General features: G+C 55.9%; 452 protein-coding genes, 6 tRNA genes, 3 other RNA genes, 5 pseudogenes, 1 riboswitch and 1 other annotated feature (1 of these 468 only partly in view). Of the genes and pseudogenes, 247 read left to right on the top strand and 219 right to left on the bottom strand.

The window, feature by feature from the left end:
* The 9 genes from rpsA to D5066_RS02590 all read left to right on the top strand — a co-directional run.
* Positions 1-957, top strand: partial view of a 30S ribosomal protein S1 gene (gene rpsA / locus D5066_RS02630; protein WP_008499966.1) — the 3' portion only. 717 nt of this gene lie to the left of the window's left edge; only the last 957 of its 1,674 coding nucleotides appear in the window; the start codon falls outside the window, past its left edge; its stop codon occupies positions 955-957.
* Positions 958-1,127: 170 nt separating this feature from the next.
* The gene (ihfB, locus tag D5066_RS02625; RefSeq protein ID WP_008499965.1) at positions 1,128-1,415 is read left to right on the top strand and encodes an integration host factor subunit beta; all 288 of its coding nucleotides are present in this window, start codon (positions 1,128-1,130) and stop codon (positions 1,413-1,415) included.
* A 214-nt stretch (positions 1,416-1,629) separates the two neighbouring features.
* A complete protein-coding gene (locus D5066_RS02620; protein ID WP_119914963.1) occupies positions 1,630-3,894 on the top strand; it encodes a ComEC family protein in 2,265 nt (754 codons plus the stop codon).
* 36 nt (positions 3,895-3,930) lie between these two features.
* The gene (msbA, locus tag D5066_RS02615) at positions 3,931-5,679 is read left to right on the top strand and encodes a lipid A ABC transporter ATP-binding protein/permease MsbA (RefSeq protein ID WP_080327695.1); all 1,749 of its coding nucleotides are present in this window, start codon (positions 3,931-3,933) and stop codon (positions 5,677-5,679) included.
* Entirely contained in the window at positions 5,676-6,653 is a 978-nt protein-coding gene (gene lpxK / locus D5066_RS02610) for a tetraacyldisaccharide 4'-kinase (RefSeq protein ID WP_119914962.1), read from the top strand. Before msbA ends, lpxK begins: the two co-directional genes overlap by 4 nt.
* Positions 6,654-6,697: 44 nt before the next feature.
* Positions 6,698-7,927 carry a winged helix-turn-helix domain-containing protein gene (locus D5066_RS02605; RefSeq protein WP_119914961.1) on the top strand — a complete coding sequence of 410 codons (1,230 nt, stop codon included), beginning with the start codon at positions 6,698-6,700 and terminating at the stop codon, positions 7,925-7,927.
* Positions 7,928-7,972: 45 nt separating this feature from the next.
* On the top strand, positions 7,973-8,155 hold the full coding sequence (gene ycaR, locus D5066_RS02600) for a protein YcaR (RefSeq protein WP_006174474.1): 183 nt from the start codon (positions 7,973-7,975) through the stop codon (positions 8,153-8,155).
* On the top strand, positions 8,152-8,898 hold the full coding sequence (gene kdsB / locus D5066_RS02595; protein WP_119914960.1) for a 3-deoxy-manno-octulosonate cytidylyltransferase: 747 nt from the start codon (positions 8,152-8,154) through the stop codon (positions 8,896-8,898). The genes ycaR and kdsB overlap by 4 nt, the downstream gene beginning before the upstream one ends.
* Positions 8,899-9,039: 141 nt before the next feature.
* Positions 9,040-9,933: a YcbJ family phosphotransferase gene (locus tag D5066_RS02590; RefSeq protein ID WP_119914959.1), complete on the top strand. Its 894-nt coding sequence runs from the start codon at positions 9,040-9,042 to the stop codon at positions 9,931-9,933.
* On the opposite strand, the gene elyC is transcribed toward D5066_RS02590, so the two are convergent.
* Entirely contained in the window at positions 9,910-10,689 is a 780-nt protein-coding gene (elyC, locus tag D5066_RS02585; protein ID WP_119914958.1) for an envelope biogenesis factor ElyC, read from the bottom strand. The genes D5066_RS02590 and elyC overlap by 24 nt on opposite strands.
* Before the next feature lie 124 nt (positions 10,690-10,813).
* Between elyC and cmoM the strand changes: the two genes are divergently transcribed.
* The 7 genes from cmoM (at position 10,814) to D5066_RS02545 (ending at position 21,450) form a co-directional block, all read left to right on the top strand.
* Positions 10,814-11,593 (top strand): tRNA uridine 5-oxyacetic acid(34) methyltransferase CmoM, encoded by a 780-nt coding sequence (cmoM, locus tag D5066_RS02580; RefSeq protein WP_080327690.1) that lies wholly within the window; start codon positions 10,814-10,816, stop codon positions 11,591-11,593.
* A gap of 3 nt (positions 11,594-11,596) precedes the next feature.
* A complete protein-coding gene (mukF, locus tag D5066_RS02575; RefSeq protein WP_119914957.1) occupies positions 11,597-12,919 on the top strand; it encodes a chromosome partition protein MukF in 1,323 nt (440 codons plus the stop codon).
* Positions 12,900-13,604 carry a chromosome partition protein MukE gene (gene mukE / locus D5066_RS02570; RefSeq protein ID WP_008499954.1) on the top strand — a complete coding sequence of 235 codons (705 nt, stop codon included), beginning with the start codon at positions 12,900-12,902 and terminating at the stop codon, positions 13,602-13,604. Before mukF ends, mukE begins: the two co-directional genes overlap by 20 nt.
* Positions 13,604-18,055 carry a chromosome partition protein MukB gene (mukB, locus tag D5066_RS02565; protein ID WP_119914956.1) on the top strand — a complete coding sequence of 1,484 codons (4,452 nt, stop codon included), beginning with the start codon at positions 13,604-13,606 and terminating at the stop codon, positions 18,053-18,055. The genes mukE and mukB overlap by 1 nt, the downstream gene beginning before the upstream one ends.
* A gap of 176 nt (positions 18,056-18,231) precedes the next feature.
* Positions 18,232-20,055 (top strand): L,D-transpeptidase, encoded by a 1,824-nt coding sequence (gene ldtD, locus D5066_RS02560; protein WP_119914955.1) that lies wholly within the window; start codon positions 18,232-18,234, stop codon positions 20,053-20,055.
* A 175-nt stretch (positions 20,056-20,230) separates the two neighbouring features.
* Positions 20,231-20,782: a peptidoglycan L,D-endopeptidase MepK gene (mepK, locus tag D5066_RS02550; RefSeq protein WP_080327687.1), complete on the top strand. Its 552-nt coding sequence runs from the start codon at positions 20,231-20,233 to the stop codon at positions 20,780-20,782.
* 20 nt (positions 20,783-20,802) lie between these two features.
* Positions 20,803-21,450: an MBL fold metallo-hydrolase gene (locus tag D5066_RS02545; protein ID WP_028012581.1), complete on the top strand. Its 648-nt coding sequence runs from the start codon at positions 20,803-20,805 to the stop codon at positions 21,448-21,450.
* 48 nt (positions 21,451-21,498) lie between these two features.
* Here D5066_RS02545 and D5066_RS02540 read toward each other — a convergent pair whose 3' ends face one another.
* From D5066_RS02540 to pncB, 4 genes are all read right to left on the bottom strand, one after another.
* A complete protein-coding gene (locus tag D5066_RS02540; protein WP_119914954.1) occupies positions 21,499-22,689 on the bottom strand; it encodes an amino acid aminotransferase in 1,191 nt (396 codons plus the stop codon).
* A 184-nt stretch (positions 22,690-22,873) separates the two neighbouring features.
* On the bottom strand, positions 22,874-24,007 hold the full coding sequence (locus D5066_RS02535) for a porin (protein WP_119914953.1): 1,134 nt from the start codon (positions 24,005-24,007) through the stop codon (positions 22,874-22,876).
* Positions 24,008-24,612: 605 nt separating this feature from the next.
* Positions 24,613-26,013, bottom strand: a complete 1,401-nt coding sequence (asnS, locus tag D5066_RS02525) for an asparagine--tRNA ligase (protein WP_048960458.1) — start codon at positions 26,011-26,013, stop codon at positions 24,613-24,615.
* Between the two features lie 165 nt (positions 26,014-26,178).
* Positions 26,179-27,381 (bottom strand): nicotinate phosphoribosyltransferase, encoded by a 1,203-nt coding sequence (gene pncB / locus D5066_RS02520; protein ID WP_080327685.1) that lies wholly within the window; start codon positions 27,379-27,381, stop codon positions 26,179-26,181.
* A gap of 254 nt (positions 27,382-27,635) precedes the next feature.
* On the opposite strand from pncB, the gene pepN reads away from it, so the two are divergent.
* Positions 27,636-30,248 carry an aminopeptidase N gene (pepN, locus tag D5066_RS02515; RefSeq protein ID WP_119914952.1) on the top strand — a complete coding sequence of 871 codons (2,613 nt, stop codon included), beginning with the start codon at positions 27,636-27,638 and terminating at the stop codon, positions 30,246-30,248.
* A gap of 51 nt (positions 30,249-30,299) precedes the next feature.
* Here the strand turns inward: pepN and ssuB are convergent, their stop codons facing one another.
* The 5 genes from ssuB to ssuE are packed head-to-tail and all read right to left on the bottom strand — an operon-like array spanning position 30,300 to position 34,540.
* On the bottom strand, positions 30,300-31,070 hold the full coding sequence (ssuB, locus tag D5066_RS02510) for an aliphatic sulfonates ABC transporter ATP-binding protein (protein ID WP_119914951.1): 771 nt from the start codon (positions 31,068-31,070) through the stop codon (positions 30,300-30,302).
* A complete protein-coding gene (ssuC, locus tag D5066_RS02505) occupies positions 31,067-31,858 on the bottom strand; it encodes an aliphatic sulfonate ABC transporter permease SsuC (RefSeq protein ID WP_080327682.1) in 792 nt (263 codons plus the stop codon). The genes ssuB and ssuC overlap by 4 nt, the downstream gene beginning before the upstream one ends.
* A 9-nt stretch (positions 31,859-31,867) precedes the next feature.
* Positions 31,868-33,013: an FMNH2-dependent alkanesulfonate monooxygenase gene (ssuD, locus tag D5066_RS02500; protein ID WP_080327681.1), complete on the bottom strand. Its 1,146-nt coding sequence runs from the start codon at positions 33,011-33,013 to the stop codon at positions 31,868-31,870.
* Positions 33,010-33,972: a sulfonate ABC transporter substrate-binding protein gene (locus D5066_RS02495; protein ID WP_119914950.1), complete on the bottom strand. Its 963-nt coding sequence runs from the start codon at positions 33,970-33,972 to the stop codon at positions 33,010-33,012. The genes ssuD and D5066_RS02495 overlap by 4 nt, the downstream gene beginning before the upstream one ends.
* Positions 33,965-34,540, bottom strand: coding sequence for an NADPH-dependent FMN reductase (ssuE, locus tag D5066_RS02490; RefSeq protein ID WP_080327679.1), 576 nt, complete (start codon positions 34,538-34,540; stop codon positions 33,965-33,967). The genes D5066_RS02495 and ssuE overlap by 8 nt, the downstream gene beginning before the upstream one ends.
* A 248-nt stretch (positions 34,541-34,788) precedes the next feature.
* On the opposite strand from ssuE, the gene pyrD reads away from it, so the two are divergent.
* Positions 34,789-35,799 (top strand): quinone-dependent dihydroorotate dehydrogenase, encoded by a 1,011-nt coding sequence (gene pyrD / locus D5066_RS02480; RefSeq protein WP_119914949.1) that lies wholly within the window; start codon positions 34,789-34,791, stop codon positions 35,797-35,799.
* A 165-nt stretch (positions 35,800-35,964) separates the two neighbouring features.
* A complete protein-coding gene (gene zapC, locus D5066_RS02475) occupies positions 35,965-36,507 on the top strand; it encodes a cell division protein ZapC (protein WP_080327677.1) in 543 nt (180 codons plus the stop codon).
* On the opposite strand, the gene D5066_RS02470 is transcribed toward zapC, so the two are convergent.
* A complete protein-coding gene (locus D5066_RS02470) occupies positions 36,504-37,613 on the bottom strand; it encodes a YcbX family protein (protein WP_119914948.1) in 1,110 nt (369 codons plus the stop codon). The two genes, zapC and D5066_RS02470, sit on opposite strands and share 4 nt — an antisense overlap.
* A 98-nt stretch (positions 37,614-37,711) precedes the next feature.
* On the opposite strand from D5066_RS02470, the gene rlmKL reads away from it, so the two are divergent.
* The 6 genes from rlmKL to rmf all read left to right on the top strand — a co-directional run bounded on the left by rlmKL (position 37,712) and on the right by rmf (position 45,639).
* The gene (gene rlmKL / locus D5066_RS02465) at positions 37,712-39,820 is read left to right on the top strand and encodes a bifunctional 23S rRNA (guanine(2069)-N(7))-methyltransferase RlmK/23S rRNA (guanine(2445)-N(2))-methyltransferase RlmL (protein ID WP_008499936.1); all 2,109 of its coding nucleotides are present in this window, start codon (positions 37,712-37,714) and stop codon (positions 39,818-39,820) included.
* Positions 39,821-39,832: 12 nt separating this feature from the next.
* Entirely contained in the window at positions 39,833-41,740 is a 1,908-nt protein-coding gene (locus D5066_RS02460; RefSeq protein ID WP_119914947.1) for an ABC transporter ATP-binding protein, read from the top strand.
* Positions 41,741-41,753: 13 nt separating this feature from the next.
* On the top strand, positions 41,754-43,007 hold the full coding sequence (gene pqiA / locus D5066_RS02455) for a membrane integrity-associated transporter subunit PqiA (protein WP_119914946.1): 1,254 nt from the start codon (positions 41,754-41,756) through the stop codon (positions 43,005-43,007).
* Positions 43,008-43,011: 4 nt separating this feature from the next.
* Complete coding sequence (pqiB, locus tag D5066_RS02450) at positions 43,012-44,652, top strand: intermembrane transport protein PqiB (protein WP_119914945.1); 1,641 nt, start codon at positions 43,012-43,014, stop codon at positions 44,650-44,652.
* A complete protein-coding gene (gene pqiC, locus D5066_RS02445; RefSeq protein WP_119914944.1) occupies positions 44,649-45,215 on the top strand; it encodes a membrane integrity-associated transporter subunit PqiC in 567 nt (188 codons plus the stop codon). Before pqiB ends, pqiC begins: the two co-directional genes overlap by 4 nt.
* Before the next feature lie 256 nt (positions 45,216-45,471).
* Entirely contained in the window at positions 45,472-45,639 is a 168-nt protein-coding gene (gene rmf / locus D5066_RS02440) for a ribosome modulation factor (protein ID WP_013097261.1), read from the top strand.
* 71 nt (positions 45,640-45,710) lie between these two features.
* Here rmf and fabA read toward each other — a convergent pair whose 3' ends face one another.
* Complete coding sequence (gene fabA / locus D5066_RS02435; RefSeq protein ID WP_119914943.1) at positions 45,711-46,229, bottom strand: bifunctional 3-hydroxydecanoyl-ACP dehydratase/trans-2-decenoyl-ACP isomerase; 519 nt, start codon at positions 46,227-46,229, stop codon at positions 45,711-45,713.
* 68 nt (positions 46,230-46,297) lie between these two features.
* Entirely contained in the window at positions 46,298-48,058 is a 1,761-nt protein-coding gene (locus D5066_RS02430) for an AAA family ATPase (protein ID WP_119914942.1), read from the bottom strand.
* 186 nt (positions 48,059-48,244) lie between these two features.
* Between D5066_RS02430 and matP the strand changes: the two genes are divergently transcribed.
* Positions 48,245-48,697: a macrodomain Ter protein MatP gene (gene matP, locus D5066_RS02425; RefSeq protein WP_023332611.1), complete on the top strand. Its 453-nt coding sequence runs from the start codon at positions 48,245-48,247 to the stop codon at positions 48,695-48,697.
* 63 nt (positions 48,698-48,760) lie between these two features.
* On the opposite strand, the gene ompA is transcribed toward matP, so the two are convergent.
* Both ompA and sulA read right to left on the bottom strand, forming a co-directional pair.
* Positions 48,761-49,816 (bottom strand): porin OmpA, encoded by a 1,056-nt coding sequence (ompA, locus tag D5066_RS02420; RefSeq protein ID WP_119914941.1) that lies wholly within the window; start codon positions 49,814-49,816, stop codon positions 48,761-48,763.
* A gap of 354 nt (positions 49,817-50,170) precedes the next feature.
* Positions 50,171-50,680: an SOS-induced cell division inhibitor SulA gene (gene sulA, locus D5066_RS02415; protein ID WP_080327670.1), complete on the bottom strand. Its 510-nt coding sequence runs from the start codon at positions 50,678-50,680 to the stop codon at positions 50,171-50,173.
* Positions 50,681-50,897: 217 nt separating this feature from the next.
* Between sulA and D5066_RS02410 the strand changes: the two genes are divergently transcribed.
* Entirely contained in the window at positions 50,898-51,524 is a 627-nt protein-coding gene (locus D5066_RS02410; protein ID WP_119914940.1) for a TfoX/Sxy family DNA transformation protein, read from the top strand.
* On the opposite strand, the gene yccS is transcribed toward D5066_RS02410, so the two are convergent.
* Positions 51,481-53,643, bottom strand: coding sequence for a YccS family putative transporter (gene yccS / locus D5066_RS02405; RefSeq protein ID WP_119914939.1), 2,163 nt, complete (start codon positions 53,641-53,643; stop codon positions 51,481-51,483). The two genes, D5066_RS02410 and yccS, sit on opposite strands and share 44 nt — an antisense overlap.
* A gap of 19 nt (positions 53,644-53,662) precedes the next feature.
* On the bottom strand, positions 53,663-54,109 hold the full coding sequence (locus D5066_RS02400) for a YccF domain-containing protein (protein WP_023335159.1): 447 nt from the start codon (positions 54,107-54,109) through the stop codon (positions 53,663-53,665).
* A 123-nt stretch (positions 54,110-54,232) separates the two neighbouring features.
* Here D5066_RS02400 and helD point away from each other — a divergent pair, with 123 nt between their 5' ends.
* A complete protein-coding gene (helD, locus tag D5066_RS02395; RefSeq protein WP_119914938.1) occupies positions 54,233-56,287 on the top strand; it encodes a DNA helicase IV in 2,055 nt (684 codons plus the stop codon).
* A 58-nt stretch (positions 56,288-56,345) separates the two neighbouring features.
* On the opposite strand, the gene mgsA is transcribed toward helD, so the two are convergent.
* Together mgsA and csgI are read right to left on the bottom strand one after the other, a co-directional pair.
* The gene (gene mgsA / locus D5066_RS02390; RefSeq protein ID WP_025755971.1) at positions 56,346-56,804 is read right to left on the bottom strand and encodes a methylglyoxal synthase; all 459 of its coding nucleotides are present in this window, start codon (positions 56,802-56,804) and stop codon (positions 56,346-56,348) included.
* Between the two features lie 80 nt (positions 56,805-56,884).
* Complete coding sequence (gene csgI, locus D5066_RS02385; RefSeq protein ID WP_119914937.1) at positions 56,885-57,547, bottom strand: curli synthesis inhibitor; 663 nt, start codon at positions 57,545-57,547, stop codon at positions 56,885-56,887.
* A gap of 173 nt (positions 57,548-57,720) precedes the next feature.
* On the opposite strand from csgI, the gene D5066_RS02380 reads away from it, so the two are divergent.
* Entirely contained in the window at positions 57,721-58,134 is a 414-nt protein-coding gene (locus D5066_RS02380; protein ID WP_028012609.1) for a CoA-binding protein, read from the top strand.
* 36 nt (positions 58,135-58,170) lie between these two features.
* Here D5066_RS02380 and hspQ read toward each other — a convergent pair whose 3' ends face one another.
* Together hspQ and rlmI are read right to left on the bottom strand one after the other, a co-directional pair.
* A complete protein-coding gene (gene hspQ / locus D5066_RS02375) occupies positions 58,171-58,488 on the bottom strand; it encodes a heat shock protein HspQ (protein ID WP_008499919.1) in 318 nt (105 codons plus the stop codon).
* A gap of 60 nt (positions 58,489-58,548) precedes the next feature.
* Positions 58,549-59,739, bottom strand: a complete 1,191-nt coding sequence (rlmI, locus tag D5066_RS02370; RefSeq protein WP_119914936.1) for a 23S rRNA (cytosine(1962)-C(5))-methyltransferase RlmI — start codon at positions 59,737-59,739, stop codon at positions 58,549-58,551.
* 174 nt (positions 59,740-59,913) lie between these two features.
* Between rlmI and D5066_RS02365 the strand changes: the two genes are divergently transcribed.
* From D5066_RS02365 to yccX, 3 genes are read left to right on the top strand one after another with little or no spacing between them, the layout of a single operon-like run.
* Positions 59,914-60,471, top strand: a complete 558-nt coding sequence (locus D5066_RS02365; protein ID WP_119914935.1) for a kinase inhibitor — start codon at positions 59,914-59,916, stop codon at positions 60,469-60,471.
* A 10-nt stretch (positions 60,472-60,481) separates the two neighbouring features.
* Positions 60,482-61,270 (top strand): helix-turn-helix transcriptional regulator, encoded by a 789-nt coding sequence (locus D5066_RS02360; protein WP_119914934.1) that lies wholly within the window; start codon positions 60,482-60,484, stop codon positions 61,268-61,270.
* Positions 61,271-61,281: 11 nt separating this feature from the next.
* Positions 61,282-61,563, top strand: a complete 282-nt coding sequence (gene yccX, locus D5066_RS02355; protein ID WP_119914933.1) for an acylphosphatase — start codon at positions 61,282-61,284, stop codon at positions 61,561-61,563.
* Here yccX and tusE read toward each other — a convergent pair.
* The 6 genes from tusE to D5066_RS02325 form a co-directional block, all read right to left on the bottom strand.
* Positions 61,560-61,889, bottom strand: a complete 330-nt coding sequence (gene tusE / locus D5066_RS02350) for a sulfurtransferase TusE (RefSeq protein WP_028012611.1) — start codon at positions 61,887-61,889, stop codon at positions 61,560-61,562. The two genes, yccX and tusE, sit on opposite strands and share 4 nt — an antisense overlap.
* A gap of 69 nt (positions 61,890-61,958) precedes the next feature.
* A complete protein-coding gene (locus D5066_RS02345) occupies positions 61,959-62,510 on the bottom strand; it encodes a LuxR C-terminal-related transcriptional regulator (protein ID WP_119914932.1) in 552 nt (183 codons plus the stop codon).
* A gap of 10 nt (positions 62,511-62,520) precedes the next feature.
* Positions 62,521-63,678: a CblD like pilus biogenesis initiator family protein gene (locus D5066_RS02340; RefSeq protein WP_165853318.1), complete on the bottom strand. Its 1,158-nt coding sequence runs from the start codon at positions 63,676-63,678 to the stop codon at positions 62,521-62,523.
* Position 63,679: 1 nt separating this feature from the next.
* Complete coding sequence (locus D5066_RS02335; RefSeq protein WP_119914930.1) at positions 63,680-66,397, bottom strand: TcfC E-set like domain-containing protein; 2,718 nt, start codon at positions 66,395-66,397, stop codon at positions 63,680-63,682.
* A gap of 72 nt (positions 66,398-66,469) precedes the next feature.
* Positions 66,470-66,976, bottom strand: a complete 507-nt coding sequence (locus tag D5066_RS02330; RefSeq protein ID WP_119914929.1) for a CS1 type fimbrial major subunit — start codon at positions 66,974-66,976, stop codon at positions 66,470-66,472.
* A 75-nt stretch (positions 66,977-67,051) separates the two neighbouring features.
* Positions 67,052-67,795: a fimbrial protein gene (locus D5066_RS02325; RefSeq protein ID WP_165853317.1), complete on the bottom strand. Its 744-nt coding sequence runs from the start codon at positions 67,793-67,795 to the stop codon at positions 67,052-67,054.
* A gap of 307 nt (positions 67,796-68,102) precedes the next feature.
* Between D5066_RS02325 and D5066_RS23290 the strand changes: the two are divergent.
* From D5066_RS23290 to D5066_RS02315, 3 genes and pseudogenes are all read left to right on the top strand, one after another.
* A pseudogene (locus tag D5066_RS23290) lies at positions 68,103-68,348 on the top strand (winged helix-turn-helix domain-containing protein); the annotation flags it as partial.
* A 30-nt stretch (positions 68,349-68,378) separates the two neighbouring features.
* Positions 68,379-68,864 carry a hypothetical protein gene (locus D5066_RS23285; RefSeq protein WP_244288123.1) on the top strand — a complete coding sequence of 162 codons (486 nt, stop codon included), beginning with the start codon at positions 68,379-68,381 and terminating at the stop codon, positions 68,862-68,864.
* Positions 68,861-69,337, top strand: coding sequence for a hypothetical protein (locus D5066_RS02315; protein WP_119914927.1), 477 nt, complete (start codon positions 68,861-68,863; stop codon positions 69,335-69,337). Before D5066_RS23285 ends, D5066_RS02315 begins: the two co-directional genes overlap by 4 nt.
* 55 nt (positions 69,338-69,392) lie before the next feature.
* On the opposite strand, the gene yccA is transcribed toward D5066_RS02315, so the two are convergent.
* Positions 69,393-70,052, bottom strand: coding sequence for an FtsH protease modulator YccA (gene yccA / locus D5066_RS02310; protein WP_013097244.1), 660 nt, complete (start codon positions 70,050-70,052; stop codon positions 69,393-69,395).
* 269 nt (positions 70,053-70,321) lie between these two features.
* Between yccA and D5066_RS02300 the strand changes: the two genes are divergently transcribed.
* Positions 70,322-71,950 carry an ABC transporter substrate-binding protein gene (locus D5066_RS02300; protein ID WP_119914926.1) on the top strand — a complete coding sequence of 543 codons (1,629 nt, stop codon included), beginning with the start codon at positions 70,322-70,324 and terminating at the stop codon, positions 71,948-71,950.
* Between the two features lie 130 nt (positions 71,951-72,080).
* A tRNA-Ser gene (locus D5066_RS02295) sits at positions 72,081-72,168 on the top strand.
* A gap of 47 nt (positions 72,169-72,215) precedes the next feature.
* Here the strand turns inward: D5066_RS02295 and D5066_RS02290 are convergent.
* Entirely contained in the window at positions 72,216-72,620 is a 405-nt protein-coding gene (locus D5066_RS02290; protein WP_080327649.1) for a GNAT family N-acetyltransferase, read from the bottom strand.
* A 313-nt stretch (positions 72,621-72,933) separates the two neighbouring features.
* Here D5066_RS02290 and D5066_RS02285 point away from each other — a divergent pair, with 313 nt between their 5' ends.
* Positions 72,934-73,191 (top strand): YjhX family toxin, encoded by a 258-nt coding sequence (locus tag D5066_RS02285; RefSeq protein ID WP_032674491.1) that lies wholly within the window; start codon positions 72,934-72,936, stop codon positions 73,189-73,191.
* 44 nt (positions 73,192-73,235) lie between these two features.
* Here D5066_RS02285 and D5066_RS02280 read toward each other — a convergent pair whose 3' ends face one another.
* From D5066_RS02280 to D5066_RS02260, 5 genes are all read right to left on the bottom strand, one after another.
* On the bottom strand, positions 73,236-74,072 hold the full coding sequence (locus D5066_RS02280; RefSeq protein WP_119914925.1) for an alpha/beta fold hydrolase: 837 nt from the start codon (positions 74,070-74,072) through the stop codon (positions 73,236-73,238).
* 213 nt (positions 74,073-74,285) lie between these two features.
* Positions 74,286-74,504: an acyl carrier protein gene (locus D5066_RS02275; protein WP_008499867.1), complete on the bottom strand. Its 219-nt coding sequence runs from the start codon at positions 74,502-74,504 to the stop codon at positions 74,286-74,288.
* Between the two features lie 17 nt (positions 74,505-74,521).
* The gene (locus tag D5066_RS02270) at positions 74,522-75,955 is read right to left on the bottom strand and encodes an AMP-binding protein (RefSeq protein ID WP_119914924.1); all 1,434 of its coding nucleotides are present in this window, start codon (positions 75,953-75,955) and stop codon (positions 74,522-74,524) included.
* Positions 75,952-77,070 carry an MBOAT family O-acyltransferase gene (locus D5066_RS02265; protein ID WP_119914923.1) on the bottom strand — a complete coding sequence of 373 codons (1,119 nt, stop codon included), beginning with the start codon at positions 77,068-77,070 and terminating at the stop codon, positions 75,952-75,954. The genes D5066_RS02270 and D5066_RS02265 overlap by 4 nt, the downstream gene beginning before the upstream one ends.
* A 128-nt stretch (positions 77,071-77,198) precedes the next feature.
* Positions 77,199-78,335, bottom strand: coding sequence for a D-alanyl-lipoteichoic acid biosynthesis protein DltD (locus D5066_RS02260; RefSeq protein WP_119914922.1), 1,137 nt, complete (start codon positions 78,333-78,335; stop codon positions 77,199-77,201).
* A 278-nt stretch (positions 78,336-78,613) separates the two neighbouring features.
* Between D5066_RS02260 and D5066_RS02255 the strand changes: the two genes are divergently transcribed.
* Positions 78,614-78,701, top strand: a tRNA-Ser gene (locus tag D5066_RS02255).
* 75 nt (positions 78,702-78,776) lie between these two features.
* On the opposite strand, the gene D5066_RS02250 is transcribed toward D5066_RS02255, so the two are convergent.
* Positions 78,777-79,643 (bottom strand): AraC family transcriptional regulator, encoded by an 867-nt coding sequence (locus D5066_RS02250; RefSeq protein ID WP_119914921.1) that lies wholly within the window; start codon positions 79,641-79,643, stop codon positions 78,777-78,779.
* A gap of 229 nt (positions 79,644-79,872) precedes the next feature.
* On the opposite strand from D5066_RS02250, the gene D5066_RS02245 reads away from it, so the two are divergent.
* The 4 genes from D5066_RS02245 to D5066_RS02230 are packed head-to-tail and all read left to right on the top strand — an operon-like array spanning position 79,873 to position 84,814.
* Positions 79,873-81,711: a DUF2264 domain-containing protein gene (locus tag D5066_RS02245; protein ID WP_119914920.1), complete on the top strand. Its 1,839-nt coding sequence runs from the start codon at positions 79,873-79,875 to the stop codon at positions 81,709-81,711.
* Entirely contained in the window at positions 81,708-82,988 is a 1,281-nt protein-coding gene (locus D5066_RS02240; protein WP_119914919.1) for an oligosaccharide MFS transporter, read from the top strand. Before D5066_RS02245 ends, D5066_RS02240 begins: the two co-directional genes overlap by 4 nt.
* A gap of 13 nt (positions 82,989-83,001) precedes the next feature.
* Complete coding sequence (locus D5066_RS02235) at positions 83,002-84,192, top strand: glycoside hydrolase family 88 protein (RefSeq protein WP_119914918.1); 1,191 nt, start codon at positions 83,002-83,004, stop codon at positions 84,190-84,192.
* Positions 84,193-84,214: 22 nt separating this feature from the next.
* Positions 84,215-84,814: a DJ-1/PfpI family protein gene (locus D5066_RS02230; protein ID WP_119914917.1), complete on the top strand. Its 600-nt coding sequence runs from the start codon at positions 84,215-84,217 to the stop codon at positions 84,812-84,814.
* A gap of 132 nt (positions 84,815-84,946) precedes the next feature.
* On the opposite strand, the gene D5066_RS02225 is transcribed toward D5066_RS02230, so the two are convergent.
* The 3 genes from D5066_RS02225 to hpxO are packed head-to-tail and all read right to left on the bottom strand — an operon-like array spanning position 84,947 to position 88,098.
* Positions 84,947-85,882, bottom strand: coding sequence for a PDR/VanB family oxidoreductase (locus D5066_RS02225; protein WP_119915031.1), 936 nt, complete (start codon positions 85,880-85,882; stop codon positions 84,947-84,949).
* An 11-nt stretch (positions 85,883-85,893) separates the two neighbouring features.
* On the bottom strand, positions 85,894-86,928 hold the full coding sequence (hpxD, locus tag D5066_RS02220; protein ID WP_119914916.1) for a molybdenum cofactor-independent xanthine hydroxylase subunit HpxD: 1,035 nt from the start codon (positions 86,926-86,928) through the stop codon (positions 85,894-85,896).
* Positions 86,929-86,943: 15 nt separating this feature from the next.
* Positions 86,944-88,098 carry an FAD-dependent urate hydroxylase HpxO gene (gene hpxO / locus D5066_RS02215; RefSeq protein ID WP_119914915.1) on the bottom strand — a complete coding sequence of 385 codons (1,155 nt, stop codon included), beginning with the start codon at positions 88,096-88,098 and terminating at the stop codon, positions 86,944-86,946.
* A 239-nt stretch (positions 88,099-88,337) separates the two neighbouring features.
* Between hpxO and uraD the strand changes: the two genes are divergently transcribed.
* Positions 88,338-88,838: a 2-oxo-4-hydroxy-4-carboxy-5-ureidoimidazoline decarboxylase gene (uraD, locus tag D5066_RS02210; RefSeq protein WP_119914914.1), complete on the top strand. Its 501-nt coding sequence runs from the start codon at positions 88,338-88,340 to the stop codon at positions 88,836-88,838.
* Entirely contained in the window at positions 88,835-89,158 is a 324-nt protein-coding gene (gene uraH, locus D5066_RS02205; RefSeq protein ID WP_119914913.1) for a hydroxyisourate hydrolase, read from the top strand. The genes uraD and uraH overlap by 4 nt, the downstream gene beginning before the upstream one ends.
* Here the strand turns inward: uraH and guaD are convergent.
* Complete coding sequence (gene guaD, locus D5066_RS02200) at positions 89,138-90,454, bottom strand: guanine deaminase (protein ID WP_119914912.1); 1,317 nt, start codon at positions 90,452-90,454, stop codon at positions 89,138-89,140. The two genes, uraH and guaD, sit on opposite strands and share 21 nt — an antisense overlap.
* On the bottom strand, positions 90,454-91,962 hold the full coding sequence (locus tag D5066_RS02195; protein WP_119914911.1) for an NCS1 family nucleobase:cation symporter-1: 1,509 nt from the start codon (positions 91,960-91,962) through the stop codon (positions 90,454-90,456). Before D5066_RS02195 ends, guaD begins: the two co-directional genes overlap by 1 nt.
* 144 nt (positions 91,963-92,106) lie before the next feature.
* On the opposite strand from D5066_RS02195, the gene D5066_RS02190 reads away from it, so the two are divergent.
* From D5066_RS02190 to puuE, 3 genes are read left to right on the top strand one after another with little or no spacing between them, the layout of a single operon-like run.
* Positions 92,107-92,823, top strand: coding sequence for a GntR family transcriptional regulator (locus D5066_RS02190; RefSeq protein WP_119914910.1), 717 nt, complete (start codon positions 92,107-92,109; stop codon positions 92,821-92,823).
* A complete protein-coding gene (gene hpxA, locus D5066_RS02185; RefSeq protein WP_119914909.1) occupies positions 92,823-93,566 on the top strand; it encodes an allantoin racemase in 744 nt (247 codons plus the stop codon). Before D5066_RS02190 ends, hpxA begins: the two co-directional genes overlap by 1 nt.
* Positions 93,567-93,581: 15 nt before the next feature.
* Positions 93,582-94,514: an allantoinase PuuE gene (gene puuE, locus D5066_RS02180; protein WP_119914908.1), complete on the top strand. Its 933-nt coding sequence runs from the start codon at positions 93,582-93,584 to the stop codon at positions 94,512-94,514.
* Between the two features lie 48 nt (positions 94,515-94,562).
* On the opposite strand, the gene hpxZ is transcribed toward puuE, so the two are convergent.
* Genes hpxZ through hpxW form a run of 4 tightly spaced genes read right to left on the bottom strand, consistent with a single transcriptional unit; the run spans position 94,563 to position 98,122 of the window.
* Complete coding sequence (gene hpxZ / locus D5066_RS02175) at positions 94,563-94,949, bottom strand: oxalurate catabolism protein HpxZ (RefSeq protein ID WP_119914907.1); 387 nt, start codon at positions 94,947-94,949, stop codon at positions 94,563-94,565.
* Positions 94,946-96,343 (bottom strand): AtzE family amidohydrolase, encoded by a 1,398-nt coding sequence (locus tag D5066_RS02170; RefSeq protein WP_119914906.1) that lies wholly within the window; start codon positions 96,341-96,343, stop codon positions 94,946-94,948. The genes hpxZ and D5066_RS02170 overlap by 4 nt, the downstream gene beginning before the upstream one ends.
* Positions 96,340-96,528: an oxalurate catabolism protein HpxX gene (gene hpxX, locus D5066_RS02165; protein ID WP_080327617.1), complete on the bottom strand. Its 189-nt coding sequence runs from the start codon at positions 96,526-96,528 to the stop codon at positions 96,340-96,342. Before hpxX ends, D5066_RS02170 begins: the two co-directional genes overlap by 4 nt.
* A gap of 10 nt (positions 96,529-96,538) precedes the next feature.
* Positions 96,539-98,122 (bottom strand): oxamate amidohydrolase, encoded by a 1,584-nt coding sequence (gene hpxW, locus D5066_RS02160; RefSeq protein ID WP_119914905.1) that lies wholly within the window; start codon positions 98,120-98,122, stop codon positions 96,539-96,541.
* Positions 98,123-98,265: 143 nt separating this feature from the next.
* On the opposite strand from hpxW, the gene hpxU reads away from it, so the two are divergent.
* The 7 genes from hpxU (at position 98,266) to hpxK (ending at position 104,613) form a co-directional block, all read left to right on the top strand.
* Positions 98,266-99,105, top strand: coding sequence for a MurR/RpiR family transcriptional regulator HpxU (gene hpxU, locus D5066_RS02155; RefSeq protein WP_010429427.1), 840 nt, complete (start codon positions 98,266-98,268; stop codon positions 99,103-99,105).
* Between the two features lie 191 nt (positions 99,106-99,296).
* Entirely contained in the window at positions 99,297-100,079 is a 783-nt protein-coding gene (locus D5066_RS02150; RefSeq protein WP_119914904.1) for a transporter substrate-binding domain-containing protein, read from the top strand.
* A gap of 4 nt (positions 100,080-100,083) precedes the next feature.
* Positions 100,084-100,749, top strand: a complete 666-nt coding sequence (locus D5066_RS02145; protein WP_119914903.1) for an amino acid ABC transporter permease — start codon at positions 100,084-100,086, stop codon at positions 100,747-100,749.
* The gene (locus D5066_RS02140; protein ID WP_165853322.1) at positions 100,749-101,405 is read left to right on the top strand and encodes an amino acid ABC transporter permease; all 657 of its coding nucleotides are present in this window, start codon (positions 100,749-100,751) and stop codon (positions 101,403-101,405) included. Before D5066_RS02145 ends, D5066_RS02140 begins: the two co-directional genes overlap by 1 nt.
* The gene (locus D5066_RS02135; protein ID WP_119914901.1) at positions 101,386-102,123 is read left to right on the top strand and encodes an amino acid ABC transporter ATP-binding protein; all 738 of its coding nucleotides are present in this window, start codon (positions 101,386-101,388) and stop codon (positions 102,121-102,123) included. The genes D5066_RS02140 and D5066_RS02135 overlap by 20 nt, the downstream gene beginning before the upstream one ends.
* A gap of 13 nt (positions 102,124-102,136) precedes the next feature.
* Positions 102,137-103,378, top strand: coding sequence for a pyridoxal-phosphate-dependent aminotransferase family protein (locus D5066_RS02130; RefSeq protein WP_119914900.1), 1,242 nt, complete (start codon positions 102,137-102,139; stop codon positions 103,376-103,378).
* Positions 103,375-104,613 carry an allantoate amidohydrolase gene (hpxK, locus tag D5066_RS02125; protein ID WP_119914899.1) on the top strand — a complete coding sequence of 413 codons (1,239 nt, stop codon included), beginning with the start codon at positions 103,375-103,377 and terminating at the stop codon, positions 104,611-104,613. Before D5066_RS02130 ends, hpxK begins: the two co-directional genes overlap by 4 nt.
* On the opposite strand, the gene D5066_RS02120 is transcribed toward hpxK, so the two are convergent.
* Complete coding sequence (locus D5066_RS02120; RefSeq protein WP_119914898.1) at positions 104,610-105,725, bottom strand: ABC transporter ATP-binding protein; 1,116 nt, start codon at positions 105,723-105,725, stop codon at positions 104,610-104,612. The genes hpxK and D5066_RS02120 overlap by 4 nt on opposite strands.
* A gap of 321 nt (positions 105,726-106,046) precedes the next feature.
* On the opposite strand from D5066_RS02120, the gene D5066_RS02115 reads away from it, so the two are divergent.
* From D5066_RS02115 to D5066_RS02090, 6 genes are all read left to right on the top strand, one after another.
* Positions 106,047-107,261, top strand: coding sequence for an extracellular solute-binding protein (locus D5066_RS02115; protein WP_119914897.1), 1,215 nt, complete (start codon positions 106,047-106,049; stop codon positions 107,259-107,261).
* Between the two features lie 57 nt (positions 107,262-107,318).
* Positions 107,319-108,623 carry a carbohydrate ABC transporter permease gene (locus tag D5066_RS02110; RefSeq protein ID WP_119914896.1) on the top strand — a complete coding sequence of 435 codons (1,305 nt, stop codon included), beginning with the start codon at positions 107,319-107,321 and terminating at the stop codon, positions 108,621-108,623.
* A gap of 11 nt (positions 108,624-108,634) precedes the next feature.
* Positions 108,635-109,486 (top strand): sugar ABC transporter permease, encoded by an 852-nt coding sequence (locus tag D5066_RS02105; protein WP_042715482.1) that lies wholly within the window; start codon positions 108,635-108,637, stop codon positions 109,484-109,486.
* Between the two features lie 2 nt (positions 109,487-109,488).
* Positions 109,489-110,691: a glycoside hydrolase family 53 protein gene (locus D5066_RS02100; RefSeq protein WP_119914895.1), complete on the top strand. Its 1,203-nt coding sequence runs from the start codon at positions 109,489-109,491 to the stop codon at positions 110,689-110,691.
* Between the two features lie 29 nt (positions 110,692-110,720).
* On the top strand, positions 110,721-112,778 hold the full coding sequence (locus tag D5066_RS02095; RefSeq protein ID WP_119914894.1) for a beta-galactosidase: 2,058 nt from the start codon (positions 110,721-110,723) through the stop codon (positions 112,776-112,778).
* A gap of 148 nt (positions 112,779-112,926) precedes the next feature.
* A complete protein-coding gene (locus tag D5066_RS02090) occupies positions 112,927-113,169 on the top strand; it encodes a PTS sugar transporter subunit IIB (protein WP_119914893.1) in 243 nt (80 codons plus the stop codon).
* Between the two features lie 104 nt (positions 113,170-113,273).
* Here the strand turns inward: D5066_RS02090 and D5066_RS02085 are convergent, their stop codons facing one another.
* On the bottom strand, positions 113,274-114,539 hold the full coding sequence (locus D5066_RS02085; protein ID WP_119914892.1) for a maltoporin: 1,266 nt from the start codon (positions 114,537-114,539) through the stop codon (positions 113,274-113,276).
* A 269-nt stretch (positions 114,540-114,808) separates the two neighbouring features.
* Between D5066_RS02085 and D5066_RS02080 the strand changes: the two genes are divergently transcribed.
* A complete protein-coding gene (locus tag D5066_RS02080) occupies positions 114,809-115,885 on the top strand; it encodes a LacI family DNA-binding transcriptional regulator (RefSeq protein ID WP_119914891.1) in 1,077 nt (358 codons plus the stop codon).
* Positions 115,886-115,927: 42 nt separating this feature from the next.
* On the opposite strand, the gene D5066_RS02075 is transcribed toward D5066_RS02080, so the two are convergent.
* Complete coding sequence (locus D5066_RS02075; RefSeq protein WP_080327604.1) at positions 115,928-116,929, bottom strand: magnesium transporter; 1,002 nt, start codon at positions 116,927-116,929, stop codon at positions 115,928-115,930.
* 60 nt (positions 116,930-116,989) lie between these two features.
* Positions 116,990-117,159: riboswitch (M-box (ykoK) riboswitch) on the bottom strand.
* Positions 117,160-117,313: 154 nt separating this feature from the next.
* On the opposite strand from D5066_RS02075, the gene D5066_RS02070 reads away from it, so the two are divergent.
* Positions 117,314-117,817: a DedA family protein gene (locus D5066_RS02070; protein WP_119914890.1), complete on the top strand. Its 504-nt coding sequence runs from the start codon at positions 117,314-117,316 to the stop codon at positions 117,815-117,817.
* Between the two features lie 74 nt (positions 117,818-117,891).
* Here the strand turns inward: D5066_RS02070 and D5066_RS02065 are convergent, their stop codons facing one another.
* Positions 117,892-118,686 carry an SDR family NAD(P)-dependent oxidoreductase gene (locus tag D5066_RS02065; protein WP_119914889.1) on the bottom strand — a complete coding sequence of 265 codons (795 nt, stop codon included), beginning with the start codon at positions 118,684-118,686 and terminating at the stop codon, positions 117,892-117,894.
* A gap of 125 nt (positions 118,687-118,811) precedes the next feature.
* Entirely contained in the window at positions 118,812-119,255 is a 444-nt protein-coding gene (locus D5066_RS02060) for a winged helix-turn-helix transcriptional regulator (RefSeq protein ID WP_119914888.1), read from the bottom strand.
* Positions 119,256-119,407: 152 nt separating this feature from the next.
* Between D5066_RS02060 and agp the strand changes: the two genes are divergently transcribed.
* Positions 119,408-120,649: a bifunctional glucose-1-phosphatase/inositol phosphatase gene (gene agp / locus D5066_RS02055; RefSeq protein WP_119914887.1), complete on the top strand. Its 1,242-nt coding sequence runs from the start codon at positions 119,408-119,410 to the stop codon at positions 120,647-120,649.
* Between the two features lie 36 nt (positions 120,650-120,685).
* Here agp and D5066_RS02050 read toward each other — a convergent pair whose 3' ends face one another.
* A complete protein-coding gene (locus D5066_RS02050) occupies positions 120,686-120,913 on the bottom strand; it encodes a YccJ family protein (protein WP_014883300.1) in 228 nt (75 codons plus the stop codon).
* 20 nt (positions 120,914-120,933) lie between these two features.
* Positions 120,934-121,530, bottom strand: coding sequence for an NAD(P)H:quinone oxidoreductase (wrbA, locus tag D5066_RS02045; RefSeq protein ID WP_006809323.1), 597 nt, complete (start codon positions 121,528-121,530; stop codon positions 120,934-120,936).
* A gap of 390 nt (positions 121,531-121,920) precedes the next feature.
* On the opposite strand from wrbA, the gene D5066_RS02040 reads away from it, so the two are divergent.
* Together D5066_RS02040 and D5066_RS02035 are read left to right on the top strand one after the other, a co-directional pair.
* On the top strand, positions 121,921-122,091 hold the full coding sequence (locus D5066_RS02040; protein WP_001273664.1) for a con-10 family general stress protein: 171 nt from the start codon (positions 121,921-121,923) through the stop codon (positions 122,089-122,091).
* 116 nt (positions 122,092-122,207) lie between these two features.
* On the top strand, positions 122,208-123,131 hold the full coding sequence (locus D5066_RS02035) for a DMT family transporter (RefSeq protein ID WP_119914886.1): 924 nt from the start codon (positions 122,208-122,210) through the stop codon (positions 123,129-123,131).
* On the opposite strand, the gene rutG is transcribed toward D5066_RS02035, so the two are convergent.
* From rutG to rutA, 7 genes are read right to left on the bottom strand one after another with little or no spacing between them, the layout of a single operon-like run.
* Entirely contained in the window at positions 123,119-124,441 is a 1,323-nt protein-coding gene (gene rutG / locus D5066_RS02030; RefSeq protein WP_119914885.1) for a pyrimidine utilization transport protein G, read from the bottom strand. The genes D5066_RS02035 and rutG overlap by 13 nt on opposite strands.
* A 21-nt stretch (positions 124,442-124,462) precedes the next feature.
* Complete coding sequence (rutF, locus tag D5066_RS02025) at positions 124,463-124,957, bottom strand: NADH-dependent FMN reductase RutF (RefSeq protein WP_119914884.1); 495 nt, start codon at positions 124,955-124,957, stop codon at positions 124,463-124,465.
* Positions 124,958-124,966: 9 nt separating this feature from the next.
* Complete coding sequence (locus tag D5066_RS02020; protein WP_119914883.1) at positions 124,967-125,557, bottom strand: malonic semialdehyde reductase; 591 nt, start codon at positions 125,555-125,557, stop codon at positions 124,967-124,969.
* Between the two features lie 9 nt (positions 125,558-125,566).
* Positions 125,567-126,367: a pyrimidine utilization protein D gene (rutD, locus tag D5066_RS02015; protein ID WP_119914882.1), complete on the bottom strand. Its 801-nt coding sequence runs from the start codon at positions 126,365-126,367 to the stop codon at positions 125,567-125,569.
* A 7-nt stretch (positions 126,368-126,374) separates the two neighbouring features.
* A complete protein-coding gene (rutC, locus tag D5066_RS02010; protein WP_008499822.1) occupies positions 126,375-126,761 on the bottom strand; it encodes a pyrimidine utilization protein C in 387 nt (128 codons plus the stop codon).
* Positions 126,762-126,772: 11 nt separating this feature from the next.
* The gene (gene rutB / locus D5066_RS02005; RefSeq protein WP_119914881.1) at positions 126,773-127,462 is read right to left on the bottom strand and encodes a pyrimidine utilization protein B; all 690 of its coding nucleotides are present in this window, start codon (positions 127,460-127,462) and stop codon (positions 126,773-126,775) included.
* Positions 127,462-128,553 carry a pyrimidine utilization protein A gene (gene rutA / locus D5066_RS02000; protein WP_119914880.1) on the bottom strand — a complete coding sequence of 364 codons (1,092 nt, stop codon included), beginning with the start codon at positions 128,551-128,553 and terminating at the stop codon, positions 127,462-127,464. The genes rutB and rutA overlap by 1 nt, the downstream gene beginning before the upstream one ends.
* A 245-nt stretch (positions 128,554-128,798) precedes the next feature.
* Here rutA and rutR point away from each other — a divergent pair, with 245 nt between their 5' ends.
* A complete protein-coding gene (gene rutR / locus D5066_RS01995) occupies positions 128,799-129,437 on the top strand; it encodes an HTH-type transcriptional regulator RutR (RefSeq protein ID WP_015570865.1) in 639 nt (212 codons plus the stop codon).
* On the opposite strand, the gene D5066_RS01990 is transcribed toward rutR, so the two are convergent.
* Together D5066_RS01990 and putA are read right to left on the bottom strand one after the other, a co-directional pair.
* Positions 129,434-129,829 (bottom strand): lysozyme inhibitor LprI family protein, encoded by a 396-nt coding sequence (locus D5066_RS01990; RefSeq protein WP_015570864.1) that lies wholly within the window; start codon positions 129,827-129,829, stop codon positions 129,434-129,436. The two genes, rutR and D5066_RS01990, sit on opposite strands and share 4 nt — an antisense overlap.
* A 51-nt stretch (positions 129,830-129,880) precedes the next feature.
* Entirely contained in the window at positions 129,881-133,843 is a 3,963-nt protein-coding gene (gene putA, locus D5066_RS01985) for a trifunctional transcriptional regulator/proline dehydrogenase/L-glutamate gamma-semialdehyde dehydrogenase (RefSeq protein ID WP_119914879.1), read from the bottom strand.
* A 422-nt stretch (positions 133,844-134,265) separates the two neighbouring features.
* Between putA and putP the strand changes: the two genes are divergently transcribed.
* Both putP and D5066_RS01975 read left to right on the top strand, forming a co-directional pair.
* Positions 134,266-135,774, top strand: a complete 1,509-nt coding sequence (gene putP / locus D5066_RS01980; protein ID WP_119914878.1) for a sodium/proline symporter PutP — start codon at positions 134,266-134,268, stop codon at positions 135,772-135,774.
* Between the two features lie 75 nt (positions 135,775-135,849).
* Entirely contained in the window at positions 135,850-136,269 is a 420-nt protein-coding gene (locus D5066_RS01975) for a DUF3574 domain-containing protein (protein WP_119914877.1), read from the top strand.
* A 47-nt stretch (positions 136,270-136,316) separates the two neighbouring features.
* On the opposite strand, the gene D5066_RS01970 is transcribed toward D5066_RS01975, so the two are convergent.
* Positions 136,317-137,501 carry a NupC/NupG family nucleoside CNT transporter gene (locus tag D5066_RS01970; RefSeq protein WP_119914876.1) on the bottom strand — a complete coding sequence of 395 codons (1,185 nt, stop codon included), beginning with the start codon at positions 137,499-137,501 and terminating at the stop codon, positions 136,317-136,319.
* Positions 137,502-137,752: 251 nt separating this feature from the next.
* Here D5066_RS01970 and efeU point away from each other — a divergent pair, with 251 nt between their 5' ends.
* The 5 genes from efeU (at position 137,753) to D5066_RS01940 (ending at position 144,207) form a co-directional block, all read left to right on the top strand.
* The gene (efeU, locus tag D5066_RS01960) at positions 137,753-138,586 is read left to right on the top strand and encodes an iron uptake transporter permease EfeU (RefSeq protein ID WP_119914874.1); all 834 of its coding nucleotides are present in this window, start codon (positions 137,753-137,755) and stop codon (positions 138,584-138,586) included.
* A gap of 40 nt (positions 138,587-138,626) precedes the next feature.
* The gene (gene efeO, locus D5066_RS01955; protein WP_080327584.1) at positions 138,627-139,754 is read left to right on the top strand and encodes an iron uptake system protein EfeO; all 1,128 of its coding nucleotides are present in this window, start codon (positions 138,627-138,629) and stop codon (positions 139,752-139,754) included.
* Positions 139,755-139,759: 5 nt separating this feature from the next.
* The gene (gene efeB, locus D5066_RS01950; protein WP_119914873.1) at positions 139,760-141,043 is read left to right on the top strand and encodes an iron uptake transporter deferrochelatase/peroxidase subunit; all 1,284 of its coding nucleotides are present in this window, start codon (positions 139,760-139,762) and stop codon (positions 141,041-141,043) included.
* Positions 141,044-141,542: 499 nt separating this feature from the next.
* Positions 141,543-142,334 (top strand): phosphate starvation-inducible protein PhoH, encoded by a 792-nt coding sequence (gene phoH / locus D5066_RS01945; protein WP_173647354.1) that lies wholly within the window; start codon positions 141,543-141,545, stop codon positions 142,332-142,334.
* Positions 142,335-142,701: 367 nt separating this feature from the next.
* Complete coding sequence (locus D5066_RS01940; RefSeq protein WP_119914872.1) at positions 142,702-144,207, top strand: alanine/glycine:cation symporter family protein; 1,506 nt, start codon at positions 142,702-142,704, stop codon at positions 144,205-144,207.
* 64 nt (positions 144,208-144,271) lie between these two features.
* On the opposite strand, the gene D5066_RS01935 is transcribed toward D5066_RS01940, so the two are convergent.
* The 5 genes from D5066_RS01935 to D5066_RS01915 form a co-directional block, all read right to left on the bottom strand.
* Positions 144,272-144,408, bottom strand: a non-coding RNA gene (locus D5066_RS01935) — RtT sRNA.
* Positions 144,409-144,453: 45 nt separating this feature from the next.
* A non-coding RNA gene (locus D5066_RS01930) (RtT sRNA) lies at positions 144,454-144,590 on the bottom strand.
* 44 nt (positions 144,591-144,634) lie between these two features.
* A tRNA-Ser gene (locus D5066_RS01925) sits at positions 144,635-144,722 on the bottom strand.
* Between the two features lie 137 nt (positions 144,723-144,859).
* The gene (locus D5066_RS01920; RefSeq protein WP_080327580.1) at positions 144,860-145,537 is read right to left on the bottom strand and encodes an isochorismatase family protein; all 678 of its coding nucleotides are present in this window, start codon (positions 145,535-145,537) and stop codon (positions 144,860-144,862) included.
* Between the two features lie 20 nt (positions 145,538-145,557).
* Positions 145,558-146,418: a pirin family protein gene (locus D5066_RS01915; protein WP_119914871.1), complete on the bottom strand. Its 861-nt coding sequence runs from the start codon at positions 146,416-146,418 to the stop codon at positions 145,558-145,560.
* Positions 146,419-146,527: 109 nt separating this feature from the next.
* Here D5066_RS01915 and D5066_RS01910 point away from each other — a divergent pair, with 109 nt between their 5' ends.
* A complete protein-coding gene (locus D5066_RS01910; RefSeq protein WP_119914870.1) occupies positions 146,528-147,433 on the top strand; it encodes a LysR family transcriptional regulator in 906 nt (301 codons plus the stop codon).
* A gap of 132 nt (positions 147,434-147,565) precedes the next feature.
* Here the strand turns inward: D5066_RS01910 and D5066_RS01905 are convergent.
* A tRNA-Ser gene (locus tag D5066_RS01905) sits at positions 147,566-147,653 on the bottom strand.
* A gap of 232 nt (positions 147,654-147,885) precedes the next feature.
* On the opposite strand from D5066_RS01905, the gene ghrA reads away from it, so the two are divergent.
* From ghrA to D5066_RS01885, 4 genes are all read left to right on the top strand, one after another.
* Positions 147,886-148,824 (top strand): glyoxylate/hydroxypyruvate reductase GhrA, encoded by a 939-nt coding sequence (ghrA, locus tag D5066_RS01900; RefSeq protein WP_119914869.1) that lies wholly within the window; start codon positions 147,886-147,888, stop codon positions 148,822-148,824.
* 84 nt (positions 148,825-148,908) lie between these two features.
* Positions 148,909-149,646, top strand: a complete 738-nt coding sequence (locus D5066_RS01895; protein WP_119914868.1) for a phosphatase — start codon at positions 148,909-148,911, stop codon at positions 149,644-149,646.
* Between the two features lie 20 nt (positions 149,647-149,666).
* The gene (locus tag D5066_RS01890; protein ID WP_080327575.1) at positions 149,667-150,221 is read left to right on the top strand and encodes a TorD/DmsD family molecular chaperone; all 555 of its coding nucleotides are present in this window, start codon (positions 149,667-149,669) and stop codon (positions 150,219-150,221) included.
* 96 nt (positions 150,222-150,317) lie between these two features.
* Positions 150,318-150,800 carry a DUF1097 domain-containing protein gene (locus tag D5066_RS01885; protein WP_133300898.1) on the top strand — a complete coding sequence of 161 codons (483 nt, stop codon included), beginning with the start codon at positions 150,318-150,320 and terminating at the stop codon, positions 150,798-150,800.
* Positions 150,801-150,843: 43 nt separating this feature from the next.
* On the opposite strand, the gene csgG is transcribed toward D5066_RS01885, so the two are convergent.
* From csgG to csgD, 4 genes are read right to left on the bottom strand one after another with little or no spacing between them, the layout of a single operon-like run.
* The gene (gene csgG / locus D5066_RS01880; RefSeq protein ID WP_119914866.1) at positions 150,844-151,677 is read right to left on the bottom strand and encodes a curli production assembly/transport protein CsgG; all 834 of its coding nucleotides are present in this window, start codon (positions 151,675-151,677) and stop codon (positions 150,844-150,846) included.
* Positions 151,678-151,703: 26 nt separating this feature from the next.
* The gene (gene csgF / locus D5066_RS01875; RefSeq protein WP_080327573.1) at positions 151,704-152,117 is read right to left on the bottom strand and encodes a curli production assembly/transport protein CsgF; all 414 of its coding nucleotides are present in this window, start codon (positions 152,115-152,117) and stop codon (positions 151,704-151,706) included.
* A gap of 23 nt (positions 152,118-152,140) precedes the next feature.
* Entirely contained in the window at positions 152,141-152,530 is a 390-nt protein-coding gene (gene csgE / locus D5066_RS01870; RefSeq protein WP_080327572.1) for a curli production assembly/transport protein CsgE, read from the bottom strand.
* 4 nt (positions 152,531-152,534) lie between these two features.
* Positions 152,535-153,185, bottom strand: coding sequence for a biofilm master transcriptional regulator CsgD (csgD, locus tag D5066_RS01865; RefSeq protein ID WP_028012677.1), 651 nt, complete (start codon positions 153,183-153,185; stop codon positions 152,535-152,537).
* A 754-nt stretch (positions 153,186-153,939) separates the two neighbouring features.
* Between csgD and csgB the strand changes: the two genes are divergently transcribed.
* From csgB to ymdB, 5 genes and pseudogenes are all read left to right on the top strand, one after another.
* Positions 153,940-154,395 carry a curli minor subunit CsgB gene (gene csgB / locus D5066_RS01860; protein WP_119914865.1) on the top strand — a complete coding sequence of 152 codons (456 nt, stop codon included), beginning with the start codon at positions 153,940-153,942 and terminating at the stop codon, positions 154,393-154,395.
* 41 nt (positions 154,396-154,436) lie between these two features.
* Positions 154,437-154,688 (top strand): annotated as a pseudogene (locus D5066_RS01855) (curli major subunit CsgA); the annotation flags it as partial.
* Positions 154,689-154,756: 68 nt separating this feature from the next.
* Complete coding sequence (gene csgC / locus D5066_RS01850; RefSeq protein WP_119915030.1) at positions 154,757-155,089, top strand: curli assembly chaperone CsgC; 333 nt, start codon at positions 154,757-154,759, stop codon at positions 155,087-155,089.
* A 219-nt stretch (positions 155,090-155,308) separates the two neighbouring features.
* Positions 155,309-155,569, top strand: a complete 261-nt coding sequence (locus D5066_RS01845) for a YmdA family protein (RefSeq protein ID WP_254629696.1) — start codon at positions 155,309-155,311, stop codon at positions 155,567-155,569.
* 106 nt (positions 155,570-155,675) lie between these two features.
* Positions 155,676-156,218: an O-acetyl-ADP-ribose deacetylase gene (gene ymdB, locus D5066_RS01840; RefSeq protein ID WP_119914863.1), complete on the top strand. Its 543-nt coding sequence runs from the start codon at positions 155,676-155,678 to the stop codon at positions 156,216-156,218.
* 35 nt (positions 156,219-156,253) lie between these two features.
* On the opposite strand, the gene mdoC is transcribed toward ymdB, so the two are convergent.
* A complete protein-coding gene (gene mdoC, locus D5066_RS01835) occupies positions 156,254-157,393 on the bottom strand; it encodes a glucans biosynthesis protein MdoC (protein WP_119914862.1) in 1,140 nt (379 codons plus the stop codon).
* 254 nt (positions 157,394-157,647) lie between these two features.
* Here mdoC and mdoG point away from each other — a divergent pair, with 254 nt between their 5' ends.
* From mdoG to D5066_RS01815, 3 genes are all read left to right on the top strand, one after another.
* The gene (gene mdoG / locus D5066_RS01825; protein WP_080327565.1) at positions 157,648-159,201 is read left to right on the top strand and encodes a glucans biosynthesis protein MdoG; all 1,554 of its coding nucleotides are present in this window, start codon (positions 157,648-157,650) and stop codon (positions 159,199-159,201) included.
* Positions 159,194-161,722: a glucans biosynthesis glucosyltransferase MdoH gene (gene mdoH / locus D5066_RS01820; RefSeq protein ID WP_080327564.1), complete on the top strand. Its 2,529-nt coding sequence runs from the start codon at positions 159,194-159,196 to the stop codon at positions 161,720-161,722. The genes mdoG and mdoH overlap by 8 nt, the downstream gene beginning before the upstream one ends.
* Positions 161,723-161,806: 84 nt before the next feature.
* Positions 161,807-162,034, top strand: coding sequence for a YceK/YidQ family lipoprotein (locus D5066_RS01815; RefSeq protein WP_013097162.1), 228 nt, complete (start codon positions 161,807-161,809; stop codon positions 162,032-162,034).
* A 6-nt stretch (positions 162,035-162,040) separates the two neighbouring features.
* On the opposite strand, the gene D5066_RS01810 is transcribed toward D5066_RS01815, so the two are convergent.
* From D5066_RS01810 to D5066_RS01800, 3 genes are all read right to left on the bottom strand, one after another.
* Positions 162,041-162,415 (bottom strand): MysB family protein, encoded by a 375-nt coding sequence (locus tag D5066_RS01810; protein ID WP_023311118.1) that lies wholly within the window; start codon positions 162,413-162,415, stop codon positions 162,041-162,043.
* A gap of 97 nt (positions 162,416-162,512) precedes the next feature.
* Positions 162,513-163,730: a multidrug efflux MFS transporter MdtG gene (mdtG, locus tag D5066_RS01805; protein WP_119914861.1), complete on the bottom strand. Its 1,218-nt coding sequence runs from the start codon at positions 163,728-163,730 to the stop codon at positions 162,513-162,515.
* A 140-nt stretch (positions 163,731-163,870) separates the two neighbouring features.
* Positions 163,871-164,797 carry a Kdo(2)-lipid IV(A) acyltransferase gene (locus D5066_RS01800; RefSeq protein WP_119914860.1) on the bottom strand — a complete coding sequence of 309 codons (927 nt, stop codon included), beginning with the start codon at positions 164,795-164,797 and terminating at the stop codon, positions 163,871-163,873.
* 222 nt (positions 164,798-165,019) lie between these two features.
* Here D5066_RS01800 and trhO point away from each other — a divergent pair, with 222 nt between their 5' ends.
* Positions 165,020-166,069 carry an oxygen-dependent tRNA uridine(34) hydroxylase TrhO gene (gene trhO, locus D5066_RS01795; protein ID WP_119914859.1) on the top strand — a complete coding sequence of 350 codons (1,050 nt, stop codon included), beginning with the start codon at positions 165,020-165,022 and terminating at the stop codon, positions 166,067-166,069.
* A gap of 41 nt (positions 166,070-166,110) precedes the next feature.
* Here the strand turns inward: trhO and D5066_RS01790 are convergent, their stop codons facing one another.
* The 9 genes from D5066_RS01790 to mdtH form a co-directional block, all read right to left on the bottom strand.
* Positions 166,111-166,689, bottom strand: a complete 579-nt coding sequence (locus D5066_RS01790; protein ID WP_080327543.1) for a YceI family protein — start codon at positions 166,687-166,689, stop codon at positions 166,111-166,113.
* A 1-nt stretch (position 166,690) separates the two neighbouring features.
* The gene (locus D5066_RS01785; RefSeq protein ID WP_080327542.1) at positions 166,691-167,257 is read right to left on the bottom strand and encodes a cytochrome b; all 567 of its coding nucleotides are present in this window, start codon (positions 167,255-167,257) and stop codon (positions 166,691-166,693) included.
* Between the two features lie 218 nt (positions 167,258-167,475).
* On the bottom strand, positions 167,476-167,589 hold the full coding sequence (locus tag D5066_RS01780; RefSeq protein WP_080328158.1) for a YceO family protein: 114 nt from the start codon (positions 167,587-167,589) through the stop codon (positions 167,476-167,478).
* Between the two features lie 60 nt (positions 167,590-167,649).
* Entirely contained in the window at positions 167,650-168,768 is a 1,119-nt protein-coding gene (gene solA, locus D5066_RS01775) for an N-methyl-L-tryptophan oxidase (protein ID WP_119914858.1), read from the bottom strand.
* Between the two features lie 116 nt (positions 168,769-168,884).
* Complete coding sequence (gene bssS / locus D5066_RS01770; protein WP_003858012.1) at positions 168,885-169,139, bottom strand: biofilm formation regulator BssS; 255 nt, start codon at positions 169,137-169,139, stop codon at positions 168,885-168,887.
* Between the two features lie 273 nt (positions 169,140-169,412).
* Positions 169,413-169,658 (bottom strand): DNA damage-inducible protein I, encoded by a 246-nt coding sequence (gene dinI, locus D5066_RS01765; protein ID WP_080327540.1) that lies wholly within the window; start codon positions 169,656-169,658, stop codon positions 169,413-169,415.
* A gap of 74 nt (positions 169,659-169,732) precedes the next feature.
* The gene (gene pyrC / locus D5066_RS01760; RefSeq protein ID WP_119914857.1) at positions 169,733-170,779 is read right to left on the bottom strand and encodes a dihydroorotase; all 1,047 of its coding nucleotides are present in this window, start codon (positions 170,777-170,779) and stop codon (positions 169,733-169,735) included.
* 126 nt (positions 170,780-170,905) lie between these two features.
* A complete protein-coding gene (locus D5066_RS01750) occupies positions 170,906-171,466 on the bottom strand; it encodes a lipoprotein (RefSeq protein WP_080327537.1) in 561 nt (186 codons plus the stop codon).
* 124 nt (positions 171,467-171,590) lie between these two features.
* Positions 171,591-172,799 (bottom strand): multidrug efflux MFS transporter MdtH, encoded by a 1,209-nt coding sequence (gene mdtH / locus D5066_RS01745; RefSeq protein WP_080327536.1) that lies wholly within the window; start codon positions 172,797-172,799, stop codon positions 171,591-171,593.
* Between the two features lie 236 nt (positions 172,800-173,035).
* Here mdtH and rimJ point away from each other — a divergent pair, with 236 nt between their 5' ends.
* From rimJ to murJ, 4 genes are all read left to right on the top strand, one after another.
* On the top strand, positions 173,036-173,620 hold the full coding sequence (rimJ, locus tag D5066_RS01740) for a ribosomal protein S5-alanine N-acetyltransferase (RefSeq protein ID WP_080327535.1): 585 nt from the start codon (positions 173,036-173,038) through the stop codon (positions 173,618-173,620).
* A 9-nt stretch (positions 173,621-173,629) separates the two neighbouring features.
* Positions 173,630-174,280: a YceH family protein gene (locus tag D5066_RS01735; RefSeq protein ID WP_119914855.1), complete on the top strand. Its 651-nt coding sequence runs from the start codon at positions 173,630-173,632 to the stop codon at positions 174,278-174,280.
* 2 nt (positions 174,281-174,282) lie between these two features.
* Entirely contained in the window at positions 174,283-175,206 is a 924-nt protein-coding gene (locus D5066_RS01730) for a Gfo/Idh/MocA family protein (protein WP_119914854.1), read from the top strand.
* Positions 175,207-175,335: 129 nt separating this feature from the next.
* Positions 175,336-176,871 carry a murein biosynthesis integral membrane protein MurJ gene (murJ, locus tag D5066_RS01725; protein ID WP_080327532.1) on the top strand — a complete coding sequence of 512 codons (1,536 nt, stop codon included), beginning with the start codon at positions 175,336-175,338 and terminating at the stop codon, positions 176,869-176,871.
* A 59-nt stretch (positions 176,872-176,930) separates the two neighbouring features.
* Here murJ and flgN read toward each other — a convergent pair whose 3' ends face one another.
* The 3 genes from flgN to flgA form a co-directional block, all read right to left on the bottom strand.
* Positions 176,931-177,356: a flagella biosynthesis chaperone FlgN gene (gene flgN, locus D5066_RS01720; protein WP_008500818.1), complete on the bottom strand. Its 426-nt coding sequence runs from the start codon at positions 177,354-177,356 to the stop codon at positions 176,931-176,933.
* 4 nt (positions 177,357-177,360) lie between these two features.
* The gene (flgM, locus tag D5066_RS01715) at positions 177,361-177,654 is read right to left on the bottom strand and encodes a flagellar biosynthesis anti-sigma factor FlgM (RefSeq protein ID WP_014883360.1); all 294 of its coding nucleotides are present in this window, start codon (positions 177,652-177,654) and stop codon (positions 177,361-177,363) included.
* A gap of 93 nt (positions 177,655-177,747) precedes the next feature.
* Positions 177,748-178,407, bottom strand: a complete 660-nt coding sequence (gene flgA, locus D5066_RS01710) for a flagellar basal body P-ring formation chaperone FlgA (RefSeq protein WP_119914853.1) — start codon at positions 178,405-178,407, stop codon at positions 177,748-177,750.
* A 157-nt stretch (positions 178,408-178,564) separates the two neighbouring features.
* Between flgA and flgB the strand changes: the two genes are divergently transcribed.
* The 11 genes from flgB to flgL all read left to right on the top strand — a co-directional run bounded on the left by flgB (position 178,565) and on the right by flgL (position 188,419).
* Positions 178,565-178,981, top strand: a complete 417-nt coding sequence (gene flgB, locus D5066_RS01705; protein WP_014883362.1) for a flagellar basal body rod protein FlgB — start codon at positions 178,565-178,567, stop codon at positions 178,979-178,981.
* 3 nt (positions 178,982-178,984) lie between these two features.
* Complete coding sequence (gene flgC / locus D5066_RS01700; protein ID WP_013097138.1) at positions 178,985-179,389, top strand: flagellar basal body rod protein FlgC; 405 nt, start codon at positions 178,985-178,987, stop codon at positions 179,387-179,389.
* 11 nt (positions 179,390-179,400) lie between these two features.
* Positions 179,401-180,111, top strand: a complete 711-nt coding sequence (gene flgD, locus D5066_RS01695) for a flagellar hook assembly protein FlgD (RefSeq protein WP_080327530.1) — start codon at positions 179,401-179,403, stop codon at positions 180,109-180,111.
* A 26-nt stretch (positions 180,112-180,137) separates the two neighbouring features.
* Entirely contained in the window at positions 180,138-181,346 is a 1,209-nt protein-coding gene (flgE, locus tag D5066_RS01690) for a flagellar hook protein FlgE (protein ID WP_119914852.1), read from the top strand.
* Positions 181,347-181,366: 20 nt separating this feature from the next.
* On the top strand, positions 181,367-182,122 hold the full coding sequence (locus tag D5066_RS01685) for a flagellar basal body rod protein FlgF (protein ID WP_045281249.1): 756 nt from the start codon (positions 181,367-181,369) through the stop codon (positions 182,120-182,122).
* Positions 182,123-182,133: 11 nt separating this feature from the next.
* Positions 182,134-182,916 (top strand): flagellar basal-body rod protein FlgG, encoded by a 783-nt coding sequence (gene flgG, locus D5066_RS01680; RefSeq protein ID WP_000625853.1) that lies wholly within the window; start codon positions 182,134-182,136, stop codon positions 182,914-182,916.
* A 57-nt stretch (positions 182,917-182,973) separates the two neighbouring features.
* Positions 182,974-183,672 carry a flagellar basal body L-ring protein FlgH gene (gene flgH / locus D5066_RS01675; RefSeq protein ID WP_023311139.1) on the top strand — a complete coding sequence of 233 codons (699 nt, stop codon included), beginning with the start codon at positions 182,974-182,976 and terminating at the stop codon, positions 183,670-183,672.
* Between the two features lie 12 nt (positions 183,673-183,684).
* The gene (locus tag D5066_RS01670) at positions 183,685-184,782 is read left to right on the top strand and encodes a flagellar basal body P-ring protein FlgI (RefSeq protein ID WP_080327528.1); all 1,098 of its coding nucleotides are present in this window, start codon (positions 183,685-183,687) and stop codon (positions 184,780-184,782) included.
* On the top strand, positions 184,782-185,735 hold the full coding sequence (gene flgJ, locus D5066_RS01665; protein WP_119914851.1) for a flagellar assembly peptidoglycan hydrolase FlgJ: 954 nt from the start codon (positions 184,782-184,784) through the stop codon (positions 185,733-185,735). The genes D5066_RS01670 and flgJ overlap by 1 nt, the downstream gene beginning before the upstream one ends.
* 75 nt (positions 185,736-185,810) lie before the next feature.
* Complete coding sequence (gene flgK / locus D5066_RS01660; protein WP_080327526.1) at positions 185,811-187,451, top strand: flagellar hook-associated protein FlgK; 1,641 nt, start codon at positions 185,811-185,813, stop codon at positions 187,449-187,451.
* A gap of 14 nt (positions 187,452-187,465) precedes the next feature.
* Complete coding sequence (flgL, locus tag D5066_RS01655) at positions 187,466-188,419, top strand: flagellar hook-associated protein FlgL (protein ID WP_080327525.1); 954 nt, start codon at positions 187,466-187,468, stop codon at positions 188,417-188,419.
* A 74-nt stretch (positions 188,420-188,493) separates the two neighbouring features.
* On the opposite strand, the gene D5066_RS01650 is transcribed toward flgL, so the two are convergent.
* Positions 188,494-189,708, bottom strand: a complete 1,215-nt coding sequence (locus D5066_RS01650) for an MFS transporter (RefSeq protein ID WP_119914850.1) — start codon at positions 189,706-189,708, stop codon at positions 188,494-188,496.
* 145 nt (positions 189,709-189,853) lie between these two features.
* On the opposite strand from D5066_RS01650, the gene D5066_RS01645 reads away from it, so the two are divergent.
* Complete coding sequence (locus D5066_RS01645) at positions 189,854-190,756, top strand: LysR family transcriptional regulator (protein WP_419179103.1); 903 nt, start codon at positions 189,854-189,856, stop codon at positions 190,754-190,756.
* Positions 190,757-190,797: 41 nt separating this feature from the next.
* On the opposite strand, the gene rne is transcribed toward D5066_RS01645, so the two are convergent.
* Complete coding sequence (gene rne, locus D5066_RS01640; RefSeq protein ID WP_119914848.1) at positions 190,798-193,908, bottom strand: ribonuclease E; 3,111 nt, start codon at positions 193,906-193,908, stop codon at positions 190,798-190,800.
* Between the two features lie 572 nt (positions 193,909-194,480).
* On the opposite strand from rne, the gene rluC reads away from it, so the two are divergent.
* The gene (rluC, locus tag D5066_RS01630) at positions 194,481-195,428 is read left to right on the top strand and encodes a 23S rRNA pseudouridine(955/2504/2580) synthase RluC (protein ID WP_080327521.1); all 948 of its coding nucleotides are present in this window, start codon (positions 194,481-194,483) and stop codon (positions 195,426-195,428) included.
* A 78-nt stretch (positions 195,429-195,506) separates the two neighbouring features.
* On the opposite strand, the gene D5066_RS01625 is transcribed toward rluC, so the two are convergent.
* Positions 195,507-196,091, bottom strand: a complete 585-nt coding sequence (locus tag D5066_RS01625; RefSeq protein WP_119914847.1) for a Maf family protein — start codon at positions 196,089-196,091, stop codon at positions 195,507-195,509.
* Between the two features lie 140 nt (positions 196,092-196,231).
* Here D5066_RS01625 and yceD point away from each other — a divergent pair, with 140 nt between their 5' ends.
* The 14 genes from yceD to ptsG all read left to right on the top strand — a co-directional run bounded on the left by yceD (position 196,232) and on the right by ptsG (position 208,558).
* Complete coding sequence (yceD, locus tag D5066_RS01620; protein ID WP_021240759.1) at positions 196,232-196,753, top strand: 23S rRNA accumulation protein YceD; 522 nt, start codon at positions 196,232-196,234, stop codon at positions 196,751-196,753.
* Positions 196,754-196,769: 16 nt separating this feature from the next.
* Complete coding sequence (rpmF, locus tag D5066_RS01615) at positions 196,770-196,943, top strand: 50S ribosomal protein L32 (RefSeq protein ID WP_003857964.1); 174 nt, start codon at positions 196,770-196,772, stop codon at positions 196,941-196,943.
* 80 nt (positions 196,944-197,023) lie between these two features.
* Positions 197,024-198,058, top strand: a complete 1,035-nt coding sequence (gene plsX / locus D5066_RS01610; protein ID WP_080327519.1) for a phosphate acyltransferase PlsX — start codon at positions 197,024-197,026, stop codon at positions 198,056-198,058.
* A 6-nt stretch (positions 198,059-198,064) separates the two neighbouring features.
* The gene (locus tag D5066_RS01605; protein WP_041910515.1) at positions 198,065-199,018 is read left to right on the top strand and encodes a beta-ketoacyl-ACP synthase III; all 954 of its coding nucleotides are present in this window, start codon (positions 198,065-198,067) and stop codon (positions 199,016-199,018) included.
* A 15-nt stretch (positions 199,019-199,033) separates the two neighbouring features.
* Complete coding sequence (gene fabD, locus D5066_RS01600; RefSeq protein ID WP_119914846.1) at positions 199,034-199,963, top strand: ACP S-malonyltransferase; 930 nt, start codon at positions 199,034-199,036, stop codon at positions 199,961-199,963.
* 12 nt (positions 199,964-199,975) lie between these two features.
* Complete coding sequence (fabG, locus tag D5066_RS01595; protein WP_080327518.1) at positions 199,976-200,710, top strand: 3-oxoacyl-ACP reductase FabG; 735 nt, start codon at positions 199,976-199,978, stop codon at positions 200,708-200,710.
* Positions 200,711-200,864: 154 nt separating this feature from the next.
* The gene (acpP, locus tag D5066_RS01590; RefSeq protein WP_003857954.1) at positions 200,865-201,101 is read left to right on the top strand and encodes an acyl carrier protein; all 237 of its coding nucleotides are present in this window, start codon (positions 200,865-200,867) and stop codon (positions 201,099-201,101) included.
* A gap of 91 nt (positions 201,102-201,192) precedes the next feature.
* Positions 201,193-202,434: a beta-ketoacyl-ACP synthase II gene (fabF, locus tag D5066_RS01585; RefSeq protein ID WP_032653212.1), complete on the top strand. Its 1,242-nt coding sequence runs from the start codon at positions 201,193-201,195 to the stop codon at positions 202,432-202,434.
* Between the two features lie 121 nt (positions 202,435-202,555).
* Complete coding sequence (gene pabC / locus D5066_RS01580) at positions 202,556-203,365, top strand: aminodeoxychorismate lyase (protein WP_119914845.1); 810 nt, start codon at positions 202,556-202,558, stop codon at positions 203,363-203,365.
* Between the two features lie 2 nt (positions 203,366-203,367).
* The gene (gene yceG / locus D5066_RS01575) at positions 203,368-204,390 is read left to right on the top strand and encodes a cell division protein YceG (RefSeq protein ID WP_119914844.1); all 1,023 of its coding nucleotides are present in this window, start codon (positions 203,368-203,370) and stop codon (positions 204,388-204,390) included.
* Positions 204,380-205,021: a dTMP kinase gene (gene tmk, locus D5066_RS01570; RefSeq protein WP_080327515.1), complete on the top strand. Its 642-nt coding sequence runs from the start codon at positions 204,380-204,382 to the stop codon at positions 205,019-205,021. The genes yceG and tmk overlap by 11 nt, the downstream gene beginning before the upstream one ends.
* Positions 205,018-206,022, top strand: coding sequence for a DNA polymerase III subunit delta' (gene holB / locus D5066_RS01565; protein ID WP_119914843.1), 1,005 nt, complete (start codon positions 205,018-205,020; stop codon positions 206,020-206,022). The genes tmk and holB overlap by 4 nt, the downstream gene beginning before the upstream one ends.
* 10 nt (positions 206,023-206,032) lie before the next feature.
* Positions 206,033-206,827, top strand: coding sequence for a metal-dependent hydrolase (locus tag D5066_RS01560; RefSeq protein ID WP_080327513.1), 795 nt, complete (start codon positions 206,033-206,035; stop codon positions 206,825-206,827).
* A 297-nt stretch (positions 206,828-207,124) separates the two neighbouring features.
* Positions 207,125-208,558, top strand: a complete 1,434-nt coding sequence (gene ptsG / locus D5066_RS01555; protein ID WP_028012724.1) for a PTS glucose transporter subunit IIBC — start codon at positions 207,125-207,127, stop codon at positions 208,556-208,558.
* 70 nt (positions 208,559-208,628) lie between these two features.
* Here the strand turns inward: ptsG and fhuE are convergent, their stop codons facing one another.
* Positions 208,629-210,818 carry a ferric-rhodotorulic acid/ferric-coprogen receptor FhuE gene (gene fhuE / locus D5066_RS01550; protein WP_119914842.1) on the bottom strand — a complete coding sequence of 730 codons (2,190 nt, stop codon included), beginning with the start codon at positions 210,816-210,818 and terminating at the stop codon, positions 208,629-208,631.
* A 350-nt stretch (positions 210,819-211,168) separates the two neighbouring features.
* Between fhuE and hinT the strand changes: the two genes are divergently transcribed.
* From hinT to D5066_RS01510, 8 genes are all read left to right on the top strand, one after another.
* A complete protein-coding gene (hinT, locus tag D5066_RS01545) occupies positions 211,169-211,528 on the top strand; it encodes a purine nucleoside phosphoramidase (protein ID WP_006809243.1) in 360 nt (119 codons plus the stop codon).
* Position 211,529: 1 nt separating this feature from the next.
* On the top strand, positions 211,530-211,904 hold the full coding sequence (locus D5066_RS01540; protein WP_080327511.1) for a YcfL family putative periplasmic lipoprotein: 375 nt from the start codon (positions 211,530-211,532) through the stop codon (positions 211,902-211,904).
* A 13-nt stretch (positions 211,905-211,917) separates the two neighbouring features.
* Positions 211,918-212,562 carry a penicillin-binding protein activator LpoB gene (gene lpoB / locus D5066_RS01535; RefSeq protein ID WP_119915029.1) on the top strand — a complete coding sequence of 215 codons (645 nt, stop codon included), beginning with the start codon at positions 211,918-211,920 and terminating at the stop codon, positions 212,560-212,562.
* On the top strand, positions 212,543-213,367 hold the full coding sequence (gene thiK, locus D5066_RS01530; protein ID WP_119914841.1) for a thiamine kinase: 825 nt from the start codon (positions 212,543-212,545) through the stop codon (positions 213,365-213,367). Before lpoB ends, thiK begins: the two co-directional genes overlap by 20 nt.
* A gap of 11 nt (positions 213,368-213,378) precedes the next feature.
* A complete protein-coding gene (nagZ, locus tag D5066_RS01525; protein WP_041912030.1) occupies positions 213,379-214,404 on the top strand; it encodes a beta-N-acetylhexosaminidase in 1,026 nt (341 codons plus the stop codon).
* Between the two features lie 34 nt (positions 214,405-214,438).
* Positions 214,439-214,981, top strand: coding sequence for an alpha/beta hydrolase YcfP (gene ycfP, locus D5066_RS01520; RefSeq protein ID WP_080327509.1), 543 nt, complete (start codon positions 214,439-214,441; stop codon positions 214,979-214,981).
* Positions 214,982-215,218: 237 nt separating this feature from the next.
* Positions 215,219-216,523, top strand: coding sequence for an NAD(P)/FAD-dependent oxidoreductase (locus D5066_RS01515; RefSeq protein WP_080327508.1), 1,305 nt, complete (start codon positions 215,219-215,221; stop codon positions 216,521-216,523).
* A gap of 193 nt (positions 216,524-216,716) precedes the next feature.
* A complete protein-coding gene (locus tag D5066_RS01510; protein WP_028012731.1) occupies positions 216,717-217,256 on the top strand; it encodes a glycine zipper 2TM domain-containing protein in 540 nt (179 codons plus the stop codon).
* 60 nt (positions 217,257-217,316) lie between these two features.
* Here D5066_RS01510 and D5066_RS01505 read toward each other — a convergent pair whose 3' ends face one another.
* A complete protein-coding gene (locus D5066_RS01505) occupies positions 217,317-217,952 on the bottom strand; it encodes a TetR/AcrR family transcriptional regulator (protein ID WP_080327507.1) in 636 nt (211 codons plus the stop codon).
* 244 nt (positions 217,953-218,196) lie between these two features.
* Here D5066_RS01505 and bhsA point away from each other — a divergent pair, with 244 nt between their 5' ends.
* A complete protein-coding gene (gene bhsA, locus D5066_RS01500; RefSeq protein ID WP_023332711.1) occupies positions 218,197-218,454 on the top strand; it encodes a multiple stress resistance protein BhsA in 258 nt (85 codons plus the stop codon).
* Between the two features lie 73 nt (positions 218,455-218,527).
* Here the strand turns inward: bhsA and ldtC are convergent, their stop codons facing one another.
* From ldtC to D5066_RS01485, 3 genes are all read right to left on the bottom strand, one after another.
* Positions 218,528-219,493: a L,D-transpeptidase LdtC gene (gene ldtC, locus D5066_RS01495; RefSeq protein WP_080327506.1), complete on the bottom strand. Its 966-nt coding sequence runs from the start codon at positions 219,491-219,493 to the stop codon at positions 218,528-218,530.
* A 151-nt stretch (positions 219,494-219,644) separates the two neighbouring features.
* Positions 219,645-223,091, bottom strand: a complete 3,447-nt coding sequence (gene mfd, locus D5066_RS01490; protein ID WP_119914840.1) for a transcription-repair coupling factor — start codon at positions 223,089-223,091, stop codon at positions 219,645-219,647.
* Positions 223,092-223,240: 149 nt separating this feature from the next.
* Positions 223,241-224,314, bottom strand: a complete 1,074-nt coding sequence (locus tag D5066_RS01485) for an acyltransferase family protein (RefSeq protein WP_080327504.1) — start codon at positions 224,312-224,314, stop codon at positions 223,241-223,243.
* Positions 224,315-224,570: 256 nt separating this feature from the next.
* On the opposite strand from D5066_RS01485, the gene lolC reads away from it, so the two are divergent.
* The 6 genes from lolC to D5066_RS01455 all read left to right on the top strand — a co-directional run bounded on the left by lolC (position 224,571) and on the right by D5066_RS01455 (position 230,963).
* A complete protein-coding gene (lolC, locus tag D5066_RS01480; RefSeq protein WP_119914839.1) occupies positions 224,571-225,770 on the top strand; it encodes a lipoprotein-releasing ABC transporter permease subunit LolC in 1,200 nt (399 codons plus the stop codon).
* Positions 225,763-226,464, top strand: a complete 702-nt coding sequence (gene lolD / locus D5066_RS01475; protein WP_010429765.1) for a lipoprotein-releasing ABC transporter ATP-binding protein LolD — start codon at positions 225,763-225,765, stop codon at positions 226,462-226,464. Before lolC ends, lolD begins: the two co-directional genes overlap by 8 nt.
* A complete protein-coding gene (lolE, locus tag D5066_RS01470) occupies positions 226,464-227,708 on the top strand; it encodes a lipoprotein-releasing ABC transporter permease subunit LolE (protein ID WP_119914838.1) in 1,245 nt (414 codons plus the stop codon). Before lolD ends, lolE begins: the two co-directional genes overlap by 1 nt.
* Positions 227,709-227,762: 54 nt before the next feature.
* The gene (nagK, locus tag D5066_RS01465) at positions 227,763-228,674 is read left to right on the top strand and encodes an N-acetylglucosamine kinase (protein ID WP_080327501.1); all 912 of its coding nucleotides are present in this window, start codon (positions 227,763-227,765) and stop codon (positions 228,672-228,674) included.
* A gap of 14 nt (positions 228,675-228,688) precedes the next feature.
* Positions 228,689-229,510, top strand: a complete 822-nt coding sequence (cobB, locus tag D5066_RS01460) for a Sir2 family NAD+-dependent deacetylase (protein WP_080327500.1) — start codon at positions 228,689-228,691, stop codon at positions 229,508-229,510.
* Positions 229,511-229,733: 223 nt separating this feature from the next.
* Entirely contained in the window at positions 229,734-230,963 is a 1,230-nt protein-coding gene (locus D5066_RS01455; protein WP_119914837.1) for an EAL and HDOD domain-containing protein, read from the top strand.
* A 44-nt stretch (positions 230,964-231,007) separates the two neighbouring features.
* Here D5066_RS01455 and potD read toward each other — a convergent pair whose 3' ends face one another.
* Genes potD through potA form a run of 4 tightly spaced genes read right to left on the bottom strand, consistent with a single transcriptional unit; the run spans position 231,008 to position 234,816 of the window.
* Positions 231,008-232,042 carry a spermidine/putrescine ABC transporter substrate-binding protein PotD gene (gene potD / locus D5066_RS01450; protein WP_119914836.1) on the bottom strand — a complete coding sequence of 345 codons (1,035 nt, stop codon included), beginning with the start codon at positions 232,040-232,042 and terminating at the stop codon, positions 231,008-231,010.
* Positions 232,039-232,830 (bottom strand): spermidine/putrescine ABC transporter permease PotC, encoded by a 792-nt coding sequence (potC, locus tag D5066_RS01445; protein ID WP_080327497.1) that lies wholly within the window; start codon positions 232,828-232,830, stop codon positions 232,039-232,041. The genes potD and potC overlap by 4 nt, the downstream gene beginning before the upstream one ends.
* Positions 232,827-233,684, bottom strand: coding sequence for a spermidine/putrescine ABC transporter permease PotB (potB, locus tag D5066_RS01440; RefSeq protein ID WP_080327496.1), 858 nt, complete (start codon positions 233,682-233,684; stop codon positions 232,827-232,829). The genes potC and potB overlap by 4 nt, the downstream gene beginning before the upstream one ends.
* The gene (potA, locus tag D5066_RS01435; protein WP_167553793.1) at positions 233,668-234,816 is read right to left on the bottom strand and encodes a spermidine/putrescine ABC transporter ATP-binding protein PotA; all 1,149 of its coding nucleotides are present in this window, start codon (positions 234,814-234,816) and stop codon (positions 233,668-233,670) included. Before potA ends, potB begins: the two co-directional genes overlap by 17 nt.
* 237 nt (positions 234,817-235,053) lie before the next feature.
* On the opposite strand from potA, the gene pepT reads away from it, so the two are divergent.
* Positions 235,054-236,277: a peptidase T gene (pepT, locus tag D5066_RS01430; protein ID WP_080327494.1), complete on the top strand. Its 1,224-nt coding sequence runs from the start codon at positions 235,054-235,056 to the stop codon at positions 236,275-236,277.
* Positions 236,278-236,318: 41 nt separating this feature from the next.
* Here the strand turns inward: pepT and D5066_RS01425 are convergent, their stop codons facing one another.
* The 8 genes from D5066_RS01425 to rluE all read right to left on the bottom strand — a co-directional run bounded on the left by D5066_RS01425 (position 236,319) and on the right by rluE (position 244,127).
* Positions 236,319-237,440, bottom strand: a complete 1,122-nt coding sequence (locus D5066_RS01425) for a ribosomal protein uL16 3-hydroxylase (RefSeq protein WP_119914834.1) — start codon at positions 237,438-237,440, stop codon at positions 236,319-236,321.
* Positions 237,441-237,531: 91 nt separating this feature from the next.
* Entirely contained in the window at positions 237,532-238,995 is a 1,464-nt protein-coding gene (gene phoQ / locus D5066_RS01420) for a two-component system sensor histidine kinase PhoQ (RefSeq protein WP_080327492.1), read from the bottom strand.
* Positions 238,996-239,667 (bottom strand): two-component system response regulator PhoP, encoded by a 672-nt coding sequence (gene phoP, locus D5066_RS01415; RefSeq protein WP_080328155.1) that lies wholly within the window; start codon positions 239,665-239,667, stop codon positions 238,996-238,998.
* A 124-nt stretch (positions 239,668-239,791) separates the two neighbouring features.
* The gene (gene purB, locus D5066_RS01410; protein WP_080327491.1) at positions 239,792-241,162 is read right to left on the bottom strand and encodes an adenylosuccinate lyase; all 1,371 of its coding nucleotides are present in this window, start codon (positions 241,160-241,162) and stop codon (positions 239,792-239,794) included.
* A 19-nt stretch (positions 241,163-241,181) separates the two neighbouring features.
* Positions 241,182-241,811 (bottom strand): high frequency lysogenization protein HflD, encoded by a 630-nt coding sequence (hflD, locus tag D5066_RS01405; protein WP_013097081.1) that lies wholly within the window; start codon positions 241,809-241,811, stop codon positions 241,182-241,184.
* A 26-nt stretch (positions 241,812-241,837) separates the two neighbouring features.
* On the bottom strand, positions 241,838-242,950 hold the full coding sequence (gene mnmA / locus D5066_RS01400) for a tRNA 2-thiouridine(34) synthase MnmA (protein ID WP_080327490.1): 1,113 nt from the start codon (positions 242,948-242,950) through the stop codon (positions 241,838-241,840).
* A gap of 40 nt (positions 242,951-242,990) precedes the next feature.
* Complete coding sequence (locus D5066_RS01395) at positions 242,991-243,464, bottom strand: NUDIX hydrolase (RefSeq protein WP_080327489.1); 474 nt, start codon at positions 243,462-243,464, stop codon at positions 242,991-242,993.
* A gap of 9 nt (positions 243,465-243,473) precedes the next feature.
* Positions 243,474-244,127, bottom strand: coding sequence for a 23S rRNA pseudouridine(2457) synthase RluE (gene rluE / locus D5066_RS01390; protein WP_119914833.1), 654 nt, complete (start codon positions 244,125-244,127; stop codon positions 243,474-243,476).
* A gap of 117 nt (positions 244,128-244,244) precedes the next feature.
* On the opposite strand from rluE, the gene icd reads away from it, so the two are divergent.
* The 3 genes from icd to D5066_RS01375 all read left to right on the top strand — a co-directional run bounded on the left by icd (position 244,245) and on the right by D5066_RS01375 (position 246,240).
* Positions 244,245-245,495 carry an NADP-dependent isocitrate dehydrogenase gene (gene icd, locus D5066_RS01385; RefSeq protein ID WP_003857898.1) on the top strand — a complete coding sequence of 417 codons (1,251 nt, stop codon included), beginning with the start codon at positions 244,245-244,247 and terminating at the stop codon, positions 245,493-245,495.
* A 77-nt stretch (positions 245,496-245,572) separates the two neighbouring features.
* A complete protein-coding gene (locus tag D5066_RS01380; protein WP_119914832.1) occupies positions 245,573-245,920 on the top strand; it encodes a DUF1304 domain-containing protein in 348 nt (115 codons plus the stop codon).
* 74 nt (positions 245,921-245,994) lie between these two features.
* Positions 245,995-246,240, top strand: a complete 246-nt coding sequence (locus D5066_RS01375; RefSeq protein ID WP_080327486.1) for a DUF2543 family protein — start codon at positions 245,995-245,997, stop codon at positions 246,238-246,240.
* Between the two features lie 62 nt (positions 246,241-246,302).
* Here D5066_RS01375 and D5066_RS01370 read toward each other — a convergent pair whose 3' ends face one another.
* Positions 246,303-247,802 carry an EAL domain-containing protein gene (locus D5066_RS01370; protein WP_119914831.1) on the bottom strand — a complete coding sequence of 500 codons (1,500 nt, stop codon included), beginning with the start codon at positions 247,800-247,802 and terminating at the stop codon, positions 246,303-246,305.
* Positions 247,803-247,974: 172 nt separating this feature from the next.
* On the opposite strand from D5066_RS01370, the gene D5066_RS01365 reads away from it, so the two are divergent.
* Positions 247,975-249,459, top strand: coding sequence for a sensor domain-containing diguanylate cyclase (locus D5066_RS01365; protein ID WP_375148691.1), 1,485 nt, complete (start codon positions 247,975-247,977; stop codon positions 249,457-249,459).
* Between the two features lie 278 nt (positions 249,460-249,737).
* Positions 249,738-249,986 (top strand): GlsB/YeaQ/YmgE family stress response membrane protein, encoded by a 249-nt coding sequence (locus tag D5066_RS01360; RefSeq protein ID WP_028012758.1) that lies wholly within the window; start codon positions 249,738-249,740, stop codon positions 249,984-249,986.
* Positions 249,987-250,115: 129 nt separating this feature from the next.
* Here D5066_RS01360 and D5066_RS01355 read toward each other — a convergent pair whose 3' ends face one another.
* Positions 250,116-250,214: a YoaK family small membrane protein gene (locus tag D5066_RS01355; RefSeq protein WP_014883431.1), complete on the bottom strand. Its 99-nt coding sequence runs from the start codon at positions 250,212-250,214 to the stop codon at positions 250,116-250,118.
* A gap of 45 nt (positions 250,215-250,259) precedes the next feature.
* A complete protein-coding gene (locus D5066_RS01350) occupies positions 250,260-251,279 on the bottom strand; it encodes a sensor domain-containing diguanylate cyclase (protein WP_080328153.1) in 1,020 nt (339 codons plus the stop codon).
* 310 nt (positions 251,280-251,589) lie between these two features.
* Between D5066_RS01350 and D5066_RS01345 the strand changes: the two genes are divergently transcribed.
* On the top strand, positions 251,590-251,844 hold the full coding sequence (locus D5066_RS01345) for a putative hemolysin (RefSeq protein ID WP_119914830.1): 255 nt from the start codon (positions 251,590-251,592) through the stop codon (positions 251,842-251,844).
* A 79-nt stretch (positions 251,845-251,923) separates the two neighbouring features.
* Complete coding sequence (locus D5066_RS01340; protein ID WP_080327483.1) at positions 251,924-252,229, top strand: nuclear transport factor 2 family protein; 306 nt, start codon at positions 251,924-251,926, stop codon at positions 252,227-252,229.
* Here D5066_RS01340 and D5066_RS01335 read toward each other — a convergent pair whose 3' ends face one another.
* A complete protein-coding gene (locus tag D5066_RS01335) occupies positions 252,230-252,574 on the bottom strand; it encodes a DUF488 domain-containing protein (RefSeq protein WP_119914829.1) in 345 nt (114 codons plus the stop codon).
* Positions 252,575-252,675: 101 nt separating this feature from the next.
* Between D5066_RS01335 and D5066_RS01330 the strand changes: the two genes are divergently transcribed.
* Positions 252,676-253,383: a CTP synthase C-terminal region-related (seleno)protein gene (locus tag D5066_RS01330; protein ID WP_119914828.1), complete on the top strand. Its 708-nt coding sequence runs from the start codon at positions 252,676-252,678 to the stop codon at positions 253,381-253,383.
* Positions 253,384-253,413: 30 nt separating this feature from the next.
* Here D5066_RS01330 and D5066_RS01325 read toward each other — a convergent pair whose 3' ends face one another.
* Entirely contained in the window at positions 253,414-254,601 is a 1,188-nt protein-coding gene (locus D5066_RS01325) for a CynX/NimT family MFS transporter (protein ID WP_080327480.1), read from the bottom strand.
* A 99-nt stretch (positions 254,602-254,700) separates the two neighbouring features.
* Here D5066_RS01325 and D5066_RS01320 point away from each other — a divergent pair, with 99 nt between their 5' ends.
* Entirely contained in the window at positions 254,701-255,492 is a 792-nt protein-coding gene (locus D5066_RS01320; RefSeq protein WP_119914827.1) for an AraC family transcriptional regulator, read from the top strand.
* Here the strand turns inward: D5066_RS01320 and D5066_RS01315 are convergent.
* On the bottom strand, positions 255,476-255,922 hold the full coding sequence (locus tag D5066_RS01315; RefSeq protein ID WP_008500737.1) for a DUF441 domain-containing protein: 447 nt from the start codon (positions 255,920-255,922) through the stop codon (positions 255,476-255,478). The two genes, D5066_RS01320 and D5066_RS01315, sit on opposite strands and share 17 nt — an antisense overlap.
* A 145-nt stretch (positions 255,923-256,067) precedes the next feature.
* Here D5066_RS01315 and yoaI point away from each other — a divergent pair, with 145 nt between their 5' ends.
* Complete coding sequence (yoaI, locus tag D5066_RS01310) at positions 256,068-256,172, top strand: small membrane protein YoaI (RefSeq protein WP_119914826.1); 105 nt, start codon at positions 256,068-256,070, stop codon at positions 256,170-256,172.
* Positions 256,173-256,177: 5 nt separating this feature from the next.
* On the opposite strand, the gene D5066_RS01305 is transcribed toward yoaI, so the two are convergent.
* The 5 genes and pseudogenes from D5066_RS01305 to D5066_RS01285 form a co-directional block, all read right to left on the bottom strand.
* The gene (locus D5066_RS01305) at positions 256,178-256,684 is read right to left on the bottom strand and encodes a YbaK/prolyl-tRNA synthetase associated domain-containing protein (protein WP_119914825.1); all 507 of its coding nucleotides are present in this window, start codon (positions 256,682-256,684) and stop codon (positions 256,178-256,180) included.
* Positions 256,685-256,947: 263 nt separating this feature from the next.
* Positions 256,948-258,090, bottom strand: coding sequence for a phage integrase Arm DNA-binding domain-containing protein (locus D5066_RS01300; protein WP_119914824.1), 1,143 nt, complete (start codon positions 258,088-258,090; stop codon positions 256,948-256,950).
* Positions 258,065-258,328 (bottom strand): excisionase, encoded by a 264-nt coding sequence (locus D5066_RS01295; protein WP_062676769.1) that lies wholly within the window; start codon positions 258,326-258,328, stop codon positions 258,065-258,067. Before D5066_RS01295 ends, D5066_RS01300 begins: the two co-directional genes overlap by 26 nt.
* 32 nt (positions 258,329-258,360) lie before the next feature.
* Positions 258,361-258,630, bottom strand: coding sequence for a hypothetical protein (locus tag D5066_RS01290; protein WP_119914823.1), 270 nt, complete (start codon positions 258,628-258,630; stop codon positions 258,361-258,363).
* A gap of 2 nt (positions 258,631-258,632) precedes the next feature.
* Positions 258,633-258,845, bottom strand: a pseudogene (locus D5066_RS01285) (chromosome partitioning protein ParB); the annotation flags it as partial.
* Here D5066_RS01285 and D5066_RS01280 point away from each other — a divergent pair.
* From D5066_RS01280 to D5066_RS01260, 5 genes and pseudogenes are all read left to right on the top strand, one after another.
* Positions 258,839-259,051, top strand: a pseudogene (locus D5066_RS01280) (baseplate J/gp47 family protein); the annotation flags it as partial. The pseudogenes D5066_RS01285 and D5066_RS01280 sit on opposite strands and share 7 nt — an antisense overlap.
* Entirely contained in the window at positions 259,051-259,638 is a 588-nt protein-coding gene (locus D5066_RS01275; protein WP_119914821.1) for a YmfQ family protein, read from the top strand. The pseudogene D5066_RS01280 and the gene D5066_RS01275, both read left to right, overlap by 1 nt.
* Entirely contained in the window at positions 259,625-261,004 is a 1,380-nt protein-coding gene (locus tag D5066_RS22890; protein ID WP_165853316.1) for a gp53-like domain-containing protein, read from the top strand. The genes D5066_RS01275 and D5066_RS22890 overlap by 14 nt, the downstream gene beginning before the upstream one ends.
* Positions 261,005-261,006: 2 nt before the next feature.
* Complete coding sequence (locus D5066_RS01265; protein ID WP_119914820.1) at positions 261,007-261,273, top strand: tail fiber assembly protein; 267 nt, start codon at positions 261,007-261,009, stop codon at positions 261,271-261,273.
* Positions 261,233-261,430: pseudogene (locus D5066_RS01260) on the top strand (tail fiber assembly protein); the annotation flags it as partial. The gene D5066_RS01265 and the pseudogene D5066_RS01260, both read left to right, overlap by 41 nt.
* On the opposite strand, the gene D5066_RS01255 reads toward D5066_RS01260, so the two are convergent.
* Together D5066_RS01255 and D5066_RS01245 are read right to left on the bottom strand one after the other, a co-directional pair.
* Positions 261,425-262,537, bottom strand: a complete 1,113-nt coding sequence (locus tag D5066_RS01255; RefSeq protein ID WP_119914818.1) for an acyltransferase family protein — start codon at positions 262,535-262,537, stop codon at positions 261,425-261,427. The pseudogene D5066_RS01260 and the gene D5066_RS01255 overlap by 6 nt on opposite strands.
* 331 nt (positions 262,538-262,868) lie before the next feature.
* Complete coding sequence (locus tag D5066_RS01245) at positions 262,869-263,135, bottom strand: DinI family protein (RefSeq protein ID WP_119914817.1); 267 nt, start codon at positions 263,133-263,135, stop codon at positions 262,869-262,871.
* 86 nt (positions 263,136-263,221) lie between these two features.
* Here D5066_RS01245 and D5066_RS22990 point away from each other — a divergent pair, with 86 nt between their 5' ends.
* On the top strand, positions 263,222-263,461 hold the full coding sequence (locus D5066_RS22990) for a hypothetical protein (RefSeq protein ID WP_080327433.1): 240 nt from the start codon (positions 263,222-263,224) through the stop codon (positions 263,459-263,461).
* Positions 263,461-263,781, top strand: coding sequence for a hypothetical protein (locus tag D5066_RS01235; protein WP_119914816.1), 321 nt, complete (start codon positions 263,461-263,463; stop codon positions 263,779-263,781). Before D5066_RS22990 ends, D5066_RS01235 begins: the two co-directional genes overlap by 1 nt.
* Before the next feature lie 127 nt (positions 263,782-263,908).
* On the opposite strand, the gene D5066_RS01230 is transcribed toward D5066_RS01235, so the two are convergent.
* Together D5066_RS01230 and yeaG are read right to left on the bottom strand one after the other, a co-directional pair.
* Positions 263,909-265,192: a YeaH/YhbH family protein gene (locus D5066_RS01230; RefSeq protein WP_080327431.1), complete on the bottom strand. Its 1,284-nt coding sequence runs from the start codon at positions 265,190-265,192 to the stop codon at positions 263,909-263,911.
* Positions 265,193-265,266: 74 nt separating this feature from the next.
* Positions 265,267-267,201, bottom strand: a complete 1,935-nt coding sequence (yeaG, locus tag D5066_RS01225; RefSeq protein WP_119914815.1) for a protein kinase YeaG — start codon at positions 267,199-267,201, stop codon at positions 265,267-265,269.
* A 430-nt stretch (positions 267,202-267,631) separates the two neighbouring features.
* On the opposite strand from yeaG, the gene D5066_RS01220 reads away from it, so the two are divergent.
* On the top strand, positions 267,632-268,378 hold the full coding sequence (locus D5066_RS01220; protein WP_080327430.1) for a MipA/OmpV family protein: 747 nt from the start codon (positions 267,632-267,634) through the stop codon (positions 268,376-268,378).
* An 82-nt stretch (positions 268,379-268,460) separates the two neighbouring features.
* Here D5066_RS01220 and D5066_RS01215 read toward each other — a convergent pair whose 3' ends face one another.
* The gene (locus D5066_RS01215; RefSeq protein ID WP_119914814.1) at positions 268,461-269,342 is read right to left on the bottom strand and encodes a D-hexose-6-phosphate mutarotase; all 882 of its coding nucleotides are present in this window, start codon (positions 269,340-269,342) and stop codon (positions 268,461-268,463) included.
* A 75-nt stretch (positions 269,343-269,417) separates the two neighbouring features.
* Positions 269,418-270,413, bottom strand: a complete 996-nt coding sequence (gapA, locus tag D5066_RS01210) for a glyceraldehyde-3-phosphate dehydrogenase (protein WP_014831506.1) — start codon at positions 270,411-270,413, stop codon at positions 269,418-269,420.
* 341 nt (positions 270,414-270,754) lie between these two features.
* Here gapA and msrB point away from each other — a divergent pair, with 341 nt between their 5' ends.
* Both msrB and D5066_RS01200 read left to right on the top strand, forming a co-directional pair.
* The gene (msrB, locus tag D5066_RS01205; RefSeq protein ID WP_119914813.1) at positions 270,755-271,168 is read left to right on the top strand and encodes a peptide-methionine (R)-S-oxide reductase MsrB; all 414 of its coding nucleotides are present in this window, start codon (positions 270,755-270,757) and stop codon (positions 271,166-271,168) included.
* Positions 271,169-271,209: 41 nt separating this feature from the next.
* Complete coding sequence (locus D5066_RS01200) at positions 271,210-271,482, top strand: YeaC family protein (RefSeq protein WP_119914812.1); 273 nt, start codon at positions 271,210-271,212, stop codon at positions 271,480-271,482.
* Positions 271,483-271,532: 50 nt separating this feature from the next.
* On the opposite strand, the gene chiD is transcribed toward D5066_RS01200, so the two are convergent.
* From chiD to sppA, 4 genes are all read right to left on the bottom strand, one after another.
* Complete coding sequence (gene chiD, locus D5066_RS01195) at positions 271,533-272,786, bottom strand: chitinase ChiD (protein WP_119914811.1); 1,254 nt, start codon at positions 272,784-272,786, stop codon at positions 271,533-271,535.
* Between the two features lie 175 nt (positions 272,787-272,961).
* Entirely contained in the window at positions 272,962-273,603 is a 642-nt protein-coding gene (pncA, locus tag D5066_RS01190; RefSeq protein WP_080327425.1) for a bifunctional nicotinamidase/pyrazinamidase, read from the bottom strand.
* A 9-nt stretch (positions 273,604-273,612) separates the two neighbouring features.
* Positions 273,613-274,629, bottom strand: coding sequence for an asparaginase (gene ansA / locus D5066_RS01185; RefSeq protein WP_008500705.1), 1,017 nt, complete (start codon positions 274,627-274,629; stop codon positions 273,613-273,615).
* Positions 274,630-274,692: 63 nt separating this feature from the next.
* Positions 274,693-276,549 carry a signal peptide peptidase SppA gene (gene sppA / locus D5066_RS01180; RefSeq protein WP_119914810.1) on the bottom strand — a complete coding sequence of 619 codons (1,857 nt, stop codon included), beginning with the start codon at positions 276,547-276,549 and terminating at the stop codon, positions 274,693-274,695.
* A gap of 167 nt (positions 276,550-276,716) precedes the next feature.
* Here sppA and D5066_RS01170 point away from each other — a divergent pair, with 167 nt between their 5' ends.
* From D5066_RS01170 to D5066_RS01160, 3 genes are all read left to right on the top strand, one after another.
* Positions 276,717-277,268, top strand: a complete 552-nt coding sequence (locus D5066_RS01170; protein WP_119914809.1) for an NAD(P)H nitroreductase — start codon at positions 276,717-276,719, stop codon at positions 277,266-277,268.
* A gap of 116 nt (positions 277,269-277,384) precedes the next feature.
* Positions 277,385-278,428 (top strand): selenide, water dikinase SelD, encoded by a 1,044-nt coding sequence (gene selD / locus D5066_RS01165; protein WP_119914808.1) that lies wholly within the window; start codon positions 277,385-277,387, stop codon positions 278,426-278,428.
* A 4-nt stretch (positions 278,429-278,432) separates the two neighbouring features.
* A complete protein-coding gene (locus D5066_RS01160; protein ID WP_119914807.1) occupies positions 278,433-280,340 on the top strand; it encodes a DNA topoisomerase III in 1,908 nt (635 codons plus the stop codon).
* Between the two features lie 67 nt (positions 280,341-280,407).
* Here the strand turns inward: D5066_RS01160 and gdhA are convergent, their stop codons facing one another.
* Positions 280,408-281,751, bottom strand: a complete 1,344-nt coding sequence (gene gdhA, locus D5066_RS01155; RefSeq protein ID WP_080327420.1) for an NADP-specific glutamate dehydrogenase — start codon at positions 281,749-281,751, stop codon at positions 280,408-280,410.
* A gap of 227 nt (positions 281,752-281,978) precedes the next feature.
* On the opposite strand from gdhA, the gene D5066_RS01150 reads away from it, so the two are divergent.
* Positions 281,979-282,251 (top strand): YnjH family protein, encoded by a 273-nt coding sequence (locus D5066_RS01150; RefSeq protein ID WP_080327419.1) that lies wholly within the window; start codon positions 281,979-281,981, stop codon positions 282,249-282,251.
* Here the strand turns inward: D5066_RS01150 and D5066_RS01145 are convergent.
* A complete protein-coding gene (locus tag D5066_RS01145) occupies positions 282,211-282,627 on the bottom strand; it encodes a pyrimidine (deoxy)nucleoside triphosphate diphosphatase (protein ID WP_119914806.1) in 417 nt (138 codons plus the stop codon). The genes D5066_RS01150 and D5066_RS01145 overlap by 41 nt on opposite strands.
* 75 nt (positions 282,628-282,702) lie before the next feature.
* On the opposite strand from D5066_RS01145, the gene D5066_RS01140 reads away from it, so the two are divergent.
* Both D5066_RS01140 and D5066_RS01135 read left to right on the top strand, forming a co-directional pair.
* Positions 282,703-283,272, top strand: a complete 570-nt coding sequence (locus tag D5066_RS01140; RefSeq protein WP_080327417.1) for a carboxymuconolactone decarboxylase family protein — start codon at positions 282,703-282,705, stop codon at positions 283,270-283,272.
* Positions 283,265-283,882 carry a CDP-alcohol phosphatidyltransferase family protein gene (locus D5066_RS01135; RefSeq protein ID WP_119914805.1) on the top strand — a complete coding sequence of 206 codons (618 nt, stop codon included), beginning with the start codon at positions 283,265-283,267 and terminating at the stop codon, positions 283,880-283,882. The genes D5066_RS01140 and D5066_RS01135 overlap by 8 nt, the downstream gene beginning before the upstream one ends.
* Here the strand turns inward: D5066_RS01135 and D5066_RS01130 are convergent.
* From D5066_RS01130 to xthA, 6 genes are all read right to left on the bottom strand, one after another.
* A complete protein-coding gene (locus D5066_RS01130; protein WP_119914804.1) occupies positions 283,879-285,186 on the bottom strand; it encodes a rhodanese-like domain-containing protein in 1,308 nt (435 codons plus the stop codon). The two genes, D5066_RS01135 and D5066_RS01130, sit on opposite strands and share 4 nt — an antisense overlap.
* Positions 285,187-285,259: 73 nt before the next feature.
* Complete coding sequence (locus D5066_RS01125; RefSeq protein ID WP_119914803.1) at positions 285,260-285,880, bottom strand: ATP-binding cassette domain-containing protein; 621 nt, start codon at positions 285,878-285,880, stop codon at positions 285,260-285,262.
* Positions 285,880-287,409, bottom strand: a complete 1,530-nt coding sequence (locus D5066_RS01120) for an ABC transporter permease family protein (RefSeq protein WP_119914802.1) — start codon at positions 287,407-287,409, stop codon at positions 285,880-285,882. The genes D5066_RS01125 and D5066_RS01120 overlap by 1 nt, the downstream gene beginning before the upstream one ends.
* A complete protein-coding gene (locus D5066_RS01115) occupies positions 287,382-288,542 on the bottom strand; it encodes an ABC transporter substrate-binding protein (protein ID WP_370689481.1) in 1,161 nt (386 codons plus the stop codon). Before D5066_RS01115 ends, D5066_RS01120 begins: the two co-directional genes overlap by 28 nt.
* A gap of 18 nt (positions 288,543-288,560) precedes the next feature.
* Positions 288,561-289,241 carry a TVP38/TMEM64 family protein gene (locus tag D5066_RS01110; protein ID WP_119914800.1) on the bottom strand — a complete coding sequence of 227 codons (681 nt, stop codon included), beginning with the start codon at positions 289,239-289,241 and terminating at the stop codon, positions 288,561-288,563.
* 6 nt (positions 289,242-289,247) lie between these two features.
* Positions 289,248-290,054: an exodeoxyribonuclease III gene (xthA, locus tag D5066_RS01105; RefSeq protein WP_119914799.1), complete on the bottom strand. Its 807-nt coding sequence runs from the start codon at positions 290,052-290,054 to the stop codon at positions 289,248-289,250.
* A 433-nt stretch (positions 290,055-290,487) separates the two neighbouring features.
* On the opposite strand from xthA, the gene astC reads away from it, so the two are divergent.
* The 7 genes from astC (at position 290,488) to ves (ending at position 298,198) form a co-directional block, all read left to right on the top strand.
* Positions 290,488-291,708 carry a succinylornithine/acetylornithine transaminase gene (astC, locus tag D5066_RS01100; RefSeq protein WP_119914798.1) on the top strand — a complete coding sequence of 407 codons (1,221 nt, stop codon included), beginning with the start codon at positions 290,488-290,490 and terminating at the stop codon, positions 291,706-291,708.
* Positions 291,705-292,739, top strand: coding sequence for an arginine N-succinyltransferase (astA, locus tag D5066_RS01095; protein ID WP_119914797.1), 1,035 nt, complete (start codon positions 291,705-291,707; stop codon positions 292,737-292,739). Before astC ends, astA begins: the two co-directional genes overlap by 4 nt.
* A complete protein-coding gene (gene astD, locus D5066_RS01090; protein ID WP_119914796.1) occupies positions 292,736-294,223 on the top strand; it encodes a succinylglutamate-semialdehyde dehydrogenase in 1,488 nt (495 codons plus the stop codon). Before astA ends, astD begins: the two co-directional genes overlap by 4 nt.
* Positions 294,210-295,535 carry an N-succinylarginine dihydrolase gene (gene astB / locus D5066_RS01085; RefSeq protein ID WP_119914795.1) on the top strand — a complete coding sequence of 442 codons (1,326 nt, stop codon included), beginning with the start codon at positions 294,210-294,212 and terminating at the stop codon, positions 295,533-295,535. Before astD ends, astB begins: the two co-directional genes overlap by 14 nt.
* Before the next feature lie 10 nt (positions 295,536-295,545).
* Positions 295,546-296,511, top strand: coding sequence for a succinylglutamate desuccinylase (gene astE, locus D5066_RS01080; RefSeq protein ID WP_119914794.1), 966 nt, complete (start codon positions 295,546-295,548; stop codon positions 296,509-296,511).
* Positions 296,512-296,848: 337 nt separating this feature from the next.
* A complete protein-coding gene (gene spy, locus D5066_RS01075; protein ID WP_028012795.1) occupies positions 296,849-297,343 on the top strand; it encodes an ATP-independent periplasmic protein-refolding chaperone Spy in 495 nt (164 codons plus the stop codon).
* A 297-nt stretch (positions 297,344-297,640) separates the two neighbouring features.
* Positions 297,641-298,198, top strand: coding sequence for an environmental stress-induced protein Ves (ves, locus tag D5066_RS01070; protein ID WP_119914793.1), 558 nt, complete (start codon positions 297,641-297,643; stop codon positions 298,196-298,198).
* Here ves and cho read toward each other — a convergent pair.
* Positions 298,176-299,066 carry an excinuclease Cho gene (gene cho / locus D5066_RS01065; protein WP_419179102.1) on the bottom strand — a complete coding sequence of 297 codons (891 nt, stop codon included), beginning with the start codon at positions 299,064-299,066 and terminating at the stop codon, positions 298,176-298,178. The genes ves and cho overlap by 23 nt on opposite strands.
* Positions 299,067-299,202: 136 nt before the next feature.
* The gene (nadE, locus tag D5066_RS01060; protein WP_080327404.1) at positions 299,203-300,027 is read right to left on the bottom strand and encodes an NAD(+) synthase; all 825 of its coding nucleotides are present in this window, start codon (positions 300,025-300,027) and stop codon (positions 299,203-299,205) included.
* A 221-nt stretch (positions 300,028-300,248) separates the two neighbouring features.
* On the opposite strand from nadE, the gene osmE reads away from it, so the two are divergent.
* The 7 genes from osmE to chbG all read left to right on the top strand — a co-directional run bounded on the left by osmE (position 300,249) and on the right by chbG (position 306,101).
* Positions 300,249-300,593 carry an osmotically-inducible lipoprotein OsmE gene (gene osmE / locus D5066_RS01055; protein WP_010430142.1) on the top strand — a complete coding sequence of 115 codons (345 nt, stop codon included), beginning with the start codon at positions 300,249-300,251 and terminating at the stop codon, positions 300,591-300,593.
* A gap of 281 nt (positions 300,594-300,874) precedes the next feature.
* Complete coding sequence (gene chbB / locus D5066_RS01050) at positions 300,875-301,192, top strand: PTS N,N'-diacetylchitobiose transporter subunit IIB (protein ID WP_014883474.1); 318 nt, start codon at positions 300,875-300,877, stop codon at positions 301,190-301,192.
* An 80-nt stretch (positions 301,193-301,272) separates the two neighbouring features.
* Positions 301,273-302,631 (top strand): PTS N,N'-diacetylchitobiose transporter subunit IIC, encoded by a 1,359-nt coding sequence (chbC, locus tag D5066_RS01045; protein WP_119914792.1) that lies wholly within the window; start codon positions 301,273-301,275, stop codon positions 302,629-302,631.
* 47 nt (positions 302,632-302,678) lie between these two features.
* Entirely contained in the window at positions 302,679-303,026 is a 348-nt protein-coding gene (gene chbA, locus D5066_RS01040) for a PTS N,N'-diacetylchitobiose transporter subunit IIA (protein WP_119914791.1), read from the top strand.
* Between the two features lie 5 nt (positions 303,027-303,031).
* On the top strand, positions 303,032-303,874 hold the full coding sequence (gene chbR / locus D5066_RS01035) for a transcriptional regulator ChbR (protein ID WP_119914790.1): 843 nt from the start codon (positions 303,032-303,034) through the stop codon (positions 303,872-303,874).
* A 110-nt stretch (positions 303,875-303,984) separates the two neighbouring features.
* Positions 303,985-305,340: a 6-phospho-beta-glucosidase gene (locus tag D5066_RS01030; RefSeq protein WP_080327402.1), complete on the top strand. Its 1,356-nt coding sequence runs from the start codon at positions 303,985-303,987 to the stop codon at positions 305,338-305,340.
* An 11-nt stretch (positions 305,341-305,351) separates the two neighbouring features.
* The gene (gene chbG / locus D5066_RS01025; protein ID WP_119914789.1) at positions 305,352-306,101 is read left to right on the top strand and encodes a chitin disaccharide deacetylase; all 750 of its coding nucleotides are present in this window, start codon (positions 305,352-305,354) and stop codon (positions 306,099-306,101) included.
* Positions 306,102-306,190: 89 nt separating this feature from the next.
* Here chbG and katE read toward each other — a convergent pair whose 3' ends face one another.
* Positions 306,191-308,440 (bottom strand): catalase HPII, encoded by a 2,250-nt coding sequence (gene katE / locus D5066_RS01020; RefSeq protein ID WP_119914788.1) that lies wholly within the window; start codon positions 308,438-308,440, stop codon positions 306,191-306,193.
* An 86-nt stretch (positions 308,441-308,526) separates the two neighbouring features.
* On the opposite strand from katE, the gene cedA reads away from it, so the two are divergent.
* On the top strand, positions 308,527-308,883 hold the full coding sequence (cedA, locus tag D5066_RS01015) for a cell division activator CedA (protein WP_080327399.1): 357 nt from the start codon (positions 308,527-308,529) through the stop codon (positions 308,881-308,883).
* A 49-nt stretch (positions 308,884-308,932) separates the two neighbouring features.
* Here cedA and tcyP read toward each other — a convergent pair whose 3' ends face one another.
* The 4 genes from tcyP to hxpB form a co-directional block, all read right to left on the bottom strand.
* Positions 308,933-310,324, bottom strand: a complete 1,392-nt coding sequence (gene tcyP / locus D5066_RS01010; protein WP_080327398.1) for a cystine/sulfocysteine:cation symporter — start codon at positions 310,322-310,324, stop codon at positions 308,933-308,935.
* 127 nt (positions 310,325-310,451) lie between these two features.
* On the bottom strand, positions 310,452-311,042 hold the full coding sequence (locus D5066_RS01005; protein WP_080327397.1) for a metal-dependent hydrolase: 591 nt from the start codon (positions 311,040-311,042) through the stop codon (positions 310,452-310,454).
* 94 nt (positions 311,043-311,136) lie between these two features.
* Positions 311,137-311,898, bottom strand: a complete 762-nt coding sequence (gene kduD, locus D5066_RS01000) for a 2-dehydro-3-deoxy-D-gluconate 5-dehydrogenase KduD (protein ID WP_080327396.1) — start codon at positions 311,896-311,898, stop codon at positions 311,137-311,139.
* 128 nt (positions 311,899-312,026) lie between these two features.
* Entirely contained in the window at positions 312,027-312,698 is a 672-nt protein-coding gene (gene hxpB / locus D5066_RS00995; protein ID WP_080327395.1) for a hexitol phosphatase HxpB, read from the bottom strand.
* 148 nt (positions 312,699-312,846) lie between these two features.
* Between hxpB and D5066_RS00990 the strand changes: the two genes are divergently transcribed.
* Positions 312,847-313,383, top strand: a complete 537-nt coding sequence (locus D5066_RS00990) for a YniB family protein (RefSeq protein WP_119914787.1) — start codon at positions 312,847-312,849, stop codon at positions 313,381-313,383.
* A 36-nt stretch (positions 313,384-313,419) separates the two neighbouring features.
* Here D5066_RS00990 and D5066_RS00985 read toward each other — a convergent pair whose 3' ends face one another.
* The 3 genes from D5066_RS00985 to pfkB all read right to left on the bottom strand — a co-directional run bounded on the left by D5066_RS00985 (position 313,420) and on the right by pfkB (position 315,713).
* The gene (locus D5066_RS00985; protein ID WP_080327393.1) at positions 313,420-314,280 is read right to left on the bottom strand and encodes a fructosamine kinase family protein; all 861 of its coding nucleotides are present in this window, start codon (positions 314,278-314,280) and stop codon (positions 313,420-313,422) included.
* A 105-nt stretch (positions 314,281-314,385) separates the two neighbouring features.
* Positions 314,386-314,676 (bottom strand): type V toxin-antitoxin system endoribonuclease antitoxin GhoS, encoded by a 291-nt coding sequence (gene ghoS, locus D5066_RS00980; RefSeq protein ID WP_119914786.1) that lies wholly within the window; start codon positions 314,674-314,676, stop codon positions 314,386-314,388.
* Between the two features lie 104 nt (positions 314,677-314,780).
* Positions 314,781-315,713: a 6-phosphofructokinase II gene (gene pfkB / locus D5066_RS00975; RefSeq protein ID WP_119914785.1), complete on the bottom strand. Its 933-nt coding sequence runs from the start codon at positions 315,711-315,713 to the stop codon at positions 314,781-314,783.
* 297 nt (positions 315,714-316,010) lie between these two features.
* Here pfkB and D5066_RS00970 point away from each other — a divergent pair, with 297 nt between their 5' ends.
* Positions 316,011-316,769 (top strand): DUF481 domain-containing protein, encoded by a 759-nt coding sequence (locus D5066_RS00970; protein ID WP_080327390.1) that lies wholly within the window; start codon positions 316,011-316,013, stop codon positions 316,767-316,769.
* 152 nt (positions 316,770-316,921) lie between these two features.
* Here the strand turns inward: D5066_RS00970 and yniD are convergent, their stop codons facing one another.
* Entirely contained in the window at positions 316,922-317,029 is a 108-nt protein-coding gene (yniD, locus tag D5066_RS00965; RefSeq protein WP_003857815.1) for a small membrane protein YniD, read from the bottom strand.
* Positions 317,030-317,129: 100 nt separating this feature from the next.
* A complete protein-coding gene (gene yncL / locus D5066_RS23280) occupies positions 317,130-317,222 on the bottom strand; it encodes a stress response membrane protein YncL (protein ID WP_080327389.1) in 93 nt (30 codons plus the stop codon).
* 323 nt (positions 317,223-317,545) lie between these two features.
* Between yncL and thrS the strand changes: the two genes are divergently transcribed.
* From thrS to selO, 14 genes are all read left to right on the top strand, one after another.
* Positions 317,546-319,474: a threonine--tRNA ligase gene (gene thrS / locus D5066_RS00955; RefSeq protein WP_119914784.1), complete on the top strand. Its 1,929-nt coding sequence runs from the start codon at positions 317,546-317,548 to the stop codon at positions 319,472-319,474.
* A gap of 3 nt (positions 319,475-319,477) precedes the next feature.
* On the top strand, positions 319,478-320,020 hold the full coding sequence (infC, locus tag D5066_RS00950) for a translation initiation factor IF-3 (protein WP_023616141.1): 543 nt from the start codon (positions 319,478-319,480) through the stop codon (positions 320,018-320,020).
* A 97-nt stretch (positions 320,021-320,117) separates the two neighbouring features.
* Positions 320,118-320,315: a 50S ribosomal protein L35 gene (gene rpmI / locus D5066_RS00945; protein WP_001124225.1), complete on the top strand. Its 198-nt coding sequence runs from the start codon at positions 320,118-320,120 to the stop codon at positions 320,313-320,315.
* Between the two features lie 50 nt (positions 320,316-320,365).
* Positions 320,366-320,722 carry a 50S ribosomal protein L20 gene (gene rplT / locus D5066_RS00940; RefSeq protein ID WP_000124850.1) on the top strand — a complete coding sequence of 119 codons (357 nt, stop codon included), beginning with the start codon at positions 320,366-320,368 and terminating at the stop codon, positions 320,720-320,722.
* A 117-nt stretch (positions 320,723-320,839) separates the two neighbouring features.
* Positions 320,840-320,964, top strand: a sequence feature (Phe leader region).
* Positions 320,845-320,889: a pheST operon leader peptide PheM gene (gene pheM, locus D5066_RS22885; protein WP_123912837.1), complete on the top strand. Its 45-nt coding sequence runs from the start codon at positions 320,845-320,847 to the stop codon at positions 320,887-320,889. (Overlaps the previous feature by 45 nt.)
* 62 nt (positions 320,965-321,026) lie before the next feature.
* Positions 321,027-322,010, top strand: coding sequence for a phenylalanine--tRNA ligase subunit alpha (pheS, locus tag D5066_RS00930; RefSeq protein WP_020884406.1), 984 nt, complete (start codon positions 321,027-321,029; stop codon positions 322,008-322,010).
* Between the two features lie 15 nt (positions 322,011-322,025).
* Positions 322,026-324,413, top strand: a complete 2,388-nt coding sequence (gene pheT / locus D5066_RS00925) for a phenylalanine--tRNA ligase subunit beta (RefSeq protein ID WP_119914783.1) — start codon at positions 322,026-322,028, stop codon at positions 324,411-324,413.
* Between the two features lie 4 nt (positions 324,414-324,417).
* The gene (gene ihfA / locus D5066_RS00920) at positions 324,418-324,717 is read left to right on the top strand and encodes an integration host factor subunit alpha (RefSeq protein ID WP_003857805.1); all 300 of its coding nucleotides are present in this window, start codon (positions 324,418-324,420) and stop codon (positions 324,715-324,717) included.
* 102 nt (positions 324,718-324,819) lie between these two features.
* Entirely contained in the window at positions 324,820-325,800 is a 981-nt protein-coding gene (gene btuC, locus D5066_RS00915) for a vitamin B12 ABC transporter permease BtuC (protein ID WP_119914782.1), read from the top strand.
* A gap of 34 nt (positions 325,801-325,834) precedes the next feature.
* Positions 325,835-326,386, top strand: a complete 552-nt coding sequence (locus D5066_RS00910) for a glutathione peroxidase (RefSeq protein ID WP_023311298.1) — start codon at positions 325,835-325,837, stop codon at positions 326,384-326,386.
* Positions 326,386-327,141 carry a vitamin B12 ABC transporter ATP-binding protein BtuD gene (gene btuD / locus D5066_RS00905; RefSeq protein ID WP_119914781.1) on the top strand — a complete coding sequence of 252 codons (756 nt, stop codon included), beginning with the start codon at positions 326,386-326,388 and terminating at the stop codon, positions 327,139-327,141. The genes D5066_RS00910 and btuD overlap by 1 nt, the downstream gene beginning before the upstream one ends.
* 74 nt (positions 327,142-327,215) lie before the next feature.
* Complete coding sequence (locus D5066_RS00900; protein ID WP_119914780.1) at positions 327,216-327,680, top strand: C40 family peptidase; 465 nt, start codon at positions 327,216-327,218, stop codon at positions 327,678-327,680.
* 293 nt (positions 327,681-327,973) lie between these two features.
* The gene (locus D5066_RS00895; protein ID WP_119914779.1) at positions 327,974-328,690 is read left to right on the top strand and encodes an EAL domain-containing protein; all 717 of its coding nucleotides are present in this window, start codon (positions 327,974-327,976) and stop codon (positions 328,688-328,690) included.
* 61 nt (positions 328,691-328,751) lie between these two features.
* The gene (gene selO / locus D5066_RS00890; protein ID WP_119914778.1) at positions 328,752-330,194 is read left to right on the top strand and encodes a protein adenylyltransferase SelO; all 1,443 of its coding nucleotides are present in this window, start codon (positions 328,752-328,754) and stop codon (positions 330,192-330,194) included.
* On the opposite strand, the gene D5066_RS00885 is transcribed toward selO, so the two are convergent.
* From D5066_RS00885 to ppsR, 8 genes are all read right to left on the bottom strand, one after another.
* Positions 330,191-330,970: a heme ABC transporter ATP-binding protein gene (locus D5066_RS00885; RefSeq protein WP_119914777.1), complete on the bottom strand. Its 780-nt coding sequence runs from the start codon at positions 330,968-330,970 to the stop codon at positions 330,191-330,193. The genes selO and D5066_RS00885 overlap by 4 nt on opposite strands.
* On the bottom strand, positions 330,963-331,955 hold the full coding sequence (locus D5066_RS00880; RefSeq protein ID WP_119914776.1) for a FecCD family ABC transporter permease: 993 nt from the start codon (positions 331,953-331,955) through the stop codon (positions 330,963-330,965). Before D5066_RS00880 ends, D5066_RS00885 begins: the two co-directional genes overlap by 8 nt.
* Positions 331,955-332,776, bottom strand: coding sequence for a heme/hemin ABC transporter substrate-binding protein (locus D5066_RS00875; RefSeq protein WP_119914775.1), 822 nt, complete (start codon positions 332,774-332,776; stop codon positions 331,955-331,957). Before D5066_RS00875 ends, D5066_RS00880 begins: the two co-directional genes overlap by 1 nt.
* Positions 332,773-333,801, bottom strand: a complete 1,029-nt coding sequence (chuS, locus tag D5066_RS00870; protein WP_119914774.1) for a hematinate-forming heme oxygenase ChuS — start codon at positions 333,799-333,801, stop codon at positions 332,773-332,775. Before chuS ends, D5066_RS00875 begins: the two co-directional genes overlap by 4 nt.
* Positions 333,802-333,824: 23 nt before the next feature.
* A complete protein-coding gene (locus D5066_RS00865; protein WP_119914773.1) occupies positions 333,825-335,807 on the bottom strand; it encodes a TonB-dependent hemoglobin/transferrin/lactoferrin family receptor in 1,983 nt (660 codons plus the stop codon).
* 72 nt (positions 335,808-335,879) lie between these two features.
* Complete coding sequence (hemP, locus tag D5066_RS00860; protein WP_080327376.1) at positions 335,880-336,068, bottom strand: hemin uptake protein HemP; 189 nt, start codon at positions 336,066-336,068, stop codon at positions 335,880-335,882.
* Between the two features lie 182 nt (positions 336,069-336,250).
* The gene (aroH, locus tag D5066_RS00855; RefSeq protein ID WP_119914772.1) at positions 336,251-337,297 is read right to left on the bottom strand and encodes a 3-deoxy-7-phosphoheptulonate synthase AroH; all 1,047 of its coding nucleotides are present in this window, start codon (positions 337,295-337,297) and stop codon (positions 336,251-336,253) included.
* A gap of 152 nt (positions 337,298-337,449) precedes the next feature.
* The gene (gene ppsR / locus D5066_RS00850; protein WP_028012835.1) at positions 337,450-338,283 is read right to left on the bottom strand and encodes a posphoenolpyruvate synthetase regulatory kinase/phosphorylase PpsR; all 834 of its coding nucleotides are present in this window, start codon (positions 338,281-338,283) and stop codon (positions 337,450-337,452) included.
* A gap of 335 nt (positions 338,284-338,618) precedes the next feature.
* Between ppsR and ppsA the strand changes: the two genes are divergently transcribed.
* The 3 genes from ppsA (at position 338,619) to D5066_RS00835 (ending at position 345,011) form a co-directional block, all read left to right on the top strand.
* Positions 338,619-340,997, top strand: coding sequence for a phosphoenolpyruvate synthase (ppsA, locus tag D5066_RS00845; protein ID WP_028012836.1), 2,379 nt, complete (start codon positions 338,619-338,621; stop codon positions 340,995-340,997).
* 234 nt (positions 340,998-341,231) lie between these two features.
* Positions 341,232-342,632: an MFS transporter gene (locus D5066_RS00840; protein ID WP_119914771.1), complete on the top strand. Its 1,401-nt coding sequence runs from the start codon at positions 341,232-341,234 to the stop codon at positions 342,630-342,632.
* A gap of 3 nt (positions 342,633-342,635) precedes the next feature.
* Positions 342,636-345,011, top strand: coding sequence for a glycoside hydrolase family 3 N-terminal domain-containing protein (locus D5066_RS00835; RefSeq protein ID WP_119914770.1), 2,376 nt, complete (start codon positions 342,636-342,638; stop codon positions 345,009-345,011).
* 5 nt (positions 345,012-345,016) lie between these two features.
* Here D5066_RS00835 and rprA read toward each other — a convergent pair.
* Positions 345,017-345,124, bottom strand: an RNA gene (gene rprA, locus D5066_RS00830) — antisense sRNA RprA.
* A gap of 210 nt (positions 345,125-345,334) precedes the next feature.
* Positions 345,335-346,450 carry an AI-2E family transporter YdiK gene (gene ydiK / locus D5066_RS00825; RefSeq protein WP_119914769.1) on the bottom strand — a complete coding sequence of 372 codons (1,116 nt, stop codon included), beginning with the start codon at positions 346,448-346,450 and terminating at the stop codon, positions 345,335-345,337.
* A 199-nt stretch (positions 346,451-346,649) separates the two neighbouring features.
* On the opposite strand from ydiK, the gene ydiJ reads away from it, so the two are divergent.
* The 3 genes from ydiJ to D5066_RS00810 all read left to right on the top strand — a co-directional run bounded on the left by ydiJ (position 346,650) and on the right by D5066_RS00810 (position 350,393).
* Complete coding sequence (ydiJ, locus tag D5066_RS00820; protein WP_119914768.1) at positions 346,650-349,706, top strand: D-2-hydroxyglutarate dehydrogenase YdiJ; 3,057 nt, start codon at positions 346,650-346,652, stop codon at positions 349,704-349,706.
* Positions 349,703-350,113 carry a 1,4-dihydroxy-2-naphthoyl-CoA hydrolase gene (gene menI / locus D5066_RS00815; protein ID WP_119914767.1) on the top strand — a complete coding sequence of 137 codons (411 nt, stop codon included), beginning with the start codon at positions 349,703-349,705 and terminating at the stop codon, positions 350,111-350,113. Before ydiJ ends, menI begins: the two co-directional genes overlap by 4 nt.
* Positions 350,114-350,198: 85 nt before the next feature.
* Positions 350,199-350,393 carry a YdiH family protein gene (locus tag D5066_RS00810; RefSeq protein ID WP_080327369.1) on the top strand — a complete coding sequence of 65 codons (195 nt, stop codon included), beginning with the start codon at positions 350,199-350,201 and terminating at the stop codon, positions 350,391-350,393.
* A 50-nt stretch (positions 350,394-350,443) separates the two neighbouring features.
* Here D5066_RS00810 and D5066_RS00805 read toward each other — a convergent pair whose 3' ends face one another.
* Together D5066_RS00805 and D5066_RS00800 are read right to left on the bottom strand one after the other, a co-directional pair.
* The gene (locus D5066_RS00805; protein WP_119914766.1) at positions 350,444-351,073 is read right to left on the bottom strand and encodes a helix-turn-helix domain-containing protein; all 630 of its coding nucleotides are present in this window, start codon (positions 351,071-351,073) and stop codon (positions 350,444-350,446) included.
* Positions 351,074-351,142: 69 nt separating this feature from the next.
* Entirely contained in the window at positions 351,143-351,802 is a 660-nt protein-coding gene (locus D5066_RS00800) for a helix-turn-helix domain-containing protein (RefSeq protein ID WP_119914765.1), read from the bottom strand.
* Between the two features lie 418 nt (positions 351,803-352,220).
* Here D5066_RS00800 and D5066_RS00795 point away from each other — a divergent pair, with 418 nt between their 5' ends.
* The 7 genes from D5066_RS00795 to D5066_RS00765 all read left to right on the top strand — a co-directional run bounded on the left by D5066_RS00795 (position 352,221) and on the right by D5066_RS00765 (position 358,528).
* Positions 352,221-352,751, top strand: coding sequence for a fimbrial protein (locus D5066_RS00795; protein WP_045630225.1), 531 nt, complete (start codon positions 352,221-352,223; stop codon positions 352,749-352,751).
* Between the two features lie 79 nt (positions 352,752-352,830).
* Positions 352,831-353,508 (top strand): fimbrial biogenesis chaperone, encoded by a 678-nt coding sequence (locus D5066_RS00790; RefSeq protein ID WP_080327366.1) that lies wholly within the window; start codon positions 352,831-352,833, stop codon positions 353,506-353,508.
* A gap of 46 nt (positions 353,509-353,554) precedes the next feature.
* A complete protein-coding gene (locus tag D5066_RS00785; protein WP_119914764.1) occupies positions 353,555-356,083 on the top strand; it encodes a fimbria/pilus outer membrane usher protein in 2,529 nt (842 codons plus the stop codon).
* 11 nt (positions 356,084-356,094) lie between these two features.
* Positions 356,095-357,042 (top strand): fimbrial protein, encoded by a 948-nt coding sequence (locus D5066_RS00780; protein ID WP_119914763.1) that lies wholly within the window; start codon positions 356,095-356,097, stop codon positions 357,040-357,042.
* 11 nt (positions 357,043-357,053) lie between these two features.
* Complete coding sequence (locus D5066_RS00775) at positions 357,054-357,566, top strand: fimbrial protein (RefSeq protein ID WP_119915026.1); 513 nt, start codon at positions 357,054-357,056, stop codon at positions 357,564-357,566.
* A gap of 51 nt (positions 357,567-357,617) precedes the next feature.
* Positions 357,618-358,259 carry a LuxR C-terminal-related transcriptional regulator gene (locus D5066_RS00770; protein WP_119915025.1) on the top strand — a complete coding sequence of 214 codons (642 nt, stop codon included), beginning with the start codon at positions 357,618-357,620 and terminating at the stop codon, positions 358,257-358,259.
* A 35-nt stretch (positions 358,260-358,294) separates the two neighbouring features.
* Complete coding sequence (locus D5066_RS00765; RefSeq protein WP_208861673.1) at positions 358,295-358,528, top strand: hypothetical protein; 234 nt, start codon at positions 358,295-358,297, stop codon at positions 358,526-358,528.
* Between the two features lie 41 nt (positions 358,529-358,569).
* Here D5066_RS00765 and fdhF read toward each other — a convergent pair whose 3' ends face one another.
* From fdhF to ycgZ, 4 genes are all read right to left on the bottom strand, one after another.
* Positions 358,570-360,720 (bottom strand): formate dehydrogenase subunit alpha, encoded by a 2,151-nt coding sequence (fdhF, locus tag D5066_RS00760; RefSeq protein ID WP_119914762.1) that lies wholly within the window; start codon positions 360,718-360,720, stop codon positions 358,570-358,572.
* A gap of 190 nt (positions 360,721-360,910) precedes the next feature.
* The gene (locus tag D5066_RS00755) at positions 360,911-361,189 is read right to left on the bottom strand and encodes a biofilm development regulator YmgB/AriR family protein (RefSeq protein ID WP_119914761.1); all 279 of its coding nucleotides are present in this window, start codon (positions 361,187-361,189) and stop codon (positions 360,911-360,913) included.
* Positions 361,190-361,218: 29 nt separating this feature from the next.
* Positions 361,219-361,539 (bottom strand): hypothetical protein, encoded by a 321-nt coding sequence (locus tag D5066_RS00750; protein WP_119914760.1) that lies wholly within the window; start codon positions 361,537-361,539, stop codon positions 361,219-361,221.
* Between the two features lie 4 nt (positions 361,540-361,543).
* Positions 361,544-361,783, bottom strand: coding sequence for a regulatory protein YcgZ (gene ycgZ / locus D5066_RS00745; protein ID WP_119914759.1), 240 nt, complete (start codon positions 361,781-361,783; stop codon positions 361,544-361,546).
* Positions 361,784-362,120: 337 nt separating this feature from the next.
* Here ycgZ and D5066_RS00740 point away from each other — a divergent pair, with 337 nt between their 5' ends.
* The 9 genes from D5066_RS00740 to ldtE all read left to right on the top strand — a co-directional run bounded on the left by D5066_RS00740 (position 362,121) and on the right by ldtE (position 371,200).
* On the top strand, positions 362,121-363,338 hold the full coding sequence (locus tag D5066_RS00740; RefSeq protein WP_119914758.1) for a diguanylate phosphodiesterase: 1,218 nt from the start codon (positions 362,121-362,123) through the stop codon (positions 363,336-363,338).
* A gap of 191 nt (positions 363,339-363,529) precedes the next feature.
* Complete coding sequence (locus D5066_RS00735; RefSeq protein WP_080327357.1) at positions 363,530-364,258, top strand: MerR family transcriptional regulator; 729 nt, start codon at positions 363,530-363,532, stop codon at positions 364,256-364,258.
* Between the two features lie 312 nt (positions 364,259-364,570).
* The gene (gene sufA, locus D5066_RS00730) at positions 364,571-364,939 is read left to right on the top strand and encodes a Fe-S cluster assembly scaffold SufA (protein WP_041910386.1); all 369 of its coding nucleotides are present in this window, start codon (positions 364,571-364,573) and stop codon (positions 364,937-364,939) included.
* An 8-nt stretch (positions 364,940-364,947) separates the two neighbouring features.
* The gene (sufB, locus tag D5066_RS00725) at positions 364,948-366,438 is read left to right on the top strand and encodes a Fe-S cluster assembly protein SufB (protein ID WP_119914757.1); all 1,491 of its coding nucleotides are present in this window, start codon (positions 364,948-364,950) and stop codon (positions 366,436-366,438) included.
* A gap of 9 nt (positions 366,439-366,447) precedes the next feature.
* A complete protein-coding gene (gene sufC, locus D5066_RS00720; RefSeq protein WP_080327355.1) occupies positions 366,448-367,194 on the top strand; it encodes a Fe-S cluster assembly ATPase SufC in 747 nt (248 codons plus the stop codon).
* Complete coding sequence (gene sufD, locus D5066_RS00715; RefSeq protein WP_119914756.1) at positions 367,169-368,440, top strand: Fe-S cluster assembly protein SufD; 1,272 nt, start codon at positions 367,169-367,171, stop codon at positions 368,438-368,440. Before sufC ends, sufD begins: the two co-directional genes overlap by 26 nt.
* A complete protein-coding gene (gene sufS, locus D5066_RS00710) occupies positions 368,437-369,657 on the top strand; it encodes a cysteine desulfurase SufS (RefSeq protein ID WP_119914755.1) in 1,221 nt (406 codons plus the stop codon). Before sufD ends, sufS begins: the two co-directional genes overlap by 4 nt.
* A 15-nt stretch (positions 369,658-369,672) precedes the next feature.
* Positions 369,673-370,089, top strand: coding sequence for a cysteine desulfuration protein SufE (gene sufE / locus D5066_RS00705; protein ID WP_080327352.1), 417 nt, complete (start codon positions 369,673-369,675; stop codon positions 370,087-370,089).
* Between the two features lie 97 nt (positions 370,090-370,186).
* Positions 370,187-371,200 carry a L,D-transpeptidase LdtE gene (ldtE, locus tag D5066_RS00700; protein WP_119914754.1) on the top strand — a complete coding sequence of 338 codons (1,014 nt, stop codon included), beginning with the start codon at positions 370,187-370,189 and terminating at the stop codon, positions 371,198-371,200.
* A 60-nt stretch (positions 371,201-371,260) separates the two neighbouring features.
* Here the strand turns inward: ldtE and lpp are convergent, their stop codons facing one another.
* The 5 genes from lpp to D5066_RS00680 form a co-directional block, all read right to left on the bottom strand.
* On the bottom strand, positions 371,261-371,497 hold the full coding sequence (gene lpp, locus D5066_RS00695) for a murein lipoprotein Lpp (protein ID WP_001082307.1): 237 nt from the start codon (positions 371,495-371,497) through the stop codon (positions 371,261-371,263).
* A 309-nt stretch (positions 371,498-371,806) separates the two neighbouring features.
* Positions 371,807-373,228, bottom strand: coding sequence for a pyruvate kinase PykF (gene pykF, locus D5066_RS00690; RefSeq protein WP_080327350.1), 1,422 nt, complete (start codon positions 373,226-373,228; stop codon positions 371,807-371,809).
* Positions 373,229-373,235: 7 nt separating this feature from the next.
* A complete protein-coding gene (gene ynhH / locus D5066_RS23275) occupies positions 373,236-373,430 on the bottom strand; it encodes a protein YnhH (protein WP_418721936.1) in 195 nt (64 codons plus the stop codon).
* 175 nt (positions 373,431-373,605) lie between these two features.
* Entirely contained in the window at positions 373,606-374,751 is a 1,146-nt protein-coding gene (locus D5066_RS00685; protein WP_119914753.1) for a trans-sulfuration enzyme family protein, read from the bottom strand.
* A gap of 11 nt (positions 374,752-374,762) precedes the next feature.
* Positions 374,763-376,133: a pyridoxal-phosphate dependent enzyme gene (locus tag D5066_RS00680; protein ID WP_119914752.1), complete on the bottom strand. Its 1,371-nt coding sequence runs from the start codon at positions 376,131-376,133 to the stop codon at positions 374,763-374,765.
* A 400-nt stretch (positions 376,134-376,533) separates the two neighbouring features.
* Between D5066_RS00680 and D5066_RS00675 the strand changes: the two genes are divergently transcribed.
* The 4 genes from D5066_RS00675 (at position 376,534) to fumD (ending at position 379,373) form a co-directional block, all read left to right on the top strand.
* Positions 376,534-377,556: a methionine ABC transporter ATP-binding protein gene (locus D5066_RS00675; RefSeq protein WP_119914751.1), complete on the top strand. Its 1,023-nt coding sequence runs from the start codon at positions 376,534-376,536 to the stop codon at positions 377,554-377,556.
* Complete coding sequence (locus tag D5066_RS00670; protein WP_008500617.1) at positions 377,549-378,217, top strand: methionine ABC transporter permease; 669 nt, start codon at positions 377,549-377,551, stop codon at positions 378,215-378,217. Before D5066_RS00675 ends, D5066_RS00670 begins: the two co-directional genes overlap by 8 nt.
* 23 nt (positions 378,218-378,240) lie before the next feature.
* Positions 378,241-379,053, top strand: coding sequence for a MetQ/NlpA family ABC transporter substrate-binding protein (locus tag D5066_RS00665; RefSeq protein WP_119914750.1), 813 nt, complete (start codon positions 378,241-378,243; stop codon positions 379,051-379,053).
* Between the two features lie 110 nt (positions 379,054-379,163).
* Complete coding sequence (fumD, locus tag D5066_RS00660; protein ID WP_028012876.1) at positions 379,164-379,373, top strand: fumarate hydratase FumD; 210 nt, start codon at positions 379,164-379,166, stop codon at positions 379,371-379,373.
* Here the strand turns inward: fumD and D5066_RS00655 are convergent.
* Genes D5066_RS00655 through D5066_RS00640 form a run of 4 tightly spaced genes read right to left on the bottom strand, consistent with a single transcriptional unit; the run spans position 379,354 to position 382,417 of the window.
* A complete protein-coding gene (locus D5066_RS00655) occupies positions 379,354-380,040 on the bottom strand; it encodes an amino acid ABC transporter permease (RefSeq protein ID WP_119914749.1) in 687 nt (228 codons plus the stop codon). The two genes, fumD and D5066_RS00655, sit on opposite strands and share 20 nt — an antisense overlap.
* Positions 380,024-380,770, bottom strand: coding sequence for an amino acid ABC transporter permease (locus tag D5066_RS00650; RefSeq protein WP_119914748.1), 747 nt, complete (start codon positions 380,768-380,770; stop codon positions 380,024-380,026). Before D5066_RS00650 ends, D5066_RS00655 begins: the two co-directional genes overlap by 17 nt.
* Entirely contained in the window at positions 380,770-381,585 is an 816-nt protein-coding gene (locus D5066_RS00645; RefSeq protein WP_119914747.1) for an amino acid ABC transporter ATP-binding protein, read from the bottom strand. The genes D5066_RS00650 and D5066_RS00645 overlap by 1 nt, the downstream gene beginning before the upstream one ends.
* Position 381,586: 1 nt before the next feature.
* Positions 381,587-382,417 (bottom strand): ABC transporter substrate-binding protein, encoded by an 831-nt coding sequence (locus D5066_RS00640; RefSeq protein WP_119914746.1) that lies wholly within the window; start codon positions 382,415-382,417, stop codon positions 381,587-381,589.
* Positions 382,418-382,658: 241 nt separating this feature from the next.
* Between D5066_RS00640 and D5066_RS22880 the strand changes: the two genes are divergently transcribed.
* From D5066_RS22880 to D5066_RS00620, 5 genes are all read left to right on the top strand, one after another.
* Positions 382,659-382,826, top strand: coding sequence for a hypothetical protein (locus tag D5066_RS22880; RefSeq protein WP_013096943.1), 168 nt, complete (start codon positions 382,659-382,661; stop codon positions 382,824-382,826).
* A gap of 144 nt (positions 382,827-382,970) precedes the next feature.
* On the top strand, positions 382,971-384,377 hold the full coding sequence (locus D5066_RS00635; RefSeq protein ID WP_119914745.1) for a DUF1996 domain-containing protein: 1,407 nt from the start codon (positions 382,971-382,973) through the stop codon (positions 384,375-384,377).
* A 91-nt stretch (positions 384,378-384,468) separates the two neighbouring features.
* On the top strand, positions 384,469-385,782 hold the full coding sequence (locus tag D5066_RS00630; protein ID WP_244288115.1) for a sensor histidine kinase: 1,314 nt from the start codon (positions 384,469-384,471) through the stop codon (positions 385,780-385,782).
* On the top strand, positions 385,775-386,386 hold the full coding sequence (locus D5066_RS00625; RefSeq protein WP_119914743.1) for a response regulator transcription factor: 612 nt from the start codon (positions 385,775-385,777) through the stop codon (positions 386,384-386,386). Before D5066_RS00630 ends, D5066_RS00625 begins: the two co-directional genes overlap by 8 nt.
* Before the next feature lie 90 nt (positions 386,387-386,476).
* Positions 386,477-386,956 (top strand): GlcG/HbpS family heme-binding protein, encoded by a 480-nt coding sequence (locus D5066_RS00620; RefSeq protein WP_061098446.1) that lies wholly within the window; start codon positions 386,477-386,479, stop codon positions 386,954-386,956.
* Positions 386,957-386,992: 36 nt separating this feature from the next.
* Here the strand turns inward: D5066_RS00620 and D5066_RS00615 are convergent, their stop codons facing one another.
* On the bottom strand, positions 386,993-387,133 hold the full coding sequence (locus D5066_RS00615; protein ID WP_003857665.1) for a hypothetical protein: 141 nt from the start codon (positions 387,131-387,133) through the stop codon (positions 386,993-386,995).
* 125 nt (positions 387,134-387,258) lie between these two features.
* Here D5066_RS00615 and D5066_RS00610 point away from each other — a divergent pair, with 125 nt between their 5' ends.
* Together D5066_RS00610 and D5066_RS00605 are read left to right on the top strand one after the other, a co-directional pair.
* Positions 387,259-388,041 carry an MBL fold metallo-hydrolase gene (locus tag D5066_RS00610; RefSeq protein ID WP_119914742.1) on the top strand — a complete coding sequence of 261 codons (783 nt, stop codon included), beginning with the start codon at positions 387,259-387,261 and terminating at the stop codon, positions 388,039-388,041.
* 72 nt (positions 388,042-388,113) lie between these two features.
* Positions 388,114-388,749: a carbonic anhydrase gene (locus tag D5066_RS00605; protein ID WP_080327337.1), complete on the top strand. Its 636-nt coding sequence runs from the start codon at positions 388,114-388,116 to the stop codon at positions 388,747-388,749.
* Positions 388,750-388,777: 28 nt separating this feature from the next.
* Here the strand turns inward: D5066_RS00605 and D5066_RS00600 are convergent, their stop codons facing one another.
* From D5066_RS00600 to mdtK, 4 genes are all read right to left on the bottom strand, one after another.
* On the bottom strand, positions 388,778-390,373 hold the full coding sequence (locus tag D5066_RS00600) for an FAD-NAD(P)-binding protein (RefSeq protein ID WP_119914741.1): 1,596 nt from the start codon (positions 390,371-390,373) through the stop codon (positions 388,778-388,780).
* Between the two features lie 118 nt (positions 390,374-390,491).
* Positions 390,492-390,568, bottom strand: a tRNA-Val gene (locus tag D5066_RS00595).
* Positions 390,569-390,572: 4 nt separating this feature from the next.
* Positions 390,573-390,649 (bottom strand) — tRNA-Val (locus tag D5066_RS00590).
* A 153-nt stretch (positions 390,650-390,802) separates the two neighbouring features.
* Complete coding sequence (gene mdtK, locus D5066_RS00585) at positions 390,803-392,176, bottom strand: MdtK family multidrug efflux MATE transporter (RefSeq protein WP_080327335.1); 1,374 nt, start codon at positions 392,174-392,176, stop codon at positions 390,803-390,805.
* Between the two features lie 225 nt (positions 392,177-392,401).
* On the opposite strand from mdtK, the gene D5066_RS00580 reads away from it, so the two are divergent.
* Positions 392,402-393,043 (top strand): riboflavin synthase subunit alpha, encoded by a 642-nt coding sequence (locus tag D5066_RS00580; RefSeq protein WP_080327334.1) that lies wholly within the window; start codon positions 392,402-392,404, stop codon positions 393,041-393,043.
* A 32-nt stretch (positions 393,044-393,075) separates the two neighbouring features.
* Here the strand turns inward: D5066_RS00580 and cfa are convergent, their stop codons facing one another.
* Both cfa and punC read right to left on the bottom strand, forming a co-directional pair.
* The gene (gene cfa, locus D5066_RS00575; RefSeq protein ID WP_119914740.1) at positions 393,076-394,224 is read right to left on the bottom strand and encodes a cyclopropane fatty acyl phospholipid synthase; all 1,149 of its coding nucleotides are present in this window, start codon (positions 394,222-394,224) and stop codon (positions 393,076-393,078) included.
* A gap of 298 nt (positions 394,225-394,522) precedes the next feature.
* On the bottom strand, positions 394,523-395,722 hold the full coding sequence (punC, locus tag D5066_RS00570) for a purine nucleoside transporter PunC (RefSeq protein ID WP_119914739.1): 1,200 nt from the start codon (positions 395,720-395,722) through the stop codon (positions 394,523-394,525).
* A gap of 114 nt (positions 395,723-395,836) precedes the next feature.
* Between punC and punR the strand changes: the two genes are divergently transcribed.
* On the top strand, positions 395,837-396,748 hold the full coding sequence (gene punR, locus D5066_RS00565) for a DNA-binding transcriptional activator PunR (protein WP_119914738.1): 912 nt from the start codon (positions 395,837-395,839) through the stop codon (positions 396,746-396,748).
* A 17-nt stretch (positions 396,749-396,765) separates the two neighbouring features.
* Here the strand turns inward: punR and purR are convergent, their stop codons facing one another.
* Positions 396,766-397,791 (bottom strand): HTH-type transcriptional repressor PurR, encoded by a 1,026-nt coding sequence (gene purR / locus D5066_RS00560; protein ID WP_014883552.1) that lies wholly within the window; start codon positions 397,789-397,791, stop codon positions 396,766-396,768.
* Between the two features lie 297 nt (positions 397,792-398,088).
* Between purR and cydH the strand changes: the two genes are divergently transcribed.
* Complete coding sequence (gene cydH, locus D5066_RS00555; RefSeq protein ID WP_020688313.1) at positions 398,089-398,178, top strand: cytochrome bd-I oxidase subunit CydH; 90 nt, start codon at positions 398,089-398,091, stop codon at positions 398,176-398,178.
* A 162-nt stretch (positions 398,179-398,340) separates the two neighbouring features.
* Complete coding sequence (locus D5066_RS00550) at positions 398,341-399,507, top strand: MFS transporter (protein WP_119914737.1); 1,167 nt, start codon at positions 398,341-398,343, stop codon at positions 399,505-399,507.
* 37 nt (positions 399,508-399,544) lie between these two features.
* On the opposite strand, the gene sodB is transcribed toward D5066_RS00550, so the two are convergent.
* Together sodB and D5066_RS00540 are read right to left on the bottom strand one after the other, a co-directional pair.
* The gene (gene sodB, locus D5066_RS00545) at positions 399,545-400,126 is read right to left on the bottom strand and encodes a superoxide dismutase [Fe] (RefSeq protein WP_080327329.1); all 582 of its coding nucleotides are present in this window, start codon (positions 400,124-400,126) and stop codon (positions 399,545-399,547) included.
* A gap of 122 nt (positions 400,127-400,248) precedes the next feature.
* Complete coding sequence (locus D5066_RS00540) at positions 400,249-401,022, bottom strand: C40 family peptidase (protein WP_080327328.1); 774 nt, start codon at positions 401,020-401,022, stop codon at positions 400,249-400,251.
* 338 nt (positions 401,023-401,360) lie between these two features.
* On the opposite strand from D5066_RS00540, the gene grxD reads away from it, so the two are divergent.
* Positions 401,361-401,708, top strand: coding sequence for a monothiol glutaredoxin 4 (grxD, locus tag D5066_RS00535; protein ID WP_003832760.1), 348 nt, complete (start codon positions 401,361-401,363; stop codon positions 401,706-401,708).
* Positions 401,709-401,751: 43 nt separating this feature from the next.
* On the opposite strand, the gene rnt is transcribed toward grxD, so the two are convergent.
* The 5 genes from rnt to eptA form a co-directional block, all read right to left on the bottom strand.
* Positions 401,752-402,402 (bottom strand): ribonuclease T, encoded by a 651-nt coding sequence (rnt, locus tag D5066_RS00530; protein WP_080327327.1) that lies wholly within the window; start codon positions 402,400-402,402, stop codon positions 401,752-401,754.
* 95 nt (positions 402,403-402,497) lie between these two features.
* Positions 402,498-402,905, bottom strand: coding sequence for a lactoylglutathione lyase (gene gloA / locus D5066_RS00525; protein WP_119914736.1), 408 nt, complete (start codon positions 402,903-402,905; stop codon positions 402,498-402,500).
* A gap of 100 nt (positions 402,906-403,005) precedes the next feature.
* Entirely contained in the window at positions 403,006-404,103 is a 1,098-nt protein-coding gene (locus D5066_RS00520; RefSeq protein WP_119914735.1) for an alkene reductase, read from the bottom strand.
* 53 nt (positions 404,104-404,156) lie between these two features.
* Positions 404,157-404,756: a TetR/AcrR family transcriptional regulator gene (locus tag D5066_RS00515; RefSeq protein WP_119914734.1), complete on the bottom strand. Its 600-nt coding sequence runs from the start codon at positions 404,754-404,756 to the stop codon at positions 404,157-404,159.
* A gap of 41 nt (positions 404,757-404,797) precedes the next feature.
* Positions 404,798-406,423 carry a phosphoethanolamine transferase EptA gene (gene eptA / locus D5066_RS00510; protein WP_119914733.1) on the bottom strand — a complete coding sequence of 542 codons (1,626 nt, stop codon included), beginning with the start codon at positions 406,421-406,423 and terminating at the stop codon, positions 404,798-404,800.
* Between the two features lie 148 nt (positions 406,424-406,571).
* On the opposite strand from eptA, the gene D5066_RS00505 reads away from it, so the two are divergent.
* The 3 genes from D5066_RS00505 to sodC all read left to right on the top strand — a co-directional run bounded on the left by D5066_RS00505 (position 406,572) and on the right by sodC (position 408,355).
* Entirely contained in the window at positions 406,572-406,811 is a 240-nt protein-coding gene (locus tag D5066_RS00505; RefSeq protein WP_048222771.1) for a DUF1289 domain-containing protein, read from the top strand.
* A 48-nt stretch (positions 406,812-406,859) separates the two neighbouring features.
* Positions 406,860-407,756: an aldo/keto reductase gene (locus D5066_RS00500; protein WP_080327322.1), complete on the top strand. Its 897-nt coding sequence runs from the start codon at positions 406,860-406,862 to the stop codon at positions 407,754-407,756.
* A gap of 80 nt (positions 407,757-407,836) precedes the next feature.
* Positions 407,837-408,355, top strand: coding sequence for a superoxide dismutase [Cu-Zn] SodC (gene sodC, locus D5066_RS00495; protein WP_119914732.1), 519 nt, complete (start codon positions 407,837-407,839; stop codon positions 408,353-408,355).
* Here sodC and D5066_RS00490 read toward each other — a convergent pair.
* Genes D5066_RS00490 through D5066_RS00480 form a run of 3 tightly spaced genes read right to left on the bottom strand, consistent with a single transcriptional unit; the run spans position 408,334 to position 411,466 of the window.
* Positions 408,334-410,367, bottom strand: a complete 2,034-nt coding sequence (locus D5066_RS00490; RefSeq protein ID WP_119914731.1) for an FUSC family protein — start codon at positions 410,365-410,367, stop codon at positions 408,334-408,336. The genes sodC and D5066_RS00490 overlap by 22 nt on opposite strands.
* Positions 410,367-411,227, bottom strand: coding sequence for an efflux RND transporter periplasmic adaptor subunit (locus D5066_RS00485; protein ID WP_119914730.1), 861 nt, complete (start codon positions 411,225-411,227; stop codon positions 410,367-410,369). Before D5066_RS00485 ends, D5066_RS00490 begins: the two co-directional genes overlap by 1 nt.
* Before the next feature lie 2 nt (positions 411,228-411,229).
* On the bottom strand, positions 411,230-411,466 hold the full coding sequence (locus D5066_RS00480) for a DUF1656 domain-containing protein (RefSeq protein ID WP_080327317.1): 237 nt from the start codon (positions 411,464-411,466) through the stop codon (positions 411,230-411,232).
* A gap of 186 nt (positions 411,467-411,652) precedes the next feature.
* On the opposite strand from D5066_RS00480, the gene slyA reads away from it, so the two are divergent.
* Complete coding sequence (slyA, locus tag D5066_RS00475) at positions 411,653-412,093, top strand: transcriptional regulator SlyA (RefSeq protein WP_021241135.1); 441 nt, start codon at positions 411,653-411,655, stop codon at positions 412,091-412,093.
* Between the two features lie 37 nt (positions 412,094-412,130).
* On the opposite strand, the gene D5066_RS00470 is transcribed toward slyA, so the two are convergent.
* Both D5066_RS00470 and slyB read right to left on the bottom strand, forming a co-directional pair.
* Positions 412,131-413,492, bottom strand: a complete 1,362-nt coding sequence (locus D5066_RS00470) for a sensor domain-containing diguanylate cyclase (protein ID WP_119914729.1) — start codon at positions 413,490-413,492, stop codon at positions 412,131-412,133.
* 198 nt (positions 413,493-413,690) lie between these two features.
* Positions 413,691-414,158: an outer membrane lipoprotein SlyB gene (gene slyB / locus D5066_RS00465; protein WP_080327315.1), complete on the bottom strand. Its 468-nt coding sequence runs from the start codon at positions 414,156-414,158 to the stop codon at positions 413,691-413,693.
* A 255-nt stretch (positions 414,159-414,413) separates the two neighbouring features.
* Between slyB and anmK the strand changes: the two genes are divergently transcribed.
* The 5 genes from anmK to pdxY all read left to right on the top strand — a co-directional run bounded on the left by anmK (position 414,414) and on the right by pdxY (position 418,996).
* On the top strand, positions 414,414-415,538 hold the full coding sequence (anmK, locus tag D5066_RS00460) for an anhydro-N-acetylmuramic acid kinase (protein WP_119914728.1): 1,125 nt from the start codon (positions 414,414-414,416) through the stop codon (positions 415,536-415,538).
* A gap of 93 nt (positions 415,539-415,631) precedes the next feature.
* Positions 415,632-415,955, top strand: a complete 324-nt coding sequence (mliC, locus tag D5066_RS00455; protein ID WP_119914727.1) for a C-type lysozyme inhibitor — start codon at positions 415,632-415,634, stop codon at positions 415,953-415,955.
* A gap of 57 nt (positions 415,956-416,012) precedes the next feature.
* Positions 416,013-416,669 carry a pyridoxamine 5'-phosphate oxidase gene (pdxH, locus tag D5066_RS00450; RefSeq protein ID WP_119914726.1) on the top strand — a complete coding sequence of 219 codons (657 nt, stop codon included), beginning with the start codon at positions 416,013-416,015 and terminating at the stop codon, positions 416,667-416,669.
* Between the two features lie 125 nt (positions 416,670-416,794).
* Positions 416,795-418,069, top strand: coding sequence for a tyrosine--tRNA ligase (tyrS, locus tag D5066_RS00445; RefSeq protein ID WP_119914725.1), 1,275 nt, complete (start codon positions 416,795-416,797; stop codon positions 418,067-418,069).
* Positions 418,070-418,135: 66 nt separating this feature from the next.
* Positions 418,136-418,996, top strand: a complete 861-nt coding sequence (pdxY, locus tag D5066_RS00440) for a pyridoxal kinase PdxY (protein WP_119914724.1) — start codon at positions 418,136-418,138, stop codon at positions 418,994-418,996.
* 60 nt (positions 418,997-419,056) lie between these two features.
* Here the strand turns inward: pdxY and gstA are convergent, their stop codons facing one another.
* The 12 genes from gstA to blr form a co-directional block, all read right to left on the bottom strand.
* On the bottom strand, positions 419,057-419,662 hold the full coding sequence (gstA, locus tag D5066_RS00435) for a glutathione transferase GstA (RefSeq protein ID WP_119914723.1): 606 nt from the start codon (positions 419,660-419,662) through the stop codon (positions 419,057-419,059).
* A gap of 105 nt (positions 419,663-419,767) precedes the next feature.
* A complete protein-coding gene (gene dtpA, locus D5066_RS00430) occupies positions 419,768-421,276 on the bottom strand; it encodes a dipeptide/tripeptide permease DtpA (RefSeq protein ID WP_061098417.1) in 1,509 nt (502 codons plus the stop codon).
* Positions 421,277-421,867: 591 nt separating this feature from the next.
* Positions 421,868-422,503 (bottom strand): endonuclease III, encoded by a 636-nt coding sequence (nth, locus tag D5066_RS00425; protein ID WP_008500570.1) that lies wholly within the window; start codon positions 422,501-422,503, stop codon positions 421,868-421,870.
* Positions 422,500-423,186, bottom strand: coding sequence for an electron transport complex subunit E (locus tag D5066_RS00420; RefSeq protein ID WP_080327309.1), 687 nt, complete (start codon positions 423,184-423,186; stop codon positions 422,500-422,502). The genes nth and D5066_RS00420 overlap by 4 nt, the downstream gene beginning before the upstream one ends.
* Before the next feature lie 2 nt (positions 423,187-423,188).
* Entirely contained in the window at positions 423,189-423,809 is a 621-nt protein-coding gene (gene rsxG / locus D5066_RS00415; RefSeq protein ID WP_119914722.1) for an electron transport complex subunit RsxG, read from the bottom strand.
* A gap of 10 nt (positions 423,810-423,819) precedes the next feature.
* Positions 423,820-424,872, bottom strand: a complete 1,053-nt coding sequence (gene rsxD, locus D5066_RS00410; protein ID WP_119914721.1) for an electron transport complex subunit RsxD — start codon at positions 424,870-424,872, stop codon at positions 423,820-423,822.
* Positions 424,873-426,894 carry an electron transport complex subunit RsxC gene (rsxC, locus tag D5066_RS00405; protein ID WP_119914720.1) on the bottom strand — a complete coding sequence of 674 codons (2,022 nt, stop codon included), beginning with the start codon at positions 426,892-426,894 and terminating at the stop codon, positions 424,873-424,875.
* Positions 426,887-427,465, bottom strand: a complete 579-nt coding sequence (gene rsxB, locus D5066_RS00400) for an electron transport complex subunit RsxB (RefSeq protein ID WP_080327305.1) — start codon at positions 427,463-427,465, stop codon at positions 426,887-426,889. Before rsxB ends, rsxC begins: the two co-directional genes overlap by 8 nt.
* On the bottom strand, positions 427,465-428,046 hold the full coding sequence (rsxA, locus tag D5066_RS00395; protein ID WP_014883581.1) for an electron transport complex subunit RsxA: 582 nt from the start codon (positions 428,044-428,046) through the stop codon (positions 427,465-427,467). The genes rsxB and rsxA overlap by 1 nt, the downstream gene beginning before the upstream one ends.
* A 76-nt stretch (positions 428,047-428,122) precedes the next feature.
* On the bottom strand, positions 428,123-428,563 hold the full coding sequence (locus D5066_RS00390; RefSeq protein ID WP_080327304.1) for a DUF2569 domain-containing protein: 441 nt from the start codon (positions 428,561-428,563) through the stop codon (positions 428,123-428,125).
* 86 nt (positions 428,564-428,649) lie between these two features.
* Positions 428,650-428,865 (bottom strand): transcription modulator YdgT, encoded by a 216-nt coding sequence (gene ydgT, locus D5066_RS00385; RefSeq protein WP_013096896.1) that lies wholly within the window; start codon positions 428,863-428,865, stop codon positions 428,650-428,652.
* Positions 428,866-429,101: 236 nt separating this feature from the next.
* The gene (blr, locus tag D5066_RS00380; protein WP_170289847.1) at positions 429,102-429,227 is read right to left on the bottom strand and encodes a division septum protein Blr; all 126 of its coding nucleotides are present in this window, start codon (positions 429,225-429,227) and stop codon (positions 429,102-429,104) included.
* Between the two features lie 242 nt (positions 429,228-429,469).
* On the opposite strand from blr, the gene D5066_RS00375 reads away from it, so the two are divergent.
* On the top strand, positions 429,470-430,510 hold the full coding sequence (locus D5066_RS00375) for an oxidoreductase (RefSeq protein WP_119914719.1): 1,041 nt from the start codon (positions 429,470-429,472) through the stop codon (positions 430,508-430,510).
* Between the two features lie 44 nt (positions 430,511-430,554).
* On the opposite strand, the gene add is transcribed toward D5066_RS00375, so the two are convergent.
* The 3 genes from add to malX form a co-directional block, all read right to left on the bottom strand.
* Complete coding sequence (gene add, locus D5066_RS00370; RefSeq protein ID WP_119914718.1) at positions 430,555-431,556, bottom strand: adenosine deaminase; 1,002 nt, start codon at positions 431,554-431,556, stop codon at positions 430,555-430,557.
* Positions 431,557-431,652: 96 nt separating this feature from the next.
* On the bottom strand, positions 431,653-432,825 hold the full coding sequence (locus D5066_RS00365; RefSeq protein WP_119914717.1) for a MalY/PatB family protein: 1,173 nt from the start codon (positions 432,823-432,825) through the stop codon (positions 431,653-431,655).
* Positions 432,826-432,873: 48 nt separating this feature from the next.
* Positions 432,874-434,466 carry a maltose/glucose-specific PTS transporter subunit IIBC gene (malX, locus tag D5066_RS00360; RefSeq protein ID WP_119914716.1) on the bottom strand — a complete coding sequence of 531 codons (1,593 nt, stop codon included), beginning with the start codon at positions 434,464-434,466 and terminating at the stop codon, positions 432,874-432,876.
* A gap of 177 nt (positions 434,467-434,643) precedes the next feature.
* Between malX and D5066_RS00355 the strand changes: the two genes are divergently transcribed.
* Entirely contained in the window at positions 434,644-435,672 is a 1,029-nt protein-coding gene (locus tag D5066_RS00355; protein WP_119914715.1) for a Mal regulon transcriptional regulator MalI, read from the top strand.
* 125 nt (positions 435,673-435,797) lie between these two features.
* Here the strand turns inward: D5066_RS00355 and D5066_RS00350 are convergent, their stop codons facing one another.
* Both D5066_RS00350 and manA read right to left on the bottom strand, forming a co-directional pair.
* The gene (locus D5066_RS00350; RefSeq protein ID WP_119914714.1) at positions 435,798-437,330 is read right to left on the bottom strand and encodes a YdgA family protein; all 1,533 of its coding nucleotides are present in this window, start codon (positions 437,328-437,330) and stop codon (positions 435,798-435,800) included.
* Between the two features lie 99 nt (positions 437,331-437,429).
* Positions 437,430-438,605, bottom strand: coding sequence for a mannose-6-phosphate isomerase (gene manA, locus D5066_RS00345; protein WP_119914713.1), 1,176 nt, complete (start codon positions 438,603-438,605; stop codon positions 437,430-437,432).
* Between the two features lie 199 nt (positions 438,606-438,804).
* Between manA and fumA the strand changes: the two genes are divergently transcribed.
* A complete protein-coding gene (gene fumA, locus D5066_RS00340; RefSeq protein ID WP_119914712.1) occupies positions 438,805-440,451 on the top strand; it encodes a class I fumarate hydratase FumA in 1,647 nt (548 codons plus the stop codon).
* Between the two features lie 137 nt (positions 440,452-440,588).
* Positions 440,589-441,983 carry a class II fumarate hydratase gene (gene fumC, locus D5066_RS00335; protein ID WP_119914711.1) on the top strand — a complete coding sequence of 465 codons (1,395 nt, stop codon included), beginning with the start codon at positions 440,589-440,591 and terminating at the stop codon, positions 441,981-441,983.
* Here fumC and tus read toward each other — a convergent pair whose 3' ends face one another.
* From tus to rstA, 4 genes are all read right to left on the bottom strand, one after another.
* On the bottom strand, positions 441,984-442,913 hold the full coding sequence (tus, locus tag D5066_RS00330) for a DNA replication terminus site-binding protein (protein WP_119914710.1): 930 nt from the start codon (positions 442,911-442,913) through the stop codon (positions 441,984-441,986).
* A 73-nt stretch (positions 442,914-442,986) separates the two neighbouring features.
* Positions 442,987-444,285, bottom strand: a complete 1,299-nt coding sequence (gene rstB, locus D5066_RS00325) for a two-component system sensor histidine kinase RstB (RefSeq protein ID WP_119914709.1) — start codon at positions 444,283-444,285, stop codon at positions 442,987-442,989.
* A 75-nt stretch (positions 444,286-444,360) separates the two neighbouring features.
* On the bottom strand, positions 444,361-444,621 hold the full coding sequence (locus D5066_RS00320) for a hypothetical protein (protein ID WP_119914708.1): 261 nt from the start codon (positions 444,619-444,621) through the stop codon (positions 444,361-444,363).
* A 227-nt stretch (positions 444,622-444,848) separates the two neighbouring features.
* The gene (gene rstA, locus D5066_RS00315; RefSeq protein WP_061099676.1) at positions 444,849-445,565 is read right to left on the bottom strand and encodes a two-component system response regulator RstA; all 717 of its coding nucleotides are present in this window, start codon (positions 445,563-445,565) and stop codon (positions 444,849-444,851) included.
* Between the two features lie 128 nt (positions 445,566-445,693).
* Here rstA and D5066_RS00310 point away from each other — a divergent pair, with 128 nt between their 5' ends.
* Positions 445,694-446,029 carry a GlpM family protein gene (locus D5066_RS00310; RefSeq protein ID WP_014883596.1) on the top strand — a complete coding sequence of 112 codons (336 nt, stop codon included), beginning with the start codon at positions 445,694-445,696 and terminating at the stop codon, positions 446,027-446,029.
* Here the strand turns inward: D5066_RS00310 and folM are convergent.
* The 3 genes from folM to ydgH all read right to left on the bottom strand — a co-directional run bounded on the left by folM (position 446,026) and on the right by ydgH (position 449,299).
* Positions 446,026-446,748: a dihydromonapterin reductase gene (gene folM / locus D5066_RS00305; RefSeq protein WP_080327290.1), complete on the bottom strand. Its 723-nt coding sequence runs from the start codon at positions 446,746-446,748 to the stop codon at positions 446,026-446,028. The genes D5066_RS00310 and folM overlap by 4 nt on opposite strands.
* A 39-nt stretch (positions 446,749-446,787) precedes the next feature.
* Positions 446,788-448,170 carry an amino acid permease gene (locus D5066_RS00300; protein ID WP_119914707.1) on the bottom strand — a complete coding sequence of 461 codons (1,383 nt, stop codon included), beginning with the start codon at positions 448,168-448,170 and terminating at the stop codon, positions 446,788-446,790.
* 184 nt (positions 448,171-448,354) lie between these two features.
* Positions 448,355-449,299 carry a DUF1471 family protein YdgH gene (gene ydgH, locus D5066_RS00295; RefSeq protein WP_028012941.1) on the bottom strand — a complete coding sequence of 315 codons (945 nt, stop codon included), beginning with the start codon at positions 449,297-449,299 and terminating at the stop codon, positions 448,355-448,357.
* Between the two features lie 535 nt (positions 449,300-449,834).
* Here ydgH and pntA point away from each other — a divergent pair.
* The 3 genes from pntA (at position 449,835) to D5066_RS00275 (ending at position 453,979) form a co-directional block, all read left to right on the top strand.
* Positions 449,835-451,364, top strand: coding sequence for a Re/Si-specific NAD(P)(+) transhydrogenase subunit alpha (gene pntA, locus D5066_RS00285; RefSeq protein ID WP_061098391.1), 1,530 nt, complete (start codon positions 449,835-449,837; stop codon positions 451,362-451,364).
* A gap of 10 nt (positions 451,365-451,374) precedes the next feature.
* The gene (pntB, locus tag D5066_RS00280) at positions 451,375-452,763 is read left to right on the top strand and encodes a Re/Si-specific NAD(P)(+) transhydrogenase subunit beta (protein ID WP_119914706.1); all 1,389 of its coding nucleotides are present in this window, start codon (positions 451,375-451,377) and stop codon (positions 452,761-452,763) included.
* A 106-nt stretch (positions 452,764-452,869) separates the two neighbouring features.
* Positions 452,870-453,979 carry a mechanosensitive ion channel family protein gene (locus D5066_RS00275; protein WP_119914705.1) on the top strand — a complete coding sequence of 370 codons (1,110 nt, stop codon included), beginning with the start codon at positions 452,870-452,872 and terminating at the stop codon, positions 453,977-453,979.
* A gap of 39 nt (positions 453,980-454,018) precedes the next feature.
* On the opposite strand, the gene uspE is transcribed toward D5066_RS00275, so the two are convergent.
* Together uspE and D5066_RS00265 are read right to left on the bottom strand one after the other, a co-directional pair.
* Entirely contained in the window at positions 454,019-454,969 is a 951-nt protein-coding gene (gene uspE, locus D5066_RS00270; protein ID WP_028012944.1) for a universal stress protein UspE, read from the bottom strand.
* 109 nt (positions 454,970-455,078) lie between these two features.
* Positions 455,079-455,261: a hypothetical protein gene (locus D5066_RS00265; protein WP_014883604.1), complete on the bottom strand. Its 183-nt coding sequence runs from the start codon at positions 455,259-455,261 to the stop codon at positions 455,079-455,081.
* Positions 455,262-455,267: the final 6 nt, after the last annotated feature.

Genomic DNA, 455,267 nt, shown 5'->3' with positions numbered 1-455,267 from the left:
GAAATCACTGTTAAAGTGCTGAAGTTCGACCGCGAGCGTACTCGTGTATCCCTCGGCCTGAAACAGCTGGGCGAAGATCCATGGGTAGCTATCGCTAAGCGTTACCCAGAAGGTACTAAACTGACTGGTCGCGTAACCAACCTGACCGACTACGGCTGCTTCGTTGAAATCGAAGAAGGCGTTGAAGGCCTGGTGCACGTTTCCGAAATGGACTGGACCAACAAAAACATCCACCCATCCAAAGTTGTTAACGTTGGTGATGTAGTGGAAGTGATGGTTCTGGATATCGACGAAGAACGTCGTCGTATCTCCCTGGGCCTGAAGCAGTGCAAAAACAACCCATGGCAGCAGTTCGCGGAAACCCACAACAAGGGCGACCGTGTTGAAGGTAAAATCAAGTCTATCACTGACTTCGGTATCTTCATCGGCCTGGACGGCGGCATCGATGGCCTGGTTCACCTGTCTGACATCTCCTGGAACGTTGCAGGCGAAGAAGCAGTTCGTGAATACAAAAAAGGCGACGAAATCGCTGCAGTTGTTCTGCAGGTTGACGCAGAGCGTGAGCGTATCTCCCTGGGCGTTAAACAGCTCGCAGAAGATCCGTTCAACAACTGGGTTGCTCTGAACAAGAAAGGCGCAATCGTAAACGGTAAAGTGACTGCAGTTGACGCTAAAGGCGCAACCGTAGAACTGGCTGACGGCGTTGAAGGTTACCTGCGCGCTTCTGAAGCTTCCCGTGACCGCGTTGAAGATGCCACTCTGGTTCTGAACGTAGGCGATGACGTTGAAGCTAAGTTCACCGGTGTTGACCGTAAGAACCGTGCAATCAGCCTGTCTGTTCGTGCTAAAGACGAAGCTGATGAGAAAGATGCAATCGCAACTGTTAACAAACAGGAAGATGCAAACTTCTCTAACAACGCAATGGCTGAAGCTTTCAAAGCAGCTAAAGGCGAGTAATATCAGGTTCTCAGCATCATTTGAGCTGTAACGCATTTACAGCGCGAAGGATGAGGAGCAAACTTGACAGATTGCAGGATTCGTCCTGTAATCAATAACAAAGGGCGGCTACGGCCGCCCTTGTTTAATGAGCTGTTAAGCTAATTGGTTTGAAAGGAACCGGAGGAATCATGACCAAGTCAGAGTTGATTGAAAGACTTGCCAGTCAGCAACCGCATATCCCTGCCAAGGCAGTGGAAGATGCCGTAAAAGAGATGCTGGAGCATATGGCCTCCACTCTTGCCCAGGGCGAGCGCATTGAAATCCGCGGTTTCGGTAGTTTTTCTCTGCACTATCGTGCTCCACGTACCGGGCGTAACCCGAAAACTGGCGATAAAGTCGAGCTGGAAGGTAAGTACGTTCCACACTTTAAGCCGGGTAAAGAACTGCGCGATCGCGCCAATATTTACGGCAACTGAGTTTAGCCAGCGGGTTAAACTGGGTTCGAAAGAAAGCACCTGCGGGTGCTTTTTTTGTCTCCGTCGCTACCATTCTGAAGGTGTCTCGCAATTTCAGTTGTGTTTGCTGCAACGCGCTAAAAACCCTGCAGCGCTTGCTGTAGATTGCATTTTTCATACCTGACACTCCGCTCGACCTGCCCGCATACTGCCACCCTGAAACAGGGAGGTAGCAATGGGAATTCCCGCTTTAGGTATATGCGCCATTCTGGCAATAGCCCCATTACTTTGGTTACCTGAACTGCCATCGCGTTATACCGTGTGGATAATGATGGCTGGTGGGGTTGCACTGGCCGCATGCCAAAACGTACGGCTGAAGTATGTGGGGATGACGCTGTTATTTTGTGTGTGGGGTATTCTGGCCGCGAAGGAGAGCGTCTGGCCGATGCAGCATTTAACCACCGGTGCTGTGCAGGCTGAGGTAGAGATCACCGCCACCGATGGCGCAACTCAGCATCAGGGAAACATTCTCCGCGTCGACGGTCAACGCTGGTGGGGCTCTACTGGCGTTACGCTGTATGGCAATTATCTGCCGCAGGAAGCGTGTCCCGGTCAGCGCTGGGCGATGACGCTCAGGCTCAGGCCTGCACACGGTGAACTGAATGACGGAGGGTATGATCCCCAGCGCAGCGCGATTGCTCGCCATCAGACGCTAAGCGGACGCTTCACCCATGCCGAACTCGTCGACGGGCGCTGCAGCCTGCGCGCGCAATATCTGACGTCGCTGCAAAACCGACTTTCATCTTATCGCTGGAGCGAGGTTATTCTCGGGCTGGGGATGGGGGAGCGTCTGGATGTATCCCGGGAAATAAAAGACCTGATGCGTGAAACCGGCACGCTGCATTTGATGGCGATTTCGGGGCTGCATATCGCGCTGGCGGCCTCCATCGTCTGGTTACTTGCCCGTGGGATCCAGTTTTTATTACCCTGCCACCGGGTTAACTGGCGCATGCCTCTGCTGGCCGGGGTGTTCTTTGCCGCTTTCTACGCCTGGCTGACCGGATTGCAACCTCCCGCGCTCCGAACGGTGATTGCCCTCGCTGTGCTGGCGGCGCTGCGGATCGGTGCCAGGCAATGGTCTCCCTGGCAGGTGTGGATCTGCTGTGTCGCGGCGATCCTGGTGAGCGATCCCTTAGCCATACTTTCGCAGAGTCTGCTTCTGTCTGCATTTGCCGTCGCCGCGCTGATTTTCTGGTTTCAGTGGTTGCCTCTTCCCCACCGGCAGTGGGCTCGCCGGATACGTCCGCTGCTGAACCTGATCTCTCTGCAGGCTGGCATGTTGCTACTTCTCATGCCGCTACAGGTTCTGATTTTCCATGGCTTCAGTATTTCCTCTCTGGTTGCAAACCTCTTTGCCGTTCCGCTGGTAACGTTTGTCTGCGTACCGCTGATTTTGCTCGGCATGCTGCTTCATCTGCTGCCGCTGGCGGGGCTGGAAAGCACCATCTGGTATGCAACAGATACGTCACTTTCGGGGCTATTCTGGCTGCTGATGCGCCTGCCTGACGGCTGGCAGAGTGTTGATCAACGCTGGCAGTACATGACGTTACTGCCCTGGCTTATCCTCATCGGCTGGCGTTTCCGCGCCTGGAAAACCGTCCCTGCCGTTTGTCTGGCTGGAAGTGTCTTACTGACATTCCCACTCTGGCGCACGGTGAAAAGCGACGCCTGGACGCTCCATATGCTGGACGTGGGGCAGGGGCTGGCAATGGTCATTGAACGGCAGGGAAAAGCCATTCTTTACGATACCGGACTTGCCTGGCCGGGCGGGGATAGCGCACAGCGGTTAATTATTCCATGGCTGCGCTGGCATCATCTGCAACCAGAAGGCGTTATTCTCAGCCATGAGCATCTCGATCACGCGGGAGGCCTCGCATCGCTGCAAAAAACGTGGCCTGAGATGTGGGTGAGAAGTACATTGCGCCTGGCGGAACATCGCCCCTGTTTTCGCGGGCAGAAATGGCGCTGGCAGGGGTTAACCTTCACCGTTCACTGGCCCCCTGAAAATTATCCGGCTCAGGGTAACAATCACTCCTGCGTAGTAAAAATTGACGACGGTGGGCAGAGCGTTCTGCTGACGGGAGACATTGAAGCGCAAGCAGAACAGGCTATGCTTAGCCATTACTGGCAGCATCTGAGGTCCACCCTCATACAGGTACCTCACCATGGCAGCAATACCTCTTCGTCATTGCCGCTGGTGCAGCGGGTGGAGGGAGAGATTGCTCTGGATTCTGCGGCTCGCTATAACGCATGGCGATTTCCGTCGGCTAAAGTGGTCCGGCGCTATCGAAAAGAGGGGTATATCTGGCACGATACCCCCCATGCCGGACAAATATCAGTGACATTCTCGCAACATCGCTGGCAAATCCGGCGCGTGCGGGAGCAATTTTTACCGCCCTGGTATCATCAGTGGTTTGGCGCGCCCGTAGATAACGGGTAGAATATGCGGCTATTTCAACAAATGCTGGTTTTTTGAATGCATAACGACAAAGATCTCTCCACGTGGCAAACCTTCCGCCGACTCTGGCCGATGATTGCACCCTTTAAAGCAGGCTTGATCGTGGCGGGTGTAGCGTTAATCCTCAACGCAGCCAGCGATACTTTTATGTTATCGCTCCTCAAACCGTTACTGGACGACGGTTTTGGTAAAACGGATCGCTCAGTGTTGCTATGGATGCCTCTGGTGGTTATCGGACTGATGATCTTACGCGGTATCACCAGCTATATCTCCAGCTACTGCATCTCCTGGGTTTCCGGAAAAGTGGTTATGACCATGCGCCGTCGTCTGTTCAGCCACATGATGGGTATGCCGGTCTCGTTCTTTGACAAGCAGTCTACCGGGACGTTGCTGTCTCGTATTACCTACGACTCAGAGCAGGTAGCCTCCTCGTCCTCAAGCGCACTGATTACCGTTGTGCGTGAGGGCGCGTCGATCATCGGTCTGTTCGCGATGATGTTCTACTACAGCTGGCAGCTGTCGATCATCCTTATCGTTCTGGCACCGATAGTTTCTATTGCTATCCGCGTCGTCTCAAAGCGCTTCCGCAATATCAGTAAGAATATGCAGAACACCATGGGGCAGGTAACGACCAGCGCAGAACAGATGCTGAAAGGGCATAAAGAAGTGCTGATCTTCGGTGGTCAGGAAGTTGAAACCAAACGCTTTGATAAAGTCAGCAATAAAATGCGTCTGCAGGGGATGAAAATGGTCTCGGCCTCTTCCATCTCTGACCCGATCATTCAGCTGATTGCGTCCCTGGCGCTGGCGTTCGTTCTCTATGCGGCAAGCTTCCCGAGCGTAATGGAGACGCTGACGGCGGGTACCATCACCGTGGTCTTCTCTTCAATGATTGCCCTGATGCGCCCGCTGAAATCACTGACAAACGTGAACGCCCAGTTCCAGCGCGGGATGGCAGCCTGTCAGACGCTGTTCAGCATTCTGGATTCCGAACAGGAAAAAGACGAAGGTACACGCGAGATTGAGCGCGCCCGGGGCGACGTTGAGTTCCGCAATGTGACCTTCACCTATCCTGGCCGTGAAATCCCCGCGCTGCGTAATATCAACCTGTCTATTCCGGCGGGTAAAACCGTTGCGCTGGTGGGCCGTTCCGGCTCCGGTAAGTCGACCATTGCCAGCCTGATCACCCGTTTCTACGATATTAACGAAGGTGAGATCCTGTTGGACGGTCACGACCTGCGGGAGTACACCCTGCAGTCGCTGCGTAACCAGGTTGCACTGGTTTCTCAGAATGTGCATCTGTTCAACGATACGGTCGCCAACAATATTGCTTATGCGCGCACTGACGAGTACAGCCGCGAGCAGATTGAGAACGCCGCGCGTATGGCGTATGCAATGGACTTTATCAACAAGATGGATAACGGTCTGGATACGATCATCGGTGAAAACGGGGTACTGCTCTCCGGCGGTCAACGCCAGCGTATCGCCATTGCGCGCGCGCTGCTGCGCGATAGCCCGATTCTGATCCTGGACGAAGCAACCTCAGCGCTGGATACGGAATCTGAACGCGCCATTCAGTCAGCGCTGGATGAACTGCAAAAGAACCGTACTTCGCTGGTGATTGCACACCGTCTCTCTACTATCGAGCAGGCAGATGAGATCGTTGTGGTTGAGGACGGCATCATTGTTGAACGCGGAAGCCATGCCGATCTGCTGGAACACCGTGGCGTTTATGCCCAGCTTCATAAGATGCAGTTCGGCGAATGATTGCACGCATCTGGTCCGGTGAATCCCCGCTGTGGCTGCTGCTTTTGCCGCTCTCCTGGTTGTACGGCCTGGTGAGCGGCTCCATTCGTTTGCTATACCGTCTGGGAATCAAGCGTGCCTGGCGCGCGCCGGTTCCTGTAGTCGTGGTGGGTAACCTCACTGCGGGTGGCAATGGCAAAACACCGGTGGTGATCTGGCTGGTGGAGCAGCTGCAAAAACGCGGTATCCGCCCCGGCGTGGTGTCGCGTGGGTACGGTGGTAAAGCGGCGCATTATCCATTGTTGCTCACGGCGGAAACCACGACCGCCGAAGCCGGTGATGAACCGGTATTGATTTTCCAGCGTACCGGCGTGCCGGTTGCGGTCTCCCCGGTGCGCAGCGATGCCGTTCAGGCACTGCTTGCCGAACACGCGGTGCAAATCATTATCACTGATGATGGCCTGCAGCATTACGCCCTGGCGCGTGATAAAGAGATTGTGGTTATCGACGGCGTTCGCCGTTTCGGGAACGGCTGGTGGTTGCCCGCCGGACCTATGCGCGAACGCGCTTCGCGTCTGAAATCTGTTGATGCGGTGATTGTGAACGGCGGTGAAGCAAAAGCGGGTGAAATCCCGATGCACCTGCAGCCGGGTCTGGCGATCAACCTGGCGACGGGGGAACGCCGGCCGGTTGCTGAGCTGCCTTCACTTGTAGCGATGGCGGGGATTGGTCATCCGCCACGCTTCTTCGCGACGCTTGAACAGTGTGGAGCCCGGCTGGAAAAACGCGTTCCGCTGGCCGACCACCAGGCGCTGGTGGAAGGGCAGGTTGACGCCCTGACCGTACCCGGACAGTCGCTGATCATGACCGAAAAAGATGCGGTGAAATGCCGTGCCTTTGCGAAAGATAACTGGTGGTATCTGCCGGTTGACGCTGAACTCAGCGGCGAACAGCCGGAACACTTGCTCCAGGATCTGATTGCGTTGGTGCTGTAGAGGCTTACGCGGTTCTGGTGGCGCTTTGACTGACAGGAAAACGCATGTCTTTACCGCAACTCTCGCTTTCAGCCGCACGTCATTTGCACCTTGCCGCGCAGGGGCTGCTCAAAAAGCCCCGCCGCCGCGCGCAGCCTGCCGATATCCTCTCTACCGTCCAGCGCATGTCGCTGCTTCAAATCGACACCATTAACATTGTGGCCCGTAGCCCTTACCTGGTGCTGTTTAGCCGTCTGGGAAGTTATCCCTCGCAGTGGCTGGATGAGGCGCTCTGCAAAGGGGAGCTGATGGAGTACTGGGCGCACGAAGCCTGCTTCCTGCCCCGCAGCGATTTCGCCCTGGTTCGCCACCGCATGCTTGCTCCGGAAAAGATGGGCTGGAAATACCGACAGGCGTGGATGCTGGAACATGCCGCTGAAATTGAGCAGCTTATCGCGCATATTCAGGAAAACGGCCCCGTACGCTCCGCCGATTTTGAACATCCGCGCAAAGGCACAAGCGGCTGGTGGGAATGGAAGCCGCACAAGCGTCATCTTGAAGGGTTATTCACGTCAGGCAAAGTCATGGTGATTGAGCGGCGTAATTTTCAGCGGGTCTACGACCTGACGCATCGCGTGATGCCGCACTGGGACGACGAGCGTGACCTGCTTACCCAGGAGGCGGCCGAGGCCATCATGCTGGAGAACAGCGCCCGCAGCCTGGGCATTTTCCGTCCGCAATGGCTGGCAGACTATTACCGCCTCCGTCAGCCTGCGCTGAAGCCTCTGCTGGAGATATGGCAGCGCGAACAGCGAGTTATTCCCGTTATGGTGGAAACGTTGGGTGAAATGTGGCTGCATGCGGATCTTCTCCCTCTGCTGCCTGAGGCCCTGGAGGGGAAACTCCGGGCGACCCACAGCGCGGTGTTGTCACCTTTCGATCCGGTGGTCTGGGACAGAAAGCGCGCCGAGCAGCTGTTTGACTTCAGCTACCGGCTGGAATGCTATACCCCGGCGCCAAAGCGGCAATACGGCTACTTTGTTTTACCGCTGCTGCACAAGGGAAAACTGGTCGGACGCATGGATGCCAAAATGCACCGCAAGACCGGCACGCTTGAAGTCATTGCCCTTTATCTGCAAGAGGGCATCAGGGTCACGGCGAGCCTGGAAAAAGGGTTAACGTCCGCCATTAGCGAATTCGCGCGCTGGCAGGACGCTCATACGGTGACGCTGGGCCGGGTGCCTGACAGACTGTTTACAACCTGTCGAAGTGGCTGGGAAACAGGCACGCCCTGAAAAGGGAATGTGTTAAGCTTTAGCGATTACCCATACGGAGGAACTATGGATCACCGTTTACTTGAAATTATTGCCTGCCCGGTATGCAACGGCAAACTCTACTATAGCCAGGACAAACAGGAGCTGATCTGCAAGCTCGACAGCCTGGCCTTCCCGCTGCGCGACGGCATTCCGGTACTGCTGGAAAACGAAGCTCGTTCCCTGGTGGCAGAAGAGAGCAAACCATGAGTTTTGTTGTCATTATTCCTGCGCGTTATGCCTCAACGCGTCTGCCGGGTAAACCGCTGGTGGATATCAACGGCAAGCCGATGATTGTGCATGTTCTTGAGCGTGCGCGTGAATCTGGTGCCGATCGCGTGATTGTTGCTACCGATCATCCTGACGTCGCTCGTGCGGTTGAAGCCGCAGGTGGTGAAGTGTGCATGACCCGCGCCGATCACCAGTCCGGCACCGAGCGTCTGGCGGAAGTGGTTGAGAAATGTGGTTTCAGTGACGATACGGTCATCGTAAACGTGCAGGGTGACGAGCCGATGATCCCGGCCGTTATTATCCGTCAGGTGGCAGAAAACCTGGCGCAGCGTCAGGTCGGTATGGCGACGCTCGCGGTGCCCATTCACCACGCGGAAGAGGCATTCAATCCGAATGCGGTGAAGGTAGTGATGGATGCCGAAGGCTATGCGCTCTATTTCTCCCGCGCGACGATTCCCTGGGATCGTGATCGCTTTGCGCTCTCTAAAGAGACCATCGGTGATACCTTCCTGCGTCATATTGGGATCTACGGCTATCGCGCCGGCTTTATTCGTCGCTATGTTGCCTGGGCGCCGAGCCCGCTGGAGCATATCGAAATGCTGGAGCAGCTGCGCGTGCTCTGGTATGGCGAAAAAATCCACGTTGCCGTTGCCCGCGAAGTACCGGGAACGGGCGTTGATACGCCGGAAGATCTTGAGCGCGTCCGCGCCGAGTTGCGCTAATCCCGCCTGCATCCCTCCTTTCGGGGGGATGTCCTCTCCGCGCAAATTCCCCTTTCTTTACCCTAATTGATCTCTTCCGGGTGACATCTTCACGCTGTGCGCTCATTATAAAAGCAGTAGTCTTAATGGGGGTAATCTCATATGGAACAGCTGCGTGCCGAACTTAGCCATCTGCTGGGTGAGAAGTTAAGCCGGGTCGAGTGCGTGAGTGAAAAGATCGATACCGCGCTCTGGTCGTTGTATGACAGCCAGGGCAACCCGATGCCGCTGATGGCACGAAGTTTCTCGTCGCCGGGCGTGGCCAGGCAGCTTGCCTGGAAAATGTCGATGCTGGCACGGGAGGGAACCGTCCGTATGCCGACCGTGTACGGCGTGATGACCCACGAGGAACACCCCGGCCCGGACGTACTGCTGATTGAGCGTTTACGCGGCGTGCCCGTTGAAGCGCCCGCGCGCACGCCGGAGCGCTGGGAACAGCTCAAGGACCAGATTGTCGAGGCGCTGCTGGCCTGGCATCGTCAGGATAGCCGCGGGCTTGTTGGTCCGGTCGACAGCACCCAGGAAAACCTGTGGCCGCTGTGGTATCGCCAGCGGGTGGAAGTGCTGTGGGGGACGCTTAACCAGTTCAACAATACCGGTTTGACCATGCAGGATAAACGTATTCTGTTTCGCACCCGCGAGTGCTTGCCGGCGCTGTTCGATGGCTTTAACGACAACTGCGTGCTGATCCACGGCAATTTTACCCTGCGCAGCATGCTGAAAGACTCCCGCAGCGATCAGCTTCTGGCGATGCTAGGGCCGGGAATCATGCTCTGGGCTCCGCGGGAATATGAGCTGTTCAGGCTCAGCGACAGCGGGGCGGGGGAAGGTTTACTGTGGCACTATCTTCAGCGCGCGCCCGTTGCAGAGGCGTTTCTCTGGCGGCGCTGGCTTTATCTGCTCTGGGACGAAGTGGCGCAACTGGTCAACACCGGACGTTTCAATCGCGCTAACTTCGATCTGGCGGCTAAATCACTCTTGCCCTGGCTCGCCTGACGATCCTTTCAACCACTGCCAGAGGCGTCCGAGCGTTTCGTAGCCGACGCGGTCGCTGTGCATCAACCACATCGGGGAGGGGATCACCCGTTCCCAGGGGTTGAGCGGCGCGCTGATGGCCATCTGGTTTGCCGGTGCGGGAAGCGGGTGCAGGCCTTGCTTCTCGAAGAAAATTATCGCGCGTGGCAGGTGCGAGGCGGAGGTCACCAGTAAGAACGGGACATCGCCAATCGCCTGCTTCACCGCCGTGGCCTCCTCTTCGGTATCCTTTGGGCTGTCCAGCGTGATGATAGAAGAACGCGGTACGCCGAGCGATTCCGCGACTCTGGCCCCCGCTTCAGCCGTGCTTACCGGGTTGGTTTTAGCCGCCGCGCCGGTGAAGATCATTTTTGATCCCGGGTTCGCCAGCCACAGGCGAATGCCCTCGTTTAGCCGCGGCAGGCTGTTGTTGATCAGGTTCGAGCTGGGAGCCCAGTCAGGGTCCCAGGTATACCCGCCGCCCAGCACCACGATGTACTCAACTTTCTTGTTTCCCTGCCACGTCGGGTATCTGTTTTCGATGGGGCGTAACAGACCATCCGCGACCGGCTGCAGGCTCAGCAGCAGCAGGACCAGCCAGCCGAACGTAATAAGCGTTTTGCCACTCTTCTGGAAGCGACTAAACCATACCAGCGCCAGCCCCAGCCCGATGATGATAAGCAGCAGCGGAAGGGGAAGCATCATCCCTCCAACGTATTTCTTAAGGGTAAAAAGCATCCTTTTTGGTTCCTTTTTTGACCATACAGCAGGTGATTACCGGTGATATTACACCAGAGAGGTTCATTCTCCGCGCGGGTGTGACAAAATAGCGGTTTTGCAGTTAGCGAGTGGAACTCTCCCAATGCGGGATCGCAATTTTGATGACATCGCGGAAAAGTTTTCGCGCAACATTTATGGCACCACGAAAGGGCAGCTCCGTCAGACGATCCTCTGGCAGGATCTGGACACCATTCTGGCGACCTTTGGCGGCCAAACGTTGCGCGTGCTGGACGCCGGTGGCGGTGAAGGGCAGACGGCGATAAAAATGGCCGGGCTCGGTCATCACGTCACGCTTTGCGATCTTTCTGCTGAAATGGTCGCCCGCGCGACGCGTGCTGCAGAAGAGAAAGGTGTGAGCGACAACATGCATTTTATACAATGCGCCGCTCAGGACATCGCGCAGCATTTGGAAACCCAGGTTGATCTGATATTGTTTCATGCGGTGCTGGAGTGGGTTGCCGATCCGCAAAGCGTGTTACAAACCCTGTGGTCGATGTTGCGCCCGGGCGGTACGCTGTCGCTGATGTTCTACAATGCTAACGGCTTCCTGATGCACAACATGGTGGCAGGTAACTTCGACTATGTTCAGGTCGGGATGCCTAAAAAGAAAAAACGCACGCTTTCCCCGGACTATCCGCGCGACCCGCAGCAGGTTTACGGCTGGCTGGAAGAGATTGGCTGGCAGATCGTCGGGAAAACGGGCGTCAGGGTGTTTCATGATTATCTGCGTGAAAAACACAAACAGCGCGACTGTTTTGACACCCTAACAGAATTAGAAACGCGGTATTGCCGTCAGGAGCCTTTTATTAGCCTTGGCCGCTATATTCACGTCACCGCGCACAAGCCGCAGATGCAAGGATAACCTATGAGTGAATTTTCCCAGACAGTCCCCGAACTGGTTGCCTGGGCCAGGAAAAACGATTTCTCCATCTCGCTGCCGGTAGACAGACTCTCTTTCCTGCTGGCAGTTGCCACGCTGAACGGCGAACGGCTGGACGGTGAAATGAGCGAGGGTGAACTGGTGGATGCGTTCCGCCACGTCAGTGATGCGTTTGAGCAAACCAGCGAAACCATTAGCGTGCGTGCCAATAACGCAATCAACGATATGGTGCGTCAACGTCTGCTGAACCGCTTTACCAGCGAGCAGGCGGAAGGAAAAGCCATCTATCGCCTGACCCCGCTGGGTATCGGCATCACCGACTACTACATTCGCCAGCGCGAATTCTCCACGCTGCGTCTCTCCATGCAGCTCTCGATCGTGGCGGGTGAGCTTAAGCGTGCCGCCGACGCGGCCGATGAAAACGGTGACGAATTCCACTGGCACCGCAACGTTTACGCGCCGCTGAAATACTCGGTGGCCGAGATTTTCGACAGTATCGATCTCACCCAGCGCCTGATGGACGAGCAGCAGCAGCAGGTGAAAGACGATATCGCGCAGCTGCTGAATAAAGACTGGCGAGCGGCCATTTCCAGCTGCGAACTTTTATTGTCAGAAACGTCCGGTACGCTGCGTGAACTGCAGGATACGCTGGAGGCCGCAGGGGATAAACTGCAGGCCAACCTGCTGCGCATTCAGGATGCGACCCTGGCGCATGACGATCTGCATTTTATCGACCGTCTGGTGTTCGATCTGCAGAGCAAACTCGACCGTATTATCAGCTGGGGCCAGCAGTCGATCGACCTGTGGATCGGCTACGACCGCCACGTGCATAAATTTATCCGTACCGCGATTGATATGGATAAAAACCGCGTCTTTGCCCAGCGTCTGCGTCAGTCGGTACAGACCTACTTCGATGCGCCGTGGGCGCTGACCTACGCCAATGCCGATCGTCTGCTGGATATGCGCGACGAAGAGATGGCGTTGCGCGACGAAGAGGTGACCGGTGAACTGCCGCCGGATCTGGAGTATGAAGAGTTCAACGAAATTCGTGAGCAACTTGCGGCGATGATCGAAGAACAGCTCGCGGTCTACAAAACCAGACAAGCGCCGCTGGATCTTGGGCTCGTGGTGCGCGACTATCTGGCGCAATATCCGCGCGCGCGCCACTTCGACGTAGCCCGCATTGTGGTAGACCAGGCGGTGCGCCTGGGTATCGCGCAAGCAGACTTCACCGGACTGCCGCCGAAGTGGCAGCCAATTAACGATTACGGAGCCAAGGTACAGGCGCATGTCATTGACAAATATTGAACAAGTGATGCCAGTTAAGCTGGCACAGGCGCTGGCGAATCCGTTATTTCCGGCGCTGGACAGCCAGCTGCGTGCCGGTCGTCACATTGGCCTGGACGAGCTGGATAATCACGCCTTTTTGATGGACTTCCAGGAGTATCTGGAAGAGTTTTACGCCCGTTATAACGTGGAGCTTATCCGCGCGCCGGAAGGCTTTTTCTATCTGCGCCCGCGCTCCACGACCCTGATCCCGCGCTCCGTGCTCTCCGAGCTGGACATGATGGTCGGCAAAATTCTTTGCTATCTCTATCTCAGCCCGGAACGTCTGGCGAATGAAGGCATCTTCACCCAGCAGGAGCTGTACGATGAACTGCTAACGCTGGCCGATGAGAGCAAGCTGCTCAAGCTGGTGAACAACCGTTCGACGGGGTCGGATCTTGACCGTCAGAAATTACAGGAAAAGGTTCGCTCTTCCCTGAACCGTCTGCGCCGTCTGGGGATGGTCTGGTTTATGGGCCACGACAGCAGCAAATTCCGCATTACGGAATCTGTCTTCCGCTTCGGCGCTGACGTGCGTGCGGGCGATGACGCGCGTGAAGCGCAGCTTCGCATGATCCGCGATGGTGAAGCGATGCCGGTGGAAAACCATTTGCAGCTCAATGACGAGCATGAAGAAAATCTGCCGGATAGCGGGGAGGAAGAGTAATGATTGAACGCGGTAAATTTCGCTCACTGACGCTGATTAACTGGAACGGCTTCTTTGCCCGTACTTTCGATCTGGATGAGCTGGTCACGACGCTCTCCGGCGGTAACGGGGCAGGTAAATCCACCACCATGGCGGCGTTTGTTACGGCGCTGATCCCCGATCTGACGCTGCTGCACTTCCGTAACACCACCGAAGCGGGTGCCACCAGCGGCTCTCGCGACAAAGGTTTGCACGGTAAGCTGAAAGCGGGCGTCTGTTATTCCGTGCTGGACGTCATCAACTCCCGTCACCAGCGCGTGGTGGTGGGGGTGCGCCTGCAGCAGGTCGCCGGCCGCGACCGTAAAGTGGATATCAAACCGTTTGCGATCCAGGGGCTGCCAACCTCCGTGCAGCCGACCGCGCTGCTGACGGAAACGCTGAACGAACGCCAGGCGCGCGTGTTGACGCTGCAGGAGCTGAAAGACAAGCTCGAAGCCATTGAAGGCGTCCAGTTCAAGCAGTTCAATTCGATTACCGACTATCACTCCCTGATGTTCGATCTGGGCGTGGTGGCGCGTCGTCTGCGCACGGCATCAGACCGTAGTAAATACTACCGACTGATCGAAGCGTCCCTGTACGGCGGTATCTCCAGCGCCATTACCCGTTCCCTGCGCGACTACCTGCTGCCGGAAAACAGCGGCGTGCGTAAGGCCTTCCAGGACATGGAAGCGGCGCTGCGTGAAAACCGCATGACGCTGGAAGCGATTCGCGTTACCCAGTCTGACCGCGACCTGTTTAAACACCTGATCAGCGAAGCCACCAACTACGTGGCGGCGGACTACATGCGTCACGCCAACGAGCGCCGCGTTCATCTCGATCAGGCATTAGAATACCGCCGCGAGCTGTTTACCTCCCGTAAACAGCTGGTGGCCGAGCAGTATAAGCACGTCGAGATGGCGCGCGAGCTGGGCGAACACAACGGTGCCGAAGGCGATCTGGAAGCCGATTACCAGGCTGCCAGCGATCACCTGAACCTGGTGCAGACCGCGCTACGCCAGCAGGAAAAGATCGAACGCTACGAAGCGGATCTCGATGAGCTGCAGATTCGTCTCGAAGAGCAAAATGAAGTGGTGGCCGAAGCCGCCGAGATGCAGGAAGAGAACGAAGCCCGCGCCGAAGCCGCCGAGCTGGAAGTGGACGAGCTGAAAAGCCAGCTTGCCGATTACCAGCAGGCGCTGGACGTGCAGCAGACGCGTGCGATCCAGTACAACCAGGCGCTGCAGGCGCTACAGCGTGCAAAAGAGCTGTGCCATCTGCCAGACCTGACGCCGGACAGCGCCGACGAATGGCTGGATACCTTCCAGGCCAAAGAGCAGGAAGCTACCGAGAAACTGCTCTCGCTTGAACAGAAAATGAGCGTCGCGCAAACGGCGCACAGCCAGTTTGAGCAGGCTTATCAACTGGTGGTTGCCATTAATGGCCCGCTGGCGCGTAACGAAGCCTGGGATGTTGCCCGTGAACTGCTGCGCGACGGCGTCAACCAGCGCCATCTGGCCGAGCAGGTGCAGCCGCTGCGTATGCGTCTGAACGAGCTGGAACAGCGTCTGCGCGAGCAGCAGGAAGCCGAGCGTCTGCTGGCCGAGTTCTGCAAGCGTCAGGGTAAAAATTACGATTTCGACGAACTTGAGGCGCTGCATCAGGAGCTGGAAGCGCGTATTGCGGCCCTTTCCGATACCGTATCAAACGCCAGCGAGCAGCGTATGACGCTGCGTCAGGAGCTGGAGCAGCTTCAGTCCCGTTCGAAGGCACTCCTGCAGCGTGCGCCGGTCTGGCTGGCAGCGCAAAGCAGCCTGAACCAGCTCAGCGAACAGTGCGGCGAGCAGTTCGAGTCCAGCCAGGAAGTGACCGAATACCTGCAGCAGCTGCTGGAGCGCGAACGCGAAGCGATTGTTGAGCGTGATGAAGTGGGCGCCCGCAAGCGCGACGTCGATGAAGAAATCGAGCGCTTAAGCCAGCCGGGCGGGTCAGAAGATCCGCGTCTGAATGCCTTAGCCGAGCGTTTTGGCGGCGTGCTGCTGTCAGAGATTTACGACGACGTCGGCCTTGATGATGCACCATACTTCTCCGCGCTGTATGGTCCATCCCGCAACGCAATTGTGGTGCCGGATCTGTCGCTGATTTCTGAGCAGCTCGCAGGACTGGAAGATTGTCCGGAAGATCTCTATCTGATCGAAGGGGATCCGCACTCGTTCGATGACAGCGTCTTCAGCGTTGACGAGCTGGAAAAAGCGGTGGTGGTGAAAATCGCCGATCGCCAGTGGCGTTACTCCCGCTTCCCGGAGCTGCCGCTGTTTGGCCGCGCCGCGCGCGAAAGCCGCATCGAAAGCCTGCACGCCGAGCGTGAAACGCTGTCTGAACGTTTTGCCACCCTTTCGTTTGACGTACAGAAAACCCAGCGTCTGCACCAGGCGTTCAGCCGCTTTATCGGCAGCCATCTGGGCGTGGCGTTTGAAGCCGACCCGGAAGCGGAAATCCGCAAGCTCAATACCCGCCGTGGCGAGCTGGAACGTGCCATTGCAAGCCATGAAAGTGACAACCAGCAGAGCCGCGTCCAGTTTGAACAGGCGAAAGAGGGCGTCGCTGCCCTTAACCGCATCCTGCCGCGCCTGAACCTGCTGGCGGATGACACGCTGGCCGACCGCGTGGATGAGATTCAGGAACGTCTGGATGAAGCCCAGGAAGCCGCGCGTTTCGTGCAGCAGCACGGCAACCAGCTGGCGAAGCTGGAGCCCGTCGTGTCTGTACTGCAGAGCGACCCGGAACAGTTCGAGCAGTTAAAAGAAGATTATGCCTGGTCACAGCAGGTGCAGCGCGAAGCGCGTCAGCAGGCGTTTGCCCTGACGGAAGTAGTGCAGCGTCGTGCGCACTTCGGCTACTCCGATTCGGCTGAAATGCTGAGCGGTAACAGCGACCTGAATGAAAAATTGCGTCAGCGCCTTGAGCAGGCGGAAACGGAACGTACCCGCGCCCGCGAAGCAATGCGCAGCCACTCGGCTCAGCTGAACCAGTACAATCAGGTGCTGGCCTCGCTGAAAAGCTCCTTCGACACCAAGAAAGAGCTCTTAAACGACCTGCAGAAAGAGCTACAGGACATTGGCGTCCGTGCCGACAGCGGGGCGGAAGAGCGCGCGCGCATTCGTCGTGATGAGCTGCATAGCCAGCTCAGCAATAACCGTGCGCGTCGTAATCAGCTGGAAAAAGCGCTCACCTTCTGCGAAGCGGAAATGGATAACCTGACCCGTCGCCTGCGCAAGCTGGAACGCGACTATCATGAAATGCGCGAGCAGGTCGTGACGGCGAAAGCGGGCTGGTGCGCCGTAATGCGCATGGTGAAAGACAACAACGTTGAGCGTCGCCTGCACCGCCGCGAGCTGGCGTACCTCTCTGCCGATGAGCTGCGTTCCATGTCGGATAAGGCGCTGGGTGCGCTACGTCTGGCGGTGGCGGATAACGAACACCTGCGCGATGTATTGCGCATGTCAGAGGATCCGAAGCGTCCTGAACGTAAAATTCAGTTCTTCGTGGCCGTTTACCAGCACCTGCGCGAGCGTATCCGTCAGGACATCATTCGTACCGACGATCCGGTTGAAGCCATCGAACAGATGGAAATCGAGCTGGGCCGCCTGACGGAAGAGCTGACCTCCCGCGAGCAGAAGCTGGCTATCAGCTCCCGCAGTGTGGCGAACATCATTCGCAAAACCATTCAGCGCGAGCAGAACCGTATCCGCCAGCTGAACCAGGGGCTGCAGAGCGTGTCGTTTGGCCAGGTGAACAGCGTGCGTCTTAACGTCAACGTGCGTGAGGCCCATGCTACGCTGCTGGACGTATTGTCTGAGCAGCACGAACAGCACCAGGATCTGTTCAACAGCAACCGTCTGACCTTCTCCGAAGCGCTGGCGAAGCTGTATCAGCGCCTGAACCCGCAGATTGATATGGGCCAGCGTACGCCGCAAACCATCGGTGAAGAGCTTCTGGACTACCGTAACTACCTGGAAATGGAAGTTGAGGTTAACCGTGGTTCTGACGGCTGGCTGCGTGCGGAATCCGGGGCGCTCTCGACCGGTGAAGCGATTGGTACCGGGATGTCGATTCTGGTGATGGTGGTCCAGAGCTGGGAAGATGAAGCGCGTCGTCTGCGCGGCAAAGACATCTCCCCATGTCGACTGCTGTTCCTCGATGAAGCAGCGCGTCTTGATGCCCGCTCGATTGCCACGCTGTTCGAGCTTTGCGATCGTCTCGATATGCAGCTCATCATCGCGGCGCCGGAAAACATCAGCCCTGAAAAAGGGACCACCTATAAGCTGGTGCGTAAAGTCTTCCAGAACAGCGAGCACGTTCATGTTGTAGGTCTGCGTGGTTTCGCGCCGCAGCCGCCGGAGTCATTGCCGGAAACCACAGCAGACGCTTCCTGAAGCGTCTGCTGACCCGAAGCGGCGCACTGGCGCCGCTTTTTTTAAACTTAACTTGTGCTTAGGGCTGCGTTATCTTTAAACTTCTTTACATAAGGTAAGGCAACAGAGTAGCCGTCTACCTATAATGAAAGAAAGCCCCAACGTGATGGGCATGTCGTGAAAACAGGGGGCAAGGGATGTTGCTTAAGAAAAAATGTGGTCGTCAGCTGTCCGCGCTAAGTTTATGCCTGACAGTAATGTTTGCTCCACTGTTAACCGCCCAGGCCGACGAGCCTGAAATTGTGCCGACTGACAGCTCTGCAACGACAGGCGCGCAGCCAACGTCGCTGTCCCAGCCGCTGGAGCAATCTCCGGCGACGGCCATCATGGCCGGGATTAAGCCGCTGCCGGAAGGCATCGATGCGGAATCGATCGCTCAACAGCTGCAGTCAGGGCTGCCATCAGGCTACACGCCTGCCTATATCAATCAGCTCACGCTGCTCTATGCTGCCCGTGATATGAAACCCATGTGGGAAAACCGCGATGCCGTACGCGCCTTCCAGCAACAGCTGGCGGAAGTGGCGATTGCGGGATTTCAGCCGCAGTTTACAAAGTGGGTTGAGCTGTTAACCGATCCTGCCGTCACTGGCCAGGCGCGGGACGTGGTCCTTTCCGATGCCATGATGGGTTACCTGCAGTTTGTGGCGGGTATTCCGGTCAATGGCAACCGCTGGCTGTACAGCGATAAGCCGTATAAGCTGGCGACGCCAGCCCTGTCGGTGATTAACCAGTGGCAATTAGCCCTGGATAACGGCGACCTGCCGCGCTTCATTGCCAGCCTCGCGCCGGCGCATCCACAGTATGCCACCATGCACCAGTCGCTCCTCGCGCTGGTGGGGGACTCGCGTCCATGGCCGCAAATGCGGGGGACCGTGACGCTGCGTCCTGGACAGTGGAGCAGCGATGTGCCTGCCCTGCGCGAGATCCTGAAACGCTCCGGTATTCTGGATGGCGGGCCGAAGATTGCTCTGCCTGGCGACGATCCGCAAAGCGTGGTGGTCAGCCCGTCAGCGCCCGTGAAAGAGAACAAGGCCACTACCCTGAGTAATAAACCCGAGGCTTACGATCGCGAGCTGGTCGCCGCGGTTAAGCAGTTCCAGGCCGCTCAGGGGCTGGGAGCCGATGGCGTTATTGGACCGTCAACGCGTGACTGGCTTAATGTATCGCCTGCGCAGCGGGCAGGGGTGCTGGCGCTTAATATTCAGCGTTTGCGTTTGCTGCCGGGCACGCTGTCCACCGGCATAATGGTTAATATCCCGGCCTATTCTCTGGTTTATTATCAGGACGGCAGTGAAAAACTGGCCTCGCGCGTGATTGTCGGGCGTCCGGATCGTAAAACGCCGATGATGAGCAGCGCGTTAAATAACGTGGTGGTTAACCCGCCGTGGAACGTGCCGCCGACGCTGGCGCGGAAGGACATTTTGCCTAAGGTCTGGAACGATCCGGGTTATCTGGAACGTCATGGCTATACGGTGATGCGCGGCTGGAACAGTAAAGAGGCGATCGATCCGTATATGGTCGACTGGTCGACGATCACGGCTTCCAATCTTCCGTTCCGCTTCCAGCAGGCTCCCGGAGCGCACAACTCGCTGGGGCGTTACAAATTCAACATGCCAAGTTCAGATGCGATTTATCTGCACGATACGCCGAACCACAATCTGTTCCAGAAGGATACCCGGGCACTGAGTTCTGGCTGCGTGCGCGTGAATAAAGCCTCGGAGCTGGCCAACATGCTGCTGCAGGATGCGGGCTGGAACGATACGCGTATTTCTGACGCCCTGAAGCAGGGGGATACGCGCTACGTCAATATCCGACACAATATTCCGGTCAATCTTTATTATCTGACGGCGTTTGTGGGGGAAGACGGGCGGACTCAGTATCGTACAGATATTTACAATTATGATCTCACCGCGCGATCCGGCGCACAAATTTTGCCAAAAGCGGAACAATTAATCAGGTAAATGAAGCAGTTCGGGAAAAATGGTTGTCGTAAGTTAGGGTGAATCTGGGGCAATATCGCTGTAAGCCGCGTATTCACTGGGGTTGGGCGCCTTGACGTACCCTGTTTTGCCAGTTAAGGTGCCCTTCGTGCGCTAAGCATATTTACGATTTCATTGACCTGTAGACCTGATTATCATGGACAAATTTGACGCTAATCGCCGCAAACTGCTGGCGTTAGGTGGTGTTGCGCTCGGCGCAGCGGCCATCCTGCCGACGCCAGCATTTGCCACCCTCTCGACACCTCGTCCGCGCGTTTTAACGCTCAGCAATCTTCACACTGGTGAGTCGCTAAAAGCGGAGTTTTTCGATGGCAGAGGCTATATTCAGGATGAATTAGCAAGACTCAACCATTTTTTCCGTGATTTCCGCGCGAATAAAGTAAAAGCCATCGACCCAGGACTGTTTGATCAGCTTTTCCGCCTTCAGGGCCTGCTGGGCACCAGCAGGCCGGTGCAGCTTATTTCTGGTTATCGCTCAATTGATACCAATAATGAACTGCGCGCCCATAGCCGTGGTGTAGCGAAAAAAAGCTACCACACGAAGGGACAGGCAATGGATTTCCATATTGAAGGCGTTTCGTTAGCCAATATTCGCAAAGCCGCGTTATCTATGCGCGCAGGTGGTGTAGGATACTACCCCAGCAGCAACTTTGTGCATATTGATACCGGGCCGGTTCGGCACTGGTAATAACGAAACACAGGAGCAGTATGAACTATCGTATTATTCCGGTTACCGCGTTCTCCCAGAACTGTTCATTAATCTGGTGCGAGCAAACCAAACTGGCCGCGCTTGTCGATCCCGGCGGTGACGCTGAGAAAATCAAGCAGGACGTTGCCGACAGCGGCGTGACGCTGATGCAGATTTTACTGACGCATGGTCACCTCGACCATGTAGGCGCAGCGGCTGAACTGGCTAAACACTACGGTGTGCCGATTATCGGCCCGGAAAAAGAAGATGAGTTCTGGCTGCAGGGGTTACCCGCCCAAAGCCGCATGTTTGGCCTTGATGAGTGTCTGCCTTTGACGCCCGATCGCTGGTTGAACGAAGGAGAGCGCGTTAACGTAGGGAATGTGACTTTACAGGTGTTGCATTGTCCTGGGCATACGCCAGGCCATATCGTCTTCTTTGATGACCAGTCCCGTCTGCTGATTTCCGGCGATGTGATTTTCAAAGGTGGCGTGGGACGCAGCGATTTTCCACGCGGCGATCACGGGCAGCTGATTCAGTCGATCAAACAGAAGTTATTGCCGCTGGGTGATGACGTGACGTTTATCCCTGGACACGGTCCAATGTCGACGCTGGGCTATGAACGGCTCCATAACCCGTTCCTTCAGGATGAGATGCCTGTCTGGTAACCAGCATAAAAAAAGCCTGCTTAACGCAGGCTTTTTTGTGGGCGCAAATTACAGGACGGCGACAATCGCTTCGCACAGTTGCGCCATGTTGTCAGGCGTCATGCCTGCAACGTTTACGCGACCAGAGGCTACGGCGTATACGCCAAACTCTTCACGCAGACGCAGAACCTGCTCTTTGGTCAGGCCGCTGAATGAGAACATGCCGTTCTGTTTGATGATGAAGCTGAAGTCGCGGTCAGCGCCTTTCTCAGCCAGGGTGTTCACAAACAGCAGGCGCATGCGCTGAATACGCTGACGCATATCGTTCAGCTCTTGTTCCCAGATAGCACGCAGCGCATCGTTGCTCAGAATGGTTGCAACAACAGACGCACCGTGTGCCGGTGGGTTAGAGTAGTTAGCGCGGATAACGGACTTCATCTGGCTGAAGGCACGATCAACAGTTTCATCGTTAGCCGCAACCAGCGTACAGGCACCTACGCGCTCATTGTACAGGCCAAAGTTCTTGGAGTAGGAGCTAGCGACGATCAGTTCCTGATGTACGGCTGCGAACGCGCGCAGGCCTTCGGAATCTTCTTCCAGACCACGGGCGAAGCCCTGGTAAGCAAAGTCAAACAGCGGCAGCCAGCCTTTTTCTACGGAGAGCTTCGCCAGCTGTTCCCACTGCTCAAGCGTTGGATCGATACCTGTCGGGTTGTGGCAGCAGCCGTGGAACAGCACCACGTCACCCGCCTGCGCTTCGTTCAGGCTTGCCAGCAGGCCGTCAAAGTCCAGAGCGTGGTTTGCAGCATCGTAGTAAGCATATTCGCGTACTTCCAGACCCGCAGAGTTAAAGACGCTCTTGTGGTTCGGCCAGCTTGGGTTGCTCACCCATACGCGCTTAACAGAGGTGTTTTTCGCAAGGAAATCCGCCGCCACGCGCAGCGCACCGGTACCGCCAGGGGTCTGCGCCGTGCGCGCACGTTTGTCACTCACAATTGCGCTGCCTTTACCGAACAGCAGCTCCTGGGTGCAGCGACCAAATTCAGGGATACCATCAATACCGAGGTAGTTTTTGGTGGTTTCATTTTCCAGCAGATACTGCTCAGCTTTCTTAACGCTGGTCAGTACCGGAGTTTTGCCGGTTTCATCTTTATATACACCAATACCCAGGTTGATTTTGCCAGGGCGGTCGTCGGCACGAAACAGATCGGCCAGGCCCAGAATAGGGTCGGCAGGAGCGGCGGTAATGTTCTCAAACATGACGAAGTTCCATTGTGATTACAGAAGTGAAATCCGCTATCAGGTTAACGGTAGATTTACAAAATGCCAACCGTTTGCGACGAAAAGCGTGCGGCTTTTCAAAAGTCGCCATTATTTTCTGTCAGGCATAAAAAAACAGGGCCGAAGCCCTGTTCATTATGCATATAACAACGTGGTGTACGGATTAGAACTGGTAAACTGCAGCCAGGCCAACCTGATCGTCGGTACCAACCCAGCCGCCGCCAGTACGCTTGGCCTGATCTTCGTCGATCAGGTTGATACGGTAGTCAGCAGACACGTTGAAGTTTTTGTTGAAGTAGTAAGTTGCACCAACTTCGACGTATTTAGCCAGGTCTGCATCGCCGCCAGCTACGGTGTTCAGGTTTTTACCTTTACTCTGCACGTAGGACAGGGATGGACGCAGGCCGAAATCGAACTGGTACTGAGCGATAACTTCGAAGTTCTGGGTTTTGTTCGCTACGTTGAACACGTCACCTGCTTCATCCGGAGTATTGGAACCGGTGCTGTTACCCAGGATGCTCATGTTGCGGGTTTCTGCGTACACAGCTGCCAGATACAGGCTATTAGCATCGTATTTACCACCAATTGCCCATGCTTCAGCTTTGTCGCCTTTGCCATCAGCTTTCTGTTTAAGAGTACGGTTAGCATTGCTGTATGCGCCGGTCAGACCAAAGCCACCGCCGAAGTCGTAGCCCACAGAGTAACCAACACCGTCGCCGTTGGCACGACGCAGGTCAGCACGCTCGTTTTTAGCCTGGTACTGAATACCGAAGCTCAGACCATCAACGAGGCCGAAGAAATCGCTGTTACGGTAGGTCAGCAGGCCAGTAGAACGGCTGGTCATGTAGTTATCAACATAACCGCCACCCCAGGTTTCGCCGGACCAGGTTGGCGCCATGTCGGTGTAGGACTCTACATCGTATACGATACCGTAGTTACGGCCATAGTCGATGCTGCCAGCGTCAGCCATTTTCAGGCCAGCAAAAGCCAGACGAGTACGGGTAGAGTTGTTTGCAGACTGCTCACCTTCAGCAGAGCTGGCCAGTGCACGGTATTCCCACTGACCATAACCGGTCAGTTGGTCGTTGATCTGAGTTTCACCTTTGAAACCGATCTGCGCGTAAGTTGCGTCTGAGTTGTTGGTGTTATCGCCATTGGTAACGAAATCACGCTCAGCGTTAATTTTCCCGTACAGATCCAGTTTGTTGCCGTTCTTGTTATAGATTTCTGCAGCGTTAGCTGCACCGGCTACCAGCAGGGCAGGGATTACCACTGCCAGAATATTGCGCTTCATCATTATTTATTACCCTCATTGGTTTTTTTATGACACTCGCCACTGCCGCCAATAAATTCTGTCAATAAATATTTCCGGAACTATTGATGAGAGTTTGGTGTCTTTATGTATCTGACAGGCATCTTTCCATTCACCGAAGCGTTTCGCTAGCCTGAAAGTGCTACAATTCTCAAGATTGAGTTACAAGAAGAAAATATGTGTAACTAAATGTGTATTTTTTGGAACTTTGTGAACCATCTCAAATTTCAGAGTGTCCTGATGAATTAATCAGCGAATTGTTTCCTATATATATGAATTCCTTATGATTAATTTGAATAAAGGCAATTCCTATAAACGGATGTTAAACGACTCGTTTTTTCTTATGACCGTAAAAAGACTTCTGGATGGCTAAAAAAGTGGTTGAAATTTGTGCTATTGCTTGAGGTTGTAATAATCGCAATAAGACTGTGGTTTATTTTTTGTCGCTGGATATTTTGCGGAAACAAAACGTAACAGGTAGTGGTTGTGACAGGGTGATGGTTTAAAAACGCTGACTTTACGCTGACAAAAACTGACAGGACAGAATAAAATAATGGCCAGCAAATGCTGGCCATTATCTGTTGTGTTACTTAGAAGCTGGCGTTACGTGGAGTACGTGGGAACGGGATCACGTCACGTACGTTCTGAACACCGGTAACGTAGGCGATCAAACGCTCGAAGCCCAGACCGAACCCAGCGTGCGGAACGGTGCCGTAACGGCGCAGATCGCGATACCAGCTGTAGTCCGCAGGGTTGAGACCCATCTCTTCCATGCGCGCGTCCAGCACGTCCAGACGTTCTTCACGCTGAGAACCACCGATGATTTCACCGATGCCCGGTGCCAGTACGTCCATTGCTGCCACGGTTTTCCCGTCTTCGTTAAGGCGCATATAGAAGGCCTTAATGTCTTTCGGGTAGTTTTTAACAACAACCGGCGCTTTGAAATGTTTCTCGGCCAGATAGCGTTCGTGCTCAGACGCCAGATCGACGCCCCAGTAAACCGGGTTCTCGAACTTCTCACCGCATTTCTCGAGGATCGCTACCGCGTCGGTATAGTCCACCTGCGCAAAGTCGGCAGAGACGAAACGCTCCAGACGCGCCACAGCATCGCTGTCTACGCGCTCTGCGAAGAACTTCATGTCGTCAGGACGCTCTTCCAGCACCGCTTTGAAGACGTACTTCAGCATCGCTTCCGCCAGACCGGCAACGTCGTTGAGGTCAGCAAACGCCACTTCCGGCTCTAGCATCCAGAATTCCGCCAGGTGGCGGCTGGTGTTAGAGTTTTCGGCGCGGAAGGTTGGGCCGAAGGTATAGATTTTAGACAGCGCACAGGCGTAGGTTTCGCCGTTGAGCTGACCGGACACCGTCAGGAAGGCTTCTTTACCAAAGAAGTCTTTGTCATAGTCCACTTTACCTTCCGGCGTGCGCGGCAGGTTTTCCATGTCCAGCGTCGAGACGCGGAACATCTCACCCGCGCCTTCCGTATCGGAGGCGGTGATCAGCGGGGTAGACACCCAGAAATAACCCTGCTCATCGAAGAAGCGATGCAGCGCCTGAGCCAGCGTATGACGCACGCGGGCCACCGCACCAATCAGGTTGGTACGCGGACGCAGGTGTGCGACTTCACGCAGGTATTCGATGCTGTGACGTTTTGCCGCCATCGGGTAGGTGTCCGGATCTTCAACCCAGCCGGTGACTTCAATGGCAGAGGCCTGAATTTCGAAACTCTGACCCTGGCCCGGTGATGCGACAACCACCCCGGTAACGATAACGGAACAACCCGTCGTCAGGCGCAGAACGTCATCATTGTAATTGGGCAGAGAATTATTAATGACGGCCTGTACAGGATCAAAGCAGGAACCGTCATAGACGGCAAGGAAGGAGATGCCAGCTTTAGAATCTCGGCGAGTACGCACCCATCCGCGCACGGTGACCTCCTGGTCAACGGCGACACGGCCCTGGAGTACGTCGGCTACAGGCACAACGCTCATAATATTCTCTCTGTTAATAGTCGGAAAAAATAAACACTTGTCCACCCTTATGGGGGGATATCTATGTTACCTGCCATCCGCTATCAGACAAGTAAATTTCGCAGTCAAAAGAGAAGAATTGAGAAATAAATAAGGGAAGGGAGCCCTGAAGGCTCCCGTCAGCGCTTAACTGGCTTTTTTGATCTGGGGGAGATCGAACGCTTTGCGCAATGCGCGGACAAACGCTTTGTCATGGCAGATGGTTTTACCCGGGCTATCGGAGAGTTTCGCCACCGGCTTGCCGTTACATTCCACCAGTTTTATCACAATGTTCAGTGGTTTTACCTGAGGGATATCGCAGGTCAACCGGGTACCGATCCCGAAGCCCAGATTAATTCTGGTACTGAAATGACGATACAGTTCGACGGCTTTCGCCAGGTCGAGATTATCGGAGAAGACCAGCACCTTGCTCATCGGGTCAATGCCAAGTTTTTGGTAATGGGCAATCGCCTTTTCGCCCCATTCAACCGGATCCCCGGAATCGTGGCGTAACCCCTGGTAACGCTCAGCAAACTCGGGGCCAAAATCGCGCAGGAAGGCATCCATCGTAATACAGTCGGTCAGGGCGATCCCGAGTTGATTTGGATACTCTTCAAGCCACGCAGCCAGTGCCGCACGTTGGCTGTTAGCCAGGTCAGGGCTAATTTGCTGATGCGCCTGGAACCATTCGTGCGCCTGGGTGCCCATTGGTGTCAGGCTAAGGCGACGCGCCAGATCGTAGTTACTGGTGCCCACGAACCACGGCTCAAGTTGCAGACGTTTTACAATGGCCTCCTGAACGTCGCGAGAGAAGCGGCGACGGGTGCCGAAATCCATCAGGCGGAAGCGGGACATATCCAGCCCTTCGGTCAGCGTAGAGAAGGCTGCAAGTTTGTTTTCCAGCGAGGCAACTGCCTGCTCGACGCCCGTTTCCGGCGAACGGTAGCGGTGAGCCAGCTCGCTAATCACTGCCAGAAGCGGCACTTCCCACATGATCACTTCCCGCCACGGACCTTCAAGACGAATATCCAGCTTGCCGTTCTCGTTGGTTACGGTGACCTGTTCTGGCTTATAGCGGAAGTCGCGCAGCCAGTTCAGATAATCCGCTTTGAAGAAAGGCAGGCCTGAAAGCCACTGATATTCGTCGTCCTGCAGCGTCAGATGCTGCATCGCATCGACCTGTTCACGAATGGAGTCTGCGTAAATACCGAGCAAGTCGTCACCACGGCAGCGGAATTCCGCCGCGACGTGAACGTCATAGTAATGGTGGAAAACGGCTTGCTGCATATGCAGTTTATACGCGTCGGTATCCAGCAACGTATGCAGAACCGGAGAAGCGAATTGAGTCATAGGTGCGCTGTAGCATCCTCTCACGGGAGCGTTTAGTACAATAAACAACTCCGGAGTATACCTTGTTTAGTGATTTATTGAACCCCGATCACAACATAAGCACACTTTATGGTCGAGAGCATTTCGTGCCCCGTGTTATACAAATGTAGCAAAAAAGGAGTTTCTGCCTGAAAAGATGAACATTCTGCATAGCGCGTTTTACACAACAGGAATATATTGAAACGTTACTCGACAAACGATGCATAAGGTTTTCTATGACACAACAGCCACAAGCCAAATACCGCCACGACTACCGTGCGCCGGAATACCTGATTAGCGATATCGATCTGACTTTTGACCTGGATGCCACAAAAACCGTTGTGACGGCGGTAAGCCAGGTGACGCGCCACAGCGCGACTGCCGTACCGCTGCGTCTGGATGGCGAAGACCTGACGCTGGTCTCCCTGCACATTAACGATGAACCCTGGTCAGACTATAAAGAAGAAGGCAACCAGCTGGTCATCGACAACCTGCCGGAACGCTTTACGCTGCGCATCGTCAATGAGATCAGCCCTGCGGCCAATACGGCGCTGGAAGGGCTCTACCAGTCTGGCGTGGCGCTGTGCACGCAGTGTGAAGCCGAAGGCTTCCGCCACATTACCTGGTACCTGGACCGCCCGGACGTGCTGGCGCGCTTTACCACCAAAATCATTGCCGATAAAACGCTCTATCCGTTCCTGCTCTCCAACGGTAACCGCGTCGGTGAGGGCGAGCTGGAAAATGGCCGTCACTGGGTGCAGTGGCAGGATCCGTTCCCGAAACCGTGCTATCTGTTTGCGCTGGTGGCGGGTGATTTCGACGTGCTGCGCGACACCTTCAAAACCCGCTCTGGCCGTGAAGTGGCGCTGGAGTTGTTCGTTGACCGCGGCAACCTCGACCGCGCGCCGTGGGCGATGACCTCACTCATTAACTCCATGAAGTGGGACGAAGAGCGCTTCGGCCTCGAATACGATCTCGACATCTATATGATCGTCGCCGTCGACTTCTTCAATATGGGCGCGATGGAGAATAAAGGCCTTAACATCTTTAACTCCAAGTATGTGCTGGCGCGTACCGATACCGCCACCGATAAAGACTACCTCGATATCGAACGCGTCATCGGCCACGAGTATTTCCATAACTGGACCGGTAACCGCGTCACCTGCCGCGACTGGTTCCAGCTGAGCCTGAAAGAGGGCCTGACCGTTTTCCGCGATCAGGAGTTCAGCTCCGATTTGGGTTCACGCGCGGTGAACCGCATCAACAACGTGCGCACCATGCGCGGTCTGCAATTTGCGGAAGATGCCAGCCCTATGGCGCACCCGATCCGTCCGGACAAAGTCATTGAGATGAACAACTTCTACACCCTGACGGTGTACGAGAAGGGCGCTGAAATTATTCGTATGATCCACACCCTGCTGGGCGAGGAAAACTTCCAGAAAGGGATGCAGCTTTACTTCGAACGTCACGACGGCAGCGCGGCCACCTGCGATGACTTCGTGCAGGCGATGGAAGACGCGTCTAACGTTGACCTTTCTCATTTCCGCCGCTGGTACAGCCAGGCCGGGACCCCGATTGTCACCGTTAAGGACGACTACAACCCGGAAACCGAGCAGTACACCCTGACCATCAGCCAGCGCACGCCGCCAACCGCCGAGCAGGAAGAGAAATATCCGCTGCACATTCCGTTCAGCATTGAGCTGTACGACAACGAAGGCAAAGTCATCCCATTACAGAAGGGCGGCCATCCGGTTCACCACGTTCTGAACGTGACCCAGGCAGAGCAGACCTTTATCTTCGATAATGTTTACTTCCAGCCGGTGTCTGCGCTGCTGTGCGAATTCTCCGCGCCGGTGAAGCTGGAGTACAAATGGAGCGACCAGCAACTGACGTTCCTGATGCGCCATGCGCGCAACGATTTCTCTCGTTGGGATGCGGCGCAGAGCCTGCTGGCAACCTACATCAAGCTGAACGTGAACCGTTACCAGCAGGGCCAGCCGTTGACGCTGCCGGTGCATGTGGCAGACGCGTTCCGCGCCATCCTGCTGGACGAGAAGATTGACCCGGCGCTGGCGGCTGAAATTCTGACGCTGCCGTCCGCGACTGAAATTGCGGAGCTGTTCGACATCATCGACCCAATTGCCATCGTGGCGGTGCGCGAAGCGCTGACCCGCACGCTGGCGACCGAACTGGCGGACGAGTTCCTGGCGCTCTACAACGCCAACAAGCTTGATGCCTATCGCGTGGAGCATGCGGATATCGGCAAGCGTACCCTGCGCAATACCTGCCTGCGCTACCTTGCGTTTGGTGAGGCCGGGCTGGCGAACACGCTGGTGAGCAAACAGTATCACGAAGCGGATAACATGACCGATGCGCTCGCGGCCCTGGCGGCAAGCGTTGCCGCTGAACTGCCGTGCCGCGATGCGTTGATGCAGGAATACGATGACAAATGGCACCAGGATGGTCTGGTGATGGACAAGTGGTTTATTCTGCAGGCGACCAGCCCGGCGGCCGATGCGCTCAGCAAGGTTCGCAGCCTGCTGAAGCACCGTTCGTTCACGATGAGCAACCCGAACCGCGTCCGCTCGCTGATTGGTGCGTTTGCCAGCAGCAACCCGGCGGCGTTCCACGCCGAAGACGGCAGCGGATACCAGTTTATGGTGGAAATGCTGACCGAACTCAACAGCCGTAACCCGCAGGTGGCGTCACGTCTGATTGAGCCGCTGATCCGTCTGAAACGCTACGATGCACAGCGCCAGGCGAAGATGCGCGCCGCGCTTGAGCAGCTGCAAGGGCTGGAAAACCTGTCTGGCGATCTGTACGAGAAGATTGCTAAAGCACTGGCTTGATAGAAAGCTTAACCCTCCCTCTCCCTGTGGGAGAGGGCCGGGGGGAGGGCATCAGGCATTCGCCTTAATACGCTGTAACTCCGTTTCCCCACGCTTCATCACCTGATCCAACACTTCCGCCTCCAGCTCCGCCAGTCTCGCCGAGCCCACGCGACGAGGACGCGGGATATCCACCGTCAGATCCAGACCGATTTTCCCGTCTTCTATAAGCAGCACCCGATCCGCCATCGCCACGGCTTCGCTGACGTCATGCGTCACCAGCAGTACCGTAAAGCCGTGCGCCTGCCAGAGGGTTTCAATCAGATCCTGCATCTCAATCCGCGTCAGGGCGTCGAGCGCGCCGAGCGGTTCATCAAGCAGCAGCAGGCCAGGCCGGTGAATCAACGCTCGCGCCAGCGCCACGCGTTGTTTCTGTCCGCCAGACAGCGATGCAGGCCATTCACCGGCACGGTGTTCCAGCCCGACGGCGGCCAGCGCTCGACGGGCTTCATCCCGCCAGCTGCCTTTGAGCCCCAGCCCGACGTTATCAATCACCGTTTTCCACGGCAGCAGCCGCGCGTCCTGAAACATCATGCGCGTATCGTCCTGAATATTGGCCAGCGGCGTGGTTCCTGCCAGAATCTCTCCACCGTTGGGGGCTTCCAGCCCGGCTAATAGACGCAGCAGGGTGCTCTTGCCGCCGCCGCTGCGCCCGACTACGGCCACAAACTGGCCGGCGGGAATATGCAGATCCAGCCCGTTAAGAATGGTGTTTTCGCCGTAGCGTTTAGTTACGCCGTTCAGCAGCAGCGGCGTACCCTGGTTCAGACGTGCTGTATTCATGCTTTTGCCTCCTGAAGGGTGTAGGCCGGGTTCCAGCGCAGCCAGCTGCGCTCCAGCCACTGGGCGCTAACGTCGGCGAGTTTGCCGAGCAGGGCATAGAGGATGATGGCAACCACCACCACGTCCGTTTGCAGAAATTCACGGGCGTTCATCGCCAGGTAGCCGATACCGGAGTTGGCCGAGATGGTTTCCGCGACGATCAGCGTCAGCCACATCAGGCCGAGCGCAAAGCGCACCCCGACCATAATGGAGGGCAGGGCGCCCGGCAGAATCACGTGTGTGAAGAGAGAAAAGCCGGACAAGCCGTAGCTCCGCGCCATCTCCACCAGACCGCGATCGATATTGCGGATGCCGTGCCAGGTATTGATGTAGATCGGGAACAGCGTGCCCAGCGCCACGAGAAAGATCTTGGCGCTCTCGTCAATCCCAAACCAGAGGATAACCAGCGGGATCAGCGCCAGATGCGGCACGTTGCGCAACATCTGAATGGAGGTATCCAGCAGCCGCTCGCCCCAGCGGGAAAGGCCGCTGATCAGACCCAGCACCAGACCGATGCTGCCGCCGATGGAAAACCCAATCACGGCGCGCCAGGAGCTGATCGCCAGATGCTGCCACAGCTCTCCGCTCACGCTCAGCGACCAGAACGCTTCAACGACGCCCTCCGGAGAGGGCAGAATGCGGCTCGACAGCCAGCCGGTGGACGACGCGAGCTGCCAGAGCGCCACAATGCCGACGGGCAAAAACCACGGAGCGGCGCGCAGCAGCCATTTTTGTGAGGTGGCAGACATGGTCACTCCTTAGCTCTGCGCGGCTTTGCGTGGAATAAACTCGTTCGCCACGGCTTCGCCCTGAAGCTGGAGCCGCTGCGGCTGCGGAATTTCCGGGATGGCAACATCCAGATGCGGGAACAGCAGTTCACCCACCTTGTAGGCCTCTTCCAGATGCGGATAGCCGGAAAGAATAAAGCTGTCGATGCCCAGGTCAGCATATTCATTGATACGCGCTGCTACGGTTGGACCGTCGCCGACCAGCGCTGTGCCCGCGCCGCCGCGCACCAGGCCGACCCCCGCCCAGAGGTTAGGGCTGATTTCAAGATTCTCGCGCTTGCCGTTGTGCAGAGAGGCCATCCGGTGCTGCCCGACAGAGTCGGTTTTGGCAAACGCCGCCTGGGCTTTTGCAATCGTCTCATCGTCCAGGTGGGATATCAGACGGTCTGCCGCCTGCCAGGCTTCCTCATTGGTTTCGCGCACAATCACGTGCAGGCGAATGCCGAAGCGCACCCTGCGGCCATGGGCGGCGGCTTTGGCGCGAACCTGAGCAATTTTCTCTTTCACCAGCTCGGGCGGCTCGCCCCAGGTCAGATAGAGATCGACCTGCTCAGCGGCCAGATCCTGAGCCACATCCGACGATCCGCCAAAATAGAGCGGAGGACGTGGCTGCTGCACCGGCGGGAAGTAGAGCTTCGCGTCGCGAACGTGAATATGTTTGCCTTCAAAGGTGACGGTTTCACCTTCCAGCAGGCGTCGCCAGACGCGGGTAAACTCGGCGGAGGCTTCATAGCGCTCGGTATGGTCGAGGAAAACGCCGTCGCCCGCCAGCTCCTGCGGATCGCTGCCCGTCACCAGGTTAAACAGGGCGCGACCGTTGGACAGTCTGTCCAGCGTAGCCGCCTGGCGCGCCGCCACGGTGGGGGAAACCACGCTTGGGCGTAACGCAACCAGGAACTTGAGGCGCTGGGTCACCGGGATCATCGACGCGGCCACCAGCCAGGCATCCTCGCACGAACGTCCGGTTGGGATCAGTACGCCGGTGAAACCGATTCGGTCCGCCGCCTGCGCAATCTGCTGAAGATAGCCGTGGTCAACCGGGCGCGAGCCCTCTTCTGTACCAAGATAGTGTCCATCACCGTGGGTGGGTAAAAACCAGAAAAGATTCAGACTCATGATTTAGCTCCTTCTTTGCCTGCGGGCTGCCAGATGCGTTCGCGAATATTGACCTGTTTTGGTACCAGGTGGTTTTGATAGAAAAGGTCCGCGGTTTGTTGCTGAAGCGCGGCGACGTGCGCATCGACAGGCGCAATGGTGGTGGGCGGACGATGACTGAGGTAGCTCGCGATCACCGGTTCAGGTAAGCCCATGGTTTTTGCCAGCAGGGCAATGCTCGCCTGACGCTGGCTCTGTGTCAGGGCATCAGCCTGCGTAAAGGTATCCAGTACGCCCTGAATAAACGCGCCGTTCTTTTCTGCGTAAGGGCGTGAGGCGAGATAGAACGAACCGGTTTGCTTCAGCGTGGTTCCGTCTTTCAGCACCCGTACGCCACCCTGCAGTAATGCGGCTGAGTAGTACGGATCCCAGATGGCCCAGGCATCAACGTTCTTCTGCTGGAACGCAGCGCGTGCGTCGGCAGGCGTCAGGTAAACGGGCTGAATGTCGGTGAACTTGAGCCCGGCTTCCTGTAAGGCGCGCAGCAGCAGGTTGTGCGAGCTGGAGCCTTTCTGGAAAGCAACTTTACGGCCTTTAAGATCGGCAACGCTTTTGATGTCGCTGTTTTCAGGTACCAGAATTACCTCGGCTTTCGGTTTCGCGGGTTCTACGCCCACATAAACCAGGTCCGCTCCGGCAGCCTGAGCAAAGATAGGCGGAATGTCGCCCGTGCTGCCCAGATCGATACTGCCAACGTTCAGTGCTTCAAGCATCTGTGGCCCGGCGGGGAACTCCACCCAGGAGAATTTGGTGTCCGGGAAGCGTTTTTCCAGAAGCTGGTGGCTTTTTGCCAGCACCATACTGACGCTGCCTTTCTGATAGCCAATGCGTAAGCTGTCCGGTGCGGCTTCTGCAGCCTGTGCCAGCGCGGTAAACGCCATCAGGCCAGCCAGTCCGAGACGGGTTAAGGTTTTAAGCATGTGCGACTCCCTGCGGCGGATTAAAAGAAGGGACCTGGATATCCCGGCGATGCAGCGCATGCCAGAAGGTTTCCAGCGCGGCATCAAGGCGGGTTTGCAGATTCGGCGTGAAGTGCGGCTTATGCTGGTAGTCAATGATCTGTGAATCATCTGCAAAAACGCCGTGAAGGATCTCCTGTGCCTTCAGCGCGTTGAGTACCGGTTTCAGGGCATAATCCACGGCCAGTAAATGGGCCACCGTGCCGCCCGTGGCCAGCGGCAGGACCACTTTGCCGTCCAGGGCGCGCTCGGGAAGCAGATCGAGCAGCGTTTTCAGTGCACCCGAAAAAGAGGCTTTATAAACAGGTGTCGCCACGATTAAGCCGTCAGCACCTTTAAGCTGTTCCGTCAGGGTTTTGAGCGCGGGGCTGTCAAAACGGGCGTAGAGCAAATCTTCAGGTTCGAAGTTATGCAGATTCCAGTGGCACACTTCCACATCCAGAGCGTTGAGCTTGTCGCGGGCATATTCCAGCAGGGCGCTGGAACGCGAGGGGAATCGTGGACTACCGGCCAGGGTGATGACGCGCATGTTTGCTCCTTATAACCAATTGTTTGCTTTTATCTAACATTCATAACAATTTTCAGGAGTGTGACACTGCGCGGTTATTCCACTAAATGATTTATCCGCAATTAAAATGCGAAAAAGCGCATAAGAAATAGACAGGGAGGTAAACGATTGCGTTTTACGCCGATTTTTTGCCGCAGGTCAATTCCCTTTCGGAACGGGATCGCCCATAATCCCCTCCCGGTTTGCACACCGGGAATCCAGGAGAGTTCATGTACTACCCCTTCGTTCGTAAAGCCCTTTTCCAGCTCGACCCCGAGCGCGCTCATGAATTTACATTCCAGCAATTACGTCGTATTACAGGCACGCCTCTGGCCGCTCTGGTGCGTCAGAATGTGCCGGAAAAGCCTGTGCAGTGCATGGGTCTGACCTTTAAAAATCCGCTGGGTCTGGCGGCTGGCCTGGATAAGAACGGCGAATGTATTGACGCTCTGGGCGCGATGGGCTTTGGCTCCATCGAAATCGGTACCGTCACGCCGCGCCCGCAGCCGGGAAATGACAAGCCGCGCCTGTTCCGCCTGGTCGAAGCCGAAGGGCTGATCAACCGCATGGGCTTTAATAACCTCGGCGTTGATCACCTGGTGGAGAACGTGAAGAAAGCCCATTTTGATGGGGTGTTAGGCATCAATATCGGTAAAAATAAAGATACGCCGGTTGAGCAGGGTAAAGATGACTATCTGATTTGTATGGAAAAAGTCTACGCCTATGCCGGTTATATCGCGGTGAATATTTCCTCACCCAATACCCCGGGCCTGCGTTCCTTACAATATGGCGAAGCGCTGGACGATCTTCTGAGTGCCATTAAAAATAAACAAAATGAGCTGCAGTCGATCCACCATAAATATGTTCCGGTCGCGGTTAAGATCGCGCCGGATCTTTCTGCCGAAGAATTGATCCAGGTTGCCGATAGTTTAGTTCGCCATAATATTGACGGTGTGATTGCGACGAATACCACGCTCGATCGTTCGCTCGTCCAGGGAATGAAAAACTGTGACGAAGCGGGTGGGTTAAGTGGGCGTCCGGTACAATTAAAAAGCACCGAAATTATTCGCGCACTGTCTGCGGAATTAAATGGCCGTTTACCGATTATTGGCGTCGGCGGCATCGACTCGGTGATTGCTGCTCGCGAGAAGATGGCGGCGGGTGCATCACTGGTGCAAATCTATTCCAGCTTTATTTTTAAAGGCCCGCCTTTGATTAAAGAAATCGTTACTCATATCTAATCTTTTCTCTTAATCAGACAACCAGGGCTTTATTTCCAGCCCTGGTTGTTTTATATTCCGTCACTGTTGCTTATTTAGACATTATAGTCTTTTATTACTAGTGTTATAAACGAAGCGGCGAACAGGACATTTTTAGTACAGGACGTTTGGGGACGGGAGAGACACATGCGAATTAAACCTGACGATAACTGGCGCTGGTATTTTTGCGACGAGCACGATCGTATGATGCTCGATTTAGCCAATGGCATGTTGTTTCGTTCTCGTTTTGCCCGCCGAATGTTAACCCCGGACGCATTTGCCCCGTCGGGCTTTTGCGTTGACGATGCGGCGCTCTATTTTTCCTTTGAAGAAAAATGCCGTGACCTTGCGCTTTCTAAAGAACAGCGCGCTGAGCTGGTCCTGAATGCGCTGGTGGCGATTCGTTTCCTGAAGCCGCAAATGCCAAAAAGCTGGCATTTCCTGGCGCACGGTATGAGCTGGTCTCCGGCCACGGGCGACGCGGCCAGCGTCAATCTGAGCGATACTGCCGAAGAGGTGAGCCTGTTAGTGGTTGAGCCGGGCGAAAATGCTGCACTCTGCCTGCTGGCGCAACCCGGCGTGACGATTGCCGGGCGAGTCATGCAGCTAGGTGATGCGATCAAAGTGATGAACGACAGGCTGAAGCCACAGCTGCGCGTAGATGCCTTCAGCCTCGAACAGGCGGTTTAAGCTTCCAGCTGTACGGACGTTTTCGGTACGCAGCTACAGCACAGAATTGTCCCGTCATTGCCAATTGCAGACTTCTTCAGCGCACTCACTTCACCTTCCAGCAGCTTGATGCGGCAGCATCCGCAAATGCCCGCGCGGCAGGAATACGGTACGCGAATACCGGCTTGTTCCAGTTGCTCCAGTAAAACCTGCTGATTGTTGCCACGAATCACCTTGCCCTGCCAGTGAATATCCACCGCAGAGGCGACGTTTGTCTCAACGTCGACCATTTCTTCTTCCTGCCCTGAGCCGTACACTCTCGCCGGCCCGCGGGCGAGAATTTCAACCTCATCGCCTACGCGGATCGCGCCGCTGGAGCGCGGGATCAGGTTCTGACCGAAATCGACATCGCCGTTGTCCTGCGCGGTACGAAATGATTGCAGCGTTTTCAGCGGTTCGCCGGAAGGGTGTTTCTGACCTTTCTCAGGGCTTACCGTGGTGAAAATGCAGCGACTGCAGGGTTTGACGACATCGAAGATGACGCTGCCGATGCGGATGACTTTCCAGGTGTCTTCATCCCAGGCGTCGGCACCCGTGACGACGAGGTTTGGACGGAACTGTTCCATCTGTACGCTTGCTTTACAGCGATTCTGTAAATCACGCAGTGACGCTTCGTTGGTGAGCAGGAACGGGAAGCCATCGGCGAAGGAGAGAGGAACGGCGTCGTGGCGCTTCACGCGACGCGTCAGTTCAGGCCCAACCCAGCGCAGCTGCACGTCGCGGGAGAAGAAGCCGCTCAGCCAGCGGTTAATTTCATCCGGTGCGATGCGCGCGGTAAAATGATTGCCCCACACTTCCGTTGGCGCATCCACAGGCGCAAAATCAACAAAGCGAATCACCGCGCTGGAACCGTCCGGCGCGGTCAGATGCAAACCGTCATGAAGCGGGGAAGGGGTAAAGCGAACCATCTGCGGGAACTGGCGTGCGGTAATGAATGTGCCGTCTGGCTCGGTGACCATAAAAATACGATCGAAGGCGAATCCGCTCATGTCGGCCAGTGCGTGTGAGACGCCGATGCCGCGCATGGATTTCACCGGATGAATAAAAAGCCTGGATAACGTCGCCACTGCACACTCCCGCAAATGAAAATAAGCCTTCAACTTTATGACATACACGCCATATTAGCTATAATGCGCGACAATTTTCTAAGAGTAAAAGTGACGATATGAATTCTCTGTTTGCCAGTACGGCCCGTGGGCTGGAAGAGCTGTTAAAAACTGAACTGGAAAGCCTGGGCGCGCAAGAGTGCCAGGTGGTTCAGGGTGGTGTCCATTTTGAGGGCGACACGCGGCTTATTTACCAGAGCCTGATGTGGAGCCGTCTGGCGTCGCGCATCATGCTGCCGATGAAGGAGTGCAAGGTCTATAGCGATCTTGATCTCTATACCGGCGTACAGATGATCGACTGGACAGAGATCTTCACGCCAAATGCCACCTTCGCGGTACATTTCAACGGCGTGAACGACGAGATCCGCAACAGCCAGTACGGCGCCCTGCGCGTAAAAGACGCCATTGTGGACTGCTTCACGCGTAAAAATAAGGAACGTCCGAACGTCGATCGCGAAAACCCGGACCTGCGCATCAACGTCTGGCTTAACGGCGACACGGCGAGTATCTCTCTCGATCTGAGCGGTGCGGGCCTGCATCTGCGCGGCTACCGCGATCGCACCGGTATGGCGCCGATCAAAGAAACCCTGGCCGCCGCCATCGTGATGCGCTCTGGCTGGCAGCCGGGCACGCCGCTGCTCGATCCAATGTGTGGTTCCGGTACGCTGCTGATTGAGGCCGCAATGCTGGCCACCGACCGTGCGCCGGGGCTGCACCGCGGCCACTGGGGCTTCAAGGGCTGGGCGCAGCATGATGAAGCGCTCTGGAAAGAGGTTAAAGACGACGCGCAGACCCGTGCGCGTAAAGGCCTGGCGGAGTACACCTCGCACTTCTACGGCTCGGACAGCGACCCGCGCGTGATTGAACGCGCGCGCAGCAACGCCCGTCGCGCCGGTATCGGTGAGCTGGTCACCTTCGAGGTAAAAGACGTGGCGAACCTGACCAACCCATTGCCGAAAGGCCCGTACGGGACCGTGATCAGCAACCCGCCATATGGCGAGCGTCTGGATAGCGAGCCTGCGCTGATTGCCCTGCACAGCCTGCTGGGCCGCAATATGAAAGACCACTTCGGCGGCTGGAACCTGTCTCTGTTTAGCGCTTCGCCGGAGTTGCTGAGCTGCCTGCAGCTGCGTGCCGATCGCCAGTTTAAGGCGAAAAACGGCCCGCTGGACTGCGTGCAGAAAAACTACCATCTGGCAGAGAAAGCGGCGGACAGCAAGCCGTCCGGCGTGGCGGAAGATTACGCCAACCGCCTGCGCAAAAACCTGAAGAAATTTGAGAAGTGGGCGAAGCAGGAAGGGATCGAATGCTACCGCCTGTACGATGCCGACCTGCCGGAGTACAACGTGGCGGTTGACCGCTACGCGGACTGGGTAGTGATTCAGGAATATGCTCCGCCGAAAACCATTGATGCGCAAAAAGCGCGTCAGCGTATGCTGGACGTCATTGCGGCCACCATTGCCGTGCTGGGGATTGCGCCGAACAAGCTGGTGCTGAAAACCCGCGAGCGTCAGAAGGGTAAAAACCAGTACCAGAAGATGGGTGAGAAGGGCGATTTTATCGAAGTGGGCGAATATAACGCCCGCCTGTGGGTGAACCTGACAGACTATCTTGATACCGGCCTGTTCCTTGACCACCGCATCGCCCGCCGTATGCTGGGGCAGATGAGCAAGGGCAAAGACTTCCTCAACCTGTTCTCCTACACCGGCAGCGCCAGCGTGCATGCCGGTCTCGGCGGCGCGCGCAGCACCACCACGGTGGATATGTCCCGCACCTATCTGGAGTGGGCCGAGCGTAACCTGCGCCTGAACGGTTTAACAGGACGTCAGCATCGCCTGATGCAGGCCGACGTGCTGGGCTGGCTGCGCGATACCGACGAGCAGTTCGACCTGATCTTTATCGATCCGCCGACCTTCTCTAACTCCAAGCGTATGGAAGATAGCTTTGACGTTCAACGCGATCACCTGCGCCTGATGACCGACCTGAAGCGCCTGCTGCGCAAAGGCGGCACCATTATGTTCTCGAACAACAAACGCGGCTTCCGTATGGATCACGACGGTCTGGCAGCCCTGGGACTGAAAGCACAAGAAATCAGTCAAAAAACGCTGTCTCAGGACTTCGCCCGTAACCGTCAAATTCATAACTGCTGGTTGATTACCGCGGTCTGAAAGGAAAAATAAATGTCTTTAATTAGTATGCACGGCGCGTGGCTCTCTTTCAGCGACTCACCGCTTCTCGATAATGCAGAGCTGCACATCGAAGATAACGAGCGCGTCTGTCTGGTGGGCCGTAACGGCGCGGGTAAATCCACGCTGATGAAAATCCTCAACCGCGAGCAGGGGCTGGATGACGGCCGCATTGTGTACGAGCAGGATCTGATCGTCTCCCGCCTCCAGCAGGATCCGCCGCGTCATGTGACCGGCAGCGTGTACGATTTCGTGGCGGAAGGCATCTCCGAGCAGGCGGAGTACCTGAAGCGCTATCACGAGATTTCACATCTGGTGATGACTGACCCGAGCGACAAGAATCTCAACGAGCTGGCGAAAGTGCAGGAGATGCTCGATCACCATGGTCTGTGGCAGCTGGAAAACCGCATTAACGAGGTGCTGGCCCAGCTGGGTCTCGAAGCGGATATGGAACTGTCCGCGCTCTCCGGCGGATGGCTGCGTAAAGCGGCGCTCGGGCGCGCGCTGGTCAGCGGCCCTAAAGTACTGCTGCTGGACGAACCAACCAACCACCTTGATATCGAAGCGATTGACTGGCTGGAAGGGTTCCTGAAAACCTTCAGCGGCACCATCATCTTCATCTCGCACGACCGTTCGTTTATACACAATATGGCGACGCGCATTGTTGACCTCGACCGCGGCAAGCTGGTCACCTATCCTGGCGATTACGATACCTATCTGCTGGAGAAAGAAGAAAACCTGCGCGTGGAAGAGTTGCAGAACGCCGAGTTCGACCGCAAGCTGGCGCAGGAAGAGGTGTGGATCCGTCAGGGCATCAAGGCGCGCCGTACCCGTAACGAAGGCCGCGTTCGCGCCCTGAAGGCGATGCGTCGTGAGCGCAGCGAGCGCCGCGAAGTGATGGGTAGCGCCAAAATGCAGGTGGAAGAAGCGTCCCGCTCCGGCAAGATTGTCTTCGAAATGGAAAAAGTTAACTACCAGGTTGACGGCAAAGTGCTGGTGAAAGATTTCTCTGCGCAGGTTCAGCGCGGCGATAAAATTGCGCTGATTGGCCCGAACGGCTGCGGCAAAACTACGTTGCTGAAGCTGATGCTGGGCCAGCTGCAGGCTGACAGCGGCCGCATTCACTGTGGGACTAAGCTGGAAGTGGCGTACTTCGACCAGCACCGCGCGGAGCTGGATCCGGATCGTACCGTGATGGATAACCTCGCAGAAGGTAAGCAGGAAGTGATGGTGAACGGCAAGCCGCGTCACGTTCTGGGCTATCTGCAGGACTTCCTGTTCCATCCGAAACGTGCGATGACGCCGGTGCGCGCGCTCTCCGGTGGGGAGCGTAACCGTCTTCTGCTGGCCCGTCTGTTCCTGAAACCAAGTAACCTTTTGATTCTCGATGAACCAACAAACGACCTGGATGTCGAAACGCTGGAATTACTTGAAGAGCTGATCGATGGTTATCAGGGGACCGTGATGCTGGTTAGCCACGATCGTCAGTTCGTGGATAACACCGTGACCGAGTGCTGGATCTTCGAAGGTGAAGGGCGAATTGGTCAGTACGTGGGGGGCTATCACGACGCAAAAGGGCAGCAGTCGCAGTCTCTGGCGCAGAAACAGTCAAAGTCCAGAACAAGTTCTGAACCTGCTGTAACGAAAGCAGAAACTGTCAAGAAAACCTCGGCTAAACTAAGCTATAACCTGCAGCGCGAGCTGGAGGGGCTACCTCAGCGTCTTGAAGAGCTGGAGGCCGCGCTTGAGAGTCTGCAAGCGCAGGTTGCTGATGCGTCATTCTTCACCCAATCGCATGACTATACTCAGAAAGTACTGGCTGAAATGTCCGCGGCTGAAAAAGCCCTGGAAGAAGCATTTGAGCGCTGGGAGTACCTTGAGTCTCTGAAAAACGGCGCATAAACAGGGATTAAATATGTGTGACCAGCACCATGCCGACAGGCATATATTATGCTCGCAATGCGATATGCTCGTGGCGTTGCCAGAGCTTGGTCACGGACATAAAGCCCTGTGTCCACGTTGCGGCGCGACGTTGACAACCGAGTGGGACGCGCCGCGGCAGCGTCCCACCGCTTACGCACTGGCAGCACTGTTCATGCTGCTGCTCTCCAATCTCTTCCCCTTCATCTATATGAAGGTGGGCGGGATGACAAGCCAGGTGGATCTGCTCGAAATCCCGGGCGTGATGTTCTCGGAAGATTACGCCAGCCTCGGCACCTTTTTTCTGCTGTTCGTCCAGATAGTCCCGGCGTTTTGCCTGGTGGTCATCCTGTTGCTGGTCAACCGCGTCAGGATGCCCGCATCCCTTAAAATCAGGCTCGCGCGTATCCTTTTTCAGCTCAAAAGCTGGGGGATGGCCGAGATCTTTCTGGCGGGGATTCTGGTCAGTTTCGTGAAGCTGATGGCGTACGGCGACGTGGGGATTGGCAGCAGCTTTATTCCCTGGTGTCTGTACTGTGTCCTGCAGCTGCGCGCCTTCCAGTGCGTGGACAGGCGCTGGGCGTGGGACGATATCGCCCCGGCCCCGACGCTTGCGCAGACGGTGAAGGTCGGCGTGCCGGGTATCCGCCAGGGGCTGCGCTCCTGCCCGTGCTGTACCGCCGTGCTGCCCGCCGATCTCGACGTTTGCCCGCGCTGCGAAACGAAAGGTCACGTACGTCGCAAAAATAGCCTGCAGTGGACGATGGCGCTGCTGGTCACGTCCGTCATGCTGTATCTGCCGGCCAATATTCTGCCGATTATGATCACTGATTTACTTGGTGACAAAATGCCCTCGACGATCCTCGCCGGGGTCATTTTGCTGTGGGGGGAGGGGTCGTATCCGGTTGCTGGCGTAATCTTTATCGCCAGTATTATGGTGCCAACCTTAAAAATGATCGCCATTGCCTGGCTCTGCTGGGATGCAAAAGGCCACGGAAAGCGCGACAGCGAACGCATGCACCTGATTTACGAAGTGGTCGAATTTGTCGGTCGTTGGTCAATGATCGACGTGTTTGTGATTGCCGTTCTCTCTGCGCTGGTGCGGATGGGCGGTTTGATGAGTATTTATCCCGCGATGGGGGCTTTAATGTTTGCACTGGTCGTAATTATGACCATGTTTGCGGCCATGACCTTCGACCCTCGTTTATCGTGGGATCGTGAGCCTGAATCAAGCCATGAGGAAGAGTAAGAGCATGGAAAATAAGAGTGGAGAGGCGAAAGTGCAGAAGGTCAAAAACTGGTCACCGGTGTGGATTTTCCCCATCGTGACCGCACTGATCGGTGCATGGATCCTGTTTTATCACTACAGCCATCAGGGACCGGAAGTGACGCTGATCACCACCAACGCTGAGGGGATTGAAGGCGGTAAAACGACCATTAAAAGTCGTAGCGTGGACGTGGGCGTAGTGGAAAGCGCTACCTTAACCGACGATTTAACCCATGTGGAGATTAAGGCGCGCCTTAATGCCGGCATGGAAAAACTGCTGCATGGCGATTCTGTTTTCTGGGTGGTCAAGCCGCAGGTGGGCCGTGAAGGGATCAGCGGATTAGGAACGCTGCTCTCGGGTGCCTACATTGAACTGCAGCCGGGTGCGAAAGGGAACCAGCCGGGACAATATCAGCTTCTGGATTCACCGCCGCTGGCACCGCCTGATGCAAAAGGTATCCGCGTGATCCTCGACAGCAAAAAAGCGGGTCAGCTCACGGCGGGCGATCCGGTGCTGTTCCGCGGCTATCGCGTGGGCTCGGTTGAGAAAAGCACGTTTGATCCGCAGAAAAGAGCGATGAGCTATCAGCTGTTTATTAACGCGCCTAACGATCGTCTGGTCACCAGCAATGTCCGTTTCTGGAAAGACAGCGGTATCGCGGTGGATCTGACCTCGGCAGGCATGCGTGTTGAAATGGGCTCGCTGACGACGCTGTTTGGCGGTGGCGTAAGTTTTGACGTGCCGGAAGGTCTGGAGCTGGGGCAGCCGGTGGCCGAGAAAACCGCCTTCAGGCTGTTTGACGATCAAAAAAGCATTCAGGATGCGCTCTACACCGATCACATCGACTACCTGATGTTCTTTAAGGATTCTGTTCGCGGCCTGCAGCCTGGCGCGCCGGTTGAGTTCCGCGGTATTCGTCTGGGAACGGTGGGACAAGTGCCTTACTTTGTCCCTGGCCTTAAGCAGATGCTTGATGATGATTACCGTATTCCGGTGCTGATCCGCATTGAGCCTGAGCGCTTGATCAACCAGATTGGTGAGAATCAGGATATCGGCGAGCATATCACCGACCTGATGAATCGCGGTCTGCGCGGCTCGCTGAAAACGGGTAACCTGGTGACCGGCGCACTGTATGTCGATATGGACTTCTATCCAAAGGCACCGCCCATTACCGGTATGCGTGAATTTGGTGGCTATAAGATCATCCCAACGGTGAGCAGCGGTCTGGCCCAGATCCAGCAGCGTCTCATGGAAACGCTGGATAAGATTAACAATCTGCCATTGAACCCAATGATTGAAGCCGCGACAGGTTCGCTACACCAAAGTCAGGCGACAATGCAGCGTCTGCAGACCACGCTGGACAACATCAACAAGATCACAGCCAACCAGAGCATGCAGCAGCTGCCGCAGGATATGCAGAAAACGCTGCGCGAACTGAACCGCAGTATGCAGGGCTTCCAGCCAGGCTCGGCGGCGTACAATAAGATGGTGGCAGATATGCAGCGTCTTGATCAGGTCTTGCGCGAACTGCAGCCGGTTCTGAAAACACTCAACGAGAAGAGCAACGCGCTGGTGTTCGAAGCGAAAGATAAAAAGGATCCTGAGCCGAAGAGGGCGAAACAATGAAAAAATGGCTAGCGATTGCAGGAGCGATGGTACTCACGGCCTGTAGCTCCGGGAGCGATACGAAAAGCTACTACCAGCTACCGCTGGTGACGCAGGCGGTTACGCAAACCAGCGCCTCGCAGGGCAACCGTCTGCTGTGGGTTGAGCAGGTCGCCGTACCAGATTACCTGGCAGGCAATGGGGTGGTCTATCAGACCAGCGATGTCCAGTACGTTATCGCCAACAATAACCTGTGGGCCAGCCCGCTGGATCAGCAGTTACGCAATACGCTGGTGGCGAATCTCAGCAGCCAGCTTCCGGGCTGGGTTGTCGCCTCCCAGCCTCTGGGAAGCGATCAGGACACGCTGAACGTCACGGTGACGGGCTTCCACGGTCGTTATGACGGTGCCGTTGTCATCAGCGGAGAGTGGCTGTTGAATCATCAGGGGCAGCTGATTAAGCGTCCTTTCCATCTGGAGCTGAAGCAGCAGAAAGATGGCTATGATGACATGGTGAAAGTGCTTGCCCAAGGTTGGGCGCAGGAGTCAGCCAGCATCGCCAGGGAAATTTCCCGGCTGCCATAAGTAAAATTCATCGTCAAAAACCGCAATCGGCCCGTTGCTGATTGCGGTTTTTTTTTCGTTTTGGCGTCAGGTTGTTACTTGTGCCGCATCACAATTTTTGTACAAATGATCTTCCAGCTAGCTCACAAATATGACATCCGTATGAATTTTGAACGTTGACGCTGGGGCTAATTCGGGGTATTCGTTATCTGTGCCTGCGCATCTGGTGCAGACACTGTTTTCTTTCCACCAGACAAAAGAATGAGGGAAACGAGGCATGAAGAGACAGAAACGAGATCGCCTGGAACGGGCTCATCAACGTGGTTATCAGGCCGGCATCGCTGGACGTTCTAAAGAAATGTGTCCTTATCAGACGATAAATCAAAGGTCACAATGGCTTGGAGGCTGGCGAGAAGCCATCGGCGACAGGGCACTCATAGCCTGATAACGTCTCTTTAAAAAAAGAAACCTCCGCACTGCGGAGGTTTCGCCTTTCCGGGGTCGCTTAAAGCGATATCAGAACGCGGAAGTGTCCTGGAACAGACCCACTTTCAGGTCGTTAGCGGTATAGATCAGACGACCATCTACCAGCACTTCACCATCCGCCAGGCCCATAATCAGACGGCGGTTAACAATGCGCTTGAAGTGAATACGGTAAGTCACTTTCTGCGCGGTAGGCAGAACCTGACCGGTGAATTTCACTTCGCCGACGCCCAGCGCACGGCCTTTACCTTCACCGCCCAGCCAGCCGAGGTAGAAGCCAACCAGCTGCCACATCGCATCCAGGCCCAGGCAGCCAGGCATTACCGGATCGCCAATAAAGTGGCAACCGAAGAACCACAGGTCCGGGTTGATATCGAGTTCTGCTTCTACGTAACCCTTATCAAAGTTGCCGCCGGTTTCGGTCATTTTCACGACACGGTCCATCATCAGCATATTGGGGGCCGGTAACTGCGGGCCTTTCGCGCCAAACAGTTCTCCGCGACCAGAGGCAAGAAGATCTTCTTTTGTATAGGATTCGCGTTTATCTACCATGTTCTCAGTAAGCCTTATTTTAGTGAAGGACGCAGGATAGCTAACACGTGTACGCTGAACAAGTCCGATCAGTTCGAACTGAACCAACCCAGCCAGCGTAACGGCCATGGATAACGATGGCGAGCATCCTGCTGTGTCGCCTGGGCAATACGCTCCTGAATAGTCTGCATCAGGGTTGTCTGACCTTCGCCGTCCCAGACCAGGTTTGTCAGTAAGGGTAGCGCATCCTCGATCCCTTCGATGGCCCAGATGGTGAATTGTTCCTGTTCAACTGCATCCAGAATATCCTGGCTCAGGCTTAAATGGCGTACGTTGGGAGCCGGAATGATCACACCCTGTTTGCCGTTTAAACCGCGCTGCTGACAGATAGAGAAGAAACCTTCAATTTTCTCGTTGATACCGCCAACGGGCTGAGCGCGACCAAATTGATCGACTGAGCCGGTAATGGCGATGTTCTGGTTGATTGGCACGTCCGCCAGGGCGCTGATTAAGGCGCACAGCTCAGCCATAGAGGCGCTATCACCATCGACTTCGCTGTAGGACTGCTCAAACGTCAGCGAGGCGGAGAAGGGGATTTGCTGCTCAAGCTGCAGCTCGGACATCAAAAACGCCTGCATGATCATCATGCCTTTGGCGTGAATGTTGCCCCCCAGCTCGGCTTTGCGTTCAATATCGGTAAATTCGCCATCGCCAACATGCACAACGCAGCTGATACGGGACGGTTCACCGAACGCGCGCGGATGGCCTGGAAACTCGATCACCGAGAGGGCGTTAATCTGCCCGATGCGTTCGCCTTCGGTCTCGACCAGAATTTGTTCCAGCAGAATTTCATCCTGCATGCGGTCAGCAAGATAGCCTTCGCGCCACTCTCGCTGCGCCAGCATCTGCGTAAGCTGTTCACCAGAGAACGTGCCGTGGCCGCTGATAACGCCCACCTCACGCAGCTGCTTGCCAATCCAGAGCGGGCAGAGCGGCAAGGTTTCCTGGTCACCGGTGTAGCGAACCGCTTCACGAAGTAAACCCGGCCACGCGTCGGCGGCTGGCACAGGCAAGGCAAAACGCTCAGCGACGGTCATCACCCACTGGCACCACTGCGCCATGTCGTCCGCATCGGCAATCTGGATGTTGTCTTCGTATTCGCTGTAGACCGCCTGCTCAGCCAGTTCCGGCTCCATTTCCTGGAAGTCCGCCAGCGATTCGCGGTCACCTGTCAGAACGACAGTTAGCGACATCGGCATTGACGGAACGGAGACAGGGAGAGGACGAGACTCATCGTAACCGACCCAGTCAAAGCGCTGCTGGTTCACGATCGTTTTCAGGCGCATCCACAACAGCGGCTGCGCGAGCAGAGTACGCAGAGAGATGATAAGTACGCCGCCATTTGCGCGATGTACCAGACCCGGTTGTAGGGTAAGTTCACCGTTAAACTGGCGCAGACAGCCAAAGAGTTGTTCAGCCTCGACCCAGTTAGCGGTAATCACCTCACCTGTGGCAGCAAAACGACCGTCGGCCTGTTCCGCTGGTTCAAAGGTGACATTATGTCCCGCGATACGATACTGGCCGCCAAAGACCGCGTTCGCCTCCGGCCGCAGCTGGCGCATGGCATCCCCGAACAGCGACAGGTATTCCGCTTCTTCCGGGGCTTTCAGCAGCATGAAAGGCGAGGTCGCCCATGGGCTTAACGTCTGCTCCAGCGCATAATGCAAACGTGGTTGCGTATCGCTAAGGATGAATTCGTGTTCTTTTGCGAGATCTGGCTGTGCAAACAGTTCCTGATAGCTCTCGGCATCCGGAACAAGGTCACGCCATGCTAGTTTCGTAATCGTCAAAGTTGATGTTTTTTAGTCAGATGTAAAAGCGTGGAGTATACCGTAAGCGGGGGGCTCTACCCAAGCAGGATTGGGAATTTCAACAGGCCGACAGGCGGTATTCGCTCACAGGATATGATTTCTTTTCAGCAGATTGCTAAAAAACTGATATTCTGAACAGAGTTACGTGGTAACACTGAGATCGCAATGAAATATCAACAACTGGAAAATCTCGAAAGCGGCTGGAAATGGAAGTACCTGGTCAAAAAGCACCGTGAAGGGGAGCTGATCACCTGCTATATCGAAGCCAGCGCTGCGCAAGAAGCCGTGGATATTTTGCTGACCCTCGAAAATGAACCGGTACAGGTAAACGGCTGGATTGAGAAACACATTAATCCTGCGTTGCTAAATCGGATGAAGCAAACTATCCGCGCGCGACGTAAGCGGCATTTCAATGCTGAGCATCAGCATACCCGGAAAAAGTCCATCGACCTGGAGTTCGTGGTCTGGCAGCGTCTGGCCGGGCTGGCGCAACGGCGCGGCAAAACCCTGTCGGAAACCATCGTGCAGCTGATTGAGGATGCTGAGCATAAAGAGAAGTATGCTAATCAGATGTCGTCGCTGAAAAACGACCTTCAGGCGTTGCTGGGCAAAAAGTAAATTTTAGTTTTCTTCAGACAATAAAAAACCCCGCATGGCGGGGTTTTTTTATAAGACGATAACTTATGCCGCTGGCTGAGTTACAACGTCTTTAACGCCTTTAACTTCGATCTCTACGCGACGATCTGGAGCCAGGCAGTCGATCAGTGCAGCGCGAGCTTTCACGTTGTCACAGGTGTTGCCAGTAACTGGGTTAGATTCGCCCATACCACGTGGGGAGATCTTGTTAGCTGGGATACCTTTAGAGATCAGGTAATCAACAACAGACTGAGCACGTTTCTCAGACAGTTTCTGGTTGTAAGCGTCAGAACCGATACGGTCGGTGAAGCCCAGAACCACTACAGAACCGTCTTTAGGATCCAGGTTGCTCAGCTGGGTGTACAGCTGATCCAGTGCCTGCTGACCTTCTGGTTTCAGGGTCGCTTTGTTGAAGTTGAACAGAACGTCAGACTTCAGAGTGAAGTGCTTGGTCTGTACTTCTGGAGCTGGAGCCGGCGCTGGAGCAACAACTGGTGCTGCATCTTCCTGCTGGCCGAAACGGTAGGAAACACCTACGCTCAGCATGCCGTTGTCTGGACGAACGCCAACGGTAGCACCGTCACCGATGTTGTTAACCCACTGGTATTCCAGACGGGTAGCGATGTCACGGGTCATAGCCCACTCAACGCCACCAGCGAATACTGGGGAAACGCCAGTGTCATGGTCGTCGCCAGCGATGCTGTTGCTGGAGTCTGCACGCCATACCATGCCGCCCAGACGGGTGTACACGTCCAGATCGTCAGTTACTGGGTAACCCAGTTTAGCGGTCAGCTGAACGCCCTGAGCTTTGAAAGCGCCATTGATGGTGTCGCCTTTGTATGGCATACGACCTAACCAGTCGTAACCCATTTCAAAGCCAACATACGGGTTAACCTGATAGCCACCGAACGCACCTGCACCAAGCTGGCTCTCGTGAGTAGGGCCATCGTTGTTCAGGCTGCTGTTGTACCAGCCAGTGTCGTGGAACTGAGACCAGCCCAGTTTACCACCTGCATACCAGGTATTATCTTTCGGAGCGGCCTGCGCTACGGTAGCGAAGCCAGCCAGTGCCACTGCAATCGCGATAGCTGTCTTTTTCATTTTTTGCGCCTCGTTATCATCCAAAATTCGCCATGAAAGTCTCAAGAGAGAATCACGGTTAAATCCTTCACCGGGGGGCGTGGTCAAATATAAATCTACCGATATCTTCGGCTTAGGCCGAGCACCCCTGGCGATGTAAAGTCTACAACGTAGCTGAAAACTTACAAGTGTGAAGTCTGTCAGGCATATGAAAAAAAAAGTTCCGTATACCTATTATTTAACATTTTTAGAACGAATTTTGTGCAATAAAATTAAGGAGAACCGCACCAGACAAGCCTTGCCGCAATTTTGAGGCCGGGAACTAAAACCGCATCTTGCGGTCAAAAAAAATTCTAGGAAAAATCTTAATTTTACTCAGTGATACAAATTTGAGTGAATTTTTAGCCCAGAAAGTTGTCCTCTGCGATAAGAATCTGGACGAACCGGGCGCATGATAAACCCGATCGCATTCCCTTCTTCAGCCGCTTCGGTCAGACGAAAATGTTCCTCTTCCGTCAATTCTTCCGGTAACCACCCGATCACCACGCTGTAATTTCCGGTACGTAACGCCCGGACCATCGACTCAACGGTGTCACAGGGGGAGAGTTGGTTGATCTGCATAACCTTTGCCAGCGGCAGGCCCGCAGACTGAACCCATTGACGGCTCAGTTTCTGCTGTGGCGTCAGCCAGAGCTGCCAGCGCGATTGCTGGCCAAGCTGCTGTAACAACGGCAGCAGAAGGAGTTGGGTCAACAGGGGCTGGTCTTCACGATAAACCACTTCACTAATAAGCCCCGTCGAAACACCCCCAACGGCGTTTTGCGCGACATTGCCCGCGGTTGAGGTGAGAGAAGTTGAGCGATTTGCATAGCCTGAAGTGTACATATTCATTCCAGCCCTGTAGTTACTGTATGGATATACAGTAACCCCTGTATGCATAAAGATCAACCTCATTTTCGGAAAGCGACTCGCAAAATTCATTCAATGTTGATGCCCCGCGAAAAATCATCTTGCTCAACGGCGCTAAGTTGCCTATTTTCCTGCTAACGGATCCGCTAGTAAGAAATTTCGTTGTTACTTTATGATTTTGAAGGGAAATATCATGAAAAAGATATCTTATGAACGGATTTATAAATCCCAGGAATACCTCTCGCCGTTGGGTGAAATTCACCATCGCGCGCTGTTCGGCGGCTATACCCTGGCAGTGGATGATGCGGTTTTTGCCATGGTGTCAGACGGTGAGCTCTACCTTCGCGCCTGTGAAGAAAGCGCGAAATACTGTGTCAAAAATGCTGCCTCTTTTTTGACGCTAATGAAGCGGGGCCGTCCGGTGCTTCTCAACTACTATCGCGTGGATGATGGGCTGTGGCAGGACAGGGAGCGTCTGCTTAAGCTCTCCTCATTTGCGCTCAATGCGGCAAGGAAAGAGCGTTATCAGCGGCATCAGCGAAACCGCCTTAAAGATCTGCCAAACCTGACTTTTCAGCTGGAAGTGTTGCTCTTCGAAGCAGGTATTACTAATGAAGAGACGCTGCGGGCGCTAGGGGCCAGGGAGAGCTGGCTGAAGATGCGGGCAAAAAATAATGCGCTCAGTATTAAAGTGCTCTTCGCGCTGGAAGGGGCCATTGAGGGGCTGCATGAGGCGGCACTCCCGGCAGGTATTCGCCGGGAGTTGACGGAGTGGTTTAATGCGCTGCCTGAGCCCCAGGAGAATCACTCCTCCAGGTAGCGATTTGCTGCTGCAGTCGGCAAATTTCTGGCAGCAGAGCGATAAGCAGGCCAATCTGCTGTAGAACCAGCGGCGCTTTGCTGTCGTTTCCGGGCTCAAGATGCGCAATACGTTGAGTCAGCTCATCCAGTGACTGTCTAACGCGAGGCTCATCGGCGGGCCGGTGATGCAGTGCATCATCGACATAACAGACCGCGTCATCCAGCAGGTTGAGGATGCCCGGGTTGGTCAATTTCTCACGGTGGGCACCCAGCGTGGAAATATAGCTGGTGAAGGTATGGTTCAGGCAGAGTAGTCGGAAAGCCGTCTCACGAATCTCTGCCGTGGCGCGAGGCTCCGTTGACATGTTAGAGACCACCGAAGCCAGTTCCGCATCGCTGTTGTGCGCATCGCGGCGCGCTATCCGATAAGCCAGACGGTTATCGCGGCCCTGATGATACTGCTCAAGGATGGCATCCAGATATCGGCAGTTGGCGTTCATGGCCCTGTCTAATACCCGCGGCAGGTTACGGAAACGCCAGTCCGGCCAGATAAAGCTGACCGCAGCCCAGGCGATAGCACAGCCTATCAGCGTATCAAGCACGCGAGGCAGGGCGACTTCAAACCCTTCACCCAGCAGGTTAAAGCAGAGCAGAACCAGCAGCGTGATGAACATCGTGGCATGGGCGTACTGCACGTTGCGAAACGCGAAGAACAACACGCCGGTGATCACGATCAGGATCAGCTGACCCTCAACGGAGAGCACGAAATAGAGCACCGGCAGGCCGATCGCGACGCCAACCAGCGTACCGATAATACGCAGCGCAAGGCGGTGTCGGGTGGCGTTGTAGTTCGGCTGACAGACAAACAGGCTGGTCAGCAGGATCCAGTAGCCATGATGCAAACCGGTTATCTGGATAAAAGCATACCCCACGCATAACACCAGGGACATGCGCACCGCATGGCGAAACAGCGCCGACTCCGGCGTGAAGTTGCGGCTCAGCCGGAGCCACATATCGCTCATGCTGTGCACGCTGTCGTCTGCAAGCTGGTTATCCACCTCGCTGCCCGGCAGCGCCATTGCCTGCTCGGATTCAATCGTCGCCAGCTGAGCGTCTATCGCCCGCAGGTTATTGAGCAGAAAACCCAGCGCCTTAATGTGTTCCGGCGACGTTCCGCTGGCCTGAACGCGGTCAAGCGCTGCATCAAGATGGCTGAATACGCGTTCAAAGCGCGGATCGTGCTGATAGGGCGTGCGCAGCAGAATGGATCGCGCCAGCTGCTGGCACGCCTGGGACTGCATGGACAGCAGGCGCTGGAAGCGGAACATCACGTCGCTGTAGCGAAACTTCTCGCGTAGGGCGGTGTACTGAACGTGCGAGGAGCTAGCGCGCTCATGAATGTCCTGTGCGGCAAAGTAGTAGTGTAAGGTTCTTCGCGTGCCGCGCTGGCCGCGATCGCCGCGCAGACGGGTAAGCAGCGAGGCTTTCGTCTGGTTAAGGGTCGCGACAAGCTGGCCGTTTGCCAGCGCCAGATCGTAAAGCGGCGCCTGGCTTTCTTCCTCGATATCCGGGTCGAACAGCCGGGACTTCAGTTCCAGATAATGGGCTAACTGCTCATAGCTGCGGGCAAGGTTATCCTGCAGAGGACGAACCGGGAAGATCAGATGCCCGGTTAACGTCAGCAGGTTATACCAGATGGCGCCCATCAGCAGCAGCACAGGCTGCTGGTACCACTGGTCGTACAGGGAAACGCCCAGCATGGTGTAGATGGCGATCAGCAGGGCCCCAAAGGCGATAGTGGCATAGCGCTGTCCCAGGCCTCCCAGCAAAATAAACCCGCTGGTGGAGAGCGTCAGGCCCAGTGCAAACAGCCAGGGCCAGGGGAAGAGCAGCTCAACGGACGCGGAAGCGATAAAAAAACAGACCAGCGTAATGACCAGATTACGTAAACGTCCGGCCAGGCGATCGTCCAGATCCGCAAGGGCACCGGCAACCACTCCCAGCGTGAGCGGAATGGTCAGCTTGACATCATTCAGCCACCACGGCAGGGCAACCGTGCCGCAAAGCGCGATAAAAATCCTGACGTTGTAGAGCCAGGTGCTGTTCCAGGTATAACGGCGAAGCAGTGGGCTTAGCATAAACGCGGCCAGTCCTTATTTACTGAAAACGACGACGCGCATTCGCTTCACGCGCCGCCTGGGCCACTTCGACCGGAACAACCCTGCGCCCGACGGGCCAGAGGGCAATAGCGGCGATCTTAAAGTTCGCGATCCCCACCGGAATACCAATAATCGTGATGCACTGCGCAATACCGGCAAAAATATGCATGATGCACAGCCACCAGCCGAAGAAAATCAGCCACAGAATGTTCAGCAGGGTTCCACCCGTGTTCATCAGGGCATTCTTACTCTCCGGGTTCAGCTCATCAACGTGGATAGCTTCGTTACCGTAAGGGATGAACGAGAGTTTCGTGATCTCCCAGCAGGAGCGGGTCAGGGGGAGTGTGAAAATCAGGACGATGCTCACCAGCGTGGCAAAAAGCCAGGAGAGGGTGGTGGCAAAACCGCCCAACACAAAATTCAACACATTCAGAACGGTACGCATAAACCCTCACTTCCTTTCGATAAAATTAACGCCCAATGATTGTAACGTTTTTTTAGGCTGGAGCACCTTAAAACTGGCAGTTAAACTGTCAGGTAAATTATCTCTTCGTGGATTTGGCGGGACATGGAACTGAAAGCAACTTCTTTAGGCAAACGCCTGGCGCAACACCCCTATGACAGAGTTGTTCTGCTCAATGCCGGGGTGAAAGTCTCCGGAGAACGCCACGAATACCTTATTCCGTTTAATCAGCTTCTGGCTATTCACTGCAAGCGCGGGCTGGTGTGGGGCGAGCTGGAGTTCGTTCTGCCTGACGACAAAGTCGTGCGCCTTCACGGCACCGAATGGGCGGAAACCCAGCGTTTTCATCACCACCTGAACGCGCTCTGGCAGCAGTGGAGCCATGACATGAGCGTGATTGCCGCTCAGGTACTGCAGCAGGTGCTGGACGATATCGCGCAAAGCAACGCACAGCAGACGTGGCTGACGCGCCAGCAGACCGCCGGGTTGCAGCAAAAGATCAGGCAGGCGCTTTCGGCGCTGCCGCTATCCGTTACGCGCCTCGATGAGTTCGACAATTGTCGCGATGCCTGGCGTCAGTGCCAGGCCTGGCTGAACGATATGGATAAAAGCCGCCTTGCCCATAATCAGGCCTGGACGGACGCCATGCTCACCCAATACGCCGACTTTTTCAGTACCGTGGAATCTTCACCGCTTAACCCTGCTCAGGCGCGCGCGGTGGTTAACGGCGAGCAGTCGCTGCTGGTGCTTGCCGGGGCCGGGAGCGGTAAAACGTCGGTGCTGGTGGCGCGCGCGGGCTGGCTGCTGACGACCGGTGAGGCGGTTGCCGATCAAATTCTGCTTCTGGCTTTTGGCCGTAAGGCTGCCCAGGAGATGGATGAACGCATCCAGGAACGCCTGCATACCCGGGACATTACCGCCAGAACCTTCCATGCTCTTGCGCTGCATATTATTCAGCAGGGCAGTAAAAAAGTGCCTGCCATCAGTAAACTGGAAAACGATGCGCAGGCGCGTCAGGCGCTGTTTATCAAGACGTGGCGCCAGCAATGCAGTGAGAAAAAAGCGCAGGCGAAAGGGTGGCGTCAGTGGCTGGAGGAAGAGCTCAACTGGGACGTGCCGGAGGGCAGCTTCTGGCAGGATGACAAACTGGCGCGTCGGCTGGGCTCGCGCCTTGACCGCTGGGTCAGCCTGATGCGAATGCACGGTGGCTCACAGGCAGAGATGATTGAAAGCGCGCCGGAGGACGTCCGCGATCTGTTTTCGAAACGGGTCAAGCTGATGGCTCCGCTGCTGAAAGCCTGGAAAACCACGCTGAAAGAGGAAAATGCCGTTGATTTCTCAGGCCTTATTCATCAGGCCATCATTATTCTTGAGAAAGGGCGTTTTGTCAGCCCGTGGAAGCATATTCTGGTGGATGAGTTTCAGGATATCTCACCCCAGCGGGCGGCACTGCTCTCGGCGCTGCGGGCGCAGAACAAACATACCTCGCTGTTTGCCGTCGGGGACGACTGGCAGGCTATCTACCGCTTCAGCGGCGCTCAGCTCTCCCTGACCACCGCCTTCCACCACTATTTTGGCGAAGGCGATCGCAGCGATCTGGACACCACCTACCGCTTCAATTCACGTATTGGTGAAATCGCCAACCGTTTTATCCAGCAGAACCCGCATCAACTGGCCAAGCCGCTCAATAGCCTGCGCGCAGGAGATAAAAAAGCCGTCACCCTGCTGGCGGATGACCAGCTGGAACCGTTGCTGGACAAGCTCAGCGGCTATGCAAAGCCCGATGAACGTATTCTGGTGCTGGCGCGCTACCATCACCTTAAACCCGCGGCGCTGGAAAAAGCCGCCACCCGCTGGCCGAAACTGCAGCTTGAATTTATGACCATTCACGCCAGCAAAGGGCAGCAGGCCGATTATGTGATTGTGGTGGGGCTGAAAGAGGGCAGCGACGGTTTCCCGGCTCCGGCCCGAGAGTCGGTGATGGAGCAGGCTCTGTTGCCGGTGCCGGAAGACTTCCCGGATGCCGAAGAGCGCCGTTTGCTGTACGTGGCCATCACCCGCGCGCGGCATCGCGTGTGGCTGCTGTTCAATAAAGAGGAGCCATCCGTGTTTGTCGATATTCTGAAGAGTATTGATGTGCCGGTGGCGCGTAAGCCATAACGATGTCAGGCAAGATTTTGCAGGCCGGGTAAGGCGTAGCCGCCACCCGGCAAAAAAGTTACTTCAATCTTTCGGAAAGATAGCGCTGATAGTCCGGAATAAGGATCTCAACCGGCGAGTTAAACTGCGGTGATTCAATGATGAAATCCGCCGTCGACAGGTTCGTCGCCACCGGAATATTCCACACTGTCGCCAGACGCAGCAGCGCTTTGACATCCGGGTCATGCGGAACCGCGTTCAGCGGATCCCAGAAGAAGATCAGCACATCAATCTTTCCTTCGGAAATCTGCGCGCCGACCTGCTGATCGCCGCCCATTGGGCCGCTCAGCATCGCATTCACCTCCAGACCCGTTTCGCGCTGGATCAGGTTGCCGGTGGTGCCGGTCGCCGACAGGGCGTGCTTTTCCAGCAACGACTGATGGCGGCGAACCCAGTTAAGCAGCATTTGTTTACAGTGATCGTGCGCCACCAGCGCAATGTGTTTACGTTCAGGCAGCGTGCGTGTTGTCAGTTCCATAATCATATCCATCAGGTTAACTGACTACACGATGACGGGAACCGCCAGACGCTGCAAGAGTAAGGCGTAAAAAATGTGGCTTATGATGAAGGTTGTTGTTTTGCCCATTGTAAAAACCGGGCCCGGGTGTCGGGATCGGCCTGCTGGAACCAGAATTTAAGGCGCTGTTCCGTCAGGCTCTGGGACTGAGGAGGAATAACGTCCAGTTCCGAGACGCCAGATAACAGCGTACTGTCGTCCGCCATCCTGGTAGCAAACTGCGGCAGGGAAGCGCGTTTACCCGCTTTGTTGTAGGTCTGGGCCAAAGCCTCGTAGTCCGGGCTTTTCGGGGAGGTGGTTAAGGCCAGAATATCCAGCTTGACCGGAATCGGCATTGCGTCCCCGTCCAGGAGCTCAATGCGCGGCGATGCGTCAAAGGCCGCAGCTTCTTTCTCTGTTTCAAGACGAGGCAGGGTAATGTTCACCTGGCTGACTTGCCGGGTATTAAAGCTGACAATCAGCGGCGGGGAGATGTACATCCGTTGCTCATGGTTCGCCATCCCGACCGATTTTTCTACCCGAAACACCAGCTGATGCGGTCCGTTATCCAGTTCGATGCTGTCTGCCCCGCGCAATAATGAGCTGGAGACCTTTTTTCCGTCCAGTACCAGAAGATCAATGTCGCCAGAGAGCCGAAGCGTGGTGGCAAAGACGCAAACCGGCATCACTAACGCAATCACAGCAGTGGCAATACCGGTTTTCATAGAAGGCTCCCGTCAGAAATACTGTCGCCGCATTAATGTATCTAAATTTTTCGGTAATCACGTTTACTAACATATAGACATATTTTGCCGTTTTGCCCTCATACATCTGTATGGGATGGATGGTTGAGATGTGCGCTTTGGCGTACACTTTTAAAAAAGCCAGGAGAAAAACCATGAAAGAGAACGATATTGCTGAGATTCTGACATCCACGCGTACCATTGCGCTGGTGGGCGCGAGCGATAAACCCGACCGTCCAAGCTATCGGGTGATGAAATACCTTCTCGATCAGGGCTATCACGTTATCCCGGTGTCGCCAAAAGTGGCAGGGAAAACGCTGCTGGGTCAGCAGGGTTATGCCACGCTCGCTGATGTGCCGGAAAAAATTGATATGGTTGATGTCTTCCGTAATTCCGAGGCGGCATGGGAAGTGGCGCAGGACGCTATCGCCGTAGGGGCAAAAACGCTGTGGATGCAGTTAGGTGTGATTAACGAGCAGGCCGCCGTGCTGGCGCGGGATGCGGGATTGAAGGTTGTCATGGATCGCTGTCCGGCGATCGATATTCCCCGTCTGGGGCTGGCGAAGTAATAAAAAAAAGCCCGTCATCGGGCTTTTTTTACACGCTTAGTTCCGCAGGCGCGGAGCCTGTAACTGTTTGCGGATAGTCTGAGCAAGTTCATCCATCGTGGGTTGTTCCGGATGCTCTTCCTGCAGCTCGCTACTCAGCTGCGCTTCGGCAAGGTAGGTATGAACGGGTTGTCCGTCGTCACCTTCCATTACCACATGGTACCAGGGCGCAGCGCGAAGCTCTGCGTTGACCGCCAACTCGTCCGCTGACGGTTCATCAAGGGAATACTCCGGGTCGATATCCACGACCACACCCAAATACCCAAGCAAAGTGTGGCGGACCTGCTGGCCGATACCGAATTTGCTGGCAATCATAGTCACCTCCCGGGAAACACTACTTACACATTAAGTGTGGGCAATATTTCTCTTTTCAAGTTACATGACGCGACAGGCAAACCCTTTCAGATACAGTCCTTCCGGGTAGGTAGCAATCACGGGGTGATCGGCTGCCTGACGGAACTGCTCTATAAATTGTACATCACGACCAGCATCTATTGCGGCATCGGCGATGATTTTTTGGAATAAATCGGTAGTCATCAGCCCGGAGCAGGAGAAGGTGAGCAACACCCCGCCCGGGTTCAGCAGCTGGATGGCCAGCATGTTGATATCCTTATAGCCGCGGCAGGCGCCCATTAGCTGGCTTTTGTTCTCCACAAATTTTGGCGGATCCATGACGATGACGTCGAACTTCTCGCCCTGGTCGCGATATTTACGCAGTAGCTTGAAGACGTCATCGCGTACAAACTCCGCTTTGCTCAAATCCAGCTTGTTTAGCTCGACGTTCTGTTTTGCCACGTCCAGTGCTTCCTGTGAGGTATCCACGCTCACCACCTGAGCACAGCCGCCCATCAGTGCCGAAACGGCGAAGCCACCGGTATAGGAGAAACAGTTCAGGACGCGTTTGTCGGCAACGTACTGGCGGGTCGCCAGACGGCTGTCGCGCTGGTCAAGGTAATAACCCGTTTTATGGCCGCTCTGAATATCCACCAGCAGTTTCATGCCGTGCTCTTCAATCGGCAGAAGGGCAGGCGGCAGCTCGCCGGTAACCGGACCCTGGGTCAGCTCCATGCCCTCTTTTTTGCGCACCGCCACATCGCTGCGATCGTAAATAGCGCATTCCGGGAACAGGGTTTGCAGCGCGCTAATCAGCGCGGCACGCTGATACTCCGCACCAGCGCTCAGAAGTTGCAGCACCAGGAAGTTACCGAAGCGGTCAATGGTGACGCCCGGCAGACCGTCGGATTCACCGGCAATCAAACGGTAGCTGTCCAGCCCGTCGCGTTTTGCCAGCCAGTCGCGCCACTGCTGCGCCTGCTGCAGGCGGCGGACGAAGAAGTCGATGTCGATGGTTTCATCTTTATCGAAGGTCCAGACGCGCGCGCGGATCTGGGACGCTGGCGAGTAGGCGCCTCGCGCTAACCATTTCCCCTGATGGTCAACAATATCAATGGTTTCACCGAGGCTGGCTTTGCCTTCCATACGGGCTACCGCGCCGGAAAAGACCCAGGGATGACGGCGCAGTAATGATTTCTCGCGCCCTTTGGCTAACACTAAACGTACACTCATAATTTGCTGTTCTGTCGATTTCAGGGAAATGGCGCGTAGGGTAGCACATTCAGCCAGGCGCAATCATCTGCGGATGTTGTTGAGCGTTTCGGCACAAAATCAAATCGCTTAGGCACATTACGGCATCGCAGCAGGCTTTACAGTGGGGCTTCCGGTACAGCAAAGGGAGCACCCATGAAAAAGCGTAGTGTGATAGCAATAGCCGCTCTGGCGGCAATCAGTTTTCAGGTTTCAGCGGCAACGCCTTTCAGCATCACCAGTAAGGATATTTCCGGCGAGCGCCATTTAGCGCAGCCGCAGATATTCGAGGGATTCGGCTGCCACGGCGGTAATCAGTCTCCGCAGTTGGTGTGGAAAAACCCACCCGCTGGTACGAAAAGTTTTGCCGTCACGGTATATGACCCCGATGCGCCCACCGGCAGCGGCTGGTGGCACTGGACCGTAGCCAATATTCCCGCGAACACAACGACGTTGCCCGCTGATGCCGGTAACCCAAATGGCGAGAAATTACCTGCCGGTGCAGTGCAGGGGCGTAATGATTTCGGTTATTCTGGATTCGGCGGCGCATGTCCACCTGCGGGAGACAAACCCCACCGCTATCAGATGACCGTCTGGGCGCTGGATGTGGATAAACTGCCTCTCGACAAAAATGCCAGCGGTGCACTGGTCGGTTTTATGATCAACAGCCACGTTCTGGAAAAAGCCCAGTTAACCGCAACCTACAGCAGATAAGGATGAACCGGTGCAGGAGTTCCATTTTCGAAATAAACACCTCACGGCGGGTGAAGTGAACGCCAGCAAAATGCATCGCCTGCATCAGGTTAAACTCTTTTTTCCGGCCATTTGCCATATCACCCATGGCAGTAAGGTGATTGTTCAGGATGACAACCGTCTGGTGGCGACCCGGGATGAGCTCATCATTATCCCGGCCAATACCACGATGGAGATTATCAATCAGCCCGCGAACGGTATATTTCATTCTGATTTACTGATGTTGTCTCCGGAAATCGTCGCAGAGTTCAAAGCGCATTACCTGAAATCCTGGCCACGAACGACATTACATTCACTTTGCGCCCCGCTGAGCGAGGGGCTGGCGTTTATGTGGGATAACCTGCTGCACGCCGTGCGCCAGGATTTACCCGAGGCGTTACAAAAGCATCAGGCCTTCGGTCTTCTGCTGGCCTTGCTGCATGACGGTTTGGCAGGTCCGCTGCTTATTGAGCGAAACAGTAACCTGACCGAGCAGGTGCGGCAGTTCATTATGTTATCGCCCGCCAGAGCCTGGACCGCGCAGGACGTCGCCAGCCGTCTGGCCTTAAGCGTACCGACGCTGCGCAGACGGTTACGTGAAGAGTCGCAGAGTTTTCGCCAGATCGTGGAAGAGGTGAGGATGGCCGTGGCGCTGTCACAACTTCAGTCGACCCGGCTACCGATCGGTGAAATCGCGTTACAATGTGGATATCTTTCCAGCTCTCGTTTCACCGCCCGTTTCCGGCAACACTACGGTTGTTTGCCGAAAACGCTACGTTAAGGAGAAGAAAAATGTCACATGTCTGCACCATTGCCTGGGTCCACGGCGTTGTTCAGGGCGTCGGGTTCCGCTACAGCACCCAGCGCGAAGCGATTGAGCTTGGGCTAACGGGATACGCGCGAAATATGGACGACGGCAGCGTTGAGGTGGTCGCCTGCGGCGACGCGGAGCAGGTTGAAAAACTAATGGCGTGGCTGAAAGCAGGTGGGCCGCGCAGCGCCCGGGTTGATAAGGTCTTAACGGAACCGCATCAACCCGGCCGGGAATATGTGAACTTCGGTATTCGGTATTAAATACACTTCACCGGTTTAGGCAGGCCGGCAATTTTGGTGGCCTGTTTTGCCGGGCCTTTAGGGAACAGACGATACAGATAGCGGCTGTTGCCTTTCTCTTCGCCGAATTTGTTGGCCATCGCTTTCACCAGCATGCGGATCGCCGGAGAGGTGTTGAATTCAAGATAAAACTCGCGCACAAAACGGACCACCTCCCAGTGTTCGGGGGAGAGGGCGATGCCTTCGTTTTCGGCGATTTTCTCCGCCAGCGGCTCGCTCCATAGCGTCGTATCTTTCAGATAGCCTTCGCTATCGGTTTCAATTTCCTGGCCTGCAAAAATGAACATAGTGCTCTGTCGATAAAGTAAAAATCGCCCCTAGTCTAGCAAATAAGGGGCGGCGTGAGAATCATTGACCTACAGAAGAAGCTGGAGCAGATTGTTGGCATTAAGCTTTTTCAGCGCGTTGCATTTATACGTCGATACCTGTTTTTCACTCATCTGCGTCATATGCGCCACGTGCCGTACCGATTGTCCGTTCACCAGCCTGTCAAGGACGTTGAACTCCATGCCCGTCAGGCAACAATTCAGGGTGCGCACACGACGGGGCTCTCTGGCAAGCAGGTACGCCGCATCCGCCACGGCAATCCGGTCATCAATGATATATAAGGTCAGCGTGGCAAACCGCTTTCGCAGATGGGTAGCCAGCGCCCAGCCTTTTTCATTGCACACCAGGTAAAGCGTTCCCTCCCAGCGCCTGGCTTCCAGCTCCAGCAGAATGTCGACCAGCGCCAGATGCGTCCCCGCGACGGAAAAGCGGCAGCGAACAACGAGGGTATTGCAGGCCAGCAGTGAACGTCGCCACTTTACCGCGCCGCTCTCAACCTGCGTCTGAGCGTTACGGCGCAGAAGGGCGTAGCGCAACCCTTCGGCATAAAAGCGATTATTGTCGAGAATGGCGTAACTCACGATAGCCTCTTTATAACGTGCTGGGCGTGTAGATCACGCGCAGCGTGCCGGTGTAATCCCCGGCATTTTTACTGCTGGCAGCAAACGCGGGCGTTTTCAGAATGATGGGGGCGGGGACACAAAGTACGCTCTCCCGTCCACCCGGCAGCACAACCTGACGCAGATATTGCGGGTCATTAGTGCCCTGCCAGACCAGCGTTTTGCCATTCGCCACGGTTTCGGTTGCACCCGTCACCGGGTTGGTCACCGTAACCTGATAATCGAGGCGATCCCGCGGTTCGGTCTGGCTTCCTCCGCGCCGTCTGACGGAAAACGCCCCTTCGGCACGGTCTGTTGCCGCCAAACCATCATCCTCAAAGCGCAGATAGACGCGCGTGCTGGCGCTGTTATTGCCGTCATAGAGGCACATATCCAGCGCACTCTCGCCCTGGATCTCGCTGCCGCCGGGCCGCCCGGGGAAGTTGGTCAGGTTAAGGTTCACGATTGGCGTTGAGTGGGGAAACGCTGGCAGATAAATCTGCTGGTTACCCGGATCGACCACCTCAATACGTATCGTCGCCTGCCAGCGGGCAATGGTGAGGTAGCCGGGACATCCGACGTTGACATCGTTAAAGTTGCCCCCGCAGTCGGCGCTTCCCCATTCGCGCAGGTTCTGCTTCAGCGTTGCGGTCCAGATGCCCGGCTGGGCGAGCTTATCCAGTTCGCCTTTAACGATATAAAAATCAAAATAGGGTTCCCGGTTCCATAACGCGATCTCGCCGGAACCGCCGGTCACAAAGCTGGCGAACGTGAAGACTTTGTTATTGATAAACATATGTTTTTCCCCATATACCTTGAGGTCTGCCGTTTTTTTAGTCGACGAGTGGGTAAAACGCAGCGTAATGGAAGAGGAGCTTGCCGCGGTAGCGGTAAACCAGACCGGTGCTGTCATACATGCCCCGTACGTCGGATCGGTGCGGGACTGGCAGGTCAGGGTGTTGCGTCCCCACTTTTGCGGGTCGACAGTGTCGTAACCGCTCGGCTCATGGACCCAGATATCAAAACGCGCAGGCGGCACCGCGCGATCGTAGCTAATCCCTACGCTGGAGTTTCTTCCGGCAGGGACGCCCGCCAGCGTCTGACAGCTCCACAAGGTCAAAAAAAGCAAAATAAAGAGGTAGTTGTTCACGTCATTTCCCTTTGGTGAGGTGTTCTGCATTCATGGCCGTTGGCCCCGTCGGCACGTTCCGCCCGGCGAGCATCAGTTGTGCCTGGTGCTGAACCGAATCCGGCAGGGCGGAGAAGGTGAGTTCCCGACACGGGATCGACCCGACGTAACGCACCACGTCGCGCATGCTTTTCACGCTCAGTTCACACTGATAAAACTGCTGCTGACGCACCAGATAAAGGTTGCGCAGCAGGGCGTCGCTCTGGGCGCTGAAACCGCCATTGCCGAGATCGTTCCAGCCGTTCACGTTCAGCGGCACACCGCCCACGAACGGCGAGTGATGTTCGTCAGTGAGCTGGCCGAGCCAGGTGTAGCGGGTGGTGGTCTGTACGTCCCGGCGGAGCATTTTGCCCGGCACCATAAAGAGCGTCCGGCTGCCGGAACCCTGCGTGATTTCACTGCTGATACCGGATGAGACGTTCAGCGACTCATTAACCGTCAGCGTGGTTTGCTGATAACCCGGCACCGCAAAAAGGGCACGGCTGTTAGCCGGGATATCCGCGCTGCCGCCGTTATCCAGCGAGACGGAGACGCGTGAATCACGGGAATCCTCAGGCGTAGCCACGTTCACCGCAATGGCAGAAGCGGGACGGCCGTCTCCCCAGCGGCCAAGCCACAGCCCGGAGCGCGACAGGGCCAGGGTAGAGCTGTAATTGCCGCTGCTGCTTAACGTATGGCGCCGATCCTGACGATCCCACGCGTCGCTCACCGTCAGGCTGGCATTACCAAAACGTCCGCCCTGACGCGTATACGCCGAGGCGTTGAGCGAATCGCTGTTGATCCCCGACGCGCTCAGGCCGTATTCATTCTCGCCGCGCGCGTCGGCATACCAGTTATGCGCCACGTTGTAGCTCAGCTGGTTTTTCTGATGCTGCTGGTGCTGCCAGGTTGCCCCAAGCGAGGTATAGCCTGACGCATCGCCCTGGCGGTTATGCGCCATTGAGAGGCTAATGCTCAGATAGCCGCCTTTGTCTTTACCGTCGCGATAGTGGTCGTTGCGCATAAACAGGTTAATGCTGCTGTTGATGTTCAGACCGCGCGCGCTAAAGGAATTACTCAGCCCTCCCTGCCAGGCCTGTGTGCGGGAGCGGGTCACATACACTGGTTCCCACGGCAGGCCCGCGTCGTGACGATCGTCATGGTCCGGCAGTTCCCGGCGCGTAACGTAGCGCCCTTCGTTGCGGTTATCCGAGTACCCAAGGTTTGCGTACCACGAACCGACAGGCACGGAGAACATGACCGAGAGGCTACGATAACAGCCGTTGACGGCGTCAAAACCTGCGCTACGGGTATCACAATTTTCTGCGGATAACGCGTTGCGATAGAAGCTCAGCGAAAAGCCGTCGTTATAGCTGATTTGCTGAATATTGCCGCGTTGGCCCTTGCTGCCGTAGAGGTAGCTAAAGCGTGTGCTTAATACCCCGTCGATCGGACCCGCGTTAAATCCGCGGCTCCAGTCGAGGGCATTTTCCAGAAAATGCTGCCTTTTCATGACGGTTGCGCCGCTGGTCAGGGCCAGCGGCGGGGTAACGGGCAGGCGTATACCCGCCTGCGCGACCGGGCTGCGTTCGTCACTCGAATCGTTATTGGCCGTTTCCCCTGCCTGCAAAAACCACTCGACGCGGTCGAATGGCGTGATGCCCGTACGGGTAAACGGAACCTGCTCGGTGCGCGTCAGTCGGTTATTTTCATAAACAGACAGCGTCACGGTATAGCTTCCATCCGGGAACGCGCGGGTATCCAGGGTTTGTGCCCCGGCATTGAGGTAAAAGCTGGCCAGCAGTTCCTTGCCGCGGCGCGCGTCGATACGCGCATCGTGCGAAAGCAGCACCGTAATGGGCGTGCCCTTCGATTGCTGAACCGGGTTGATCCAGGCCCGGGTCGAACCCGTGCGCAGGCCACGAATTTTGCCCAGCGGCAGCTGACTGAGGTTAATATTCCCTCCGGCATTGCTGAACAGGTCGCGGGTATCCATCTCGCCCATCTGTAGATAATATTCACGCCATAAATCCTGGCGGAACCAGGCATTGTTGACGGTCATTTCCTGCTGCTGCTGGTGACGCGAGCGTTGTCCAAGCCAGGTCCAGTCAAGGTTAAGATAACCGTCCTGAGTCAGCGCCAGCGCCCCGTTGCCCTGAACGGTGGCGGACTGATAATCCCTGTCGGCAACAAAATTGATATTTTGCTGATGAATTAACGCATTTTCGCTGTCCTGCGTGGGCTGATACCACTGGCTTTCCACCGTGGGTTTTGGCAAAAAGCGTTTATCAAAAAACAGGTTTATGCGGGCATTGTTTTCGTCATAAATGATGGCCGCACGGCGGGTTTCAAGGTAGTCACACCCCGTTGCCGAGCCGTTGCTGCTGCAGGCCAGGTTGCCGTTTCGGGCTAGCGGAACGGCCAGCGCCGCGGAAACGGAACCGATAAGAGCAGGATCGTCGTTAAACTGACGTTTGATGGCCGCGACCAAGGTATCAGGCGCGACAAAACTGACCGTTTCAAGATTGATATCGGTTTCAAAAAGGCCAAGCGACTCGCCGTATAAGCTCACTTCTGTCCACATGCGCTGCGTTTGCGCCAGGTCCTCGAAACCGGCCGGGACGGCCATTTCAGCGCAGGCGATGTGAACAGATGCGGGTAATAAAGCAACAAAAAGGAGAGTATTTCTGTGAAACGCCATGAACGAGCCTCGACATCATCCTGACGTCAGAGGGCGGGCGCCCTCTGACGTTATTCCTTAGGTGCTGTGGTGTTACGCACCGCCTTCCGTGGTGGTTGCCTGAGTCAGCATCAGGCTTACAACGCCGCTGTACTGGCCGGTTTTCAGAATGCCTTTGGTGGTCTGGGAAATGGTCAGAGGCAGAACCGCAGAACCGTTTTCAATGCTGCCCGGGAACAGTTCGGTTCCGGTAAACTCAGCATCGGCCGTGGTCAGGGTTTTGTCGCCCAGCTTCACCGTCATCGGTACGGCCTGATCGCCATCGGTGTTGGTCAGCTGCGCGGCGCTTACCAGACGCACTTTGACGTTGCTGGTGGCTGAGTTTGACCATACTTTGGTATTCAGGCGGTAGCTTTCCAGCCCGCGGCCCGGCAGATACTGCATATCAATACTGGCTGGCAGCGGCGTATTATCGGCCTGCGTCAGGTCAAGCTGTGAATCGACGCTGGCGTTGACGGTAATATCTTTCTGAATTGCCAGAGCGCTGGCAGAAGTGGCCATCGCGGTAACGATCATCAGAGGTTTAATAAATTTACGCATTGATATCTCCATATTTTACAAATGAGCACCCTGGCTCTTTAAACAAACCACAAGGGTTTTTACAGTGACGTCGTGTTATTGCACGACGGGTAAGTCAGCTTCCTCAGCGGTTTTTTTCACCCAGTTGAAGTAGCGGAATTTGTATTTCTTGCCGTTTACCTGATTAAGCGTTTTTAATTTCCGCTCGGTATCCGGGTAAATCGTGGCGTCTTCTTTAATCCATTTACAGACGTCGTCTGACTGGCAAATACCAATCTCCCTGAGCGGCACGCGCAGTGTGCCAGCGTTGGTGACGGTCCCCCGTGCAGGATCGATATGCAGCGAAACGCGCTCCTTTGCGGGGGCAAGATGGACCAGTGCCCCCCAGATCACATTGACGCCTAATTTTGCCGTCGCTGCCGTGTTTTCGGGCTGGCCGGGAATAATGCTGTCCGGCTGTTTCACCCCTTCAAAATAGACTCGCCAGGTGGTCTCTTTTTCCGGCGGCGTCAGTGAAACAAGGCGCACCACGCGCATTGCGCCTGCCGCCAGGGCAAATTTATCGGGCGTCACCACCACGCCGCCTTCTTTCCACGATGCAACGTCAATCTCTTTTTCCTGGGCCGTTCCGGGGTTAAGAATTTTCTTTTGCCTCACCCGGATGAACTGAATATCATCCGTTTTCGATGCCACTTTTATTTGCGCTGCGCCGGAACTATCCACGTTAAGTTCCATTGGATAAACGCTCATATTGGCCATTGTCATTCCTGAGAAAAATGACAGTGACAGCGCGGCGACATAAAACGCGGTTGTCATATTCACTTTTTGTTTCTGTTTCACATTCAGCCTGCCTGCTCTGAGTTCATGTACGGTTTTTAACACCAGGACACCGTCTGCTTTCGTATCGCTTCAGGGCAGGGAAACTTTAACCAGAACAGAAGGTTGTGAGAATTTGTATTAGCTAACTGGCAAAATACAGTGATTTGTTCTGCCTTTCTGGATTTAAAGATGTATAGTTAAAAGAAAATACCGCAACCCAGGATGGGGAGAAAATTCCTGTTGATGAAAAATTAACCTGTTCAGGAGGCGATTTTCTTGCCGATGTCACAGGGATAAAAAAGCATGCGGTAACAGCTGAGAGTGAAATATGTTTTTTATATGCAATAATTCGTTGTTATTTGATCCTGAAGCACATGCGATTAGTCTTGTCGGTCAACCGGAGACGGTATTAACGCTTTCGGCGCCCGCCGTTCGTCTTTTGCAGGAATTTATTCGTCATAAAGGACACGATCTGAGTCGGGAGGAATTGATTACGCGCGTCTGGGAGGAATACGGCTTTACGCCCTCAGGAAATAATCTCAACAAAGCGGTCAGCGAATTACGGAAAAGTTTCCAGCTACTGGGTGAGCAACACGATTATATTGTGACTATACCCCGGCATGGGTTCCGTTTTGTTGCCGACGTTGTTTTTCAGCCTGCGCAAGCCGTTCAACCCGCTGAACCGCAGTCGCTCTCTGTTGTGGCGCAGCCAGAGGCAAAACGCCAGCGTTTTTCCCTAAAATGGGGCGTCGCGGCGGCGGTGCTTTTAGCATCAGCATTGGGGCTAGGGCTGCTGTTTAACCAGCAGCAGAAAATCGTTATACCGATGAAACCAACACCCGTCGCGCATAAAATAGCGGGCTGCAGCATCTGGCTTATTAACGATCATGGCCGACCGCTGGTGCTGTCGAAACTGGCGGCGTTACTGGAGGAAAATAACGTGGCGTGCGAGCGGGAAGCGTACAATATTTACTATTTCAGCGCCCGTTTTAACCTTGCCGCTGCCGATGAAGTGTTTATTGGCGCATGCCCGGTCAGTACAACCAGCCTGTGCAAAACCATTCGCTATAAAAGCGGGGCAGAAAAATGAAAATGAGGCTTCTCTTTGCTGCGGGTGGTGCGCTTGCCGGCGGCGCGCTGGCGCTCTTTATTTATTCCGGCGGCATATATAAACGTGATGCGCTGGTTTGCAGTACGGAATTTAACTTTACGCGCAATGAGGGAAAAGCAAGTGAAGTGAAGGTTAATGCCGTTGCCCATTTCTATTTTCATCGGGATGGCACTGGGTTGACCACATATAAAGGGGCAGCGAGCGCGGGCGGGCAATGTCTGATTGTTGACAGAGATGTGGACTTTACCTGGAAACAGCGGGACGATGATAACGTCATTGTGTTGAGCTATACCAAAACCTGGCGTCGGCACAATGACAATACGCCGGATGCCCAGTGGGGTAGCTATGCTAATCCGACCGCACGCTACTATCTGACGATCTCTGAACTCTCACCTTCCGTGTGGCTGATTCAGGACCGTCATTATCCCACCTATATTTGCCGCAAGGAATAAAGCATAAAAAAGGAGAATGCCTCAGGCATTCTCCTTTTTATTTCAGCAGGTCTGCTTAATCGCGGCTGGCGAAGCCCAGGATGCTCAGCAGGCTGACGAAGATGTTGTACAGCGACACATACAGGCTCACGGTCGCGCGGATGTAGTTCGTCTCACCGCCGTGAATGATGTTGCTGGTTTCATACAGGATCGCGCCAGATGACAGCAGGATAAACACCGCACTGATGGCCAGGTGCAGGGCAGGCAACTGCAGGAAGATGTTCGCCACCATACCAATCAGCACCACCACGATACCCGCCATCAGCATACCGCCGAGGAAGGACATGTCCTTACGCGTGGTCAGCACGTAGGCCGAGCAGCAGAAGAACACCAGCGCGGTACCGCCCAGCGCCATGCCAATCACGTCACCCATACCGGCAGACAGATACGCGTTCAGGATCGGCCCCAGGATGTAACCCAGGAAGCCGGTAAAGGCGAACGCGGACAGGATGCCGACCGGTTTGTCAGCGGTTTTGTAGGTCAGGAACATCAGACCATACATTCCGACCAGCGTCAGGATCAGGCCCGGAGACGGCAGCATCAGCACGGTGCTGGCGGTGGCGGTGATCGCCGAAAACGCCAGCGTCAGGCTGAGCATGAAATAGGTATTGCGCAGCACCTTGTGGGTACTGAGTAGCGATGTGCGGTCGCGTGAGGAAGTAATTATACGATCCATGAGTCACTCTCTTATGACAGATGTAATTAACGGAAAGAATAGGAAACGGCACGCCAGTCTCAAAGTGGTTTTACCCATCTTTACTCAGCACGTTAGCGCTGAAGGTGGTTGTTTATTCTGTAAAAGCATGTGTAACCAGTATGAACAGCGGTTTGCAAGCATTTACCAGATCAACCTCTTATAGGTTACTGAAAAATATTGCGTTATTCCCGTGCGGGCGCTAAGAGTTATCTCCGGATCGTCATAAAACAGACAATAAGGCGAAGGAAATGAAACCACAAACACGCACGCGCTTTACGCTCTCTTTACTTACTGCCGGGATCCTGTGCGCCAGCACGGCAACCTGGGCGGCTAACGTGCCAGCAGGAACAGCGCTGGCCGAAAAACAGGAACTGGTCAGAAATAATGGCAGTGAACCGGCCTCGCTCGACCCGCATAAAGTCGAAAGCGATGTCGAATTCAATATTATCAGTGATTTATTCGAAGGACTGGTGAGCGTCTCCCCATCAGGGGAAATCCAGCCCCGGCTGGCGGAAAAATGGGAGAACAAGGACAACACCGTCTGGACGTTCCATTTGCGTCCGGGCATCACCTGGAGCGACGGGACGGCCATAACCGCAGAGGATGTCGTCTGGAGCTGGCAGCGCCTGGTTGATCCGAAAACCGTTTCACCGTACGCCAGCTATCCCGGCAACATGCATATCGTCAACGCGGCCGATATCGCTCACGGGAAAAAATCCCCCGACACGCTGGGCGTAAAAGCAATTAACGATACCACGCTGGAAGTGACGCTCACCCAACCCAACGCGGCGTTCCTGGCGATGCTGGCGCACCCTTCGCTGGTACCGGTGGATAAAGTGCTGATTGGCCGTTTCGGCGAAAAGTGGACCAAACCGGAGCATTTCGTCAGCAGCGGGGCGTATAAGCTGTCCCAGTGGGTGGTCAACGAACGCATTGTGGCGGAGCGTAACCCGCGCTACTGGGATAACGCGCATACCGTGATTAACAAGGTCACTTATCTGCCCATCACGTCCGAGGCCTCTGACGTAAACCGCTTTAAAGCGGGCGAAATTGATATTGTCTATACGGTGCCGATCAACCAGTTTGCCCAGCTCAGGAAAACACTCGGCAGCCAGCTGGACGTTTCACCTCAGCTTGCGACCTATTACTACGAATTCAACACCACCCGACCGCCGTTTAACGATGCCCGCGTGCGTAAGGCACTGAACATGGCGCTGGATAAAGACATCATCGCAGAGAAGGTGATGGGGCAGGGGCAGCGCCCGGCGTGGCTGATTAGCCAGCCGGATATCGGCGGAGTCAAGCTGCAGAACCCGGATTACGCCAGCTGGCCGCTGGACAAGCGCATCGCTGAGGCGAAAAAGCTACTCAACGAGGCTGGGTATAACGAAAGCCATCCGCTGAGCTTCAATCTTCTCTATAACACCTCTGAGTCACACCAGCGCATCGCGATTGCCGCCAGCTCCATGTGGAAGAAAAACCTCGGTGTAGACGCGAAGCTGCAAAATCAGGAGTGGAAAACCATGCTGGATACTATGCACACTCACAACTTTGACGCAGTGCGCTACGCCTGGATTGCCGATTACGACGACGCGGCGACCTTCCTGAACAACTTCCGCACCGGCGACAGTGAAAACACCAGCCAGTACAGCAACCCGGACTACGACCAGGCCTTGATCAACGCCGCAAAAGCCAAAACGCCGGCAGAGCGGGGTAAGTTCTACCAGCAGGCGGAAGACCTGTTGGGCCGTGATGTGCCGGCCATTCCGGTTTATCACTACGTGCGTACGCACCTGGTGAAACCGTGGGTGGGCGGATTTACGCCGGATAAGCTGGGGTACTATTACACGAAGGACATGTACATTAAAAAGCACTAAGCCGGTGCTGATAAAATCGTCGATGTGTCGTCAGTTCAACCGATTAAACACGTTTTGACTATTTTTACAGCGAACGAATGGCGCGACTCTTTACAGCGCGCGGTGAGGTGTTTATAGTTCGCCTCACTCAGGAAGTGTGGCCGAGCGGTTGAAGGCACCGGTCTTGAAAACCGGCGACCCGAAAGGGTTCCAGAGTTCGAATCTCTGCGCTTCCGCCAGATATAAACCCCAGGTTACTCGTGAACCTGGGGTTTTTCTTTTTGTCTTACCGCCAGACTCTGGCCATTCCCTCGCTTGCCGGGCGAACGAGCGTAAAACCAAATTTTGCATAAAGCTCAGGCACATCAGCCATTAAACAAACGTACGCCCCTTTACAGGCATGGTTATCCAGCCAGGCAACCAGCGTTTCCATAATGACTCTGCCGAGCCCTTTCCCCTGATGAAGGGGATCGACGGCGACGTCGACAATATCGAAATTCAACGCACCGTCCCCCACGATTCGCCCCATACCCACCGGTTTACCCTCATAGAGAATATGCATGCCATAACAGCTGCCGGGCAGCGCTTTTCGGGCCGCCTCCAGCGGGCGAGGGCTAAGACCCGAGATTTCGCGCAGGCGGCAAAAGTCCTCCGCTGTGGGGACGGTTTCAATCACGGTATAGTCAGGCATTAAAAAGCTCCAGTCAGCGTTCAGTCAGATGCCCCAGTCTGGCAGTAAAAGGGACTAAAGACGATTTCACGGACCGATCCAGATCACACTTTTAACCTGCCGCTATTCCCCTGTAAAAACCCGGCGTTATCATTCACCCCGTAAATATCTATTCATCTCTTACCGAGGCTTTGATGCTGGAGAATGTTTTCATCAGATAATCAGCTTCCCGCCCTTCTCAGGACGGACTGGTTATCGCTGCGCTTAAACCTTACGCACGCACCTTTGGGTGTGGGCTCGTTTTTACGCATGATGATTACACAGGTTTTCCAGTATGAATTTATCCCGTCAGGAACAACGTACCTTACACGTTCTCGCCAAAGGTGGACGTATTGTGCACGTCCGCGACAGTTCAGGCCGCGTCACGTCCGTTGAGTGCTATACCCGAGAAGGGCTGGTGCTGAGCGACTGCACGCTTAACGTCTTCAAAAAACTCCGTACCAAAAAGCTGATCCGTTCCGTGAACGGGCAGCCTTATCGCATCAACACCACCGGGCTGAACAACGTTCGCGCCCAGCTTGATAATCGTTAAGCGGAATAAACAACGCCACCCGCGGGTGGCGTTGAACGCGACGTTTATGAGCGGATAAAGGCCAGAATGTCGCCGTTGATGGTATCCGCATGGGTGGTATGCATCCCGTGCGGGAAGCCCGGATAAATTTTCAGTACGCTGTTCGCCAGCAGCTTGTCCTGCAGAAGGGCGGCGTTCTTATACGGCACGACCTGATCGTCGTCGCCCTGCATCACCAGAACGGGAACCGTGATGGTTTTCAAATCTTCCGTCTGGTCGGTTTCTGAAAACGCCTTGATCCCCTCATAGTGGGCTTTGGCGCTGCCGATCATGCCCTGACGCCACCAGTTCTGGATCGTACCCTGCGAAACGTCTGCCCCATCCCGATTAAACCCGTAGAAAGGACCGCTGGCGACGTCGAGGTAAAACTGGGCGCGGTTAGCCGCCAGCGCTTTACGGAAGCCGTCGAAAACCTCAATCGGTGTGCCGCCGGGGTTATTATCCGTTTTGACCATCAAAGGCGGGACGGCGCTGACGAGCACCGCTTTAGCGACGCGCCCCTGCGGCTGGCCGTACTTCGCCACGTAGCGGGCGACCTGGCCGCCGCCGGTGGAGTGGCCCACGTGCACGGCATTGCGCAGGTCCAGGCTTTCAACAACGGCCGACGCATCGGAAGCATAATGATCCATATCATGCCCTTCGCTCACCTGATCCGAACGTCCATGACCGCGGCGATCGATAGCGATAACGCGATAGCCTTCCGCAAGGAAAAAGAGCATCTGGTTATCCCAGTCGTCTGCACTTAACGGCCAGCCGTGATGGAAGACAATGGGCTGAGCCTCTTTTGGGCCCCAGTCTTTGTAGTAAATGTTGACGCCGTCTTTCGTTGTTACGAATGCCATACCGCAGACTCCTCTTTTTAAAGACACAACGATCGCTGGCTGAGCGCAGAGCGAACCATTATTGTCTTCATGATGTTGGCTTGTTTTGTTTCCCGTAACGACAGTACCCCTAAAGTGTAGGAGAAATAGTCAACGCGGTGGGTTTCATTCCTGTGAAGGGGAGAGCGAATGATGGCTCTGGAGAGATCCCCGGAGCCATCAGAAAAGCGGACTTTAACGGTTCTCTTCAATATAGCGGGCCAGATCGGCCGGGGTTTTCAGCACCGTCGCGACGTCTGTCGGCGGGATCATACAGCCGTAAACGTCCTGAACTTCGAGCACCATGTCGACAGCCAGAATGGAGTCGAGAATATCCGATTCAATCAGCTCATCGTGAAAGCCCACCTTACGGGATAACACTTTTTCGAACAGGGCGAGAATTTCTTGTTCCATCATTTTTCCTGGGATAATTAATGTGTGCGGGCGTAAGCGTCCAGCAGCTTGCGGTCAATTTTGCCGTTAGGATTCAGCGGCAAAGCGTCTTTTACGATAATTTGTGAAGGCACCATGTAGTGGGGCACCACTTTTGCCAGCGAGGTTTTGATCGCATCCGGTTCCAACGCCGTTACGCAGAACGCGGCGATGCGCAGCACGCTGCCGCAGGGTTTCATCAGCGGCATCACCACCGCTTCGTTGATGCCGGATATGGCCAGCAGGCGGTTTTCAATCTCGTTGATCTCAATGCGGTAGCCATTCAGCTTGACCTGGCTGTCGTTGCGGCCCTGGCAGTAGATGAGCCCGTCTTCATAGCCCAGATCGCCGGTCCGGTAGCCGCGAAACGCGTCATGTTCCCGACACAGCAGTTTTGCCGCGTTCTCCTGCGGCAGGCCGAGGTATCCGCGCATGACGTTTTTACCCCAGATAATCAGCTCGCCCTCGGCGGAAATTTCCATTCGGCTGTCCGGCATCATCACGCCCACAGGCAGCACCGCGCTGTCGCTGTTAAGGATCTCATCCGTGATCTCAACCACGGTTGTCGCGATGGTCGCTTCCGTTGGGCCATAGGAGTTGATGATTTTGGCCTGCGGGAAACGGCGGCGCAGCTGTTTCACCAGCGCTTTATTGAGCACTTCGCCAATGAAGATAAAGACGTTGAGTGCAGGCAAATACTCGCTGTTAAACTGCGGGGAAAGCAGCTGCTGGTAGGCAAAAGAGGGAGTGGAAACCCAGGCGGAGACCGCGTTGCTTTGCAGTCGCTCGAGCCAGTTCACTTTCTGAATATCCTCTTTAGCGTTCAGCACGATGTGGCCTCCCATCGCCAGGTTTGCCAGCAGCGGGATCAGGGAGAGGTCAAAGCTGAACACCGCGTGGTTCATCAGCACCGGTTTTTCCGGCAGCGAAAAGTCCTGGCTGACCCACTTCATGAAGTGCCACACGCTTTCACGCCCAATCTGCACGCCTTTCGGTTTGCCGGTGCTGCCTGAGGTGAACATGATATAGGCCAGATCCTGCTCCTCCAGCACCTTACCCGCCTCGCCGGTAGCGATGAACTGCCGCGTCGCGACGTCGTAATAGTAAGGGGCACTGGCCAGGTGGCAGATCTCGCGAAGCCGCTCCTGCGGGTAGATGCAGTCCACCGGGATGTACGGAATGTTGTGCAGCAGGCAGCTATAGATCGCCACGGCGAATTCGGCCTGCTGATGGCCGTACAGCACGATCGGCGTACCGTCAGCGGGCTGGCAGCGTCGATAACGCTCTGCCCAGTCCGTCACGGCAGCGGAAAGCTGGTGCCAGCTCAAAGTTTCGTCGCTGCCGCTGATGGCCCGCTGCTGCGGGGAGGCGGGATCGCGCAGTGCCGCCCGTAAGAAATCCTGCAGTTCCTGAAGATCGGAGTGATTTTTCATAGAGGTGACATTCCACTAAAGATGTAAAGGGATCCTGCGGCGCTTGCCAGCGTCAGAATTCGTCCCAAAAACGCAACGGCGGGATACTGCAAACCGCGGTGTAACGCCGGGCTGCGTTTGGCTGACCACAGGAGCATGTTGTGCGCAACGGAAATCGCGCCAAACAGCGCGCCGCTGATAACGTAATGGCGTTCCAGGCCATTCCACGCCCCCATGCAGAACAGGGTGCAAAAAATACCGATATTTTGCGCCAGCGTTTTGTTCTGGCGGAAAAAGTTGAACTTCATCAGGTTCATATAGACGGGCATGAAGACCACGTCGCGCAGCCATTCGGATAGGCTGATGTGGAAGCGGCGCCAGAAATCCTGCGGGTTCTTCGCAAGAAGCGGCATGTTGAAGTTTGCCGGAATGTTCAGCCCAAACAGGCGGCCAGCACCGATGGCCATATTGCTGTAACCCGCAAAATCAAAGTACAGGTAGGCGCTGTAGGCAATCGACATCACCACGCCCACGGTCAGGGTAAACGGCTTATGGCTCCAGGGCTGCACGACGAGCGAATCGATCAGCATGGCAAACAGGAACTTCTGGATAATGCCGGTAATAATTTGCTCCAGCGCCGTTAAAAACTGTTCACGGTTAAGGACAAATACCGGCTTATTCACATCGCTCATCCATGTCCGCCAGCGATACATCGGGCCGGCCAGAATAATAAAGGGCATAAAGAGATAGCAGAAATAGTGCAGGAAATTCTGGCCCTCTTTTTTACTGCGATAGAGCAGCACATCCACAGCGCGGAACGTCATAAAAGAGAGACCGATCATGCCAAAATGATGATTAAGGTGTAATTTCATCAAAAACAGGGGCAGCAGCGTTAAAACGATCGCCTGCCAGGTTTTTAACCATCCCTTTTCTTTTAGCGTAGCGAAGAGATAAAAACAGCAAAAGACGGCCAGAGGGACAATGTAATCACCCTGAAAAATATACCCCCAGCCTAATGCTGTCACCACGGATAAAGAAGTAAGCCAGGTCAGGCGATGGCGTAAAACACGATTAACCAGCGCAAACGCCAGCGCGGATGAAAATAAACAGACAAAAAACATTCCTGAGCTGTACATCATTCGGCCTCAGAATTTTTGATATTCAAAATGCAGCTGCATACTCATGCTGTCATCGACGGCAATCCATGCAACGACGGTAATTGCCAGCAGGAGATAAAGGAAAAAAAGACGGATCGCGATTTTCATTATTTAAAACTCTGTGCAATAAAGCGAAGCATTGGCACCCAGGCCAGTTCGGTAGGGTGCAGACGATCCCAGTTCCAGCCGTTCTGATACGGCATGGCGTACATATCTAAATACGGGATCTGGTTCTCCTGCAGAATGGTTTGAATTTGCTTATCAAACGGGCGGAAGGTGTCAGTATTGTAAAGCGCCCAGGGGTTAACCGGGTCGACGATAGCAATTACCTGTACGTGATGTGCTTTCAAAAGCTGGACGGTTTTCCTGAGCGCAGCGAACTGCCCTGGCACTACCGGCGTATCATCCCACTGCTGCGGCTTACCGTCCTCGTCGTAAATCGTTTTGTCCATCCACAACGTGGCCGCGCTCTGCTGGCGTTTTTTATTTAACTCGCGGGCATTCGCCAGCGCTTTATCCCAGTCAGGGGAAAGACGGGCGGTTGGCTGTTGAGGCCAGGGCTGCGCCGTCTGTGGCGTAATGTTGAGCAGCGACAGCCAGTCGTTTTTGATCAGGGTACAGAAGTTTGCAAACTGAAAACTTAGCTCGTCCCACATCAGCGCCGGATGCCAGCCATACACGCGCATTTGCCCGAAGGTTAAATGGCTTATCTCTTTCGCATCAATATGCTTCAGGTAATTAACCAGTAACGGGCGCGCCTGCGGATCTTTCATCAGTGGATTAAAAATGGAACCCGGAAAATTGTCCGCATAGATAGCGGGCGGCAGACCTTTTGAATAAAATCCGTCAGGTGCCAGAAGCAGCACCACTTTACTGTTTGCGTTAAGGCTTTTTTTAAAACGCGAGAGGAGTAGAAATTGCGTTTCGTCATCGACAAACGCATCGCCGTATGCCACGACGGGCTGGTGCAATTGCTTATTAAAATAATTATAGACCGCGTAATGTTCATCTTCGGACGTGGCGACCTCAGACGCGCCAAGGAAGAAAATAGCATTCCCTTCTAAGGCATGGGAAATAGTGGCTATTTTTTCCGCCTGTTCTTTTGTCGTCCCTGACATAGATTTGATCAGCGGCTGAAATTTAAGCGGCGGATCAAAGCTTGTCACCAGCGGGTGAAAACTCAGGGCTAAAATGGCCAAAACGGCCATCAGGATATGTAAGCAAAACGTATTTTTGATTTTCATCATCAACCAGTAAGGCGCTATGACAGTAATGCGTAAAACCCGTGTTATCCGGATTTATTACCATTACAAAACACATGGCCGTCTATTTTTTTGGGCATTCTATACCACAGTGATTTAAAAGGATGAGCGTTGCTGTGTAACGGTATGTACAAGGGGGGAAGGAGGGAGGGCAGGTAAGCGTCCGGGTGACTTTTTGCGCAGTCAAACGCCTGCAGGCAAAAATCGAAAAATTCCTGCTTTACAAGGCGCTAATAGATGTTTATAGTGCGCCTCACTTTGGAAGCGTGGCCGAGCGGTTGAAGGCACCGGTCTTGAAAACCGGCGACCCGAAAGGGTTCTAGAGTTCGAATCTCTACGCTTCCGCCAAATTTGAAACCCAGGTCGTTATGCGACCTGGGTTTTTTTATGCGCAGAAAACCCCTTTCGATCTGTTAATGACGTTCAAATACGCGAACAGGACGTTCTGGCGCTGAGGTGACTTCGTCGATACTGCAGTGGCGTCTGACGCATCATCTTTTTAAAGCAGGTAATGAAATAGGTTACCTCACTAAACCCGACGGCCAGGGCGATGGCGTCAATAGGCTCATCGCTGTACCGTAACAGCTCGCAGCTGCTTTTTATTCGCCGGGTCAGCAAATATTCGTGGATGGTACCGCCGGTCTGCTGGCGGAAAATGCGTGAGGTATAGCTGCGCGAAAGCCCCAGGTTGTGGGCCAGCTGGTCGAGCGAAAACTTGCGGGCATAGTGGGCTTCGACCCAGCTCATAATCCGCGAGGCGACGGTCTGCTGGCGCGGCGGGTAGGGCTGCGGCTGTTCGGGCAGAAACGTCATGAGCTGCATCACCAGAAATGCCACTTCACAGGCCTCGGTCTGTTCGTAGCCCTCCAGGCGCTGAAACTGTTCAAGGATCCTCTCGATAAACGCCGCATGTTCGCTGAGATCGTAAATCTGTGCTGGCGGATTGCTGGCGGCCAGCGCGGCGAACCGGGCCTGATGGCGAGGGAAGGCGCCGAGGGCACTTTCGACGACCGATTGCTCAATGTGCATGGTAGTGCGGTGGTAGGGGTTCTTATCGCTATGATCGACCTGCACTTTGTGCAAACGGAAGGGAGGGAAGATAAATAATCGCCCCGGACGGGCGGTGTAGTGCTGGTTATCCACCACCACGATGCCGTAGCCGCTGGAAATATAGAGCAATTCAACGCATTGATGCCAGTGGTAGTAAATCGCGCTGGTAGTGTACATGCGGTTAAAAGAAATGGCCTGCCGATCGAGCGTTATGCGTTCCAGCAGCTGCGTTTCACCCATTTTACCTCCAGAACAACAGATTTAAATTTTTAGGCCATCATTTGTAATTTATCCCCCTCCCGATCGACAAAATCCAGCAAAAATGAAATGGCGGTTTAATTTTGTGAGTCTGCTCACTCAGCGCCGGGAATAAAAGCAGTTACTCTTCATTCAGACGTCGCACGTGTGGCTTTAAAAAAGCCTAATAACAATAACTTATCTCTACCCTCGTGTAATGCGGGAGGACCCTGTGCAACCTGAAAACATTCATCTGGATAATCCACTGACAAGCCGGGAAGAGGTGCTACGGCTGGTCAACGACATGCTGAACGCGGTGGCGCCCTTTTTTAAAAAAGACGCCAGCCGCATTGATTTAGCGAACTTTACCGCTCACTACGGCCAGCAGGTCGCGAGCATGGAAACGTTTTCCCGCCTGCTGTGGGGGGTAACGCCGCTGTTGGCTGGCGGCAGCGAGCCGCAGCACTTCTCTTTCTATATACAGGCGATAAAAAACGGCACCAATCCGCAGCATGCCGATTACTGGGGCGACGTGGCGCCTTACGATCAGCGAATCGTCGAGATGGCGGCCTACGGGCTGCTGCTGGCGCTGGCGGGCGATACCGTACTGGCGCACTTCACCGAGACGGAGAAAGAGAATTTATGGCGCTGGCTAAAGCAGTGCGAGACCCAGGAAATCCCCGATAACAACTGGCACTTCTTTCCGATTCTGGTGCAGGTTGGCTTCCATTATTGCGGCATGCCCACCAACCCGCAGGTGCTGGAAAATCATTTTGCTGCCATCGAGCACTACTATCTCGGCGATGGCTGGTACTCCGATGGTCCGGGGCGGCCGCGTGACTATTACATCTCGATGGGCTTTCATTTCTATGGCCTGATTTACTCGAAGCTCATGGCCGGGGTCGATCCAAAGCGTTGTGCAACGCTGTGTGACCGGGCCGCGCGTTTCTCCTCTGACTTCATCCATTTCTTTGCCGAAGATGGCGCGGCGATCCCGTTTGGCCGTAGCCTGACCTACCGCTTTGCCGAGGTGGCGTTCTGGAGTGCGGCGGCCTTCGCCGGGCTGGAGGTCTTTTCGCCCGGCGTGATGAAGGGCATCGTCTTGCGCCATCTGCGCTGGTGGCTGAAGCAGCCGATATTCGACCGCGACGGCGTACTGAGCGTCGGTTACAGCTATCCGAACCTGGCGATGGCGGAAGACTACAACGCGCCGGGTTCGCCATACTGGGGCCTGAAGACCCTGCTGGTGCTGGCATTAGATGAGGGCAATGCCTTCTGGCAGGCGGCTGAGCTGCCGCTGCCGCCGTTGCCCGCGCAGCACACGATAGCCCACGCGGATCAGGTGGTGGTGCATCAGGCCGACCACCTGTGGATGCTGACGTCCGGTCAGCTGGAGCTGAACAACTTCGTCAATACCGAAGCGAAATACTGCAAATTTGCCTATTCCACCCGCTTTGGCTTCACCATCGAACGCGGGCGCTACGGCCTGAACCATGCCGCGCCCGATTCGATGCTGCTGCTGGCCGAAAAGGATAACTACTGGCGTGGGCGCCGTGAATGCCAGCACGTGGTCACCGCTGACGGCACCATTTACAGCCGCTGGCTGCCGTGGCGCGATGTAGTCATTGAGAGCTGGCTGCTGGCGCTGGGCGACTGGCAGCTGCGCGTCCATCGTATCAATACCCGGCGCGCGCTGGACTGCGCGGAGGGAGGCTTTAGCCTGGCGAACCGCCCGCAGCCGCAGGTCCACGAAAGTGACAGCGCCTGCTGGTTACGCAATGCCCGGGATGTCTCAGCCATTTTCTGTTTACACCCGCACGCCCGTCGCGGCGAGACGGTGTTGACGCCGCCAAACAGTAATCTGCTGTTCGCCGAGCGCGCGGCGGTGCCGCTGCTGCGCGGTGAACTTGACCCCGGCAAGCATGTGTTAATCAGCGCGGTGTGGGCGGGAAATGCCGCCGACTTCGACCCGCAACGCTGCCCACAGGCCATCATTAGCGATGACGCGGTACGCTTCGTGACGGCACGACAAGAAACGACGCTCGTTCTGGCCCCGGAGGCATCGCTATGAGCACATCATCGTCCGTCCGCGCCGCACAGTACAAAATGAGTACCTTTATTTTTCTTTACTTCTTCACCTGGTCATCCAGCTTTGGCCTGTACGCCTTATGGCTGAGCCAGAAAGTGGGACTCGATAGCGTCACCATCGGCAGCGTGTTCGCCATCAACGGCGTCTTCGCGGTGGTCCTGAAGCCGGTGTACGGCTACATCATGGACAAAATCGGCATGAGCAAGTGGCTGCTCTATTTTGTCTGCGCCATTTCTGCGCTGATGGCGCCGTTCTTCGCGCTGGTGTACCAGCCGCTGCTGCAAAGCCATGCAATGGTGGGGATTATCATTGGCGCGCTGTATCTGAGCCTGGGCTGGTACGCCGGCGTGGCGGCGTCTGAATCTTACGCCGACCGCTTTAGCCGCCTGTACGGGCTGGAGTTTGGCCGCATCAGAATGTGGGGTTCACTGGGCTGGGCGATGGCGGCTTCGGTCTCCGGGCTGTTGTTTAATTTCACGCCGCTGGCCAACTTTCTGCTCAGCAGCGGTACCTCGGTACTGATGCTGCTGGTGCTGATGAGCCTCAAAATCGGCGACGAGCAGCTGTGCAACAACAGCGTCATCTCCGCCAATAAGATCGTTTTTGCCGACGTGCTGATGCTGCTGAAAAACCGCAAATTCTGGATGTTCAGCCTCTACGTTGCCGGGGTGGCGTGGATGATGTTTATCGCCGAGCAGCAGTTCCCGCGCTACTTTGTGTCGTTCTTCGCCACCAAAGAGCAGGGTAATGCCTGGTACGGCTACCTGAGCACCGTCCAGTCGGGGATGGAGTTCGTGATGATGATGTTTATCCCGTGGCTGGTGAACCACTACGGCGCGAAGCGCGGCCTGCTGTTCTGCGGCTGCGTGGTAGGAGCACGGCTGATCGCATCCGGGCTGACCAGCGACCCGATTGTTATCTCCATCATCAAACCGTTTTATGGCGTCGAGATCGCGCTGCTGCTGATTTCGGTCTTCAAATACATCGCCGAACATTTCCATCGTCGGGTTAACGCCACGATGTATCTGCTGGGCTACCAGGCGATGATTTATGTGGGCTCGATTGTGGTCGCTCCGCCTGCCGGCTACCTGTACGACAGGATAGGCTTTGAGCATACCTATCTGCTGATGGGCTGCTGCGCCCTGATGTTTACGCTGATTTCCGCCTTTACGCTGTCGCGCTGCCAGTCGACGCGCGATGTCTCACGACCCTTTGCTCCGGCTTTAGATACCGCCCCGGTTGAACCGGCCAAACATTAATTCAGGAGTTGTTATGACCAAATCTGTTATCACCGAAGCGCTGCGGCCGATCGAACTGCATCAGGTCGATCGCCTGGCGCTGAGCCAGAAGCTGGAAGCGGCCTTAACCCGCGTCACGCGCAAGCTCGACAAGAATATTGTCGCCTTCGGCGATAAGTTCCCCGGTGAAGCCTGTGAGAAGGGTGTCTGGCCGCGCACCGATAACGTGGAATGGACCACCAGCTTTTGGCCAGGCCAGCTGTGGCTGGCGTGGGAGATGACCGGCAAAGCGCATTATCGCGAAGCCGCCGAGCGCTATTTACCGTCGTTCGCCCGGCGTATTGAGCAGCGTATCGACACCGCCACGCACGATCTCGGGTTCCTCTATTCGCTCTCCTGCACCAGCGCCTGGCGGCTCACCGGCAACGAAGCCGCTCGCCAGTCGGCGCTGCTGGCTGCCGAGCGCCTGATGGAGCGCTTTAACCCGACGGCCAGCATTATTCAGGCGTGGGGTGATTTAAACGACCCGGAGCAGCAGGGGCGAATGATCATCGACTGCAATATGAACCTGCCGCTGCTGTACTGGGCCAGCGAACAGACCGGGGATCCGCGCTATGCGCAGGCGGCGACGGCTCACGCCGGACAGGCAGCGAACTATATCGTGCGTGAAGATGCCTCGACGTATCACACTTACTATATGGATGTGCAGACGGGTGAGCCGCGCTTTGGCAACACCCATCAGGGCTACAGCGATACCTCGTGCTGGTCGCTCGGCCAGGCGTGGGGCATTTACGGCTTTCTGCTCAGCTATCAGCACACCGGCGATAAACAGATGGTTGAGCTGTCACGCAGCCTGGCGCATTACTTCCTCAACCGTCTGCCGGAAGATGATGTGTGCCACTGGGATCTGGCCCTGCTCGGTACCGACGCCGTGCGCGACAGTTCAGCGGCGGCGATTGCCGCCTGTGGCCTGCTGGAGCTGGTCAAGGCGCTGCCGACGCTCGACGCACACCGCGCGTATTATGAAGAGATGGCGCTGCGTATTGCGCAGTCGCTGACCGATAACTACCTTGCTCATGACGACGATCCGACCGAAGGGCTGCTGCAGCACTCGGTTTATCATATGGGCAGCGGTAAGGGTGTCGATCAGTGCTGTAGCTGGGGTGACTATTTCTATCTTGAGCTGCTGGCGCGGCTGCGACAGATTTGGCATCCGTACTGGTAACCCTTAAGCAATGGAGAGCAAGATGAAAAGCGTAGCCGTGCTATTAGCCCCCGGTTTTGAAGAGGGGGAAGCGATTGTCACTATCGATATCCTGCGCCGCCTGAATATTACGGTGCAGACGATTGCCTGCGGCGAGAGTCGCGAAGTGGTGAGCTATCACGCCATCCCAATGGTGGCGGATAGCACCCTCAAGGCCAGCCTTGATCGGACCTTTGACGCCGTGGTGTTACCGGGCGGCCCGGAAGGCAGCGTCAACCTGGCGAAAAGCGCGGAGGTGATTGCCTTCGTTCGCCGCCATGATGAAGCGGGCAAATATATCTGCCCGATCTGCTCCGCCGCCGCCCGCGTGCTGGGCGGCAACGGACTGCTCAAAGGGCGCCGCTATGTCTGCTCCGGCGAGTTGTGGAAAACGGTCAGCGACGGCATTTACGTCGATACCGACGTGGTGGAAGACGGCAATCTGCTGAGCGGCCGCGGGCTGGGCAACGTGTTTGATTTCGCCTTTACCCTGGCTGCGCGATTGCAGGGCGATGGGGCACTGGCGCGCGAGCAAGCTAGCCATATTGAGTACGCGTGGCAGGATAGCGAGCCCGTTTACGGGCTGGCAAAGTGCGATTTGTGAGTTTCGCCCGGCGGCGCTACGCTTGCACGGGCCTACAATGAATAGTGCAATATATTGATATTATTACGGATTGTAGGCCGGGTAAGCGCAGCGCCACCCGGCAAGAAGGGCCGCTAGAATGTTGATGTCGTTTTACAGCCCGATCACCAGCTCCCCGGAATGGCTCCGCGAACAGCACAGCGCCACCTGCTGGTCCGGCGCGCCTTTTTCCGCCTCCGACTGCACGCTATCCCGGTGATCCACCACGCCGTCAATCACCGGCGTCAGGCAGGCCCCGCAGATCCCCATCTCGCAGGACAGCGGCACGTCCACGCCGTTTGCCTGTAACACCTGGGCGATGGTTTTGTCCGCAGGCACCGGCCAGCGCTCACCGGTGGAGGCAAGCTTGACCGTAAAGATCTCGCCGGATTCACCGCCTGCGGCAGGGGCTGCGGGCTGAAACGCCTCGCTGTGAAGATGGCCGTCCTCCCAGCCCTTCGCCGTGGCGACCTCACGCACTTTTTCCATAAACCCCGCCGGTCCGCACACCCACGCGTGAAGTCCCTCCTCAGCCGCCGGGAGATGCTCTGCCAGCGTGGATCGCGGGCTGGTGGTATGAATAATGCAATCACCGCACTGCGAGAGTTCGCGCGCAAACGCAGCGCTTTCGCGATTCCTGACGTAATAGTGCAGCGTAAACGGCGTCCCGATAGCTTTCAGATGCAGAGCCATCGCATACAGCGGCGTAATGCCAATCCCTGCCGCCAGCAGCAATACCTGCTCTGACTGATGCAGCGGAAACAGATTGCGCGGGGCCGAAATCGAAAGCCTCTGGCCCGGACGCAGCGTTTCATGAACGTAGCGCGACCCGCCGCGCGAGGCGGTTTCCCGCCCCACGCAGATAAGATAGCTCTCCTTCCCACAATCCCCGGTCAGGGAGTACTGGCGCACCACGCCGCACGGCAGATGCACATCAATGTGCGCGCCAGGCTGCCACGCCGGTAGCGCGTCGCCGTTTTCGGCCACCAGCCTGACGGCGAGGCTTTTATCCCCCTCGCGCCACAGCCCGTCAACAATTACGCTCAGCATATCGGCCTCCGTCATACCAGGAAAAATTCGCCAAAGCCCATCCTTTTTAGTCCCCGACGGTAGGCAATCGAGCTTTTATCTGCCGGAATATGTGCTTCCAGAGTGAGGTCCAGCGGCAGACTTTCCGGGCGCTGGGTTTCGACCATCAGGCGATCCTCTTCGAAGATGCGCAGGTTAAAGGCATGCACGTCCTCCACCGGAATATGCAGATCAACGTTGCGCGCGATGGGCGCGAACATGCGGGTCACCCGTGACGAAACGGGCGAGGCGGCGTTCATAATCACCAGCCGCGATTCACCCGGAAAATGAATCGTCAGGGTGGCGGTAAACGGCAGATGCATTTCAAAATGGCGCAGCCACTGGAACCCTTCTGGTGCCTGCACGGGGGAGCCGGCGGGATAGTTGCTCACGGAGCTCCAGTAATCGGCCACGAAACCGAAGGGCGTCTCCTGCGGCTGATAGGTGGGCACAAGCTGATTATTGGGATCGGCAAAGGTATCGGTGTGGATCCACGCAAAGTGCGCCACGTCCAGAAACCCCTCTACCTGTCGTCCGGCGAAGCCGTTCACCTCAAAGGCCGGACAGTTGATCTGCTGAAATCCGTCGTCGTCCCAGTGCGGCATGGTGGGCAGCGGCGCAGGATTGTCCGGGTCAAACGCCAGGCAGGTCCAGATCAGGCCGAAGCGCTCTTCCACCGCGTAGTTAATCAGGTTCAGCTTCGCCGGAACGGGCTGGTCGGGGCTGGACGGAATACGGTTGCAGCGCCCGTCTTCACCAAAGCGGAGGCCGTGGTAGGGGCAGATAATCCCGTGCTCATCGTGAAAGCCCAGCGTCAGCGGCACGCCGCGGTGCGGACACACGTCCTTTGCGACCACAATCTGGTCGTTAATCCGGTAAATCACCAGCTGTTCATCCAGCAGGGTCGCTTTGATCGGGGCCGGGCCGACGTCGCAGGCGCGCGCAACCGGATGCCAGCATTTCGCCAGGCGCAGCCAGTCCTCTGGCTCAAACGTGCAGTGGGCGGGTGGAGTCGGTTCTCTTTTCATCGTTGTCCCTCTTGTTCAGCCTAACGGGCCGCCCTGAATGGTCTCGCACAGACCGTTGATAATGCGCTCTCCGGTCTCCTCTTTGAGCTCCTGATACCAGGCCTGCGTCACCGCCATGTCTTTACCGTGGGTGACGTCGCAGCGTTTACGCGCCTTAAGCACCAGGTCGCGCACCCGGTCGCAGCGCAGGGCTTCGTACTGCCGCAGCGCCAGCGTAATGCTGTGGTTTTCACGCAGGCACTCCCCCAGCACCACGGCGTCTTCCATCGCCGCACAGCCGCCCTGGCCGATGTCCGGCGTGGTGCTGTGCGCGGCATCACCGAGCAGCGCGACGTTGCCGCGCACCAGGCTGTCGAACGGCTCGATGTCATGGATTTCAATGCGGTTGGTGGTTTCGGGGTCGAGGGCGGCGATAAGCTTCTGCACCGGCGGCGCCCAGCCGCGGAAGTAGCCCGTGAGATCGGCGCGCAGGGTGGTGCGATCCTCCGCCAGACCCGCGGGCAGCGGCACGTCAAAAAAGAAGTAGAAGCGTCCGCCGGAGACGGGCATCAGCGACACGCGTTTGCCCTCGCCAACGAAGGTGGTCCACTGGTGCGCCGGGGCAATCTCTTCGTCAATCTTCACCAGCCCGTTCCAGTTCACGTACCCGGCGTAGCGGCGCTCCGGCGTATAGCCCAGCACATACGGGCGAACCGCAGAGTGGCTGCCGTCGGCGGCAATCAGGAAATCCCCGGCTGCCGTGGTGCCGTCGGTAAAGGTCACGGTGACACCCGCGTTATCTTCACTTACGCGTTCGACGCGCTTGCCAAACTGCACGTTATCACGCCCCCAGAAGCCCAGCATTTCGCGCTGGAGCTCGGTCCGCGAGACGGGGCAGGGGCGGCCTCCGGTACGCTCAACCAGCGGGGCAAGGCTAAAGCGGGTCAGGGTCTCACCGCGCCGGTAATCTTTGTAGGCCATAAAACGCATCGGCCCGCCCCAGGTCTCGATAATGTCGCCCATGCCAAGATGCTGCATACATTTCACGCCGTTTGGCCAGATGGAGATTGCCGCCCCGACGGGCCGGATCTCTTTTACGGCTTCGAACACGGTACAGTCGATGCCCGCTTTCTTTAGCGCGACGGCGGCGCTCAGGCCGCCAATGCCCGCGCCAATGACGATTGCTCTCATGCTTCTCTCCTTTTGCAGGGTGTAAAAACATTCAGCAATTTGCGTACCAGGCTGCAGAGTGGTGAAAACGGCGTTGTGAGAGGTGAGTGTGCACTGCTAAGGTGCGCAAACGCGGTGAACATGCCTTTTTTTGAATCAATAATTTCCTGTTCAGCCATACAGAATCGACCGTTTCACACTGCCCACAAGAGTGGCGTGGTTTGTGCAACAGCCCGGAGGATGACAATAAAGGAGACACCATGATCGCACTGCACGACTTCAATCATCTTCCTGAGAAAGAGGCTCTCGCGCTGCTCCATCCCTGCGTGGCGCTCCCCGACTGGGCTAAGGCGCTGGCTCACGGGCGGCCTTACGCCAGCCGGGACGAATTGTTCAGCACGGCAAACGCGCTGACGCAAAATTGGGACGAAGCGGCATTAACGCAAGCATTGAGCGCGCACCCGCGCATCGGGGAAAAGCCTGCGGGTTCAGGGACGGAGGCGGCGCTGTCGCGTCAGGAACAGGGCGCGGTGAATGAAAGCGATGCGGCGCTTGCCCAGGCGCTGCGCGAGGGCAACGCCCGCTACGAGGCCCGCTTCGGACGCGTCTTTCTTATCCGCGCGAAGGGCCGTAGCGGCGAGGACATTTTACAGATACTGAACGCGCGGCTGGCGAACAGCGACGCGCAGGAAATCCGTGCCGCGCTGGAACAGTTGCGGGAAATTACGTTACTACGGCTGGAAGGAGTCATTAGCGAATGAGCACACTCAGCACCCATATTCTCGATATCTCGACGGGTAAACCCGCAGAGGGCGTGACGGTTCATCTCGAACGGGAGGGCGAAATCGTGGCGACGGGTGTGACCAACGCGCAGGGCCGCATCGCCGCATTCGTTCCCTCTCTGTCCGCTGGCCGTTACCGGCTGGTAGCGGAGATCGGCGCGTGGTTTCGCGACACCGGCCGGGAGACGATCTACCCCTGCGCGCAAATTGATTTTGTGACGGGAGAAGCGGCAGACGAGCATTTCCATCTGCCGTTTGTGATTGCGCCCGGCGGGTGGTCAACCTACCGGGGCAGTTGACCACACCCGCTCGCCGTTGACCCAGGTCTCGCTGATGTTGCGCTCGTCGCCCAAAGTCATCAGCACAAAAAGCTGCTCATAGATATCCTGACAGCGGCGATTGCGCAGGCGCTGCAGCGGCGTTACGTCAGGGTCGATAACCACGAAATCCGCCTCTTTGCCGGGCGCGAAGTTGCCAATCTTATCGTCCAGCCGGAGCGCGTGCGCGCCGCCCAGCGTGGCGTGATAAAACGCTTCGCAGGCGCGCAGGCGGTAGCTCTGAAGCTGGCCGACCTTGTAGGCCTCACCCAGGGTGCGCAGCATGCTGAAGGTGGTGCCCGCACCGACGTCGGTGCCGATGCCCATCCGCACCTTGTGCTGCCAGCAGGCGGGCAGGCGAAACAGCCCGCTGCCGAGAAACAGGTTCGAGGTGGGGCAAAACGCCACCGCCGAACCGGTGTCATGCAGGCACTGCCACTCGCTGTGGTGAAGATGAATCGCGTGGGCAAACACGCTGCGCTCGCCGGTCAGGCCGTAGTGGTGATAGACGTCCAGATAGCGCTCGTGCTCCGGCCAGAGGTCGCTCACCCAGGCCACTTCGTTGGGGTTTTCGCTCAGGTGGGTCTGCATCCAGGTATCCGGGAACTCCTCTCTGAGCAGGCTGACCGCGGCAAGCAGTTCCGGTGATGAGGTCGGGGCAAAGCGCGGCGTAATGGCGTAGCCCAGGCGTCCACGGTGATGCCAGCGCTGGATCAGCGCCCGCGTCTGCCGGTAGCTCTGTTTTGCGTCTTCGGTCAGATAGTCCGGCGCGTGCCGGTCCATCATTACCTTTCCGGCGATAAGGCGCATGTTGAGGCGCAGAGCTTCGGTAAACAGCGCCTCGACCGATTCCGGATGCAGTGTGCAAAACACCAGCGCGGTGGTGGTGCCGTTGCTCACCAGCTGCTGAATGAAAAATTCGGCGATCTCTTTCGCGTAGGCTTCATCGGCAAACTGGCTCTCCACCGGGAAGGTGTAGGTGGTCAGCCACTCCAGCAACTGTTCGCCAAAAGCGCCGATCATCTCCGTTTGCGGGTAATGAACGTGGGTGTCGACAAAACCGGGCAGCAGCAGCCTGCCGCGCAGGTCCGTGTAGCCTTTGTGGGGGTCGAGATACTGCTCGCCCTCCTGCCACGCCGTGTGCGCCAGAATTTTTCCGTTCTGGATAAACAGCAGTCCGTCCTCAAGGTAGCGCGCGTGGTCGGCAATCAGGTCTGCGCTGTCGCAGACCTGGGTAATATCGAAAAATGCACCACGAAGTGCCGTCTGATACTCCATTACGGCTCCTGCCTGATGGCTTGTGTGGTCTCGCGTGAGCCGAACTGAACGCTGGTCGACAGGTCGCGCTCATCCCGCGCCAGCCAGCGGTAGGTCACGCCGCCGAGGAAGACGCCGATAAACCAGCTGAAGTTCGCTACCTCATGCAGGGCCGGGATAAAGCCAATCACCAGCCCCACGGCAACGGACGGGATCAGCGCGCCAATGGCCTTTGGGTTAAAGCCGTTGCGGTACCAGTATTTGCCCTTTGGCGTGTCGTCGAACAGATCGTCTACCGACACCTTGCCGCGCTTAATCAGGTAGAAATCGGCAATCAGAATGCCGAACAGCGGGCCGATAAACGCCCCGAGCACGTCGAGGGTGTAGTGGATAAGCTCCGGCGAGTTGAACAGGTTCCACGGGGTGAGCAGGATCGAGCCGACGGCGGCAATCATGCCCCCGGTGCGGAAGCTGATCTTCTGCGGCGAGCAGTTAGAGAAATCAAACGCCGGTGAGACGAAGTTCGCGACGATGTTGATCCCGATGGTGGCGGTGATCATCGTCAGCAGGCCAATCGCCACGGCCAGATCGTTACCCACGCGGCTGACGGTCTCGATCGGGTCGGTGATCATGCGGCCAAACAGCGACTGGGTGCCGGAGACAATCACCACGGTGACGATGGAGAACAGCAGGAAGTTAAACGGCAGCCCCCAGCGGTTACCGCGGCGGATCTCGCCCATGCTTTTGCCGTAGCGGGAGAAGTCACCAAAGTTGAGCAGCGGGCCGGAGAAGTACGAAACCACCAGCGCGGTCGCGGTGATCATCTGCCAGGTCTGCTCGCCCGCGCTCAGGGATTTGCTGGCGAGGGTGAAGGAGATCCCGTCAAGACCGGTCTTGTATACAATCCAGCCTGCGAGGGCCAGCATCACCACATAGACCGCCGGGCCGGCGATATCAATAAAGCGCTTAATGGCGCTCATACCGTGCCAGAAGACCATCGCCTGGAGAACCCACATGATGGCAAAGCAGATCCAGCCCAGCGGCGACAGACCCAGGAAGGCACCGGTGGTAAGGCTCGCCAGAGAAGGCCAGAACTTCAGCACCACCAGCATCAGCGCGTTGGCGGCAAGCCAGGTCTGAATGCCGTACCACGCAAAGGCGATAAGCCCCCGGATCACCGCCGGAATATTGGCCCCGAAAACGCCAAACGCCTGACGGCTGATCACCGCGTAGGGCACGCCCGCCATCTGGCTCGGTTTGGCCACCAGGTTGGCGCAAAGCTGCACAATGCAGATCCCCACCAGCAGGCAGAGCAGCACCTGCCAGCTTGCCAGTCCGAGCGTAAAGAAGCTCGCGGCAACAACATAACCCCCCATGCTGTGAACGTCCGACATCCAGAAAGAAAAAATGTTGTACCAGCTCCAGTTCTGGTCACGCGTGGGTGCCAGATCCTCATTGCAAAGACGTGGGCTGTAAACCGCACCGGAATCAGCGGCCGTACCTTGCTGCGCGTTTTGACTGTTTGGCATGAATCCTGCTCCTGTGTATGAAAACCCGTTGAGTGGGAATACAAACGGTGTTGCAGGATTCAGGCCAAAATAATAAATCTTGTATGCAATATTTTATTTTTATGTATACGATTCGATAACGAAAGGTAAAAGATGGAGTGGTAAATGAACATCGTAAACGCCCTGCAGACCGCGCCAGATCTGCATGACAAAGACGAATCGATCTTTCAGGCGCTGATGACCGCGATTGTCGAACATCAGCTGCTGCCGGGGAGCAAATTGCCGGAAGAGGCGCTGGCCGAGGTCTTTGGCGTGAGCCGCACGGGCATCCGTAAGGTGCTGCAGCGACTCGCCGCTGTGCAAATGGTCACCCTGACGCCCAAACGTGGTGCACACGTTGCCAGCCCGACGGTGGAAGAGGCGCAGCACATCTTCCGCACCCGCGCCCTGCTGGAGGTCGCTAACCTGCCGGATGTGCTGGCGCACTGCCAGCCGCCGCACCTTGCCGCGCTGGAGGCCATTATTCGCCAGGAGCAGCAGGCGCACGAGGCGTACGACGGCCCGGCGGCGATTCGCCACTCCGCCAATTTCCACATTCAGCTGCAGGCCATCTCCGGCAACCAGGTGCTGACGGAGATGGTGACCGGCCTGAGCCAGCGCTCGTCGCTGGTGATTGCCACCTGGGGTGCGCCGTGGCGTCAGGGCTGCCGCTGCAACGATCACGAACAGCTTGTGGATCTGCTGCGCCAGAAGGCGCTCCAGCCGCTCAGCGATGCCTTAATGCACCATTTTGAACATATCGTCGCCAGCCTCTGCTTCGAGCGGGCGGGCGAGTGCCTGCCTGATTTTGCCCGGCTGTTTGCCGGCCACAAGGAGTCGTAATGTCCTCTGTCTGTATACAAGTGATCAATCCCAATACCAGCCTCGCGATGACGGAAACCATCGGCGCGGCGGCCCGCGCGGTGGCGGCACCGGGCACGGAGATCCTCGCGGTCTGCCCGGGCGCGGGCGTGCCGTCTATCGAGGGCCACTTTGATGAAGCCATCGCCGCCGTGGGGGTTCTCGAACAGGTCAGGCTCGGCAGAGAGCAGGGCGTGCACGGTCACGTTATCGCCTGCTTTGGCGATCCGGGCCTGCTGGCGGCGCGCGAGCTGGCGCAGGGGCCGGTAGTCGGCATTGCGGAAGCCGCCATGCATATGGCGACGCTGGTGGCGACGCGCTTTTCGGTGGTCACCACGCTGCCGCGCACGCTGATTATTGCCCGCCATCTGCTGCACCAGTATGGCTTTCAGGACAAGTGCGCGGCGCTGCACGCTATCGATCTCCCGGTGCTGGCGCTGGAAGACGGCAGCGGTCTGGCGCAGGAAAAATTGCGCGCGGGCTGTATACAGGCGCTAAAAGAGGACGGCTGCGGCGCTATCGTGCTCGGCTGCGGCGGCATGGCGACCCTGGCCCAGGAGCTGACCCGCGAGCTGCGCGTGCCGGTCATTGACGGCGTCAGCGCGGCGGTGAAGATGGTGGAATCGCTGGTGGCGCTGGGGCTCTCGACCAGCAAGCACGGGGATCTGGCCTTCCCGGAGAAAAAAGCGTTAAGCGGACATTTTCAGGCACTGAATTCATTTTAATTTTGGGGGGTGGCAATGGGGCTTTTTGAACAGGATTACCCGCGGGATCTGCGCGGCTACGCGGGCAACCCGCCGCACGCGCGGTGGCCGAATCAGGCGCGCATCGCCGTGCAGTTTGTGCTCAATTATGAGGAAGGGGCGGAAAACCACGTTCTGCACGGCGATGCCGGATCCGAGCAGTTCCTGTCGGACATCATCGGCGCGGCCAGCTACCCGGATAAACACATGTCGATGGACTCCCTCTACGAATACGGCAGCCGCGCCGGGTTCTGGCGGATCCACGGTGAATTTCAAAAGCGCGGCCTGCCGCTGACGGTCTTTGGCGTGGCGATGGCGCTGGCGCGTCATCCGGAGATCGTTGAGGCGATTAAGGCGGCGGATTACGACGTGGTCAGCCACGGCTGGCGCTGGATCCACTATCAGCACATGGACATCAGCCAGGAGCGCGACCACCTGCATAAGGCGGTGCACGCGCTGACCGATCTGTTCGGCAAGCCGCCGACGGGCTGGTACACCGGGCGCGACAGCCCCAATACCCGCCAGCTGGTGGTGGAGCACGGCGGCTTTGACTACGACAGCGACTACTACGGCGACGATCTGCCCTTCTGGACGGAAGTGGCCTGCGGCGACGGCACCCGCAAACCGCACCTGATTGTGCCCTACACGCTGGATGCGAACGACATGCGCTTCGCGACCGCGCAGGGGTTTAACACCGCCGAGCAGTTTTATACGTACCTGAAGGACAGCTTTGACGTGCTGTACGAAGAGGGGGAAAGCGCGCCGAAAATGATGTCCATCGGCATGCACTGCCGCCTGCTGGGTCGGCCGGGGCGTTTCCGCGCGCTGCAGCGGTTCCTGGATTACGTGCAGCAGCATGAGCGGGTGTGGGTCTGTACCCGCCAGCAGATTGCTGACCACTGGCGGGAGGTGCATCCGTTTCAGAAATAAGCGTCCCGTGTTTAGCCGGGTGGCGGCTGCGCCTTACCCGGCCTACGACTACGACATCAAACTCACCTGCGCCGCCACGATACGCCACCCGTACGCAAACCGCACCCACGTCTGCTGCTGGCGGCCAATGCGTTCTGTGCTCTCCCGGGTAAACTCGGTGCTGCACACGGCATAATCCTCCCCGAAGGTGGTGATGACGGTGTGGCGCAACGTCCGATGTAACCCGGCGGACGGGCGCGCCGCGCGAAAGGCGCGGATTTCATCGATCCCGTACAGGTTTTCACCCGCCCCCAGACGCACCGTGTTTTTGTCGTGCCAGAACAGCTCGTCCAGGACGGCAACGTTGTTGCTCACCAGCGCGTCTTCATAGCGGTAAAACGCGGCGGTCACCCCGGCAACCACCCACGGCAGGTTAATGTCATCATGATTTATCATGCTGCAACCTCCGCCGGACGGGCATCGGTGATGCCGCTCTCTTCCAGCACGCGCGCGACGCGCAGGCAGGCCTGCTCGTTAAACGGCGCGGCAATCAGCTGCAGGCCAATCGGCGCACCCTGGGCGGTACGCAGCGGAACGGTGGTCACAGGCAGGCCTAAAAATGAAATCGGCTGGGTCAGCATTCCCATGCTGGCGCGGATGGGGAGCGGCTGACCGTTAATCTCCATGGTTTGCTCGCCGATCCGCGTGGCGCTGCGCGGCGTCGCGGGGGCGATCAGCACGTCGGCCTGGGCAAACAGCGCCTGAAACCCCTGCCGCGCCTGCGCGCGGAACCGCTGGGCCTGAATATACCAGGCGGAGGGGATCATCGCCCCGGCCAGCAGGCGCTCGCGAGAGTGCGGCTCAAAACGCTCAGGCTCGCGGCGAAGCGCGGGCAGATACTGATTTCCCCCTTCGGAGGCGCTGATGATGAAAGCCGCCGAGCGCGCCAGCTCGGCATCCGGGAACTGCAGCTCATCATGCACGTCGAGCGCCTTCGCCACCCGCGCCACGGCGTCTCTGGCCTGTGCGTCGCACCAGGTGGTGAAGTAGCCGCCAAGCACCGCGCAGCGCAGGCCGTCAAGGCCGCGATCGAGCAGGGGGCGTGTCTGCTCGCGCGAGCTCTCGGCCTGAAAACCGTCGCTGCTGTCCCGGCCCTGCAGCGCGTCGTATACGGACGCCAGGTCGCACACCCTGCGGGCAAAGGGGCCGATATGATCCAGGCTCGCGACAAACGGATGGCTGCCGGATCGCGACAGGCGGCCAAAGGTGGGCTTCAGGCCATAGATGCCGCACAGGGAGGCCGGAACGCGAACCGACCCGTTGGTGTCGGTGCCAAGCGAAAAGTGCACCAGCCCGGCGGCCACGGCGGCGGCTGAACCGCCGGAGGAGCCGCCCGCAATGCGCGTCAGGTCGTGCGGGTTACGCGTCGCGCCGTAGTGGCTGTTCTCGGTGGTAAAGCCGTAGGCGTAGGCGTCCATATTCACCATGCCTGACAGCAGCCCGCCCGCGCTGCGCAGCTGGCGTACCGCGAAGCTGTCAGCAGCCGCGGCGGGGCGCTGGCTGAACAGCTCTGCGCCCGCAAGGGTGGTATGTCCGGCAACGTCGAACAGGTTTTTCACCGCGTAGGGCACGCCCGCCAGCGGTGGCAGGGGGCGCTTTTCGCGGCGCAGGGTGTCGATGTTCTCGGCCTCGGCGAGCATGCGTGCTTCCGTCACGGTGGTCCAGGCGTTGATCTGCGGATTAACGCGTCCAATCGCCTCCAGCGTCTGGCGGGCAATCTCATGGGCGCTCAGCTCGCCCGCGCTCAGCGCCTGTTGAATGTCGCTGATACTCATCTCGTGTAGCGTCATGCTTTATACACTCCTGCGATCTCCAGACGGTCGTCGAGCGGCAGCGCCATCAGTGGGGCGGCCAGGGTAGCAATGCGGCTGAACTGTAACTGCAGCTCGGCGCGACGGTCATCGTCCAGCTCTACGCCGAGCACTGACTCCATTTGCGCCAGGTATGCTGGCCAGTCGGGTTGTACGTTGTTCATTATTCTCTCCTCAGAATCCGGCGGCCGCGCCGTTGCTACGCGGGTCAAACGCCCCTTCAAACAGCCCGTTGGGATGGCGAACGATCGCCCCCGCGTGGCCCATCGCTTCGCTAAAGTCCGGGAAGCATTCGACCTCATGCCCCCTCGCCCGCAGTTCAGCGACCGTCTCAGCGCTAAAGCGTCCTTCCAGTTTTAAGGTGTCCGAGGTTTGTCCCCAGGTGCGCCCCAGCAGCCAGCGCGGGCGGGAAATGCTTTCCTGCAACGGCACGCCCTGAACCACGTAGCGGGTAAAGAGCGCGGCCTGAGTTTGCGGCTGTCCGTCACCGCCCATCGATCCGTAGACCATCACTCGCCCGTCCTTAAGACGCGCCGCCGCCGGGTTAAGGGTATGGAAAGGCTGTTTGCCCGGCGCGAGGGCCAGAAGATGAGCGGGGTCGAGGCTGAATGATGCGCCCCGGTTCTGCCAGACGATGCCGGTGTCGGGCAGCACCACGCCGCTGCCGAACTCGTGATAAATACTCTGGATAAACGACACGGCGAGTCCGCTGTTATCCATTACCCCCATCCACACCGTATCGCCGGGGCCTTTTCCGGTGCCCCACGGTGCGGCGCGGCCGTCGTCAACCCTGTCGGCAAGCGCCTGCAGGGCGGTGGGATCCAGCAGACCCTGAATATCGGTTTTCAGCTCGCGCGGGTCGGTGATGTGGGCATCGCGCAGGCTAAAGGCCAGCTTGGTGGCTTCAACGATGCGGTGAATGGTGTCCGCGTCGTCGGCCTCCGCCATATTCAGGCGGTCGGTGATGCCGAGTATCGCCAGCGAGACCAGCCCCTGCGTCGGCGGGGCGTGGTTAAAAATCTCCCCCTGCTGATGCTGCAGCTTCAGCGGCACGGTGCGCCGGGCAGCGTGTGCGTGTAAGTCAGCCAGCGTCACGGGCAGGCCCAGCGTTTCCATGCCGTGCGCCAGCACGTCCGCCAGCGGGCCGCGATAAAAGCTGTCCAGACCGTCCTCTGCCAGGCGCGTCAGGGTTGAGGCCATGGCGGGCTGGTAAAAAAGGCTGCCTACCTGCGGCGGCTTACCGTCCACCAGCCAGGTTTCCGCGAAGCCTGGCACGTCCTTCAGTTCGTCGAATTTGCTGGCCGTGGCATGGGCCTGTGAGGCCGTGACCGGCGTGCCGTTCTGCGCATAGTCGATTGCGTCAGCCAGCAGGCGGGCCAGCGGCAGCGACTTGCCGCTCATCTCGCGGGAGACCTTCAGCGCCTCGTCCCAGCCGCTCACCGTGCCGGCGACGGTCAGCGCCGCCTGCGGTCCGCGATGGGGGATATGCGCCAGCCCGTCGTAGGCGGCAAGCGTTGCGCGCGAGCCCGCTGCGCCGCTGGCGTCAATGGCGATGGGGTCGCCTTCCGGCGGCACGATAAGCCAGAAACCATCGCCGCCCAGCCCGTTCATGTGCGGGTAAACCACTGCGACGGTGGCCGCCGCCGCGACCATCGCTTCTATCGCGGTGCCGCCTTCGCGCAGCACTGCCAGCGCGCTCTGGCTGGCAAGATGGTGGGGCGCAACGGCCATGCCGTGCGTGGAGACATTGCTTTGCATGAGAAGTCCTCGTAACTTTGAAAGTCACAAGGTGCTGCAAAAGCTGTTCCAGTTCTGAAAGAAAAGTTTCAGTAAACTGGCACGTATAATGAATAGCTGTAATAAAAGGTAGAATGTGATGAAACAAAAGTTACAGAGGCGCTATGGAACAACTGGATGAACGTCTGAAAGCACAGTACCCGTCGCTGTCGCCACAGGAGCAGCGGGTGGCGGATTTTATTTTCGATCATTTTGACGATCTTATCAGCTACAACAGCGCCGAGCTGGCGCAGCTGAGCGGGGTGTCGAAAGCCACGGTCAGCCGTCTGTTTAAGCGTCTGGGCTATGAGAAATATAAGGACATGCGCGACGAGCTGCGCACCCTGCGCCAGAGCGGGATGCCGCTCACCGATAATCGCGACGCGGTGCAGGGCAATACGCTGCTGGCGCGCCACTACAAGCAGGAGATGGCGAACCTGACCCAGTGGGTCAATGCCCTCGACGCGCAGCAGTTTGCCGACGCCATGGCCTGCATGGTCAAGGCGCGGCGCATCGTCATTATCGGCATGCGTAACGCCTATCCGGCGGCGCTGCACCTGCGCCAGCAGCTGCTGCAGGCGCGCGGTCAGGTGCTGGTCCTGCCGCAGCCGGGGCAGAGCCTGAGCGAGGAGCTGGTGGATTTAACGCCGGAGGATCTGGTGGTGATGATGGCCTTTCGCCGCCGCCCGCGCATCATCCGCCCGCTGATGCAGCAGCTTCAGAGCAGCGGTATTCCGGTGCTGCTGATGTGCGAGCCGCAGGCGCACAGCCTGTTTCCGCTGGCGAGCTGGCAGCTCTGCGCCCCGCTGGACAGCGTCTCCGCCTACGACAGCTATTCCTCGGTCAACAGCCTGATCAACCTGCTGGCAAACGCCTTCCTGCATGAAATTCTTGATAAAGGCCGTCCGCGCATTCACGACATTGCCTCCCTCTACCAGCAGCTGGACGAACTCGAACAGCGATAATGGGGCATCAGGCTGGTGCTTTGCATTGAAATGGTGCAGTTGACGGGGCGGAGAAACGCACGTTTTTTCGACCCGCCCGCGTTTTATCAGGCTTCACAACAATATTTCCCGCTTCGCCTTATCTGGCACATTAGTTGCAAAATCACATTCAAAGAATCTTTTGTTTCATGTTAACGTTACGGGGAAGCACCATGAAAAAATTGTTGATTGCACTGGCCGGGGCCGCCTGCCTCTTCACACATCTGCCGGCAAAGGCTGACCAGCTCCAGGATATCGAGAAGCGCGGCACTATCCGCATTGCCGTGCCGCAGGACTTCCCGCCGTTTGGCTCGGTGGGGACCGATCTGCAGCCGCAGGGCTACGACATCGATATGGCGCGCTATCTGGCCAAACAGATGAAGCTCAAGCTTCAGCTGGTGCCGGTGACCAGCGCCAACCGCGTGCCGTACCTGCAAACCGATAAGGTGGATCTGGTCATTTCAAGCCTCGGTAAAAACCCGGAGCGCGAGAAGGTGATCGACTTCAGCCGCGCCTACGCGCCGTTCTTCCTCGGCGTGTTTGGTCCGAAAGGCGCCGAGCTGAAAGACGCCGCCGCGCTGAGCGGAAAAACCATCGGCGTGACGCGCGGGGCGGTGGAGGACATGGTGCTGACCGGCCTGGCGCCGAAAGACGCCAACGTGAAGCGCTACGAAGATAACAACACCACGCTCTCCGCCTACCTGTCGGGACAGGTGCAGTACGTGGCAACCGGCAACCTCGTGGTGGCGGCCATTTCGCGGCAGAACGCGGCTAAAGCCCCGGTGCCGAGCTTTATGCTGAAAGACTCGCCGTGCTTTATTGGTCTGAAGAAAAACGAACCGGCCCTGAAGGCAAAAGTGGACGCGCTGATTGAGCAGGGCATTAAGGACGGCACGCTGAACGGCCTGTCCGAGCAGTGGCTGAAGGCTCCGCTGCCGGCCAACCTTGGCGCCTGAGCCGATGACGGAGCAACTTGATTTTTCCGCGCTCTGGCCGCACTGGCCGGAGCTGCTGGCGGGGCTGTGGGTCACTATTCAGCTGACGGTGATGGCGACCGTGGGCGGCCTGGCGACAGGCATTTTCGGGGCGGCGATCCGCAGCGCGCGCCCAACGTGGTACAGCCGGATCTGGGGCGCGTACGTGGAGATCATCCGCAACACGCCGTTTGTGGTGCAGCTGTTTTTCATCGTCTTCGGCCTGCCGAACCTGGGGCTGAAGATGACGGCGGGGGAAGCGGCGCTGCTGGCCATGGTGGTGAACCTCGGCGCGTACAGCACCGAGATTATCCGCGCGGGCATTCAGGTCACGCCGAAAGGGCAGTGGGAAGCCGGACGCGTGCTGGGCCTGACCCGCCTGCAGACCTTTATTCGCGTGGTGCTGCCGCCCGCGCTGCAGCGCATTTACCCGGCGCTGGTGAGCCAGTGCATCATCGTGATGCTCGGCTCGTCGGTGGTGTCGCAGGTCTCGTATGAAGAGCTGACCTTCGCCGCCAACCTGATCCAGTCCAGAACGTTTCTGAGCTTTGAGGTTTATCTGGTGACAACCGGCATTTACTTAGCGCTGTCGATTACTCTGCGCCAGCTGATGATGGCGGCAGGACGCAAATGGCTGGGGGGGCAGGCATGATGACCACCTTTACCGACTGGGACATTATTCGCAACCTGCTGCTGGCCGGGCGCTGGACGGTGCTGTTGGCGCTGGTGGCGTTCGTCGGCGGCGCGGCGGTGACGCTGCCGCTCCTGCTGCTGCGCCTGACGGGCGGGCGCGCGGTGAGGCGCATTATCCGCGGCTATATCGAGCTGTTTCAGGGCACGCCGCTGCTGATGCAGCTGTTCCTGGCCTTCTTTGGCGTGGCGCTGTTCGGCATCGACGTTTCGCCGTGGACCGCCGCCTCGCTGGCGTTAACCTTCTACACCAGCGCGTTTCTGCTCGACATCTGGTTTGGCAGTATTCGCGCCTTGCCAAAAGGGCAGTGGGAAGCGTCGCGCTGTCTGGGGCTGACCTTTGGCCAGACCCTGTTTCGCGTGGTCGCCCCGCAGGCGCTGCGCATCGGCATCGCCCCGACGGTCGGTTTTGCCGTGCAGGTGATCAAAGGCACTGCGCTGGCGTCGATCATCGGCTTTATCGAGCTGACCAAGGCCGGGACGATGCTGACCAACGTGACGTATCAGCCGTTTAAGGTCTTTGCGCTGGTGGCGCTCGGCTACTTTATTCTGTGTTATCCGCTGTCGCGCTACAGCCGCTATCTGGAGACGAAATTCAATGCCTCTCATCACCATTAATCAGGTGCAGAAGTACTACGGCGAAAACCACGTGCTCAAGGGCGTCGATCTGGATATCGACATGGGCCAGGTGATCTCGATTATCGGGCGCAGCGGGTCGGGCAAAAGCACGCTGCTGCGCTGCATCAACGGGCTGGAAGGGTATCAGGACGGCAGCATCAAGCTGGGCGGCATGACCATTACCGACCGGGATTCTCAGGCGCGTGAAATCAGCCGCTCGGTCGGGATGGTGTTCCAGAGCTTCAACCTGTTCCCGCACATGACGGCGCTGGAAAACGTGATGCTCGCCCCGCGTCGGGTGCTGAAGAAAAGCGCCGCCGAATGCCGGGCGCTGGCGCAGCAGATGCTGGAGAAGGTTGGTCTCGGTGACCGTCTGGATTACTACCCGTCGAGCCTCTCCGGCGGCCAGCAGCAGCGCGTGGCGATTGCCCGCGCGCTGGCGATGTCGCCTAAAGTATTACTGTGTGACGAGATCACCTCCGCGCTCGACCCGGAGCTGGTGGGCGAAGTGCTCAGGGTGCTGGAGCAGCTGGCGGCCGAAGGGATGACGCTGATACTTGTTACCCATGAAATGAATTTCGCCCGCGAAGTGGGCGACCGCGTGGTGTTTATGCACCAGGGGAAAGTCTGGGAGCAGGGCGACAGCAAAACGCTGTTCGCCAACCCGCAGACCACCGAACTGAAGCAGTTCATCTCCTCCGTGCGCGGCCTCAACTGATAAGGACTTAACAATGGATATCGCACATTTTCCGCAAATCAACCCGCCCCAGCGCCTGCTGATGGGGCCGGGCCCGATCAACGCCGACCCGCGCGTGCTGCGCGCCATGTCGAGCCAGCTGATCGGCCAGTACGATCCGGCCATGACCCACTACATGAACGAGGTGATGGCGCTCTACCGCGGGGTGTTTCGCACCGAAAACCGCTGGACGATGCTGGTGGACGGCACCTCCCGCGCGGGGATTGAAGCGATTCTGGTCTCCGCCATTCGCCCGGGAGATAAGGTGCTGGTGCCGGTCTTTGGCCGCTTTGGTCATCTGCTGTGCGAAATAGCCCGCCGCTGCCGCGCGGAGGTGCATACCATCGAGGTGCCGTGGGGCGAGGTGTTTACCCCGGACCAGGTGGAGGAGGCCATCAAGCGTATTCGTCCGCGCCTGCTGCTGACCGTGCAGGGGGACACCTCCACCACCATGCTGCAGCCGCTGGCGGAGCTTGGTGACATCTGCCGCCGCTACGACGTGCTGTTTTATACCGATGCCACGGCCTCGCTCGGCGGTAACGCGCTGGAGACCGACGCCTGGGGGCTGGATGCGGTGTCGGCCGGGATGCAGAAGTGCCTCGGCGGCCCGTCGGGCACGTCGCCGATCACTCTGAGCGCGCGAATGGAGGAAGCGATCCGCCGCCGCAAATGCGTTGAGGAGGGCATTCGCACCGACGCCCACCGCGACGGCGACGAGGAGATGATCTACTCCAACTACTTCGATCTCGGCATGGTGATGGATTACTGGGGGCCGGAGCGGCTGAACCACCACACCGAAGCCACGACCGCGCTGTTTGGCGCCCGGGAATGCGCGCGGCTGATCCTGCAGGAAGGGCTGGACAACGGCATCGCCCGGCACAAGCTGCACGGCGATGCGCTGCTGAAGGGCATTCAGGCGATGGGGCTGGAGACCTTTGGCGATCTGAAGCACAAGATGAACAACGTGCTGGGGGTGGTGATCCCGCAGGGCGTTAACGGCGATCAGGTGCGCAAGCTGATGCTGGAGGATTTCGGGATTGAAATCGGCACCTCGTTTGGCCCGCTGCACGGCAAGGTGTGGCGCATTGGCACCATGGGCTATAACGCGCGCAAGGACTGCGTGATGACCACCCTGAGCGCCCTGGAGTCGGGGCTGAACTACCTGAAGTTCACTACCACGCAGGGGGCGGCGATGCAGGCCGCGTGGGACCACTATCGCCGCGAGACGCCGCAATGAGCCCGGCGGCAGAACGGGTGATGGCGCGCGCCGACGCGCTGGCCGCCATCAGCGAAACCCCGGATGCGCTGACCCGGGTCTATCTCTCTCCCCAGCATCTGCAGGCCAACCAACTGGTGGGGCAGTGGATGCGCCAGGCGGGAATGACCGTCTGGCAGGACAGCGTGGGCAACATCTGCGGGCGCTACGAAGGCGCGCAGGAAGGGGCGCAGGCGGTACTGCTCGGCTCGCATCTGGATACCGTGCGCAACGCCGGGCGCTACGACGGCATGCTCGGGGTGCTCACCGCGATTGAGGTAGTGGACAGCCTCCATCAGCAGGGTGTGCATCTGGCGCAGGCCATTGAGATTGTCGGGTTTGGCGATGAAGAGGGCACCCGCTTCGGCATTACGCTGTTAGGCAGCCGGGGGCTGACGGGCACCTGGCCGCAGGGCTGGCTGGAGACGTGTGATGCCAGCGGCATCAGCGTGGCGCAGGCGATGGTGCAGGCGGGGCTGGATCCCGCCCGCGTGGCGCTGGCGGCACGCCATCAGGACGATTTCAGCGCCTGTCTGGAACTGCATATCGAACAGGGACCGTGTCTGGAACAGGAAGGGCTCGCGCTTGGCGTGGTGGAAGCCATTAACGGTGCGCGCCGCCTGAGCTGTCGCTTCACCGGCGAGGCCGGACATGCGGGAACCGTGCCGATGCTCCACCGCAGAGACGCGCTGGCCGCCGCCGCCGAGTGGATGGTTATCATCGAAAACGCGACCCGACAGCAGGGCGGTAACCTGGTGGCGACGGTTGGTAAGCTGCGCTGCCTGCCGGGAGCGGTGAACGTGATCCCCGGCGAGGTTCAGCTTTCACTGGATATTCGCGGCCCGCAGGATGGCCCGCTTGACGCGCTGCTCGCGGAACTGCTGTCGCAGGCGCAAACCATTGCCGCTCGACGCGGGCTGAGCTTCAGCGCCGAGGAGTTTTACCGTATCGCCGCCACGCCGTGCGATGCGCGTTTGCAGGATCTGCTGGGGCAGGCCATTGAATCGATGCAGGGGCGCTCAACATCGCTGCCGAGCGGTGCCGGGCATGACACCATCGCGCTGGCAGAACGCTGGCCGGTCGGCATGCTGTTCGTGCGCTGCAAAGGGGGCGTCAGCCACCATCCGGCGGAATCGGTGATGGCTGAGGATGTTGCCCTGGCGATTGAGGCGTTTGGGCGGGCGGTGAGAACGCTGGCCGACGGAGGTGCGCGTTAAGCCACCGAACGCACCGCTTCTTCAATATCCGCGCTCACCCGGACATCCTGCTCGTCAAAGACCATGCAGTGACGCTCGTCAAACGCCACGTCTATCTTCTGCCAGGGCGCGAACTTAACGTCGCCCGGCAGCAAGATTTTGACGTTGTCGTGGCCATAACACTGGCCAAACAGATAGGTGTTGTTCCCGAGTCGTTCAACCACTTCGCAGTGAAACTCCAGCGGTGTGCCCAGGCGAAGGTCAGTGGTTAAATGTTCCGGACGGATGCCCAGCGTAACCTGACTGCCCGGCTGCAGCGGCGTGGTGGTCACGGCGAGCGTCAGTGACTTCTGTTGCGACAATCTCACCGTCAACGCGCCCGGCTGCCATGCTTCAACCGTGGCCGGCATGAAGTTCATCTTCGGCGAGCCGATAAAACCGGCCACGAATCTGTTCACCGGCTTGTAGTAGAGATCCATCGGCGCGCCCATCTGCTCCACTTTGCCGTAATTCATCACCACAATTTTATCGGCCAGCGTCATGGCCTCAATCTGGTCGTGGGTGACATACACCATGGTGGTTTTCAGCTCCTGGTGCAGGCGAGCGAGGTGCAGGCGCATCTCCACGCGCAGTTCGGCATCCAGGTTGGAAAGCGGCTCATCGAACATAAAGACGCGCGGGTTACGGACGATAGCGCGGCCAATCGCGACGCGCTGGCGCTGGCCGCCGGAGAGCTGTTTGGGTTTGCGATCCAGCAGGTGAGAAAGCTGCAGCGTTTTGGCGACCATCTCGACCTGGTGGCGGATCTGATCTTTCGGCACTTTATTCACCTTCAGCCCATAGCCCATGTTTTCGGCCACCGTCATGTGCGGATAGAGCGCGTAGGACTGAAAGACCATCGCCACACCCCGATGGGAAGGGGCGATGTCGTTCATCACCTCGTTACCGATCAGCACTTCACCCTCGCTTATCTCCTCCAGCCCGGCAATCATGCGCAGCATTGTGGATTTGCCACAGCCTGAAGGCCCAACGAATACGGCAAACTCTCCGTCCTCAATATCAAGATTAACGTTGTGGAGCGTGACGGTGTCGCCAAAGCGCTTGGTGACATTCCTCAATTGTATGTTCGACATCAGTGTTCCCCAGGTAAACCGCCGATTATGTTTTACGTATAACAATGGTGTTCAACGTGGCCGGACGGTGCAATTTGTCTGCCTTGACTATAACTTCCAGCATTCATGCGCCCTATACAGATATTTCATTAATGTTATGACGATCACACAACTTACAGTTTTTTGTAGAGTTATCATGATGTGGAGGGTAGCGTATAACAAACCAAAGGCATTTGGTGTCAGACGTACAACGCCAGTTTTATCAGGATATATAACGGGGTTTGCGGGGCATTAAATGCAATAACAACCATAAAATTGTTATACCTTCACATGAGGTTGATAATGAAAAAGAACATACTCGCTGCTCTGATCCTCTCTACGCTCGCGGTACAGGCTCACGCTACCGCGCAGCTTAACGTCTGGGAAGACATCAAGAAGTCGTCCGGTATTAAAGATGCGGTCGCGGACTTTGAAAAGCAGTACGACGTTAAGGTCAACGTGCAGGAAACCCCTTACGCACAGCAGCTGGAAAAACTGCGCCTGGACGGCCCGGCAGGCATTGGCCCGGACGTGCTGGTCATTCCCAACGATCAGCTGGGCGGCGCCGTCGTGCAAGGGTTATTGACCCCCCTGAATCTGGACAAAAAGCAGACCGAACAGTATACCCCGGCCTCAATTAACGCCTTCAAGATGGATAACGCCCTTTACGGCGTGCCGAAAGCGGTTGAGACGCTGGTGCTGATCTACAACAAAGATCTCATCGACAAGCCACTCAGCTCGCTGCAGGACTGGTATGACTTTTCAAAACAGCAGCGCGCAAAAAACCAGTACGGTCTGCTCGCCAAGTTCGATCAGATTTACTACAGCTGGGGCGCGATCTCCCCGATGGGAGGCTACATCTTCGGTCAAAACGACAAAGGCGGCTATAACGCCAGCGACGTCGGCCTGAACAAGTCGGGTGCGGTAGAAGCGGTGACTTACCTGAAAAAATTCTACGCTGACGATATTTTCCCGGCCGGGATAGTCGGTGACAACGGCCTGAACGCTATCGACTCCTTGTTTACCGAGAAGAAAGCGGCAGCCGTCATCAACGGCCCGTGGGCGTTCCAGCCATATGAAGCGGCGGGCATCAACTACGGCGTCGCGCCGCTGCCCACGCTGCCGGACGGCAAGCCAATGAGCTCCTTCCTCGGCGTGAAAGGCTACGTCGTTTCCACCTGGAGCAAGGACAAAGCGCTGGCGCAGAAATTTATCGAATTCATCAACCAACCACAGTACGTGAAAACCCGCTACGTGGCCACGCGGGAGATCCCGCCGCTGACCGCAATGATCGACGACCCGGTAATCAAGAACGACGAGAAGGCGAGCGCCGTTGCGGTGCAGGCCGCGCGAGCCACCGCCATGCCGGGTATCCCTGAAATGGGCGAAGTCTGGGGGCCGGCCAACGCCGCGCTGGAGCTAAGCCTGACCGGCAAACAGGATCCCAAAGCCGCGCTGGACAGCGCAGAGAAACAGGTCCAGATGCAAATCGAAGCCATGCAGGCCAGCAACCAGTAATTTTCTGACGTCGAAGAACGGGAGGCCACTCTCCCGTTTTATTGAAAGGAGTTGTCTGTGAGTATCATCCCGGAAAATTTTGCCAGACCGCACGGGGCCGGGCGTCACGCCTGGACCGGCCTGCTGCTGGCGGTCATCCCCGGCTTCGGCCAGTTCTATCACCGCCAGTGGCTGAAGGGCGTTATCTTCCTGGTGCTGCTGGCCAGTTTTATCGGCGTTTTTGCCGATTTCCTGCGCGAAGGACTTTGGGGGCTGGTGACGCTGGGGGAGGAAGTGCCGCGGGATAACTCCATCTTCCTGCTGGCAGAAGGGATCATTAGCGTACTGATCGCCGCATTTGGCGTGATGGTGTATTACCTGTCGATGCGCGATGCCTGGGTTAACGGTCGAAAACGCGATGAAGGGCTGGGGCTAAACAGCGTGCGTAAGCAGTATCAGATGCTGCTGAGCGACGGCTTTCCGTATCTGATGATTACGCCGGGCTTTATTCTGCTGGTGTTTGTGGTGGTTTTCCCGATCCTCTTCGGTTTTGCCATCGCCTTTACTAACTACAATCTTTACCACACGCCGCCGGCTAAGCTGGTGGATTGGGTTGGGTTTAAGAACTTCATCAATATTTTCACGCTTTCCATCTGGCGCTCAACCTTCTTTGACGTCCTGCAGTGGACGGTAGTCTGGACGCTGCTCGCCACCACGCTGCAATGTACTGTGGGCGTGCTGCTGGCTATCCTGGTGAACCAGAAAGACCTGCGCTTTAAGCCGCTTATCCGTACCATCTTCATTCTGCCGTGGGCGGTGCCGGGTTTTGTCACCATTCTGGTGTTTGCCGGCATGTTCAACGACTCCTTCGGGGTGATAAACAACGCCATTCTGGCCTTCTTCGGCATTGCGCCAAAAGCCTGGATGACGGATCCGTTCTGGACCAAAACAGCGCTGATTATGATGCAGACCTGGCTCGGCTTCCCGTTTGTTTTCGCCATGACCACCGGCGTGCTGCAGGCCATTCCGGACGATCTGTACGAAGCGGCGACCATGGACGGTGCCAGCAGTGCGACCAAGCTGCGCACCATCACGCTGCCGCTGGTGCTTTATTCCATTGCGCCAATACTGATTACTCAATACACCTTCAACTTCAATAACTTCAACATCATCTACCTGTTCAACAACGGCGGGCCAGCGGTGGTGGGATCCAATGCGGGTGGGACAGATATCCTGGTGTCGTGGATCTACAAGCTCACCATGTCGTCGTCGCAGTACGCGATTGCGGCGACCATCACTATCCTGCTGTCGATCTTTGTCGTCGGCCTGGCGCTGTGGCAGTTCCGCGCCACCAAATCTTTCAAAAACGACGACATGGCGTAAGGGACGTAACAATGGCTCAATCACAAAGTATTAAACGTGAGAAGTGGGTACGCCTCTCGCTCTCATGGCTGGTAATCGTGCTGGTGTCGACGATTATCATCTACCCGCTGGTTTGGACGGTCGGCGCGTCGTTTAACGCGGGTAATAGCCTGCTCAGCTCCTCAATTATTCCTGAGAACTTTTCGGTGCAGCACTACGCTGACCTGTTTAACGGCCAGGTGAACTACATGACCTGGTACTGGAACTCGATGAAAATCAGCTTCCTGACCATGGTGCTGACCTTAATCAGCGTCAGTTTTACCGCCTATGCCTTTTCGCGCTTTCGCTTTAAGGGACGCCAGAACGGGCTGATGCTGTTCCTGCTCCTGCAGATGATCCCCCAGTTCTCAGCGCTGATTGCCATCTTCGTGCTGTCGCAGCTTTTGGGCCTCATCAACAGCCATCTGGCGCTGGTGCTGATCTACGTGGGCGGCATGATCCCGATGAATACCTACCTGATGAAAGGCTACCTCGACGCCATCCCGAAAGATCTGGATGAATCCGCGCGCATGGACGGGGCCAGCAATTTCCGGATTTTTATCGAAATTATCATGCCGCTTTCGAAGCCGATTGTGGCGGTGGTGGCGCTGTTCTCTTTCACCGGGCCGCTGGGGGATTTCATCCTCTCCAGCACGATTCTGCGCACCCCGGATAAATACACCTTACCCATCGGGCTCTATAACCTGGTGGCGCAAAAAATGGGTGCCAGCTACACCACCTACGCGGCAGGCGCGGTGTTGATTGCGGTGCCGGTAGCGATCCTCTATCTGGCATTACAAAAATACTTCGTCTCCGGCCTGACCTCCGGGAGTACCAAAGGATAATCATGAAAAGACTCAAACCTGCTTTACTTGCCGTTTGCCTCTCATGTGGCCTTGCCGCGAGCGTATTTGCTGCGGAGGCGGTGAAAACGCGTCCTTTTAACGCCATGCCCGCGGATTTTATTAAGGGGGCGGATATTTCGACCCTGCTGGAAGCAGAACAACACGGCGCAAAATTCTATAACCAGAACGGCCAGCAGCAGGACGCGATTGCTATCCTCAAAGCTAACGGGGTGAACACCGTGCGCCTGCGCCTGTGGGTTGACCCGCAGGATGCGAGCGGCAATACCTACGGCGGCGGCAGTAATAATCTCGAAAACACTCTCGCGCTGGCGAAGCGCGTGAAGGCGCAGGGCCTGAAGCTGCTGCTCGACTTCCACTACAGCGATTTCTGGACCGATCCGGGCAAACAGTTCAAGCCAAAAGCCTGGGAGAAGATGGACTACCCGCAGCTTAAAACGGCGATCCATGACTACACCCGCGACACGATTGCCCGCTTTAAGAAAGAGGGCGTATTGCCGGACATGGTGCAGATAGGAAACGAAATTAACAGCGGTTTGCTCTGGCCGGAAGGGAAAAGCTGGGGGCAGGGCGGCGGCGAATTTGACCGCCTGGCCGGGCTGCTCAACGCCGCGATTGGCGGGCTAAAAGAGAACCTGACCGACGGCGAGCAGGTGAAAATCATGCTCCATCTGGCCGAAGGCACCAAAAATGACACCTTCCGCTGGTGGTTTGATGAAATCACGAAGCGCGACGTGCCGTTCGATGTCATCGGCCTGTCGATGTACACCTACTGGAACGGCCCGATTAGTGCGCTGAAGACCAACATGGATGACATCAGCAGGCGCTATAACAAAGACGTGATTGTGGTGGAAGCGGCCTATGGCTATACGCTGGAGAACTGCGATAACGCCGAGAACAGCTTCCAGGCCAAAGAAGAAAAGGACGGCGGCTATCCCGGCACCGTTCAGGGTCAGTACGATTATATTCACGATTTAGTGCAGTCCGTTATTGATGTGCCTGACCGTCGCGGCAAGGGCATCTTTTATTGGGAACCGACCTGGATAGCCGTTCCGGGCACCACGTGGGCCACCAAAACCGGCATGAAATATATCCACGACGAGTGGAAAGAGGGTAATGCCCGTGAGAATCAGGCGTTATTTGATTGCCAGGGTAAAGTGCTGCCGTCAATAACGGTATTTAACTAGTTTTTATCTCCATTCAGGACGTTTTAAATATGAATAAATTTGCGCCTTTAAGTCCAAAGGTCGCGGCGTTATTGCATGGCGCCGACTATAACCCGGAGCAATGGGAGAATTACCCCGGTATTATTGAAAAAGATATCGCCATGATGCAGCAGGCGAAATGTAATGTCATGTCGGTGGGGATATTTAGCTGGGCGAAACTGGAGCCTCACGAAGGGGAATATGATTTTGCCTGGCTGGACAGCATCATTGAAAAACTCTATTCGGCGGGCATTCACATATTTCTCGCTACGCCGAGCGGCGCGCGTCCGGCATGGATGTCGCAAAAATATCCGGAAGTGCTGCGCGTCGGGCGCAACCGCGTCCCCGCGCTGCACGGCGGGCGTCATAACCACTGCATGTCGTCTCCGGTCTACCGCGAAAAGACGATGAAAATTAACAGTCTGCTGGCGGCGCGTTATTCGCATCATCCGGCGGTGCTGGGCTGGCATATCTCCAATGAGTACGGCGGCGAATGCCACTGTAGCCTGTGCCAGGAACGCTTTCGCGACTGGCTAAAGGTGCGCTACAAAACCCTCGACGCGCTGAACCATGCGTGGTGGAGCACCTTCTGGAGCCATACCTACACCGACTGGTCGCAGATTGAATCCCCCGCGCCGCAGGGGGAAGTGTCGATTCACGGCCTGAATCTCGACTGGCGCCGCTTCAATACCGCGCAGGTCACCGATTTTTGCCAGCATGAAGTGGCGCCGCTGAAGGCCGCCAATGCCGAACTGCCGGTGACGACCAACTTCATGGAGTATTTCTACGATTACGACTACTGGCAACTGGCGAAAGCGATCGACTTCATCTCCTGGGACAGCTACCCGATGTGGCACAAGGAGAAAGACGAAACGCAGTTGGCCTGCTATACCGCCATGTACCACGACATGATGCGCAGCCTGAAGGGCGGTAAACCCTTTGTGCTGATGGAATCCACGCCGAGCACCACCAACTGGCAGCCGACCAGCAAGCTGAAAAAACCGGGGATGCATATTCTCTCCTCTCTTCAGGCGGTGGCGCACGGGGCGGATTCTGTGCAGTACTTCCAGTGGCGTAAGAGCCGCGGGTCGGTGGAGAAATTCCACGGTGCGATTATCGATCACGTGGGGCATCTTGATACCCGCGTCGGGCGCGAAGTGACGCGTCTGGGGGAGATGCTGGCGCGTCTGCCTGAGGTGGTGGGGGGCCGCACCGACGCGCGCGTGGCCATTATCTTTGACCAGCAAAACCGCTGGGCGCTGGACGATGCCGAAGGCCCGCGCAACGTGGGGCTGGAGTACGAAAAAACCGTCAACGAACATTATCGTCCGTTCTGGGAAAAGGGCATCGCGGTCGACGTCATCGACGCTGACGGCGATCTGAGCCGCTACGCGCTGGTGATTGCCCCCATGCTCTACATGGTGCGCGAAGGTTTCGCCGAACGGGCGGAAGCCTTTGTGGCCGCGGGCGGGCATCTGGTGACGACCTACTGGAGTGGGGTAGTTGATGAGACCGATCTCTGCCACCTCGGCGGTTTCCCGGGCCCGCTGCGCAAGCTCCTCGGCATCTGGGCTGAAGAGATTGACTGCCTGGGCGAGGGGGAGCGAAACCTGGTTCAGGGGCTGGCGGGCAATGCGGCGGGCCTGCAGGGGCCGTATCAGGTCAGGCATCTGTGCGAGCTGATCCATACTGAATCCGCGCAGGCGCTGGCGACCTACCGGGATGATTTCTACGCCGGTCGCCCTGCGGTGACGGTCAACCGCTTCGGCAAAGGCAAGGCGTGGCACGTGGCGTCGCGCAACGACCTGCCGTTCCAGCGCGATTTCTTCGCCGGGATTATCGACGAGCTGGCGCTGCCGCGTGCAGTCGAAGGGGAGCTCCCTCCGGGCGTGGTCGCGACGGCGCGCACGGATGGCGAAACCGCCTGGGTGTTTGTGCAGAACTACACGGCCCTGCAGCAGCTCATCACGCTGCCGCAGGGGTATACCGACTGCATGACCGACGCCGCCGCTGTGGGCGATACCGTGCTGCTCCCCTGGGACTGCCGGGTGCTTAAGCGCAAAGCGTAGTGCGGTTTTATTGCCGGGTGGCGCTAGCGCTTACCCGGCCTACCCAACCCGTAGGCCCGTGCAAGCGAAGCGCCGCCGGGCAAAAAAGGCACAGAACGCCTGCTCTATGAGCGGGCATTTTTTTATCTGCATAACAGAGAGGCGTATTATGGACAGTCAAATTACCCAGCGTTTAATTCCGGCATTTGGCGGCGACGATAATATCGAGCACGTCGAAGCCTGTATTACCCGCCTGCGCGTGACGGTAAAAGATTTAAATAAGGTCGATTCACAGGCGTTACAGAGTGAGGGGGCGCTGGGGGTGATTATTATCGGCCAGCAGGTGCACGCTATATTCGGCAGGCAGTCTGATACATTACGGAAATTATTAGACGAACATTTTAATCAGTAAATATAAAAAAGGGATAGCCAAAGTAATGGCTATCCCAAAGCAGTAAAATAGACTGCAGGTTGTTGGAGATACGATAACGATTTACGCAAATTATAAATTACGATTTACCACCAGGCCTCGACCTGCACACCGAAGTTCCAGGTATTGTTGGCCGTGCCATCCTCGAAGGATTGCCCTTTTTCGGAGTCATTCAGATAGGAGGCGAACACGCGCAGTTCAGGACGCGACATAAACTCTGGACCGTCTGCCAGGCCCAGCGCGAGAGTGTACTTCTCGCCGCTCTGCTTGTACTTAGCCCCGTCGGTGTAAGTCTCTTCCTGGTAGAATCCGCCCACTTCGCCAATCAGACGCACGTACTCGGTGAACTGATACTGCGCGCGGCCCACCAGCGATACCAGGCGTGATTTGTCCGTGTACTGCGTGGTGTCGTCTGCCGAGCCCCATGTCAGGACGTGGTTAAAGGAGAACTTATCGGTAATCGGAATTAAGCCGGTGTTAATCACGCGGTAGCCGGTGGCGTCGTTCACGTAGTTCCACATGTCGTACCAGCCCCCACCCTGTGACACCATGTTCTGAGCCAGACCTTTATTGGCATACTGCAGCACCAGCTTGTTATAGCCGCCAAACATATCCTGGCTGATCTCACCGGTGACCATCACACCGTTATCGGCCTCGTACAGCCCGCCGTACTCTTTCTGCTTGTTGGTCGGGTTTGGCATGGCGTAATCAATACCCACTTCCGTCCACGCGCCCGCCCACGGCTTCCAGCCCGCATAGCGAAGGTCGATGTAGTTGATGTTAACGTCGCTGTCGCCATCCACGCGGTAATCCACGTCGTTGGCATCGCCGCGGATCCACGCAACGGAGACTGCGCCCGGGCCAAGCGTGTAGTTCTCGATACCTGCACCGGAGCCGGAAATATTCCAGTATTTGGTATCGATGATGTGCAGGTCATGGCGCTGGTAGTAGCGTTTACCGCCCCAAATCACCGCATTGGGATCCCCGGGGATCAGCCCTTTGATCTGCAGGTTAAGCTGGCGCAGGCCGAACTGGGCATCGTCATCTAAGGTGGTTTCATTGTCGTTGGAGCCGTCTGAGACCATGCTCACCATGCTGTCGAGATAGAAACTGACGTCGTTCTTTTTGTATACCTCGGAGCCTAGCTCCAGCTCGCCGTAGGTGTCGGCCTCGTTACCCAGACGGCCAATTTTGTTTTTTTGCCACTCCTCCATCCCACCATCCCGTGAGACGCCCACGCCGGAGCGAAGATATCCATGAAAATCAATCGGTACTGAAGACGCTGCAAACAGCGAAGGAGATGCCAGCGCGGCAGCCAACGCAACAGATACAGAGCGGATCGTCGTGTTCATTGTAACCCTCTTATTGTTTTGTAATACGTTCACAAATACGCTGTCATAAAATGCCTAAACCCGTTAGCTGGCAATTAAGCGATCCGAAATGTGTGATTAACTGCAAATAAAATAGACAATTTTGTTACGAGTAATGAGATTGGACACAAATTATGGCATTGTGAGCGTCGTACTTTTTGATGGCGTTATGCCCGCAGCGAGAGGGTGGTAAGCGTTTTTTTTCAGCACCCCTGTTACAATCAGCGCATAACAACATAAGGAACCGGACCATGAAGTCGAAAAGCGCAACGTTAGAGGACGTGGCACGCCATGCGGGCGTCTCCTATCAGACCGTGTCCAGGGTACTGAATAAATCTGCCAATGTATCCGACGCCACGCGCAGCAAGGTGGAGAAATCCATAGAGTTATTGCGGTATGTACCCAACCGACTGGCTCAGCAGTTGGTGGGCAAGCAGAGCCAGACCGTTGGGCTGGTGACCATTTCGCTGGCGCTGCACGCGCCTTCGCAGGTTGCGGCGGCGGTGAAACGCTATGCCAATCTGGAAGGCTACCAGGTACTGATCTCCATGATTGATGAGAACGTCAACCACAGCATCCAGGATTCCATCAACGAACTGAAATCCCAGCTGGTGAGCAAAGTGATCATTAACGTGCCGCTGGAGGCTGATGCAGCGCAGAAAATCGCCGCTGACAACGACGACATTGTCTGCCTGTTCCTCGACGTGGACCCGTACAGTTCCGTGTTTAACGTTTCGTTTAACCCGGCGGACGGCACCCGCGCCAGCGTCAAATATCTTTATGAACTGGGGCATCGCGACATTGCCCTGCTGGCGGGGCCGGCATCTTCCGTGTCGGCACAGCTGAGGCTGAGAAGCTGGATCGAGACCCTGAAGGGCTACGGCCTGGAGCCAGCATCGGTTATTCGCGGCAACTGGGATGCGCAAAGCGGTTATTCGGGAGCCTTGCAAATGCTGCGGGAAACGGCGCAGTTTACCGCCGTGCTGGTGGCTAACGACCAGATGGCGCTCGGCGTGCTGAGCGCGTTCCATCAGCAGCAGATTTCAATTCCGGGCGAGAAGTCGGTGATTGGCTATGATGACACCTATGAAAGCTCGTTCTTCTACCCGGCGCTGACGACGGTATCGCTGGATTTAGATCTGCAGGGTAAAGAGGCAGTGCGCCGCATTCTCGACAGCTGTGAAGAGAGTGCCCAGCGCATGTCCTCGATTTTACCTGCCCGTCTGGTGGTGCGTCAGTCCACCGGGCCGAAAGGGGAGAAAGGGAAAAACCTGCAGGCGCTTGCCCAGCAGCTGCGTGAGATCGCGCAACAGCTCGGCGATGCGTAGCGAAGTGAGCACCTCAATCACGTCAATGAGGTGCTCGCAAGCTTACTCCAGCCCCAACGTATATTGTGCAATCTTAAAGTAGATAATCAGCCCGGTACCGTCGATAAGCGTCGCGATAAACGGCGCGGAGACGACCGCCGGGTCAATGCCGCAGCGCTTGAGCACCATCGGAATCACTGACGACACAATCGCGCTCCAGAGCGTAATGCACACCAGCGTCAGGCTGACGATAAGCGTGATTTCCAGCCCAATCCCCATCATCCAGGCGCGGATGCACCCGGCAATACCGAGCGTGACGGCAATCATCAGCGAGGTGGTCATCTCTTTTCGCAGCACGCGGCCCACGTCGCGCAGATGGACTTCCCCCAGCGCCATGGCGCGCACCAGCGTGGAGGTGATCTGCGTTCCGCTGTTGCCGCCCGTGCCGATCAGCAGCGGAATGAAGAATGCCAGCGCGATGGCGGATTCCAGCGCCTCTTCAAAATGCTGGATCACCGAGCTGGTGTAGGCTTCCGCGACAAACAGCAGCAGCAGCCAGACGGAGCGTTTCTTCCACAGGCTGAAGGCGCTGGTTTCCAGATAGGGCTTCTCCAGCGGCAGCGTCGCCCCCTGAAGCTGAGCATCTTCGGTGACATCATCTTCCAGCAGATGGGCGATTTCGCGCTCGGTCAGGCAGCCGACGAGCTTGCCGTGGGTGACCACGGGCACTACATCTGCGCCGCCGTGCGCCAGCAGTCCGGCAACATCGGCACGTTCATCCTCCGGTTTGACCTGCAAAAATTGTGAAATCATCAGGCTTTTAATTGGCTGCACGGTATCCGTGACCTGCAATAATTTGCGCACCGCAATCATGCCCGCCAGGCGACCCTGGTCTTCAATAAAAATATGCGACGGAATATCATCGTCTTTTAATTTTTCGAAAAATTGCTCGCGCGCCAGCGCCACGCATAATGAAATATCAAGGACGATAAAATCGGTATTCATATATTGCGCTACCGCGCTGTCATTGAATGCCAGGTTTTGGTTGTGAATAGCGTAAGACATAGTGAATTCCCTTTGAATAATAACATCTCTCAGGGGCGAGCAAGACAGGGCATGTCGAAGAGGAGATCCCCACGTCCTGGGTTCAGCACTGTACACCGTATCCCGCAAGGGAAGTTATACTGACAAAGCCTTGATTCGACAGTGCCTGTTTTACCCTGTGCCGGTTCTCTCGAACCCACCAGAGCGATAACGTGTATTTGTACAGGAGCCTCGCCATAACGAGATCGTTGTAAAGCGTGAGGGATAATACACTTATTTAATTTCACCGCTCAGAAAATTAAATAATGTTTAAGAACGGTTTAGATGAATCTTATTAATAAAATGTTGAGGGTTTATTTAAGGTTATTCCTTTTAAATAGAGGATTGATTAACGGGGGAAGGAAAATGGCGTGGTTTGATAATTTGCTGAATCATTTTGCGCATTATCCGGCACATCTGTTCGCGCTGTTATTCGTGATGGCGCTGAGCAAGTCCACGGTACTGATCTCCTCCGTGCTGCCGCCCGCCTCGGTGATGCTGCTGGCGGGTATCGGCGTCAGCCAGGGGAGTATGCATCCCGCGCTGGCGTGGCTCGCCGTGGTGCTGGGGGCATCGGCGGGTTCGGCGCTGAATTACCATATCGGCCAGCTGATGGGGCACACCCGGCTGGTCGCGCGCTTTACGTCGAAGCATGCCGCTACGTTTTTACGGATTCAGCATCAGCTGCAAAAGAACGGCGTCATCGTACTGTTTACGTCGCGCTTTCTGGCGGTGTTGCGTTATGTTGTGCCGCTGGCAGCGGGGATGCTCAGGCTGAACGCCGTCAAGGTCTACGCCGTCAGCCTGCTTTCCGCCTGCGCATGGGCGGCGCTGTATGTCGGCGCGGTCACCGGCATCAGCGCCTTTTGAGTTACAGACTCCCCATTCCGCCGTCCACCAGCAGCTCCGTTCCTGGCGTGTAGCTCGACTCGTCTGACGCCAGACTACGCTTTAACGTAGCGCGGTGCCGGAATCCCGGTGCGCGCGCTGTTAAACAGCTCAAGGCGTGCCGCTTCGTAGCGAGTCCACAAGGTGGCGTCATGCATCGGCGGAATAGTGATTGTTTCGCCCTGATCCAGACCCGCCAGCGACGCATCCACCATATCGTCGGTGGTCATCACCGACCCTTCCGGCAGGTCGTTCACCGTAACCCCTGAATGGCTCCAGATCTCCGTCGCGGTAGCGGCGGGCAGTACGGCCTGAATACGCACGTTGCTGTCGGTAAATTCTTCCTGTAACCCACGAGTAAAGCTCAACACCCACGCTTTAGTGGCGCTGTAGAGCGCGCTGCCCGCGCGGACATGGAGCGATAACACCGAGGCGATATTGATCAGCGTCCCACGATTGTTCTGCGCCAGGCGGGGCAGGATGGCGTAGGTCAGACGCATCAGCGCCGTGGTGTTGAGGGTGTTGATGGCCTGATGCTGCGCCACATCGCCCGCGAGGAACGGGGCCATCTGCGCGGTGCCCGCGTTGTTTACCAGCGTATTGATGGCGGTATTGCGGCGCAGCTCATTTTCCACGACGCGGATCCCGGCTTCATCGCTGAGATCGGCCACCAGAATATCGACGGCCACGCCGTAGCGCGTGCGCAGGTCGGCGGCGAGGGTTTTCAGGCGATCCTCGCGGCGGGCGACCAGCACCAGGTTAGCGCCGCGCGCGGCAAGACGATCGGCATAGACGGCACCAATCCCGGAAGAGGCACCCGTGATCAGGGCTGTGGTGATTTGCGTAGTCATCGTGTATTACCTCAAAGCAAAGTGGGTTATTTGGTTTCAATATGAAACTTAATTAACTCTCTGCTATTTGGTTTTATAATGCAACCAATTTACTGGGCATTTTGTGCTTTTGCCGTCTGGAACGATCAGGAGGGGAGTTTAGCCACGATCTCTTCAGGCGTCAGCTGGCTCCCATCGTCGGCGATAAGCGCCAGCTTGCGCAGGGGTTTGCGTTGTTCGCTATCGACGAGAACGGTGCCGCATTCGTTTTCAGCAAACAGGAATTCATTGCCCCACTGGGAGAGGGCAACCAGCACCGTCTGGAGCGCGCGTCCCTTGTCGGTCAGGACGTATTCCTGCCAGGCGCTGCCGTCGGAGGCGGGCTGAAGCCGAAGGATGCCTTCGTCGACCAGCAGTTTTAGCCGCGAGGTGAGCATGTTTTTCGCGATACCGAGGCTTTTCTGAAACTCGCCGAAGCGTTTAACTCCGCGCAGCGCGTCGCGAACGATCAGCAACGACCACCAGTCGCCGATGATATCCAGCGAACGGGCGACGGGGCAGGTACTCTCTTCAAGGCGGGTGCGTTTCACAGTCAGGTCTCCGGTCAGGTATGGTTTTATTATAAAACTAATTGGCACACCGCGTAAGCACGTTAATCATCAGTTTGAGAAATGCTTCCCGGAAAATTGTCACGAATCTGTCACACTGAACGCGACATTTTAAAACGAGTGAGGAATTAGGGATGAGAAAAGCACTACTCGCGCTGGCAGTCGCCGGTTCCATTTCAGCAACGTTTGGCGTGCAGGCACAAGAGACGCCGGAAGGGTATCAGCTGGAGCAAGTTTTAATCATGAGCCGCCATAACCTGCGCGCGCCGCTCGCCAATAACGGCAGCGTGCTGGAGCAGTCCACGCCGAAGCAGTGGCCGGAGTGGGAGGTGCCGGGCGGTCAGCTCACCACCAAGGGCGGCGTGCTGGAAGTCTATATGGGCCATTATATGCGCGAGTGGCTGGCGAAGCAGGGGATGGTGAAGACGGGAGAATGCCCAGCGGCGGATAGCGTTTATGCTTACGCCAACAGCCTGCAGCGTACCGTTGCCACCGCGCAGTTCTTTATCACCGGCGCGTTCCCGGGCTGCGACGTTCCTGTGCACCACCAGGAAAAGATGGGCACCATGGACCCAACCTTTAATCCGGTGATTACCGATAACTCGCCGGAATTCCGCGAAAAAGCGCTGAAAGCGATGGAGACCGAGCGGCAGAAAATGCAGCTCGCAGAAAGCTATAAGCTGCTTGAGCAGATGACGAATTACGCAGATTCCCCATCCTGCAAAGAGAAAAAAGTCTGCTCGCTGGCGGACGCGAAAGATACCTTCAGCGCCGACTATGAAAAAGAGCCTGGCGTATCCGGGCCGCTGAAGGTGGGTAACTCGCTGGTGGACGCGTTCACGCTGCAGTATTACGAAGGCTTCCCGGCCGACCAGGTGGCCTGGGGGGAAATCAAAACCGACCAACAGTGGCGCGTGCTGTCGAAGCTGAAGAACGGCTATCAGGACTCGCTGTTTACCTCCACCGAGGTGGCGCAAAACGTGGCGAAGCCGCTGGTGAAGTACATTGATAAAACCCTGGTCACCGAACAGGCGAAAGCGCCTAAGATAACCCTGCTGGTGGGGCATGACTCAAACATTGCTTCCCTGCTGACGGCCCTGGATTTCAAACCGTATCAGCTGCACGACCAGCAGGAGCGCACGCCGATTGGCGGCAAAATTGTCTTCCAGCGCTGGCACGACAACAATGCCAACCAGGATCTGATGAAAATTGAGTATGTCTACCAGAGCTCAGAGCAGCTGCGTAACGCCAGCGTGCTGTCGCTGCAGTCGCCCGCGCAGCGCGTGACGCTGGAGCTGAAAGGGTGTCCAGTGGATGCGAACGGCTTTTGTCCGGTCGATAAATTCAATGCGGTCATGAATAACGCGGCGAAATAAAAGGGAACCCCCCGCGTGATGGCGGGGGGAAAACGCTTAGACGTTTTTACGTTCGATGGTTTGCTCGCCCCAGAAGAGCGAGTCTTTGTCCGTTTTTTCGAAGGCGCGCACCAGCACCTCATCACTACCTTCTTCCCAAATCTGCTCGGCCAGCTTTTCATCGTACTTTGCGACTTCAAAGATGGCTTCGGCAATCTCCGGAGAGGTATTGCGTAAACTTGCCCATTCACCCACGCGGTGAGCTTTGGATTCTTGAGTTGGCATGCTTGTCCTCCTGTTGGGTGTTAGCCGTTCAGTTTTTTGGCGAGACCCGCGACGTATTCACCCTGATAGCGGGCGATAGAGAGTTCTTCATTGCTTGGCTGACGTGAGCCGTCTCCACCGGCAATGGTGGTTGCGCCGTACGGCGTACCGCCGCGCACCTGGGAAACGTCAAACAGCTCCTGCGCGCCGTAGCCAATCGGCACAATCACCATCCCATGATGAGCAAGGGTAGTCCAGGTTGAGGTGATCGTCTGCTCCTGACCGCCGCCGGTGCCGGTAGAGCTGAATACGCTGGCGAGTTTGCCGTAGAGCGCCCCGGATGCCCAGAGCCCGCCGGTTTGATCGAGGAAGGTACGCATCTGGCCCGACATATTGCCGAAGCGGGTCGGGGTGCCGAAGATAATGGCATCATAATCCGCCAGCTCCTGCGGGGTGGCAACGGGGGCATTTTGTGTTTTCCCCCCGGCTTTGGCGAACGCTTCCGCCTGCATGGTTTCCGGTACGCGTTTTACCACAACCTCAACGCCGTCCACTCTGTTTGCGCCTTCTGCTACCGCGTGAGCCATGGTTTCAATGTGTCCATACATGGAATAATAGAGCACCAGAACTTTTGCCATTTTGCATCACTCCTCGTTGGTTTTTCTGACAGCGGATCGCTGCGTTCTTTTAAAGATATGACATCACAGCCAGACTGCAAAAATGAACGGCATTTCTTTGATTTATAACAACATGGTTACAATAAGGTGCTGTAGCAAAATGAAACAACTTTCTGGACGCCGAATTTTGAAATGATAAGAAAGGCTTATGGATTTCCGTCGCGTTTTCTCACCCGAAAGGCTGAGATCATGTTGCAGGATATTACCTGCGGCTTGCCGGATAGCCTCAGTCCACTAAGCTTAGTTTCACGCGGCACAGATAAAGGCCCTGTCCTTTAGCCGCGCGGTGAAAGAATCCTCTTTTACTGAATGCAATATGATGTCTAATGTTTCACACTCTGGAGGTTAGAGATGGCAAACCATCGTGGTGGTTCAGGTAATTTCGCTGAAGACCGTGAAAGAGCATCAGAAGCAGGTCGTAAAGGTGGCCAGTCTAGCGGGGGTAACTTCAAAAATGACCCTCAGCGTGCATCAGAGGCTGGTAAAAAAGGGGGTAAAAACAGCCACGGCAGCAACAAGTAGTACGCCGGGTTAACTCCCTGCCGCCGGGTTTCCCGGCGGTTTTTTTATTTCTGCAACATTGAACTGTAACCAAAGGCAACGCACACTACAGAATTGTTCTCACTTGCTGGTGTCGCATGTCTGTTTCACGTTTTAAATTCTCCGTAAAACCGCAGGAAGCCATCCTGATTCTCATCACCATGTTCTGGGGTGGGACCTTTCTTGCCGTCCAGTACGCGGTGTCCCTCAGCGATCCGTTCTTTTTTGTCGGCCTGCGCTTTGCGACAGCGGCGATAGCCGTTGGGCTGATCTCCCTTAAAACGCTGCGGGGTCTGACGCTGAAAGAGCTTAAAGCGGGCGTAGCGATTGGGGTGGCGATAGCGATGGGCTACAGCCTGCAGACGTGGGGATTGCAGACCATCTCCAGCAGTAAATCCGCCTTTATTACCGCCATGTACGTACCGCTGGTGCCGCTATTGCAGTGGCTCTGTCTCGGCAGAATTCCGGGCCTGATGTCGTGCGTCGGCATCGTGCTGGCGTTTATCGGCCTGATTTTATTAGCCGGGCCGGAGAACAACCTGCTGGCGCTGGGGCCGGGGGAGATCATTACCCTCGTCGGGGCAATTGCTATTGCGGCGGAAATTATTCTGATCAGCGCCTGGGCGGGCAACGTGGACGTTAAGCGCGTGACGGTGGTGCAGCTCGCCACCGCGTCGCTGGTGGCGTTTGCGACGATGGTTCCGGCAGGCGAGTCCGTGCCGCCGATGTCCACGGGGCTGGTGGTGGTCGCGCTGGGGCTGGGGATCTTCAGCGCCATTATTCAGGTGACCATGAACTGGGCGCAGCGCAGCGTATCGCCAACGCGCGCGACGGTGATTTATACCGGCGAACCGGTGTGGGCGGGTATTTTCGGACGACTCGCTGGCGAGCGTTTGCCGCTGCTGGCGCTGGCTGGCGCGGCGTTTATTGTCGTCGGCGTGCTGGTGAGCGAGTTAAAGCTCAAGCGGAAGAAAAACGCGCTGCCAGAAAATGACAGCGCGACGTTAAATCACGAATCCTGATGCACGACGGCGCCCTGCGGCGCGGCGGCCATCCGGCGGCTCAGCAGGGCGTTAAGCACGATCGCGCCGAAGGTCGCCGTACCAATCCCGCCAATCGTAAACCCGCCCAGCGTCAGGGCAAAATCGCCCGCGCCCAGCACCAGCGTGACGGCCACCATGATCAGGTTGCCGTTCTGGCTGAGATCGACCCGGTGCTGCACCCAGATGCGCGCTCCGGCCACGGCGATCAGCCCGAACACCACAATCGATGCCCCGCCGATGACCGGTGACGGAATGGTGTGGATCAGCGCGCCGAACTTCGGTGAGAAACCAAGCAGCATCGCCATTACCGCCGCCGCAACGAAAACCAGCGTGGAGTAAACTTTAGTCACCGCCATCACGCCGATGTTTTCCGCGTAGGTGGTCACGCCGCTGCCGCCCACGGAACCGGAGAGCATGGTCGCCAGACCGTCGCCGACGAACGCGCGGCCCATATACGGATCCATGCTGCGTCCGGTCATTCCCGCCACGGCCTTCAGGTGCCCTAAGTTCTCTGCCACCAGGATCACTGCGACAGGCGCGATAAGCATCATCGCCTGGGTATTAAAGGTGGGCGAGGTCACCTGCGGCAGACCGAACCAGGCGGCCTGATGCAGCAGGGTAAAATCGACCGGCTTGCCCATGCCGAACACGTTCGCCAGCAGGGCGTAGATCAGGCAGGCGACAATCAGCCCGACCAGAATCAGCAGCCGCTGGATCATGCCCCGCGTGAACACCGCCACCAGGCCGATGCACAGCACGGTGATCACCGCCATCCAGCTTTCAAACGGCGAAGCGGAGACGCTTTTTACTGCAATCGGCGCGAGGTTAAGGCCGATCGCCATCACCACCGCGCCGGTGACGACGGGAGGCATCATCCGTTCGATCCAGCGCGTGCCGATCTTCATTACCACCAGGCCAATCAGGGTATAGACCAGCCCACAGGCGATGATGCCACCGAGGGCCACGCTCAGGTTGGGGTTGATCCCCTGGCCGTTAAACCCGGTGGTAGCGATAACGACGCCCACAAAGGCAGCGCTGGATCCGAGATAGCTGGGCACGCGCCCGCCAGTGACGAAAAAGAACAGCAGGGTGCCGATACCCGACATCAGAATAGACAGGTTGGGATCGAGCCCCATCAGCATCGGCATCAGCACCGTCGCGCCGAACATGGCGACCGCATGCTGGACGCCCATCACCATCGTCTGCCCGAGCGGGAGGCGTTCATCCGGCGCGACCACGCCTGCTTCTGTGGAGGTCGATTTCAACTGCCAGTGGGGAAATCCGAACATGGTCTGTCTCCTTAAAGCGCCTTAGCAGGCGGGTCGCATAAGCGCGTGGTAGCCGCGGTCAAACCACACCAGACCTTGCGGCTCGGGGTGGCGAATAATGGAAACGATGTCGCAAAACAGAATGTCGTGGGTACCGACGCTCACCACCTGGCTGATGCGGCAGTCAAACGAGGCCAGCGCATCCTCCAGACGCGGGCAGCCCGTGTCGCCCGTCTGCCAGCGGGCGGCGGCAAAGCGCTCGTCCATCGGCGTTTTGCCGCCAAACAGATTGGATAAAGGCTCCTGTCCGGCGCTCAGGGTATTCACGCACAGGGTGCGGTTTTCGCTGAACGTGGGCCAGACCGACGCGCCGCGGTTCAGGCACACCAGCAGGGTGGGAGGGGAATCCGTGACGCTGCATACCGCGCTGGCGGTAAAGCCCGCCATCCCCGCCGGGCCGTCGGTGGTGATGATGTTGACCGCCGCGCCAACGCATGCCATGGCGTCGCGAAAGGTTTGTTTATCCGGTGTCGTCATAATCGCTCCTTACGCCAGCCCGCAGGCATCGTCGAAGTCCAGACGCGGCAGGCGCCCGTAAAGTTTGCGGGTATCGCCGTAGCCAATGTTGATCAGCAGATTGCTTTTAAGCGTGGTGCCGGTGAAAAAGGCCTCGTCGACCTTTTGGCGGTCGAAGCCCGACATCGGGCCGGTATCCAGCCCGAGCGCGCGACAGGCGAAAATCAGGTACGCGGCCTGCATTGCGCTGTTGCGAAAGGCGGTCTCTTCCGCATGCGCGGGGCTGGTGGTAAACCAGCTCTTTGCATCGCCGTGCGGGAACAGCTCGGGCAGGCGCTCGAAGAATTCCCCGTCCCAGGCCACGATGGCCGTAACCGGGGCGGTGAGCGTTTTCTCGAGGTTGCCGCTGGAGAGCGCCGGGCGCAGCTTCTCTTTTCCCTCTGCGCTTCGCACAAACACAATCCGCGCCGGGGAGCAGTTGGCGGACGTTGGCCCCCATTTCATCAGGTCATAAATCTCGCGCAGCATCTCGTCGCTGACCGGCAGATCCTGCCAGCCGTTGTGGGTGCGGGCGCCGGTGAACAGCGTTTCCAGCGCGGCGGGGGTAATGGCTTCGCTCATTAAAGCTCCTTATAAAGCGTGTTCATGGCTGTGCAGCAGGCTGGCAAGCCCGTTCAGCAGCAGGGTGTTAAAGGTGTCCGGCTCGGTGACGTTGCAGGCATGCCCGCCCTGGCGCATGACCGTTTTGTGGGCGTGCGGGAGGGCGGTGTGCAGTTCAGCGGAACAGACGGACGGCACCAGCATGTCGTCGGCGGAACAGATAATGTGAACCGGGCAGCGAATACGTGCGGCATGGCGGCAGAAGTCGGCTTTTTTCAGGGCGCTGAGCCTGCGCAGCAGGTTGCTTTTGCCCTGGAAATGGGCCAGCGCCAGCGCTTCTTCGGCCTCCAGACGCGGCGCGCGGGCGGCCATCCAGTCTGCCGGGTAGAGAAACAGCGGCTGCGCCTCGACCCACGCCTGCGCGCCGCCGGAATGCAGCAGCCGCTCGCGAACGTCAAAACAGCGGCGGGTGTGGGCATTGAGGGTCAGCCAGCCGTTGACGCACACCAGCGCGGTGAGTGAATCGGGCCTGTCGAGCGCCAGCTGCAGGCCGACCAGCGCCCCCAGCGCGTGCCCGACGACGCTGTAGCGCGCAATGCCTGCGTCAGCCAGCGCCTGGGCCAGCTCGTCCGCCATCTGCGCAAGGCTGTACCCTTCTGGCAGGGTGTCAGGGTTATTGCCCGTTCCCCGCTGGTCATAGCACACCACCTGATATTCCGGTTCAAGCGCGGCCTGCTGGGGCAGCCAGTAGCTGCCGCTGCCCCCGAGTCCGGCAATCAGCACCACCACGGGCGCGCCCTCGAACAGGGGCGGCGAGACGGAAAGTTTCATGGCTGCCTCACTTCGCGATGTGCGCAACGGTGGCGATCTCAACCAGCGCGTCCGGTTTTACCAGCCCGCACTGAATGCAGAACCGCGCCGGTTTATCGCCGGGGAAGAACTCGGCGTAGATTTCGTTAATCGCGGCGTAGTTTTTCCAGTCGGTGATAAAGATGCTGTTGAAGGTCACGTCCTCCATGGTGCCACCCGCCGTTTCGATGACGGTTTTGATCGTCTCCAGCACGTGGCGGGTTTGCGCCTTTGGGTCGTTGATAAACACCACGTTGTTGTCTTTATCAAACGGCAGCGTGCCGGAGACATACACCACGCCGTCGGCGAGGGTGCCGGGAACAAACGGGGCAATGGGCGTGCTGGTGCCCGGCGGAATAATCACGGATTTCGGCATCAGGCGTCTCCTCAGGCGATACGGGCGAGCGGGGGAGTCAGGGCGTCACAGAAATCAGCGACGTTACTGACCCAGCCAAAAAAGGTTTCAATATTGAACAGGGCCGCTTTCTGGGCGAACTCCGGTCCGGCCTGGTGGGTCGCGTCCTCCAGCACCACGCCGAAATACTCAAGGAAAAAGCCGTCGCGCAGGGTCGACTCCACGCAGACGTTGGTCGCGATCCCGGTAAACACCAGATGGCGAATACCCCGGCTGCGCAGCAGGCTGTCGAGCGGGGTGTTGAAAAAGCCGCTGTAGCGCGGTTTCGGCAGGACGATATCGCCCGCCTGCGGTACCAGCTCGTCCACCAGCTGATAATCCCAGCCGCCTTTGGCCAGCAGCTTGCCCTGCAGGTCTGGGTTTTTGCGCATGGTTTTCAGGGCATTGGACTTGTGGAAGTTGGGCGAGCCGGGGCCACCGGCTTCAACGTACTGGTCATCCCAGCCGTTCTGAAACCAGATGATGAGCATGCCCGCCGCGCGCGCAGCGGCGACGGCGGTTTTAATGTTCGCGATCACGGGCTGGGTGGCGGAGACGTCGAACCCCGCCAGATCCAGATAGCCGCCCTTGCTGGCGTAGGCGTTTTGCATGTCCACCACGATCAGCGCGCTCTGCTGCGGCGCAAAGGTGATGGCTTCCGGGCGAGCGTTTAAGGTCGTCATTACGCCACCTCCTTCGTGACGGCAGGGATATGGGCGCGGCACTGCATCAGCGGCTGAATGCGTTCGCCGAAGGTCTCCACGCCGGTGAGGAAATCATCGAAGGTCAGCAGGACGCCCTCCGCGCCGGGTACGGCCGCCACTTCGTCGAGCATTCTGGCGACGCTGGCATACGAGCCAATCAGCGTGCCCATGTTGATATTGACGGCGGAGGTCGGGTCGGCCATCTGGCGCACGTTGGTGTCCGCGCCGGAACGGGTGTCCTTCTGGCTCTGCTCGGTCAGCCAGCTCAGGGCTTCGTCGTCAGCGCCGTCCTTATACCGCTCCCATTTGGCGCGCGCGGCCTCGTCGGTTTCGTCGGCAATGACCATAAACAGCACGTAGGAGCCCACGTCGCGTCCGGTTTTGTCGGCGGCCTCTTTCATTCGCGCGGCGGTCGGAGCGAAGGCGGCAGGGGTGTTAACGCCTTTGCCGAAGCAGAAGTTGAAGTCGGCGTATTTCGCGGAGAATTCCATCCCCGCGTCGCTCTGCCCGGCGCAAATCACCTTCATCGGCACCGACGGCTGCGGGCTGACGCGGCAGTCGTTCATGGTGAAGAAGTCGCCTTTGAAATCGCTTTTGCCGGTGCCCCACAGGTCGCGCAACACCTGGACGTATTCGGTAAGATAGTCGTAGCGACGCGAGAAGTAATCGTCACCCGGCCAGAGCCCCATCTGCTCGTACTCCGGTTTTTGCCAGCCAGTGACCAGGTTGACGCCAAAACGCCCGCCGGAGATGGAGTCGATGGTAGACGCCATGCGCGCTACGATCGCCGGGGGGAGGGTGAGCGTGGCCGCGGTGGCGTAGATTTGGATCCGGGAAGTGACCGCGGCCAGCCCGGCCATCAGGGTGAAGGACTCCAGGTTGTGGTCCCAGAATTCAGTTTTGCCGCCGAAGCCGCGCAGCTTGATCATCGAAAGCGCAAAGTCGAAATGGTAGTGCTCCGCCTTCTGCACGATGGCTTTATTCAGCTCAAAGGTCGGCATGTATTGCGGTGCAGTGGTCGAGATAAGCCAGCCGTTGTTGCCGATGGGTACAAATACGCCAATTTTCATCACGAACCTCTCTTCATTACGTCGCAGGTGTAACGGTGTTTTTGCAAAGGCAGTGCCAGTTTTGAAAATGGCTGTGTTATTAATGTGTTAATCAATGGTTGGGGAATTGATTCCGCTAAATGTGGACTAACTGGTCAAAAACATTGCACATAAAACAGGCATTCATGCGCGATCGGAGTGCAGGATGTCGTGGCGAGACGGGGGTTTTGCTATGCTGAGGGCAACGCAGAATAAGGAGAGCGAAAATGACACAAGGCGCAGTGAAAACACCCGGTAAACGTTCGCAGGCGGTGAGCGCCAAGAAACAGGCGATCCTCAGCGCCGCGCTGGAGACATTTTCGCAGTTTGGTATTCACGGTACGCGCCTTGAGCAGGTGGCGGAGCAGGCCGGGGTGTCCAAGACCAATCTGCTCTACTACTACCCGTCGAAAGAGGCGCTGTATGTGGCGGTGATGCAGCAGATCCTGGATATCTGGCTCGCACCACTTAAAGCATTTCGCGAAGAGCTGGCCCCGCTGGTGGCGATAGAGGAGTACATACGCCTGAAGCTGGAGGTATCGCGTGATTACCCGCAGGCATCAAGGCTGTTCTGCCTGGAGATGTTGCAGGGCGCGCCGCTGTTGCAGGCGGAGCTGACCGGCGATTTAAAGCAGCTGGTGGACGATAAATCGGCCATTATTGCCGGATGGGTCGCCAGCGGAAAACTGGCGCCCGTCGATCCGCATCATCTGATCTTCATGATTTGGGCCTCAACCCAGCACTACGCTGACTTCGCGGCCCAGGTCGAGGCGGTGACCGGTAAAACGCTCCAGGACGAGGCGTTTTTCCAGAGTACGCTGGATAACGTGCAGCGGATGATTATCGAAGGGATCCGTGTGCGCTAATCAGCCGGTTGGAAAGGGCAGCTTAAATTGCCCTCTTCACACTGCATCAACGAGGCCAGAAAGGCTTCGCGCTCCGCTGTTTTCTCCGTCAGGCACTGGTTGATAATCATCGGCTGAATAGTGCCACCTTCGGTTCCTGAACCCATCAATTTACAGTCTGCGTCACGCAGGGCGATCCACGCCTGCTGCGCCTTTTTCAGCAGGTCGCGCTGAGGGGCTGCCGCGCGTTTGATGGCGGCCTGGTACGTCTGGTTGAGCTTTTTATCCGCAGCCTGGTACTGCTCTGCCGCACAGGCACTGAGTTCTGTCTGGGTGGTCGCTTTGTCGCACTCGTCGGCCAGCGCGCTGGCGCTGAGCAGCAGTGCTGCGCCTGCGATAAGATATCGTTTCATACACTCCCCAATAAAATAAGGCTCCGTCTCCGGAGCCTTATTAGCACAGCGTTAGCCGATTGTCATCAGGCTGGCGTTACCGCCCGCCGCCGCGGTGTTGACGCTGAGCGAGCGCTCCACGTACAGACGCTCCAGCAGCAGGTTGGTTTCCCCGCGCGCAAAGCCCTGCACCGAAACAATCGCGCCGCTGCGGGCCGCTACCTGCTCGCACAGTTCGCGCAACTGGTCGGAATCACCGTGGTAAATCACCGCGTCAAACGGCTGAGTCAGCAGGGCATCGGCCTTCGCAAAGCGAATGCGGGCCGAGACCGCTTTCGGCAGCTGTTTGGCGAGGTCGCGATGCAGCGCATCTTCCGGCCACAGCACTTCACAACCGGTTGCCATCGCCGCGGCCAGCTGCACCAGCGCGTCCTGCTCGTTATCCGCCACGCACAGCACGCGCTCGCGCGGCATCAGCGTCCAGGTGTTGCGCTCGCCGGTTGGCCCCGGCAGCAGACGCTGGGTACCGGCCTGTGCCAGCTCGCCGTACTGCCGGGCAACCGCACGCAGCTCAGGACGTTTTTCCGCCCAGGCGATCAGCGCCTCCAGCGGCTGGGTCAGTACGGTTTTCACCTGCGTATCCACCGGATAGTGTGCGTCCTGACGCGCCAGGGTCACGCCCAGGGCGTTCTCCGGACGGTTCGCCAGCAGACGGTACAGGTAGAGCGGGCCGCCCGCTTTCGGACCGGTGCCGGAGAGGCCTTCACCGCCGAACGGCTGCACGCCCACGACCGCGCCCACCATGTTGCGGTTGACGTACAGGTTGCCGACCCTGGCCGTGCCGGTGACCTGCGCAATGGTCTCGTCGATACGGGTATGCACGCCGAGCGTCAGGCCGTAGCCGGAGGCGTTGATCTGATCGATAAGCTCGTTCAGGTTGTTACGGTTGTAGCGCACCACGTGCAGTACCGGACCGAAGACCTCTTTTTTCAGCTCGTCGAAGCTTGCCAGCTCAATCAGCGTAGGCGACACGAAGGTGCCGGTCTGCCACTCGCGGGCATCTTCGCTGTTCTCGCGCACCGCCTGGAACACTGGACGGCCTTTGGCGCGCATGGTCTGAATGTGATGTTCAATGTTGGCTTTGGCTTCCGCGTCGATCACCGGCCCGATGTCGGTGGTGAGACGGCCCGGGTTGCCCATGCGGCATTCGGCCATTGCGCCGCGCAACATCTTCAGCGTGTGGTCTGCCACGTCGTCCTGCAGGCACAGCACGCGCAGGGCGGAGCAGCGCTGACCGGCGCTGTCAAAGGCGGAGGCCAGCACGTCGACCACCACCTGCTCGGTCAGCGCGGAGGAGTCAACGATCATGGCGTTCATGCCGCCGGTTTCGGCGATGAGCGGGGTAGGACGACCCTGCGCATCCAGACGGGTGGCGATATTGCGCTGCAGCAGAGAGGCCACTTCGGTCGAACCGGTAAACATCACGCCGCGCACGCGGTTATCAGAGGTCAGTTTCGCGCCGACCGTTTCACCGCGGCCCGGCAGCAGCTGGACCACGCCCGCAGGTATGCCTGCCTCCAGAAGAATGTTGATGCCCTGGGCGGCAATCAGCGGGGTCTGCTCTGCTGGTTTTGCCAGCACGCTGTTGCCAGCGGCAAGGGCGGCGGCAATCTGGCCGGTGAAGATCGCCAGCGGGAAGTTCCACGGGCTGATACAGACCACCGGGCCGAGCGGACGGTGGGTTTCGTTATCAAAGTCATCGCGCACCTGACCGGCATAGTAGTGCAGGAAGTCGACGGCCTCGCGCACTTCGGCGATGGCATTGCTGAAGGTTTTACCCGCTTCGCGCACCAGAATGCCGATGAGCGACTGCATCTGATCTTCCATCAGCACCGCCGCGCGTTCCAGAATGGCGGCGCGCTCCTGCGGTGGGGTGGCGAACCAGATTGGCGCGTTGTTCACCGCGCTCTCCAGCGCCTGGTCCACTTCCGCTTCGGTCGCTTCACGCACGTAGCCAACGATATCCTTCGGCTCTGCCGGGTTGATCACAGGCTGCATCTCGCCGTCCTCGACGGACTGTTCCAGAATCGGTTTGGCCTGCCACTTCTGCAATGCGCTGTTGAGCAGGGCAGAGGAGAGGGACGCCAGACGGTGTTCGTTGGCCAGATCCAGACCGGCTGAATTGACGCGGCCTTCGCCATACAGTTCGCGCGGCAGGGCAATCTTCGGATGCGGCAGGCCAATCTGGCCTTCCTGCGCCGCCATCTTCTCTACGGCCTGCACCGGGTCGGCCACCAGCTCGTCCAGCGGCAGGGTGGTATCGGCGATGCGGTTAACGAAGGAGGTATTCGCGCCGTTTTCCAGCAGACGACGCACCAGGTACGCCAGCAGGGTTTCGTGGGTTCCCACCGGGGCATAGATGCGGCAAGGGCGGTTCAGCTTGCCGTCCGCCACTTTACCGGTGACCTGCTCGTAAAGCGGTTCACCCATGCCGTGCAGGCACTGGAACTCGTACTGGCCCGGATAGTAGTTCTGACCCGCCAGGCTGTAAATCGCCGCCAGGGTGTGGGCGTTGTGGGTCGCGAACTGCGGATAAATCAGGTTCGGCACGCCGAGCAGCTTTTTCGCGCAGGCGAGGTAAGAGACGTCGGTGTAAACCTTGCGGGTATAGACCGGATAGCCTTCCAGCCCTTCCATCTGGGCGCGTTTGATTTCGCTGTCCCAGTAGGCACCCTTCACCAGGCGGATCATCAGGCGACGGCGGCTGCGGCTCGCCAGGTCGATCAGGTAGTCAATGACGAACGGACAGCGCTTCTGGTAGGCCTGGATGACGAAGCCAATGCCGTTCCAGCCCGCCAGCTCCGGCTCGAAGCACAGTTTTTCCAGCAGATCGAGAGAGATCTCCAGACGATCGGCTTCTTCGGCGTCGATGTTAATGCCGATGTCATACTGGCGTGCCAGCAGGGTCAGGGACTTCAGGCGCGGATAAAGCTCTTCCATTACGCGGTCGTACTGTGCGCGGCTGTAGCGCGGGTGCAGGGCGGAGAGCTTAATAGAGATGCCCGGGCCTTCATAAATACCGCGACCGTTGGAGGCTTTACCGATGGCGTGGATCGCCTGCTGGTAAGAGACCATATAGGCCTGTGCGTCGGCGGCGGTCAGCGCCGCTTCGCCCAGCATGTCGTAAGAGTAGCGGAAACCTTTATCTTCCAGCTTGCGGGCGTTCGCCAGCGCTTCGGCAATGGTCTCCCCGGTGACGAACTGCTCGCCCATCAGGCGCATCGCCATGTCCACGCCCTTGCGGATCAGCGGCTCGCCGCTCTTGCCGATGATGCGGTTCAGGGAGCGTGACAGGTTGGCTTCGTTATGGGTGGAGACCAGCTTGCCGGTAAATAGCAGACCCCAGGTGGCGGCGTTGACGAACAGCGACGGGCTGCGGCCAATGTGGGAGTGCCAGTTGCCGTTGCTGATCTTGTCGCGGATCAGCGCGTCGCGGGTGGCTTTATCCGGAATACGCAGCAGCGCTTCCGCCAGGCACATCAGCGCCACCCCTTCCTGTGAGGAGAGGGAGAACTCCTGCAGCAGGCCCTGCACCATCCCGGCGCGGCCGGTGGCGGTTTTCTGGTTGCGCAGCTTGTCGGCTAACTGATACGCCAGGCTGTGCGCCTGGGCGGCAATGGCTTCCGGCAGGCGGGCCTGCTCCAGCAGCATCGGCACGGCGTCGGTTTCGGCGCGGCGGTAAGCCCCGGTAATGGCGGCGCGGCTGACGGACTGCGGCAGGATCTGCTCGGCAAATTCGAGGAACGGCTGGTGGTTCTCTTCCACCGCCGTCGCGGCGTCTTCGCTTTCGTTCGCTGCACCCGCCAGCAGGGCAGGCAGCTCCGGCAGGCCGTCTTCGCTCTCCAGCCTTTCCAGATAGTTAAAAATGGCCTGCTTGATTAGCCAGTGCGGTGTGCGGTCAATGCGGGTTGCTGCGGTCTTAATCCGTTCGCGGGTTGCGTCATCCAGCTTAACCCCCATGGTGGTCATCCCCATGCCAAAACTCCTGTTGTTCTGTAATAGCGTTCTGTTGATAGCGTGAAATATCCACCATGTTGCAACTTTGTGCAACCGTGTTAAATGTGACCTGGTTTGCAAGCTGGAAAATGAATGGATTGTTAACGAATGGTTAGCTGGAAAAAAGCGCTGGCTTCTGCATGCGAACCCTGGTTTTATGCGGTACTTAACACTTTTCAAAGGTGCAACCCGTATAAATGTGAGCGAGTGCAACCTATAGGAAAGACGTATAAAACCAGGGATGAAATTCATGTAAATGCAGTGTTAAATCGTTTGTCAGTGGGATGCGTATACGGCAGGATAGCGCGCCCAACAGAAACACATACACACATCACTACGTTCCGGTGATGACATAACAAGGCAACCCGGACGGTTGTCGCTCGACATTTTGGAGAATTTGAATGGCTATTAGCACACCGATGCTGGTGACATTTCTCGTTTATATTTTTGGCATGATCCTGATAGGGTTTTTGGCATGGCGTTCGACAAAGAACTTTGACGACTACATTCTGGGCGGCCGCAGTTTAGGCCCGATGGTCACCGCGCTCTCTGCGGGCGCATCCGACATGAGCGGCTGGCTGCTGATGGGGCTGCCGGGCGCGATTTTCATCTCCGGTATTTCCGAAAGCTGGATCGCCATCGGCCTGACCGTGGGCGCGTGGATCAACTGGAAGCTGGTGGCAGGCCGTCTGCGCGTGCACACCGAAGCCAACAACAATGCCCTGACGCTGCCGGACTACTTCACCGGACGCTTTGAAGATAACAGCCGCATTCTGCGCATTATCTCCGCAGTGGTTATCCTGCTGTTCTTCACCATCTACTGTGCCTCCGGCATCGTGGCCGGTGCGCGCCTGTTCGAAAGCACCTTCGGCATGAGCTACGAAACCGCCCTGTGGGCCGGTGCCGCAGCAACCATCCTCTATACCTTCGTGGGCGGGTTCCTGGCGGTAAGCTGGACCGACACCGTGCAGGCGAGCCTGATGATTTTCGCCCTGATCCTGACCCCGGTGATTGTGATTTTCACCGTCGGCGGCTTTGGCGAATCGCTGGAAGTGATTAAGCAGAAGAGCATTGAAAACGTCGACATGCTGAAAGGGCTGAACTTCGTAGCCATCGTCTCCCTGATGGGCTGGGGCCTGGGCTACTTCGGTCAGCCGCACATTCTGGCGCGCTTTATGGCGGCGGACTCTCACCACACCATCGTTCACGCGCGTCGCATCAGTATGACGTGGATGATTCTGTGTCTGGCGGGCGCGTGTGCGGTCGGCTTCTTCGGTATCGCCTACTTCAACAACAACCCGGCTCAGGCGGGCGCGGTGAACCAGAACGCCGAGCGCGTGTTCATCGAGCTGGCGCAGATCCTGTTCAACCCGTGGATTGCCGGTATCCTGCTCTCCGCGATCCTGGCGGCGGTAATGTCCACCCTGAGCTGCCAGCTGCTGGTGTGCTCCAGTGCGATCACCGAAGACCTCTACAAAGCCTTCCTGCGTAAAAACGCGAGCCAGAAAGAGCTGGTGTGGGTAGGGCGCTTTATGGTGCTGGTGGTGGCGCTGGTGGCGATTGCGCTGGCGGCCAACCCGGAAAACCGCGTGCTGGGCCTGGTGAGCTACGCGTGGGCGGGCTTTGGTGCGGCGTTTGGTCCGGTGGTGCTGTTCTCCGTCATGTGGTCACGCATGACCCGTAACGGCGCGCTGGCGGGGATGATCATCGGTGCGGTGACCGTCATCGTCTGGAAACAGTTCGCGTGGCTGGGCCTGTACGAAATCATTCCGGGCTTCATCTTCGGCAGCATCGGCATTGTGGTGTTCAGCCTGCTGGGTAAAGCCCCGTCTGCCTCTATGCAGAAGCGCTTTGCGGAAGCGGACGCGCATTACCACACTGCGCCGCCGACTAAGCTTCAGGCAGAGTAAAAATATACCCCCCTCACCCTAACCCTCTCCCCAAAGGGGAGAGGGGACAGACCGTTCACCAGTTCGAGATGATAAATGATGATTAAAACAGGGTTAATGGTGGCAGCATTAATGCTTCTGGCGGGTTGTAACGCTCCCACGCAGCGCGCGGCGGTAGAGACCTGCAAAGCGGATAACCAGATGCAGCAGACCACGCTCTATTTTGGCTTGAATCGCCCTGCCGGGGCGCAGATCACCAGCAACGAGTGGCAGCAGTTTGTTGACCAGGACGTGACGCCGCGCTTTCGCGATGGCTTAACGGTATTTGATGCGCGCGGGCAGTGGCTGGGGAACGACGGGAAAGTGGCGCGTGAGCCCAGCAAAGCGTTGATGCTGATCCACGGTAAAGACGCGCAGAGTGAAACAAATATCGAAGCGTTACGCGGGATTTATAAATCACGCTTCGCGCAGGAGTCGGTGATGCGCGTCGACCAGCCGGTGTGTGTGCAGTTTTAATAAAAACGGCGGGAAATCCCGCCGTTATTATTTTGTAGCAAAGCAATTTACAACACTAATCCCGCAAAGCTCGCCGACAGCAGGCTCACCAGCGTCGCGCCGTACACTAGGCGCAGACCAAACCGCGACACCACGTTCCCCTGCTGCTCGTTCAGACCCTTAATCGCCCCGGCCACAATGCCGATGGACGCGAAGTTCGCGAACGATACCAGGAAGACGGACAAAATGCCCAGCCCGCGCGGTGACATCTGATGAGCGATTTTTTGCAGCTCAATCATCGCCACAAATTCATTCGCTACCAGCTTGGTTGCCATAATGCTGCCCGCATTCAGGGCATCGCTCAGCGGAATACCAATAAGCCACGCCAGCGGATAAAACACATAGCCTAAAATCTGCTGGAAGCTCATGCCGAATACGCTGGAGAAGAGGGCGTTAACGGCGCTAATAAGGGCGATAAAGCCAATCAGCATCGCCAGAATAATCATCGCCACCTTAAAACCGGCCAGAATATACTCGCCCAGCATTTCGAAGAAGCTCTGGGATTCGTGCAGCTTTTCCAGCCTGATATCCGGCTCCGCTTCCGGACGCACCGGGTTAATGACCGAGAGAATAATAAAGGTGCTGAACATGTTCAGGATCAGCGCCGCGACGACAAATTTGGCGTCCAGCATGGTCATATAGGCCCCGACAATCGACAGGGAGACCGTCGACATGGCGGTTGCGGCCATGGTGAACAGACGACGCGAGGAGAGATCCCCCAGCACGCCCTTGTAGGCAATGAAGTTTTCCGACTGGCCGAGGATCAGCGAACTTACCGCATTAAAGGATTCCAGCTTGCCCATGCCGTTCAGTTTTGACAGCAGCGTTCCGATAATCCGAATAAATATCGGCAAAATTCGCCAGTGCTGGAGAATACCAATCAGCGCGGAAATAAAAATTATCGGGCACAGCACGCCAAGGAAAATGAACGCCAGTCCTTTTTCACCCATGCCGCCAAAGACGAAATTTGTCCCTTCAGAGGCGAATTTAAGCAGCGATTCAAAGAAACCGGAGACGTATTTAATAATAAACAGGCCGCTTTCTGCGTGCAGGAAAAAGAATGCCAGAGCAATTTCAATAACAATCAGCTGTAAAACATAACGAATGCGAATTTTTCGGCGGTCGAAACTTACCAGCCAGGCGAGCGCAAGAATAATCACCAGCGCCAGCAGGAAATGGACAATCTTAAACATGGTTTATTTTCGGTTGGTTTTCGAGGCGGACATTTAGCCACAGCGTTGATTAACCGTAAATGGGCATTTTCGTTATAACTTATAAATGCAATCGTAACGATTGGAATTATTATCCTGCGATGCGGTTACAACTCGTCATCAAATCACCACACATTTCGCTTGTGTTTCTTTTCGCCGTAATGATAATCACTATCACAAGAATTTACCTTTCTTTGCATCAGTTGACCGCGATAAACATTTAAGGTGTCGGCATGTTTGTTCCATTTCTCATTATGTTACGTGAAGGGCTTGAAGCGGCCCTGATTGTCAGCCTTATCGCCAGCTATCTGAAGCGTACCCAGCGCGGGCGCTGGATTGGCGTGATGTGGGTTGGCGTCTTCCTTGCCGCGGCGCTCTGCCTGGGGCTGGGTATTCTCATCAATGAAACCACCGGCGAATTCCCCCAGAAAGAGCAGGAGCTGTTTGAAGGTATCGTCGCCGCGATTGCGGTATTCATACTGACGTGGATGGTCTTCTGGATGCGCAAAGTTTCCCGCAACGTGAAGGTGCAGCTGGAGCAGGCGGTGGATAACGCCCTGCAAAAAGGCAACCATCACGGCTGGGCGCTGATCCTGATGGTCTTTTTCGCCGTCGCGCGTGAAGGCCTGGAGTCTGTTTTCTTCCTGCTGGCGGCGTTTCAACAGGATGTCGGCATCTGGCCGCCGGTTGGCGCTATGCTCGGGCTGGCAACCGCGGTGGTGCTGGGCTTTCTGCTTTACTGGGGCGGCATTCGTCTTAACCTCGGCGCGTTCTTCAAGTGGACCAGCCTGTTTATTCTGCTGGTGGCGGCAGGGCTGGCGGCAGGGGCGATCCGCGCCTTCCACGAGGCGGGCCTGTGGAACCACTTCCAGGACGTGGCGTTCGATCTCAGCCACGTTCTCTCCACCCATTCTCTGACCGGCACCCTGCTCGAAGGCATCTTCGGCTACCAGGAAACGCCAAGCGTCAGCGAAGTGGCGATGTACTTTATCTATCTGGTTCCGGCGCTGGTGCTGTTCGCGATGCCGCCGCGTACCGGCTCGCAGGCGTCGCGCGTCGCGCCATAATTATCGCTTTAGTTACAACATACTTTTTAAGGGAAGAGTCATGGCAATTCAGTTCCGTCGTAATGCGTTATGCGCAGGCATTGCCGCGCTGTTCGCTTCTACTTTCACCGCTCAGGCGGCAGATATTCCGCAAGTAAAAGTCACCGTTAACGATAAGCAGTGTGAGCCGATGACCATCACGGTTAACAGCGGCAAAACCCAGTTTATCATTCAGAACCACAGCCAGAAGGCGCTGGAGTGGGAGATCCTTAAAGGCGTGATGGTGGTGGAAGAGCGCGAGAATATCGCGCCGGGCTTCAGCCAGAAGATGACCGCCAACCTGCAGCCGGGTGAATACGACATGACCTGCGGGCTGCTGACCAATCCGAAAGGCAAGCTGATCGTGAAGGGCGACGCCACGAAGGATGCCGCGAAGGGCGATGCCCTGCTGAGCCTGGGTGAGGCCATCACCGCCTATAAAGCCTACGTCACCAAAGAGACGGCGGACCTGGTCGCGGGCACCAAAGCTTTTACCGACGCGGTGAAAGCGGGCGATATCGAGAAAGCGAAATCCCTGTACGCGCCAACTCGTCAGCATTACGAGCGCATCGAACCGATTGCCGAGCTGTTCTCTGACCTTGATGGCAGCATTGATGCCCGTGAAGACGACTACGAGCAGAAGGCCGCCGATCCGAAATTCACCGGCTTCCACCGTCTGGAAAAAGCACTGTTTGGTGATAACTCCACCAAAGGGATGGAGAAATACGCCGGGCAGCTGAACACCGACGTGCTGGAGCTGCAAAAGCGCATCAGCGAGCTGGCCTTCCCGCCGTCGAAGGTGGTGGGCGGCGCGGCCGGTCTGATTGAAGAAGTGGCTGCCAGCAAAATCAGCGGTGAAGAGGATCGCTACAGTCACACCGACCTGTGGGACTTCCAGGCTAACGTCGACGGCGCACAGAAGATTGTCGATCTGCTGCGTCCTCAGTTGCAAAAAGAGAACGGCGAACTGCTGGCGAAAGTGGATGCCAACTTCAAAAAAGTCGACACCATCCTGGCGAAGTATCGCACTAAAGACGGTTTCGAAACTTATGACAAGCTAACCGACGCCGACCGTAACGCGCTGAAAGGCCCGATTACCACCCTGGCGGAAGATCTCTCCCTGCTGCGTGGCGTTCTGGGTCTGGACTAAGCACGATGAACAAGCACGACGAGTACGACGTGGCGGAACCTTCCCGACGTCGTTTGCTAAAAGGGGTAGGGGCGCTGGGCGGCGCGCTTGCCCTGGCCGGTGGCTGCCCGGTGGCGCACGCGGCAAAACCGCAAAGCGCGCCCGGCACGCTGTCGCCGGATGCCCGCATGGAGACGCAGCCGTTTTACGGGGAGCACCAGGCGGGTATTCTGACGCCACAGCAGGCTTCCATGATGCTGGTGGCCTTTGATTCGCTGGCCAGCGATAAGGCGGATCTGGAGCGTCTGTTCCGCCTGCTGACGACGCGCATCGCGTTTCTTACCGCGGGCGGTCCGGCACCGGAGACGCCGAACCCGCGCCTGCCGCCGATGGATTCCGGTATCCTCGGGGCGTTTATCGCCCCGGATAACCTGACCATTACCGTCTCGGTGGGCGAGTCGCTGTTTGATGAGCGCTACGGCCTGGCAAAACAGAAGCCGAAAGCGCTGCAGAAAATGACGCGCTTCCCGAATGACTCCCTCGACGCGGCGCTGTGCCACGGCGATCTGCTCCTGCAGATTTGCGCCAATACCCAGGACACGGTGATCCACGCCCTGCGCGATATCATCAAACATACGCCGGATCTGCTGAGCGTGCGCTGGAAGCGGGAAGGGTTTATCTCCGATCACGCCGCGCGCAGCAAAGGCAAAGAGACGCCGGTAAACCTGCTGGGCTTTAAGGACGGTACGGCCAACCCGGACAGCAGCGATGCGGCGTTGATGAAAGACGTGGTGTGGGTGACGGCGAACCAGGACGAACCGGCGTGGGCGGTGGGCGGCAGCTATCAGGCGGTGCGCATTATCCAGTTCCACGTGGAGTTCTGGGACCGCACGCCGCTTAAAGAGCAGCAGACCATTTTTGGCCGCGACAAGCAGAGCGGGGCGCCGCTGGGGATGAAGCACGAGCATGACGTGCCTGACTACGCGAGCGATCCGGATGGCGACGTTATCGCGCTCGACAGCCATATTCGCCTTGCCAACCCGCGCACCAAAGAGACGCAGTCCAGCCTGATGATGCGCCGTGGCTACAGCTATTCGCTGGGCGTGACCAACTCCGGCCAGCTTGATATGGGGCTGCTGTTCGTCTGCTATCAGCACGATCTGGAGAAAGGCTTCCTGACCGTGCAGAAGCGGCTGAACGGCGAAGCGCTGGAAGAGTATATAAAACCTATCGGCGGCGGCTATTTCTTTGCTCTGCCTGGCCCGCGCGACCGGAACGCGTACCTCGCACAAGGGCTGATCGAAGCCTGATAATTGTCCCTGCGATAGTTCGCGGGGACATTATTTTTTCATATGACTATCTTGTTGTTATATTTCTGTAATATTCATATATGAGACTGATTCCGCTGCAGGAGTAGTCTTAAAAGTTGCATTCAGGTAAAATAAATGTTGCATTTATGATAACTCCTGATGTACTTAAGATAAGACAGCGGTAGTTCCCGGCAGTGATGCTGAATCACTATGGAGATCGCGAATGGTTGCGTCCTGTACTGGACAAGGTAAACATAACAACCGCAGCACCCGGCGCGGAGGCTCAGACTCCGGCAGCGATTTCCTCACCACTAAATTCTCCCCCACACCTCAAGAATCTGATTCGACCGACGTGCAGAACGGTGCGCGTAGCCGTTCCGTATTGTCATCCGATAAAGCAAGCAATGGCTTACAAGGAAGCCAACCCTCTGATGTTCGTGCGCATAATCGTGCCGAAGCTGGCGCGTGTGATGAATACCAACAACTCAAGGTGCTATCCATGGGAAGACAAAAAGCAGTGATCAAAGCTCGTCGCGAAGCAAAACGTGTGCTGAGACGGGATTCACGTAGCCATAAACAGCGTGAAGAAGAATCGGTCACCTCGCTTGTGCAGATGAGTGGCGTAGAAGCAATTGGCATGGCCCGAGACAGCCGTGATAATTCTCCAATTGTGGCTCGCAATGAGGCTCAGGCGCACTACCTGAATGCTATCGAGAGTAAACAGCTCATCTTTGCAACCGGTGAAGCCGGATGCGGTAAAACCTGGATCAGTGCGGCCAAAGCGGCGGAAGCGCTGATCCATAAGGACGTGGAACGCATTATTGTTACCCGTCCTGTACTGCAAGCTGATGAAGATCTCGGTTTCCTGCCCGGGGATATTTCGGAGAAGTTTGCTCCGTACTTCAGGCCCGTCTATGACGTGCTGGTGAAGCGACTGGGTGCATCCTTTATGCAGTACTGCCTGCGACCAGAGATTGGCAAGGTGGAAATCGCGCCGTTCGCCTATATGCGCGGACGTACATTTGAAAATGCGGTCGTCATTCTTGACGAGGCTCAGAACGTGACCGCTGCGCAAATGAAGATGTTCTTAACGCGCCTCGGGGAGAACGTGACGGTTATCGTTAACGGCGATATTACCCAGTGTGACCTGCCATCCGGCGTGAAGTCCGGGTTGAGCGACGCGATGTCACGTTTTGAGGAAGATGAGATGATTGGGGTGGTACGTTTCACCAAAGAGGACTGTGTGCGTTCAGCGCTGTGTCAACGGACGCTGGAAGTGTATTCCGATTAAGATCATTCTTTTTAAGCCATTTCTTCCCGGCGTTATGCCGGGAAGCGTTATTTATTCTTTGCATACCTCACCTGTTATTCATAATTAATCATTTCGATTATTTATTTATATTCGGCTGGTTTTTATTTGAGTGGTAGAAGTGTGACATGTGTTTATAATACCCACAAAATATCTATGAATATAATGATCGCGCTAATTGTTAGTTAAAAATTAAACGTGAATGTTGTCACAGAACATTACTACGAAGTAAAAATTAAGTTGGTGTCTTCAGGGGAGTTATCTATGTTTCGTACTTGTTCGCACAAAATTCTAAGAAGAAACACAACAGGGGATCCGTTTCCCCGAAACATCACGCTGAGGGTCACACATGAACGAACTGGTTGGTGCTATTAATGGAGTAATCTGGAGTCCTGCGTTAATATTTTTATGTCTGGGTGTTGGCCTCTATTTCTCACTTCGTAGTCGCTTTCTGCAATTACGTCACATGAAACATATGATTACCCTGATGTTCCAGGGGCGTCCTACCGATGCAGGCGTATCGTCGTTTCAGGCGCTGACGATGACGCTGGCAGGCCGCGTGGGGACAGGGAATATCGCCGGTGTGGCTACGGCAATTACCTTTGGCGGGCCGGGCGCGCTTTTCTGGATGTGGATAGTGGCGTTTTTAGGCGCTAGTTCAGCATTTGTCGAATCTACTCTTGGTCAGGTTTATAAAGAAAAAATAAACGGGGAATATCGCGGTGGTCCTGCCTTTTATATTGAAAAAGGGTTAGGGGTGAAGTGGTACGCATGGTTATTTGCGATTGTGACTATTTTCTCCTGCGGGTTATTACTTCCGGGCGTACAGGCAAACTCGATTGGTGCGAGCCTGGATATTGCCTTTGGTCTGAGTCCGAACGTCACGGCGGCATTACTTGCGGTGCTGTTAAGTTTTATTATTTTCGGTGGTGTGAAAAGGATCGCCAGTTTTAGCAGCATGGTGGTGCCATTTATGGCTCTCGGCTATATTATTGTCGCCTGCGTTATTATCGCCATTAATATTAACCAACTCCCTTCAGTGATTCTGCTGATCTGGAAAAGTGCATTCGGCCTGGAAGCAGGCTTTGGCGCCATCCTCGGTCAGGCAATTATGTGGGGCGTTAAGCGCGGGGTTTATTCCAACGAGGCGGCGCAGGGAACCGGACCGCACGCGTCATCGGCGGCGGCGGTGAGCCATCCGGTGAAGCAGGGGCTGGTTCAGGCATTCTCGGTCTACATTGATACGCTGTTTGTCTGCTCCGCGACAGGGTTCATGCTGCTGATTACCGGGTTGTATAACGTGCAGGGCGTCGACGGCGCGGCGCTGTATACCGGGATTGCAGGCGTGGCCGCGGGGCCGGGCTATGTCCAGACGGCGATGGAAAGTATGATGCCGGGCTTTGGTAATTACTTTGTTGCCATTGCGCTGTTCTTCTTTGCCTTCACCACGATCATTGCTTATTACTACATCGCTGAAACGAATATCGCCTACATCAACCGTAAAATTCACCGCCCGTGGCTGACCTTCCTGCTTAAGTTATGTCTGATGGCTTCGACGGTGTATGGCACGGTTCGTACCGCGGATCTGGCCTGGGGCCTTGGGGATATTGGCGTAGGGCTGATGGCATGGCTCAACATTATTGCCATTGTTCTGCTGCATAAAAAAGCGTTTGCCAGCCTGAAGGATTATGAAATTCAGAACGCGCAGGGGCTGGATCCACAGTTTGACCCCATTCGGCTGGGGATTAAAAATGCGGATTACTGGCTGGAGGAGCGTAGGGATGAGAATATTGCTAATCCTGGGCAGGTTTCATCTCCCGAAGGAAAGCAGCCGGCAGGGAAGTTGAGTAGCTGAGGAATAGAATAAGAAGGCCCGTGCTTTTGTACGGGCTTTCTTTTTTAGTAGGTGAGGTAGCTCGTGTCGCACCGGGGGGGATTGACTCGCTTCGCTCGCCCTACGGGCAGCCTGTTCGCTTCGCTCTCAGTCTGTCCAACTGGCTGCGCCAGTTGTCGAACCCCGGTCGGGGGTTCTCATCCCCCCCCTTACGAAGAATATAAAAGAAAAAAGCCCGTACTTTCGTACGAGCTCTCATCTTAAATATGGCGGTGAGGGGGGGATTGACTCGCTTCGCTCGCCCTGCGGGCAGCCTGTTCGCTGCGCTCTCAGTCTGTCCAACTGGCTGCGCCAGTTGTCGAACCCCGGTCGGGGGTTCTCATCCCCCCACAGGCGTGCAACATGCGAAAAAAAAGCCCGCATTTTCATGCGAGCTCTTCTTTAAATATGGCGGTGAGGGGGGGATTCGAACCCCCGATACGTTGCCGTATACACACTTTCCAGGCGTGCTCCTTCAGCCACTCGGACACCTCACCATATTGTTTTGCTGCCTGACCGCTTGGGGGGCAACGGGGCGCTACTATAGGGAGTTGCGCGAAAGCGGTCAAGCAGATTTTCTGCATTCGTGCTTGTTCGGTTAAGCCTTAATCAGCTTATGCCGCACAGCGGAGGATTAACGCTGTGAATCGAGCACTTCGCTGTTTTTCACCACTTCCTGCGCTTTGCCGTAGCTTTCGATCAGCAGCTGGTAAGCCGGGAAGATGTGGGTGTATACCTCAGCCCATTCACCCGCATCTTCACGGTTCCAGGTTCGCTGGATCTCAGAGGCCACCGCAGCGGTATCCATCGGTACCACACCGGCCTGAACCACGCGCGCCAGGGTGATCTCCTGCGCCATTTTGCTGTAGGTGCCGGAAGCATCAATCACCGCAAACACTTTATACCCGTCCGCCACCGCGCTGATGGACGGGAAGGCCATGCAGACGCTGGTGATCGTGCCCGCGATAATCAGCGTTTTACGGCCCGTGGCTTTCACCGCCGCCACGAATTCCGGGTTATCCCAGGCGTTGATTTCACCTTTGCGGGCCACATACTGCGCATGCGGTGCGTTGGCGTGGATCTCCGGGATAAGCGGGCCGTTCGGTCCCTGTGGAACGGAGGCGGTGGTGATCACCGGGATCTTCGCCAGCGTGGCGATCTTTGCCAGCGCCGCCGCACGGGCGCGCAGCTCCGGCATGGGCATGTCGCCGACGGTCTGGAACAGCCCGCTCTGGTGGTCGATAAGCAGCATGACAGCATCATTTACGTCAATGACGGGACGTGCACCGTTGAAGTTTGCAGGGGTAGACATATTGCGCTCCTTTATTACGTTTAGATCTGGCCAAAGCGGCCGGAGTTGAAATAGCGAATAGCCTCGGCGATCTCGGTTTTACTGTTCATCACAAACGGGCCGTAGCCCACAATGGGTTCATTCAGCGGCTCACCGGCCATCAGCAGCACTTTCGCGTCGCTGTTCGCTTCCAGATGCAGCCTGTCGCCGCTCTGACTCAGCACGACCAGCTGCGCTTCACCCGCTGGCGTGCTGCCGTTGACCGTAACGCTGCCCTCAAGTACTACCAGCGCCGTGCTCCAGCCTTCGGGCTGATTCAGCGTCAGATGGCTGCCCTGGTGCAGCGACAGATCCCACACGTTCAGCGGTGAGAAGGTATGGGCCGGGCCCGTCACATCCTCAAAACGGCCAGCGATGACCCGCAGCGTGCCGCTGTTATCCGGCAGCGTGACCACCGGGATATCGGCTTTGGTGATGCTCTGGTAACCGGGCGTCGCCATTTTGTCCCTGGCGGGCAGGTTGACCCACAGCTGCATCATTTTCAGTTCGCCGCCTTTCTGTGCGAAGGCGCTGGAGTGAAACTCCTCGTGCAGGATGCCCGCGCCCGCGGTCATCCACTGGACATCGCCGGGGCCGATGACGCCGCCTCTGCCGGTGGAGTCGCGATGCTCCACTTCGCCGGAGTAGACGATAGTGACCGTTTCAAAGCCGCGATGAGGATGCTCGCCCACGCCGCGTTTCGCGCCGTCCGCCGGGAAGGTGTACGGCCCGGCATAGTCCAGCAGCAGAAACGGGCTCAGCGGCTCGCCGTGCGTCTGGTACGAAAACATCGAACGAACCGGAAAACCGTCACCGACCCAGTGCGGACGAGGTGCGGTATAAACGCCTGTTACGTTTTTCATGATTAACTCCTGATGTTCTGTTGATGTAATTAGCTTATATTCAGAGTTAATATCCCGGTAGATAGTGAAAATGACATTCACTGTTCTGAAAATGGAACGATGAGGGCGTATGCAGGATCTCAATGATTTCGCGTGGTTTGTGAAGGTGGTGGACCATGGCGGGTTTGCGGCGGCAGGACGGGCGCTCGATCAGCCTAAGTCAAAACTGAGCCGCCGGATTGCCCAGCTGGAAGAGCGCCTTGGCGTGCGGTTGATCCAGCGTACCACCCGGCAGTTTACGGTGACGGAGGTGGGGCAGACCTTCTATCAGCACTGCAAGGCGATGCTGGTAGAGGCCGAGGCGGCGGAAGAGGCAGTGGCGGCGTTGCAGGCTGAGCCGCGCGGCGTGGTCAGGATCACCTGTCCCGTCACCTTGCTGCACGTGCACGTTGGGCCCATGCTGGCGCGGTTTATGGCGCGCTATCCGGGGATCAATCTTCAGCTTGAAGCCACCAACCGGCGGGTTGATCTGGTGGGTGAGGGCATCGACGTGGCGATCCGCGTGCGTCCACGTCCGTTTGACGACAGCGATCTGGTGTTAAGGGTGCTGGCAGACAGAGGGCACTGTCTTGTGGCGAGCCCTGCGCTGATTGAGCGGATGGGCAACCCTGCCGTGCCCTCTGAACTGAGTGAATGGCCGGGTTTGAGCATGGGGGTGGGAAAGCAACTGCACAGATGGGAGCTGAGCGGGCCTGAGGGGGCGAAAGCCGCGATTCATTACGCGCCGCGCTTTATTACCACCGACATGCTGGCGCTGCGTGAAGCGGCGATGGCGGGGGTGGGCGTGGTGCAGCTGCCGATTTTAATGGTCAAGGATCAGCTGGCATCAGGGGAACTGGTACGGGTGCTGGACGCATGGGAACCCCGACGGGAAGTGATTCACGCTGTTTATCCCTCCAGGCGAGGTTTGCTGCCGTCCGTCAGAACGCTGGTGGATTTTCTTACCGAAGAATATGCGCGGATGGTGGAGGAGTAAATTCTTTGTAGGTCGGGTAAGCGCAGCGCCACCCGACACATTTACCGCAGAGGCTGCAAAGTTCGAATCCCCCCTTACGGAGAATATAAAAGAAAAAAGCCCGTACTTTCGTACGAGCTCTCAACTTGAATATGGCGGTGAGGGGGGGATTCGAACCCCCGATACGTTGCCGTATACACACTTTCCAGGCGTGCTCCTTCAGCCACTCGGACACCTCACCATATTGTCATCCCGTTGTTGTCGGGACGGGCGCTAATGTAAGGAAAAGCCGAACTGCCGTCAACCCACTTTTTCAGTAATTTAGCGCGTTTAGACAAACTTCAGGCAACATGATTCCGAAATGTGCGAAAAGCGCCTCTTTTATCAGCAGCACGGCTTCCTGAGAAATTTGTTATGCTGGCAATCCGGTTGAAAATGAAAACAAAACAGCGCAAGAAAAGGCAGGATTGACTATGGATATACTCTTCTATCACCCCACTTTTGATACGGCTTACTGGATTAAAGCACTTTCTGCGGCTCTGCCGGGCGCTCGCGTTCGTGAGTGGAAGCGGGGCGATAACGAACATGCTGACTACGCGCTGGTCTGGCATCCGCCGGTAGAAATGCTCCAGGGCCGTAAGCTGAAGGCCGTGTTCGCGCTCGGAGCCGGCGTGGATTCCATTCTGAGCAAGCTGAAAGCACACCCCGAAATGCTGCCGGAAGATATTCCCCTGTTCCGCCTCGAAGATACCGGTATGGGCCAGCAAATGCAGGAATATGCCGTCAGCCAGGTTCTGCACTGGTTCCGCCGCTTTGATGACTATCAGGCGTTTAAACAGCAATCTCACTGGGAGCCGCTGCCAGAATATCCCCGCGAAGCGTTTACCGTTGGTATCCTCGGCGCGGGCGTGCTGGGTTCGAAAGTGGCAGAAGCGCTCGCGCCGTGGTGCTTCCCGCTGCGCTGCTGGAGCCGCAGCCGCAAAGATTATCCTGGCGTAGAGAGCTTTGCCGGAACGGATGAGCTTCCGGCCTTTCTGAACGGCACACGTGTGCTGATCAACCTGCTGCCAAACACGGCGGAAACGGTGGGTATTATCAATGAAGGACTGCTCAACCAGCTGGACGATCAGAGCTACCTGATGAACCTGGCGCGCGGCGTGCATCTGGTTGAAGCCGATCTGCTGAAGGCGCTGGACAGCGGCAAGCTAAAAGGGGCCATGCTGGATGTCTACAGCCGTGAGCCGCTGCCGGAGGAAAGCCCGCTGTGGCGACACCCGCGCGTGGCCATGACACCGCACGTGGCCGCCGTGACGCGACCGGCTGAGGCCGTGGCTTACATCTCCCACACCATTGGCGAACTTGAGAAGGGTAACCCGGTCACCGGACAGGTCGACCGACAGCGCGGCTACTGAGAGAAACCCGGCGTTCGCCGGGTTTTTGCTAATATTCGCCGCTGATAACTGCTATCCTTTGGAAAAAACGCAGAGGAGAGAAAGATGTATCCCGTTGACCTGCATATGCACACCGTCGCCAGCACCCACGCGTATAGCAACCTCCATGATTATATCGCCCAGGCGAAGCTTAAGGGCATCAAGCTGTTCGCGATCACCGATCACGGTCCGGATATGGCGGATGCGCCGCACTACTGGCATTTTGTGAATATGCGTATCTGGCCACGTCTGGTGGACGGCATTGGGATACTGCGCGGCATTGAGGCGAACATCAAAAATACCGACGGTGAAATCGACTGCACCGGCCCGATGCTGACCTCGTTAGATCTGATCCTCGCCGGTTTCCATGAGCCGGTTTTCCCGCCGCAGGATAAAGAGACCAATACCGCGGCGATGATTGCCACTATTGCCAGCGGCAACGTGCACATCATCAGCCACCCGGGCAACCCGAAGTACCCGATTGATATTCAGGCCGTAGCGCAGGCCGCGGCGAAACACCGCGTGGCGCTGGAGATTAATAACTCCTCGTTCGTGCACTCGCGTAAAGGCAGTGAAGCCAACTGTCGTGAAGTCGCTGCCGCCGTGCGGGATGCCGGTGGTATGGTGGCGCTGGGCTCGGATTCGCACACGGCCTTCACGCTGGGGGATTTTAGCGAGTGCCTGAAAATACTGCAGGACGTCGATTTCCCCGAAGCGCAGATCCTGAACGTCACGCCGCGTCGTATGCTCGACTTCCTTGAATCGCGCGGCATGACGCCGATTGATGAATTTGCCGATCTTTAATTGAATAACGGAATAAAACAATGAATGAATTCTCCATCCTTTGCCGCGTGCTGGGTTCTTTATACTACCGCCAGCCGCAGGACCCGCTGCTGGTTCCGCTGTTTACGCTGATTCGCGAAGGTAAGCTGGCGCAGAACTGGCCGCTGGAACAGGATGAGTTACTGGAACGCCTGCAGAAAAGCTGCGATATGCAGCAGATCTCAACGGATTATAACGCGCTGTTCGTGGGGGAAGAGTGCCGCGTATCGCCGTATCGTTCTGCCTGGCAGGAAGGGGCAACCGAAGCGGAAGTGCGTGCATTCCTCTCCGCGCGTGGGATGCCGCTGAGCGATACCCCAGCCGATCATATCGGTACGCTGCTGCTGGCCGCGTCCTGGATCGAAGACAACGCTGGTGACGATGAAAATGAAGCCATCGAGACTCTCTTCGAGACGTACCTGCTGCCGTGGGTGGGAACCTTCCTTGGCAAAGTTGAAGCGCACGCCACCTCTCCGTTCTGGCGAACGCTGGCCCCGCTGACGCGTGACGCCATCGCAGCAATGTGGGACGAGTTGGAAGAAGAGAACGAAGAGTGATTTAAGTCACAAAAAATCTGCAACGATACATTTCAACTTGCACGTAATGTGCTTCTGATCTCATTTCCATGGCGCGCTTCTGCTAAGATGCGCGCCATGAACATATTACTTTGTATTGCGATTACGACGGGCATTCTCTCCGGCATTTGGGGATGGGTGGCGGTGTCTCTCGGTTTGTTAAGCTGGGCTGGCTTTCTGGGCTGCACGGCCTATTTCGCCTGCCCGCAGGGCGGGCTGAAAGGACTCTTTATCTCGGGGTGCACCCTGATGAGCGGCGTTATCTGGGCGCTGGTTATCATGAAGAGCAGCGCGCTGGCGCCGCATCTTGAGATACTGGGGTACGTCATGACGGGTGTCGTCGCCTTCCTGATGTGCATCCAGGCGAAGCATCTTCTGCTGTCGTTTGTACCGGGTACCTTTATGGGAGCCTGCGCGACCTTTGCCGGGCAGGGGGACTGGAAGCTGGTGGTTCCTTCCCTGGCGCTGGGCTTGCTGTTTGGCTATGCGATGAAGAACAGCGGTCTTTGGCTGGCGGCGCGACGAGAAAAAACGCAAAACATCACCGCGGTGAGTGAATAAAAAAAGGCGAGATAATCATCTCGCCTTTTTTATGCGCTTCCTGTCAGGATTCCGGAGGCACCGACATATCACGGTATTTCACCAGGATCGGGTTCTGCACGTCTGCTTTGTTTTGCAGATCCCACAGTCCGCGCTCGATTCCATCGTTGATTAAGAAGATCACGCCGGTTTCGATGGCTGACATCAGACACATCATGACCGGTTCATTAGAGGTGTAACCAATTTCACCCTCCAGCAGGCGCTGGTAATCGATGAAGCGGAATACCCCGGCCTGAACTTCATAAGACAATATCGTTTTGCTGGTGTTGACCGAAGAGAGCACTTCACCGGTGCTAACGTTAACGACGCGCAGGTTAACCGCAATTTGGTCGAGCTGGTATTGGGTATCTGCGCCGATACCGAAGTAGCGAGCCCCCACGCCGCCCGATTTCACGTTGCTCTCGTAGCCGATAATCGACCCTTCAATCATCACGTTTGCCGCCGCCAGAGACTGCAGAGGCGTGCGGTTATTGTCCGCGACGGTGCCATTCTCCTGCGCGGCACGAATAATTTTTCGTTCATTTAACAGGTTTTGCAATCCCTGGCGTTCCAGCGGAATAAACCAGTGCGAATCTTTAAGTGCAGTCACCAGCATGGCGGTGGCGCTTTGCGGCACCGCGGTGGAGAAGTTACTTGCCGGGTAAGGCTTAAATTGCCCGGTTTCATCCTGAATGTTGTATACCGAGACAAATATCTTGCCCGTAGGTGAAGGCAAATGGGTTAAATCACGATAACTCTGGGCCCGCGGCATTAATGTGGGTTTTGCAGCTTCTTTAGGCGGAGCAGTTAAACAACCGCTCAATAAGCACACTGCAACAAATATCAGGAAGCGCTGCATGATCGTTGTCCTTATTTAGCTATTGTTTAAAAGTCAGTTGAATTATTTTGCAGACCGGAAACTTCAATGGTGGAGGTTTTACCGGTTTTACGATCGGTCACGTTCAACTGAAGCTGCCCGTCCCTGTTGGCGATGTCGACAATAAAGTCGTTGGTCATCATTCGCCCGGGCTTGCCGGTATTAATGTTGGTCAGTAAGCCTCCCAAAATCTGCGACTGGATGGCCTGGGTGAAGTTATCCAGTGCGGAAGGGGTATCAACGGTAAAGTCCTTATAACTCGGATCTTTATAGGAGTTTTGCGCCTGGGCCTCATTCAGCAGGAAGGCGCCGTTGTTGGGGTTACCGCCAAAGTTAGGGTTACGGAACTGGAAGGTCATATTTCCGGCCCAGCTCAGGGGAGCAATAAGCATGATCGAAACAACTGCATATGCAATACGCATGACAGCCTCCGCATATCGGTTCGCTAGAACTCGTCTTTTGCTAAATCGCTGGTGCTTAATAGCGCTTTATCTATTTGCAGGCGATTAATAGCGTCTTCAGTTTGAGCCAGTGCTAAGGCTACGTTTTTATCGAAGTCTATTTTCGTCGGGAATAAAAAGGTCTGATAAATAACGTCCTGATTGGTCGTTATAGTTATCCAGCTTCCCCAACGTGCACTGGGCCGCTCGTTGATTGTTAAATTACCCGTATAGCTACTGTCCCATTTATCGCTGAAGGCCCGATAAAAACTGTGCCCGATCGATGAGACGGTGTGGTCAGTTAACAATCCGGGAACTTCGACCTCAACGGCCTGAAGGTTCCCTGCAGCGAGCAGGAAACTCGCTGCGGCGATCCAACTCAACGTGCGCTTCATGTGTTTAACGCCTGAGGTTATCGTTTGCCCATGAAACAGCCTGAGTTCGGTTTTTAACAGCTATCTTCTTGAAAAGGTTATAAAGGTGCGTCTTTACCGTATTTTCGCTGATAAATAACGAACGGGCGATTTCAATATTTGAAGCACCAATGCGTAGTTTGTTCAGGATCTCTTTCTCACGGTGCGTGAGCAGTGCGGATTCCGAACTGTTATAGCGGTAATTTCCGGAGTGCGTGATGAGGTAGCTGGCGAGCTTTTGCGAGAAATAGCACTCGCCGCGCAGTATGCCTTGCAGACCATCCACCACCCGAACTTCTTCTTCAGTGACGTAGAACACGCCATTGATATGCGGCCAGCTTTCAATATCTCTGAAAGGGTATTCGTCAGGCGTATTCAATAATAACACCCGGATATTATTGTTTTTCCTGCTTAAGTTATCTTGCCAGTAATGGATAAGCTTTTTATCGGCTTCCATCATATCAAACAGAATGATGCTGCCAGGCGCAATATCATCAAAAGAACGTTGAATATTATGCAATTTTCCGTTCAGTGATAAAGATTGCTTTAAATGTTGTAATAACGCTGTCGCTTGCAGAGAAGGTTTTGTGATCAACAGTAATGTATGACCATGTAAACTATGGACTTCATTATACATGATGAAACCCCACTTATTTTTGGCACCTGACAGCTGCCCTCCCGTAAAGAAGAGGGCGCCAGAAGTACTGACAGATGTTGCACTGCTGTGTGTAAAATCAGAACATAACCTCCGCAGGGAGGTAAATATAAAACCAATTTCGTACATCTAATTTCAATCTAGCTTTTACGAATTTTAAAGCAAGTGTTAATCATGTAACAAGATGTAAAAATCAATATTAATTTGTGAAAATTGCGGATTTTTAAAGTCGTTATTTGATATGAAAGTTGTACATGTAAATAGCAATGCACAGATTTTAAAAATCATACAAATATTCTCAATGCGCTGAAATTTATGAATATTTATTATTCGCTGTCGTTTTTGTTCAGGTATGAGTGACTGATGCTTTCTAAGTCCTGGCGTTCTGTGCTTTCCAGCTTAAGAAAAGTCGCCTTGTGTCACGCACTAAAAAAATGTCATCCTGCCGTTACGCTTAAACAACGCGGGAGGCGGCATGGACAGCCTTCTCGTCGTTGTACAACATGTCAGGCATACATATTCTATAAAAAAATAAAACCAACATTCGGAATGTGTTTTATGGTGCAAATTACAACTTTGTGGTGACCTGAAAAATAAAAATAAGCCGCGCGGGTGAGATATTTAAAATGTTTCCGCAGACATACTCTTCACCGTAACGACGCGTTAACAAACAAACGGGTCGTTTAACGCGAAATATGATTATGGTGTTTTCAGGTAGCGGGTCCAGGGTGACAACATGAAAAACACAACGTTATTTATGATGTTTACATTACTGGGTGCGCCTGGATTTGTAACCGCGGCTAATTCAGATTTGGCTAATGCTGAATATAATTTCGCGGTTAATGAATTGAGTCGTTCATCATTAAATCAGGCAGCCATTATTGGTCAACAGGGCGTATTTAATGACGCTCAAATTCACCAGGAAGGTTCGAGACTCTTATCCGTCGTTTCCCAGGACGGGGCAGGCAACAGAGCGAGAGTTGATCAATCAGGGACTTACAATATTGCCTGGATCGATCAGAGCGGTAACGGGAACGATGCAGGTATTACGCAAGATGGATATGGTAATAGTGCGAAAATTATCCAGAAAGGGTCGGGTAACAGAGCAAATATTACGCAGTACGGTACGCAGAAAACCGCAGTTGTAGTGCAGAAACAGTCGCAAATGGCAATTCGCGTTATCCAGCGCTAGTTATTTCGCGGCGACGTTAATCAATCCGATGGGGGTTTACCATGAAATTTATCAAAGTGGCAGCACTTGCAGCAATCGTCGTTTCTGGTAGTGCTATGGCGGGTATGATTAATCAGGGTGGATGGGGTCATGGACACGGTCATGGCCAGGGCGGATACAGTGGTCCAAATTCAACCCTGAATATTTATCAGAATGGTGGCGGTAACTCCGCGCTGGCGCTGCAGACTGATGCCAGAAATTCCGTTCTGAACATTAGCCAGATCGGCTTTGGTAACCACGCGACAGCGCATCAGTACTGATACTGAAATCTGTGCTACAAAAAAACAGGGCTGATGCCCTGTTTTTTTTTCGGGAGTTCATCATGAATACCTTAATTCTCCTTGCCGCACTTTCCAGCCAGATAACCTTTAAAACGTCACAGCAGGGAAATATCACCACCATTATTCCGCAGGTCATTTTGGCGGAATCGTGTGATTGTCAGGTTCAGATTGTCGCTTTGCGGAAAGGGCAGAGTGGGCAAAGTACTTCGCGGCAGCAAAATATATTTTTTATTCCCGCTAATCAGCCGATTGATTTAATGCGCCTGCGTTTAACTATTACTGCGGGAGACACGGTAAAAATCGTCGTCACCGTCACTGATGGAAAAACACTTCATTTATCACAGCAGTGGTCGCCTGCGGGGAGCGCGCTCTAATTATTCATGAAATCAATGTGTTGCGAATGTGGCGACTCTTCGCCCTTGAGCTATGCTGTTATCAGGAACTGAGTCGTAATGTTCCGTAACGTGAGACTTCGTTTGCATAATGAAGCGCGTTTGCCCCTCAAGGACGATTTTCATTGAGGAGTACATATCGTGACCTACACTTTTGCTCATCTTATTTCAGGTTTGGGCCTGATCGTTTCTGCTTTTATTATGCCAGCTTATTCCGCCACCCTGGCGGAAGGCGGTGTCATTCATTTTCGCGGTGCAATTGTTGCCGATCCTTGTGAAGTTACGCCGCAACAGCAGCATTTTGCAATGTCATGCCCGGAAAATAACCATATGCAAACGCGCAGGGTGAGCTACGAAGAGGCGCTTAACGGCAAGGTGACCGATTCCAGCCTCGCGACGCTCAGTATGAAGTACCTTAATCCTGAAAAAACGCTCGCGGTTGTACAGATCCAGTACCGTTAGTCCTCGGGCTTTCGACCGTCGTCGGAAGCGGTTTTTGTCTGATAGTTTTTTCTCAAGAACACCTCTGCGATACACTTAAGAAAAAGGCGGGTAGCAGAGGGGTTTTATGAAACCGCAAATAGAAGTGATTCATGGCGATATTACGACAATGCACGTCGATGTCATCGTCAATGCGGCCAATCCTTCCCTGATGGGGGGAGGCGGTGTGGATGGCGCTATTCACCGCGCTGCCGGACCGCAGCTGCTGGAAGCCTGTAAAATCGTGCGGCAGCAACAGGGCGAATGTCCTCCGGGCCATGCGGTCATTACGCTTGCGGGCAACCTTCCTGCCAAAGCGGTGATTCATGCTGTCGGGCCAGTCTGGCACGGCGGCGACCAGCATGAAGCGAGCCTTCTGGAGGAGGCATACCGAAACTGTCTGCGGCTTGCCGCCGACAACGGCTACAAAACAATGGCGTTTCCGGCCATCAGCACCGGCGTGTATGGTTATCCAAAGGCAGCTGCGGCGGCCATCGCCGTAGATACCGTCTACCGTTATCTGTCACTCAAACCGCTGCCAGAGAAGGTGATTTTTGTCTGTTTTGACGACGACACCACGCATCTTTATCAGCGACTTTTGACTCAGCGCAGACAAGAGCTGGAGAGCTGAAGCGAAGGCGGCGCACCGTGAGTGCGCCGCGCGGCTCAGGCGGCTTTCGCCTGTGGTTTTCCTGAAAACAGGAAGCGCAGGAGAGGGATCCGCAGATGGATCTCATAGAGTACGATGGCAACCCCCACCACAAACACCAGCCCGGTAAAAAAGCCCAGCGTGTTCGAGGCGATGTGCGGCGTGATGTATGCCCCGAATAACAGCGTCAGCGGGTGGTGCACCAGATAGATAAACAGTGAGGCATTGACGAAGTAGGTCACGCGGCTGGACTTAAAGTTCAGCAAACGGTGGCCGAGCGCGAACACCACGTTCACCATCCACAAGCCCAGCAGCATGGTGATCACGCTTTCCGTTTCATACATCCAGGCGTCGCCGCTCCCGTAGCGCTGGTTCAGCAGGTAGGCCGCAAACGCGATGGCCGCGCCCACCGCGCACCAGGGCGACGGGGTGGTAAACAGCGCTTTAAGCTTCGGATGAATAAAGGCCAGTGCGCCAGTCAAAAAGAACGGAATGTAGAACAGCGACTGCATCACCACAAAATTAAACAGGCCGTCGCTCAGTATCGGTGGATAGACGATAAACAGCGTGCGTCTCACCGCGGCATAGGCGATCCCCAGCAGTAAGAAGAGCACCGACAGTTTGCCCAGGGTGATGTTGGCGAAGAAGGTGTCTGCTGTCGTGCTGAGATGACGGCGCAGGCTGCTGAAAATCACCAGACTGACCGTTGTCAGCACCACCAGAACCAGCAGGAACCAGAGGTGAGACACCAGCTCCCAGACCAGCGTGTTGTACTTTTCATACAGAGAGAGATTCGGCCAGTTCTCCGCCTTGCCTTTAACGTACTGCAGCATAATGAACTGCGGCAGCGTCAGCAGCGGGATGGCGGTCAGCATGGGAATGCCCACGCGTTCGACGCGCACTTTCCACCACCGCTTAAGCGGATAGCGTAAAAACAGCATGTACGAGAAATAGCCGGAGATGACAAAAAACACCTGCATGCGGAAGGCGTGAATAAAGTCATTAAACAGCGTCAGCCACCAGGAAGGCATCTGGCTATTAACATGCCACGTGTGGCTGGAGTAAATCAGTGAAATATGAAAGGGGATCCCCAATAGCATCAGCCATGCCCGGATCGAGTCGAGGAAATATTCCCGTTGTATCGGTGTTGTGCTCATATAACGTTGTGCATTCTCAGACTTTTCGCCTTATCCCTAAGGCTCATAATGGTTACATTCGAAGCCAACCCTACACCAAGACCGACACACTGTCTCCAGGATAAGCACGCAAAGTGAATCGCGGGTTCTTTCATTTGCTTAATCCATGAGCCAGCAGCTGAACAAAGCAGTGATTATGTTGTCGGATTGCCTGAGTTTCCATTAAAATGGATCGGATCGATATAAGCACACAAAGGGGGAAGTGCTTACTTATTATGAAACATAAACCACAGATGATGAAAATGCGTTGGTTGGGTGCTGCAGTGGTGTTATCACTGTATACCTCATCGGCACTGGCCTTTAACATCGACGATGTCGCAAAACAGGCAAAATCGATGGCAGGCAAGAGCTACGAAGCGCCGAAAAGTAACTTGCCCTCCGTTTTCCGCGACATGAAGTATGCGGACTATCAGCAGATCCAGTTCAACCACGATAAAGCGTACTGGAACAACATTAAAACCCCGTTCAAGCTTGAATTTTATCATCAGGGTATGTACTTCGACACGCCTGTTGCCATCAATGAAGTGACGGCGACCGCGGTACGCAAGATCAAATACAGCCCGGATTACTTCAATTTTGGCAATGTGCAACACGACAAAGATACGGTGAAAGACCTGGGCTTCGCAGGCTTCAAGGTGCTTTACCCGATCAACAGCAAAGATAAAAACGACGAAATCGTCAGCATGCTTGGCGCCAGCTACTTCCGCGTGATTGGCGCGGGGCAGGTGTACGGGCTTTCTGCGCGCGGTCTGGCTATTGATACCGCGCTGCCTTCAGGTGAAGAGTTCCCGCGTTTCCGCGAGTTCTGGATTGAACGTCCAAAACCAACGGACAAACGTCTGACTATTTACGCGCTGCTGGATTCCCCACGCGCAACCGGTGCCTATCGCTTTGTGATTATGCCTGGCCGTGACACGGTCGTAGACGTGCAGTCTAAGGTTTACCTGCGTGACAAAGTGGGCAAACTGGGCGTAGCGCCGCTGACCAGTATGTTCCTGTTTGGGCCGAACCAGCCGTCTCCGGCAACCAACTTCCGCCCGGAACTGCATGACTCCAACGGTCTGTCTATTCATGCCGGTAACGGTGAGTGGATCTGGCGTCCGCTGAATAACCCGAAACATCTGGCGGTCAGCAGCTTTGCGATGGAAAACCCGCAGGGCTTTGGCCTGCTGCAGCGTGGCCGTCAGTTCTCTCGTTTTGAAGATCTCGACGACCGCTATGACCTGCGTCCAAGCGCCTGGGTTACGCCGAAAGGCGACTGGGGTAAAGGCAAGGTAGAGCTGGTTGAAATCCCAACCAACGACGAAACCAACGACAACATCGTCGCATACTGGACGCCGGATCAGCTGCCGGAAGCCGGTAAAGAGATGAACTTCAAGTACACCATTACCTTCAGCCGCGACGAAGATAAGCTGCATGCGCCGGATAACGCGTACGTGATGCAAACTCGCCGCTCAACGGGTGACGTGAAGCAGTCAAATCTTATCCGTCAGCCTGACGGTACGGTGGCGTTTGTCGTGGACTTCACCGGCCAGGATATGAAGAAACTGTCTCCGGATACTGCCGTGTCGGCCCAGGCCAGCATCGGTGATAACGGTGAGATCGTTGAAAATACCGTGCGTTACAACCCGGTAACCAAAGGCTGGCGTCTGACCCTGCGCGTGAAAGTGAAAGATCCGAAACAGACCACTGAAATGCGTGCTGCGCTGGTCAGTGAAGATCAGCCGCTGAGTGAAACCTGGAGCTACCAGCTACCTGCCAATGAATAATACATCTGAATATATTGATGCCATGCCGCTGACGGATATCGAAAAAGCGGCACTGCCTGAGAGCAACATCCGCGCGGTTCATACCGCGCTGGATGGCGAACATCGTCAGTTTTCCCGTGATGATGATACGCCGCTGGGGTCAGTCAAGGCGCGTCTGGAGCAGGCCTGGCCGGACTCGCTGGCGGAAGGGCAGTTGATTAAAGACGACGAAGGGCGCGATCAGCTTCAGGCGATGCCGAAGGCGACCCGCTCTTCAATGTTCCCCGATCCATGGCGCACCAACCCGGTGGGCCGCTTCTGGGATCGCCTGCGCGGGCGTGACGTCACGCCGCGCTATCTGTCTCGCCTGACGAAAGAAGAGCAGGCCTCTGAGCAGAAATGGCGCACCGTGGGGACAATCCGTCGTTATATCCTGCTGCTTCTGACGCTGGCGCAGACGGTTGTCGCGACCTGGTACATGAAAACCATTCTGCCTTACCAGGGCTGGGCGTTTATCAACCCGACTGACATGATGGGCCAGGATCTCTGGGTCTCCTTCATGCAGCTGCTGCCGTATATTTTGCAAAGCGGCATACTCCTGCTGTTCGCGGTTCTCTTCTGCTGGGTGTCGGCCGGTTTCTGGACCGCGCTGATGGGCTTCCTGCAGCTGCTGATGGGACGGGACAAGTACAGCATTTCGGCGTCAACGGTCGGGGATGAACCCCTCAATCCTGAGCACCGTACCGCGCTAATTATGCCTATCTGTAACGAAGACGTTGACCGCGTATTTGCGGGGCTGCGCGCAACCTGGGAGTCCGTGAAGGCAACCGGTAATGCGGCGCATTTCGACGTTTACATCCTGAGCGACAGTTACAACCCGGATATCTGCGTAGCAGAGCAAAAAGCGTGGATGGAGCTGATTGCGGAAGTGCAGGGCGAAGGTCAGATCTTCTACCGTCGTCGCCGCCGTCGCGTGAAGCGTAAAAGCGGTAACATCGATGACTTCTGCCGTCGCTGGGGTAACCAGTACAGCTACATGGTGGTGCTGGATGCTGACTCCGTCATGAGCGGAGACTGCCTGAGCGGTCTGGTGCGTCTGATGGAAGCCAACCCTAACGCGGGTATCATTCAGTCCTCGCCAAAAGCGTCCGGTATGGACACGCTCTATGCGCGTTGCCAGCAGTTTGCCACCCGTGTTTATGGCCCGCTGTTTACGGCCGGTCTGCACTTCTGGCAACTGGGTGAATCCCACTACTGGGGTCACAACGCCATTATTCGCGTGAAGCCGTTCATTGAACACTGTGCGCTGGCACCGCTGCCGGGCGAGGGTTCGTTTGCCGGTTCTATTCTGTCGCATGACTTCGTGGAAGCGGCGCTGATGCGTCGTGCAGGGTGGGGCGTCTGGATTGCCTACGACCTGCCGGGATCGTACGAAGAGCTGCCGCCGAACCTGCTGGACGAGCTCAAGCGTGACCGCCGCTGGTGTCACGGTAACCTGATGAACTTCCGCCTGTTCCTCGTAAAAGGGATGCACCCGGTTCACCGTGCGGTGTTCCTGACGGGCGTGATGTCTTATCTCTCCGCACCGCTGTGGTTTATGTTCCTCGCGCTCTCCACTGCGCTGCAGGTCGTTCATGCCCTGACGGAGCCGCAATACTTCCTGCAACCGCGCCAGCTGTTCCCGGTGTGGCCGCAGTGGCGTCCTGAGCTGGCGATTGCGCTGTTTGCCTCCACCATGGTGCTGCTGTTCCTGCCTAAGCTGCTCAGTATCATCCTGATCTGGTGCAAAGGTTCGAAAGAGTACGGCGGTTTCTTCCGCGTAACCCTTTCTCTGCTGCTGGAAGTGCTGTTCTCGGTGCTGCTGGCGCCGGTACGTATGCTGTTCCACACCGTGTTCGTGGTCAGTGCGTTCCTGGGCTGGGAAGTGGTCTGGAACTCACCGCAGCGTGATGATGACTCCACGCCATGGAGTGAAGCCTTTATGCGCCACGGTTCTCAGCTGCTGCTGGGTCTGGTGTGGGCTGCCGGAATGGCGTGGCTGGATCTGCGTTTCCTGTTCTGGCTGGCACCGATTGTCTTCTCACTGATCCTGTCGCCGTTTGTGTCAGTCATCTCCAGCCGTTCAACGGTGGGGCTGCGAACCAAACGCTGGAAACTGTTCCTGATCCCGGAAGAGTATTCTCCGCCGCAGGTGCTGGTGGATACCGATCGCTATCTGGAGCAGAACCGCAACCGCACGCTGGATGATGGTTTCATGCACGCCGTGTTTAACCCGTCATTCAACGCCCTGGCGACGGCGATGGCCACTGCGCGTCACCGCGCAAGCCAGGTGCTGGAGATTGCTCGCGATCGTCACGTTGAGCAGGCGCTTAACGAGACGCCGGAAAAACTCAACCGCGACCGTCGTCTGGTGCTGCTGAGCGATCCGGTGACAATGGCAAGGCTTCACTATCGCGTGTGGTCCGCTCCGGAGAAGTATTCTTCGTGGGTGAACTACTATAAGGACGTGAAGCTGAATCCGCTCGCACTGAAGGCGAAGTAAGTTGTTAAGCAGGGCGGGTAGGTAAAGCGCCACCCGCCAGATAAAATACCGGCTGTAAGGCCGGTATTTTTTTAGAGGTTACTGATGAAAATAATCATCGTCGTCATGATGGCATGCCTGCTGAGCGGCTGCGGCAGCATCATCAGCCGCACCATTCCAGGTCAGGGGCATGGGAATCAGTATTACCCGGGCGTGAAATGGGATGTACGGGATTCCGCATGGCGCTACCTGACGGTACTCGATCTGCCGTTCTCGCTGATTTTCGACACGCTGTTGCTGCCCATCGATGCCAGCCACGGCCCGTACGAGTAGCGTGAATTAACGCTCGTCCCATTCATCGGCTGCGGTTTGACCTTCTTCCGTATCCAGCGGTGGCTCGAGCTGAAATTCACCCTCATCCCACTCGTGCAGGGTGTTCTCTTCCAGCCATTCCTGCCGAAGTTCGATTTCGTCATAATCGCCATCAAAGACCGCCTGCGCACCTTCACCACTTAATATCGGCAAACATTCCCCTTCTTCACCTTCATCAGCGAAGAATTCGGCCTGCCACATAATATCCCCATCCTGCAGAACATATTTTTGGATATTAAGTTGTTGCACGTCAGCATCTTCTTCCTCAACGCCGGGATTATCGGCAAGGAACTCTTCACGAGCGGCATCAATAGCTTCTTCCAGCGTGGCGTACATGGTCATTGGTGTCTCCCTGTTTTCCTGAAGGTTTCAGGGAAAGAATAGCTGAATATCAGATTCTGCAAGTATGAAAGCGAAAATAAGCTGTCAGGCGTTCGACTTATTCCGTCGCCGGGCGTAACGTCCGGGATAAACTGAACCACGAATAGACCGCGTTGAACAGCACCACGCCTGCCGTCACGATAAAGACGGCGCGAAAACCGAAGCTGGCGGAGATGCCTGCGCCGAGAAGCGGCCCGGTGACGTTGCCGATATCGCGAAACGACTGGTTATAGCTAAAGATACGTCCGGCAATCTGGTTCGTGGAGTTGTAGACCAGCAGGGTTTGTACGGCGGGCAGCAACGCGCCGTCGGCGGCACCCAGCAAAAAGCGCAGTACGCCCAGCTGCCATGGCGTTTGCACCATCGACATCGGGATAAGCAGCAGGACGGAAATGATCAGCGCACAGATCAGGATCTTTTCCGGGCCGACCCGGTCACCCAGTTTCCCCAGTCTCGGTGCGCTAAGCAGCGCCGCCACGCCGGGCACGGAGGCAATCAGCCCGCTGATAAACGCAATATTGCTGACGTTACCCGCCAGGTCACGTACGTACAGGGTGAGAATAGGCGCGATCGATCCGGTTGCCACCTGAATAATCAGGGTCGTCACGAACAGGCTCAGCACCAGTCTGGGATTTTTAAGCGAGGTCAGCACGTCTCTGGCGTGGAGCATCTCTTTTTTGGCGACGGGCGTAAATTTTTCACGAATGCAGAGCAGGGTGACGATAAAGCACAGGAACAACACGCTGGCGGTGATGAAAAAGACCGGGCGCAGGCCGTAATTATCCGCCAGCAGTCCACCGGCCAGCGGCCCCAGCAGGGCACCGCTCACGCCGCCGGTGGAGAGCGTACCAAGCGCCCAGCCGCTCTTATGGCGTGGAATTTGCGTGGCGATCAGGGCGTTCGCATTGGGGATAAATCCCCCCAGCAAGCCCAGCAATGCGCGCAATATCAGGAACTGCCAGACGTTCTGCGCCACGCCCATCAGCGCCATGATAATCGCCATCCCCAGCGCCGAGCGCAGCAGCATGATTTTACGTCCCTTGCGGTCCGCAAGGCCGCCCCAGAAGGGCGAGGCTATCGCAGAAAAGAGAAACGTGATGCTGAATACCAGGCCAGACCACATATTGAGCGCGCTGTGGCCCGTCACGCCCAGCTGTTCGACGTAGAGCGGCAGGAAAGGCATGACCAGGCTAAACGCCGCGCCGGTAAGAAAACAGCCAAGCCACGCAACCGTAAGGTTACGCTTCCAGTTTATGGGGGCATCTGAGGGTGACATAACAATCCGCATAGTGAGGTGCAGAGCACCTGAAGCATGAAGTAATAAGCCTGCTAATTATGCGCCTGGGTTATGATTGCCGCAATGAGGGGAAGCTTTTAAAGCTAAAACAGCATGCGGCCCTGAAGGCCGCAGGAGGATCAATAGCGGGACGGCGTGCCTTCAGGCCGGGTTTTAAAGCGGCGATGCAGCCACATGTACTGCTCAGGCGCCAGCATGATGCACTTCTCCACCACGCCGTTCATCCAGCGCGCGGTGGTTTCCGCATCGTCAAGCGGCGGCGCGAGTTCCGGCTCAAGCATCATCAGCTCGTAGCCTGAGCCATCCGGCATACGGCGGGGCACAAAGGGAACGATGGCGGCTTTGGACATGCGTGCCAGCATCCAGGTGCCGGTCGTGGTGGCGGCCTCGTCGACGGCGAAGAAGGGGACAAAGACGCTGGATTGCGGACCGTAGTCGTGATCGGGGGCATACCAGACCACTTCACCGGATTTCAGCGCGCGGATCATGCCCTTCAGATCCTTACGGTCGATCATGCTTTTGTTGGAGCGCATGCGGCCGTTGGTCTGGATGAGATCGATAACCGGGTTATCGTTAGGACGGTAAACGCCGATACCGGGCGCCTGCATGCCAAACATACGCGCCCCGATTTCGAGCGTCAGGAAATGGACGCCGATCAGCAGAACGCCCGTCTGATTAGCCTGAAGCGTATGCACCGGTTCCATGCCGGTCCCTGTAACCTTGCTCCAGCGCGCCATGCGTTTGTCCGGCCAGAACCACGCCATGCCGGTCTCCATGAGCCCCATGCCGACGGATTCGAAATTTTTCGAGACCATATCATGGCGCTCTGCCTCGCTCATCTGCGGAAAACACAGCTCAAGATTACGATACGCAATGCGGGCGCGACGCTTCATAAACGTTTGCGCGAGTCGGCCTAAAGATTTACCTAACCGGAAAATAACAGGGTAGGGAAGCTGTACCAGTAGCCATAAAAAGCCAATGCCAAGCCAGGTCATCCAATAGCGGGGGTGCAAAAGGGCGACGGTAAATTTTGGTAACTGGGTCATGTCTTTCCTGTGTTCTAACGTCCTGTTATGCCATTGTCGCATTTTTTGAGACATAGCCAAAATATCTGCCGCCGAAACTTGCACGACCGCAGTAATTGTTAACCCTGATTAATCAGGGTGTGTGAAATGTAGCGTAAATTGTGTGGATGTAAATTGGTTTTGTTTGCTATATGATGCCGACCGATTTTTCATTCTCTCTGACGATTCCAGGACTTGTACACCATGCCAGTGTTACACAACCGCGTTTCGAATGAGATGTTAAAGGCGCGTATGTTGGCTGAAACCGAACCGCGCACGACCATCTCATTCTACAAATACTTCACCATCGACGATCCGCAGGCGACCCGCGATGCGCTTTATCAGGCCTTCACGGCGCTGAACGTCTTCGGGCGCGTCTATCTTGCCCGCGAAGGCATTAACGCGCAGATTAGCGTGCCGGAAAGCAAAGTGAACGCGTTCCGCGACGTGCTTTATAGCTTCGATCCGGCCCTAAACGACTTGCGCCTGAACATTGCCCTGGATGACGACGGGAAATCCTTCTGGGTGCTGCGCATGAAGGTGCGTGAACGCATCGTGGCGGACGGTATTGACGATCCTGAGTTTAACCCGGCGGACGTCGGTGAATATCTGAAAGCTGCGGAAGTGAATGCGATGCTGGACGATCCGGATGCCGTGTTCATTGATATGCGTAACCACTACGAGTATGAAGTGGGGCACTTCGAGAACGCGATGGAAATCCCGGCCGATACCTTCCGCGAGCAGCTGCCGAAAGCGGTGGAGATGATGCAGGAGCATAAGGATAAAAAAATCGTTATGTACTGCACCGGCGGTATCCGCTGCGAGAAGGCCAGCGCGTGGATGAAGCACAATGGGTTCAACAAGGTCTGGCACATTGAAGGCGGTATTATCGAGTACGCCCGCCGCGCCCGTGAGCAGGGCTTACCGGTACGCTTTATCGGTAAAAACTTCGTCTTTGATGAGCGTATGGGCGAGCGCATTTCAGAAGATGTGATTGCCCACTGCCACCAGTGCGGTGCGCCGTGCGACACTCACACCAACTGCAAAAACGACGGGTGTCATCTGCTGTTTATCCAGTGTCCGGCCTGTGCCGAGAAGTTTAACGGCTGCTGTAGCGAATTGTGCAGCGAAGAGAGCATCCTGCCGGAAGAGGAGCAGCGTCGTCGTCGCGCAGGACGTGAAAACGGCAACAAGATTTTTAATAAATCACGCGGCCGTCTGAATACCAAACTGGGTATCCCTGACCCGGAATGAGAATAACGCCCGGCACGGTGAAAGCCTGCCGGGCGAATCTATTATGACTTCTGCTGTACACCTTCAACGGAAATAACCAGCTCAACGTCCTGCGACGCCGGGCCTAAATCCGTAGTGATATTAAAATCTTTCAGGTGAATTTTACCTGCCGCTTCAAAACCTGCGCGCTTACCGCCCCACGGATCGTCGCCCTGACCGATCAATTTCGCATCCAGAGTAACGGGTTTGGTTACGCCATTCAGCGTCAGATTACCGGTAATAGCCAATTTATCACCGTCTTTTTTCACTTCCGTAGAGGCGAAGGTCGCCTGCGGGAATTTTGTGACGTTCAGGAACTCTGCGCTGCGCAGGTGTTTATCGCGCTCAGCATGGTTCGTGTCGACGCTGTTCGTATTAATGGTCACGTTGACCTTATCAGCCGCAGGATTTTTATCGTCAAAAGTGAATGTGCCGTCAAAATCCTTAAAGGTGCCGTACAGCCAGCTATATCCCAGATGCTGAATACGGAAATTGACGAAAGCGTGCTGGCCTTCTTTATCAATTTTATAATCAGCCGCCACGGCGGAACCGGCGGTAAATAACAGAGAACCCAGGGCGATACCCAGCAGGTGTTTTTTCATTTTATGCTCCAGAGTCAACTGACGAGCGGCCAAGCATGCGCTTAAGCGTATCGTCTTTATCAATAAAATGGTGTTTAAGGGCGGCGAGCCCGTGCAGCACGGACAGGATCACCACGCTCCAGGCAAGCCAGAGGTGAACGACGCCTGCGGTGTCAGCCTGAGCTCCTGCATCGCTGAGCGTGGCCGGGACGTCAAAGAGGCCGAACACGCTAATCGGTTTACCGTCTGCCGTCGAGATGAGGTAACCGCTGATCAGGATGGCAAAGAGCAGCGCGTAGAGCGCAATATGCGCGGCAACGGCGCTGACGCGGGTAATTTTACCGTATGTCTTTAGTGGCGCAGGCGGCGGGGAAATATGTCGCCAGACAGTGCGAAAAACCAGCCCCAGCATCAGCAGAACGCCGATGCTTTTATGCAACTCGGGAGCCTGATGATACCAGCCGTCATAATAGCTGAGCGTCACCATCCAGAGTCCAAGTCCGAACATACCATAGACGGCAATGGCAAATATCCAGTGTAAACTTATGGATATTATTCCGTAGCGCCGGGAGGAGTTACGCAATTGCATCAGAATGTCCATGTTCAAATTAACCGAAACGTAAAAATGAACGGGAAGACGTGATATTGCAACTGAAATAATTGACTATTGATTTTTATTTTATTTATTTCAGCGATTTTGAAAAGAATCGGCAAGATTAATTCAATGGCTTCGTGCAAGAGGCAATAGGCGGAAGAAAAAAGATTAAATAAACATAAAGTAACGTCAATTAATGTCAGTTAGTGATTTCAATAAAACACAACGTAAATAACATCAATGATAGCCAGCAGCGCCCACAATAAGATATAGAGCATCAGGTGCTCGCGAATATTATTGATGAGAAAAGAAACGATCCTGCGCATAACGCCCCGCCACTGAGTATGAAGAAAATGGACCCCGGTATTGCCGGAGCCCATTGCCGATTATCCGTTAAAACGCGAGAGTGAGAAGGGGGTCAGATCAAACTGCGGCGTTATACCCTGGGCAAACTGCGCGGCGATTTCACCCAGCACGGATGCGAATTTGAAGCCATGGCCGCTCAGCCCGGTGATCAGCAGGGTATTGTCATGTCCCGGCAGCGTATCAATGATAAAGTCTTCATCCGGCGTGTTGTCGTAGGTACAGGCCGCGCCATACAGTAAGCCACCAACGCCCGGGAGAATATTGCGCAGGAACGAGAAGGCTTCTGAACCATCCTGCGGGTAGGCGCCAAACGGTTTGCGCTCCTCAGGTGAGGAGATAACCTGCCCGCCGTTGTGTTTCCCAATCTTGAGCGCGTCTTTCTCGGAAGGGAACCCGTAAAACTGATCGCCATTCGGTAATTCGCCAGTGAATGCCGGGAATTTATTCTGCGCGCTGTAGCGACCATCCGACTGGAACCACGAGAAGACCTTACGTACCGGCTGGATGGGCAGATCTGGTAGCAGGCGGGTGACCCAGGTTCCCGCGCTCACCAGCAGGCGGGACGCGGAATAGTCGCCGTCAGGGGTCGTCACCGTGACGCCATTAGCATCATGCGTGATGGCATTCACCGGGCAGTTAAACAGCTGCGCGCAGCCCGCTTTGGCGGCAAGGTCGATCCAGGTTTTGATCGCCGTTTCACAGTGCAGCACGCCGGAGTTGGCTTCAAAAAGGCCGATATAATCATCCGGGACGGTAATTTCAGGCCAGCGGGCGGTAATGCCCGTCGCGTCCAGCGTCTCAACGTCAAGATTGAAGGCTTTCGCGCTGCGTTCGACGCTGGCAAGAAATTCCGACCGCGCCGGGCCAAGGTTGATTACCCCTGTACGCTCGAAAACGCGTTCTTCGGTCTGTTTCGCCAGCTCATCCCACAGCGTCTGGGCGCGAAGCACCAGCGGAACATAGCGTTCACCTTCGCCATAGGCATGGCGAATGAGGCGGGTGTCCCCGTGATGACTGCCTTCCTTGTGGGGCGGCAGATGGGCGTCAATCATCAGGACGTTAAGCCCTGCCTGTGTCGCGTAATAACCGGCAGCCGATCCGACGGAGCCGCTACCAATAATGATTAAGTCGTATCTCATATGCATCTCGTAAACTAACGTTTTGTTAGCAGAGTAATTAACAACGCGGGCGTAAACAAGCGGGAAATAAATAAGGCACCGCGAGGGTGCCTGTAGAGTGAAAAGTGGGCATAACGTTAGTGCCGTTTATACTCATTTTCCTGATAGTCGCCAGATTCTATTTTTGCAATACCTGCCTCTAAAATAGAAATAAACTGACGGGCGACGTCTGTTGTTAGCCACAACGTCTGTCCAACTTCCGCTTCGTCACGGTTGAGTTGATTCGGGGTCTGGTAGTGCAAACGCAGCATCAGCGCATCGTAGCTATCTACGGTACTGATATCCCAGCCAACGAGTGGGTGGGTCTGGATGACTTCGCTATTCTTTTCCATTATAACCCCCTAAATGCGTGTTAGAAGACAACGGCTCTGAGGTTCAATGCATGTTTTTCTGAAAGCATCTTCAGTATACCAAGTAATAAGGGTTCCAACGGGAAAAATAAACAGGTAGCAACACATTTTTCTGCTTTTTAGGATTGTTCGAACAATAAAACACCATCTCGTTCACGATTTTTTAAGAAGACGCTGAATTAATTTGAACTTTAGGAATTTCGGACAAAAAAAAGCCGGGGCGACCCGGCAAAAAAACACAATGAGGGAGCAGTGTTAATCCGTGATGAACCAGTCGTCCGCGCTTTCCCACGTTTCCTGCAGGATTTCGCTGATGCGATCTTTATCTTCTTTCGCGGCACCAATGACGGAGAGGTTGTTCGCAGCGGCGTAACGCACCGTTACGGCGCCCGCGTTGTCGGGAAACGTGCTGTTAATACGGCGGGATAATTCGCCTGCCAGAGCGTCAAGCGCGCCAGCAGGCAGAACGGTAGTTTTGGCTATGGTGACTTCAATACGCATAAATGCCCCCTGTGTAATATACTGTTTATTTATACAGGTATATTATCGTTTTGACAACAAGGGGCACTGATTTTTTAACGTTTTACCGTCCAGTTGACGGTTTCACCCGCCAGGAAAGGGATCAGCGTGTCATCCGTCAGGGCAATGGACTCCTCAACGTGGCTCGCTTTGCGCTCCAGTTCGATGAAGGTGTTGTTGACCGGCAGGCCGTAGAAGCGCGGACCGTTAAGAGAGCAGAACGCTTCAAAATGTTCCAGCGCGTTCATCTCTTCAAAGACGGTCGCGTAGCTGGCAAGCGCCGTTGGGGCGTTGAAGCAACCTGCGCAGCCGCAGCTCGCCTCTTTACGATGGCGGGCATGAGGCGCAGAGTCCGTGCCCAGGAACGCGCGAGAGAAGCCGCTGGCAACCAGCTCGCGCAGCGCTTGCTGGTGTACGTTGCGCTTGAGGATCGGCAGGCAGTACAGGTGGGGACGCACCCCGCCCACCAGCATATGGTTACGGTTAAACATCAGGTGCTGCGGGGTGATGGTCGCGGCAATCAGCTCGTTGCCGTCACGCACATACTCTGCCGCGTCTTTCGTGGTGATATGTTCAAACACCACTTTGAGCGCGGGCAGACGCTGGCGCAGGGGCTCCATGACGGTTTCGATAAAACGGGCTTCACGGTCGAAAATGTCAATCTCCGCATGCGTCACTTCACCATGCACCAGCAGCGGCATGCCCAGCTTCTGCATACGTTCCAGCACCGGCATGATGGCATCAATGCTGGTAACGCCGTGGCTGGAGTTGGTGGTGGCATTTGCCGGGTAGAGTTTCGCCGCCGTAAATACGCCTTCGTTAAATCCGCGTTCCACTTCATTTGGATCCAGCGAATCGGTGAGGTAGCAGGTCATCAACGGGGTGAAATCATGTCCCGCCGGAACAGCATCCAGAATGCGCTGGCGGTAGGCGATCGCGGCATCGACGGTGGTGACTGGCGGAACCAGGTTTGGCATGACAATCGCGCGGCCATAAATTTCGCTGGTATAGGGCACGACGGTTTTCAGCATATCGCCATCACGCAGATGGATATGCCAGTCGTCAGGGCGGCGGATTTTAAGAACCTGGGGTTGTGCAGTCATGGAAGCTCCGGCTTGTCAGGAATCAGTCATAAGGATGGCTGTTTTTGCCGGACACAAATCATAAGCGGAAACGTTTTCGTTTGCACACTTTTCCGTAAAAAAAAGGGCGCCGCAGCGCCCTTCAGGTTAGTCGGTGAAAGGAATGATGATTTCTCCCGGCTTCACCTCTATGCCTTTTGCGTATTTTTTCGCCAGAGCTTCGCCCTTGCTGTTGTCTTCGCTTAAGACGTACGCTGGCTGCTGGTTAAAGTAATTTCGCAGCGACTGGTTCAGATAGGGCATCAGGGTTTGCAGAACCGGCGCCATCTTGTCCGGCGAAACCTGCGCATCGACCACCTCCATCTCCTGGAGGAAAATTGCCCCTTTTTCTTTATTGAACACGGGAAGCGCCTTCAGCTTGAGCTTGATGTTGGCCTTCTGATTACCAAAAAGAGAGGTCATATCAAGATCGGCATCACCGGCCAGAGTGACTTTATTCGGCTCTTCACGACCAATCTGGCTGGTGAGATTGGTGAGAACGATGTGGGCATCGGCTAGCCCCGGCACGCCAATGTCTTTAGAGAAATTATTATGTTTTTCCAGCGCCTGATTAATTTCCTGCTCACTGACGGTGTATTGCGTAAGCTGGTTACAGCCCACCAGCAGACCGCTGACAATAAATGCGGCGGCAATGACAATTTTCTTCATAGTGTTCCTCAACGAAAAATCGGCGCTTCTGTCCTGTTACGCAAGTATGTCAGTGTGAAATGGCAGAAACCAGCAGAAAATACTGAGAAGTGAGGCGGGAGTTTTCTCCCGCCGGAGGGAAAGGCTACGCGCCAGGCTCGAGCATGCCGCTCGCGCTGCGCTTCTGGCTGAACTGCCACCACAGGGCGAAAAGCGTCATGACGCCCACCACGCCGAGCATCATCCAGGGAAGCTCCGGCTGGTTCAGCGCCTTGCCGGCATCGAACAGCCAGCCGCCGCCGGTGTAGCCCAGCGCACCGCCAAAGGCCAGACCCAGGCGGCTGAAGCCCATATAACTGCCGCGCGCACGCGCATCGGCGAGTGAGGCGCTCAGCGTTTCGCGGGCGGGCTCGGCGATGATGGAGCCGATGTAGAAGGTGCAGATCAGCGTAAAAAGCTGCTGAAGCGTGTTTACCAGACCAATCGGCATCATGCTCAGCGTCATCAGAAACAGCCCGGCCATCAGACGATGCTCCAGGCGAAAACGCCGTTCACTCCAGCGGGCAATGGGGTAGAGCAGAGTTAACGACAGGCAGGCTTCGATGGCGTACATCCATTTCACCGCAGCAGGCGTGCCCGCAATATCGTTCACCATGATCGGCAGCATCAGCATCACCTGTACGGCCAGCATGTAATACCCGGTTAAGGTCAACACGTAGGTAACAAAACGCTTGTCGCGCAGCACGCGTCCGAGCCCCTCGCGCACCGGCGCTTTCACCGTCGATAGCTTCCAGGCAGGAAGATAGAGGCCGTTAAACAGCGCGCACAGAATAAAGAGCACTGCCCCGGCCGCACAGACGAGGCGGAAATCGTACTGCAGCAGCCAGCTGCCCAGCAGCGCGCCGACAACTGCCCCGGCACTGTCCTGCATCATCAGAATGGAGAAGAAGCGACCGCGATGCTGCGGACGAATCAGCTTCACCACCAGCGCGGTGCGCGGCGGATCAAACAGGGTGCCCCCAATACCGGAGAGGAAGCAGGAGAACCAGAGCAGCCAGGGCTCGTGGGCAACCGCCATCGTGGCAAAGCCTGCCGCGCGGAGCAGCATACCGGTCACGATCATCGGTTTAGCACCAAAGCGGTCAGCGATCGCGCCGCCAAAGACGCCAAGACCCTGCTGGACAAACTGACGTAGCCCCAGCGCAATACCGACCATCAACGCCGCCCAGCCCATTTGATCGACAAAGCGGATCGAGATGAGGGGGAACACGACAAAAAAGCCGAGCACGACCAGCATGTTATCGACTAAGAGGAAATATTTACCCAGGCTCCTCGCCTGTGATACGCGGGACATTTTCCCTCCAGGGAAAATAAGAAGATGAGCACGCTAACATTCTGCGGTGTCGCCGCGTTTTTTCCCACCCCTCGGCGCGACAATATTTTTTTATCAAAAAGGTGCTTTGATAGAGAGTTCTCATCGAAAAATGTGAAAAGAGGTCAAAATGGTATGTCACTGTTTTCACAGACGGCACAGGCGCAGGTATAGTAAAGCTAATGGGTAAGCTGAAGTGACGGGAAGGAGTGGTATTGATGTTTGGCTATCGCAGTAATGTGCCAAAAGTGCGTCTGACAACGGACCGGCTGGTCGTTCGTCTGGTGCATGAGCGTGATGCCTGGCGTCTGGCGGATTATTACGCCGAGAATCGCCAGTTTTTAAAACCCTGGGAACCCGTTCGGGATGAAAGCCATTGTTACCCCTCCGGCTGGCAGGCGCGCCTCGGCATGATTGCTGAGTTTCATAAGCAGGGCAGCGCGTTCTATTTCGCGCTGCTGGATCCAGAAGAGAAAGAGATTATCGGCATCGCCAATTTTTCAAACGTGGTGCGCGGGTCGTTTCACGCCTGCTACCTTGGCTACTCCATCGGTCAGAAATGGCAGGGGCAGGGTCTGATGTACGAGGCGTTAACGGTAGCCATCCGCTATATGCAACGCACGCAGCATATCCATCGCATTATGGCGAACTACATGCCGCATAATCAGCGCAGCGGCAATTTGCTGGCGCGTTTAGGGTTCGAGAAAGAGGGTTATGCCAAAGACTATCTGCTGATAGACGGAGAGTGGCGCGACCACGTTCTGACGGCATTAACCACCCGTGACTGGACTGCAGGTCGTTAAGGAGAAAAGATGAAATATCAGCTAAACGGTACGGAAGCGCGCGTGATTGGGTGCTTACTTGAAAAACAGGTCACCACGCCGGAGCAGTATCCGCTCTCTGTTAACGCCGTGACCATGGCCTGCAACCAGAAGACCAACCGTGAGCCGGTGATGAACCTCAGCGAGCATGAGGTTCAGGACGTGCTGGATGCGCTGGTAAAACGCCACTATCTGCGCACCGTCAGCGGCTTCGGCAACCGCGTGACCAAATACGAACAGCGCTTTTGTAACTCCGAATTTGGCGACCTGAAGCTGAGCAGTGCGGAAGTGGCGGTTATTACCACGCTGCTGCTGCGTGGGGCGCAAACGCCGGGGGAGTTGCGCTCGCGCGCCTCCCGTATGCATGAGTTCAGCGACATGCAGGAGGTCGAGCAGACGCTGGAAGGGCTGGCCGCGCGCGACGATGGCCCTTACGTAGTGCGTCTGGCGCGCGAGCCGGGTAAACGTGAGAGCCGCTATATGCATCTGTTCAGCGGTGACGTTGACGCCGAAAGCGTGGCGACGGAATCGGATCGCCCTGCAAACAGTGACGACCTTGCCGCGCGTGTAGAGGCACTGGAAGACGAGGTGGCCGGGTTGAAACAGCGTCTGGATGCACTGCTGGCACATTTGGGAGACTAACGGTGAAAAAATTACGCATTGGCGTGGTGGGGCTGGGCGGTATTGCGCAGAAAGCCTGGCTGCCGGTATTGGGCGCTGCGTCTGACTGGACGCTGCAAGGGGCGTGGTCACCTACCCGAGAAAAGGCAGAACGTATCTGCGAAACCTGGCGTATCCCGTATGCGGCATCGCTTCAGGATCTGGCCCGCGAGTGCGATGCGGTATTTGTGCATACCTCAACGGCAACCCATTACCAGGTGGTCAGCGAGCTCCTCAATGCGGGTGTTCACGTTTGCGTGGATAAACCGCTGGCGGAAAATGTCCAGGACGCCGAACGGCTGATTGAGCTGGCGGCACGTAAAAACCTGACGCTGATGGTCGGTTTCAACCGCCGCTTCGCGCCGCTTTACCAGCAGCTGAAGGCGCAGTCCGGCAATATGGCCTCGCTGCGCATGGACAAGCACCGCACCGACAGCGTGGGGCCGAACGATCTGCGCTTTACCCTTCTCGATGACTACCTCCACGTCGTGGACACCGCGCTGTGGCTGACTAACGGCAATGCGCAGCTGAAAAGCGGCACGCTGGTCACCAACGAGCAGGGGCAGATGGTATATGCGGAACACCATTTTGCCGTTGAGCATCTTCAGGTCACCACCAGCATGCACCGTCGCGCGGGCAGCCAGCGGGAATCCGTGCAGGCGGTGACCGACGGCGCGCTGTACGACGTTACCGACATGCGTGAGTGGCGGGAAGAGAAGGGCAGCGGCGTGGTGATGCAGCCGGTCCCCGGCTGGCAAAGCACTCTGGAGCAACGTGGTTTCGCAGGATGTGCCCGCCACTTTATCACCTGCGTGCAAAATCAGACGGTTCCTGAAACGTCCGGCGAGCAGGCCATTCTGGCGCAGCGGATTGTGGAAAGGCTCTGGCGCGATGCCATGAGTGAATAACCCGCTGTAACATCTGCGGATAGTAATTCGTTGAAATCCGGTTAGACTAAGCGCCGCTTGTTGGCTTTGCCGGGTGGCGCTTACGCGTACCCGGCCTACAAATCCGTATGGTTCTGGAAATTCACGTTAATGAACTTATTAAAATCGCTGGCGGCCGTCAGCTCGATGACCATGTTCTCTCGCGTTCTCGGTTTTGCGCGCGATGCCATTGTGGCAAGGGTCTTTGGTGCAGGGATGGCAACGGACGCCTTTTTCGTTGCGTTCAAACTGCCGAACCTGCTGCGTCGTATTTTTGCTGAAGGGGCGTTTTCCCAGGCATTCGTACCTATTCTGGCGGAATATAAAAGCAAGCAGGGTGAAGATGCCACGCGGGTCTTTGTGTCGTATGTCTCCGGGCTGTTGACCCTGGCGCTGGCCGTGGTGACCGTCGTCGGGATGCTGGCCGCGCCGTGGGTGATTATGGTGACTGCGCCCGGCTTTGCCGACACGGCGGATAAATTTGCCCTGACCTCGCAGCTTCTGCGCATTACCTTCCCCTATATTCTGCTCATCTCGCTGGCCTCGCTGGTGGGGGCGATCCTGAACACCTGGAACCGCTTCTCCGTTCCGGCGTTTGCGCCGACGTTCCTCAACGTCAGCATGATCGGTTTTGCCCTGTTCGCCGCGCCGCACTTCAACCCGCCGGTGCTGGCGCTGGCCTGGGCGGTTACCGTGGGTGGCGTGCTGCAGCTGGCGTATCAGCTGCCGCATCTGAAGAAAATCGGCATGCTGGTACTGCCGCGCATCAACCTTAAAGATGCCGGGGCGATGCGGGTCATCAAGCAGATGGGGCCCGCCATTCTCGGCGTTTCCGTCAGCCAAATCTCGCTGATTATCAACACCATCTTTGCCTCGTTCCTCGTGTCGGGCTCTGTTTCCTGGATGTACTATGCTGACCGCCTGATGGAGTTCCCTTCCGGCGTGCTGGGCGTGGCGCTGGGGACCATCCTGCTGCCGTCGCTGTCGAAAAGTTTTGCCAGCGGCAACCATGATGAATACTGCCGCCTGATGGACTGGGGTCTGCGTCTCTGCTTCCTGCTGGCCCTGCCAAGCGCGGTGGCGCTGGGCATTCTGGCCAAGCCGCTGACGGTGTCGCTGTTCCAGTACGGGAAATTCACTGCCTTCGACGCCGCGATGACCCAGCGCGCGTTGATCGCCTATTCGGTTGGGCTGATGGGGCTGATAGTGGTCAAAGTGCTGGCGCCGGGGTTCTATTCCCGTCAGGACATTAAAACGCCGGTGAAAATTGCCATTGTAACGTTGATCATGACCCAGCTGATGAACCTGGCGTTTATTGGCCCGCTGAAGCATGCCGGTCTGTCACTGTCTATCGGTCTGGCGGCCTGTCTCAATGCCGGGCTGCTGTACTGGCAGCTGCGCAAACAGGATATCTTTACGCCGCAGCCGGGCTGGGCGAGTTTCCTCGTGCGTTTAGTTGTGGCAGTGCTGGTGATGTCTGCTGCGTTACTCGGGATGATGCATGTCATGCCGGAGTGGTCCCTGGGCACGATGCCTTATCGTCTGATGCGCCTGATGGCCGTGGTAGGCGTTGGGGTTGTTGCTTACTTCGCCACGCTTGCCGTGCTGGGCTTCAAAGTGAAAGAGTTTGCCCGCCGGACGGCATAAACGCCAAATGGGGAGTCCACCTTAGGGTGCTCCCCACTGCATGATTTGTCGCTCAGGCTTCAAATCGAAATCTTTTTAACACCCGCAATACGTGCCGTCGCCGTCTGACCATCCGCACCGTACAATCCGGTTTCTTTATGCGGCTTTAACACCTCAAGCGCCTGCTGATTGCGCTCAATCTGGCCTTCAAGCAGCCAGCCGTTATGCTGGTTGAGATCGCGCAGATGCTGGGTTTTTTCGGTAATGGTCTGCCAGCGCTCAATAATGTCGTCGTTAGCGCTGCGCTTAGGATCCTGCTCAGCGCGACGCTGTTGCTCCAGGTAATCCAGCGTTGCCAGAAGCGAACTCTTATCTTCAGTAATACGCTGCAGCGCGCTGCCGTTAATGTGACCGGAAGAGAGATGCTGCTGTTCAGCGTCCATTACCGTTTTCAGGTCGTTCAGGACAACCGTCATTTGATCCAGTATTTCTGACAGTCGACTCATACGGTTAGTTACTCTGTAAGAAACTCTGTGCTTCCTGAATCAGGGCGTCAGCGATTTTGCTGGTGTCCATTTTCAGCTCACCGTTGCGAATAGCCGTTTTCAACGCTTCAACGCGTTCCATGTTGATATCGTTGCTGCCTGGCTGCATCAGTTTTGCCTGGGCATCGCTCAGGGTCACGCTGGTGCTGTTAGACGTGGACGGTTTTTCCAGACGCGTTTTCTGTGGGGTAGCGTCGTTCGTTTCGCGAGGCTGTACAGCGCTTACCGGCTTCAGGGCTGATGTACGATCAATGCTCATAGTGTTGTCCTCATCGAGGGTTCGCGGCGTTTGCGCCTGACATCATCATTAGTGGAATATTTATCGGCACGCGCCGCGAAATCTTTAAAAAGATTATAGGTTAATCAGAATATTCCCATCAGAATCGACGGTTCCGCTCACCACCTGGCCTGAGGACATTCTGACGCGGGCGTTTTGCGCCACCGCAGCATTGTTTAACGCTTTCCCTTCACTGTTGATACTAAAGCCGTCTCCGTTGGCAACCACCATCACCTGCTGTCCCGCTTTGACACGCCACGCCTGGCGCAGCATGGAGAGTTGAATCGGCTGGCCCGGTGCGACATCGCGCAGGCTGACGGCGTCCTGTGCCTGGTTAATGTCCAGCATTGTGCGCGGCGGGAGCTGATCCAGACGCCCGCGCTTTAACGTCACGCTGTGTGCCTGCAGCGCGCTGCCACGCGCAATGGGAACGGCGGCGACAACATAATTGCCCGTCGCCTGAACTGCAACCTGTAAATAACGTTTTTCGTTGGCGCAGCGTGCCAGGACGTTCACATTGCCCCACAGCTTCGTGGTCCCCGTCACGCTAAAGGACGGCTGCTCGCAGGTCGGATACAGATTCTGCGGCGTGCGGATGGTCACGTTAACGTCATCGCTAAAGCCCGCCAGCTTCTGCGCGAAAAAATCCGTCAGCGCATTCTGTAGATCTCCGGCCTGCACCAGAGGGCTAAACAGCAAGAAGGTTGCCATCAGGCCACGTTTTAACGTTTGCATCGCAAGTTCCACCGTTACCAGAGTTGAGTGAATTCTACCTGCAGTGGTTTTGCATCAACGGAATAAATAGCGACGCATTTTGCGCTTATTCCGTCGATAGGGGAGACGGGGTGAGATTTAAGCTGTGAACTGAAATTTTGCCATCAGCGGAGGAGACATGCTCGATAAACTCGACGCCGCGTTACGTTTTCAGCAGGAAGCGCTCAATTTACGCGCCCAGCGGCAGGAGATTTTAGCCGCCAACATCGCTAACGCCGATACGCCCGGGTATCAGGCGCGCGATATTGATTTTTCCAGTGAACTTAAAAAGGTGATGGAGCGTGGACGTGCCGAAGGAACGGGTGTTGCACTTGCCATGACATCCTCTCGCCATATTCCCGCTCAGGCGATGACCGCGCCAGCGACCGATTTACTTTATCGCATTCCCGACCAGCCTTCACTCGACGGTAACACCGTGGATATGGACCGGGAGCGTACGCAGTTTGCCGATAACAGCCTGAAATACCAGACGGGCCTGACCCTACTCGGCGGACAAATCAAAGGCATGATGAACGTCCTGCAGGGGGGCAACTGATAAATGGCCTTGCTGAATATTTTTGATATCGCCGGCTCGGCGTTAACCGCCCAGTCCAAACGTCTGAACGTGGCGGCCAGTAACCTGGCGAACGCCGACAGCGTGACCGGACCTGATGGACAGCCTTATCGTGCCAAACAGGTTGTGTTTCAGGTTGATGCTGCGCCAGGCGCGGCAACGGGCGGCGTGAAGGTGTCTGATGTGGTTGAGAGCCAGGCGCCGGACAAGCTGGTCTACGAGCCCGGTAACCCGCTCGCGGACGCTAACGGATACGTGAAGATGCCCAACGTGGACGTGGTAGGTGAGATGGTGAACTCCATGTCGGCATCCCGTAGCTACCAGGCGAACGTCGAAGTGCTTAATACCGTGAAGAGCATGATGCTCAAAACACTCACTCTCGGCCAGTAAAGGAGACATGCATGTCCATCGCCGTAAATGTGAATGATCCGACGAACTCGGGTGTTAACAACACCAAAAGTTCGACGAATTCCAGCTCCCTGACGGGAAGCAATGCCTCCGATCTGCAGAGCAGCTTTCTGACCCTGCTGGTGGCGCAGCTTAAGAATCAGGATCCCACGAACCCAATGCAGAACAACGAACTGACCACGCAGCTTGCGCAGATCAGTACCGTGAGCGGCATTGAGAAACTGAACACGACCCTCGGTTCCGTCTCCGGCCAGATTAACAGCGCCCAGTCTCTGCAGGCGGCAAGCCTGATTGGTCACGGGGTGATGATCCCGGGAACCACGATCCTGGCGGGCACCAGCACCACCGACGGTACGTCGACCACCACCACAACGCCGTTCGGCGTTGAGTTGCAACAACCGGCTGACAAGGTTACCGCAACGATCACGGATGCCAACAACGTGGTAGTACGCACCATTGAAATTGGCGAGCTGAAAGCGGGCGTTCACACCTTTACCTGGGATGGCAGCCTGACCGACGGCACGAAAGCACCAAATGGCTCCTACAAAGTCGCGATTAGCGCCAGCAACGGGACGACCCAGCTGGTGGCGCAGCCGCTGCAGTTCGCGCTGGTTCAGGGCGTGATTAAAGGGGGCGACGGCAACAAACTGGATTTGGGTACCTCGGGTACCACCACACTCGACGAAGTTCGGCAGATTATCTAAGCCTTAACACTTATCAGGAGTAAGTCATGGCCTTTTCTCAAGCGGTCAGCGGCCTGAATGCTGCGGCCACCAACCTGGACGTCATTGGCAACAACATCGCCAACTCCGCGACCTATGGTTTTAAATCCGGTTCTGCATCCTTTGCAGACATGTTTGCCGGTTCCAAAGTGGGGCTGGGCGTAAAAGTTGCTGGCATCACTCAGGACTTTACCGACGGCACGACTACCAACACCGGTCGTGGTCTGGACGTTGCCATCAGCCAGAACGGTTTCTTCCGCATGGTCGATGCAAACGGCTCGGTATTCTACAGCCGTAACGGCCAGTTCAAGCTGGACGAAAACCGTAACCTGGTGAACATGCAGGGGATGCAATTAACGGGTTATCCGGTTGCCGGGACGCCATCAACGGTCCAGACCGGTGCGAATCCACAGGCGATTAATATCCCGACCACGCTGATGGCCGCGAAGTCCACCACCACGGCTTCCCAGCAGATTAACCTCAACTCTACCGATGCCGCACCAACCGCAGCCTTCGATCCGGCCAACCCGGATACCTACAACAAAAAAGGTACGGTAACCGTCTTTGATAGCCAGGGTAATGCGCACAACATGAACCTGTTTTACGTCAAAGATGCGACCCCGGCTAACTCCTGGAAAGTGTATGCCCAGGACGGCAGCGTAGCAGGCAGCACGGCGGCAGTGGCCACTACCTTGACCTTCGATAATAACGGTACGTTGATTGGTGGTGGAAACATCAACATCACTACCGAGACTATCCCGGGTGCGGACCCGGCGACCTTCGCGATGAGTTTTGCTAACTCCATGCAGCAGAACACCGGTGCGAACAATATCGTGGCGACCAATCAGAACGGCTTCAAGCCGGGCGACCTGGTGAGCTATCAGATTAACGATGACGGCACCGTCGTCGGGAACTACTCCAACGAGCAGACTCAGGTGCTGGGCCAGATCGTGCTGGCAAACTTTGCCAACAACGAAGGTCTGAAATCTGAAGGCGATAACGTCTGGTCGGCTACCCAGTCCTCCGGCGTGGCGCTGCTGGGTACGGCGGGAACCGGTAACTTCGGCACGCTGACCAACGGCGCGCTGGAAGCCTCTAACGTGGACCTGAGTAAAGAACTGGTGAACATGATTGTCGCGCAGCGTAACTATCAGTCTAACGCGCAGACCATCAAGACTCAGGACCAGATCCTCAACACGCTGGTTAACCTGCGTTAAGCGGCTAACAGGAAAGCGCAATGGATCACGCAATATATACCGCGATGGGCGCGGCAAGTCAGACGCTCAACCAGCAGGCTGTTACCGCCAGCAACCTGGCAAACGCCTCGACGCCGGGTTTTCGCGCGCAGCTGAATGCGCTGCGTGCGGTGCCGGTGGAAGGGCTCTCCCTGCCGACCCGTACGCTGGTGGCGGCATCCACCCCTGGCGCAGATATGACGCCAGGGCAGATGGATTACACCTCACGCCCGCTGGACGTTGCCCTGCAGCAGGACGGCTGGCTGGCGGTGCAGACCGCCGACGGCGGTGAAGGATATACCCGAAACGGGAATATCCAGGTCAGCGCCACCGGCCAGCTGACGATTCAGGGCCATCCGGTGATGGGAGAAGCGGGCCCGCTGACCGTGCCGGAAGGCTCTGAGCTGACCATCGCTGCGGACGGTACCATTTCGGCGCTGAACCCGGGCGATCCGGCCAACACCGTTGCCCCCGTCGGGCGTCTGAAGCTGGTCAAAGCGGAAGGCAAAGAGGTGCAGCGTGGCGATGACGGCATGTTCCGTCTGACCCAGGCCGCTCAGGCCACCCGTGGTGCTACATTACAGGCCGATCCGAGCATCCGCGTGATGTCCGGCGTTCTGGAAGGCAGCAACGTTAAGCCGGTAGCCGCCATGAGCGACATGATCGCCAGCGCCCGTCGTTTTGAAATGCAGATGAAGATCATCAGCAGCGTGGACGAAAACGCGGGCAAGGCTAACCAACTTCTGTCGATGAGTTAACAGGACTCTTTATGATCAGTTCTTTATGGATCGCGAAAACTGGCCTGGACGCGCAGCAAACCAACATGGACGTGATTGCCAACAACCTGGCAAACGTGAGCACCAATGGTTTCAAGCGTCAGCGTGCCGTTTTCGAAGATTTGCTTTATCAAACCATCCGTCAGCCGGGCGCGCAGTCATCTGAACAGACGACGCTGCCGTCAGGCCTGCAGATCGGTACCGGCGTTCGCCCGGTGGCGACCGAGCGTCTGCACAGCCAGGGCAACCTGTCTCAGACCAACAACAGCAAAGACGTGGCGATCAAAGGCCAGGGCTTCTTCCAGGTACAGCTGCCTGACGGGACCTCTGCCTACACCCGTGACGGTTCCTTCCAGGTCGATCAGAACGGTCAGCTGGTGACGGCGGGCGGTTTCCAGGTTCAACCTGCGATCACCATTCCGGCGAACGCCCTGAGCATTACCATCGGCCGTGACGGCATCGTGAGCGTGACCCAGCAGGGGCAGGCCGCGCCGGTTCAGGTCGGACAGCTCAACCTGACCACCTTCATGAACGATACCGGTCTGGAGAGCATTGGTGAGAACCTCTACACCGAAACGCAATCCTCCGGTACGCCAAATGAAAGCACGCCAGGCCTGAACGGTGCGGGTCTGCTGTATCAGGGGTATGTCGAAACCTCCAACGTGAACGTGGCGGAAGAGCTGGTGAATATGATCCAGGTCCAGCGCGCGTATGAAATTAACAGTAAAGCAGTCTCGACGACCGATCAGATGCTGCAGAAACTGACGCAACTCTAAGGTGTAGCCCGGTGCGGTAAACGCCGCACCGGCTCCCTGTTTTCGAAGATGAAGGCAATGCAAAAAAACGCGGCGTTTCGTTATCCGATATTGACTGTTCTGGCTGTCACCCTCAGCGGGTGTGCCTTGATCCCGTCTAAACCATTGGTCCAGGGTGCGACGACTGCCCAACCCGTTCCTGGCCCTGCGCCAGTTGTTAACGGCTCCATTTTCCAGACCGCGCAGCCGATTAACTACGGTTATCAGCCGCTGTTTGAAGATCGCCGCCCGCGTAATGTTGGCGATACACTGACCATTGTGCTGCAGGAAAACGTCAGCGCGAGCAAGAGCTCGTCAGCGAACGCCAGCCGCGATGGCAAAACCAATTTTGGCTTCGACACCGTTCCACGCTATCTGCAGGGCCTGTTCGGCAATGCCCGTGCGGATGTTGAGGCCTCCGGCGGCAACACCTTTAACGGTAAAGGTGGCGCGAACGCCAGCAACACCTTCAGCGGTACGCTGACGGTCACGGTTGACCAGGTGCTGGTTAACGGCAATTTACACGTCGTGGGTGAAAAACAGATCGCCATTAACCAGGGCACTGAATTCATTCGCTTCTCGGGCGTGGTGAATCCACGCACCATCAGCGGCACCAACACCGTTCCGTCCACGCAGGTGGCGGATGCGCGCATTGAGTACGTCGGTAACGGCTACATTAATGAAGCGCAGAATATGGGTTGGCTGCAGCGCTTCTTCCTTAATTTATCGCCGATGTAAGCGAGGTGACCCATGTTTAAATCGATCTTCGCCGCGGCGCTGGTTCTTGTTGCAACGTTTGCCCAGGCCGACCGCATTCGCGATCTTACCAGCGTCCAGGGCGTTCGCGAAAACTCGCTGATTGGGTATGGCCTGGTCGTGGGGCTGGACGGCACGGGTGACCAGACGACCCAGACGCCGTTTACCACACAAAGCTTAAACAACATGCTTTCCCAGCTCGGCATTACCGTGCCGGCGGGAACTAACATGCAGCTGAAAAACGTGGCCGCGGTAATGGTTACTGCGTCCTACCCGGCGTTTGCGCGCCAGGGGCAGACCATTGACGTGGTGGTCTCTTCAATGGGTAACGCCAAAAGCCTGCGCGGCGGTACGCTGCTGATGACCCCGCTGAAAGGCGTCGACAGCCAGGTCTACGCGCTGGCGCAGGGCAACATTCTGGTTGGCGGTGCAGGCGCATCCGCTGGCGGAAGCAGCGTGCAGGTGAACCAGCTGAACGGCGGGCGCATCACCAACGGTGCGATCATCGAGCGTGAACTGCCGACTCAGTTTGGTGCGAGCAACACCATCAACCTGCAGCTGAATAATGAAGACTTCACGATGGCGCAGCAGATTGCGGACACCATCAACCGCAACCGCGGCTACGGTAATGCGACGGCGCTGGATGCGCGTACCGTGCAGATCCGCACCTCGACTGGCAGCAGCAACCAGGTGCGCATGCTGGCAGATATCCAGAATATGGAAGTGAACGTCTCGGTGCAGGATGCCAAAGTGATCATCAACTCCCGTACGGGATCGGTAGTGATGAACCGGGAAGTGTCGCTGGATAGCTGCGCCGTGGCGCAGGGTAACCTGTCGGTGACGGTTAACCGTTCTGCCAACGTCAGCCAGCCTGACACGCCGTTTGGCGGTGGCCAGACGGTGGTGACGCCGCAAACGCAGATTGATTTGCGTCAGAGCGGCGGTTCCCTGCAGAGCGTGCGCTCCAGCGCCAACCTGAACAGCGTGGTGCGCGCCCTGAACGCGCTGGGTGCCACGCCGATGGATCTGATGTCGATTCTGCAATCCATGCAAAGCGCGGGCTGCCTGCGCGCCAAACTGGAAATCATCTGATGCTGACCGATAGCAAACTGTTGACCAGTGCCGCCTGGGACGCCCAGTCGCTGAACGAACTGAAATCCAAAGCAGGCAAAGACCCGGCGGCGAATATCCGCCCGGTTGCCCGCCAGGTGGAAGGGATGTTTGTACAGATGATGCTGAAAAGCATGCGTGAAACCCTGCCGAAAGACGGAATGTTCAGCAGCGATTCAACGCGTCTTTACACCAGCATGTATGACCAGCAGATTGCGCAGCAGATGACCGCCGGTAAAGGCCTCGGTCTGGCTGACATGATTGTCAAACAGACCGCCGCCGCACAGGGTATTGCGCCAGAAGCTCAGCCGCAGCAGGTGCCGATGAAGTTCGACCTGGAAACGGTGACCAGTTATCAGAACCAGGCGCTGACGCAGATGGTGCGTAAAGCGATACCGAAGGCAACCGGCGGCGGCGATGAGGCGCTTTCCGGTGACAGCAAAGACTTCCTGGCGCAGCTTTCTCTGCCTGCGCGACTGGCCAGTGAACAGAGCGGCGTGCCTCACCACCTGATTCTGGCCCAGGCCGCGCTTGAGTCGGGCTGGGGCCAGCGCCAGATCCGCAAGGAAAACGGCGACCCGAGCTTCAACATCTTCGGCGTGAAGGCCACCTCCAGCTGGAAGGGGCCGACCACCGAGATCACGACCACGGAATACGAGAACGGCGCGGCGGTGAAGGTGAAAGCCAAATTCCGCGTTTACAGCTCTTATCTGGAAGCGTTGTCGGATTATGTGGGTCTGCTGAGCCGAAATCCGCGTTATACCGCCGTTACGCAGGCGGCAACGGCGGAGCAGGGCGCTCAGGCACTGCAAAACGCGGGCTACGCGACCGACCCGAACTACGCGCGCAAGCTCACCAGCATGATCCAGCAGCTGAAATCCATGGGCGAGAAGGTCAGCAAAGCCTATAGCACAGATATCGAAAATCTGTTCTGAAAGTTCTCAAGTCCCGGTGGAGGTTGCCGATAACCTTCATCAGGACTCGTGTCTGAACGTATAAAAGGAACCCCCATGTCCAGTTTGATTAACAGCGCCATGAGTGGCCTCAGTGCCGCGCAGTCGGCACTCAATACCGTCAGTAATAATATTTCAAGCTATAACGTGGCAGGTTACACCCGCCAGACGACGGTGCTGGGTGCATCTAACAGCACGCTGACCGGCGGTGGCTGGGTGGGTAACGGGGTGTATGTCTCCGGTGTCCAGCGTGAATATGACGCTTTCATCACCAACCAGCTGCGCGCCGCGCAGACCCAGAGCAGCGGCCTGACGACGCGCTATCAGCAAATGTCAAAAATTGACGATGTGCTCTCCGATACCACCAATTCCCTTTCCACCACCCTGCAGGATTTCTTTAAAAGCCTGCAAACGCTGGTGAGCAACGCGGAAGACCCGGCTGCACGTCAGACGGTGCTGGGAAAAGCGGGCGGCCTGGTCAATCAGTTCAAAACCAACGATCAGTATCTCCGCGATCAGGATACGCAGGTGAATACGGCGATCGGGACCAGCGTTTCGCAGATCAACAACTATGCCAAACAGATTGCCAATCTGAACGATCAGATTTCCCGCCTCACCGGCGTCGGCGCGGGCGCATCACCTAACGATCTGCTCGACCAGCGCGATCAGCTCGTCAACGAGCTGAACAAAATCGTGGGTGTGGAAGTTTCGGTTCAGGATAGCGGCACGTTTAACATCTCTTTCGGCAACGGCTACAGCCTGGTGCAGGGCAGCAAAGCTAACCAGCTGGCTGCCGTGAAGTCCAGCGCCGATCCTTCCCGTACCACTATCGCCTACGTCGATGAGGTTGCGGGTAATGTCGAGATCCCGGAAAAGATGATCACCACCGGTTCGTTAGGTGGTTTGCTCACCTTCCGCGCGGAAGATCTGGACAAGGCTCGTAACACCCTGAACCAGATGGCGCTGGCGTTTGCTGACGCAATGAATAAGCAGCATGAGGCCGGTTTTGATGCGAACGGCGATGCGGGCGGTAAACTGTTCGGCTTTGGTTCTCCGGCTGTGCTTTCCAACAGCAAAAATAGCGGCACGGCTGTCGTCAATGCCACCGTTGCGGACAGCACCAAAGTTCAGGCAACGGATTATAAGCTGCAGTTTAACGGCACCGACTGGACCATCACCCGCACGTCGGACAAGACCAGCTTTACGATGAGCCCGGATGCCAGCGGCAATCTGTCGTTTGACGGTCTCAACGTGAACGTCAGCGGTTCGGCTAACGCCAAAGACAGCTTTACCGTGAAGCCTGTGTCCGACGTCATCATGAACATGGAACTGTCCATCAGCGACGAGTCCAAACTGGCCATGGCCTCGGTGCAGAACGGCGGTGAGAGCGACAACCGCAACGGGCAGAAAATGCTGGATCTGCAAAACAGCAAAGTGGTTGGCGGAAACAAAACCTTCAACGATGCCTACGCCTCGCTGGTGAGCACCGTGGGGAGCACCACCGCTTCACTGAAGGTAAGCAGCCAGACGAAAGCCAATGTGGAAACGCAGTTAATTAAGCAGCAGCAGACCATCTCCGGGGTAAACCTCGACGAAGAGTATGGCAACCTGCAGCGTTATCAGCAGTATTACCTCGCCAACGCGCAGGTGCTTCAGACTGCCAGTACGCTCTTCGATGCAATTATCAACATTCGTTAAGGTTGAGGTGAAAAATGCGTATTAGCACCCAGATGATGTATGAGCAGAACATGCGCGGGATCACCGATTCCCAGAGCAGATGGCTGAGCTATGGTGAACAAATGTCCACCGGCAAGCGCGTTAACCGTCCGTCGGACGATCCTATCGCGGCTTCACAGTCTATTGTTCTGTCGCAATCTCAGTCTCAAAACAGCCAGTTCGCGTTAGCGCGCACCTTTGCCACGCAAAAAGTGTCGCTGGAAGATAACGTGCTGACCCAGGTGAACACGGCGTTATCAAGCGTGCGTGAGAAGCTGGTTTACGCGTCAAACGGCACCTTAAGCGATGACGACCGTCTCTCTCTGGCGACCGATATTCAGGGGATCCGCGATCAGCTGATGAACCTGGCTAACACGACGGATGGCAATGGTCGCTTTATCTTTGCGGGTTACAAGACCGAGAGCGCTCCGTTTGATGCCGTGAGCGGCACCTACAATGGCGGCGCTGAGGCGATCACTCAGCAGGTCGATACGGCGCGAAATATGGCGATCAGCCATACCGGCCAGCAGATCTTCGAGAGCATTACCAGTAATGCGGAAGAGCTGCCGGGCGGGGGCTATGGCGATACCAACATGTTTAAAATCCTTGATTCCGCCATTGCTTCGCTGAAGACGCCGATTGAGAACGATCCGGCCGCGGCCGCCGCGCAAGGCCAGGTGATTTCCAACGCGCAGATCGGTATTAAAAACGCGCAGAACAACGTCCTGACGGTCGTTGCGGATGTGGGTACCAAGCTGAACGAGCTGGAAAAACTCGATACCCTGGGTGACGACCGCGCGCTGGGTCAGACTAAGCAGATGAGCGACCTGGTGGACGTGGACTGGAACGAAGCGATTTCCTCTTACACCATGCAGCAGGCGGCTCTGCAGGCCTCTTATAAAGCGTTTAGCGATATGCAGGGCATGTCTCTGTTCCAGCTGAACAAATAACATCTTGACCTCTTGGAACATGTCTTGAAACTGGGCATGTTTTACTGCCCAATCCGTCTGGATTGGGCATTTTTTTACGCCATTTCTGCTGGTGCTGAGGCGACGCGCGCGCTTTCAATCATACGGATTGCCAGCGCAATGATGCCGCAGACCGTTGCCAGCGCCACCACACCCGTCCAGCCAGCCAGCGTGTAAATATTGCTGCCCAACGCGGAACCCAGCGCCATGCCGATAAAGATCACCGTAAAGAGCAGGGCGTTCAGGCGACCCCGCGCCTGTGGTTCAAGGCTGTAGACCAGATTCTGGTGCGCGACCAGGCTGGACTGGAGGCCCAGATCGAAGCCGATGGCAGAGACGGCAATCAGGATCAGCTGTCCGTGAACCCCCAGGGCGGGCATCAGGAACATCAGGGCAAACGAAACGGTCACGAGGACGGCACCAAGCTGTGTGACTTTTCCGGCACCCAGCTTATCCGCCAGGCCGCCCGCCAGTGGAGCTGCTAACGCACCGGCTGCACCTGCGATACCAAAACCACCGGCGACGGCACTCCCGAGGTGATAGCGTTCCAGCAGCATGACCGCAAGGGTAGACCAGAAGGCGCTAAAGGCTATCGACAGAAAACCCTGTGCCAGCGCGGCACGGCGCAGAGCGGGATAACGACGCCACAGATGTTCCATGGAGCGCAGCAGAGCGGGATAGCTCAGCGTGGAGTGAATGGCGAAACGAGGGAGTACGACCCACATCACCACGCCGATAAAGGCAATACTCGCCGCGGCCAGCTGGTACATCACGCGCCAGCCAAACGCTTCGCCCACCACGCCGCTGACGGTTCTGGAGAGCAAAATGCCCAGCAGCAGACCGGTCATCACCGTACCCACGGTTTTCCCCTGTTTGCCTTCCGGTGCAAGGATCGCCGCAGCCGGGACAATATCCTGCGCCATGGTGGCGGCCATGCCGATGAGCAAACTTGCCAGCAGCAGAGAGTGGATCTGTCCGGTCAGGCTACAGCCCAGCAGGAACAGCGCCAGGGCCGCACTTTTAAACAGAATCAATGTTCTGCGGTCGTGGCGGTCGCCGAGCGGCAGCAGGAACAGGATCCCCAGGGCATATCCCGCCTGGGTAAGCGTCGGGACCATGCCCATTCCTTCGATGCTCAGGTGAAGGTCTGCGCCCATCAGCGGCAGCAGCGGCTGGGCATAATAGATGGATGCCACGCTGAAGCCCGCACCGAGCGCCAGCATTAAGATGACCCAGCGGCTTACGGCATGGGCGGCGGTTGTTGTGTTCATAAGATGTTCCTCATTCATCGTGTGTGGCTATTTTTTATCACTACGCCTTGCGGCGGTAGCGGGCCTGGTGGTAAAACGCTTATACGTTGAACGTATAAGTGAAAATGCGATGAAAAGAGCTGAGCGTATAGACAGGGTGGAGCTGATGCGGACGTTTGTCCGTATTGTTGAGGCAGGGTCACTCTCTGCGGCGGCACGGCAGCTGGCAACAACCCAGGCCACGGTGAGCCGGCGGTTGCAGTCGCTTGAGACAATGCTCGGCGTGCGCCTGCTTTTGCGCACCACCCACACGACGCGGCTGACGGATGACGGTGAGCGCTGCTATCAGCATGCCCGTCGGGTGATTGACAGCTGGTTGGCGCTTGAAGATGAGGTGGGGCACACGGAAGACGAACCGGTAGGCGTACTGCGGGTGCGCGCCCCGCACGCGTTTGGTCAGGATCAGCTTCTGAAACCGTTAACCGAATTTTTGCAGCGCTACCCGCAGCTCTCGATTGAGTGGATGCTCAACGATCGGTCGGCTGACTTCCTCGGCGATAACCTTGACTGCGCTATACGGGTGGGGGTGGAGGTCGATCCGGCGACCGTCTCCGTGCTGCTGGCCGAAGTGCCGCGCTCGGTGGTGGCTTCTCCGGCATTGCTGGACCGTTTTCCGACGGTTAACACACCGGAAGATCTGCAGCAGCTCCCCTGGATTGCCATCAGCTCTTTCTACCAGCGTCATGTGGAGCTTTTTCACGATGCATCGTCAGCCACCGTGCGAGTGGCGATTACCCCCCGCCTGAGTACCGACAGTCTGTATGTCGCACGCAATACGGCACTCACCGGTCTTGGCGTGGCGGTGGTATCCAGCTGGACGGTACAGGATGATATTCAGGAAGGTCGGCTGGTGCATTTGCTGCCGGAGTGGCAGCCTTCGGCGTTACCGGTGCATCTGGTTTACCCCTGGTCCCGGTATTATCCGGCGCGTTTGCGGCGTTTTCTGGAGTTGATGCGGCAGATAATGCCAGAGGTCACCGGGATGAGAAAGCCCGTGCAGCAACCATAAAAAAAGCCGACCCGAAGGTCGGCTTTTTGACTTAACGTACGTTATTCAACTGACTGCGGACGGGTTGCTGGTGCAGTCGCCTTGTGCGTAGCACTGTGGCCACCGGCAGCACCTTTACCATCGAAGTTGAATTCCGGGCGAACCCAGTCGCTGTGACGCGGCGCTTCAGGCACATACTCAGGCGCAGGAGCGCGAGTCATTGGCGCTGTCGCAACGTGAGCAGGCGCGGCAGCAACCTTAACCGGCTCTGGTTTCACTTCCGGCGCTTTCACGTCTTCAACAACAGGCTCAACCTGAATCTCAACGTCCTGAACAACCTCTTCGGTCGTTGTTTCAACGATGGTTTCAGCAGTTTCTTCCACTGCTGCTACAGGTTCAGCTTCTTCAGCGACTTCCTCAGCCACCACGGCATCTTCTTCGGCAATAAGCTGCGGTGCGGCATCAACCGGCGCGGCAATCACTTCTGGATGGGTGGTTTCCACTTCTACTGCATGAGGTGCTTCAGCTTCTACAACCTGAGGTTCAACCACGGTTGCTGCTTGAGTCTCGACTTTTTCTACCACTACTGCTGGTGCAATCACCTCTTCAGCCACAGCCTGTTCTTCAACAGCCTGCTCCGGGCGAGCAACCGGATAACGGATCCAGACTTTACCGGATGCCATTTCAGGTGACGCGCACGCCACGGTCATTGGCATTGGGGACTGCGTCGGGTAACGCTCGTCACGGTAGCGACGACGACGCTGGCCACTCACGCGCAGATGACGCGGAGAGCGGCGGGAGCGACGCGGCATACCCGCGTTGTCACGGTTTTCACCGTTTTCATCCTGCTCAACGTGAGTTTCCACTACGGCTGGCAGGTCAACTTTCGCAACCTGGGTACCCGTTGCGGTTTCTGTCGCTTCTGCCGCTACCACTACGGTTTCTTCTGCCTGAGCAGAGCCGATGCGCACTTTCTGTGCCAGCTGGCGCTGCTTACGGCGTGGCATCACCTGAGTACGCTCTTCCTGCTCGCCGTCCTGCTGCTCGGCAGGCGCTTCGCGGTTCAGATTTTTAACTTCCTGCTGCGCCTGACGCTTCTCGTCGTTACGACGACGGTTGCGTTCGCGACGTGGCTGCTGCTCGTCGCGCTGTTTGCTCTTCTCAGACTCATCGCCCGCCTGCTGGCGAATTTCACGATCCTCAACATTCTGCTGTTGTTTCTCGCGACGGTTGCGACGATTGTCTTCGCGTTGCTCACGGCCTTCGTTATTCTCAGAACGGCTATCACGACGCTCGCTGCGGTCATTACGATCGTTACGATCATTACGGTCGCGGCGGTTGTTCTGACGCTTACGACGGTCCTGCTGACGTTCAGGCTTGGTGGCTTTTGGTTCTTCTTTCGGCTGCTCTGGCTGCACTTCTTCGCCAGCAAACATCTTCTTCAGCGCGCCGAAGAAGCGGCTCAGCAGACCCGGTTGCGCAGGCTGGGCTTTGGCTGCCGCGACTTCTGGTTTCTGTGCCGCCGGTTTGGCTGCCGGTTTTTCCAGCGCCGCTTCCGGTGGTGCTTCTGGCATGATGAAGGTTGCTAATGCAGGCTGCTCTGGCAGTTTGCGCTCGGCAGGTTCTTCATCGGAAGGCAGCGCCATCTCTTCTTCATGCAGTTTCGGCAGCAGGTAGCTGAGAGTGCTGGTTTCTTCGCCTTTACGGACACGCAGCACGTGATAGTGCGGGGTTTCCATCTGGTCGTTTGGCACGATGATGCAGCGAACGCCGCCCTGACGCGCTTCAATGGCACTTACCGCTGCACGTTTTTCGTTCAGCAGATAAGACGCAATTGGCACAGGCACAATCGCGTGAACCTCTTTGGTGTTCTCTTTCAGCGCTTCTTCTTCAATCAGACGCAGGATGGAGAGGGACAGAGATTCGTTATCACGCACGGTACCGGTGCCGGAGCAGCGCGGGCAGACGTGATGGCTGGACTCACCCAGCGACGGGCTCAGACGCTGGCGGGACATCTCCAGCAGGCCAAAGCGCGAGATATGGCTAATCTGGATACGCGCGCGATCCTGACGCACCGCTTCGCGCAGACGGTTTTCAACCGCACGCTGGTGGCGAACAGGCGTCATGTCAATGAAGTCGATAACAATCAGACCGCCCAGGTCGCGCAGGCGGAGCTGGCGGGCGATTTCATCAGCGGCTTCCAGGTTGGTGTTGAAGGCCGTCTCTTCGATGTCGCCGCCGCGAGTTGCACGCGCGGAGTTGATGTCAATAGCGGTCAGCGCTTCAGTGGTATCGATAACGATAGAACCGCCAGACGGGAGGCGCACTTCACGCTGGAAGGCCGACTCAATCTGGGATTCGATCTGATAATGGCTGAACAGCGGGATTTCACCGGTGTACAGCTTAATTTTGCTGGTGAAATCCGGACGACCCAACGCGGCGATGTGCTGGCGAGCCAGCTCAAGCACTTTCGGGTTATCGATTAGAATCTCACCGATGTCCTGACGCAGGTAATCACGGAAGGCACGCACGATAACGTTGCTTTCCTGGTGGATCAGGAACGGAGCAGGGCGGCTTTCTGCGGCTTTCTGGATAGCTTCCCAGTGCTTCAGACGGAAGCTCAGGTCCCACTGCAGCGCTTCGGCAGATTTGCCCACGCCCGCGGTACGCACGATAAGCCCCATGCCATCCGGCAGCTCAAGGCTTGCCAGCGCTTCTTTCAGCTCGGTACGGTCATCACCTTCGATACGGCGAGAGATGCCACCCGCGCGAGGGTTGTTTGGCATCAGCACCAGATAGCTCCCCGCCAGGCTGATAAAGGTGGTCAGTGCGGCACCTTTGTTGCCGCGCTCTTCTTTATCAATCTGAACGATAACTTCCTGACCTTCACGCAGAACATCTTTGATGTTTGGGCGGCCATGGGCGTTGTAGTTTGCAGGGAAATATTCGCGGGCGATTTCTTTCAGAGGGAGGAAACCATGACGCTCAGCACCGTAATCAACAAATGCAGCTTCAAGGCTTGGTTCAATGCGGGTGATTTTACCTTTGTAAATGTTCGCTTTTTTCTGTTCGTGTCCAGGACTTTCGATATCCAGATCGTACAGGCGCTGCCCATCCACAAGGGCGACACGCAACTCTTCTTGCTGAGTTGCGTTGATTAACATTCTTTTCATCGTAACTTACTCGTTATTCTTACATTGACGACAAAGCTGCGGGCAAGGTGACGCTTTCCGGGGTATGAACCGATGGCCTCGTGTCTGTTCACGTCGCCAACCTCACGGTTGTCGCTCGCTTAAGAGGCGCAGAGTGTCGGTTGCCTGTATTTCATACGGAAACACAGCGCAATTATCAGGGGAATTGCCTGGGTAGAACTCTCCAGAAAACAATCCTTATACCGGGAAGTACTGCAACCCGCAGCCCGCTAACTGCCTGAAAGATCAATACGTCTTACGCCATTGCTGCGTGGATGATCGGTCAGACAAAATTGGTCATTCCGTCGACATCCTTACAAAACCCGGATTTAACGCGGAAAACAGCCTCATTATTCCACTGCTCGCCGGGTTATAGCAAGATGACTTTTACCAATTATCACCCGGTTACTCACAGTTTCTTCACCTCAAGGTGGTGATTGGTTTAATAACCACCAAATCGATTGCGTGAAACGGGGCGCAGGCCGGATAAAAGTAAATATAAGCATAGAAAAATGAGTGGCGCTAATGGCTGACGATATTTAGAATCGCCAACCATGAAAACAGAGACTCCAGCCGTAAAAATGGTTGCTATCGCGGATGACTACGCGGGGCAACGCATCGATAACTTCCTGCGCACCCAGCTGAAGGGTGTGCCGAAGAGCATGATTTATCGCATCTTGCGTAAGGGCGAGGTGCGGGTGAATAAAAAACGCGTGAAGCCTGAGTATAAGCTCGAAGCCGGTGATGAAGTGCGTATCCCGCCGGTGCGCGTGGCTGAACGTGAAGAAGAGGTGGTTTCGCCGAAGCTGCAAAAAGTTGCCGCGCTGAGTGACGTCATTCTTTATGAAGATGACTATATCCTTGTGCTGAACAAACCGTCAGGGACAGCCGTACACGGCGGCAGCGGCCTGAGCTTTGGCGTGATAGAAGGGCTGCGTGCGCTGCGCCCGGAAGCCCGTTTCCTTGAACTGGTGCATCGTCTCGACCGGGATACCTCCGGCGTGCTGCTGGTGGCGAAAAAGCGTTCCGCGCTGCGTTCTTTGCATGAGCAACTGCGTGAAAAAGGGATGCAGAAAGATTATCTGGCGCTGGTGCGCGGTCAGTGGCAGTCCCACGTGAAGGTGGTGCAGGCGCCGCTGTTGAAGAACATTCTGCAAAGCGGCGAGCGCATTGTTCGCGTGAGCCAGGAAGGGAAACCGTCTGAGACGCGCTTTAAGGTTGAAGAGCGCTACGAGTTTGCTACGCTGGTGCGCTGCAGCCCGGTGACGGGACGTACCCACCAGATTCGCGTCCATACGCAGTTTGCGGGCCATCCGATTGCGTTTGATGACCGCTACGGCGACCGCGAATTTGATAAACAGCTGGCCGGTACGGGCCTGTCGCGTCTGTTCCTGCATGCGGCCGCGCTGAAGTTTACCCATCCTAATACCGGTGAAATCATCCGTATTGAAGCGCCGCTGGATGAGCAGTTGAAACGCTGTCTTAAGGTTCTGCGCGGCTGATTATGTGCCGGGTGGCGCTGCGCTTACCCGGCCTACGAAACCCGTAGGCCATGCAAGTGAAGCGCCGCTGGGCGAAAGTCACATGGACAGCGGATTACATTCTTCTCTTCTTAACATCTGGCACAGCGCAATCAATGGCAGCCCCACCAGCGTATTCGGGTCTCGCCCATCCAGCTTGTCAAACAGCGCAATCCCCAATCCTTCACTTTTAAAGCTCCCTGCGCAGTTCAGCGGACGCTCCCGGCGCACGTAATCCATAATCTCTTGCTCGCTGAGGTGGCGGAAGTGTACGTCGAACGGCTCGCATTCGGTTTGCAGATGGCCAGTGGCGGCGTTATAGAGCGCCAGGCCGGTGTAAAAGGTCACGATAGTGCCCCGCGCGCGCAGAAGCTGCTGGCAGGCGTTCTCTTCCGTATGGGGCTTGCCGGTGATTTCGCCGTCCAGCACGCAAACCTGATCGGAGCCTATAATCAAATGTGCAGGATAACGTGCGGCCAGCGATTGCGCTTTCTCCTTAGCGAGACGCGTCACCAGATGACGCGGCGATTCACCCGGCTGCGGCGTCTCATCAACGTCCGGCGCGGCACATTCAAACGGGATCCCGAGCTTTTCCAGCAACATTCGACGGTAGGGAGAAGTGGAAGCAAGTACGAGATTTGGCATATTTTTATCACCAGATATAGCGTATCGATGCCAGCCATTTTAAACTACAGGCCGCAATGTGTGCGAATAATTGGCAAAAGGCAGCTCTGGTTGCCTTTTTCTTTGACTCTATGACGTTACAAAGTTAATATGCGCGCCCTATGCAAAAGGTAAAATTACCCCTGACTCTTGATCCGGTTCGTACGGCTCAGAAACGCCTCGATTACGAAGGTATCTATACTTCCGATCAGGCTGAGCGTATTGCCGAATCCGTAGTCAGTGTGGACAGTGATGTAGAATGCTCCATGTCGTTCGCTATCGACAACCAGCGTCTCGCCGTTTTAACCGGTGATGCAAAGGTAACGGTAACGCTCGAGTGTCAGCGTTGCGGGAAACCGTTTGTACAGCATGTTCACACAACGTATTGTTTCAGTCCGGTTCGTTCTGACGAACAGGCTGAAGCACTCCCGGAAGCGTATGAGCCGATTGAGGTTAACGAATTCGGTGAAATCGATCTTCTGGCTCTGGTTGAAGATGAAATCATCCTCTCCTTGCCAGTGGTTCCGGTGCATGATTCTGAACACTGTGAAGTGTCCGAGGCGGACATGGTCTTTGGGGAACTGCCTGATGAAGCGCAAAAACCAAACCCATTTGCCGTATTAGCCAGCTTAAAGCGTAAGTAATTGAGGAGTAAGGTCCATGGCCGTACAACAGAATAAACCAACCCGTTCCAAACGTGGCATGCGTCGTTCCCATGACGCGCTGACCGCAGTTACCAGCCTGTCTGTAGACAAGACTTCTGGTGAGAAACACCTGCGTCACCACATCACCGCTGACGGTTTCTACCGCGGCCGCAAGGTTATCACTAAGTAATCGCGCGAAAGCGTGATTAGGCTTAGTGAGGATTTCCCCGTGCAAACGGGGAAGTTACCGAACCAGGCTGCGACGATACCTTGACACGTCTAACCCTGGCGTTAGATGTCATGGGGGGAGATTTTGGCCCTTCCGTGACAGTGCCTGCAGCATTGCAGGCACTGAATTCTAATTCGCAACTCACACTTCTTTTAGTCGGCAATCCCGACACAATCACGCCATTACTTGCAAAAGCTGACTTTGAACAACGTTCGCGTCTGCAGATTATTCCTGCGCAGTCAGTTATTGCCAGTGATGCGCGCCCCTCGCAGGCTATTCGCAATAGCCGCGGCAGCTCTATGCGCATCGCGCTGGAGCTGGTAAAAGAAGGGCGAGCGCAGGCTTGCGTCAGCGCCGGAAATACCGGTGCGCTGATGGGGCTGTCGAAATTATTGCTCAAGCCGATTGAAGGCATTGAGCGTCCGGCGCTGGTGACGGTGTTGCCGCACCAGCAGAAGGGGAAGACGGTGGTGCTCGATTTGGGCGCTAACGTGGATTGTGATAGTACCATGCTGGCCCAGTTCGCCGTGATGGGGTCGGTGCTGGCAGAAGACGTGGTCGGGATCAACAATCCCCGCGTTGCGTTATTGAATATTGGTGAAGAAGAGACCAAAGGCCTGGACAGCATTCGCGAAGCTGCTGAATTGCTCAAACAGGTTCCCTCCATCAACTATATTGGTTATCTCGAAGCCAATGAGTTGCTGACGGGAAAAACGGATGTTCTGGTGTGCGATGGCTTCACCGGAAACGTAACGTTGAAGACCATGGAAGGGGTCGTGCGCATGTTCCTCTCTCTGCTGAAATCTCAGGGAGAAGGCAAAAAAAGCGCCTGGTGGTTGATTTTATTGAAGCGTTGGTTACAAAAAAGCCTGACGCGGCGATTCAGTCACCTCAACCCCGACCAGTATAATGGCGCCTGTCTGTTAGGATTGCGCGGCATCGTGATTAAGAGTCATGGGGCCGCCAATCAGCGAGCATTTTCTGTCGCCATTGAACAGGCAGTGCAGGCGGTGCAGCGACAAGTCCCTCAGCGGATTGCCGCTCGCCTGGAATCTGTATTAGCTAAAAGTGACTGAGCGTACATGTATACGAAGATTTTAGGTACCGGCAGCTACCTGCCAAAACAAGTGCGTACCAACGCCGATCTTGAAAAAATGGTAGATACGTCTGACGAGTGGATTGTCACGCGCACAGGTATCCGTGAACGTCGTATCGCCGCGCCAGACGAAACCGTGTCCACCATGGGTTACGAAGCCGCACAGCGTGCTATCGAAATGGCGGGCATCGATAAAGAAGAGATTGGTTTGATCGTGGTCGCCACGACGTCTGCCACGCATGCTTTCCCAAGTGCGGCGTGCCAGGTGCAGAACATGCTCGGTATTAAAGGCTGCCCGGCGTTTGACGTTGCCGCCGCGTGCGCAGGCTTCACCTACGCGCTGAGCATTGCCGATCAGTATGTTAAATCTGGCTCCGTCAAATATGCGCTGGTCATCGGTGCTGACGTGCTGGCGCGTACCTGCGATCCAACCGATCGCGGAACGATCATTATTTTCGGTGATGGTGCCGGTGCGGTGCTGCTGGGGCAGTCCGAAGAGCCGGGTATCATCTCCACGCATCTCCATGCCGATGGTCGCTACGGCGAGCTGCTAACGCTGCCTAACGCCGATCGCGTTAATCCGGACAGCTCCATCTACCTGACCATGGCGGGTAACGAGGTGTTCAAAGTGGCGGTGACCGAGCTTGCGCACATTGTTGATGAGACGCTGGAAGCGAACAACCTTGAACGCACCGCGCTGGACTGGCTGGTGCCGCATCAGGCGAACCTGCGTATCATCAGTGCCACCGCTAAAAAGCTGGGCATGTCGATGGATAACGTTGTGGTGACGCTGGATCGTCATGGCAACACCTCTGCGGCGTCGGTACCGTGCGCATTTGATGAAGCGGTACGCGATGGACGAATCAAACGGGGCCAGCTGGTCTTGCTTGAAGCCTTCGGTGGCGGGTTCACCTGGGGTTCCGCGCTGGTTCGTTTCTAGGATAAGGAATAAAAAATGACGCAATTTGCTTTTGTGTTCCCGGGCCAGGGTTCTCAAACCGTTGGGATGTTGTCTGAAATGGCAGCAAACTACCCGGTAATTGAAGAGACTTTTCGTGAAGCCTCTGACGCGCTGGGTTATGATCTGTGGGCGCTGACCCAACAGGGTCCGGCCGAAGAGCTGAACAAAACCTGGCAGACTCAGCCAGCGCTGCTGACTGCATCCGTTGCACTGTGGCGCGTATGGCAACAGCAGGGCGGTAAAGCGCCTGCGCTGCTCGCGGGCCATAGCCTGGGTGAATATTCTGCGCTGGTGTGTGCCGGTGTGATCGCGTTTGCGGACGCGGTGCGCCTGGTGGAACTGCGCGGTAAATTCATGCAGGAAGCGGTGCCAGAAGGTACGGGTGGCATGTCTGCCATCATCGGCCTTGATGATGCCGCGATTGCAAAAGCGTGTGAAGACGCCGCTGAAGGTCAGGTGGTTTCTCCGGTTAACTTCAACTCGCCGGGCCAGGTTGTTATTGCTGGTCATAAAGAAGCGGTTGAGCGTGCCGGTGCCGCCTGTAAAGCTGCTGGCGCAAAACGCGCCCTGCCGCTGCCGGTCAGCGTACCGTCTCACTGCGCACTGATGAAGCCCGCTGCCGAGAAACTGGCGGCTGAGCTGGAAAAAATTACCTTTAACGCACCGACAATTTCCGTTGTGAATAACGTCGATGTGAAATGCGAAACCGCGCCGGAAGCCATCCGTGACGCACTGGTTCGCCAGCTCTACAGCCCGGTACAGTGGACCAAAACCGTTGAGTTTATGGCCGCTCAGGGCGTTGAGCACCTGTATGAAGTTGGGCCTGGTAAAGTCCTCACCGGTCTGACTAAACGTATTGTTGACACCCTGACTGCCTCGGCGATTAACGAGCCGGAAGCGATGTCAGCGGCACTCTCGCAATAAAAGAGGAATACCATGAGTTTTGAAGGAAAAATCGCCCTGGTCACTGGCGCAAGCCGCGGTATCGGGCGCGCAATTGCTGAAACACTGGTTGCGCGCGGCGCGAAAGTGATTGGTACAGCAACCAGCGAGAAGGGCGCTCAGGCCATCAGCGAGTATCTGGGTGCGAACGGTAAAGGTCTGGTACTGAATGTGACCGAACCTGCATCTATCGAATCTGTTCTGGAAAATATTCGCGCAGAGTTTGGCGAAGTGGATATTCTGGTCAATAATGCCGGGATCACTCGCGACAACCTTCTGATGCGAATGAAAGATGATGAGTGGAACGATATTATCGAAACCAACCTGTCATCTGTATTCCGTCTGTCAAAAGCGGTAATGCGCGCTATGATGAAAAAGCGTCATGGTCGTATTATCACTGTTGGTTCTGTGGTTGGTACCATGGGAAATGCTGGTCAGGCTAACTACGCTGCGGCGAAAGCAGGTCTGATCGGTTTCAGTAAGTCGCTGGCGCGTGAAGTCGCGTCCCGCGGTATTACTGTAAACGTTGTTGCTCCGGGCTTTATTGAAACGGACATGACGCGTGCGCTGACCGATGATCAGCGTGCGGGTACACTGGCGGCAGTTCCGGCGGGTCGTCTTGGCGACCCTAAAGAAATCGCCAGTGCGGTTGCATTTTTAGCCTCTGACGAAGCGGGTTACATCACTGGTGAGACCCTCCACGTCAACGGCGGGATGTACATGGTTTAATCACGATCGAAAATATTTGCGTTATTAGGGCGAATGGCCTCAAAATAACGTAAAATCGTGGTAAGACCTGCCGGGATTTAGTTGCAAATTTTTCAACATTTTATACACTACGAAAACCATCGCGAAAGCGAGTTTTGATAGGAAATTTAAGAGTATGAGCACTATCGAAGAACGCGTTAAGAAAATTATCGGCGAACAGCTGGGCGTTAAGCAGGAAGAAGTTGTGAACTCCGCTTCCTTCGTTGAAGACCTGGGCGCAGATTCTCTTGACACCGTTGAGCTGGTAATGGCTCTGGAAGAAGAGTTTGATACTGAGATTCCGGACGAAGAAGCTGAGAAAATCACCACCGTTCAGGCTGCCATTGATTACATCAACGGCCACCAGGCGTAAGTGAACATCTCCAGGCGGTCATTCGACCGCCTGAGTTTTATCTTTTTTAGTCCCACGAATCTCTTTTTTTATCCCTCCCTGGAGGACAAACGTGTCTAAGCGTCGTGTAGTTGTGACCGGACTTGGCATGTTGTCTCCTGTCGGCAATACCGTAGAGTCCACCTGGAAAGCTCTCCTTGCCGGTCAGAGCGGCATCAGCCTAATCGACCATTTCGATACTAGCGCCTATGCAACGAAATTTGCTGGCTTAGTAAAGGATTTTAACTGTGAAGAGATCATCTCGCGCAAAGAACAGCGCAAGATGGATGCCTTCATTCAATATGGAATTGTCGCTGGCGTTCAGGCCATGCAGGATTCTGGCCTTGAAATAACGGAAGAGAACGCAACCCGTATCGGCGCCGCTATCGGCTCCGGGATTGGCGGTCTTGGCCTGATCGAGGAAAACCATACATCGCTGATGAATGGCGGACCGCGTAAGATCAGCCCGTTCTTTGTTCCGTCCACGATTGTTAACATGGTGGCAGGTCACCTGACCATTATGTTCGGTCTGCGTGGGCCAAGCATTTCTATCGCTACCGCATGTACGTCTGGCGTACATAACATCGGCCAGGCCGCGCGCATCATTGCGTACGGCGATGCAGATGCTATGGTTGCGGGCGGTGCTGAAAAAGCCAGTACCCCGCTCGGTGTCGGTGGCTTCGGCGCGGCGCGTGCGCTGTCTACCCGTAACGATAATCCTCAGGCGGCGAGCCGTCCGTGGGATAAAGATCGCGATGGCTTCGTGCTGGGCGACGGTGCGGGCATGATCGTACTGGAAGAGTACGAACATGCGAAAAAACGTGGCGCGAAAATTTATGCTGAAGTCGTTGGCTTTGGTATGAGCAGCGATGCTTACCATATGACGTCTCCTCCGGAGAACGGCGCGGGTGCTGCGCTGGCGATGGAAAATGCGATCCGTGATGCGGGTATTACCCCGGCACAGATTGGCTACGTTAACGCGCACGGCACTTCTACGCCTGCAGGCGATAAAGCAGAAGCGCAGGCGGTTAAGTCTATCTTCGGCGAATCGGCGAGCCGCGTAATGGTCAGCTCCACGAAATCCATGACCGGTCACCTGCTGGGTGCGGCGGGTGCCGTAGAGTCAATCTACTCTATCCTTGCGCTGCGCGATCAGGCTGTACCGCCAACCATTAACCTGGATAACCCGGATGAAGGTTGCGATCTGGACTTCGTTCCGCACGAAGCGCGTCAGGTTAGCGGTATGGAGTACACCCTGTGTAACTCCTTCGGCTTTGGCGGCACGAATGGTTCTCTGATCTTCAAAAAGGTCTGAGCCTGACTGCCCGAAAGCTATAAAAAAAGGTCCGCTTGCCGGGCCTTTTTTATTAGGGAGAATCCCCTTGTCCGGCTTTTAACATCCTGCCAGACTGAGCCACCACGCATAAGGAGCCACCATGTTTCTCATTAATGGCGTTGAGCAAGAAATGCTGCCGGCAAGCGACAGGGCGACCCAGTTCGGCGATGGCTGTTTCACCACTGCGCGTATTCTCGATGGCGGCGTGTGCCTGCTTGACGCCCATATCCGTCGTTTACAAAAAGCCTGTGAGACGTTATTGATCCCCTTCACGCAGTGGGACATTCTGGAGCGCGAGATGCGTCGGCTGGCGGCAGATAAAACAAACGGTGTCTTAAAAGTTATCCTCAGCCGCGGCAGCGGCGGGCGAGGGTATAGCGGTTCTGCCTGTCAGCATCCCACGCGGATTGTTTCCGTATCAGCGTATCCTGCTCACTATGCGCGCTGGCGTGAAGAGGGGGTGACGCTGACGCTGAGCCCGGTACGGCTGGGGCGAAATCCAATGCTCGCCGGAATAAAACATCTTAACCGCCTTGAACAGGTGCTTATTCGTACTCATCTTGAACAGACGGACGCCGATGAGGCGCTAGTCCTTGACAGCGAAGGGTTCATTACGGAATGCTGTGCGGCTAATTTACTCTGGCGAAAGGGCCGTGACGTATTCACGCCTTCGCTGGAACAGGCTGGGGTTAACGGCATCATGCGTCAGTTTTGTTTGCAACAGCTGGCACATGCGGGCTTTCGCGTTGTCGAAGTAAACGCAAAGGAAGAGGCGCTGCTGTCCGCCGATGAAGTTGTTATCTGCAATGCGTTGATGCCTGTTGTGCCCGTTCGCGGTTATGACCACAGGTTCTGGTCATCCCGCGAGCTGTTCCAGTTTTTAGCCCCGATATGTGAGCAAACCAGATAGTCATGAAGAAAATGTTGCGCTTTGTCCTTCTCCTTATTGTTGCGCTGGGTATCGCTGGCGGAGCGGGAGTATGGAAAGTTCGCCAGCTGGCGGACAGTAAAATCCTGATTAAAGACGAAACGATTTTTACCCTGAAAGCCGGTACCGGGCGCGTTGCACTGGGTGAACAGCTTTATGGGGACAAGGTCATTAACCGCCCGCGCGTATTTCAGTGGTTACTGCGTCTTGAGCCTGAACTCTCTCATTTCAAAGCCGGGACGTATCGCTTTACCCCAGACATGACCGTCAGGCAGATGCTGCAGCTGCTGGAAAGCGGTAAAGAGGCACAGTTCCCGCTGCGCTTTGTTGAAGGAATGCGCTTAAGCGATTACCTCAAACAGCTGCGCGACGCGCCTTACATCAAGCATACGCTAGAAGACGATCGCTATGAGACGGTTGCCGAGGTGCTGAAATTTGAACATCCTGAGTGGGTGGAAGGCTGGTTCTGGCCCGATACCTGGATGTACACGGCAGGGACGACGGATGTTGCTATCCTCAAGCGCGCGCATAAAAAGATGGTTGAGGCCGTCGATGCAGCCTGGGAAGGGCGCGTGGAAGGTCTGCCTTATCAGGATCAAAACCAGTTTGTCACAATGGCCTCGATCATTGAGAAAGAGACGGCCGTTGCTGCCGAGCGTGACCGTGTCGCTTCGGTATTTATCAACCGCCTGCGCATCGGCATGCGTCTGCAAACCGACCCTACCGTCATCTACGGTATGGGCGAGAGCTATGCCGGAAAGATCTCCAGAAAAGATCTGGAAACGCCAACGGCGTATAATACCTACGTGATTAGCGGCTTGCCGCCTGGGCCGATTGCGACACCGAGTGAAGCATCGCTGAAGGCTGCCGCGCACCCGGCCAAAACACCGTATCTCTATTTTGTGGCTGACGGAAAAGGCGGGCATACCTTTAATACCAACCTTGCCAGCCACAATCGCTCTGTTCAGGATTATCTGAAGGCACTTAAGGAAAAAAATGCGCAGTAAATACATTGTCATTGAGGGACTCGAAGGGGCGGGTAAAACCACCGCCCGTAACGTGGTAGTGGATACGCTGAAATCGCTTGGCGTCGCTGACATGGTCTTTACTCGCGAGCCCGGCGGTACGCAGCTGGCGGAGAAACTGCGTAGCCTGGTGCTGGATATTAAATCCGTTGGAGACGAGGTTATTACTGACAAAGCCGAAGTGCTGATGTTCTATGCGGCGCGCGTCCAACTGGTTGAGACCGTGATTAAACCTGCGCTGGCCGAAGGCAAGTGGGTGATCGGCGACCGTCACGATCTGTCGACTCAGGCGTATCAGGGCGGCGGACGTGGGATTGACCAGACGATGCTGGCAACGTTGCGCAATGCCGTACTGGGTGATTTCCGCCCCGACCTGACGCTCTATCTGGATGTGACTCCGGAAGTGGGCCTCAGGCGTGCCCGCGCGCGCGGCGAACTGGACCGCATTGAGCAAGAGTCCCTGGACTTCTTCAACCGCACGCGTGCACGCTATCTTGAACTGGCCGCACAGGACCGTTCAATTCGTACCATTGATGCCACGCAATCTCTGGACGACGTCACGCGCGACATTCAACAGACCGTTACGCAGTGGCTACAGGAGCAGCAGGCATGAAATGGTACCCATGGTTGCGCCCGCACTTTGAACAACTGATCGGCAGCTATCAGGCCGGGCGGGGGCATCATGCGTTACTGATTCAGGCGTTGCCGGGAATGGGGGATGATGCGCTGATTTACGCCATCACCCGCTTCCTGATGTGCCAGCAGCCGGAAGGGCACAAGAGCTGCGGTAAATGCCGCGGCTGCCAGCTGATGCAGGCGGGCACGCATCCTGACTACTACACGCTTGAGCCTGAGAAGGGCAAAAGCGCGCTCGGCATTGATGCCGTGCGTGAAGTCAGCGAGAAACTGTACGAACATGCGCGTCTGGGCGGGGCAAAAGTGGTCTGGCTCAACGATGCCGCCTTGCTTACCGAGGCAGCGGCGAACGCGCTGCTTAAAACCCTGGAAGAGCCGCCGGAAAAGACGTGGTTTTTCCTTTCCTGCCGGGATCCGGGACGTTTACTGGCGACGCTGCGTAGCCGTTGTCGTCTTCATCACCTTGCCGTACCTCAGGAATCATGGGCGTTAAGCTGGCTTGAGCGAGAGGTGACAACGTCACAGGACAGCGCCCTGTCTGCGCTGCGTCTGAGCAGCGGTGCGCCCGCTGCGGCGCTGGCGTTACTACAGCCTGACGTCTGGTCACAGCGCGAAACGCTCTGCCGGGCCGTCGAATCTTCACTTAACAGCCAGGACTGGCTCAGCTTACTGCCTGCGCTTAACAGCGACCGGGCCGTTGAACGTCTGCACTGGCTGGCCTCTTTATTGCTTGATGCGCTAAAAATACAGCAAGGAGCAACGCTGCTGACTAACCCGGACGCGTGGTCGCTGGTGAACATGCTGGCGAATCGCCTGTCAGGCACGTCTCTGCACGCTATCCTTCATGATGTTTGCCAGAGCCGCGAACAGCTTTTAACCGTGACGGGTCTTAATCGTGAGCTTTTACTGACCGACCAGTTACTGCGTATTGAACACTACCTGCAACCAGGCGTTACGCCGCCGGTTTCCCACCTCTGAGAGAGACACTATGTTTTTAGTCGACTCACACTGCCATCTCGATGGCCTGGATTACCAATCCCTGCATAAAAATGTGGACGACGTGCTGGCGAAAGCCGCCGCGCGCGATGTGAAATTTTGCCTGGCCGTGGCGACCACGTTGCCGGGTTACCGCTCCATGCGTGAACTGGTAGGCGAGCGCGATAATGTCGTCTTCTCCTGCGGCGTGCATCCGCTGAACCAGGATGAAGAGTATGACGTAGAAGATCTGCGCCGACTGGCAGCAGAAGAGGGCGTCGTGGCGATGGGTGAAACCGGGCTGGATTATTTTTACACGCCGGAAACGAAAGCGCGCCAGCAGGCATCCTTCCGCAACCATATCCGCATTGGCCGCGAACTGAACAAACCGGTCATCGTACATACCCGTGATGCGCGCGCCGATACGCTGGCGATCCTTCAGGAAGAAAACGTGACGGATTGCGGTGGCGTACTACACTGTTTCACAGAAGACAGAGAAACGGCGGGTAAACTGCTTGATTTAGGGTTTTATATTTCGTTTTCCGGGATCGTGACGTTCCGTAACGCTGAGCAGCTCCGTGATGCCGCGCGTTATGTACCGCTCGATCGTATTCTGGTGGAAACAGACTCTCCGTATCTGGCGCCGGTACCGCATCGCGGTAAAGAGAACCAGCCGGCCATGACGCGAGACGTCGCAGAGTATATGGCCGTGCTTAAAGGCGTCAGTATTGAAGAGCTGGCCCGCGTCACGACAGAAAACTTCTCTGCGCTGTTCCATATTGACCCCGCCCGCCTGCAATCTGTCTGATACACCTGTTATTTTTAGGCTCGTAATTAATAAATAAAACGAGTAAAGTTCACCGCCTCATTTGGGGCGGTGAAGGTGTTTTTAGACACATCCAGACATGCTTTTTGTAAATAACTGAAAGTTTTTCGACCGTCTTAAGCTGAAACGTGATAGCCGTCAAACAAACTCAGAGGGAATTATTTTACTCTGTGTAATAAATAAAGGGCGCTTAGATGTCCTGTCCACGGCACGGTACTCCCCCCGGGCCAATGCGTGAAAGCGTAAAAAAAGCACAAATACTCAGGAGCACTCTCAATTATGTTTAAGAATGCATTTGCTAACCTGCAAAAGGTCGGTAAATCGCTGATGCTGCCAGTATCCGTACTGCCTATCGCAGGTATCCTGCTGGGTGTCGGTTCTGCTAACTTCAGCTGGCTGCCAGCCGTAGTTTCCCATGTGATGGCTGAAGCAGGCGGTTCCGTCTTTGCTAACATGCCTCTGATCTTCGCTATCGGTGTGGCGCTGGGCTTCACCAATAACGACGGCGTTTCTGCGCTGGCTGCAGTGGTTGCTTACGGCATCATGGTGAAAACCATGGCTGTGGTTGCGCCGCTGGTTCTGCATTTACCGGCAGAAGAGATTGCCGCGAAACACCTGGCAGATACCGGTGTTCTGGGCGGTATCATCTCCGGTGCGATTGCAGCGTATATGTTTAACCGCTTCTATCGCATCAAGCTGCCTGAGTATCTGGGCTTCTTCGCGGGCAAGCGTTTCGTTCCGATCATCTCTGGTCTGGCAGCGATTTTCACTGGCGTGATCCTGTCCTTCATCTGGCCACCAATCGGTTCCGCTATCCAGACCTTCTCTCAGTGGGCGGCTTACCAGAACCCGGTTGTGGCGTTTGGTATCTACGGCTTCATCGAGCGTTGCCTGGTGCCATTTGGTCTGCACCACATCTGGAACGTTCCATTCCAGATGCAAATTGGTGAATTCACCAACGCAGCAGGTCAGGTGTTCCACGGTGATATCCCACGTTACATGGCGGGCGACCCAACTGCAGGTAAACTGTCAGGTGGCTTCCTGTTCAAAATGTACGGCCTGCCTGCTGCTGCGATTGCAATCTGGCACTCTGCTAAACCAGAGAACCGTGCAAAAGTGGGCGGTATCATGATCTCCGCAGCGCTGACCTCGTTCCTGACCGGTATCACCGAGCCGATCGAGTTCTCCTTCATGTTCGTTGCGCCAATTCTGTACATCATCCACGCTGTACTGGCTGGCCTGGCGTTCCCAATCTGTATCCTGCTGGGTATGCGTGACGGTACGTCCTTCTCTCACGGTCTGATCGACTTTATCGTTCTGTCCGGTAACAGCAGCAAGCTGTGGCTGTTCCCAATCGTGGGTGCGTGCTACGCCGTTGTTTACTACACCATCTTCCGCGTGCTGATCAAAGCACTGGACCTGAAAACGCCGGGTCGTGAAGATGCAACTGAAGACAGCAAAGCAGGCGCGACCAGCGAAATGGCACCGGCACTGGTTGCTGCGTTCGGCGGTAAAGAGAACATCACTAACCTGGACGCGTGCATCACTCGTCTGCGTGTGAGCGTTGCCGACGTTGCGAAAGTAGACCAGCCGGGTCTGAAAAAACTGGGCGCAGCGGGTGTGGTTGTTGCAGGTTCTGGTGTTCAGGCTATCTTCGGTACGAAATCCGATAACCTGAAAACTGAAATGGATGAGTACATCCGCAACAGCTAAGCTGTGACCTGGGGAGACTAAGGCAGCCGAAGGGCTGCCTTTTTTATTGCTGTGGTTGTTGTGCCAATACTCAGAAGTCGTAGCTCGCGCTCACCGAGACGTTCATCGGTGCGCCATAAACCACGTAAGAGCCGACGTAATCGTAATACTCTTTGTCGAACAGGTTGTTGATGTTCGCCTGAACGGCAAAATCTTTGGTGACCTGATAACGGCTGAACAGGTTAACCAGCCCGTAGCTGCCTTGCTCAGCACGGTCGCGTCCAGCCGGGCCGCCGTCCACATCCGTCCACACTTTGTTCTGCCAGTTTACGCCACCGCCCACCGTCAGCGCTGGCAGCATTGGCAGTTGATAACGGGTAAACAGCTTCATTGTCGTGCGCGGCTGATCGGAACTGACAGCGTTGCCGTTCTTATCTTCCGCAATGTAGCGGGTCGCGCCGAAGGTCAACTGCCAGTTATCGGTCAGTGCGCCGTTTAGCTCGAACTCAATCCCTTTACTGACCACGCCGTCCAGCGATTCATAAATCGACTCACCGCTCGGCATGTAGGTATAGGTGTTGCTCGCCACGTTATCCTGCTCAATGCGGAATATCGCCAGCGAGGTGGTAAGACGGGTATTGAACCAGTCCGCCTTCACGCCGGCCTCGTAACTTTTGCCCGTGGTTGGATCGAGATAGCGTCCGCTGGCGTTACGCTTGTCCTGCGGCTGGAAGATGGAGGTATAGCTGACGTAGGTTGACCAGTCTTCGTTGATGTCGTAGACCAGACCCGCGTAAGGCGTTACGTCATCTTTGGTGCTTTCCAGACGGGTGTCAGGAGAGCCCGCCGGGTTATAGCGAATGTTGTAGTTAGTGTAGCGCGCCCCGAGGATCAGGTGCAGCGGGTCGGCCAGCGAGAAGCGGGCGGAGGTATACGCTGAGGACTGGCGAATGTCGTCCTGGCTGTAGAGCTTCCACGGCGTCCACTGCGGATCGGCGATATTTCCGTTCCAGTTTTTGAAATTCCCCACGTCCACCATGCCGTACAGCGCATCCGGCATTCTGTTGTCATAGTGGTTGCGCTGTCGGCTGAAGCTGCCGCCGAACATCATTTCGTGTTGACGACCAAAGAGATCGAAACCGCCGCGCAGGAACGCGTCGACCGCATCCTGTTTGCGTTCACCTTTGTTCCAGCCGCCGTAGCCCACCATGCCCGCCCCGGTCTCTTTATCAGGATAGCCGGACATATACATCAGCTTGCTGTCGAAGTTGGTCTCCGCGTGCATGCCGTTGACGTGCGCTTCCCAGCCGTTATCGAAACGCTGGGTCAGGTTAGCGAAGATGCGGGTGTTGTCCTTGTCCGACCAGGCCCAGTCAGGTGCGACGGTCTGGCTGCGGTTGTAATCGGTTTTACTGCCATCGCTGTACCAGGTTGGCAGTCCGCCCCAGGTCGGGTCGGCGGTGTGGCTTTCCTGATATTCGTAGCCCACCGAGAGGGTGGTGCTGTCGGTGACATCTGCATCCACCACGCCGTAGAGGAATTTCTTCCGGTAATGATAGTTATCCACGAAGCTGTCGTTATCCTGATAACCCGTAATCAGGCGTCCTCGTACCTTACCGGACTCAACCAGCGGTGCCTGGAGATCCAGCACGTAGCGCTGCTTGTCCCAGCTGCCGTAGCTGGCAGAGACATTTCCTTTGAATTCATTGCTATCCGCATGCTTACGCACCATATTGACGTATGCCGCCGGGTTGCCCGTACCGGACATCAGGCCGGTTGCGCCGCGTACCACTTCAATACGGTCGTAAATCGCGGTATCGGCGGCGGTGTCGCCGAAGTTCCACACCTCACTGATGGAGGTTGGCAGGTCGTCATACGCGTAGTTACTGACGAAAAATCCGCGCGAGTAAAATACGGTACGGTCGCTGTCCTGCACCTGCGCCGTTACGCCCGTGGTGTTAGTCAACACCTGACCAATGGACTGCAGGTTCTGATCGGCCATGCGCTGCTGGCTAATCACGCTGACGGACTGCGGGATATCGCGGGGAACCAGCAACAGTTTTGTGCCGGTGGTGGTGGTTTTTACGCTGTAATCCCGGTCCTGACTTGCGGAAGGATCCTGCGTATTGTCAAAACCTCCATCCACGACGACGGTGTCTTCGGTTGCTGATGCAGCGAAAGCGGCGGCTGGCGTCAATGCCATAGCAATGCAGACTGCCAACAACGAAGGCGTTGCGACAGGCTGACGTTGCCCATCCCTGGTGTGATTAATGAAAGACATTATCAAACCCTTATGAACGGTGAAGAGGGTATGCGTCAGTCCCACAAATACGGGCTGACGTCGTTTTCTATGTTAAAAATGCGCATGAAAATGCAAATGCGAAATATACGCATTGCTATTAGTGCTGTAAACAGATGTGTCGACCGGAACTGAAATAATGTTTCAGCCTGTTAAGACGCGCGAGCGGTCACTCTTCAGTCAGCTGATGAATATTCAGGAAAGAATTCGGGGGAGGAGGTTGAAAGGACAGGAGAAACTCGCTCATACTCTTGAATTGTGTCACACACTCATCCAGAGAGTGTATTAACAGCGGACGCATCGCGCCAGATTAAACTAAAAAGGAAAAGGTCATGGCTGAAGAAACGATTTTCAGTAAAATTATCCGCCGCGAAATCCCGTCGGATATCGTCTATCAGGATGAACTGGTGACGGCTTTCCGGGACATTTCCCCTCAGGCACCGACACACATCCTTATCATTCCCAATATTCTGATTCCGACCGTAAACGACGTAAAAACCGAGCACGAAGTGGCGTTAGGTCGTATGCTGACGGTGGCCGCGAAAATTGCTGAACAGGAAGGCATTGCGGAAGACGGTTACCGTCTGATCATGAACTGTAATCGCCATGGCGGCCAGGAAGTTTATCATATTCACATGCATCTGCTGGGTGGACGTCCGCTGGGACCGATGCTGGCTCACAAAGGTCTTTGACATGTTTAAAGGGCGTATTGCAGCGCTGGTAATGACGTTGGCTATTGTGGGGTGCAGCACGCGCCCGGCAATCCCCGTGAGTGATGAACAGACGCTGGTGATGGAATCCTCCGTGCTGGCTGCGGGCATCACGGCGCAGCAGCCCGCGCTGACCATCAGTGAAATTAAATCTTCTGCCTCCTCTACGCTCTTTAACGAAAGAAATGAACCAGTGACGGTTCACTACCGTTTCTTCTGGTATGACGTAAGAGGTCTTGAAATGCACCCGCTGGAGGCGCCGCGCAGCGTCACTCTTCCGGCAAGGTCGTCGGTAACGCTCTATGACAGCGCCAGCTATCTGGGTGCGCATAAGGTGAGACTTTATCTTTATCTCTAAGGGGTGAACCTTGATTAAAAATATGAGCCGTTATGCGCTTGTGACCGCATTCGCGCTGTTCCTTGCAGGGTGTGTGACCCGTACAGAACAGCCAGCACCTGTGGAAGAGGCGAAGCCGGGTACCGGGCAGCCGGCACCACCAACGCAGACCCAGCCGACCGTGCCGTCTGTACCGTCTATTCCGTCACAGCCAGGCCCGATTGAACATCAGGACCAGACGTCACAGCCTGCGCCGCGCGTGCGCCATTACGACTGGAACGGCGCGATGCAGCCGATGGTCGGTAAAATGCTGCAGGCACAGGGCGTGACGGCAGGCAGCGTGCTGCTGGTCGATAGCGTGAACAACCGCACCAACGGTACACTGAACGCGGGCGAAGCGACCGAAACGCTGCGTAATGCGCTGGCAAACAACGGTAAGTTTACGCTGGTCTCTGCTCAGCAGCTCGCGGTAGCCAAACAGCAGCTGGGGCTGTCGCCGCAGGACAGTCTCGGTACCCGCAGCAAGGCGATCGGCATTGCCCGCAACGTTGGCGCCCAGTATGTGCTGTACTCTAACGCGACCGGCAACGTGAATACCCCAGCCCTGCAGATGCAGCTGATGCTGGTTCAGACAGGCGAAATTATCTGGTCAGGTAAAGGTGCGGTTACGCAACAATGACGCCACGCGTGAAGAGATTCTGACGCGTTATTTTCCGCAGTACCGCCTTATCGCGCCGCAGGCCCACTCCGGGCTTAGCGGCGCGAGTTGCATTATAGAGCAGGGCGCGCACCGTCTGGTCTTGCGGCAGAACCACGATCCCTTCGCCCCGGCTTTCCAGTTTCGCCGTCAGTTTCGCGCTCTCAAACGCCTTCCGTCGGATCTCGTGCCTGAACCCCGATTTTTCAGACAGGGCTGGATGGCCGTCGAGTATCTGGAGGGGGAGGTGAAAAGCGCGCTGCCGGACACGCCAGCGCTTGCGGCGATGCTGTATCATCTGCATTGTCAACCGCGGCTGGGGTGGCGGGTCACCCTTCTGCCATTGCTGGAATACTACTGGCAGCAGGCTTCCCCGGACAGACGAACGCCCGGCTGGCTTGCCCAACTTAAACGGCTGCGTAAAACGGGCGAGCCGCAACCGATTCGGCTCTCACCGCTCCATATGGATGTCCATGCCGGGAATATTGTGCACACGCCAGAGGGTGGCAGGCTTATCGACTGGGAATACGCCGGAGACGGTGATGTGGCGCTGGAGCTGGCCGCTGTCTGGACGGAAAGTGAAGCCGCGCGGCAGAAGCTGATCAAAGAGTATGCCAGAGTGGCACATCTTGACGCCGACGCGCTGGAATGCCAGGTAAGACGCTGGCGCCCCTGGGTCATCATGCTGATGGCTGGCTGGTTTGAAATGCGTTTACAGCAGTCCAGAGAAAAACAATTTATTGCGCTGGCAGACGATGCCTGGCGTCAGTTACAAACAAAAGGATAAGAGAGGTGAGTGTGGGTCCAGTCATGTTGGATGTTGAAGGGTTTGAGCTGGATGCGGAAGAGCGTGAAATTCTCGCGCATCCGCTGGTGGGCGGCCTGATCCTGTTTACCCGCAACTATCACGATCCGGCGCAGCTGCGTGAACTGGTGCGTCAGATCCGCGCCGCATCGCGTAACCATCTGGTGGTGGCCGTCGATCAGGAAGGCGGACGCGTACAGCGTTTTCGCGACGGTTTTACCCGCCTGCCGGCAGCCCAGTCTTTTGCCGCGCTGCTCGGCACGGAAGAGGGGGGAAAACTGGCCCAGGAGGCCGGCTGGCTGATGGCCAGTGAAATGATTGCCATGGATATCGATATCAGCTTTGCCCCGGTACTGGATGTGGGCCACATCAGCGCCGCGATTGGCGAGCGCTCCTACCATGAGGATCCGCGTATTGCGCTGGCAATGGCGACCCGGTTTATCGACGGCATGCACGATGCGGGAATGAAAACCACCGGCAAGCATTTCCCGGGACACGGGGCAGTGACGGCGGATTCCCACAAAGAGACGCCGCGCGACCCGCGTCCGGAAGCGGAAATTCGCGCCAAAGATATGTCGGTGTTCCGCTCGCTTATCACCGATAACAAGCTGGATGCCATTATGCCCGCGCACGTGATCTACAGCGACGTTGACCCGCGCCCTGCCAGCGGCTCTCCGCACTGGCTGAAAACCGTTCTGCGCCAGGAGCTGGGTTTCAACGGCGTGATTTTCTCCGACGATCTGTCGATGGAAGGGGCGGCAATTATGGGCAGCTACGCGGAACGCGGCCAGGCGTCGCTGGATGCAGGTTGCGATATGATCCTGGTCTGCAATAATCGTAAAGGTGCCGTTAGCGTGTTGGATAACCTGTCACCGATCAATGCAGAGCGTGTTACGCATTTGTATCATAAAGGTTCATTTAGCCGTCAGGAGCTGATGGATTCGGCGCGCTGGAAGTCGGTCAACGCCCGACTTGAAGACCTGAATGAGCGCTGGCAGGCACATAAAGCCAGCCTGTAAACCCTCCCGGAAGGCGTAGCGTGGTGAGAAGACGATGATCATCTATTTACACGGTTTTGATTCAAACAGTCCTGGTAATCATGAGAAGGTGCTGCAACTGCAGTTTATCGATCCGGATGTACGGCTAATCAGCTACAGCACGCGCCATCCGAAGCATGATATGCAGCATCTGCTCAAAGAGGTGGACAAGATGCTGCAGCTCAACGTTGACGATCGCCCGTTGATCTGCGGCGTGGGACTGGGCGGTTACTGGGCGGAGCGTATTGGCTTCCTGTGCGACATCCGTCAGGTTGTCTTCAACCCTAACCTGTTCCCGAACGAGAACATGGAAGGCAAAATTGACCGTCCGGAAGAGTATGCCGATATTGCCACTAAGTGCGTGAGCAACTTCCGAGAGAAAAACCGCGATCGCTGCCTGGTGATCCTCTCGCGTAATGATGAAGCGCTCAACAGCCACCGGGCTGCAGAGCTGCTGCATCACTACTATGAGATCGTCTGGGACGAAGAGCAGACCCACAAGTTTAAGAACATCTCCCCGCACCTCCAGCGCATTAAGGCATTCAAAACGCTGGGCTAAACCACAGCCTGACACCTCAGTAACCCGGTCGCGAACGCGCACCGGGTTTCTTTTTGTCCAGAATTGTCTACTTTTAAGCCATCAAAACTTGATGCATATCAATTTTGGTATGACCAATGCGCCTGACGTGGTATTCTCAATGCACCTGAATGGTTTCAGTGCTGTAACCTGTTGTTAATTAAGGGTTATTTTTATAACTTTTAATTAACAATTGGTTAATAATTTGAGGGGGTCACGTTGACTACGCCATTGAAAAAGATAGTGATTGTAGGCGGTGGTGCTGGCGGGCTGGAGCTGGCCACACAGTTGGGCAAGAAGCTGGGTCGCGGTAAAAAAGCCAAAATCACGCTGGTGGATCGTAACCACAGCCACCTGTGGAAACCGTTGCTGCACGAAGTGGCGACCGGTTCACTGGATGAGGGCGTGGACGCGCTGAGCTATCTGGCGCACGCGCGCAACCATCATTTCCAGTTCCAGCTGGGCTCGGTGGTGGATATCAACCGTGAAAGCAAAACCATCACTCTGGCCGAGCTGCGTGATGAGAAAGGCGAGCTGCTGGTTCCCGAGCGCAAGCTGGCGTATGACACGCTGGTGATGGCGCTGGGCAGCACCTCCAACGACTTCAACACGCCGGGCGTGAAAGAGCACTGTATCTTCCTCGATAACCCGCACCAGGCGCGTCGTTTCCATCAGGAAATGCTGAACCTGTTCCTGAAGTACACCAGTAATCTGGGTGCGAACGGCAAGGTTAATATCGCGATTGTCGGCGGCGGCGCGACGGGTGTAGAGCTCTCCGCAGAGCTGCACAATGCGGTGAAGCAGCTGCACAGCTACGGTTACAAAGGGTTAACCAACGACGCGCTCAACGTGACGCTGGTAGAAGCGGGCGAACGCATCCTGCCTGCGCTGCCTCCGCGTATTTCCGGTGCGGCGCACAATGAACTCACTAAACTGGGCGTGCGCGTACTGACGCAGACCATGGTGACCAGCGCTGACGAAGGTGGCCTGCACACCAAAGACGGCGAGTACATCAAGGCGGATCTGATGGTCTGGGCGGCAGGTATCAAAGCGCCTGACTTTATGAAAGATATCGGTGGTCTGGAAACGAACCGCATTAACCAGCTGGTCACCGAGCCAACGCTGCAAACCACGCGTGACCCTGAAATCTTCGCTATTGGTGACTGCGCCTCCTGCGCACGTCCTGAAGGGGGCTTCGTGCCGCCGCGCGCGCAGGCCGCTCACCAGATGGCAAGCCTGGTGCTGCATAACATTCTGGCGCAGTACAAAGGTAAGCCAATGAAAGCCTATGTCTACAAAGACCACGGTTCACTGGTATCGCTGTCAAACTTCTCTACCGTCGGCAGCCTGATGGGTAACCTGATGCGTGGCTCCATGATGGTGGAAGGGCGCATTGCACGCTTTGTGTATATCTCCCTGTACCGTATGCACCAGATCGCGCTGCACGGCTACTTCAAAACCGGGCTGATGATGCTGGTGGGCAGAATCAACCGTGTGATCCGTCCGCGTCTGAAGCTGCACTAATCTTTCACTCCCTCCGGGCCCTCCGGAGGAAGTTTTTAGCATTTCATGCTGCAGATCACAGTTTGATTGCTTAAGAGTTCTCCTAAACACGATATATCTCTCCTCAACGTCCACTTTTTGATCCTTTGTCTTATTGGCGAAGCCGTGCCTCCATTGCAAAATTGTTACCAATAGCAACAAAGGAGGAAGTCCCGTGAATAAATCAATGTTGGCGGGTATAGGGATTGGTGTCGCAGCTGCGTTAGGTGTGGCTGCCGTTGCCAGTCTCAACGTATTAGATCGCGGCCCGCAGTATGCGCAGGTGGTTTCTGCTACTCCAATTAAAGAAACCGTGAAAACCCCTCGTCAGGAGTGCCGTAACGTCTCCGTGACCCATCGTCGTCCGGTACAGGATGAAAACCGTATTGCCGGCTCTGTTCTGGGCGCGGTAGCGGGCGGGGTGATTGGCCACCAGTTTGGCGGCGGTCGGGGTAAAGATGTCGCGACCGTGGTCGGCGCGCTGGGTGGCGGCTATGCCGGTAACCAGGTGCAGGGTGCGATGCAGGATAACGATACCTACACCACAACTCAGCAGCGCTGTAAAACCGTCTATGACAAGTCGGAAAAAATGCTGGGCTATGACGTGACGTACAAAATTGGCGATCAGCAGGGCAAAATCCGCATGGATAAAGACCCGGGCACCCAAATTCCACTGGATGGAAACGGACAGCTGGTACTGAATAACAAAGCGTAAAAAAAGATGTTCTCTGAACTTAGCTCCTCAAGCGCTCAGGCTGAGGAGCTTTTTTTTGCGTCAGATTTTCAGCAGTTCAGGCCACAGGCGCAGCGTGGTGTCGCTAATATTCTGCAGTTTTTCCAGCGTCGCCCCTTCACGGGCACTGATCGACATTCCCTGCAAAATGCAGCTCAGATACTGCGCCAGCATCTGAGGCTGGCAGTGCGCGGGAATTTCACCGCGCTGTTGACGCTGGGCCAGAAATGCGCTGAGCGTCTCCTCCTGCATCGCATGACGCGATTTCACCGTTTTGGCGATCTCTTTTGACGATGCCGCCAGGGTGGCTGAGGTGTTAATCATAAAGCAGCCCGCAGGCGTCTCTTTACTGGTGAAGCAGGTGGCGACGGCGGTGAAGTAGTCCCGTAGCGCCTGTTCCACGCTTTTCTCTTCACAAAAAAGTTGGGCTTCGTGTTTCGCCGCAAAGCGGGAAATGTACCTGTCCAGCACCGCTCTGAACAGCCCCTCTTTATTGGTGAATTCCGCATACAGCGTCGGCGCTTTGGCTCCGGTCGCTTCGACCAGATCGGAAAGCGAGGTCGCTTCATACCCGTATTGCCAGAAGAGCGTCATGGCCTTATCAAGCGCGGCATCCCTGTCAAACACTTTTGGTCGGCCACGGCTTTTCTTCGCACAACTCGTGACGTCGGTTGTCATTTGCCGTTGGTCCTCTGTTGGTTTGTTGAATAACCATTATAAAAATAAACGCTACCCATCACCAGCGCAGAATGCTTAAAAATAAATTAATCATATATGTATGAAAAATAAAAACTTTAAAATTTAATTAATGTTCGTTATAAAATTATGTTGACGCGTGAGCTGGATCACATTTATTATTTACCTATCGATCGTTAACTAAATAGATAACGACCTCCAAATTCATCTGCCAAAGGTAAACATCATGAAAAACGTAAAAACCCTCATCGCTGCTGCTGTACTGAGTTCACTCTCTTTCGCAAGCTTTGCTGCTGTACAGGTACAATCCACCCCAGCCGATCAGCATAAAGTCGGGACGATCTCTGCGTCTGCCGGGACTAACTTGGGTTCACTGGAAGATCAGCTGGCACAAAAAGCGGAAGCAATGGGTGCAAAATCTTACCGCATCACCTCTGTGACCGGTCCTAACACCCTGCACGGTACCGCTGTCATCTACAAATAAGCCGGGCATAAACCCTCATTTATGCCACTGCAATGAAAAACGCCCTGCTTAGCAGGGCGTTTTTCTTTCTGTATTACATCGACTGTTGGGGGACATCATGGTGCCGGGTAACATCGGTCGGCATGCCAGACCGGGCTTCCATCGCGCGCTCCATCACCAGGCTATCGGTATTCGCGTTCGTTTTGAAGCTCACCATCGCGGCATTGAGGTTAATGGGTAACGTCTGCGGATCGTCGCCGATATTTTTCGATAATGGCTGGTGAATCTCAACCAGCCGCACGCCGCCTGGCTCCTCGGAGACCTTAATCGGCGTGTTGATAATATTCACCTTCGTTCCCGGCGTAACAACGTTAAACAGCGTTTTGATATCGTCATCGCGCAGACGAATACAGCCGGAGCTGACGCGCATGCCGATGCCAAAATCCGCGTTCGTTCCGTGCAGCAGGTAAACGCCGCCGTATGCGGCCAGGCGGATCGCGTGGTGACCCATCGGGTTATCCGGGCCTGCCGGAACCACGGCAGGAAGATCGATACCCTGGGCCTTATAGCGGGCGCGAATGTTGGCCGTCGGGGTCCAGGTTGGATTCGCACGTTTATCTGAGACGGTGGTGACCATCGTCGGCGTCAGCGTATCGCCGCCCAGCTGACCAATGCCAATAGGGTAGACGGTCACTTCTTTTTTGCCCGGCGGATAATAATAGAGACGCAACTCCGCAAGGTTAATCACGATCCCCTCACGCGGGGCATCCGGCAGGATAGTCTGTAATGGTATGGTCAGTACGCTGCCCGCGCGCGGGACGTACGGGTCGACGCCAGGGTTCGCCTGCAGCAGAGCCAGAAAACCGACGTTATATTTTTTGGCTATCGCTTCCAGTGAACCACCATTGTTTTCAACCACATGAAAGCGGTTTTCGCCTACGACCTTGCTGCCGGGCGGCGGCAGGGGCCAGGTGTTTGCCCGCGCAGGAAGCGCAACTGCGACGGTGGCTGCCAGCGCAAACAGGGTTATCCAGCGGGTAAAACGCGAAGAGGTCATCATCACTATAATCCATATAAATGATAAGGTTATTGTTTTATAAGGCGTTAATGATAATTATGGCGAATGGGTGTGTCGGGAAGATCGGGTGAAGTGCAAAGAGTTTGTAAATTGTCCCCCGGCAGCACTGCGCTAACGGGGGGGGAAGGGCGAGTTACGCGATCGCGTTCTCTTCCAGCTGACGCATAAAGTTACGCACCCAGTCCATGCGGGTTTTGCGCTCCGTCAGCTCCTGGGTAAATTTCAGACGCGTTGGACCATCCAGACGGAAATGCTGCGGCTGTTTTTGCAGCAGACCGATCAGCCACATCGGGTTGACATGGTTCTTCTCGGCAAATTCAATCACGCCGCCTTTTTCGTTGCCTTCAAGCTTACGAATCCCCAGCTTCTGCGCCTGCTGACGCAGGCGCGCGATATCCAGCAGGTTACGCGCCGCATCGGGCAGCAGGCCGAAGCGGTCGATCAGCTCCACCTTAATCTCTTCCAGCTCGTTCTCCTTCTTCGCGCTGGCGATGCGCTTGTAGAATGAGAGGCGGGTATTCACGTCCGGAATGAAATCGTCCGGCAGCAGGGAAGGCATACGCAGCTCGACCTCGGTCTGTTGGCTGGTGAGATCTTCCAGCGACGGCTCGCGCCCGGCCTTCAGGGCATCAACCGCGTTTTCCAGTAGCTCCATATAGAGTGAGAAGCCGATGGTCTCCATGGAGCCGCTCTGGTCTTCACCCAGCAGCTCGCCGGCACCGCGGATCTCAAGATCGTGCGTGGCCAGCGCAAAGCCTGCACCGAGATCTTCCAGCGTGGCGATGGCTTCCAGGCGCTTTTGCGCGTCGGTGGTCATCGCTTTCGGATGCGGCGTCAGCAGCCACGCATAGGCCTGATGGTGCGAACGCCCGACGCGGCCGCGCAGCTGGTGGAGCTGGGCAAGGCCAAAGTGATCCGCACGTTCGATGATAATGGTGTTCGCGGTCGGAATGTCGATCCCGGTTTCGATGATGGTGGTACACACCAGCACGTTAAAGCGCTGATGGTGGAAGTCGTTCATCACCCGCTCCAGCTCGCGCTCGCGCATCTGGCCGTGCCCGATAGCAATGCGCGCCTCCGGCACCAGCTCCGCCAGCCTGTCCGCCGCTTTCTGGATATTTTCGACGTCGTTATACAGGTAATACACCTGGCCGCCGCGCAGCACTTCACGCAGGATCGCCTCGCGCACCACCAGATTGTCATACTCGCGGACAAAGGTTTTCACCGCCAGACGACGTGCCGGCGGCGTGGCGATAATCGACAGATCGCGCATGCCGCTCATCGCCATGTTCAGCGTGCGCGGGATTGGCGTGGCGGTCAGGGTCAGAATGTCGACGTCCGCGCGCATCGCTTTGATGCGCTCTTTATGGCGCACCCCGAAGCGGTGCTCTTCGTCGACGATCAGCAGCCCCAGATCTTTCCACTTCACGTCGCTTTGCAGCAGCTTGTGGGTGCCGATCAGAATATCGATCTTTCCTTCGCTTGCCTGTTCCAGAATCTGCGTCTGCTCTTTGGCGCTGCGAAAACGCGAGAGCATCTCAATGCGCACCGGCCAATTGGCGAAGCGGTCGCGGAAGTTGTCGAAATGCTGCTGAGCGAGCAGGGTGGTTGGCACCAGCACCGCCACCTGCTTGTTGTTTTCCACCGCAAGGAAGGCGGCGCGCATCGCCACTTCGGTTTTGCCGAAGCCGACGTCGCCGCAGACTAAGCGGTCCATCGCCAGCGGCTGGCACATGTCGCTCAGCACGGCGTTAATGGCCTGGGCCTGATCCGGCGTGGTTTCAAACGGGAAGCTGTCGCAGAACAGCTGGTACTGTTCTTTGTCGTGCTTAAAGGCGAAGCCCTCTTTGGCCGCGCGCTGGGCGTAGATATCCAGCAGCTCGGCCGCCACGTCGCGCACCTTCTCTGCCGCTTTCTGACGCGCGCGTGCCCAGGCGTCACCGCCCAGCTTGTGCAGCGGCGCATTCTCTTCGGCACCGCCCGCGTAGCGGCTGATCAGGTGCAGGGACGACACCGGCACGTACAGTTTGGCGTCGTTGGCGTAGGTCAGCATCAGGTACTCACCTTTTATACCGCCCGCCTCAAGCGTGGTCATACCCTGATAGCGACCCACACCGTGTTCCAGGTGAACAATCGGCTGGCCTGGATGCAGCTCGGCCAGGTTGCGGATCAGAGTGTCCGGGTTGATGGTCCGACGGCTGTCCTGACGGCGGCGCGCGACGCGCTCGCCCAGCAGGTCGCTTTCGCAAATCAGCGCCAGGTTGTTGAGCGTGTCAATGAACCCGTGCTCGGCGGCGCCAATCATCAGGTAACGACCGTTGCCGGTCGCTTCGCTCAGGCGAAGAATACGCTTCGGTGCCACCTTTATGCGTCCCAGAAGTTCACCGAGCGCCTCGCGGCGGCCCTCACTCTCAACGGAGAACACCACCGGCCCGGTAAAGGACTCCAGGAACTTGCGCAGATTATCCAGCGGAGATTTCTGCTGCGCCTGAACGGACAGGTCCGGCAGCGTGCGGAAGGCGAGGTTGGTGTTGGCGGCCTTATCGGCAAGCGAATCGGTTTTCAGCTGCATGCGCGGCCAGCGCTTAAGCTCGGCGTTGAGCTCGTCGGTGCGCAGCCACAGCGCTTCCGGCGGCAGGAGCGGACGCATCGGGTCAACGCCCCTGTTTTCGAAGCGCGCGCGGGTTTCGCTTTCAAAGCGGCTGGCGCTGGCGTCGATATCCCCGGTGTTAACAATCAGCGTATTTGCCGGGAAGTAGCTGAACAGGGCAGGCAATGGCTCGCTGAAGAACAGCGGCTGCCAGTATTCGATCCCGGCCGGAAGCGTACCCTTGCTGACCTGCTGATAGATATGTTCGGCATCACGCTTCACGTCGAACCTGTCGCGCCACTGGCTGCGGAACAACTCGATGGCGGTTTTGTCCGTCGGGAACTCGTGGGCAGGAAGCAGATTGATCGATTCCACCTCTTCGAGCGTGCGCTGGGTGTCGGCGTCGAACACGCGCAGGCTGTCGATTTCATCGTCAAAGAAATCCAGACGATACGGCTGGTCGCAGCCCATCGGGTAAAGGTCGAGCAGCGCGCCGCGGGTGGCGTATTCCCCGTGCTCCATAACCTGATCGACATGGCGATAGCCTGCACCGTCAAGCTGCGCGCGCAGGGCATCGCGCGACAGGCGCTGGCCTTTTTTCATCACCAGCGCGTGACCGTGCAGATAGCTGTGCGGGCAGACGCGCTGCATCAGGGTATTCACCGGCACAATCAGCACGCCGCGCTGCATGGTCGGGAGTTGATACAGCGTCGACAGGCGCGAGGAGATAATCTCCTGATGTGGAGAGAAGCTGTCATACGGCAGCGTCTCCCAGTCGGCCAGACTGAACACCAGGCTATCGGTGAACTGGCGAATTTCATCGTGCAGGCGCAGGGCATTTTGCATATCCGGGGCAACCAGGATCACCGGGCCAGGATGGCGCTCAGCGATTTCTGCCACCAGCGTGGCGCAGGCCGCGCCTGTGAGTTCGCCGAGCTGGCGCTGGTCGCCCGCTTTGACAGGCAAGGAATAACGATCGTGTTCAGGCATGGCTATGTCAGAGTCTCTTATGGATATACCAACAGTATTGGGGCATATCACTGATACGCAATGTCTTTATTATCCTCGATCGTTTTACATAAGCAAATCGTAACCGCACAGCAGGGCTAAACGCCCCCAATACGGGGGCGGAGCGGGCATTAACGCGTAGAGGGTGACAAGGTCTGCGTAGAGGGCGGAGAGAAGAAAACGTCCCCAAACAGGGCAGTGGAAAGTTTACGCACCCCGAGCCCGGCAAGGGTACAGATCAGCAGGCTGGCAAACGGATAGACCAGGATTAAGCACAGTTCGGCCCAGACCGGCCAGTAAGCGGCATTCATCTCGCCAATCAGGAACAGACTAAACGCCTCAATTAAGATGCGGTGGGTGGTATAAATCGCAATGGTGTTTGAGCCAATCACGTTCAGCAGGTTGTTCGGGTGAACGGCATAGCGCTGCTCGAGGCTGTAGAACAGCTTCATGATCAGCACAATCGACAACAATGAGAGCAGCAGCGGAACGTTAGCAAACCACAGCACCACGGAGACGGCGGCGAAAGCGCCGGTTGCCAGCCAGATGCGGCGCAGGTTGACGCTTTTCATCCACGCCATCAGCTCTGCGCCATACCACGCCCCGAGGCTGTAGTAGATCATGTTGCGTACCACGCTGTTCATTCCCCACCACGGCAGCGGCAGGAAGTTGATCGCGATGCTTGCCAGCGCCAGCAGTGCCAGTACCGGCAGCTTCCAGCGGCTCAGCAGTTTACACAGCGTGAAGTAGACCACCAGGGCGTACAGATACCACAGGCTGGTGCTGGCGGTGACCATCCCCAGCACAAATCCTGAGAACGAGTCGGCGTAGGCCGCGTTCGACGAGGTGGCAAGCTCACGCTCGGGTGCCAGCCAGGCGTTCAGGTGAGTCAACGCCTGCCATTGCAGGACGCCCCACAGCGCCAGCACCCAGACAATGCTCCAGATCCGTTTATCGAGACTGGTGCGCCAGTCCACCTCATCAATATAGCGACGGATCAGATAGCCGGAGATAAAGAAGAAGACCGGCATCCGGAACGGGGCGAGATAGAGGTTAAAATAGACCCAGCATTTCGCCAGGAGCCCAGATAGCGGGTGTTGCAGCCCGCTCAGATGCGGGTAGAAGGTGATGACCGAATGATAGATAACCACCAGGCAGATACACAGCCCTTTTATCTGGTTAATCCATAATGCTTTTTGCTTCATTGTTCGCGACTACCTTATTGCCATAAACGAACGAGCAATTGTTGTTAAACGGAACCGGGATGTAACGGGTAACAGTCTGTATCCGGTCGTTTTTCGGAAAAGGTGGAGGCTGCGAGGCGAGGATTCATCCAATAGCACGCTGATTTATCTGAATTTATCGGAAAAATGATTACCAAAGCTTACGGTTTCAGTCATTTACCCTTAACGGATTCGCTTATATACTCGTGGGTCTGCTATCAGCAAACAGACGGATTTCATGTATCAACCTGTCGCACTCTTCATAGGCTTACGTTACATGCGTGGGCGCGCCGCGGACCGCTTCGGTCGCTTTGTCTCCTGGCTTTCGACTATTGGCATTACGCTTGGCGTGATGGCACTGGTGACGGTGCTTTCCGTCATGAATGGCTTTGAGCGCGAGCTGCAAAACAATATCCTGGGGCTGATGCCGCAGGCCGTTCTCTCATCCACCAGTGGTTCGGTTAACCCGCAACAGCTGCCGGAAAGCGCGGCGAAGTTACAGGGTGTCACGCGCGTTGCGCCCTTAACCACTGGCGACGTGGTGCTGCAAAGTGCCCGCAGCGTGGCGGTCGGCGTGATGCTGGGTATCGATCCGGCACAAAAAGACCCGCTGACGCCGTATCTGGTCAATGTGAAGCAAACCGATCTCGAAGCCGGTAAATACAACGTCATCCTCGGCGAACAGCTTGCCGGGCAGCTTGGCGTCAACCGTGGCGATCAGCTGCGCGTCATGGTACCGTCCGCCAGCCAGTTTACGCCAATGGGGCGCCTGCCGAGCCAGCGCCTGTTTAACGTGATTGGGACCTTTGCCGCCAACAGCGAAGTTGACGGCTATCAGATGCTGGTGAACATTCAGGATGCGTCGCGCCTGATGCGTTACCCGGCGGGGAATATCACCGGCTGGCGCCTGTGGCTCGATCAGCCGCTGAAGGTCGATACCCTCAGCCAGCAAAAACTGCCGGACGGCACCAAATGGCAGGACTGGCGCGAGCGTAAAGGCGAGCTGTTCCAGGCCGTGCGCATGGAAAAAAACATGATGGGGCTGCTGCTGAGCCTGATCGTCGCCGTGGCTGCCTTTAACATCATCACCTCGCTGGGTCTGATGGTGATGGAGAAGCAGGGCGAGGTCGCCATCCTGCAAACCCAGGGGCTCACGCCGCGCCAGATCATGGCGGTGTTTATGGTGCAGGGGGCCAGTGCCGGTGTCATTGGCGCGTTGCTCGGCGCCGTGCTGGGGGCATTGCTTGCCAGCCAGCTTAATAATTTGATGCCGATCATCGGCGCGCTGCTTGACGGCGCGGCACTGCCGGTGGCTATCGAGCCGCTGCAGGTGGTCGGTATTGCACTGGCCGCGATGGCCATTGCGCTGCTTTCTACGCTTTATCCTTCCTGGCGCGCTGCCGCCACTCAACCCGCTGAGGCTTTACGTTATGAATAAGATCCTGTTGCAATGCGACAACCTGTCCAAACGCTATCAGGAAGGCACTGTGCAAACCGACGTGCTGCACAATGTGAGCTTTAGCGTGGGGGAAGGCGAGATGATGGCGATTGTCGGCAGCTCCGGCTCCGGCAAAAGTACGCTGCTGCATCTGCTGGGCGGGCTGGATACGCCAACCGAGGGCGACGTAATTTTCTCCGGCCAGCCGATGAGCAAAATGTCCTCGGCAGCGAAGGCCGAGCTGCGCAACCGCGAGCTGGGCTTTATCTACCAGTTCCACCACCTGCTGCCGGACTTCACGGCGCTGGAAAACGTGGCGATGCCGCTGCTGATTGGCAAAAAGAAACCGGCAGAAATTAACGCCCGCGCCAGCGATATGCTGAAAGCGGTAGGGCTGGGCCACCGTGGAAATCACCGCCCGTCGGAGCTTTCCGGCGGCGAGCGCCAGCGCGTGGCGATTGCCCGGGCGCTGGTCAATAATCCGCGCCTGGTACTGGCGGATGAACCCACCGGTAACCTGGACGCGCGCAATGCGGACAGTATCTTCCAGCTCCTGGGCGAGCTGAATGCCTCGCAGGGGACCGCGTTTCTGGTGGTGACCCACGATCTGCAGCTGGCAAAGCGCATGGGTCGCCAGCTTGAGATGCGCGACGGCCATCTGAATGCGGAACTGACCCTGATGGGAGCAGAGTAATGGCGTCACCGTTATCGTTACTCATCGGGTTACGCTTTAGCCGCGGCCGCCGTCGCGGCGGCATGGTCTCGCTCATCTCCGTCATTTCGACCATTGGTATTGCGCTGGGTGTGGCGGTCTTGATTGTGGGCTTGAGCGCCATGAACGGCTTTGAGCGCGAGCTGAATAACCGCATTCTGGCGGTGGTGCCGCACGGGGAGATCGAGCCGGTTAACCAGCCGTGGACCAACTGGAGCGATGCGCTCGCTAAAGTTGAAAACGTACCGGGCATTGCCGCAGCCGCGCCCTACATCAACTTTACCGGGCTGGTGGAGAGCGGGGTAAACCTGCGCGCCATTCAGGTTAAAGGGGTTAATCCGGCGCAGGAAGAGCGTCTCAGCGCGCTACCGAAATATGTCCAGAACGGCGCGTGGACCAACTTTAAGGCTGGCGAGCAGCAGATCATCATGGGTAAAGGCGTTGCCGATGCCCTGAAGGTGAAGCAGGGCGACTGGGTGTCAATCATGATCCCGAACGCCAGCGCCGATCACAAATTACAGCAGCCCAAGCGCGTGCGTCTGCACGTTACCGGTATTCTTCAGCTGAGCGGTCAGCTTGACCATAGTTTTGCGATGGTTCCGCTGGAAGATGCGCGCCAGTATCTCGACATGGGCGACAGCGTGACGGGTATTGCCATTAAGGTGAACGACGTCTTTAACGCCAACAAACTGGTGCGTGATGCGGGCAGCGTCACCAATAACTATGTTTACATCAAAAGCTGGATCGGCACTTACGGGTATATGTACCGTGATATCCAGATGATCCGCGCGATTATGTATCTGGCGATGGTGCTGGTGATTGGCGTGGCGTGTTTTAATATCGTCTCAACGCTGGTGATGGCGGTCAAGGACAAGAGCGGCGACATCGCCGTGCTGCGTACTCTCGGGGCAAAAGACGGTCTTATTCGCGCCATCTTCGTCTGGTACGGTTTGCTGGCGGGGCTGTTTGGCAGCCTGTGCGGCGTGGTGATTGGGGTGGTGGTTTCCCTGCAGCTGACGCCAATCATCAACGGGATTGAAAAGCTGATCGGCCACCAGTTCCTGTCGGGTGACATCTATTTTATTGACTTCCTGCCGTCTGAATTGCACTGGCTGGACGTTTTTTATGTGCTGGTTACAGCACTTTTACTGAGTCTGCTGGCAAGCTGGTATCCGGCGCGTCGCGCAAGCCGAATTGATCCGGCGAGGGTATTAAGTGGCCAGTAATTACGTCATGGTATAGCGGTCCTGAGGCCGCTATGTCAGAAAGAGGAATGCACTATGTATTATGGATTTGATATTGGCGGCACCAAGATTGCGCTCGGCGTGTTTGATAAAAATCTCAAACTGCAGTGGGAAACCCGCGTTCCCACGCCGCGCGAAAGCTACGACGAATTTTTAACCGCTATTGCCGCGCTGGTGGCGCAAGCCGACGAACGCTTCGGCGTGAAAGGCAGCGTCGGCATCGGTATTCCGGGGATGCCGGAAACCGATGACGGCACGCTATACGCCGCCAACGTGCCTGCGGCCAGCGGTAAACCGCTGCGCGCCGATCTCTCCGCTCTCCTTGAACGCGACGTGCGTTTAGACAACGATGCCAACTGCTTTGCCCTCTCTGAAGCCTGGGACGATGAGTTCCGCCGCTATCCGCTGGTGATGGGGCTGATCCTCGGCACGGGCGTCGGCGGAGGGATTGTCATCAACGGCAAGCCGATTACCGGTCGCAGCTACATCACCGGGGAGTTTGGTCATATCCGTCTGCCGGTGGATGCGCTGGAGGTGGTAGGGCGTGATTTCCCGCTGACCCGCTGCGGCTGTGGCCAGCATGGCTGCATCGAGAACTATCTCTCAGGACGCGGGTTTGCATGGCTTTATGAACACTTCTATCATCAGAAACTTGAAGCCCCTCAAATCATTACCCTGTGGGAGCAAGGGGATGCGCAGGCGCGTGAGCACGTCGAGCGCTATCTGGATCTGCTGGCGGTGTGTCTGGGGAATATTCTCACCATCGTCGACCCGGATCTGCTGGTGATCGGGGGAGGGCTGTCAAACTTTACTGCGATTACGGAACAGCTGTCCGGGCGTTTGCCCCGACATTTATTGCCGGTCGCCCGCGTGCCGCGCATTGAACGCGCGCGACACGGGGACGCAGGAGGCATGCGCGGAGCCGCATTCCTTCATCTTACCGATTAGTTTACGAGGTTTTTATGCTGTCGCGTCGCCAGGGTCGACTCAGCCGTTTTCGCAAAAATAAACGCCGCTTGCGTGAGCGCTTGCGCCAGCGGATTTTTTTCAGAGACAGAATGATGCCAGAAGCGATGGATAAACCCAGAGTGGTGGTGCTGACCGGGGCGGGGATCTCCGCCGAGTCAGGAATTCGTACCTTCCGTGCGGCGGACGGGCTGTGGGAAGAGCACCGTGTAGAGGACGTGGCGACGCCGGAAGGCTTTGCCCGGGATCCTGACCTGGTGCAGGCGTTTTATAACGCCCGCCGTCGCCAGCTTCAGCAGCCTGAGATTGCGCCAAACGCGGCGCATCTGGCGCTGGCGAAGCTGGAAGAGGCGCTTGGCGATCGTTTTCTGCTGGTGACGCAGAATATCGATAACCTGCACGAGCGGGCCGGCAACAAGAACATCATCCACATGCACGGTGAGCTGCTCAAGGTTCGCTGTGCCTGGAGCGGTCAGGTGCTGGACTGGAAAGAAGACGTGCTGCCAGAGGACAAGTGCCACTGCTGCCAGTTCCCTGCGCGCCTGCGCCCGCACGTGGTCTGGTTTGGCGAAATGCCGCTGGGCATGGATGAGATCTACAGCGCGCTGGCGATGGCCGACGTATTTATTGCTATTGGCACCTCTGGTCACGTCTACCCGGCGGCCGGGTTTGTTCACGAAGCGCGACTGCACGGCGCGCATACGGTAGAACTGAACCTGGAGCCGAGCCAGGTGGGCAGCGAGTTTGAAGAGAAGCACTATGGCCTGGCAAGCGCGGTCGTGCCGGAGTTTGTCGACAAGCTGCTGAAAGGGCTGTAATAGCGATAGCCTGAACAAGCACCCAATAAACGGGTGCTTTTTTGTTTATAAAAGCGCTGCAAAAAAGGCTATTACCATTCGCAACAAGAGAAATATAATTCCCGTTAATTAGTGTGGATGCTTTTATTTTGTGCATTCAATCAAAATAGCGCTTAATAATGCTCGTTATTGTCGTGTAGAAAGGGGATGCTAATAAATATTAAGTGGTAGAGGAGGATGGGATATGTACGGATTTATCGCCAGACAACCCATTTTTAACCCGGAGATGAAGACGGTTGCCTATGAACTGCTCTTCAGAGAGGGAATGACAAACCGTTTTCCGGATGTATCGGCGGAATATGCTACATCCCGAATGATATCCGATCAGTTTTTATGCGTGCCCTCCCAGCGGATCGCCGGGGAACATACGTCATTTATTAACTTCCCCTCCAGGATGGTCATCGACCGTAGCGGAGAAGCGCTGGATAAAAAGAGTGTAGTCATTGAAATTCTGGAAGATGCGGAGCCGGGGGCTGAGCTGCTGCAGGCCGTCAAGGAGATGCATGCGCACGGTTATCAGTTCGCGCTGGATGATTTTACTCTCGCGCCAGAATGGGATGCTTTTTTGCCCTATATTTCCATTCTGAAATTCGATGTCAGAAATTATACCTTAGCGCAAATTAAACAGTATCTGGCATCGCGTAAACATCAGACAGAACATATAAATTATCTCGCTGAAAAAATTGAGACTAAAGAGGAATTCATTCAATTCCGGAATGAAGGGTTTTCTCTTTTTCAGGGCTATTTTTTCTGCCGTCCGGAGGTCATTAAATATAAACGCTTATCGCAAAATCAGCTGGCCATTTTCCGTCTGCAAATGGAAATCGGACGCAATAAACCTGATTTTCGCATTATCGAGTCGCTGATAAAAAGCGATCTCACGCTCTCCTGGAAAATCATGCGCTATATGAAGCACACCGCATTTAAACATGTCGGCGCGTGTAATTTCAGCAAGTTAACCCTGAGCGAAGTGCTCAGATACCTCGGTGAGAACCAGCTGAGACGGTTTGTTGCCGTTGTGGTTCTGGCAAGCGCGGGCAATGACACCGTCAGCGAGCTTTACCCGTTGAGTATGATGCGCGGGAAATTTTGTGAGCTGATAGCCGGGAAGATGAACGAACCGCTGCTGGCTGAAAATGGCTTCATGTGCGGTCTGTTTTCGCTGCTCGATACTCTTCTTGAGCTGCCGATGGCGGAGTTGATGAAGCAGATCGCGGTGCCTCAGAGCGTGAGCAACGCGCTGTGTCATCAGGAGGGGGCGTTAGCCGATATGGTTGCCCTCTGTCGTTGCTATGAACAGCAGCAGTGGGAGGAGGCTACAAGGCTGAGTCACACGCTGGGCCTTGCGGAGAACGAGGTGGTCGAGGCGATGAGAAGCGCGACAATATGGGCGGGGGAGAATGCGGTAGGGTAATGTCTCCTCACGCCGTGCAGACGGCGTGAGGAGGAATGCGTCCTTTATCGGCCCGCTTTTAACTTCTGATAATACTCTTCGTAGAGGCGGCTTGCGTCGCCAACGTCGTTCTGCCATTCACCCTTGCTGATGGTGCCGGCATCCGGGTAGAGCGACTTATCATTAGCCACCTCAGGCTTCAGCAGCTTGCGTGCGGCGAGGTTTGGCGTCGGGTAGCCGATAGTTTCGGCAACCTGTTTCGCCACGTCCGGGCGCAGCAGGAAGTTAATCAGCTTCAGCGCACCGTCCACGTTTTTCGCGTTGGCCGGGATGGCAAGGCTGTCCATCCAGAAGATCCCGCCTTCTTTCGGCCAGACGACCTCCAGAGGCGTACCGGCCTGGCGCGCAACATACGCAGAGCCGTTCCACACCATCCCCAGGTTTACTTCACCTTCCATATACGGGTTGGCCGGGTTATCAGAGTTGAACGCCGCCACGTTAGGCATCAGTTTTTTGAGCTCGTTGTAAGCCGCGTCGATCTCTTTCGGGTCGGTGGTGTTCCCGGAATAGCCCAGCTTGCGCAGCGCAACCTGGAATACTTCACGCGCGTCGTCGGTTAACAGCAGGCTGCCTTTGTATTCCGGTTTCCACAGATCGGCCCAGCTTGTTACCGTTTTCGGATCGATGGCCTCGCTGTTCACGCCAATCGCCGTCGCACCCCAGATGTACGGAATGGAGTAGTCGTTATTCGGGTCGAACGGCTTGTTGAGCATCTCCGGATCGAGGTTTGAAAAATGGGTTAGCTTCGTTTTATCGATCTTCTGGATCATGCCTTCTTTGCGCATTTTGTCGACAAAGTAGGTGGAGGGCACGACCAGATCGTACGCGCCGTCTTTGTAGGTTTTCAGCTTGGCGTACATGGTTTCATTCGACTCATAGGTCGAGTAGATAACCTTGATGCCCGTCTCTTTGGTGAACTGTTCCAGTAGTCCTGGCGGCACGTATTCGGTCCAGTTATAGAAGTAGAGCGTTTTGCTGTCATCAGCGTGTGCGGCACCCATGCCAAGCACCAGCGCCGCAGCGGCGAGCATTTTTTTCATTTCATTGTCCCCTGAGATTTTGTTTTATCACGAGCAATAACCTGGCTGGCGATCACCAGAACCAGCGAAAACAGCAGCAGAATGGTCGCCAGCGCGTTCACCTCTGGTGAAACGCCGACTTTCACCATCGAATAGATCTTCAACGGCAGAATTTCGTAGCTCGGCCCGGTCACGAAGGAGGAGACCACGACGTCATCCATCGACAGCGTAAAGCTGAGCAGCCATCCGGCGGCGACGGCAGGCATCGCCAGCGGCAGAATGATTTTGCGCAGGATGGTCATCTCACTGGCACCCAGATCCTTCGCCGCCTCCAGCATGCGTACGTCGAACCCTTTCAGGCGGGCGTACACGGTCACCACCACAAACGGCAGGCAGAAGGTGATATGGGAAAACAGCAGCGACCAGAAGCCCAGCTGAACGCCCAGCAGCATAAACAGCACCAGCAGTGAAATCGCCATCACGATGTCCGGCGACATCATCACCACAAACAGCATGCCGCTGACGAACGGCTTGCCGCGAAAGCGATAGCGATACAGCGCCACGGCGGTGAGCGAGCCAATCAGCGTCGCGAAGGTGGCGGAGAAAATCGCCATCGTCAGCGAGTGCTGAGCGGCCTGCAGCAGGCTGTCATTGTTCATCAGCAGGCTGTACCAGTTGGTGGTAAAGCCCTGCCAGCTGATCCCGAACCGCGAGCTGTTAAACGAGTTCACGATCAAAATGATAATCGGGATATATAAATACGCGTAAATGGCGGTCATAAAACCGCCGCGAAGCAGTCGACCGATCATTCGAGTTCCACCTTCTTGTTGAGCAGGCGAGAAGCGCGCCAGTAGACCAGCAGCATCAGACCCATCACCACCGTCAGCGTAATGCTGGTCGCGGAGCCGAACGGCCAGTCGCGAATGTTGAGGAACTGGCTCTTGATCACGTTACCAATCAGCAGGTTTTTCGCCCCGCCCATCAGGTCCGATACGTAGAACAGGCCCATCGCCGGGAGCATCACCAGCAGACAGCCCGCAATAATACCGGGCATGGTCAGCGGGATGATAATGCGGATAAAGGTCTGCAGCTTGCTGGCCCCCAGATCTTTTGCCGCTTCCAGCAGCGGTTTATCGAGCTTCTCAATGCTGGAATAGAGCGGCATCACCATAAACGGCAGCAAGATATAAACCAGACCAATAATCACCGCGCCTGGGGTAAACATGATGCGTATCGGGGTATCAATCACCCCCAGCCACAGCAGAAACGCGTTGAGGTAGCCTTTGGTGCTGAGGAAGATTTTCAGCCCGTAGATGCGAATCAACGAGTTGGTCCAGAACGGCACAATCAACAGAAACAGCAGCAGGGGGCGAACCTTTTGCGGCAGGCCCGCGAGGAACCATGCAAAAGGATACCCCAGCAGCAGGCAGGCCACGGTGGCGATCAGCGCCATATTCAGCGAGTGCAGCAGTACGTCGAAATAGAGCGGATCGAGCAGGCGCGCGTAGTTATCCAGCGTAAAGACCAGCGAAACGAAGTTTGTATCGTCGCGGGTCAAAAAGCTGGTGGCGATGATCATCAGGTTGGGTAAAAAGACAAACAACACAAGCCAACCGACGATAGTGGCAATGACCACGTTCTGGAACTTACTTGTGTTCTTCATCAGCCAGCACAACCTCCCAGCTTTCTACCCAGTTGATAACCATTTTCTGGTCCAGAGAATGGTCGAAGTCAGGGTCGTCTTCGTTAAAGAACTCGCTGACCATCACCATCTTGCCGTTTTCCAGTTCGACAACGGATTCAAGGGTCATCCCTTTATAGTTACGTTCGCGAACGTAACCGATCAGGCCTTCGACGTCGGCCGTGTCGTGGATCTCATCAACGCGGAGATCCTCCGGGCGGAGCAGGACGTTGAGTTTTTGGCCTTTTTCGACGGCAAAGTTCACGGTGATGGTGCAGTCGCGTCCTTCCACGTTCGCGCGCACGCGCTGGTCGTCCAGACGCTCAATTACCGTGGCGTCGAAGATATTGATCTCACCTATGAAGCTGGCGACGAACAGGTTCTTCGGCTCTTCGTAAATTTCACGCGGGGTGCCGTCCTGCTCAATTTTGCCGTCGCGCATCACCACGATGCGGTCGGACATGGTCAGCGCCTCTTCCTGATCGTGGGTGACAAAAACGAACGTAATACCGAGCTTGCGCTGAAGCGCTTTCAGCTCGTTCTGCATTTGTTTGCGCAGCTTGTAGTCCAGCGCGGAGAGGGACTCATCCAGCAGGAGCAGGCGCGGCTTATTGACCACGGCGCGGGCAATGGCCACTCGCTGCTGCTGGCCGCCTGAGAGCTGGTGAGGCTTTCGCTGGGCAAACGTCTCAAGCTGCACCATGCGCAGGGCGTCGGTGACGCGCGGTTCGATCTCATTAGCCGGCGTTTTTTGCATGCGCAGGCCAAACGCCACGTTCTCAAACACGGTCATGTGCGGGAACAGAGCGTAGCTCTGAAAGACGGTATTGACGTGGCGATCTTCGGCAGGAACCTGGGTAATGTCCTGGTTCTCAAGATGGATGCGGCCATTATCAACGCTTTCCAGCCCGGCGATAAGGCGCAGTACGGTGGTTTTGCCGCAGCCGGAGGGGCCAAGCAGCGTCAGAAACTCACCATCATTGATGGTCAGGTTGAGGTCGGAAATGACATCTTTGCCATCAAAGCTTTTACGAATTCGTTCCAGTTGCACCAGCGGTGAACGAGAACGGGATTGTGTATTCAATTTTTGCGCTGTCCCATATAGACGCCTCAGGCAGCAGACTGAAGCGGGGTTTGTGTGTAACCACCTTGGTGACTCGTAATGAGGGCGGACATTCTACGGCAATCCCCTGCAATCGCCAATCCTTGTCACTGATTCATAAGCTACATTTATTAACGCATAAAGATATAAACGTAAAAAGTTCTCGTTTGCGGGATAAAAGTGACCTGACGCAATATTTGCGTTTTGATGCTTACTGATAATGTTGTCACAAAAAGTGAGGGTGACTGCATGGATAAATTACTTGAGCGTTTTTTACAGTACGTTTCGCTGGATACCCAATCTAAGCCGGGTGTCCGCCAGGTGCCGAGCACCGAAGGCCAGTGGAAGCTATTAAACCTGCTTAAAGAGCAGCTTGACGCCATGGGGCTGGTTAACGTCACGTTGAGCGAAAAAGGCACTGTGATGGGAACGCTGCCGGCGAATGTTGCGGGTGATATTCCGGCGATTGGCTTTATCTCCCATGTCGACACCTCTCCGGATTTTAGCGGTAAACATGTGAACCCGCAGATAGTTGAAAACTACCGCGGCGGTGATATTGCGCTGGGTATTGGCGACGAAGTGCTGTCACCGGTGATGTTCCCGGTGTTGCATCAACTGCTCGGCCAGACGCTGATCACTACCGACGGTAAAACGCTGCTGGGGGCGGATGACAAGGCGGGCATCGCGGAAATCATGACGGCGCTGGCGGTGTTGAAAGGCAAAAATATTCCGCACGGAGATATACGCGTCGCCTTCACGCCGGACGAAGAAGTAGGGAAAGGGGCGAAACATTTCGACGTTGAGGCCTTTAACGCGCAGTGGGCCTATACCGTCGACGGCGGCGGCGTGGGCGAACTGGAGTATGAGAACTTCAATGCGGCGTCGGTGACGATCAAGATTGTGGGGAACAACGTTCACCCAGGCTCCGCAAAAGGTGTGATGGTAAATGCCCTGTCGCTGGCATCGCGCATTCATGCGGAAGTCCCGGCGGATGAGAGCCCTGAGCAGACCGAAGGATATGAGGGTTTTTATCACCTGACCAGCATCAAAGGCACCGTAGACAGCGCGCAGATGCACTACATCATCCGCGATTTCGACCGCAAAGCCTTTGAAGCGCGCAAGCGTAAGATGATGGAGATCGCCAAAAAGGTCGGCAAAGGTTTACACCCGGATTGCTATATTGAGCTGATCATTGAAGACAGCTATTACAATATGCGCGAGAAGGTGATGGCGTATCCGCATATTCTGGATATCGCTCAGCAGGCGATGCGCGACTGCGATATTGAGCCGGTATTAAAACCAATTCGCGGTGGTACCGACGGTTCGCAGCTGTCGTTCATGGGGCTGCCGTGTCCGAACCTGTTTACCGGTGGCTACAACTACCACGGCAAGCACGAGTTCGTGACGCTGGAAGGAATGGAAAAAGCGGTGAAGGTGATTGTGCGGATAGCGGAGTTGACCGCGAAGCGGTAAGAAAAGCCCGGTGGCGAAGCGCCACCGGGCATTAAAGCGACTCAGTCCTCAAAGAACCAATACCCGCTGTTGACCAGCGCGGCAAGCATCGCGAGGAAGGAGGGATCTTCCAGCGCGTCGCCAAAGGTTTCGGCTGTCAGCACCATATGGCTGGCAATGGCTTCCAGCGCCGGGCGATGCGGGGAGTCGAGCTTCTCACCGTTGACGTAGACCTCCTCACCAATGCGCAGCACGCGCAATCCGCCCAGACGTACCAGCTTATCGCCCTGCTGGAGCGCGTCGTAAATCTCGTCAGCCTGATAAGGCGGCTCCGGCGGCGCAACGTCCAGCTCATGACGAGACTGGCTGATAAACTCGCCAAACCACTGTCTGAAATGTTCGGGCTCGTTAATCAAATCCAGCATCATGCCGCGCAGCTTATCCAGTTCTTCTGGCAGAATATCCGCAGGATGTTCGCGTGCAGGCACGTCCGGATCGCTGTAGCGATAGCTGCCCAGCTCGCGCTGCAGAACGTAGTCAGCAAATCCGCTGATCATCTCGCGTCCGCTCGGCGCGCGGAACCCAACCGAATAGTTGAGCGAGTTCTCCAGGGAATAACCTTCGTGCGGGAATCCTGGCGGAATGTAGAGGATATCGCCCGGCTCCAGCTCTTCGTCGATAATGCCTTCAAACGGATCCACCTGAAGCAGGTCCGGATGCGGACAGTGCTGTTTCATCGGCACTTTTTCACCCACGCGCCAGCGGCGGCGGCCCGTACCCTGAATGATAAACACGTCGTACTGGTCCAGATGCGGACCCACGCCGCCGCCAGGTACGGAGAATGAGATCATCAGATCGTCCATGCGCCAGTCGGGCAGGGCGCGGAACGGGCGCATTAGCGCGGCAGTCGGCTCGTGCCAGTGGTTAACCGCCTGCACCAGCAGCGACCAATTGCTTTCGCCGAGATGATCGTAACTTTCGAAAGGACCGTGGCTGACCTGCCATTTCCCGTCCTGGTGGCTGACCAGGCGGCTGTCGACTTCATTTTCCATGGCCAGGCCGGCCAGTTCGTCAGGCGAGATAGGGTCGACAAAGTTGCTGAACCCGCGTTTCAGAACCACCGGGCGCTTTTGCCAGTAACGTTCAATAAACTCGGGCCAGTTAAGTGTTAAGTGATAATCCATATTTTTTTATTCCGCAGGCTCTTACTGACTCGGATTATAACGGAAGCTCAGGCCCCCGGCTGCGAGATCCTCGCATTTTTCACATAACGGGTTAACTATCGTCCGATGTGGGCTGCTGACGACCAAAAATCACTTCCATTCTGGCCCCGCCCAGCAAGCTTTCGCTGGTTTCGATTTTGCCATCGTACTGGTCAACAATCTCGCGAGCGACGGCCAATCCCACGCCCTGACCGGGGCGCAGCGTATCCGCTCGCTGACCGCGATCGAACACGACATCACGTTTGTTACGTGGGATCCCCGGGCCATCATCTTCAACGATAATATGTAACTCGTTGTCCGTCTGACGCGCCGAGACTTCCACAAACTCCAGACAGTATTTGCAGGCGTTATCCAGCAGGTTGCCCATCACTTCCATAAAGTCATTCTTTTCGCCGACAAAGCTGATCTCAGGCGAAATATCGAGGCTGATGTTCACCCCTTTACGCTGATACACCTTATTGAGGGCCGACGTGAGGTTATCCAGCAGCGGAGCCACCGGGTGCAGCTCGCGGCTCAGCAGGGCGCTGCCGGAACGCATGCTGGCGCGGTGCAGGTAGTAGCCAATTTGCTGCGAGATTCGGCTGATCTGTTCCAGCATTACCGGCTCGGCATCGTCGACGCTCAGCTTTGAGCTGCGCATGGAACGCAGGGTGCTTTGCATCACGGCCAGCGGCGTTTTCAGGCTGTGGGTGAGGTCGGTTAGAGTAGTCCGGTACTTATCATAGCGCTCGCGCTCGCTTTTCAGCAGGCGATTGAGGTTACGCACCAGGCTGGTGAGCTCGCGGGTGGTTGCCGGATTGAGCTTTTCGCGATGATGCTCTTCCAGCTCGCGTACCTCTCGCGCCAGGGATTCAATGGGCCGCAGGCTCCACCATGCCGCTACCCAAAGCAGCGGGATCACCAGCAGCAGGTTGGCGGCCAGAACATAAACGAACCAGCTCCAGACCCTGTAAGAACGTTTTAGCTCAACCGGAATGGTGTCGACTACCACAATGGTCAGCTGCGGCATGTTCATTGTGGCAGGGTAAATATTGATCGCCACGGAGTGCGTCATCTCCGTCTCGGCATCATCAGCGCGAATTTCATTGAGCTTCTGCTGCAGAGAGCGATCTTCGCGGATCAGCGTGCTGGTGGTGTTGAGATCGGCTTCAATCTCATGAAAACCGTTGGTTTTGAGCCACTCCGGGCGAATACTTTTGAGCAGCCACGGAATATCGCGCTGCGCCCACAATAACTTTCCCTTCTCGTTGTAAATCAGGGCTAAAGTAGGGCTCTGCTGATTAAGGTTTTCCGGCATTTCAACGGTGATTTGGTTGTTTTCCCATTTAGCCAGGGTATAAAACAGATTGCTTTCGCCGCGTAAAAGCCGAAAGGTCGTTTTATCAAAGCTGACGCTGTAACCCACCAGGGCGACCATGCCGTAGGAGAGCGACAGCACCAGCACCACCGCGGCCGTCGCCAGCAAAAAGCGAACCCGCAGCGAGAGGGGGAGAATGTGGCGCAAAATTCGTTTCATTTAGCGTAATTCAAACAGGTAGCCCTGACCGCGGACGGTCGTAATCACATCCTGCGGATACTGCACCTGAATTTTCTTACGCAAACGGCCCATCAGCACGTCAATGGTATGGCTTTCTCGCAGTTCCGCATCCGGGTAGAGCTGGAGCATTAAGGAGTCTTTGCTCACCACTTTGCCGCTGTTGCGGATCAGCGTTTCCATGATGGTGTATTCGAACGCGGTCAGCTTGATCACTTCATCATTAATGGAGAGCTCGCGTCGGGAGAGATCGACCTGGAACGGTGGAATCGAGATAACCTGCGAGGCCAGCCCGCTGTTGCGGCGTAACAGTGCCTGCATGCGCGCCGCCACTTCTTCAATATGGAACGGTTTGGTGACGTAATCATCCGCACCGGCGCTGAGCACTTCAACTTTGTCCTGCCAGCCTTCGCGTGCCGTCAGAACCAGAACCGGCAGAGAAACATCATGGCTGCGCCAGCGACGAATTAACGACAGGCCGTCTTCATCAGGCAGCCCTAAATCGACAATGGCGATATCCGGCAGATGTTCATTGAGATAATAATCGGCTTCTTTTGCATCTTCCGCATCGTCCACCTGATGTCCCATCTCCTGAAGCTGAACTTTCAGGTGGTGGCGTAGCAATGCGTTATCCTCAACAACCAGTACGCGCATCATCTTTTCTCCCAGAATAAATAGTATGAATAGTTTAACGCTGATTATGTTGCTGTGGGGATAAACATTCAGTAAACCGAGGAAAAGCAACCCCCTTTCCGGGCGGAAAGGGGGGGAAGAGGTGTTACTTCAGCTCGTCGACCATGGTGATGGCGCGGCCAATGTAGTTCGCCGGAGTCATCGCTTTCAGGCGCGTTTTCTCTTCTTCCGGCAGTGCCAGACCGTCGATAAACTGCTTCATACCTTCGGCATCAACGCGTTTACCGCGGGTCAGCTCTTTCAGCTTCTCGTACGGTTTTTCGATACCGTAGCGGCGCATTACGGTCTGAATCGGCTCTGCCAGCACTTCCCAGTTGTGATCCAGCTCGTCCAGCAGACGGTCACGGTTCACTTCCAGCTTGCTCACGCCCTTCAGGGTGGACTGATACGCGATCAGCGCGTAGCCAATACCCACGCCCAGGTTACGCAGAACGGTGGAGTCGGTCAGGTCGCGCTGCCAGCGGGAAACCGGCAGTTTGCTCGCCATATGCTGCAGCACGGCATTCGCGAGGCCCAGGTTGCCTTCGGAGTTTTCGAAGTCGATTGGGTTCACTTTGTGCGGCATGGTGGAGGAGCCGATTTCACCGGCGATGGTTTTCTGCTTGAAGTGGTTCAGCGCGATGTAGCCCCACACGTCACGATCGAAGTCGATCAGAATGGTGTTGAAGCGCGCGATGCAGTCAAACAGCTCGGCGATGTAGTCGTGCGGCTCAATCTGGGTGGTGTACGGGTTCCACTGAATGCCCAGCGAGGTCACAAACTCTTCGCTGAACTGGTGCCAGTCCACTTCCGGGTAGGCGGCGATGTGGGCGTTATAGTTACCGACCGCGCCGTTGATTTTGCCGAGGATTTCAACCTGCTCCAGCTGACGATACTGACGCTCCATACGGTACGCCACGTTTGCCATCTCTTTCCCCATGGTGGATGGGGTGGCTGGCTGGCCGTGCGTGCGGGAAAGCAGCGGAATGTCGCGGTATTCCACGGACAGCGCTTTCACCGCGTCGATGATTTTACGCCAGTAAGGCAGTACCACCTCTTTACGCGCGGTAGAGAGCATCAGCGCGTGAGAGAGGTTATTGATATCTTCGGAAGTACAGGCGAAGTGAATGAACTCAGATACCGCGTGCAGAGCCGGGACGCTTGCCACTTTCTCTTTCAGGAAGTACTCAACCGCTTTCACGTCGTGGTTGGTGGTGCGTTCAATGGTCTTAATGCGCGCGGCATCTTCTTCACTAAACTCAGCAACGATTTTATCAAGGTAATCGTTTGCCTTTTCGTCAAAAGCAGGAACTTCCTTGATTGCTGCCTGGGCGGCCAGCTTTTGCAGCCAGCGTACTTCAACCTGAACACGGAACTTCAGCAAACCATATTCGCTGAAGATCCCGCGCAGCGCGCTGACTTTATCGCCGTAGCGTCCATCGACAGGGGATACGGCGGTCAGTGAGGATAATTCCATAATTCGCAACTCCGGGAGGTTAACAATGAGCAAGAATTTGTTTTGCCTGAGTGGTCAGGCGATTACGAGAAAACATTAACTGCAGGCGACCACCACCAACCTGATGCCACAGCACGGCGGCGCGGATCCCTGCCAGCAGGGAGGCGCGAACCTTCGCCTGCACCTGCGGGCTTTGCAGCACGGCAGGGGAACCGGTGACCTGAATACGCGGGCCCAGCGGGCTGATGACGTCAACATAAATGCCGGCCATCGCGCTGAGCAGCGTTTCGGACTGCAGGTCAAAATGGTCGAGCTGGCGCTGTAATCCGGCAATACGATCGCCCAGGGTATTGAGCGCGCCTTTTGCGGCGCTCAGCTTACGTTCAAGCACCATCAGGCTCAGCGTGTAGCGGGTCAGTTCCGCGTTTAACCCCTGACGGCTGCTGGCGTTAAGCACCCCAAGCAGGGTTTCGAGACCGAGACGAAGATTGGTTTCACTGCCGCCGAAAACCCCCAGCGTGGAGCCGGGGTTGAGATCGATAACGCTGTTCAGCGAAACGTGCAGGGCATCAGCGTCACAGTGACCCTGATGCGCCAGCTGTTGCACCAGACGGGCAGACTGGCAAATTCCTGCCAGCGCCAGGGTGATGTCATAGTAATTCTTCGCCACACGGTCTCCTTTATGTGTGCAATCGGTTAAACAGCGGGCAGCGGCAGGCGCTGTTCAATAATCCCGCCGCCCAGGCAGATTTCGCCGCTGTAGAAGACGGCAGATTGGCCCGGGGTGACGGCGGCGACCGGCTCGTCGAAACGGACGTCGATGCGATCGTCATTGAGCGCGGTAATGGTGCAAGGAATATCGGTCTGACGGTAGCGCGTTTTCACCGTGCAGCGCAGCGTGCCTTTCAGCGGCTCACGGTCGACCCAGTGCAGCTGCTGCGCGATAAGGCCAACGGACATCAGACGCGGGTGATCGTGCCCCTGGGCGACAACCAGAATATTGTTTTCGACATCTTTGTCGACCACATACCATGGATCTTCGCTGCCTTCTTTGGTTCCACCGATACCCAGGCCTTTGCGCTGGCCTAAGGTGTGGTACATCAGCCCCTGATGTTGACCAATTTCATCGCCATCAACGGTGACAATTTTACCCGGCTGCGCGGGCAGGTAGCGGCCCAGGAAGTCGCGGAATTTGCGCTCGCCAATGAAGCAGATGCCGGTGGAATCTTTTTTCTTCGCGGTGATCAGGTCCAGCTCTTCCGCAATTTTACGCACTTCCGGTTTTTCCAGTTCGCCGACCGGGAACAGGCTTTGCGCAATCTGTTCATGGCTCAGCGTATAAAGGAAGTAGCTCTGGTCTTTATTGCCGTCGAGGCCGCGCAGCAGCTGGCTTTTGCCATTCACGTCTGCACGACGCACGTAGTGACCGGTCGCAATGTAGTCAGCGCCCAGATCTTCCGCGGCGAATTCCAGGAAGGCTTTAAATTTGATCTCTTTGTTGCACAGAATATCCGGGTTCGGCGTACGGCCCGCTTTGTACTCTTCCAGGAAGAGTTCAAAAACGTTGTCCCAGTATTCTGCGGCAAAGTTAACGGTGTGCAGCTCAATGCCGAGCTTGTCGCATACGGCCTGCGCGTCGGCGAGATCCGCTGCGGCGGTGCAGTACTCCTCGCCATCGTCTTCCTCCCAGTTCTTCATGAACAGACCCTCCACCTTATAGCCCTGTTGCTGCAACAGGTAGGCGGAAACGGAGGAATCGACACCGCCGGACATGCCGACGATCACTTTTTTCTGGCTGTTATCTGACATGGAATACTCACGACATTGAACTTCAAGGCGGCGTATTCTATCACGCCCCCCCACCGTTGACACCCTCTGTAAACGGCCAGTTAAATTCTCCGATGACATCCAGCGGTAGGCGTGCGCCTGACTGCCAGCAGCGAATGCTTTCCGCAACCAGCGGCGAGCGCAGGTTTGGCGCGCTCAGGATCTCGTCGGCGGTCACCCAAAGGCAGCGATCGATATCGTCATCGTGCGGTTCAGTGGCGCACATTTCGCTAAGCTCAACGGCGAATAAAAAGCGCAGGAATGGCGTGCTGTCAGGCGCAATCCACTGGTGCATACGGATGAAATGCCGGGGCTCAGCACGAATGCCGGTCTCTTCCCACAGCTCGCGCTTCGCCGCCTGCAGTAAAGTTTCATTGGCTTCAAGATGCCCGGCAGGCTGATTCCACAGCGCCTTGCCGTTGATGCTCTCTTCGACAACAAGGAATTTACCCTGCGCGTGAACCACGCAGGCGACGGTGACATGGGGTTTAAACATCGTTTCTCCTTAAGGGGCAACGTCGCGCCATTCGCCGTTTGCCAGTGTTTCCAGCGTGTAGCTGCCCATGGCGTAGCGAATCAGACGCAGAGTAGGGAAGCCGACGTGCGCAGTCATGCGGCGAACCTGGCGGTTGCGGCCTTCATACAGGGTGATTTTGAGCCAGCTTGTCGGAATGGATTTGCGCTCGCGAATGGGCGGGTTACGCGGCCACAGCCACTCTGGTTCATTCACGCGTTCAATACCGGCGGGCAAGGTGGGGCCATCGTTCAGCGTCACGCCGCTGCGCAGTTTCGCCAGCGTCTCTTCATCCGGCTCGCCTTCGACCTGCACGAAGTAAATTTTGCCGGTGCGTTTGCCTGGCTGCGTAAGCTTCGCCTGTAAAGCGCCGTCGTTGGTTAAGACCAGAAGGCCTTCGCTGTCGCGGTCCAGACGCCCGGCTGCGTAGACGCCCTGAACGGGAATATAGTCCTTCAGCGTGCTGCGTCCGGCCTCATCGGTAAACTGCGGCAAAACATCGTAGGGTTTATTGAACAAAATCACCCGCTTCGGCTGGGTTTGCTGGGGTCTTCTGGTGGCTTGTCGCGAGCTGAATCGCTCAACCCGGTGTTTTGTAAAAGAAGTTTTCTTCATGGTATTTTCAGGCGTTATCAATTGCCGCATTATAGCCTAATAACGAAGACCTTTCATGGCGCAGGACAATCAGGTACTATCGAAGGGCTCATTACAATTTATTAACATAAGATCAGTAACAACCAGAAGCGCTCGAAGGAGAGGTTAATGGAAAGCAAAGTAGTTGTTCCGGCGGAAGGTAAAAAGATCACCCTGCAAAACGGCAAGATTAACGTTCCTCACAATCCGATTATCCCGTTCATCGAAGGTGACGGCATCGGTGTAGACGTTACCCCGGCAATGCTGAAAGTGGTTGATGCCGCTGTTGAGAAAGCCTACAAAGGCGAGCGTAAAATTTCCTGGATGGAAATTTACACCGGTGAGAAATCGACTCAAGTTTATGGCCAGGACGTCTGGCTGCCAGCAGAAACGCTGGACCTGATCCGCGACTACCGCGTTGCTATTAAAGGCCCACTGACCACCCCAGTCGGCGGCGGTATCCGTTCCCTGAACGTGGCACTGCGTCAGGAGCTGGACCTGTACGTGTGTCTGCGTCCGGTTCGTTACTATCAGGGCACCCCAAGCCCGGTTAAGCACCCTGAACTGACCGACATGGTTATCTTCCGCGAAAACTCAGAAGACATCTACGCGGGTATCGAATGGAAAGCGGACTCTGCTGACGCAGAAAAAGTGATTAAATTCCTGCGCGAAGAGATGGGCGTGAAGAAAATTCGCTTCCCTGAGCATTGCGGTATCGGCATCAAGCCGTGCTCCGAAGAAGGGACCAAGCGTCTGGTGCGCGCGGCAATCGAATACGCGATCACCAACGACCGTGACTCTGTGACCCTGGTTCACAAAGGCAACATCATGAAGTTCACCGAAGGCGCGTTCAAAGACTGGGGTTACCAGCTGGCGACCGAAGAGTTCGGCGGTGAGCTGATCGACGGCGGCCCATGGCAGAAGATCAAGAACCCGAACACCGGCAAAGAGATCATCATTAAAGATGTGATCGCCGATGCGTTCCTGCAGCAGATCCTGCTGCGTCCTGCAGAATACGACGTGATTGCCTGTATGAACCTGAACGGTGACTACATCTCTGACGCCCTGGCAGCACAGGTTGGCGGTATCGGTATCGCCCCAGGCGCGAACATCGGTGACGAGTGCGCCCTGTTCGAAGCGACCCACGGTACTGCGCCTAAATATGCAGGCCAGGACAAAGTGAACCCAGGCTCTATCATCCTGTCCGCAGAGATGATGCTGCGCCATATGGAATGGTTCGAAGCCGCAGACCTGATCGTTAAAGGTATGGAAGGCGCGATCAACGCGAAAACCGTAACTTACGATTTCGAACGTCTGATGGAAGGCGCTAAGCTGCTGAAATGTTCAGAGTTTGGCGACGCGATTATCGCGAACATGTAATCCAGATTCTGGGTTAAACAGTAACGGGGGCCTGAGGGTTCCCGTTTTTTTTGCCTCTGCCTGCGGGAGACAGCACGATGTTAGCCACTGTCCTTATCGTTGTCGTTGCGTTAATTCATCTCTATATTCTTGTGCTGGAAATGTTTCTGTGGAATACCCGAACGGGGCATAAGGCGTTTAATCTCAGCCCTGAGTTTGCGCGTGAAACCCGCGTGCTGGCCGCGAATCAGGGGCTGTACAACGGGTTCCTGGCGGCGGGCCTGCTCTGGAGCCTCTGGCTTGGTGAACAAGGGATCCACGTCGCCATCTTCTTCCTGGCCTGCGTGCTGGTTGCCGGACTCTTTGGCGCAGCGACTGCCAGCAGAAAAATTTTATACGTGCAGGCCATCCCGGCCCTCGCTGCTCTCCTTGCGCTACTTATCTGAAGCAGTGCTATGGTCGGCGTGTGTCGTCCGATATACTTATGGCTTCACCCTTACAGGTCAGATATGAGACTGTTATGAACAACGATATCCCACTGAAATATTATGACATCGTCGATGAGTACGTGACGGAAACCGAGCAGTCCGTGAGCGAGTCAGAACACGACGCGCTGGCGCATTATTTCCAGCTGCTGCTTACGCGTTTATCAAATAATGAAGAGATTGGTGAGGACGCCCAGCAAGAGATGGCGCGTGAAGCAGGAGTTCTTGCCGAACGTATTGATGATATTGCGAATTTCCTTAATCAGTGGGGAAACGAGTAGCCTGCCGCAACGCGATGATGCTATGCGATACTGCCTGGCATCACGCAACCTGACATCCCGCTTTACCGCACTACGCCAACAAGCAGCTTCGCCAGCCCGCTGCGGGTGACGGATTTTGAGAAATACCAACCCTGAACAAAAGCGTCGGGATATCTCTCAGCAATGAAGCGATACTGTATTTCACTTTCAACCCCTTCGAAAACAAGGGTTTTATTCAGCTTAGCCAGAGCGTCGCTAAAAATGACGAATATATTCTGCTTATAATGCTCGCTGATGCCATCGACCAGCGACTTGTCGATTTTGATTTCATCATATTCAAGATGCGACAGTCTGGCCAGGTTCGAGTTTTGCACTCCGAAGTCATCAATGGATATTTTCACACCAAGCGAATTTAATTCCCGGCAGAACGCCTCCAGGATATTCGCCGCGGATACCGCCTTTTCAGAGAGCTCAACTTTTATCAGCGAAAGGGGAATGTGATTGGCCAAACAGCCATTGCGTAAAATGCGAATAAACTGTCCGTCTTCAATTTCCGTACGGCCAACGTTGAGTGAAACAACCAGCTGATGCTTATTGGCCAGCGGGGCAATGTCTGAAAGCGATTTTTCAAGGATGTTAATATAATATTTTTTATACAGGCCAATCTTCTTAATCAATGGAATAAACAGCTCCGGTGAGACGTCACCGTGCTTTGGATCGCGCCATCTCGACAGAACTTCCACCCCTACGATTTTTTTATCCTGAACCCGGACAATCGGCTGGTAGTGAACGGCAATGGTGTTGGTAATAACGGCTTTGACCAGCGTCCGCTCCAGTGAGAACCGATCCTCATTGATGCGAAAGAAAAATAGCGTTATCGCAATCCAGATGAAATATAAAATGATCGCGAGAATGATAAGCACAGCCGGAGATAACGCCGCCAGTCCTGCGTTGTGATGCTTCACTATAACGCATAAATCCCAGGCACTGCTGCACTGTGTGTGGGTAAGGGTAAACAACGAGGCAGGTAGCCAACTCTGCTGTGCCAACTCAGGCGTAGCCGAAAAAAAAGTTCGTCCAAAGTCTTTGGTGGTGGTGCTGAGAGAATAGCTTGCCGTAATCGGGGTGAATTTATCGTAAGCATAGCGGGAAGTGAAGATAATAAGATTATTATAGATGGCCGCGTTGCCCGTAAAAAAATCTTTTCTGGAAAATTGCGCCAGCAGGAATCCTCTGGGCGTTTTATGGAGTTCCGCTGGAAGGGGAACTGGGATCGCGAGTTTTCCCCAAAAAGCAGTGCAGGCTATTTTTCCCTTTTCAATAAAACCGATGTCTGCAAAATAGAGGCTTTCAAGTTTTATCTGCCGGTAGCGATCGAGGCTGGCTTTGTCGCATCCCTGGGTGGTCATGCTTTTAAGAGACTGCGCCACGTTTTGAGACAAACTTTCGGAATAACGTAAAAGAGTATGCGAAATTTCACGTTGTTTGATTTTTTGCTGACTCACGATGGCAGCATTGATCGCATAAAGAGACAGGAGGACCAGAAGCGTTGAAACGATAGCAACGGCAATGATTTTTTTCATTTTCCAGATACCCCGTCCGCTCCCTGATTTCACAAATCTTAACACAGGCAGGGTAAGCTACAAGTCTGATAATAACGGCAGCCGTTACGCTTAAGTGCAATTCATTTTCCTCTTAACCTGAGCTTTGTTACAGTGACGAGAGTTGTCAGCCAGGGATATCAGGCGTGATAAGGTGGAAAAGCTCGTGCATGTGAAAAATACTTTTTACACAACAACCATTACCGTCATCATTGTCTCATTGATTATTTCGCTGTCGCTTGCCGTCCAGATTGCCACGTCCCGACAGCAGTCAATCCAGCAAATTAATACCAGCGTTGCTAACCTCAGCCATACCCTGGATGTCTACACTGAGGGGATCATGCGCCAAAGCGAAATGCTCATAGCTACCGTTTCCGACATAATCGAAATTTATGGCATGACCCCGCAGCAGGCGTCCAATATTCAGCGGATGATAAGCAATCAGGATAATCTTCTTTCTCAGATTAATAATGTGGTTGTTTACGATGCGCATGGCGATATTTTCACCGCATTGCATGAAACGTTTGCGGGGCCGCGCAAAGGTTCCGACAGGTCTTTTTTTGTTTATCATCAGGAAAATAAAAGCCAGCAGATTTTTATTGGTGAGCCCGTGGTCAGCAGAACCAACGGCAAATGGGTCATAACCATTAGCCGGCGCCTTGAAACGCCCACCGGTGCATTTAACGGTGTCGTGGTGGTGACGCTGGGTATCGAGAATTTTCTGGCGCTCTATGGGCAAATTAATATCGGTCACTCAGGCGTGATTGGCTTAACGACACAGTCAGGCGTGCTGCTGGTTCGCCATCCCTTCAAAAATACCTATATCGGCACGATTTTTTCGGATTCACCTCTCTTCAGGAAATACCTAAAGGTACAAAATACGGGGATAGCCAGCTCCGTCTCCCGGTTCGATAAAATCGAGCGCATTTATGCCTATGAGAAAAACAGACGCTACGGACTGGTCACCACGGTTGCCGTCAGCATTGATGAAGCTCTTTCACCCTGGCGCAAGCAGGCGATTCAGCTCGCCGTACTCATTTTCGTTTTTACCGCCATACTCATTGTGGCGTCGTATTTTCTCTATTCCGACCTCTCCAGAAAAACGCGGGATAATAACGCGCTGAAGATTATTGCGTCTGAGGATGCGCTGACCGGGCTTTATAACCGTCGCACCTTTGATGAAAAAATCCTCTCGGACATCGCGCGTTGCGCCGCAGATGACGCGCCGATATCAATGCTGATTGTGGATGTGGATTACTTCAAAAAATACAACGATAACTACGGCCATCCGGAAGGGGACCGTTGTCTCGCGGTACTGGGTAATACGCTCAGGGAGAGCCTCACCCGCGACAATCAGCTTGTGGCGCGATATGGCGGGGAAGAGTTTGCGCTGATATTACCGGCAACGGATATCCAGGAGGCGCTCCGCCTTGCGCAGACGATTATTCGCACTGTCTTTTCACGGCAAATCGAACATGCTTTTAGCCCCTTCGGGCGCGTTACGGTAAGCATTGGGGTTTCTACCGCGCGTGCCGTCGACATCGCAGGGAGTCAGCAGGATATCATTATTGCCGCCGACCAGGCGCTCTACCAGGCCAAACGCGCCGGACGTAATCGTTACGCTTTTGTAGGGGTATGAGCAAAAAAAAAGCCCACTCAAAAGTGGGCAAGAAATACTGGAAGCAATGTGAGCAATGTCGTACTGAATACCTGAGTATTTTTCTCAACTATTCAGTGTTGAGAAAGATAATCTTTCTCAATAAAAGATGCAACCCCACATTTCATGTGGAAGGCTGTTGATGAAGAAACGCGCAGACTCTCTCTGTGAGGGGTATCACAAATTTCCTTTCTCAGATCCTGTGCTATCCTTTTTTGTGTCGTTGATTTAATGACAAAAACCATACAGAGAGGAAAGTTATGGGAATTTTATCCTGGATTATCTTTGGGCTTATTGCGGGTATTCTGGCGAAGTGGATCATGCCGGGCAAAGATGGCGGTGGGTTTATCGTCACCATAATACTGGGTATTGTCGGCGCGGTAGTCGGCGGCTGGATCAGTACGCTGTTCGGTTTTGGTAAGGTCGATGGCTTTAACTTCGGCAGTTTCGCGGTCGCGGTGATCGGCGCGCTGGTTGTGCTGTTTATCTACAGAAAGATCAAAAGCTAAAACCTGAAGCGTTAAAAAAGGCTGCCAGATGGCGGCCTTTTTACGTAGTGGGGGTTACCACCAGCCAAGCTGCGTGCCGGCAAACGCCACGACGGCAACGATCAACATAACGAGCGTCGTTTTTCTCATTTATGCTCCCGGTGCAGCGTAACCACCGACAAAAAACCACGCCAGAAAAACCACCGCCGTTATAAAAATAACGACCGGGAAGAGGATCCCTATTCTCATATCATCACCTGTTTCGGTTTCTGTAACGCCGTAGAGTGTACGGGGTTAATCCATAGTGAGAAAGCGTGTTTTGCTTTTTCCTTTCTTCTCCTGATACATCGCGATGTCCGCGGCGCGTAACGCGCTATCGGGATCCGTTACGCCAGGGTCCACTTCGATCACGCCGAGGCTGGCACCAGGATAGATGATGCTGACGCTGCCCAGCCAGTATTCCCCTGCAATTCGGGCGCTGAGGCGCGTTCTGAGAAGGTTAATTTGCTCCTCATGGTTGGTATTACTCAGCGAGGCCACCAGAAACTCATCGCCGCCCAGCCGGCCGATGATATCGTCCTGCTGTTTTTCGGCGGTCAAACGCTTGCCCACTTCAATCAGGAACTGGTCGCCTGCTTCATGCCCGTATCGATCGTTAATCAGTTTAAAATCATCCAGATCGATAAACGCGATGATGGCATTACGTTTCAGGTGTCGCGCCAGTGAAAACAGAGTGGTCAGATCCTCAAAAATGGCGCGACGGTTGGGTAAACCTGTAAGGGCATCCGTGTAGGAGTGCGCAATAAGCGCCGCATTGGCTTCACGGAGCTGAGTCACCAGAGACTCTTTCTGAATGTACTGACCAATCAACCCGGCGAAGAGTTTTAGCATCTGTTCACCGCGTGTGCTGAGGGGTTTCTTTGCCGTGCTGGTGGCGCAGAGCGTGCCGTAAAGCGAACCGTCAGCAAGATGGACAGGGATGCTCATGTAAGTGGTAATGCCGAGCGCTTTCGCCGCTTCGCACTCAGGCCAGCGTTCGGGAACATCGTTACTGAATAGGGTTTCGCTATCCAGCGCGCGCTTACACAGCGTCTCATCCCATGGCACGCTCAGCCCTTCCGGGATCGTCATCTGCTTGCTGTTGCGGGCATAGAGGATGTGCTGCAGCCGTGCTTTGATATCCACCTTCGTCAGGTAGGTCGACTCCATGTCGGTGACGATCTCCAGCATTTCCAGCAGCTGACGAACGAGACTTTCCAGGGATTGTTCAGTGGCGAGGGTTTCTGAAACACGGGCAAGGATAATATCCGACATGACGTAGATTGACTCCCACGCAGAAGACGTCTGCATCTGCATGTTATGCTGAATTTTTAGACTTCAGGCATAGTAAAACATGAATAGGGGAAATTTAATATACGCAGAGGGAAGAGGGGCGGGCGGGAAAAAAAGCCCCGACGTTGAGGCCGGGGCAAAGACATCTTGATTACGGAATGATGTTCTCTGGTCAAATCGAGAACAGACAACACGTTAGCGATAAAAAGTGCAGTTAAAATGGAGAAATCATGGAGAAAGTGGCGGCGAGCCGTTACCCTTAGGCAAAGATGATGTCAAAAGGATCAATGAGATGAGAGTTCTGCTTCTTGCGCTGGCGCTCCCGCTGGTGGCCTGCACCGCAAAAACAACGCCACCGGATGCGCCGAAACCACCGCATACCGTGGGGATGGCAAACCCGGCTTCCGTTTACTGCCTGGAAAAAGGCGGAGAACAGATCCCCGTTCAAAGCCCGCAGGGTGTCCGTACCGAGTGCAAACTGCCCGGTGGCGAAGTGATCGACGAATGGACGCTCTATCGTCGCGATCATCCGCAACCAGCCAGGTGACAGAGGGATAGTGCTGCGATACACTTCTCTTTAGGATTATTCTTAGCCAGTTTCTGGCTACCGTTACCGCGAGAGAAGTATGTTTCAGCTTAAACCGGGCAGCGTGGCGATGATCGTCGGTGCCCGCACGGCGTCAGGCCGTCGCAATATTGGTAAATCTGTTGAGCTGTTTGGCCTCTGCCAGCCCGGCCAGCGTTTCGTTAACCCGGTCAATGGCGTGATGACGCAGTTACCTGAAAGCGCGGACCGCGCGCTCTGGCTGGTGACCGGTGATGTTTACGCCTTTGACAATCAGCACGGCTTTGCGTTTGTTCGCGCCGAACATCTGATGCCGCTCACCCCGGACGACGCCCCGCAAATCCAGGATGAGCTGACGGTCGGCTGATCACAGATGGCGCAGCCAGTCGGCTAAGACCAGAGCGTGATTTTGCTCCTTATCTTTCGCACCGTAGAGCAGAGTTAAGGTCTGCTTTTTTGCCAGTGCTGCCAGACGCTGCCCCTCATCCTTATGCTGCGCCAGCTCTTCCTTGTAGGCTTTAGTGAAGGCCGTGAAATCAATGGCTTCGCTATGAAAATCCTTGCGTAACGCACTGGATGGTGTGAGCGTTTTACACCATTCGTCATACGCGAGGTCCGTTTTTTTAACCCCCCGGGGCCAGAGCCTGTCCACCAGAACCCGATACCCATCGTCCGGGCTTGCCTGCTCATAGACGCGTTTGCACTGAATCATATTTCCATCCTCCTGATTTAAAGTATTGTGATAATTGCAGAAGATCGGTAGTCTGAGGTTCCTTATGTTATCTGATAATACTCTGGCATAAGGAACCTTTCATGGAACACCTCCCGGTTAAAACGACGCTGCGCATTGCGCTGGTTGGCGACTACAATCCTGACGTTACTGCACACAAGGCGATCCCGCTGGCTATTGATGACGCCGCGGCAGTTCTTGACCTCACCGCTGATTATGACTGGCTTGCGACCACGGAGTTGACCAGCCCGGAAGATCTGGTGGGCTACGATGCCATCTGGCTGGTTCCTGCAAGTCCCTATAAAAACACCGAAGCGGCCTTTATCGCCGCACGCTACGCCCGCGAAAACAGCATTCCTTTCCTGGGGACCTGCGGGGGATTCCAGCATGCGTTGATTGAGTATGCCCGCAACGTGCTGGGCTGGAGCGACGCGGCTCACGCTGAGACGGATACCGAAGGCACGATGGTGATTGCGCCGCTGACCTGCTCGCTGGTAGAAAAAACCGATGCCATTGAACTGCGGAGTAATACGCTGATCGCGAAAGCCTACGGCAAGCCGGAAATTGAAGAGGGCTATCACTGTAACTATGGCGTGTCGGCGACGTTTGCGCAGGAGCTGGAAAGCGGAGATATGCGGGTGACCGGCTGGGACGACCAGGGGGAAATTCGCGCGGCGGAACTGGTTACTCACCCGTTCTTTGTCATCACCTTATTCCAGCATGAGCGTGCTGCGCTGGCAGGCCGCCCGGTCGTACTAGTGCAGGCGATGCTGCGTGCAGCGCGCGGATAAAAAGGCAGACCCCGTGGTCTGCCACTGTGTTTAACGAGGCGCGATCTCCCGGTCGCGCCCGGCAAGGACGCCGCAGACGGCCATGACGACAGCGACCAGCGCGCAGGCGAGAAGCGGGATCCGCCAGTCTCCTGCCGAATCGTGGATTTTGCCCATCAGCGGGGGGCCGCAGGCAGCGAGCAGGTAGCCTATGGACTGCGCCATGCCGGACAACGCCGCCGCCTGATGTGCAGAGCTGGCGCGCAGACCGATGAACGTCAGGCCAAGGATCATCGTTGCCCCGGAGCCAAAGCCAAACACCAGCGTCCACATCACCGCCAGATCTGGCATAAACCACAGCCCGGCCGCGCTGACCGCGCACATCATCGCCACCGCACCGGCGATGGTTCGCTGATCTTTCAGACGCTGAAGGACCAGCGGAACGGCCAGACCCGGCACCGCCGTCGCCAGCTGTAAAAGTCCATGCACCGAGCCAGCCTGCGCTTCACTGAAGCCATGGCTAAGCAAAATGGCCGGCAGCCAGCCGATAATAACGTAGTAAATCAGCGAATTTATCCCCAGAAAGAGCGTCACCTGCCAGGCGAGGGCCGAGCGCCAGATCGCGCGGTTATGCAGCGCGCCAGCGCCCGTTACCGTCGCAACGTGTTTCTGTCGCCACTGGGGCAGCCAGAGCAGCAGGGCAATCAGCGGAAACACCATCAGCATCAGCAGCGCGCCATGCCACCCCGCATTACCCTGCGCCAGCGGAACGATCAGCGCCGAGCCCAGGGCGGCAGCGGCGCCCATGGTCAGGGAATAGGCGCCCGTCAGCCTGGCAACCTGACCCGGAAAATCCCGCTTAATCAAGCCGGGCAACAGCACGTTCCCGAGCGCGATCCCGCAGCCGATGACCGCCGTTCCGATGAACAACAGAGCCGCGGACGGCAGAGAGCGAAGCGCAATCCCGGCGCAAATCAGCAGCAGGGCGATAAACAGGCTGCGCTCCATGCCGATACGCCGGGCCACGCCCGCGGCAAGCGGGGAGATAAGGGCGAAAGCCAGCAGGGGCAGGGTGGTCAGCAGACCGGTTTGCGCGGTGCTTAAGCCATAATCAAGGCGAATGGTATCAAGCAGCGGGGCTGCCCCGGTAAAGGTGACGCGAAGCGTGGTGGCAATCATCAGGATGCCTGCAATCAACAGCGCGCCGTGTTTTCCTGAGGTGCGAATAGCAGTAGTCATTATGTTCTCATACGTTCAAGCGAGCGCACACAATACCGATTTTCTCAGCGGTTGAAATCAGGCTAAAATGACAGTTTATCGCTAATATCGGACAACCTGATGATTGGTCTGGGACTGGAGGGCTACGATCCTGATAGCCAGCACGCTGCGGCCGTCGCCTTTCGCATCCGCGTGGTGGCGGAGGAGCAATATATTCCCGTGCATCATCACCGTAAGGGGCAGCTGATTCTGGCGCTCGGCGGCGCCATCACCTGCGAAGTGGAAAATGCCATGCTGATGGTACCGCCCCAGTACGCCGTCTGGATCCCGGGCCAAATGCCACACAGCAACAGGGCTACGCCGGGCGCGCAGCTCTGCTTTTTATTCATTGAACCGGGGGCGGCAAGCTTGCCCGAGCGCTGCTGCACTCTGAAAATTTCTCCTCTGGTACGAGAGCTGATTTTATCCCTGGCGGAGAAATCGCACGAGCAGCGTCACCTTGCGGCCACGTCGCGCCTGGTGGACGTCCTGTTTGACGAGCTGCCGCTCCAGCGCCAGGAGCATCTGCAGCTACCCGTCTCGCCCCATCCCAAAATCCGGCTGATGAGCGAGAGGATGGCGGAAGAGCCCGCCGCCTGGCAGACGCTGGCGCAATGGGCGAGCCATTTCGCAATGAGTGAGCGCAACCTGGCGCGGCTGGTGGTGAAAGAGACCGGTTTAAGCTTTCGCCGCTGGCGTCACCAGCTTCAGCTGATCGTGGCGTTACAGCATTTGATTAGCGGAAAATCGGTGCAGCAGGTGGCACAGTCACTGGGCTATGACTCTACCACCGCGTTCATCACCATGTTCAAAAAGGGGCTGGGTCAGACACCGGCGCGTTACATGGCCAGCCTGACTACGACTTCCCGATAAACAGCGAGACAAGGCCTGCCGCAATCAGCGGGCCTACCGGCACACCGCGGAATAGCGCCACGCCGAGCACCGTACCCACCAGCAGGCCCGCCACCAGCGAGGGCTGGCTGCTCATCAGCGTAACGCCGCGTCCGCCCAGCCAGGAAACAAAAATACCTACCGCGATTGCCACCAGCGATTTCCAGTTCACAAACGAGTGGAGCAGCGTTGAGGCGGGAAGGGTGCCGCTGGCGATGGGGGCCATCACCCCGATGGTTAAAATGATGATCCCGATGGTGAGGCCTTGTTTTTCTATCCACGGGAAAAAGGTGTTTAACGGGGTCACGCGCACAATAATCAGCACCAGAATCGAGATAGCGACGGTGGTGTTGTGGCTGATAAACCCGAGCGCGGCGAGCGCCAGAAGAATGAGCAGAGTAGGGTCAAACATAGGGAATCCTTGCCAGAATAATTAACCTGCTTACTGTACGCGCAAACGTGGCGGAGGACAGCGTTTAAAAGATTTTATCGCTGTCATTACCCTGTCATTTACGCGGATTAAAACGAAGGCAGATATCGCACAAGGGATCGCCATCATGAACGATCACATGTTTGTTGAAACGCTGATTATCTCCTCATCGTTTTTCGCTATTGCCGTGATTCTCATCGCCTCCGTGCTGTTTCTGGAAAGACGAGGCTAGCGCCGTCACGACGACGCTTTATGGAAGTTTACAAGCTCAGGACGGGCGATGCGCAGGTAATCCTGGGTGTCCATAATCACGGATTTCTCCAGTAAACCGGCGTTAAAGGCAATTTCGTCGAAACGCTCGAACAGCAGCGGGTCGGCCACCAGTGCCAAATCAGGATGGAAGCTAAAGGGCGGGATCGCGCCGAAAACGCAGGCCGTAAGGGTATCGACTTCGGCCGGGCTGGCGAGGGAGGCTTTCAGACCACCAAAGTGGCTGGCAAGCTGGCTCAGATCGGCCTGCAGGTCGGCGGCCAGAATCGCCAGTACGTGTTTTTTTACGCCGTTTCCCTTCACCTTGCAGACCAGCGCTTTTGCGCCCTGGCGCAGATCGGTTCCACGAATTTCACTTACCGCCTCGCATTTCCCGATCGCTTCGTGCTCCATGACGCGAAAACGCGCGCCCTGCTCGGTGAGTAAGGTAATCAGTTGTTGGTGGGTACTTGTCCCAGTTACGTCGTAAGTCATCACGATTTCCCCGATGATCGTCCAGTATGCAACTTGCTACATTAGCACGGGATGAACGGGGTCGGAAGAAAACAGCCAGCGCGTTCGCTGGCTGTAGTATTAGGCGTTGCTGGTAGTGGATTGCTTGTGGAGCAATTCACAGCATTATAACTCTATGTAATATATTAAGAAATTTTCTTCCCCAAATCATCCCCAAAAACACTCCCCAAAACGTATACCGCATTAATCGGAAATCAGGGAACCTCTCTGGTTCATCCATCACTTTAAATAACTATTTTTTTCCATTCCAAACCGCGATCATCTCCATACATAGCGCTCATAGCTTCTGTCTTATGGCCAAGCAATGTTTTTACATCTATACCCTGGGCTTCATAGGTTCTTGATGAAAGGGATCTCTGCTCATGGAAAGGTGGCAAGGCGGTACAATCCTTTGGCCACACGATATTCGCTTTGTCTCTCGCTTCCTTAAAATACTTAGATATTGTTTTTTCAGGTACGTGTGAGCCAGCCTTACCATAGGCGTGATGTTTAACGTGGTGGATTAGATATGGGCTTACAACTCTGTCCCGACACTTGCTTATGACATCAGATAATGTCAGGCCAATGGCGTCGCATCTTAAATTCAACGGAATAGCTAACTTCACGCCTGTTTTGTTCTGAGTTATATGAAGGTGATTATCCCAGATGTCGCTGAACTTCATCGACACTATGTCTCCAATACGCTGGCCCGTTACCAGAGCCAGAAGCATGGAGTTCTGAGCACATGGAGGCATTGATCCAGCGCTTTCATAAATTAACTTCCATTGTTCGATGCTCAGTCTGCTTCTCTTCACCTTAGCAATCGGGTTCTTCACTGCTAAAGCAGGGTTATAACCTGGGTCAACCTCACCAGCGTGCTGTGCCTCTTTAAATACGTCGTTCAGAACGCTTCGCACAAGCTGACCCATTCTGTGTTTACCTTCAGATTTATATTCATCAATAATTGTTGCAATTAGTTTTGTGTCTACATCCTTCAGGCGTATATTAGGAGCCCTGTCAGCAAGAACTTGAGCACATATTCTTCTTGCTTTAACAGTCGGTTTTTTTATCTCACCATCACACATCCTTTCCATCTGAATATCTACGTATCTTTTTATCCAGTCTGCAACACGAATTCCTTGTTCTTTCTTTTCTGAACTCTTCATGGCCAAATCAATCAGTGTGAAAGATTGCCGTGTTTCCTGCTCAGAGGTTATCCGATTCAACTCAGTAGCAGCGGCCTTTGCGGCCTCTTCATCAGTTCCGAAACCTATAAAAGTTCCAGTGACAGGATGGCGATATTGCCAGTAAATTCTTGATGTACGTTTATCCAACTTGCAATAAAGGTTTGGTATTTTAACGTTATGCTTTCTGGGGCGAGCTGCCATTTATCGCTTTCTCCACTAACTGGCGAGCCTTGTCTGATAACGATGATGAAATATCAACATTGCCTACCATGCCAATAAAACGAGCGTCCTCATCTATAACCCAGCGTCGACCTTGCTTTAAAGCTGGCGGGAAAGTTTGCTTGGTCTTGGCTATTTTGTTTAATGCTGAGTTGCTTAATGGATATTTGAACCCATTAGGACCCGACGCCCACTCATGAAGTGTAACTAACTGCCCCATACGTTGATCTCCACTCAACCGGCTGCACCCGGCTATCTCTTATAGAAAATGCAAGATGAGCAGCCACCACGAAGCCCATCATTGCAGGTACGACATCTTTTTGTTTCGGTATAATAGAGCTGGTGGGCCATATCCTTTGGAATGAGAACCGGCATCGGCACGTGGATGACCAGCTTTTTGAGCCTGTCGATTTCCCCGGCCAGCTCGAGAATGCGGCGATTACCGTATTCCGCCTCTTCGCGCCACCAGGCCACATCCGCTTTAAGGCGGCGCATGCGCCGCTGTTTGAGTTTGCTGGCCATGGTTATTTACCGAATATCCATTGATTGCCAGCATGGGCTTGAAACTTAACTGAGGTATCTGGCAGCAGTAGTTCCTGCACTACCTCTCCGGTTTCGACAAAGTAATAATTGCTGTCAGTGACATTGTTAATAAATAAACCCTGTCGTTCAGCATCACTAAGCCCACCAATTATTTTCATGACTTTTTTACCAACCGGACGATAGTCAGGCTCTAACCGCGGAGCTGAATTCACTGATGCTGCGTGACGGAGTTCCTGACGGAAAAGTGTACCTGTCACGCATCAGCGAAGCGATAAGCCTGGCAACAGGTGAGGTTGCTCACCAGCTGCGTGCGCCGGTTGCAGACATTGCGCTGGGATCTACCGAACTGCCCGTTGTTGGCACCATCACCTGGGCAACCTATACGGAGGTGAGCAGCTGATGGCAATGCAGGATGAATATGAGCAGCTGCTCTACAGGCTGCTTCCGTCTGGCCCGGCATGGGAGGGGGAGATCCCGTTAATTGAAGGCCTTGCCCCGTCGCTTACGCGCGTGCATCAGCGTGCCGATGCGCTGATGAAGGAAATCGACCCTGCGCAGACAACAGAGCTGATTGACCGCTATGAAACAGTCTACGGCCTGCCGGACTCCTGCACGCCGGACGGGGTGCAGTCGCTGGTCCAGCGCCAACAGCGCCTGGATGCAAAGGCCAACGTGGCGGGCGGTATCAACGAGCAGTTCTACCGTAACCAGCTTGACGCGCTGGGTTATACCACCGCGACGATCGAACAGTTTCAGAACCTCGACAGCACGCCGGACCCTGAATGGGGGGAATTCTGGCGCTATTACTGGCGTGTGAATATTCCGGCTGACGCCAACGTTAACTGGCAGACCTGCACCAGTGCGTGCAACTCCGCAATCAGAACCTGGGGCGACACTGTCGCTGAATGCGTAATAGAAAAACTTGCGCCGTCACATACTGTCGTCGTTTTTGCTTACCCGGAAGGAACAGACAATGCATCGAATTGATACACCCACGGCCCAGGCCGATAAATTTGGTCAGGGCAAAAATGGTTTTACAAATGGTGATCCGGCCACCGGCCGCCGAGCAACAGACCTCAACAGCGACATGTGGGATGCCGTTCAGGAGGAGATCTGCACGGCTATAGAGTCAGCAGGGCTGACACTGGATAAAACAAAACATGATCAGCTGTATCAGGCCATCGTTGAACTCATTACTGACCGCGTACCTGATGCGCTTATACGCAGCAATAATCTTTCTGATTTAGTTGATGAGGCTAAAGCAAGATTAAATCTGGGACTTGGAACTGCTGCTATTTGTGATACAGGAATAAACCCAGGTAATGTGATGAAAGTTGGGGCGGGTGGGTTGTTAGGAGGAACCTACTCCAGCGGTACCGCTGACGGGACTTCAATCGGTGAACGTGCGGCAACAGGATGCCAGTTTATGCGGGCGTTTCAGGCTCCGGATGCACCTGATCAGGTCAGCTACTGGCAAATTCTTACGCTTACGGAGGTAGTGAGCAAAACATCTATTGTTGATGTGCTGGCAATCAGTGGCAACAACGTATTGTTTGGTCACGGCACAGGTGCAGGAATTACTTCCTGGCGTCACGCGGCAATGTTGGAGGGTGCAGAATTCACTGGTGAAATTACTGCTCCAACGGTCCGGGCTGGAGCTTCTGTCTCGGTGGGGGATGGTTCTGGTGGATTCGTAACGGGTAATTTTGATGGAGCTGGATTCGATGGCAATAACCTTAACATTAAGTCATGGAATGGTATTGGTTTTCAGTGTTCTGCAGACGGAGTCATCAGGGCATACGTCAGCACGAGACTCGGCACTATAGGAGCATCGGAAAAGTTAACTGCCGGAAGTTCGATATTTAATAAAAATGGTGATGTTTACGGAGATATCTGGAATATAGGCTCAGGGCCTGGCTGGATAAGTGCGTATCTGTCAGAAAAATTCCCGACAAAGAATGATGTTAGTGTGGCTCTTACAGGAAAGCCAGGTCGTCAATACATCACTCAGGTAGGTGTTTATAATAATGACAAATCCAAGCCCTTCATGCTCCATGACGATAATTCAGGGATATTTTTAGCTACATTAGGGATGTTACCAACAGCAGGCTTAGGAGGGAATGGTTGGCACAAGGATAATGCTACAGGACTTATTACTCAATGGGGTTCTGGTACAACTGTAAATAATTATGTTGCATTTCCTGTATCATTCCCAAACATTTGCGCCTCAGTTCAGGTTACAGATGCTGGCAATGGTAGGGCGGTCTACTCAGCAAGCAGCTCAACAACTGGCATGACTGTTTATACATCTGGTTCAAACCCCGTATACTCTTGGTTAGCAATAGGATATTAAAGATGGGAATATATTTCAGCCCTGCTGCATTGGCTTTCTATGATGGTCAGTTGAAGGATGTCTATGTAAAATCCGGCGCATGGCCTAGTGATATAATTGAAATTTCTGAAGAGAAATATAAATCGCTGTTAACAGGACAATCAGCGGGTAAGGTCATCTCCATTGATGAACAAGGCAATCCGATGTTAGTTTCACCGCCTCCTTTATCACAAGAAGAATGCATTACTAGAGCAGCACAACAAAAAAAATTCACTTATGGATATTGCTAGCAAAGCTATTGCACCCTTGCAAGATGCAGTTGATTTAGGTATAGCAACAGATGAAGAAGAAACCTTGTTATTAAAATGGAAATCATACCGCATTCAGTTAAATCGCACTGAATTAAATATCGCGCCTGATATACAATGGCCTGTAGCCCCTTCATAGGGGCTTTGGCTGGCTAGACTTCCGAATGAAAAGTGATTCAAGTTTGTTCTTTGTGTACCTAGACAAACGAATCTCTAAATATCTATACGAGATGTGCGCTACAATAACAGCTGTTAGCAGCATGACAATTACGCCAAATGCACTATGCATTACATCAGGGAAATATTTCTCAATTTTTTTTGATAAAAAACTAGCAAGTGGGTTATGTATTAGATACAAAGAGAACGATATGTTCCCAAGATATACAAGAAAACTCAGCCAACGTGATTGAAAATACTTTTCGCATAAAGTGAGTGTCAGCACTAGTATCGAAAACGCAAGTCCAGAAAGTAAACTATACATAGTTAGTAAATTTGTTCCAATACCAATCACTATTAGTATGGAGATTATTGAAATAACTAAGATGTTAGGAGTGTAGTTTTTTTTGGTTAAGCGTAAATACAAAGAGCCAGCAACAACCCCCATTCCGAACTCAAGTAGAATCGGATTGGTTAAGAACTCAATAAACACATTGCTAAAAGCATATCCTTTTGTTGAAAAGGATATGCTTTCGCCTGTAATAAAACAAATAGCGATTGGAGCGGCGAACCATAAAATCAGAGGGATGTGTTTTTTTACAAAAAGGAGTGATACGGAAAATGCAAGATAAAAATAAATTTCATAGCTTAATGTCCAGCGAACATTAAATAACCCATCACTAAGGATGTACATTGGCGCAGTATCATGCATATAAGGGGTGAAAGTTAATGCACTTATAAAATTTATAACCTTTTCATCATAATGGAATGTACTCATTGCCCCATTTGTAAGAAAGGCTATAAGTAAAATTACATAATATACGGGTAATATTCTACTTAACCTGTTAATTATGAATTTCTTGCTTTCAGAGAAACCAGAACTATAATCTTTGGTAACTACAATCATAATGAAGCCGCTGATAACGAAAAATAAATCAACCCCAATACCTCCCCATGCAAACGGTCGTGCGGCTGCTGACCCATTAGCAAGGGGAAGGTAAAATCCATAATGATAAAGAACTACAGATAACGCAGCCAGACCGCGTAAAATTTGAATGGAGTTTAGAATTCTGTTTGGTTTTATATTCATTGCTTAATCCATGCGCCTTGGGTCCGTGCAATTTAAAAAATTTTTAACAATCTCTTACTGTCCTAATGCTAACTGAGCAGCCTCGCTATATGCAATAGCGGGCTGCCCTGCGTGGTTAAGGTTGCAGCCAGCGATCACGTGCGTGCCTTGCTATGGCTATCATTTCCTGTATTTCGCCGAGCGTGAATTTTTCCGCTTCATCGCACGGCATAACCTTGTAGCCGGAGCGGATCACATACTCAAGGCATAAATCTTAGTTCCCGGTCTTAAGAAGGGGGTAGTCGCCGCTGGTCGTATGCATGAACGCGCGGCGTTATTCTCTGATAAAAATTTAAATCCCAACCTGGCGAACTGTTGGGAACTCAGATACCAGCCACATATCGGACTCTTCAAACATTTCCTCCAGCATGCGGTTCAGTTTTTCACGATCGCTTTTGCTTGCATCGCTATTCAGGCCGTTTGCCTGCATCGGCTTCACCTTCACTTCGGCACTAGGGAAAATCTGGTGCACCCGCTTCGTCAGCTCGGCCAGTATGATCTCTCTGGCCCCTTCGAGCCCCGCAACATTACGCTTGTCATATACCAGTTCAACAAACATCACTATCCCTCCTGCCCAACTTGATCTGTACTTACAAAAATACTACTGTATATGCATACAGTCAATAATCCAGTGAGGGCGCTCTTATGCCTCGTCAACCTGATATACGTGCAGCCTTTTTAGCGGCCATACAACAGAACCCCAAGGGATATCTTTGTTTGAACACAGACAGATTTATCACTGAATTACGCGTTAGGAATTGGCATTTCAGTCAGGCAGATGCCAATACATGGATTGAGAGATACCAGCCAGATTTTGCTGATAAGACGACGGATGGTAGCGATAACCGTTACTGGATCTTGCGTAATATGGGGAGGATTTTCTGATGGGCTTTCCTTCACCGGCTATGGATTACCAGGAACAGCGGTTAAGCATAGATCTGCTATGCGGAATTGACGGGAACTGCAGGGTAATAGAAACATCCTGTGGCTGGGCTGTGATTAACATTGCTCTTAGGCCAGAGCAGGGAGATACGCTACTGGTAAGAATGGATAACAGGAACGAGTTTGCAAAGCTTTACGGGGCAGCATTGATAACTGAAGATGGTGAAGCGATAGAAGGCGACGCGCTGGATGATGTAACTGTATACGGCGTACTGACTCACACCCTTAACATTATAGGGGAGGACAAGTTACCCACTATCTAACCGGATAACCACTAAACTGCCTTCCCCAAAATAAAAACTAAAGCAATGAAAATTATGGAGAATTTTAAACGTGAAAACTATAGTTAATCAGCCAGTAAAACAAAGCTAACTGGCTGATTAACAAGGTTTAATTTGAGGTTGTTGAGCTTTGCTTGTGGAATAGCTCCCGGAACACCGGATAAATGTCGTCCTGGTCACGGATATGCTGCATGGCAAAGTTATCGAACATCGCCTGCAGATGTTCATACTCCCGCCACAGGGTCTGGTGGGCGCGACGGGTGATTTCGATATAGCTGTAGTAACGCACCACCGGCAGAATTTTCTTCGCCAGGATCTCGTGACACAGCGGTGAGTCGTCGGCCCAGTTATCGCCATCGGACGCCTGCGCGGCATAAATGTTCCACTGCGCCGGGTCGTAACGCTCTTTCACTACTTCGTCCATCAGCTTCAGGGCGCTTGATACGATGGTGCCGCCGGTCTCCTGGGAGTAGAAGAACTCGTGTTCATCCACCTCTTTGGCCTGGGTGTGATGGCGGATATAGACCACCTCCACGTTCTTGTAGGTTCTGCTCAGGAACAGGTAGAGCAGGATATAGAAACGCTTCGCCATATCCTTGGTGGCCTGATCCATCGAGCCGGACACGTCCATCAGACAGAACATCACCGCCTGGCTGGAGGGCTCAGGGCGTTTTTCGTAGTTCTTGTAACGCAGGTCAAAGGTGTCGATAAACGGCACGCGGTCGATCTTCGCTCTCAGCTCGGCAATCTCTTTTCGCAGGCGCTCCTCTTCCAGCAGCTGTGCCGGTTCCGTGTTTTCCACGACCTTCAGGCTGCTCTCCAGCTCGCGCAGTTCACGACGTTTCCCTGCCGTCATGGCCGTGCGGCGCGCAAGCGAATTCTGCAGCGAACGCACCACGCTGATATTGGCAGGCACGCCGTTGGCGGTATAGCCCGCGCGATGGGTTTTGTATTCGTTAAGCTGACGATGCTGATTCTTTCTCAGATTCGGCAGCGCAAGGTCCTCAAACAACAGGTCGAGATATTCATCTTTTGAAATCTGGAAAACGAACTCATCCTGGCCTTCACCGTCCTGGCTGGCCTGTCCCTGACCGCTTCCCGAGCCACCGCCGCCGCCCTGAGGGCGCTCAATTCTGTCGTTCTGAACGAAGTGGTCGTTACCTGGATGAACGCGGTGGCGCAGGCCACCGCGCCCCTGATGAAACATCGGTTCGCTGATGTCATCGGTAGGGATGGAGACAGACTCGCCGCTGTCGACGTCGGTCACCGAGCGTTTGTTGATGGCCTCGGAGATCGACTGTTTAATTTGCGCTTTATAACGGCGCAAGAAGCGCTGGCGGTTCACCGTGCTCTTGTTTTTGCCGTTAAGACGCCGGTCAATAAACCAGGTCATATACCCCCCGTACTGCATTTGCCAACTTGCGTTTTTGTTGGCCCGGCAGGCACAGACACCGCCGGGCACTTGTTTTAAGACGATTTACGCACGCGCAGATACCATTCGCAGAGCAGGCGAACCTGCTTGCGGGTGTAGCCTTTTTCCATCATTCGGTCGACAAAATCGTCGTGTTTCTTCTGCTCGTCGGTTGAGGTTTTGGTGTTAAACGAGATCACCGGCAACAGCTCTTCGGTGTTGGAGAACATTTTCTTCTCAATAACCGTGCGCAGCTTCTCGTAGCTGGTCCAGTTCGGATTACGCCCGTTGTTATGCGCTCTGGCACGCAGGACGAAGTTCACAATCTCATTACGGAAGTCTTTCGGGTTACTGATCCCGGCTGGCTTCTCAATTTTTTCCAGCTCCGCGTTCAGGGATTCACGGTCAAACAGCTGGCCGGTATCCGGGTCGCGGTACTCCTGATCCTGGATCCAGAAGTCAGCGTAGGTGACATAGCGGTCGAAAATGTTCTGCCCATATTCTGAATAGGATTCCAGATAGGCCGTCTGGATCTCTTTGCCAATGAACTCGGCGTATTTCGGGATCAGGTAACCTTTCAGGAACTCAAGGTAGCGTTCAGCCTGCTCCTGCGGGAACTGCTCGCGTTCAATTTGCTGCTCCAGCACGTAGAACAGGTGCACCGGGTTGGCCGCCACTTCCGCATGGTCGAAGTTAAAGACGCGGGAGAGGATCTTAAACGCGAAGCGCGTAGACAGACCGTTCATCCCTTCATCGACCCCGGCGTAGTCGCGGTATTCCTGATAGGACTTCGCTTTCGGGTCGGTGTCTTTCAAACTTTCACCGTCATAGACACGCATTTTCGAGTAGATACTGGAGTTTTCCGGCTCTTTCAGGCGCGAAAGGATGGAGAAGCGAGACAGCGTTTCCAGGGTTCCCGGTGCGCAAGGCGCGTGTACCAGCTCGCTGTGGTTAAGCAGTTTCTCGTAAATTTTGATCTCTTCGGAGATCCGCAGGCAATAAGGCACCTTAACGATGTACACGCGGTCAAGGAAGGCCTCATTGTTTTTGTTATTACGGAAGGTCACCCATTCGGATTCGTTCGAGTGGGCGAGAATAATCCCGTTAAACGGCAGGGCAGAAATACCTTCCGTCCCGTTGTAGTTTCCTTCCTGGGTCGCCGTCAGCAGAGGGTGCAGCACTTTGATCGGTGCTTTAAACATCTCGACGAATTCCATAATCCCCTGGTTGGCGCGGCACAGCGCACCGGAATAGCCATAGGCATCCGGATCGTTCTGCGCGAAGTTTTCCAGCTTACGGATATCGACTTTACCCACCAGCGCCGAGATGTCCTGGTTGTTCTCATCACCCGGCTCTGTTTTAGCAATGGCGATCTGTTCCAGAATCGACGGCCACACTTTCACCACGCGGAATTTGGTGATATCGCCGCCAAACTCGTGCAGGCGTTTCGCCGCCCACGGGGACATAATGGTGCCGAGGTAGCGACGTGGGATGCCATATTCTTTATCCAGAATTTGCGCATCTTCCTGCGGGTTAAACAGGCACAGCGGATGGTCATTCACCGGGCTGCGCTCGCCGTTGGCGCTCAGCACATAAATCGGCACGCGCTGCATCAGTGATTTCAGGCGTTCAGCCAGCGAGGATTTACCGCCGCCGACGGGGCCGAGTAAATAGAGGATCTGTTTCTTCTCTTCCAGACCCTGGGCGGCATGCTTGAGATAGGAGACAATCTGTTCAATGGCATCTTCCATACCATAGAACTCTTCGAACGCCGGATATCGGGCGATCACCCGATTCGAAAACAGACGGGAAAGCCGTGGCTCCAGGGCAGTATCAACCATGTTTGGCTCACCGATAGCCATCAATAGCCGTTCTGCCGCATTGGCATAGGCACTGCGATCTTGCCGACAAATGGTAAGAAACTCCTGCAGTGTGAACTCTTCGTCCTTGGCAGCTTCATAGCGCTGGCGATAGTGATCGAATATATTCATGGCATGCCGTCCTTTCGTTTTTTAGCACAGGATAAGAGCCGTTCGTATGAGTAGTGGAGGCTCCCGGAAGAGAATCTCTCGCACCCCACTGCCAGAGCAGCAACCTGTGTGCCAGGTCAGACGCTAAGAACCGCAGGTGTTCAGGAAAACTCTTCTTAAATTTAAGCGTAGATGGCATTTGCCAAACTTGCATGCTGAGAAAATCTAATTTCAATGACATATCAATAACTCATCCAAAAATTTCCACCTGAGTTATAAGGCTTAAGCGCGTTTTTCATTCACTGGTCATATAAATGAAAGCGGGCTGTCATCTGAAAAGTGAAAAATAACGGGTTAATCAGACTGATTAGCAGGCAAAAAATTTTGGGATGTACGGGAATGGCGGTTACACTTCACCCGCTGATTATTTGACTACAGGAAAGAATGGATTGTGACCAAACTCAAACTTCTGGCATTGGGCATCCTTGCCGCGACCGCAGTTAGCACCGCTCAGGCGGAAAGTCAGTGGACGGTTGGCGCGGGCGTTGGCGTGATTAACAGCCCATACAAGCAGTATGACCGTGATGTGTATCCCGTTCCCGTTGTCACCTATGAAGGCGATAACTTCTGGTTCCGCGGTCTCGGCGGCGGCTACTATCTGTGGAACGATACCGCCGACAAGCTCTCCATCATGGCTTACTACGATCCAACGCACTTCAAGCCAGGCGACAGCGATAGCCACGCGCTTCGTCAGCTCGACAAGCGTAAAAGCTCCATGATGGCCGGGCTTTCCTATGTCCATAACACCCAGTATGGCTTCCTGCGTACGGCCCTGGCGGGTGACACGCTGGATAACAGCAACGGCTTTATCTGGGATCTGGCCTGGTTGTATCGCTATACCAACGGTGGGCTCACCCTGACCCCGGGTATCGGCGTGCAGTACAACAGTGAAAACTACAACGACTACTACTATGGCGTCTCTAAAAACGAGTCCCGCCGCAGTGGGCTGAAAAGCTACAGCGCCGATGACGGCTGGGATCCTTACCTGGAGCTGACCGCGAGCTACAACTTCCTTGGCGACTGGAGCGTCTACGGTACTGGCCGTTATGAGCGTCTGAGTGATGAAGTGAAAGATAGCCCGATGGTCGATAAGTCCTGGGCTGGCATCTTCTCTGTGGGTGTGAGCTACAAGTTCTGATTGTGCATTAATACAGTGCAATCCATGCATCAAAACGGGGCGCTATGCGCCCCGTTTGCTTTAATGTGGTGCAGCGATGTTATTACTTAACGATGCGCATCGTTTGCCCTAAACGAGACGGTTTTTCTTCACTCGCTTTCTGCGGGGTGCTCACGCAGGCGGTTTCCACGCAGACAAAAGTTTTATAGCCGTCGTCAGGCACGTCGGCCATGCTTACGGACAGGGCAGGGCCCGGGTTCCAGCCCACCACGTTGCTGTGATGCTGGTGAACCACTTCAATTCTGCGGTTGAGGGCGCTGTCGTGAATGACGCTGCACGCTTCCGGGTGCAGATAGACGCGATCGGTACGGTCGGGGAAAGTCTGAACGCCGTCGCTCAGTTTGCCTTCCTTCGCGTTATCGACTTTATCGATAAAGGTATCACCCAGGCCGCTCACCTTCACTGCGCTGATGTCACCCACATTGAAGTAGGTGTGCAGGGCAGAGGTCGTTTCGAACTCGCCGTGGGCTTCCAGCTCAATCTCACAGGTTTGACCCAGCTTGAAACGGGCGTACAGGGTGAAATCGTGCGGCCACAGGGCACGAGTTTCATCATTGGCCTTCAGTTCAAAGGTGAGAACCGCACCGTTGTCGTCTTCGTTGTGCGCTTTCAGCGTCCACTGCTGGTTACGGGCGAAACCGTGCGAAGGTAAACCCGGCTGTGCGGACGGACCAAACCATGGCCAGCAGATTGGCACGCCGCCGCGAATCGCATCCCCTTTTTTGAACGAGGTGGCGTCGCTCAGCCAAAGCGCTTCCGCTTCGCCTTCCGGTTTCCAGGAGAGCAGGTGCGCGCCGTTCAGCGCCACGGAGGCTTTAACGCGCGGGTGGTCAACCACGATAATATCGGCACCGTCAATCTGACGGCGGGAGAGCACAGGGGTAAGTTGTTCGACTACCGGAAGTGCAAAAATTTTATTAATCATTAAGCAATCCTCTGTCTAAAAAACAATAAAAAAGGCGACCGAAGTCGCCTTTTTGGATCAAGCACTCATCTCAACTTATTTGGAGATGTGAGCGATCAGGTCCAGTACTTTGTTAGAGTAGCCAGTTTCGTTGTCGTACCAGGAAACCAGTTTCACGAAGTTGTCGTTCAGTGCGATACCTGCTTTAGCATCGAACACGGAAGTGCACACTTCGCCGTTGAAATCGGTAGATACAACGTCGTCTTCGGTGTAGCCCAGAACGCCTTTCATTGCGCCTTCGGAAGCAGCTTTGATTGCTTTCTTAATTTCTTCATAAGAAGCAGCTTTTTCCAGACGAACGGTCAGGTCAACAACGGATACGTTAGGAGTTGGAACGCGGAACGCCATACCAGTCAGTTTGCCATTCAGTTCTGGCAGTACTTTACCTACAGCTTTAGCAGCACCGGTAGAGGATGGGATGATGTTCTGAGCCGCGCCACGGCCGCCGCGCCAGTCTTTGTGAGACGGGCCGTCAACGGTTTTCTGAGTAGCGGTGGTCGCGTGAACGGTAGTCATCAGACCTTCGATGATGCCGAAGTTGTCGTTGATAACTTTAGCCAGCGGTGCCAGGCAGTTGGTGGTGCAGGATGCGTTAGAAACGATGTCCTGGCCAGCGTAAGTTTCGAAGTTTGCACCACGAACGAACATTGGGGTGTTGTCTTTGGATGGACCAGTCAGAACAACTTTCTTCGCGCCCGCAGTGATGTGTTTACGTGCAGTTTCGTCGGTCAGGAAGATACCGGTTGCTTCAGCAACAACGTCTACACCGATTTCGTTCCATTTCAGGTTAGCTGGGTCTTTCTCAGCAGTAACGCGGATGGTTTTGCCGTTAACAACCAGGTGGCCGTCTTTCACTTCAACGGTGCCGTCGAAACGACCGTGAGTTGAGTCGTACTTCAGCATGTACGCCATGTATTCAGCGTCCAGGAGATCGTTGATACCAACGATTTCGATGTCAGAACGTTTCTGAGCAGCACGGAAAACAATACGGCCGATACGGCCAAAACCGTTGATACCTACTTTGATAGTCATATATTCCACCAGCTATTTGTTAGTGAATAAAAGGTTGCCTGTAAAATTACAAAAACCTTACGCAGCGTCAAGCGGAATCGTGTCAATCATTGCGACAAATCAATCCTGTGACTAACGTTTGTGCGACTGACTCGCCTCACTTTCCCTTTGAGCTTGCAACCACATGGGGGCTGCGCCCGGAATTTTAAAGTCCTCGCAGGATAAAAATGTGAACATGATCACAATTGCCTGACCGCCTTTTCGCGACACATAAGTTTAGAACAAAAGTACACGCAAGGGTGTTAATGTTTTGTTAGAATCCGGGTTAAAAGATGTCTGTTTCTACAGCGAGATGTAAGCATATGTCGAACCAACGTAACCCTGACGATTTGAAAAAAAACCTCACAGAAATGCAGTTTTACGTGACGCAGAATCACGGCACGGAGCCGCCATTTACCGGGCGTTTGCTGCACAACAAGCGAGACGGCGTCTATCACTGCCTGGTCTGTGATGCTCCGCTGTTCAATTCCCAAACGAAATACGACTCCGGCTGCGGCTGGCCGAGCTTTTACGAGCCGGTGAGCGACGATGCAATCCGCTATCTGACCGACTCGTCGCACGGTATGGTGCGTACCGAAATTCGCTGTGGCAACTGCGACGCGCACCTGGGGCACGTCTTCCCGGATGGTCCTCAGCCAACGGGCGAGCGTTTCTGCGTGAACTCAGCCTCAATGAGCTTCAGCGATGATGAAAACGGCGACCAGATTAAAGGTTGAAAAAACGATTCAGCAAATTATTCCTTTGAAAAGGAGAGATCGTGAATATCGATGACATGATTAACGGGATGACCCCGGAAGTTTATCAGCGTCTGGTAACCGCCGTTGAGCTGGGAAAATGGCCGGACGGTGTGGCGCTCACGCCTGAGCAAAAAGAAAACAGTCTGCAGCTGGTAATGCTGTGGCAAGCGCGCAATAACATCGACGCGCAGCACATGACTATCGACACCAACGGTCAGATGGTGATGAAGAGCAAGCGCGAACTGAAGGAAGATTTTGGCATCACGCCGAAGCCGATTGCGACCTTCAAATAACGCTCTCCGTGCAGGCCGGGTAAGCGCAAGCGCCACCCGGCACATACAACTTAGTGCTTAATCCCGAGCGACTCCGCCAGCTGTTTCGCTAACTGATTATTGTCGTCCGCACCATACTCCCAGAACATCGCCCCGGCGAGACCTTTCTCCTTGATGTAGTCGGCTTTAATCGCAACGGAACGCGGGTTCTCATAGGAAATCGCAAACAGCGCATTGTCATCGGCACCCTTCACCGACAGCCACGGTACCTTCGCCTGGTCATCCCAGTGCTCGGTAAAGCGTTTCTGCGGATCGTTCAGCAGCTTCTTCACGATATCGTTGTACTTCACGTAGGTATCTTTGGTCAGATCATAGCCGAGCGACTTAAACAGGCCGATCTCCTGCGGTCCAAAGTAGGGCTGGGTAACCGGATTTTTTTGCGCGTCTGGCTGGCTCCAGTCAATGCCCGGTTCAACCGCACGTTTTGGTACGCGGCCGTAAAAACCGATCCCGAGGTTCATCTGCTTCGGCTTAAGTCCGGCGGCCAGATAGTTGTTCACCACAAAATCAACGCTGTATTTGTCGGCAGCGGCCACCGTTGGCCAGGCGCTGGAGTCATACAGGTTGGCATTGAAATACTGTGTCCCGTACGCCATGTCGTAGGTCATCAGGTTGATATAGTCGAGCAGCGGGGCGATGGCTTTGACATCCACCCAGCTTTTCGGACTTTCCGCATTCGCGCCCACCGCGATGGTCACCAGCTTTTTCTGCCCGAACGCGTCGCGCATCTCTTTCAGCAGGGCGGTGAAGTTATCCCGGTCGGCGGGCTGGCTTGCAACCAGCCCCCAGGCGCCGTTGACCGGATACTCCCAGTCGAGATCGATCCCGTCCAGACCGTATTTCTCAACAATCTCCTGCGCGGAGCGGATAAACACCGCGCGACTCTCTTTGGTTGCCGCTGCGCCAGAGAAACCACGCGCGCCCCAGCCGCCAACGGAGAGCAGGACTTTCAGGTTCGGGTTTTGTTTACGCAGGGTGGGGATAAGGGCCAGATCGGACGCCACTTTTGGCGACAGCCAGATTTGATGCAGTTTCGCCGGATCTTTCAGCGCGGCGTTGGTTTCGTCTTTCTCGTCGTTATAAACCAGACCAAACGAGTAGTTCAGGTGGGTGATCTGGCGAACGTCGAGTTTATTGATATCGCCACCCGGTCCGGCGGTGACATCGCCACCCCCGTTAAAGTAGCCCACGGACATCAGGGGCGCGGCGGAAGCAAGTGAAGCGCAAAACAAGGGTAATGCTGCCAGCAAGGGCAAACGTTTCATATAAGTTCCTCTTTGACTTAATAAAAATAACCACGCCACAGAAAAGGCGTGGCGAAAAAACAGCCTGTTGAGAATAGCATTGCCGTTTCGCTTAGGATGCGAGGGAGTTCACTTTATGGGAGATCGGAGTGGGTTGTTTTGCCGGGTAAGCGTCAGCGCCACCCGGCTAAAAAGGCTACGCCTGCGTTTCCAGCCAGTCTGCCAGCGTATACAGCGTGGCGCCTTCGGCGGCCATATCCATAAACGCCTGAGCGCTATCCTGCGGGTGAATGTTCACCCCGCGGCAGCCGTCGGTAATGACGCTGACGGTATAACCTAACTGGAGCGCGTCCAGCACGGTAAACTTCACGCAATAATCCGTTGCCAGGCCCAGCACAATCAGCTCCGTGATTTCGTGATGACGTAACCACGCGTCCAGCGCCGTCTTCTGGCGATGCCCGTTATCGAAAAACGCGCTATAGCTGTCGATAGCCGGGTTTTCACCTTTATGGAACACTGCGTCGATGGCCTTCTGATTCAGGAGCGGATGCAGCTCCGCACCTTCGGTCTGCTGTACGCAGTGATCCGGCCAGAAGGTTTGCGCCAGCCCGTCGAGTTCTCCCTGAGTGAAAGGCTCGACGTTGTGCTGGCTGGCAAAGCTGCCGTGGTTCGCCGGGTGCCAGTCCTGGCTTGCGACAACCGCTTCACTTCGGGCTTTGCACCAGTCAATCAGCGTATTCGCCACGTCAACGGTGCTGTCACCTTCGGCGACGGCCAGCGCACCGCCCGCGCAGAAATCATTTTGCAAATCGACCAGTAGCAGGGCGCGTTGTTTCATGAGCACTCCTTATTCGTCCGGGGTCAGCTCGCCGCGCAGGTTTTGCATCATCGCGCTGCGAATGGACTGAATGTCCAGATCCTGACTCAGTAAATAGTGAAGTTTAGTCAGCGTTGCCTCAACGGTCATATCGAAGCCGCTGATCACTCCCGCATGCGCCAGCGCGTTGCCGGTGGCATAGCCGCCCATGTTCACTTTGCCGGACATACACTGGGTCAGGTTCACCACCACAATTCCGCGCTCGCTGGCTTCCTGTAGCTCTTTCAGGAATTCGCCGTTCTGCGGGGCGTTGCCGACGCCATAGGAGCGCAGGATCAGCGCCTTAACCGGCTGGCGCAGGAAGTTACGCACCACGTCAGCGGAGATGCCCGGATAAATGGTGACGACGCCAATCGGCTGTGGGGTAATCGGGTGCACAATCAGCTCGCCGGCGGTGTTTGGTGCCGGAGGCGTTCCCAGACGACGGATATGAATACCCGCTTCCAGCAGCGGCTGCAGGTTAGGTGAGGCAAAGGCGTCAAAACCGTCGGCATGGGCTTTGGTGGTGCGGTTGCCCCGGTACAGACGGTTGTTGAAGAACAGCGACACTTCGTTGATCGGGTAATTCGCCGCCACGTACAGGGAGTTCAGCAGGTTGATCTGCCCGTCAGAGCGCAGCTCCGCCAGCGGTATTTGCGACCCGGTAACGATAACCGGCTTGCTCAGGTTCTCCAGCATGAAGGAGAGGGCCGAAGCGGTGAACGCCATGGTGTCGGTGCCGTGCAGGATCACGAAGCCGTCGTACTGGTCGTAATGGGCTTTAATGTCATCCGCGATGTGCTGCCAGTCTTCCGGCGTCATGTCGGAAGAGTCCATCAGCGGCTCGTATTCGTGGATGGTGAAGTCAGGCATTTCCGGGCGGTGGAATTCCGGCATCAGCGCAAGCTGACGCTGAAGGTGGCCAGAGACAGGGATATAGCCATTTTCAGAGCGCTGCATACCGATGGTACCGCCAGTGTAGGCTACATAAATCGATTTCTTCTGCATGGTAGTGAGTTCTTGTTCTTCAAAAGAAAAAAATCCCCTCTTCACGGGAAGAGGGGACGGTTTTTAACGGACGTTAGCGCAGGTCAGGCAAAACGCGTAACGACTCTGTGGATCGTTAAAGGCCGCGAGCTTATCGCGTTCCGCTTTCATCGCTTTCGCAGCCGTAGCAACTGGAGCAGGCAGGTACGCCTGCAGCGCCTCCGGCAGCATGGCGCGAACGGAGACAGACATGCTGTCCATCACCATATCGAAGAACGACGGCTCGTCCTGGTAATACTCAACGTGCCACTGCTTGAGCTTCGCCAGTTCGGCGGCTTTCTTCACCGCGTCGTCGAAATCGCCCAGGCTGTCGACCAGACCGTTGCTCTTCGCATCCTGCCCGGTCCAGACGTGGCCCTGTGCGATCTGGTCGATCTGCTCAGGCGTTTTTTTACGCGAGTCCGCTACCAGCGTGATAAAGCGTTTATAGCCGTTCTCAATGCTGAGCTGCATCATCTCTGAAACTTCCGGCGGCAGAGATTTGGTCATCGACACATCCGCCAGCGGCGACGTGGCAACGCCATCGGTATGCACGCCCAGGTAATCCAGACTGTTTTCCACGGTATTAATCACCCCGAAGATGCCAATCGAGCCGGTCAGCGTGCTTGGGTTAGCCACGATGTAGTTGGCTGGCGTGGAGATCCAGTACCCGCCTGACGCAGCCATTCCACCCATAGACACAACGACCGGCTTGCCAGCGGCACGCGCTGCGGCCAGCTCGGCGCGGATCACTTCGGAGGCGCTAACGCTGCCGCCAGGGCTGTTCACCCGCAGGACAATCGCTTTCACTTTCGGATCAAGGCGTGCGTCGCGGATTTGCGAAGCAGTAGTATCACCGCCGACGTTACCCGGGGTTTCCTGACCGTCCATGATGGCGCCGTTAGCAAACACCACGGCAATGCTGTCGCCGCTGTCGTCCGGTTTTTTCGCCGCATAGTCATACATGCTGATGGCGCTGTAATTTTTGTCCTCTTTGCTCCAGCCAAACTGTTTGCTCAGGGATTTTTCAACCTCAGCGCTGGTGCCAAGGGCATCAACCAGTTTGTTATCAAGCGCATATTTCGCGGTATCGCCGTCAACCTTACGCAGTCCATCCAGCACGCCGCGAGCGCCCGGGAACACCTGCTCAGCGGTAATTTGACGGTTAGCGGCAACGGTACCCAGATAGTTCTGCCACAGCTCGCCAATCCAGCGGCTGTCCGCTTCACGGGCGGCAGGGGACATATCGTCGCGGATAAACGGTTCCACGGCAGATTTATAGGTGCCGACGCGGAAGACGTGGGTGGTGACCTTCAGCTTGTCGAGCAGCGATTTGTAGTACAGGCCGTTGGTGGCAAAGCCGTGCAGATCGACCGTTCCCTGCGGCGAGAGCCAGATTTTATTGGCAAAGCTCGCGAGGTAGTACTGCCCTTGGCTGTAGCTGTCGCCCACGGCAATCACCGGCTTGCCGCTGTCGCGGAACTCACGCAGCGCTTTACCGATGTACTGCATGGAAGGCTGATCGCCCCCTGCAAAGTCTTTCAGATCCAGCACGATACCGGTAATGTTGCGGTCGTCTTTGGCCTGACGAATGGTATCGACGATATCAAACAGCGAGTTTTCCTGCAGGCGGTCTGACGTCGCACCAAACAGCTGGCGGCTGATAACCCCCAGACGGTTGCTGGTGGACGGTTTATCAACGATCACGCCGGTGATATCGAGTAACAGAGCCCCGCGAGTCGAATGCTGGGCCTGATTCGCGTTGCTGATATGCATCCAGATGCCCGCGCAAACCAGAACCAGGAAGATGAAGAAGATGTTCATCACCAGGTTGCGGACGAAGTTGAGCAGTCGCCACGTCCATTTAAAGAAACCGGCAAAGATTCGCCAAAGGGTTCGCATGTATTCTCCCTAACCAGAAAATGACTGTTTCCGTCGCCACTGGACGGTAATGTTGGGTTATCGTAATGACCCAACCGCCACTTGTCAGCAGGAATCGCCTGCCAGGCTGTAACAAATTCTGCCGTCGTGTTAATTTTGTGAGTAAATTTCAAGAAAGGAGTTAACCAATGGATGCACTTGAACTGCTTGTTAACCGTCGTAGCGCGTCACGTCTGGCCGAACCTGCGCCTGCGGGCGAGCAGCTGGAAAACATTCTGCGTGCCGGCATGCGTGCGCCGGATCATGGCACTCTGCAGCCGTGGCACTTCTTTGTGATTGAAGGCGAAGGCCGCGAACGCTTCAGCCAACTGCTGGAGCAGGGCGCAGTTGCCGCAGGGCAGGATGAGAAAGGTATCGACAAGGCGCGTAACGCCCCGTTCCGCGCCCCGATGATTATCGCTGTCGTGGCGAAATGCCAGGCCGACCATAAGGTGCCGGTCTGGGAGCAGGAAATGTCTGCCGGTTGCGCGGTGATGGCGATGCAGATGGCCGCCGTCGCGCAGGGCTTTAACGGTATCTGGCGCACCGGGCCGCTGACCGAGAGTGCCGCCGTGCGGGCAGGGTTCTCCTGTGATGAACACGATAAAATTGTCGGCTTCCTCTACCTCGGCACCCCGCAGCTTAAAGCCTCCAGCACCATCAGCGTGCCGGACACCACGCCTTTCGCCAGCCGTTTTTAATTACACGCGCTAAACTGTCTGGATTCTGAGCATCCGCCGCAGAATTCAGACAGTCATACTTACCTCTTTATGGAATGAGCGCTACCATAGCGCGATTGAGATGACAGGAGACGTCCATGAGCGAGCAAACCATTCGTTTAACGCAGTACAGCCACGGAGCCGGTTGCGGTTGTAAAATTTCCCCGAAAGTGCTGGAGACCATCCTGCATAGTGAACAGGCGAAGTTTGTCGACCCGAACCTGCTTGTCGGCAACGAAACGCGTGACGATGCGGCGGTTTATGACTTAGGTAACGGCACCAGCATTATCAGCACCACCGACTTCTTTATGCCGATTGTCGACAACCCGTTCGACTTCGGTCGCATTGCGGCCACCAACGCCATCAGTGATATCTTTGCCATGGGCGGTAAGCCGATCATGGCGATTGCCATTCTGGGCTGGCCGATCAACACCATTCCACCGGAAATCGCCCGTGAGGTGATTGATGGCGGGCGTTTCGCCTGCCAGCAGGCGGGGATTGCGCTGGCTGGCGGCCACTCGATTGATGCGCCGGAGCCGATCTTCGGCCTGGCCGTCACCGGCGTGGTGCCGACCGAGCGCGTGAAGCGCAACAGCACTGCGCAGGCGGGCTGCAAACTGTTCCTCACCAAACCGCTGGGCATTGGCGTACTCACCACCGCCGAGAAAAAATCCCTGTTGAAACCAGAACATATCGGTCTGGCAACGGAAGTGATGTGCCAGATGAACCTCGCCGGTGCGGCGTTCGCCAATATCGACGGCGTGAAGGCGATGACCGACGTTACCGGTTTTGGCCTGCTGGGGCACCTCTCTGAAGTGTGTCAGGGGGCGGGCGTGCAGGCGCAGGTCTGGTATCAGGACGTGCCGAAGCTGCCGGGCGTGGAAGAGTACATTGCGCAGGGCGCGGTCCCGGGCGGTACCCAGCGCAACTTTGCCAGCTACGGTCACCTGATGGGCGAGATGCCTGAAGCGTGGCGCAACCTGCTGTGCGATCCGCAAACCTCCGGCGGCCTGCTGCTGGCGGTCACGCCGGAATCCGAAGCTGAGGTTCAGGCGACCGCCGCCGAGTTTGGTATCACCCTGACGGCGATCGGCGAGCTGGTCACCGCGCGCGGCGGCCGACCGATGATTGAGATCCGTTAATTCGATGCGGTTGTTTATTGCCGAAAAGCCGAGTCTGGCCCGTGCCATCGCCGATGTGCTGCCTAAACCGCATCGCAAAGGCGACGGCTTTATCGAATGCGGTAACGGGCAGGTAGTCACCTGGTGTATCGGCCACCTGCTTGAGCAGGCGCAGCCGGATGTCTACGACAGCCGCTACGCCCGCTGGAACCTCAACGACCTGCCGATTGTGCCGGAAAAGTGGCGTCTTCAGCCTCGTCCGTCCGTCACCAAACAGCTCAACGTCATTAAGCGTTTTCTGCATGAGGCGACGGAAGTGGTCCACGCGGGTGACCCGGACAGGGAAGGGCAGCTGCTGGTGGATGAAGTGCTGGACTACCTGGAGCTGGCACCCGAAAAGCGTCAGCAGGTGCAGCGCTGTCTGATCAACGATCTCAACCCGCAGGCCGTTGAGCGGGCGATCTCGCGCCTGCGTTCCAACAGCGAGTTTATTCCGCTGTGCGTCTCGGCTTTAGCGCGCGCCCGCGCCGACTGGCTGTACGGCATCAACATGACCCGCGCTTACACCATTCTCGGGCGTAATGCGGGCTATCAGGGCGTACTCTCCGTGGGCCGCGTGCAGACGCCGGTGCTGGGGCTGGTGGTACGCCGTGATGAAGAGATCGAGAACTTCGTCGCCAAAGATTTCTTTGAAGTGAAAGCGCATATCGTCACCCCTAAAGACGAGCGCTTCACGGCCGTCTGGCAGCCGAGCGACGCCTGCGAGTCGTACCAGGATGAAGAGGGTCGTCTGCTCCATCGTCCGCTGGCGGAGCACGTGGTTAACCGCATTACCGGCCAGCCGGCCATCGTTACCAGCTATAACGATAAACGGGAATCAGAACCCGCGCCGCTGCCGTTCTCGCTTTCTGCACTGCAGATTGAGGCGGCAAAAAAGTTTGGCTTGAGCGCACAGAACGTGCTGGATATCTGCCAGAAGCTTTACGAAACCCACAAGCTGATCACCTATCCGCGTTCAGATAGCCACTATCTGCCGGAAGAGCATTTTGCGGGTCGCCATTCAGTGATGAACGCCATTAGCGTCCACGCGCCGGATCTGCTCCCGCAGCCCGTTGTTGATCCGGAGACCCATAATCGCTGCTGGGACGACAAAAAAGTCGATGCCCACCACGCGATTATCCCGACGGCACGCGCCAGCAGCGTCAACCTGACCGACAACGAAGCGAAGGTCTACAACCTGATCGCGCGACAGTATCTGATGCAGTTCTGCCCGGACGCGGTGTTCCGCAAGTGCGTCATTGAGCTTGAGATCGCCAAAGGCAAGTTTGTCGCTAAAGCCCGTTTCCTCGCGGAAGCGGGCTGGCGCACGCTCCTTGGCAACAAAGAGCGTGACGAAGAAAACGACGGCACGCCGCTGCCGGTAGTCGCTAAGGATGACGAACTGCTGTGCGAGAAGGGCGAAGTGGTTGAACGCCAGACCCAGCCGCCGCGCCATTTCACCGACGCGACGCTGCTGTCCGCCATGACCGGGATCGCCCGCTTTGTTCAAGATAAAGATCTGAAGAAGATCCTGCGCGCCACCGACGGTCTGGGCACTGAGGCAACACGTGCAGGGATTATCGAACTGTTGTTTAAGCGCGGTTTCCTGGAGAAAAAGGGCCGCTACATCCACTCAACGGAACCGGGCCGGGCGCTAATCCACTCCCTGCCGGAGCTGGCCGCAAGGCCGGACATGACCGCGCACTGGGAATCGGTGCTGACGCAGATCAGCGAAAAGCAGTGCCGCTATCAGGACTTTATGCAGCCGCTGGTGGGGACGCTTTACCAGCTGATCGACCAGGCGCGCAGCACGCCGGTGAAGCGGTTCCGGGGTATGGTCGCACCCGGTGGCGGGGCGAAGAAACCGTTTAAAAAGAAAAAGAGCGCGGCCTGACACACGGTTTTCTCCCTCTCCCACGGGGAGAGGGCCGGGGTGAGGGCACCCGGCCGCACGATATAACTTAAATCACACCCTGCCCAATCATCGCATCCGCCACCTTCACGAACCCGGCGATGTTGGCGCCGCGCACATAGTTGGTCTGTGACGCCTCGCCGCCGTACTCGACGCAGGCATGGTGAATATCCAGCATGATGTGGTGCAGGCGCGCGTCCACTTTCTCCGCCTTCCAGCCGAGCCGCGCCGCGTTTTGCGCCATCTCCAGGCCGGAGGTCGCCACGCCGCCTGCGTTGGCGGCCTTGCCCGGCGCAAACAGCACGCCCGCTTCCAGGAAAAGATCGGTCGCTTCGATGGTGGTCGGCATATTCGCCCCTTCGGCCACCGCTTTTACGCCGTTGCTAATCAACGTGCGCGCGGCCTCCACGTCCAGTTCGTTTTGCGTGGCGCACGGCAGGGCGATATCCACCGGCACGCCCCACGGCTGTTTGCCTTCCAGATACGTCAGGCCAAACTCCGCGGCATAATCCGCAAGACGGCCGTCGCGGCTGGCTTTGATTTCGCACAGGCGCGCCAGTTTCTCCGCCGTAAAACCCGCTTCATCCACCACCGTGCCTTTTGAGTCTGAGGCCGTCACTACGCGGGCACCAAACTGCATTGCTTTTTCGATAGCGTACTGCGCTACGTTACCGGAGCCGGAGACCGCCACGCGCATCCCTTCAAAACCTAAGCCGTGGCGCTTGAGCATCGCCTCGGTGAAGTAAACCAGGCCGTAGCCGGTCGCCTCCGGGCGGATCAGGCTGCCGCCAAACGATAATCCTTTGCCGGTAAAGACGCAGGCGCTGTTGTTGGAGAGTTTTTTCATCATTCCGGCCATAAAGCCCACTTCGCGGGCTCCCACGCCGATATCACCCGCCGGTACGTCGGTGTCCGGGCCAAGATGGCGATAGAGTTCGGTCATCAGCGCCTGACAGAAACGCATCACTTCGCCTTCGCTTTTGCCTTTCGGGTCGAAATCACTGCCGCCTTTACCGCCGCCCATCGGGAGCGTGGTGAGGGCGTTTTTAAAGGTCTGCTCGAAGCCGAGGAATTTCAGAATCGACAGGTTCACGGACGGATGAAAACGCATGCCGCCCTTAAACGGGCCGATGGCCGAGTTAAACTGCACGCGCCACGCGCGGTTAACCTGCACCTGGTTGCGATCGTCAACCCAGGTCACGCGGAACTGGATCACGCGTTCTGGCTCAACCAGGCGTTCCAGCAGCGACAGTTGACGATAGCGCGGGTTTTCCTCAAGGAAGGGCCAGAGGGTGGTCATCACTTCACGAACGGCCTGCGCAAACTCGCTTTGGTGCGGGTCGCGCTGCTGAACATGGGCAAGGAAACTTTCCAGAGAGCGTGTCTGATCCATAGATATAAGAACCTCTTATAATAATTTCTGATTATGGCTAATGCGATTTGTGTTGTTTTTTTGACTATACCACCCGTACCGCTTTGTGAAGCAAGCAGAAATTCATGCTGAAAAAGAAATTAATGACGCGGGTTGAGTCATAACAAAAAGCGATGGTGCGCGAAATTAAAGATTCTGTCCGATTTACCGTTATAGTCATTATCAGGACATAACAGGAAGAGAAGTCTATGAACCGTTACGTGATGGCCGCGTTATTGTTGATGTTAACCGCTGGCGCGCAGGCTGACCGCATTCGCCCGGATGTGGAAGTGAATGTGCCGCCGGAGGTGTTTAGCTCCAGCGGCCAGCGCGCGCAGCCGTGTAACCAGTGCTGCATCTACCAGGATCAAAACTATTCTGAAGGGGCCGTCGTGAAGGCGGATGGCGTGCTGCTGCAGTGCCAGCGCGATGAGCGTACCATCAGCACGAATCCGCTGGTCTGGCGTCGCGTAAAAGAATAAACGCCTCCAGCAGCGGAATGTCTGCCGGGGCTAAGCTGTAGCCGAACGCCTCTTCCGGCGTACACCACACCAGCGCGCTGTGGTAGTGCGCCGTGAGCTCTCCGCAAAAGGTCGGAACGTGCCAGGCGTGCAGGTTGATCAACCGCTGCGAGACTTCCCGCTGGTGGCTTGCCACGTATTGCGCAGGCTGCGCCTCAATACCCAACTCCTCGCGCAGCTCGCGGATAAGCGCCTCTGGCTGGGTTTCTCCGGCTTCGACTTTCCCGCCTGCAAATTCCCACATACCCGGCTGGTCGGCGTGAGCAGGACGCTGCGCCAGTAAAATGTTGCCGTCTTTTTCGATGATGGCCGCAACGACATCGACTGTTTTTAGCATGGTCGTCAATACTTGATAGCGAAAAACGCCATATTATCGTGCCCTTTCAAAGAGTCCAGCTATCAGGAGTATCAGGTGAAAGAGACGTCCACCTGGGTAGATCCCATCCCAACCCTTCCGGCAAGCGTTAAACCCATTGCCGCGATGCAGCGAAAACACTTTGGCGCGGTGCTTAATCCCACGCGCTGGTGGGGACGCATGCCGCGTCTGTTCTGGCTGGTCGCACTGTTCGTCGGTTTTCTGGAACGGAGAAAAGCGCGCCTGACGCCCGTGATGCGCTCGCTGCTTATGACGCGGGTATCGCAGCTGTGCCACTGTGCTTTCTGTGTTGACGCCAACAGCCTGCGCCTGGCCGAGCGCTGCGGCGCGCTGGATAAAGTTTTGGCCGTGAGCGGCTGGCCTGATTCTGACTTGTTCAGCGAACAGGAGCGCGCGGCGCTGGCCTATGCGGAGGCGGTCACCGCCACGCCGCCCCGGGTGGACGACGCCGTCAAAGCACAATTGAAATGCCACTTTACTGACGACGCTATTACCGAGATGACGGCCCTCATTGCCTTTCAGAATCTCTCCGCCCGCTTTAACGCCGCCCTCGATGTTCCGGCGCAGGGGCTGTGCGCCACGTTTAAGGGGAAGCCTGATGCTTGACCGTCACCTCCACCCGCGGGTAAAGCCCGCGCTGAATCGTCTGGCTTCCTTGCTGGATAAGCCGGGCGTGACGCCCGACGGAGTAACGCTTGCCGGGTTTGCCATTGGCCTGCTGGCGCTGCCGTTCCTGGCCCTCGGCTGGTACCCGGCGGCGCTGGCCGCTATCGTACTGAACCGCCTGCTGGATGGCCTGGACGGCGCGCTGGCGCGTCGGAGAGGGCTGACGGATGCGGGAGGGTTTCTCGATATCGCCCTCGATTTTCTGTTCTATGCCCTGGTGCCGTTTGGCTTTGCGCTGGCTGCACCGGCCGAGAATGCTCTGGCGGCCGCCTGGCTGTTATTCGCGTTTATCGGTACCGGCAGCAGCTTTCTGGCGTTTGCGGCGCTGGCCGCGAAGCACGACATCGACAACCCCGGCTATGCGCACAAGTCGTTTTATTACATCGGTGGGTTAACGGAAGGGACGGAGACCATCGCGCTGTTCGTGCTGTGCTGCCTGTTTCCGGCGCACTTTACGTGGTTCGCATGGGTATTCGGCGCGCTGTGCTGGCTGACCACCACAACGCGCGTCTGGAGCGGCTACGTGACGCTGAAGTCACTCATCTCTTAGAGAGCGCTTTCAGGCCCGCGCTCGCCAGTGGTGACCGGGTTCTGCGGGTGGCTGCTCCATTCATACCAGCCGCCGTCATAGACGGCGACGTGCTTCCAGCCCATCGCCCGGGCGTACATAAAGGCTTCGGACGCCCGCCAGCCGGTGCCGCAGTAAAACGCGACCTGCTGTTCCGGCAGGATTTTCCAGTTTTTCCACTGGGCGGCGATGTCATCAGCGCTGCGCATGGTGCCATCCGGGTTATGGAAGTCTTCCATGTGGGTGGCATCGCTGCCCGCATGGCCCCATCGCGCACCGGCTATTTCACCTTTTGGCTTGATATAGCTGTAGCCGCTGGTTTCGCCGATAAACTCCGGCCACGAACGAATGCTGACCAGGGAGGCATCCTGACGGTGCAGCATCCCGCGTGCCTGCTCCATATCCACCATCAGCTGCGGCTGGCCGGGGATCGGCGCGCCAAAATCAGGGGCAGGTTTCACCTCCCCGGGCATACCGCGTTCAACCGGCAGGTTGGCTGCTGACCATGCCTTCCAGCCGCCATCGAGAATACGGACATCCTTTACCCCCGCGTAGAGCATAATCTGCGCCACGCGCGCGGCGGCGTAAACGTCGCGCCCATACAGAATGACGGTGGTGTCGTGGCGGATCCCGTGCTTCGCAAGCATCGCTTTCAGCTTTTCGTCGGAGACCTTATTCCACAGCGGCTCGCTTTCCACCTCGTTGGTGTCGATGTAGCCCGCGCCGGGAATGTGGTTCAGCAGGTAAAACTTCGGCGCGCCCCAGGCCGCTTCTATGACTTTCCATTCGCCCGTCGGCGCGGCGGTCACCGGTTTGCCCTGCTGGAGCTGGTGGATCCACTGCGGGTAGACCAGCTGTTCAAAGTGCGCCAGGCGCTGAAGGCGGTCCGGCACCTGCAGGGCATCGCTGAGAAGCGAAACATGCTGGAATCCGGCTTTCTCCAGGCGGGCTTTCACCGCAAGGCTATCGCTCTCGTCGCCGTACAGCGCGATGGCCGTCGCAGGCGTAAGCTGATGCTGTCTGGCCCAGAGTGCAATCTGCTCGTCGCTCATCGCGTCCAGCCAGGTGGCAGCCAGGTTGAGCGCGGCGGGTTCGTGCCCGGAGGGGCCGCTGAGCGTTTGCGGCCAGCCGTTATAGAACGCGCTGGGGCGGGTGTCGATTGCCGCGCCATGCTGCGCCTGAAGCTGAGACAGCGTCATCGCGTTGGCCATATCAGCAGCCTGAGAGGAAAAAGAGGCGAGGCCGCAGATCAGGGCCAGCGCGGTCAGTTGAGAAACACGTTTCATCGAATAACCTGACGTCAGTAAAAGAGGGGGGCATTGTCGTCTCTCCCGAAACGGAAAACATTGCGTTAGCACATTATTGCCAGCGAGAGATCTCCATCACCTCGCCGCCGGGTGGAATATCGTCCTCGTCATGGGTGACCAGCACCACCGGAATATTGCGCGCGCGGACGGCGTCAAATACCCATGCCCGGAACGACGTGCGTAACGCTTTATCGAGGCGGCTAAACGGTTCGTCCAGCAACAACGCCTGCGGCTCGGCAAGCAGGGCGCGCAGCAGGCTAACCCGGGCGCGCTCTCCGCCGGAAAGCGTGGCCGGATCGCTGTCGTAATGACCGCTCAGCCCGGCGGAATCCAGCGCCTGCTCGACCGCTTCCCGACGCGCGCGTCCCGCGATCCGCTCAGGCAAGGCCAGCAGCAAATTTTGCCCAACGCTGAACGGGTCAAACAGCAGCGCGTCCTGAAAAAGAATCCCCAGACCGCGGGATTCGACGGGCAAACCGTCGCAGCGGCGTTCGTCGAGCCACAGTTCGCCCCGCGCCTGAAAATCACCTGACAGTGCGCCGACCATCCAGGCAAAGAGGGTTGATTTGCCGCTGCCGGACGGCCCCATCAGAGTGACGATCTCCCCGCGTGGAACGCAAAAATTAACCTCGCGGAAAAGCGGTTCGATGGTGAGATTGCTTACCTTCAGCATTAACGTAATCCTTGACGGAAGCGGCTCGCGAGCCGGGATAGCAGGGCGGCAAGGCCGAATACGACGCCCGTGACCAGCAGTAAACCCAGCGCCCGATTCGCGAGAACCGGGATGCTGCCTCCGCTGCTGAGCGCGACGGTCTCGGTGGTCAGCGTGGCGAAACGCCCCGCGCCCAGCCAGAGCGTCGGCATGTATTGCGCCATGCTGACGGAAAAGCCGGTGGCAAAGGCCAGCAGCGCAGGGCGTACCAGCAGAGGGCATTTCAGCAGGCAGAAAATTTTAGCTCGTCGCCAGCCGAGCGTTCTGGCGGTAAGGATAAGCCGGGGATCGATCCGCCGCCAGGCGGGTTGCAGCACCAGCAGCATCCAGGGTAACACCCACAGCAGATGGCTCCAGAGCACGGCGGCATAATGCCCGTCGAGCCGCAGATGCAGCGCAATCGTATACTGCCCGGTGACGAGCGGCAGTGCCGGAAGGGCGAGGGGTAGCCACACCCACGCTGCGCCGCGCTGCGGCCCCCATTCCAGCCAGAGAACGCTGACAATCAGGGCGATCAGGCTCGAAAGCAGACCGAAGGAGAGGCTGGTCCCCACGGGACCCACGTCGTCCCGCTGCGCCAGCATGAGCAGCACTGCGGCGCACAGGATGCCACATGCGGGCAGAAACCCGCCGAATGCGCGTTCAGGCAGCACGAGATGCGACCTGCGCCGCGTACCTGTCTGGTCCGGAATCGCGCGACGCCAGACCTTCCACAGGCCGTACCCCAGCGCGGCAAGCACGGCCAGCAGAAGAAGGAGAAGCAGGCACAGCAGCGTCCCTTTTGCCTGCTGCTGCGCGTCGCCCTGGCTCAGCCACTGCCAGGCCAGCACGGCCAGTGTGGGCGGGTTGCCGGGCCCGAGAACGATCGCCACGTCCACAACCGACAGCGACCACGCCAGCACCGCCAGCATCACCGCGCCGAGGGCAGGCGCAATCGCTGGCAGGATCAGCCAGCTTAGCGTCTGAAAACGCCCGTAGCCGAAGGTTTGCAGGACGATCTTCTGCTGCGCGAGCCGTTTTTCCGGCAGCACGGCGTAAATGGCCCACAGCACAAACGCGCTCTCTTTGACCGCAAGCGTCAGGCCCAGCCCGGCGCCGTAGCGGTCAAACGGCGGTGAACAGACGGTGCAGATCTGATAAAACAGTCCGCCCTCGGCAAACAGCAGTAATGCGCTGGTGGCGAAGGCCACGTGAGGGACGGCCAGCAGCCACGGCAGGCGCGTACTGAGCCGCCGCCAGCGTTTGCCGGGCCAGAAGAGGGCCACGAGGAAAAGGGCGATAAACAATGCCCCCAGCGTGGCGATAAGCGTTGAGACCAGTGTGGCGATGGCTGCCTGCGGTAGCTGCGGATCGTTCAGCAGCCGCTGCCAGTTCGTCTCGGAAAACGCGGGCGCGAACAGCATGGTGCCAGCGGGCAGGATCGGCAGATAAATCACCGCCATCGCCAGCCAGACAAACCAGCTTAACGGGTGCCGTAACGACGCAGCCATTCCTGCTCCAGCGCGTTCACCCAGGCGGACTGCGGCTCCGGGAGCATTTTCGGTAGCCCCTGCGGCGTATGGGCCTGCAGTTGCTTCGCGTCACCTTCGGGCAGCGTTTTCGCATCCAGCACGCTCGGATCTCCCCAGACTGCCGGGTCAGCCTTACGGATTTGCGCCTGCGGCGACAGCAGGAAATTGGCGACCACTTTCGCGCCTGCGCTCGCGCTGGCGTTGGCCGGAATAGCCACAAAATGAACGTTGCCGAGCATCCCGTCGCGAAAACCAAAACTGTAGCTGTCGGCAGGCAGTTCGCCGCTCGCCACTTTCTGCTGCGCATGGGCCGGGTTGAAGGTCAGCGACAGGTTCAGACTGCCGCTGGCGAGCAGGGTATCCATCCGGGCGGGTGAGGGAGGGAAATCTTTTCCTTCGCGCCACAGCAGCGGGTGCAGTTTATCGAGGTAGGCCCAGAGCGGCGCCGTAACCTGGGCAAACGTATCATCAGGCGCTTTTTGTAACGCCTCGGGATGAGTCGTGAGCGTCAGCAGCAGTTGCTCCAGAAAGGCTGTGCCGGTGAAATCGGGCGGGCGAGGATAGCTGACCTTGCCCGGATGCTGCTGCGCGTAAGCCAGCAGCGCCTGAGGATCCTCCGGCGGCGTCGGCATACTGGCTTTGCGGGCGATAAAGGTCAGCTGTGCGCCGCCCCACGGCGACTCCGCCCCGTCTGTGGGAATAGCAAAATCTTCCGTGACGGGTTTACGGGTATCGACATAACGCCAGTTGGGCAGACTCTGCGCCCATCCGGTTTGCAGCAGGTTCGCCACTTTTAACGTGCGGAAGTTTTCGCCGTTCACCCACAGCAGATCGACGGAGCCGTTGGTCTTACGCCCTGCGGCAGCTTCCGTCTGAATACGTTTGACCGCATCGGCGGCATCTGCCAGCCGGACGATTTTGAGGGTAATGGCATAGTGCGTTTGCATCTCACCGCTGACCCACTCAAGGTAGCGGTTGACCGCCGGATCGCCGCCCCAGGCGTTAAACCAGACAGTCTGGCCTTTGGCCTGCTGTTGAATAGCGTGCCAGCCGTCGGCGGCACAGAGGGGGGCTGCCAGCAGCAGACCGGTCAGGAACGCGCAAAAACGCACACGGCGCATAATGCCTCACTATTTAAACGAAGAGGTGTAACGGGAAAAGAGCCAGCGCGTGGCCAGCGGTAATAACCCCAGTAGTGTAAAGGCGAATGCTATCCCCGGCGACAAAATATCGCGTGGTGATGTTACTTTCCCCAGCTCGCGCCCGGCGTTCAGAAAGATAACCGTCGCGGGCAGCATGGCGACCTGGCTGACCCACCAGTAGCGCCGCACCGTGATGCGGGTCAGTCCCATCAGTAAATTCACCAGGAAAAACGGGAACAGCGGCATCAGGCGCAGGGCAAAAAGATAGCCCGCGCCGTCGCGCGCCATGCCCGCATTTACCGTTGCCATCTGTCGGGCAAACCGCCGCTGAACCCAGTCGCGCAGCAGATACCGGCTGGCGAGCATGGCCAGCGTGGCCCCGAGCGTGGAGGCAAATGAGACCAGCACGGTGCCTTCCCACAGAGCAAAAAGCGCCCCGCCCAGCAGGGTCAGGATCGCCGCACCGGGGATCGACAGGGCGGAAACCGCCACGTACAGCGCAAAAAAGATCAGCGCGCTCCGTAGCGGCGCGTGTTCAACATGGGAGAGTAATGCCTGCTGATGCGTTTTAATTCCGGCCAGAGAGAGCGTACCGGGCGGAAGAAAGAAATATGTCAAAATAAATGCGCCCAGAAGGGCGCACAGGAAGAGTGTTTTTCGCATGTTCACGCGTGATTACAGCTTGAATTTAGCCCATACCGGCGCGTGGTCAGACGGTTTTTCCATGCTGCGGATGTCGTAGTCGATCCCGGTTTCAATGCAGCGCTCCGCCAGCGGCGTGCTGGCCAGCAGCAGATCGATACGCAGGCCACGGTTGTCGTCAAAGCCTTTAGAGCGGTAGTCAAACCAGGAGAAGCGGTCCTGCGTTTCCGGGTTGGCATTACGGAAGGTATCCACGAGTCCCCAGCCCAGCAGGCGCTCCATCCACTCGCGCTCTTCCGGCAGGAAGGAGCATTTGCCGGTGCGCAGCCAGCGCTTGCGGTTCTCTTCGCCGATGCCGATATCCAGATCCGTCGGGCTAATGTTCATGTCGCCCATCATCAGCACCGGGTTCTCTTTTTTCAGTTCGGTCGTCAGGTAGTTCTGCAGATCCTGATAAAACTTCGCTTTGGCCGGGAATTTTGTCTCGTGATCGCGGCTCTCACCCTGCGGGAAATAGCCGTTAATGACCGTAATATTCCCGAGCGCGGAGGGCACTTCCGCCATGATGATGCGACGCTGGGCTTCTTCACCGTCGCCGGGGAAGCCGCGGCGCACGGAGACCGGCGTGTCTTTGGTGAGCAGCGCGACGCCATAGTGACCTTTCTGACCGTGGTAAAAGACGTTGTAGCCGAGTTTCGCCACCTCTTCGAGGGGAAACATGTCGTCGTGAACCTTGGTCTCCTGCAGGCCGATCACATCTGGCTGATGTTGCTCAACAATGGCTTCCAGCTGATGAGGGCGGGCGCGCAGGCCGTTGATATTAAAAGAGACAAATTTCATAGTCGCTGCCAGTGCAAGGTGAATAGTGCATGGATGGTAGCAGAATTTGCGTCAACTGTTACCGGGTTCGACCAATAACTGCGACAGATAATGCCGGTGGTGCAATATTTGCACCATTCTGACCCGCTTCGCCCTCAAACAGGGCGTAAATGGCCGATAAATTTCGCGAGCGATCACAATTCCAGAATTATATTTGGCCTCTGCATACTCTTTCTGATTTTCATGCGGCAAAGCGCCGCTTGCCGTAAAAATATTCACTTTTTATGCATTAACAGTGAATAACTCCATATCGTAACCTCTTGATATTCTGTTACCCCAACCCGTTTATGCATTTTTATCGCTGGCTGGCACGAAGGCTGCAATCTACATTCACAGTGCAAACACTCAATTATTTAACATTCAAATAACCTTTTATTTACCGGATGAGGTCGCTATGTCTCTGTCAATTACGCGTGAAAATTTCGATGAATGGATGATGCCGGTTTACGCTCCGGCGGCTTTTATTCCGGTTCGTGGGGAAGGCTCGCGCCTGTGGGATCAGCAGGGTAAAGAGTATATCGACTTTGCAGGTGGGATTGCGGTCAACGCGCTGGGTCATGCGCACCCGGCGCTGCGTCAGGCGCTGAATGACCAGGCGGCGAAGTTCTGGCATACCGGCAACGGCTTCACCAACGAACCCGCGCTGCGCCTGGCGAAAAAGCTGATTGACGCGACTTTCGCCGAAAAAGTCTTTTTCTGTAACTCCGGGGCAGAGGCCAACGAAGCGGCGTTGAAGCTGGCGCGCAAATATGCCCACGACAAGTTTGGGACGCACAAGAGCGGGATTGTGGCGTTTAAAAATGCCTTCCACGGGCGCACGCTCTTTACCGTGAGCGCGGGCGGCCAGCCTTCTTATTCACAGGATTTCGCTCCGCTGCCACCGGATATTCGCCACGGTATCTATAACGATCTGCAGTCCGCCAGCGAGCTGATTAACGATACCACCTGCGCGGTGATCGTCGAGCCGATGCAGGGCGAGGGCGGTGTGCTTCCGGCGCAAAAGGCCTTCCTGCAGGGGCTGCGCGAGCTGTGCGACCGTCACGACGCGGTCCTGATTTTCGACGAAGTGCAGACCGGCGTGGGCCGCACCGGCGAGCTGTATGCCTATATGCACTACGGCGTCACGCCGGACGTACTCTCCACCGCGAAAGCTTTGGGCGGCGGCTTCCCTATCGGGGCGATGCTGACCACCGATAAATTTGCCAGCGTGATGACCGTCGGCACCCACGGCACGACCTACGGTGGTAACCCGCTGGCGACCGCCGTCGCCGGGCAGGTTCTCGACATCATTAACACCCCTGAGGTGCTGAAGGGCGTTAAGCAGCGTCACGACTGGTTCGTTGAGCGCCTGAACGCCATCAACGGCAAGCTTGGCCTGTTTAAAGAAATTCGCGGCCTGGGGCTGTTGATCGGCTGCGAGCTCACCGCTGAGTTTGCCGGAAAAGCTAAACTTATTTCACAGGAAGGGGCAAAAGCGGGCGTGATGGTGCTGATTGCCGGTGCCAACGTGGTGCGTTTTGCGCCTGCGCTGATCGTCAGCGAGGAAGAGGTGCAAACCGGTCTGGACCGTTTTGCGCTGGCGTGTGAGAAGGTGAAATCCGGGGTGTCATCATGATGGTCATCCGTCCCGTTGAGCGCGGCGATATTGCCGGGCTCATGCAGCTTGCCGGTAAGACGGGAGGCGGGCTGACCTCGCTTCCTGCCGATGAAAAAACGCTGTCGGCGCGCATTGAGCGCGCCCTGCAAACCTGGCAGGGGACGTTGCCAAAAAGCGAACAGGGTTACGTGTTCGTGCTGGAAGACACCGATACGGGGACCGTAGCCGGGATCTGCGCCATCGAAGTGGCCGTCGGGCTTAACGACCCGTGGTACAACTACCGCGTCGGCACCATGGTTCACGCCTCGAAAGAGCTGAACGTCTATAACGCGCTGCCCACGCTGTTTCTCTGTAATGACCACACGGGCGCCAGCGAGCTCTGCACGCTGTTCCTCGACCCGGCGTGGCGCAAAGAGGGCAACGGCTATCTGCTCTCCAAATCGCGCTTTATGTTTATGGCCGCCTTCCGCGATCGCTTTAACGAAAAAGTGGTGGCAGAGATGCGCGGCGTGATCGACGACAAAGGCTACTCGCCTTTCTGGGAGAGCCTGGGCGAGCGCTTCTTCTCGATGGCGTTCAGCCGGGCGGACTATCTCTGCGGCACCGGCCAGAAAGCGTTTATCGCCGAACTGATGCCTAAACATCCTATCTATACCCATTTCTTAACGCCTGAAGCGCAGGCGGTGATCGGTGAAGTCCATCCGCAAACGGCGCCCGCCCGCGCGGTGCTGGAGAAAGAGGGCTTCCGCTACCGGAACTATGTCGACATCTTTGACGGCGGGCCAACGCTTGAATGCGATATCGACCGCGTGCGCGCGATCCGCAAAAGCCGGCTGGTTGAGGTCGCTGAAGGCCAGCCCGCGCCGGGTGACTGGCCGGCATGCCTGGTGGCCAACGAAAATTACGCCAACTTCCGCGCCATGCTGGTGCGTACCAACCCGAAATGTGAACGTCTGGTGCTGACGGCTGCAGAACTGGATGCCCTGAAATGTAACGCCGGCGATACGGTTCGCCTGGTGCGTCTCTGCCCTGAGGAGAAAACAGCATGACATTATGGATTAACGGTGACTGGGTCACGGGCGAAGGCGAACAGCGCACAAAGACCAACCCGGTAGGGAAAGAAATTCTGTGGAAGGGGAATGACGCCAGCGCTGCGCAGGTAGAACAAGCCTGCCAGGCCGCGCGCCGCGCGTTTCCGGCATGGGCAAAACGGCCTTTCGCCGAGCGCCAGGCGATTGTTGAAAAATCTGCCGGGCTGCTGGAGGCGAACAAGGCCGGGCTGACGCGCATCATCGCGTCCGAAACCAGCAAACCGCGCTGGGAAGCGGCCACTGAAGTGACGGCGATGATCAATAAGATCGCTATTTCGGTCAAGGCGTACCACGTCCGTACCGGCGAGCAGCATACCGACATGCCGGACGGCTCGGCCACGCTGCGCCACCGCCCGCACGGCGTGCTGGCGGTGTTTGGCCCGTACAATTTCCCGGGACACCTGCCGAACGGTCACATTGTGCCCGCGCTGCTGGCGGGCAATACCGTCATCTTCAAACCGAGTGAGCTAACGCCATTTACCGGCGAGGCGGTGGTGAAGCTGTGGGAGCAGGCCGGACTGCCGCCGGGCGTGCTGAACCTGGTGCAGGGCGGACGTGAAACCGGTCAGGCGCTGAGCGCGCTGAACGATATCGACGGCCTGCTGTTTACCGGCAGCGCCGGAACGGGCTATCAGTTGCACCGCCAGCTGGCAGGGCAGCCGGAGAAAATTCTGGCGCTGGAGATGGGCGGCAACAACCCGCTGATTGTGGAAGATCCTGATGATATCGACGCTGCGGTGCACCTGACGATCCAGTCCGCCTTTATTACCGCCGGACAGCGCTGCACCTGTGCTCGCCGCCTGCTGGTCAAGCGCGGCGCGCAGGGGGATGCCTTCCTGAAGCGTCTGGTGGAGGTGAGCGCGCGTCTGGTGCCTGGCGCGTGGGATGCCGACCCGCAGCCGTTTATCGGCGGGCTGATCTCCGAACAGGCCGCGCTGAACGTGCTTAAAGCCTGGCAGGATCACGTTGCGCGCGGGGCGAAAACCCTGCTGGAGCCAAAGCAGGTTCAGCCGGGGACGTCCCTGTTGACGCCGGGCATCATTGAGATGAGCGGTGCGAGCAACGTGCCGGATGAAGAGGTCTTTGGCCCGCTGCTGTGCGTCTGGCGTTATGACGATTTTGATGCGGCTATTGCGATGGCGAATAACACCCGCTACGGCCTGTCGAGCGGGCTGATATCGCCGCATCGCGAGAAGTTTGAACAACTGCTGCTGGAAGCGCGCGCCGGGATTGTGAACTGGAATAAACCGCTGACCGGGGCCGCGAGCACCGCGCCGTTCGGCGGCGTGGGCGCGTCGGGCAACCATCGCGCCAGCGCGTGGTATGCCGCCGATTACTGCGCGTGGCCGATGGCGAGCCTGGAAACCCCGGCGCTGACGCTGCCGGAGACGCTTAATCCGGGGCTCGATTTTACGAAGGGAGAAGGCCATGAAAGCGCGTGAAGTCAACTTTGACGGGCTGGTGGGGCTGACGCACCACTATGCCGGTCTCTCCTTTGGGAATGAAGCCTCGACGAAGCACCGCTTTCAGGTCTCTAACCCGAAGCTGGCGGCGAAGCAGGGGCTGTTGAAGATGAAAGCGCTGGCGGATGCCGGTTTCCCGCAGGCGGTGATCCCGCCGCAGGAACGCCCGAACGTGGCGGTATTACGTCAGCTCGGTTTCACCGGTAGCGATGAGCAGGTGGTTGAAAAAGCGGGTACGCAAACGCCACACCTGCTCTCCGCCGCAAGCTCTGCCTCCTCTATGTGGGTGGCAAACGCCGCGACCGTTGCACCGTCAGCCGACACGCTGGATGGCAAAGTTCATCTGACGGTGGCGAACCTGAATAATAAATTTCACCGCGCCACCGAAGCGGAGACCACCGAGCGCGTACTGCGCGCCATTTTCAAGCATGACGCCCATTTTGAGGTGCATCAGGCCCTGCCGCAGGTGGCGATGTTTGGCGACGAAGGCGCGGCCAACCATAACCGTCTGGGGGGCGATTACGGCGATCCTGCCGTGCAGCTGTTTATCTACGGGCGGGAAGAGGGAGGCCACACCGCGCCAACCCGTTATCCTGCGCGTCAGACGCTGGCAGCCAGCCAGGCGGTTGCGCGCCTGAACCAGGTTAATCCGTCACAGGTGGTTTTTGCCCAACAGAACCCGCACGTGATCGACCAGGGCGTGTTCCACAACGACGTGATCGCCGTCTCCAACCGCCAGGTGCTGTTCTGCCATGAGCAGGCCTTTGCCCAGCAGGAGAGGCTGCTCGCCACGCTGCGCGAACGCGTGCCCGGCTTTATGCCGATCCAGGTGCCAACGCAGGCGGTCAGCGTGCAGGACGCGGTCGAAACCTATCTGTTCAACAGTCAGCTGCTGAGCCGTGACGATGGCAGCATGATGCTGGTGCTGCCGCAGGAGTCCCGGGAGCATCAGGGCGTGTGGCGCTATCTGAGTGAACTGGTGAAGGCCGATAACCCAATTGACGAGCTGCGCGTGTTTGACCTGCGTGAAAGTATGGCCAACGGCGGTGGTCCCGCCTGTCTGCGCCTGCGCGTGGTACTTACGCCAGACGAAATGCAGGCCGTTAACCCGGCAGTGATGATGAATGAGACGCTGTTTAACACCCTGAACGACTGGGTGGATCGCTACTATCGCGACCGGTTAACGCAGGCTGACCTGATTGACCCGCAGCTGCTGCGTGAAGGGCGCGAGGCGCTGGATGCATTATCGACAATCCTGCAGCTGGGATCGGTTTACCCGTTCCAGCGCTAAAGGAGTGAATATGGAAAATTTACTGGCGCTGACTCTGGCAGACGAAACGCCCGAACAGAGCGAGGGGGATGGCCCCTCGTTTCGCTGGCGGTGGCTGGGGCGCGGGGTGCTTGAGATGACGCCGACGGCCAGCAGCGCGTTATCGCTGCTGCTTTCCACGGGGATCCATGGCAATGAAACCGCACCCGTTGAGATCGTCGATGGGCTGCTGGGCGCGTTATATCGCGGCGAAATCACGCTTGCGTGCCGCGTGCTGGTGGTGCTTGGCAACCCGCCTGCGCTGGCGCAAAACAAACGGTACCTGGTGAGCGACATTAACCGCATGTTCGGCGGCCGCTGGTCGCAGTTTCCTCAGAGCGACGAAACGGCGCGGGCAGCGTGGCTGGAGACCGTTGTGACCACTTTTTTTGCCGCGGCGGGCCCGGCGCGCTGGCATCTTGATCTGCATACGGCGATCCGCGCTTCTTACCATGTCCGCTTCGGCGTTCTGCCGCAGCGTAATCAGCCGTGGGATGAAGCGTTTCTGAGCTGGCTGGGGGATGCCGGGCTGGAGGCGCTGGTATTTCATCAGTCGCCGGGGGGGACCTTTACTCACTTCACTTGCGAACGTTTTGGCGCGCTGGCCTGTACGCTGGAGCTGGGAAAAGCGCTCCCGTTTGGTCAGAACGATCTGACCCGCTTTGCGCCAACGCATCTTGCGCTTCGGGCGCTGCTGGGCGGCACAGCGCCAGAGCACGCGAAGGAAGCCGTCGTGCGTTATCGCGTTGTGCAGCAAATTACCCGCCGCAGCGAGGCTTTCCAGCTTCACATGGCCGCGCACACCCTGAACTTCACCCCGTTCCGCAAAGGGGCGTTGCTGGCGGAGGATGGTGATGAGCGCTATGAGGTGCAGAAAACTACCGAATATGTATTATTCCCCAATCCCTCCGTAGCGTTTGGCCTGCGAGCCGGCCTGATGCTGGAAAAAATCATCTGAACGTTTCCCCTCTCATCATCGGAGAGGGGAAGTTAAAATCTTTTCTTAGCGATTAAAGCGTTCCGATTTCTTTTACGGAATATTCCTGGCAAATTGCTTTATTATTCATCGTCACTTCATTATACTTCTGCTAAATCTCTTTAAAATCATCGCATTGAATATTTTTTGTTGCAACTCTCCACGCTTTATCCTTATTTCCTCCACATTTGGCGAAAAATTGTTTTTTACACTTTCATTGTTTTACCGTTGCTCTGACTAATTGACGATAAACCCCGTAAAGTTAATCTCGTCAACACGGCATAGCGCCGAAGAATAACTGAAAGAAAGGAAATAAATTATGCGTAAGTTTACTGCACTGTTTGTTGCTTCTACCCTGGCTCTGGGCGCTACCAGCATGGCGTTCGCCGCAGATACCGCAACCACCACCGCTGCGCCAGCTGAAGGCAAAATGATGATGCATCATAAAGGCAAGCCGGGTATGCACCATGAAATGATGATGTTTAAAGATCTGAACCTGACGGACGCGCAGAAGCAGCAGATCCGCGACATCATGAAAAGCCAGCGTGACCAGATGAAGCGTCCTCCGCTGGAAGAGCGCCGCGCGATGCATGACATCATTGCCAGCGACAGCTTCGATAAGGCAAAAGCCGAAGCGCAGATCGACAAAATGGCCGAGCAGCATAAAGCACGCATGCTGGCCCACATGGAAACCCAGAATAAGATCTACAACATTCTGACCCCGGAACAGAAAAAACAGTTTAATGCCAATTTTGAGAAGCGTCTGACAGAACGTCCGGCGATGGAAGGTAAAATGCCAGCACCAACCGAATAATCGGTTCAACATCTTAAGACCGCCGGGATCCTGTCCACAAAAGCGTAATCGCTGTGGACAGGACCGGCGGTTTTTCTTTCCTGCCCTCTTGCCTGCCGCCGCCAGCGCGGTATTCTCCTGTAGTCGCTTCAGAGAATGTTTGTAGAGTCATAACGTTAGAATTTTTATTAACGTTCCGCTAAGGCCTGTCCGCTCTGCTGCCGATACTGTGTCTGTGAGTCCCTGACGATAACAAACAAGACAGCAAGGATAGCAATATCCTTGCCCTGGCACGGATTGTGCCATTCAGGAGTGGTAATGGAGTTCTTTGATATCCGTAAGATGCCGGTCAGCCTCTGGCGCAATGGTGCTGGCGAAACGCGAGAAATTTGCTGTATCCCTCCCGCGACGCGCGATTTTTGCTGGCGCGCCAGCATTGCGACCATCGCCAGCAACGGCGAATTCTCCTCGTTTCCCGGTGTCGACCGGGTCATTACCCTGCTGGAAGGCGGAGAGGTGACGCTGGATGCCGGTCAGGCGTTCTGCCATACCCTGAAGCAGCATCAGCCTTACAGCTTCGCCGGTGATTTGCCGGTCAAGGCGCTGCTTTCCGATGGCAGGATGGCGATGGACTTCAACATCATGACCCGGCGCGACTGCTGTCAGGCGAAAGTGCGGGTTGCTGACCGTACCTTTACCACCTTTGGCTCGCGCGGGGGCGTGGTGTTTGTGTTAAGCGGCGCATGGCAGCTGGGGGATAAACTGCTGACGGTCGATCAGGGCGCCAGTTGGGAAGAGGGTGCCCATACGCTGCGTCTGCTGGAGGCTCAGGGTACCTTATTGTTCAGCGAAATCACGTGGCTGCCGGGTCATTGAGCACTATGATCTCAAACTTTCCGGCCAGGACCGGTTTACAGAGGATTTTGTAGCCATCGTGGTCAAATCCGGCTGGCGTGCGCAGCAGGGTAGCCGCGTCGCTGATGTCGTCGACGGCGCCCAGCCAGAGCCAGTTGTTGACGATGTGATACTGGGTCATTGCCTCGCCCACTTCTTTTAGCGCAACGGCGCTTTCCCACGGCCAGCAGTTCACGCTGATGGCCGCCAGACCGCTAAGGAGCCTGACGTGATGCGCCGCAACGCTCTCTTTCCCGCAGCAGGCACCGGCGCAGCGCTTCAGCGCGGATCGAAAACAGGCGCGTCCGCGGGTGGTTGCCTCCAGACCCAAAAGGCTATAGCAAAGCTGTCGCTCGTCTGCCAGCGTCTGCAGCGCCTGGAGTGCGGCACGCTTATTGGCGAACAGCCCGTAAAGATTCGGGGCGTGGGAGAAATCGACTTCGCGGGCGTAGACGACCTGCGGCTTGCCGTCGTTGATCTGCAGGGAGCAGAGCTGTCGGTTGCGGCGCAGACGCTTATTGAACAGCGGCTGCTGCTCTTTTATCAGCCGGGCTTCCAGCAACAGTGCGCCCATTTCTCCCGCCGTCTGGAACCAGGTAATGCGTCGCGACTGGCGCAGCATAGCGGCCTCGTCCGGGGTACGCAGATGGGATAACACCCGGCTGCGAATATTGACGCTTTTGCCGATATAGAGCGGCAGGGTGTCGCTTTCACCGTGAAAGATGTACACGCCCGGCTGTTTGGGCAGTGCCTCAAGCCAGGGGCGAAGGTGCTCGGGATATTCGTAGATTGCCGCCGCTTCAAACTCAAGACGCGGGGCGGATTGACGCCTGCTCACATACTGCTCCATATACTGTTCAGGTATACAGTGTAGCAGGAGTGTGGTGGTTAAAAAAGAGCCGGGTGGCGGCTACGCCTCACCCTAACCCTCTCCCCTTTGGGGAGAGGGGAATGTCCACTGCTCGCATAAATTTGTGGAGATGCGTTTATTTCCAGAAATCGTCAAACACCGTAATTGGCGTGTGGCGCTTGTGCTCGGTTTTGAGGTACCAGCCCTCGATAATTTTCGCGGTACCTTCATCCAGCGTTTTGCCTTCGAGATAATCATCTATGTTGTCATAGGTAACGCCAAGGGCCGCTTCATCCGGCAGAGAAGGGCGATCGTCTTCCAGATCCGCTGTCGGCGCTTTCTTATACAGATGCTCAGGGCAGCCCAGCGCGGCCAGCAGTTGCTTGCCCTGGCGCTTGTTGAGACGGAAAATCGGGTTAATGTCGGTGCCACCGTCGCCGTATTTGGTGAAGAAACCGGTGATCGCCTCTGCCGCATGGTCGGTACCGACGACAACGCCTTTGGTCATTCCGGCGATGCTGTACTGCGCTTTCATGCGCTCGCGGGCTTTCTCGTTGCCGCGAACAAAATCGCTGAGCTCAATGCCCGCTTCGCGAAGTGCCTGCTCGCTTGCCAGCACCGATGCCTTAATATTCACGGTCAGCACGCGGTCTGGCTGGATGAACGTGATGGCATCCTGGCAATCCTGTTCGTCCGCCTGTACACCATAAGGCAGACGCACGGCGATAAACTGCAGTGTCTCATCGCCCGTCTCTTCGCGAAGCTCAGAAATCGCCATCTGGCACAGTTTGCCAGTCAGGGTCGAGTCCTGCCCGCCGCTGATGCCCAGCACCAGGGATTTCAGGAAAGCGTTCTTTTTTAAGTACGACTTTAAAAAATCCACGCTGCGGCGGATCTCTTCCTGTGCATCTATCGCAGGCTTCGCGCCCAGCGCCTGAATAATCTCTTGTTGCAGAGTCATCACGCTCTCCATAAACAGAATGTGTTAACTGTTAAAACTAACCCTTTGGGCGGAAAACGACAAGGATCACAGTTTCGAGTGCGCTAATTTACGGCGATTTAGCAGGTTATCGTTGTTTTATTAGAATTTTCCGAAATTCGTCTGGCGTAATTCACAAAGTTGAACAATAGTACTTTTTATCCCATGCTTAGATAACACGCTGATAAACAAGAGGACGGAATATGAACAAGAACGTAGCAGGAATTCTTAGCGCAGCGGCGGTACTGACGATGCTGGCAGGGTGTACGGCTTACGATCGCACCAAGGATCAGTTTACCCAGCCCGTGGTTAAAGATGTCAAAAAAGGCATGACCCGTTCGCAGGTGGCTGCGATTGCCGGTAAACCTTCTTCCGAAGTGACCATGATCCATGCGAAGGGAACCTGTCAGACCTACATCCTGGGTCAACGTGATGGTAAGGCTGAAACCTACTTTGTTGCCCTGGATGATACCGGACATGTGATTAACTCCGGCTATCAGACCTGTGCTGAATACGACACCGACCCGCAGGCACCTAAGGCGCAGTAACCCTGCTTGCCTGATGATGTTAACAAGCCGGCCTTTGGGCCGGTTTTTTTATGCATACGTAAATCTTATTTCTTTGCGCGAATTATTTACCCGAAATGTGAAGGTAGTCAACAAGCCAGGTCAATGAGAGACAATTTGGGTCTGTTCAGAATTATCCCCTGTCTGTACCATTGCGTATACTCACTCTAACGATAAACAACAGTAAGCAAGCTACCTGTCTGCCGGGACAGCGAGTCGAGTGATAGCGCGACGGCAGGTAGTCATACAAGAGGGAAATTATGATGGAAAAGAAACATATCTACCTGTTCTGCTCAGCGGGCATGTCAACCTCGCTTCTGGTGTCAAAGATGCGTGCGCAGGCTGAAAAGTATGAAGTCCCTGTGGTGATTGAAGCGTTTCCAGAGACGCTGGCGGGTGAAAAAGGCCAGAAAGCGGATGTTGTTTTACTGGGACCGCAAATTGCCTATATGTTGCCCGAAATTCAACGACTGCTACCGAATAAACCGGTCGAAGTGATCGACTCGGGGCTGTACGGCAAGATTGATGGTTTAGGTGTACTTAAAGCTGCTGTGGCAGCAATTAAAAAAGCTGCTAATTAATTTTTATTTTTCCCGTCAAAGAGTTATTTCACACACAATTACGCCGTAACATGCGTTACGGCATTTAAGGGTATTTTCCTATGAGTAAAGTCATCGCTTCACTTGAAAAGGTACTCCTTCCTTTTGCTGTTAAAATAGGAAAGCAGCCTCACGTTAATGCCATCAAAAAAGGATTTATTAAATTAATGCCGTTAACGCTGGCCGGGGCCATGTTCGTTTTAATTAACAACGTTTTTCTGAGCTTTGGTGAAGGTTCCTTCTTTTATTCATTAGGAATTCGGTTAGACGCTTCCACGATTGAAACCCTTAACGGTTTTAAAGCCATCGGCGGCAACGTATATAACGGTACGTTAGGTATTATGTCGCTGATGGCGCCTTTCTTTATCGGGATGGCACTGGCTGAAGAGCGTAAAGTGGATCCGCTGGCCGCCGGGTTATTATCCGTTGCCGCGTTTATGACCGTCACGCCTTACAGCGTGGGTGAAGCCTACGCCGTAGGTGCCAACTGGCTGGGCGGGGCCAACATCATCTCCGGTATTGTTATCGGCCTGGTGGTGGCAGAAATGTTCACCTTTATTATCCGTCGCAACTGGGTTATCCGCCTGCCGGATAGCGTACCGACTTCCGTTTCTCGTTCATTTTCCGCGTTGATTCCAGGCTTCATTATTCTCTCCATTATGGGGATTATCGCCTGGGCGCTCTCTCACTGGGGTACGAACTTCCACCAGATCATCATGGACTCTATCTCTACGCCGCTGGCGTCGATGGGTGGCGTGGTAGGTTGGGCGTATGTGATTTTCACCTCTCTGCTGTGGTTCTTCGGCGTGCACGGTTCACTGGCACTGGCCGCGCTGGACAGCGGAATTATGACCCCGTGGGCACTGGAAAACGTTGCGCTTTACCAGCAGTATGGCTCCGTTGATGCGGCGCTGGCGGCAGGTAAAACCTTCCATGTGTGGGCGAAGCCGATGCTTGACTCCTATATCTTCCTGGGTGGTACCGGGGCGACCTTGGGTCTGATCATCGCGGTCTTTATTGTCTCTCGTCGCGCTGACTATCGTCAGGTGGCTAAACTGGCCCTGCCATCAGGCATCTTCCAGATTAACGAGCCGATTCTGTTTGGTCTGCCAATCATCATGAACCCGGTAATGTTCATCCCGTTCATCCTGGTACAGCCGCTGCTGGCAGCCATCACCCTGACGGCTTATTACATGGGTATCATTCCACCGGTCACCAACATTGCTCCGTGGACCATGCCGGCAGGTCTGGGCGCGTTCTTCAACACCAACGGTAGCGTCGCGGCCTTCCTGCTGGCGATATTCAACCTCGGGATTGCGACCCTGCTTTACATGCCATTCGTGGCGATTGCGAACAAAGCCGCCACCATTATCGATGAAGAAGAGAGCGAAGAGGATATTGCCCTCTCACTGAAATTCTAAGATTGACCGGCGCGGGGAAGCCCGCGCCAGCCACAAGGAGCTTAAAAATGTTAGATTTGGATAGTATCGTCGCAGACGAAGCCGCAGAGAACGATCTCGAAGAAGTGGTGATGGGCCTTATCATCAACTCCGGACAGGCACGCAGCCTGGCGTATGCCGCACTGAAGCAGGCCAAGCAGGGCGATTTCGTCGCCGCGAAAACCATGATGGAGCAGTCCCGCACGGCGCTGAACGAAGCGCACCTGGTGCAGACAAAGCTGATTGAAAGCGACCAGGGCGAAGGGAAGATGAAGGTCAGCCTGGTGCTGGTACACGCCCAGGATCACCTGATGACCTCCATGCTGGCGCGCGAGCTGGTAGCGGAGTTAATCGAGCTTCACGAGAAAATGCACTGAGTCGGATTTTGCAGCAGGAGGTCAGCACGATGGAAATTAAAACCGCATTTGAACAGCAGCTGTTTAATGGCAAAAATTTTCACGTGGTTATCTACAACAAGACGGAGAGCGCCAGTGGCCTGCACCAGCATGACTACTATGAGTTCACGATTGTTCTGACCGGCCGCTACTACCAGGAGATCAACGGTAAGCGCGTCCTGCTTGAACGTGGGGATTTTGTCTTCCTGCCGATGGGTTCTTATCATCAGAGCTTTTACGAATTTGGTGCCACCCGTATTCTGAACGTGGGCGTCAGCAGACGCTTCTTTGAGAAACACTACCTGCCGCTGGTGCCGTTCTGCTTTGTGGCCTCTCAGGTATACCGTGTCAAAAACGAGTTCATGACCTGGATTGAAACGGTTATCGCCTCGCTTAACTTCCGCGACAATGAATTTGATGAATTTATTGAAACGGTGACCTTCTACGTGATGAACCGGTTGCGCCACCATCGTGAAGAGCAGCAGGTGACGGATGATGTTCCGCAGTGGCTGCGCAGTACCGTTGAGCTGATGCACGATAAAGGCCAGTTCAGTGAAAATGCGCTGGAAAATATGGTGTCACTGTCGGGCAAATCCCAGGAATATCTGACCCGCGCGACGCAGCGTTATTATCGTAAAACGCCTGTGCAAATTATTAATGAAATCCGCATTAACTTTGCTAAAAAACAGCTGGAAATTACCAACTACTCTGTTACTGATATTGCTTATGAGTCAGGGTACAGCAGTCCCAGCCTGTTTATTAAAACCTTTAAGAAATTGACTTCATTCACACCGAACAGTTACCGGAAAAATTTAACGGTAATTAACTGAATTTCGGCGGGCTTATCCGCCACACATATTGCTTTAATGGCTTGCCCAAATAGCGGGAAGAGTACGCTATACCTTGCAGGCGATTAACCTGATACGCTAAGGGAGATATTATGCAAAAGAAATTAAAAGTCGTAACCATTGGTGGCGGCAGCAGCTATACCCCGGAATTACTCGAAGGTTTTCTGAAACGTTATCATGAATTACCGGTCAGCGAATTATGGCTGGTGGATGTTGAGGAAGGTCAGGAGAAGCTGGATATTATTTTCGACCTGTGCAAGCGCATGGTGGAGAAAGCGGGCGTGCCTCTGACCGTGCATAAAACGCTCGACCGTCGACTGGCGCTGAAGGATGCGGATTTCGTCACCACTCAGCTGCGCGTTGGCCAGCTTAAAGCGCGCGAGCTGGATGAACGTATCCCGCTGAGCCACGGCTACCTGGGGCAGGAGACCAACGGCGCGGGCGGTCTGTTTAAAGGCCTGCGCACCATTCCGGTGATTTTCGACATCGTCAAAGATGTGCAGGAGATCTGCCCGAACGCGTGGGTGATTAACTTTACTAACCCGGCCGGAATGGTAACCGAGGCGGTTTATCGTCATACCAATTTCAAACGCTTTATCGGCGTCTGTAATATTCCGATCGGCATGAAGATGTTTATCCGCGACGTGCTGGCCCTGACCGATAAAGACGAGCTCTCTATCGATCTGTTCGGCCTGAACCATATGGTGTTCATTAAAGACGTTATCGTGAACGGAAAATCGCGTTTTGCCGAACTGCTCGACGGCGTGGCTTCCGGCCGCCTGACCGCGGCTTCCGTGAAAAACATCTTTGACCTGCCGTTCAGCGAAGGGCTGATCCGCTCGCTGAATCTGCTGCCGTGCTCGTACCTGCTTTACTACTTCAAGCAGAAAGAGATGCTGGCCATCGAAATGGGCGAGTACTATAAGGGCGGCGCGCGCGCGCAAATCGTTCAGAAAGTTGAGAAGCAGCTGTTCGATTTGTATAAAGATCCGAACCTGAACGTCAAACCGAAAGAGCTGGAGCAGCGAGGTGGGGCTTACTACTCCGATGCAGCGTGTGAAGTGATTAACGCCATCTACAACGACAAGCAGGCGGAGCACTATGTGAACGTGCCGCATCATGGCCATATCGACAATATCCCGGCTGACTGGGCCGTCGAGATGACCTGCATCCTGGGTCGCGATGGCGCTAAACCGCATCCACGCATCACCCATTTCGATGATAAGGTCATGGGCCTAATCCACACCATTAAAGGCTTTGAAGTAGCGGCAAGCAACGCGGCGCTGAGCGGTGAACTCAATGACGTGCTTCTGGCGCTGAACCTCAGCCCGCTGGTGCATTCCGACCGCGATGCGGAGCAGCTGGCCAGCGAGATGATCCTGGCGCATGAAAAATGGTTGCCGAACTTTGCCGCCACGATCGAGAAGCTGAAGTTCAAACAACACTGAGAGGATGCACAATGGAAAACCTGCTGATCGTTAATGCTGATGATTTTGGCCTCTCGAAAGGCCAGAACTACGGCATTATTGAAGCCTGTCGCCGCGGGGTAGTGACCTCTACCACGGCACTGGTGAATGGTGAAGCGGTTGAACACGCGGCGCAGCTGAGCCGTGAGGTGCCAGAGCTGGGCGTCGGCATGCATTTTGTGCTGACGCTCGGAATGCCGCTTTCGCCAATGCCGGGTCTGACGCGTGACGGCCTGCTGGGCAAATGGATTTGGGAACTGGCGGAGCAGGGTGCTCTGCCGCTCGAAGAGATTGCCCGTGAGCTGGACTGCCAGTACAACCGCTTTGTTGACGTGTTTGGCAAGGCGCCGACACACATCGACAGCCATCACCATGTGCATATGATCCCGGCGATTTTCCCGATTGTTGCCGGATTTGCACAGCGTAAAGGCGTGGCGATGCGCGTGGATCGCGACGTGCGCGGAGTACCGGAGTGCGCCGTGACGACAACAGAGGGGTTTAGCAGCGCATTTTACGGCGATGAAATCGACGAAGCGCTGTTCCTGAAGGTGCTGGATGAGTCCGCTGCCCGGGGCGAAACGTCGGTGGAAGTGATGGCGCACCCGGCGTTTGTTGATAACACCGTGCGTAAGAGCGCCTACTGCTGGCCGCGTCTGGCTGAGCTGGACGTGCTGACGTCGGCCTCGCTGAAATATGCGATTGCCGAGCGCGGGTATCGGTTGGGGACGTTTGGGGATCTTTGAGATAAAGTCCGGTGGCGGCTTCGCCTTACCGGGCCTACAAAACCAGTCGAAATGTAGGCCGGGTAAGCGCAAGCGCCACCCGGCTTTTTTTACGCCGGTATCTGGTCAATCTTACTGCTGCGCGACCAGACGCGGTGCGCGGCGAGCAAATCAAACAGTTTCGTCATAAAGGCATCGTCAACGTTATCGCCCTCGACAATGCCGTCCTCACCCTGCTCGGCAACCTTCAGCTGTGCCTTAAACTGTCGCGCGTCGCCGGACAACGCGATCGGTTTCAGGTGCTTATAGGCTTCCAGCAGATAATAGACGGCGTCACCGTTGTTCAGCAGGCTGTCAATATCCCCGCACGGCACAATCACCGCATCGACGGTCAGCGATGGCGCGCCGGCAAAGGTCGCCGCCACCGGCAGCACGGAACCATCATTCGCGATCACTTCACCCATGCGGGAATAGAGCAATTTGGCGTGTACGCCCTGGGTTTTCAGCGCCTGCATAATCCCCAGCACGTCGCTGGCGCGGGTTTTGTCGTTTAGCAGGATGGCGACCACGCGGCCCTTAATCGAACCACCCGGCACCGCATACAGGCTCAGCGACGGATCTTTCTTCACGCCGTTAACCTCTTTCGGCGGCGCAAGATTGCGCTGCTCATCGGTCAGGGTGATACCAAGGTTATCCGCCACGCTCTGGGCGAGCTGAATATCAATATGTGCCAGCTGATCGACCACGCGCTCGCGGATGTAGGCGCGCACCACTTTACTCAGTTCGAAGCTAAAGCCGCCGATGATGTGTTGTTGCTCAATCGGCGTCTGGCTGTTCCAGAACAGGCGAGGGTGAGCGTAATACTCGCCGAAAGAGGGGCTGCGCTCGCGAATTTTGTTGCCGTCGATACGTTCCTGGTACGATTCGAATCCGCCGCGTTTCGGGCCGGGCGGGGTTTCTCGCGGCCAGTTGTCGCTGATGGAGTTCGGCTCATAGTTCGCCGGGTTGGTATCAATATCCTGACGGTGCATCCCGTCGCGCTGGAAATTATGGTACGGGCACGTTGGACGGTTAATCGGGATTTCATGGAAGTTTGGCCCACCAAGACGGCTAATCTGCGTATCGGTATACGAGAACAGGCGCCCTTGTAAGAGCGGATCGTTGGTGAAATCCAGACCGGGAACGATGTGACCCGGGTGGAACGCGGCCTGCTCGTTTTCGGCAAAGAAATTATCCGGGTTGCGGTTGAGCACCATTTTACCCACCAGCTGAACCGGCACCAGCTCCTCAGGAATGAGTTTGGTCGGGTCAAGCAGGTCGAAATCGAACTTAAACTCGTCTTCTTCCGGGATCAGCTGTAAGCCCAGCTCGTACTCCGGGAAGTCTCCTGCTTCAATGGATTCCCACAGCTCGCGGCGATGGAAGTCCGGATCGCGCCCGGTGAGCTTCTGCGCCTCATCCCACACCAGCGAGGCTTTACCCGCCACAGGCTTCCAGTGGAAGCGGACAAACGTGGCTTTTCCTTCCGCGTTGATCATGCGGAAGGTATGAATACCAAACCCTTCCATCGTGCGATAGCTGCGCGGGATCCCACGGTCAGACATCGCCCACATTACGTTGTGCAGGGTTTCAGGCTGCAGGGAGACATAGTCCCAGAAAGTGTCGTGCGCACTTTGTCCCTGCGGTATCGCCCAGTGGGGCTCCGGTTTTACCGCATGGACAAAGTCAGGAAATTTATGCGCATCCTGAATGAAAAATACCGGGGTGTTATTGCCCACCAGATCGAAAATACCCTCTTCGGTATAAAACTTGGTGGCAAAGCCGCGGATATCACGCACCGTGTCGGCGGAACCTGCACCACCCTGTACGGTGGAGAAGCGCACAAATACCGGCGTGATTTTGTCCGGGTCGGAGAGGAAGTCCGCTTTGGTGATCGCTTTCAGGCTTTTGTATGGCTGGAAGTAGCCGTGCGCCGCAGAACCGCGCGCGTGAACGATGCGCTCCGGAATTCGCTCGTGGTCGAAATGGGTGATCTTTTCCCGCAGGATAAAATCTTCCAGCAGCGTTGGCCCACGCGACCCGGCGCGCAGGGAGTTCTGGTCATCGGCTATGCGCACGCCCTGGTTGGTAGTGAGTGCAAAACCTTCGCCGCCTTTACGGTGTGGCTCAAGCGATTTCAGCTTCTCGTTTCCGGTGTCCGGAGATTTCATGCTTCCCGGCACGGTTGGCTGCTCGCCAGGAGCAGAGGGGCCGGGGGAGGGGCGATGAGAGCCGTCAGAAGGGGCGAGAGAGTCCATACCCGGTTGAGATTCTTCAGTGCCATGAATCGGTGATTGATGTGATTTATCTTTGTTCGACATTGCACGCTTCTCCTTTATCCATTGCTAAAAACCCTATTAAGGATAGAACAATGTCGTGAAATGGCTCGCTAACTAAGAGTTTTCACATGCCGTTATTGACGAAAGGAGCCTTCTCGCCCACTCGGGGCGCGACGGAAGGTAGCAGGATCGGCTATCATAGAATTTTCCTGCTTCAAGAATTTGCTTTAGTGAACCAGTCGCTTATGAAACCTCTTCGTCAACAAAACCGCCAGGTTATTAGCTATGTGCCCCGCGTTGAGCCCGCGCCGCCTGACCATGCCCTGAAAGTGGATGGTTTTCGCGATGTCTGGCAGTTACGGGGCAAATACGTGGCCTTTGTGCTGATCGGCGAACATTTCCGCCGCTCGCCCACGTTTACCGTGCCGGAGTCAGCGCAGCGGTGGGCGACGCAGATCCGCCAGGATGAAGAGGTTGAAGAATAACAGCCATAAAAAAACCGCCATCAGGCGGTTTTTTTAATGTCTGCAGTAATTAACGGTGCGCCAGCTCGGCATCGTCTTCACTTTCCAGAATGGCTTTGTCGGTCTGCTTCAGCCACTGGCTGGTCAGCGTACCGGCGGTCATGGAGCCGCTCACGTTCAGCGCGGTACGGCCCATGTCGATCAGCGGTTCAACGGAGATCAGCAGCGCGACCAACGTGACCGGCAGACCCAGCGCAGGCAGCACAATCAGCGCGGCGAAGGTTGCACCACCGCCGACACCTGCAACGCCAGCGGAGCTGATGGTAACGATGCCAACCAGCGTCGCGATCCACACTGGATCCAGCGGGTTGATCCCAACGGTAGGGGCAACCATCACCGCCAGCATTGCCGGGTAGAGACCCGCACAGCCGTTCTGACCAATGGTGGCACCAAAGGACGCAGAGAAGCTGGCGATAGACTCAGGTACGCCCAGACGGCGGGTCTGCGCTTCAACGTTCAGCGGAATAGACGCGGCGCTGGAGCGGCTGGTGAAAGCAAAGGTCAGTACCGGCCATACCTTACGGAAGTATTTCAGCGGGCTGACGCCGTTCACGCCCAGCAGGATGCCGTGCACCACGAACATAATGCCCAGGCCCAGATAAGAGGCGACAACGAAGCTGCCCAGCTTAATGATGTCCTGCAGATTAGAGCCAGCTACCACTTTGGTCATCAGCGCCAGAACGCCGTATGGCGTCAGCTGCATGACCAGACGGACCAGCTTCATCACCCAGCTTTGCAGTGTATCAATAGCAGTCAGCACGCGTTCGCCTTTCGGCGCGTCGTCTTTCAGCAGCTTAAGCGCCGCCACGCCCAGGAACGCCGCGAAGATCACCACGCTGATGATGGACGTTGGGCTTGCACCGGTCAGGTCAGCAAACGGGTTCTTCGGAATGAAGGAGAGCACCATCTGCGGAACCGTCAGATCAGCCACTTTACCCACGTAGTTGGTTTGAATTGCGGTCAGACGCGCCGTTTCAGCGGTACCCTGAACCAGACCTTCGGCCGTCAGGCCAAACAGGTTGGTGACCAGCACCCCTACCAGCGCGGCAATCAGCGTGGTAAACAGCAGGGTGCCAATGGTCAGGAAGCTGATTTTACCCAGTTGGGTTGCGTTGTGCAGGCGGGCTACGGCGCTCAGAATAGAGGCAAACACCAGCGGCATAACGATCATCTGCAGCAGCTGGACATAGCCGTTACCGACAATGTTGAACCACTGGATAGAATCTTTCAGAACTGGATTATCGGAGCCATAAATCGCCTGTAATGCCAGACCAAATACGACACCCATGGCCAGACCAACCAGCACTTTTTTCGCCAGGCTCCACTGTTTGTGGCGCGCCTGCGCGAGAAGCAATAGCAATACAACGAACACGACAATGTTCGCGATGAGTGGAAAATTCATCCCCGTTCTCCTGATTTATTATGGGATCGGTTTTTCCCGATCCTGTTGGCGGAAGGTTAGCAGAAGTGTGATGTGGCGCTTATATCCAAATGGAATGGTTTATGACAAACGGAGTGATTTTGTCGTTTTACTGTTCAATCTGGTGATGAATAAAACGATTGAACTGAAATTGCAGCGAATTAATCATCTGGGAAGACCAGCGCACTGCACTGTTTTCGGGCAATGTTTGCGGCATCCAGACGGCGTAGGCGAACAGCGCCATGCACAATACGCGCTCCAGCTGGTTACCTTTCTGCGGCGCAAGTATGGGAAAACGGAAACGCCACCGGCAGGGCCAGAGTAGCGGCACGCCTGCGGGCGTCAGCATATCGGCGAGGATATGGCTTAAGTAACCCAGCACCATACCCTGAATGGCATCGCCCGGCACGATCCAGCTTTCGGGCACTTTTAAATAGAAAAGCGTCAGCAGGGCGAACACGGCCAGCAGGCTGTGGGTAAAGCCCCGATGGCCGAACGCGCGGGCAATGGGTTTCGACACCCATTTCAGGCGCTGTCCGAGGAACGATTTCGGGTGGTCAATATCGGGTAGCAGACAGGTTAATACGGCGGAAGGGACAATATGCCACCAGTCTCCCTGTGCAAGCACGGGAGTAAGTTCTGCGTTTTTGGCAAATACTGCGCACGCAATGGAAAAAAGCAGGTGGCCTTCCGCCGTCATGATAAAACCCACGAAACTGTCAATTTATACAGTATAGGGTTTTTATACAGTGGGCGAAAGAGGTGACGGTGTAACTGTTTGTCACAAACGCGCGTCAGCGCGCCAGCCAGCCGCCGTCGACGGCTAAGGTGTGACCATTAACGTAATCTGATGCGGAGGAGGCTAAAAAAACGACCGGTCCCTGAAGGTCATCCGGTACTCCCCAGCGCCCCGCCGGGATGCGGTCAAGGATTTCCGCATTACGCTGTTCGTCCGCGCGCAGCTGCTGCGTGTTATTCGTCGCCATGTAGCCCGGCGCGATGGCATTCACGTTGATGCCATGTGTCGCCCACTCATTCGCCAGCAGACGCGTGATGCCGAGTACGCCGCTTTTCGAGGCAGTATACGACGGCACGCGAATGCCGCCCTGGAAGGAGAGCATCGAGGCAATATTGATAATTTTGCCGCCCTGGCCCTGGGCGATAAATTGTTTGGCTACCGCCTGCGAAAGGAAAAAGAGCGACTTGAGATTCAGGTTCATGACGTCATCCCAGTCTTTTTCACTGAACGCCAGCGCATCCTCCCGGCGGATCGTCCCGGCATTGTTCACCAGAATATCGACTCGCCCCATCGCCGCCACGGCGGTATCCACAACGTGCTGAAGATTATCCTGCTGGCTGAGATCGGCCCGAATAGCTACAAATCGTCTTCCGAGCGAGGTGACGCAGCTCGCCGTTTTCTCCGGATCTTTGCGGTTTACGCCCACGATATCGCATCCCGCCTGCGCCAGTGCAATGGCCATGCCTTGTCCCAGACCGGTATCGCACCCGGTGATGAGGGCCACTTTGCCTGAAAGAGTAAAGGTGTCCAGAATCATACGCGCCTCAGAAGCCTGATTATTGTCGTTCTGAGGTTAAAGATAGGAGGCGGGAATAAGAAAAGCAAACGAAATGAAACGATGTTTTGTTTTTATCAGGCAGCATGACGCTGCCTGAAAGCGGGGCGTTATTCGCCGCGCAGGTGTTGCACCGTCAGCTCAGCCAGCGAATTCAGCTTGACGTCGGCAAGAGCATACCGGGGATCGTGGCGGTTTTCTTCATCGGGAACCACAATGGAGCGCATACGCGCGGCTTTGGAAGCCACCATCCCGTTGACGGAATCTTCCAGCGCGACGCAGGTAAGCGGATCAAGTCCCAGCTTTGCGGCACAGTCCATATAGACCTGCGGGTGCGGCTTGCTGTAGGGCAGTTTTTCCGCGGAAGCCAGGGCGTCAAAACTGTCGCGCAGCTCAAACATGATCAGCACCTTTTCCAGCATATGCAGCGGTGAAGCCGAGGCCAGGCCGACCTTCAGCCCCTGCGATTTGCACAGCGCAACAGCTTCACGTACGCCCGGCAAGAGCGGCTTGTTCTCCTCCACCAGCGCGATGGCGCGGCTGATAATGCGCGCGGTGACTTCGTCGCGATCGGGTCCCACCCACGGCTGTTGGGCGTACCAGAGGTCAACGACCATATCAATGCGCAGGCCCAGCGTGTCGGGAAGTTCATTACGGCGGCTGATATCAACGCCCAGGCTGGCCATCACGTCCAGCTCGGCGCGATCCCACAACGGCTCGGAATCAATCAGTAATCCATCCATGTCAAAAATAGCGGCAAGTATCTGGCGCGGTGTCGACATCACAACGTCTCCTTATCCAGGGTGTTCGACAGACGATAAGTGCTATGCACAGTCTGCAATTTAGCATATTGCTTTTAAAGAGCGGGCGAAATTGATAACCAGCAGGTAGACTTAGGCTCAAATAACGCGTCTTTATGAAGAGGAACTGATGACGTATCAACAAGCTGGACGCATTGCTGTCTTAAAACGTATTGTTGGCTGGGTAATTTTTATTCCCGCCGTCATATCAACGCTGATCTCCGTGCTCAAGTTTATGTACGATCACAGCGAAAAACAGCCGGGCATTAATGCGGTAATGCTTGATTTTGCGCATGTCATGATTGAGATGATGCGGTTCAACACGCCGTTCCTGAACGCTTTCTGGTTCAATTCGCCAACGCCTGACTTTCATCATCAGATGAACGTTGGGTTCTGGATTATCTATGCGCTGATTTTTGTGGCGATGGCGCTGCAGGCTTCGGGCGCACGAATGAGTCGCCAGGCCCGTTTTTTACGCGAAGGGGTGGAAGATCAGCTGATACTTGAGAAGGCGAAAGGCCCGGAAGGGATGAGCCGCGAGCAAATTGAATCCCGCATTGTGGTACCGCGTCACACCATTTTCCTGCAGATTTTCCCGCTCTATATTCTTCCCGTTATCATCATTGTGGCAGGATACTTCTTCTTTTCACTGCTCGGTTTTCTGTAGCAGACAGGGGTGGCAGTACGGCCACCCGCTCTGTCCTCACGCGGCAAGCACGCGTTCAAGCGCACGCTGGGCGTTAACCAGATGCTGCCCACCAAACAGAATGGCCCGGTTCATTAGCGTATAGAGCTGATATACCGGCTGGCGTTCGAGAAAATCAGGCGGCAGGGGGGAGACAGACTGATAGCCATCGTATATTTGCGGCGGCTGTTCGGGATGGAGCGGCAGCATGGCGAGATCGCACTCACGATCGCCCCAGTAACAGGCCGGGTCGTAAATATAGGGTCCGCCAGGGCCCAGCGCGCAGTTATCGGACCATAAATCGCCGTGCAGCAGAGAAGCCTGAGGCTGGTGGGAGGCCAGACGCTGCTGAACATGCTCGACGATGGCGTCAATATTGCCAAACGCCAGCCCTTTTTCAGCGGCTAACTCAAGCTGCCAGCCAATGCGCTGCTCGGCAAAAAACGTTGACCAGCGGCGCTGCCAGGCATTGGGCTGCGGCGTGGTGGAAAGGTCGTTGTCAAAGTCGAGACCAAACTGGGGCTGGTCACTCCACTGGTGCAGGCGCGCCAGCTGCTGGCCGAGAATGAAGGCATTATGGGCATCCAGCGGGCGGGCAGGAAGATACTCCATGACTAAAAAACTGTAGTCCCGGTCGCTGCCTACGGCCAGTACCTCAGGTACCGTCACCGTTTTACTGCGCGATAGCAGTTCAAGCTGGTCAGCTTCAGCGGTAAAAATCGGGAGCAGCTCCCGCTCATCGCATTTAACGAAAAGATCGCGTCCTGCGTAGCGTAAATGCCACGCGGCGTGGATCTCACCGCCCGGCAGTTCGTTACGCAGTTCAATTTCACCTTCACCCAGTTGCTCACTTAAAAGATGACTGATAGCCTGCCACATGTTGTCTCTCCCATGTTGTCTGCCAGATCATAAAGTTAGCGCATAATTGCGGTAAAAAAATACGAACTAACGCACACCTGAGCGGTTTAAATTCATACAGGGCACTTATTGTTCTTTTTTCTGCCAGCTTTCCCAGGTCTCTACGGTAATATCTGCTGGCTTGTCGGTTACACTTTCCACCAGACTGGCGGCCAGCGCCTGAACCTCTTCCTCACTCAGGGCGCCGATCAGCCCGAATGTCAGGGTGCCTAAATCATGAATATGGCCTTCGTCATCCGTCAGCGTGAGCAGGAAATTAGCCCGCGTGAAGGCGTTGTTGAGCTCATTAAGCTCGGTCAGCGATGCTTCATGAAGATTGATGGTCACGACGTAGCGAGTGATGTCACCACTGCTCATAATTCACCTCATTGTTATCATGGAAGTTTTCTTAGCATAGTCGATGGGCCGTATTTGGCGACTACGATGCGGCTTTCCCCTCCCGGTCGGGAGGGGAGAATGCGTTAATTGCGGGACAGGTAATCGACGATTTTTTGCGTATCGGCCAGCGAGCAGAGACGCGTTCCCTGGTTGATGGTCGCGGCGCTACCCGCCGCAACGCCGTAGCGCGTCATGTCCAGCAGCGATGCGCCCTCGGCGAGTTTAAGCGTCATTGCGCCCACCATGCTGTCACCCGCGCCAACCGTGCTCTGGCTCTTCATCGGCGGCGGGACGACCTGAACGGATGACGTTTCATCGACCGCCAGCGCCCCCTGCGGGCCAAGGGAAACCACGACGCGTCGCGCTTTGCCGCTGCGCACCAGCTCCTGCGCGGCAGTGCGAACATCGTCAGGCTGCGTCAGTTCGCGGTTGACCAGCGCGCTTAACTCTTTCTGGTTCGGTTTGACCAGCTCGAGATTGCCCGGCACCAAGGCAGCCTGCAGCGCTTCGCCGCTGCTGTCGACGATGCAGCGGATGCCGCGCTGCTGAGCCGCCTGAATAAGCGCCGTGAGCTTTTCTGTGCTTACGCCAGGCGGCAGGCTGCCGCTTATCACCAGCAGCGCGCCGCTTTCAATCGTCAGCACTTTTTCTTCAAGCTGGCGAAACTCATCATCGCTCAGTTTTGCCCCCGGCATAACAAAACGATACTGCTCTCCGCTCGACTCCACGTGGACATGCAGGTTCTGGCGCGTCCAGTCTTTAGCATCGACCGTCTCCACGGCAACCTGTTCATCAGCCAGCAGAGAGACCAGGTGTTCACCCGTAGCGCCACCCGCGGGAAAAATGGCCGTCGCTTTGCCGCCGAGATGCGTAATGGTGCGCGCCACGTTGATTCCACCGCCGCCGGGCTCGAAGACGGGCGCGCTGCAGCGCAGTTTACCTTCCGGGTAAATCTGGGGCGTCAGGGTTGCGGAATCCAGGGAAGGGGAGAGCGTCAGGGTGTAGATAGAAACCATCTTTACCTCCTTTTAGCGTGGGTTCCTTTTAGTCTGGCACCATTTGTCAGGAAGGCAATGTAAATAACAGTATGATTTTAAATATGAATACTAACGAAAAAACCTGAACGGGATATATAAACTAAAACGCATTTTGAGATCGTTCTTATTCAAAAAATGAAATAAGAAAACATTGCTATGTTATTTGCGGCTTTTTATAATTTGTTACCTTTCTCTGGACGCCTTGTCATTGATCCTCAAGAAAGTTTCCGAGACCGTGGTGGTCTCTTTTTTTGTTGTACGGACTCCTTAAATAAAATGAAGCTTTTGAAGACAGTACCCGCAGCACTGATGCTGGCGGGTGGCGTATTTGCGTCACTGAATGCAACCGCCGATGACACCGTTTTTACTGTCATGGACGATCCTTCCTCCGCGAAAAAACCGTTTGAAGGTAACCTGAATGCCGGATACCTGGCGCAATCCGGTAACACGAAAAGCTCTTCTCTGACGGCGGACAGTACGCTGACCTGGTATGGCAATACCACCGCCTGGTCTCTGTGGGGAAATGCCAGCAACACGTCCGCGAATGATGAACGTTCTTCCGAGAAATATGCGGTAGGTGGGCGTAGCCGTTACAACATGACTGATTATGACTACATCTTTGGTCAGGCAAGCTGGTTAACGGACCGTTATAACGGCTATCGCCAGCGCGATGTGTTCACCGCCGGTTATGGTCGTCAGTTCCTGAATGGTCCGGTGCACAGCTTCCGTTTTGAATTCGGTCCTGGTGTACGCTATGACGAGTACACCAATGGCGAAGATGAAACCCAGCCGCTGGGTTATGCTTCGGGCACTTACGCGTGGCAGATGACCGACAACACCAAATTTACTCAGGGCGTTTCTGTGTTTGGTGCCGAGGATACGACGCTGAACTCTGAGAGCGCGCTGAACGTGGCTATCAACGAGCATTTCGGTTTGAAAGTGGCCTACAACGTGACCTGGAACTCTTCACCACCGGCAAGTGCGCCCGATCACACCGATCGCAGAACCACGATCTCATTAGGTTATAAAATGTAATACGCGCGGGCCGATAATAATATTGGCCCGTTTTTTAATCACGTATCTTCAACATCCCTGAAAACACCGTATTTCTTTATTATGGCTAAAGCGCGCCGATAAATTTACATCACTCGAAACGGCGTTTATTTTCTGGACTGCAATGTTTGCGTTTAGCCCCAAATCATCGCCGCCCAACGCAGCAACAGCATCGCGCCGCAGATGGCAATCAGCACTACCACCATTTTCCAGTGTTTTACGGCAAATCGTTTTGTTGGCATAACCTGATCCTTGTTCGTTGATGCGCTTAGTCTACCAAACAGGGCAAAAAAATGCCCCATCTCGGGGGAGGGATCGGGTTATGCCACCCTGGCGTTCAGCTCAGAACCAGTGGAATCGGTCGGCGAGAATTAACAATAAACCGGTAGCGGAAAGGATGTTCAATATCACAACCGTTCTTGGGGATACGTTCATGGTATATACCTTTGGGTTTAACAACCTGTACAAGGATAGCTCCGCATCTCTGAAATGCGAGCGCCGAGAGATGCAGCCCGGTAATTCCCGTAAAAGCGCCAGCGGATCAATCTGCCCGCAGAGGGTGCATTCTCCCTTTTGTTAGTGTTAACATTGCAGGGCTTGTCGTAAATCCGACGTTGTCTGATTTTTCGGCAGGTCAATGATGACGAACCAATTTGACGATTGTTGGTCAGATGGTCTCGTAATCTCTTGTCAAATCACGATTATTTTCTTTGTATATGCTCTTATGTGTGGGGCATCACTGCAAATAAGGATATAAAATGCCTGTAATTACTCTTCCTGATGGCAGCCAACGCCATTTCGACCACGCTGTTAGCCCAATGGATGTTGCCCTGGACATTGGTCCTGGCCTCGCAAAAGCGACCATCGCAGGCCGTGTGAACGGTGAGCTGGTTGATGCGTCCGATCTGATTGAAAACGATGCGACGCTTGCAATCATCACCGCGAAAGACGAAGAAGGTCTGGAGATCATTCGTCACTCCTGCGCGCACCTGTTGGGTCATGCCATCAAGCAGCTGTGGCCAAACACCAAAATGGCGATCGGTCCGGTTATCGACAAGGGCTTTTACTACGACGTTGACCTTGACCACACCCTGACCCAGGAAGATATCGACGCGCTCGAAAAACGTATGCACGAGCTCGCCGAAACCAACTATGACGTCATCAAGAAGAAAGTCAGCTGGCACGAAGCGCGTGAAACCTTCGTCAAGCGTGGCGAGAGCTATAAAGTCTCTATTCTTGATGAAAACATTGCTCATGATGACAAGCCTGGCTTGTACCATCACGAAGAATACGTCGACATGTGCCGTGGACCGCACGTGCCGAACATGCGCTTCTGTCATCATTTCAAACTGATGAAGATCGCTGGCGCCTACTGGCGTGGCGACAGCAACAACAAGATGTTGCAGCGTATCTATGGTACCGCGTGGGCGGATAAGAAAGCCCTGAACGCGTACCTGCAGCGCCTGGAAGAGGCCGCTAAGCGTGATCACCGTAAAATCGGTAAGCAGCTCGACCTGTATCACATGCAGGAAGAAGCACCGGGTATGGTGTTCTGGCATAACGACGGCTGGACTATCTTCCGTGAACTGGAAACGTTCGTGCGCTCCAAGCTGAAAGAGTACCAGTATCAGGAAGTGAAAGGCCCGTTCATGATGGACCGTGTGCTGTGGGAAAAAACCGGCCACTGGGACAACTACAAAGATGCGATGTTCACCACCTCGTCTGAGAACCGTGAATACTGCATCAAGCCAATGAACTGCCCGGGCCACGTTCAGATCTTCAACCAGGGTCTGAAATCCTACCGCGACCTGCCGCTGCGTATGGCGGAGTTCGGTAGCTGCCACCGTAACGAGCCATCAGGTGCGCTGCACGGTCTGATGCGTGTTCGTGGCTTTACGCAGGATGATGCGCATATCTTCTGTACTGAAGATCAGGTTCGTGATGAAGTTAACGCCTGTATTCGTATGGTCTACGATATGTACAGCACCTTTGGCTTCGAGAAGATCGTCGTCAAACTCTCAACGCGTCCGGAAAAACGTATCGGTAGCGATGAGACCTGGGATCGCGCAGAGGCGGATCTCGCCGTGGCGCTGGAAGAGAACGGCATTCCGTTCGAATACCAGCTGGGCGAGGGCGCATTCTACGGTCCGAAAATTGAATTTACCCTGTATGACTGCCTCGATCGCGCATGGCAGTGCGGTACTGTACAGCTGGACTTCTCCCTGCCGCAGCGTTTAAGCGCCTCTTATGTTGGCGAAGACAACGAGCGTCAGGTACCAGTAATGATTCACCGTGCCATTCTCGGTTCTCTGGAGCGCTTCATCGGCATCCTGACCGAAGAGTTCGCCGGCTTCTTCCCAACCTGGCTTGCGCCAGTGCAGGTCGTAGTGATGAACATTACCGATTCTCAGGCGGATTACGTTAAAGAATTGACGCAGAAACTACAAAATGCGGGCATTCGCGTAAAAGCAGACTTGAGAAATGAGAAGATTGGCTTTAAAATCCGCGAGCACACTTTACGTCGTGTCCCGTATATGTTGGTCTGTGGTGATAAAGAGGTGGAAGCAGGCAAAGTTGCCGTTCGCACCCGCCGTGGTAAAGACCTGGGCAGCCTGGACGTAAGTGAAGTGATTGAGAAGCTGCAACAAGAGATTCGCAGCCGCAGTCTTCAACAACTGGAGGAATAAGGTATTAAAGGCGGAAAACGAGTTCAAACGGCACGTCCGAATCGTATCAATGGCGAGATTCGCGCCCAGGAAGTTCGCTTAACAGGTCTGGAAGGCGAGCAGCTGGGGATTGTGAGTCTGAGAGAAGCGATCGAAAAGGCTGAAGAAGCTGGAGTAGATTTAGTTGAAATCAGCCCTAACGCCGAACCGCCAGTTTGTCGTATCATGGACTACGGCAAGTTCCTTTATGAAAAGAGTAAGTCTTCTAAGGAACAGAAGAAGAAGCAAAAAGTTATCCAGGTTAAGGAAATCAAATTCCGCCCTGGTACCGACGATGGCGATTATCAGGTAAAACTCCGCAGCCTGATTCGCTTTCTGGAAGATGGCGATAAGGCCAAGATCACACTGCGTTTCCGCGGTCGTGAGATGGCCCACCAACAGATTGGTATGGAAGTGCTTAACCGCGTCCGTGACGATCTGAGTGAACTGGCAGTAGTCGAATCCTTCCCTACGAAGATCGAAGGCCGCCAGATGATCATGGTGCTCGCTCCTAAGAAGAAACAGTAAGGCCTTCAAGCAGCAAAATCTGTGGAGCCTTCGGGCCCCATAGGTTTTGTTCGCCTATGTTTCGTTTATTTAACAATGCGAAGTGGAAGTTATTAAAATGCCAAAAATTAAGACCGTACGCGGTGCTGCTAAGCGCTTCAAAAAAACCGGTAAAGGTGGTTTTAAGCACAAGCACGCTAACCTGCGTCACATTCTGACTAAGAAAGCTACCAAGCGTAAACGTCACCTGCGTCCAAAAGCCATGGTTTCTAAAGGCGATCTGGGCCTGGTCATCGCGTGCCTGCCGTACGCATAAGTCGTTAACGTTTAACTTTTTTAACTTAGAATAGATACAGGAGAGCACACATGGCTCGCGTAAAACGTGGTGTAATTGCACGTGCACGTCACAAGAAAATTTTGAAACAAGCTAAAGGCTACTACGGTGCGCGTTCACGCGTATACCGCGTTGCCTTCCAGGCTGTTATCAAAGCAGGTCAGTACGCTTACCGTGACCGTCGTCAGCGTAAGCGTCAGTTCCGTCAACTGTGGATTGCGCGTATCAACGCAGCAGCACGTCAGAACGGTATTTCTTACAGCAAATTCATCAACGGCCTGAAAAAAGCCTCTGTTGAAATCGACCGTAAGATCCTGGCTGACATCGCAGTATTCGACAAAGTAGCGTTCACCGCTCTGGTCGAAAAAGCGAAAGCAGCACTGGCATAAGCCAGTTGAGAGAGGGGGCCTGGCTCCCTCTTTTCATTTAACGCCATCAGAAGATTGACATTTATCCGTGCAGGCTTTTCAATAAGGTCTTAACGGTTTTTACCACACAAGGTAACGCAAGCATGCATGCTGCTATTTTCCGCTTCTTCTTTTACTTTAGCACCTGATACCAGGAGGCTAGCGCGTGAAAGATGAAACGAAAAACAGCGCCAGATAAGCCTCCCGATGGAGGCTTTTTTTGTGCCTGAATTTGAGAGAATAACTCCACCAAATCGGTGTCTGCACCGACATAATGAGGAAAATCATGTCACATCTCGCAGAGCTGGTTGCCAGTGCAACAGCCGCCATTAATCAGGCCTCAGATGTTGCCGCGTTAGACAATGTCCGCGTCGAATATCTTGGGAAGAAGGGGCACCTGACCCTTCAAATGACAACCCTGCGTGAACTGCCGCCAGAAGAACGCCCGGCAGCGGGTGCGGTGATTAACGAAGCCAAAGAGCAGGTTCAGCAGGCGCTGAACGCACGTAAGGCCGAGCTGGAAAGCGCGGTACTGAATGCGCGTCTGGCAGCGGAAACCATCGACGTTTCTCTGCCGGGTCGCCGTATTGAAAACGGCGGTCTGCACCCTGTCACCCGTACCATCGATCGTATTGAAAGTTTCTTCGGTGAGCTCGGCTTTACCGTGGCGACTGGCCCGGAAATCGAAGATGATTACCACAACTTCGACGCCCTGAACATTCCTGGCCATCATCCGGCACGCGCTGACCACGACACTTTCTGGTTCGACGCGACGCGTCTGCTGCGTACACAGACCTCCGGCGTTCAGATCCGTACCATGAAGGAGCAGGAACCGCCAATCCGCATCATCGCGCCGGGCCGTGTGTATCGTAACGACTACGATCAGACCCACACCCCAATGTTCCACCAGATGGAAGGTCTGATTGTTGATAAAAACATCAGCTTCACCAACCTGAAAGGCACGCTGCACGATTTCCTGAACAACTTCTTTGAGGAAGATTTGCAGGTTCGTTTCCGTCCGTCCTACTTCCCGTTCACTGAACCGTCTGCGGAAGTTGACGTGATGGGCAAAAACGGCAAATGGCTGGAAGTGCTGGGCTGCGGCATGGTGCATCCAAACGTGCTGCGCAACGTGGGTATCGATCCAGAAGTGTACTCCGGCTTTGCATTCGGTATGGGCATGGAGCGTCTGACCATGCTGCGCTACGGCGTGACCGACTTACGTGCGTTCTTCGAAAACGATCTGCGTTTCCTCAAACAGTTTAAATAAGGGCAGGACAGAACAATGAAATTCAGTGAACTGTGGTTACGCGAGTGGGTGAATACCACGCTGGACAGCGAAGCGCTTTCTAACCAGATCACCATGGCGGGCCTGGAAGTTGATGGCGTTGAGCCGGTTTCCGGTGCCTTCAACGGCGTCGTGGTGGGTGAAGTGGTCGAGTGCGGTCAGCATCCTAACGCTGACAAACTGCGTGTGACAAAAGTGAACGTCGGCGGTGACCGCCTGCTGGACATCGTCTGCGGCGCGCCAAACTGCCGTCAGGGTCTGAAAGTGGCCGTGGCGACCGTGGGTGCCGTGCTGCCGGGTGACTTCAAAATCAAAGCGGCTAAGCTGCGCGGTGAGCCGTCTGAAGGCATGCTGTGCTCCTTCTCCGAGCTGGGTATTTCCGACGATCACAACGGCATCATTGAGCTGCCGCTGGATGCGCCAGTCGGTACCGATATCCGCGAATACCTGAAGCTTGATGACAACACCATCGAAATCAGCGTCACGCCAAACCGTGCCGACTGCTTAGGCATTATCGGCGTGGCCCGCGACGTGGCCGTGCTGAACCAGACCGAGCTGAACGCGCCGGAGATTGCGCCGGTTGAAGCGACCATCACTGACGTGCTGCCGATTCAGGTTGACGCTGCTGACGCGTGCCCGCGCTACCTCGGTCGCGTGGTGAAAGGCATCAACGTGAAAGCGCCAACCCCGCTGTGGATGAAAGAGAAGCTGCGCCGCTGTGGTATCCGCTCTATCGACGCCGTGGTTGACGTCACCAACTACGTTCTGCTTGAGCTGGGCCAGCCAATGCACGCGTTCGATAAAGATCGTATCGACGGCGGCATCGTTGTGCGCATGGCGAAAGAGGGTGAAACCCTGGTGCTGCTGGACGGCACTGAAGCCAAACTGAACGCCGACACTCTGGTGATTGCTGACCACAGCAAAGCGCTGGCGATGGGCGGTATCTTCGGCGGCGAACACTCTGGCGTCAACGACGAAACGCAAAACGTCCTGCTGGAATGCGCGTTCTTTAGCCCGCTTTCCATCACCGGCCGCGCGCGCCGTCACGGCCTGCATACCGATGCGTCTCACCGCTACGAGCGTGGCGTTGACCCGGCGCTGCAGTACAAAGCGATGGAGCGTGCAACCCGCCTGCTGATCGACATCTGCGGCGGTGAAGCGGGCCCGGTTATCGACGTTACCAACGAAGCTACGCTGCCGAAGCGCGCCACCATTACCCTGCGCCGCAGCAAGCTGGATCGCCTGATTGGCCACCACGTTGCCGATGCGCAGGTGACCGACATCCTTACGCGTCTGGGCTGCGAAGTGACCGAAGGCCAGGACGAGTGGAAAGCCGTTGCGCCATCCTGGCGTTTCGACATGGAGATCGAAGAAGATCTGGTGGAAGAAGTGGCCCGTGTTTATGGCTACAACAACATCCCTGACGAGCCTGTACAGGCCGGTCTGGTGATGGGCACCCACCGTGAAGCCGACCTGTCCCTGAAGCGTGTGAAAACCATGCTGAACGACAAAGGCTACCAGGAAGTGATCACCTACAGCTTCGTGGATCCTAAGCTGCAGCAGCTGATCCACCCAGGTCAGGAAGCGCTGATCCTGCCAAGCCCAATCTCCAGCGAAATGTCCGCGATGCGTCTTTCCCTGTGGACGGGCCTGCTGGGCACTATCGTTTACAACCAGAATCGCCAGCAAAACCGCGTGCGAATTTTCGAAAGCGGTTTGCGCTTTGTGCCAGATAATCAGGCAAATTTAGGCATCCGTCAGGATCTCATGCTGGCTGGCGCCATCAGCGGTAACCGCTATGAAGAGCACTGGGACCTGGCAAAAGGGACGGTTGATTTCTACGATATGAAGGGCGATCTGGAAGCCATTCTCGATCTGACCGGTAAATTATCCGAAATTGAATTCCGTGCAGAAGCGATTCCGGCCCTGCATCCGGGCCAGAGTGCGGCGATTTATTTAGACGGCAAACGCGTTGGTTTCATTGGTGTTGTGCACCCAGAGCTGGAACGTAAACTGGACCTGAACGGTCGTACCATCGTGTTCGAGCTGGAGTGGAGCCCGGTCGCAGACCGCGTCATTCCTCAGGCGCAGGACGTCTCCCGCTTCCCGGCGAACCGCCGTGATATCGCGGTTGTGGTCGCTGAAAACGTGCCCGCAGCAGATATTTTGGCCGAATGTAAGAAAGTTGGCGTAAATCAGGTAGTTGGCGTAAACTTATTTGACGTGTACCGCGGCAAGGGCGTAGCAGAAGGTTTCAAGAGCCTCGCTATCAGCCTGATCCTTCAGGATACCAGCCGTACACTCGAAGAAGAGGAGATTGCCGCTACCGTCGCCAAATGTGTAGAGGCATTAAAAGAGCGATTCCAGGCATCATTGAGGGATTGAACCTATGGCGCTTACAAAAGCTGAAATGTCAGAATATCTGTTTGATAAGCTTGGGCTTAGCAAACGGGATGCCAAAGAGCTGGTAGAGCTGTTTTTCGAAGAGATCCGTCGTGCTCTGGAAAATGGTGAGCAGGTAAAACTCTCCGGTTTTGGCAATTTTGATTTGCGAGACAAAAACCAACGTCCGGGCCGTAACCCGAAGACGGGGGAAGATATTCCCATTACAGCCCGCCGCGTGGTGACCTTCAGACCCGGCCAGAAGTTAAAAAGCCGTGTCGAAAACGCAACGCCCAAAGCAGAGTAATATGAACTAACTAAAAAGGCCGCCCACGCGGCCTTTTTTCTTTGCGCTCTCCGGCAAACCCGCCGTAAAATCAATTACATCACTCGCTAACAAACCGTACACATGCTTGATTATGCTCATCGCCAGCACCGTTCCGACCGGCGTCGCCTGCTTTTGCTGGTGCTGCTGCTCATTCTCGCCGCAGGCGTGAGTCTCTGCGCGGGTGACAGCTGGATCGGGCCTGAAAGCTGGCTCGGCCCCGACGGGCAGCTTTTCGTCTGGCAAATTCGTCTGCCGCGCACCGTTGCGGTGATCCTGGTCGGCGCTGCGCTGGCACTGTCGGGTGCCATTATGCAGGCGCTGTTTGAAAATCCGCTGGCGGAGCCCGGGCTTCTCGGGGTTTCGAACGGTGCAGGCGTCGGGCTGATTGCGGCGGTGATGCTGGGCGGGGGAGAGCTCTCTGGTTGGGGAATTAGCCTGAGCGCCATTCTCGGCGCACTGCTGATCACGCTGATCCTCCTGCGCTTCGCCAGACGGCACCTGTCGACCAGCCGGCTGCTGCTGGCCGGGGTGGCGCTGGGGATCATCTGTAGCGCGCTGATGACCTGGGCGATGTACTTCTCGACCTCTTTTGACCTGCGCCAGCTGATGTACTGGATGATGGGAGGCTTTGGTGGCGTTGACTGGCACCAGGGCTGGCTGATGGCGCTTCTGGTTCCCGTCATCTTATGGACAGCCCTGCAGGCGCAGCCGCTGAACATGCTCGCGCTGGGGGAAATCTCTGCCCGTCAGCTCGGCATGCCGATTGGATTCTGGCGTAATGTGCTGGTGATTGCCATTGGCTGGCTGGTCGGCGTCAGCGTGGCCCTGGCGGGGGCGATTGGCTTTATCGGGCTGGTTATCCCGCATATGCTGCGCCTGTGCGGTTTTACGGACCACCGAACCTTGCTTCCGGCTTCGGCCGTTGCCGGGGCGGTTACGCTGCTGGTGGCCGATATCATCGCCCGGCTTGCCCTGACGGCCGCAGAGTTGCCCATCGGCGTGGTGACCGCCACGCTGGGCGCGCCGGTCTTTATCTGGCTACTATTAAAAGCCGGACGTTAAATCAACTAGCCGTAAAACAACCTGAGGGAATGCTATGCAGTCAGACATCCTGAATACTGAAGTGACCACCATTGATGGCGATAACACTACGCTGGAAGGCTACAAAGGCAACGTGCTGCTCATCGTAAACGTGGCCTCTAAATGCGGCCTGACGCCGCAGTACGAGCAGCTGGAAAACATTCAGAAGGCCTGGGAAAAAGACGGTTTTACCGTGCTGGGCTTCCCGTGCAACCAGTTCCTGGGCCAGGAGCCGGGCAGCGAAGAAGAGATCAAAACCTTCTGCAGCACCACCTATGGCGTGACGTTCCCGATGTTCAGCAAAATTGATGTCAACGGTGAAGACCGCCACCCGCTGTATGCGAAGCTGATTGCCGCCGCGCCGAAGGCCGTTGCGCCGGAAGGAAGCGGTTTTTACGAACGTATGGCCAGCAAAGGCCGCGCGCCGCTTTATCCGGACGACATTTTGTGGAACTTCGAAAAATTCCTGATTGGCCGCGACGGCCAGGTCGTTCAGCGTTTTTCCCCGGATATGACGCCTGAAGATCCGATTGTTATGGAATCTATCAAGCTGGCGCTGGCGAAATAATGTCACTGCTGATGCAGCTCACGGACGTCGCCGAGAAGGGGCGTCTTGAGCCGATCACCTGCGCCATCAGTACGGGCGAAATCCTCCATCTGGTGGGGCCCAACGGTGCCGGAAAAAGCACGCTGCTGGCGCGCATGGCGGGCCTGACGACCGGGGAAGGGCAGATCGTCCTGCTTGAGCATAACCTTGCTGACTGGTCACCCGCCTCGCTGGCCCACCGGCGCAGCTATCTTGTTCAGCAGCAGGTCCCCCCTTTTGCGATGCCGGTCTGGCATTATCTGATGCTGCACCTGCACGACAAACAGAATACGGCGCTGCTTGCTGAGGTGGCTGCGGCATTAGGGCTGGAAGATAAACTCTCCCGGCACGCCAGCCAGCTTTCCGGTGGTGAATGGCAGCGGGTGCGTCTGGCGGCGGTTGTTCTGCAGATCCACCCCGCAGGCAATCCTCACGGGCGAATGCTGCTGCTGGATGAACCGATGAACGGTCTGGATGTCGCCCAGCAGGCGGCGCTGGATAATTTGTTAAGCGCGCTGAGCCGGGCAGGCATTGCCGTGGTCATGAGCAGCCATGACCTGAACCATACGTTGCGTCACGCCCACCGGGTGTGGCTACTGTCGCACGGCAGGATGATCGCCAGCGGTACGCGGGAGCAGGTTCTTACGCCGCCGAATCTTGCCCGCGCCTACAATATGGCGTTCCGCAGGCTGGATATAGAGGGACATAAGATGCTGATTTCTACCGGACAAGAGTAACCGTTTCTTGCCTGTTAGCACGATTGCACGCTAAATTACCGAAAGAACAATAAAAGCAGAGGATTCGTCTGAAAATGCGATTCTGGTTTCTCCTGACAGCGGCACTCTTTCTTGCAGGATGCAGTAGCCATCGTGCACCGCCGCCCAACCCACGGCTTTCAGATTCTATCACCGTCATTGCCAGCCTTAACGATCAGCTGAGCAACTGGCGCGGCACGCCTTATCGCTACGGCGGCATGAGCCGCGGCGGCGTGGACTGCTCAGGTTTTGTCCTGATGACGTTTCGCGACAAGTTCGATTTAAAGTTGCCGCGAGAAACGCGCAAGCAGGCGGAAATCGGCACAGAAATTGATAAAGACGATTTGCTGCCCGGAGACCTGGTGTTTTTCAAAACCGGCTCGGGTGAAAGCGGCCTTCATGTTGGCATTTATGATACGGACAACCAGTTTATTCATGCCTCGACAAGCCGGGGGGTGATGCGCTCTTCTCTTGATAATGTGTACTGGCGTAAAAATTTCTGGCAGGCACGACGTATTTAGTCTGCCGCACACGTCTTTTATGTTGGCATGGTAACTATTAAACCATGCCGTTTTTTTCTCAATTAAGCTGATTAAAGTTAAATTTACCTAAAATTAGCGACGTCCTTATGTGTCTGTTTTATCTAAAACTGGCTATTATTCGGTAACCAGGATAAGATTATTTTAGATTCAGGGATAAATCTGAAAATTAATACGGAACTAATGAAATTAAACTTATTAAAATCAAGACAGTGGAATTGTGTCAGCAATTGCTCCAGGATGTCCTCTCTCATCTTTAATGCGGGGCGAGTGCAATGATTATTACGCTAGATAATGCTTACCAGTCTGAACTGATGCTCCTGCCTGCACGTAATAGCGCCGGTGAGCTAAAAGGTTTAGAAATACTGGTTAACTTTACTGGCGTCGGTACCGATGTGAGGATCCCCACTGAGCTCGTTATCCCCCGGCTTTCAGCGGAGGAAGAGTTAGCGCTGTTTAACGAAAAACTGCAATTGCTTGATACCTGCAAACTGTTTTTTATTCAGCATCAGTTAATTGCATGGATCAATATTACACCTGCAATAGTTGAGTTTTTATTAAGTAATGGGAACGCTGTTTCAATCCTTGAGCGTTATCCATTTCTTGAGTTTACTGTTAATGAGAACTATCCAAGTTTAAATAACGGAAAGGACGATCTGCAACTGGCGAGAATGGCAATCCATTTCCCGCTGGTCCTGGCAAACTTTGGTGCAGGCGCCGCATCGCTCAAAGCGGTTTATGATGGATTATTTAAACGGGTCATTCTTGATAAAGGGTTCATCCAGCAGCGCGCCTCTGAGCTCTCTTTTGAGCCTTTTATGCGCGCTATCCTCTGGCAAATAACGCCGCACTGCCAGTCGGTGATTGTCTCCGGCATCGACGACCACGGTCTGCTGCAGCGCGTTCTGTCCTTCAATTTTGGCGCCATGCAGGGCGCGCTCTGGCCTGCCGTGTCTGCGGAGCACGTTACCACGCTGGTTCAGCAGCGATAACCCTGCCTTTCGCCCGTGTTTAAGTCCGGGTAAACCCTCTACACTAAAAGCAGGAGGACTTATGACCCTGTCTTTTACTGCTCACTGGCATGACGAGTTGCCCGGCTTTTATACCGCACTCAAACCAACACCGTTACATAATTCACGTCTTATCTGGCATAACGATTTGCTGGCCGAAGAACTGGCCATTCCACCCGACCTGTTTCAGCGTTCTGAGAGCGCTGGCGTCTGGGGAGGTGAAACGCTTCTCGCCGGTATGCAGCCTCTGGCTCAGGTCTATAGCGGACACCAGTTTGGCGTCTGGGCGGGACAGCTGGGCGACGGCAGGGGGATCCTGCTCGGCGAACAGCGGCTTCCCAACGGGGAGACGGTTGACTGGCACCTGAAAGGCGCGGGTCTTACCCCTTATTCACGCATGGGCGACGGGCGCGCGGTGCTGCGTTCAACTCTTCGCGAGAGCCTGGCATCCGAAGCGATGCATGCGCTGGGCATTCCTACTACGCGCGCGCTGTCGATCGTCACCAGCGACACGCCGGTTGTGCGCGAAACGGTAGAAAAAGGGGCGATGCTGATGCGCATTGCGCAAAGCCATCTGCGCTTTGGACATTTTGAGCACTTTTACTATCGCCGCGAGCCGGACAAGGTTCGCCAGCTCGCCGACTTCGCCATTCGCCACCACTGGGCGCACCTGCAGGATGAGGCGGATAAATACGTTCTCTGGTTCCGTGACGTGGTTGCCCGTACCGCCACGATGATTGCGCGCTGGCAAACGGTAGGCTTTGCTCATGGCGTAATGAACACGGATAACATGTCGATCCTCGGCCTGACCTTTGATTACGGTCCGTTTGGTTTCCTCGATGATTATCAGCCGGGGTACATCTGCAACCACTCCGACTATCAGGGGCGTTACAGCTTTGACAATCAGCCTGCGGTTGGGCTGTGGAACCTGCAGCGTCTTGCGCAAACTTTGTCGCCGTTTATCGACGTCGATGCCCTGAATGACGCGCTCGACAGCTATCAGGACATTTTGCTGCGGGAATACGGCACGCTGATGCGCAATAAGCTGGGGCTGACGACTCAGGAGAAAGGCGATAATGACATCCTCAACGGCCTGTTTGCCCTGATGGCGCGTGAGGGAAGCGACTATACCCGCACTTTCCGGATGCTGGGCCAGACGGAGCAGCACAGCGCCGCCTCTCCGCTGCGCGACGAGTTTATCGACCGTCAGGCGTTTGACGACTGGTTTGCAGGTTACCGCTCGCGGCTGCAGCAGGAGCAGGTAGACGACACCGCGCGGCAGATGCAGATGAACGCGACGAACCCGGTGATGGTGTTGCGCAACTGGCTGGCGCAGCGGGCGATTGAGCAGGCAGAGCAGGGGGAGTACGACGAGTTACACCGCCTGCACCTGGCGCTGCGCACGCCGTTTGCCGACCGGGATGATGACTATGTCAGCCGCCCGCCGGACTGGGGCAAGCGGCTGGAGGTCAGCTGCTCAAGCTAGGGCGCAAGAAACACCTGCGGCACGGGGTGAGCCGGGTGGCTGCCGACGAGCACCTGCGCGCCGTACCAGCGTGCCACCTCCCCGGCCTGCAATACATCTTCCGGTGCACCCCGGGAGACCAGTCTGCCGTCATGCAGTAGCAGGATACGATCCGCCCACAGTGACGCCAGATTCAGATCGTGCAGTACCACGCAGACGTGAAGATGACCCCGGCGGGTCAGGGATTTCAGCAGGCGCAGCAGGTGCTGCTGGTGATAGAGATCCAGCGCGGAGGTGGGTTCATCAAGAAACAGCCAGCCGCGCGGAGCGCCGTCGCACCAGAGCTGGGCCAGCGCGCGGGCGAGCTGTATCCGCTGCTGCTCGCCACCGGAGAGCGCCGCGTACTGCCTGCCCGCCAGCGGTAAACAGCCGGTAATTGCCATGACCTCCTCAACCACCGACGCTTCAGGGATACGAGTCCACGGGGCACGACCCATTCCGACCACCGCTTCCACCGGCCAGTCGAACCCTGGCTGTGTATTCTGGCGCATCACCGCCCGGTAGCGGGCGAGGGTATTCGGCGGCCAGGCCGCAAGCGGCGTACCTGCCAGAGTGCACCGCCCGCTTGCCGGTTTGAGATAGCCAGTGAGCAGCCGCAATAATGTCGATTTTCCGGCACCGTTGGGGCCAATCAGCGCGACCAGCTCACCCTGAGACAGGGTAAGCGAAACGTCGTCGATCAGCGTCCGTTGTCCGGCGTGAAAGAAAATGTTCTCTGCACAATAGCGCTCAGCCATGCGTACCTCCGCGACGAAAGATAAGCCACAGGAACCACGGCGCGCCGAGAAGGCTGGTCAGCAAGCCGACGGGGATTTCCGCCGGGGCGGCCAGCGTGCGCGCCAGCGTATCGGCAACCAGCAACAGCAGCGCACCGGCCAGCACCGAGCCGGGGACGACGGCCCGGTGGTCGGCTCCCAGCCACATGCGCATCAGGTGCGGCACCACAAGGCCAACGAAGCCGATCACGCCGCTGACGGCCACCGCCGCGGCGACCAGCAGGGCGCTGCACAGCAGCAGGATCCGCTGCACCGTGGCAACATCCACCCCGAGGTAGTGCGCCTCTTCTTCGCCCAGCTGCAGCAGGTTGAGCGGGCCTGCCAGCCGCCAGATAGCCAGAACCGCAGGCACCATCAGCGACGTCACCGCAAGCAGGGTGGACCACTGCGCCTGACCGAGACTGCCCATCCCCCAGAGTGAAAGCTGACGAAGCTGGGCATCATTGCTGAGCCAGGAGAGCACGCCGACGGCCGCGCCGCACAGGGCGTTAATGGCGATCCCCACCAGCAGCAGGCGGGACAGGGAACTGTTACGCTGCTGGCTGAGCAGGAAGATCATAACGGTTGCGGCCAGTGCGCCAAGGAACGCCGCAAGCATCGGTGCATACAGCATCATCAGGGCAGGTAACGCGATCGGAATGACCACCCACAGCGCCACCGCCAGCGCCGCGCCGCTGCTGATCCCCAGCAAACCCGGGTCCGCCAGCGGGTTGCGGAACAGTCCCTGCATCACACACCCCGCCAGCGCCAGCGAGCCGCCAATCACCAGCGCCAGCAGTACGCGGGGCAGGCGAATGGTAAGCCAGATCTGACGCAGCGCCTCATCGCTGCCGCTCCACAGCAGGCTGACCGGCAGGTGTAATGCTCCAAACCCGGTTGCCGCCAGCGTCATGATGCTCAGGATCGCAGTCAGCATCGATAGCGACAGGTTGATGCGCCGGGACATCAGGGCAGTTGCTCCGCTTTGGCGCGCAGCCGCTGGATGGCTTCCGGCGTTCGCACGCTGAAGCCCAGCAGCGCCATATCATCAATCGCCAGTACCTGCCTGTTCCGTCCCGCTGGAGTGTGCGCCAGACCGGGCAGCTTCCACAGATTTTCCTCGCCGCCCAGCGCGTTCATGCCGTCCTGCGAAATCACCACCAGATCGGGCTGGCTGGCAATCACGCCCTCCTGCGACAGTGGCTGATAGCGGGTGAAACCCTGCATGGCGTTCTGTAGCCCGGCGGCACGAATGGCGGCGTCTGCACCGGTCTGCTGTCCGGCGGCCATTGCGGTCATTCCTCCATGGTTGAGGATAAACAGCACCCGTTTGTTGAGGGACGCTGAGGGCAGCGCCGCCAGCGCCTGACGCAGCGTATTGCGCAGGGTTTCCCCCTCGGCTTCACGGTGCGTGGCGTCGGCAATCACGCGAACCTTTTCCTCAATGACGCTCAGATCGTTGCGGCCGGGAACGGTAACCACCCTGACGTGACTTTGTGCAACCTGCTTTAGCGCCAGCGACGGTTGCGCCTGAGCGCTGGCCAGCACCAGCGTAGGGCGCATGGACAAAATGCCTTCGGCGTTTAGCTGACGTAAATACCCCACGTCAGGCAGATCGTTTGCCGCCTGCGGCCACTGGCTGGTGCTGTCGCGCGCGACCAGTGAAGACTGCGCGCCAAGCGCATAGACAATCTCGGTCACGTCGCCGCCGAGGGTGACAATTTTCTCCTGTGCGGCGGCAAACGCCACCAGAGGCAGGGCGCTCAGCAGGGCTAACCACGTTTTCATGCGGCCAGCCCTTTTGGCGTCAGGGCGTCAATCTGGCTGCGCCACTGGCTCTGCTCCGGTTCGCCTTCGGTACGCTGTCCGTAAAGCTGGGCGATTTGCGTGCCGTCGGCGGCAAACAGCTCCAGGCTGGTGACGTGACCGTCAGCCGTCGGCTTACGTGTCACCCAACTCTCCGCGATCGTCTCCTCAAGCAGATGCAGGGTAAAGGCTGGGTTGAAGATGTTCAGCCAGCCTTTCATCGGCACGACTTTTTCCACCGAGCCGGTGAAGATCTGCACGCAGCCGCGGTTGCCCACGAAGATCATGATTTCGTTCCCGTCCTGACGCGCGGTTTCCAGCAGCTGTGCCAGCGCGGTGTTCTCGACTTTACAGGCGAGGTCATCTCCCACCAGGCGAAACGCCTGCTGGCGGCTGAGGTTGTGGCGCTTCAGCAGACTGAAGAACTGGTGCACGTCGGTCATGGCGCGCCACTCTTTGTCCACCAGAGCGGCATCTGCGTGTTCCGCGTGAGCGGGCGCATCGGCAGCCTTCAGCTCAAGCGGTGGATTATCGGCAAAAATAAAGCGGGTCAGCACGTCGCCCCAGGCGGCGAGGTCGGTGTTATCTGTGGTGTAGACCTTCAGCAGGGCATCGCCCTGACGATCGAAGAACTGAATGCTCTGCCGCTCGCCGCGGGCGGTGGTTTCGCTGATGTGGAACGCGCTCGCCCACTGGTTGAGGAACAGGCGTAGATCCAGCGCGCGCGGGTTCAGCACCAGCCCGGCGTGACCTTTAAGATGCTGGTTGGTGAATCTGCCCAACTGCTCGTGAACGGCGTATTCGTTGCGGCAGATACACTTGGTTTCGCCCACGGCTTCCAGCGCGCCTAAAATCTCGCGGATTTCACCGTGCAGTCGCCAGGCGTCATGGCCCACGCGCGCAAAGGTCAGCTCCGCTTCGCTGATGTTCATTAACCCTGCGATGTCGCGCGCGTATTTACCCGGATTGTCTTCTTTTAGCTCAAGCCAGCGTGTGTAGTGATTCATTGTCTCTTCCTTCTCAATATGCGTTACCACTGATAACTCACGAAAATCTTACCGTTACGACCGTCCTGCGGAATACCCTGCGGAGACCAGTACTCTTTGTCGAAGGCGTTGCCGAGCACCAGCGTGGTGGTGATGCCCTTGAGCTGCTCCTGGCCTTTGTAGCTGACGTAGAAATCGTTGACCGCATAGCCCGGCTGTTTGCTGTAGCTGCTGCTGACGTGGGTTGAACGATCGGCAAAGGTGCCGATCCAGCCCACGGAGAAACCGCTTTGCGCTACCGGAATGTCCAGCTTGCTGGTGACGGTGTCCGGGTTAATGCTGGAGATATACTCGCCCGTATCGGTGTCTTTTCCGCGCGTGCGGTTATAGGCCAGATCGAGGCTGAAGAGGTCGGCAGAGTATTTTGCCATCATGTCCCAGCCCCAGATTTTTGCATTCGGGACGTTGTACGACATGGTGGTCGCCGCGGCAAAATTGACGGTAGTGGAGATGTAGTCTTTGGCTTTGGTATCGAAATAGCTGGCCTTGAACTCCAGCGCGTCGTTGGCGAGCATCAGGTCGTCAAAGCGCAGGCCGAAACCAAACTCCTGCGTTTCGTTGGTTTCCGGGCGCAGGTTCGGGTTAGGCACCCAGTAGTTAGTGTAAAACCTGCCGATGGAGAAGTGTTTGGCATCGTTATACATCTCGCCCATGGTCGGCGCGCGGAAGGCCTGTGCGTAAGAGCCGAACAGCATCAGCCAGTCGGTTGGGCTGACGGTTAACCCGGCGCGGGATGACCACTTATCGGCATCCACATCGTTGTAGCCGTCGCTGCTGCCGCGGTAGTTGTCATAGCGTGTGCCGCCCAGCAGGGTCACCGGCAGATCGCGCAGGGTGATCTCATCCTGCAGCCAGCCGGAGCTGAAGTCGATTTTCGCCTCCGGGAAGCCGGTGGTGGCCCCGCCCGGATGCTGCTCCTGACGGTAGTATTCCCCGCCGTAGGTCAGAAGGTGAGAGGCAAAGGAGTCGCTGAACAGGCGGGTACGGTTTTCCACCTTACCGCCTTTAGTTGTCTGTTTGCGGAACTCGCCGGTGCTGTCGATGTTCTGGGCGTTAATGCGCGCTTCGGACCAGTAGACTTTTGCCTCGGCGTTCAGCCAGTCGTTCCCTTCGGGAGCAATGCGGTAGCCAAGCTGCGCGTCACGCTGGATGGTGGAGCGGTCGGTGATCGGATTGCTGCTGTTGGCGTCGGGAGTTTGCGGGTTTTTCGGCTCCTGCGCGGCGTTGTTGTAGTAGCGCAGCGCACCGCTCAGCGTCTGGGCCGGGTCGAGCTTCCAGCTGCCTTTCGCCAGCATGTTATTAATGGATTCGTCGTTTGGCGCCGTCGCGCCGTTACTCTGGCGGATATCACCGCGATCTCGGCTGGACCACGACACGAGACCGTCCAGGGTATCGGTACGGCCATAGGCGCTGGCACCCAGGCCGAGGCTGTGATCCCCCGTCGCGCCGGTACCAAACACGCGGTATCCGCTGTTTTTGCCCGCTTCCAGCAGATCGTTGGCGTCGACGGTATCATAGGAAATGACGCCACCCAGCGCGCCGCTGCCGTAGAGCAGAGCAGACGGCCCGCGCACCACTTCAATCCGTTTGATCAGCGCCGGATCGAGGAACGTGCTGTTGAGATGACCGGTGTCGGTACCCTGACGTACGCCGTCGACCAGCACCAGCACGCCGCGGCGATCGTAGCCGCGCAGGTTAACGTCCTGACCGTTGGTGCGGCCGGTGCCGTCCAGCGTCAGGCCGGGCACGTTGCGCAGCAGGTCGGCGGCTGAGCTGGCGGTCTGTTTTTCCGGGGCGGTGGCGTCAATCACGCTCACCATCATCGGGGCTTCAAAGGCGCTACGGGCGTTGCCTGTCGCGGTGACGGTGATTTCATCTGCGGCAGCAAACGCGATGCCCGGCAGGGTGCTGACAATCGCCAGCGCCAGAAGGGACGGGCGTAAACGTGCGGATTGCAGGTGTGGCATAGCAACTCTCCATCAAGAATCGAAAGCGCTGGCTGCCTGGGGATCACCTGGGTGGCTGGCGAAGGGTTTAGTTTATTTTGTGAGAATCAATTTTCCGGCATGGGTCTGGCGCAGCAGGTAGTGCTGGCCGTCATGCTCGATAATCACCCGGCCCTCGTCACCCAGCAGGGTTTTACTGTCGATACGACGATCGCCAGGGGCAGGGGACGGTGCTGTGTGTTTTTTTGCTGGCGTTGCCGCGCTGTTATCCGTAGGTGACATTATGTTTATAAATAACAATCAATGTAACAATGATAATCATTATCAATAAACTGCAAATTCACGGCAAGCGTTTTTGTGAAAATTGTGTGACGGGATCAAATTTAGGGGGAGGTGCGGCCTGATTCCCTCACCTCAACCCTCTCCCTGAGGGAGAGGGAGAAGGGCGCCACCCGACAATAACATCAGAAGCGTGAATCAACCGCAGCTGCCAGCTTCTCCAGCAGCAGCTCGCTGTCTTCCCAGCTCAGGCACGGGTCGGTGATTGACTGACCGTACACCATCTGTTGTCCGGCAACGATTTTCTGCGTGCCTTCTTTGATAAAGCTTTCGGCCATAATCCCGGCAACGGCGGTCGAGCCGCTGCGGATCTGCTGGCAGATCTCATCGCAGACGTCCAGCTGGCGGCGATGCTGCTTCTGGCAGTTACCGTGGCTGAAATCCACCACCAGATGTTCCGGCAGGTCGAATTCGGCCAGCGTTTCGCAAGCTGCCGCAATATCTTCCGCATGGTAATTAGGCTTCTTCCCACCGCGCATAATGATATGCCCGTAAGGGTTACCGCTGGTCTGGTAGATGGTCATATGGCCGCTCTTATCCGGTGAGAGGAACATATGGCTGGCACGCGAGGCGCGGATCGCATCGACCGCAATCCGGGTGTTACCGTCGGTCCCGTTTTTAAAGCCGACCGGACAGGAGAGGGCCGAAGCCATTTCGCGGTGGATCTGGCTTTCGGTTGTGCGCGCGCCAATCGCGCCCCAGCTGATGAGATCGGCGATAAACTGCCCGGTCACCATATCAAGAAACTCGGTGGCCGTCGGCACGCCCAGCTCGTTGACCTGCAGCAGCAGCTTGCGCGCCAGCTCGATGCCGTGGTTCACGCGGTAGCTGCCGTTAAGATCAGGGTCGGAGATCAGCCCCTTCCAGCCCACGACGGTGCGCGGTTTTTCAAAGTAGGTGCGCATCACAATCTCAAGGCGATGCTGGTATTTATCCCGCAGCCCCTGAAGGCGTTTTGCATAATCCATCGCGGCATCCAGATCGTGGATGGAGCAGGGCCCAATCACTACCAGAAGACGCTTGTCTTCACCATTGAGGATTTTTTCAATGCGGCGGCGGGAGGCCGTCACATGTTCCGCGACCGCGGCGGAAACTGGGTGCCGCTCGGCCAGCTCAGCCGGGGTGACCAGGCTGTCTATGCGCGCAGTGCGGAGTTCATCGGTTTTATTCATGACGTGTCTCAGAAAATTTTTGCTTCATCGGCAGACTACCGGGAAGTGATGGGCATCACATTAAACCAATCCCTGCTGATTTCAAGTTCGGGGCGACATCGCCCCGTTGTTGAAAAGGATGATACATGAATCTGAGCTAACGTACTAGCGTATTAGTACATGCGGCGGTTAAGCCCCATGATGTCGAGAATTTTGGTGGCAATCTCTTCTACCGAATAGTTAGTGCTGTTCAGCCACGGGATCTGGTTTTTGCGGTAGAGCGCCTCCACTTCGGAAACCTCCATGCGGCACTGGCGCATCGAGGCGTAGCGGCTGTTCTCGCGGCGCTCTTCGCGGATCGCCGCAAGACGTTCCGGGTTGATCGTCAGGCCGAACAGCTTGTGCTGCAGCGGCTTGAGCGCAGCGGGCAGCACCAGGTTATCCATATCGTCGGCAATAAAGGGGTAGTTGGCGGCGCGGATGCCAAACTGCATCGCCAGATAGAGGCTGGTCGGGGTTTTGCCGCAGCGCGACACGCCAAGCAAAATCACCTGCGCCTGGTCGAGATTGCGCAGCGAAATCCCGTCGTCGTGCGCCAGGGTGTAGTCGATGGCGGCGATACGCGCGTCGTACTTGGTCAGGTTGCCGGGGTTCAGCCCGTGGGTGCGGTGCGCGATAGGCGTCGGGTCAAGCTTCAGCTCGCTCTGGAGCGGAGCCACCAGCGCCTGCACGATATCCTGGCAGAAGCCTTCACTTTGCAGAATGATGTGGCGAATCTCAGGAATAACGATGGAGTAGAACACCAGCGGGCGCACGCCGGTCTGCTGGAAGATGGCGTCAATCTGGTCCTTCACCGCTTTGGCGCGGCTCTCATTTTCCACAAACGGCAGCGTGATGCTGTTAATCGAAACGGGGAATTGCGACATCACCGCATGGCCCAGCACCTCGGCGGTGATCGCCGTACCATCAGAAATATAAAAAACGTGACGATCGACAGCATTATCCATTTTACCCACCCTGAATATCATACGTAATTGTCTGAAAGCATAAATTAAAAAAGTTAATTGCACAGCAAAGAAGTTATCTGAATTTAAAATGAAATGATGTTTTTGGTTTTCCTGAAAAGCGGATTTCATTTTTCAAATAGCGACTTTATTTTTGGGGTTTCTGACTGAATATAGATGAATCATCTGGTTATTGGCTGGTGGGAAACTATCCGAAAAGTTGAAAATTTAAATTGCTTACACGATTCACCGTTTTTTTAGCGCAAATAAATATGCCAGTATAAATACGTAGTCAGGTGTTACTTACTCCGATCAAATATCACAAAAGGATTGTTTCGATGTCCAACAATGGCTCGTCACCGCTGGTGCTTTGGTATAACCAACTCGGCATGAATGATGTAGACAGAGTTGGGGGCAAAAATGCCTCCCTGGGTGAAATGATTACAAATCTGTCCGGTATGGGTGTTTCCGTACCAAACGGGTTTGCCACGACCGCCGATGCGTTTAACCTGTTTTTAGACCAGAGCGGTGTAAACCAGCGCATTTACGACCTGCTGGATAAAACGGATATTGATGACGTCACCGAGCTTGCGAAAGCCGGGGCGCAGATCCGCCAGTGGATCATCGACACACCTTTCCAGCCGGAACTGGAAAAAGCCATTCACGACGCGTACAACCAGCTCTCCGCTGACGATGCGCAGGCCTCCTTTGCCGTGCGTTCCTCTGCAACCGCAGAAGATATGCCAGACGCCTCGTTTGCCGGGCAGCAGGAAACCTTCCTGAACGTCCAGGGTTACGATGCGGTGCTGGTTGCGGTGAAGCACGTGTTTGCTTCCCTGTTTAACGACCGCGCCATCTCCTATCGCGTACACCAGGGCTACGACCATCGCGGCGTGGCGCTCTCCGCGGGCGTGCAGCGCATGGTGCGCTCCGACGTGGGCTCCTCCGGGGTGATGTTCTCCATTGATACAGAATCCGGCTTCGACCAGGTGGTGTTTATCACCTCCGCATGGGGCCTGGGTGAGATGGTGGTGCAGGGCGCGGTGAACCCTGACGAATTCTATGTTCACAAGCCTACGCTGGCCGCGGGCCGTCCGGCGGTGGTGCGCCGCACCATGGGCTCGAAAAAAATCCGCATGATCTATGCCCCGACCCAGGAGCATGGCAAGCAGGTTAAGATTGAAGATGTGCCGCAGGAGCAGCGCGACCGCTTCTCCCTGACCGATGCCGAAGTGCAGGAGCTGGCGAAGCAGGCGGTGCAGATTGAAAAACACTATGGCCGTCCGATGGATATCGAATGGGCGAAAGACGGGAACACCGGCAAGCTGTTTATCGTTCAGGCGCGCCCGGAAACCGTTCGCTCTCGCGGCCAGGTGATGGAGCGTTATACGCTGCACGCGCAGGGTAAAATCGTGGCGGAAGGCCGTGCCATCGGTCACCGCATCGGTGCTGGTCCGGTCAAGGTGATCCACGACATCAGCGAGATGAACCGCATTGAGCCCGGCGACGTGCTGGTGACCGACATGACCGACCCGGACTGGGAACCGATCATGAAAAAAGCCTCGGCCATCGTCACCAACCGCGGCGGCCGTACCTGCCACGCGGCGATCATTGCCCGCGAGCTGGGTATTCCTGCGGTTGTCGGCTGCGGTGACGCCACCGAACGCATGAAGGATGGACAGAACGTGACCGTCTCATGTGCCGAAGGCGATACCGGCTACGTGTATGCCGATATCCTTGACTTCAGCGTGAAGAGCTCCAGCGTCGATACCATGCCGGACCTGCCGCTGAAGATCATGATGAACGTCGGCAACCCGGACCGTGCGTTTGACTTCGCCTGCCTGCCGAACGAAGGCGTTGGCCTGGCGCGTCTGGAATTCATCATTAACCGCATGATCGGCGTTCACCCGCGCGCGCTGCTGGAGTTTGACGACCAGGACGCGAAACTGCAGAACGAAATCCGCGAGATGATGAAAGGCTACGACTCGCCGAAAGAGTTCTACGTCGGCCGTCTGACCGAAGGGATCGCCACGCTGGGCGCGGCGTTCTACCCGAAACGCGTAATCGTGCGTCTGTCTGACTTTAAGTCTAACGAATACGCCAACCTGGTGGGCGGCGAGCGCTACGAGCCGGAAGAAGAGAACCCGATGCTGGGCTTCCGCGGCGCCGGACGCTACGTGTCCGACAGCTTCCGCGACTGCTTCGCGCTGGAGTGCGAGGCGGTGAAACGCGTGCGCAACGACATGGGGCTAACCAACGTCGAAATCATGATCCCGTTCGTGCGTACCGTGGATCAGGCGAAAGCGGTGGTGGACGAACTGGCACGTCAGGGTCTGAAGCGCGGCGAGAACGGGTTGAAGATCATCATGATGTGCGAGATCCCGTCCAACGCCCTGCTGGCCGAGCAGTTCCTGGAGCACTTCGACGGCTTCTCCATTGGTTCGAACGACATGACGCAGCTGACGCTGGGCCTGGACCGCGACTCCGGCGTGGTTTCCGAGCTGTTCGACGAACGTAACGAGGCGGTGAAAGCGCTGCTCTCCATGTCCATCCGCGCGGCGAAGAAGCAAGGTAAATACGTCGGGATTTGCGGTCAGGGTCCATCCGACCATGAAGACTTTGCCGCCTGGCTGATGGAAGAGGGGATCGATAGCCTGTCCCTGAATCCGGACACCGTAGTGCAAACCTGGCTGAGCCTGGCGGAACTGAACAAGTAACACCATTCTGATCGGAAAAAGGCGAGGATATTATTCCTCGCCTTTTTTATTTCACCGCTAATTTGCTCCCCATCACAAATAAACTAAAAAACCAAATATCATAATTTGTCTGTTAATTAAGACAATTGTTAGTGCGCAACGCGTTGCTAATACTTGAGCCTTACTGCGCATTTCCTTTCAGAAGATGCGCAACTGGTTGAAATACGTTTTAACCTGATAAAAAGGCAAATAACAATGACACTCTCCTCTGTATTGCGTACCAAAGATAAAATAGGTTATGGCTTAGGCGATATGGCCAGCGCGCTGGTCTGGCAAACGGCAACGTTATTTCTCGCTTATTTCTATACGGACGTTTTTGGTTTGCCTGCCGCGATCATGGGTACCATGTTTTTAGTGGTGCGCGTGGTGGATGCGTTTGTCGACCCGTGCATTGGCGCGCTGGTTGACCGCACCCGGACGCGTCATGGCCGTTTCCGCCCATGGCTGCTGTGGTTTGCTATTCCCTTTGGCGTAAGCTGCCTTATTACCTTCTACGTCCCGGACGTCGGGCCGACGGCGAAAATCGTTTATGCCTGCGTGACCTACGCGATCTTAAGTCTGATTTACTCCGCCATTAACGTGCCTTATTGCGCCATGCCGGGCGCGCTGACGCTGGATCCGCGCGAGCGTCACTCCCTGCAGTCGTGGCGTTTTGGCCTGTCGTTTATCGGCGGGTTAATTGTGACGGTCATTGCCCTGCCGCTGGTTTCATTGTTGGGCCAGGGCAACGTGCAGAAAGGCTATTTCTACGCCATGAGCCTGATGGGGCTGCTGGGGATTGTGCTGTTTTTCTGCTGTTTCCTGATGACCCGCGAGCGTTATTCCCCGCGCAATGATACCTCCGGCTCCATGCTTACCGATTTAAAACTGCTGGCCGGGAACAGCCAGTGGCGTATTGTTTTTGTGTTTAATATTTTGCTGTTAACGGCGGTGGTAACGCGCGGCTCCGCCACCATGTATTACGTCAACTATGTGCTGTTACGCCCGGAACTGGTTTTTGCCTTTATTGTTTCCGGGATGGTGGCCTCGTTAAGCGGCGCATTATTATCCGAACGCCTGCTGGGGAAATTTGACCGCGTACGCGCCTATCAGTGGACGATTATTTCCTTCGTCATTTTCGGCGCGCTGATTTTCTTCCTGCCGCCTTCGCAGGTGTGGCTGATCTTTGGCCTTAACATCGTCTTTAGCTTTATTCAGAACCTCACCACGCCGCTGCAGTGGACCATGTTCTCCGATGTGGTCGACTACGAAGAGCATCGCAGCGGCCGCCGCCTGGACGGGCTGGTCTTCTCCACCGCGCTGTTTGCCATCAAGTTTGGCCTGGCGCTGGGCGGAGCGGTGGTCGGCTGGGTGCTCGGCATGGTGGATTACGCGCCCGGCCAGGCCACTCAGGCGCCACACGTGCTCTCCACCATCAACGCGCTGTTCACCCTTATTCCGTGCGCGCTGTTCCTCTGCATGGTGGCGCTGCTTTCCATCTATAAGCTCAACAGCCGGCTGGTGGATTCCATCGCCCGGGAGCTGGCCAGCAAGCGTGAGGTAAGACCCGACGCAGGGCAGCTTAGCCCGGCAACCCCTTCCGCACTACAGGAGTAAAACATGACGGCTATCTATAAGGATGCGGGACGTCCCGTACACGAGCGCGTCGCCGATTTACTGGCGCGCATGACCCCGGAAGAGAAGTTCGCCCAGATGCACGCCTACTGGCTGATCCTCGATGAAAACGGCAACCACCGCGAGCGCAGCGATTTGAGCGACGAATTCTCCGGCGTGAGCGAGCACGCCGCGCTCAGCGAGCGGCTGAAGCTGGGCGTCGGGCAGATCACCCGTCCGCTCGGCACCCACATCGTTGACGCGAAAACCGGGGTGCGCGCCGCTAACCGCCTGCAGCGCATGATGATGGAAGAGACGCGTCTTGGCATCCCGGCGTTGTTCCACGAGGAGTGCCTGGTGGGGCTGCTGTGCAAAGACGCCACCCTGTTCCCATCGTCGCTGAACTACGGCTCGACCTGGGACCCGGCGCTGGTGCAGCGCGCGGCGGAGCAGATTGGCAAAGAGGCGCGCTCCGTTGGCTGCCAGCAGGGGCTTGCGCCGGTGCTGGACGTGTCCCGCGACGTGCGCTGGGGGCGAACCGAAGAGACCTTCGGGGAAGATCCCTGGCTGGTTGGAGTGATGGCAACCGCCTACGTGAAAGGGTTGCAGGGCGATAAGCGCGATCTGCTGGCGACGCTCAAGCATTACGTGGGCCACTCGTTCAGCGAAGGGGCGCGCAACCACGCCCCGGTTCATCTTGGCTTCAGCGAGCTGAACGATACCTTCCTGCTGCCGTTTGAAATGGCGGTCAAGCTGGCAAACGCCGGTTCGGTCATGCCCGCCTACCACGACATCGATAACCAGCCGGGGCACAGCGACAGCTTCCTGCTGACCACCGTCCTGCGCGAACGGTGGGGCTTCGACGGGATTGTTGTCGCGGACTACGGCGGCGTCAGCCTGCTGCACCAGCACCACGGCATTTCCCACGACGCAGCGGAGTCCGCCGCGCTGGCCTTTAACGCCGGGCTGGACGTTGAGCTGCCGAAGGATGACTGCGCACGCCATCTGGCGGAAGCGGTAGAGCGGGGGCTGATCTCTATGGCGAAAGTCGATGAGATCGTGGCGCGCACGCTGACCGAAAAATTCCGTCTTGGCCTGTTTGAAAAACCGTACGCGGATGAAAACGCTATCGATCTGCAAAATGAGACTACCCGGCAGGTGGCGCGGGAGGTGGCAACTAAATCGGTCACGCTACTGGAAAACAACGGCATTCTGCCGCTGAATGGCAAACCTCGCGTGGCGGTGATCGGGCCGACGGCAGACGATCCGCTGGCGTTACTCAGCGGGTACAGCTTCCCGGTTCATCTGATTATCAGCGACATGGTGGAAGAGACCTCGCAGGTGACGACCCCGCGCGCGGCGCTGGCGCAGTACCTTGGCGCATCGAACGTCCGTTATGCCAAAGGGTGCCACATTATCGAAAAACGGATGGCGGGCGCGCCGGTCTTCCCCGGCGACAGCGGCGGCAAGCCAATGCAGCAGTCTCCGGTGTCGCAAAGTACCGCACTTATCCCCGAGGCGGTCAGCGCCGCGCAGGAGAGTGACATGGTGGTGGCCTGCGTGGGCGATCTCGCCGGGCTGTTCCAGAGCGGCACGGTAGGGGAAGGCTCCGATACCGATTCCCTGAATCTACCCGGCGTGCAGCAACGGCTGCTGGAGGCGCTGGTCGCCACCGGCAAACCGGTGATCGTCGTGATGACCGGCGGGCGTCCGTACAACCTGCAGGGGCTGGAGGATAAGGTCGCCGCGCTGATGATGGCCTGGGCACCGGGGCAGGAAGGGGGCTGGGCGATTGCGGATGTGTTAACCGGACGCGCGGAGCCACAGGGTCGGCTGGTGGTCAGCGTGCCGAAAAGCGCCGGGGCGATGCCGTACTACTATAACCACAAGCTGAAAAGCGGTGGCACGCCGTTCGCGTTCCATTTTGGTTCACGTTATCCGTTCGGCTTTGGCCTGGGATGGACGTCGTTTAGCTGGGGAGAGGCGCGCCTGGCTGAAAGCCGCGTGCCGGTTGACGGCAATGTCGTGCTCAGTATTGACGTGACTAACACCGGCGAACGCAGCGGCAGCGAAGTGGTGCAGGTTTACGTCAGGGATAAGGTTGCCACGCAGGTGCGGCCGCTTCAGGAGCTGAAGGCCTTCCAGCGCGTCACGCTCTCGCCGGGCGAAACCGCCACGCTCACCTTCACGCTGCCGGTTGATATGTTCAACTTCACCCGTCGTGACGGCCAGCGTGTCGTTGAGCCGGGCGAGTTTGAAATTCAAATTGGCGCATCGTCAGCGGATATTCGCGAGGCGGTGACGGTCACTGTGACAGGGGAAACGCGGGTGTTGTCCGGTGAGTGGCAGATGCTCAGCCGTTGTGACGTGAAGCGCGCGTAGTCAGGATAAAAAAAAGCCCATCGTGGGAGATGGGCAAAGACTACACACAGCAATTCGTTGTTTCACTCAGGGGATTTCCATGCTTATAAATCAAGGTGTTGATTTATAACCGTGAGCTAATAGTAGGCATTGTAATTTTTAGCGTCGATCAGATTCGTCTCAATAGTTAAAGAGACGTAAAGATTTCTTGAGGATAATAGCGGACTTACTGCTGAAATGATGGGTCTGACCAGTGAACAACGAATAAATACTTTAGCACTGTTTAAGTATCGTGCGAAACAGTGAAGGCCGGGTAAGCGTTAGCGCCACCCGGCAAAAAAGTCTTAATGCGTGTTTTTCTCTTCGAGCTCTTCCAGTTCGCTCAGAATCGCGTCCGGGTCGGTTTCTGGTGGCGGCACTTCATGCACCCAGGCGGAGAACAGACGCCAGGTGACGGCGAGCAGGACAGGGCCAATAAACAGGCCGATCATCCCGAAGGCAATCAGTCCGCCGATGACCCCTGAGAGGATCAGGATCAGCGGCAGATCCGCCCCCATGCGGATGAGGATGGGGCGAATCACGTTATCCATCGTACCGACTACACAGCTCCAGACCAGCAGAACCGTGCCCCACGTGGTATCACCCGTCCAGTAAAGCCAGATAATGCTCGGAACCAGCACCAGCAAGGGCCCCAGTTGCGCAAGGCAGGTCATCAGCATGACTACGGTAAATACGGTGGCGTACGGTACGCCGGAAATCGCCAGGCCGATACCGCCCAGCACTGCCTGTACCAGCGCCGTCACCACAACGCCCAGCGCCACCGCACGCACGGCCTGCGCGGCCAGCAGCACCGCAGCGTCACCGCGTTTTCCCGCCAGGCGGGTGGCAAAGTGACGAACCCCTAAAGCAACCTGCTCACCGCGCCAGTAGAGCAGGGCGCTGAAGACCAGCATCAGGCCGCAGTGCATCATAAAGCGGCCAATATGCGCGGCTTGACCGACAAACCAGGTGGTGGTAGTGCCGATATAAGGCCGTACTTTCGCCATCAGCGCGCTGCCGCCCATCTCCAGCAGGCTATGCCAGCCGCTGTAAAGTTTAGCGCCCACGACAGGAATGCTGTTCAGCCAGGCGAGGTCCGGCAGCGTCAGGTCGCCGCTGGTCACCGCACGGATCACCGGGCCGCTGGAGTCGACAAGGCTGTTCACCAGCAGGGCAATCGGGATAATAAACAGCAGGAACAGCAGCAGGGTCATCACCAGCACGGCTAGCCCGCGGCGGCCAAACAGCAGTTTCTGCAAGCGCAGCAGCAGAGGCCACGTGGCGACGACAACGGTCGCAGCCCAGGCGAAGCCGAGAATAAAGGGTTGAACAATCCACAGACACGCAATAATCATGAGGGCCAGGAACAGCACCGACAGCAGAATTTGCGCAACATCCCTGGGCTGGCGAAGATTGACCATAAATGAAACTTTCCTTTAAAGAACGCCAGTACGACTGGCGGGAATGGAAAACCGCGTCTCTCTAATCATTAGTGATGTCAGCGGTTTTTGACAGGCGAATTCTGCCTGTAATTCAGCAGAGATTATAAGAAAAAAATGTGATAAAACTTTTAAGATACACGCAAACGATTTCATACAACTCTAATTAGGGTCGACAGTCATGATCCCACAGATTTCTCAGGCACCTGGCGTCGTTCAGCTGGTGCTTAATTTTTTGCAGGCACTGGAGCAACAGGGTTTTACAGGTGATACCGCCACGAACTATGCCGACAGGCTAACGATGGCAACCGATAACAGTATCTACCAGCTTCTTCCCGATGCGGTCGTTTTCCCTCGTTCAACGGCCGACGTGGCGCTCATCGCCCGGCTGGCAACGCAGGAGCGGTTCGCCTCGCTGGTCTTTACGCCGCGCGGCGGTGGCACCGGGACCAACGGTCAGGCGCTGAACCAGGGCATCATCATTGATATGTCGCGCTATATGAATCGCATCATTGAGATCAACCCTGAAGAGGGGTGGGTGCGGGTCGAAGCGGGCGTCATCAAAGATCAGCTTAATCAGTACCTCAAGCCTTACGGCTACTTTTTTGCCCCTGAACTCTCCACCAGCAACCGTGCAACCATCGGGGGGATGATCAACACCGATGCCTCCGGGCAGGGGTCGCTGGTCTACGGCAAAACCTCCGATCACGTCCTTGGCGTGCGTGCAGTTCTGCTGGGCGGTGATATCCTTGATACGCAGCCGATGCCGGTTGAACTGGCGGAAACGCTGGGTAAAGACAATACCGCCAGCGGGCGCATCTACCGCACCGTGCTGGAACGCTGCCGCGATAACCGCCAGCTGATCCTCGACAAATTCCCGAAACTGAACCGCTTCTTAACGGGCTACGATCTGCGCCACGTCTTTAATGACGACCTGACCCAGTTTGATTTAACCCGCGTGCTGACCGGCTCCGAAGGGACGCTGGCGTTTATTACCGAGGCGCGGCTGGATATCACCCGCCTGCCGAAGGTGCGTCGCCTGGTGAACGTCAAATACGACTCCTTCGACTCTGCGCTGCGCAATGCCCCGTTTATGGTTGACGCGCAGGCGCTGTCGGTGGAAACCGTCGACTCTAAAGTGCTCAACCTGGCGCGGGAAGATATCGTCTGGCACTCCGTAAGCGATCTGATTACCGACGTGCCGGATAAAGAGATGCTCGGCCTCAACATCGTGGAGTTTGCCGGTGATGACGCCGAACTGATTGAGCGCCAGGTGACGACGCTTTGCCAGCGTCTGGATGAGCGGATTGCGCAGGGCGAAGGGGGCGTGATTGGCTGGCAGCTGTGTAACGATCTGGCCGGTATCGAACGTATTTACGCGATGCGTAAAAAAGCGGTGGGCCTGCTCGGCAATGCGAAAGGGGCGGCGAAGCCGATTCCGTTTGCCGAAGATACCTGCGTGCCGCCTGAGCATCTGGCGGATTATATCGTGGAGTTTCGCGCCCTGCTGGACAGCCACGGCCTGAGCTATGGCATGTTCGGCCACGTCGACGCCGGTGTGCTGCACGTGCGTCCGGCGCTGGACATGTGCGACCCGCAGCAGGAGATCCTGATGAAGCAGATCTCCGACGACGTGGTGGCCTTAACCGCCAAATATGGCGGTCTGCTGTGGGGGGAGCACGGGAAAGGGTTCCGCGCGGAATACAGCCCGGCGTTCTTCGGCGAACAGCTTTATGCAGAGCTGCGCAAGGTGAAAGCGGCATTCGACCCGGATAACCGCCTCAATCCGGGAAAAATTTGCCCGCCTGAAGGCGTGGATGCCCCGATGCTTCAGGTTGATGCCGTCAAGCGCGGCACGTATGACAGACAGATCCCGATTGCGGTGCGCGCCTCCTGGCGCGGCGCGATGGAGTGTAACGGCAACGGCCTGTGCTTTAACTTCGACGCGAAAAGCCCGATGTGCCCGTCGATGAAGATCACCAGCAACCGCATACACTCGCCGAAAGGGCGCGCGACGCTGGTACGCGAGTGGCTGCGCCTGCTTGCCGACCGTGGCGTCGATCCGCTCAAGCTGGAGCAGGCGTTGCCGGAAAAACGGGCCAGCCTGCGTTCGCTGATTGAACGCTCCCGCAACAGCTGGCATGCCAGCAAGGGCGAGTATGATTTTTCCCACGAGGTGAAAGAGGCGATGTCCGGCTGCCTGGCCTGCAAAGCCTGCTCCACCCAGTGCCCGATTAAAATTGACGTGCCGGAGTTCCGTTCGCGCTTCCTGCAGCTTTACCACACCCGCTATCTGCGCCCGGTGCGCGACCATCTGGTGGCGACGGTAGAAAGCTATGCGCCGCTGATGGCGCGCGCGCCGAAGACGTTCAACTTCTTTATCAATCAGCCGCTGGTGCGCAAGCTTTCCGAAAAGCATATCGGTATGGTCGATCTGCCGCTGCTGTCGGTGCCGTCGCTGCAGCGACAGCTCGTCGGCCACCGCTCGGCGAACATGACCCTCGAACAGCTTGAGGCACTGACCCCTGAGCAAAAAGCGAATGTGGTGCTGGTGGTTCAGGATCCGTTTACCAGCTACTACGATGCCCAGGTGGTCGCTGACTTCATCCGCCTGGCTGAAAAACTGGGGTATCAGCCCGTGGTGCTGCCGTTCTCGCCAAACGGCAAGGCGCAGCACATTAAGGGCTTCCTGAACCGCTTTGCGAAAACGGCGCAAAAAACCGCTGATTTTCTCAACCGGGTCGCCGGGCTTGGGCTGCCGATGGTCGGCGTCGATCCGGCGCTGGTGCTCTGCTATCGCGATGAATACAAGCAGACGCTGGGTGAAAAGCGCGGCGATTTCCACGTCATGCTGGTTCACGAGTGGCTGCCTGCGGCGCTTGAAGAGAAAGCCATTCAGGAGGTTAGCGGTGAGTCGTGGTATCTGTTCGGCCACTGCACCGAAGTGACGGCGCTGCCCGGCGCGCCGGCACAGTGGGCGTCTATTTTTGCGCGTTTCGGTGCGAAGCTGGAGAGCGTCAGCGTGGGCTGCTGCGGTATGGCGGGCACCTACGGCCACGAAGTGAAAAACCACGCCAACTCGCTCGGCATCTATGAGCTCTCGTGGCATCAGGCGATGCAGCGTTTGCCGCGCAACCGCTGTCTGGCGACGGGCTACTCCTGCCGCAGCCAGGTGAAACGGGTAGAGGGTAACGGCGTACGCCACCCATTACAGGCTTTACTGGAGATAATCGGATGATCTGGAAACGTGCCGTCACGCTGCAGGCGCTGAATGCCATGGGCGAGGGAAATATGGTGGGGCTGCTGGATATCCAGTTCACCCGTATCGGGGAAGACGATCTGGAGGCGACGATGCCTGTCGATAGCCGCACCCACCAGCCGTTTGGCCTCTTGCACGGCGGGGCATCCGTCGTGCTGGCTGAAACCCTTGGCTCCGTTGCGGGATATCTCTGCACCGAAGGCGAGCAGAAGGTTGTCGGGCTTGAGGTGAACGCTAACCACATTCGCTCGGTGCGCAGCGGGCGCGTTCGCGGTGTCTGCCGCGCGCTGCACGCCGGTAGCCGCCACCAGGTATGGCAGATCGATATACTCGACGAGCAGGATCGCCTGTGTTGCTCGTCGCGTCTGACGACGGCGGTCGTGTAAAGTTTTCAGATGAATTGCCCTTGGTCAAAAACTAGCCAGTGTGTTGTGATATACTGGTCAGGATTTGTACATAAGCGAGGACATCATGGATACTGAAATAACCCCAACACAGCTGGCAATTGAATATTTACGTCGCGATAAGAGCAACCTGTCTCCGGCGCAGTACCTGAAAAAGCTGAAACAGCTTGAGCTGGAGTTCACGGATCTGCTGGCGCTCTCTTCAAATGAGTTACGAGAAGAGATTTACTTTGCCTGGCGGTTGGGCGTTCACGTCCATTAAGTGAGTGTTGTTGAGAAGGCCGCCTGAGCGGCCTTTTTTGTGCCCGCAATTCAGTAACGGGCGGGAAGTTTGTTGATTTTGATGAGCCGCCCGTCTTCTATTTCGATAAACCCACCGGTTTTTAAATCCGCCAGAATACGCATTACACCGCTGCGGGAGAGCTGGGTTTTCTCCCTGATATACCTTTCCGCCGTCACGCTTTCGCGATAGCTTTCATCTTCATCCATCAGTTTTATCAACTGCTGGCGAATCATCTCGTACGCCGTCGGTGCGCCCTGCGGCATGACGTTGTTATACAGACGGTTGTATACAAACATAAGCTGTTTTGAGAGCAGCCCCCACAGCGCTTTTTCTTTAATAATCTCATTCACGCGTTCGGTGGTGAGCGTGCCTATCAGGCACGGGGTAACGGTCTTGAGATAATCATTGAAATAGATATCAGTGAGGTTCGCGAGGCCGAAGAGGGCGGGGCTGCGGGCCGTGGAGAGCATCATATCGTCGCTTCTTCTGTAGATGGCGATCGTCCCCTCAAGAATTAAATAGCACATTCCCTGACCGTTGATTTGAAGGTCAAGCCGCTCGCCGCGAGCGGTTCTTCGTGTTGTACATTCAGGCAGTAAATAAGAAATAAGCTCTTGTGCGTAGGGCGAGCCACGGTGAGACGTTTCTGGACGGGACATGGTAGCCGGTAACCTTAAAAATAACCTGGCTAATTATAGCGTCTCTCGCGGGCACAGGCACGGGGCCGCTTAATATTTTCGTGGCAGATGGTGGATTTCAAGCAGCACGCCGCGCTCCATGGTGATGTACTTCCCGTTCCGCAGTTCCGCCAGGATTCGCATAATTCCGCTGCGCGAAAGATACGTCCGGCTTTTGATGTAGGCCGCCGCCGTTGTATTTTGCCGTATGGCGTCCGGCTCCTGCATCAGTTCAACAAGCTGGAAGCGGATGATATCGTAAGCGGACATTTGCGATATTTGTGCGCAATGCTCGTACACACGCGAGGCGGTATAAATAAGCAGCTTTGAGAAGTGCTCCCATAAATCATGCTTCGACACAATTTGGTTGAAACTCTCCAGCGACACGCGCGCGATCTCGGCAGTCTCCAGCGCCCTGACATACAGGTGCTCAGAGGAAAACTGGCTGCTGACGCCCAGAATAAACGGCGCAGATTCAGAATTTAACACAATACCGTCGCCGCGACGGTGAAGCGCCACGCTGCCCTGGATTAACAAAAAACACTGCCGAACATCATCTTTATAATAATGTACCGTCTCCCCCCGACCGATGATCATTCTGCTGGCGGCTGGCAGCACATGTTTAATCAGGGCGTCGATATCGGCGAACGGCTTTAAATCCAGAACTGAGGATTGATAATTATTCAGTGGGGTGGTTAAACGTGTATTCATAAGATACCTCACATCGACTTCTTGTGTGATCAATTTTTGATCGGCAAAGAGAATTATCTTAAAAATGAAGAACTCAGGGAATATTCTGGTGAGGTCTAAAAGTAGACCGGGCACCCTTCGAAAACTAACTATTTGAATAGAAAGAAAAAGCGTGCAAGGTCTAATAATAGACTTCTGCAATACCAGATAAGAATTTCCTGACGCAAATGTTGAATTTTCGTTAAATCAGAGTCTACAGCTAGACCATCTAAAAGTTGTATTCATTAAAATGATTATATAAATTTTGACCAGTCAGTCAGGAAGACCTTAAGCCATTCAGCGAAAAATAAAAGAACCCTTAGCGATTCTTTTATCGGTCTTCTGCTGCTTGAATTTCAATAATAAATAAAGTTATCCCGTAAACAGGAAAATGAACATTATGAAAAAGAGTATTATTTTAGCGATGGTTGCGACGGGTTCAGCCTTAATGATGGGCAATGCTCTCGCCGCCGCAGGAACCGTTAATTTTAATGGTAACATCCTGGATTCAGCCTGTGACGTGGCGGTAGCCTCTCAAAACCAGGTGGTCGTATTAGGTGATTATTATAAAACAGAATTCCCGACGACGGGTTCCAGAACGGCGGCAACGAAATTCGATATTATTCTGAAGAACTGCCCGGTTACGGTCACCAGTGCTAAAGTTCGTTTTGACGGTACGCCCGATCTGACTAATGCCGATCTGCTGGCGATTGATACCTCTGTCGCCGGTGCGGCAACGGGTGTCGCCATTAATTTGATGACCGCTGATAAAGCCGATCTGCCATTGCACGGCAGCAACGGCTACAACTATGTACTGAGCAGCACCGCTGACAATACGCTGAATTTCTACGCACAGTATATTTCAACGGCGGCATCGGTAACGGCCGGTCCTGCAAACTCCGTCGCTAACTTCTCCGTTGTTTACAACTAGTCATTAAGCAGAACAAGAGTCAGCTCCGCGAGGCGCTGCGCGGGGGCATAAACTGCCCCCTTGTTTTAAGAGGTCCAAAATGAATTTTATTAGCAAAACCCTGCTGAGCGCGGCGGTTATTACTGCATCTGTTTCGCACGCTTATGCCGGGGTTATTATTGGTGGCACTCGCGTAATTTTTGATGGCGGGAAGAAAGAGGCGTCCATCAGTGTAAATAATGCGGATACCGCCCCTTATTTAATCCAGTCCTGGGTCGACATGCCAGAGGGTAATGCTAATAAAGCACCTTTTATCGTCACGCCACCTTTGTACAGACTGAACGGCGGCCAGCAAAATATTGAACGTATTTTACTCTCGGGCTCACTGCCGCAGGATAAAGAAAGCCTCTTCTGGTTAAATATTAAAGCGATACCTTCAGCGAGCAAACAGGCAAACTCGTTGCAAATTGCCGTTAAAACACGCATCAAGCTTATTTATCGCCCGACAAGCCTGAAGGCGTCAACGCCGGAAGAGCAGGCGAATAAATTAACCTGGTCTCGTAGTGGAAATAACCTTCAGGTCACCAACCCTACACCGTATGTGATCAACTTTAATGAAATAAGCGTCGGCGGTAAAAAGCTGGAGGATGTTTCCTGGGTTGCGCCTGGTGCAGTGGCAGCATTTCGCTTACCCCCAGGCGTCAATGGCAATCAGATCGTATTCAAAGTGATTAACGACTATGGCAGCCCGGGAATAATACATCAGGCCAGCTTTTAGTTCCTGAAAAAAGCGGCATCCTCAATATCGAGTCAGGTTTATGATGATGGCAACGAAAAATATAAAAATGCAGCCCGCGCGTCTGGCAATGTGTATTGCCTTCGCGCTGGCGAATGCAATACCCGTGGTTAACGCCCGTGATTCCTTTAACGCCGATCTGGTGGAGCTGGATAATCCGGGAATGGGTAAAGCCGATTTATCTGCGTTTGAATCAGGTTCGCAGGCACCAGGGAAATACCATGTTGACATCATCCTTGACGACCAGCTTATTGAGACCAGCGATATTGATTTTGTTGCCGGGAAAGACGGGCAGGAAAACGATAGCCTGCAGCCCTGTCTGAGCATGGATCAGCTAAAAAAATGGGGCGTCAAAACGGCGCTGTTTCCTAACCTGGCGGTTGAAAGCACATCCTGCGTCAACCTGCAGGCAATTCCTCATGCCACTGCGGATTTTCAGTTTGGCGCACAGCGGCTTGTTATCAGCATTCCTCAGGCCGCGATCGACCTGCCTGCCAGAGGGTATGTCCCGCCAGAACAGTGGGATGAGGGGATCACCGCCGCGATGCTTAATTACAGCCTGAGCGGAGCCAACAGCTGGGCGAAACAGAGTGAGAGTAAAAACAGCAGCAGCCAGTATGCCAACTTACGTCCAGGCCTCAACGTTGGGCCATGGCGACTGCGCAATTACACCACCTGGTCGCGTGATGAGAACGGGCACGATAAATGGGATACCGTCTACACCTATGCTCAGCGGGCCATTATTCCGTTCAGGGCCGAACTCACCCTGGGTGACAGCTCCGCACCCGCCGACGTGTTCGACAGTATGCCGTTTCGCGGCGGACAGCTGGCTTCAGATGACGACATGCTCCCGGATTCGCTCAAAGGCTATGCGCCCGTCGTGCGTGGGATTGCGCGCACCAATGCTCAGGTCATTGTTCGCCAGAATGGCTATCAGATTTACCAGACCTATGTCGCGCCAGGCGCCTTTGAAATTACCGATATGTATCCCACCGGTGGCGCGGGCGATCTGGATGTCACCATTAAGGAAGCGGACGGCAGCGAGCAGCATTTCACGCTGCCTTATGCCTCATTACCGGTTTTGCAGCGCGAAGGACGCCTGAAGTATGCGGTGACCGGAGGGCAGTATCGTTCTTACAGCAGCAGCGTGGATAAGACCCCGTTTGGCCAAATCACGGGGATTTATGGTCTGCCGTATGGCCTCACGCTGTATGGCGGGCTGCAGGAGTCGAGCAAATATCAGTCGATCGCCACCGGGATCGGGAAAAATATGGGCGATTTCGGCGCGATTTCTGCGGATATGACCCAGGCCTGGTCAACCCCGCAGGGGGGAGAAAAATCCAACGGGCAGTCCTGGCGTGCGCGATACAGCAAGAACTTTGCCGGGACAGGGACCCAATTTTCGATTGCGGGCTACCGCTATTCGACCAGCGGTTACTACGGCATGCAGGAGGTCCTCGATTCCTGGGGCGACAGCTCTGCGCTCCAGGACCGTCGTCGTAACCGTGCCGAACTCACGATGAGCCAGACGTTGGGCAGCAATCTTGGCTCGCTGACGCTAAGCGCGGCCCGTGAAGATTACTGGAATTCGGGCAAAACGATGGCGTCATACAGCCTGGGTTACAACAACTACTGGCACAACATCAGCTACGGACTCACCTGGACTTACAGTAAAAACGGCAGCGCGGGTTCATATGACGGCAATAAACGCTACGACAAAGATCAGCTGCTGGCCTTTAACGTCAGCATTCCGCTTGAAAAATTCCTGCCGCAGACCTGGGCTAACTATAGCGTGAGCGCCAGCAAGAATAACGGCACCACGCAGAATATTGGTCTGAACGGCGTGGCGCTGGAAAACCATGCACTGAACTGGAACGTTCAGCAAGGGTACGGGTCGGACGGCGTGGGCTACACGGGCAACATGAACGGGGATTACAGGGGCACGTACGGCGAAGTGACGGCGGGCTACAGCTACGACAAAAACAGCGAGCGTCTTAACTATGGTCTGCAGGGGGGCATTCTTGCTCACAGGGAAGGGATCACGCTGTCTCAGCCCCTGGGGGAGACTAACGTTCTGATTAGCGCGCCGGGCGCGCACGATGTGGATATCCGTAATCAGCCGGGAGTAAAAACAGATTTCCGGGGATACACGGTGGTCAGTAACCTTTCTGTGTACCGTAAAAATGACATCACGCTTGCCCCGGAAAGTATGCCGGATGACGTTGAGCTGGATATTAATACCCGCACGGTAACACCGACGCGCGGTGCAATCGTCCTGGCCGACTATCAGGCGAAAGTGGGACGGCGGGCATTAATTACGTTAATGCATAACGGCCATTTTGTTCCCTTTGGCGCAATCGCGAGCCTGAAAGGAAGCGACAACAGCAGCTTTATTGTTGGCGACAGAGGTCAGGTATACGTCACCGGCCTGGATACACAGGGGACAGTATTCGTCACGTGGGGAGCGGAAAGCGATCGGCAGTGCCGCGCGCCGTTCCGTCTTTCACCGCAATCTCCGGCAGGCGGAATTACAGAAATTAACGTCAATTGTCTTTAGGGTTTTTAAAAATGCGCATACTTAACATCCTGTTCCTGCTGTGTATCACCGCGGCCTGGAATAGTGCTCATGCAGGAACCTGCACAACGATTACGCCACAGGAATCCACGTTATCCATTGGCACAATTACGGTGCAGCGTGATGTCGCGGTGGGCACGGTATTATTTTCAAAAAATGCGTCGGTCACCGGATCTTATTTAAGCAGCTGTACCAATCCGTTAATGCTCGGATTTAGCATGCGTTATCTAAATGCAACGCTGAGTACTTACGGTAATCACGTTTATAACACCAATGTAAGCGGTATTGGCGTGCGCTTTTCATCAGGTAATTATTTTGAAAACCCGACCTATATTTTTTCTTATAACGCGCAGACAAATTATGTCGAATGGTGGGGCGGCAAAATAGAACTTGTCGTTACCGGCCCCGTTGCTTCTGGCTCGCTGACGCCCGGTGTACTGGGTGTCGTTATGCTGCAGGGGAGCGATGGTGTTTATCATGATGGCCTGACGGCTACGCTGCTGGACGGAACCATCAACGTGCTGGCCTGCACCATTACGACACCGCAGTTGACGTTTCCCATCGGTGATATTTCTGCCGCAGCTTTTGGCTCAACGGTCGGCATCACGCCGACGGGTGCACAGAATACGCAAAACCTGGGTCTGAACTGCGATCCGGGGGCAAACGTCAACGTTTCGCTCAGCGGTATTCAGAACCCGGACGTGGCAACAACGAGCGTGCTCGCGCTGACGGGGCAGGGTAATACCGGCACGGCAAAAGGGGTTGGCGTGCAGTTACTCTATAACGGTACGCCTCTCACGTTAAATACCCGTCTGCCGCTAAATGCCGCTGCGGGTGGGCAGCAGGCATTTCCGTTAACGGCGCGTTATTACCAGACCCAAACGACGGTCGAACCCGGTACCGCCAATGCGTCTGCAACCTTAAATTTGACGTATCAGTAATGGATAAAACGATGAATATTCTGCGCACGGCCGCGCTCGCCGCCACATTAATCAGCAGCAATATCTTTGCGGCGGACAGCGTTAATGTCAGCGTCACCGGAAATATTGTTGCTTCTCCCTGTATCTTTAACGGGGGAAATGACAATCTCGATATTAACCTCGGTAATATTCAGGCATCCAACATGGCCACGCCGGGGTCATCGTCCGACCCGGTACCATTTAACCTGCTGTTTACCCAGTGTCCGGCAGGGACGCGTAGCGTGACGGTCTCCTTTACCGGAAACCCCGATCCGGTCGCCGGGGCGGATTATTACATGAACAGCGGTTCGGCCACGAACGTCGCGATTGCGATGAGTGAGGCCGCAACAGGGGTAATGAAGGGGACCGGAACAAGTATTACGCAAGCTATTTCTGCAGACAGAACCGCAACGATGGCCATGCTGGCATCGGTCAGATCTTCCACGGGCGGCGCAACGCCGGGGAGCATCAGTGCCGTCGTCGTCATGACGATGCAGTACAACTAATCAGTATGTTGGTTGATATTTCTTAATGATTGACAGATGTCGGTAACGTTAATGTTGAATATTCTGATAAAAGAGACAGATTCATTTTTTCGAGATGGCTTGCAGCGTTTTCTGGGGGAGTTCTTCTTTCATAATTTCAGACATCAGCTTCATTTTGAGGTTGAACTTACGCCGGAAAATGTCAGTGCCGCGGATATCATTTTTCTCTCTTTATGCCAGGGGGAAACGTTGACCTGTTATCCCGAGCTACAGGCACGGAAAAAAGGGATTGTGATCGGCCTGGTTGATGATGAGCAGCGTTTCTCGGCATTTCCCTCCTGTTTTCAGGATATGATTTTTATCTCTCGCCGGGCCTCGCTCGATCGGATAAGTGAGGCGCTCTTTATCGCATGGTATCGCACGCAATTACCGGGCTACCGCTGGAAGAATAAAAGCTGCTACGAATGTCAGCACAAAATATTATCGCCGCAGCAGATTCGCGTTATGGTCAATTTTTACCGCGGCTTATCGGTAGGGCAGATTGCGAATAAGCTTAACACCAGTGATAAAACCATTTTTACTCATAAATATCTGCTGATGCAGAAATTCGACCTGCGCAGCGATTTTGAACTAATGGCCCTGATTCACCGGATGGTAGAAAAGAATGCCCATCCGAACCGGCTGCGCGATTATCTGGTCAATAATTACGGCTAAATTGCGCCCTCGATTCTGTGAATTGCAAAAAGTATGTGCTGTCCCCGCATGCAGAGATTGCCTCGTATCTGGACGTCGCTGGCCTGAACGACGCGTCTGAGCTGGACGCAAAATTCGACGGGATTAATCAGCAGTGGCAAAAATTGTGCGAGTCGTCCTGCCTGTCAGAAAAGACCATGCACAATCAGACTAGTGACGTGCGCATGGACTTTGCGATTGAAAAAATCAATGGTGGTGATGATTTACCCTGTCTGCTGCTGACTGGATAAACGCATAAAAGCCAGAGGCTCACCGGGTGAGCCTCTTTTCCTCAGACATTCACGGCATTAATCAATCGCGTTTTCATCGTCTGATAAGACGACGCCGCGAAATCCTCCGCCCAGCGCTGGTCCTCAATCGCTTCCAGCTGCACCGCGCAATACTTCGTTTCCGGCGTTTTGGAGGTGGGGTCGAGATTATCCTGCGTCAGCTCATTGCAGGCGCCAATCCACCACTGGTAGGTCATATAGACCGCGCCGGCATTGATGCGCTCGCTGATGCTGGCGCGGGAGATAACCTTACCCCGGCGCGAACGCACCCAGACCAGCTTACCGTCGGTAATGCCCAGCTTATCCGCATCGACAGGATTCATCTGCACCCGGCCAGGCTCATCGGCCAGGCTTTGTAGCGCGGCGCAATTCCCGGTCATCGAGCGGCATGAATAATGCCCCACCTCGCGCACCGTGCAGAGCACCAGAGGATAATCCTCATCAGGGATTTCTGCCGGCGCACGCCACGGCGCGGCAAAGAGTTGCCCCTTGCCGGTTGGCGTGTCGAACTGATTGTTCTTGTACAGGTACGGCGTGCCGGGATGATCGAGCGTCGGGCACGGCCACTGAACATGCCCCATTTCGCCCATTTTTTCGTACGTCACGCCGTAGAAGAGCGGGCAAAGCTCGCGCATCTCGTCCCAGATCTGCTGGTTATCGTCATACTGCATCGGGTAGCCCATCTCGGTGGCGAGCAGGCTGACGATCTCCCAGTCGCGCTTAACGTTGCCGCTGGCCTCAATGGCTTTACCAAAACGCTGGAACCCACGATCGGCGCAGGTAAAAACGCCGCCGTGTTCGCCCCAGGAGGTGGCGGGGAGCAGAACGTCCGCCACTTCAGCCGTTTTGGTCATAAAGATGTCCTGAACCACCACGAAGTCGAGGGCGTCAAACCCGCTGCGGACCAGGCCAAGATCGGCCTCCGTCTGGAGCGGATCTTCCCCCATGATGTAGTAGGCCTTGATCTTGCCCTCCAGCGCAAGGTGAGGCACCTCGGTAATGCGCGTCCCGACGCGATTGTCCATCTTAGTCACGTCAATCCCCCAGGCGTCGGCGAACTTCTGTCTGACCGCCGGGTCCGTGACGTCCTGATAGCCGGGGAACATATTGGGCAGAACGCCCATATCGCAGGCGCCCTGAACATTGTTTTGCCCGCGCACCGGCCCGACGCCGACGGCAGGGCGGCCAAGGTTACCCGTCAGCAGCGCCAGGCTTGAAAGTCCCTTGACCACATCGACAGCCTGGCCAAACTGCGTGACGCCCATTCCCCACATCACGGTAGCGGAAGGGGCCGCCGCAAAGGTGCGCATCGCCTGACGAACGTCGCGGGCGGGAATGCCGGTGAGGTGTTCTACGCGTTCTGGGGCATACTCTTTCACCGTCTGGCGATAGGCCTCAAGTCCTTCGGTAAACCGTGCGACGTAGTTCTTGTCGTACAGCTCCTCTTCCAGCAGCACATAGCCAAAGGCGTTTACCAGCGCCATGTTGCTACCGTTTTTCAGCTGCAGATGCTGATCGGCAATGCGCGCCGTTTCTATGCGGCGCGGGTCGCAGACGATAATTTTCGCGCCGTTTTCACGGGCCTTAAGCACGCGCCGGGCGACGATAGGGTGGGAATCCGCGCAGTTATAGCCAAAGACCAGCAGGCATTTAGAGTGTTCAATATCGTTGATGGAATTGCTCATTGCGCCGTTGCCGATGGTCTCCTGTAACCCGGCCACGGAAGGGCCGTGACAGACGCGCGCGCAGCAATCGACGTTGTTGGTATTCAGCACCGCGCGGGCAAATTTTTGCATCACGTAGTTGGTTTCATTCCCGGTTCCGCGCGATGACCCGGTGGTCATGATCGCGCGCGGGCCGAACTGCGCTTTAATGCTGCTGAGCTTTTGGGCGGTGTAGCGGATAGCCTCTTCCCAGGTTACAGGGGTAAAGGGCTCTCCCTTGCGGTAGCGGATCATCGGTTGGGTCAGGCGAGGAGTGAGCAGGCGGGTATCGTTAAGAAAGTCCCAGCCGTAAAAACCTTTCAGACACAGGGTGCCCTGGTTTGTGACGCCCTCCGCCGCTTCGGCCCGGAGGATACGGTTATTCTCAACGACAAGGTTTAATTTGCAGCCTGCACCACAGTATGGGCAGACGCTGGCGATTTTTTTCATCAATAACAGACCTGTTAAGAAATGAAGCAAAATGACTGGTAAGCCCAGTCCCGTAACAGGGAGTAAGCAGAAACCGTGCCATTTTTAACGCGCTTTATTTACAGGGTGTTATAGGAAGAGAGGGTGTCATCGTCATACCCATCGTCAGTTTTGACGATGACACATTACCCGTTGCTGAAGGGGGGGGAGATTAAAGATCGTCCATGGTGTAACCGACGACGATTTCCAGCGTTTTGCGGATCACATCCGCCTGTACCACGTCGTGGGTCGCTTCCAGGGTCTGAATCAACCACAGGATGATGGCTTTATTGGACAGATGGCCTTCGGAAGCCAGAACACAGCGTACTGCAGTAGAAAAAACAACGGACTCTTCAGCAAAACGATCGCCTGCGTGGCGGAAATATTCCGACAGCGCGCTTTCTAAAAAAGCAGAATGGTATTCGGGTTGAAGCTGAATATTTTGTCTCATTTGTTCTCACCGTAGCTGTTGAATTGCAGTCAATGTATTTTTTTGGGATCGGACGGTTTTCCATTTCCAAATAACGGCACTACATTGTCTCTGTTGTCATTGAGAGATCCCTCTCTGTTCGTTCGTCCTTGCGCGGTTCTGCGACGTTTTAACGCGAAGCTGTTTGAGCCGATGTCGGCAATCGCCTTCGCCAGTGTCTCCCGCCGCCGGGGATCCTTTTCGCGTGCTTTCATATCCCGCAGACGCTGAACCAGAGCCTCCGTTGTGACGGGGCCATGCGCTTTCAAAAGAGAAAGTACAGCTTCGCCAATCAACTGATCGGTCAGTTTGTCCGCGTTACTACGATTCATAACGTTATCGTTCGAAGAGTAAACCAAGCAGCATGTGGTAATGCTGTTCCTCTTCAGGGCCATTGGCCCTTTCAAGGCGGCTTAAGAGTTTAGTGCAGAGCGATTTGCGGTTAAGGTTTCGCCCGTCGCTAAGGATCTCAACCACCACCTGACCCAGCGTTTCCTGTTGGGTAGGAAGCGCGGCTTTTTCGAAGTACTGTGCGATCGCTGCTGCGGAATCTGTGACGTAACCTTTCTGCTGCATGTTTCGCTCCTGTAAAATTTTGTAATCAGTAACGTTACATTTAAGGTATACATAATTTCCAAATCTGTACATCAAAAATGTACAGATTTTTAATTTTATTGTGATATATTTTATAAAGTTCTTTCTTTTCATGTTGTTGCGGGCTTGTTGTGCGTCGACAATGCTACAGGATATATTGTACAAAATGATATGGTGTTGCTAAGTTGTACAGCACATTAAAAAGGTTCATTAAGTGCCGTAAATGGTTGAGATGTAAATTATTTGTCAGGCAATTAATGTGCTATAAATGATCCTTACCCACCTCTTTTGTGGCCAAAACCCTAACCCCAGGAATCGCATGCTCACAACCATCATTTACCGCAGTCATATCTGCGAGGACGTTCCGGTGAAAGCGCTGGAAACCATGGTCGCTGCTGCAAATCATAAAAACCGGCAATCCAATGTCACGGGGATCTTGCTGTTTAACGGCACACATTTTTTCCAGTTGCTGGAAGGACCGGTGGAGCACGTTTCGGCTATCTATGAGCAGATCTGTAACGACCCGCGCCACCATAACGTTGTTGAGCTGATGCGCGATCACGGGCCTGTCCGGCGCTTTGGCAACCTCGGCATGGAGCTGTTTGATTTGCGCCAGTTCGACAGGGAAGAGGTGCTGCAGCAGGTGCTCAACAGGGGCACAACGCGTTATCAGCTGACCTATAACGACCGTCCGCTGCAGTTTTTCCGCACCTTTGTCGAGGCCACCGAGAAGGCCAACTATTTTGAACTGCCTCCCGCGGACTCGTGGGATTTTGTTACTGAAGAAACGGATTTATCGGCACAGCCTGAGGTCGTTGCGAAAGGGGCGGATTGCAGTTTTGCGTTTCAACCGATCGTCGATCCGTTTATGCAGCAGGTCGTCTCCTGGGAGGCGCTTCTCCGCACCCCGTTCGGCGATCCGCCGGGAGCCTATTTTGCCAACCGCCTGCGTGAAGAAGTTTATGCATCTGATTTGCAAAGCAAGCGGGTGGCGCTCTCTATGGCCTGCACGCTGGGATTACAGGACCAGACATTATCCTTGAACCTGCTGCCTATGACGCTGGTTAACGTCCCCAACGCGGTAGATTTTCTGCTTACCGCCATCGACGCTAATGGGTTTGTACCCGAACAAATCGTTGTGGAGTTCACCGAGAGTGAAGCCATTTCACGTTTCGATGAGTTCACGGATTCAGTCAGGCAGCTAAAAAGTGCCGGTATCAGCGTGACGATCGATCACTTTGGCGCCGGCTTTGCCGGGCTTCAGCTGCTGGCCCAGTTCCAGCCTGACCGAATTAAGATTAATCGCGATCTGGTGGCGAACGTGCATAAAAGCGGTCCCCGACAAGCCATTATTCAGGCGATTATCAAATGCTGCTCCTCGCTGGAAATTCAGATCTGCGCGGTCGGTGTTGAGAAGGCGGAAGAGTGGATGTGGCTGGAATCTGCGGGAATTTCCCAGTTCCAGGGGCATCTTTTCGCCAGCCCCCGGCATGGCGGCATTCCGGCGATAGCGTGGCCAGAGAAAAAGTTCGAATAATAATAAAGCTGTACATAAACCGGCACTCTTAACTGTACGAACGGCAAATTTTATACAACAATGTATTAACAGATGGATGGGGGAGTCTCCCATCCACCCGTGCAAAATAGGGTCTTAGTTATACAAATGGTTTGTACAATCTGATAAGGTTGGTGCAGTTAGGTATGGAAGTTCTGAGCGTGAGGGAGTTAATGGCCTATTACAGTATCGGCGAAGTGGCCGAACGATGCGGTATCAACCCCGTTACGCTGCGTGCCTGGCAGCGCCGTTATGGATTGTTGAAGCCGCAGCGCAGCGAAGGGGGTCATCGTCAGTTCGACGATGAAGATATCCTGCGTATCGAAGAGATCAAACGCCTGATGAAGAGCGGCGTGTCGGTCGGAAAAGTGAAAGCCTTGCTGGAAAACAAGGAAGTGATGACTCAGGGTAACTGGTCTACTTTCCAGGAAGAGATGATGACCGTTCTGCGCTATGCCAGCCCGGCTAAACTGCGTGCCAAAATAGGCGAATTCCGCCGGGATCACCCGATGGATGCGCTGATCGATAACATTATTTCCCCCGTCCGCCAGCGAATGAATCAGGATCAAAACACCGTGCGCCACATGGCAAGTATGCTGGACGGCGTCCTGATTGAATTCGCGATTGCAAACCTGGCGGAGTCGCGCAAGAAAGCGGGCAAAGATGCGCTGCTTATTGGCTGGGAATGCGACGACCGCACCCATCTGTGGCTTGAAGCCGCGCGCCTGGCACAGAAAGGCTGGCACATTGACGTACTGGCGGAGCCAATTGATTCGCCACGTCCCGAACTGTTCCCCGGGCAGAAAATCTTCGTCTGGACCGGAAAATCGCCGACACCGCGCCAGCAGGAACAGCTCGATCACTGGCGTGAACAGGGTTTCACCGTTACATTCCATCACTGATTATCAGAGGCCTTGCGGGCCTTTTTTGTTTTTTGTCACTTCCTGAACAAAAGCTATTTTAAAAATAGGCATTTCCGATGCATATTTACTTTTCCTCTCTCCACTGCCTGCCTGATGAAATAAGCCATTATTTTTCAAAGCATTGAACAATTATATCCATCCCGCCCGCATCTTGTGACAGGGTCTATGCTTAATAAAAGTAGACAAAAAGGGCGGTTTAGCCGAATGCCCCTGCTGTCAGAGGGTTGAAGTGATAATCGTTATCACTAACATGGTGTTATGCCCTGATGGCTAATCAGATGAGGTGGACCTATGGAACTGCATTCAGAAACCTTCAATCCTGCCGATTTTGCCTGGCGCGGATTAACGCTCACGCCTGCGGCGGCGGCGCATATCCACGAGCTGGTGGCAAAAAATCCCGACATTCTCGGCGTGCGCTTAGGCGTTAAGCAGACCGGCTGCGCGGGCTTTGGCTACGTACTGGATACCGTCACCGCACCGGAAAAAGATGACCTGGTGTTTGAAACTGACGGCGCAAAGCTGTACGTCGCGCTGCAGGCCATGCCGTTTATCGACGGAACCGAAGTGGATTACGTGCGGGAAGGTTTAAACCAGTTATTCAAATTTCATAACCCGAAAGCCCAGAACGAATGCGGCTGCGGCGAAAGCTTTGGGGTATAGGCGGTACTATGTCTCGTAATACTGAAGCAACGAGTGATGTAAACACCTGGAGCGGCGGACACCTCAACTATAAAGAGGGGTTCTTCACGCAGCTGCAAACCGACGAGCTGGCGAAAGGCATTAATGAAGATGTGGTGCGCGCCATCTCGGCCAAACGTAACGAGCCGGAGTGGATGCTCGAATTTCGCCTGAGCGCGTTCCGCGCCTGGCTGGAGATGGAAGAGCCGCACTGGCTGAAAGCCCACTACGACAAGCTGAACTATCAGGATTACAGCTACTACTCCGCGCCGTCCTGCGGCAGCTGTGACGATACCTGCGCCTCGCAGCCCGGCGCGGTACAGCAGACCGGTGCCGAGAACAGCTTTCTGAGCAAAGAGGTAGAAGAGGCGTTTAACCAGCTGGGCGTGCCCGTGCGCGAAGGGAAAGAGGTGGCGGTGGACGCCATTTTTGACTCCGTCTCGGTGGCAACGACGTACCGTGAGAAACTGGCCGAACAGGGGATTATTTTCTGCTCCTTCGGCGAAGCGATTCACGATCACCCGGAGCTGGTAAAAAAATACATCGGCACCGTGGTACCGAGCAACGATAACTTCTTCGCCGCGCTGAATGCCGCAGTAGCCTCTGACGGCACCTTTATCTACGTGCCGAAAGGCGTGCGCTGCCCGATGGAGCTCTCAACCTATTTCCGCATCAATGCCGAAAAAACCGGCCAGTTTGAACGTACCATTCTGGTGGCGGACGAAGGCAGCTACGTCAGCTACATCGAAGGATGCTCCGCCCCGGTGCGCGACAGCTACCAGCTGCACGCGGCGGTGGTCGAGGTCATCATCCACAAAGACGCCGAGGTGAAATACTCCACGGTGCAGAACTGGTTCCCCGGCGACGGTAACACCGGCGGTATTCTGAACTTCGTCACCAAGCGCGCGCTGTGCGAAGGTGAAAACAGCAAGATGTCCTGGACGCAGTCGGAAACCGGCTCCGCCATTACCTGGAAGTACCCGAGCTGCATTCTGCGCGGGGATAACTCCATCGGCGAGTTTTACTCGGTGGCGCTCACCAGCGGGCATCAGCAGGCCGATACCGGCACCAAGATGATCCATATCGGGAAAAACACCAAATCGACGATTATCTCGAAGGGGATCTCCGCCGGGCACAGCCAGAACAGCTACCGCGGGCTGGTGAAAATCATGCCGACGGCCACCAACGCGCGTAACTTTACCCAGTGTGACTCGATGCTGATCGGCGCCGACTGCGGGGCGCACACCTTCCCGTACGTGGAGTGCCGCAACAACAGCGCCCAGCTTGAACATGAGGCGACAACCTCGCGTATCGGGGAAGATCAGCTCTTCTACTGCCTGCAGCGCGGGATCAGTGAAGAAGATACCATCTCGATGATTGTCAACGGCTTCTGTAAGGACGTGTTCTCTGAACTGCCGCTGGAATTTGCCGTTGAAGCCCAAAAACTCCTCGCCATTAGTCTTGAACACAGCGTCGGTTAAGGAAAGCACATGTTAAGTATTAAAGATTTACAGGTTAGCGTGGAAGAGAAAGCGATCCTGCGCGGTCTCAATTTTGACGTCAAGCCGGGTGAAGTCCACGCCATCATGGGGCCGAACGGTTCCGGGAAAAGTACGCTTTCGGCGACGCTGGCAGGGCGCGAAGATTACGAAGTAACCCACGGCTCGGTCGAGTTTAACGGTAAAGATCTGCTGGAAATGTCGCCGGAGGACCGCGCGGGCGAGGGCATCTTTATGGCCTTCCAGTATCCGGTGGAAATTCCCGGCGTCAGCAACCAGTTCTTCCTGCAGACGGCGCTTAATGCGGTGCGCAAGTATCGCGGCCAGGAAGCGCTGGACCGCTTTGACTTCCAGGACCTGATGGAAGAGAAGATCAAGCTGCTGAAAATGCCGGAAGACCTGCTGACCCGCTCGGTTAACGTTGGCTTCTCCGGCGGCGAGAAAAAGCGTAACGACATCCTGCAGATGGCGGTGCTGGAGCCCGAGCTGTGCATTCTGGATGAGACGGACTCCGGTCTGGATATCGACGCCCTGAAGATTGTCGCTGATGGGGTGAACGCCCTGCGCGACGGCAAACGTTCGTTCATTATCGTCACTCACTACCAGCGCATTCTTGACTACATCAAGCCGGACTACGTCCACGTGCTTTACCAGGGACGCATTGTGAAATCCGGTGATTTCACGCTGGTTAAACAACTGGAGGAGCAGGGTTATGGCTGGCTTACCGAACAGCAGTAATGCACTCCAGCAGTGGCACCGGCTGTTTGAAGCGCAGGGTAATACGCGCTCCGGGCAGGCGCAGCAGCACCTGCAGCAAATGCTGCGTCTCGGCCTGCCGACGCGTAAACATGAGAACTGGAAATACACTCCGCTGGACGGGCTGCTGAACGGCGAGTTCGTGATGCGGCTGGCGGACATCAGCCCGGCCCGGCGTGATGCCCTGGCGCTGACGGTGGACGCGGTGCGTCTGGTCTTTGTCGACGGCGTCTACCGTCCTGAACTGAGCGACGATACCCAGGATAGCGGGTTCGGGATCGTGATTAATGACGATCGCCAGACCCTGAGCGCCCCGGTTCAGCCTGAAGTGTTCCTGCACCTGACCGAGAGCCTGGCCCGCAGCGTGACGCATATTCAGGTTAAGCGTAACCAGCGCCCGGAAAAACCGCTGCTGCTGATGCATATCACCCAAGGCGTAGAGGGCGATGAAATCAATACTGCCCACTATCGCCATCATCTTGAGCTGGCTGAAGGGGCCGAGGCCACGGTGATTGAGCATTACGTCAGCCTCAACGAGACCCGCCACTTTACCGGGTCGCGTCTGACGATGAACGTTGCCGCCAATGCGCAGCTTCATCACATTAAGCTGGCGTTTGAGAACCCGCTGAGCCACCACTTTGCGCATAACGATATCCTGCTGGGCCAGGATGCCGCGGCGTACAGCCACAGCTTCCTGCTCGGCGGCGCGGTGCTGCGCCACAACACCAGCACGCAGCTTAACGGTGAAAATACCACGCTACGCATCAACAGCCTGGCGATGCCGGTTAAAGCAGAGGTGTGCGACACCCGCACCTGGCTTGAGCACAACAAAGGCTACTGCAACAGCCGCCAGCTGCACAAAACCATCGTCAGCGATAGAGGCCGCGCGGTGTTTAACGGCCTGATTAACGTGGCCCAGCACGCCATTAAAACCGACGGGCAGATGACCAACAACAATCTGCTGCTGGGGCGACTTGCGGAGGTGGACACCAAACCGCAGCTGGAGATCTACGCTGACGACGTGAAATGCAGCCACGGGGCGACGGTCGGGCGGATCGACGACGAACAGATGTTCTATTTGCGCTCGCGCGGTATTGACCGGCAGGCGGCGCAGAAAATGATTATCTATGCCTTTGCGGCGGAGCTGACGGAAGCGCTGCGCGATGGCGTACTGAAGCAGCAGGTGCTGGCCCGCATTGGTCAGCGTCTGCCCGGAGGCGAAGCATGAGTTTTCCCGTAGAGAAGGTACGGGCAGATTTCCCGGTTCTGACCCGTGAAGTGAACGGCCTGCCGCTGGCGTATCTCGACAGCGCGGCCAGTGCGCAGAAGCCGAATCAGGTGGTGGATGCGGAAGCGGAGTTCTACCGCCACGGCTACGCCGCCGTGCATCGAGGTATTCATACCCTGAGCGCTGAGGCGACCCAGCGCATGGAGAACGTGCGCACGCAAATTGCGGCCTTCCTTAACGCGCAATCGCCGGAAGAGCTGGTGTTTGTGCGCGGCACCACCGAGGGGATTAACCTTGTTGCCAACAGCTGGGGCAACGCTCAGGTTCACGCGGGCGATAACATCATCATCACCCAGATGGAGCACCACGCCAATATTGTTCCGTGGCAGATGCTCTGCGAGCGTGTCGGCGCGCAGCTGCGGGTGATTCCGCTGAACGAAGACGGCACGCTGCAGCTTGCGCAGCTTGACGCCCTGCTGGACGATAAAACCCGGCTGGTGGCCGTCACCCAGGTTTCTAACGTGCTGGGTACCGAAAATCCGGTCGCAGAGATTATCGCAAAAGCCCATCAGGCCGGTGCAAAGGTGCTGATTGACGGCGCGCAGGCGGTGATGCACCACGCGGTTGACGTGCAGGCGTTGGACTGCGATTTCTACGTGTTCTCCGGGCACAAGCTCTATGGTCCAACCGGCATCGGCGTGCTCTACGTTAAAGAGGACATCCTGCAGGCGATGCCGCCGTGGGAAGGGGGCGGATCGATGATCGCCACCGTCAGCCTGACCGAAGGAACCACCTACGCTCGCGCCCCGTGGCGCTTTGAGGCGGGAACGCCCAACACCGGCGGGATTATCGGTCTGGGCGCGGCGGTCTCTTACGTCTCCGCAATCGGCCTGGACGCCATTCAGGAGTACGAACGGCAGCTTATGCACTACGCGTTGCAGGAGCTTGCCAGCGTGCCGGATCTTACCCTGTACGGGCCTGCTGACAGGTTAGGCGTAATTGCGTTTAACCTGGGGAAACATCACGCCTATGATGTAGGGAGTTTCCTCGATAACTACGGCGTGGCCGTCCGTACCGGGCACCACTGCGCCATGCCGCTGATGGCGTTTTACCAGGTGCCGGCAATGTGTCGCGCCTCGCTGGTGATGTACAACACAACGGAAGAGGTCGACAGGCTGGTGGCGGGGCTGAAACGCGTTCACCAGCTGCTGGGCTAACGGAGAGGCAAAAAAATGGCAGAGCTGCCGGACAAAGATAAACTGCTGCGCAACTTCGGGCGTTGCGCAAGCTGGGAAGAGAAGTACCTTTACATTATCGAGCTGGGGCAGCGTCTGCCGCCGCTCGGTGAAGAGGCGCATAACCCGGATAATATTATTCAGGGCTGTCAGAGCCAGGTGTGGATTGTCATGGAGCAGTCTGACGACGGCACGATAACCCTGCACGGCGACAGCGATGCGGCCATTGTAAAAGGGCTGATCGCGGTCGTGTTTATTCTTTATCACCAGATGTCGGCGCAGGATATTGTCGCGTTTGATGTCCGCCCGTGGTTTGAAAAAATGGCCCTCACCCAACACCTCACCCCGTCCCGCTCCCAGGGGCTGGAAGCGATGATTCGCGCCATTCGCGCCAAAGCTGCAATCCTTAGCTAGACTTACAGAACAGCATTCATTCTGTTTCGCGAGGTGGTTCCCGCCTCGCTGGTTTTTCAGCTTTCTGGCATCCTGCCAGTGAATAAGGAATCTCAGCATGAAGCGCGCGCCTCTAATAACGCTATTACTCCTCAGTTCGCTCGGTACGTTTAATTCGGCCCGCGCGATGGATTACCCGTTGCCGCCCGCAGGCAGTCGCCTGATTGGGCAAAATCAAACCTATACGATACAGGAAGGGGATAATAAGCTTCAGACCATTGCCCGTCGATTTAATACCGCCGCGCAGGTGATCCTTGAAACGAACAACACCATTGCGCCGGTAAACCCCGCGCCGGGTACCGTCATCACCATCCCGTCGCAGATGCTGCTGCCGGACACGCCGCGCGAGGGGATTGTCGTGAACCTGGCCGAGCTTCGGCTCTACTACTTCCCGCCGGGAGAAAATAGTGTCCAGGTATTCCCGCTTGGCATCGGACAGCTGGGGCTGGAAACGCCGGTGAGCACCACCCGCGTTAGCCAAAAAATCCCTAATCCAACCTGGACGCCAACGGCGGGCATCAGAGCGCGTTCGCTGGCCCAGGGAATTAAATTGCCGCCCGTCGTTCCGGCTGGACCAAATAATCCACTGGGGCGCTATGCGCTGCGTCTGGGAATAGGTAATGGGGAATATCTTATTCATGGCACCAGCGCGCCGGACAGCGTGGGCCTGCGCGTCAGTTCCGGCTGTATGCGAATGAACGCCCCGGATATTAAAGCCCTGTTTGAGCAGGTGCGTGTTGGCACGCGGGTACAAATTATCAATGAGCCGGTGAAATTCTCCGTTGAGCCGGACGGCAAGCGTTATATTGAGGTCCACCGTCCGCTGGCCCAGGTGGAAGGGGAGAACCCGCAGATTTCGCCCATTACCCACTCCGCAGATTTTGCGACCTTTGTTTCTCAGGCGGGAAGCGATAAGGCGCTGATTGATAAAGCCCTGTCACGCCGTGCCGGGATCCCGGTTATCGTATCAGCAGGTAGCGGCCCGTCAGCCAGCAATAGCGTATTGTCGGTGCAGAATAGCCGGGTATCTGCTGCGGTAGCAGAAGAGGAAGGGGAGAAGGTGACGCAGTAGCGGTTTGACGCAGGCAAAAAAAATGGCGCACAATGTGCGCCATTTTATTAACAGGTACTATTACTTACGGTATTTAGTAGCCTGGTTGTCCAGACGCTGGTTAGCGCGAGCTGCGTCGTCTTTAGCAGCCTGAACGTCGGAACGCATTGCGTTCACGTCGTTGCTCAGCTGGTCAACTTTAGCGTTCAGAGTCTGAACGTCAGAAGACAGCTGATCGATTTTAGCGTTGCTGGAGCAACCAGCCAGCAGAGTAGAACCCAGGATTACCGCGCCCAGTACCAGTTTAGTACGATTCATTATTAATACCCTCTAGATTGAGTTAATCTCCATGTAGCGTTACAAGTATTACACAAACTTTTTTGGGTTGAGAATATTTTTTTGATGGGAATACGCCTATTTTTGATCGTTCGCTCAAAGAAGCATCGAATCAGTGCATTTTGCGTAAAAAGCTATGTAAAAAAAGGCATTTTTCATCGGATTCATCTTAGATAAATCGCAATTAAATAGAAAAACCCGATTTGCTTTTTGAATGAATTTGGCTAATGACGGTTATAAAAAAAGCACCCATTGGGCGCTTTTTATCAGAATTAATTCGTTCGTGAATTATTACAGCACGTGAACGGATGCAGTATTGGTGGTTCCGCTTGGTACCAGCGCACCGGAAACCATAACCACAACGTCGCCTTTCTGTGCCAGACCACGATCGACCAGCTCCAGCGCCACTTCTTTACCCAGACGGTAGAAATCATCGGTAGACGCGATCTCTTTTACCAGGTGTGGGATCACGCCTTTGCTCAGCACCAGCTGACGAGCCGTGGTTTCGTTGGTGGTCAGCGCCAGGATGGTGGCGTCCGGGAAGTATTTACGTACGGCGCGCGCAGATTTACCGCCCTGAGTTGCAACCACGATCAGTGGCGCTTCCAGTTTCTCTGCGGTTTCTACTGCACCACGGCAAACAGCTTCAGTGATGCGCAGTTTACGGCTGTCGTTGTTGTAATCCAGACGGCTTTTCATCACGCGGTCGGTACGTTCGCAAATGGTTGCCATGATAGAAACGGCTTCCAGCGGATATTTACCTTTCGCGGATTCGCCGGACAGCATGACTGCATCGGTACCGTCGAGGATGGCGTTCGCCACGTCGCCTGCTTCTGCGCGGGTAGGGCGTGGGTTTTTGATCATGGAGTCCAGCATCTGCGTTGCGGTGATAACCACTTTACGCGCGCGAACGCATTTCTCGATCATCATCTTCTGCGCGAAGATCACTTCTTCAACCGGGATTTCAACGCCCAGGTCGCCACGTGCAACCATGATGCCGTCAGACGCTTCGAGGATTTCGTCGAAGTTGTTCAGGCCTTCCTGGTTTTCAATTTTGGAGATGATCTGGATCTTCTCGCCGCCGTGGGCTTTCAGGTGCTCACGGATTTCAACCACGTCTGAACGCTTACGGATGAAGGATGCCGCAACGAAATCAACGCCTTGTTCGCAACCGAAGATCAGGTCCTGCTTGTCTTTCTCAGCCAGTGCAGGCAGCGCGATGGAAACGCCCGGCAGGTTAACGCCTTTGTTTTCGCCCAGGTCGCCGTTGTTCAGCACTTTACAGATAACTTTGTTACCTTCGATAGCGGTGACTTCCATACCGATCAGACCATCGTCGACCAGCACGGTGTTACCCACGGACAGATCGCTGGTGAAACCTTCATAGGTGACTGCAACGATTTCGTTGTTGCCCACAACAGATTTGTCGGTGGTGAAGGTGAAGGTCTGGCCCGCTTTCAGGGAGACGTCGTTACCGCCTTCCAGTTTGATGGTACGGATTTCCGGACCTTTGGTGTCGAGCAGGATAGCGGCTTTTTTACCGGTCTTGCTCATCACGTTGCGCAAGTTCTGGATACGCTGACCGTGTTCTGCGTAGTCACCGTGGGAGAAGTTCAGACGCATCACGTTCATGCCGGCGTCAAGCATTTTGCTCAGCATCTCTTCGGATTCGGTTTTCGGGCCGATAGTACAAACAATTTTCGTCTTTTTCATGACAGTCTTAGTCTTTAAGTTGGGAAGGATATGGAAATCTCGCTCCGGGGGCGCACCGCCGCGGAGTCAAACCTGTGTTGCAAAAGAGTATATGACACGCACTAAGGATAGGAGACATCAAATGAGCGTGCAGAAGAAAGTGTGCCTGAGTGACAGCCCAACGAAGGAGAGGAGAAGTTGTACGTTGTTTTTTGTATTCCAAGCGCTGAAACCATTCACCAGGGATTTGGCGCGCATTATACGCTGATTTTAAGATAAAAGGAAAATGGAAACAGCGTTTCAGAATTAATCAATGTTGTTTCACATAATATTGTTATCAAGGCGTTAAGCCATGATGACAACATATGGCGGCAGGTGATTGACCTGCCGCGTTTTGCTTATTTTTGCAGCGCCTGGCTGAGGTCGGCAATCAGGTCTCTCGGATCTTCAATGCCTACTGACAGGCGGATGAGCTGCGGCACAATACCGTTTGCCAGCCGTTGCTCAAGCGGGATGGAGGCGTGCGTCATGCTGTAAGGCTGGCTAACCAGACTTTCCACGCCGCCAAGACTTTCCGCGAGGGTGAAAAGCTTCAGGTTGCGAATCACCTCGGTGGCGCGTTGCGCATCGCCTTTCACCACGACGGAAATCATCCCACCGGGCAGCGCCATCTGCGTGCGGGCAAGCTGATATTGCGGATGCGATTCCAGCCCGGGATAGAAAACCTTTTCGACCAGAGGATGCTGCGCCAGCCATTGCGCAATCGCCAGCGCGTTGCTGCTGTGTTTCTCTACCCGGAGCGAAAGGGTGCGAATACCGCGCAGGGTCAGGAAGCTGCTGAACGGATCCAGGACGCCGCCCACCGCGTTTTGCAGATAGCCCAGCTTATCCGCCAGTGCCTTGTTGTCCCCGACAATCGCCAGCCCGGCCACCACGTCAGAGTGGCCGTTCAGGTATTTGGTGGCGGAGTGCACCACGATATCGAAACCCGCTTCCAGCGGGCGGTGGATCACCGGCGACGCGAAGGTGTTATCCGCTACGCTGATGACGTTATGACGACGGGCGATCGCCGCAATGGCCGCCAGATCCGCCAGCTTCAGAAGCGGGTTGGTCGGCGTTTCGACCCACACCATGCGGGTCTCCGGGCGAATGGCGGCCTCAAGCCCCGCTAAATCGTCCGGCTTAACCCAGCTGACCTGCAGGCCGGTGCTGCGCTTGCGCACGTTTTCAATCAGGCGATACGTCCCGCCGTAAACGTCATCAATGGCAACAATATGGCTGTCTTTATCCAGCAGCTCGAGCACCGTGGAGATGGCCGCCAGACCGGAGGCGAACGCGTAGCCCCGCGTGCCGCCTTCCAGTTCGGCAATCGCGGTTTCCAGCGCGTGGCGGGTCGGGTTGCCGCTGCGGGAATACTCATAGCCGGTATGTTCGCCGGGTGACGGTTGCGCAAACGTCGAGGTGGCGTAAATCGGCGGCATGACGGCGCCGTGCTGGTCGTTGAACGCGCCGCTGTGGACGCTGAGGGTTGCCAGGTTTTTCATCATCTATTCCTTTATTGCTGAAGACGGTTGCGCCAGGCGGTCAGAACGTCGCTGCGCGTAATCAGACCGAGAAAACGGTCATTATCATTAATCACGGCCACCAGACCGCGGTCAAAAATGGCGTGCAGGGCGCTCTCCGGGGCGTGTTTATCGAGGAATTCTACCTGACGCGTCATGGCTGCCGTCACCGGCAGGGCAAAGCGCTCGCCGTTGCCGCCGATATGCCGCAGGAGATCCCACTCGTCGATAATGCCCACCACCTTGCCGTTCTCCAGCACCGGCAACTGGGAGATGTCATACAGGCGCATGCGTGCCAGCACGGTGGAAAGCGTGTCGTCCGGGGCGGCGGTGACCGTAGCGCCTTCATCGTGGCGCAGGGCGATGTAGTCGGAGAGATCGCCCGCCTGCGGGCGCGAGATGAGCCCTTGCCGGCGCATCCAGTCGTCGTTAAACATCTTCGATAGATACTTATTGCCGCTGTCGCAGGCGAAGGTCACCACGCGTTTCGGCGAGGTCTGCGCCTGGCAATATTTCAGCGCCGCCGCCAGCAGCGTGCCGGTGGAGGAGCCCGCCAGAATACCTTCCGTTTTCAGCAGATCGCGCGCGGTGGTGAAGGCCTCGCGATCGGAGATGCGCCAGGCGCGATTCACCCCTTCAATGTGCGCCAGCGGCGGAATAAAGTCTTCGCCAATTCCCTCTACCAGCCAGGAGCCCGCGTCGTGGTAGCGTCCGGTTTCGACCTGGTCGGCAAGAACCGACCCGGCGGGGTCAGCCAGGACAAACTCCGTGTGCGGCGAATGCTCGGCGAACCACGCCTGCAGGCCGCCCAGCGTCCCGCCTGAACCCACGCCGACCACAATGGCGTCAATTCTGCCGTCAAGCTGCTCATACAGCTCCGGTGCGGTGGTGGTGCGGTGCGCCAGCGGGTTGGCTTCATTGTTGAACTGGTCGATATAAAACGCGCCGGGCAGCTCATTTGCCAGGCGCTGGGCGTAATCCTGGTAATAGGCGGGGTGGCCCTTATTCACGTCCGAGCGGGTCAGCACCACCTGAGCACCCAGCGCGCGCAGGTGGAAAATCTTCTCGCGGCTCATTTTGTCCGGCACTACGAGGATCAGCGAGTAGCCTTTCTGCGCGGCGATGAGCGCCAGGCCGAGGCCGGTATTCCCCGCCGTTGCCTCAATAATCGTGCCGCCCGGCTGCAGCTGCCCGGTGCGCTCCGCTTCGTTAATCATCGACAGCGCGACGCGATCCTTAATCGAACCGCCCGGATTCTGGTTTTCCAGCTTCAGAAACAGCGAGCAGGGACCGGTATCAAGCTTGTGCAGCTGGATAAGCGGGGTACGGCCAATCAGTTCAGTGACGGAGTGGTAAATCGTCATGATGTTTTCCTTTCTGGATGTCATGACGGGATGATAGGGCGGTGAATTTTTCGCAATAAAGAACAGTTCACTGTCTTTTAGAACAGAAAAGAATATAAATGCCGTTTTTGGATGTCAGGACAGCAAGACGTAAAGTTGTCTGGATGTGGGGATGGCTATATCGGCATGGAATGCTGAAAAAACGACCGCTTTTACGGGGTGTCAGCCAGCAGATATGCATCTGGTAGATAATCATTGCTGAAATTGGTCTAAATCCTTCCCACCCGGCAAAACCGCTGTTTATTTCTGAAAGTTATAAGACATGCTTTTTTGTTCATTTAAAAGCTGATAACGCCTGTTTACTATCATTTGGACATCCATACTGCTAAACCGCTATGTGCGGAACGGATAACGTATAAGAATGATCGTACTCAGGAATATTTCGAAGGTTTTTGACAACGGAAAAGTCGCGCTGACGGCCGTGGATAACGTCAATTTGACGATTGAGCAGGGGCAGATTTACGGCATTATCGGCTACAGCGGCGCCGGAAAAAGCACGCTTATCCGCCTGCTGAACGGCCTGGAAAAACCCAGCGCCGGAAGCGTCACCATTAACGGGCAGGATATCTCCGCTGCGAAAGGTGAAGCGCTGCGTCAGGCGCGCCTGAAGATCAGCATGGTGTTCCAGCACTTCAACCTGCTGTGGTCGCGCACGGTGAGCGAGAATATCGCCTTCTCGATGCAAATCGCCGGTGTGCCAAAAGCTAACATTAAGGCGCGCGTCGCCGAACTGGTGGAGCTGGTAGGCCTGAAGGGGCGCGAGAATGCGTACCCGTCGCAGCTGAGCGGCGGGCAAAAACAGCGCGTGGGGATTGCGCGCGCGCTGGCCAACAACCCCGACGTGCTGCTCTGCGATGAGGCCACGTCCGCGCTCGACCCGCAGACCACCGATCAGATCCTCGATTTGTTGTTAGACATTAACCGTCGGTTCAAACTGACCATCGTGTTGATCACGCACGAGATGCACGTGGTGCGCAAAATCTGCGACCGCGTGGCGGTGATGGAGAACGGCAAAGTGGTGGAAGAGGGCGACGTGCTGAGCGTCTTTACCCATCCGCAGCAGCCCATTACGCAGCAGTTTGTCCGTCAGGTAAGCCAGTACGCGGAGGAAGAGACCTTCAATACCGAACTGGCTAACGATCTGGAAGGGACGGTGGTCAGACTAACCTTTACCGGACACAGCACGCACAAGCCGGTTGTCGGGGAATTAACCCTGCGCTACGGCCTGCCGTTTAACATCCTGCACGGGAAAATGACGCAAACCGCCCACGGGGTGTTTGGTCAGCTCTGGGTGCACGTCGTGGCATCCGATGAACAACTGAACAATATCCTCGCCGACCTGCAGCACAGCGATATTGAAGGCGAGGTAATTAAACATGGCTGAGAATCTCTTTCCGCATCTCAAGTGGGATCAGCTCTGGGCGGCGACGCTGGAGACGCTGTACATGACCGCGCTTTCCGGCGTGGCGACGTTTGTGCTGGGCATTGTGCTGGGCCTGGCGCTGTTTTTAACCGCGCGCGGTGGGCTGTTCCACAACCGCACGGTCTACAGCGTCATTTCGATTGTGGTGAACGTGTTTCGCTCGATCCCGTTCATCATTCTGATTGTCCTGCTGATCCCGTTCACCAAGACCGTCGTCGGCACCATCCTTGGCGCTAACGCGGCGCTGCCAGCCCTGATTGTTGGCGCGGCACCGTTCTACGCACGTCTGGTCGAAATCGCCCTGCGTGAGGTTGACAAAGGGGTCATTGAAGCAACGCGCTCGATGGGCGCACGACTGAGCACGCTCGTGTTTCGGGTTTTACTGCCGGAATCATCACCTGCACTGGTTTCAGGTATTACGGTGACGCTGATTGCGCTGGTGAGCTACAGCGCAATGGCGGGGGTGATTGGCGCCGGTGGTTTGGGAAATCTGGCTTATCTGGAAGGATTCCAGCGCAACCATGGTGACGTCACGCTGGTGGCAACGGTGACCATTTTAATCATCGTTTTCATTATCCAGTTCTGCGGCGATGTCATTACTTCACTGTTAGATAAACGCTAATAAATACACACAGGAACCACATCATGAAAAAGACACTGACACTGATTGCCGCCGCAACCCTGAGCGCCCTGAGCTTTGCCTCCTGGGCCGACACCCTGACCGTGGGCGCATCTAACACCCCGCACGCCGAAATTCTGGAGCAGGCCAGGCCGATTCTGGCGAAGCAGGGTATCGACCTGGAGATCAAACCGTTCCAGGACTACATTCTGCCGAACACCGCGCTGGCGGGTCATGACATCGACGCCAACTACTTCCAGCACATTCCTTACCTGAACAGCGTGCTGAAAGATCACGCGGGTGATAAGGACTACGATTTTGTCAGTGCGGGCGCGATCCACATTGAGCCAATCGGCATCTACTCCAAAAAATACAAGTCGCTGAAGGACCTGCCGGAAGGCGGCAAGATCATCATGCGTGACGCGGTTTCCGAGGAAGGCCGTATTCTCTCCATCTTCGAGAAAGAGGGCGTGATCAAGCTGAAGCCGGGCATCGATAAAGTGACCGCGCGCATCAGCGACATCGTTGAGAACCCGAAAAAGCTGAAGTTCACGCCTAACGTGGAAGCGTCCCTGCTGCCGCAGATGTACAACAACGACGAAGGCGACGCGGTGGTGATTAACGCCAACTACGCGATTGACGCCGGTCTGGACCCGGTTCACGACCCGATTGCGGTAGAGAGCGGTGAAAATAACCCGTACGCCAACATCATTACCGTGCATCGCGGCGACGAGAAGAAGAAAGATATTGTCGCGCTGGTGAACGTGCTGCACTCGAAAGAGATTCAGGACTGGATCCGCACCAAGTACAAAGGCGCAGTCATTCCCGTAAATAACTAATTTACTGATTTTACAGATGAAGCCCGGCGAGTCTCTCGCCGGGCTTCTTTTTTGTATCCGGCGGGAGAATCATTTAAGCTCAACGTTTAAAAGGCAATGGAGTGATGACGATGGGTAACGTGACCAAAGATGAAGCGCTGTACCAGGAGATGTGCCGGGTGGTCGGCAAAGTGGTGCTTGAGATGCGTGATTTAGGGCAGGAGCCGAAGCATATTGTCATTGCGGGCGTGCTGCGCACGGCGCTGGCGAACCAGCGCATCAAGCGCAGCGCACTGACAACCGAAGCGATGGAAACGGTGGTTAAGGCGCTGGCCGGCTAACGCGCCAGCGTTTCGCGACCTGTTCAAGCGAGCAGCAGAGCAGATAATAGACCGCACCCGTAAAGATAAAGATGGCCGCCGGGTAGATTTGCACCCGGTTATTTACCTGTCCCGCCACCGTGGTCAGCTCCGGGACGTTCACGATGAATGCCAGCGACGTATCCTTCAGCAGGCTGATAAAAATCCCCACCAGCGACGGCAAAATATTTCTCAGCGTCTGCGGCAGCAGCACGCGCCACAGGGTTTGCTGCGTGCTGAACCCCTGAGACAGCGCGGCCTCGTTTTGACCCAATGGGAGCGCCCTGAGCCCGGCAAAAACTGAATGCATCACCGATGCCGCCGTAAACCAGGCCAGCGCCAGCGTCACGGTCAGCGCCCCCGGCAGATCCCCGCCGGTTATCAGCGGCAACAGATACCACATCCAGAAAATCACAAAAATCAGGGGAATACCGCGAATCAACTCCGCCCACAGAAAAAGCCCCCTGCGCACCAGCCCAGGATAGCGCCAGGCGAGGCACGCCAGCGCCACGCCGCCGGGAAGCGCAAGCAGGGCGGCCCCTGCGGCCATCAGTAGCGAGAGCAGTACGCCGCCGGGTTCACCCGCTGCCGTTCGTCCCCACAGCAGATAATCCAGGTTTTCGACAATAACGTTAAATCCGGCAATCATCTTTTTTCCTCCCTGAATGCGGGCCGACGCGCACCAGCACCATCCCCATGACAATGCCGGTAAGCAAATAGAGCACCGTACCGACGATAAACGCCTCCAGGGCGTGGGCGTTGTAACTTTCAATCTGCCGGACCTGGTAGGTTAGCTCAGCAAAGCCAATCCCGCTGGCGAGCGAGGAGAGCTTCATCAAATTGAGGTACTGGCCGACAACGGGCTGCCAGGCGTTGGCGAGCCCCTGCGGCAGAAGAATGTAGCGAAATAAACGCCACGAGGAGAACCCTTGCGCCAGCGACGCTTCCTGCTGTCCGGCAGGAACAGAACGCAGCCCCGATGCCACTTCCTCAATTAAAAACGCCGAGGTAAAGACGCCTAACCCCCAGGCAGAACATAAAAACTCAGGGGTAAACCACCAGACGTCGCCGGGCAGAATTGACCAGCTGTGATCCGCGTTCACCGCGTCCCGAAAGCCCTGCGGTAACCCGTTCCAGGCGGCGAAATACCAGAACAGCAGCTGCACCAGCAGCGGCGTATTGCGAAACAGCGATACCCAGCCGCTGACGACCGCATTCCCGATGCGTCCACCGGAAAGACGCAGGAGCAAAAAGAACGGCGCAAGCAGGCTGGCGATCAGCCCCCCCGCCAGCGTCACCCACAGGGTGGTGAGAAATCCGGAGAGTATCCACTGCAGAGGCTGTCCGGTCAGCACGCCTTGCCAGTCGAGGGCGGGCATCAGAGGTGCTCCTGGTGCAGCGGGTTAAGCACTTTTTGCAGGAAACGCTGCGCCCGGGGATGCGACGGTTGACTGAAAAATTGCGCCGGCGGCGCGGTTTCAAGAATCTGCCCGCCGTCGATAAAGACAATCCGGTCGGCAATTTCCCGGGCGAACTGCATCTCGTGAGTCACTACAATCATGGTGATCCCGCTATGGGCAAGGGCTTTCATGACGAATAACACTTCGCCAATCATCTCCGGATCGAGTGCCGACGTCGGCTCGTCGAAGAGGATGATCTGCGGCGACGAGGCCAGGGCGCGGGCAATCGCCACGCGCTGCTGCTGGCCGCCGGAAAGTTGCGCGGGAAAATGATGGGCTTTTTCCAGCATCCCGACCTTTTCCAGCAGCGCCAGCGCGCGCTCCTGAGCAGGCTGCGGTTTCCAGCCGTGCACATGCTCCAGCGCCAGGGTGATGTTCTGGCTGGCGGTGAGGTGGGCATACAGATTGAACTGCTGAAACACAAACCCAACCCGGCAGCGCAGCTGGCGCAGCCTGCTGCCGGAAAGCTGCCCGGTCGGCTTGCTGTCGACAAGGATTTCCCCGCCGCTCAGGGTTTCAAGCTGGTTGATAAGACGGATCAGCGTTGATTTACCCGAACCGGAAGGGCCGAGAATAGCAACCACTTCACCGGGCGTGATGGAGAGGTTAATGTCGCGTAAAACCTGATGGTCGCCGTAGCGTTTGTCTACGTGACGAAACTCAACGCTGGCCTGTTCCAGATGTGAAAAATCCGCGGCACCGGCCGCGGAGTGGGAAAATAAACCTGAGAGCATATTACTGGGCTTCTATTTTAAAGGCGCGAGGCTGTGGAGCGGGCGTGTTTGGGCCAAACCAGACGTCATAGATTTTTGCCGCCTGACCGTTCTTCTCGAGGTTAACCAGCTCATCGTTAACGGCTTTCAGCAGCGCCGTTTCGCCTTTCTTCACCCCGACGCCAATCTCTTCCTTGCTGAGCAGGTCGGGCAGGATTTTAAAGTTCGCTTTATCCGGGGCCTGCGCCAGCAGACCCGCCAGGATGGTGCTGTCCTGGGTAATGGCCTGCACATTGCCGTTGCGCAGCGCCGTCAGCGCCAGCGGAATGTCATCATAAGAGAGCACGCGGGACTGCGGGAAACGCTGGTGGAGCGCCTGTTCCCCCGTGGTGCCTTTGACCGCGCCAATGCGCGCCCGGCTGTAGTCATCAAGCTTGTCCGGTGATTTAGCCGGAACCAGGAACTGTTGTCCGGTCACGAAATAGGGCGTTGAGAAATCAATCACCTGCGCGCGTTCCGGGGTGATGGTGATATCCGCCACAATCAGATCCGCTTTACCGGACTGGAGGAGTGGAATACGGTTCCCCGGATTGGTGGCAACCAGTTCAAGCTTCACGCCGAGTGATTTTGCCAGTGCTTTGGCAAAGTCCACGTCGTAACCCACGATCTCGTGCGTTTTTGCATCAATAGAGCCAAACGGCGGGTTGGCGTCAAATGTGGCGACTTTCACCACCCCCGCGGCCTTAATATCCGCCAGTCGATCGGCCAGCGCCTGCGTTGAAAACAGGCTCCCGGCGGCCAGTAATCCCAGCACAACCGTCCCTTTTTTAAACCCATTCATCTTTGCTGCCATAGTTATCGTTCGTCCCGTTGTTTTTGTTTTGCACCGTTACGCTCCCATAAGCAAAAGCTATCGCCAAATAAGAAATCGTTCTTTGCTATATACAAAAAAGCATTAGTGAACAGCATGTTACTGGCAGGTAAATGAACGGAGCTATTTGCACTTCCTGCACATCGACTGCCGGAATTGATATTTCCGCTGCCCGGAAACGCGTGCTTAACTCAGGTCAGGTGAAGCGAGAGGGGTAAAGGCAATGAAAAAATGGATCAGCACGCTACGGCGGTTTTTTGCGACCCGGCCAGCGAATGCGGAGAACAGCGCGCAGCGTGTTCTGGAGTCAATACTGCCTGTCGCCAGCCTGTACGGCGTAGACGTGGCCAACATCGACCCGGAGTGGTTCCATGATAAAACGTCACGCTGAACTGCGCCGCACGCGCGAAATGTACTGGAACGAGTTGTGCGTGATGGCTGTAAAGCAGGGATGAGCGGAAAAATACGCGGGTAAATCCTCGGTAAACGATGGCCGTTTTGTTACCACTATCTCCTTTCAGAGATGGAGATGATAATGAAACGGACAGTATTAACCCCGGCACTTTCTGCCACTGCATTACTGATTGCCATGCAGGCGGCGCACGCTGCGCCACAGGCGCACGTTGTCTGCGGCTACTCCCACACGCTCGGCGACGATGCCATTATGATGTATGGCATGCCCAACGAGGCCATGCTGCACGATTTTTTTGGAAACGTGCAAACGGATGCCTTCTCCAGCCGCGAATCGCTGCGTAGAGATGAAAAGACCACCTGCGATAACAAAGCCGACAGCTCGGCCTACTGGGCTCCCTCACTGAGGTTGCCTGACGGAACGGTGGTCAAACCGGCCTATCAAAAAACCTATTATCAGGCATCGAACGTGGACGCCTGGCCGCTGCACCCGTTCCCGGCGGGGCTGTCGCTGCTGGCGGGGGATCATCACGGTACCGCGCCGAATCCGCATATCACCTTCTTATGCGCCAACGGCAAGGGCTACACCACCAAAACGGGCGAAGTTTGCGGCTTACGCAAGGCGAACGATGCCGTGCAGTTTAATATCGGCATTCAATTTCCGAACTGCTGGGACGGGGTCAACCTGAAGCCCGCCCACGGGCTGGTCAATGCCACTTATGACACGAAAGGGCAGTGCCCGTCCGCCTTCCCGGTGAAAATCCCGACCGTGAACATGAATATTGCGTACGTGCTCCCGACGATTAGTTCGCTCGATACCAACAAAGCGCAGCTTTCTCTCGATCCCATCATGCACGGCAGCGAGCGGGAAGAGCGGTGGGGAAGCCTATATACGGCCCATGCGGACTTCATGAACGGCTGGACGGAAGACGCCGCGCGCTTTATGACCGACCTGTGCATGAACCGCGGTCTGGATTGCGGCTCCACCGTTCCGTATGGTTATTCAAAAGCGAAGGCTAACGTCTGGCTCAGTAGCCTGGAGCCCGCGCTTTCCCAGCCGGATCCCCAGGTTTTACTGGTGCAGGATAACTGGCAGAACGGCGGGCGCACCAAAAACAGCGAAACGCTGTCGCTGGTGAAGTTCCATATTCCCCCGCTGCCTGCCGGACAGGATCCTTCGCAGTTTAAATATCGCGTGCGTATTTATGGCGGGAAAGTGGAAACCAACGGCGCGGATCAAATCTTCTTCTATCCGGCAAGCAATGACTGGGATCCGGCCAGCGTGAGCTGGCAGTCGCGGCCAGCCTGCAGCTACCGTTCGGATGCGGTGCTTTACCTGAACCACGCCCGCGAGTACCGGATGGTGGACGTGGATAAAGCGGTGCGCAAGGCGCTGGCTGAAGGGAAAACCGAGATTTCGTGGTACATCGGCGGCGATCGTCAGGGAAATCATTACCAGTTTGAGACGGCTACTTCCCCGCAAAGCCTGATCCTGATGCTGACCGGCTTTAGCAAAACGCCGGAGATCTGATTACGCCCGCGTTTTTTTGTTCTCATCAACGTTAACTGGTAATGTCGACAGCCTGAATGACGGGCCAGTTAACGCTATGAGCATAAAAAAGATGATAAAGCGCAGTATCGCTGCGTGGCTAGTGATCTGCCTGATAAGCGGCGTGCTGCTGTACGCGGAACAGATACGCCGCCAGTTCTGGGAGCGCGATCGCGAGTTTACGGCACTCTATTCGGCGATCGGCGCCGTGCTGACGCAAAACGAGTCGGTGTTGCCGCTTCTGAATGGCGATGAAGATATCACCGCGTTACGCAAAAAATTCCCGCATATTAAGGCTCTGGAAAAAACCACCGGTCGCGCGCTGGACGCTGCCCGCGTGGAGCCGTTTCGCGGCGTTCAGTACTGGCTATACAACCCGTGGCGGCAGATCCGCGTTCTGATTGACTTAAGCGCGCTGCTTCCGGCGCGCCATACTTTTGCACAGCTGCATTTAAGCGTCACGAATGATGATACACCGCCGTCGACGGGGGCGTTCTGGCACTGGCAGCGCACCTTTCCGCAACACACTCAGCCTTTTATCCTCTCCGCCTCGGCAAATCCGAACTGGTTCCGGGTTGCCTGGTTGCCCTATCCGCTGCTCTTTCTGGCGTGGGGAATAGTGATTGCGGGCGCGGGAACCGTGCTCTGGCAGCGCAAACAGCGCCAGCAGGCCGAACAGCGTGCGCTCTATTATCAACACGCCAGGCTTAACACGCTGGGAGAGATTACCGCGGGCATCGTCCATGAAATCAACCAGCCGCTGACCGCCGTGCAAACCTGGATCCAGGGCGCGCAGCGGCAGCACCAGCAGGGGAATCCGCAGGCTGTGTCGCAGGCGCTCGCGGCGGCGCTGCTGCAAACGCAGCGCATTAGCGCCTTGCTGACGCGTTTCCGAGAGCATGTTGTTCAGGAGAAGGTGACCCTGCGGGAAACCGATCTGGTACAGTGCTGGCAGCAGGTGGAAAATTTACTCGAGCACGAGCGCAAATCCAGACGTATCGCGATAATCCATGCGTTTGCCGCAGATGCAACGACCGTGCTGGCGGACAGACTCTGGCTGGAGCAGATCCTGCATAATCTGCTCAGCAATGCGATTCAGGCGCAGCAGGAGAACACGCACGGCTGGGTACGAATCGACAGTCAGAAAAATGAGAAGGGTATTCTGGTCACCCTGACCGACGGCGGGCCCGGGTTTAGCCCGGAAGCCCTGCAGAACGCGTTTATGCCCTTCTTTAGCGGACGCCCCGGCGGAATTGGGCTGGGGATGACGTTAACGGAAACGCTGATAACGCGCATGAACGGCTCGATCGCCCTGGGCAATGCCCCGCAGGGTGGGGCGCAGATCCGCTTGCAGCTGGCGGAAGGAAAGGAGACAAAGCATGGATAAGATGGTCTGGCTCATCGATGACGACGAGTCCATCAGAGAATCATTAGCGTTTCTGCTGTCGGGAATGGGCTGGCAGGTGCAGACGTTTGAGAGCGTCGACGCCTTTACGCGGGCACACAGTGGTGAACCGGCGCTGGTTGGCTGTCTGCTGCTGGATATGCGCATGCCGGGCAAAGGCGGGCTGACCTGGCTGGAAGAAGGCGAATGGCCGTGGCCGCAACTACCGGTGATTATTATGACCGGGCACGGCACCGTCGATGCCTGTCGTCGGGCGTTTCGTAATGGCGTATTCGAGTTTTTCACCAAGCCGCTCGATGCCGATAAGCTTATCGAAACGGTGGGACTGGCCCTTGCAGAAAGCCAGCGGCGTTTTACCGCCTGGCAGGAAATTGCGCGGCTTAAAGCGCGCTTTGAGCAGTTAACCGCGCGGGAACGCGAGGTATTGATGGTGTTAATTGAAGGGTGCAGTAATAAAGAGGTGGCCGCGCGTCTGAACCTCTCGCACAGAACCGTGGAAGCGCACCGCGCGGCGGCGTTTGCCAAGCTCGGGGTCACCAGCCTGGTTCAGGCAAGCCGGGAATATGACAAATTGCAATCCGTATAACTACCAGGTGGAGTGCGTAATCAACCGAATTACGTTTCGTTGTGCAGTTAAGTAACCTTTGAGATGTCAAACAACACTCGAGGAAGTGCAATGAAAAAAGTCATGATGGTTGCGGCACTGGTCGCGGGTAGCGTAAGTCTGGCCGCACAGGCCGAGACGTTGACCCAAAAAAATCTCTCTCTGGCGCAGGCAAACGCGCTGGCAACATCCGCCATTCAGTCCTGTGCAGCGAAAAATTACCAGGTCGCGGTCACGGTGGTTGACCGTGCGGGCGTGGTAAAAGCGGTGCAGCGTATGGATAATGCCGGTCCTCACACGGTAAAAGCCAGCGAAATGAAAGCGTTTACGGCACTTAGCGCAAAAAATGCGTCAGGCAAAGTGATGGAGGCGGCGCAGAGCAATGCGGGCGCACAGAACATGCGTGATATTCCTGGCTTCCTGCTGCTGGCCGGTGGTCTGCCGGTAAAAGAAGGCGATGAGGTGATTGGGGCGATCGGCATCGGCGGTGCGCCGGGCGGTCACCTTGATGAAGCCTGTGCTCAGGCGGCCATTGACGGGCTGAAAAAGTAATATAAAAAAGCACCGGTTTTACGGTGCTTTTTTTTATCAAATTTTGCAGGCATCACCGCAGTCATCATCGGCAACGATCGCCTGCGCTTTTTTATCCGCGTCGTCCAGACGTTCCGCGTTACGCTCTTCCGCTTCATCCAGTCCGTTAAAAACCAAGTTATCGAGATCAATTTCCATGTGGCACCTGCTATGTTCAGTTTTTGATACTGGCACAGTATAGGGTAAAAAACGCCGGTAATGTACCTCGCAGCACATAAGGATAATCCCTGCCATACTCAGTGCTTTATGGCTGAGGAGCGCTCATGATTACCCTCTGTAAAACCTGCGGAACCGCCTATGATGGAAAGCCCGAAAGATGTCCGATTTGCGAGGATGAACGCCAGTACGTCCCGGCCAGCGGCCAGGCGTGGATTGAGTACGCGACGGTAACGGCCACGCACGACAATAAATGGCAGTTGCTGGAGCCCGCGCTGTTCAGTATCAAAACGGTGCCCGCTTTTGCGATTAACCAGCGGGCGCTGCTCCTGCGCACCCCGCACGGCAACATTCTCTGGGATTGCATCGCCAACCTTGACCCGACAACCGAAACGCTCGTCTCCGCGCTCGGTGGCCTAAGCGCCATTGCGATTTCACATCCGCACTATTACACCACGATGCAGGAGTGGGCCGCGGCTTTCGATGCACCGATCTATCTGCACGCCAGTGACCGCGAGTGGGTGATGCGTGACAGCCCGGCAATTCATTTCTGGGAGGGAGAGGCGCTGGAGATTTGGCCGTCCGTCACCTTGCTGCGTCTCGGCGGCCATTTTGCGGGCGGGACGGTGCTGCACTGGCAGGAGGGTGAGGGCGTTTTACTGGCGGGTGATATCCTGCAGGTCACCCCGGGGAAAGATGCGGTGTCGTTTATGTGGAGTTACCCGAATATGCTCCCTCTGCCAGCCCGTACGGTTGAGGACGTCACCCGGCGTCTGAAAGGGAAAGCGTTCGCCCGTCTTTACGGGGCGTTTGAAGGGCAGACTATTTCGGCGAACGCCGACGACATCGTCCAGCGGTCGGGCCAGAAATATATTGCTTGTCTCAGGTAAAGTACGGTGGGTAAACTTTACAAGTGTGATCGCGATCATACCTAAACTAAAACAGATAAAAGAGAAATTGCTATGCAACATATCATTGAAGGTTTTCTCAGCTTTCAAAAAGAGATTTTCCCGCAACGTAAAGAGCTCTTTCGCAGTTTAGCGTCCAGCCAGAATCCCAAAGCGCTGTTCATCTCCTGCTCCGACAGCCGCCTGGTCCCTGAACTGGTTACCCAGCAAGAGCCGGGACAGCTCTTTGTCATTCGTAATGCTGGCAACATTGTCCCGCCTTTCGGACCGGAGCCGGGCGGCGTATCTGCAACTATCGAGTACGCGGTGGTAGCGCTGGGCGTGACGGATATCGTGATCTGCGGTCACTCCAACTGTGGCGCGATGAAGGCGATTGCCGATAACGCCAACCTGGAGCCGATGCCTGCCGTCTCCCACTGGCTGCGCTATTCCGACGCGGCGAAAGCCGTGGTGGAGAAGAAAGCCTGGGACAAGCCGATCGACAAAGTCAATGCGATGGTGCAGGAAAACGTGTTTGCCCAGCTGAGCAACATTAAGACCCACCCGTCCGTCGCGGTGGGCCTGCGCAACAACTCTATCCGACTGCACGGCTGGGTGTACGACATTGAAAGCGGCGAAATCCGTGCGCTGGATAAAGCGACGAAAACTTTCGTTTCCCTGTCTGAAAATCCGGAAGTCTTCTTCGAGTAATATCGCTTTTCAGGGCATGGAAGCCCTGTCAGTTCTCCACGTATGGTAATCGCCGTCGTGAACCCGAAGCGGATTGTTCAGCCGCTTTCGCCATCGCCTCTGCAATCTCAGCACATTCCGCCAGCCCCTGAACGAAGGGACGATCGTGCATCAGCCACGGTATCGCACCGAATGCAATGCGCCCGCGAACGGTTTCAGGCGCTTTTAGCGTGTAATCCTCGCCAACGTCGGGTATCTCGTCGCCCGTTTCCAACAGCTGTTTACGCAGCGTAGGGAAAGGCAAATCCTTTGTTTTGAGCGGCTTTTGTCCGCGCGCATCAATAAATACGTCGAAACGGTAAACGGTCTCTTTGGTGGTAATGACCGTCCGATCGCTGCCGGCATCAAGCGTGTAATCATCACCGAGCGCCGCTACGCTAATGATGCCCGCCTCGCGAAGCGCAAGCAGCCTGCGAATAGACTGCGGCGGGATGGCCGCATAGTTGTCGATAAACACGCGGGCGAGGCCCTGCTTAAAGCGCTCCCTGTCCTCTTCGTTGAGGTGGGGCACAATCTCCTGAACCACCTCATGCAGTCGGAGGACGGCATAGCGCCAGGCCACGGTGCGCCGTTCGCGTTTGTTGCGTTCAACCTCGATAAGGTTCTCTTCCGCCCAGGTAAACGGACCGTGCAGTTTACGATCCTCAAACCAGGCATCGCGGAGGCTGTCGGCATTATGGTTGCGCAGCGCAATTTTCTCGCACCACGCCGGGTCGGCGAGCTCAAGCTCTTTCACCATCAGGGAAAATATGCGGTCGAGCAGGCCATCGACCCCTTTGGCGATCTCGGTTTCAACCGTGAATTCGGTCAATACCGACAGCGGCTCGTAAGGAATAGGGCAGTAAAAATCGGCCTCAGGCAGAATGCCCGTCCGGGACATCAGCGTAATGTTTAACCCTTCGCTGCCCTTGTCGAGGATGAATTTACCGTCACGAAACTCACCGTGCTGCATCACCACCGCCATAGCCGCGTCCAGCCCGCTCAGCGATGTCCCCATGATACCAACGCGGCATGGCGGAATGCTGGCGTCCATCAACCCCGACCACGGGCTGGGGAAGAATGTGCGCGTGGCTTCCTCCTCCTCCGGCCAGACGTGACCGGTAGCGATAACCGCCAGGTCGAATTGGTCGGGCAAGGTGGTGTCGTTGACGGACAGCGTAACGCCGGTTGTCGCGGGGATGATGTCAGTGACTTTTGCAGACTCATGGACATCAACCCTGAACCCCAGCTTTTTTGCCTCTTTTACGACGGAAAGAAAGCTGTCGCGGAAATACTCTCCCAACAGGAGCCTCGGCAGGAACTGCCGGTCATGCAGGCGGGCTTTATCAACCTTAAAGCGCGCCAGATGAGCGTCACTCTGTTGCCTGAGCCAGTCGAGGTAGGTCATAAAAATGGGCGGGATTTCAATGCTCGCGATATTCGCCAGCATCAGGCGAGAATTATCGTCGTCGTTATAGGGCATGCCCACGCCAGCTTCAGCGGCTTGTTCAAAGATGGAAACAGAGAGCGGTGTGCTGTTTTTAAGGAGATGATAAAAGGTGTAAATCCCTGTGGGGCCGGAGCCAATAATCGCGATTCTCTTCATCGACGGTCTTCCTGTTTTTTTTCCATAAGAAAAGCGTAGCAGGAGAATAATGATGAAAATAAGGGATTAGGAGAATTCAGGATATCAGAAGAGGATTTGCACCATTTCAGGACTGAAATGGTGCGTCCGAGTGGACTCGAACCACCGACCCCCACCATGTCAAGGTGGTGCTCTAACCAACTGAGCTACGGACGCAGAATGGTGCGTTCAATTGGACTCGAACCAACGACCCCCACCATGTCAAGGTGGTGCTCTAACCAACTGAGCTATGAACGCAACGTGTTGTCGGTGACAACGGGGACGAATATTAGCGGCACAGCATCAAGGAGGCAAGAGGGAAAACGCATTTTTCTCTCTGATTTCACGCGATTGCTTCATTACCGCGCAAAGTGAGGAGAAAGTAGCCGCCAGACGGCGGTTACTGCGTATTTAACGTGCGGCGCGCTGCAAAATCACCGCTGATGGCTGGCGCTGCAGGAAGCGCATGCGCAGCATCATCATGATCGCCGCCGACGTCAGGCCGATGATAAAGCCCATCCAGAACCCTGCCGGACCCATGCGGTCAACCACCAGATCGGTCAGCGCCAGAACGTAGCCTGCTGGCAGACCCAGCACCCAGTAGGCGATAAAGGTGATAAAGAAGATAGAGCGTGTGTCTTTATATCCTCGCAGCACGCCGCTGCCAATCACCTGAATGGAGTCGGAGATCTGATAAATGGCAGCCAGCAGCATCAGGTGCGAGGCCAGCATCACCACTTCAGGATTGTCGTTGTAGAGCAGGGCGATCTGCTCACGCAGCGCCACGGTGAAGAGCGCCGTACAGATGGCCATGCAGACACCCACGCCCAGCCCGGTCCGCGCGGCTGTTTGCGCATCCAGCGTTGAACCCTGTCCCAGGCGGAAGCCAACGCGAATCGTCACCGCCGCCGCGAGCGACATCGGCAGGACGAACATCAGGGAGCTGAAGTTAAGCGCAATCTGGTGCCCGGCCACGTTAACAATCCCCAGCGGGGAGACCAGCAGGGCGACCACGGCAAAGAGCGTCACTTCAAAGAACAGGGCCAGCGCAATCGGCAAGCCTAGCTGCACCAGGCGCGTCATGATGCTCCAGTCCGGCGTGCTGAATCTGTTCTCGTTGCGAATATCGCGCATTGAACGGGCGCGTTTTACAAAGGTGATCATCGAGAAGAACATCACCCAGTAAACGGCCGCCGTCGCCACGCCGCAGCCGACGCCGCCCAGCTCCGGCATCCCGAAATGACCGTAAATAAAGATGTAGTTCACCGGAATATTAACCAGCAGGCCGATAAAGCCCATCACCATGCCGGGCTTGGTTTTCGCCAGACCCTCACACTGGTTACGCGCCACCTGGAAAAAGAGGTAGCCGGGCGCACCCCAGAGCAGGGCGCGCAGGTAGCCGACGGCTTTGTCCGCCAGCGCCGGATCAATATTGTGCATGGCGCGGATGATATGACCTGCGTTCCAGAGCACGACCATGATCAGCACGGAGACAAACCCGGCCAGCCAGAAGCCCTGACGGACCTGATGGGCAATGCGTTCGCGTCGCCCGGAGCCATTGAGTTGAGCGATAACCGGCGTGAGTGCGAGCAGCAGACCATGGCCGAACAGGATGGCCGGAAGCCAGATTGACGTGCCGATGGCAACGGCCGCCATATCGGTGGCGCTGTAGCCACCCGCCATTACCGTATCCACAAATCCCATTGCGGTCTGGGCCACTTGCGCGACGATCACTGGTATTGCCAGTGCCAATAGCTGGCGCGCTTCATTCATGTACTTCTGCACGTGAACACCTTTATTTTGTAGTTATTTGAGAGACTAAAAAAGCCGCCGTAACTGGCAGCAAGAAGAAAATGCAGGGGGGTGCCAGCTATTGTAGCGGGCTTTAGCTATTTATCTAGTGAAAAAATCGCCAGAAAATGCGCTCCGCTGGCAACCTGTTTTTCCAACTGATATTGTGGTGGGATTAAACGGTGTCATCACCGTCCGGAAAAAACAGGAGTTGTAAGCATGTTTACTGGTATTGTGCAGGGCACCGCCAAAGTGGTGTCCATTGATGAAAAACCTAATTTCCGTACTCACGTGGTTGAGCTGCCGGAATATATGCTCGATGGCATCGAAACCGGCGCCTCAATTGCCCATAACGGCTGCTGCCTGACGGTAACCGAAATTAATGGCAACCAGATTAGCTTTGATTTAATGAAAGAGACCCTGCGCATCACTAACCTGGGCGAGCTGGTGGTCGGGGATACCGTCAACGTTGAGCGCGCGGCGAAGTTCAGCGACGAGATTGGCGGCCATCTGATGTCCGGGCACATTATGACCACCGCCGAAGTGGCGAAAATCGTCACCTCGGAAAATAACCGCCAAATCTGGTTTAAAGTGCAGGATCCGGCATTAATGAAATACATCCTCTACAAAGGATTTATTGGCATTGACGGGATTAGCCTGACGGTGGGAGAAGTGACCCCGACGCGTTTTTGCGTGCATTTAATTCCCGAAACGCTGCAGCGCACCACGCTGGGGACGAAAAAACTGGGACATCGCGTGAATATCGAAATCGATCCGCAAACCCAGGCGGTCGTTGATACCGTTGAGCGCGTGCTGGCGGCCAAAGAGGCGGCAATAATTAAAGCCGCAGAAGAAGAATAAAAAAATAACCCCGGCTAACCGGGGTTATTTTTTTAGCGGGCGACACGTAATCCGTGTTCAATCCCACGGCTAAAAACAACCTGCCAGAGCTGAATATCGCGCGCGCGAAACGCCCCCGCGCAGGCATTCAGATAATAGCTAAACATCCGCTTGAATCGTTCAGAATAGTTGTCGGCAATGTCAGGCCAGGCTTCCTGAAAACGTGCATGCCACGCCATTAACGTTGTGTCGTAATCCGCGCCGAAGTTATGCCAGTCTTCCATCACGAAATGGGGTTCGCTGGCGTTGGCAATCTGGCGTACGGACGGTAAACAGCCATTCGGAAAGATGTATTTGTTGATCCACGGGTCAACGTTATTGTCGGTCCGCTTAGAGCCGATGGTGTGCAGCAGGAAGATGCCGTCTGGTTTCAGATTACGGTCCACCACCTCGAAATAGGTGTCGTAGTTTTTCGGCCCGACGTGCTCGAACATGCCGACGGAAACGATGCGGTCAAACTGTTCGTTCAGGTCACGGTAATCCTGCAGGCGGATATCCACATCCAGCCCCCGGCAGCGCTCCTGCGCCATTTTTTGTTGCTCGGCGGAGATCGTGACGCCGACCACGCTGACGCCGTAGTGCTTCGCCATAAAATACGCCAGCCCGCCCCAGCCGCAGCCGATATCCAGCACGCGCATACCGGGCTGCAGCTGCAGTTTCTCGCTGATCAGGCGCAGTTTGGCCTGCTGAGCCTCTTCAAGCGTCGACGCCTCTTTCCAGTAAGCGCAGGAGTATTGCATGAAAGGGTCCAGCATGCGGCTGAACAGATCGTTGCCAAGATCGTAATGCTCTTTGCCGACGATCCAGGCACGTTTTTTACTTTGCAGGTTAAATAGTCGGGCAGAGGCGACACGCAGGGTGTCTTTGAGATTTCGAGGGAGTTGTTTTTCCAGACCGGCACGCAGCACGCTGGCGAAAAAGATATCCAGCCGCTCGCACTCCCACCAGCCGTCCATATAGCTTTCTCCCAGGCCTAACGACCCCTCGCGCAATACGCGTTTAAAAAAGTCGGGATGTTTAACCTGAGGATCGGATGGGGATGATCCGTTGATAGTGATGCCTGCTCGACCTAACAGTTCACTGACGATCCGGGACCAGTTATCGTCCGGAACGCTGACTTCTTCTATACACGATGAACTCATAGCTTCTCCATCACCCTACTGTGATCAGAACCTTAAAACAGCGTAGACGCTTTTTTTGGTTTGTGAGAAATCTCACGGTAAACACCGCGAGGCTAGTATCCGACGTAGAACAGAGGAAGGGAGATAACCCTTGCCGAAATGCCTTCCATGGTAAAACGGGAGCACTCCGGCTCCCGTTAACACTTAATATTTATCGTATTTAATCGAACCAAATTTAGTATAGGCCTCAAAATTTGGTGATTCAATAGAAAATTCTTAGCAACCTAATCACTGGAAATTAACATAGTTTCTGGCGCGATTAGGCATGCGAGGTTTTCACCTGCGTGCTCTCATCCTGTACGCGCTGTGCGGAGGCCTGCATGCGATAACCCAACGCCGCCAGCGCGACGGTAACCAGCATCACGCTGGTTGTTGTCAGCAGCGGCGTGGCAATCAGTGCGGAGACCACCAGGCTTGCCAGGAAGCACAGCCCCAGTTGCAGGGTGTTCTGCAGCGCAGCCGCGCGGCCTGTCGCCTGCGGGAACGGACGCAGCGCCTGCGCCACAACGATAGGGTAGATCGCCCCGTTCGCGATGGCCATCACGCAGAATGGAATCAATATTTCGGCAAGACCCGCGCCCGGAATAAAGCCAACGGCCCAGGTGCCGATGACGCTCAGCGCATAGAGCACCAGCAGCCACGGCAGCATCTGCTGACCTTCCCATTTTTGCAGTGCCGCGCGACAGCCGTAACCGCCCACCAGGAACGCGATGGTCTGCGGAACGTAGCTCAGGCCAATGGCCGCCGGGCTGTAGCCCATATCGTGCAGAATAAAGGGCGAACCCGTCAGCCACGCGAAGAAGCTCGCCGAGCAGGCGGCATAAATCAGTACGTTGCCGCGATACGCTTTTGCGCTCAGCAGGGAGGTGAAGGTAATCGGCTTCGCGTCAGCATGCGACTCTTTTTTATGCGCTGGCTTGAGGGCGAACGCCGGCAGCATCAGCACCAGCGTGATGGCAAACAGCGTGGCAAAGATAGCCTGCCAGTCAAAGTGCGCGAGGATCCAGCTGCCCAACAGCGGGGCGAGGGCAGGAGAGAGACCCACCAGCGGCATAATGGTGGCGAAAATACGGTTTGTGCGGTTCGCCGGGTAGTAGTCGGTGACCAGCGCCTGCCAGGTCACGGCAGCGGCACAGACGCCGACCGCCTGAACAAACCGCAGCACCAGCAGCCAGGTGGCATCGCGCACCCATAACATTCCCAGACAGCCAACGGCAAAAATAGCCAGCCCCAGCAGCAATACCGGTTTACGACCAAAACGATCCGAGAGCGGTCCCCAGAGCAGCTGTGCGAAAGCAAAACCGGCGAGGAACAAACTCAGGCTGGCGCTGATGGCGGCTGCAGGGGTTTGCAAATCTTCCTGCATGGCGGCGAAGGCCGGCAGGTACATATCGGTGGCCAAAAAGCCCAGCACGCTTAAGCCGCCGAGCCAGACTAAAAAACCTTTCCTGGGTTGCACTGTTTTATTCTCCTGAGGAGGCAGGTATACATTGGCGCTGAGTGTAGGGAGTGCAAAGCCGCTTGTGAAACGCTAATATTTGGCGGGTGCATTCAAATTTTTTGCAGGCAGAAAATGTGGTCAGATTATTCTCTTGAAGTGGTCGATGCTGTCGCGCGTAACGGCAGCTTTAGCGCTGCGGCGCAGGAGTTGCACCGCGTCCCTTCGGCTATCAGCTATACGGTACGTCAGCTTGAAGAATGGCTGGCGGTTCCGCTGTTTGAACGGCGGCATCGTGATGTGGAATTAACGCCCGCAGGCGCGTGGTTTTTAAAGGAAGGGCGTTCTGTTATCAAAAAAATGCAGATCACCCGCGAGCAGTGTCAGCAGATCGCGAACGGCTGGCGGGGACACCTTTCCATTGCGGTGGATAACATCGTTAAGCCCGAGCGCACCCGGCAGATGATTGTCGATTTTTATCGGCATTTTTCTGACGTTGAACTGCGGGTTTCGCAGGAGGTGTTCAACGGCGTCTGGGATGCGCTGGCGGACGGCAGGGTAGAGATGGCGATTGGCGCAACCCAGGCGATCCCCGTCGGGGGACGTTACGCCTTTCGCGATATGGGGATGCTGAGCTGGAAATGCGTGGTGGCGAGCGATCATCCCCTGGCGGCGACGGAAGGGCCGCTGAGCGACGATACCCTGCGCAGCTGGCCGTCGCTGGTGCTGGAGGATACCTCCCGTTCACTGCCGAAGCGAATTACCTGGCTGCTGGACAACCAGCGGCGGGTTGTCGCCCCTGACTGGGGATCGTCGGCGACGTGCCTCAGTGCCGGACTCTGCGTAGGCATGGTGCCCGCCCATTTTGCGCGTCCGCGAATCGACACCGGAGAGTGGGTAGAGCTAACGCTGGAGAACCCGTTCCCGGATGCGGCCTGCTGTCTCACCTGGCAACAAAATGATGTCTCGCCCGCCATGGCCTGGCTGCTGGATTATCTGGGTGACAGCGAAACGCTTAACCGGGAATGGTTACGGGAGCCAGAGTGACTGGCCCCGTAAGAAGATTAACGACGGTAGTCGCGGAATGGACCATCCGCAACGGAGCGGCGCTCAATGAGGCGTGGATGAACTTCAATGGACTGCGACTCTTCACGCTTGTTGACGATCCTGTCCAGCAGCATATTGAAGGCCGTTTCACCCAGCGAATCTTTCGGCTGGTGAATGGTGGTCAGCGCTGGCGTGAAGAAGCGCGCGTTGCGCACGTTGTCATAGCCGATCACGGAGATGTCCTGCGGGACGCGCAGGCCAAGCTCGTCGGCGGCGCAGAGTGCACCCATGGCCATGATGTCGCCCCCGCAGAAAACGGCGGTCGGGCGGTGCTGCTGGGAGACGATCTGCTGCATCGCGCGGTAGCCTGATTCCGGCTCAAAGTCGCCCTGCACGATCCAGTTTTCCGGCACGGTAATCAGCGCTTCTTCCATCGCTTTCATAAAACCGGCCAGGCGGCCCGCGCCGGTGTTGCGCTCCAGCGGACCCGGGATCACGCCAATCTCGCGGTGGCCGCGTTCGATCAGATAACGGCCCGCCATGTAACCGCCTTCGAAGGCGTTATCGATGACGGAGTCGGTGAAGTCGGCGCGCGCTTCGCCCCAGTCCATCACCACCATAGGGATATGGCGATATTCTTCCAGCATCGACAGCACGGATTCCGGGTACTCGGAGCACATTACCAGCAGGCCATCCACGCGCTTTTGCGCCATCATCGACAGATAGGCACGCTGTTTTTCAATACTGTTCCACGCGTTGCCCAGAATCAGGGTATAGCCTTTCTGGAAGCAGTTTTTCTCTACCGCTTCAATGATCTCGGCAAAATAGGCCGCTTCGCTGCTGGTTGCCAGCAGACCAATAGACTTGGTGTGATTAACCTTGAGGCTACGCGCAACCGCACTCGGTGAGTAGTGCAATTCTTTGATCGCTGCCCAGACGGCGTTGCGCGTCTCTTCCGCCACAAAGCGGGTTTTGTTAATTACATGTGATACGGTTGTAGTGGAAACGTTTGCGCGTTTTGCTACGTCTTTAATTGTTGCCATTAAATGTCACTCCAGACCATATCCTAAACTCCTGAAAAACTTGAAGGTAAACGTTTGCCTTCTCTCACCCTTATCGCGCAATTTTGGATTGCGGTACGCCAGGAAAACGACACGGGACGTCAGGAGGGGGTCAATGGCCGGTACGCTAATAAATTTAGCGTGGAATTTTGGCCTATCTTGATGAAAAGGGGAAGAGCTAAAGTGTTTATCAGCTTAAATCCAGGAAGATTTTTGAGCTAAACTATGCAAAAATGAGCAAGCTCACTTTTCGTGGGGGGATTAAAAGGAGAAAAATTGATGAGTTCCGATCTGAAGTTTTCGCTGTTCACCACCGTTATTGTGCTGGCTCTGATTGTCGCGGCTGGCCTGACGGCTGCGCTGCACTGATTTACGCGGGGGGAGAGCCTTCTCCCTTCCGATCTCCTGATTGTTACTTCTCGGGCAAAAATCTTTTGCCATTTTGTTAACTTCTCATTTTTTGTGATTGATGTCATGCTTTCCGCTTCTTTGTTCTGTGTCACCACATGACACGGCATCCGGAGTTGACGCATGAAAATCAATTTTCCCCAGCTGGCCCTGGCGATTGGCGCTTTTGGGATTGGCACCACTGAATTCTCCCCGATGGGGTTACTGCCTGTTATCGCCCGGGGCGTGGACGTCTCGATCCCGGCCGCCGGGATGTTAATCAGCGCCTACGCCATCGGCGTGATGGTGGGCGCGCCGCTGATGACGCTTCTGCTTTCGCACCGCGCGCGCCGCAATGCGCTGATTTTCCTGATGGCGATTTTTACCCTGGGCAACGTGCTTTCGGCCATTTCGCCGGACTACACCACCCTGATGCTGTCGCGCATTCTGACCAGCCTTAACCACGGCGCGTTCTTCGGGCTGGGGTCGGTCGTGGCCGCAAGCGTGGTGCCAAAACACAAGCAGGCAAGCGCCGTGGCGACCATGTTTATGGGGCTGACGATTGCCAACATCGGCGGCGTACCGGCGGCAACCTGGCTGGGCGAAGCGATTGGCTGGCGGATGTCCTTCCTGGCGACAGCCGGGCTGGGCGTGATCGCGATGGTGGCGTTGTTCTTCTCTCTGCCGAAAGGCAGCGCCGGCGAACGTCCGGAAGTGCGTAACGAGCTGGCGGTCCTGATGCGTCCGCAGGTGCTCTCCGCGCTGCTCACCACGGTGCTGGGGGCAGGGGCGATGTTTACCCTCTACACCTATATTTCACCGGTGCTGCACGATATCACCCACGCAACGCCTCTCTTCGTTACCGCGATGCTGGTGCTGATTGGCGTCGGCTTCTCAATTGGCAACTATCTCGGCGGGAAATTTGCCGACCGTTCCGTGAGCGGGACACTGAAAGGCTTTTTAACCCTGCTGATTGTCATCATGATTGCGATTCCGTGGCTGGCGCGTAATGAATTCGGCGCGGCGATTGCGATGGTCGTCTGGGGCGCAGCTACCTTCGCCGTGGTTCCACCGCTGCAGATGCGTGTGATGCGCGTCGCCCATGAGGCGCCTGGGCTCTCATCTTCCGTGAATATCGGGGCGTTCAATCTCGGCAATGCGTTGGGCGCTGCCGCCGGGGGAGCCGTAATTTCAGGTGGTCTGGGATACAGTTTTGTGCCGGTGATGGGGGCGATTATTGCCGCGCTCGGCCTGCTGCTGGTGATGATGTCCGGTCGTAAACAGCCAGAAGCGGTTTGCACGGCTGAATAAGCAAAAACGCAGAAGGGCGAACCCTTCTGCGTGTCTCTTACGCGGCGAAATTCTTCGCCACAAACTCCCAGTTTACCAGTGCCCAGAAGTGCTCCAGGTAGTTCGGGCGCGCGTTGCGGTAATCAATGTAGTAAGCGTGTTCCCATACGTCCACGGTCATCAGCGGCGTAGCGCTGGTGGTCAGCGGGGTGCCTGCGTTAGAGGTGGATACGATAGCCAGTTTGCCATCCGCCTCTTTGACCAGCCACGTCCAGCCAGAACCGAAGTTCTTGATGGCTGCATCGGTAAACTTCGCTTTAAACTCCGCAAAGCTGCCAAATGCAGCGTTGATGGCGGTTGCCAGTTCACCGGCAGGTTCGCCACCGGCGTTTGGTGCCAGGCAGTGCCAGTAGAAGGTGTGGTTCCACACCTGAGCGGCGTTGTTAAAGACACCCCCCTCTGAACTGCGGACGATCTCTTCCAGCGTTTTGCCTTCGAAACCGGTGCCCTTGATCAGGTTGTTCAGGTTGGTGACGTACGTCTGATGATGCTTGCCGTAGTGATATTCCAGGGTTTCCGCAGAAATGTGCGGTGCCAGGGCGTCTTTTGCATACGGTAGTGCAGGTAATTCGAACGACATTGCTTCTCTCCTTATTGTATTTTGTGTTGCCAATAACCCTACAGACAACAAGGACAGGATAGCAAATTGAAAGGGTATGCAAAAGAGGAACTTACCCTGCCGCAGGTGCGGCAGGGCAGGGATCAACGAATGGTTTTTGGCGTCATGACGCGACGCGCGCCAACGTAGTGACGTACCCAGTAGTCTTCACTGAGAGAGGTGATCTGAATATCCTGACCGCTGCGTGGAGACTGAATGAATTTCCCGTTGCCGACATAGACGCCCACGTGGTCAGCCGTGCCGCGACCCTGGGTGCGGAAGAAGACCAGATCGCCATTTTCCAGCTCACCCCGGTTAACCGGTGACGCATCGCGCAGGTGGTACATCTCATTGGCGGTGCGTGGAATGCGGAACTTAACCAGATCTTTATAGGCATAATAGACGAGGCCGCTGCAGTCGAAACCGGTACGCGGTGAACTGCCGCCCCAGCGATAAGGTTTGCCAATTTGTCCCATCAGCTTGTTCATCGCCGTTTTTTGCGCTTTCTGCACGCGAACTTTATGCACGTCTGCCAGTTTCGTCACTTTCGTGCATTTTGCTTTATGGCCTTTACGCGCGATGCATTTTTCAGTAACGAGGTTAGCGGCGGTCTGCGAAGCTTTATTTTTTGCGGTGCGGGCTGTGCGGGAAGGTTTGGTTTTCGTTTTGCTGGAAGCGGTTTGTTTCGTCTGAGCGGTGGTTTTTTTCTTGTCGTTCTTGCTGCTGGTCTTTTTCTTACGCTCTGTGGCTTTCACCAGATGGCTTTTTTGCACAGCAGAATGCCGCGCCTGCTGAGAGGCGTTTGCCGCTGGCGTGAAAGAGAGTGATGTAAACAGTAAAGCACAGAGCGTGATCGAGATTTTATTTATCCGCGCCACTGGGCAGTCCCCTGATAATTGCAGGCCATCAATAATGCCCGCGTATGATTTACAAAGCCCGTCGATTCTAATCCATAAAAACCCGAGAAGTTAATAGCATTTTTCAATCTAAAAACGTGTTTCGTTAGCAAGTGCAAAAAAATTCATCGTTCTGTCGCACAATTGTTCACTCCCTAAGCAAAACCCTGACGAGCGACGGGGTAAACGTCATTTGCAATGCAACTTTTGTGGAGTCGGGGTAAAATATATAAACGTGATGAAAATGTTATTTTCCGATGCCAGCCTGACCCGCTACAATGTCAGACTACTGCCGTAACAGAAGTTAAAGGAAGCAAGACATGAGCACCACTATTGAAAAAATCCAGCGCCAGATCGCTGAAAACCCAATTCTGCTGTATATGAAAGGTTCTCCGAAGCTGCCAAGCTGCGGCTTCTCCGCGCAAGCGGTTCAGGCGCTGTCAGCCTGTGGTGAGCGTTTTGCTTACGTTGATATCCTGCAGAACCCGGACATCCGCGCTGAGCTGCCAAAATACGCTAACTGGCCGACCTTCCCACAGCTGTGGGTAGACGGCGAGCTGGTGGGCGGCTGCGATATCCTGATTGAGATGTATCAGCGCGGCGAACTGCAGCAGCTGATTAAAGAAACGGCTGCGAAGTACAAAACGGAAGAGCCGGACGCAGAGTAATTATCTGCGTTAATAAAAAAGCGACCTGAAGAGGTCGCTTTTTTTATTCTTCACTTTCGCCCATCGGCAGCGGCCAGCCGCCCAGACGCTTCCAGCGGTTGACGATCTCACAGAACAGCTCAGCGGTGCGCTCCGTGTCATACAGTGCAGAGTGCGCCTGGGTACCGTCAAACGGTATACCCGCCGTAATGCAGGCTTTGGATAAAACCGTTTGTCCCAGCGCCAGGCCGCTTAGCGCGGCGGTGTCAAAGGTCACGAACGGGTGGAAAGGGTTGCGCTTAAGCGCGGCACGCTCGGCGGCGGCCATGGTAAAGCTGTGATCGAACGTGGCGTTATGGGCCACCATGATGGCGCGGCTGCAGTTGCTCTCTTTCATGCCTTTACGCACCATTTTAAAAATGGCGTGCAGCGCATCATACTCACTGACTGCACCACGCAGCGGGTTATGCGGATCGATACCGTTAAACGCCAGCGCTTCCGGCTGTAAGTTTGCCCCTTCGAAAGGTTCAACGTGGAAATGCAGCGTGGTGTCCGGTGTAAGCCAGCCCTGTTCATCCATCTTCAGCGTGATGGCGGCAATTTCGAGCAGCGCATCGGTTTTAGCGTTGAATCCGGCTGTTTCTACATCAATGACAACGGGATAAAAACCACGAAAACGGTCGCAAAGACCGCTAAATTGAGCGTTATCGGACATCAGGGTCTCTTACAAGGGGAAAAAGCAGTGCACATTATGGCAAATTTTGCAGGGTGATGCAGTAAAACTACGGGCGCATATTGCGCCCTGCGGGATCAGTTGCCCAGACCGCGACCGGCGTCTTTGGCTTCAATCAGCTCGATTTTATATCCGTCCGGATCTTCCACAAACGCAATTACGGTGGTGCCGCCTTTTACCGGGCCCGCTTCGCGCGTGACGTTACCGCCGTTGCTGCGAATGCGTTCACACGCTTCGGCAGCGTTGTCCACTTCCAGCGCGATATGGCCGTAAGCCGTGCCCAGCTCATAGCTGTCCACGCCCCAGTTGTAGGTCAGCTCGATAACCGCTTCGTCCGCTTCCGGGCCGTAACCCACGAACGCCAGCGAGTATTTGTATTCCGGGTTTTCGCTGGTGCGCAGCAGCTTCATGCCCAGGACGTTAGTGTAGAAATCGATAGAACGTTGCAGGTCGCCAACGCGCAGCATGGTGTGAAGTAGGCGCATAATTTCCTCATTAACCAATGGAGTAGAGTATCTTTTTGAACAGAAACGATGTTTTAGTATAGCGGCGAAGTGCCGCCGCTATCAATGAACAATGGCGAGATTACAGAGAAGGGTAGTCGGTGTAGCCTTCCGCGCCGCCGCCGTAGAAGCTCTCAGGACGCTGCGGGTTCAGAGCCGCTTTCTGCTGCAGACGCGCAACCAGATCCGGGTTAGCGATATAGTCGCGGCCAAACGCCACGGCGTCGATCAGCCCTTTATTAATCAGGTCTTCGGCTTTCTCCGGCGTATAAGCACCCGCACCGATGATCACCCCGTGGAAGCGCTCGCGCACTTTCTGACGGAAGGCTTCCGTATAAGGCTTACCGCCTGCCCAGTCCGGTTCGGACATGTGCAGATAGGCAATGCCGCGTTTCGCCAGCTCTTCAATCAGATACAGCGCGTCCGCTTCTTCATTCGGACCGTTGTCGACGTTCTGGAACGTACCGATTGGGGAGACGCGGATACCGATACGGTCCGGGCTCCACTCCTGGCATACGGCGTCAACCACTTCCAGCACCAGGCGAGCGCGGTTTTCGACGCTGCCGCCGTACTGGTCGGTACGATGGTTAGAGGACGGTGACAGGAACTGGTGCAGCAGGTAGCCATGGGCGGAGTGCAGCTCAATCAGGTCGAAACCGGCTTCACGGGCGTTAGCAACGGCCTGGCGGAAGTCGTTTACGATACCCGGGATCTCGTCCAGCCCCAGCGCGCGTGGCGTGCTGGTATCGACGCGGATCGCATGACCGTTTTCATCGCGCAGCGAGGTGCGGGTGTTCGCGTTCAGGGCAGACGCTGAAACTGGCGCCTGACCGCCAGGCTGGATGCTGCTGTGAGAGATACGACCGGTATGCCACAGCTGGACCGCAATGCGACCCTCTTCCGCGTGAACGCCCGCGGTGATTTTCTGCCATGCGGCGATCTGCTCCGGGCTATGGAGACCCGGCGCACCCGCATATCCCTTGGCCTGAGCAGAGATCTGCGTGGCTTCGGTGATAATCAGGCCAGAACTTGCGCGCTGACGATAGTATTCACCCATCAGTGGGGTTGGGATGTCACCCGGCTCAATACTGCGCAGACGGGTAAGCGGAGCCATAAAAACGCGGTTTGGCGCGGTGACGGCACCCACTTTTAAAGGGGTAAATAATTTTTCAGCTGACATAAAGACTCCTGAGTAGACCAGTCGACTAGTAGTTGGGTAAATAAAAACGCCTGTTAAATGCCAGGCGCAGTAATGCTGCTTTTCACATGTGCCAGGGCGCTTTCCAGCGGCACGGCACTGCGCGAAATTTTGGCCTGCAGGTTGGCGCCTAACCAGAGAGAGTACAGCACCTGAGCCTGCGTTAAGGGATCGCCGGGGAAGACGAGCGTATTTTCTTCGCGCCCCTTCGCCAGCGCCTGCGCCAGCAGGGCAATAACGCCGCTGGCGCCTTTATCCATTGCCGTACGCATATCTTCTGAGAGATCGCACACTTCGGCAGAGAGTTTAACCGTCAGGCATCCGCTGATAATGCCCTGCTGACAGAACTGGTTCAGCGTTTCCTGATAGTAGTTCAGAACACGATCCCGATAGTTACCTTCACCTGTAGCGAAATGGGCCGCCAGGCGCTGGTGGTAGGCAGCATAGTGCCGCTCCAGCATCGCCACGCCAAAGGCCTCTTTGGACCGGAAGTAGTGATAGAACGATCCCTTCGGTACCTCAGCGGTTTTTAATAGCTCGCTCAACCCCATACCGGTGAAACCACGGTGCATGCACAGCAGTTCGCCGGTCGCCAGGAGATGTTCGCGGGTATCGTGTTCAGTATTTCTGCTCATGGATTCACTCTAATAGACCGTTCGGTCTAATGCAAGCGCGTTTACCGACGACACGCGCTCAGAATGTCCAGCTGCTGCTGATAAACCGTTGATTTAACGTCCATCATGCCCAGCACCGTCGAGAACAAATTGTCCTGCGAAACCGCATTTTTTGCTGCGTGGTCGCGTAAACACTGCTCGTTGATGCCAAAGTTTTTCGCATAATCCGGTGACAGCCAGAACATAAACGGAATGTGCGTCTGCTGCTCCGGCGCCAGCATGTACGGCGTGCCGTGCAGATAAATACCGCTCTCACCGAGCGATTCCCCATGATCTGAGAGGTAAATCAGCGCGGTGTTCATGTTCGCCTGACGGGCCTTCAGCGCATCAATAGTTTTGCTGACCATGCTGTCGGTATACAGGATGGTGTTGTCATAGGTATTCATCAGCGCCTGATGATCGCAATCCTGAATTTCGTTGGTGTCGCAGGTGGGGGTGAATTTACGGAAATTATCCGGGTAACGGCGATAGTACGCCGGGCCGTGGCTGCCCATCAGGTGGATAACCAGCACCGTATCCTGCTTCAGACCGTCCAGCACGTTGTCCAGGCGGTAGAAGTTCACGTCATCAATACAGGATTGATCTTTACAGAACTGATCCAGCTTCCACTGCGTCATGTCGGTATGGGGCACACGGTCGCAGGCGCCTTTACAGCCGCCATCGTTGTCGCGCCACAGCAGGTTGACGCCTGCATGCTTGAGCACGTCGAGCAGCCCTTCCTGATGGTGCGCCAGGTCGGCATCGTATTTACTGCGCGTCATGCCGGAGAACATGCAGGGCACGGATACGGCGGTTTCAGTACCACACGAGGAGGCCCGCGGGAAGTTAATCACATCCTGCTTTTTCAGTTCCGGGTTGGTTTCACGTTCGTAGCCATTCAGGGAGTAGTTCGCTGCGCGCGACGCTTCGCCAATGACCAGCACCAGAACGGTTTTCTTTTGCTGACCGGTAATCTGCGGTCCTTTATGCGCATCTTCGCCAATTCGCACCAGCGTCTGATCGCCGGCAAACCAGCGCATCTTGCTGTATTTCACCACGGCGCTGACGTAGTTCGCCGGGGTGACCATTTTGACGATGCTTTTGTTATTGCGAAACAGCGAGGCGTAATCTTTATAAAACACGGCGGCGATAAGGATAATCACCAGCAGGGCACCGAGCATCGCGGCCACGCGCGTCAGCAGGGCATACCACCATTTTTCGGTACGAATGCGGGTCAGCGCCAGCACCAGGGATGGAACAAGACCGGCTATGAAAATCCACAGAATCATCTGCGGGGTCACCAGCGCGGTGGCTTCCTGGGAGTTCGTTTCGAACACGTTCACAATCATGTTCTGATCGATGACTGCGCCGTAGGTAAACATAAAATACGTTGCCGCAGCGCACCCGACGGTTAAGACGATCAGCAGCGGCTTACGGATATACGGGATATTGAGCAGGCTAAACACAATGACCCAGCCGCAAAACAGCACCACCGGCACGGAGGCGGCGAAGAGAATATCGTGCAGATGCGCAGGGGCAATAATGGCCCAGCTGCGCTGGATAAACAGCCCGTTAAGCAGAGTAAAGAAGAGTGCACAGCCCAGAGTAAATTTAATGTCGTTACATTGTAACTTTTTACTTAACCACATCGATCGTAAAACCTGTCATTGTCATGATGTGGCGAGTATAGAGAGGGAAGATTAGTGAAACCTTAATGCCACAAAACTGTGGTAAAGCCCTTGCACGCGGCGAGTTTAGCGTCTTCACTGTAGAGAAAGTGGTTAACTGGAGGTGAGTGTGGCAGAGCAGCTGGAGTTTTTCCCCATCCAGAGCCCGTGCCGGGGGATTTGTCAGGTGGATGAACGCGGATATTGCCGTGGGTGTATGCGCACGCGTGATGAACGTTTTAACTGGCAAAACTTCAGCGACACGCAAAAGCAGGAGGTGCTCCGGCTCTGTCGGCAGCGTCTTTTGCGCAAAATCCGCGCAAACAAAGCCTCTGAGACCGAAGAACCCCAGCAGCCTTCACTGTTTTAACACGGTAATTGCGTATACTCATGACATCACGTCCTTGAGGAAAATGTTATGGTTCAGCGAATTACCCTTGCCCCCCAGGGGCCAGAATTCTCCCGTTTTGTCATGGGCTACTGGCGCCTGATGGACTGGAATATGTCCCCCCTCCAGCTGGCAAGCTTTATTGAAGAGCATATCGATTTAGGCATTACCACCGTCGATCATGCGGATATTTACGGTGGCTATCAGTGTGAAGCCGCGTTCGGCGAGGCGCTTAAGCTGGTTCCGGCGCTCCGTGATCGCATGGAGATTGTCACCAAATGCGGCATTGCCACCACGGCAAAACCTGAACATGCCCTCGGTCATTACATCACCGACAGCGCGCATATCATCAGCAGCGCTGAGCAGTCGCTGGTCAATCTGGCAACCGATCGTATTGACCTGCTGTTAATTCACCGTCCGGATCCGCTGATGGATGCCGATGAGGTGGCGGAGGCGTTTCTGAGCCTGCATCAGAGCGGGAAAGTGCGTCACTTCGGCGTCTCCAACTTTACACCTGCACAGTTTGCGCTGCTCCAGTCTCGTCTGCCGTTTACCCTGGCCACGAACCAGGTTGAGATCTCCCCGGTACACCAGCCGCTGCTGCTGGACGGTACTCTCGATCAGCTGCAACAGCTGCGCATTCGCCCGATGGCCTGGTCGTGCCTGGGAGGCGGACGTCTGTTCAATGATGATGCGTTCCAGCCGCTGCGCAACGAGCTTGAAACCATCGCCCGCGAGCTGAACGCCGAGAGCATCGAGCAGGTGGTTTACGCCTGGATCCTGCGCCTGCCGTCAAAACCGCTGCCAATTATCGGTTCTGGTAAAATTGAACGCGTGCGTTCTGCCCTGGCAGCGGAAGAGCTGCAGATGACCCGCCAGCAGTGGTTCCGCATTCGCAAGGCCGCACTGGGTTACGACGTGCCTTAAACCGCAAGAGGGTGACTTTCCGGTGAAATCTGTGCCCCTGGTATACACTTAAGGGGCAAAAAATAACCAGCGGAGGTCATATGAAGCGTTTTGCTCTGGCATTGGTCACGCTGGTTGTTTGCGCAGGGGCGCAGGCAGCCAGCGACGAAGTAGAAATGAATCTCGTCACCTCACAGGGTGTGGGTCAGTCCATCGGAACGGTGAAAATCACTGAAACCGACAAAGGGCTGGAATTCGCACCCGATCTCAAAGCACTCCCGCCTGGCGAACATGGTTTCCACGTCCATGCCAAAGGAAGCTGTCAGCCAGCCATGAAAGAGGGTAAACCGTCGGCAGCGGAAGCAGCCGGGGGGCATCTCGATCCGCAGAACTCAGGCAAACATGAAGGGCCAGACGGTATGGGACACCTCGGCGATCTCCCGGTGCTGGTGGTGAACAATGACGGTAAAGCCACGGATCCGGTCGTGGCCCCGCGGCTGAAAAAGCTGGACGAGGTCAAAGGGAAGGCTCTGATGATTCATGTGGGCGGCGATAACATGTCCGATCAGCCTAAACCGCTTGGCGGTGGCGGGGCACGTTATGCCTGCGGGGTGATCTGATCCCCAATCGTTCCCGGCGGAGGTGCCTGTTCCAGCTGCGAGAGCGAGCAGTGCAGGCGCCAGATTATCGAGGCTAAATCACGGGCAGCGGGCAGATGATGGCGCGCAAGGGTATCGCAGATCCGCTGTAGTTCAGCCAGCGTAGCCTCCAGAGGCCGCTGCTGAACGCCGCGCTCGCTCATTACATCGCGCAGCAGGGAGAGGCAAACGTCACGTACCTGCGACAGCGGATCGGAGCGCGTTTCCCACGCGCGAAGCTGCCAGACCACGTGCGAGCAGTTCAACAGCACCACGCCCCAGCGCAGCAGCCAGCGGCGGGAGAGCGCGTCCTGGCTGTTATTTAGCTGGCTGACATGATGATAAACCAGCGACTCGTACTCGCTTTCACGCAGATGCGGTTTGCGGCTGAGCTGGTCGACAAAGCCCCGGCGTAATTCCCGGATATGCCGACGGCTCTTGCGTGCGTCTGAGCCGGGGCGCAACACCGCAAAAGCCAGCCACGCCAGCCCGACGCCAAGGATCTTCGCCAGATTGTCATTCAGAAAATCGGCGTAGTCATACACCGGCGGATTCGTCACGGAGATAAACGAGCCCATAAAGACAATCAGCTGTCCCCAGAGCCCAGCAAGCTTCGGCATTTGCAGCTTGAGTAGCTGCATGGTGGTTAACAGCGGAAAAAGAAACAGCAGGAACTGCCACAGATCGCTTATCTGCACCATCAGACCAAACTTCACCACAAAACTAAACAGTGACAGCAAAACAAGCGTGCGTAGCAGCAGCGTAAGCGAGTTAAACGGCGAGGCTGCGACGGAGTAAAGCACGCAGCTGATGGCGGCAAGCGTCAGGGCGGCCGTACCGGATTCCCACTGCGTGGTGATGCTCCACGCCCCCACCAGCATCAGTGCGCAGAAGGTGCGAAAACCGCTCCACAGCGCTTCCAGATAATCGGTGTGACGTGCGAGAGCGGGGCTGCCGGGAACGTTAAACTCCGTGACCGGGGTGGCATTCTCAACCGCGTTAATCCAGCGGCTGCTACGCAGATATAACCGGCAAAAATAATTCAGCCGCTGCCAGAAGGCGCGATGGCGATAATCATATTCATCCACGGGAGCGAGCGGGGCGATGATCCTCGCGACGGTGTAGATGTCAGCATCCGGGCGCGCGAGCGCCGCGAGCAGGGTCTCGATCACGGCACGGGTATTTTCGGGGGGCGTCGGCCAGTTGAGCAGCATCCGACGCAGGCTGGAAATGGCGCTGGTCATGCGCAGCTGCTGGTGCAGCAAATAGTTAAGCAGGGTGTTCTGACGGCGAAAACGGTAATGGCTCCAGAACGCCTGAATACGCAACAGATTCATGGTCAGGATCTGTCCGATAACCTTTTCATGGGCGAGGCGAATATTATCACTGGTATCGGGTTGCCACAGCAGGCTGGCATGTTCCAGCAGGCGGGTATGCATGGTTTTCAGTGCGGTAATAAGCGCAGTGCCGTCGGACGTGCTGGGCAGGATCATCATCATGAAGCCGCCGCTGAGGATCCCGACAATCACTTCACAGACGCGGGCCTGAGCGATGTCCCACAGCTCGGTGGTGTCGAGCACGTTCACTACCGGGAAGGCAATAATGGCGGCGGTATAGCCCGCCAGCTGGAAAGCATAGGCGACGTTATTGGTAAAATGGGCACAGGCCCAGGTACAGCATCCCAGCCATGCCGCCATGCTCAGCAGGAACAGCCACGGATCGTTCAGGGTATGACCCGCGATAATCAACGCCGCGGTGGCACCCAGCAGGCTACCTGCAATACGGCCCAGGCTTTTGCTGATCACCCCGCCAACGGTGGGGAAACTCACGACAGCCGCAGAGGTCATCGCCCAGTAGGGTTCATCCAGGTTCAGGTAGTAGGCAACGCTTAGCGCTAGACACATGCCTATGCCATTACGCAGCGCGTAGCGCCACTGGGGACGCGTGGCCTTCATCCACGGCGTATTTTGCCAGGAGAGCGCCGACAGCTTCATTAATCGTTTCCGATGGAGACGGTGCAGGTGGTGCCCGATACCAGCGTAATGTCCTTGGGTAGGCGGTCAAACTCCACGCGTACCGGAACGCGCTGAGCAAGACGTACCCACGGCACGTTCGGCTTAATGTCCGGCGCCAGGCCGGAATCCGTTTCGACACTTTGATCGTAAATGGCGCGGCCAATGCTGGATACGTGACCCTGTAACTTTTGCGAGCCGCTGTAAAGCGTAATCGCGGCGGGCGATCCCTCGCGAATATGCCGAAGTTTTGTCTCTTCGAAATAGCCCACCACGTAGAAGGAGTGGCTGTCGACGAGAGCAAAAACCGGCTGACCGGTAGTGGCGTAGTTACCCACGCGGGCGGAAAGGTTCGTCACCCACCCATCGACAGGCGCAGTAATCACGGTTTGTGTGAGCTCCCACTGCGCCTGCTTCAGTGTCGCCTCCGCTACGTTGACGCTCGCCTGCATCGCCTTAACGTTGATATTAGCGGTGTCTAAATCCTCCGCTGAGATGTAGTTTTGCGACAGGTGGCGGCGGCGGTTTGCTTCGTTATTGGCCTTTGCTAAATCAGACTGGGCTTTTGCCAGCTGAGCCTGGGCATTCAGAATCGCAATATGATACGGGGTGTCGTCGATACGGAATAAAACCTCTCCCTTTTTCACGTACTGGTTATCTTTAACCAGTAATGTCGTGATACTGCCCGATACCTGCGGGGTGATGCTGACCTGCTCAGCGCGAACTTTGCCATCACGCGTCCAGGGGGACTGCATATAAAAATTCCACAACCACCAGCCCGCAACCAGCGCGAGGGCAAGCACAAAGAGAGTGGAAAAGTACTTCAGCGTTTTCAGGGACATATTCACCACGCAGTCAAAACAGCAAGGCCCAGGCATACGCAGAGGGCAAACAGGGAGAGATCCATCAACATGGGATGCCAGATTTCGCCGGAGTACATCCAGTCGCGAAGCAAACGATGCGCAATGAGCCAGAGAACAAAGCCCACCAGCACGGCTTTAAACAGGGGAGGAAAGTAGACTGACGCACCGAAAATCAGGTCCTGAAGGGGTAAACCTTCTGAGCGATGAAAAAAGATCACAGGCAGAAATCCTTTGCAGTGAACAGATTGCCGCGACGGCTTGTCTGAGTATGAGGAAGCATCACAATTCAGTGTAAGTCATACTTTTGAGTTCGATGAATGCAGTATTGCATTTGTTTTGCCAATACAAATGCTGCACACTATTCTAAAATCAGTATAATAACTTAGCAAGCTAATTATAAGGAGATGAAATTGGAATCGCCACTAGGTTCTGATCTGGCAAGGTTGGTACGCGTCTGGCGTGCTCTGATTGACCATCGCCTGAAACCTCTGGAGTTGACACAGACGCATTGGGTCACGCTGCACAACATTCATCAGCTGCCGCCTGACCAGTCACAAATTCAACTGGCAAAAGCGATAGGTATTGAACAGCCTTCGCTGGTGCGTACGCTTGACCAGCTCGAGGAAAAGGGGCTGATCTCCCGGCAGACCTGCGCCAGCGATCGTCGCGCCAAGCGCATTAAGCTCACTGAGAAAGCGGCGCCTATCATCACTGAAATGGAAGCGGTGATCACCAAAACGCGCGGTGAAATCCTGTCAGGCGTTTCACCGGCGGAGCTTGAAATGCTCATCAGCCTCATTGCGCGCCTTGAGCAAAACATTCACGAGCTACAGTCTCGCGACTGACCAGACAACAAGGCCTTGCATCTGCAAGGCCTTGTTTTTACTTAAAGACAACGACGCGGTTACGGCCTGTCTCTTTTGCTTCGTACATCGCCTTATCGGCACTCTCCACGCACTCTTCTGCGCTTACCGACGAAGAGGTTGCCGTAAACACCCCCATGCTGATGGTAATCGGCTCTGGTAACTGACCCTCGCTGCTCATTTTATCAAAACCGCTTAGCTTCAGCCGAATGCGCTCCGCCACCTGATATGCGTCTTCTGCGGAGGTGTTTGCCAGCATCAGGACAAACTCTTCGCCACCGATTCGCGCCGCGATGTCCTGCGGACGTACGGAATCCATCAGCAGATTGGCGACAAACTGCAGGACTTTATCCCCTTGCAGGTGACCGTAGTTGTCGTTGATACGCTTGAAACGATCGAGATCGCTGACGATAATCGAAACCGGGCGGCTGGGTTTGGCGATGTCCAGCGCCTGGTTTAACGACTCATAAAAATAGCTGCGGTTATAAAGGCGCGTGAGCGGATCGCGAATCGAATTTTGATACGACTGCTGATACTTCAAATGGGAGTCACGATACAACCTGAAGACATCATAGAGCAGCACAAAAATAATAATCAGCGTCGCGACGGTTTCAAATAATCGGGCGCGGTACCAGGATATATCTTCTGGATGCCCGCCAACTAACAGCATTGAGAGCGTGACGACATAGCAGACGCACAGAAAATTACCGCCTACCCAGAACAGATTACGCACGCGCGTAATAAACATCAGCGTGGCTAATGTCACGACCCAGAGAACGATTAATGAAATATTAATGCACTGGCTCCAGAGAACCATAAACTGACGCGTTTCATTATCAACCAGATCAAGGGATAAAAACGAAGAATGGCTGGAATACATCCAGGCCAGAATCATCACACATGCGGTAAAAAGAAATGAGCCGCTAACGATGATGATATGCGCCAACCGTGAAAGGGGCTGATTGCGTGTGGGATAAAGTAATGCCGAAACGATCATCAGGACCGCCATTAAGAGGTGGCGGAACATGTAGTAGATCATCGCATCGTTGTAGTTCACAACGTTGAACTGATAGAGATCCAGCCACGCCGGAAAGCTGGTCAACGTTCCGACCATCAGCAATGCCGAACCGGCAAAGGCAAAAGAGATCGCAACCAGATAGAGCCGCCGCTTATCACACCAGTATTTCATTGCCATAAAACAGGCAATAAACAGGTGGAACACGAGTAAAAAAATGGTGAGCGTGGGGAACAAAAGAGGCGAGAAGGACGGAACCCATTCAACCAGTTTTGAAAATAGAGCTTGTAATATTCCGATGACGACAAGGCAGCCGAAACAGAACGAGAGATAACGAACTTTTATACAACGACTATTCGCAAGCATATAAATTTTTACAAAATAAAAATAATTGTGGGGAGGTAATTGCGAAGAGTCTAACCAATTAATGCAATAAATACTTTGCGCGGAAACAATATACGGTGAGGTTAATTATTGGTGTGGTGAATATAATTTGTAAATATATTCGTGCAAGTGATATATATTGTAAATGGATGTGGCCATCTGACCACATCCATTTTTTAATTAACGCGGAGAAACGGTAACCTGGCTGCCGTTGCTCGCCAGCACGACGCGCTGGCCGGCAGAGAAGCGGGTGTTGCCCTGTTTCTGAACAACCATAATGGTGCTGCCGTCGTCTTTACGAATTTCCAGCTCTACGCCCTGGGTTTTGTTCATTGCACCCTGAACGCCCTGACCCGCGACACCACCTGCTACGGCGCCCGCTGCGGTCGCCAGAGAACGGCCCGTGCCGCCGCCAACGGTATTGCCCAGGAAACCACCCAGAACGGCACCGCCGATTGCGCCCATCACGTTGTTATCATCGCCACCCTGAATTTGTACAGGACGGGCGTTAACAACGGTACCGTAAGTCACGCTCTGAACCTGTTTCGCTTCAGAAGCGCTGTAAACGTCGCCAGAGAGCGAACTGTCGTTAACACAGCCAGCCAGGGTTAAACCAATCAGCGAAACGCCCAGTACACGTAAAATCATTTGAATCTCCTGTTCACCAAAAACGCCCAATCGGGGGCATCCGTTATGGCTAAATTATATGGCATAAGGGGCCATAGTTCATATCTTTGTACTAACAATAAGAAAATTGTACTTGAATTTAGCTTAACGAGACATAAACAGGGTCCGCCCGGTTTACCCGCATCACATTGTTAAAAAATATTATCGTCGGATAGCAAAGCAGCGCTGTTTATGGTTGAGTGGATAACCTTAGCCCACGCAACGTAAGGAAAGCGCATGAAATCGGGTCGCTACATTGGTGTGATGTCAGGCACCAGTCTGGATGGGGTTGATGTGGTTCTGGCCGCCATTGATGAAAACATGGTGGCGCAGCAGGCGAGCCTGACCTGGCCAATCCCCCTTTCGCTGAAAGAGGATATTCTGAGTATCTGTCAGGGGCAGCAGCTGACGCTCTCCCAGCTTGGCCAACTCGATGTTCGCCTGGGGGCGCTGTTTGCGGATGCGGTGCAGGCTTTAATGCAAAAAGAACATCTTCGCCCGCAGGATGTGGTCGCCATCGGGTGTCACGGACAAACGGTCTGGCATGAGCCGACGGGCGATGCGCCGCATACGATGCAAATCGGCGATAACAACCAGATTGTGGCGAAGACTGGCGTAACGGTCGTCGGGGATTTTCGCCGCCGCGATATGGCGCTTGGCGGCCAGGGCGCACCGCTGGTGCCTGCCTTCCATCAGGCGCTGCTGGCACACCCTTCAGAACGCCGCATGGTGCTCAATATTGGGGGCATTGCAAACCTCTCGATGCTTATTCCGGGCCAGCCCGTTCGCGGCTACGATACCGGCCCGGGGAATATGTTAATGGATGCCTGGATTTGGCGGCAGTGCGGTCAACCGTATGACAAAAACGCCGGGTGGGCGAGCGAAGGGAAGGTGATCCTCCCGCTGCTGCAGTCCATGTTAAGCGATCCTTATTTTGCCTTACCGGCACCGAAAAGTACGGGGCGGGAATATTTCAACTTTGGCTGGCTCGAGCGCCAGATGGCGCTGTTCCCGGCACTCGCTCCGCAGGACGTCCAGGCGACGCTTGCAGAATTAACGGCCGTGTCGATTTCCGAGCAAGTGCTGCTCAGCGGCGGATGCGAACGCCTGCTGGTGTGCGGTGGGGGAAGCCGCAATCCGCTGGTGATGGCGCGTCTTGCCGGGCTGCTGCCGGGCACCGAGGTGACCACGACGGATGAGGCCGGCATCAGCGGTGACGATATGGAAGCGCTGGCTTTCGCCTGGCTTGCCTGGCGCACCATAGCCGGACTGCCGGGCAATTTGCCGTCGGTGACCGGCGCGCGCGAGGCCAGCGTCCTCGGGGCGATTTTCCCGGCAAATCCGCGTCATAATCAGAGTTAACTGAATTCCAGCACAGCGTGTCGTCGTTAGAATGGAACGAAACAGGAGGGCAGTCACGCCCTCCAGGACCAGGAAAGTCTTCGGAATACGCCCATGAAAAAACTTCTTCTTATTGCCGTGCCTTTATTGCTGTCAGGATGCAGCGTCTACAATCAGTTCCTTGAGCGCATGCAGACCGATACGCTGGAGTACCGCTGCGATGAAAAACCGCTGACCGTGAAGCTGAATAACCCGCGTCAGGAAGCCAGCTTTGTTTACGACAATAAACTGTTGACCCTTAAGCAGGGTATCTCGGCCTCCGGGGCACGTTATTCGGACGGCATTTATGTCTTCTGGTCGAAAGGCGACAGCGCCACGGTCTACAAACGCGACCGCATTGTGCTGAACAATTGCCAGCTTGAAAATCCGAAGCGTTGAGATTTTTACAGGGGCGGCGCACAATAGCGCCACCCAATCTCAAGGTCAGCTAACGCCATGTCAGATAACGACGAACTGCAGCAAGTTGCGCACCTGCGCCGTGAATACACTAAAGGCGGCCTGCGTCGCCAGGATCTTCCCGCTGAACCCCTCGAGCTCTTTGAACACTGGCTGAAACAGGCCTGTGAAGCTAAAATCGTCGATCCCACCGCAATGGTAGTCGCGACGGTAGATGAAAATGGTCAACCCTATCAGCGCATCGTCTTGCTCAAACATTATGACGATAAAGGGCTGGTGTTCTACACCAACCTTGGCAGCCGCAAAGCGCACCATTTAGAAAACAATCCACGCATCAGCCTGCTGTTCCCGTGGCATATGCTGGATCGCCAGGTGATGGTCACCGGCAAAGCGGAGCGTCTCTCTACCCTTGAAGTGGTGAAGTATTTTCACAGCCGCCCGCGTGACAGCCAGATTGGCGCCTGGGTGTCAAAACAGTCCAGCCGGATCTCTGCTCGCGGCGTGCTGGAAAGCAAATTCCTCGAACTGAAACAGAAGTTCCAGCAGGGTGAAATTCCTCTGCCAGGCTTCTGGGGCGGTTTCCGCATTCCGATTGAGCAGATGGAATTCTGGCAGGGCGGTGAGCATCGCCTGCACGACCGCTTTTTATACCAGCGCGACAACGGTGGCTGGAAAATCGACAGACTGGCCCCGTAATCCCCAAAATTTGTTGATTTAAGCGCTAGCGCACACCGCGCTGGCGCTTTATTCTATGGTCCTTTCGCATCAGGCGAAAAGTCGTGTACCGGCAAAGGTGCAGTCGTTTATACATGGAGAATTTGATGGCAAGCAGTAACTTGATTAAACAATTGCAAGAGCGGGGCCTCGTGGCCCAGGTGACGGACGAGGAAGCGTTAGCAGAGCGACTGGCGCAAGGCCCGATCGCGCTCTATTGCGGCTTCGATCCCACCGCTGACAGCTTGCATTTGGGGCATCTTGTTCCATTGTTATGCCTGAAACGCTTCCAGATGGCGGGCCATAAGCCTGTTGCCCTGGTGGGCGGTGCGACCGGTCTGATTGGTGACCCAAGCTTTAAAGCCGCTGAGCGTAAACTGAATACCGAAGACACCGTGCAGGAGTGGGTGGATAAAATCCGCAAGCAGGTTGCACCGTTCCTCGACTTCAACTGTGGCGATAACGCTGCCATTGCTGCCAACAACTACGACTGGTTTGGCAGCATGAACGTGCTGACCTTCCTGCGTGATATCGGCAAGCACTTCTCTGTTAACCAGATGATTAACAAAGAAGCCGTTAAGCAGCGTCTGAACCGTGACGACCAGGGTATCTCCTTTACCGAGTTCTCCTACAACCTGCTGCAGGGCTATGACTTTGCCTGCCTGAACAAGCTGCACGGCGTTTCTCTGCAGATCGGCGGTTCTGACCAGTGGGGGAACATCACCTCCGGTATCGACCTGACCCGTCGCCTGCATCAGAACCAGGTCTTTGGCCTGACCGTTCCGCTGATCACCAAAGCAGACGGCACTAAATTCGGTAAAACCGAAGGCGGCGCTGTGTGGCTCGATCCGAAGAAAACCAGCCCGTACAAATTCTACCAGTTCTGGATCAACACGGCGGATGCCGATGTTTACCGCTTCCTGAAGTTCTTCACCTTCATGGACATTGCAGAGATCAATGCGCTGGAAGAAGAAGACAAGAACAGCGGTAAAGCACCGCGTGCCCAGTACGTGCTGGCGGATGAAGTGACCAAACTGGTTCACGGTGAAGAAGGTCTGGCTGCGGCGAAACGCATCACGGCGAGCCTGTTCAACGGTACGCTGAGCGATCTGAGCGAAGCGGACTTCGAACAGCTGGCGCAGGACGGCGTACCGATGGTTGAGATGGAAAAAGGCGCAGACCTGATGCAGGCGCTGGTGGACGCTGAGCTGCAACCGTCTCGCGGCCAGGCGCGTAAAACGATTGCCTCTAACGCTATCACCATCAACGGTGAAAAGCAGGCTGACCCGGAATACACCTTCGTAGACGGCGATCGTCTGTATGGCCGCTACACGCTGCTGCGTCGCGGTAAGAAAAACTACTGTCTGGTCTGCTGGAAGTAAGTAAAAGTCTCGAGGGGCGTGGGAAACCACGCCCTTTTTGTTTTTTCAGGGTTTGGTAAGAAAAAGATGAAGAACATCCTCGCCATTCAGTCCCACGTTGTGTTTGGACATGCTGGCAATAGCGCAGCGGAATTCCCGATGCGCCGCCTCGGTGCTAACGTCTGGCCCCTCAATACCGTGCAGTTCTCTAACCACACGCAATACGGCAAATGGACCGGCTGCGTGATGCCGCCTTCGCACCTCACAGAGGTTGTGCAGGGCATTGCGGATATCGACCAGCTCAAACGCTGTGACGCTGTGCTGAGCGGCTATCTCGGCTCAGCGGAGCAGGGGGAGCATATCCTCGGGATCGTGCGCCAGGTGAAAGCGGTAAACCCGGCAGCGAAATACTTCTGTGACCCCGTCATGGGCCACCCGGAGAAAGGGTGCATCGTTGCGCCTGGGGTAGCGGAGTTCCACGTTCGCCATGCGCTACCGGCCAGCGACATCATCGCGCCTAACCTCATTGAGCTGGAAATCCTCTGTGAGCATCCGGTTAATAGCGTAGAAGAGGCGGTAAGTGCCTCTCGCGAGCTAATAGCCCAGGGGCCAGAGATTGTGCTGGTAAAACATCTCGCCCGCGCAGGATTGAGCAGAGACCGTTTTGAGATGCTGCTGGTGACGAAGGATGAAGCCTGGCATATCAGCCGGCCGCTGGTGGATTTCGGCACGCGTCAACCGGTGGGCGTGGGTGATGTGACCAGCGGACTGTTGCTGGTGAAATTGCTGCAGGGTGCTACGGTGAGAGACGCGCTGGAGCATGTAACTGCTGCGGTGTACGAAATCATGATTGCAACGAAGGAAATGCAGGAATATGAACTGCAGGTGGTTGCGGCACAGGATCGTATTGCGAAGCCGGAGCATTATTTCAGCGCCACACGATTATAATCGTCCAGAGTTCTTAGGCCGGGTAAGCGTCAGCGCCACCCGGCAACACAGACGGCTCGCTTAATTCAACCCTTCCGCTTTCAGCGCCGCAGCCACCGCAGGACGCTCCGCCACGCGTGACATATACGATGCGATATGGTCTAACCCTTCCAGGTTCAGCTTAACCGCACGCGCCCAGCGCAGTACGGTAAACAGATACGCATCGGCAATCGTGAAACGCGAACCGCAAATCCACTGATCGTCTTTCAGCGATTCGTTAACATACTGCAGCTTTTTCTCCAGCAGGGCGCGCACGGTCGGTTTGTACTCATCCGGCGTATCCGGACGGAAAAGGGGAGTAAAGCCTTTGTGCAGCTCGGTGGCGATATAGTTCAACCACTCCAGCGCCTTATAGCGTGCAATGCTGCCGGTAGGGGCAAGGAGCTGACGATCCGGTACGTTGTCCGCCAGGAACTGCATAATCGCCACGCCTTCGGTCAGCAGAGTACCGTCATCCAGCAGAAGCGCCGGAACTTGTCCCTTCGGGTTAATGGCAAGGTAATCATCGCCATTTTCCAGGCGTTTTTTCATCAGATCAACGCCATCCAGCGTGAAATCTTTGCCGCTCTCGCGCAGGGTAATATGGGAAGCAAGAGAGCACGCGCCCGGTTTGTAGAACAGTTTCATCGGTAACTCCTTTTTGCTGAGGTTTCAGCTATGTTAGTGCGCGAAGGAACAAAAAAAAAGCCGCTAATCTCTTAGCGGCTTCTCTTCAGTCGTTTCTCACGGATTTTACGCGGTAGCGGTTTTGTTCGCTTCCGCCGTCTTGTCGTCGTCCTGAGTCATTCGATTCAGTTTCGGTGCGGTCAGCAGCATCAGCGCCGCGATAACCGCCGTAGCGATACCAATCTGCATGAACACGGTACCGTAGACGTTCAGGGAGACCAGTGGATCGGTCACGTTTTCCGGAACAGCCATCAGGTTCGCAATCTTACCAGCGATGATCGCCGCACCGGCAGTGGTCAGGAACCAGCTACCCATAATGAAGCCCATCAGACGCTGCGGAACCAGCTGCGCAACCATCGCCAGACCCAGACCGGAGATCATCAGTTCGCCAATAGACTGCAGCGCATAGCTCAGGATCAGCCAGTTAACGGACACGATACCGGCGTCAGTCGCGAATTTGGTACCCAGCGGCAGCACAAGGAACGCACCGGAGCACAGCACCATACCGATTGCGAACTTGTGCGGCATTGGCAGACGGTCGCCCATCTTGTTATAGATAGCAGCCAGAATCGGACTACCAATCATGATCCAGAACGGGTTCAGCGCCTGATACTGCTCCGGCTCGAACGCGATGCCCAGGATAGAGTGCTCAACGTTACGAATAGCGAAGAAGTTCAGAGAGGTCGGCATCTGGCTGTACAGCACGAAGAAGATAATCGCTTCCAGCATCAGAATGAACGCCACAATCATCTTACGACGGGCTGCACCCTGCATAGCGAACGCTTCTTTCGCGAAGATGACCACGATACCCAGCGCAACCACGCCCAGAACGGCACGCGCGATACCCTGGTTGTGCAGCAGCCAGGTAGCGATCGCCGCCAGGACGACAACGCCCACGATGGTCGCCAGCAGTTTACCCATGTGTACAGGCTCGAAGTCAGGTTTTGAACCGTAGTCTTTCACCCAGCTGCGGCAGAACAGGAAGTTCACTACCGTGATCAGCATACCCACGAAGCTCAGCGCAAACGCCACGCTCCAGCCGAACTTGGCGGCCAGCCATGGGGTTGCCAGCATGGAGAAGAAGGAGCCAATGTTGATGGACATGTAGTACATGGTAAATGCACCGTCCAGACGTGGGTCATCTTTGCTGTAGCAGGTAGAGAGCAGGGAGGACGGGTTCGCTTTGAACAGACCGTTACCGACGGCAATCGTCGCCATACCCATATACACGACAGCGGCATCATGCCCTGACCATGCAACCAGACCATAGCCAATCGCCAGAACAATGGCGCCCAGCATAATGACACGTTTCGTTCCGAGAACTTTATCACCCAGCCAGCCGCCGATAGCAACCAGACCGTAGACGAGGGCACTGAAGGAAGAGAACAGCGTGATGGAATCGGCTTCGGACATACCCAGCTGTTTAACCAGGTAAACCGCCATGATCCCTTGCAGGCCGTAGTAACCAAAACGCTCCCATAACTCGATAGAGAAGATGAGATAGAACGCTTTTGGTTGTTTAAAAGCGTTAAGACTCACGCTTTCATCTGTTGGTTTATTGTTTGCAGTCGACACATATACCTCTTTTTTTACATCCCATATTAACGGGGGTGTTCATAGCGTGATGGCCGTAGTCCATACGCCTTATAGTTATATTGGGAGGAGAAACGGCGGGTAATGTTCACTATCCTGCCCCGTCTGGCAATACGTTTGTAATAATCTGTTACATATATCTGGTGCGGTATAATCGTCGGCTCGGGCAAATGTTATTCAGCGTTAAATTTTATACGATGCGTAAAGGTAGTTTTTTCGACTGGTAACTACCCATCCCGAACGGCTTGTGGCGATATGTTCTGCTATTTGCCGCTTTGAGCAGTGATATAGCCCATATTCTGAAAAATAGCTGGTCTTATCTTCGGCAATGGAGAGGAAGTATCTTGGCAGACAAAGGGTTTAGGCCGATTTTGACAACAAAAAAACAACATGAAGTTATCAGGGTGATCGCGGTCACAGATATATAGAAATTTTTGGCTATGAAAAAAGTATTAACCTGTTTGAGCGTTAAACAGCCGAACAAGTGGCAAGCCGGGAGAAGCGAAGGACGAACAAATAACGGCCAAAAGAAGAACGAACGGTAGCCCTTCTTTTGGCACGGGAATGTGACGATCAGGGATAGACTTTTTCTTTGTATTCGCAGAGATCTTCAATAATGCATGAGCCACAGCGAGGCTTGCGGGCAATGCAGGTATAACGCCCGTGCAGAATCAGCCAGTGATGGCAGTCAACCTTGAATTCGGCGGGAACCACTTTCAGCAGCTTCTCTTCGACCTGCTCGACATTTTTACCCGGTGCGAAGTTGGTCCGGTTAGAGACGCGGAAAATATGCGTATCCACGGCGATGGTCGGCCAGCCAAACGCGGTATTGAGCACGACGTTAGCCGTTTTACGCCCCACGCCCGGCAAGGCTTCCAGCGCGGCGCGATCTTCCGGCACTTCGCCTCCGTGCTGTTCCAGCAGGATCCGGCAGGTCTTAATCACGTTCTCCGCTTTGCTGTTAAACAGGCCGATGGTTTTTATATAGGATTTTACGCCCTCCACGCCCAGTTCCAGCATCGCCTTTGGCGTATTGGCGACCGGATAGAGCAGGGCGGTGGCTTTATTGACGCTCACATCGGTCGCCTGCGCAGAGAGCAGCACGGCGATCAGCAGCTCAAACGGGGAGGTAAAATTCAGCTCCGTCGTCGGGTGCGGGTTCTCGTCCCGCAGACGGGTCAGGATCGCAATGCGCTTTTCTTTATTCATGAAGCCTTCTCAGGTGTCCCTTCCGGAACGCTGCGCTCAGCCGCGCGGCGCTTACGTTTCTCATCAATCAGGTATTTTACCGCCAGCATCATGCCCAGGCCAATAAATGCACCAGGCGGCAGCATCGCCAGCAGGAATGGCGTATCGGTGTGAAACACTTCTATACGCAGCACTTTGGCCCAGCCGCCCAGCAGCGCATCAGCGCCATCGAAAAGCGTCCCGTTGCCCAGAATTTCACGCAGGGATCCGAGGACGAACATGGCGGCAGTCGCGCCCATACCGATGGAAAAACCATCCAGCGCCGACATGGCCGGGCTGTTTTTTACCGCGAACGCCTCAGCGCGGCCAACGACGATACAGTTGGTGACGATAAGCGGAATAAAGATGCCAAGCGACTGATACAACCCGAACGCGTAAGCGTTAATCAGCATTTGCACCACGCTTACCACCGACGCGATGATCATCACGTAAATCGGAATACGGATTTCCGACGGCGTCCAGCGGCGCAAAACGGAAATAGAGAAGTTGGTCAGGGTCAGCACCAGCGTGGTCGCCAGGCCCAGCCCGAGCGCGTTGGTAGCGGTAGATGTCACCGCCAGCAGTGGACAGAGCCCCAGCAGCTGTACCAGCGCGGAGTTGTTCTTCCACAGCCCCTGGACAATAACCTCTTTAACCTGGCTCATGATTACTCCTCACAGGCCGGAAGATTGTTGATTTGCGCGGGCAGCGTTTCAGCATACAGCCCGGCTCGTTTTACGGCGTTCACCACGGCGCGCGGCGTGATGGTTGCGCCGGTGAACTGGTCGAACTCGCCGCCATCTTTCTTCACTGCAAACGCGGTGTCATCTTCGCCGTGGATAACTTTACCGGCAAAGTGCAAAATCCAGTCGCTCAGCCGGGTTTCAATTTTATCGCCAAGACCCGGCGTCTCATGGTGTTCCGTCACGCGTGTGCCCAGTATCGTGCCGGTGAAATCGCTGCCGACAAGCAGTTGAATAGCGCCGGAATAGCCGTCGGGCGCCGTCGCTTCCATCACTGCGCCTACTTGTTTATCCCCTTTGCGGGCGATAAAGATACGGTGCGTGCCTTTCCCAAGCTGAGGCGCGTCTACCACAAAGCAGCTTTTTTGCAGGTCATTATCGTAGAAATCGGACGGGATCACCTGGTCGAACAGCGCCTTTTGCTGCTTTGAGGCCTGTTCCTCAATGGTCGTTTTGGTCAACGCATTGACCAGGGCCGTCAGCCCCGTCAGGACTGCGGCGAAGACAGCCAGCGTGACGCCGTGTTTTTGCATCGTTTTTAACATGGCGAAACCCTTAGCGATGGCCGTACACGCGCGGGCGCGTGTAGTAGTCGATGAGCGGAACGGTAATGTTGGCGAGCAGGACGGCAAATGCCACGCCGTCCGGATAGCCACCGAAGCTGCGAATGAGCCATACCAGCAACCCCGCCAGCGCGCCGAAGATCAGGCGGCCGCGGTTGGTGGTGGACGCCGTCACCGGATCCGTCAGGATAAAGAATGCGCCTAACATGGTCGCGCCGGAGAGCAAGTGCATCTGTGGGCTGGCCAGTGATTCAGGAGAGAAGATCCAGCCCAGCGAGGCGCAGACCGCCAGCGTCACGAGGAAGCTGACCGGAATATGCCAGCGAATGGCCTTCTGCTGCAGCAGGAACAGGCCGCCCAGCAGGTACGCCAGGTTGACCCACTGCCAGCCTGCACCCGCCAGCATGCCGCTGTAGATCGCGGATTTCATGATCTGCTCAACGCTGTGCCCGGCGTGCAGGGACGTTTTAAAGGTATCGAGCGGCGTCGCCTGGCTGATACCGTCCACGCCCATGCGCAGGGCGTTCATATCCGCGCCGAGCGCCGTATGGCCGGTAAAGATAACGTGCAGGGCATCCATAAAGCCCGGAACCGTGGCTGCAATCTCGTGGGGTGGCAGCCAGCTGGTCATCTGCACCGGGAAGGAGATCAGCAGCACCACGTAGCCGATCATGGCCGGGTTAAACGGATTATGACCCAGCCCGCCATACAGTTGTTTAGCAATAATTACGGCAAAAACGGTGCCAAGAAGCACCATCCACCACGGGGCAAACGGCGGGATACTGATGGCCAGCAACAGGCCGGTCAGCAGCGCGGAGTTATCAGCCAGGATGCGGGAAACCGCCATCTTGCGCAGCTTCAGCACGAGGGCTTCCGCCGCGACGGCGCTGGCGCAACCCAGGACAATCTGGAACAGGGTTCCCCAGCCGAAAAACCAGCACTGAACGGCAATACCCGGCAGTGCGGCCAGGCAGACCAGCATCATAATGCGCGAGGTCTGGCGCTGGTTATGGGTGTAAGGGGAACTTGCGATTCTGAAAACCATTTAATCCTCGTTTACGGCTTGCTGTGCGGCTTTCTTCGCCTGAACGCGCGCAATCGCGGCTGCGACGGCGGCCTTGCGCGGGTCATCGTTTGCGGCCTGCGGTTGCTCTTCCTGCTGTGCTGCTTTGCGCGCTTTGGCGCGGGCAATCGCCGCTTCGACGGCGGCTTTGCGTGGGTCAACCGGTGCTTCAGGTTCTGCGGCTGGCGCTTGCTGAGCTGCTTTGCGCGCTTTGGCGCGGGCAATCGCCGCTTCAACGGCGGCTTTACGCGGGTCAACCGTTTCCTGTTCAACCACCACTGGCTGCTCCCCGGCCTTGCGGGCTTTGGCACGGGCAATGGCCGCTTCGACGGCAGCTTTGCGTGGATCGATTCCAGCTTCCGGCTGCGCCGCTGGCGCTTTTTCCGCCTGACGGGCGCGAGCCGCAGCCTTACGCGCTTCGCGGGCGGCAATCGCTTCGCTGTTATCCGGTTTATCACCGGCCTGGATCACCACCGTCTGGGCGGCATTCGCTTTCTTCTCACGAACGCGCGCCAGTGCGGCGTTAATCGCATCCTGATCTTTTTCGCCAGGCTGAACCGCAGCCTGTTTATGGCGTTCCTGACGGGCGATTTTTTCGCGTTCCAGTCGCGCCTGACGTGCTTCAAAGCGCGCTTTGGCTTCTGCTGCACGTTTTTCTTCCATGGAGATGGCATAAATCTCGGCCTTCTCCTGGCGGAAATACTGCACCAGCGGAATATTGCTTGGGCAAACCCAGGCGCAGGCGCCGCATTCAATGCAGTCGGCCAGATTATGGGCTTTGGCTTTGTCGTGCAGCTGGCCTTTGCTGTACCAGTACAGTTGCTGCGGAAGCAGGTCCGCCGGGCAGGCATCGGCACAGGCGCTACAGCGAATGCAGCCTTTCTCTTCCTGTTCTTCCCCCATTTCGGTTGGGGAAGGGGCGAGCAGACAGTTGGTGATTTTCACCACCGGGACATCGAGCCACGGCAGGGTAAAGCCCATCAGCGGGCCGCCCATGATCACCATCTGATCGCTGGCCGGGCAAAACTCAGCCTGTTCCAGCAGATGGCGCACCGGTGTGCCGAGGCGCGCCCAGACGTTACCCGGACGAGAAACTGACCCACCGGTCAACGTGACCACGCGCTCGGTCAACGGCTCGCCGTCAATCACTGCACGTTTCACCGCGTAAGCGGTACCGACATTTTGCATCAGCACGCCGATATCCGACGAGCGTCCGCCGTGTGGCACTTGCTTTCCGGTGAGGATTTGCGTCAGCTGTTTTGCGCCGCCAGAGGGGTACTTGGTGGGAATAACGCGCAGGGCGATATCATGGCTACCGGCCAGCACGGCGCGCAGCATCGAGATAGCCTGCGGTTTATTGTCTTCGATACCAATCAGCACTTCTCGCGGCTGTAAGATGTGCGCGAGGATGCGAATGCCTTCCACCACCTGGGCGGCGCAATCCTGCATCAGACGATCGTCAGCGGTGATATACGGCTCGCACTCGGCGGCATTGATAATTAGCGTCTGAATCTTATCGCCACCACCGCTCAGCTTGGCGCCGGTCGGGAAGCCCGCGCCGCCCAGCCCGGCAACGCCGAACTGATGAATACGTTCGATAAGCGCGTCGCGGCTCTGGCTGCGGTAGTCGCTCCAGCCGTCACGGTCGATCCAGCGATCTTCGCCGTCGGCTTCAATAATCACGCTCAGTTCCGACAGCGCGGATGGATGCGCCACCGTATGAGGGGCAATCGCCACCACTTTTCCGGAGGTCGGGGCGTGCACCGGCAGCATACGTCCGCGTCCAAAGGTCAGCGGCTGGCCACGCAGCACCGTATCGCCTTCTTTCACGCACAGCTCGCCCTCAGCGCCAATATGCTGCTTGAGCGGCATGACGTAACGCGTCGCCAGCGGAATTTGACGCAGCGGCGTGCCGTTGGACTGGGTTTTCATCTCTGGCGGATGGATACCGCCGTCAAAGTCCCAAATCTTCTCTTTTCTGAAAGCAGAAAATAACTTAAGCATGTTGTTCCACAGGAATATTGCGAACCGGAATAGTTTGAAGATCCCACTTCCAGCTTTCGGTAGTCGTTTCAACCGGGCGCAGTTCAATACATTGCGTCGGGCAGGGGGCCACGCAGAGGTTGCAGCCGGTGCACAGATCCGCCACAACGGTGTGCATGGCGCGGGTCGCGCCGACAATGGCGTCAACCGGGCAGGCCTGAATACATTTGGTGCAGCCGATGCAGTTTGCCTCGTCGATCACCGCGAGGGCGCGAACCGGCTCCTGGACTTCCGCATCGCCATCAATGGGCTGCGGATCAACGTTAAGCAGGGCGGCAATTTTCAGCATCACCGCTTCGCCGCCGGGGGCGCAACGGTTAATTTTTTCACCCTGGATGCCTACCGCTTCAGCGTAAGGGCGGCAGCCCGGGTAGCCGCACTGTCCGCACTGACTTTGCGGCAAAAGCTCATCAATTTTTTCAACAACAGGATCGTCCTCTACCGCGAAACGGCGGGAGGCGTAACCCAGGATAAGGCCAAACGCCAACCCCAGGACGCTGATAGAGGCGATGGCAATCCAGATAGCATTCATTACAACTTCACCAGACCACTAAAGCCCATAAAGGCCAGAGACATTAAACCCGCGGTGACCAGCGCAATCGCATTACCGCGAAATGGCGCAGGGATATCCGCTGCCGCCAGGCGTTCGCGAATCGACGCGAACAGGACCATAACAAAGGAGAAACCGACGGCGGCGGAAAAACCGTACAGCGCCGACTGCATAAAGTTATGGCCAAGGTTGATGTTCAGCAGCGCCACGCCGAGTACCGCGCAGTTGGTGGTGATAAGCGGCAGGAAGATACCCAGCAGACGATAGAGCGCCGGGCTGGTTTTACGCACCACCATTTCCGTAAATTGCACCACAACCGCAATGACCAGAATAAATGCCAGCGTACGGAGATAGATTAACCCCAGCGGGATGAGGATCCAGGTATCAATCAACCACGCGCAGATGGACGCCATCGTCATGACGAAGGTCGTCGCCAGCCCCATGCCCATCGCCGTTTCCAGCTTTTTGGACACGCCCATAAACGGGCACAGGCCAAGGAACTTCACCAGAACGAAGTTGTTAACCAGCACAGTGCCGACAAAGAGCAGTAAGTAATCGGTCATTATTTAGCCTGAAATAAAAAAGCCGCCTATTATCGGACAAACCGGGGCAGGCGACAACAGGTTATCTGTAAGGTTATTACGGGTTCACGAAGGTGTTTTTCACCCGCGTTGAGCGCTTGAAATAGGGCACCAGCAGCGCTGCGGCCAGTAACGGGAAAAGCAGCTGGCGCACGGCAAGCGCATCAGACACCGGCGAGAATGCAAACGCTTTAACCGCCAGCAGAACGGAAACGAGCAGCCAGATAATGTAGTGCTTAGGCACACTTTTGCGGCGTTTGAAGAAAGCGATAGTCAGCCACAGGGTGTAGTACCACATCCCGATCGCGAAAACGAACGACAGAAACCACATCGCAATATTCGGCACGCTTTGCGACATCAGCGTCTGGATAGCGTGAGGGGTAATTAATGCGGTGGTATAAAGCAGCAGCGCAAGTGATGCGCTTAACAAGGCAACCAGCAGCCATGCCAGCGGGGCGATTAACCAGCCTCCAATGCGTTCTCCAGGCGTTGCGGTCATGAACTCTCCCATTATCTGCGCGAAATGTATTACAGCCAGTTTGCAGGGCGGAGAGTATATAACATTTCGCGCGGATGGCTACTTTCTTATAAAACGTAACGCCAGACAGACTTCGGCACTTCCCCAACGTTGAACAAGCGTCCGCCGGAGACCAGCTCCGCACGGCGATGATCCGCGGCGCGATACATATTGATAATGTCCTGATTATCCGACAGGGTGTAATTCAGATGGTCAAACAGTTTTTCCAGGCTCTCAAGCGAATTGATCTTGCGAAATTTTAATAAATAGTCCTGAACTGTCATATTAATAAGTTTCCATATAAAAGTGAGTAATACCAGTTACGGTAATTCGGTCGAATAATAAACGGATTAATAAAGACGTAAACAGCCCACTCAGGTAATGCAACGAAATTAGGAGTTTTCTTTGCTGAAAGTATCAGGCATCAGCTGGCGATGCCTGGAAGAGAAGGTTAACCGTGTTCACCAGGGCTGGCAATACGTAACTGACACATTATGTCACTCTTTATGGCCGTAACCGGTTACTTAGGTTGGGCGACCGTAGCAGGCTCCGGCGGCTGGTAGTTATCAATATGGCTGGCGACGCCGAGCAAAATGACCGAAACCCCAAGAACAATCCATCCCGCTAATTCGATGATTCGATTAATAATTGATGCCATGATTCGCTGTTGTAATTTATCCATAAATACAGGTCGCAAATGTTACAGCGCTGTTTCTCCGACGGCAAGCGCTTTGGGAACGATTCCCTTAATCAAAATCAGAAGGTTAATACTATGTAACAAAAATAACCGCTACAGCCTGCTATTTTAAGCTCGATGGCTCATTATTAATGAGGGGAATGCCAGACTGGCCAGTATGAAATAAGAAACGCATAAAAGAGGACCATACGATGAATGATAACATCCGCGTCGGGCTGATAGGGTACGGGTATGCGAGCAAAACGTTTCATGCGCCGCTCATCTCCGGCACGCCCGGCATGGCGCTGGCGGCGGTATCCAGCAGCGACGCCGCCAAAGTCCACGCTGACTGGCCCGTTGTGCCGGTTGTCTCTGAGCCGAAACATCTCTTCAACGATCCGAATATTGATTTAATCGTGATTCCCACCCCGAACGACACGCACTTCCCGCTGGCTAAAGCCGCGCTGGAGGCGGGTAAACACGTCGTTGTCGACAAACCTTTCACCGTGACGTTGTCACAGGCGCGAGAACTGGACGCGCTGGCAAAAAGCCTCGGCAGACTGCTTTCCGTGTTTCATAACCGCCGCTGGGACGGCGACTTCCTGACGGTTAAAACGCTAATCAGTGAAGGCACGCTAGGGGAGATCGTTTTTTTTGAATCGCACTTTGACCGCTTCCGTCCGCAGGTGAGAAACCGCTGGCGCGAGCAGGCCGGTCCGGGCAGTGGTATCTGGTACGATTTAGCCCCGCATCTACTGGACCAGGCCGTGAATCTTTTTGGTCTGCCGGTGAGCATGACGGTCGATCTGGCCCAGCTCAGGCCCGGGGCGCAGACAACCGATTACTTCCACGCGGTGCTCAGTTACCCGCAGCGCCGGATTGTGCTGCACGGCACGATGGTCGCTGCCGCTGAGTCTGCCCGCTATATTATTCACGGCACGCGCGGGAGCTACGTGAAGTTTGGCCTCGATCCGCAGGAAGACCGTCTTAAAAACGGTGAACGTCTGCCGCAGGAGGACTGGGGCTATGATATGCGAGACGGCGTCGTGTCGCGGGTTGAAGGTGAGGAGCTGGTTGAGGAAACCCTGTTAACGATCCCGGGTAACTATCCGGCCTACTACGCGGCCATTCGTGATGCGCTGAACGGAACGGGGGAGAATCCGGTTCCGGCGAGCCAGGCGATTCAGATAATGGAGCTGATCGAGCTGGGAATTGAATCTGCCAAACATCGCGCCACGCTCTGTCTGGCATAATTTTTATATGCCGGGTAAGGCGCAGAAGCCACCCGGCAAAGGGTTTACGCGGTTGCCACCTTATCCCGCAGCGCCTGCTTCTCTTCAGGCGTCAGGAAGGCTATCTCCAGCCCGTTGATCTGCGCCTGGCGGATCTGCTCGCGACTCAGGCCCGCCTGCGGTGCGGCGACGTTATACTCATGGATGATATCCACGCCCTGAACCGCCGGGTCGTCCGTGTTCAGCGAGGCCAGCACGCCGTGTTCAAGGAAGGTTTTCAGCGGGTGCTGGGCCAGCGATGCCACAGTGCTGGTCTGAATGTTGGACGTCAGGCACGACTCAATGCCGATACGCTGCTCCGCCAGGAAATCCATCAGGGCGCGATCTTCTACCGCCTTCACGCCGTGGCCGATACGCTCTGCGCCCAGTTCACGGATGGCCTGCCAGATGCTTTCCGGACCCGCCGCTTCGCCCGCATGGACGGTGATATGCCAGCCGGCATCACGCGCGCGGTTGAAGTGGGAGAGGAACAGACTGCCCGGGAAACCCAGCTCATCGCCAGCGAGGTCGACGGCGGTAATGGCATCGCGGTGCGCCAGCAGCGCTTCCAGCTCCTGCAGGCAGGCGGCTTCGCCGAACGTGCGGCTCATAATGCCAATCAGGCGGGCCTGAACGTCGAAGGTTTTACACCCTTCGCGGACGCCTTCAATGACGGCCTCCACCACGCCTGCAACGGGCAGACTGTGGGTCATCGCCATATAGCCCGGCGAGAAGCGCAGCTCGACGTAATGCAGGCCGTTACGGGCCGCATCTTCGATGTTCTCAAACGCCACGCGGCGGCAGGCATCCAGCGAGGCCAGCATCTTCACGCCCCAGTCGAGCTTGCTCAGGAAGCTGACCAGGTCCGGTTCATTGGAGGTGACCTGTACGTGTGGGATCAACGATTCAAGCGTCTGAGCGGGAAGCGTTAAGTTGAACTGGCGGCCAAGATCGAGGATGGTTTGGGCACGAATGTTACCGTCAAGGTGACGATGAATATCAGTTAAAGGCAGGCGTGTATCAATCATGGTCGCACTCTTTTCTGGTTAAAGTGCGCCATATTATAAAAACAAATCGGGGTAAAAAGCTATTTGCGCAAGGGAATATTCCGTTGCGCAAACAGATTACAGGAGCGCGTTAATCCCGGCGATGAGGCGCTGCACCCCTTGTTCCAGCTTGCTACGCGGGCAGCCAGCGTTCAGACGCACGAACCCATTACCCTCATCTCCGTAGGTATATCCCGGCATGATCGCCACTTTTTGCTGCTCAATTAACACTTTTTGCAGCGACCTGTCGTCAATATTAAGCGGGCGCAGATCAATCCAGGCCAGATAGGTTGCCTCCGGCGGCTGCCAGTTCAGTTTCGGAAAAGCACTGTTTAATTCCTGCGCGATATACAACAGATTCGCTTCCAGATAACCCCGCAAGGCATCCAGCCACGGCGCTCCCTGCTGATAGGCGGCGATATGCGCCGTCAGCGCCAACAGGGAAGGGGAAGAGAGCCCATCCCGGCCTTTTAACGCGCTGAGATAACCTTTGCGGCTCTCTTCGTCGCCAATCAGGCCGTACGCGCCCGTGAGTGCAGGAATATTGAAACTTTTCGAACCGGAGGTAAGAAGCGCCCATTTGCCACGCGCCACCGCGTTCCACGGCGTGTGACGATGTTCACCCCATACCATGTCCATATGGATTTCATCGCTGATCACCGCCACGTCATAGCGCTCACACAGCTCCGCCATCTGCGTCAGTTCCTCCCGCGTCCAGACCTTGCCGGTCGGGTTTTGCGGGCTGCACAGCAGCAGAATTTTGTTTTCCGGTTTAGCCAGCGCCGCTTCAAGCGCCGCCATATTGCCTTGCCAGCCTGCAGCCTGTTTTCCCATCGCAACGGGCACCACATGACGCGAATTACCCCCAATGGCGTTGTAAAACGCATCGTACGCTGGGGTGTGAACCACCACGCCGTCACCGGGCTTCGACCAGAGGCGAATCAGCTCTGACACCATATAGATGACGGAAGGGCCATAAACGATGGTTTCTTTATCAATGCGGCTGTTAAAGCGTTGCTGGAACCAGTGCGCAACGGCGGCAAGAAACTCGTCGTTTTTCCAGCGGCTATAGCCTAAAACGCCGTGGTTGATGCGCTGATGAAGCGCGTCGGTAATGCAGGGGGCAGTGGCGAAATCCATATCTGAGATGGTAAAAGGCAGCAGATCCGCCGCGCCAAAGCGGTCGGCAACATAGTCCCACTGCGTACACCAGGTGCCGTGACGATCCACGACGGTAGAAAAATCAAACATGACGTGCGTCCTTAAAGTAAAACCCCCTCAGAGCGAGGGGGCGAGGCATCAGGCTTCCACTGTTCGCATCAGGGTGGCCAGCTCATCCTTCACCGACTGCACCTGCGGGCCGATAACCACCTGCAAATTGTGCTGGTTTAACTGTACCACGCCGATGGCCCGGTTGGCTTTCAGGGCGTTGGTATCCACTTTTGACATATCCGCTACCGACAGACGCAGGCGGGTAATGCAGTTATCCAGCGAGGTAATGTTATCCGCACCGCCCAGCGCAGCCAGAATGGCCGGGGTGTTGTAACCGGATTTGCCCACGGTCCCGGCCACCGCCTGCTCAACGCTGGTGGCGGTATCGGTATCACGGCCCGGTGTTTTCAGGTTAAAGCGAGTGATGGCGAAGCGGAAGATGCCGTAGTACACCGCAAACCAGATAGCCGCCACGACCGGCACCAGATACCACTTGGTGGACAAGCCGTGCAGGATCCCGAACACCACGAAGTCAATCACGTTGCCGTCGGTGTTGCCGATGGTGACGCCCAGCACCGCCATTACGGTAAAGCCCAGACCGGTCAGCAGCGCGTGGATGAGATACAGCACCGGCGCAACAAACAGGAACAGGAATTCGATTGGCTCGGTGGTGCCGCCCACGACGCAGGCAATCACGCCGGAGATCAGCAGGCCTTTAATTTTATGACGGTTTTCCGGGCGGGCGCAGTGGTACATCGCCAGCGCGGCACCCGGCAGACCGCCGAGGAAGGCCGGCATTTTACCTTGGGACAGGAAGCGGGTGGCGCTTTCGGAGAAGCCGTGGGTCGTCGGGCAGCTCAGCTGCGCCTGGAAGATGGTCAGCGCACCGCTCACGTCGTGACCGCATACCTCCATGGTACCGCCCGCTTCGGTGAAGCGAATCAGGGCCACCAGGATATGCTGCAGGCCGAACGGCAGCAGCAGACGCTCGCCGGTGCCGAAGATCATCGGACCAAAATCGCCCGCGCCGTTGATGATGCGGCCAATGCCGTTGATGCCCATCGCAAAGACCGGCCAGATCAGTGGAATGATCAGACCAAACAGGCCCATCACCACCAGGGTGACAATCGGCACGAAGCGGGTACCGCCGAAGAAGGCCAGAGCATCCGGCAGGCGGATGTTGTGGAAGCGCTCGTGCAGCATCCAGATAATAACCCCGGCGATCACCGCCCCGAGGATCCCGGTATCAATAGACTGGATGCCAATCACGCTCTGAATGTTGTTGGCTTTCAGCACGGCAGCGTCGGTCGTCGGCAGAATGCCTTTCGCAGTCAGCCAGAAGTTAACCGCCAGGTTCATCACGGCGTAACCCACAAACCCGGCAAACGCCGCGACGCCTTTATTTTCGCGCGCCAGGCCCAGCGGGATGGCGATGCAGAACATCACGGGCAGGAAGCTAAACGCGAAGGAGCCGACTTTACTCATCCAGATAAAGATCGCCTGCAGCACGGGAGTACCGAGGAACGGGATCAGCGTGATGATGTCTTTACTGCTCAGCGAGCTGCCGATCCCGAGCATGATCCCGCAGAACGAGAGGAGCGCCACGGGCAGCATAAAGGTTTTACCCAGTTGCTGGAAAAACTCCCACAGCGATATTTTTTGTGCTGCTTTCGCCGTCATAAAACGACTCCTTTATTGTTAAAATCAGTTTGTCTGCTTCAATGCTGCGAGAAGATAAAACGTTTTATCAAAGTTTAGTGCGCGCTGAATCACATTCTCAGGCTTTTACTGGTAGTATAAAGATAACGTATTGATAAAACGTTTTACCGATCTCATTTCAGGGAGTCACGCCGACACATGGCTGTAGCGAAAAAAATCACTATCAACGATGTCGCGCTGGCGGCGGGCGTTTCCGTCAGCACCGTTTCTCTGGTGCTGAGCGGGAAAGGGCGTATCTCGCCCGCAACCGGTCAGCGGGTGAATGAAGCGGTTGAACAGCTGGGCTTTGTGCGTAACCGCCAGGCGTCGGCACTGCGCGGCGGGCAAAGCGGGGTGATTGGCCTGATTGTCCGCGACCTGACGTCACCTTTCTATGCGGAGCTGACCGCCGGGTTAACCGAGGCTCTGGAAGCGCAGGGGCGGATGGTCTTTCTGCTGCACGGCGGGCGCGAGGCCGGGCAGCTTCTCTCCCGTCTCGATATGCTGCTGACCCAGGGCGTGGACGGGGTGATCGTCGCCGGAGCGTCGGGCGTGGGCAGCGAACTGTGCGAGCGTGCCGCCGAAAAGGGCGTGCCGCTGGTATTTGCCTCGCGCGCCAGCTACCTGGACGAGGCGGACACGCTGTGCCCGGATAACATGCAGGCCGCGCAAATGTTGACCGAACATCTTATTCGTCGTGGGCATCAGCGCATCGCCTGGCTGGGCGGGAAAAGCTCGTCCCTGACGCGCGCCGAGCGGGTAGGCGGCTACTGCGCGACGCTGATTAAATACGGTCTGCCGTTCCACAGCGAATGGGTCATTGAGTGTGAATCCAGCCAGAAGAAAGCGGCGGAAGCGATTGGCGCGCTGCTACGAAGCAATCCGACGATCAGCGCCGTGATTTGCTACAACGATGTGATTGCCATGGGGGCCTGGTTTGGCCTGATCCGCGCCGGGCGTCAGAGCGGCGAGGGCGGGGTGGAAACCTTTTTCGGCCATCAGGTGGCGTTAGGGGCCTTCGCCGACGTGGGCGAAAACGCGCTGGACGATCTCCCCATCGTCTGGGCTACCACCCCTGCGCGGGAGATGGGCTACACGCTGGCAGACAGAATTATGCAGCGCATCGACAATACGGATGTCCAGGCCGGGCACCAGATTGTGGCGGCTCGGCTGGTGGCGGTGAAATGATCTCCACTGCACATCGCCCGGCGGCGCTGCGCTTGCACGGGCCTGGAACGGCTCGGGATCGTAGGCCGGGTAAGCGTCAGCGCCACCCGGCAATAAAAAACCCCTCATGCGAGGGGTTTTGACGTTTACTGCTGCGGTGCCGCCGGTACGGCTGGCGCTGCCGGTTCAGCCGGTTCCGGCATCCCCAGCGTCGGCATACCAAACATGCCGACGAAATCTTCCAGCGGCATTTTGTCGCCGTTCAGCGTTACCTGGCCGTTGGTATATTGCAGGCTGGTGGAAATAGTGTTGTCTTCCACTTTGGTGATGCGGAACATCTGACCCATCGCCGCCAGACCTTTCACCTGCTGGCTCGCCAGTTTGCCGGCATCTTCATCGCCGTAGCCTTCCAGCTTCGCAATCTGGGTCATAAACTCGGTCGCCATATCCATCGGGATGGTCAGCTTGCTGTCGAGCGACTTCACGCTGCGATCCACTTCCTGCGCCAGCGTCTGCGGTTCACCCGTGGCGGCGGCCGGATCTTTCAGGAACAGAGACAGGTTAAAGTTGGTTTCGCCTTTGCTGTTTTTCCAGCTCAGCGGCGCAACGGTTATCACCGGCTCGCCTTTTAGCAGGATTGGCAGGTTGTTGAACAGTACCGCCATCGCCTGCTGTTGGTACACTTCCGGGTTCTGCTGCAGCGCGGCATCGGTCAGCAGCGCCTGGCTCTCTTTGCTGTATTTCTGGCTAAATTCGTGCCATGCCTGGCCGTCGATATTGCCGATCTTCAGCGACAGCTTGCCGGTGCCCAGATCCTGATTCTTTACTTTCAGGCTCTTCAGGGTGTAATCCAGCTGGGTATTGATGCTCTTACCGTCTTTGGATACGTCGGATTTACCGTTGACATCCATGCCTTCCAGCACGGCCATCTCTTTGCCTTCGATCGCGACAGCAATTTTATCAACGGAGAGCTTCTGATCGCCGATGCGCTCTTTAAAGTCGGTCATACGGCTGTTGCCGTCGGCTTTCAGGTTGTTAAAGGTAAGCTGAACTTTTTGGTTGTATTCGTTCACGGCGTTGATCAGGCCGCTTTCCGCTTCACCGGTCAGGGAGAAGACGTTGCCGTCCCGATCCGCCTCGACGTTGAAATGACCGCCGCTAAAGGCAACTTTTTCGTTTTCTTTCTCGTAGTTCAGCGCTTTCAGAGCAATATCCGAACTCGTGTCACCGGCATAGCTAATGCGGGTATTAATGTCGAAAGGCGATTCATTCTTCGCCAGGTCAAACAGCGGTTTGGTGACGTCATTATTCACCAGCACGGTATGAACGGACGCCATCGATGGGATCAGGTTAAAGGACTTTAACTGCGCCAGCGGCAGCGGACCGTGGCTCACCACCTCGTCCAGCACCACGCTCTGTCCCGGCTTCAGCCAGCCGTTTTCTGCACCGGCAACCGGCTTCACTACCAGCTGCATACGGCTGGTAAACACACCGCGGTGATAGTTCTGGTAGCTCAGCTCCAGACCCGCCTCCGGCGCGCTGCGCTTAATTTCGCCGTTTGCCTGCGCCACCATCTCTGCCAGACGGCCTTCCAGCTGTTTCCCGGTAAACCAGGAAGCACCCGTCCAGACCACGCCTAACGCTACAATCACTCCAACCGCTACGACCGATTTTTTCATTGCGACTATCCCTAAAATGAAACCAGGCGGTAGAAACCGCCCGGAGATATAAAACCTGCAACTAGCTTAGCAAGAGTTGTTAAAAAATTCAGTAAGTCCCTAAAGCTTATTAAAAACGCGCGCCAGTCGACCGGTGCCGCTCACGCTGACCGGGGACTCATTGGCTGCAACGAATGCAGACTCACCAGGCTGGAGGACCAGACGCTGTTCGCCTTTGTGCAGCGTTGCTTCGCCCTCGACGCAGAACAGGATCGCCGCGCTCTCCTGCGCGATGGTCGTTTCTGTCTGGCTCAGGTCATGCAGGGAGAACGCAAAATCCTCAACCGGAATCGGGAAGTCCAGCTCTGCACCGTTTTTCACCGGCTGAGTCAGCAGTTCCGCGGCAGGCTTCGCCACGAACTTCACGTTGGCAACCAGCTCAGGGATGTCGATATATTTCGGCGTCAGGCCCGCGCGTAGCACGTTATCGGAGTTGGCCATCACCTCCAGCGCCACGCCCTGCAGATAGGCGTGCGGAGTCTCAGCGAACAGGAACATCGCTTCGCCCGGGTTCAGCTTCACCACGTTCAGCAGCAGAGGGGAGAACAGGCCGCTGTCGTCCGGGTAGAATTTGGAAATCAGACGGATGGTCTCCCACGGTTCACCCTGCTGGCTGTCCAGGGCCGCTTTCAGCACCGCCAGCGCGTGAGATTTCTCTTCACCCTGCATATTCAGCAGGCTGGCGAACAGCTGGCTCAGCGCGTCTGCGTTCGGGTTTTCGAGGAAGTGGGCGATAGCCTTGTTGGCACCCGCGACCGGCTGCAGCAGGGAAATGATCTCTGAAAACTCGCGGAACGCGTTCATCGCCAGGAAAGGGGTCAGCGCAAAAACCAGCTCCGGCTTGTGGTTAGGATCTTTGTAGTTACGCTCGGCGGCGTCTAACGGAATACCCGCCGCGTTCTCTTTCGCGAAGCCAATTTCAGACGCTTTCTTGTTCGGGTGAACCTGGATGGAGAGCGGCTGGTCGGCGCACAGCACTTTAAACAGGAACGGCAGTTCGCCAAAGCGCTGAGCTACTTTGTCGCCCAGCAGCGCGGCTTTATCGGCATCAATCACGTCACGCAGGCAGCGTACCTGGCCGCTGGCGTCTTCAATTTTTGAGCTGCTCTTCGGGTGCGCCCCCATCCACAGTTCTGCCATCGGCAGGTTGTTTGGGTTCGCGATACCGTAGAGATCCGTTAACGCAGTTTTACTTCCCCAGGCGTAGTTTTGCACTGAGTTAATGAGTTTTTGCATTATCAAGCCCTGATTCAATTGTGGAATTAACTCCGGGTATTAAAGCAATAAACCACGTGGAAGTAACCTGTGGATGTAAAAAGTCGTACTAGTCTCAGTTTTTGTTAAAAAATTGTGTAGGATAAGCTGACTCGCTTTTAAGCCGGGCAGCGGAACATCTGCCCTGAATAAACAGACCGAAGCAGTAAGTGAGAGACCAATGTCGAATAAACCCTTCCATTATCAGGATCCTTTCCCCCTCAGTAAGGATCAGACCGAGTATTACCTGTTAACCCGCGATCACGTCTCCGTCTCTGAGTTTGAAGGACAAGAGATCCTCAAGGTGGATCCGCAGGCGCTGACGCTGCTGGCGCAGCACGCTTTCCACGACGCCTCGTTTATGCTCCGTCCTGCGCACCAGCAGCAGGTTGCCGATATCCTGAGCGACCCGCAGGCCAGCGAGAACGATAAATACGTTGCCCTGCAGTTCCTGCGTAACTCAGACATCGCGGCGAAAGGCATTCTGCCAACCTGTCAGGACACCGGCACGGCGATCATCGTCGGCAAAAAAGGCCAGCGCGTCTGGACCGGCGGCGGTGACGAAGCGGCGCTGGCGCACGGCGTCTACAACACCTACACCGAAGACAACCTGCGCTACTCGCAAAACGCGGCGCTGGATATGTACAAAGAGGTCAATACCGGCACCAACTTGCCTGCACAGATTGACCTCTACAGCGTCGACGGTGATGAGTACAAATTCCTCTGTATCGCCAAAGGCGGCGGTTCAGCCAACAAAACCTATCTCTACCAGGAAACCAAAGCGCTGCTCACTCCGGGCAAGCTGAAAAATTACCTGGTTGAGAAGATGCGTACCCTCGGCACCGCAGCGTGTCCGCCGTACCATATCGCCTTCGTGATTGGCGGTACCTCGGCGGAAAGCACGCTGAAAACCGTCAAGCTGGCCTCGACCAAATACTACGACGGTCTGCCAACCGAAGGTAACGAGCACGGCCAGGCGTTCCGCGACGTGCAGCTTGAGCAGGAACTGCTGGAAGAGGCGCGTAATCTGGGGCTCGGGGCGCAGTTTGGCGGCAAATACTTCGCCCACGACGTGCGCGTGATCCGTCTGCCGCGTCACGGTGCCTCCTGCCCGGTCGGGATGGGCGTCTCCTGCTCTGCGGATCGCAACATCAAGGCCAAGATCAACCGCGAAGGCGTGTGGATCGAAAAACTTGAAAATAACCCGGGCAAATACATCCCGGAAGCACTGCGTAAAGCAGGTGAGGGTGAAGCGGTTCGCGTTGACCTGAACCGTCCGATGAAAGAGATCCTGGCGCAGCTTTCACAGTACCCGGTTTCGACCCGTCTCTCCCTGAACGGCACGATTATCGTAGGCCGCGACATCGCGCACGCGAAGCTGAAAGAGCGTCTGGACAACGGCGAAGGGCTGCCGCAGTACATTAAAGATCATCCGATCTACTACGCAGGCCCGGCGAAAACGCCTGAAGGCTATGCCTCCGGCTCGTTAGGCCCAACCACCGCAGGGCGTATGGACTCGTACGTTGATCAGCTGCAGGCTAACGGCGGCAGCATGATCATGCTGGCGAAAGGCAACCGCAGCCAGCAGGTGACGGACGCGTGCCACAAGCACGGCGGCTTCTACCTCGGCAGCATCGGCGGCCCGGCGGCGGTACTGGCGCAGGGCAGCATCAAGAGCCTGGAGTGCGTGGAGTACCCGGAGCTGGGTATGGAAGCAATCTGGAAAATCGAAGTGGAAGACTTCCCGGCGTTTATCCTGGTGGATGACAAAGGCAACGACTTCTTCAAGCAGATCCAGTCGTCCCAGTGTTCGGCGTGCGTGAAGTAAATTGAAAAAACCGGGTGGCGTAGCCGCCACCCGACATCTAAAAGAGCGCACAAAGCGCCATACCGTTTCTCAGAAGTCATCAATACTTATCCCTTAAGCATGTGAGCAATCCCTCTTTTGTTATCAAGGAGAAAGTAATGACCACGGTACGCCATGAGAAAGACTCGATGGGCGCCATCGACGTCCCGGCCGACAAGCTATGGGGCGCGCAAACCCAGCGTTCGCTGGAGCACTTCCGTATTTCGACCGAAAAAATGCCCGTCTCGCTGATTCAGGCGCTGGCGCTGACCAAACGCGCCGCGGCGAAAGTGAACCAGGATTTAGGTCTGCTGACGGCAGACAAAGCCACGGCCATCATCAACGCCGCCGACGAAGTGCTGGCGGGCAAGCATCCTGACGAATTCCCCCTCGCCATCTGGCAGACCGGTTCCGGTACCCAGAGCAACATGAACATGAACGAAGTGCTGGCGAACCGGGCGAGCGAACTGCTGGGCGGCGTGCGCGGCATGGAGCGTAAGGTCCACCCGAACGATGACGTCAACAAAAGCCAGAGCTCTAACGACGTCTTCCCGACGGCGATGCACGTGGCGGCGGTGATCGCTATCCGCGAGCAGCTGATCCCGCAGCTCAACGTGCTCAAATCCACCCTCAACGAGAAAGCGCAGGCCTTCCGCGACGTCGTTAAAATTGGCCGTACGCACCTGCAGGACGCCACGCCGCTGACGCTCGGTCAGGAGATTTCCGGCTGGGTGGCGATGCTGGAACACAACCTGAAGCATATCGAGAACAGCCTGCCGCACCTGGCGGAGCTGGCGCTCGGCGGGACGGCGGTCGGTACCGGGTTAAACACCCATCCAGAATACGCGGTGCGCGTGGCGGAGGAGCTGGCAAACATCACCGCACAGCCGTTCGTCACGGCGCCCAATAAGTTCGAAGCGCTGGCGACCTGCGATGCGCTGGTCCACACCCACGGCGCGCTGAAGGGGCTGGCGGCCTCGCTGATGAAAATTGCCAACGACGTACGCTGGCTGGCTTCCGGTCCGCGCTGCGGCATCGGTGAAATCAGCATCCCGGAAAACGAGCCGGGCAGCTCCATCATGCCGGGTAAGGTCAACCCGACCCAGTGCGAAGCCATGACCATGCTCTGCTGCCAGGTGTTGGGCAACGACGTGGCCGTCAACCTGGGCGGCGCGTCCGGCAACTTCGAGCTGAACGTTTATCGCCCGATGGTGATCCACAACGTGCTGCAATCGATTCGTCTGCTTGCGGACGGGATGGAGAGCTTTAACGAGCTCTGTGCGGTAGGGATTGAGCCGAATCGCGAGCGCATCAGCCAGCTGCTCAATGAATCCCTGATGCTGGTGACGGCGCTCAATACCCATATCGGATACGACAAGGCCGCCGAGATCGCTAAAAAAGCGCATAAAGAGGGGCTGACGCTGAAAGCCTCCGCCCTGGCGCTGGGCTATCTGACGGAGGCGGAGTTCGACGCCTGGGTTCGTCCGGAAGCGATGGTCGGCAGCCTAAAATAATCATCCCGCCACATACAGGTGCAGCCGCGGAATAATCAGCTGTAGCGGCTGCGCCTGAGGTCTGTAACGGTGCTGGACATTGTCCGCATCGTAATTCAGCAGTTCCCCAATATCGGGTACCACCGCGCCCTGATCGGCATCGTAAAGCGCAATCAGCGGCGTCGGGCAGGCATATTGCACCTGCTTTTGCTGGCCGGAATACCAGACGCGGGCGATAGGCTGCACCTTCACCGGGCGCTTAATTTTGAGGCGCGTATCCGCCGGTAGCGAGGCGATGCTGTGGTACTCCTGCTCCAGGCGCTCAATCCACTGCTCCCGCGACCACGGTGCGACGGTGCGCGGCGTCTTCAGGCTTTTTTCCAGCTGGGCCAGAATCTCATCCCGGGTGAAGTTTTTAATGATGTGCTTATTCGCCCAGCCGAAGCGCAGCGTAGCGGGGTGGCGCAGTACCGTCAGCGTTCGGTAGGCATTCAGGGTAATCAGCCCCGGAAGCTGGCGGTGCACCCATTCAAACCGGGCGGCAGGGGCGAGGCCGGACTCTTCGGTGATGATCTTTTCAAAGGTCGCTTTCAGGGTGTTGATATGCGCAATCTGGCTTTCCAGCGCTTCACGTGTTGCTGCATCGGTTTGCAGGCAGATGACGCCGGGCAGACGCACGGCCGCCTTACTGCTGCGGTTTTCTGACTGCTGCTGGATAAACAGGCGGCGATAGTGTTTCAGCGCCAGCTCAAGGGCGGCGCTGCCGATGTGCTGTTCGACCTCGATGGTGTCCAGCGGATCATGCTCGGCCCCTTTAGCCACATCCGGCAGGGTAAAGACGCGCGCGGCCAGCAGGCGGCAGGCCTGCAAACGCTCGGTCAGGGTCAGGAGTTCGTGTTCTATTTCCCGAAACGTGCCGTTAAGCCGTTCGATGAGATCGTAGGTCGCCATAAACACTCTCATTAGTTACAACATACTTATCATATAGCACAGCACGCCGGGTCAGGCCAGCGTGCGGTTATGGTCAGGCAGGGACGGGAAGGGCGATGTTATGGTACACCGGCCAGCTAAAGCAGAAGCGCGCGCCGCCGAGGTCGCTCTCCTCGCAGTGCACCGTGCCGCCCATCGCCTGCGCGATAGAGTAGACAATCGCCAGCCCCAGGCCGCATCCGCCGGTAGCGCGATCGCGGCTGGGGTCGAGGCGGACAAAGGGTTCAAACACGGTTTCTCGCGCTTCCGGGGCAATTCCCGGGCCGTCATCCTCCACCGTCAGGCTGGCCTGATTGCCCTGCAAATCCAGCCCAATCTGGAGCGTACTCTCGCTGTAGCGCATGGCGTTATTCATCAGGTTGTCCAGCACGCGCTCCATCAGGCGCATATCGAGCGCGCCGTAGTCACCCGGGGTGACGCGCGTCAACAGCGTGCGCTGCGGGTTTACGCTCTGAACGTCGTCAATGTGGGTTTGCAGCCAGGCGGGGAGATCCGGCGTGCTGAGGTTCAGCTCGTTTTGCGGGCGGTCGAGGCGCGCGTAGGTCAGCAGCTCCTCAATCAGCGCTTCTAGCTGGCCAATGTCGCGGTTAAGCGCCTGATTCTCTGCCTCGGTCAGATTCTCGCTCATCTCCAGACGATAGCGCAGGCGAACCAGCGGCGTGCGCAGCTCGTGGGCAATTCCGTCGATCAACTGTTTCTTACTGGCGATCAGCGCATTGATGTTATCGGCCATCTGGTTAAAGGCCACGCCCAGACGTTCAAAGCTGGAACCGCTGTCGAAGTGAATGCGCTCGGTAAAATGCCCCTCGCCAAAACGCTGCGCGGCGGACTCCAGCTTCAGCATGTCCTGCCAGTGTGGGCGCATCCAGATAAAGACCGGAAACGCGAGCGAAATGGCGATAAAGGCCATCAGCGCCATGTCCAGCAGACGCATCTGGTGCAGATAATAGAGATAGGGCACCGGCCCGACGGCCAGCACGTAATGGCTGCGCGGAATGCGCTGGATAAACGTGTATTTCTCATCCTGCGCGACGATATCCCCGTCGCGCAGGCGCTGCATGGTGGGCGGATCTAAATCGAAATCTTTTAACGGCTCAATGCGTAAATCAAACGACAGGTTCAGGTCCAGCTCTTTCAGGGTTTTCGCCCAGTCGTGCGGCGGGATCTCTCTCAGCTCGCTGCGCATCAGATACAGCGAGCTTTTCATCAGATCGTCCAGCGACTGTCTGCCCGCACGTTCGGCGGTGAATTTATAGACCAGCCCGACCAGCATGGTCATCACCAGGAAGCAGACAAACAGCAAAAGATAAAACTGCACAAACAGCTTTTTCATTGGATCTCACCGAAGAAACGCTTTGTGCAGAATATACATGAAAACCCGTCGATATTTTCATGTCTGTGAAGCGTGTTACATGGCATTCGTGCTGTTTTTTACCCTGGCGATGAGTGTTTCCGTTATGGCCAGACCTTCCGCAATCTGTGGATCGATCACGGCGGTCCCAAATTCGTTAATTAAATCCAGGAGTATTTCGTAAGACTGGATAAGTTCAAGGAGGTCAATGAGCGCTTTTTGATCGGCGCGTGAGGGTGAGGAATGGCTAAACGCTGCCTGATTAACAATCCATTCAAGATTGGTTTTGATGGCTTCTACTTCATGGTAGCTATACATATTTCATGGGCTTAAATCCTCATTTCAAGATTTTATGGGAGAGAATGTGCTGAAAAGGTGTGGCCTTATAGCTGGCCGGCGCGGCTTAAAGGAGAGAACGTTTGAGTATTAATTATGGATTAGTTCGCGCGCTTATCAAGTTAATTGTTGCGCAAACGTGTAAATTAACGCGCGAAAGAAAGGACTTCTACGCATAATGCCTTCATTTCGCGCACGTTATCTTTTTATCAGGTTTCCCAGGCGTGCGGGGCAAACAGATAACCCTTATTACGCACGGTTTTAATGCGGTAGGGCTCGGTGGCGTTATCCTGCAATTTTTTGCGCAGACGCGAGATCGCCACGTCAACGCTGCGATCCATTCCGTCATAGCTCACGCCACGAAGGTTTTTCAGCAGCGCGTCGCGGTCCATGATTTGCCCGGCATGCGTGGCCAGCTCCCACAGCAGGTCAAAATCAGCGGTGGAAAGGGCAATAAGCTCGCCGGAAAGCAGAACCTGGCGGTTAACCGGGTCAATAGACAGCGTACCGAAGCGCATCGCTTTGTGCGGCGTCAGAGACGGCGCGGGCGCTTCGCGTTCACTGCTGGCGTGCTGGCGTAAATGCAGGCGCAGGCGGGCCAGCAGGACGGCAGGCGGTGTGGTTTTCAGAATGTAGTCATTGGCCCCCATCTCCAGCGACAGAATATGGTTCATATCGCTATCCAGTGAGGTGAGCAGAACGATAGGGCCGTCCCAGCGGGCGCGCAGGTCCCGGCAGAGTGTCATGCCGTCTTTGCCTGGCAGCATGATGTCCAGCAGCACTAAATCCGGGTTTTCACGGACGACCACCTCTTCGGCACGATCGCCGCGAGGCTCAACAATGACGTCCATATCATGTTTACCCAGATAGGCGGCGATCAATTGCCCGACTTCGGGTTCGTCTTCAACATAAACAATCTTATTCATACAGCGTCTGTTTTCGTGAAAAAAGCCAACATACACCGCGGAACCTTAACCTTCCATTAATCTTTCTAAATTAACGCCGCTTCCGTTATTCTGACGTTTCTTGTTATTTGATTGTCATAAGGAAAAATATGGGGCTGGTGATCAAAGCCGCGCTGGGGGCGCTGGTGGTGTTACTGATTGGCATTCTGGCAAAAACCAAAAATTACTATATTGCCGGGCTGATCCCGCTGTTCCCGACCTTTGCGCTCATTGCCCACTATATCGTGGCCTCTGAGCGGGGTACGGAAGCGCTACGCACGACCATTGTGTTTGGCATGTGGTCAATCATCCCCTATTTTCTCTACCTGCTTTCCCTGTGGTATTTCACCGGTTTTCTGCGGCTTCCCCTGGCGCTGGGCGGGGCAGTGGTCTGCTGGGGACTCAGCGCCTGGGTGTTAATATTCTTCTGGAGCCGCTTTCACTAGCGCAGCGGGCGGCCGCCGTCCACGGCAAAGGTTCTGCCGGTGACGTAGCAGCTGGTGAGCAGGTAATCTACAAGATCGATCACCTCTTTCTCGCCTGGGGCAATTTTCATCAGCGACTTATTCAGCGCCTGCTGGCGGTACTCCGCATCATCATGTTCGTTAAACAAAATCATCGCCGGGGCGATGGCGTTCACCTTCACCTCGGGCGCGAGCTTGCGGGCAAAGGAGCGCGTCATGTTATCCAGCGCGGCTTTGCTGGCCGCATAGGCGATGTGCTTGTCGCTGCCGCGCTCCACCACATAATCGGTGAAGTGGATAATGTCACCCGCCGCATGCCCGTGGCCGCGCAGCAGATCCTGCAGCGCGTGGTTGAGCAGATAGGGGGCATTTACGTGGATCTGCAGCATGGCGGAGAGCGTATCGCTGAGTGACGTACCGGGCTTCTCAGCACACCATGCGCTGGCGTTATGGATCACCGCACGTAACCCCGTCACGGAGGATTTTATCTGTTCAGCAAAGGCCAGAATGCCTTCATCGGTGGAAAAATCAGCCTGAATGCAGACCGCCCCGGCCTGGCGCAGCCCGTCAATCGACGGGTATTCTGTACGGTAGCTGACAATGACCGGATGGCGAAGGTTGAGAAAGTGATGGGCGAGGGCGAGGCCGATACGGCGACCTCCACCGGTAATCAGTATTGGGCGAAGCGGTGCATTTCCCATCGTATTCTCCTTTACAGTTCAACAATGGGAAAGGCGGTGCTATCCCATTAACATCCAGGTTGCCGGTACGGCAGCAACCAGTAACATCCCGATTAAGGCCATTTCACGGCGTTTCAGCGCGTTCTCCAGCTGATGCGTGCGGCGGGCGTAGATAAACACCAGCAGACCCGGTGCGTACAGCACCACTGACAGCAGCAGATGCATAGGCCCGGAAGCATACAACAACCACAGGCCGTAAATACAGGCCCCGATACCCACGACATAGTGCGCCGGTCGCGTGGCGATTTTTAACAAATATGCCCCCACTAAGAAATAGGGTACCAGAATCATCTCCGAGGCGATGGTCAGCAGGGTGTTATAGTCTGAACCTGTGAGCCAGATCAGCACCAGACAGACCTGAACGCTGATGTTGGTCAGCCAGAGTGAGGCTGACGGCGCATTATTTTGGTTTTGACGGGCAAACAGGCGCGGGAACGCCTTGTGCGTCGCGGCCAGGAACGGCACTTCAGCCGCCATGATGGTCCAGCTCAGGTAAGCGCCGCAGACGGAGACGATCAGCCCTGCGGCAATCACCACGTCGCCCCAGGGGCCGAGCATTTTCACCATCAGGCCTGCCATGGACGGGTTACGCATTTCGGCCAGCTCAGGACGCGCCACCACGCCCAGCGACAGCAGCGTCACCAGCAGATACACCCCCAGCGCCGCCAGGACGGCCAGCAGCGTGGCGCGGCCCACATCGCGTTTATTACGCGCGCGGGCAGAGACCACAACGGCACCCTCAACGCCGATAAACACCCACAGGGTAATCAGCATCGTGTTTTTCACCTGTTCCCAGACCGGAACGCCCAGCGCAATGCCGCTGAAATCAAGCGAAAACACGTCGAGACGAAACGCAATGAAGGCCAGCACGATAAACAGGCCAAGGGGGACCAGTTTCGCCAGCGTCGCCACCAGGTTGATGCTGGCGGCGGTCTGGACACCACGTAAAATCAGCCAGTGAACAATCCACAGCAGCACCGAGGCGCCGACGATGGACTGCCAGGTATTACCGTCGCCAAACAGGCGCAGCTCGGGGGTATCGGTAAAGAAACTGAGCGCCGAGAAGACGATCACCAGATAGGAGACGTTGGCGATGACCGCGCACAGCCAGTAGCCCCAGGCGGAGCAGAAGCCAATCAGCTCACCGAAACCTTCACGTGCATAGGTGAAAATGCCGCCGTCCAGATCCGGGCGAATGCGCGTCAGCAGCAGCATGGCAAACGCCAGCAGCAATATGCCGACACCGGTAATGCCCCAGCCAATGAGCAGGGCGGCAGGGCTTGCGACGGCCGCCATGTTCTGCGGTAAACTGAATACGCCCGCGCCCAGCATTGAGCTCAATACAAGTGCAGTTAAAGCACTCAGGCCAAGTTTCTTTTCCATTGGCTTCCTGTTATGAAAAGTCCCAATCCAGAATAATTATTTCGCTGAGGCGCATAAAAATGGTGGATCACACTAAGGCGCGGGATTTTACGGAGTGTAACGAAAGCATGCAATGATGTGTGGCAGAAATTCAAAAAAAGTAACAAAAAAGGCGGCATTGCGCCGCCTTTCGTAAACGATTTTGTTACTTATACAGATCGGCGCTGATGGTCACGTTATTGCCACGTTCCTGCCACTGGCGGGTGATGTGGTAATACTTAGCCCCTTTCTTCGCCGCACGCTTCGCGACCTGGTAAGAGACTTCCGTCATGTTGCCGTAGTTGCCGGTAAACTTGATGCTGTCGAACGGTACCATCTGCGCGGCAGTGGCTTTGTTCAGCTCTTCAATTTTGGTGCCGTCCGGCAGCGTCACAGAGTAACGACCACCTTTCGTGGATTGCGTTTCAAAGAAACGACCCACTTCAGCGCTTGGCGCCGCAGAGGTCGCTACGCCTGGAATTTCGACTTTCTTCGCTTCTTCGCCGCCTTTTGCTATCGCCGCGCGACCCGCTTCGGAGTCAGCAGGGATGGCGTCCGGGCTCTGCAGAACGCGTTTTTTCGCATCTTCTTTGTAGATGAATGCGGTAATGCGCTGGTTGCCGCCCTGGTTAGCATCCACCTGACGGACGATATAGAAAGAGTAAGCCCCTTTCTCTTTCGCGGCTTTGGTGATGGCATCGTTCACTTCAGGCTGGCTGCGATAGAAGCCCTGAACGGTGACGGTGTCGTAAGGTTCCAGCTCAATCGCCTGATCTTTTGGCAGCTCAACGATACCGTTGATCACGCGGTTTTTCGGCGCGTCAGCTTTTGGCGCATTATCTTTATACAGCGCAATGGTCACGCGCTGGTTACCGCTGTTGCCGTAATCGGACTGGTCAACAACGTAAAACGAGGCCGCTCCGTTTTTATCCGCGGCTTTTGATGCGGCGGCGACAGCATCGCCAATAGAATTATAACGACCCACAATGACCGTATGGTCAAAAGGTTTTAACGCTGCCGCTTGCTCTGGCGTTAACTCTGTTGCGGCATTCGCAGACAGGGCGGTCGCACAGAGAAGTGCGGACGCCAGGAGTGTGTTCTTAAGCTTCATAAAAATAATCCTTCGCCTTGCGCAAACCATGTACTGGTATTGTTGTTAATTTGAAACGGTCCCGATTATGGCATTTAAAACCCGTCGCTGTCTGCGCCATTTTTCACTGCCTGTGCTCACTGAATTAACGAATTCGATAACATTTAGTGATATGTTGAAAAAACAGGCGTTTGACAAGCAAAACTGATAAAGCATATGACTTTTACAAGTTAATTTAATGTTAATAACTTGTTCTCTTATGGCGCTATATCATGTTTTTACCGCTTCGCTTGCGCGATTTATCGGTTCTGGCGATGAATTTAAGGTAAATATCACTGTCAGTGACGCCGTTCGCTTATTTTTCACAGATAAAGTAAGAAATAGTGTTTTCTGGCGGTAGATCGCGGGCGCTATTTTCAGTAGGTTATAGACAGTTTGTTACTGTTTTATTTTCCGGGGTTAATCATTTCTCGTCGCTATCGAGGTGGCGAAAATTGATACAAACCGCGGGCATTTATCGACAAACCATCATCAAAAACCGATGGAAGGGAAAACTATGCGTATTGGGGTACCAAAAGAACGGTTAGCCAATGAAACCCGCGTAGCGGCAACACCGAAAACGGTGGAGCAACTGCTTAAACTGGGTTTTACCGTCGCGGTTGAAAGCGGCGCAGGCAAGCTGGCGAGTTTCGATGACGACGCCTTTATTCAGGCTGGCGCGGAAGTGGTGGACGGGGCCGAAGTCTGGCAGTCGCCTGTGATTCTGAAGGTCAACGCGCCGGAAGAGAGTGAGATTGCGCTGCTGAATCCGGGAACAACGCTGGTGAGCTTCGTCTGGCCTGCACAAAATCCTGAACTGATGGAGAAGCTGGCGGCTCGTGGCGTGACCGTGATGGCGATGGACTCCGTGCCGCGTATTTCGCGCGCGCAGTCGCTGGATGCGCTGAGCTCCATGGCAAACATTGCTGGCTACCGCGCCATTGTTGAAGCAGCCCACGAATTTGGACGCTTCTTTACCGGTCAAATCACCGCGGCGGGGAAAGTCCCACCGGCGAAAGTGATGGTGATTGGCGCGGGCGTGGCGGGTCTTGCCGCAATCGGTGCGGCAAACAGCCTGGGCGCTATCGTGCGCGCGTTCGACACCCGTCCTGAAGTGAAGGAACAGGTCCAGAGTATGGGGGCCGAATTCCTTGAGCTGGACTTCAAGGAAGAAGCGGGCAGCGGTGATGGTTACGCGAAGGTGATGTCCGAAGCCTTTATCAAAGCCGAAATGGAACTCTTCGCCGCGCAGGCGAAAGACGTCGACATTATTGTTACTACCGCGCTTATTCCGGGTAAACCAGCGCCGAAGCTGATCACCCGTGAGATGGTCGACTCCATGAAGCCGGGCAGCGTGATTGTCGACCTGGCGGCGCAGAACGGCGGTAACTGTGAGTACACCGTTGCTAATCAGGTGACCACGACCGCTAACGGCGTGAAGGTGATCGGCTATACCGACCTGCCTGGCCGCCTGCCAACCCAGTCCTCTCAGCTGTACGGCACCAACCTGGTTAACCTGCTGAAGCTGCTCTGCAAAGAGAAAGACGGCAACATCACCGTCGATTTTGACGATGTGGTGGTGCGCGGCGTTACCGTCGTTCGCGAAGGTGAAATCACCTGGCCTGCACCGCCTATTCAGGTTTCCGCGCAGCCTCAGGCGGCACCGAAAGCAGCTCCTGAGCCAAAAGAACCGGCTAAACCGGCTTCTCCGTGGCGTAAATACGCCATCATGGCGCTGGTTATTATTCTGTTCGGCTGGCTGGCTGACGTCGCGCCGAAAGAGTTCCTCGGCCACTTTACCGTCTTCGCGCTCTCCTGCGTCGTAGGCTACTACGTGGTGTGGAACGTCTCGCACGCGCTGCATACGCCGCTGATGTCGGTCACTAACGCCATCTCCGGGATCATCGTGGTGGGGGCGTTGCTGCAGATTGGGCACGGCGGCTGGATCAGCTTCCTGAGCTTTATCGCGGTGCTGATCGCCAGTATCAATATTTTCGGTGGTTTCACCGTGACTCAGCGCATGCTGAAAATGTTTCGTAAAGGCTAAGGGGTAGCATATGTCTGGAGGATTAGTTACAGCCGCATACATTGTTGCTGCAATCCTGTTTATTTTCAGTCTGGCGGGGCTTTCCAAACACGAAACGTCTCAGCAGGGGAATAACTTTGGTATCGCCGGGATGGCGATTGCGCTGATCGCCACCATCTTCGGGCCGGATACCGGCAACGTGGCGTGGATCCTGGTGGCGATGATCATCGGCGGCGCGATTGGTATTCGCCTGGCGAAGCGCGTTGAAATGACCGAGATGCCGGAGCTGGTGGCGATTCTGCACAGCTTCGTGGGTCTGGCGGCGGTGCTGGTGGGCTTCAACAGCTACCTGTATCACGAACCGGCCATGGAGCCGATTCTGGTCAACATTCACCTGACCGAAGTGTTCCTCGGCATCTTCATCGGTGCTGTGACCTTCACCGGTTCTATCGTGGCGTTCGGCAAGCTGCGCGGTAAGATCTCTTCTAAACCGCTGATGCTGCCAAACCGTCACAAGCTGAACCTGGCGGCGCTGGTGGTGTCGTTTGTGCTGCTGGTGGTCTTCGTGCGTACCGAAAGCGTGGGCCTGCAGGTACTGGCGTTGCTGGTGATGACCATCATCGCGCTGGCGTTTGGCTGGCACCTGGTGGCGTCCATCGGCGGTGCGGATATGCCGGTGGTCGTTTCGATGCTGAACTCCTACTCCGGTTGGGCGGCGGCGGCGGCGGGCTTTATGCTGAGCAACGACCTGCTGATCGTCACCGGTGCGCTGGTCGGTTCTTCCGGTGCGATCCTGTCTTACATCATGTGTAAAGCGATGAACCGTTCGTTCATCAGCGTGATTGCCGGTGGCTTTGGCTCTGACGGCTCTTCGACCGGTTCCGATGAGGAAGTGGGTGAGCACCGTGAAATCAGCGCGGAAGACACCGCAGAGATGCTGAAAAACTCGCATTCTGTGATCATCACCCCGGGCTACGGCATGGCGGTGGCGCAGGCGCAGTATCCGGTGGCGGAAATCACCGAGAAGCTGCGTGCGCGCGGTATCAAAGTACGCTTTGGTATTCACCCTGTAGCGGGGCGTCTGCCGGGCCACATGAACGTGCTGCTGGCGGAAGCGAAGGTGCCATACGACATCGTGCTGGAGATGGACGAGATCAACGATGATTTCGCCGACACCGACACCGTGCTGGTCATTGGTGCCAACGACACCGTTAACCCGGCGGCACAGGACGATCCGCGTAGCCCAATCGCCGGGATGCCGGTTCTGGAAGTGTGGAAGGCGCAGAACGTTATTGTCTTCAAACGCTCCATGAACACCGGCTATGCTGGCGTGCAGAATCCGCTGTTCTTTAAAGAGAACACCCATATGCTGTTTGGCGATGCCAAAGCCAGCGTGGATGCGATTCTGAAAGCGCTGTAATTCGCTTTCTCCTGACAAACCGCTCTTCGGGGCGGTTTTCTTATTTCTGCGGTCGGCTTTTCTCCTCTGTCTATACTTTACCCTTTGCGTAATATGAGGAGGTGTAATGCATTTTCTGTCCCGCTTCGACATCATTGCGTTGATGATGACGCCGACATTCTGGATAGGCGCCGCCACGGTTGTCTTTGTGACGCTGCTGGTGTACTGGCTGCTGACGCGCCTGATCGCGTTCGTTAAGAAAGGGATCACCACCTGGGGCGACAAGCACCCGACCACCAGCCGGATGCGTTTTATCCTGACCGAAATGCTTAACCGCACCAGCCGCTTCCTGCTGTTTGTGGTGGCGCTGCTCTTCAGCCTGCGTTTTGTTGACTTACCCGATCATCTTTTTGGCACCGTCAGCCACGCCTGGTTCCTGGTTTTCGCTATCCAGGTGGCGCTGTGGATGGATCAAGGGGTTGTGTCGTGGCTTCGTCACGTCATGCTGGCGCCGGGAAGCCATAAAAACCCGGTCACGCTGGTGATCACGGGGCTTATTCTCCGTGCCATCGTCTGGTCAGTGATGCTGCTGTCTATCCTTGCTAACGCGGGCGTCAACATCACTGCTCTGGTTGCCAGCCTTGGGGTAGGGGGTATTGCCATCGCCCTCGCCGTACAAACGATCCTCAGTGACGTGTTTGCCTCACTGTCTATCGGTTTTGATAAGCCGTTCGAAATTGGCGATTTTGTGGTGTTCAACGACGTGGCGGGGACGGTAGAGCACATTGGCCTGAAAACGACCCGTATCCGCAGCCTGAGCGGGGAGCAGATTGTCTGCGGTAACGCCATTTTGCTTCAGCAGACGCTTCACAACTACAAACGCATGCAGACGCGCCGCATCGTCTTCACCTTTGGTGTTGCCAGCGACACGCCGCCCGAAAAGCTGCGCTACGTGGGGGATATGGTCAGGCAGATCATTACCGATGTCGGTGAGACAAAATTCGATCGCGCCCATTTTCTGGGATTCGACCGCGACCGCCTGACGTTTGAAGTCGTCCATATTGTTAATACCGCGGATTACAACAAATACATGGACATCCAGCAGGAGATCAATATCCGTATTCTTGAAGGGCTGAACGCCCAGGAGATTAAGCTGGCGCTGCCCAGTATGGTATTGCACGCGCCGTGGATGCAGGAGGCGTCAGGTGAACAGCCGAAACCGGTAATGGAGAGCTGATAAAAAAAGCCCGCCGGAGCGGCGGGCTTGATGTTTACGTTAATCGTCTTCCGGGTCGTCCAGCTCAATCGGCGTCTGATACTCATCCGGCTTAATGACCAGCAGGTCACAGCGCAGATGGTCGATCACCTGTTCGGCGGTATTACCGAGGAAGGCGGCAGAAATACCGGTCCGGCCAATGGTGCCCAGCACCACAATCCCGGCCTGCAGATGCTCGGCTAAATCCGGGATCACCTCTTCAGGCAGCCCTTTTTCCACGTGCGTCATGTTCTCATCAATGCTGAACTTCTGGCGCAGCGCTTTCATCGCCAGCAGGTGCTGACCGCGGATCGCGTCGTTATAGACGCTCGGGTCAAACTCCGGCAGCTCGATGGCGATATTGATCGGGGTAACTGGATAGGCTCCCACCAGATGCACTTCGGTATGGTTAACCTGATCGGCAAGCTGGATGGTCTCCTTCACGAGCTTCTCGTTGAGGGAATTGTGGTAATCCTCTTCGCTCGCCAGGTTAACCGCCACAACGGCTTTCCCGCCTTCAGGCCACGGCTGGTCTTTCACCATCCAGACCGGGCAAGGGCATTTACGCAACAAATGCCAGTCGGTCGGGGTAAAGATCACGGACTCCAGCTTATCGTGCTGGTGCGCCATCTTCAGCAGCAGGTCGTGCCCACCGGCAACAACTTCCTGGATAATGGCTTCAAAAGGTCGGTTATGCCAGACCACTTTAATATCAATAGGCACTCCCGCTTCCAGGTAATACTTCGCCTGTTCACGGATCCACGCGGTACGCTGGCTGATGACGCCCTGACGCATAGCGGTGCGCTCGTCAGGCGACAGAAGGGTGGTCATCTCATACGAGAAGTCATAGATCGGCAAAAACGCTTTGATTTTGCCACCAATCCGTTGATGTAAATACACAGCACGTCGTAATGCTGGCTGATCGTCCTGATTCGGATCGATAGCTACCAGCATGTTTTGATACTTGGCCATACAGGTCTCCTTACTACTGTCACCACAGTCTGTAATTAAAAGAGTAACCTATATATCCTGAATGAAACAGAGGGGAGCTTTTGCCAGATCAATAATTCATGAAAATTTATCAGAGGAAAAGCACGGTGGTTGTTACCGCGATAAACGCAATGAACAGCAGCACCATCACCGCTATCGCGAACGTTGTGGAATCCTGAACGTAGGTTTTTTCCTCACCCTTCATCGGGCCGACAAGCATGATCCAGATGAAGATAAAGGTCACTGAGGCAATCACGACTGAAACGAAAAACAAACTTTC

The organism is Enterobacter chuandaensis (genome assembly GCF_003594915.1).
GTDB lineage: Bacteria > Pseudomonadota > Gammaproteobacteria > Enterobacterales > Enterobacteriaceae > Enterobacter > Enterobacter chuandaensis.
The sequence above is the reverse complement of the archived record's forward strand: the minus strand, read 5'-3'. Positions and strand labels throughout refer to the sequence as shown.

Coding starts and splice junctions, on each gene's coding strand:
- ihfB (WP_008499965.1), top strand. CDS start 1,128: ATGACCAAGTCAGAGTTGATTGAAAGACTTGCCAGTCAGCAACCGCAT.
- D5066_RS02620 (WP_119914963.1), top strand. CDS start 1,630: ATGGGAATTCCCGCTTTAGGTATATGCGCCATTCTGGCAATAGCCCCA.
- msbA (WP_080327695.1), top strand. CDS start 3,931: ATGCATAACGACAAAGATCTCTCCACGTGGCAAACCTTCCGCCGACTC.
- lpxK (WP_119914962.1), top strand. CDS start 5,676: ATGATTGCACGCATCTGGTCCGGTGAATCCCCGCTGTGGCTGCTGCTT.
- D5066_RS02605 (WP_119914961.1), top strand. CDS start 6,698: ATGTCTTTACCGCAACTCTCGCTTTCAGCCGCACGTCATTTGCACCTT.
- ycaR (WP_006174474.1), top strand. CDS start 7,973: ATGGATCACCGTTTACTTGAAATTATTGCCTGCCCGGTATGCAACGGC.
- kdsB (WP_119914960.1), top strand. CDS start 8,152: ATGAGTTTTGTTGTCATTATTCCTGCGCGTTATGCCTCAACGCGTCTG.
- D5066_RS02590 (WP_119914959.1), top strand. CDS start 9,040: ATGGAACAGCTGCGTGCCGAACTTAGCCATCTGCTGGGTGAGAAGTTA.
- elyC (WP_119914958.1), bottom strand. CDS start 10,689: ATGCTTTTTACCCTTAAGAAATACGTTGGAGGGATGATGCTTCCCCTT.
- cmoM (WP_080327690.1), top strand. CDS start 10,814: ATGCGGGATCGCAATTTTGATGACATCGCGGAAAAGTTTTCGCGCAAC.
- mukF (WP_119914957.1), top strand. CDS start 11,597: ATGAGTGAATTTTCCCAGACAGTCCCCGAACTGGTTGCCTGGGCCAGG.
- mukE (WP_008499954.1), top strand. CDS start 12,900: ATGTCATTGACAAATATTGAACAAGTGATGCCAGTTAAGCTGGCACAG.
- mukB (WP_119914956.1), top strand. CDS start 13,604: ATGATTGAACGCGGTAAATTTCGCTCACTGACGCTGATTAACTGGAAC.
- ldtD (WP_119914955.1), top strand. CDS start 18,232: ATGTTGCTTAAGAAAAAATGTGGTCGTCAGCTGTCCGCGCTAAGTTTA.
- mepK (WP_080327687.1), top strand. CDS start 20,231: ATGGACAAATTTGACGCTAATCGCCGCAAACTGCTGGCGTTAGGTGGT.
- D5066_RS02545 (WP_028012581.1), top strand. CDS start 20,803: ATGAACTATCGTATTATTCCGGTTACCGCGTTCTCCCAGAACTGTTCA.
- D5066_RS02540 (WP_119914954.1), bottom strand. CDS start 22,689: ATGTTTGAGAACATTACCGCCGCTCCTGCCGACCCTATTCTGGGCCTG.
- D5066_RS02535 (WP_119914953.1), bottom strand. CDS start 24,007: ATGATGAAGCGCAATATTCTGGCAGTGGTAATCCCTGCCCTGCTGGTA.
- asnS (WP_048960458.1), bottom strand. CDS start 26,013: ATGAGCGTTGTGCCTGTAGCCGACGTACTCCAGGGCCGTGTCGCCGTT.
- pncB (WP_080327685.1), bottom strand. CDS start 27,381: ATGACTCAATTCGCTTCTCCGGTTCTGCATACGTTGCTGGATACCGAC.
- pepN (WP_119914952.1), top strand. CDS start 27,636: ATGACACAACAGCCACAAGCCAAATACCGCCACGACTACCGTGCGCCG.
- ssuB (WP_119914951.1), bottom strand. CDS start 31,070: ATGAATACAGCACGTCTGAACCAGGGTACGCCGCTGCTGCTGAACGGC.
- ssuC (WP_080327682.1), bottom strand. CDS start 31,858: ATGTCTGCCACCTCACAAAAATGGCTGCTGCGCGCCGCTCCGTGGTTT.
- ssuD (WP_080327681.1), bottom strand. CDS start 33,013: ATGAGTCTGAATCTTTTCTGGTTTTTACCCACCCACGGTGATGGACAC.
- D5066_RS02495 (WP_119914950.1), bottom strand. CDS start 33,972: ATGCTTAAAACCTTAACCCGTCTCGGACTGGCTGGCCTGATGGCGTTT.
- ssuE (WP_080327679.1), bottom strand. CDS start 34,540: ATGCGCGTCATCACCCTGGCCGGTAGTCCACGATTCCCCTCGCGTTCC.
- pyrD (WP_119914949.1), top strand. CDS start 34,789: ATGTACTACCCCTTCGTTCGTAAAGCCCTTTTCCAGCTCGACCCCGAG.
- zapC (WP_080327677.1), top strand. CDS start 35,965: ATGCGAATTAAACCTGACGATAACTGGCGCTGGTATTTTTGCGACGAG.
- rlmKL (WP_008499936.1), top strand. CDS start 37,712: ATGAATTCTCTGTTTGCCAGTACGGCCCGTGGGCTGGAAGAGCTGTTA.
- D5066_RS02460 (WP_119914947.1), top strand. CDS start 39,833: ATGTCTTTAATTAGTATGCACGGCGCGTGGCTCTCTTTCAGCGACTCA.
- pqiA (WP_119914946.1), top strand. CDS start 41,754: ATGTGTGACCAGCACCATGCCGACAGGCATATATTATGCTCGCAATGC.
- pqiB (WP_119914945.1), top strand. CDS start 43,012: ATGGAAAATAAGAGTGGAGAGGCGAAAGTGCAGAAGGTCAAAAACTGG.
- pqiC (WP_119914944.1), top strand. CDS start 44,649: ATGAAAAAATGGCTAGCGATTGCAGGAGCGATGGTACTCACGGCCTGT.
- rmf (WP_013097261.1), top strand. CDS start 45,472: ATGAAGAGACAGAAACGAGATCGCCTGGAACGGGCTCATCAACGTGGT.
- fabA (WP_119914943.1), bottom strand. CDS start 46,229: ATGGTAGATAAACGCGAATCCTATACAAAAGAAGATCTTCTTGCCTCT.
- matP (WP_023332611.1), top strand. CDS start 48,245: ATGAAATATCAACAACTGGAAAATCTCGAAAGCGGCTGGAAATGGAAG.
- ompA (WP_119914941.1), bottom strand. CDS start 49,816: ATGAAAAAGACAGCTATCGCGATTGCAGTGGCACTGGCTGGCTTCGCT.
- sulA (WP_080327670.1), bottom strand. CDS start 50,680: ATGTACACTTCAGGCTATGCAAATCGCTCAACTTCTCTCACCTCAACC.
- D5066_RS02410 (WP_119914940.1), top strand. CDS start 50,898: ATGAAAAAGATATCTTATGAACGGATTTATAAATCCCAGGAATACCTC.
- yccS (WP_119914939.1), bottom strand. CDS start 53,643: ATGCTAAGCCCACTGCTTCGCCGTTATACCTGGAACAGCACCTGGCTC.
- D5066_RS02400 (WP_023335159.1), bottom strand. CDS start 54,109: ATGCGTACCGTTCTGAATGTGTTGAATTTTGTGTTGGGCGGTTTTGCC.
- helD (WP_119914938.1), top strand. CDS start 54,233: ATGGAACTGAAAGCAACTTCTTTAGGCAAACGCCTGGCGCAACACCCC.
- mgsA (WP_025755971.1), bottom strand. CDS start 56,804: ATGGAACTGACAACACGCACGCTGCCTGAACGTAAACACATTGCGCTG.
- csgI (WP_119914937.1), bottom strand. CDS start 57,547: ATGAAAACCGGTATTGCCACTGCTGTGATTGCGTTAGTGATGCCGGTT.
- D5066_RS02380 (WP_028012609.1), top strand. CDS start 57,721: ATGAAAGAGAACGATATTGCTGAGATTCTGACATCCACGCGTACCATT.
- hspQ (WP_008499919.1), bottom strand. CDS start 58,488: ATGATTGCCAGCAAATTCGGTATCGGCCAGCAGGTCCGCCACACTTTG.
- rlmI (WP_119914936.1), bottom strand. CDS start 59,739: ATGAGTGTACGTTTAGTGTTAGCCAAAGGGCGCGAGAAATCATTACTG.
- D5066_RS02365 (WP_119914935.1), top strand. CDS start 59,914: ATGAAAAAGCGTAGTGTGATAGCAATAGCCGCTCTGGCGGCAATCAGT.
- yccX (WP_119914933.1), top strand. CDS start 61,282: ATGTCACATGTCTGCACCATTGCCTGGGTCCACGGCGTTGTTCAGGGC.
- tusE (WP_028012611.1), bottom strand. CDS start 61,889: ATGTTCATTTTTGCAGGCCAGGAAATTGAAACCGATAGCGAAGGCTAT.
- D5066_RS02335 (WP_119914930.1), bottom strand. CDS start 66,397: ATGGCGTTTCACAGAAATACTCTCCTTTTTGTTGCTTTATTACCCGCA.
- D5066_RS02330 (WP_119914929.1), bottom strand. CDS start 66,976: ATGCGTAAATTTATTAAACCTCTGATGATCGTTACCGCGATGGCCACT.
- D5066_RS02315 (WP_119914927.1), top strand. CDS start 68,861: ATGAAAATGAGGCTTCTCTTTGCTGCGGGTGGTGCGCTTGCCGGCGGC.
- yccA (WP_013097244.1), bottom strand. CDS start 70,052: ATGGATCGTATAATTACTTCCTCACGCGACCGCACATCGCTACTCAGT.
- D5066_RS02300 (WP_119914926.1), top strand. CDS start 70,322: ATGAAACCACAAACACGCACGCGCTTTACGCTCTCTTTACTTACTGCC.
- D5066_RS02290 (WP_080327649.1), bottom strand. CDS start 72,620: ATGCCTGACTATACCGTGATTGAAACCGTCCCCACAGCGGAGGACTTT.
- D5066_RS02285 (WP_032674491.1), top strand. CDS start 72,934: ATGAATTTATCCCGTCAGGAACAACGTACCTTACACGTTCTCGCCAAA.
- D5066_RS02280 (WP_119914925.1), bottom strand. CDS start 74,072: ATGGCATTCGTAACAACGAAAGACGGCGTCAACATTTACTACAAAGAC.
- D5066_RS02275 (WP_008499867.1), bottom strand. CDS start 74,504: ATGGAACAAGAAATTCTCGCCCTGTTCGAAAAAGTGTTATCCCGTAAG.
- D5066_RS02270 (WP_119914924.1), bottom strand. CDS start 75,955: ATGAAAAATCACTCCGATCTTCAGGAACTGCAGGATTTCTTACGGGCG.
- D5066_RS02265 (WP_119914923.1), bottom strand. CDS start 77,070: ATGTACAGCTCAGGAATGTTTTTTGTCTGTTTATTTTCATCCGCGCTG.
- D5066_RS02260 (WP_119914922.1), bottom strand. CDS start 78,335: ATGAAAATCAAAAATACGTTTTGCTTACATATCCTGATGGCCGTTTTG.
- D5066_RS02250 (WP_119914921.1), bottom strand. CDS start 79,643: ATGGGTGAAACGCAGCTGCTGGAACGCATAACGCTCGATCGGCAGGCC.
- D5066_RS02240 (WP_119914919.1), top strand. CDS start 81,708: ATGAGCACATCATCGTCCGTCCGCGCCGCACAGTACAAAATGAGTACC.
- D5066_RS02235 (WP_119914918.1), top strand. CDS start 83,002: ATGACCAAATCTGTTATCACCGAAGCGCTGCGGCCGATCGAACTGCAT.
- D5066_RS02230 (WP_119914917.1), top strand. CDS start 84,215: ATGAAAAGCGTAGCCGTGCTATTAGCCCCCGGTTTTGAAGAGGGGGAA.
- D5066_RS02225 (WP_119915031.1), bottom strand. CDS start 85,882: ATGCTGAGCGTAATTGTTGACGGGCTGTGGCGCGAGGGGGATAAAAGC.
- hpxD (WP_119914916.1), bottom strand. CDS start 86,928: ATGAAAAGAGAACCGACTCCACCCGCCCACTGCACGTTTGAGCCAGAG.
- hpxO (WP_119914915.1), bottom strand. CDS start 88,098: ATGAGAGCAATCGTCATTGGCGCGGGCATTGGCGGCCTGAGCGCCGCC.
- uraD (WP_119914914.1), top strand. CDS start 88,338: ATGATCGCACTGCACGACTTCAATCATCTTCCTGAGAAAGAGGCTCTC.
- uraH (WP_119914913.1), top strand. CDS start 88,835: ATGAGCACACTCAGCACCCATATTCTCGATATCTCGACGGGTAAACCC.
- guaD (WP_119914912.1), bottom strand. CDS start 90,454: ATGGAGTATCAGACGGCACTTCGTGGTGCATTTTTCGATATTACCCAG.
- D5066_RS02195 (WP_119914911.1), bottom strand. CDS start 91,962: ATGCCAAACAGTCAAAACGCGCAGCAAGGTACGGCCGCTGATTCCGGT.
- D5066_RS02190 (WP_119914910.1), top strand. CDS start 92,107: ATGAACATCGTAAACGCCCTGCAGACCGCGCCAGATCTGCATGACAAA.
- hpxA (WP_119914909.1), top strand. CDS start 92,823: ATGTCCTCTGTCTGTATACAAGTGATCAATCCCAATACCAGCCTCGCG.
- puuE (WP_119914908.1), top strand. CDS start 93,582: ATGGGGCTTTTTGAACAGGATTACCCGCGGGATCTGCGCGGCTACGCG.
- hpxZ (WP_119914907.1), bottom strand. CDS start 94,949: ATGATAAATCATGATGACATTAACCTGCCGTGGGTGGTTGCCGGGGTG.
- D5066_RS02170 (WP_119914906.1), bottom strand. CDS start 96,343: ATGACGCTACACGAGATGAGTATCAGCGACATTCAACAGGCGCTGAGC.
- hpxX (WP_080327617.1), bottom strand. CDS start 96,528: ATGAACAACGTACAACCCGACTGGCCAGCATACCTGGCGCAAATGGAG.
- hpxW (WP_119914905.1), bottom strand. CDS start 98,122: ATGCAAAGCAATGTCTCCACGCACGGCATGGCCGTTGCGCCCCACCAT.
- hpxU (WP_010429427.1), top strand. CDS start 98,266: ATGGAACAACTGGATGAACGTCTGAAAGCACAGTACCCGTCGCTGTCG.
- D5066_RS02150 (WP_119914904.1), top strand. CDS start 99,297: ATGAAAAAATTGTTGATTGCACTGGCCGGGGCCGCCTGCCTCTTCACA.
- D5066_RS02145 (WP_119914903.1), top strand. CDS start 100,084: ATGACGGAGCAACTTGATTTTTCCGCGCTCTGGCCGCACTGGCCGGAG.
- D5066_RS02140 (WP_165853322.1), top strand. CDS start 100,749: ATGACCACCTTTACCGACTGGGACATTATTCGCAACCTGCTGCTGGCC.
- D5066_RS02135 (WP_119914901.1), top strand. CDS start 101,386: ATGCCTCTCATCACCATTAATCAGGTGCAGAAGTACTACGGCGAAAAC.
- D5066_RS02130 (WP_119914900.1), top strand. CDS start 102,137: ATGGATATCGCACATTTTCCGCAAATCAACCCGCCCCAGCGCCTGCTG.
- hpxK (WP_119914899.1), top strand. CDS start 103,375: ATGAGCCCGGCGGCAGAACGGGTGATGGCGCGCGCCGACGCGCTGGCC.
- D5066_RS02120 (WP_119914898.1), bottom strand. CDS start 105,725: ATGTCGAACATACAATTGAGGAATGTCACCAAGCGCTTTGGCGACACC.
- D5066_RS02115 (WP_119914897.1), top strand. CDS start 106,047: ATGAAAAAGAACATACTCGCTGCTCTGATCCTCTCTACGCTCGCGGTA.
- D5066_RS02105 (WP_042715482.1), top strand. CDS start 108,635: ATGGCTCAATCACAAAGTATTAAACGTGAGAAGTGGGTACGCCTCTCG.
- D5066_RS02100 (WP_119914895.1), top strand. CDS start 109,489: ATGAAAAGACTCAAACCTGCTTTACTTGCCGTTTGCCTCTCATGTGGC.
- D5066_RS02095 (WP_119914894.1), top strand. CDS start 110,721: ATGAATAAATTTGCGCCTTTAAGTCCAAAGGTCGCGGCGTTATTGCAT.
- D5066_RS02090 (WP_119914893.1), top strand. CDS start 112,927: ATGGACAGTCAAATTACCCAGCGTTTAATTCCGGCATTTGGCGGCGAC.
- D5066_RS02085 (WP_119914892.1), bottom strand. CDS start 114,539: ATGAACACGACGATCCGCTCTGTATCTGTTGCGTTGGCTGCCGCGCTG.
- D5066_RS02080 (WP_119914891.1), top strand. CDS start 114,809: ATGAAGTCGAAAAGCGCAACGTTAGAGGACGTGGCACGCCATGCGGGC.
- D5066_RS02075 (WP_080327604.1), bottom strand. CDS start 116,929: ATGTCTTACGCTATTCACAACCAAAACCTGGCATTCAATGACAGCGCG.
- D5066_RS02070 (WP_119914890.1), top strand. CDS start 117,314: ATGGCGTGGTTTGATAATTTGCTGAATCATTTTGCGCATTATCCGGCA.
- D5066_RS02065 (WP_119914889.1), bottom strand. CDS start 118,686: ATGACTACGCAAATCACCACAGCCCTGATCACGGGTGCCTCTTCCGGG.
- agp (WP_119914887.1), top strand. CDS start 119,408: ATGAGAAAAGCACTACTCGCGCTGGCAGTCGCCGGTTCCATTTCAGCA.
- D5066_RS02050 (WP_014883300.1), bottom strand. CDS start 120,913: ATGCCAACTCAAGAATCCAAAGCTCACCGCGTGGGTGAATGGGCAAGT.
- wrbA (WP_006809323.1), bottom strand. CDS start 121,530: ATGGCAAAAGTTCTGGTGCTCTATTATTCCATGTATGGACACATTGAA.
- D5066_RS02040 (WP_001273664.1), top strand. CDS start 121,921: ATGGCAAACCATCGTGGTGGTTCAGGTAATTTCGCTGAAGACCGTGAA.
- D5066_RS02035 (WP_119914886.1), top strand. CDS start 122,208: ATGTCTGTTTCACGTTTTAAATTCTCCGTAAAACCGCAGGAAGCCATC.
- rutG (WP_119914885.1), bottom strand. CDS start 124,441: ATGTTCGGATTTCCCCACTGGCAGTTGAAATCGACCTCCACAGAAGCA.
- rutF (WP_119914884.1), bottom strand. CDS start 124,957: ATGACGACACCGGATAAACAAACCTTTCGCGACGCCATGGCATGCGTT.
- D5066_RS02020 (WP_119914883.1), bottom strand. CDS start 125,557: ATGAGCGAAGCCATTACCCCCGCCGCGCTGGAAACGCTGTTCACCGGC.
- rutD (WP_119914882.1), bottom strand. CDS start 126,367: ATGAAACTTTCCGTCTCGCCGCCCCTGTTCGAGGGCGCGCCCGTGGTG.
- rutC (WP_008499822.1), bottom strand. CDS start 126,761: ATGCCGAAATCCGTGATTATTCCGCCGGGCACCAGCACGCCCATTGCC.
- rutB (WP_119914881.1), bottom strand. CDS start 127,462: ATGACGACCTTAAACGCTCGCCCGGAAGCCATCACCTTTGCGCCGCAG.
- rutA (WP_119914880.1), bottom strand. CDS start 128,553: ATGAAAATTGGCGTATTTGTACCCATCGGCAACAACGGCTGGCTTATC.
- rutR (WP_015570865.1), top strand. CDS start 128,799: ATGACACAAGGCGCAGTGAAAACACCCGGTAAACGTTCGCAGGCGGTG.
- D5066_RS01990 (WP_015570864.1), bottom strand. CDS start 129,829: ATGAAACGATATCTTATCGCAGGCGCAGCACTGCTGCTCAGCGCCAGC.
- putA (WP_119914879.1), bottom strand. CDS start 133,843: ATGGGGATGACCACCATGGGGGTTAAGCTGGATGACGCAACCCGCGAA.
- putP (WP_119914878.1), top strand. CDS start 134,266: ATGGCTATTAGCACACCGATGCTGGTGACATTTCTCGTTTATATTTTT.
- D5066_RS01975 (WP_119914877.1), top strand. CDS start 135,850: ATGATGATTAAAACAGGGTTAATGGTGGCAGCATTAATGCTTCTGGCG.
- D5066_RS01970 (WP_119914876.1), bottom strand. CDS start 137,501: ATGTTTAAGATTGTCCATTTCCTGCTGGCGCTGGTGATTATTCTTGCG.
- efeU (WP_119914874.1), top strand. CDS start 137,753: ATGTTTGTTCCATTTCTCATTATGTTACGTGAAGGGCTTGAAGCGGCC.
- efeO (WP_080327584.1), top strand. CDS start 138,627: ATGGCAATTCAGTTCCGTCGTAATGCGTTATGCGCAGGCATTGCCGCG.
- efeB (WP_119914873.1), top strand. CDS start 139,760: ATGAACAAGCACGACGAGTACGACGTGGCGGAACCTTCCCGACGTCGT.
- phoH (WP_173647354.1), top strand. CDS start 141,543: ATGGGAAGACAAAAAGCAGTGATCAAAGCTCGTCGCGAAGCAAAACGT.
- D5066_RS01940 (WP_119914872.1), top strand. CDS start 142,702: ATGAACGAACTGGTTGGTGCTATTAATGGAGTAATCTGGAGTCCTGCG.
- D5066_RS01920 (WP_080327580.1), bottom strand. CDS start 145,537: ATGTCTACCCCTGCAAACTTCAACGGTGCACGTCCCGTCATTGACGTA.
- D5066_RS01915 (WP_119914871.1), bottom strand. CDS start 146,418: ATGAAAAACGTAACAGGCGTTTATACCGCACCTCGTCCGCACTGGGTC.
- D5066_RS01910 (WP_119914870.1), top strand. CDS start 146,528: ATGCAGGATCTCAATGATTTCGCGTGGTTTGTGAAGGTGGTGGACCAT.
- ghrA (WP_119914869.1), top strand. CDS start 147,886: ATGGATATACTCTTCTATCACCCCACTTTTGATACGGCTTACTGGATT.
- D5066_RS01895 (WP_119914868.1), top strand. CDS start 148,909: ATGTATCCCGTTGACCTGCATATGCACACCGTCGCCAGCACCCACGCG.
- D5066_RS01890 (WP_080327575.1), top strand. CDS start 149,667: ATGAATGAATTCTCCATCCTTTGCCGCGTGCTGGGTTCTTTATACTAC.
- D5066_RS01885 (WP_133300898.1), top strand. CDS start 150,318: ATGAACATATTACTTTGTATTGCGATTACGACGGGCATTCTCTCCGGC.
- csgG (WP_119914866.1), bottom strand. CDS start 151,677: ATGCAGCGCTTCCTGATATTTGTTGCAGTGTGCTTATTGAGCGGTTGT.
- csgF (WP_080327573.1), bottom strand. CDS start 152,117: ATGCGTATTGCATATGCAGTTGTTTCGATCATGCTTATTGCTCCCCTG.
- csgE (WP_080327572.1), bottom strand. CDS start 152,530: ATGAAGCGCACGTTGAGTTGGATCGCCGCAGCGAGTTTCCTGCTCGCT.
- csgD (WP_028012677.1), bottom strand. CDS start 153,185: ATGTATAATGAAGTCCATAGTTTACATGGTCATACATTACTGTTGATC.
- csgB (WP_119914865.1), top strand. CDS start 153,940: ATGAAAAACACAACGTTATTTATGATGTTTACATTACTGGGTGCGCCT.
- csgC (WP_119915030.1), top strand. CDS start 154,757: ATGAATACCTTAATTCTCCTTGCCGCACTTTCCAGCCAGATAACCTTT.
- D5066_RS01845 (WP_254629696.1), top strand. CDS start 155,309: ATGCCAGCTTATTCCGCCACCCTGGCGGAAGGCGGTGTCATTCATTTT.
- ymdB (WP_119914863.1), top strand. CDS start 155,676: ATGAAACCGCAAATAGAAGTGATTCATGGCGATATTACGACAATGCAC.
- mdoC (WP_119914862.1), bottom strand. CDS start 157,393: ATGAGCACAACACCGATACAACGGGAATATTTCCTCGACTCGATCCGG.
- mdoG (WP_080327565.1), top strand. CDS start 157,648: ATGAAACATAAACCACAGATGATGAAAATGCGTTGGTTGGGTGCTGCA.
- mdoH (WP_080327564.1), top strand. CDS start 159,194: ATGAATAATACATCTGAATATATTGATGCCATGCCGCTGACGGATATC.
- D5066_RS01815 (WP_013097162.1), top strand. CDS start 161,807: ATGAAAATAATCATCGTCGTCATGATGGCATGCCTGCTGAGCGGCTGC.
- D5066_RS01810 (WP_023311118.1), bottom strand. CDS start 162,415: ATGACCATGTACGCCACGCTGGAAGAAGCTATTGATGCCGCTCGTGAA.
- mdtG (WP_119914861.1), bottom strand. CDS start 163,730: ATGTCACCCTCAGATGCCCCCATAAACTGGAAGCGTAACCTTACGGTT.
- D5066_RS01800 (WP_119914860.1), bottom strand. CDS start 164,797: ATGACCCAGTTACCAAAATTTACCGTCGCCCTTTTGCACCCCCGCTAT.
- trhO (WP_119914859.1), top strand. CDS start 165,020: ATGCCAGTGTTACACAACCGCGTTTCGAATGAGATGTTAAAGGCGCGT.
- D5066_RS01790 (WP_080327543.1), bottom strand. CDS start 166,689: ATGAAAAAACACCTGCTGGGTATCGCCCTGGGTTCTCTGTTATTTACC.
- D5066_RS01785 (WP_080327542.1), bottom strand. CDS start 167,257: ATGCAATTGCGTAACTCCTCCCGGCGCTACGGAATAATATCCATAAGT.
- D5066_RS01780 (WP_080328158.1), bottom strand. CDS start 167,589: ATGCGCAGGATCGTTTCTTTTCTCATCAATAATATTCGCGAGCACCTG.
- solA (WP_119914858.1), bottom strand. CDS start 168,768: ATGAGATACGACTTAATCATTATTGGTAGCGGCTCCGTCGGATCGGCT.
- bssS (WP_003858012.1), bottom strand. CDS start 169,139: ATGGAAAAGAATAGCGAAGTCATCCAGACCCACCCACTCGTTGGCTGG.
- dinI (WP_080327540.1), bottom strand. CDS start 169,658: ATGCGTATTGAAGTCACCATAGCCAAAACTACCGTTCTGCCTGCTGGC.
- pyrC (WP_119914857.1), bottom strand. CDS start 170,779: ATGACTGCACAACCCCAGGTTCTTAAAATCCGCCGCCCTGACGACTGG.
- D5066_RS01750 (WP_080327537.1), bottom strand. CDS start 171,466: ATGAAGAAAATTGTCATTGCCGCCGCATTTATTGTCAGCGGTCTGCTG.
- mdtH (WP_080327536.1), bottom strand. CDS start 172,799: ATGTCCCGCGTATCACAGGCGAGGAGCCTGGGTAAATATTTCCTCTTA.
- rimJ (WP_080327535.1), top strand. CDS start 173,036: ATGTTTGGCTATCGCAGTAATGTGCCAAAAGTGCGTCTGACAACGGAC.
- D5066_RS01735 (WP_119914855.1), top strand. CDS start 173,630: ATGAAATATCAGCTAAACGGTACGGAAGCGCGCGTGATTGGGTGCTTA.
- murJ (WP_080327532.1), top strand. CDS start 175,336: ATGAACTTATTAAAATCGCTGGCGGCCGTCAGCTCGATGACCATGTTC.
- flgN (WP_008500818.1), bottom strand. CDS start 177,356: ATGAGTCGACTGTCAGAAATACTGGATCAAATGACGGTTGTCCTGAAC.
- flgM (WP_014883360.1), bottom strand. CDS start 177,654: ATGAGCATTGATCGTACATCAGCCCTGAAGCCGGTAAGCGCTGTACAG.
- flgA (WP_119914853.1), bottom strand. CDS start 178,407: ATGCAAACGTTAAAACGTGGCCTGATGGCAACCTTCTTGCTGTTTAGC.
- flgB (WP_014883362.1), top strand. CDS start 178,565: ATGCTCGATAAACTCGACGCCGCGTTACGTTTTCAGCAGGAAGCGCTC.
- flgC (WP_013097138.1), top strand. CDS start 178,985: ATGGCCTTGCTGAATATTTTTGATATCGCCGGCTCGGCGTTAACCGCC.
- flgD (WP_080327530.1), top strand. CDS start 179,401: ATGTCCATCGCCGTAAATGTGAATGATCCGACGAACTCGGGTGTTAAC.
- flgE (WP_119914852.1), top strand. CDS start 180,138: ATGGCCTTTTCTCAAGCGGTCAGCGGCCTGAATGCTGCGGCCACCAAC.
- D5066_RS01685 (WP_045281249.1), top strand. CDS start 181,367: ATGGATCACGCAATATATACCGCGATGGGCGCGGCAAGTCAGACGCTC.
- flgG (WP_000625853.1), top strand. CDS start 182,134: ATGATCAGTTCTTTATGGATCGCGAAAACTGGCCTGGACGCGCAGCAA.
- flgH (WP_023311139.1), top strand. CDS start 182,974: ATGCAAAAAAACGCGGCGTTTCGTTATCCGATATTGACTGTTCTGGCT.
- D5066_RS01670 (WP_080327528.1), top strand. CDS start 183,685: ATGTTTAAATCGATCTTCGCCGCGGCGCTGGTTCTTGTTGCAACGTTT.
- flgJ (WP_119914851.1), top strand. CDS start 184,782: ATGCTGACCGATAGCAAACTGTTGACCAGTGCCGCCTGGGACGCCCAG.
- flgK (WP_080327526.1), top strand. CDS start 185,811: ATGTCCAGTTTGATTAACAGCGCCATGAGTGGCCTCAGTGCCGCGCAG.
- flgL (WP_080327525.1), top strand. CDS start 187,466: ATGCGTATTAGCACCCAGATGATGTATGAGCAGAACATGCGCGGGATC.
- D5066_RS01650 (WP_119914850.1), bottom strand. CDS start 189,708: ATGAACACAACAACCGCCGCCCATGCCGTAAGCCGCTGGGTCATCTTA.
- D5066_RS01645 (WP_419179103.1), top strand. CDS start 189,854: ATGCGGACGTTTGTCCGTATTGTTGAGGCAGGGTCACTCTCTGCGGCG.
- rne (WP_119914848.1), bottom strand. CDS start 193,908: ATGAAAAGAATGTTAATCAACGCAACTCAGCAAGAAGAGTTGCGTGTC.
- rluC (WP_080327521.1), top strand. CDS start 194,481: ATGAAAACAGAGACTCCAGCCGTAAAAATGGTTGCTATCGCGGATGAC.
- D5066_RS01625 (WP_119914847.1), bottom strand. CDS start 196,091: ATGCCAAATCTCGTACTTGCTTCCACTTCTCCCTACCGTCGAATGTTG.
- yceD (WP_021240759.1), top strand. CDS start 196,232: ATGCAAAAGGTAAAATTACCCCTGACTCTTGATCCGGTTCGTACGGCT.
- rpmF (WP_003857964.1), top strand. CDS start 196,770: ATGGCCGTACAACAGAATAAACCAACCCGTTCCAAACGTGGCATGCGT.
- D5066_RS01605 (WP_041910515.1), top strand. CDS start 198,065: ATGTATACGAAGATTTTAGGTACCGGCAGCTACCTGCCAAAACAAGTG.
- fabD (WP_119914846.1), top strand. CDS start 199,034: ATGACGCAATTTGCTTTTGTGTTCCCGGGCCAGGGTTCTCAAACCGTT.
- fabG (WP_080327518.1), top strand. CDS start 199,976: ATGAGTTTTGAAGGAAAAATCGCCCTGGTCACTGGCGCAAGCCGCGGT.
- acpP (WP_003857954.1), top strand. CDS start 200,865: ATGAGCACTATCGAAGAACGCGTTAAGAAAATTATCGGCGAACAGCTG.
- pabC (WP_119914845.1), top strand. CDS start 202,556: ATGTTTCTCATTAATGGCGTTGAGCAAGAAATGCTGCCGGCAAGCGAC.
- yceG (WP_119914844.1), top strand. CDS start 203,368: ATGAAGAAAATGTTGCGCTTTGTCCTTCTCCTTATTGTTGCGCTGGGT.
- tmk (WP_080327515.1), top strand. CDS start 204,380: ATGCGCAGTAAATACATTGTCATTGAGGGACTCGAAGGGGCGGGTAAA.
- holB (WP_119914843.1), top strand. CDS start 205,018: ATGAAATGGTACCCATGGTTGCGCCCGCACTTTGAACAACTGATCGGC.
- D5066_RS01560 (WP_080327513.1), top strand. CDS start 206,033: ATGTTTTTAGTCGACTCACACTGCCATCTCGATGGCCTGGATTACCAA.
- ptsG (WP_028012724.1), top strand. CDS start 207,125: ATGTTTAAGAATGCATTTGCTAACCTGCAAAAGGTCGGTAAATCGCTG.
- fhuE (WP_119914842.1), bottom strand. CDS start 210,818: ATGTCTTTCATTAATCACACCAGGGATGGGCAACGTCAGCCTGTCGCA.
- hinT (WP_006809243.1), top strand. CDS start 211,169: ATGGCTGAAGAAACGATTTTCAGTAAAATTATCCGCCGCGAAATCCCG.
- D5066_RS01540 (WP_080327511.1), top strand. CDS start 211,530: ATGTTTAAAGGGCGTATTGCAGCGCTGGTAATGACGTTGGCTATTGTG.
- ycfP (WP_080327509.1), top strand. CDS start 214,439: ATGATCATCTATTTACACGGTTTTGATTCAAACAGTCCTGGTAATCAT.
- D5066_RS01505 (WP_080327507.1), bottom strand. CDS start 217,952: ATGACAACCGACGTCACGAGTTGTGCGAAGAAAAGCCGTGGCCGACCA.
- bhsA (WP_023332711.1), top strand. CDS start 218,197: ATGAAAAACGTAAAAACCCTCATCGCTGCTGCTGTACTGAGTTCACTC.
- ldtC (WP_080327506.1), bottom strand. CDS start 219,493: ATGATGACCTCTTCGCGTTTTACCCGCTGGATAACCCTGTTTGCGCTG.
- mfd (WP_119914840.1), bottom strand. CDS start 223,091: ATGCCTGAACACGATCGTTATTCCTTGCCTGTCAAAGCGGGCGACCAG.
- D5066_RS01485 (WP_080327504.1), bottom strand. CDS start 224,314: ATGAAGCAAAAAGCATTATGGATTAACCAGATAAAAGGGCTGTGTATC.
- lolC (WP_119914839.1), top strand. CDS start 224,571: ATGTATCAACCTGTCGCACTCTTCATAGGCTTACGTTACATGCGTGGG.
- lolD (WP_010429765.1), top strand. CDS start 225,763: ATGAATAAGATCCTGTTGCAATGCGACAACCTGTCCAAACGCTATCAG.
- lolE (WP_119914838.1), top strand. CDS start 226,464: ATGGCGTCACCGTTATCGTTACTCATCGGGTTACGCTTTAGCCGCGGC.
- nagK (WP_080327501.1), top strand. CDS start 227,763: ATGTATTATGGATTTGATATTGGCGGCACCAAGATTGCGCTCGGCGTG.
- cobB (WP_080327500.1), top strand. CDS start 228,689: ATGCTGTCGCGTCGCCAGGGTCGACTCAGCCGTTTTCGCAAAAATAAA.
- D5066_RS01455 (WP_119914837.1), top strand. CDS start 229,734: ATGTACGGATTTATCGCCAGACAACCCATTTTTAACCCGGAGATGAAG.
- potD (WP_119914836.1), bottom strand. CDS start 232,042: ATGAAAAAAATGCTCGCCGCTGCGGCGCTGGTGCTTGGCATGGGTGCC.
- potC (WP_080327497.1), bottom strand. CDS start 232,830: ATGATCGGTCGACTGCTTCGCGGCGGTTTTATGACCGCCATTTACGCG.
- potB (WP_080327496.1), bottom strand. CDS start 233,684: ATGAAGAACACAAGTAAGTTCCAGAACGTGGTCATTGCCACTATCGTC.
- pepT (WP_080327494.1), top strand. CDS start 235,054: ATGGATAAATTACTTGAGCGTTTTTTACAGTACGTTTCGCTGGATACC.
- D5066_RS01425 (WP_119914834.1), bottom strand. CDS start 237,440: ATGGATTATCACTTAACACTTAACTGGCCCGAGTTTATTGAACGTTAC.
- phoQ (WP_080327492.1), bottom strand. CDS start 238,995: ATGAAACGAATTTTGCGCCACATTCTCCCCCTCTCGCTGCGGGTTCGC.
- phoP (WP_080328155.1), bottom strand. CDS start 239,667: ATGCGCGTACTGGTTGTTGAGGATAACGCATTGCTACGCCACCACCTG.
- purB (WP_080327491.1), bottom strand. CDS start 241,162: ATGGAATTATCCTCACTGACCGCCGTATCCCCTGTCGATGGACGCTAC.
- mnmA (WP_080327490.1), bottom strand. CDS start 242,950: ATGTCAGATAACAGCCAGAAAAAAGTGATCGTCGGCATGTCCGGCGGT.
- D5066_RS01395 (WP_080327489.1), bottom strand. CDS start 243,464: ATGTTTAAACCCCATGTCACCGTCGCCTGCGTGGTTCACGCGCAGGGT.
- rluE (WP_119914833.1), bottom strand. CDS start 244,127: ATGCGGCAATTGATAACGCCTGAAAATACCATGAAGAAAACTTCTTTT.
- icd (WP_003857898.1), top strand. CDS start 244,245: ATGGAAAGCAAAGTAGTTGTTCCGGCGGAAGGTAAAAAGATCACCCTG.
- D5066_RS01380 (WP_119914832.1), top strand. CDS start 245,573: ATGTTAGCCACTGTCCTTATCGTTGTCGTTGCGTTAATTCATCTCTAT.
- D5066_RS01375 (WP_080327486.1), top strand. CDS start 245,995: ATGAACAACGATATCCCACTGAAATATTATGACATCGTCGATGAGTAC.
- D5066_RS01370 (WP_119914831.1), bottom strand. CDS start 247,802: ATGAAAAAAATCATTGCCGTTGCTATCGTTTCAACGCTTCTGGTCCTC.
- D5066_RS01360 (WP_028012758.1), top strand. CDS start 249,738: ATGGGAATTTTATCCTGGATTATCTTTGGGCTTATTGCGGGTATTCTG.
- D5066_RS01355 (WP_014883431.1), bottom strand. CDS start 250,214: ATGAGAATAGGGATCCTCTTCCCGGTCGTTATTTTTATAACGGCGGTG.
- D5066_RS01350 (WP_080328153.1), bottom strand. CDS start 251,279: ATGTCGGATATTATCCTTGCCCGTGTTTCAGAAACCCTCGCCACTGAA.
- D5066_RS01345 (WP_119914830.1), top strand. CDS start 251,590: ATGAGAGTTCTGCTTCTTGCGCTGGCGCTCCCGCTGGTGGCCTGCACC.
- D5066_RS01340 (WP_080327483.1), top strand. CDS start 251,924: ATGTTTCAGCTTAAACCGGGCAGCGTGGCGATGATCGTCGGTGCCCGC.
- D5066_RS01335 (WP_119914829.1), bottom strand. CDS start 252,574: ATGATTCAGTGCAAACGCGTCTATGAGCAGGCAAGCCCGGACGATGGG.
- D5066_RS01330 (WP_119914828.1), top strand. CDS start 252,676: ATGGAACACCTCCCGGTTAAAACGACGCTGCGCATTGCGCTGGTTGGC.
- D5066_RS01325 (WP_080327480.1), bottom strand. CDS start 254,601: ATGACTACTGCTATTCGCACCTCAGGAAAACACGGCGCGCTGTTGATT.
- D5066_RS01320 (WP_119914827.1), top strand. CDS start 254,701: ATGATTGGTCTGGGACTGGAGGGCTACGATCCTGATAGCCAGCACGCT.
- D5066_RS01315 (WP_008500737.1), bottom strand. CDS start 255,922: ATGTTTGACCCTACTCTGCTCATTCTTCTGGCGCTCGCCGCGCTCGGG.
- yoaI (WP_119914826.1), top strand. CDS start 256,068: ATGAACGATCACATGTTTGTTGAAACGCTGATTATCTCCTCATCGTTT.
- D5066_RS01305 (WP_119914825.1), bottom strand. CDS start 256,684: ATGACTTACGACGTAACTGGGACAAGTACCCACCAACAACTGATTACC.
- D5066_RS01300 (WP_119914824.1), bottom strand. CDS start 258,090: ATGGCAGCTCGCCCCAGAAAGCATAACGTTAAAATACCAAACCTTTAT.
- D5066_RS01295 (WP_062676769.1), bottom strand. CDS start 258,328: ATGGGGCAGTTAGTTACACTTCATGAGTGGGCGTCGGGTCCTAATGGG.
- D5066_RS01290 (WP_119914823.1), bottom strand. CDS start 258,630: ATGGCCAGCAAACTCAAACAGCGGCGCATGCGCCGCCTTAAAGCGGAT.
- D5066_RS01275 (WP_119914821.1), top strand. CDS start 259,051: ATGGCAATGCAGGATGAATATGAGCAGCTGCTCTACAGGCTGCTTCCG.
- D5066_RS22890 (WP_165853316.1), top strand. CDS start 259,625: ATGCATCGAATTGATACACCCACGGCCCAGGCCGATAAATTTGGTCAG.
- D5066_RS01265 (WP_119914820.1), top strand. CDS start 261,007: ATGGGAATATATTTCAGCCCTGCTGCATTGGCTTTCTATGATGGTCAG.
- D5066_RS01255 (WP_119914818.1), bottom strand. CDS start 262,537: ATGAATATAAAACCAAACAGAATTCTAAACTCCATTCAAATTTTACGC.
- D5066_RS01245 (WP_119914817.1), bottom strand. CDS start 263,135: ATGTTTGTTGAACTGGTATATGACAAGCGTAATGTTGCGGGGCTCGAA.
- D5066_RS22990 (WP_080327433.1), top strand. CDS start 263,222: ATGCCTCGTCAACCTGATATACGTGCAGCCTTTTTAGCGGCCATACAA.
- D5066_RS01235 (WP_119914816.1), top strand. CDS start 263,461: ATGGGCTTTCCTTCACCGGCTATGGATTACCAGGAACAGCGGTTAAGC.
- D5066_RS01230 (WP_080327431.1), bottom strand. CDS start 265,192: ATGACCTGGTTTATTGACCGGCGTCTTAACGGCAAAAACAAGAGCACG.
- yeaG (WP_119914815.1), bottom strand. CDS start 267,201: ATGAATATATTCGATCACTATCGCCAGCGCTATGAAGCTGCCAAGGAC.
- D5066_RS01215 (WP_119914814.1), bottom strand. CDS start 269,342: ATGATTAATAAAATTTTTGCACTTCCGGTAGTCGAACAACTTACCCCT.
- gapA (WP_014831506.1), bottom strand. CDS start 270,413: ATGACTATCAAAGTAGGTATCAACGGTTTTGGCCGTATCGGCCGTATT.
- msrB (WP_119914813.1), top strand. CDS start 270,755: ATGTCGAACCAACGTAACCCTGACGATTTGAAAAAAAACCTCACAGAA.
- chiD (WP_119914811.1), bottom strand. CDS start 272,786: ATGAAACGTTTGCCCTTGCTGGCAGCATTACCCTTGTTTTGCGCTTCA.
- pncA (WP_080327425.1), bottom strand. CDS start 273,603: ATGAAACAACGCGCCCTGCTACTGGTCGATTTGCAAAATGATTTCTGC.
- ansA (WP_008500705.1), bottom strand. CDS start 274,629: ATGCAGAAGAAATCGATTTATGTAGCCTACACTGGCGGTACCATCGGT.
- sppA (WP_119914810.1), bottom strand. CDS start 276,549: ATGCGAACCCTTTGGCGAATCTTTGCCGGTTTCTTTAAATGGACGTGG.
- D5066_RS01170 (WP_119914809.1), top strand. CDS start 276,717: ATGGATGCACTTGAACTGCTTGTTAACCGTCGTAGCGCGTCACGTCTG.
- selD (WP_119914808.1), top strand. CDS start 277,385: ATGAGCGAGCAAACCATTCGTTTAACGCAGTACAGCCACGGAGCCGGT.
- D5066_RS01160 (WP_119914807.1), top strand. CDS start 278,433: ATGCGGTTGTTTATTGCCGAAAAGCCGAGTCTGGCCCGTGCCATCGCC.
- gdhA (WP_080327420.1), bottom strand. CDS start 281,751: ATGGATCAGACACGCTCTCTGGAAAGTTTCCTTGCCCATGTTCAGCAG.
- D5066_RS01150 (WP_080327419.1), top strand. CDS start 281,979: ATGAACCGTTACGTGATGGCCGCGTTATTGTTGATGTTAACCGCTGGC.
- D5066_RS01145 (WP_119914806.1), bottom strand. CDS start 282,627: ATGCTAAAAACAGTCGATGTCGTTGCGGCCATCATCGAAAAAGACGGC.
- D5066_RS01135 (WP_119914805.1), top strand. CDS start 283,265: ATGCTTGACCGTCACCTCCACCCGCGGGTAAAGCCCGCGCTGAATCGT.
- D5066_RS01130 (WP_119914804.1), bottom strand. CDS start 285,186: ATGAAACGTGTTTCTCAACTGACCGCGCTGGCCCTGATCTGCGGCCTC.
- D5066_RS01125 (WP_119914803.1), bottom strand. CDS start 285,880: ATGCTGAAGGTAAGCAATCTCACCATCGAACCGCTTTTCCGCGAGGTT.
- D5066_RS01120 (WP_119914802.1), bottom strand. CDS start 287,409: ATGGCTGCGTCGTTACGGCACCCGTTAAGCTGGTTTGTCTGGCTGGCG.
- xthA (WP_119914799.1), bottom strand. CDS start 290,054: ATGAAATTTGTCTCTTTTAATATCAACGGCCTGCGCGCCCGCCCTCAT.
- astC (WP_119914798.1), top strand. CDS start 290,488: ATGTCTCTGTCAATTACGCGTGAAAATTTCGATGAATGGATGATGCCG.
- astA (WP_119914797.1), top strand. CDS start 291,705: ATGATGGTCATCCGTCCCGTTGAGCGCGGCGATATTGCCGGGCTCATG.
- astD (WP_119914796.1), top strand. CDS start 292,736: ATGACATTATGGATTAACGGTGACTGGGTCACGGGCGAAGGCGAACAG.
- astB (WP_119914795.1), top strand. CDS start 294,210: ATGAAAGCGCGTGAAGTCAACTTTGACGGGCTGGTGGGGCTGACGCAC.
- astE (WP_119914794.1), top strand. CDS start 295,546: ATGGAAAATTTACTGGCGCTGACTCTGGCAGACGAAACGCCCGAACAG.
- spy (WP_028012795.1), top strand. CDS start 296,849: ATGCGTAAGTTTACTGCACTGTTTGTTGCTTCTACCCTGGCTCTGGGC.
- ves (WP_119914793.1), top strand. CDS start 297,641: ATGGAGTTCTTTGATATCCGTAAGATGCCGGTCAGCCTCTGGCGCAAT.
- cho (WP_419179102.1), bottom strand. CDS start 299,066: ATGGAGCAGTATGTGAGCAGGCGTCAATCCGCCCCGCGTCTTGAGTTT.
- nadE (WP_080327404.1), bottom strand. CDS start 300,027: ATGACTCTGCAACAAGAGATTATTCAGGCGCTGGGCGCGAAGCCTGCG.
- osmE (WP_010430142.1), top strand. CDS start 300,249: ATGAACAAGAACGTAGCAGGAATTCTTAGCGCAGCGGCGGTACTGACG.
- chbB (WP_014883474.1), top strand. CDS start 300,875: ATGGAAAAGAAACATATCTACCTGTTCTGCTCAGCGGGCATGTCAACC.
- chbC (WP_119914792.1), top strand. CDS start 301,273: ATGAGTAAAGTCATCGCTTCACTTGAAAAGGTACTCCTTCCTTTTGCT.
- chbA (WP_119914791.1), top strand. CDS start 302,679: ATGTTAGATTTGGATAGTATCGTCGCAGACGAAGCCGCAGAGAACGAT.
- D5066_RS01030 (WP_080327402.1), top strand. CDS start 303,985: ATGCAAAAGAAATTAAAAGTCGTAACCATTGGTGGCGGCAGCAGCTAT.
- chbG (WP_119914789.1), top strand. CDS start 305,352: ATGGAAAACCTGCTGATCGTTAATGCTGATGATTTTGGCCTCTCGAAA.
- katE (WP_119914788.1), bottom strand. CDS start 308,440: ATGTCGAACAAAGATAAATCACATCAATCACCGATTCATGGCACTGAA.
- cedA (WP_080327399.1), top strand. CDS start 308,527: ATGCCGTTATTGACGAAAGGAGCCTTCTCGCCCACTCGGGGCGCGACG.
- tcyP (WP_080327398.1), bottom strand. CDS start 310,324: ATGAATTTTCCACTCATCGCGAACATTGTCGTGTTCGTTGTATTGCTA.
- D5066_RS01005 (WP_080327397.1), bottom strand. CDS start 311,042: ATGACGGCGGAAGGCCACCTGCTTTTTTCCATTGCGTGCGCAGTATTT.
- kduD (WP_080327396.1), bottom strand. CDS start 311,898: ATGATTCTGGACACCTTTACTCTTTCAGGCAAAGTGGCCCTCATCACC.
- hxpB (WP_080327395.1), bottom strand. CDS start 312,698: ATGTCGACACCGCGCCAGATACTTGCCGCTATTTTTGACATGGATGGA.
- D5066_RS00990 (WP_119914787.1), top strand. CDS start 312,847: ATGACGTATCAACAAGCTGGACGCATTGCTGTCTTAAAACGTATTGTT.
- D5066_RS00985 (WP_080327393.1), bottom strand. CDS start 314,280: ATGTGGCAGGCTATCAGTCATCTTTTAAGTGAGCAACTGGGTGAAGGT.
- ghoS (WP_119914786.1), bottom strand. CDS start 314,676: ATGAGCAGTGGTGACATCACTCGCTACGTCGTGACCATCAATCTTCAT.
- pfkB (WP_119914785.1), bottom strand. CDS start 315,713: ATGGTTTCTATCTACACCCTGACGCTCTCCCCTTCCCTGGATTCCGCA.
- D5066_RS00970 (WP_080327390.1), top strand. CDS start 316,011: ATGAAGCTTTTGAAGACAGTACCCGCAGCACTGATGCTGGCGGGTGGC.
- yniD (WP_003857815.1), bottom strand. CDS start 317,029: ATGCCAACAAAACGATTTGCCGTAAAACACTGGAAAATGGTGGTAGTG.
- yncL (WP_080327389.1), bottom strand. CDS start 317,222: ATGAACGTATCCCCAAGAACGGTTGTGATATTGAACATCCTTTCCGCT.
- thrS (WP_119914784.1), top strand. CDS start 317,546: ATGCCTGTAATTACTCTTCCTGATGGCAGCCAACGCCATTTCGACCAC.
- rpmI (WP_001124225.1), top strand. CDS start 320,118: ATGCCAAAAATTAAGACCGTACGCGGTGCTGCTAAGCGCTTCAAAAAA.
- rplT (WP_000124850.1), top strand. CDS start 320,366: ATGGCTCGCGTAAAACGTGGTGTAATTGCACGTGCACGTCACAAGAAA.
- pheS (WP_020884406.1), top strand. CDS start 321,027: ATGTCACATCTCGCAGAGCTGGTTGCCAGTGCAACAGCCGCCATTAAT.
- pheT (WP_119914783.1), top strand. CDS start 322,026: ATGAAATTCAGTGAACTGTGGTTACGCGAGTGGGTGAATACCACGCTG.
- ihfA (WP_003857805.1), top strand. CDS start 324,418: ATGGCGCTTACAAAAGCTGAAATGTCAGAATATCTGTTTGATAAGCTT.
- btuC (WP_119914782.1), top strand. CDS start 324,820: ATGCTTGATTATGCTCATCGCCAGCACCGTTCCGACCGGCGTCGCCTG.
- D5066_RS00910 (WP_023311298.1), top strand. CDS start 325,835: ATGCAGTCAGACATCCTGAATACTGAAGTGACCACCATTGATGGCGAT.
- btuD (WP_119914781.1), top strand. CDS start 326,386: ATGTCACTGCTGATGCAGCTCACGGACGTCGCCGAGAAGGGGCGTCTT.
- D5066_RS00900 (WP_119914780.1), top strand. CDS start 327,216: ATGCGATTCTGGTTTCTCCTGACAGCGGCACTCTTTCTTGCAGGATGC.
- D5066_RS00895 (WP_119914779.1), top strand. CDS start 327,974: ATGATTATTACGCTAGATAATGCTTACCAGTCTGAACTGATGCTCCTG.
- selO (WP_119914778.1), top strand. CDS start 328,752: ATGACCCTGTCTTTTACTGCTCACTGGCATGACGAGTTGCCCGGCTTT.
- D5066_RS00885 (WP_119914777.1), bottom strand. CDS start 330,970: ATGGCTGAGCGCTATTGTGCAGAGAACATTTTCTTTCACGCCGGACAA.
- D5066_RS00880 (WP_119914776.1), bottom strand. CDS start 331,955: ATGTCCCGGCGCATCAACCTGTCGCTATCGATGCTGACTGCGATCCTG.
- D5066_RS00875 (WP_119914775.1), bottom strand. CDS start 332,776: ATGAAAACGTGGTTAGCCCTGCTGAGCGCCCTGCCTCTGGTGGCGTTT.
- chuS (WP_119914774.1), bottom strand. CDS start 333,801: ATGAATCACTACACACGCTGGCTTGAGCTAAAAGAAGACAATCCGGGT.
- D5066_RS00865 (WP_119914773.1), bottom strand. CDS start 335,807: ATGCCACACCTGCAATCCGCACGTTTACGCCCGTCCCTTCTGGCGCTG.
- hemP (WP_080327376.1), bottom strand. CDS start 336,068: ATGTCACCTACGGATAACAGCGCGGCAACGCCAGCAAAAAAACACACA.
- aroH (WP_119914772.1), bottom strand. CDS start 337,297: ATGAATAAAACCGATGAACTCCGCACTGCGCGCATAGACAGCCTGGTC.
- ppsR (WP_028012835.1), bottom strand. CDS start 338,283: ATGGATAATGCTGTCGATCGTCACGTTTTTTATATTTCTGATGGTACG.
- ppsA (WP_028012836.1), top strand. CDS start 338,619: ATGTCCAACAATGGCTCGTCACCGCTGGTGCTTTGGTATAACCAACTC.
- D5066_RS00840 (WP_119914771.1), top strand. CDS start 341,232: ATGACACTCTCCTCTGTATTGCGTACCAAAGATAAAATAGGTTATGGC.
- D5066_RS00835 (WP_119914770.1), top strand. CDS start 342,636: ATGACGGCTATCTATAAGGATGCGGGACGTCCCGTACACGAGCGCGTC.
- ydiK (WP_119914769.1), bottom strand. CDS start 346,450: ATGGTCAATCTTCGCCAGCCCAGGGATGTTGCGCAAATTCTGCTGTCG.
- ydiJ (WP_119914768.1), top strand. CDS start 346,650: ATGATCCCACAGATTTCTCAGGCACCTGGCGTCGTTCAGCTGGTGCTT.
- menI (WP_119914767.1), top strand. CDS start 349,703: ATGATCTGGAAACGTGCCGTCACGCTGCAGGCGCTGAATGCCATGGGC.
- D5066_RS00810 (WP_080327369.1), top strand. CDS start 350,199: ATGGATACTGAAATAACCCCAACACAGCTGGCAATTGAATATTTACGT.
- D5066_RS00805 (WP_119914766.1), bottom strand. CDS start 351,073: ATGTCCCGTCCAGAAACGTCTCACCGTGGCTCGCCCTACGCACAAGAG.
- D5066_RS00800 (WP_119914765.1), bottom strand. CDS start 351,802: ATGAATACACGTTTAACCACCCCACTGAATAATTATCAATCCTCAGTT.
- D5066_RS00795 (WP_045630225.1), top strand. CDS start 352,221: ATGAAAAAGAGTATTATTTTAGCGATGGTTGCGACGGGTTCAGCCTTA.
- D5066_RS00790 (WP_080327366.1), top strand. CDS start 352,831: ATGAATTTTATTAGCAAAACCCTGCTGAGCGCGGCGGTTATTACTGCA.
- D5066_RS00785 (WP_119914764.1), top strand. CDS start 353,555: ATGGCAACGAAAAATATAAAAATGCAGCCCGCGCGTCTGGCAATGTGT.
- D5066_RS00780 (WP_119914763.1), top strand. CDS start 356,095: ATGCGCATACTTAACATCCTGTTCCTGCTGTGTATCACCGCGGCCTGG.
- D5066_RS00775 (WP_119915026.1), top strand. CDS start 357,054: ATGAATATTCTGCGCACGGCCGCGCTCGCCGCCACATTAATCAGCAGC.
- D5066_RS00770 (WP_119915025.1), top strand. CDS start 357,618: ATGTTGAATATTCTGATAAAAGAGACAGATTCATTTTTTCGAGATGGC.
- fdhF (WP_119914762.1), bottom strand. CDS start 360,720: ATGAAAAAAATCGCCAGCGTCTGCCCATACTGTGGTGCAGGCTGCAAA.
- D5066_RS00755 (WP_119914761.1), bottom strand. CDS start 361,189: ATGAGACAAAATATTCAGCTTCAACCCGAATACCATTCTGCTTTTTTA.
- D5066_RS00750 (WP_119914760.1), bottom strand. CDS start 361,539: ATGAATCGTAGTAACGCGGACAAACTGACCGATCAGTTGATTGGCGAA.
- ycgZ (WP_119914759.1), bottom strand. CDS start 361,783: ATGCAGCAGAAAGGTTACGTCACAGATTCCGCAGCAGCGATCGCACAG.
- D5066_RS00740 (WP_119914758.1), top strand. CDS start 362,121: ATGCTCACAACCATCATTTACCGCAGTCATATCTGCGAGGACGTTCCG.
- D5066_RS00735 (WP_080327357.1), top strand. CDS start 363,530: ATGGCCTATTACAGTATCGGCGAAGTGGCCGAACGATGCGGTATCAAC.
- sufA (WP_041910386.1), top strand. CDS start 364,571: ATGGAACTGCATTCAGAAACCTTCAATCCTGCCGATTTTGCCTGGCGC.
- sufB (WP_119914757.1), top strand. CDS start 364,948: ATGTCTCGTAATACTGAAGCAACGAGTGATGTAAACACCTGGAGCGGC.
- sufC (WP_080327355.1), top strand. CDS start 366,448: ATGTTAAGTATTAAAGATTTACAGGTTAGCGTGGAAGAGAAAGCGATC.
- sufD (WP_119914756.1), top strand. CDS start 367,169: ATGGCTGGCTTACCGAACAGCAGTAATGCACTCCAGCAGTGGCACCGG.
- sufS (WP_119914755.1), top strand. CDS start 368,437: ATGAGTTTTCCCGTAGAGAAGGTACGGGCAGATTTCCCGGTTCTGACC.
- sufE (WP_080327352.1), top strand. CDS start 369,673: ATGGCAGAGCTGCCGGACAAAGATAAACTGCTGCGCAACTTCGGGCGT.
- ldtE (WP_119914754.1), top strand. CDS start 370,187: ATGAAGCGCGCGCCTCTAATAACGCTATTACTCCTCAGTTCGCTCGGT.
- lpp (WP_001082307.1), bottom strand. CDS start 371,497: ATGAATCGTACTAAACTGGTACTGGGCGCGGTAATCCTGGGTTCTACT.
- pykF (WP_080327350.1), bottom strand. CDS start 373,228: ATGAAAAAGACGAAAATTGTTTGTACTATCGGCCCGAAAACCGAATCC.
- D5066_RS00685 (WP_119914753.1), bottom strand. CDS start 374,751: ATGAAAAACCTGGCAACCCTCAGCGTCCACAGCGGCGCGTTCAACGAC.
- D5066_RS00680 (WP_119914752.1), bottom strand. CDS start 376,133: ATGACGATTTACCACTCCGTCACTGAACTGATTGGCCGTACCCCGCTT.
- D5066_RS00675 (WP_119914751.1), top strand. CDS start 376,534: ATGATCGTACTCAGGAATATTTCGAAGGTTTTTGACAACGGAAAAGTC.
- D5066_RS00670 (WP_008500617.1), top strand. CDS start 377,549: ATGGCTGAGAATCTCTTTCCGCATCTCAAGTGGGATCAGCTCTGGGCG.
- D5066_RS00665 (WP_119914750.1), top strand. CDS start 378,241: ATGAAAAAGACACTGACACTGATTGCCGCCGCAACCCTGAGCGCCCTG.
- fumD (WP_028012876.1), top strand. CDS start 379,164: ATGGGTAACGTGACCAAAGATGAAGCGCTGTACCAGGAGATGTGCCGG.
- D5066_RS00655 (WP_119914749.1), bottom strand. CDS start 380,040: ATGATTGCCGGATTTAACGTTATTGTCGAAAACCTGGATTATCTGCTG.
- D5066_RS00650 (WP_119914748.1), bottom strand. CDS start 380,770: ATGCCCGCCCTCGACTGGCAAGGCGTGCTGACCGGACAGCCTCTGCAG.
- D5066_RS00645 (WP_119914747.1), bottom strand. CDS start 381,585: ATGCTCTCAGGTTTATTTTCCCACTCCGCGGCCGGTGCCGCGGATTTT.
- D5066_RS00640 (WP_119914746.1), bottom strand. CDS start 382,417: ATGGCAGCAAAGATGAATGGGTTTAAAAAAGGGACGGTTGTGCTGGGA.
- D5066_RS22880 (WP_013096943.1), top strand. CDS start 382,659: ATGAAAAAATGGATCAGCACGCTACGGCGGTTTTTTGCGACCCGGCCA.
- D5066_RS00635 (WP_119914745.1), top strand. CDS start 382,971: ATGAAACGGACAGTATTAACCCCGGCACTTTCTGCCACTGCATTACTG.
- D5066_RS00630 (WP_244288115.1), top strand. CDS start 384,469: ATGATAAAGCGCAGTATCGCTGCGTGGCTAGTGATCTGCCTGATAAGC.
- D5066_RS00625 (WP_119914743.1), top strand. CDS start 385,775: ATGGATAAGATGGTCTGGCTCATCGATGACGACGAGTCCATCAGAGAA.
- D5066_RS00620 (WP_061098446.1), top strand. CDS start 386,477: ATGAAAAAAGTCATGATGGTTGCGGCACTGGTCGCGGGTAGCGTAAGT.
- D5066_RS00615 (WP_003857665.1), bottom strand. CDS start 387,133: ATGGAAATTGATCTCGATAACTTGGTTTTTAACGGACTGGATGAAGCG.
- D5066_RS00610 (WP_119914742.1), top strand. CDS start 387,259: ATGATTACCCTCTGTAAAACCTGCGGAACCGCCTATGATGGAAAGCCC.
- D5066_RS00605 (WP_080327337.1), top strand. CDS start 388,114: ATGCAACATATCATTGAAGGTTTTCTCAGCTTTCAAAAAGAGATTTTC.
- D5066_RS00600 (WP_119914741.1), bottom strand. CDS start 390,373: ATGAAGAGAATCGCGATTATTGGCTCCGGCCCCACAGGGATTTACACC.
- D5066_RS00580 (WP_080327334.1), top strand. CDS start 392,402: ATGTTTACTGGTATTGTGCAGGGCACCGCCAAAGTGGTGTCCATTGAT.
- cfa (WP_119914740.1), bottom strand. CDS start 394,224: ATGAGTTCATCGTGTATAGAAGAAGTCAGCGTTCCGGACGATAACTGG.
- punR (WP_119914738.1), top strand. CDS start 395,837: ATGTGGTCAGATTATTCTCTTGAAGTGGTCGATGCTGTCGCGCGTAAC.
- purR (WP_014883552.1), bottom strand. CDS start 397,791: ATGGCAACAATTAAAGACGTAGCAAAACGCGCAAACGTTTCCACTACA.
- cydH (WP_020688313.1), top strand. CDS start 398,089: ATGAGTTCCGATCTGAAGTTTTCGCTGTTCACCACCGTTATTGTGCTG.
- D5066_RS00550 (WP_119914737.1), top strand. CDS start 398,341: ATGAAAATCAATTTTCCCCAGCTGGCCCTGGCGATTGGCGCTTTTGGG.
- sodB (WP_080327329.1), bottom strand. CDS start 400,126: ATGTCGTTCGAATTACCTGCACTACCGTATGCAAAAGACGCCCTGGCA.
- grxD (WP_003832760.1), top strand. CDS start 401,361: ATGAGCACCACTATTGAAAAAATCCAGCGCCAGATCGCTGAAAACCCA.
- rnt (WP_080327327.1), bottom strand. CDS start 402,402: ATGTCCGATAACGCTCAATTTAGCGGTCTTTGCGACCGTTTTCGTGGT.
- gloA (WP_119914736.1), bottom strand. CDS start 402,905: ATGCGCCTACTTCACACCATGCTGCGCGTTGGCGACCTGCAACGTTCT.
- D5066_RS00520 (WP_119914735.1), bottom strand. CDS start 404,103: ATGTCAGCTGAAAAATTATTTACCCCTTTAAAAGTGGGTGCCGTCACC.
- D5066_RS00515 (WP_119914734.1), bottom strand. CDS start 404,756: ATGAGCAGAAATACTGAACACGATACCCGCGAACATCTCCTGGCGACC.
- eptA (WP_119914733.1), bottom strand. CDS start 406,423: ATGTGGTTAAGTAAAAAGTTACAATGTAACGACATTAAATTTACTCTG.
- D5066_RS00500 (WP_080327322.1), top strand. CDS start 406,860: ATGGTTCAGCGAATTACCCTTGCCCCCCAGGGGCCAGAATTCTCCCGT.
- sodC (WP_119914732.1), top strand. CDS start 407,837: ATGAAGCGTTTTGCTCTGGCATTGGTCACGCTGGTTGTTTGCGCAGGG.
- D5066_RS00490 (WP_119914731.1), bottom strand. CDS start 410,367: ATGAAGCTGTCGGCGCTCTCCTGGCAAAATACGCCGTGGATGAAGGCC.
- D5066_RS00485 (WP_119914730.1), bottom strand. CDS start 411,227: ATGTCCCTGAAAACGCTGAAGTACTTTTCCACTCTCTTTGTGCTTGCC.
- slyA (WP_021241135.1), top strand. CDS start 411,653: ATGAAATTGGAATCGCCACTAGGTTCTGATCTGGCAAGGTTGGTACGC.
- D5066_RS00470 (WP_119914729.1), bottom strand. CDS start 413,492: ATGCTTGCGAATAGTCGTTGTATAAAAGTTCGTTATCTCTCGTTCTGT.
- slyB (WP_080327315.1), bottom strand. CDS start 414,158: ATGATTTTACGTGTACTGGGCGTTTCGCTGATTGGTTTAACCCTGGCT.
- anmK (WP_119914728.1), top strand. CDS start 414,414: ATGAAATCGGGTCGCTACATTGGTGTGATGTCAGGCACCAGTCTGGAT.
- mliC (WP_119914727.1), top strand. CDS start 415,632: ATGAAAAAACTTCTTCTTATTGCCGTGCCTTTATTGCTGTCAGGATGC.
- pdxH (WP_119914726.1), top strand. CDS start 416,013: ATGTCAGATAACGACGAACTGCAGCAAGTTGCGCACCTGCGCCGTGAA.
- tyrS (WP_119914725.1), top strand. CDS start 416,795: ATGGCAAGCAGTAACTTGATTAAACAATTGCAAGAGCGGGGCCTCGTG.
- pdxY (WP_119914724.1), top strand. CDS start 418,136: ATGAAGAACATCCTCGCCATTCAGTCCCACGTTGTGTTTGGACATGCT.
- gstA (WP_119914723.1), bottom strand. CDS start 419,662: ATGAAACTGTTCTACAAACCGGGCGCGTGCTCTCTTGCTTCCCATATT.
- nth (WP_008500570.1), bottom strand. CDS start 422,503: ATGAATAAAGAAAAGCGCATTGCGATCCTGACCCGTCTGCGGGACGAG.
- D5066_RS00420 (WP_080327309.1), bottom strand. CDS start 423,186: ATGAGCCAGGTTAAAGAGGTTATTGTCCAGGGGCTGTGGAAGAACAAC.
- rsxG (WP_119914722.1), bottom strand. CDS start 423,809: ATGTTAAAAACGATGCAAAAACACGGCGTCACGCTGGCTGTCTTCGCC.
- rsxD (WP_119914721.1), bottom strand. CDS start 424,872: ATGGTTTTCAGAATCGCAAGTTCCCCTTACACCCATAACCAGCGCCAG.
- rsxC (WP_119914720.1), bottom strand. CDS start 426,894: ATGCTTAAGTTATTTTCTGCTTTCAGAAAAGAGAAGATTTGGGACTTT.
- rsxB (WP_080327305.1), bottom strand. CDS start 427,465: ATGAATGCTATCTGGATTGCCATCGCCTCTATCAGCGTCCTGGGGTTG.
- rsxA (WP_014883581.1), bottom strand. CDS start 428,046: ATGACCGATTACTTACTGCTCTTTGTCGGCACTGTGCTGGTTAACAAC.
- D5066_RS00390 (WP_080327304.1), bottom strand. CDS start 428,563: ATGACCGCAACGCCTGGAGAACGCATTGGAGGCTGGTTAATCGCCCCG.
- ydgT (WP_013096896.1), bottom strand. CDS start 428,865: ATGACAGTTCAGGACTATTTATTAAAATTTCGCAAGATCAATTCGCTT.
- D5066_RS00375 (WP_119914719.1), top strand. CDS start 429,470: ATGAATGATAACATCCGCGTCGGGCTGATAGGGTACGGGTATGCGAGC.
- add (WP_119914718.1), bottom strand. CDS start 431,556: ATGATTGATACACGCCTGCCTTTAACTGATATTCATCGTCACCTTGAC.
- D5066_RS00365 (WP_119914717.1), bottom strand. CDS start 432,825: ATGTTTGATTTTTCTACCGTCGTGGATCGTCACGGCACCTGGTGTACG.
- malX (WP_119914716.1), bottom strand. CDS start 434,466: ATGACGGCGAAAGCAGCACAAAAAATATCGCTGTGGGAGTTTTTCCAG.
- D5066_RS00355 (WP_119914715.1), top strand. CDS start 434,644: ATGGCTGTAGCGAAAAAAATCACTATCAACGATGTCGCGCTGGCGGCG.
- D5066_RS00350 (WP_119914714.1), bottom strand. CDS start 437,330: ATGAAAAAATCGGTCGTAGCGGTTGGAGTGATTGTAGCGTTAGGCGTG.
- manA (WP_119914713.1), bottom strand. CDS start 438,605: ATGCAAAAACTCATTAACTCAGTGCAAAACTACGCCTGGGGAAGTAAA.
- fumA (WP_119914712.1), top strand. CDS start 438,805: ATGTCGAATAAACCCTTCCATTATCAGGATCCTTTCCCCCTCAGTAAG.
- fumC (WP_119914711.1), top strand. CDS start 440,589: ATGACCACGGTACGCCATGAGAAAGACTCGATGGGCGCCATCGACGTC.
- tus (WP_119914710.1), bottom strand. CDS start 442,913: ATGGCGACCTACGATCTCATCGAACGGCTTAACGGCACGTTTCGGGAA.
- rstB (WP_119914709.1), bottom strand. CDS start 444,285: ATGAAAAAGCTGTTTGTGCAGTTTTATCTTTTGCTGTTTGTCTGCTTC.
- D5066_RS00320 (WP_119914708.1), bottom strand. CDS start 444,621: ATGTATAGCTACCATGAAGTAGAAGCCATCAAAACCAATCTTGAATGG.
- rstA (WP_061099676.1), bottom strand. CDS start 445,565: ATGAATAAGATTGTTTATGTTGAAGACGAACCCGAAGTCGGGCAATTG.
- D5066_RS00310 (WP_014883596.1), top strand. CDS start 445,694: ATGGGGCTGGTGATCAAAGCCGCGCTGGGGGCGCTGGTGGTGTTACTG.
- folM (WP_080327290.1), bottom strand. CDS start 446,748: ATGGGAAATGCACCGCTTCGCCCAATACTGATTACCGGTGGAGGTCGC.
- D5066_RS00300 (WP_119914707.1), bottom strand. CDS start 448,170: ATGGAAAAGAAACTTGGCCTGAGTGCTTTAACTGCACTTGTATTGAGC.
- ydgH (WP_028012941.1), bottom strand. CDS start 449,299: ATGAAGCTTAAGAACACACTCCTGGCGTCCGCACTTCTCTGTGCGACC.
- pntA (WP_061098391.1), top strand. CDS start 449,835: ATGCGTATTGGGGTACCAAAAGAACGGTTAGCCAATGAAACCCGCGTA.
- pntB (WP_119914706.1), top strand. CDS start 451,375: ATGTCTGGAGGATTAGTTACAGCCGCATACATTGTTGCTGCAATCCTG.
- D5066_RS00275 (WP_119914705.1), top strand. CDS start 452,870: ATGCATTTTCTGTCCCGCTTCGACATCATTGCGTTGATGATGACGCCG.
- uspE (WP_028012944.1), bottom strand. CDS start 454,969: ATGGCCAAGTATCAAAACATGCTGGTAGCTATCGATCCGAATCAGGAC.